We start from the raw sequence: 451459 nt of genomic DNA on the forward strand, positions 1-451459 counted from the left end.
TCCAAGACAGGATGAAAGGGATCGAGACATGCACAGTCAGAAGCGCCGGGAAGCAAATCAGAACGTGCAGCTTGATCTATTCGGTGATTGCGCAATGCGGGGTGGTTCACAGGCCACCTCCGCGCCGCGCGGCATCTTCAGGAGAAACAAGAAGGTCTCGGCACAGGCAGGATGGCGCCCGTTCTCGACGGGTCATCTGCCAATGTACAAGCCAGGCACCGGCAACGAAGCCAACGCACGATGACAGCAGGAGATACAGAGCAAGATGCCAAGCCATTACGCTCTCCCGTCATCCAGAACGGCATCGACAAGGTTCTCTGTCGCCACGGTCTGCAGGATCTGGCGTGCAAGCTGGAGAGACGTGATCTCGCGCTTGGCTGCCGCCTCTTCGAGCGCAAAGAATGCGCTTTCGCTGATCTTCAAGGTGACGTTCTGCGAGCGTGCGCGGCCCAGCTTGAGCCCATTGCGGGTCGCTGTGGCGCGAACATACTCCACAGACGTTCCAAGCGCCTTGGCCACGTCCTGCGCCGTCGCGCCTTCATGCGCTTGCAGATACGCAATGACCTGGTGCTTGTTCGTCTTCGCACCTGACCGGACCTTGTTCGTTCTGGTAGTGCGGGTTGAGGTGGCAGCAGGGACGCGAGACACAGGCGCCCCTGCTGCGCGGTCAGCCGTGGGGAGGAGTTCACGGCTATTGGTGTTCATGTCGTGGAGGGTCATTTCAGCGCCCTCAGGAACTCAATGTAAGCCAGTACGAGGAACGCGATGACGATGGTGTCTGCGAGGTCCAAAGCGTTTTCCATCACCCCCACCTCGCCTTGAGATAGAGATGGCCGAATACGCAGATCGCAGTCATGCCAGCGATGTCGATCCAGCCGATCATGTCTGTGCAGGAGGTCATGCGGCTGCTCCTGCTTCCGGATGTTCCGGCCAAGGCTGCCAAGCAATCGGCGGGTGCTCTTTCGTGAACATCTCCCAGCGGCCTTCTTCCGGCAGCCAGCGGGAAACAGTGACCACGCCACAGCGACCGGCAGCGATGATCTTCTGATGCTGAAAATCGTCCACCAAGACCACCTCACCCTTGCGCTTCACTTCGCGCTGGATCGGCTTGCCTTTCGGTGCGGCGCTGAGGTCGAAGTTCCAGCTCATGCCGCAGCCTCCGGGCTTTGGAAGAACCATTCATCCTTCCAGTCCTTGCCAGCGGCCTTCACGGCTGCACGAATTTTGCCAAGCTGCTCGAGGTTCGGAGACGAGTCCCCGTTCTCCCAGCGGCTGACGGTGGCCTGGTTCGTTTCTGCGATCACAGCCATGTGGGATTGGCTGACGCCCAGAAGCTCTTTTCGGATGAATTTGATCGTGCTCATGCATCAATGCTTATGCGCAAGTGCATTTGCTGTCAACAATTTTATGCATGCGTGCATTTTACATGCATGGCGACGCTGGATAACGGCAATAGCATGAACTACTTAGCGATCTTGAAGGCCCTGCTCGAAGAGGCAGGCGGCAAGCAGGCCCGACTGGCAGAGATGCTAGGCGTGAACCAATCTTCCGTCTCTCGTTGGCTGAAGGGTGGCACCATCGACGTGGTGAGCCGCGACAAGATCACTGAACTCGCGCAACAACTCGACATCATCAACTTTACTGACGCGCCGGTGTCGGTCGACAAAAACTCGATCCCCGAGATCGATGTTACCGGCGGGCTGGGTGGCGGCGGTCTGGTCGCATTGGAGTCGACAGCCCGAAATGGAATCACCTTCGCCAAGGAGGTGGTGCGCGATCACTGGCGCATACCCGACTGGGCTCTTTCGCGAATGGGTGTGAAAGCTTCGAGCATCGCAGCGTTTCCGGTCCAGGGCGACAGCATGGAACCGACGCTCGATGATGGCGATATCGTCTTCATCGACACTCGACACCGCGTGCCTTCGCCACCGGGCGTTTATGCTCTGGCCGATGAATTTGGGGGCGTGGTGGTGAAACGGCTCGACGTTGTGTCCAAGCCCTCTGATGACGTTGTGGTGGTGAAGGTATCATCCGACAATCCCCGCCATCCTGAGCGCGAGCTGACGCTTGATGAAATCACCATCATCGGGCGCTTCATTGGACGCTTCACGACCTGACCGGAGAAACCATGCGAGCCGCAATCGCTGCACTTCTGCTTATCACAGCCTCGTCACCAGCCTTGGCTGACGGTTGTCGCGCGGCAGCCCATCGCGTTTTTCCGGTGCTGGTTGAGGAAGCCAAAGGCACCCGTCACGAAGCACAAATCGCCGCATCTATCGCTGAGAATGGCGAAGGCGCAACGATCGCCGGGATCGCGGCAACGCTGACCGATGAGCAATGCGGGTTTCTGCTGACAGCGGATGACAGCACCATTCGCGCGATTGCGATTTCAATGCTGCCCGAGCGAAATGGCGAATGAAGCTCAATCATCAACAGTTCTGATAGGTTGAGTATTATCTTCAACCTCTCAAGATCTGAAACATCTCAAGCTATCTTCTACCTGTTGACCAAGTCCTTGAACCCGAGAGGAGGGAGTGAGCAGGTAAAGACCCCCCTACCCCCAGAGAACCAAAGTTCCCCAGAGGTAGGGAGGCCGCATACCATGACTTGAACCGTCGTATCGGTCGTTCGCCTGGCAGGACGCCTTTCAGCTATCCGTCCTCTGTTTCCGGTGGCACCGTAGGACTTTCGACCCCCGCGCCTGCTGCTTGTTCCGGCCGGGAATTGCACCCGGTCACAGCCACAGAGCCAGACGTTGCTTTTCCGCGTGTACGCGGGTAAATTCACAACCGTTGAATGCCTGACATCTGCAACCCCGGTTGGCCCGCAAAGCCGCCGGGGTTTTTGCGTTTCCGCATGCAGGCAACATATGCGCGAATATTTTTATGCGCAAGTGCATTGACTATCTATGCATTTGTGCATAATCTTCCTCTCAACAACCACCCGCCCCACGAAGAAGCGACACCGCCGATCTGGGGCTGATTGAGAGGGATGAGAGATGGAACTCCAAGAGGTGATCGAGAAGATCGAGGCCAGCAGTGGCAGGGAGCGCAACCGCGAGGTTGATGAATTCCTGCAAGGTCTTTGGGATCGGGCTGGCGACGAGATCGATGATGAAAGCTTCATGGTCGAGATCGGCAACGTTACTTACCAGAAGCCCGCGCCGTTCACCGACGATCTGCACTGCGCAATGGCACTGGCGGTTCGCCTTCTTGATGATGGGCCGATCGATATTGAGGTCGCGCACCGGACCATCGGATGCGAGCGCATTGGCCGTGCGGATATTTGCGGACCGAAGGATGACGTGAGATGCAACGGCGCGACGCCGACGCTCGCGCTTCTGCTCGCCGTCCTCTGTGCCCACCAGATGCGCACGCAGCGCCCCGTCAAGGTGAGGGCCTGACCATGCCAGCCACATCGACCTACCAAGCCGCAGGAGCCGCGCTGTCCAAGGCGCTGAATGGCCCGTCGCTTGCCGAACTGGAAGCATCGCTTCATCACGCCGAAAGAGAGCTCTTCTGCGCTGATTACATCGACAACACCGAGCGGGCTTTTCGGGAAAAGGCTCATTGGCGCAAGCGCGTTGCCGATCTCAAGGCGCAGATCGCAGAGCGGAGGGCGTCATGAGCGACCTGTCTCAGAGAAACACCTGGACCGGCACCAGCCCCGAGGGACTTGCCTTCGAGATCGCCCATTGGGGCGTTGGTAATATGTGCGACGGGAAAGGGATGTGGAACTATTACGTGATCATCCATGAAGACCAGTTGCGGCCCGAAGATTGGGAAAAGGTATGGCTGCCTGTCGCCAATCACTGGCATCGATCCAATGGGCACGACGAGCCTTCTTACGACACATGGGGCAGCGTCCTTGAGGGAGGCGATTTCCACGGCGGGATCACGTTCTATGAGAAGTATGCTCAGGTTGACGGAACGCGCAGGTGGATCAGGGTTGGATGCGACTATGGGCACCTTTGGGACAGCGAGATTGGATACTCCTATTCGCTTGATCGCGTGAAGGCTGACGCTCTTCGCACATGCCGCGAGCTGGCTGATCTTCTGAACCCTTTGGTTCGCTGCGGCTATACCGGCCAGTTCTTCGATCCTCGCTTCGATGTCGGCGCTGATGTTCCTGGCTGGAAAGGGAAATTCCTATCGCCAGCAGGCCTTGGATCAAGATCGATGTGGTCCCGCAAGAATGCAGTGCGCAAATTGAGGGAGGCCGCGTAAATGAACCACCCCAGCCCGACCTACGCCCGTCACGAGGAAGCCAAGCACATGCGCTGGGCGATGATCTGCGCTGATGCCGGTGAAACAGATGCAGCCGAGGAAGAGCGCAAGAGCGCCGACACCTTCGCCCGTGTGGCTGAGATCGTGGAGCGCGCCTTGGCAGAGACGCCGACCGCTGCAGCGCTGATGGCCTCCCTCGCGTTCGCAATCCCATTCTGCGCGCTCGTCTTTGGGGCCTGAGCGCGGATCAACGACACGAGAGGACATGGATATGAGCCAGTTCAAGACCATCGGCGAGTGGATGAAGTTGGGCGTGGAACCAATCGGCTTCCTCAATGAGGACGGTGATGTTGTCGAAGCAATCGGCCTCAACCCCAAAGGCTTGTCCATCAAGGTCGCCCCACCAGCACAGAGGCGGTTGAGCGATGAAGGGTTGTTGAAGGCGCTGATCGAGTGCGTAAGCGCATCCCGAATGGCTGCGATAGGTCATGACGAGTTCCGCAGTCTGGTCAAAGAGGCTGACGAGACCCGCACCCAAATCCTCCAGCGCATGAAGGGACCGACGCGGGGGGAGGTAAGGAAAGCACTTGGTTACGTACTGGGATATCGCGATGGCACGAAAAGCCGAGAGCGCGAGATCGCCAACTTCCTCTCCATGTTCCCGGAGGGCGAGTGATGCTTGCGTATGCCTTCATGCTGAACTTGGTCAGTCACGTTGACAGCAGGCTGGAAAGCACCCGCGTCTTCTGGCGCCAGAAATACTTCAACGCAACGGATGAAGAAGCTCGCGACCCAAGGCCATGGGCCGAGGTTTTTGCAGAGCGCCCATCTAACGAGGAACTCCAGCCATGACCGACCTCGACTTTGACCGCATGGACTCCATTGGCGACCTGGCGAACAGGATTGTCGGCGGCTTGGCAAAAGAGCGCGCATGGGATGGGGAGACCATCTACAGCGATGGCGTGTTTTCCGGCGTCAGCCTCGATGACTATCACGGCAAGCCTGATCTGCTTGATGGTCCATCTGTCTCCAAATCAGCCCTGAAATGGCTTCTGCCGGCTCATGGCGGCTCACCGAAAGCGTTCTGGGGCCGGTGGAAGTGGAACCCCGACCACATTGAACCAGAAGGCTCCAAGGCGCTGGATTTCGGCAAGGCGGCTCATGCGCTCCTGCTTGGCGATGAAGTATTTTCGGAGAAATTCGCGGTGCGGCCCGACTATCGCCCAGACGATGGTGCGCTGCCAACGGACCAGCGCCGGAAGTGGAACGCCAATGCCAACGACTGCAAGGCTTGGCTGGAAGATCACAAGCATCTGACCATCATCTCGGAAGAGCAGATCGAGCGCATCAAGCGGATCGCTGACGATGCTTCCAAGCATCCGCTGGTGCAGATGGGCGCGCTGAATGGCCGTGTGGAACGGTCGATGTTCGCCAAAGACCCTGAAACCGGCATCTGGTTGAAGGCGCGTCCTGACGTAATCCCCGCGGCTGATGGTGTCTTCTCGGACCTGAAAACCGTCGCCAAGCTGGATGAAGACTTCCTCGAGCGGCAACTGTTCGATGCTGGCTATTACCTGCAGGCCGCGATGACACGCATGGTTTGCCGTGCGCTTGGACTGCCCTTCGAGACATTCGTGCTGTTCTACGTCCTGAATGATGACGTGCCAGACACCGCGCATGTCGAGATTTCAGTTCATGACATCGACCGTGGCGAGCGTGCGGTTCGGTGGTGCCTGAAGACCATCCGGCAGTGCCTTGATGATGGCGAATGGCCAGGAGCGCGACCGTTCGCGAATGGCGAGCGTCAGATCCAGCTCAAGCCATGGGCGAAGACGCGCCTCGATGAATTTCTCGATCACGAAGAACAGACCGCCCAGCAGGAGGCCGCTTGACCATGAACCAGATCGCAACCAGCACTCAGCGTGAACTTGCTGAGAAGGATAAATTTCGCCAGCAGATGAAAGGTCAAAGCGAGGCCTTCTGCGAGGCGCTGATCGGCTCGAACATACCACCCGAGAAATTTCAGCGCGTGGTTGCGACGGCGGTTATGACGGATACAAACATCCTCTTTGCTGATCGCAAATCATTGATGGAAGCCACCATGCGAGCCGCGCAGGATGGTCTTCTGCCGGACAAGCGCGAAGGCGCGTTCGTTCTGTTCAAGAACCGCGTGCAGTGGATGCCGATGATCGGCGGCATCATCAAGAAAATCCACCAATCCGGCGATATCTCACTGATCACAGCCAAGGTGGTTTATGGCGGTGACACGTATCGGACCTGGGTTGACGATGAAGGCGAGCACGTCCTGTACGAGCCAGCCGAGGAGCCCGACCATAATGTGATCCGTCAGGTCTTCGCGATGGCAAAGACGAAGGATGGCACGCTCTACGTCGAAGCGCTCACCACCCGTGATATCGAGAAGATCAGATCAGTCTCCCGCAGTGGCGAGAAAGGCCCATGGAAAGACTGGTGGGAAGAGATGGCGAAGAAGTCCGCTATCCGCCGTCTGGCGAAGCGCCTGCCGCTATCCTCAGATATCCACGATCTGATCCAGCGCGACAATGAGATGTACGACCTCAGCCGCGCACCGGAACCGCGCCAGTCGGTCATGGCCCGTTTCCGCGCCTCTGCAACGCCCCAGATCGAGATGGATCGTGGCGAAGGCTTCGACATCGATCACATCACCCGCGAGACCGGAACGCTCACCAGTGAAGACGCAGAACAAGTTTCATCGGCTTCCCCCTCTCTGGCCGATGAAGGCGACGGTGCTGACCCCGCCCCCGAAACCCCCAGCACCGTCGCCACCGAATCCGAACCCGCTGAAGCGGCGGACCAGGCAGAGGAAGCATCCACAGAACAGGCCAGCACTCCTGAAGCCTCTCATGGTGACGAGGCGGGTGCTTCCTCTGCCGTCAATCCTCAGACCTATGCGGCGATGACCGAATGCATCGATCGGCTGCTCGGTGCGGCCACTGACACGAGCGGTGGCGATGTCGAGAAGCGGAAAGAGAAGGTCGAGAAGTTCGCCGCTGCATGGTGCAACGAACTGCCGGATCACACCGCCTTTGTCGACAAGTGCAAGGACACGGCTCTGCGGATCGCGGAGAAGCCAGCCGAGCGCGCCAAGGCAGAGGAATATCTGAAGGCCAAGCTGCCGGAGGTGGAGGCATGATCTCCACCCGCTTGATCCGCCGCGCCATCCTGTCATGGCAGAACTGGAGGCAGAGGAAGGTACTGCACCGCGCCTGCCCTATCCTCGCTGATCTGGACCGGCAGGAGCGCGCCTACAGACGATCCCACAAGAAGGGTGCCGGAAGCATCGCGGAGCAGAAGCGCAAGGCGATGACGGCTCTGCTGTCTGGAAAGGTGGCGTGATGGGCATTGTTTCCCAGAAGCTCCGCAACAGCGCGTGCGGGCAGGACTGTTCATTTTCCATCCCAGGCGTCTGCAATCACAACCCCGAAACCGTGGTGCTGTGCCATGCGCCTTCTGAGGTGAAGGGCATCGGCAACAAGAGCCACGACTACCACGCCGCGTTCGGATGCAGCGCTTGCCATGAGGCGCTTGATCAGCACCGGCTCCCTGAGAAGTGGCACGAGTATTTCTATTGGCTTCGCGGGCTCCAGCGCACTTGGACGATCTGGGTTGAGCACGGGCTGGTCATCATTCCCGTCGATCCGGCTACAGCGAAGCGCAGGCGAAAGAAGAAGGCGAAGATGCCTTCGCGGCCGATCCCGAGCAGGCCATTCCCAAAGCGAGCGAAGGAAAGAGCATGACCACCCTCGATGAAGTCATTGACCAGTTGAACAGCACCGAACCGGCACCCGCTTTCGAGATTGGCCGCATCAAGCCCTTGGCCTGGGTGGATACGCCAGACGGTCCAATCGCAGCCATGCCGTTCGCCGTTTACACCGTCGATCGCGATGATCTTGGTTGGTGGTGGACCTGCACGACTGATGCGGAGCAGAGGTTTCCGTGCGAGAGCGAGGAAGACGGCAAGCAAAAGGCGTGGGAGCATTGGCGCCGAATGGCTGCATTGGTGCTAGAGCCCGCCCCCAAGGCGACAGAGGAAACGGCGGCGCGACTGATTGCCGCCGTGGAAGGTGAACTTGACGGTCTCGCCATCACCACAGCCCAGGCACGCACTCTGCTCGAAGCCGCTCAGGGAGGCCATAAGTGACCACCCACCTCGAACAGCCGGCGAAGCGCTCCAAGCGTGTCCGCGCGAGTGTAGCCGCCATCAAGGCTGCGCTCACGGCTGTTCAGGAGACTGGCCTGAGTGTGGATAAGGTGTGCGTTTCCGGTGGAGAAGTGGAGATCCACTGCGGCGGCATTGAGAACCGCAAGCCTGCTCAAAATGATGGTGGCCTCGAAGAATGGTGAGGCCACCCATGAAGGTGAATTTTCCGGGGCTCGTGGTGGAGCCCCTGCCCTCTGGCAAGAAGCGCTATCGCGTGCGGCCGGAAGGCGACAAGGCAAAGCGCATCCGCATCCATTGCGGCCCCGATGATCCCGATTTCCAACGGCAGTATCTCGCTGCACGCCGCGGTGAGAAGCCCGAACCTCTCAAAGCTGCATCCGACTATGCCAAGCCCAAATCGATCGGCTGGATGGTCAATGCTTATTTCGAGTTTCTGGAGGCACGGGTGCAGGCAGGCACCACGAGCCCCAAAACCCTCAAGAAGAAGCGCAACCTTCTGACCCGTCTGCTGGAACGTCCAGACCGCACGATGCTGATCCCGCAGGAGAAGCTGATCGAGATGCAGGACGCCATGGGCGCGACACCGGCGCAGGCTGATGCTTTCATCGAAGCCGTTGGCGTCATGTATGACTGGGCCATCGAGCGGAAATACCTGCAGCAGAACCCTGCACGCGGGATCAAGCCGATCTATCGGAAGGGCAGCGGCGCAAAGCCATGGAAGGCTGCCGATGTGCGCGCATTCTTCGCTAAGCACCGAATCGGCACGAAGCCCCATGTGGCGCTGTCAGTGCTGCTCTGGACTGGCTGCAGGATCGAAGACCTGACCGTACTTGGGCGAAGCCATGAATGCGTCATAGACGGGATTGAGGCGCTGCGCTGGACGCCATTGAAGAAGGGATCGACGGAGGTCTCCATTCCCCTGCTTCCGCCGCTCAAGGAAGCCACCAGGGCGATGACGGTGCAGGGCGCAACCTATGTGCTGGGAAGAGGTGGGAAGCCGTTCGCCAGTGGCGACAGCATGTCAGCCATGTTCAAGCGCTGGTGCAAGGATGCAGGCCTCGCGGACCTCTCAGCGCATGGCGTCCGAAAAGGGCTTGCCGAGCTTCTGGCAGAGCTGGGCTGCAGCCAATACGAGATCATGGCGATCCTCGGTCATTCCGAGGCCAAGACCAGCGAAGTCTACACGCGCCGTGTAGAGCGCTGGAAGCTCGCGAAAACTGCTATTGATCGAGTGAAGGTGTCCCAAGCATGGGTTTGACGTGGGACACTTTTGCCGCCAACCCATTGATTTCGTTGCCTCTGGTAAGGAAGGCTGGTGCGGTCGAGAAGACTCGAACTTCCACGGGTTGCCCCACAGCGACCTCAACGCTGCGCGTCTACCAATTCCGCCACGACCGCACGTAACGAAGTGGCCAGCGCTGCCGGCCACGGAGGGGCATGTAGCAAATAGGCTGAGGGCGCACAAGCCTGAGATTGAATGATTTTTCGAAAAAGACAGGCCTGGGGATATTCCACCTTTCCCGGCCTGTTCGCCGCGCCTGGCCGGGACTGGAACGCCACCGCTGAAACGCTTATGTAGGGGCCAGCCAAGTTGGCCGCCGCGTATGCCGGCGCCTGCAGCCAGTATCGGAGAATCCCCCATGAGCAAGCTTGCCGAGGATCGGGTCACCTTTCATCCTCAGAGCGCAAATGCGCCTGTGGAGTGGCGCGTGGAACCCGGGCTCACCGATTACGAATCGGCCCTGGCATTCATGGAACAAAGAGCCGATGCGATCCGCGCCGGCGAAGCATGTGAACTGGTCTGGCTCGTCGAACATCCGCCGCTCTATACCGCCGGCACCAGCGCGAAGCCTGATGGCCTGGTGCAGGCCGATCGATTTCCCGTCTACAAGGCTGGCCGCGGTGGCGAATTTACCTATCACGGACCGGGGCAGCGCGTGGCCTATGTCATGCTGGACCTGAAACGCAGGCGCGAAGATGTCCGCGCTTTCGTGAAGGCCCTGGAGGAATGGATCATCCACAGCCTCGCTTCCTTCAATATCCGGGCCGAGCGGCGGTGTGACCGGATCGGCGTGTGGGTTGAGCGACCCGACAAGGCCCCTCTTCCCGATGGCAGCATGATGGAAGACAAGATCGCGGCGATCGGCATCCGCTTGCGCAGATGGGTGAGTTTCCACGGGATTGCGGTAAATGTGGAACCCGATCTCAGCCATTTCGGCGGGATCGTGCCCTGTGGCATCACCGGCTATGGCGTAACCAGCCTCGTCGATCTGGGACTTCCCGTTGCCATGGAAGATTATGACCTTGCTCTGCGACGGTCATTTGGCGAGATCTTCGGCCCGTCCGTAGACCGGTAAGCCGCCCCGCTTCACAGCCCAGCTCCCCTGCCAAGGCATACCCGCGCCCGGTCCCTGATTTCCCGGCCGACGCGGCTTGATCTCGCTGCGTCGATGCAGCGGCATCCGTGCCGCCGCGTTTGTGCGTGCATTGCACGCGGCGGCACAAGCATTTTCATGCGTCGGAACTGACGATCAGAGCGCACCTATCCAGGTGGCTGCAACCACGATGAACGAGCTTACTGCGACCAGCGAAACAACATCCTGGATGAGGTCGGTCATGGGTGTCTCCTGTGCATAAGTGTGTTTTGAACCTTGTATGATCCTTATATGTTCCTCTAATGTTCTCGTCAACCGCGTTAGAGCTCGCAGGGTGAACAAAAGGTTATCGGCGATTTCGGATGTCCTGTCTGGTTGGGCAGCTGCAGATGCAACCGTGTGTGCCCAGGCAAAACCGTCAGGGCAGCGGGGTGCACGCGAACCCTTTTCCTGCTTTGATACTTTTTTCCAAAATGGAGAAGAGAGTGTGTGCTACCCGACGCCGAAACGGCGAGCGTGGCGGGCAGCCTGCTTATCTGGCCTGCGGGACTCTTCCAGTCAGTCCCGCGTGTCGGTAAATCGCCCTGGCCCGATCGTCTGCAATCGGCAGCGGTGGGGCGATGGTCAGCGCCGCGGCCTCATATGCAAACGGCGCCTCACCGACCGCCTTTGACGTCGATCTCGACAATCTTGCCGTCACGCAATGTCACGCATCGATCCATGCGGCGCGCGAGTTCCTCGTTATGCGTGGCTATCATCGCAGCAAGGCCTGACTGGCGCACAAGGGCTTCCAGAGCTTCGAAGACATAGCCTGCCGTTGCCGGATCGAGATTGCCCGTCGGCTCGTCGGCAAGAAGAACCAGCGGCGCATTGGCCACGGCTCGCGCAATGGCCACGCGTTGCTGCTCACCACCAGACAACTCGGCTGGACGGTGATCCGCGCGCTTGCCGATCTTCAAATAGTCGAGGAGCTGCGCCGCCCTCTCCTGCGCTTCCTTCGGCGGGAGACCGGCGATGAGCTGCGGCATCATCACATTTTCCAGGGCGGTGAATTCCGGCAGGAGATGATGAAACTGGTAGACAAATCCGATCTCACGGCGGCGGATGGCCGTGCGCTTGTCGTCCGAGAGACCGGTGCAGGACTGGCCGTTTACGGTCACTTCGCCAGAATCTGCATGTTCCAGCAGACCGGCAATGTGCAAAAGCGTGGACTTGCCCGTGCCGGACGGTGCGACGAGCGCGACCGTTTCGCCGGAATTGAGCGTGAAATCTGCACCTTCGAGGATGCGCAGAACCTTTGCACCCTGGGTGAACTGGCGATCGATCGCCTTCAGTTCCAGAACGGCTGTCGCCATTACTCGTATCTCAATGCTTCAACGGGATCGAGGCGCGAGGCGCGCCAGGCGGGAAAGATGGTGGCCAGGAAAGACAGAAGCAGCGCGATGATGACAACGGATGCCGTCTCGCCCGAATCCATGTCTGCCGGCAATGTGGAGAGGAAATAGACTTCCGGATCAAAGATCGTGGAGCCGGAAAGCCAGGAGAAGAACTGGCGGATCGATTCCACATTCAGGCACAGAAGCGTGCCGAGAATGAAGCCTGCAAGCGTTCCCGCCACACCAATTGCCGCACCTGCCATGACAAAGATGCGCATGACCGCGCCACTGGTCGCGCCCATGGTGCGCAGGATGGCGATATCGTGCCCCTTGTCCTTCACCAGCATGATCATGCCGGAAATGATGTTCATGGCGGCCACGAGAATGATCATGGTCAGGATCATGAACATCACGTTCCGCTCCACCTCCAGGGCAGAGAAGAAGGTCTGGTTGCGCTGACGCCAGTCTGAAATGAGGAGCGGCTGGGTGAGAACCGAGGCAATGGCCTCGCGCGCGGCATCCACATTGTCCGGATCGTCGATGAAGACTTCCAGAAGCTCCACGCGTCCTTCCATATTGTTGAAGAGCTGCGCTTCCTCCAGCGGCATGAAGACAATGGAGGCGTCATATTCCGACATTCCGACTTCAAAGATCGCCGTTACCGGATAGCCCTTCACCCGCGGCGTGGTGCCGAAGGGCGTAACATCACCTTCCGGCGCGACGAGGATAATCATGTCGCCAAGTGCAAGGCCGAGGCGCTGTGCCATGCGCGTCCCTATGGCAACGCCCTCGCCCGCGGCGAAATCGACGAGCGAGCCGTGGCGTATGTTCTCCGAAACCAGATCCAGCTTGGTGAAATCCTCGGTGCGAACGCCGCGCACGAGCGCACCTGTGGATGCACCGCGCGTGCCTGAAGCCAGCACCTGTGACTCGACGAGAGGTATTGCAAGGCGCACTCCCTCCAGTTCCATCAAGCGGTCCGACAGCGCCTCATAATCTTCCAGCGGCAGGTCGGTCGGCTGGAGGATCACGTGACCGTTGATGCCAAGGATCCTGCTCATCAGTTCGGCGCGGAAGCCGTTCATGACCGCCATGACCACGATCAGCGTCGCCACGCCGAGCATGATGCCCACGAAAGAAATGGACGCGATGACCGAGACCGCCGTCTCCTTGCGACGGGAACGCAGATAGCGCCAGGCAACCAGTCGCTCGAAATGGGAGAAGGGGCCGCCCCCCTCGCTGGTCTTGGCGGACACAGCCATCTAAGCGCCCAGCCTCTTTGTCACATCGCCAAGCGGCAATGCCTCGCGCTCGCCTGTCCGGCGGTTCTTGATTTCGGCCTCACCAGCCTTGACGCCGCGCGGGCCGACAATGACCTGCCAGGGCAGACCGATCAGGTCGGCGGTTGCGAATTTGGAGCCGGCGCGCTGGTCGGTGTCGTCGTAGAGCACTTCGATACCGGCCGCAGTGAGTTCATCATAGAGCGTCTCGCAGGCACCGTCACAGGCTTCATCGCCCACCTTCATGTTGATGAGCGCGACCTGGAAAGGTGCCACCGCTTCCGGCCAGATGATGCCGTTCTCGTCATGGCTTGCCTCGATGATGGCCGCCAGCAGACGCGACGGACCGATGCCGTATGACCCCATGGAGACGAGATGCTCCTGTCCGTCGGGACCGGTGACGCTTGCCCCCATCGGCTCGGAATATTTCGTGCCGAAATGGAAGATGTGGCCGACTTCGATGCCGCGTGCGGAGAGTTGGTCGTCGCCTTTAACCTTTGACCACTCCGCTTCCTCGTGCATCTCGTCAGTGGCGGCATAAGGGGTGGTCCACTTCTCCACGATGCCGGCGATTTCCGCATCATCGGAGAAGTTCACATTCTCGTCGGGCACCTCCATCTGGAGGAAGGCGCGGTCGCAGAAGACCTCGCTCTCGCCGGTGGAGGCGAGAATGATGAATTCGTGGCTGAGATCGCCACCAATGGGGCCGGTATCCGCACGCATCGGAATGGAATTCAGTCCCATTCGGGCGAAAGTGCGGAGATAGGCGACAAACATGCGGTTATAGGCCGCTTTCGCGCCATCATAATCCAGATCGAAGGAATAGGCGTCCTTCATCAGGAATTCGCGCGAGCGCATGACGCCGAAGCGCGGGCGCACCTCGTCACGGAACTTCCACTGGATGTGGTAGAGATTGAGCGGCAGGTCCTTATAGGACTTCACATAGGAACGGAAAATATCCGTCACCATCTCCTCATTTGTCGGGCCATAGAGAAGTTCGCGGTCGTGGCGGTCGGTGATGCGCAGCATCTCCTTGCCGTAATCGTCATAGCGTCCGCTTTCGCGCCACAGATCGGCCGACTGGATGGTCGGCATCAGGATCTCCTGCGCGCCAGCACGGTTCTGCTCCTCGCGGATGATCTGGTTGACCTTGTCGAGAACGCGCTTGCCGAGCGGCAGCCACGAGAAGCTGCCCGCCCCCTGCTGGCGGATCATGCCGGAGCGCAGCATCAGCCGATGGGACACGATCTCCGCCTCGCGCGGGTTCTCTTTCAGGATCGGCATGAAGAAGCGGGACAGACGCATCGAGATAATCCATTACATGAGAAACGGGCGCGGAATCATGAGCCCGCATTAAAGAGCCTGCGCTTCTTAGCGATTTCGTAACGAATTGAAAACCCGAGCTTCCGCAGACCCGCCCAGCACCTGCAGCGATTGCCATTCGCAGGAATGATCACAAAACGTAACATTCGCACACAAGCGAAAATTTTTCGTGACAAGTTCGTGAAACTGAGTCTATGTTTCGTCCACACAATAAGAGGGCGGAGAAAAATCCGTTCTCACTACGCGGTCAAAGTCTTGGGAGGATAAGATCCTGGCGCGGTTATTCGCAGCCGCCGTGACATGAACGGAAATGGATCGGACGCGTTTTGTTTGCAAGGCTTCGTGCCTTGCATTTTTTTTGGCCCAAGGTCATTCGCCGACTAACACGAAGTCAGCCTCACCTGCCCTTCTGTATCCCGTCTTCATGATGAGGAAATAAGCGTGCGCGGCTGGCAGCGGCCGCTGTCGCCAGGTGCAGCGCTTGTCAGTCCAGACCGGGAACCATGTTGGGGATGTCGTCGAACCCCAGGCCAAGCCCGCGCGTCAGACCATAGAGTACGCCCATCACGATCAGGGTCAGGATCGTGGCGCGCAGAAAGGCTCTGCCCACATGTCGCCCACGGGGAGCGCTGGAGGTGGTACCGAGAGTGACGTCCCCTTCATCATCCTGCGTGCGCAATCCCACGGGCAGTGACAGGAACAGCATGATCCACCAGACGATCAGGAATACCGCGAGGAAGGAAATCAGGCTCATTCACCAGCTCCGCATGGGCTTGTGTGGGATTGGGAGCCAGAACCGCAAGTGGTCCTGACGCAGGGGCATGCTCTAGCACCGGCGAGGTGAAACAGCCACGCGACCGCCGGTCACACCTCTTCGAGTTCGACAAGCGTGCCGCAAAAATCCTTGGGATGCAAAAAGAGGACGGGCTTGCCATGAGCTCCGATCTTCGGCTCCCCATCACCCAGCACCCGCGCGCCCTCGGCAAGAAGGCGATCACGCGCCGATCGGATATCGGGCACCTCGTAGCAGATGTGGTGCATGCCGCCCGTGGGATTGCGCTCCAGGAACTGCGCGATCGGTGAATTTTCGCCGAGCGGCTCGAGCAGCTCGACCTTGGTGTTTCCAAGGTCAATGAAGACCACCGTCACACCGTGTTCGGGAAGCTCCTGGCGCTGGGACAGCGACGCGCCAAGCGCATCGCGATAGGTGATGCAGGCCGCCTCAAGATCCGGGACGGCAATTGCAACATGATTGAGCTTCCCGATCATATGCCTCTCCTACTGGGTGACGAAGACGGTGACGATCGGCTTCTTGCCCCAGCTTTGCGCAGCGGCACCACGCACTGCGCGGCGTACAGCTTCCGCGACCAGATCGAGATCGCGCCGCTTCTGGCGCGGAATCGAACGCACGGCAGAGACAGCCGATTCGATCATCAGATCCTCGAGAAATGCACCGGTGTCGTCCTTCTCGGGTACACCGATGGCGACGAGATCCGGATCGCCCTCCAGGTTCAACTTGTCATCCATGACAACATTGACGGCGACATGGCCGGCGAAGGAGAGTTTGCGACGGTCGCGAACGCCTACTTCCTCATCATCGCCGATGATCTTGCCATCGCGGAAGATGCGGCCGACCGGAGCCTGATCGATGATTTCGGCAGCGCCGGGCGCAAGCCTCAACACGTCACCATTGCGGATCTGGGCAACTTCCGGAATACCCGCCTGGGCGCCAAGCGCGCCATGCGCCACCAGATGCGCTGCCTCGCCGTGAACTGGCACGAGAACCTTCGGCTTCACCCATTCATACATCTGGCGGAGTTCATTGCGGCGCGGATGGCCGGAGACATGGACGAGCGCGTCGGTGTCCTCGATGATCCTGATGCCCTGCTCGATCAGCAGGTTCTTGGTCTCGATTATCGCCTTCTCATTGCCGGGAATGACGCGGGAGGAATAGACGACAGTATCGCCCGCCGTCAGCGCCACATTGCGCATCTCGTCGCGTGCAAGCTTGGCGAGCGCTGCACGGGATTCGCCTTGGCTGCCGGTACAAAGAATGACCGCATTCTCGCGCGGGAGGTAGCCAAAGTCCTCCTCCGGCAGGAATGGCGGCAGTCCTTCGAGATAACCCAGGTCGGTTGCCACATCGATGACGCGCTTGAGCGAACGGCCAAGCACGAGCACCTGACGGCCCGCATCACGGGCGGCCTCCGCGATCGATCGGATGCGCCCCACATTCGAGGAGAAGGTGGTGACGGCCACGCGGCCAGCAGCCTCCTCGATGACTTCGCGCAGTCCCTTGCCGACGGCTTCTTCCGAAGGAGATTCCCCTTCACGCATGGCATTGGTGGAGTCGCAGACCAGAGCCAGAACGCCGGCCTCTCCAAGCTCGCGGAAACGCGCCTCGTCTATGCGCTGACCGAGCGAAGGTGCGGGGTCGATTTTCCAGTCTCCGGTGTGAATGACCGTGCCTGCCGGGCTGGTGATCGCCAGCGATACCGGCTCCGGGATGGAGTGGGTGACGTGGATCGCCTCGATGGAGAATGGACCGACCTCGAAGGTCTCGCCGGGCTTGAAGATGCGTACCGGCACGTCGGGCGCGTTGTGCTCACCCTCGCGCTTGGCTTCAAGAAGCCCCGCAGAAAACGGCGTCATCCAGACCTCGGCCTTCAGGCGCGGCCAAAGGTCGAGAAGCGCACCATAGTGGTCTTCATGGGCATGGGTGATGATGATGCCACGCAGCCGCTTGACCTCGCGCTCGATGAACCGCGTGTCAGGCAGGACCAGATCGACGCCAGGCAGATCGGAACCCGGGAAGGTCACACCGCAATCGACCACGATCCATTCGCGCTTGTCGCGCGGACCATAGCCATAGAGGCCGAAATTCATTCCGATTTCACCGACGCCGCCCAGCGGGCAGAAGACCAGCTCGTTCTTATCGTTTGCCACGTTCTTTCACCTGTTCTTCATTGCCGCACGGAGGCGACAGCGCCAAAATGCACATCGCCTGCTGCGATGCGCGTGCGCGTTCCATCATTTTCCCGGATAACAAAGCGACAGCTTTCGTCAATGGTTTCAAACACACCACGTACGACCCGCTCGTCCACGCGGACGGCGACTTCGCCGCCCAGACCCGCAGCTTTCTCAAGCCATCGATCTCGGATCGCGGGCAGGCCCCGTCCCTTGTTCCAGAGGCGATAATTTTGCACCCAACAGGCGCTCAGCATTTCAAACAGTTCTTCGGCTTTCAGACCGGAGCCAAGTGCGGCAAGCGAGCTTGCGGGATATGGCAAGCCTTCAGGTGCCGCGACCACATTCACCCCTATTCCGATAACCACCGCAAAGCGCCCATCCTGCAGAATGGAGCTCTCGAGGAGGATGCCGGAGAGTTTTGCACCATCGGCCAGCACGTCATTTGGCCATTTGAGCTGAAACAGCGGTCGCGCTTTATGATCCTGCGCATAATCGGGCGCCATGCGCATCTGGATTTCAGGTGCTGCACGCTCCAATGCATCGGCAAGGGAAAGCCCGGCCACGAAACCAAGTGAAGCAGCTGTTGCCGGTTCCAGACCGTCGGCGAGCAGAAGCGATGCTGCAAGATTTCCGTGGGGCGAAGCCCAGTCGCGTCCTCGCCTGCCGCGGCCACTGGTCTGCTGGAGGGCGGCAAGCCAAAGCGGGCCACGCTCACCGGCAGCAGCCCGCTCCAATCCCAGAGCATTTGTAGAACCGACCGCGTCGAAGCCCTCCAGGCGATAGCCTGCTTCGAGGGCTTCTGGCGCGAGCGTGAACATCAGCCTCTTAGAAGAAGGATGTTGCAGCGGCTTCGGCCATCAGTTCGACGGGTGCGCCGACGAGCATGTAAAACAGGACGAAGGCGCCCGACAGCAGCATCACGAAACGCAGCTCGCCTGCCATTGGCTGGAAGCCACCGGCGGATTCGTCGAACCACATCACCTTCACGACACGCAGATAGTAGAAGGCACCGACGACCGAGGCAAGCACGCCAATGACCGCGAGAGCGATCAGGCCTGCATCGATGGCTGCGAGGAAAACATACCACTTGGCCCAGAAACCGGCCATTGGCGGGATGCCTGCCAGCGAGAACATCATGATGGTCATGATGGTCGCCATCATCGGATTGGTCGAGGAAAGACCCGCCAGATCGCTTACCTGCTCGACATTGGTGTCGTTGCGGCGCATGGCGAGGATGATGGCAAATGTGCCGAGCGTCATCGCCAGGTAGATCAGCATATAGACGGCAACGGCGCGCACACCCGCTTCGGAATTGGCCGACAGTCCAACCAGCGCGTAACCCATGTGACCGATGGAAGAATAGGCCATCAGGCGCTTGATGTTGCGCTGACCGATTGCAGCGAATGCGCCGAGTACCATGGATGCAATCGAGATGAAGACGACAATCTGCTGCCAGTCGACGGCGATCGGCTCGAATGCGCTCATGGTCACGCGCACAAGAAGTGCGACCGCTGCCATCTTCGGTGCAGCGGCAAAGAATGCGGTGACGGGCGTCGGCGCACCTTCATAGACGTCTGGTGTCCACATATGGAAGGGAACGGCAGAGATCTTGAAGGCGAGGCCTGCGAGAACGAAGACCAGTCCGAAGACGAGGCCGAGCTGACGCTCACCGCCGCTAAGTGCCGCTGCAATCGCATCGAACTGCGTACCACCGGTGAAACCGTAAACGAGCGATACACCGTAGAGCAGCATGCCGGAAGAAAGCGCGCCGAGGACGAAATATTTTAGGCCGGCTTCGGTCGCCCGTGCGCTGTCGCGGTTGATTGCGGCGACGACATAAAGCGCCAGAGACTGCAGCTCGAGGCCAAGATAGAGCGCGATCATGTCATTGGCGGAGATCATCAGCATCATACCCAGAACCGAGAGCATGATGAGGACGGGATATTCGAACTTGTCGAACTTTTCTGCCTTGGCGAAGCCCACCGACATTATGAGCGTGACGGCCGCACCGATCAGCGTCAGCACCTTGAAGAAGCGCGAGAAGCCGTCGGAGACGAAGGCACCGGCGAATGCATAGCCTTCGGTCGGGAAGATGATGATCCAGGCAATGGCGCCGAGGAAGAGCGCCACGGCAAGGCCGGTCACGGTCGTGTCGGCACGGTCTCCGGAGAAGACGCCGATCATGAGGAGCAGCATCGCGCCGAGGGCAAGTGCCAACTCGGGAACGGCGAGGATCAGGCTGGAGGTCAGATCAAATGTCATCGTCTAGCGTTCCCGTTCAGTTTGCTGCGGCGGCTTGCGCCGTTTCGGCCGATACACCGACCTGGTTGATAAGCGCCTCGACGGAAGCTGCCGTCACATCGAGCAGCGGAGCCGGATAGACGCCAAAGAAAATCACCAGGATGACAAGCGGATAGAGGATGGTCTTCTCGCGCAGCGACAGGTCCGATAGGCCCTTGAGGCTTTCCTTGGTCAGCGCGCCGAAGATCACCCGACGATAGAGCCACAATGCATAGCCTGCGGACAGGATAACGCCCGTTGCCGCGAAGAAGGCGACCCAGCTGTTGGCGCGGAAGGCGGCCATCAGGGTCAGGAACTCGCCGACAAAGCCACTGGTGCCCGGCAGACCGACATTGGCCATGGTGAAGACAAGGAACACCACCGCATATTTCGGCATGTTGTTCACCAGACCTCCATAGGCCGCGATCTCGCGGGTGTGCATGCGGTCATAGATGACGCCCACGCACAGGAAGAGCGCGCCGGAGACGAGGCCGTGCGAGATCATCTGGAAGATCGCACCCTGGATGCCCTGCTCGTTGAGAGCAAAGATGCCCATGGTCACGAAACCCATATGAGCGACGGAAGAGTATGCGATCAGCTTCTTGATGTCTTCCTGCATCAGCGCCACCAGCGAGGTGTAGATGATTGCAATGACAGACAGCGTGAAGACAAGCGGTGCCAGGTCGATGGAGGCCACCGGGAACATGGGCAGCGAGAAACGCAGGAAGCCGTAGCCACCCATCTTCAGGAGGATGCCTGCCAGGATGACCGAGCCGGCGGTCGGCGCCTCGACGTGGGCGTCCGGTAGCCAGGTGTGCACCGGCCACATCGGCATCTTTACAGCGAAGGAGGCGAAGAAGGCGAACCATAGCCAGTATTGCATGCCTGACGGGAAGACATGAGTCAGGAGCTGCGGGATATCGGTCGTGCCTGCATCCCAATACATCGCCATCATGGCCAGCAGCATGAGCAGCGAGCCGAGCAGCGTGTAGAGGAAGAACTTGTAGCTGGCATAGACGCGGCGCTTGCCGCCCCACACGCCGATGATGATGAACATCGGGATGAGGCCGGCCTCGAAGAACACGTAGAACATGACGATATCGAGCGCGCAGAAGACGCCGATCATCAGCGTTTCCAGAATCAGGAACGCGATCATGTATTCCTTCACGCGATGCTCGATCGCTTCCCAGCTGGCCAGGATGCAGAAGGGCATGAGGAAGGTCGTCAGGATGACGAAGAGCATCGAGATGCCGTCGACACCCATGTGATACTTGATGCCGGAGGCGAGCCATTCCTGTTTCTCGACCATCTGGAAGCCGGGAGCGGAATTGTCGAAGCCGATCCAGATGAAGAGCGACAGGATAAAGGTGAAGACGGTCGTCAGCAGCGCGACATTGCGTATATTGCGCCGCGCATTCGCGCCATCATCCCGGATGAGCAGGATGAGGAACGCGCCGACCAGCGGCAGGAAGGTGACCGTGGAGAGAATGGGCCAGTCGGTCATTGTGCCAAAATCCATTTCTTTATCATGGTGCTGCCGCCCCCGATGACGACGTCGCCGATATCAATCATTTTCAGAACGAGCCCCCGAGCATCATCCAGGTGACCAGTGCCGCGACACCGATCAGCATGGCGAAGGCATAGTGGTAGAGATAGCCGCTCTGCAGCTTGACCATGCGGTTGGTTACGTCGACCACGCGGGCCGAAATGCCGTCCGGGCCAAGGCCGTCGATGACCATCCCGTCGCCCTTCTTCCAAAGGAAGTGGCCGAGGCGCTTTGCGGGACGCACGAACAGGAAGTCATAGACCTCGTCGAAATACCACTTGTTGAGAAGGAAGGCGTAGAGGCCGCGATGCTGTGCTGCCAGTTCCTTCGGCACTTCCGGCGAGCGGATGTAGAATTTCCACGCCAGCGCCAGGCCAAACAGCATGGCAAAGAGCGGCGAGAACTTCACCCAGAGCGGTACCTCATGGAAATCATGAAGGACATGGTTTTCCGGCAGCGTGAAGAGCGCGGTCTTCCAGAAGTGGTCGTATTCGTGGCCGATGAAGAAGTCGTGGAACACGATGCCTGCAAAAAGCGCGCCTGCTGCAAGAATGAACAGCGGAACCAGCATGACGAGCGGCGATTCATGCACGTGATGCATGACATCTGCGGAAGCGCGGGGCTTGCCGTGGAATGTCATGAAGATCAGGCGCCAGGAATAGAAGCTGGTCATTGCCGCCGCCACGACGAGCAGCACGAAGGCAACGGCTGCAACCGCATTCTCGCCCACGAAGATGCCTTCGATGATCGCATCCTTGGAGAAGAAGCCGGCCGTACCGATGATCGTGCCGGGAATGCCGACACCGGTCAGCGCGATCGTGCCGATGATCATCATCCAGTAGGTCTGCGGGATCAGCTTGCGCAGCCCGCCCATCTTGCGCATGTCCTGCTCGTCGGAAACGGCGTGGATGACCGAACCGGCTCCAAGGAAAAGCAGCGCCTTGAAGAAGGCATGCGTGAAGAGGTGGAAGATCGCCGCGCTGTAAAAGCCCGTGCCGAGTGCCACGAACATGTAGCCGAGCTGCGAACAGGTCGAATAGGCGATGACGCGTTTGATGTCGTTCTGCACGAGGCCGACCGTTGCCGCGAAGAAGGCGGTAAATGCGCCGACTGCGGTCACGACCGTCAGAGCGGTGTGCGACAGCTCGAAGATCGGCGACAGGCGCGCGACCATGAAGACACCGGCGGTAACCATGGTCGCGGCGTGAATGAGAGCCGAAACGGGTGTCGGGCCTTCCATGGCGTCAGGCAGCCAGGTGTGCAGCGGCACCTGAGCCGACTTGCCCATTGCGCCCAGGAAAAGCAGCAGGCACGTCACGGTGAGCGCGCCACCCATAGTGAGCGTGTAGCCGAGGAAGGTGAGAACCGGCTCACCGGCGGTGCCCTCCCCGCCCTCGACCGGAACGTAGTTTGCCGCGGACGCGAAGATCGTGTCGAAATTCACCGAGCCGAACAGGACGAAGACACCGAAGATGCCGAGAATGAAGCCGAAGTCACCGACGCGGTTGACGATGAAGGCCTTCATGGCAGCCGCACTAGCAGACGGCTTCTTGTACCAGAAACCGATCAGCAGATAAGACGCCAGACCCACGCCTTCCCAGCCGAAGAACATCTGCACCAGATTGTCAGACGTCACCAGCATCAGCATGGCGAAGGTGAAGAGCGACAGATAGGCAAAGAAACGCGGGCGGTGCGGGTCGTGGTGCATATATCCGATGGAATAGATATGCACGAGCGCCGACACCGAGTTCACCACGACGAGCATGACGACCGTCAGCGTGTCGATACGCAGCGCCCAGTCGACCTGCAACGAGCCCGAAGAGATGAAATGCAGCACCGGCACGGTGAAGGTCTCACCGGAGCCAAAGGCTACGGTGAAGAACGCCACCCATGACAGGAGAGCTGCCACGACCAGCAGGCCGGAGGTGACATATTCGGATGCCTTGGCGCCGATCGACCGGCCGAAAAGACCGGCGATCAGAAAGCCTATGAGCGGAAGGAAAACGATCAGGTGATACATGTTCTTATGCGTTCCCTCTTCAGCCCTTCATCATGTTGATATCTTCGACCGCGATGGAGCCGCGGTTGCGGAAGAACACGACGAGGATGGCAAGGCCGATGGCGGCTTCTGCGGCGGCGACTGTCAGCACGAACAGGGCAAAGACCTGGCCGACGAGATCCCCCAGTACGGCCGAGAAAGCCACGAAGTTGATGTTGACTGCGAGCAGGATGAGCTCGATCGACATCAGGATGATGATCACGTTTTTCCGGTTCAGGAAGATGCCGAACACGCCGAGCGTGAACAGGATCGCCGAGACGGTGAGAAAATGTGCGATACCGACTTCCATCGTCAGATGCCCTCGCCCGATTCAACCTTGCGGATTTCGATAGCGGTCTCTGGCGTACGCGCCACCTGAGCCGGAATGGACTGACGCCGCACACCTTCCTTGTGGCGCAGTGTCAACACGATTGCGCCGATCATTGACACCAGCAGGACCATGCCTGCAATCTGGAAGAAGTGGATGTAGTCCGTGTAGAGAATGTCGCCGAGTGCCGCCGTGTTGTGGCGTTCGGCAATGTCTGGAATGGGCTTTGCAATCTCCGTCGCCACTTCCGGCGAGAAGGCGTAGCCGCCCAGAACAACGATCAGTTCGACTGCCAGAATTATGCCGATGACAGCGCCGATGGGCGCATATTGAAGTGCGCCGCGCTTCAGTTCCGCGAAATCGACATCCAGCATCATGACGACGAAGAGGAAGAGCACGGCAACCGCCCCGACATAGACGACGAGCAGGATCATCGCCAGGAACTCCGCTCCGGTCAGCAGGAAGAGCGCCGCCGCATTGAAGAAGGTGACGATCAAATAAAGCACCGAGTGCACCGGATTGCGCGCGGCAATGACCATGAAGGCCGCCGCCACTCCAATAAAGGCGAAGAGATAGAAGAAGATCGCCTCAAGTCCTGTAAGCATGGTTCCCTCGGTACCTGACCCGCACCTGACGCGGGGCTGCCCCTAGTGAGTTCTGCCTTGCCCCAAAACGAAGCCCGGCAGGTTTTGCGTGTCTCTTAGACCATGAAGGGACGCACATGAAGCGCTGACCCTCAGGTCCATTCAGTTGTTCACCGGACAGCGTGCCGTCCGGTCAGTGCCCTGCCCTTAGCGGTAGGGCCCATCAAGCTCGATATTGCGCGCAAGTTCGCGCTCCCAACGGTCGCCATTGGCGAGCAGCTTTTCCTTGTCGTAGTAAAGCTCTTCGCGCGTCTCGGTTGAGAACTCGAAATTCGGGCCCTCGACGATGGCATCCACCGGGCAAGCTTCCTGGCAGAAGCCGCAATAGATGCATTTCACCATGTCGATGTCGTAGCGCACGGTGCGGCGGGTGCCGTCATTGCGGCGCGGGCCGGCCTCGATGGTGATGGCCTGCGCCGGGCAGATGGCTTCGCACAGCTTGCAGGCAATGCAGCGCTCTTCGCCATTGGGATAGCGGCGCAGCGCGTGCTCACCACGGAAGCGCGGGCTGAGTGGACCCTTTTCGTGCGGATAGTTGATCGTGGCCTTGGGCGCGAAGAAGTGCTTCATCGAGAGCACGACGGCTCCGAAGAACTCTTTCAGGAGCAGCGATTTCGCGGCCTGTGCAAGAGCTGACATTGTCATTCTCCAGCTTGGGTGGCGTTGATGACGACGCGCATCATGCAAGCCCCGTGATCTTGAGGAAGGCGGCGGTGGCCACCACCATGAAGAGCGAGATCGGCAGGAAGACCTTCCAGCCAAGGCGCATCAGCTGGTCGTAGCGGTAACGCGGCACGAAGGACTTCACCAGTGCGAACATGAAGAAGACCATCACGACCTTCAGCACGAACCAGATCAGGCCCGGCACCCAGGTGAAGGGCGCGAAGTTGAAGGGCGGAAGCCAGCCACCAAGGAAGAGAATGGTGGTCAGCGCGCACATCAGGACGATGGCAACATATTCGCCAAGGAAGAAGAGCAGGAACGGCGTCGAGGAATACTCGATCATGTGACCGGCAACCAGCTCCGATTCCGCTTCGACCAGATCGAAAGGCGGACGGTTCGTCTCGGCAAGGGCCGAGATGAAGAAGATGATGAACATCGGGAAGAGAACGAGCCAGTTCCAGTCGAGGAAGCTGTTCGGCAGGCCGATCATCGTGCCGACACCATCGCTCTGCGACAGGACGATGTCGGTGAGGTTCAGAGATCCGACCGTCAGCAGGACAGTCACGATGACGAAGCCGATGGAAACTTCGTAGGAGACCATCTGTGCGGCAGAACGCAGCGCGCCGAGGAACGGATATTTCGAGTTCGATGCCCAGCCGCCCATGATCACGCCATAGACCTCAAGCGAGGCGATGGCGAAGATGTAGAGAATGCCGACATTGATGTCCGCAATTGCCCAGCCTTCGCTGACGGGAATGACAGCCCAGGTGGAAAGGGCAAGAACCGCGGCGACCAGAGGTGCCAGGATGAAGACTACCTTGTTGGCACCGGACGGGATCACCGGCTCCTTGAAGACGAATTTCAGCAGATCGGCAAATGCCTGAAACAGACCCCACGGACCGACGACATTGGGCCCGCGGCGCAGCTGGACCGCGGCCCAGATCTTGCGGTCGGCATAAAGGATATATGCCACGAAGATCAGAAGCACCGAGATGAGGAAGACCGACTGCGCGAGGATCAGCAGGCCTGGAAGCACATAGCTGGAAAAGATGGATTCCATGGTCTCTCTCTATTCCGCCGCCTGTTTCAGTTCGCCGCGCGCAAGTGCAGAGCACTCGGCCATGACGGCAGAAGCGCGTGCGATCGGATTGGTGAGGTAGAAGTCGGTGACAGGCGACACGAATGCCGCACCGGACATCTGGCCCGCAAGCTTCGACAGATTGGCAAGCGATGCCGCATCGGCAGGCTCGACGGCGTCAATTGCGGCCATGTGCGGATATTCGCCATAAAGTGCAGCGCGCAACTGAGCCGCGGAGTCGAAGGGCAGCTTGTGACCGAGCACTTCCGAAAGTGCACGGATGATTGCCCAATCTTCCTTGGCCTCGCCCGGAGCGAAACCGGCGCGGGTGGTCATCTGCACACGGCCTTCGGTGTTCACATAGGTCGCGGCCTTTTCCGTATAGGTCGCAGCCGGCAGGATGACATCGGCGCGGTGGGCGCCTGCGTCACCATGGGTGCCGATATAGACGGTGAAGGCTTCACCCAGCGAAGCCATGTCGATCTCGTCAGCGCCGAGCAGGAACATGACGTCCATGTTTCCGGCCATGCCTGCAATGTCGCGACCGCCCTCGCTCGGCACGAAGCCGATATCGAGCGCACCGACGCGCGAAGCGGCGGTGTGAAGAACAGCAAAACCGTTCCATTCTTCGCCAACTGCACCGACGGTATCGGCAAGCTTGGCCGCCTGGCCGAGAACCGCCTGACCGTCATCTCCGATCAGCGCGCCCTGGCCAATGATGATCATCGGACGCTTCGCGTTCTTCAGAACATCGAGGAAGGCGCCCTTGCCGCCTGCCATTTCGGCAAGCGTGTCGGAACCGGCGCCGAGCATTTCGTAGTCGTAACGAAGGTCCCCCGGATTGCCGATCACGCCGATCGGGAAGTCGCCCATGCGCCAGCGCTTGCGGATGCGCGCATTGATGACGGAGGCCTCGAACCGCGGATTGGAGCCGATGATGAGCAGAGCGTCTGCCTCATCGATGCCTTCGATCGTGGGATTGAAGAGATAGCTCGCGCGGCCAAGGGACGGATCAAGCTTGGTGCCGTCCTGGCGGCAGTCGTGATTGGTCGAGCCCAGCGACTGCATCAGCGTCTTGAGCGCGAACATCTCTTCGACACCGGCAAGATCGCCGGCAATCGCGCCAATCTTCTCGCCGGAGGTCTTGGAGACGGCCTTGGCGATCGCCTGGAAGGCTTCAACCCAGGTTGCCGGCTGAAGGCGCTTGCCCTTTCGGACATAGGGACGGTCGAGGCGCTGCGTGCGCAGGCCATCCCACACGAAACGGGTCTTGTCGGAAATCCACTCCTCGTTCACCGCCTCGTTCACGCGCGGCATGATGCGCATGACCTCGCGGCCACGGGCATCGACGCGGATGGCCGAGCCGACCGCATCCATCACGTCGATGGACTGGGTCTTGGACAGTTCCCACGGACGCGCCTGGAAGGCATAGGGCTTGGAGGTGAGCGCACCGACCGGGCACAGGTCGATGACATTGCCCTGAAGCTCCGACGTCATGGCCTGTTCGAGATAGGTGGTGATCTCCATATCCTCGCCGCGGCCCGTCGCGCCGAGCTCGGAAATGCCTGCAACTTCAGTGGTAAAGCGGACGCAGCGCGTGCAATGGATGCAGCGCGTCATGATCGTCTTGACGAGCGGTCCGATATATTTGTCTTCGACCGCGCGCTTGTTCTCGTGGAAGCGCGAGGAATCCACGCCATAGGCCATGGCCTGGTCCTGCAGATCGCACTCGCCGCCCTGATCGCAGATCGGGCAGTCGAGCGGATGGTTGATGAGCAGGAACTCCATGACGCCTTCGCGCGCCTTCTTCACCATTGGCGTCTTGGTGAAGATTTCCGGCGTCTCGCCATTGGGGCCGGGACGCAGGTCGCGCACGCCCATGGCGCAGGATGCGGCAGGCTTGGGCGGTCCGCCCTTCACTTCCACCAGGCACATGCGGCAGTTGCCGGCAACCGACAGGCGCTCATGGAAACAGAAGCGCGGCACTTCCGCGCCCGCTTCTTCAGCGGCCTGCAGCAGCGTGTAGTGATCGGGTACTTCGATCTCCGTGCCGTCGACTTTGAGTTTTGCCATTATCGCTGTCCGTTGCCTCTCGCCCTCACTAAGGGCTTGAACCTTTAACCTACTCCGCTGCCACCATCGCCGGTTCGGCGCGGTGTGCGTTGCGGGTGAATTCGTCGATGCGCCGCTCGATCTCGGGGCGGAAGTGGCGGATCAGACCCTGAATGGGCCATGCGGCCGCGTCGCCAAGCGCACAGATCGTGTGGCCTTCAACCTGCTTGGTCACGTCAAGCAGCATGTCGATTTCGTGCTTGTGGGCTTCGCCGCGCACGAGACGCTCCATGACGCGCCACATCCAGCCGGTGCCTTCGCGGCACGGCGTGCACTGGCCGCAGCTTTCGTGCTTGTAGAAGTAGGAGAGACGGGCGATCGCCTTCACGATGTCGGTGGACTTGTCCATCACAATCACCGCCGCGGTACCCAGACCCGACTTCAGCTCGCGCAGGCTGTCGAAATCCATCGGCGTGTCGATGATCTGCTCAGCAGGCACCAGCGGCACCGAAGAACCGCCCGGAATGACAGCAAGCAGATTGTCCCAGCCGCCGCGAATGCCACCGCAATGGCGCTCGATCAGCTCGCGGAACGGGATCGACATCTCTTCTTCCACCGTGCACGGATTTTCCACGTGACCGGAGATGCAGAAGAGCTTGGTGCCCTTGTTGTTTTCGCGCCCGAAGGAGGAGAACCACGAAGCGCCACGACGCAGGATGGTCGGTGCAACGGCGATGGACTCGACATTGTTGACCGTGGTCGGGCAGCCATAAAGGCCGACATTGGCCGGGAATGGCGGCTTGAGGCGGGGTTGGCCCTTCTTGCCTTCAAGGCTTTCCAGAAGTGCGGTTTCCTCACCGCAGATATAGGCGCCCGCACCGTGATGGACGAAGACGTCCATGTCCCAGCCGCATTTGTTGTTCCGGCCCAGAAGGCCCGCGTCATAGCATTCGTCGATGGCGCGCTGCAGAGCCTCGCGCTCGCGAATGAACTCGCCGCGGACATAGATATAGGCGGTGTGCGCACCCATCGCGAAACCGGCGATCAGGCAGCCTTCGATCAGCGTATGCGGATCGTGGCGCATGATGTCGCGGTCCTTGCAGGTGCCCGGCTCCGACTCGTCGGCATTGACGACGAGATAATGCGGACGCTCGCCCTGTTCCTTGGGCATGAAGGACCATTTGAGACCGGTCGGGAAGCCTGCGCCACCACGACCGCGAAGGCCGGAGGCCTTCATCTCGTTGATGATCCAGTCGCGGCCCTTGGCCACGATCTCATTGGTGCTGTCCCAATGGCCACGGGCCATGGCGCCCTTCAACGACTTGTCGAAGCGACCATAGATATTGGTGAAGATGCGGTCCTGATCCTGAAGCATCAAACTCTCCTCACCGCGGCTTCTTGCCGAAAACGCGGATATATTCGGCTTCGCCGCCACGGGCCAGCGCGTCTGCCTGCTTTACCCAGTTGTCGCGATCAATGCGACCCTTGAAGCGCAGATATCCATCGACCCAGTCGCGCTGATCCTGTGTCCAGGCAGCAATCTGAGCGAAGGTATAGATGCCGAGTTCGTTCAGGATGCCCTCGATCTTCGGGCCAACGCCGGAAATCATCTTGAGGTCATCCGGTTCAGCCGGACGGCGAATGCCTTCGGGCCGCCGCTCGTCATCAAGCGATGGCTTTGCGGTTTTGTTGGGAGCTGGCGATTCCGGACCCGGCTCGGGATCCTTCGCGGCCTTCGCCTTTTTCAGCTCAGGCGATTCCAGTTCCTTTTCCTCGCCTTCGACCCGATGATCATCGGAATGCTTGCGGGTCTTGACGGTCTTCTCGGTTTCCTCGGCAACGCGGTCGGCCTGTACCGGCTTTTCCTTCGGCGCGTCCGCGCTTGCAGCCTTCTCTACCGAATTGTCGCTCTTGACCGGCGACGGTGACTTGATTGCGGGATCGGTCTCGCGCGCATCCGTTTCGGGCTTTGCGGCCCGGGACGGCGGGACCTGGGTATCGGCTTCTGCAGCACTTGGCTCTTCGGCATTGGCAGAGCCCTGCCAGTGCTTGCGCTTCACCGCCTCTTCGTCGGTGAGCGAGGTGAGGCCGGAGGCCGGAGCGGAATAGGTGCGGTCGATCTGGGGACCAGGCGTGATCGTATCGCCCTTGTCCGCCTCGAAAGCCTCGATGATCTCGTCGAGACGCTCAACCGTCAGATCTTCATAGGTATCCTTGAAGATCATGACCATGGGAGCGTTCACACACGCGCCCTGACACTCCACCTCTTCCCAGGACAGGGTGCCCTCGGCGTTGGTGTGGAAGGGTTCGGGATGGATCTTCTTCTTGCAAAGATCGATGAGATCCCCTGCCCCGCGCAGCATGCAGGGCGTGGTTCCGCAGACCTGGATGTGAGCCTTCGTGCCGATGGGCTGAAGTTGGAACTGGGTGTAGAAGGTCGCGACCTCGAGCACGCGGATCAGCGGCATGTCGAGCATGTCTGCAACATGTTCAACGGCGGCACGCGTAACCCAGCCTTCCTGCTCCTGCGCAAGCATCAGAAGCGGGATAACAGCGGAATGCTGACGGCCTTCAGGATATTTCGCGATCCAGCCTTTCGCCTGTTCACCCATTTCTGGCGAAAAGGCGAAGGAAGCGGGCTGGACGGCTTCGTCTGCAAGACGGCGGACTGACATTAGCGGTCTACCTCACCAAACACGATGTCGAGGGAGCCGAGCACGGCGGATACGTCGGCGAGCAGGTGTCCGCGGCACATATAATCCATGGCCTGCAGGTGAGCATAGCCAGGTGCGCGGAACTTGCAGCGATAGGGTTTGTTGGTGCCGTCGGCGACGAGATAGACGCCGAACTCGCCCTTCGGCGCTTCAACGGCGGCGTAAACTTCACCGGCAGGCACGTGGAAGCCCTCTGTATAGAGCTTGAAGTGATGGATCAGCGCTTCCATCGAACGCTTCATGGCCGGGCGCTTGGGCGGAACGATCTTGCCATCGGTGTTGGAGACCGGCCCCGTACGCTCGGTGCCCAGAAGACGGTCGACGCACTGGCGCATGATCTTCGCCGACTGGCGCATCTCTTCCATGCGGATGAGATAGCGGTCGTAGCAGTCGCCATTCTTGCCGATCGGGATGTCGAATTCCATTTCGGAATAGCATTCATAGGGCTGGCTCTTGCGCAGATCCCATGCAGCGCCCGAACCGCGCACCATCACGCCGGAGAAACCGCGCGCCCATGCATCATCCAGGCTGATCACGCCGATATCGACGTTGCGCTGCTTGAAGATGCGGTTGTCGGTCAGCAGGTCGTCCAGATTGGAGACCGTCTGCAGGAACGGGTCGATCCAGTTGCCGATGTCCTCGACAAGCTGATCGGGCAGATCCTGGTGAACGCCGCCGGGACGGAAATAGGCCGAGTGCATGCGCGCACCCGATGCGCGCTCGTAGAACACCATCAGCTTCTCGCGCTCTTCAAAGCCCCAAAGCGGCGGCGTGAGCGCGCCCACATCCATGGCCTGGGTGGTGATGTTCAGAAGATGCGAAAGGATGCGGCCAATCTCGGAGTAAAGCACGCGGATCAACTGGCCGCGGATCGGCACCTCAATATCCAGAAGCCGCTCGATGCCCAGCGCATAGGCATGCTCCTGGTTCATCGGCGCCACGTAATCGAGGCGGTCGAGATAAGGCAGGCCCTGGAGATAGGTCTTGTACTCGATCAGCTTCTCAGTGCCGCGATGAAGCAGACCGATATGCGGATCGACACGCTCGACCACCTCACCGTCAAGCTCCAGCACAAGGCGCAGAACGCCGTGAGCCGCCGGATGCTGCGGACCGAAATTGATGTTGAAATTGCGGACGGATGTTTCAGGCATGACGGGCTCCAGCAACGGGGTTGCTGAGTTGGTGGTCGGTAGTCGGTAGTGAATAGTAGGTAGTAATCATCTTGTCGGTCCGTCTACTCACTACTTTGCTTCGCTTGTACCGCTCGGATCAGTGAACGCAGCATCTTTCCGATTTCCTCACAGCGACGCAAAAGTTCGGTTTCATTCTCAGTCGGGCAGACACCAACCCGACATGCGAGCAGAATCTGCGTTTCAAGCTCTTTCAGAGATCCCTGCGCCACTCGCAAGAACTGAACAAAGACCCCATTACTATCTCTTCCGAAGCCTTCGGCGATGTTCGAGGCTATGGACACGGAGGCACGACGCATCTGGCTTGTCAGACCGTAAATCTCGGAATTCGGGAAACTGTCGCTTGCCTTGTACACAGCTTCGGCCAACGCCATTGCTGCCTGCCAAACCTTCAAGTCCCGATAATTCCGGATGACATCTGCCACCCATACCTCCTGCCCTACCAACTACCTACTACCGACCACCTACTCCTTGGCTTTCTCATCCCCCGGCAACACATACTCCGTTCCCTCCCACGGAGAGAGGAAGTCGAAGTTGCGGAATTCCTGGCGCAGTTCCACCGGCTCGTAGACCACGCGCTTGGCTTCGCCGTCGTAGCGAACCTCGACATAGCCGGTCAGCGGGAAGTCCTTGCGAAGCGGGTAACCCTCGAAACCGTAGTCGGTCAGGATGCGGCGCAGGTCCGGGTGGCCGGTGAAGAGCACGCCATACATGTCGTAGACTTCGCGCTCGTACCAGTCGGCACCCGGGAAGACGTCGATGACGGAAGGCACGGGCGTGTCTTCATCGGTCGACAGCTTCACGCGGATACGCTGGTTCTGGCGCGGAGACAGGAGATGGTAGACCACCTCGAACCGCTTCTTGCGCGCCGGATAGTCGGCGCCGGAAATGTCGATGAAGGACACGAACTGGCACTGAACATCGCTTTTCAGGAAGTTCAGCACGTCGACGATGTCGCCGGCCTCGACGATCAGCGTCAGTTCGCCATAGGCCACCACCGCGTCCTGGATCTGTGCATCCAGCTTCTCGGTGATATAGGCCGCCAGGTCCTTTAGCGCTTCGCTCATGACTTCAAACCTCAGCGCTCGATCGTGCCGGTCCGGCGGATCTTCTTCTGCAGAAGAAGAATGCCGTAGAGCAGTGCTTCAGCGGTGGGCGGGCAGCCCGGCACATAGATATCCACCGGCACGATGCGGTCGCAGCCCCGCACAACCGAATAGGAGTAGTGGTAGTAGCCGCCGCCATTGGCGCAAGAACCCATGGAGATGACGTAACGCGGCTCGGGCATCTGGTCATAGACCTTGCGCAGAGCGGGCGCCATCTTGTTGGTCAGCGTGCCGGCGACGATCATCACGTCGGACTGGCGCGGCGAGGCGCGCGGCGCGATGCCGAAACGCTCGGCGTCATAGCGCGGCATGGAGACATGCATCATCTCCACGGCACAGCAGGCCAGACCGAAGGTCATCCACATCAGCGAGCCGGTACGTGCCCAGGTGATCAGCGCTTCCGAGGAGGTTACGATGAACCCCTTGTCGGAAAGCTCGTCATTGATGCCGGAGAAGAACGGGTCGTTCTCGCCAACCGGATTTCCTGTATTCGGGTCGACCAGACCGCGCGGCTGGGGCGCGATGAGGGTCTTGTCATTCAATCCCATTCCAGCGCTCCCTTCTTCCACTCATAGATAAAGCCGATGGTGAGAACACCAAGGAACACCATCATGGACCAGAAACCCATCCAACCCACTTCACCGAAGGAAACGGCCCAGGGGAAGAGAAAGGCGACTTCGAGATCGAAGATGATGAAGAGGATGGCCACCAGGTAGAAACGCACGTCGAACTTCATGCGCGCGTCGTCAAAGGCGTTGAAGCCACATTCATAGGCGGAAAGCTTCTCCGGATCCGGATTGCGATAGGCAACCAGGAACGGGGCAATCACAAGCACCAGACAGATGGCCAGCGCCACGCCCATGAAGATGATGATTGGTAGATATGAACTCAGTAGATCGTTCATTGTCCGACTTTCCGTTACCGGTTTTCAGCCCGGTTCCGTACTGGGGCTGTCGCGGATCTGTCGAAGCTGGAAATCGGCAGCGCGGCTCATGCCCATGTTGCAACGCGGCGAGGGTTAGCGCAGGCGCTTGAGCGACGCAAGTCTAACGTGGCAAAGTTTGGGCATAAGTGACTGATTGCGCCCTTTTCCACCGCGCTCCAGGCAAGTGTCAGCAGCCTGCGGCCTGCGGCTGGTCCTCGCGGGCATCTGCGCCTAGCATCGACAAAGGTCGGGGGAAAGCAGGCTTGATGCAAACACTTACCAATCTACAGGCGCGCCGCATCGCACTTCTGGCGCAGGGTTTCGGTGATCCTGAGCCAAAGGAGGTCGGGCGCGCGCAGCTCTTGAAGACACTCAGGCGAATCGGACTTTTCCAGATCGACTCGGTCAATGTCGCCGTGCGCGCGCATTACATGCCGCTCTATTCCAGGATGGGCGCCTACCGACAGGAGTTGCTGGAGCGCGTGAGCGGGCGCAGGCCGCGCGGCGCATTCGAATATTGGGCGCATGAAGCCTCGCTGTTGCCGGTCGAGGATCAGCCGCTGTTTCGGTGGAGGATGGAAAGGGCGCGCCGAGGGGTCGGGATCTATAGTGGCCTTGCGCGTTTCGGGCGGGAGAAGCAGGCGTTCATCCGCAGCGTTCTTGACCGCGTTGCAGATGATGGTCCCCTCACCTGTTCGGCCATCGAAGGGCACAAGGGACAAGCCGGTTGGTGGGAATGGTCTGACGCCAAGAGAGCGCTTGAATGGCTGTTCTGGGCCGGCCTCGTCACCACGCATTCGCGCGGCGCAAATTTCGAGCGCGTCTATGATTTGCCCGAGCGGGTGCTGCCCGAGCGGGTCCTGGATGCTCCCACACCTCACGAGGCCGATGCACAGCGCATGCTTGTCGCAAATGCTGCCCGAGCACTTGGCATTGCGACCCAGTCGGACCTGCGCGACTACTACCGGCTCGCACCGGCAGACGCCTATCCGCGAATCAACGAGCTGGTGGAAGACGGTGTGCTGGAGCCGGTAGCCGTAAGAGGCTGGCGCAACATCGCCTATCTGCACCGCGACGCGCGAAAGCCTCGTCCCGTGCGCGCCAGTGCGCTTCTCGCGCCGTTCGACCCGCTGATATGGGAACGAACGCGCGCCGAGCGGATCTTTGGCTTTCGCTACCGCATCGAGATCTACACGCCTGCCCACAAGCGACAGCACGGATATTATGTCTATCCGTTTCTGCTGGGTGAAAAGCTTGCTGCGCGCGTCGATTTGAAAGCGGATCGCAAGGCGGGGATGCTGCTGGTTCAAAACGCCACGCTTGAGGAAGCCCAGGCCAGCGGGGAAACTGCACATGCGCTCGCGGCACGTCTGTCGAACATGGCGTCATGGCTGGGACTAAATGGCGTGATCGTCCGCAGCGAGGGCTATTTCAGTGCCGATGTCACCCGGTCCCTCTCCCAGACATAGGAAACCGGGCACAACGAGGTGCCCGGTCATGAGAAATTTCGATTCGGATCAGGCGCTTATTCCGCCTTCTTCAACTGGCCTGGAGCGCAATCACGAGCGTGGTCGACATCGCCCATCTTCTGGGCCTGTCCCGGCGCAACCTCGCCAGCCGGGTTTTTTACCGCATCGTCGCAAACCGAAGCCGTGGTTTCGTCACTGATTTCACCGTCCAGATTGGCATCGGCATCGGCGGTCGTTTCGCCATCCGCGTTCAGATCTGCGTCACCCTCGGTAGCGACATCGGCATCGGCCTCTGCATCCACGTCCGCATCGGCATCAGCGTTCAGATCATCATCAGCAGAGGTGCCGGTGCCGCCTGCATCTGCGTCAGCCGTGGCATCGGTCGAGCCGTCTGCCGTAGCGCCAGTCGAGCCACCGGACGTGCCAGCGGTTGCGGTCCCGTCATTATTGACGGTTGAACCGCCAGTTGCCGAACCACCGGCTGCCATCTGCTGCATGACAAGCTGGGTTAGCTCTTGCGAGCCGGTCGTGGCGGTGCAGTTGGCATCACCGGTGGACAGCTGGGCCGACAGAACATTCACGTTCACATCACACACATTGGCTGCAACATTGACCGGCACCTGAACCGTCACAGGAATGTTGTTGTCTTCAACGTTGAGATCAACAGCGATGTCCTGCAGCACGTCCTGGATATTCACATTGACCAGACCTTCAAGCGAGGGCGTCGTCTGGGCGGTGGCAAGACCGGTGGAAAGGCCAAGGGCAGCGATCGAGAGAGCAAGGCGTTTCATGAGTACCTCCTTTTGAAACTGGCTCGTGCCCCGTCGAACATCCCCGTTCGGCAGAATGTTCCTGCAGTGGAATGACGATATTTTTAGCTGGGTAATGAAGCGTGCAGGAGGATGAGCAGCGGGAACCGATGAGGCACGTTTGCCGTTTGGCCGGCATGGCAGAAGATGATCCGCACAGCATCAACGACATATTGGATCGCCTTCACGAGACGGCGGAGGACGAGAAAAAGGTCAGCATCGGACAGATGATGGACGCCTTCGGGCATCGCTCATACGGGCCGTTTCTGATCGTGCCTCCCCTCATCGAGTTTTCGCCTCTCGGCGCAATTCCAGGGGTGCCCACCTTCCTGGCCTTCATCGTGTTCATGTTCGCAGTCCAGATACTCATTGGAAAGAAGCATTTCTGGCTGCCGGACTTCGTGCTCAAGCGCGAGATTTCTGCCGACAAGCTGGACAAGGGCACCAGAAAGGCGCGGTCGACCGCGAACTTTCTCGACCGTCATTTTCACGGGCGGATGCGCTGGCTGACGACCAAACCATTCATACGGGTGGCGGCGGCCATCACTATGTTGCTCACCCTGGCAGTTCCGCCCCTGGAACTCCTCCCCTTCGCAAGCACGGGCCCCATGCTCGCCATAGCCACACTCGGTCTGGCGCTTCTGGTACGCGACGGCATGCTGATGATTCTTGCTTCGCTCATCGCCATTGCAGCCGTGGGTGCAGGCCTCTGGTTCTTCGTCGGCGGCTGACGCCTCAGTGGAAGAAGAGATGTGGGCAAAACGAAAGAAGCCCCCGCAGGGGCTGTCTTTTCGAAAGCTGCTGACTTCTGAGAGAAAGCGGTAGCCACTTCACCGTGGTGGGAAGTGGCGCGAGTGACGGGGCTCGAACCCGCGACCTCCGGCGTGACAGGCCGGCACTCTAACCAACTGAGCTACACCCGCTTTTCGTTGGGCCGAAGCAGTGCGCCCCGGCGTTGTGGCGCTGAATTAGGGGGTATTCGTTCGACTGTCAAGCAGGTGAAACGCACTTTGCCGAATGATTTTTCAACAGGCCGAAAATCAACGCAAAATTCCACAATGGGGCTTGCGATAATTCACAGAACCGCCTAAACGGACGGCCTTGCCAACGCGCACTCGGCGCGGGGCCGCAAGGGCGATTAGCTCAGTTGGTAGAGCGCTTCGTTTACACCGAAGATGTCGGGAGTTCGAGTCTCTCATCGCCCACCATTCCCTGATTTGCATTCACCAATCGAATCCGCTGCTGCGAGCGGCAGGCTTTCCGCGCCGTTTTCATCTGCATGCAAATTGACCGCACATGCTGTTTTGCACATGCGGCCTGCTTCGCACGGTTTGATGGGCTGCGGCTGGCTCTAGTTGCCCCAACGCAGGGCGAGAATGTCCAGCTCGCGTGCCAATGAGACGAGACGCTCTTTCGTGCGTGCGCTCATCGGGCGCAGGGGATGGCGCACATGATCGGAGCCGATCACGCCGCCTTCCTTGAAGATGGTCTTGCAGGCGCGCAGACCGCATTGGCGATTCTCATGATTAATGAGCGGCAGACAGGCCTGCCAATGTTCTAGCGCTGCAGCCTTGTCGCCTGCCAGATAGCTGGTCACGATGGGCTTTATCTTGTCTGGGAACATACCCGAGGTCATCGTGCCGGTGCAGCCGGCATCCAGATCGGCCAGAAGCGTCACGGCTTCTTCACCATCGAAAGGCCCCACTACATGCTCACCGGCAGCCTCGATGAGGGCGGCCAACTTGTCGGCAGCGAAGGGGCATTCGATTTTGAAATAGCTGACCTGCTCGATCTCGCGTGCCATGCGTGCAAGCAGGGGGACCGGCAGGTTCACCCCGGAAATCGGTGCATCCTGCACCATGATGGGAATGGAAACGGCGTCGCTCACGGCACCGAAATGCTCCATGATGGCTTCGTCGTCAGCCTTGAGGCCCGTCCCGTGATAGGGCGGCATCATCATGAGCATCGAGGCGCCCTGTGCCTCGGCTTCGCGCGCACGCGCGACAGCGATATTGGTGGAGAAATGGCTCGTGGTCACGATGACCGGCACGCGACCGCCCACATGCTCCAGACTGAGGCGGGTCAGAACCGCCCTCTCCTCGTCCGAAAGCACGAATTGCTCGGAGTAGTTGGCCAAGATGCAGATCGCATCGGAGCCCTGGTCAATCATGCAGTCGAGAACCCGGCGCATGCCTTCTTCATCGACACGTCCATCATCATGAAAAGGTGTGGGCGCGACGGGAAGAATGCCGGTCAGTGGCGTTTGCATCAAAATGCCTTTCGGAAATTACCAGTGAAATGGTGCGACGGTCACGCGTTTGCCAAGGGTGAAGGCGTCTGCGACGTGGCGCATGGGTGCGAGATCGACTTCGATCGCACCGGTGGGGATGAGTTCGGCGAATCGCGCGTAAAGGCGCGGATATTCCGCATCACCGCCCGAAGCCTTCTCCTTGCCGTCGATGAGAAGGCGTGCGCCGCCCTCACGCAGCAGCATGGCGCCGCCATCCGTGTCGATCTCGATGTCCCAGAGAGGGCTTCCCTCTTCAAGCCAGTCGAACTCAGCGGTGATCGGGATATTTGTCGGCGCGCGGAAACGCAGGCTGGCCGCTATGGGTGTGTTCCGGTTCTCGGGGAATGACAATTCAGCGCTGGCCAGATGTATCGGGAAGGGCAGGATCTCGGTGAGTACTGACAGGCCATTGATCCCGGGATCGAACACACCCACGCCACCGGCCTCCCAGATCCATTCCTGACCGGGATGCCAATAGCGGACATCTTCCTTCCAATTGATTCTGATCGCGTCGATCCTGCGGCCGGCCAGCCATTCGCGCGCCGCATCGACCGCGGCCGCATGGCGGGAATGCCATGTGGCATAGAGGCTTACGTTCTTCGACCTGGCCAGTTCGACAAGATCATGAACCTCCGACAAAGTGGCACCAGGTGGTTTTTCCAGCATGACATGGCGACCGGCCTTGAGTGCCAGGCGCGCATCTGCGTAACGCGCCTGCGGTGGCGTGCACAGGGATATGCAGGTGATGCCCGGTTCGGCGTCAAGAAGCTCGGCAAGGGTCCGGTAGGCGCGGGTCCCCGAAATTTCCGCATTGCGACTGGCAGTGGCGGCGAGTTCGAAGGACTGGCTGCGCTCAATGGCCGGCACATGCTGGTCCCGTGCAATCTTGCCAACGCCGACAATCGCGACCTTGTGTGTCTTTGCAGCCATCACTCAGCCCCGCTTCTGCTTGTTGTAGACGTCGAAGATCACGGCAGCGAGCAGCACGAGGCCCTTGATGACCTGCTGATAGTCGATGCCGATGCCCATGATCGACATGCCGTTGTTCATCACACCCATGATGAAGGCACCGACGACCGCGCCGACGATCTTGCCAACGCCGCCGGACATGGAAGCGCCGCCGATAAAGACGGCTGCGATCACGTCGAGTTCGAGCGCGAAGCCGGCCTTGGGCGTCGCCGTGTTCAGCCGCGCCGCAAAGATGAGGCCCGCCAGCGCGGCGAGGAAGCCCATATTGACGAAAGTCAGGAAGGTCAGCCGCTCGGCGGGTATGCCTGAGAGTTTTGCAGCCTTCTTGTTGCCGCCAATGGCGTAGATTCGACGGCCCAGCGTGGAACGTTCGGTGATGAAGGCGTAGATGATGGTCAGGATGCCCATGGTGATGAGCACATTGGGCAGCCCGCGGAAGGTGGAGAGCTTGTAGATCAGGAACATGAATGCGCCGGCAATGATGACATTGCGCGCGATGAAGAAGCTCTTCGGTTCGTCCTCGATGCCATAGGCCTCATTGCGCTGACGCTTGCGCAGTCCAAGCCAGATGATGCAAGCCACCACAGCACCGCCGACCGCCATGGCAAAGCCGTTCATGCGCTTGTCGCCGGTAACAGTCTTGATGCCGTCGCCGATGAAGGGCAGGAAATCGGGTATGAAGCCCGTTGAGAGCGCCTGAAATTCACGTGGGAACGGGCCGACCGACTGGCCTTCGAGCAGCCAGAGCGAAAGGCCGCGAAAGACCAGCATGCCGGCAAGCGTGACGATGAAGGAGGGAATGCTCCAATAGGCGACCCAATAGCCCTGGGCTGCACCGATGAGCGTTCCCATCAGGAGGCAGGCGGGGATCGCGATCCACAGGGACACGTCCCATTGCACGATCATCACGGCGGCCAGCGCGCCTATGAACCCCATGACCGAACCGACCGACAGGTCGATGTGGCCACAGACGATGACGATCAGCATGCCGAGCGCCATGATGATGATGTAGCTGTTCTGCAGGAACAGATTGGTGATGTTGACCGGGCGCAGCAATGTTCCGTCGGTCACGATCTGGAAGAAGACCATGATCGCGATCAGGGCGAAAAGCAGCCCGTATTCGCGGATATGTGAAGTCAGATAGCTGCCCCAGCTACGGGTGGCGGTTGCATTCGCGGTCACTGTCTCGGACATCGCGTCATTCTCCCTAATGCGTGACGATGAGCGACATGATCCGCTCCTGGCTTGCTTCATCGGCGGAAAGCTCGCCGACGAACGCGCCCTCGTTCATCACGTAGATGCGGTCACACATGCCCAGAAGTTCAGGCATTTCAGAGCTGATCATCACGACCCCTCGCCCTTCGGCAGCCAGTTCATTGATCAGCGTGTAGATTTCATATTTCGCGCCGACATCGATGCCGCGCGTCGGCTCGTCGAGAATCAGCACTTCAGGATTGGCGAAAAGCCACTTGGACAGGACGACCTTCTGCTGGTTGCCACCCGACAGATTGCCGACCTTCTGGAAGACGTGCGGCGTGCGGATATTCATCGCCTTGCGGTATTTTTCCGCCACACTCACTTCTTCCTCGGGCTGGATGACGCCGTTGCGTGCCACAGCGGGAAGATTGGCAAGCGTGGTGTTGCGCACGATCTCGTCATCGAGAACCAGACCGAGGCCCTTGCGGTCCTCGGTGACATAGGCGAGGCCTGCATCAATGGCGCGTCCGACGGTCGACACATCGACGGGTTCACCCTTGACGCGCACGGTGCCCGTGTGGTTGCGGCCATAGCTGCGCCCAAACAGGCTCATTGCAAGCTCGGTGCGCCCTGCCCCCATCAGGCCTGCTATTCCGACCACCTCGCCGGCATCGACATGGAAGCTGACATCGCGGACGGCCTGGCGCTCGGCATGTTCGGGATGCGTCACGGTCCAGTTGTCGACTTCGAGCAGGCGCTCATCGCGGGGGCGGCGCGTGCGTGCGGGATAGCGGTTTTCCAGGCTGCGCCCGACCATGTCGCGCACGATGATCTCCTCGGAGAGATCACGCCCTCGCGCATCATGGGTCGCAACCGTCGCGCCGTCTCGAATGACTGTGACCGTGTCGGCAACGCGACGGACCTCGTTGAGCTTGTGGCTGATGATGATCGAGGTGACGCCCTGCGCCTTCAATTCGAGAATGAGATCCAGCAGTGTCTGGCTGTCCGATTCCGACAAGGCAGCCGTCGGTTCGTCCAGGATGAGAAGACGCACATCCTTGGACAAGGCCTTGGCGATTTCGACGAGCTGCTGTTTGCCGACACCCAGATCGTCCACCAGTGTCTGTGGCGGTTCGCTCAAGCCCACTTTCTTCAACAGGCCTTCGGTGCGGCGGTAGGTTTCCTGCCAGCTGATAACACCGTTGGTTGCGCATTCATTCCCCAGAAACAGATTCTCGGCAATGGACAGCAACGGAACCAGAGCAAGCTCCTGATGGATGATGATGATGCCGGCCTTTTCGCTGTCATTCACCCCGTGAAAGCGGCAGACGTCACCGTCGAAGATGATCTCGCCCTCATATTCCCCGTGAGGATAGACACCGGACAGCACTTTCATCAGCGTCGACTTGCCGGCACCGTTTTCGCCGACCAGCGCGTGGATTTCGCCCTCCTCAACGGACAGCGAGACATTGTCGAGCGCACGAACGCCTGGAAAGGTTTTCGTGATCGACCGCATTTCTAGCAGTACGGACATGGGTGTTGTTCTTTCCGGCGAACCCGGGCAGAGCCGCCGGCTCCGCCCGTGTTGCGCTGTTCACGCCTACTCGATTTCGGATTTCTCGTAGTAACCGGAGCCAACCAGGATCTCTTCCCAATTGCTCTTGTCCACGGAAACCGGCTCGAGAAGATAGGAGGGAACAACCTTCACGCCGTTGTCGTAGGTCTCGGTATCGTTGATTTCAGGCTCACCGCCCGCGAGCAACGCCTCAACCATTCCAACCGTGACACGGGCCAGTTCTCGGGTGTCCTTGAACACGGTCGAATACTGTTCGTCAGCCAGGATCGACTTTACGGACTGCACTTCCGCATCCTGACCGGTCACGATCGGCATCTGCGTGTCGCCGGAACCGTAGCCCACGCCCTTCAGCGAGGAGAGGATACCGATGGAAAGACCATCATAGGGCGAAAGCACGCCATGAACGGTGTCATCGGTGTAGTGAGCGGAAAGAAGATTATCCATGCGCGCCTGAGCGACCGCACCGTCCCAACGCAACGTGCCGACAGTATCCATGCCCATCTGGCCGGACTTGATCTCGATCTTGCCCTCGTCGATCAGCGGCTGAAGAACCGACATCGCACCATCATAGAAGAAGTATGCGTTGTTATCGTCCGGTGAGCCGCCGAAAAGTTCGACATTCCAGGGCGATACATCCGGGAAGCGTTCTTCGAGACCTTTGACAAGCGATGTCGCCTGCTGAACGCCGACCTTGAAGTTGTCGAAGGTCGCGTAATAGCTGACATCGCCGGAATCACGGATCAGGCGGTCATAGGCGATCACCGGAATGTCGAGAGCAGCGGCATTGGCGAGCGCATTCGACAAAGTGGTGCCATCGATGGCCGCAATCACGAGAGCATCAACCTCCTTGGTGATCATGTTCTCGATCTGGGCGAGCTGATTGGGGATATCGTCTTCGGCATATTGGAGATCGGTTTCGTAACCGGCTTCCTCGAACTGCTTGACCATGGACTCACCGTCCGAGATCCAGCGAGCAGAGGACTTTGTCGGCATGGCGATGCCGATCGTACCCTTGTCCTGCGCCAGAGCGGATGGCGCACCAAGGCACGCCACCATGACCAGGGCCGTGAGCCCTGCGGTGAACTTTTTCATAATTTCCTCCCTGCGGCGAAAGCGAGCCGCGACCAGTACCCTGTGTCTCTACGACACAAGACAATCTATGCGCACAGCCACTTATCGTTCAAATAATATCTTGTAGGGTTCTCATATCAATTTTGATATGGTCTTTGACATGCAGCATCTCGCCTCTCGCCTCAGCCTCAAACATCTGCGTCTCGTTACTGCCATTGCCGAGACACGCCAGCTGTCACTTGCCGCCGATGCATTGGCGATCACGCAGCCAGCTGCATCGCGCAGCCTGAGCGAGCTCGAGACCCTGGTCGGCCGCCCTTTGTTCGACAGGCATCCCAAGGGCATGGAACCCACCCCTGCTGGCGAGATCCTGATCAGGAACGCGAAGATCTGCCTCGGTCAGATGGCCGCGGCCACAGCCGAACTGGAGGCATTGCATGGAGGTCTGGCCGGCACCGTGCGGGTGGGCGCCGTCACCGGTCCGGCCGTTCGCTTCGTGGTCCCTGCACTGCAAAAGCTGAAGGCAGAAGCGCAGCGGACCGAAGTTTCAGTCAATGTGGCGCCAAGTTCGGAACTCGTGGATAGTCTCTTGCGCGGCGACTACGATCTGGTGCTGGCACGCGTGCCGCCCTATGTCGATGCGCGCCGTCTGGATGTGCGTCGTGGGCGCGTGGAGGTCGTGCGGTATCTGACCCGCACCGGACATCCGCTGCAGAGCCGTCCGCGCGTCACCTATATCGATCTCGCCAATCTGACCTGGATCATACAGGCGCGAGGCATGCCGATCCGTGAAGGTGTCGAACAGGCCTTCATCAACCGCGGCCTGCCCGTGCCGAAAGACAGCATCGATACCGCGTCCCTGCTGGTGGCGCTCAGCTATCTGAGAGAATCCGACGCGGTGGCAGCCATGACGGAGGAAGTCGCTGAACTGGTGGCAAAAACGGGCAATGGCGAAATCCGCGAACTTCCCTTCAAGGAAACGCTCATCCTCACGCCCTACCAGCTCATCATGCGAAAGGGGGTCCCGCTCAGCCCGATATGCAGCCGCTTCCGGGACCTTCTGATCGCAGAGCTTTCGCCCAGGGGATAGGCGAAAGCCCTCAATTCGCAGCTTCGGATCAGGCCACCTTGCCACGGATGGGGTAATCGTTCTTTGCGATGAAATCGAGCCCGCTCAGCAGATCATCCAGCATCGGCCGGGCGAAAGGCACCGTCTGATAATAAAGTGCGTAGATCGTGTCGTCGGGATAGAGTACGGCGATGCCCGGTTCGCTGAACAGATCAGGCTCCGCATCCTTTTCCTTCCGTGAGAGATACAGACCCCAATTCAGCGCATCCTCGCGGCTCATCTCGTAGCCGATACGCAAATTGCCAATATTCCAGTCCTGGCGCTGCCTGCGCGCACGTTCTTCGCTGTCCATGGAGATGGCAGCAACTTCTATGCCCTGTTTCCTGAACTCCTCCACACGCTCATTCAGCTCTTCAAGCTGATCCTTGCACTTGGGACAGTGCACACCCCGATAGAAGAAGAGCAGCTTGAAGTTTTTCGGCTCCATCTGAGCAATGGAAAACGGGTGATCGGCGTTCAGCGATTTCACGTCCAGCGCGGGTGCCGTGCTGCCAGGCAGAATTGGCTTGTTCATGTTCAAACTCCTTGGGAAACGTTGTGCCGGTAAACCGACAGGCAGCGAGAGCGTTCCTGCACGACAGATCACGTTTGTTTGAGCATTCACTCAAATAGCGGGGAACGGTTCACTTCTGTTGATGGTCAAAAAACTGAAACAGTTGTGACATGGAACTGTAACAGGACAAGCCTAACTCCCAAGCCGCGAGATTACTCAGCGCAACCCCTTTGGGAGACATTTGATGAAAACGAAGCTTTTCTTGTCGGTCGGTGCCGTTCTTGGCGCCCTCACCGCTCCGGCTCATGCCGAAACCGAAATCACCTGGTGGCACGGCATGGGCGGTGCGCTCGGCGAGACCGTGAACAAGATCGCCGCCGACTTCAACGAAAGCCAGGACGAGTACAAGATCACGCCTGTCTTCAAGGGTACCTATGAAGAGACTCTGACGGCTGCCATTGCTGCTTTCCGTGCCGGCGAACAGCCGAACATCGTTCAGGTCTTCGATGCCGGTGCTGCTACCGTGATCGGCGCCAAGGGTGCGGTCGTGCCGGTTGAGGACCTCCTCAACGAGAACGGTGTCGAGTTCAACATTGAAGACTACATCGCCGGCGTTCGCTACTTCTATGCCGATTCCGACGGCAAGATGATCGGCATGCCGTTCAACTCCTCGACCCCGATCCTCTATTACAATGTAGAGGCGATGGAAAAGGCCGGCGTCACGCCGCCCAAGACCTGGGAAGAGTTCGAGAACGTTACCGCTCCTGCCCTGAAGGAAGCCGGTTACACGCCGCTGACCCAGTCGCACATGCCGTGGATCTTCACGGAGAACTTCTTCTCCCGTCACAACCTGCCATTCGCCACCGAGAACAACGGCTATGACAGCGTCAATGTGTCGATCAATGCCGATGCGCCTGAACTGAAGGCGCACTTCGAGAGCTTCAAGAACTGGATCGACAATGATCTGGCCGCTTTCTACGGCGCTGCATGGGACGACAATGCCAAGCCTTTCGAGGCTGGTGAAGTTGCCATGTGGCTCGGCTCGTCCGGCTCCTTCGGCGGCCTTGTCCAGAAAGCAGACTTCGACTTCTCCGCCACCTACCTGCCCTATTGGGAGAAGGTGACGAAAGAGCCGACGCAGACCTTTATCGGCGGTGCCGCTCTCTTTGCGATGTCGGGCCACTCGGATGAAGAGAACAAGGCTGCTGCCGAGTTCTTCCGCTACCTGACCTCGCCTGAGGTTCAGTATATGTGGCACCGCGAGACCGGCTATGTGCCGATCACGGAAGCTGCTTACGAACTCGCCAAGGAAGACGGCCACTACGAGAAGTTCCCGGCTGCCGAAATCGGTATCCAGCAGCTTCAGCTGCCTGCCGGTGACAACACCAAGGGCTATCGCATGGGCTTCTACGTCCAGATCCGTGACGTGATGAACCGCGAATACACGCGCTACCTGAACGGCGAAACCTCGCTCGATGACGCTTTCGCGACCATCAAGAAGGAAGCCGATGCGCTTCTCGAGCGCTTTGCGCAGACGCAGGGCGGTCAGGGCTAACGCCGCCACTCATCTGAGACAGGCGGCCATCCGGTCGCCTGTCTTGCCGCATCGGGCGGCATGTTCTTCCACATTCCAGATGCGAGTTGATCCGTGAAGCGCTCACAGTTTTCGCACAAATCGCTGCCGATCCTGCTGCTTGTGCCGCAGCTCATTATCATCGGCGTGTTCTTCTACTGGCCGGCCTGGCGCGCGCTCCACTCATCCTTCTATCTCGAAGATCCGTTCGGGTTCGGCTCGCAATTTGTCGGCATGGCCAATTACACGCGGCTGTTCACATCGGCCGAATATATGAAGGTCGCCCGCTTCACGCTCTTTTTCACGGCGCTTGTCACCTTCCTTGCGCTCGCCATTTCACTGTTGCTTGCAGTCAAGGCTGACAAGGTCATCCGTGGCGCGAAGACATATCGCACGCTACTGATGTGGGTTTACGCCGTGGCACCGCCGGTTGCGGGCCTGGTTGGCGTGATGCTGTTTGACCAGAATATCGGCATCATCACCGAGTTCTTCGCCTTTCTCGGCTACGACTACCGGCTGGGTGTCAGCTATGCCGATACCGCGCTGGCCATGATCGTCGTGTCCGTCTGGATCCAGATCCCCGTCAATTTCATCTTCTTCCTGTCAGGACTGCAATCCATTCCGCGCCATGTGCGTGAAGCGGCGATGATCGACAATCCTTCAGGCTTCCGCCGCTTCTGGGAAGTCACCTTCCCGCTGCTTGCGCCAACGACGTTCTTTCTCGTCGTCATCAACATCACCTATTCGCTGTTCGACACATTCGGCGTCATCGACACGCTGGTGAAGAACAACCCCGCCTCCAATCCGATGACGCTTGTCTACAAGGTCTTTGTCGATGGCTTTCGCGGCAATGATATTGGCGGATCCTCGGCACAGTCTGTGGTGCTGATGGTGCTTGTGCTTGCCCTGACAATCTTCCAGTTCCGCCTGCTCGAGCGGCGGATTCACTACGCTTGAGGAGGTCGTGATGGCCGTTGCAGACAGTTATCTCTCCGTCTCACAGACCGCTGAACCGGCACGCCAAAAGCGGCGCAGCGTGAAGCTATCAACCATTGCAGACCATGCGATCCTGATTGCCGGTGCGCTTTTCATGCTGGTGCCGGTCTATCTGGCGCTAACCACCGCCAGTCATGATGCCGTACATATCCAGCGCGAGGGGCTATCCTTCGGCTTCGGTGACGATCTGGTGAAGAATTTCGATGCAGCGCTATTCGCCGAAGGCGGCTTTACCGGTGCCATTACCGGCACGACGATGCTGATGAATTCATTCATTCTGGGCGTGGGTTTCGCCGTCGGCAAGATCGTGCTGTCGATGATCGCAGCCTATGCGATCGTCTATTTCCGCCTGCGCTTTGCGACATTCGCCTTCTGGGCCATCTTCACGACGATCCTCCTGCCGCTGGAGGTACGTATCGTTCCCTCATATGAGGTCATCCAGGGGATCGGCCTGACCAACACCTATACGGGCCTGATCGTGCCACTTCTGGCTTCTGCGACCGGCACCTTCTTTTTCCGTCAGTTCTTCCTTTCGGTGCCCGACGAACTGGTTGAGGCCGCGCGGATCGATGGCGCGGGACCGGTGAAGTTCTTCATCGACATTCTCGTGCCGCTGTCGCGCACCATGATCGCGGCCATCTTCATCATCATGTTTGTCTATGGCTGGAACCAGTATCTCTGGCCGACCCTCATCACCACTGAAGAAGGCCTGTTCACGCTGGTGCGTGGCATCCGGCAGATCATCCAGGCCATGGCCGAAGGCTCACAGATCCCGGAATACGGACGCATGATGGCGCTTGCGATCATCGCAATGCTGCCGCCGGTGGCCATCGTCATCCTGTTCCAGAGCTGGTTCGTAAAGGGCCTTGTCGAGTCCGAGAAATAAGAAAGCACCGACCAATGGCGAAAGTCAGCGTAAGCAATCTCTCCAAGACCTATGGCAAGGGTACCCAGGCGGTCAAACCCTGCAGCTTCCACATCAATGACGGCGAGTTCGTCGTTCTCGTCGGCCCGTCGGGTTGCGGAAAATCCACGCTATTGCGCATGATTGCGGGACTGGAGGATATCACCAGCGGGGAGCTTCGCATCGGTGACCGCGTGGTCAATGACCTTGATCCCGCCGAGCGCGACATCGCGATGGTGTTCCAGAACTATGCGCTCTATCCGCATATGACTGTTGCCAGAAACATCGCCTATGGCTTGAAAAATCGCGGTACACCAGCGCCTGTGATCGAACAGAAGGTGCGCGAGGCCGCGGAGATCCTCAATCTCACCGAATATCTTGATCGCAAGCCGGGGCAGCTTTCAGGCGGTCAGCGTCAGCGTGTTGCCATGGGACGTGCCATCGTGCGCGATCCGGCCCTCTTCCTTTTCGACGAGCCTCTTTCAAATCTGGATGCCAAGCTGCGCAACCAGATGCGCATCGAAATCCGCAAGCTACAGCGCCGGCTTGGCGTGACCTCCATCTATGTTACCCACGACCAGGTGGAAGCCATGACCATGGCCGACCGCATCTTCGTGCTGAATGACGGGCGCATCGAGCAGGTCGGCACTCCGGCCGAAATCTATCACAGGCCCGCATCCACATTCGTGGCAAGCTTCATGGGTGCGCCGCCGATGAACCTGCTGCCGGGCGACTATAATGGCAATGGCTCGGTGCGCCTTGATGATCAGACCGCGATCAAGATCGGACAGCCCGCCAATCACAAGGGCGCGGTTAAGCTCGGGATACGTCCGGAAGATATCACGATCGCCTCACCCAATGATGGCATACCCTTCCAGATCGACGTGGTGGAGGAGCTTGGCGCGAACCGCCTACTTCATGGCAGTCTGGCCGGCCATCCCTTCACCGTCAGCGTGGGCAAGGAATCGGCTGCAGCACCGGGCGTCGCCGGCCTGCGCATCGATCCCGCTGCCATTCATCTGTTCCATGCGGAAGAAGGACGGCGGTTATGACACCGGTTGTTGGCAAACTGCCCGACGTGACGGCGGCACAAAGGCGACGCATCTTCGACGCGCCGCGGACCCCCGAAGCGCATCGCGCGCTTTTGGCAGAAGTGGATGCGATGAATGTCCTGCAGAGCGGTGGTGCAGGCACCCTCGCCTTTCTGCCGACCAGCTTCACCGTGGCAGCCTGGAATGTCGAGCGCTGCCTCTTCCCCGAGCGCAGTGCGGCCCACCTGCTGTCTTTCAAGCCGCAGCTCGTGCTCCTGTCGGAGATGGACAACGGCATGGCCCGCACCGGCCAGCGCGACACGACCGCGGCCATGGCAGAGGCGCTTGGCATGTATTTTGTCTATGGCGTCGAGTTCCATGAACTTGATCTGGGCGGTGAAACGGAGCGCAGATATTGCGAGGATGATTTCAACGCCCATGGCTGGCATGGCAATGCCATTCTCTCCGCAGTGCCTTTCGAGCGGGTCGAACTGATCAGGCTCGACGATTGCGGCCACTGGTTCTGCAGCGACAAGGCAGATCCGAAACAACCGCGGGTCGGCGGGCGCATGGCGGTGGCTGCGGTGGTTCCCACTGAAGCTGGGTCGATCTGCGTAGTCTCAACACATCTGGAGAGCAATGCGGATGCAGCCTATCGACATCAGCAGTTTGAGCAATTGCTCAACGCGCTGGATGACTTTGCACCCGACATGCCGGTCCTTATCGGGGGCGACCTGAACACCGGCAATCACCTCCCACCCGACTATGACTGGCGCAAGGAGACGCTTTTTGCGATGGCGCAAGCGCGCGGCTATGACTGGGGTCTTACGCCCGAAGGCATCACGACGCGCGCAAGCCTCATCAGTCCGCATGAGAACCGCAAGATGAAGCTCGACTGGTTCGCGGCTCGCGGTTTGGGTGGCAGGCCCAACAATCTGCTGCCATCGCTTGATACGGACGGCACACCGCTGTCGGACCATAAATGTGTGATGGCAGATGTGGTTGTCGGGGAAACTATCTCGAAAGAAAAAGAAGCGGCCGAACTGGCAGGCGCAAAAGAATAGCAGCGCAGGTTTCACCACGCACCAGGCGTAACCGCATCTGGAATAGAAAAAGCCGGGCGTTCTGCCCGGCTTTTCCATTTGAAGGCTTTGTGCCTGCGATCAGTTGATCGCGTCCTTCAGACCCTTGCCGGCCGAGAACTTCGGCACGTTGCGAGCCGGAATGTCGACCTCTGCACCGGTCTGCGGGTTACGGCCCTTGGAGGCTTCACGACGCGACATGGAGAAGTTGCCAAAACCGACAAGTCGAACGTCTCCGCCCTTCTTGAGCTCATTGGTGATGACCTGGAAAACCGCATCGACTGCAGACTGGGCGTCACCCTTGGAAAGGTTCGCTTCTTCTGCGACGGCGGATACGAGTTCGTTCTTGTTCATAAAACTATAAACCCCTTCCTGATTACGACCGACGTTAAGACTCGCCGGTGAGGTGGGCAGTCTATTTAGAACGCATGCTGCAACCAAGCGAGAAATGCGCTCGAAACACCGCGAATCCCATGTTTTCCGCCGCTTTCAGCACAAAAGCCGGCCCTTTCGGACCGGCTTTCGTGAATTTTGGTTTGACGAGGCCTCAATGGGCGATTGTCGTGCCACCTGATTCTTCGGCAACATCCACCTTGGAAGCCTCGGCGACCGGCTCCACCCAGTCTTTCAGCGGCTCCAGCTTGCGCGTGAGCGCATGCTCAAGAACCTCGCCGACGCGGCTTACCGGTATGATCTCCAGACCGCTTTTCACATTCTCGGGGATGTCCGCCAGATCCTTGGCGTTCTCCTGGGGAATGAGCACGGTCTTCAGACCACCGCGAAGCGCTGCAAGCAGCTTCTCCTTCAGACCGCCAATCGGCAGGACACGGCCGCGCAGGGTGATCTCACCCGTCATGGCAATGTCCTTGCGCACCGGAATGCCCGTCATGATGGACACGATCGAGGTGGCCATGGCCACACCGGCGGACGGACCGTCCTTCGGCGTTGCACCTTCAGGCACGTGGACGTGGATGTCCTTGCGCTCGAAGACCGGCGGCTCGATGCCGAAATCTACGGCACGGGAGCGGACATAGGATGCCGCAGCCGAGATCGATTCCTTCATCACGTCGCGTAGATTGCCGGTGACGGTCATCTTGCCCTTGCCAGGCATCATGACGCCCTCGATGGTGAGCAGTTCACCACCGACTTCAGTCCAGGCAAGACCGGTGACGACACCAACCTGATCCTCGCCTTCAGCCTCGCCGAAGCGATAGCGCTGGACGCCCAGATAGTCGGCAATGTTTTCTGCCGTCACATCCACGCTGTCCTTTTCGGTGCGCAGAATCTCGGTCACGGCCTTGCGCGCCAGCTTCATCAGCTCACGCTCGAGGTTACGCACACCGGCCTCACGCGTATAGGTGCGGATGACCGTCTGCAGAGCCTCGTCGCTGACGGAGAATTCGCCGTCGCGCAGGCCATGCTCACGGATCGCCTTGGGCAGAAGATGGCGCTTGGCGATCTCCACCTTCTCGTCCTCGGTATAACCGGCAATACGGATGATCTCCATACGGTCCATCAGGGCCGGCGGGATGTTCAGCGTATTGGCGGTCGTCACGAACATCACGTTCGAGAGGTCATATTCGACCTCCAGATAGTGGTCCATGAAGGTCGAGTTCTGCTCGGGATCCAGAACCTCAAGCAGTGCCGAAGACGGATCGCCGCGGAAATCCATGCCCATCTTGTCGATCTCGTCGAGCAGGAAGAGCGGGTTGGACTTCTTCGCCTTCTTCATCGACTGGATAACCTTGCCGGGCATCGAGCCAATATAGGTGCGGCGGTGACCGCGGATCTCTGCCTCGTCACGTACGCCACCAAGCGCCATGCGAACATATTCGCGGCCGGTGGCCTTGGCGATGGACTTGGCGAGCGAGGTCTTGCCGACGCCGGGAGGGCCGACGAGGCACAGGATCGGGCCTTTCAGCTTCTTCTGACGCGCCTGAACGGCGAGATACTCGACGATGCGTTCCTTGACCTTTTCCAGACCGAAATGATCGTCATCAAGCACGTCTTCGGCCTTGTGAAGGTCGTGATTGACCTTGCTCGCCTTCTTCCACGGGATGGAAAGCAGCCAGTCGAGATAGTTGCGCACCACGGTTGCTTCCGCCGACATGGGCGACATGGTGGCGAGCTTCTTGAACTCGGCCTCGGCCTTTTCGCGCGCTTCCTTGGAAAGCTTGGTTTTCTTGATGCGGTCTTCGAGTTCGGCGGTCTCGTTGCGACCGTCCTCGCCCTCGCCAAGCTCCTTCTGAATGGCCTTCATCTGCTCATTCAGATAATATTCGCGCTGGGTCTTCTCCATCTGGCGCTTAACGCGCGAGCGGATGCGCTTTTCGACCTGAAGCACGGAGATCTCGGCTTCCATGAATCCCATGGCCTTTTCCAGACGCTCACGAATGGAGCGGGTGGCCAGCATCTCCTGCTTTTCCGGGATCTTGATCGCCAGATGCGAGGCAACGGTGTCGGCCAGCTTCGAGTAGTCCTCGATCTGGCTCGTCGCGCTGATCACTTCGGGCGAAATCTTCTTGTTGAGCTTCACATAGTTTTCGAAGTCGGCAACCACCGAACGCGCGAGCGCCTCGATCTCTACCTCATCGTCTTCGGGATCAGGCAGAAGCTCGGCATAGGCTTCATGAAAGTCGCTACGCTCGGTAAATTTGGTGATGCGCGCGCGTGAAGCACCCTCAACGAGCACCTTCACGGTGCCATCGGGAAGCTTGAGCAGCTGCAGCACATTGGCCAGCGTGCCAATGTCATAGATGCCGCTGGCATCCGGATCGTCATCAGCGGCGTTCATCTGGGTTGCAAGCAGGACCTGCTTTTCAGCCCCCATCACCTCTTCCAGCGCCTTGATCGACTTGTCGCGCCCCACGAAGAGCGGCACGATCATGTGCGGAAACACCACGATGTCGCGCAAGGGCAATACGGGGAAGAGAGTGTCACTGCCGATATTCGGAGTTTCTGTCATTGTTCTGCCTTTTCAAACCACGACCTCCCATGAGGCAAGCCGCGGACATTTTCAGACGAAGGAGCGCCCCGCTCCGACAAGGCTCGCATTCGCGACACCGGTCCTTTGACCCGGGGCACCCGCTCACTCCCCTAGTTGGAGAGTGCGGGCGCGCATATCAAGGTCTTGACGCCGGCCATTACATGCAGCCCATGCCCATCCGGCCTTCAAGGTAGACCCGCAAGGCCGTGGATTAAAGAACTGAAACGCGGTTACCGGGAAACAACGGTGCAAAAACGTGAAAAGGGCGGGAAGAAAGCGGTTTCACCCGCTGTCAGACCCGCCCTTGCAATGTCACGAAGCCTGATCAGGCGCTGACGCTGTCCTTTTCCTTCTCGCGCTCTGCGTAAATGTAGAGCGGACGGGCATTGCCAGCCACGACCTCATCGGAGATCACAACTTCCTGAACGCCCTCGAGAGCGGGAAGCTCGAACATGGTGTCCAGCAGGATCGCTTCCATTATGGAACGCAGACCACGAGCACCCGTCTTGCGCTCGATTGCCTTGCGGGCGATCTCACGCAGCGCGTTTTCGTGGAAGGTCAGTTCCACATTCTCCATCTCGAAGAGGCGTTGATACTGCTTCACCAGCGCGTTCTTCGGTTCGGAGAGGATCTGCACCAGGGCATCCTCGTCGAGATCCTCAAGCGTTGCCAGCACCGGCAGACGACCAACAAATTCGGGAATAAGACCGAACTTCAGGAGATCTTCCGGCTCGACCTGCTTCAGAAGCTCGCCGGTGCGGCGGTCTTCGGGCGAATCCACCGTTGCGGCAAAACCGATGGAGGTCTTGCGGCCGCGATCGGAAATGATGCGGTCGAGACCGGCAAAGGCACCGCCCGAGATGAAGAGGATGGAGGACGTATCCACCTGCAGGAATTCCTGCTGGGGATGCTTGCGTCCGCCCTGCGGGGGAACGGAAGCAACCGTGCCTTCCATGATCTTCAGAAGCGCCTGCTGCACGCCCTCGCCCGACACGTCACGCGTGATGGAGGGATTGTCCGACTTGCGGGAGATCTTGTCGATCTCGTCGATATAGACGATGCCGCGCTGGGCGCGTTCGACATTGTAGTCTGCCGCCTGCAGCAGCTTCAGAATGATGTTCTCGACATCCTCGCCCACATAACCGGCCTCGGTCAGCGTTGTCGCATCGGCCATGGTGAAGGGCACATCGATGATGCGCGCCAGCGTCTGGGCCAGGAGCGTCTTGCCGCAACCGGTCGGACCGATCAGCAGGATGTTCGACTTGGCAAGTTCCACATCGGGATTCTTGCCCGCATGGGCCAGGCGCTTGTAGTGGTTGTGAACAGCCACGGAAAGCACGCGCTTGGCATGAGGCTGACCGATGACATAGTCATCGAGAACCTCGAGAATTTCCTGAGGCGTTGGCACGCCCTCACGGGACTTCACCATGGAGGATTTGTTTTCCTCGCGGATGATATCCATGCACAGTTCGACGCATTCATCGCAGATGAACACGGTCGGGCCAGCAATGAGCTTGCGTACTTCGTGCTGGCTCTTGCCGCAGAACGAGCAGTACAGCGTGTTCTTGGAATCACCGCCGCTGTTATTGATCTTGCTCATTTCTCACGTCCTTTCAGTACCACCGGCAACCCCCAGAGATGGACAGTCCTGCCGGAAGAGGGAAGAGCAGAAGCCTTAAAAGGCAAGGCTGCACTTCGCCCAAATCCCGTTTTCCGAACGAAACACAAATCGGAAAGCGCGGCAACAGATCAATCTCCACATCAGATTGGAGATCGAAAATCAACATAGGCTTAACGTAGGTCGCCCCGTCCCCTCAGGGAACAGCAAAATGTGACGGAAATCGCACAGTATCCGCGATTTCCCGTCCTTGCCTGCGCTTTCTACACAGTTGCCCGAAGTCGGCTCAGCTTTCAGCCGGCGTTTCCAGCGCTTCGCGAGAGGAAATGACCTGGTCGATGAGGCCAAATTCCTTTGATTCGTCCGCAGTCATGAAATGGTCGCGGTCGAGCGTCTTTTCAATGGTCTCGTAGTCCTGACCGGTGTGCTTGACATAGACCTCGTTGAGGCGACGCTTCAGCTTGATGATGTCCTGGGCGTGGCGCTCGATGTCGGAGGCCTGACCGGAGAAGCCACCGGAAGGCTGATGCACCATGATGCGGGCATTGGGCGTTGCAAAGCGCATGTCCTTGTGACCGGCGCAGAGCAGAAGCGAGCCCATGGAAGCCGCCTGGCCGATGCAAAGCGTCGAAACGGCAGGCTTGATGAATTGCATCGTGTCGTAGATCGCCATGCCGCTCGTCACCACGCCACCGGGCGAATTGATGTAGAGCGCGATCTCCTTCTTCGGATTCTCGGCCTCGAGGAAGAGAAGCTGGGCGCAGACAAGCGTCGCCATGCTGTCTTCGATCGGCCCGGTGATGAAGATGATGCGCTCCTTCAGGAGGCGGGAGAAAATGTCGTAGGCACGCTCGCCGCGGTTGGTCTGCTCGACCACCATCGGCACAAGGTTCATCGCGGTCTCGACTGGATTGGACATGGAAAGCCTTTCGGTTTTTCGGGCTAAAGAGCTGCCGAGCCTAAAGGCGGCAGATTCGGCTATCATTCACACAATAAATAGGATGCAGCCTTGCGCTTGTGCAAGGCCCGTACGCTTGAGGCGGGAACGGTTGAGCCACTGTCGCCAATGCGCGTTAGAAAATGGTTGACGCAAGACGCCCCTCGCCTGCCGCAAAGAGCGTCTTGCAAAATGCTCAGGCGTCAGGTCCGACGCGCACGACAAGCTTGCCGAAATTCTCACCCTTGAGCATGCCGTTGAGAGCCTGCGGGGCCTTCTCCAGACCTTCGACCATGTCCTCGCGATACTTGATCTTGCCGTCCTTCAGCCAGGCCTGCATGACCTTCTGGAATTCGGGGAATTTGTGGCCAAAAGTGTCGAAGATGATGAAGCCCTGCACGCGCAGCTTCTGGGTCAGGATCGTGCCGAGGATCAGCGGAGAGCGGTCCGGGCCTTCGGGCAGCGAGGTCGCATTATACTGCGCGACCAGACCGCAGACCGGAATGCGGCCATGCGGGTTCATGAGCGGGAGAACCGCGTCGAAGACGGCACCGCCCACATTCTCGAAATAGACATCGATGCCGTCAGGGCATGCTTCCTTGAGTGCTTCCTTCAGATCACCCTCACGGCGATCGATACAGGCATCGAAACCCAGCTCCTCGGTCGCATAGCGACATTTCTCCTCGCCACCTGCGATACCCACAACGCGGCAGCCTTTAAGCTTTGCGATCTGGCCGACCGTCGCGCCGACCGGACCGGTTGCGGCTGCCACCACCACCGTCTCGCCTTCCCTCGGCTCGCCGATGAACTCGAGCCCCGCCCAGGCCGTGAATCCGGGCATGCCGAGTATGCCAAGCGCCCAAGAGGGGTTGGGCGTGTCCGAGCCCAGATTGATGACGCCCTCGCCATTGGTGATGCTGTAATCCTGCCAGCCGCCTTGGGACAGCACCCAGTCGCCCTCGTTGAAGCGCTTGTTCTTCGAGGTCACGACGCGCGAGACGGTGCCACCAACCATGGTGTCGCCGATCTCGACGGGATTGGCATAGGATTTCGCGGCACTCATGCGGCCGCGCATATAGGGATCGAGCGAAAGGTAAACGGTGCGCAGCAGCACCTCGCCATCACCGGGCTGAGGGATCGACGCGTCTTCCAGCCGCAGCGTGTTATCGTTCGGCTCGCCCTTGGGGCGCTCGTTAAGGACGATACGGCGGTTCTTGTCGGTGGTCTGCATAAAATCTCTTCCGCTGAAAATGAAGTTGAGACATCCCAACTATGCACTCCGCGCGGGATTTGAAGGGCCGGTGCGAAGAACCCGGTTCAAAAAAATTCAAGCCGGCCCCCGTTGCAGGACCGGCTTGAGCAGATTGGCGGAGCTGGAACGCTTATCCGGCCTTGGCCAGCGCCTGTTCCAGATCGGCAATGATGTCGTCGGCGTTCTCGATGCCAATGGAAAGACGGATCACGTCATTTCCCGCACCTGCAGCTTCGCGCTGTTCCTCGGTGAGCTGGCGGTGGGTGGTGGATGCCGGGTGGATAACGAGCGACTTGGTGTCGCCGATATTGGCCAGGTGGGAGAAGAGCTCGACACCTTCGACGAATTTCACGCCGGCCTCGAAGCCGCCCTTAAGACCGAAGGTGAAGACCGCACCTGCGCCCTTGGGCGAGTATTTCTTCATGAGGTCGTGGTTCGGATCATCCTCCAGGCCGGGGTAGGACACCCAGGCAACGCTTGGCTGATCCTTCAGCCACTTGGCGACCTTCAGCGCGTTGTCGCAATGACGCTGCATGCGCAGCGGCAGCGTCTCGATGCCGGTCAAGAGCATGAAGGCATTGAAGGGCGAGATCGCCGGGCCGAAGTCACGCAGGCCAAGAACGCGGGCTGCAATGGCGAAGGCGAAATTCCCGAAAGTCTCATGCAATTTCACGCCACCATATTCCGGACGCGGTTCGGAAAGCATGGGATAGTTGCCGGATTTCGACCAGTCGAAAGTGCCGCCATCGACCAGAATACCGCCCATGGAATTGCCGTGGCCGCCCATGAATTTGGTAAGCGAATGTACCACGATATCGGCGCCGTGCTCGATCGGGCGCACGAGATAGGGCGAAGCCATGGTGTTGTCGACGATCAGCGGCAGGCCGTGCTTCTTCGCCACGGCGGAAATCGCATCGATATCCACAAAAGTGCCGCCGGGATTGGCCAAGCTTTCGACGAAGATCGCGCGGGTACGCTCGTCGATCTGGCTTTCGAAGCTCGACATGTCCTGCGGGTCGGCCCAGCGCACCTGCCAGTCGAAATTCTTGAAGGCATGGCCGAACTGGTTGATCGAACCACCGTAAAGGCGCTTGGCGGCGATGAAATTATCACCCGACTGCATCAGATTGTGGAAGACAAGAAGCTGTGCGCCGTGGCCGGAGGCGGTTGCCAGGGCCGCCGTGCCGCCCTCAAGGGCTGCGACACGCTCTTCCAGAACCGCCTGGGTCGGATTCATGATGCGGGTGTAGATATTGCCGAAAGCCTTCAGCCCGAAGAGCGAAGCCGCGTGTTCCACATCGTCGAATACATAGGAGCTTGTCTGGTAGATAGGCGTCGCGCGAGCGCCGGTGGTGGGATCAGGTGCCGCACCTGCATGAACGGCGAGAGTTTCAAAACCGGGCGTGCGGTCACTCATGATACATCCTCCTTGGGAACAATTCGCGGCCATCAATACAGAGGCCGCGGGCACAGGCAAAGAAGATTTGTCCAATTTCCGGTGGCCCGGCGAAACAACCTTGCTCGCCGGAACTGCGACAAGCGGCTAGCGCTGGCGGAGGCCGAAGCTCTGGAAGCCCTTGCGCAGCAACGGCTTCTTCGACGAAATGACGCGGCTGTTGATGCCATTCCAGCCGATCTCGCCCGAAAGCCGCGCATATTCGATCTTCGGGCAACGATCCATCACCACCTGAATGCCGGCCTCTTCCAGCCGTGCAGCCGAAGCATCGTCACGCACGGACAATTGCATCCAGACGACTTTCGGCAGCGGATCGAGTGCGAGCACTTCCTCGGCGATACCGGGAACGGCACTCGAGGCGCGGAAGATGTCGATCATGTCGATCGGCTCGGGAATGTCGGCAAGGCTGGCAAAGGTCGGCGCACCCGCGATTTCGCCGCCTGCATGTCCCGGATTGACGGGAAAAACCGTGTAGCCCTTGTCGATCATGTATTTGGTGACAAAGAAACTCGGCCGCACATCCTTGGGCGAAGCACCGACAACCGCGATCGACCTCACGCTTCGCAGGATCGAACCGATATAGCTGTCGGAATAGTTATCGTGGTTCATAAGGCTTCTACTCGCCTTTCCATTCGGGCTTGCGCTTCTCGAGGAAAGCGCCGATGCCCTCTTCCGCGTCGCGGGCCAGCATGTTTTCGACCATCACGCGGGCGGTGTATTCATAAGCCTCGCCCAAGCCCATCTCCGCCTGCTCGTAGAATGCTTCCTTCCCGATCTTGAGTGTCAATGGTGATTTGGAAGCAATGGTCTGCGCGAATTTCATCGCAGTTTGATTCACCTCGTCGGGCGCGACGACACGGTTGACGAGACCGAAGGCCCGGGCGGTCTCAGCGTCGATCATCTCGCCGGTGAGCAGCATTTCCATGGCCTGTTTTCGCGAGACATTGCGGGAGAGCGCGACCATGGGCGTGGAGCAGAACAGGCCGATATTGACGCCTGGCGTGGCAAAGCGCGCGCCGGTTCCCGCCACCGCCAGATCGCAGGAGGCGACCAACTGGCAACCGGCTGCCGTCGCGACACCGCCAACTGCGGCAATGACTGGCTTGGGATGGCGCACGATGGTCTGCATGAGCTTCGAACAAAGGCCCATGGTGCGCGCGAAGAATTCGCGACCGCGATCCTCATCCGCGCGATGCGCAGTCATCTCCTTCAGGTCGTGACCGGCACAAAAGACCTTGCCTTCATGCGTTATGATGATGGCACGCACCGCGTCGTTGCCGCGCGCCCTTTCCAAGGCACCGAGCAGAGCTTCCATCATGGCGATCGAGAGCGCATTGGCGGGTGGATTTTTGAGGGTGAGGATGAGTGTGGCATCCTCCTGCCGCGCCTCGACAAGGCTGATGGCTTTACCTGATAGGGTTTCGGCAAGCTGGGCCATTGGCTTCTCCTCCTCCAAAGCTCGCGCGAAGGCTAGCACGGCCCGCACACCGGTTTACAGGGCGAGCAATGCTCTTTTCTTGGCACAGCCGCAGTGCCAGAATTGAGCGAGCGCGAGTGGAGGAGACAGCGGATGGATCAGAAGGTCAGGCAAGGCGGTTCATTGACGCCGGTGATGAATGCCGAGGAGGTCAATGCCTATCTCAGCGAGGTCTATCCGCAGCTCAACGAACAATCCGAATATCGCGCCGTGGATGTGTGGCCTGGCGGCTGTCTGGTGCGGCTGGAGGCTTCGGAAAAGCATCTGCGCCCGGGCGGCACGGTCTCCGGCCCTTCCCTTTTCACCCTTGCCGATATTGGCGGTTATGTCTGCGCGCTCTCGCATATCGGGCGCAAGGCGCTGACGGTGACCACCAATCTCAACATCAATTTCATGCGGAAAGCGCCAGCAGGTGACATTGATGGCCGATGCTCGATCCTGAAGCTGGGGCGCAGCCTGATGGTGTTCGATGTGGCCATTTCCGTTTCGGGACGCGATGACCTGGTGGCCCACGCAACCGGCACTTACGCGATTCCGCCTCAAAAATAGTGTGGTATTATTTTACCTCTTTTCTAGTTGGTTGTTTTTGTTGATTGTTTTTGATGCCGGGTCGTTTTTCGTGAATTGACTTGCTCGCTCCCGCTCTCTATAAGCCGCGCAGACTTCGGGTCCTGCATCTGGGGTTCATTCGAGGGCCCTTGGGTCATCGGTTGAAGCAACAAGAAACGCTCGAGCCACAAGGTTCGGGTCCAAGAGATTGGAAAACATCATGAAAACCTTCTCGCAGAAGCCTGCGGAGGTGGAGAAGAAGTGGGTGCTGATCGACGCGGAAGGTCTCGTCGTCGGTCGTCTCGCCTCCATCGTCGCCAACCGCCTGCGCGGCAAGCACAAGCCTACCTTCACGCCTCACGTCGACGACGGTGACAATGTCATTATCATCAATGCCGACAAGGTCGTGCTGACGGGCCGCAAATACGACAACAAGAAGTATTACTGGCACACCGGTCATCCCGGCGGCATCAAGGAGCGCACGGCGCGCGACATTCTCGAAGGCCGCTTCCCGGAGCGCGTTGTCGAGAAGGCCATCGAGCGCATGATCCCGCGCGGCCCGCTTGGCCGTCGTCAGATGAAGAATCTGCGCGTTTACGCAGGTGCCGATCATCCGCACACCGCACAGCAGCCCGAGAAGCTCGACGTGGCTTCGCTGAGCAAGAAGAATGTAAGGGTCAAGGTCTATGGCTGAAATCAACTCGCTCCAGGATCTGGGGGCAGCAACGCAGGCAGCCCAGACCGAAACTGAATCCGCACCGGTGCATGTCCAGAAGCTCGACGCTCAGGGCCGCGCCTATGCCACCGGCAAGCGCAAGAACGCAATTGCTCGCGTTTGGGTGAAGCCGGGCTCCGGCAAGATCACCGTGAACGGCAAGGAATTTGCTGCCTATTTCGCACGTCCGGTTCTGCAGATGATCCTGCAGCAGCCGATCGTTGCAGCCAACCGCAACGGCCAGTACGACATCGTCGCCACCGTTGTCGGCGGCGGTCTTTCCGGTCAGGCCGGTGCCGTTCGTCACGGCATCTCCAAGGCCCTCACCTATTACGAGCCGGAGCTTCGCCCGGTCCTGAAGAAGGGTGGCTTCCTGACCCGCGACAGCCGTGTGGTCGAGCGTAAGAAGTACGGCCGCGCCAAGGCACGTCGTTCCTTCCAGTTCTCCAAGCGCTAAGCGTTGCGGAAAACTCTGCAGTTTCGAGAAAGCGGGCCTTCGGGTCCGCTTTTTTTGTTTGCGGTCTGGCCCGGATCATTCAGCGGGAGAGGAAGACCTTGCACCAGCCGCGCCGCTGATCCGGCTTCCCCAGCGCATGACCAGCTTGCGACCGGGATTTTCCACCACATGGAAGAGCACGGCGGACGCAATGATGGTTGCGGGTATGGCAAGGGCTGCCATGAACCACTCGACGCCCGGATAGGGCGGAAGGTAGCCGATGACGAGCTTGACCAGGAAATGAATGATGTAGACGTGGATGAGATAGACCGAATATGACCAGTCGCCGAGACGGCGAAGCCATTCCACATTCCTGCTGAATGCTCCCAATGCGCCGGCCACGATCATTGCAGCCGGCAGCCCCCACAACAGAGAGCGCCAGTCGGGAGCGACTGGTGCAGATTGCAACACGATCCATGCGATACCGGCCAGAAGCAGAGGCAGGGCGATAACCACAGACAGTGGCCTGCGCTTGAATGCCAGGTGATAGACGAGGATGCCGAGTGCAAATTCCAGGATGATCGGGTCGAGATAAAAGCGGGCAAGCAGGGCACCGCTGTCCACCGCCAGTCCGAGCCCGACCAACAATGTCAGCATCCCGATCACGCTGAAGAGCGTTCGGTCCTCGAAAAAGCGCAGTGAAATCAACACCAGGAGATAGAAAAACATCTCGTAGTTGAGCGTCCAACCCAGAATGAGGATCGGCGCGTTGCGCCCTCCCCCACTGTCAAAGGGCAGAAAGAAAAGGGAAGTGACCAGGTGCAGCGGGTCGGCGGTCGTGCTGTTGAGGAGATGAGGGGCAACCAGCGCAACCGCGAACAGCAGCAGGGTCAGCAGATAATAGAGCGGAGCAATGCGAGCGATGCGACGGAGCATGAAGCGATCTGCGGGATCGGGACGCTCGGCTGCAACCATCGCCATGATGAAGCCACTCAAGACGAAAAAGATGTCGACGCCCACCGCACCCTTGGAAAATGAGATTGCAGCTCTCGTCTCGTCCTGTAGTGCCAGCGCGAGATGATAGAAGACAACGAGAAATGCTGCGCCGGCACGCAGATACTGCACCGCGTGGATCGTGGGTGTCTCGCCCACGCCTGGATTAACCGGTGGATTACTGTTGGGCTTCAAAGGACTCTACTTCCACTGCATTCTGTGCCTAATCTGGCGCGTTTGGGGGCCGGCTGTGTTGCACACCGGCCGCGACACAAGCAAAACAGTCTACGCGCCAAATCCCTAACGATTGGCTTTAATGCATCTGCATGGCATTCGGCCTGCTGGAACAATGTAACGGAGCGCGGATCATGCCCTCGCAGTCCATCGACAACGCCTTCACAGCTCGCAATCTGACTGGTGCAGCGAGCGACCCGACCTATGCGGGCGCGCTTTCCTTCATGCGTCGCAAATTTTCCAAGACGCTTAAAGACGCTGAAGCCGTAGTGTGGGGGCTGCCGTTTGATTCCGCCGTCTCCAACCGCCCCGGCTCGCGCTTCGGTCCGCAGGCCATTCGCCGCGCATCGGCCATCTTCGACAATGACCCGCAATATCCGTTTCATCGGGATCTTTTCGAGGATCTTGCGGTGATCGACTATGGCGACTGCCTCTTCGATTACGGTTATCCGCAGCGCGCGCATGGACAAATCCGGCGCGAGGCGGACAAGATTTTGCGTTCCGGTGCCTTCCTCCTTTCGCTGGGAGGAGATCATTCCGTCACCTGGCCGCTTTTGCAGGCGCACAAGGAAAAGCACGGCAAGCTGGCGCTGATCCAGTTCGACGCTCATCAGGACACCTGGCCCGATGACGGCAAGCGCGTGGATCATGGCTCATTCGTGTTGCGTGCGGTTCGCGAGGATGTGATCGACGCCGACCGCTCCATCCAGATCGGCATCCGTACCCATGCGCCGGAAGATTGCGGCATCCGCATCATCCACGGCTATGACGTGGAAGAGATGCGTGCGCAGGAAATCGCCGACCAGATCATCGCCCATTTGGGCGACGTGCCAGCCTATGTCACCTTCGATATCGACTGCCTTGATCCCGCCTATGCTCCGGGCACGGGAACGCCGGTCGCTGGCGGGCCCTCTTCGGCAAAGATCCTGTCGGTCCTGCGCAAGCTTGGGGCGGTGAACATGGTTGGCGCTGATATCGTGGAAGTGGCACCGGCCTATGACCATTCGGATATCACGGCGATTGCGGGCGCATCCGTTGCTCAGCACTATCTCGGCCTTCTTGCGGAAAAGAAGGCTCGATAACGTCTTCGCGAACCGATTCAGCACCTTGATGGATTGATTCCGCTTTGCGCTTCATCCATCTGATTTCAGACTCTTTTCTTTGGCTTGAGACATGACTGCAAAAATCTTCATCGACGGCGAACACGGCACCACCGGACTTCAGATCCGCTCGCGGCTCGAAGGACGCAAGGATATCGAGATCATTTCGGTGCCGGTGGAGCGCCGCAAGGACAAGGATGCGCGCGCGGAATATCTGGACAAGGCGGACATCGCGATCCTGTGCCTGCCCGATGATGCCGCGCGTGAGAGCGTTTCGCTCATCCCTAATGACACGACCCGCGTGATCGATGCCTCGACCGCCCATCGCGTTGCCGATGGCTGGACCTATGGCTTTGCGGAGATGGACGAGGAACAGGCCAAGGCCATTGCTGCAGCACGCTTCGTCGCCAATCCCGGTTGCTGGCCGCAGGGACCGATCGCGATGCTTCGCCCGCTCCTGAAGGCCGGGCTCCTGCCCAATGATTTCCCCGTCACGATCAATGGCGTCACCGGCTACTCCGGCGGCGGGCGTCAGATGATGGAGGACTATGAGGCAAAGGGAGATGCCGCACCGCGCTACCTGCCCTATGGCCTGACGCTCAATCACAAGCATCTGCCCGAGATCAGGACCTATACGGGCCTGGATCACGACGTGATCATGCAGCCGGTGATCGGCAATTTCGCGCAAGGCATGCTGACGGCGATCCCGCTACAGCTCGGCCAGCTCGACAATGCGCCAACGGGCAAGGACATCCATGCAGCGCTCGAGGCGCATTATACCCGGCTGGAAAACAGTGTCGTTGAGGTCGCACCTCTCGAAGAGCTGGAGCGCTCACCTGCCCTTGACCCGCAGTCGCTCAACGACACGAACCATATGCGCATCCATGTCTTTGCCAATGACGCGCGCAAACAGGCGGTTCTGATCGCCGTCTACGACAACCTCGGAAAGGGTGCCTCGGGTGCTGCCGTTCAGAACATGGACCTGATGCTTGGCCGTATAGGCTGAGCCGTCAGGACCGTGTCACGACCGCGTGCTCGGGCGGATATGCGCCCTTGCATGCACGCCAATGGGCAGCGGCGAAGCCGAGCACGACCAGCGCCATGCCCTGATGCACCAGTGCCCAGCCGAGCGGCACGACCATCACCAGCGTGACGATGCCGACAAGGGCCTGCGCGACCACCAGCAGCGCCAGAACCATCGCGCGGCGGGCATGGGTGGAGCCCGCTTCGGCAGACCAGGCCTGATAGACATGGATCAGTGCCAGAGCCAGCACTGTATAGGCGCCGATGCGGTGGATGAACTGCACCGTCTTCGGGTTCTCGAACAGATTGATCCAGAAAGGTGACTGGACGAACAGACCGCCCGGCACCATCGCACCATCCATCAGCGGCCAGGTGTTGTAGGTGAAACCCGCATCCAGCCCTGCCACGAGCCCGCCGAGATAGATCTGGACGAGTACGGCCACGATCATCCAGCCTGCGAATTTGCGCGTGCCATCGCCGGACGTGCCACCTGAATGCGGTGCAAGCCCGCGCGCGATCACCATCGCCACGAGGAATATCAGGCAGGCGATGGTGAGGTGCGTTGCGAGCCGATACTGGCTGACATCGACACGGTCCACCAGTCCGGAAGCCACCATCCACCAGCCAACTGCGCCCTGTAGCCCGCCGAGTGCCAGAAGCCCCACGAGCTTCGGCTTGAGGTGATTTTCCAATCGCCCCGTCAGCCAGAAGAATGCCAGCGGCAGCGCGAAGACGAAGCCCACGCCGCGCGCCAGGAAGCGATGCGCCCATTCCCACCAGAAGATGGTCTTGAACTCGTCCAGGCTCATGCCCTTGTTGATCTGCTGGTATTCGGGAATCTGGCGGTATTTTTCGAACTCTTCCTGCCATTCCGCACCGCTCAGCGGCGGAATTACGCCGTGAATCGGCTTCCATTCGGTGATCGACAGGCCGGAGTCGGTCAAGCGGGTTGCGCCGCCGACGACAACCAGCGCGAAGATCATGACGAGGACCACATAGAGCCACGACCTGACAAGAAACCGGTTCCTTTCGGCCTTCATCACTTCTTCGGCTGGTCCTGAAGTCATTTCCATGCTTGCCATGACGTGCGCTCGTCCCCTGCTTGCCTGCCGGTTTATTGAACCAGTGGCCTTACGTACGCAAGGTTACAGGTAGCGTGACATGCAGTCGCGGTTGCGAATGGTTCAAATTCATATCATAGGAACCTCACCGCAAGAGTAGAAAGGGTCCGGCACCTTGCCCGTAAGGCTGAAGAAATTCATTGGCATGATCGCGCTGATCGCGCTCGTTGTACTCTACGCACTGATCTCGACGGCATTCGCGGTCGCCGTTCTCGCCGACAAGAGCGCCTGGACGCATCTGGCTTTCTACCTGGTCAGTGGCCTCATGTGGATCTTGCCGGCCATGTGGATCATCAAGTGGATGGAGACTTCCAAACGTCGCGAGAGCGAATAGGAAGGCTTGTTCATTTTTCGCTGCTATGATCGCCCGCACAATCGTGGTCGGGGGCATTGGTGATGGCGGGAGCCGGTTCTGGCAAGAACAGGTCGAAGCAAGGTACAGCGAAGGAACGTCGCCTTGGCGTGACGCTTCATCCCGCCGATCAGGAGGGGCTGAACCTTTACCGCGCGGCTGCATCGGAGCTGACCTATGCGCCGCCACAATCTCCGGAATGGACCGAAAGCTTTCTTGCAGGCGAGGACCGCGAAGGTGTGATCGCCATCTTTCGCGATGGCGGCGAACCTGTCTCTGCGGTTGCACTCGAGATCATTCGCGGTCATGGGGTTGCAACTGCGCGCTTTCCTGGCGGCAGCCATGCCAATGGCAATTTTGTGCCGTGTCACCGCGAACTTGGCGGCAATGGCGTGCTTCTGACCATGCTCGAGGCGGCGCTGAGCGAGCATTCCGTGCGCATCGACATGCTTTCGCTCGAACGCCAGCGGGAGACATTGTGCGGTGTGCGCAATCCGTTTCTGACACCTGATGCCACTGCCAGTGCCGATGTCGCGCTTGCGATCGATCTTACCGGCGGGATCGACCAGGTTCTGTCCGGCAGCACAGGCAAGCGCAAGCGCAAGAAGCATCGCTCACAGCGGCGCAAGCTTGAGGCAGCAGGCGGATATCGCCGTCTCACAGCCAAAAACGAACAGCAAGTAGAGCGTCTGCTTGCCGCGTTCTTCCAGATGAAGGCCGAGCGGTTTCGCAACCTTGGCATCCGCAACGTGTTTGAGGAGGCGCGGGTTCAGGAAGCATTCGTGCACCTCTTCAAGCAGGGACTTGGCAGCACACCCCCGGCTTTTCAGCTCGATGCACTGGAAGTCGATGGCAGGCTGCGCGCAGTGACTGGCTCGAGCCGGATCGACTCCAGCATCATCTGCGAGTTTTCCAGCTTCCTTGAAGATGAGCTGGTGCATGCCAGCCCGGGCGACTTTCTATTTCACGAGAACATCCTGACCGCCTGCGAGGAAGGGCTGGCCCTCTACGATTTCAGCGTCGGTGACGAGTTCTACAAGCGGCAGTGGTGCGATGTGGAACGACGCTATCGCGATCTCTTTATCGGCCTGACGGGCAAGGGCAAGGCGCTCGCGCGCAGCAAGCAGGTGTCAGCCGGGCTGAAACGCCGCTTGAAATCCAGCCCCGCAGCCATGCGCACATTCAAGAAACTTCGCAGCCTTGCAGGCAACTGACCGTGCTTCAAGCCACCGTGCGTCCAGGTGGCACCGTTTCCGGCTCATGGCCGACAGGTGAAACGAGAACCGGGCTGCCAAAGCCTTCTTCCTTCAAGGCCTCTGCCGTCTCTTCGATTGCTTCGTCTTCCGGATCGATCAGGCTGACGAATATCTGCGTGTTATCATCGGCAAGACGTTCGATGCCAGCGGCGTCGGTCACACCGCATTCGACCAGCACGATCTCATAGGCCGTCGTCAGCGAATTCATGATCAGGGGCAGGCGGTCGATGCCTGAAAGTGCGCGCGCAGGGTCAGCCGTCCCGATCGGGATGACGTGGCAGTCGGAGTATAGATCGGCGTGGATGATGTCGGCGAACTGCGCTTCCGCTGCCAGAATATTCGTGATGCCGGCATAGGAACTTGTTTCGAGCATGGGCCGCGAGGCAGCACCTGTTGATGTCAGGTCGAGCAACAGAACGCGCAGGCCGGTATCGGCGATCTCGCGTGCGACCAGAACCGCGGCGGCGGCAGCCTCGTCACCTTCCGGCGAAATGAAGAGCGCGCGCGTGACGCCGTTTGCGACAAGGCGGTCGGCAGCCTTCTCGATATCAAGCGCGGTCAGCCCGGCCGGTGTGGTCGGAACCTGTGCGGCCGGCTCCATGTCGAGTGGGCGCGGCGCAGGTGGCAGTTCTGGCGAGGCTGCAGCCGGTTTTGCCGTACCTGTCTTGGCAGACGCCGCTGACGGTGCTTCCGTCTCGCCATGCGCATAGGCTGGACGCATGGCGCGTCCGCTGAAGAGTTCGCGCAACAGAAGAACAATCGCACCAACGAGCAGTGCCGCAACAAAGGCTGCGATGGTCAGCGGCAAAACCTTCGGGAAATAAGCTTCCTGCGGAACAATCGCGCGGGAGAAGATGCGCGCGTCGACAGGCAGAAGATCGCGGTCGCGACGTGCGGAGGCTTCGCGGTAGCGGGTCAGATAGGATTCGAGCAGTTCGCGCTGGGCTGCAGCCTCGCGCTCCAAAGCGCGGAGTTCCACCTGCTCCTCATCCGCGCGCGCGCTCTCGGCCTTCAGGCGGTTCACTTCCGCCGTCAGATCTTCCTCGCGCTGGCGCGCTGTTTCAGCCCGCGTTTCAAGGCCGGTGATGATCTTGCGGATTTCGGAACCGATCTGGGCGTCGAGGTCGGAAAGCTGCGACTGCAGCGCACGAATGCGAGGGTGGTTGCCCAGGAGCGTGGTCGAAAGATCGGCAATCTGCGCCTGCAGATCGACCTGCCTTTCACGAAGGCGCTCGACCAGCCCGGACTCCAGCACATCTGGCAGCGTGTCGAGCGAACCACCACCATTTAGCGCGCGGCGCGCGGCCTGAGCATCGGCTTCGGCAGCGGCACGAGCAGCGCGCGCACGCGACAATTCGCTGGAGATTTCGGAAAGCTGCTGGGTGGCGAGCACAGTGTTGTTCTGTCCGATCAGGAGATCGGATTCGGCGCGATAGCGGGCGACACGTTCTTCGACCTCGCGGACGCGCTCGCGCAGATCGGCAATCTCCGGCTCAAGCCATTCGGTTGCATCCGCATTGGACTGCTGGCGCGCATCGCGCTGGTTTTCGAGATAGGCGTCGGCAATGGCATTGGGAATTGCCGCAGCCAGACGCGGATCTTCGGAAGAAAAGCTGATGACGATAACGCGGGCATTCTCGACACGGTAGATTTCGAGCTTCTCACGGAAGCTGGCAAGCACCGCCTCTTCCGGCGTGACTGCAATCGGATCGGCCTTCATTCCGATAATGGTGAGGAACTGCTCGACGAAGGACGGTTCGGATGTGTCGAACTCGTCGAGGCTTGCAAGGTCGAAGTCCCGGGCTACCTTTGTGAGGATGGGCGCGGAGGCCATGATCTCGGCCTGGCTCGCAATCGCTTCGGCATCAAGCGCTGCAGGGACAGCGGCTTCCTCGCCTTGAGGACGCGTAAAGACTGTCTCACGCTGTTCGATGAGGACACGGGTCTCGGCGCGGAATTTCGGCGTTGCAGCGGCTGCAAGCAGGAAGACAAGTGCAGCAGAGATGAGGGCAAAGAGCAACATGCCCAGCCAATGGCGACGCAGGCTGCCAAACAGCCGTCCCAGATCGACATCAACGTCGTTCGCTGCAGCACGATCGCTGTTCATTTTCTCACCTACTCCGCACAATGTGACGAAGATGGTAAAACAGCGTGGTAACCATGGGGTTAACCCCCCTTCCCGCCTCGTTCCGTGTCCTTTCGGCTTTCATGCTTAACGCGCCATTAACCCTGATAGGCCAATAACTCTTCAGTCATTCCTGGGCAGGCTGCCCGAAAAGAGATCTTGCGTTTCGTTATGAGATATCTGACCGCGCCTTTTTCGCTCCTGCTCGTGCTTGCATTGCTTGCCGGCTGCACTGGATACCGTCCGGCACCTCCGGCTTTCCATGAAGCGCTCTACCAGCCCTATCTGCTTGATGCCGGCGACAGGCTGCGCATCACGGTTTTCGATCAGGACAATCTGACCAATACATATAGCGTCGATCAGGCTGGCTACATCTCGTTCCCGCTGGTGGGTTCCGTCCCCGCCCGTGGCAAGACGGCCAAGCAGGTCGAAGCACTCGTGGCGCAGCAGTTGCGTGGCGGATATCTGCGCGATCCCGATGTCACCGTCGAAATAGACCGCTATCGTCCGATTTTCGTCATGGGCGAGGTCGGCGGCCCCGGTCAGTATGACTATGTGCCCGGCATGACCGTGCAGAAGGCCATCGCTGCAGCCGGTGGATTCACCGCGCGTGCCAACCAGACAAATGTGGACGTGACGCGCGAGATCAACGGACAGGTCATGACCGGACGCGTGCTGACCTCCGATCCTCTTCTTCCCGGCGATACGGTCTATGTGCGCGAACGCTTCTTCTGATCGCTTCACCCATTCGGGAGCCATCTGACCTTGCGGATCGTGCATTGCTTCCGCTCACCCGTCGGCGGCATATTTCGGCATGTGCGCGATCTGGCACAGGCGCAAAGTGCTGCTGGTCACGATGTCGGCATCATCTGCGACTCTTCAACCGGCGGTGCTTACGAAGATTCACTTATCGAGGAAGCGCGGCCCTTCTTCTCGCTTGGTGTTGAGCGTACGCCGATGCAACGCCATGTGGGTCCGGGAGATCTGATGTCCGCTGGCCGCACGCTGCGGCTGATTGCGAAGATGCAGCCGGACATCCTTCATGGCCATGGCGCAAAAGGCGGCGTCTATGCCCGCCTGTTCGGCACGCTAAGAGGTTTGCAGGGCAAGCGACCGGCGCGCATCTACACGGCCCATGGCGGCAGTCTTCACTATGACGAGAAGACACCGACCGGACGCGTCTTCTTTGCACTCGAAGCGCTGATGAGCGGTTTCAGCGACCACATTCTCTTCGTCTCGGACTTCGAGCGGCGCACTTACCTCACCAAGGTCGGTGAGCCCAAATGCCCATCCACGCTCGTCTATAACGGCCTCCAACGGCAGGAGTTCGAGCAGGTTGAAACCGCGCCGGATGCCGCCGACTTTCTCTATATCGGCATGATGCGGGACCTGAAGGGGCCGGATCTGTTTCTCGATGCTCTTGCCATGGCTTCGAACCGGCTGAACAAGCCCCTGCGCGCCGTGATGGTCGGCGATGGCGAAGACCTTCCCAAATACCGGGCGCAGGCGATCCAGCTTGGCCTCGACACCCTCGTTCAATTCAAGCCCGCCATGCCGGCCCGTGAAGCCTTCGCACTTGCTCGCTTCATCGTCGTTCCCTCACGGGCAGAAGCCATGCCCTATATCGTCCTCGAGGCGCTCGCGGCTGGCCGTCCCATGATCGCGACCAATGTCGGCGGCATACCGGAAGTCTTTCCGGCGGGCAGCCCTGCCCTTTGCCTTCCGGAGGCTCCCTCCATTGCCGAAGGCATGTTGCAGGGACTGCGAGACGAGCGTGCCTTCCAGGAGGCCATGCCGGGGCCTGGTGAACTCAAACGCCGCTTTGGCGCCGATGTGATGGCGCAGCAGATTGAAGACGCATATCGCGCGGCGATGAAAAGCGATTAGGCTTTCTTCCATTCCATCAAGCAAATGTTAGGTGCTGGCGTGCTAGTTGCCCCGCCAAGGGGTAACGCCATGAATGCCACGGAACCGACCGGAAAACTGACCAAGGACGCCGTTCTGCAGGGTGAAACTCCCGGCGAACGCAAGCCGCGCCCGGAATTGGGGCGCATAGCCCGGCAGGTCGCACAGCAATATCGCAGGGATACGACGTCACCGGTCATGGTGAGCGGTGTCATGCGGTTGGCGGAATTCGGGCTGCTGGCGATTTCCGGCATCATTCTCTACACGTGGCATGTCGGATTGCAGACCCATCTGTTCTGGCAGTATCCGCTGATCATTTTCGGCTGCTCGCTGGTAACGGTGATTCTGCTTGAATTCATGGACGCCTATCAGATGCCGGCGCTGCGCAGCCCGATCGGGCAGGTGGGGCGCGTATTCCTTGCCTGGACTTCGGCCTTCGCGCTCATCACGATTAGCCTGTTCTTCCTGAAGATCTCCGCCGATTTCTCGCGCTTCTGGATGGGAAGCTGGTATGTCACCGGTTTCGTCCTGATTTTCCTCACGCGTTCCCTCACAGCGCAACTGGTCAAGCGCTGGGCGCGCAACGGGCGCATCGAGCGGCGCGCGGTCATCGTGGGCGGCGGCAAGACGGCGGAAGAACTGATCCGCTCCATTGAGCAACAACCCTATAACGACATCCGCATCTGCGGGCTTTTCGACGACCGCGACGACCGTCGTTCTCCCCCTGTCGTTGCCGGCTATCCCAAGCTTGGCAATGTGGAGGAGCTGATAGAATTCGCCCGCATCGCCCGCATCGACATGATGATCGTCTCCCTGCCGATGAGCGCGGAGACGCGTGTTCTCTCGATGCTGCGCAAATTGTGGGTTCTGCCGATCGATATTCGCCTTTCGGCCCATTCGAACCATCTGCGTTTCCGCCCGCGCGCCTATTCCTATATCGGCTCCGTGCCGATGCTCGACATCTTCGACCGCCCCATCAATGACTGGGATTCGGTGGCCAAGCGCGCCTTCGACATCATTTTCAGCCTGATCGGCATAGTGGTCTTCTCGCCGGTGATGCTCGCAACCGCCCTTGCCATCAAGCTCGACAGCAAGGGGCCCGTGCTCTTCAAGCAGAAGCGCCACGGCTTCAACAACGAGGTGATCGAGGTCTTCAAGTTCCGCTCCATGTATGTGGACCAGTGCGATCCAACCGCGAAACAGGCGGTGACGAAGAACGATCCGCGCGTGACGCGTGTCGGTCGCATCATCCGCAAAACGTCGGTCGACGAATTGCCGCAGTTCTTCAATTCGCTCTTTGGCAGTCTCTCGCTTGTTGGTCCTCGCCCGCATGCGGTGGCTGCACAGGCGCATAACCGTCTGTTCGACGAGGTCGTTGACGGCTATTTCGCGCGCCATCGCGTGAAGCCCGGTGTAACCGGCTGGGCGCAGATCAATGGCTGGCGCGGCGAGATGGACACGGATGAGAAGATCCGCAAGCGCACGGAATATGATCTCTACTACATCGAGAACTGGTCGCTCTGGTTTGATTTGAAGATCCTGTTTCTCACGCCCATCCGTCTGCTCAACACGGACAACGCCTATTGAGCGCGATCACCCATAGCGCGCAGCTTGCGCCCGGTGTCTCCCGCGAGGCGGCCAATCGCCGTCTCGTGGAGCTCTTGCGCATAGGCGCGGTGGGTTTCGGTGTTTTTCTCTCCGGCTTCGTGATCCGGGAGCCTGCCCCATACGAGCTCTACATGGCCGGGCTGATCGGCGTCTGGGCGCTTTTTGGCCTGCGCCTGTCTCGCTACATCGTTCCGCTGATCGTGCTGCTCATCGCCTTCAATATTGGCGGGCTCATCTCCATGAGCCAGCTTGCCGATCTGGGGGATATCCCGCTTTATCTCGCGGTCTCTCTCTTTCTTGCCTTCACCGCCATCTTCTATGCCGCGGTGGTGGAGAGGCAGGCGACACTTCTGCCGGTGATATTCGGCGGATGGCTGCTGGCGGCGCTCCTGACCGCGATGGCAGGCATTCTAGGCTATTTCAACGCCTTTCCGGGCGCCGAGATCTTCACGCGCTATGGTCGCGCGTCGGGCGTGTTCGAGGACCCGAACGTCTTCGGCCCCTTCCTGACGCTGCCCGCAATCTGGCTGCTCTATCGGATCCTGACCGGCGGCGTGCGTGCGATGCTTCTGGCCGCGCTGCCCTTCATCATCATCACGCTTGGCGTCTTCCTGTCCTTCTCGCGCGGTGCCTGGGGCCTCTATATCTTCTCTGCCGCCTTGTTGACGCTGACCCTCTTCATTGCCAACCGGCGCGGCACGGCGCGACTTCGCATTTTGATCATGAGCGGCGGCGCGATCCTGCTTGCCGGTCTCTCGCTGATCGTGGCTCTGCAGATACCGCAGGTCGCCGAACTGTTTTCGGAACGCGCGCAGCTGGTGCAGTCCTATGACGGTGCGCGGCTTGGTCGTTTCGCCCGCTTCGGCATCGGCTTCATGATGGCGGTGGAACATCCCATGGGCATCGGCCCGTTGGAATTCGGTCAGATGCTGGGCGAGGACACGCACAATATCTGGCTGAAGGCGCTGATGGATTATTCCTGGCTCGGCTTTGCGGCCTATCTGACGCTCGTCATCTGGACGCTTGCCGCAGGTTTCCGCATCCTGTTTCGCCAACGCTACTGGCAGCCCTATCTCATCTGCGCCTATGTGGTGCTGATCGGCCATGTGGCGCTCGGCACGGTGATCGATACCGATCACTGGCGCCATTTCTACCTGCTGCTCGGGCTCGTCTGGGGCATGATCGCGCTGGAAGCGCGGTATGGACGCGCTGCCGCCTCCCCACTTCCATCGGTTAGAACTATCTGCACCGTGGCGGCAGGTCGCGGGCGTTCTGGAGGCTCATGACCGACCATTCCGGCCATTTCTCCCGCTGGAGCCTTTCGGCGGTCCGGCGCGCCTTCTTGCGGGCACCCTGCTCGCCCAGATAGAGCGTGTCGCCGCCGATGGTGGAGTTGCGCTGCTCCACACGGTTCAGCCGAGTGTAGAAATTGTCGAAGGATGCGCGCTTGATGCGATAGTGATCCACCGTCACGCCCGAAGTGATCAATGTGCAGCGCGAAGCGCCGCGGCCTCGGATCCGGTAGATGAGGTACTGGTCTACGCGTCGGCGGGTGGCATTGTCCGTCTGCGCACGGGCGGGATAGAGTTCGCCAGGCCGGATGCTGTCAGCAGACCCCCAGGTGACGAGATAGAGGCTTTTGCTATCGCCGGTGTCAGCCGTGTTGCCATTGCGGTTGCGGAAACCTGGAAACTGTCGCTCATCGCCTTTCCGCGCTTCACGCTCGGCGCGAGCCCTGTCTTCTGGACTGAGGCGGCCGAATCTTCGTTCTTCCGGCCTGTTCAACAGTTCCAGCTTGCCGCCAGACCATCGCGCTTCCTGGCGTTTTCCATCGCGGGTGAAGGTTCCCTCGCCCTCTCCTAGCGAGCCGTTGAAGGTGCCGGAGAAAGTGTCGCCGCTGGGGCTCTCATAGGTGCCCTTGCCACGGACTTCTCCATCGACGAACTCGCCGACATAGACGCCGCCTGCAGCCGTCGTCAGGCGTCCCTTGCCGTGGCGTTTGCCGTCCTTCCATCTGCCGGTATAGGAGCCCCCCTCCTTCCAGTGATAAGTGCCCTCGCCGTGGCGCCTGCCATCCAGCGTCTCGCCGCTGTAGCGGTCGCCGCTCTTGTAGGTGTAGTTCTCCACCTTGGCGTAGCCTTGGGTAACCTGCTTCCTGCCCGCTAGCAGCTCTTCCTTCGACGGCAGCTTCAACTGTCCGCGCAAGACCTTGGACACATTGTCGAATGTCGGCTTGCGGCCCGAGAGGATCAGTCGCTCCTCGATATCCAGCATCTTCTGCGTCGTGTCGCCCGACTGGGCTGCGGCAGGCAGCGTGGCCAGTGGGAAAGCCAAAGCGAGAGCAAGGCATGGCAGAAGGCCAGCCGGATTCAGTTTTGCAGCGGACATGAAGAAGATCGACCCAATGAACAGACAAGGGGCAGTACAATCCACCGCGCACAGGTTGTCAAACCGGAAGCAGATGCATGAGGGCGTTGCGTCGATGACCTGGAGATCGAGCAGGGGAAGAGAGAAAAAATGGTCGGAGCGGCGGGATTCGAACCCACGACCCCTTGACCCCCAGTCAAGTGCGCTACCGGGCTGCGCTACGCTCCGAACCGCGCAAATCCCTATAGATTCGAACCTATGGGCGCAAGTGCAAAACGTCCTTCGGAGACGAAAAGAGCGCAGAATGGCGGCAGACAGAGGCAGACCGGACAACCGCCGGCCCGCCTCTGGGTCGGGTTTTACTGAAGTGGCACGTTGATCGGGCCATCCGCGCCCATGGCGGGCGTATCCACATCCGTGGAACCGGGGCCGAAGTCATAGGTGTTGTTGTCGTTCGTCTCGTAGTGCAGCATCAGGGTTATGCCGCTGGCGGGATCGAGTTCACCGTCCGCTTCTATCGAAAGGTCGGATGTTTCACCGGGCTCCACACGCATGTGACCAAGCGATGCCGGCGGTGCGCCCTCGCCCTCATTGTGTATGACCACATAGGCCGGCTGGTTGCTCGTGACCGTCACGCCGGTGATCTTGTTGCCGTCAATCATGGCATTGGAGACGTCGATGCCGGGCATCATGTCGGTCATGTTGTTGTCATTGGTATCGGTGTCCGGCGAAGTCTGCGCGAACGCAGAACCGGCCAGAAACACGGCCGAAGCAGCCGTCATCAGCAGATATTTCATGAGAGTTCCTCCAAAAGAGGCGAGGTTCAGACCGCGCCTTGAGGAAAAACTGTCGAAGACCAAGCACTGTTCCCGCCTCACGCAGTCGTGATGGCGAGCACCAATTTTCCTTCAGCGCACCTGGTCAAGCAGACGCTTGCATTCCAGCAGGTCGAAAAGGGTTTCCTGCAGAAGGGCCCGGTTCTCGCGGGTCAGCTTTTCGCCATCCTTGACAGGACCTTCTTCCTCTCCGCGCGAGAGGCCGAAAAAGCGGCGGTTGGGCTTTACCTTGGGCGTACCGACGAGCATTTCCTCGTCGCCGGACTTCTCGCCCTTTGCTTCTGCCTCGGCGATTTTCTGGGCAGCGATGGCTTCCACCGCGGCAACATCGCCGCGACCGATGGCGATGACGAACTGGTTGCCGTTCTCACGCAGAAGCTTCTGGACGCCCTTGATGGTGTAGCCCTGGTCATAAAGCATGTGACGGATGCCCTTGATCAGTTCGACATCCTGCGGGCGGTAATATCGGCGCCCGCCGCCGCGCTTCATGGGCTTGATCTGCGCGAAACGCGTCTCCCAGAAGCGCAGGACGTGCTGTGGCAGGTCCAACTCCTCAGCAACCTCGCTGATGGTTCTGAATGCGTCCGCGCTCTTCTCCATCAAACCCGCTCCTCGTGGAAATGCGACTCAAGCCACATGGCTTTGGCTCATCTGGCAACAGCGATGCCGCGATGGCAAGGTGATGGATCCAGCTTATGCCTTGCCGTTGTGCTTCTTGCGATCCTGATGTGCCTTCAGGATCTGGTTTTTCAGCACATTCGAAGCCTTGAAGGTCATGACGCGGCGGGGAAGTATCGGCACTTCCTCGCCGGTCTTTGGATTGCGCCCTACGCGCTCGTTCTTGTCGCGCACCTGAAAGGTGGCGAAGGACGAGAGCTTTACCGTCTCACCACGCACGATGGCGTCGCAGACTTCCTGCAATACCATCTCGACGATCTGAGACGATTCGGTGCGCGACAGGCCGACCTTGCGGTAGACCGCCTCGGCCAGATCGGCGCGCGTCACAGTCTTTCCCCCCATTCGGCCCAAACCTTCGAAACTATTGAAATTTTCTATGACGGAGCGACGTTAAAAAATTCGATGGAATAGGTCAAGAAGTGTTGCAACCTGTGATTCGCAGCGCAAACTACCAACGCAGAAGAACCGCTCCCCAGGTGAAACCGCCGCCCATCGCCTCAAGCAGGACGAGATCGCCCTTCTGGATGCGACCGTCGGCAACGGCATGGGAAAGCGCCAGCGGAACGGACGCGGCTGACGTGTTGCCATGCAGGTTCACGGTGATGACAACCTTTTCTTCCGCGATGCCCAGCTTCCTGGCAGAAGCGTCGATGATGCGCTTGTTGGCCTGGTGTGGCACGAACCATTTCAGGTCGTCCGCCGACAGGCCGGTCTGATCGAAAACGTTTTCGATGACATCAGTGATCATGCCGACCGCATGTTTGAAGACCTCGCGGCCTTCCATGCGTAGATGGCCGATCGTGCCGGTGGTGGACACGCCACCATCGACATACAACTTTTCCTTGTGACTGCCGTCAGAGCGCATGCATGAAGCCAATATGCCGGTGTCTTCAACCGTGCCCTCGCCTTCCTGTGCTTCGAGAATGACTGCACCAGCACCATCGCCGAAAAGAACGCAGGTGGTGCGATCCTCCCAGTCGAGGATCCTCGAGAATGTCTCGGCACCAATCACGATGGCGCGCCTGGCCTGGCCGCTGCGCAGATACATGTCGGCGGTAGAAATGGCGTAGACGAAGCCCGAGCAGACCGCCTGCATGTCGAAGGCAAAGCCATGCGTCATGCCGAGCCGTTTCTGGATCTCCACGGCAGTCGCCGGGAAGGTGTTGTTCGGTGTCGAGGTGGCGAGAATAATGAGATCGATGTCATCAGGCGTCATGCCTGCTGCATCCAGCGCCTTGCGTGCAGCTTCCTCGCCCAGCGAGGCGGTGGTCTCGTCATCACCGGCGATATGACGCTGCTGAATGCCGGTGCGCTGGACGATCCACTCGTCGCTCGTGTCGATGAACTTCTCGAACTCGGCATTTTTCATGACCCGGCGCGGCAGAGCCGAACCAACGCCGCGCACGGCAGACCTGATCATCCTGTTACCTCAAATGTTAGTAGCCGCCTCACCCGACACCGGGCCGGGCTTGCGCGCGTGATATAGGTCGAGCGTCGTTCGGGTCTTGTCGAACAGACCGGCCTTGACCATCTCGTAACCCAGTTCGACGGCTGCGGCGAAACCTTCGTCATCCGCCCCGCCATGGCTCTTCACCACAAGGCCTTTCAGCCCGAGAAACACGCCACCATTGACCTTGCGCACATCCATCTTCTCGCGCAGACGGGAAAATGCACCGCGAGCAAAGAGATAACCTATGCGCGACATCAAGGTTGCGCCCATCGCCTCGCGCAGATAGCCGCCGATCTGGCGTGCTGTTCCCTCGGCGGTTTTCAAGGCGATATTGCCCGAAAAGCCCTCGGTGACCACCACGTCGACAGTGCCCTTGCCGATGTCATCACCTTCGACGAAGCCGTGGTAATCCATCGTGTCGAGACCGGCTTCGCGCAGCATGCGACCGGCTTCGCGGACCTCTTCCTGACCCTTGATTTCCTCAACGCCGACATTGAGCAGCCCTACCGAGGGGCGCTCCACGTCAAAAAGCGCATTGGCCATGGCCGCGCCCAGTATGGCGAAATCGACGAGCTGCTGAGCGTCGGCCCCGATGGTTGCCCCGACGTCAAGAACGATGCTTTCGGAACGCGCGGTGGGCCAGATGGCCGCGATAGCCGGACGGTCGATATCCGCCATCGTCCGCAGGCAGAATTTCGACATGGCCATCAACGCGCCGGTGTTGCCTGCGGAAACACAGACATCCGCCTCGCCGGCCTTCACGGCTTCGATCGCCTTCCACATGGACGACTTCCACCGGCCCTGGCGCAGGGCCTGGCTGGGCTTGGCGTCCATGCGAACGGCCACATCGCAGTGGTGAAACTGGCTCACGGCTGCAAGACGCGGCATCTTCGCCAGAACGGGCTCGACGGCCTCGGACCGACCGAAGATGACAAAACGCGCATCCGGCCTGCGCTCGGCGACGCGCTGCAGGCCCTGCAGTGTAACTTCAGGGCCGTGGTCGCCGCCCATTGCGTCAATCGAGATGCGTATCACGCGAGAAATGCCTCACTGTCTGGCCCCCGTAGAAAGTGCGGCGAAAATAGCGTTTTTGCGCCACGGCACAACCACCCTTCTGTCGCAGAACACTTCAATGGCGGTTTTGCAGTTTCTTGAGCTGTTCATAAAGCGGGCCCGCGCCTTCTTCCTCCGCGACCTCTTCGGTTGCGGGCTCGGGTACACTTGCGCCCGGCTTGCGCGGGTATGGATCGATCTCAAGCGCGAAGAACTCTTCTACCAGCTGAGCCACATTCACCGAATCGCCGGTGAATGTTTCGGGAATATCCTCGCCTTCCGCCTCGACGACAATCTCGCCGCCCTCGATGTCGTAGCGGCCAATGCGGGAACCTTCGGGGATGAAAATGCCGGATACTTCCGTCTCGATCCGACTCGTCATCGGTTCAAGCGTGACAACGCAGGTCTGCTCGATCTCGGCGGTGAGCGTTCCGCTGACCCGCACGCCTTCGCGCTTCCACGGCTTTGCCAGAAGCTCGGCGTGATAGGTCTTGACGGCCACGAGATCATGCCGCTCGGCCAGTTGCTGCCGGTTCTTCTCGTCCAGTTCGATCAGAACGGTCTGCCCACGCGCGGGCAAACGATTGACCTGTACGGGAAAGGAGGTGGAAGTGGTCTTGTGATCGAATTTCGTCGTCATGTCTTCGCTCAGGCCGGTTCGGGGAAGGCAAGCTTGCCGGACTGGATGTCCTCATCCGGTGCGGCCGCCAATGCTTCATGTGCCTTCATTACATAGGACGCGAGATGGTTCGCTTCATCCCATTCTTCAGCCTCGGGACGCAAATTGCGCTTCAAGGCGGCAGCAAGAGCGGCATCGTCGCCGGCGTCGATGGCTTCACCGTAGGAAGAAAGGCGTCCGTAGAACATGCGCGCCAGCTTCTTGATGCGTTTGGGCACGCCCATGTCTCCAATGCCCAGCTCGCGCAGGGAATGGTCAACGTCCTTGAAGAACTGGTCGGTCACCTCCTGGCCGATATCCGCCAGTGCGCCCTTGCGATCACGGATACGATGAAGCAACAGGAAGAGATGCAGCGAGAGCATTTCGAAACGTCCGAGCGGTGTGTCGGGCACCTGCCAATCAGCATAAGGCACCGGCTGCCGCGCCGCTGCCACGATCTGGGCATAGAGCCTATCCACGACCGCACGCCGGTTGCGGCGGGCAGTGCCTGACAGCCATTGCAGCATATCGTATGGTCTCCTAATTCCGCGATGCGGACCGTGTCTGGTCCAAAACCGCGATCAGGCGGTCAGTTGCATCGGCACGCAAGCTGGTTTACCGCTTTTGCCGACAGGTTCAAGTTCGCTTTCCGGTCCCGGCCGAATAGCTTTGAGGATGGAGATGTTGTTGCGGGTGCGTAAAATCAACAGGAACATTGTGGCCCGAAATCTTTTCGTGCTCACTTTCGGAGCCGGCGCGATGGCGCTTGCAGGCTGCAGCAATGTGGCGGGCACGCTTGATGCGAAGGAAACGCTGACGCAGGGCTATGTGATAGATCAGGACGCGCTCGACCTCGTCCCGGTCGGCTCCAGCCGCGACCAGGTGCTTTTGGCGCTTGGCACGCCCTCCACGACGGCGACCTTCGACAACGAGGTCTTCTATTACATTTCGCAGAAGCGCGTGCGAAATGCCGCCTTCATGCGGCCGCGTCTGGTCGATCAGCGCGTTCTGGCCGTCTATTTCGGCGCCGATCAGCGTGTAACGCAGATCGCCAATTACGGCATGAAGGACGGCAAGCTGTTCGACTTCATCTCCGAGACGACACCGACCGGTGGTCGCGACCAGAACTTCCTGGCACAGATGATTGCCGGTGTGGCGGCAGGCGGTGCGCCGTCGAACCCGCTGGGCGTGCAGTAGGCGTTCCAATTCCCCTCAAACGAAAGCCCGCGGTGCACAGGCACCGCGGGCTTTTCTGTTCATGTCGCTTGGGGCTAGTGCGCGAGCACGGCCAGAAGCAGAAGCGCGATGATATTGGTGATCTTGATCATCGGATTGACGGCGGGTCCTGCCGTGTCCTTGTAGGGATCGCCCACCGTGTCGCCTGTCACGGACGCCTTGTGGGCTTCAGAGCCCTTCAGGTGCTTCGTGCCATCCTTGTCGACGAAACCGTCTTCAAAGGATTTCTTCGCATTGTCCCAGGCACCGCCACCGGCGGTCATGGAAATGGCCACGAAGAGCCCTGTCACGATGACACCGAGCAACATCGCGCCAAGCGAGGCGAAGGCCTCGTTCTTGCCCGCGATCAAATAGATGATGCCGAAGACCACCAGCGGCGAAAGCACTGGCAGAAGCGACGGCACGATCATCTCGCGAATGGCCGCTCGCGTCAGAAGGTCGACCGCACGGCCATAGTCGGGCTTTTCACGCCCTTCCATGATGCCGGGCTTCTCCCGGAATTGACGGCGCACTTCCTCGACGATGGCGCTGCCAGCGCGTCCGACGGCCGTCATGGACAGGCCGCCAAACAGGAACGGCAACAGGCCACCGAAGAGTAGGCCGACCACAACATAGGGATTGGACAAGGAGAAGTTGACGCTGACACCGTCGAAGAATGTGCCCGGCTGCGCATTGGCGGCGAAGAATTTCAGATCCTCCGTATAGGCCGCGAAAAGCACCAGCGCGCCTAGACCGGCCGAGCCGATCGCATAGCCCTTGGTGACTGCCTTGGTCGTGTTGCCGACTGCATCCAGAGCATCGGTGGTCTGGCGCACTTCCGGCGGAAGATTCGACATTTCGGCAATGCCGCCGGCATTGTCGGTGACCGGCCCGAACGCGTCCAGTGCAACGACCATGCCCGCAAGAGCAAGCATTGTGGTGACCGCGATCGCGATGCCGAACAGGCCTGCGAGCAGAAAGCTTGCGATGATGCCCGCGATGATGACGAGCGCGGGAAGTGCCGTTGCCTCCAGCGAGACAGCAAGACCCTGGATCACATTGGTTCCGTGCCCGGTGACCGAGGCCTGACTGATGGAGCGCACGGGGCGGTAATCGACACCGGTATAGTATTCGGTGATCACGATGATGAGCCCCGTGACGGCAAGGCCGATCACGCCACACAGGAGCAGATCCAGCCCGGTGAAGGTTGTCTGATCGCTGGCCTGGAACTCCGTACCCATGCCCAGCCAGAATACGATGACCAAGGCGATTGCGATGAGCGAAAGCAAGGCGGTTGCCCAGAACCCCTTGTAGAGCGCACCCATGATGGAATTGTTGGTGCCAAGCTTTACGAAGAAGGTGCCCGCGATGGAGGTCACGACGCAGACGGCACCGATAACGAGCGGAAAGAGCATTAGGGTGATTGCCGCCTCGCCCGTGAAGAAGATCGAGGCAAGAACCATGGTCGCAACAACCGTCACCACATAGGTCTCGAAAAGATCGGCTGCCATGCCTGCGCAGTCGCCGACATTGTCACCCACATTGTCGGCGATGGTTGCCGGATTGCGCGGATCGTCCTCGGGGATCCCCGCTTCCACCTTGCCGACGAGATCGCCGCCGACATCGGCACCCTTGGTGAATATACCGCCGCCCAGGCGTGCAAAGATCGAAATGAGCGAAGCGCCGAAGCCAAGTGCGACGAGCGCATCAATGACCAGTCGATCCGTTGGGCCGTGGCCCATCGGCCCGGTCAGGATCCAGAAATACACGGAGACGCCGAGCAGCGCGAGACCGGCGACGAGCAAACCGGTGATCGCACCCGATTTGAAGGCAATGTCCAGACCCGCCGCCAGACTGTTCGCGGAAGCCTGCGCCGTGCGCACATTCGCGCGGACGGAGACATGCATGCCAATGAAACCGGCCGCAGCGGAGAGAACCGCACCGACGAGGAAGCCGATAGCGGCGCTGGCGCCCAGAAGCCACCAGGCGATGATGAAAACGATGATGCCGACGATTGCGATGGTTGTGTATTGTCGCGTCAGATAGGCCTGCGCCCCCTCCCGGATTGCGCTGGCGATTTCCTGCATGCGTGCATTGCCCTGATCGGCGGCGAGCACCGATCTTGTAGCCCAGATGGCATATAGGACAGAAAGCAGGCCGCAGGCGATGACGACGTAAAGCATGGTCATTGCCGAGTATCCCCTGATTGTTAGGCCCGCCGGACCTCCCCCCGGGCCACCGAAGACGGACCGGAAAGACGTGTCCGGCCCACCGAACTGTTGCGGAGAAACAGGTGCGCGTCAATCTGTGCTGCGACGTTTTGCCCCAACTTCGCCTTCAGGTCAGGCCGATTGGACTGTTCGGCGGCGGCGAAGGGCCAGCGTGCCCAGGGAAATGAGGCACAGGCCCGTGACGGGGAAGATCACCCAGTTGAGCATGTCCCAGCCAAAGGCATTGTAGACCTGCCCCGACATGAGCGAGGAGAACGCAACCAGTGAGAAGAGCAGAAAATCGTGCATGCCCTGCACCTTGTTCTTCTCCGAAGGGCGGTAGCAATCGGCGACCATCGCGGTTGCGCCGATAAAGCCGAAATTCCAGCCGATGCCGAGCAGTATCAGTGCGGTCCAGAATTGCCATAGCGCGATACCGGAAAGCGCGACAAGTGCACAGCCGATCAAGAGGAACATGCCCGCGGCAACCACCCTCTCCTTGCCGAAGCGGGTTATCAGGTGCCCTGTGAAGAAGCTCGGGCCGAACATGGCGATCACATGCCACGAAATGCCGAGCGTGGCATCATCGGGTGAGAAGCCGCAGCCGACGATGGCGAGCGGCGCACCGGTCATGACGAAGCTCATCAGCGCAAAGGTGGCCACACCGCAGAAGAGCGCGACCAGGAAGCGGGGCTGTCGCAGTATGACTCCAAGGGGTCGCGCCTCGCCGCCTTCCGGCGTGCCGGTTTCGGCAGGTTCCTTGCGCAGACGCAGGAAGGACAGGATGAAGGCACCCACCACGCCCAGAAACGCAACCGACAGGAAAGCCCCGGCAAAGGATACCGGCGCGAAGAGTTCACGGGTATTGATCGCAAGCTGCGGGCCGATGATGGCTGCGAACACACCGCCGCCGAGCACCCAGGCAATGGCGCGAGGCTTGAAGTTGGCAGGTGCCTGATCCGCAGCGGCAAAGCGGTATTGCTGCACGAACGAATTGCCAAGCCCAACCAGCAGCAGTGCTCCTGCAAACATCCAGAAACTGGCCTGGAAGAGCGCGAAGGCCGCCAACACGCCGCCGGCGAATGTGGCGATGCTGCCACCCATGAAGCCGCTTCGTCGTCCGACGGCTCTCATGATCAGCGCCGCAGGCAAGGCGCCCAGCGCCACACCTATATTGAAAGAGGTGACCGGCAGGGTTGCCAGCGACTTGTCTGCCGACAGGAGGTAACTACCGGCCAGGCCGCCCATGGAGATTGTGATGGGCGTTGCCGCACCCACAAAGGCCTGCGCTGCCGCCAGAACGAGGGCGGTGCGCTTTGCTTCGTGGAGGCTCTGGCCGGTCAATTGCGGTCTTTCCCCCGCCCTTCATTGCGGGTGCGTCGTGCGACACGATCGAGCACGGCATTCACGAGCTTCGGCTCGTCTTCGTTGTAGAATGCCTTGGCGATGTCGACATACTCGGAGACGATCACGGCGACCGGAACATCCGCACGCTGGGTCAGCTCATAAACGCCTGCACGCAGTATTGCGCGGAGCGTTGAATCGAGACGCGACAGCGGCCAGTCATCCGTCAGGGACTGGCGGATGATCGGATCGATCGTCTTCTGGTTTTCGACGACGCCGGCGAGGATCGCGCGAAACCACTGATTGTCCGCCTCGCGATAGGTTTCGCCGTCGATTTCCTTGCCAAGCCGGAAAGTCTCGTATTCCGTCGTGGTTTCAAGAAGACCGGTGCCACCCACATCCATCTGATAGAGTGCCTGCACCGCGCCAAGCCGCGCCGATCCGCGCTTGTTGGCGGGTTTCGATCCCGGCTGCGTTTTCGGCTGCCCGTTTTCTTCGGTCATGCCGTCCTAGCTCCCGAAACTTTTTCTGATTTCAATCATCTTGAGCGCGGCAAGAGCGGCTGCAGCACCCTTGCCGGGCGCGTTTTCCGCACCTTCGCTCTTGGTGATGCGGGCGCGGGCCTGCTCCATGTTCTCGACAGTGAGTATGCCGTTTCCGATGGCAGCACAATGCTTCACCGCAATGTCGGTCAATCCGCGCGCAGATTCGTTGGCGACGATCTCGAAATGATAGGTCTCGCCGCGGATGATGCAGCCGAGTGCGACGAAGCCATCGAACTGCTTTCCGCCGCGATAGGCTGCATCGATCGCCATGGAAATGACGCCAGGAACTTCCAGCGCGCCCGGAACTGTCACGACCTCATATGCAGCACCAGCGGCATCAAGCGCCTTCTTTGCGCCATCCAGAAGTCCGTCTGCGATGTCGTCGTAGAAGCGTGCTTCGACGATGAGAAGCTTCAGCTGTTCGTCTGCCATGAAATCCGTGCCCCTTGCGGCCAAGTCGTGTGAGAGCGGTGCAATTAGGCCGGATTGGCCGTCTCTGCAAGTCGTGCGGCATAGCGCGCCATGGTATCGACCTCCAGATTGACCATGTCACCCGCATTGCGATTACCCCAGGTGGTCACATTCAGGGAATGGGCAATCAGAAGAACATCAAACCGGTTCCCCTCGACCTGATTGACGGTCAGCGAGGTACCGTCGAGTGCCACCGATCCTTTCGGCGCTATGAAGCGTGCCAGATCTGCCGGAGCTTCGAGGCGGAAACGTGTCGCATCGCCCTCCTCCAGCCTCTCCACGATCCTTGCCGTGCCGTCGATATGGCCGGAAACGATGTGGCCGCCGAGCTCGTCACCGATCTTCAGTGCCCGCTCGAGATTGATACGGGTACCTTCGGTCCATGTGGATGCGGTCGTCAGTCGCAAAGCTTCTTCCCATGCCTCGACCTCGAACCAGCGGTCATTCGACTGCTCGTCCGGAAGCGCCACGACGGTAAGGCAGACGCCCGAACAGGCGATGGAAGCGCCTATGTCGATTGTCTTCGGGTCGTAGCCGGTGCGAATGCGCAGTCGCACGCCTTCTTTCAGCGGCCGAACGCTTTCCACCTCGCCGATATCGGTGACAATGCCGGTGAACATTCAGCCTTCCCTCACATATTCGAAATAGCGGTCGGGACCGTATCGAGCCTCGCGCTTCAGCACCATCCCATGTGGCACATCCTGTGGCGTGACGGGAGCGGGAATGCCGCGCGCGCCAATCTGCCCAGGCCCCACATAGAGCGCCAGGCGGTCGACCACATGTTCGGCCAGAAATGCTTCCGCCGTGAAGGCGCCGCCCTCGACTATGAGAGTGGAGATGCCCCGTTCGGCAAGATCTTCCAGCAATTCGGGGATGGCAATCTCGCGGCCCTCGACGTCCACGGCAATGAAGCCGACACCAAGATCCGCGAAGGGCTGTCGCGCCATTTCACAGTCCGCTGCGGACGTCAGCAGCAAGGCTGTCTGACGCGCGGATTTCACCAATCTTGAATCCAGCGGCAGCCGCATGTTTCGATCAAGCACGATGCGCGTCGGCGAGCGCGCCTCAAGCCCTTCGAGACGACAGGTCAGTTCGGGATCATCGGCCAGCGCCGTGCCGATACCGATCAGGATGGCATCGCTTTCGGCACGCAGGCGATGCACCTGTCGGCGGGCGATCGCTCCGGTGATCGGCACCTGCCCCTCGCCCTCGATGCCGATCTTTCCATCGGCGGAAAGCGCAAGCTTCAGAATCACTTCCGGGCGCTTCTTCGCAGCCCGATTCAGGTAGCCACGGAGCTGATCAGCGGCTTCTTCGGCCAGAACATTCTCGACGACCTCGATGCCAGCCTCGCGCAGCATGGCATAGCCGCGGCCACTGACCCGTGGGTCCGGGTCGCTAGCCGCGCCGACAACGCGTTTGATGCCAGACGAGATGAGTGTTTCAGCGCATGGGGGCGTGCGGCCGTGATGTGCGCAGGGTTCCAGTGTCACATAGGCTGTTGCGCCACGCGCGAGCTCACCTGCCTCATCAAGAGCCTGCGGCTCGGCATGGGGACGTCCGCCCACATGCGTGACACCACGCCCGACAATGCGCGGTCCGTCTTTCTCTTCGCGGACAATCAGCGTTCCGACGGAAGGATTGGTTCCGGTGAGGCCAAGATTGCGGCGCGAATAACGAATGGCCGCCGCCATGAAGCGGCGATCCTGTTCACTTGCAGCCGTTTCTTCAGGCTCAGACATCTGCCTCGCCTATTCCGCGTCGGGCTCGCCCTTGAGCTCGCCCAGCACATCCTGAAAGTCCTTCGCCTCGCGGAAATTGCGATAAACCGAGGCGTAGCGCACATAGGCAACATCATCGAGCTGCTTGAGCGCTTCCATGACAAGGAGACCGATCTCGTCCGACGGGACTTCGTTCTCCCCGGAGCTTTCAAGCTGGCGCACGATGCCGTTGACCGCACGCTCCACACGTTCCGGCTCGACATTGCGCTTGCGCAGGGCAATGTCCACCGAACGGTTGAGCTTGTCGCGGTCGAAGGGCACCTTGCGGCCCGAGCGTTTCAACACCACGAGGTCGCGAAGCTGAACACGCTCGAATGTGGTGAAGCGTCCCCCGCAATCGGGACAAGCGCGGCGACGGCGGATCGCGCCGCCGTCTTCCGCGGGACGCGAATCCTTCACCTGCGTGTCTTCCGACTGGCAGTAGGGGCAGCGCATACCGGTCGCCTATCCTCTAGCCTAGATAGGGATAGAGCGGGAAGCGCCCGGTCATGTTCATGACCTTCTGCTTCACGGCTTCTTCCACGGCGTGGTTGCCTTCATCGGAATTGGCTTCCTTGAGCCCATCCAGCACTTCGGCGATGAGGCGGCCGATCTCCGCAAATTCGGCAACTCCGAAACCACGGGTCGTGCCAGCCGGTGTGCCGAGGCGGATGCCGGAAGTCACGAACGGCTTTTCCGGATCAAAGGGGATGCCGTTCTTGTTGCAGGTGATGTTGGCGCGGCCAAGGGCTGCCTCGGCGCGCTTGCCGGTCGCGTTCTTGGGGCGAAGATCAACCAGCATGGAGTGGTTGTCAGTGCCGCCTGAAACGATGTCGAGACCGGTTTCCTGCAGGCTTGCGGCAAGCGCACGCGCATTGGACACAACGGCATGCGCGTAGTCCTTGAAGTCCGGTTCCAGCGCTTCCTTGAAAGCCACTGCCTTGGCAGCAATCACATGCATGAGCGGGCCGCCCTGCAGGCCGGGGAACACGGCAGAATTGAACTTCTTGGCCAGCGCCTCGTCATTGCACAGGATCATGCCACCGCGCGGACCGCGCAGGGATTTGTGCGTGGTGGTGGTCACGACATGGGCATGGGGAACGGGCGACGGATGCGCGCCACCGGCGACAAGGCCTGCAATATGCGCCATGTCGACCATGAGATATGCGCCCACTGCATCGGCGATCTCGCGGAAACGCTTCCAGTCCCAGATGCGGGAATAGGCGGTGCCGCCTGCAAGGATCAGCTTGGGCTTGTGCTCGTGCGCCTTGCGCTCGATCTCGTCCATGTCGAGGCGGTGGTCGTCTTCGCGCACACCGTAGGAGACGACATTGAACCACTTGCCCGACATGTTTACCGGGGACCCGTGGGTGAGGTGACCGCCGGAATTCAGATCAAGTCCCATGAAGGTGTCGCCCGGCTGCAGGAGCGCCAGGAACACGGCCTGGTTCATCTGGCTGCCGGAATTGGGCTGAACATTGACATAGTTGCAGCCGAACAGCTTCTTGGCGCGCTCGATCGCCAGTTCCTCGACCACGTCAACATATTCGCAGCCGCCATAATAGCGTTTGCCGGGATAGCCCTCGGCATATTTGTTCGTGAGAACGGTGCCCTGTGCTTCCAGAACGGCGCGCGAAACGATGTTCTCGGAGGCGATCAGCTCGATCTCGTGGCGCTGACGGCCGAGTTCGCCGCGGATCGCGTTGAAGATTTCGCTGTCGGCTTCCTCAAGCGGGCGGGAGAAGAAGGTCTCGGTTTCGGACGAGGCGGCGGATGCATTGGCCATGGTGTTACCCCTATAGGTCGGAAACAGTGGCAGAGTGTGAAGGGCAAGTAGCACCTTTCACGCAGCTCCACCACTTCCGGAGGATAGAATCTTACCCTAGGAGACAATTTCCACAGCGCCGCGCCTGCTCAAAAGTCGCTCTATCGCTAGAGGACGTTGGACATCTGCAGTTCGGCTGCACCATCCATTCCGTAGATGTCGTCGCGGAAATGGACAGCGCCATCGCCGGTCGACCAAGCGGAAATATAGGTGAAGTGCACCGGAACCGGATTGGTCACGGCAATGCGCACATCCGAGTCGTTCTGGATCGTCTGCTCGATGCGGCGGCGGTCCCAACCCGGGGTCTCGCGCAGGATCCAGGTCACCAGGTCGCGCACATTCTGGACGCGCACGCAGCCAGAGGAGTGGAAACGCTCCTGGTCACGGAACAGGCTCTGCTGCGGCGTGTCGTGCATGTAGACGGCATGCTGGTTGTGGAAGTTGATCTTCACCGATGCCATGGCGTTGATCTTGCCCGGGTCCTGGCGGAAGCGGTATTTCGTTGCCTCATCCGTGGACCAGTCAACCGTCAAGGGATCGATCTCCTGCCCGTCGGGTGCGATCATGCGGATATTGTTGTCGGCCAGATAGTTCGGATTCTTGCGCATCAGCGGAATGATGTCCTTGCGGACGATCGAAACCGGCGCATTCCAGTAAGGATTCAGAATGATCTCGTGAATGTTGGAGTCGAGGATCGGGGTCTGGCGGTCGATCTTGCCTACAATGCCGGTGTGGCGAAGTGCGACGCGACCACCTTCCACGGCCTCGATTTCCGCAGCCGGGATATTCACCATGACGAAGCGATTGCCGCGGTCAAAAGCCTTTTCGCGCAAGCGCTGCAGATTGGTCTGCAGCTGACCGAGGCGCACCTGAGCGGATACATTCAGTGCGGAATAGGTATATTTGCCGGTGATGCCGTCATCCGGCATTCCGTGGCGACGCTGGAAGCGCTTGAGGGCGGTATCCACATAGGAATCGAATGCAGGTGACATGCCGGCCTGCTGTGCCAGATCGCCGGAAATCATCAGGCGGCGGCGCAGGATCTCGACATCAGGATCTACCACACCGATCTCAAGCTTCTTCGTGTCGGGCACACGCGGCCAGCCACCGGACATTGCGATGCGGGAATAATCGACGATCGCACGCTCGACATTGGAAACCGTGGCCGGGCTCAGGACCGGCTGACTGGAAACCACCTTGCCGCCATTCGAAGCCTGCGCATCGAACTGGTCATCCCATGCTCCGCGACGCGGGGAACGGATGACTGAATCCAGCAGCCCCTGAGCCTCAGCCGAACCGGTAACTGCTGCAGCCGCGGCTGCGCTGGCTCCGGTCAGGAACATGCGGCGAGTGGTATTCTTCATTGGCCGAACCTCAATTTCCTTCAGATCGCTCGAACACGACCGGCAGGACTATCTACTGTTGTGGTTAACATACCGCCAATGGCGGGATTAGCGCCCTGCCCTGTCGGCTATGCGACCCCCGCATGGCTGCAGCATCCATCCCTTTCACCCGATTTTGGTCTAAACGTGACCAAGCAGCATTGCGCATACGAAAAAGGCCAGCGTCACTCGGACGCTGGCCTGCCGTAACACGGCCCCGCAGATGACCAGGTGCCCCCGGCCGTCAAACTGGCAAATTGATCACATGCGGTAGGCGATGGTGTCGTTCCAGAAGCGGTCCAGACGCTGGAGCGCGCGGTTCAGCTGAGCAAATTCGTCCATGCTGATGCCGCCGACCTGTTCGATGGAGCCGATATGGCGGTCATACAGGCGGGAGACGATCTTGGCGATCTCCTGTCCCTTCGGCGTCAGGCTGATGCGCACAGAGCGGCGATCGACGCGTGAGCGCTGGTGGTGGATGAAGCCCATGTCGACAAGCTTCTTGAGATTGTAGGAAACGTTCGAACCCAGATAGTAGCCGCGCGAGCGCAGCTCGCCTGCCGTCAGTTCCGCACTGCCGATATTGAAGAGGAGCAGCGCCTGGATCGCATTGATGTCGTTACGGTTCTGACGCTCGAACTCGTCCTTGATGACATCAAGAAGACGACGGTGCAGACGTTCGACCAGCTGGAGCGATTCCAGATAGAGCGAACGCAGTGCGTCTTCGCGGTTTTCGTTGGTGTTACTGTCCTGTGTCGCGGGTCGCGTGTTCATCATGGTTTGGTACCTTTCGTTTTGACGCCGGTGAGTTGTTTTTGTTCTTCACCTTGATCGCGAACCTAACGAAGGCACCTAAAATTCGACTTAAAAACCAGCCTTAACAAGGCCTTACAGAACTGTACCCTGCCATTACGGCTAAAAAGGCGTTAACTGAGGTTAATTGGCGCGGGCGCGCTGGCTGTAGTGGCGGGCAAGTCTGAGCCCGACATAGCCAAGCAGAACCGCCAGATGAAAAACCAGCAGGATCGGGCGCGAGCCGAATAGCTCAGGGAATGCCAGATGCATGATGGCTTCCATCAACGCGGCTGCAAACCAGATGACCGGTCCCCAGCTAGCCAACGCCCACAGACCCACCGCAGCGAAGGGATAGAGCACGGCGAGCGGCGCAGCCGTTACACGCCAATAGAATGGCATCAGGTCGAAGCGCCAGGCCTCGCCGGGGTAGAAACCGACGAGCCGTACCCAATAGGCAATTCCCAATGCCAGGCTGACAAGGGCAAGACTGCGCATGAAGAGTTCGGCGACAGCATCGATTGCCGCCGGTCTGAACTGCATCCCGCCCCGTGCCTCGCCTGTCATAGTTCCAGATCCCCGCCTTCGGGGGCGCTGAAATAGCGTTCGATCTCATCTTCACCAACATCTTCAAGAGTGGCTGGCTGCCAGCTTGGATCGCGGCTCTTGTCGACCAGTGCCGCACGGACGCCTTCATAGAAATCGTGACCAATCAGCATTTGCCTGAGAATGCGGTAGTCGGTCACGAGGCAATCGTCGATCGAACGGCCTTCTGCCCGGGTGATCTGCCTGAACGTCACTCGCAGGCTTGTTGGCGAACGTGCGGACAACATCTCGAGCGTCTGCTTGGCGAAGTCGCTGCCGGAGGCTTCAAGCCCTTCAACAATCTCCTCGAGTGTCGCCCGAGAGAAAAGGTCGTTGATCTCGGCCAAAGTCTCTTTATCGCTCTCGCGCGGGATATGGATTGCGTGACGCGCCAGTAGCGCATCTACCTCCGCCCCATCACAAAGCTCCGCCTCGATCTGCGGCAGCGCCTCGGTTGCCACGGTGGTTCTTATCAACCCGGACGCGGCAAGGTCACCTGCAGCAATCCTGTGCCCGGTAAGCCCCAGATAACGCCCATAGGCACCGAGCTGCGACAGAAGGTAGCCGCCGCCGACATCTGGGAAGAAGCCAATGGCCGTCTCCGGCATCGCAAACAGGGCGTTCTCGGTAATCACCGGATGGGAGCCGTGGAAGGAAAGGCCAACGCCGCCGCCCATGACAATGCCGTCGATCAGGCTGACATAGGGCTTGGGATAATGCGCGATGGCTGAATTGAGACGATACTCATCAGCGAAAAAGGCATGGGGCGAATTGCCTGCCCTGCCTTCCCTGTATACCGCAACGATGTCGCCGCCAGCGCTGAAGGCCCTGCCTTCCCCCTTCAGGATCACGCACTGCACCTGATCGTCCTGCCGCCACGCCTCGAGGGCGCTCGCGATGGCCTTTATCATGGAGTGATTGATCGCGTTGAGCGGCTTGGGCCGGTTGAGAGTGATGATACCCGCCTTGCCGCGTCTGGAGAAAAGAACGTCCTCTCCGCCTCCGAAATCCGTTTCCACCGCTGCCTCCCTTTATTACCTTCTAGGTGATTATTGGCCGCACCCCGGGCAGTCAATGCTGGCGGCGATTGCGGCGGTGGACGGCGAAGTGCTAGACAGCGCGGCGGATCAGGAGTGGCGCGATGAACAGAAAAGAAGCGATTTCAGCCATGCAGCGCAGTGTAGACGAAATCACCGGTGGCCGCCGCTTGAGACGGATGCGAAAGGCGAACTGGTCGCGCCGGATGGTGCGCGAGAATCACCTGAGTGTCGATGACCTGATCTGGCCCATCTTTCTGGTCGATGGAGAAGGCCGCAAGGAAAGCATAGACGCCATGCCCGGTGTCTACCGCTACAGCGTGGACCTAGCCGTGCGGGAGGCCGAACGTGCGGCAAAGCTCGGCATCCCCGCCATCGCTACCTTTCCCAATATCGACAACAGGCTGAAGGATGAGGGCGGCAGCCTCATTCTTGATGCGGACAACCTCATCAACAAAGCCAGCCGCGCCATCAAGGATGCTGTGCCCGAAATGGGCATCATCACGGATGTTGCGCTGGACCCGTTCACAAGCCACGGCCATGACGGCGTCTTGCGCAACGGCAATATCATCAATGACGAGACGGTCGAGCTGATCGCGCAGGCCGCCGTCCTGCAGGCTGCTGCGGGTGCCGATATCATCGCACCCTCGGACATGATGGACGGTCGCGTCGGCGCCATCCGGGATGCGCTGGATGTGGCTGGTTACAGCGATGTGGCCATCATGGCCTATTCGGCGAAATATGCCTCCGCATTCTACGGGCCCTATCGGGAAGCTATCGGTACGAGCGGGCTCCTGAAGGGCGACAAGAAGACCTATTACGTCGATCCGGCCAATGGCGAGGAAGCCGTGCGCGAGGCGGAACAGGATCTTGCGGAAGGTGCGGACATGCTGATGGTGAAGCCGGGCCTGCCCTACCTCGATGTGATCCACAGGTTGAAGCAGACATTCTCCGTGCCCACATTCGCCTATCAGGTCTCGGGCGAGTACGCGATGATCCGTGCGGCTGCGGCAAATGGCTGGATAGACGGCGACCGCGTCGTCATGGAAAGCCTGATGGCATTCAAGCGCGCAGGCTGCGACGGCATTCTGACCTATTTCGCGCCTGAGATTGCAGAAAGACTGAAGGGCTGAACCCAGCTCGAACCGGAAAGGCAGATCAATGAGCAATCACAGCCAAGCGAGCGGACAGGATGTCGTGCTGCGCGACGAGGCACTCGATGGTGTGCGCACGCGGCGTGTCCTGGCATTCTGCGTGGATTACCTGCTTATCGGCCTGCTGCTCGTTCCGGTGGCCATCATCGTCTTCTTTATTGGCATCGTTACGCTGGGTCTTGGATGGTTCCTCTTCGGCGTTCTGGCACCATTGACAGCGCTTCTCTATGTCGGTGCCACGCTTGGCGGTTCCGCGCAGTCGACCATCGGAATGCGCATGATGGGTCTGAAGATGCTCAGAACCGATGGCGGGCGCGTGGACTGGATGTTGGCGATAGTGCACACGGTGCTCTTTTGGGCCGGCAATGCGGTATTGACCCCGCTCATCCTTCTCGCCTCCCTTTTCCTGTCGAACAAGCGCACGCTGCATGACCTGCTTCTGGGTACGGTCGTTGTTCGCGAATATTGACGAGGGTCCAAAAAACGGGCCGATCAGGCAAAATTCTTCCCCGGTCCTGAGTGCGGAAAAACAAATGAATGTTTGCCCGGCAAGACGCAGACGATATTGTCCGGGTTCGAGGTAGCGGGCAGCCGCCATAATCAAACGAGGGGACAAGGCGGGAAATGGGCGACCTCCATCTCTGGATGACCTATGGGATCATCCTGATCAGCGTCGTTGCCTATGTCAGCGAGCGCTTTGCGCTTGAGCAGGTTGCACTTGCCACCCTCTCGGCATTCCTGCTGCTTTTTGCGGCCTTCCCCTATGAGACGCCGGCTGGCGATATGCTCAAGCCGGAAGAGCTTCTGTCGGGATTTGCCAATCCGGCGCTCGCAACCGTCCTCGCCCTGCTGATCGTCGGCCAGGGACTTTTCGCGACAGATGCCATGGATCGGCCAGCGCGCATGATGGCGCGGGCGGGCGGGCGGTCAGCCAATCGCGCCGTCATCATCACGCTTCTTACCGCGGCGACGCTTAGCGCAATATTGAACAACACACCGGTGGTGGTGATCTTCATCCCTGTCATCACCGTCATGGCGGCCAAGCATGGCTTCACCGCCTCCAAGGCGCTGATGCCGCTTTCGTTCCTGACCATTCTTGGCGGGATGACCACCCTGATCGGCTCGTCGACCAACCTTCTGGTTGCCGGTGTGGTCGAGCGCTATGGCCTTCAGGTCGGGTTTTTCGAGATCACCCTGCCGGGCCTCATGCTCGCCGCTGTCGGTGCGATCTATGTCCTGGGCATCATGCCCAAGATCCTGGGTCGCGAAAGCAACGATCTCACCTTCCGGCAATCCATTTCCGGTACCCAGTTCATCGGTGAGCTGCGCCTTGGGCCGAACCATCCGTTCCTGGGCATCGAATCGCGCGCCGGGCTGTTTCCCGGCCTCGGCGACCTGACACCGCGTCTCATCATCCGTCGCGGCATGAGCTTTTACCCGCCTTTCGAGAATGTCACGCTCTCGCAGGGTGACCGGCTGGTGGTGACCGCGACCCGGCGCGCCTTCATGAAAGCGCTCTCGATCGGCGGCCCCACCCTCGTTTCAAGTGAGGACGCCGACCGCTTCGCCCATACCGGTGACCCCGCCCAGCCGCTGGGTCCCGATTATCATGTGGCGGAAGCGGTCATCGCGCCCGGTTCGCGCCATGCGGGACGGACGATCCGCAATGCGGGCATTGATACGACACATGGCATCCACCTGCTCGGGGTGCAGCGCAAAAGCCGCATGGGCCGCACCTCCATGTCCGATATCCGCCTGGAACCAGGCGACACCATCCTGATCGGTGGGACGGACCGCGCATTCGAGGAGTTGCGCGAAAGCCATGACCTACTCGTGCTCGAATGGTCTGCCGAGGCCGTTCCCCAGAGGCGCAAGGCAGGCATTGCCATCGCCATATTTGCAGCCATAGTCCTGACCGCGGCATTCGAGCTTCTTCCAATCGTGGTGACGTCGATCGCAGGTGCTTTCACCATGATCCTCGCGGGCTGCCTGACATTGCAGCAGGCGGGGCGCGCCTTTGATCGCCAGATATTCCTGCTTGTCGGTTCGTCGATTGCGGCAGCAACAGCGCTGGAGCGAACAGGCGGCGCACAGCTTATCGCAGACACGGCGGTCAATCTGATGCACGGGCAGTCTCCTGCCGTCTTCGCATCAGGCTACTTCCTCGTGGTGGCGGTGATGACCAATTTCCTGTCAAACAATGCCACGGCAGTGCTGTTCACGCCGATCGGCCTTGGCATCGCGCAGGCGATCGGCGCGCCGGTCGAACTCTTCGTGGCTGCGACCATCTTTGCGGCGAATGCTTCCTTCGCGACGCCCATCGGCTACCAGACCAATCTGCTGGTGATGGGGCCCGGTCACTACACTTTCAGGGATTTCATTAAGGCGGGTGCACCACTTGTTGTGATAATGTGGTTGACCTTTTCATTGCTCGGCCCATGGTATTATGGGCTCTGGTAAAGAAGACACAGCCTGGAAATGACGCAGCAACCGAAACATTCTCCGCAGTTTTTCCTCACGGCAGCTTCGCCCTGCCCCTATCTGCCCGGAGAATATGAGCGCAAGGTTTTCACCCATCTGGTGGGTGACAAGGCGCCGGAGCTGAACGATCTTCTTACCCAGGGCGGTTTCCGTCGCTCCCAGAACATCGCCTACCGTCCCGCATGCGAGACATGTCGCGCATGTGTGTCGGTGCGCATTCTTGCTCAGGAATTCGAGCCGACCCGAAACATGAAGCGCATATTGAAGCGCAATGCGGATCTGATCGGCACGGCCAACACGGCGGAGCCAAGCTCGGAGCAGTATTCGCTGTTTCGCACCTATCTGGATGCCCGCCACAGCCGTGGCGGCATGTCCGACATGACGGTGCTCGATTATGCGATGATGATCGAGGACACCCATGTCTCCACCGAGGTGATCGAGTATCGCAGGCGCGGTCCGGATTCCTTCGTCACCGGCAAGGGTGAAGGCGAACTGATGGCCGTCGCACTGACCGACCGCATGGCCGACGGATTGTCGATGGTCTACTCGTTCTACAATCCACAGCTTCACGATCGGTCGCTGGGCACTTTCATGATCCTGGATCATATCCGCCGCGCCCGCTCGGCCGGACTGCCCCATGTCTATCTGGGATATTGGGTCAACGGATCGCAGAAGATGGAATATAAGGTCCGCTTCAAGCCGCAGGAGCATCTTGGCCCAACCGGATGGGACCGGGTCGACTGATCACTGCTGGCTGATCACAAGGAACATAGCGAACAAACCCATAGGTGCGCAGTGGCCCCGAGCGATGACAATCACACCAAGGGCCTGCTGTTGACCGCTTTTGGCGGTCTGGTGCTCACGATCGACATTCCGCTCATCCGGCTGGCTGATGGCGACCATTGGCCAATTCTCATGGTGCGCAGCGCGATTACCTTCTCTGTTTCGCTGATCGTCTGGCTCGTGTGGCGAAGTTTCTCGTCGAAAGCACCTGCATTCGTTCCAGGTCGGACCGGCCTGCTGGTGGCCGCTCTTTACGGGCTCAGCGCCGTGACCTTCATGGGAGCGGTGTTCTACACAACGACGGCCAATCTCGTGTTCATTCTTGCGCTGAATTCGATGTTCGCCGCGCTGTTCTCATGGCTGTTCCTTAAGGAGCGCCCCGCCCCGGCGACGCTCGTCGCAATGGTCTTCATGCTGGCAGGCGTGCTCATCATTGTCGGCGACAGTATCGGTACGGGCAATCTTGCGGGCGATCTCATGGCTCTGGCATCTGCGATCATGATCGCGGCGGCCATCACCATAACCCGACACAGCGGCAAGGATATGGGTTTCACTGCACTTGCCGCAATTCTGCTGCCGTTTCTGGTGGGCGCCTTCATGACATCGAAGGTCGGCTACAGGATCGACGATCCCCTTTGGATCATCATCAATGGCGCGATCATTATGCCGATCGCGTTTTTCTGTCTTGCCAATGGTCCGAAATATCTGTCCGGGCCGGAAGTCGCGATGTTCTACCTTCTTGAAACCGTCCTCGCGCCGATCTGGGTGTGGATGATCTTCAGTGAGATTCCATCAACGCAAAGCCTGGTCGGCGGGACGATCCTGATCGTCACGCTCATCGCTCACTCTCTTTGGCAATTGCACCAGGGACGGCGCAGACGACAGGCTGCACGGGCGTTGCGACACCCGATCTAGATGGTTCGCGAACTGATTCACTGTCCGGTTACAAGTCACTGATTTCATATAAATTTCGGCAACAAGTTTCCTCGCGTGAACTCTCCATTAAAGTTTTACCCCGATGCTGCCGGACAGTTTGGGGGGTATCCGATCATGGATGCGATGACTATTGCGACGGGATTTTTGCGCAGCCTGGGACTGGCTGCCCTGGTGGGGATGTCGTTCGGCGCCTTGCTGCGGCTTGAGTTGCGGGGGGTGAAGCTGGGACTTGCCAGCGGTGCCCTGTTCGGATTTGCAGCAGTGGCAGCGATGGCAGATCCAATACGTTTCCAGGAAGGCGTTATATTTGATGCCCGAACGGTGCTCATCGTCCTGTCCGCCCCCATGGGCGGTCCGATCGCAACTGTGGTCGGGACGGCGTTGGCGGCCGCCTATCGGGCCTGGCTTGGCGGAGTGGGTGCAACAGCTGGTGTTTCAGGCCTGGTACTCGCGGGTCTGGTAAGCCTTATCTATTACTGGCGCTGGCGCACTGCGCGAATGATCCGCGAGTTCGGCATTCTTGGTTTTGCCGGTGGCGTGACGATATTCACGATTTTCCTCATGCCGCGCCCGCAGGCCATGGCGGCTTTCGAGACCATGGCGTTCCCATACATCCTCACCACAACGCTTGGGACTATACTCGTGGGCATCTTCCTGACGGCGGAAAAGCGTCGCCACGATTTCGCCCGCGCGTTGAAACATGCCTCGGAAACGGATGCACTGACCAAGGTCTTCAACCGGCGCAAGCTCGACCGGCTTGCCAACAAGCTGGAAAACAGGGCTGCGATGCAGCAGGACTACGCGGTAATCATGTTCGACATCGACCACTTCAAGCGGGTCAATGACACCTATGGTCATGCTGCAGGGGACGCGGTTCTGACACGCGTGGCAGAGATCGTCTCCGCACGCACGCGCAACATGGATCAGGTCGTGCGCTATGGCGGCGAAGAGATCGCGGTCATCCTGCCCGACACGAACGAGAAGGGCGCCGCAACCGTGGCCCAGCAGATCCTGAAGACCATCGCGGGCACGAAGGTCGATTGGGATGGTGCGGATATCGCGGTAACTGTCAGCGCAGGCGTTGCAGCCTCCAGCAGTCACGGGCCAGGTCTCGTGGACGTCGTTGCCGCAGCCGATCAGGCGATGTACGCCGCAAAGCGCGACGGCCGCAATCGGGTGCAGACGGCTACGACCATGCGTCGGTTGGAAGTGGGAGCAACACCCGGTCTGCAGGCAACGGCAGCCGAAACCGAAAAAGCGAGCTGAGAACAAAAAAACGGGAGCTCAAGTGGCTCCCGTTTTTCGTCCAACCTCGATTTTTCAGCTGGCGAACTTGCCAGTCCGCGGGAACCCCTTGGGTGCCAGGCGCCCTGCCCCGGCACGATTGCCGATCCATTCAAGAAGTTCTTCGCGCTTGCGGTTGAAGGTGCGGTCGGCGGAATCCTGCCAGGTCAGCCCTTCTTCCATCGTGAAGGTCTTGAGGTCGGAAATGCCGCCATCCTTGTAGCGCTGCAGGCGTACGCCCTTGCCGCGGGTCATTTCCGGGATCTCGGACAGTGCGAAGACCAGAAGCTTGCGGTTCTCGCCAACAATGGCAACGTGATCGCCCGACACGGGCACGCAAAGCTTTGCCTCGTCCGGAGACTTTACATTCATGACCTGCTTGCCCTTGCGGGTATTGGCCACGATGTCCTTTTCAGCCACCACAAAACCGTTTCCGCCGTGGGAAGCGAGCAGAAGCTTGCGCTCGGCCTCATAGGGGAAAGCCGTCACGATGGCCTGGTCGTTTTCCATATCGACCATGAGGCGCACAGGCTCACCATGGCCGCGGCCACCGGGAAGCCTGTCGGCACCGACGGTGTAGAACTTGCCGCCGGTGGTGAACATCAGGATCTTGTCGGTGGTCTGTGCGTGGAAGGCGAGCTTCAGACTGTCTCCTTCCTTGAAGGAGAGCGTTGAGAAGTCAGCCAGATGGCCCTTCAGGGCGCGCATCCATCCCTTTTCCGAAAGTACCACGGTGATCGGCTCGCGCTCGATCAGGGCAACAGCCACGTCTTCCAGATCGTGCTCGGGAGCATCCGCAAAGGTGGTTCGGCGCTTGCCCAGAGCCATATTCTTTTCCGGGTCATAGGTCTGGCGCACCTTGGCCACTTCCCAGCGCACGGTCTTCCATTGCTTTTCGGTCGAAGCAAGCAGGGCTTCGATTCCCGTCTTTTCTTCCGAAAGCGCGTCATGCTCCTTGCGGATCTCGAATTCCTCGAGTTTGCGCAACGCACGCAGGCGCATGTTCAGGATGGCTTCGGCCTGGGTGTCGGTGAGATCGAAGCGGGCGATCATCACCTTTTTCGGCTCATCCTCCTCGCGGATGATACGGATGACCTCGTCAATATTCAGATAGGCGATGAGGTAGCCGGCCAGCACTTCAAGGCGGCGCTCTATCTCGGCGAGGCGATGGCGCGAACGGCGCAGCAGAACTTCGCGGCGGTGATCAAGCCACTCGCGCAGAACCTGCTTCAGCGACAGGACGCCCGGCACCTTGCCGCGCGAAAGCACATTCATGTTGAGCGGGAAGCGGGTCTCCAGATCGGTCAGCTTGAAAACCGACTCCATCAGAAGCTCCGGTTCGACCGCCCTGCTCTTCGGCACGAGGATCAGGCGAATGTCTTCCGCACTTTCGTCGCGCACGTCATCCACCAGCGGCAGCTTGCGCGCGATGATCAGCTCCGCGATCTTCTCGATCAGGCGGGACTTCTGGACACCGTAGGGAATCTCGGTGATCACGGCCTGCCATTGGCCACGGCCCTGATCTTCCTTCTCCCAGCGCGCGCGAACGCGGAAACCGCCACGACCCGTCTCATAGGCCTCGCGCATGGAGGCACGGTCTTCAACAATCACGCCGCCTGTCGGGAAATCCGGCCCCTTCACATGCTTGAGCAAACCATCGAGATCAAGCTCGGGATCATCGATCAAGGCAAGAGCTGCATCGCAGATCTCGGCGGCATTGTGTGGCGGTATGGAGGTCGCCATGCCGACGGCGATGCCGGAGGAACCGTTGCAAAGCAGGTTCGGGAACGCGCCGGGAAGAACCGTGGGCTCTTCCGTCTCCTCATTGTAGGTCAGGCGGAAATCGACGGCGTCTTCGGTGATGCCTTCAAGAATGCCCGTGGCGGCCTCGGTCATGCGCGCTTCGGTGTAACGCATGGCCGCGGCACTATCGCCGTCGATATTGCCGAAATTGCCCTGCCCGTCGACCAGCGGGTAGCGCATGGCGAATGGCTGGGCCAGGCGCACGAGCGCGTCGTATATCGAGCTGTCACCATGGGGGTGGAACTTGCCCATGACATCGCCGACGATGCTGGCACATTTGGAGAAACGCTGCCCCGGCTCAAGCCGCTGCATGCGCATCGTGTAAACGATGCGCCGATGCACGGGCTTCAGGCCATCACGCACATCGGGGAGTGCCCGGTGCATGATGGTCGAGAGTGCATAGGCCAGGTAGCGCTCTTCAAGCGCCTTTTTCATGTCCACCGGTTCGGAGGACGCTCCGTCTCCGCCGCCGGGCGGTTGCAAATCTTTTCCCATGGATTCGGGTTAACGAAGCAAGCAACACAAGGCAATAGCGGCCTTGCGCTCATCCACTGATCTGGCCCTTATCGGGTCACTTGAGCCAGAAAACGCTCGATCGTGACTGTTGCGGGGTCGCCTGGCTGGCCCAGTTTGCGCGCAATGGAGCCGTGGGTGTAACGGCCGCCGTCAAAAACCGCGACACTCGTCCCTCTGGCGCGAAGAACATTCGCGTAGCCATTGGTCAGCGCACGGCGGCGAGCCCCGTTCGAGCCGGAATGCAAGAAGAGATGCGGTGCATAGCCGGAGCCCTGCCTTGCGTAGGTGACCGGCGACCAACGCACCCAGTTCTGCGGATTGGAGCCGAACGCATCGAGATAGGGATAGCCGAGCGAGCCGCGCATGCCGGCATAGGCAACCATGTCATAGGCCTGGACATCGTTTGGAATGACGCCCCGGATATTGCCGCAGAGCTTGCGCGCCTCGCACAGCGCGACCAGATGGGCGCCCGCCGAGTGCCCCATGAGGACAATGCGGTTCGGATCGCCGCCATAGCGACGGGCATTGCGGCGAAGCCACTTCACCGATTGCGCCAGATCCTGCACCTGTCCTTCAACGGTCGTGGCAGGCACCTTGCGGTAGTCGATGGCGACGAGCACATAACCCTTGGCGTTGAGCCATTGAGGCAGCGAGTAGACCTTCTTGCGGTTTCCCTTCACCCAGCCACCGCCGTGCACATAGACAACAATGGGTCTGTCGCGACCGCCTGCCAGCGAGAAGAGATTGAGCGCCGAGGCGCGCTTGACCTGTGGTGTGTGAATGTCCAGCGCCAGCCCCCGCGTATAGGCCACACCGTCGTGGAGCTGACCTGCATGTGCGAAGGTGAGGCTGGTGATGAGCAGAAAGATCGCCAGCTTGAGCGGTCGCAACATATGGAATGCCCCGTCTTATTGCTTGAGGTAGAAACAAATCGCCTGTGGGCAAATTGACACAAGAGCGGGCGCTCGTCATCTTTCGTTCGGAATTTTCCCTTTCTCTGTGCGTCCAAATCGGTCCGGGAGTTCTATCCATGAAGTGTATCAAGTCACTCTCTGCGTCGCTGGCCCTTGCCGGACTGACCAGCACCGCCCTCACCGGCCCCGGATTCGCGTTCGAAGCGGATGCGGTGGCCAAACGTTTTGAGGAGATCATCGAGAAGCAGCAGGTCGATGTCGAATGGTCGGCGGTTAGAAAGGACGGCACATCGGTCGTTCTGGAGGATGTCACCGCCATGGCCGAAGGCGAGGATGACAAGCTGGAGCTTGGCGACCTCGTTTTGCAGGATGTCAGCGAAGACGAGATGAGCTACCGCATCGGGACGGTCGTGATTGATGAATATGCGGTCGCTGACGATGATGTATCTGTTGCCATCAAGGGCCTCAGCATCGCCGGTCTCGTTTTGCCAAAGCAGGACGAGACAGATCCATATGGCGGCGTGATGCGGTATGAGCGGATGGAGGTTGCATCCGTTTCCGTCAAGGATGAGGACGGCAGCCTTGTTGACGCCCGAAATGCCGTTGTGAGCATGGATGCCGATGGTGAGGACAGCCTCTCCTTCTCCGGCAGTGTCGAGAGCTTTACCGCCAATCTCGACAACCTGATGGAAAGCGGCAATGCGATGGCAGCCGTCAAGCAGCTCGGTTATTCCACAATTTCCGGATCTGCTGAAATGGAAGGCGCCTGGCGTGCTTCCGACGGGCTTGCGAGCCTCGATACCTATAAGGTGACCGTCGAGAATGCCGGTACCTTCACCTTGTCTGGCGAAATCAGCGGCTACACGCCGGAATTCGTCAAAGCGCTGACGGAAATGACGTCCAAGATGCAATCAGGCGGCGAAAACCCGATGCAGGGCATGGCGATGCTCGGCCTGATGCAGCAGCTCAACTTCCACGGCCTGTCGCTGCGTTTCGAAGACGCTTCGCTCACGGGGAAGCTGCTTGAATTCGTGGCGTCAAAACAGGGTGGCAAACCCGCTGATGTGGTCAAGCAGGCCGAGGCCATCATCCCGCTTCAGGTTTCACCCTATCTGGGCCCGGACATGACGCGCGAACTCACGGAGGCGGTGACGACCTTCCTGAACGATCCGCAAAACATCACGATTGCCGCGCAACCCGAAAGCCCAGCTCCCTTCACGATGATCATGGGTGCTGCGATGGGTTCTCCCGAACTGCTGGTCAAGCAGATCGGGCTTTCCGCGAAAGCCAATCAGTAGGTTCAGTCGTTGTGAAATGAAAAAGGCCCGGCGAGTGCGCCGGGCCTTTTTCATCTGCGTCGTCCTGCCAAATTTCAGTTTTTGGCCTGAGGGGCCAGGCGCAGGTGAAGCTCGCGCAGCTGTGCCGGAGTTGCCTCCGACGGCGCATTCATCAGTAGATCCTGAGCCTGCTGGTTCATCGGGAACATGGTGATCTCGCGCAGGTTCTTCGCGCCCACGAGGAGCATCACGATGCGGTCGACACCGGCCGCCATGCCGCCATGGGGCGGTGCTCCATACTGGAAGGCGCTGTAGAGACCGCCGAAGCGCTCTTCCACTTCGCTCTGCTCGAAGCCGACAAGGCCGAATGCCTTGACCATGACTTCGGGCAGATGGTTACGGATGCCGCCAGAGGCAATCTCGAAACCGTTGCAGACCATGTCGTACTGATAGGCCTTGATGGTGAGCGGGTCCTGGTTCTCCAGCGCTTCCATGCCGCCCTGGGGCATGGAGAACGGGTTGTGCGCGAAGTCGACCTTCTTCTCGTCCTCGTCCCATTCGTAGAAGGGAAAGTCGACGATCCAGCAAAGCTCGAAACGGTCGCGGTCGACCAGATCGAGTTCCTCGCCTGCACGGGTGCGCGCAGCTCCCGCGAAGCTTGCAAATTTCTTCGGATCGCCTGCGACGAAGAAGCAGGCATCGCCGTCTTCCAGACCAAGCTGCGTGCGTATGGCTTCGGTGCGCTCAGGTCCGATATTCTTGGCCAGCGGACCTGCGCCCTGCAGTTCCTCACCTTCCTTGCGCCAGAAGATGTAGCCCAGACCCGGCTGGCCCTCGCCCTGCGCCCAGGAGTTCATGCGATCGCAGAAGGCACGGCTGCCGCCGGTCTTTGCGGGAATGGCCCAGACCTCGTTCTTCGGATCGGCTGCCAGGATATTCGCAAAGACCTTGAAACCGGAATCACGGAAATGCTCGGAGACTTCCTGCATCTCGATCGGGTTGCGCAGGTCCGGCTTGTCAGAGCCGTATTTGCGCATCGCCTCGTCATAGGGAATGCGGCGGAAACTCTCGGTGACCGGCTTGCCGTTGGCGAAGGTCTTGAAGATATCGCGGACGACCGGCTCCATCGTGGAGAGGATGTCTTCCTGCTCCACGAAGCTCATCTCGAGATCGAGCTGGTAGAACTCGCCCGGCAGGCGGTCGGCACGCGGGTCCTCGTCGCGGAAGCAGGGTGCAATCTGGAAGTAGCGATCGAAACCCGAGACCATGATCAGCTGCTTGTAGATCTGCGGCGCCTGCGGCAGCGCATAGAATTTGCCTTCATGCAGGCGTGAGGGCACGAGGAAGTCACGCGCGCCTTCCGGCGACGATGCCGTCAGGATTGGCGTGGAAAACTCGGTGAAGCCCGCTTCGCCCATACGCTTGCGCATCTCGGAGATGATCTGCGTGCGCCTGACGATGTTCTTGTGCAGCGTTTCGCGGCGCAGGTCGAGAAAACGGTATTTCAGGCGAATGTCTTCAGGGTAGTCCGGCTCGCCGAAAACGGGAAGCGGCAGTTCCCTCGACTTGGAAAGCACCTCGATCTCGCCAGCGAATACCTCGACCTCGCCGGTGGGCAGATTCGCGTTCACCGTCTCGTCCGTGCGCGCCTTCACCTCGCCGTCAACGCGGATCACCCATTCGCCACGTACGGTTTCGGCAATCTGGAAGCTCGGAGAATCAGGATCGGCAACGATCTGGGTCAGACCGAAATGGTCACGCAGATCGATGAAGAGCAGGCCGCCATGGTCGCGCACGCGGTGCACCCAGCCTGAAAGGCGGACAGTCTTGCCGACGTCGGATTTTCTCAATTCTGCGCAGGTATGGCTGCGATAACGATGCATGTTTTTCTGTTCCGCTGTGCTGAAGCTCGTCGGAAGGCGATGCGGGCTATGGCGCACCGGGCCTTGTTAACCGCGCGGGAAAAGCGCATGTGCGCACGGTTTTGTCAAGGATGGCCCCGTGTCTGCACCCCACTCCTGAGCGATGCACCACTATTAATAGTGAAATATCAGGGTGCACACGATTTTCTTCACATTTGTGCCTCCAGCGCATAAAGAAGACGCATGGAACTTATCAAGACGCGCGACGCGCTGGCTGAGGCTGTCAGCCAGCTTTCACAATCCGACTTCATTACCATCGACACCGAGTTCATTCGGGAATCGACCTATTGGCCCGAGCTGTGCCTGATCCAGATGGCCGCGCCGGGTGTGACGGCGCTGGTCGATCCCCTGGCAGACGGAATGGATCTGAAGCCCTTTTTCGACCTCATGGCCGATGAAAGCGTGACAAAGGTTTTTCACGCCGCGCGTCAGGATATCGAGATCATCTACAATATGGGCGGGCTCATTCCCCATCCGATCTTCGACAGCCAGGTCGCGGCGATGGTCTGTGGTTTCGGCGACAGCATTTCCTATGACCAGCTCGTCTTCCGCATCACCGGCGAGCGGATCGACAAGACCTCCCGCTTCACCGACTGGCGTCACAGACCCCTGTCGCAGAAACAGCTTGATTACGCGCTTGCCGATGTGACCCACCTCATTCCGGTCTATGAACACCTGAAGGCCGAGCTGGAGCGCGAGAATCGTGCCCATTGGCTGAAGGAAGAGATGGATGTGCTGACCGCGCGCGAGACCTATGACCCGCATCCCGAGGATGCATGGAAGCGTCTGAAGCTGCGTGTGCGCAAACCGATCGAACTTGCCGTGTTGCAGCATGTTGCTGCCTGGCGGGAGCGAGAAGCGCGTGAGCGCAATGTGCCCCGCGGGCGCGTCATCAAGGACGATGCGATCTATGAAGCGGCACAGCAGCAGCCGAAGGACACGCAGGCGCTCGGCCGCATGCGCGCCATTCCGAAAGGCTGGGAGCGTTCAAGTACGGCCGCCGGCCTTCTTGGCGCCGTTGCCAAGGCACTTGCCACCCCCAAAGAGGAACTCCCGCGCTTGCCCAAGCAGGTTCATGCCCCCGAAGGTGCTGCCGCTGCGGCCGAACTCATCAAGGTTGTGCTGAAGCTTGTTGCCGAGCGCGAGGGCGTTGCACCCAAGATGCTTGCTTCCAGCGACGACATCGACCGCATTGCCGCTGAAGGCGAAAATGCGCAGGTGGCGGCGCTTTCCGGGTGGCGCCGCGAAGTCTTCGGTGAAGAGGCCCTGAAACTTCTGCGCGGCGAGACGGCACTGCGGTTCCGCAACCGGCGGATCGAGACCTTCACGCCCGTGAAGGAAGTCGTCAGCGCAAATTAGGCCGCGAAGCTAGTCCTTCGCGACGTCCAGGACGAGATTGAGTCCCGTCACGCGGGCCAGATGAGCCATGCGTCCGATCGGCCGTTCCCCCATCAGTTCCGCTCGGTCACGCGGGATCAGTAGCGCGATGGAGCCGTCATCGCGCTTTTCCCATCTCAGGCGCGGAATGACGCCGGGCATTGACGCCGACAGCAGATAGACCACGCGCATCAGACCGCCGAGCAGGCGGGCGCGTTCCGCATAGCGCGGTGTGGCAAGCGCGCGCATTTCCGGCGACAGATTGTCGTCGAACAGACCTTCGTGTCTGAACATGATGGCCAGCGCGATATAGGCGCGGCCAGGATGATCGATACCTGAGAATGAGCCGTGGGCGATGATGTTCAGCGACTGCGTGCCGCGATATTCGGGATGGGCGCGCCATCCGATATCGGCGAGCAGGCAGGCAGCCTGCCGGTAGCGCGCGTCATTTTCGCACTCTTCCACGCCCAGCACCTTGAACGCCTCGCCCGTCCATTCGGCGAGTTCCTGCGAATGGGTGTAGGAGCGCGAGCGAAGAAGTGCCAGCTCGCGTGAGGCAGACAGGAGCGGATCGCTCTTGCGCTGCTCTTCCTCCAAAAGGGAATAGAGATAGCCTTCGCGCACGCCATTGGCCGAGATCACCAGCTTTGACGGCTTCATTGCGCGCATGACTTCAAGAAGCACGGTCGCACCGAAAGGCAGCAATGCACGGCGGTTCTTCGAGACGCGGCCGATACCGCGCATCTTTTCCAGATTCCCTTTGGCAACGCGTTTGAGGAAAGCCAGATGCTTCTGGGGATCAAGCTCGTAATTATGCATGACCTGCAGTGGATATTTGGTCACGCTCATATGCAGACGGGCCAGGTTGCGCCAGGTACCGCCAACGCAGTAGAAGGCCCTGCCCTCGCCCGCCTTCAGCCACGGCGCACGCGCAATCTCCCCACGGGCGATCTTGGCGGCAATGGTCGTGGAATCTTCCGACATCTCCTTCAGGCGAAGGCCACCGAGCGGCAATGTTATGCCATCGCCCATATTGCTGCCGGAAACGTCTACCAGTTCGAGGCTGCCGCCGCCCAGGTCGCCGACAATGCCATCGGGCTCATGAAACCCCGACATGATGCCATAGGCCGAATATCTGGCTTCTTCGCGCCCTGACAGAACCTGGATTTCGGTACCGAGAATCTCCTCGGCCCGGGAAATGAATTCCGGCCCGTTTTCGGCCTCGCGCGCAGCAGCGGTCGCCAGCACATGCAGCGACTGGGCGCCTGCCTGCTCCGACAATGCGCGGAAACGGCGGAATTCCTCCACGGCCCGCGAGACGCCATCCGGGTCAAGCTGGCCGGTCGTGACAATGGACTTGCCCAGACCTGCCAGCATCTTCTCGTTGAACAGCACGGTGGGAGAGCGTGCAATGCCCTCATAGATCACCAGGCGGATCGAGTTTGATCCGATATCGATCACGGAAACGGGACGCCTGTCCTGCAACCGGCCTTGGGTCGATGCGATACTCACGCTGTACAGAAACCACCAGAATTGTCATTGCCAGCAACCTGTTTGAGGTCTTGCAGGCAATAAATCAATCCAAACTTATTCAGCAGCGGCAGCTTTCTTTGCCTTCTTGAATGCCTCGATGCGGCGCGGTGCGTGAGACTTCAGCGCATCCCCGCGGCCCGACAGGCTGGGATTGGTCATGAAATATTCCTGCGCGTTGAAGCTTTCCTCGCCTTCCTGCGGTAGGATGCGGCGCGATGTTCCGTCCGGCAGCACCTCGAAGCTTTGCTGGTTGTCCATGATGTTGCCGAGCATGATCTGTCCCAACACCTGCTCATGCACGGTGCGGTTGGTGATCGGCACCATGGCTTCGACGCGCCGGTCGAGATTGCGCGGCATCAGATCGGCGGAGGAGATATAGACGATGGCCTCGTCGGAAGGCAGGCCGTGGCCATTGCCGAAGCAGTAGATGCGGCTGTGCTCGAGGAAGCGACCAACTATGGACTTCACCCGGATCTTCTCCGACAGGCCCGGCACCTGCGGGCGCAGGCAGCAAATGCCGCGCACGACCAGATCGATCTCGACCCCGGCATTGCCTGCCTCATAGAGCGCATCAATGATCGCGGGATCGACCAGTGAATTCATCTTCATCCAGATCTGCGCCGGCCGCCCTGCCCGGGCATGTTCGATCTCGCCCTGGATGTGCTCAAGAATGCGATTGCGCAGGGTGAATGGCGATACCGCAAGGCGCATATCCACGTCCGGCTCGGCATAACCGGTGATGAAGTTGAACACCTTCGCCACGTCGTGAGCTATAGCGGAATCGTCAGTAAAATAGGAAAGGTCGGTGTAGATGCGCGCGGTGATAGGGTGATAATTGCCGGTGCCCAGATGGCAGTAGTTGCGCAGGCGTCCATCCTCGCGCCGCACGACCAGTGACATCTTCGCGTGGGTCTTCAGTTCGATGAAACCGAAGACAACCTGCACGCCCGCGCGTTCAAGGTCGCGCGCCCAGCGGATATTGGCTTCCTCGTCGAAACGCGCCTTCAGCTCCACCAGTGCCGTGACCGATTTCCCCGCTTCCGAAGCGTCGATGAGCGCGCGCACGATCGGGCTGTCATTCGAGGTGCGGTAAAGCGTCTGCTTGATGGCTACGACGTCAGGGTCCTGCGCTGCCTGGCGCAGGAACTGCACGACCACGTCGAAACTCTCATAGGGGTGATGGACCACAAGGTCCTTTTCGCGGATGGCGGCGAAGCAATCGCCATTGTGTTCGCGGATGCGCTCGGGGAAGCGCGCATTGTATGGCTCGAATTTGAGGTCGTCGCGCGCGACCTTCACGATTTCGGAAATCTGGTTGATCGCAAGCGGGCCGTCCAGCACGCTTATGCGTCCGGCGGGAACACCCAGTTCCGATGCCACGAATTCGCGCAGCGACTCGGGCATCGAGCTTTCGAACTCGATGCGGATCACCGAACCGCGCCGGCGGCGCTTCAACGCGCTTTCGAACAGGCGTACAAGGTCTTCGGCCTCTTCCTCGACCTCGATATCGCTGTCACGAATGATGCGGAAAGTGCCGGAGCCGATCACCTTGTAGCCGGGGAAGAGCTTGCCGATGAACATTTCGACAATGTCTTCGAGCGCGATGAAACGAATGCCCGAAGAGCGCATCGGCAGCTCGATGAAACGCTGCAGCGCGACCGGCAGGCGCAGCAGAGCGGTCATCCGCTCCCCATCCGAAAGCTTCTGCAGGTCAAGGGCGATGGAAAAGCCGAGATTAGGGATGAAGGGGAACGGATGCGCGGGATCGATGGATAGCGGCGTCATTACCGGATAGATCGAATCGAGAAAATGCTCCTCGACCCAATCGCGGTCCGCTTTCGACAGGCTGTCCGGGCGGACCAGCTCTATCCCCTCCTTCTTGAGAAGTTCCAGAAGACCGCCGAGATTTTCATGCTGCTCCAGCTGCAGTCGGCTTACCTCCAGCAGCACCTGGTGAAGCTGTTCTTCCGGTGTGCGCCCATCAGCGCTCCGCGTGGTTATTCCCTCGCGTACCTGACCGGCAAGGCCTGCCACGCGGACCATGAAGAACTCATCCAGATTGTCGGCGGAAATGGAGAGGAAACGAACACGCTCAAGAAGCGGATGACAGGGATTTTGCGACTCCTCCAACACGCGGCGGTTGAACTGCAGCCACGAGAACTCACGATTGACGAAGCGATCAGGGCTGGAGGCGGCCACCTCATCGGCCTTCTCCGGCTCGATCGGGAACTCGCTCTTGACCGGCTTCAGCTCATTCATCGTCTTCATCTTCCTCGAAACATGCAGGGACCTGGACAGCCTTGGCTGTCAGCATATGTCCTGACAGGCTTTTGCGACAGTTTCATATCACGGGCTTGCAAATAAGCCATTTATGCTACAAACGCTTTGACAAACTGACACCGAGCGGGAGACAGAAATGGCGGGCCATGCGATACCGCATTTCCACAACACGGATGGTCACAGCGCCATCAATATCGGCGTCCGCGAATTCATGTGCGTCGGCGCAAATCCGCCCATGGATCATCCACATGTCTTCCTGGACATGGGTGACGATGTCGAGCGCGTCTGTCCCTATTGTTCCACGCTTTACCGCTACCGCCCGGAGCTGAAGGCTGACGAGACCCAGCCTGCGGGTTGCGCATTCAAGCGCGACGCGGCCTGAGGCGCGAGGCACAAGCACCATTCCCGCCTCCATCGCCATTGCCGGTGCAGGCATTGCCGGACTGACAAGTGCGCTGGCGCTTGCCGCGCGCGGGCATGAGATTACCATTTTCGAGCGCGAAGCGCATCTGGGCGAAGCGGGCGCAGGCCTGCAGCTTTCGCCCAACGCCACGCGCGTGCTTCGCAACCTTGGCATTCTGGATCACCTCCAGAAGATTGCCGTACAGCCCCAGGCAGTGCTGCTGCGTTCCGCGCGCGACGGGTCGGTGAAATCCCGCCTTCCGCTTGGCGAACAGGCGCAGGACCGCTGGGGTGCTTCCTATCTCACCTGTCACCGGGCCGACCTGCAGAGCGCGCTTTTGGAATGTGTTACCGCGAACCGGGGTATCAAGCTGAAGTTGGATGCCCTGGCGCAAGGATTTTGCTTCACCGGTGACCGTGTCTCACATCCTCTCTCCGATGCACAATTCGATCTTCTGCTTGCGGCCGATGGCATCTGGTCCGGCCTGCGTAAGGAGGTGACATCGCTTGATGCGCGTTTCGTCGGCCGCATTGCCTATCGCGCCATGCTGTCTGCGGATCATCCAGCCGCTCGCGCGATCTTCGGGACGACGCCCAATGTGCATGCGTTCATGGCGGCGGGTTTTCACACCGTCGCCTACCCTGTCAGTGGCGGCACTGCCTATAATCTGGTGGTCGTTCTTCCTGGTAATGAAACGCAACGTGGCTGGGTGCAAGGTGCTGATCTCGACGAGCTTCGCCATGCATTCAAGAGCACGATCCTCGCGCCACTGATAGCGGCCGATGGCTGGAGCCAATGGCCGCTATACGAGGTCCCGCCGCTCGAAAGCTGGTCAAGACCGCCGAACCTGTTGCTCACCGGTGATGCCGCGCATGGGCTCACACCCTTTGCGGCACAAGGCGCGGCAATGGCCATTGAAGACGCTTCGGTGCTTGCCGGTGTGCTTGATGATGCAGGCAGCGTGGCGGAAGCGTTGGCGAAATTCGAGCGGCAGCGCAAACCCCGGATCGAACAAGTGCGGCGGCGCGCAGGCTTCAACAGTTTTGCATGGCATGCTGCAGGACCTGTGGCTTTGATCCGTGATCTGGTGCTAAAGCACCGCACTGGCGCGAAGCTCATGGCCGATTTCGACTGGCTTTATGGCTGGCGCGAAGACTGAACTTGCCTCCTTGAATGCGAAAAGGGGCAGCAGAAAGCCGCCCCTTTGAGTGATTACCAGCGTCTCTGTTGCCTTTAGTGCAGGATCTGCGACAGGAAGAGCTTGGTGCGCTCGTGCTGCGGATTGTCGAAGAACTCGGCCGGCGTGTTCTGCTCGACGATCTGCCCCTGATCCATGAAGATCACGCGGTTGGCGACCTGGCGGGCGAAGCCCATCTCATGGGTCACGCAGATCATGGTCATGCCTTCCTCGGCAAGATCAACCATGGTGTCGAGCACTTCCTTGATCATTTCGGGATCAAGCGCTGATGTCGGCTCATCGAAAAGCATGATGCGCGGGTTCATGCACAATGCGCGGGCGATCGCCACGCGCTGCTGCTGACCGCCGGAGAGCTGACCTGGATATTTGTGCGCCTGCTCGGGAATCTTCACCCGCTCCAGATAGTGCATCGCCATCTCCTCGGCTTCCTTCTTGGGCGTCTTGCGCACCCAGATCGGAGCCAGCGTGCAGTTCTCCAGAATGGTGAGATGGGGGAAGAGATTGAAGTGCTGGAACACCATGCCGACTTCACGACGCACCTCGTCGATCTTCTTCAGATCGTTGGTGAGTTCGATGCCATCGACGACGATCCGTCCCTTCTGGTGCTCCTCCAGACGGTTGATGCAGCGGATCATGGTGGATTTGCCGGAACCCGAAGGCCCACAAACCACGATGCGTTCGCCGCGCATGACCTTCAGATTGATGTCGCGCAGAACGTGGAAATCGCCATACCACTTGTTCATGTTGACGATCTCGATGGCAACATCGGTATCGGAGATCTGCATTCCCGGCTTTTTGTTTGCAGCAGGTGCTGCTGCGGCAGGATTTGTCTGGCTGGCCATGACGTTTTTCCTCACTCGAGCTTTTCGCCCGTCAGTTCTTGTGGCCGGTGTTGAGCCGGCGTTCCATGTAGATCGAATAGCGCGACATGCCGAAGCAGAAGAGCCAGTACACGAAGGCAGCGAATACAAGTCCGGTCGCAGCCGTGGTTGGCGTGATCCAATTGGGATCGGCAAAGCCGCGACGCACGGTCCCCAGCAGGTCGGCGAGGCCAATGATGTAGACCAGGCTCGTGTCCTTGAAGAGGCCGATAAAGGTGTTCACGATGCCCGGGATCACCAGCTTCAACGCCTGCGGCATGATGATCAGACGCATCATCTGCCAGTAGCCGAGACCCAGCGCCTGCGCACCTTCATACTGGCCCTTCGGGATGGCCTGCAGGCCACCGCGGATGACTTCCGCCATATAGGCTGCCGAGAACAGGGCAACGCCGATCAGTGCGCGAAGCAACTGATTGAAGGTCACGCCATCCGGCAGGAAGAGCGGGATCATGAATGCCGACATGAAGAGTACGGTGATCAGCGGCACGCCACGCCAGAACTCGATGAAGACGATCGAGAAAAGGCGGATGGCCGGCAGATGCGACCGGCGACCGAGCGCCAGCAGGACACCCAGCGGCAAAGATGCCGCAATGCCTGTCAGTGCCACGACGAGCGTGACAAGCAGACCGCCCCAGAGATTGGTCGGAGCCGGTCGCAGACCCATATCGCCTGCCAGCAACATGATGAGCAGCAGAATGCCGACCGGTGCCACCAGCACTTTCAGATAGCGCACCTTGCCGCCCTCACCCGGCTGCACCGCCAGAAGGCTGAGCGCGACCGAGACGATCGCAACGAGTGAAGAAAGCATGGTGAGCGTCGAGAAGCGGATATCCATGAACCGCACGGGGCCGGAATTGACGGCATTGTGCATGAACAGGATCAGCAGTGCGGCGATTGCCGCCCACAGTCCCCACTTCAAACGGTCTTCACGGGCACCGGCGACCATGCCGCCCAGGGCGGATGCGATGAAGGCTCCGATGGTCAGCAGAAAGGCCACCCAGGCGCCGCTGACGCGCAGATTTCCGCCTGTCAGAAGAACCAGCGCGACGAACGGGAAAACAGCGAAAAGCAATATCGCGTTCAGTCGCTTGTAGGGAAGCGGCGGAATGAGCAGCGGCACGGCCAGAAGTGCCAGAAGCACCATGACCAGGTCGACGCGCCAGCGCTCGCCCATCGGGTAGAGACCGTAGACGAACTGCCCGAATTTGGCACCCACGAAGGCCCAGCATGCACCAAGTTCACCCTCGCCTTCCGCCGGAAGGCAGGCCTGACGGTCCGAGCCGGAAAAGACAGCGTGAAGAAACCCCCACTCGAAGATGTTCCACGCAGCCCATACCGAAAAGATCGACAGGACGATGGTGATGACACTGTCGAATGGCGTGGCGAACAGGTTCTTGTGCAATATCCCCACAATGCCCGCCTCCGATGGTGGAGGCGGTTGCGGTGCTTTCTGCTCGCGAGCGACGTAAAGAGAGACTTGTTCTTCCATTTTTTGCCTCCTACCGCTCAACCAGCGCCATTTTGGCGTTGAACCAGTTCATGAATGCGGAGACCGCGACGCTGAGGCCGAGATAGACGACCATCCAGACAGCGACCACCTCGACGGACTGGCCGGTCTGATTCAACACCGTGGACCCCACGGCAACCAGTTCGGGATAGCCGACGGCCAGACCCAGTGACGAGTTCTTCGTCAGGTTCAGATACTGGCTGGTCAGCGGTGGAATGATGACACGGAACGCCTGGGGCACGACCACCAGCCGCAATAGCTGGCTGCGCGTGAGACCCAGTGCCGAGGCGGCTTCGGTCTGACCCTTGGACACCGACAATATGCCGGCACGAACGATTTCGGCCACGAAGGATGCGGTGTAGAAGGACAGCGCGAGGAACAGCGCGAGAAATTCCGGCTTGACCTGCCAACCGCCCCGAAGATTGAAGCGTGTTGCTTCGGGCACTTCGAACGAGATCGGAAGTCCGGTGACAAGGAATACCGCAATCGGCAAGCCGAAGATCATGCCCAGAGCCGGTCCGAGCGTCTTGCGGCGCTCGCCTGTCTTGAGCTGATGTTTCGTGTTGGCCTTCGCCAATATAACCGCACCGGCGATGCCCAGTATGAGCGCGATCAGGGTGGCCAACGCGATGGGCTCGAAAACGGCAGCAGGCATTTGCAGGCCGCGATTCGAAAGATAGGTGCCAAAACCGAACTGTATGGCCTCGCGCGGCAACGGGAGCACCGAAAGGACGCCGAAATACCAGAAGAGGATCACCAGCAATGGCGGAATGTTGCGGAACACCTCGACATAGATGGTGCTGAGGCCGCGCACGATGTAGTTCCGTGAGAGGCGCCCGATACCTATGATGAAGCCGACAATCGTTGCGAGCGTGATACCGGCTATCGCGACGATGATCGTGTTTGCGATACCGACCATCAGCGCGCGGCCATAGGTGGAATTGGACGAATACTCTATCGGCACCTGGCCGATATCAAATCCCGCGCGCGAGGATAGAAAACCAAAACCCGAGGCGATGTTTGCCTGGGCGAGATTTCGGATCGTGTTGTTGATCAGCCAGGAGGCAAAAGCCAGGATGGCAATGATCATCAGGATCTGGATGATGAGACCGCGCGTTTTCGGGTCGCGCATCAGCGCGACACGCGGCTGCGAAATGCTTTGAGCTTCAACTGTCATATGATCCGCCATGCACGATGCTTGGCCATTGCAGGAACGGCCAGCGCATACGCTTATTAAAAGCGGGGGTGCTGCCGCATATGCAGCAGCACCCTCATCTACCGATTAGCGGATCGGCGGTGCGTATTGCAGGCCGCCCTTGGTCCAAAGAGCGTTCTGACCACGCTGGATGCCAAGCGGCGTGTCCGGACCGACATTGCGGTCGAAGATTTCGCCGTAATTGCCAACAGCCTTGATCACATTGACCATCCAGTCAGCCGACAGGCCAACATCCGCGCCGAAGGTGCCATCAGCACCGAGCAGGCGGCGGATATTCGGATTGTCGGAATTGACCATCTCTTCGACATTGTCCTGCGTCACGCCGAGCTCTTCAGCGTTGATCAAGCCGAAGTGAACCCACTTCACGATGTCGAACCACTGCTCGTCACCCTGGCGGACTGCCGGGCCAAGCGGCTCCTTCGAGATGATTTCCGGCAGAACAACATGCTCGTCCGGGTTGGACAGTTCGAGGCGCGATGCATAGAGGCCCGAGGCATCGGTGGTGAGAACGTCACAACGGCCCTGCTCATAAGCAGCATTCACGTCCGACTGGCTCTCGATAACAACCGGATTGTATTCCATGTTGTTGGCGTTGAAGTAGTCGGTCAGGTTCAGCTCGGTGGTCGTACCGGACTGCACGCAGACGGTAGCGCCGGAAAGCTGCAGGGCGGAATTCACGTTCAGGTCCTTGCGGACCATGAAGCCCTGGCCGTCGTAGTAGTTCACGCCGGCGAAGTTGAGGCCGAGCGCGGTATCGCGGTTCATGGTCCAGGTGGTGTTACGTGCCAGCAGATCGACTTCGTTGTTCTGCAGGGCGGGGAAGCGCTGGACTGCGGAAAGCGGAGTGTACTGCACCTTGCTGGCATCGCCGTCGAATACGGCTGCGGCCACGGCCTTGCAGTAGTCCACGTCGAGGCCCTGCCATTCGCCCTGGTCGTTCTGGGAAGCGAATCCCGGAAGTCCGGTATTCACACCACAACGCAGCTGGCCAGCGCTCTTCACGTCATCGAGCGTGGCTGCCGATGCCGCACCTGCAGCAAATGCAAATACAGCCGAGCCGAGCAGTGCCTTCATAAGATTCTTCATGTTCATTGACCCTTTTTTCTCAAGCACAGGGTTCATCCCCAAAGTCTGATGTGCGGAAACACGGTGACACAGTCTTGTGAATTTGCTGCGAATACCGGCTTCCTCTCCCATGCACGGCGTCCATCGAATGCCATAATTTCACACGGGTCAAGAGGGGAAGAGCGATTGGTCCAGAAGCAATAACTGATGGTTAACCCTGACGGATTACAACCATTCCTATATTATTTCACCATCGGGGGCTGGTCATGAAGCCGGTACTGGCGGCAACTGTAGTCGCATTGATATCAACAGGGATTTCGGCAGCATTCGCAGCCGATTACGAGCCTGCGCCGTCCTATCAGACCGCGCCCTTGCGTCCCACGCATCAGGCAGGTCACTCCGGCTGGTATATTCGCGGCGATATCGGGCACAACTTCAAGACGAAAACCGACGGCGGTTTCCGCGTTTTTGAAGGCACTTACCGCGATGCGCACTACGAGCATATGGAATTGCGCTCCAACACCTATTTCGGTGCCGGCGCCGGTTACCGGCTGAACGCCCATCTTCGCGGCGATGTGAGCCTGGCATATTGGAACCGCAGCGGCTTCGGAACGGCCACACTCGACGGTGATTGGTCCTTCGACGATTCGAGCTCCGCGAATGCATTCGAACTGATGGCCAATGCCTATGTCGACCTGAAGACCTTCGGTCGCATCACGCCCTATGTGGGCGGCGGCGTGGGCACGACCTATCTGCGCTACGGGCGCCTGACAAACCGCGCAACCTGCATTGATGCCGCCGAATGTGGCGGGCTGGATTATGTGGCCTGGCATGAGGGCGAGGACAGCTGGCGCTTCACCTGGGCGCTGATGGCAGGTGTCTCGGTGGATCTGACCCATCGCGCAAAGCTGGATCTTGGCTACCGCTATGCCCATGTGGCCAGCGGACATGCGTTCGGTTTCGATGCGGCTGACATCGCGGCGGGTGCCACGGGCGTGCAGGGTTGGGACAACGGCTTTGGTACACACCAAATCCGTGCCGGCCTGCGCTACGAATTCGGTGGCGCGCAAACCGCGGCATACAAGCCCGAGCCCTTCGTCATCCCAGCGCCTCAGCCCGTTTACGACACCACGCCCTACGAGGCTCCGGTCTACAAATAGGCTTCTGGCGCAGACGCTTCCCTGCCCCGGCTGCTTGTCTCCTTCGCCTTCGCGCGCTACGCCCTTTGAGTGAACGGATGAGGCCGACCCCGCGTCGGCCTTGTTCATTCCTCACTGCGCGACAAGAGAAAATGGCGAAGGGTGATCGATGGCACGGGATCTTTCTGGCAAGGGCAGCAATACGCGGCTGGCACATATCGGCAATGATCCGCGAGACTTTCACGGGTTCGTCAATCCACCGGTCGTGCATGCCTCCACGGTTCTGTTTCCCGATGCGGAAACCATGGCGGGCCACAAGCAGAAATACACCTATGGGACGCGCGGCACGCCAACCAGCGATGCGCTTGGCGCTGCGATCGACGCGCTGGAAGGCTCGGCCGGTACAATAGCCGTTCCCTCCGGCCTGGCCGCCGTTGTCGTACCCATGCTGGCCTTCCTGTCAGCAGGCGACCATGTGCTGATTGTCGATTCCGTCTATTTCCCCACCCGCCGCTTTGCAGACACGATGCTGAAACGCATGGGTGTGGAGGTCGAATATTACGAGCCGGAACTGGGCGGCAAGATCGCCTCGCGCATGAAAGACAACACAAGGGTCGTCTTTACCGAATCACCCGGATCCAACACGTTCGAGATGCAGGACATCCCGGCAATCGCAGAAGCGGCACATGCCGGCGATGCCATCGTGATGATGGACAATACCTGGGCAACACCGCTCTACTTCAAGCCGCTTGATCATGGCGTGGACATTTCCATTCATGCGGCCACCAAATATCCGGCAGGCCATTCCGACGTCCTCTCGGGTACGGTATCGGCCAACGCGAAATGCTGGCAGCAACTCTACGACACCTATCTGACGCTCGGCGTCTGTGCGGGTCCGGATGATGTCTACCAGGTTCTGCGCGGACTGCGCACAATGGGAGTGCGGCTTGAACGCCACCAGGAAAGCGCGCTTGAAATCGCTCAATGGCTGGAGAGACGCGACGATGTTTCCCGCGTGCTCCATCCGGCCCTGCCCTCGCATCCCGGCCACGAAATCTGGAAGCGCGACTTTTCGGGCGCAAGCGGCATCTTCTCCATCGTTCTGAATGGCGGCGGCACGAAGGAAGCGCATGCTTTTCTCGACGCGCTCGAAATCTTCGGTCTTGGATATTCCTGGGGTGGGTATGAGAGCCTCGCAGTGCACGTATCGCTGGGAGATCGCATTGTGGCAAAGGCACCGGATGAAGGGCCGGTCATCCGCCTGCAGATCGGGCTTGAAGATGTGAGTGATCTGAAGGTCGATATCGAGAAAGCTCTCGCTGCGGCAAGAGCTTAGTCACAGAAGCCCAACAAAGCCGCAATCCGACTTATCGGGTTAAGTTCACCGTAACCAGAGAACAACCTCAGGCTGAGTAAAATCTTGGCGGCTGCATCACTAGTCGATTACCGTCCCATCATTGCTTGATTCGAGGGGGCTCATGATGCGCGGCATTAGATCAGGCTGTGGCACAAGCGCGATTGCGCTTGTGGCGGCAGCAGGCGGAACTCTATTGGCTGCTTCACCTGCAACTGCGGCCTGCGGTCCGACTGCCGGAACAAGCGACACCTATGTTTGCGACAGCGGCACCATGGCCGGAGGGCTGACAGATACAGTCGGCGACAACAGCCTGACTTTTCCCGATGGCGGCAATGGCACCATTGATGGCGATGTGGAGTTTGGATCCGGAGCGGACCGTCTCGACATGCGCTCGGGCCGCGTGACGGGCAACTTCGACCAGGGCAGCGGCATCGACATTTTCGAGATGAGCGGCGGCGTCATCGACGGGGCAGTCAATCAGGGCGGTGGAGAGGATATCTTCCGCATGAGTGGCGGCCAGATCGGATCCCTGAACCAGAGCGGCGATCTCGACGAGTTCTACATGACGGGCGGGCGGATCCTGGGCAATTTCAATGCCGGCGACTATGGCGAAATGTCCGGCGGGCGCATCGGCAGCGTGTCGCTGGTCGGTTCAAGCAACACATTCCTCATGTCCGGCGGTACTATTGACGACAACCTTACCGCCATGGGCGGTCGCGGCGACGTTAATACGCTGACGATTTCTGATGGAGAGATCGGCGGGAGGATCGGTACGAACAACGCTCACGACCATGTCACCATCACGGGCGGCAGTGTCGCGGGCAACATCACGCTGGAAGACAATTCCGACCGCTTCATCTGGAATGGCGGCGGCACTCTTGGCGGTTCGGTGGAGCTTGAGGCGGAAGACGACCAGGCGGAACTGACCAATCTGAACCTTGCACTGACCAGCGGCCCTACCCTTCTTTCCGGCGGCACCGGCACAGATAGCCTGACCCTCACTGACGTGGACTGGACGGGTGCTGCACGCATCACCGAGTGGGAAAGCATCACGCTTTCAGGAGCCACCCTGCTCGATCTGGGCGGTGAAGCGCTGGTTCTCGGCGACGCCGGCACGCAAACCGGCAGTCTGGAAATCACACCGACCAGCGTCATTTCAGGTGCAGGCAGCGCTTCAGGCTCGATTTCCAGCTTCGTGTCCAGCTCTTTGGCGCAGGTGAACAATCGCGGTCGCCTGACCATGCAGGATGGCATTGCGGGCGACCGCATCACCATCACAGGCAACTATACCGGCCATGATGCAGTGCTGAGCCTGGACACCGTTCTTGCAGGCGACGATGCCGCTAGCGACATGCTCGTAGTGGACCGAGGTGCGGCTGACGGATCGACCACGCTTGCCATTGTCAATGCCGGTGGAACCGGTGCGGCAACGCTCAGCAATGGCATCAAGGTCGTGGATACCACCAATGGTGCCACGACGACCGCGGGTGCTTTCGCGATTCCGGCACCTCTTACCGCTGGCGCGTTCGAATATCGCCTGTTTCGCGGTGGGTTGACCAGCGGAAGCGAGGAAATGTGGTACCTGCGCTCCACGATGATGACACCACCCGAACCTGCTCCAACGCCCGCGGACCCGACGCCGTCCCCCATCCCCGCACCGCAGCCGGCACCCACACCTGCCGCAGGCCGAGAGATCGCGCTGCCGACCGCGGCAGCAACACCTCCCAATGGAGGTGCGGCACCGCTTGCGCCTGTCGCCGCCTCGACACTTGCCGCACTGACGCCGCAGTCTCCGCCTCCACCTGCAATGGCAGAAGCGGAAGTCGTTCCTATTATCCGGCCGGAAGTGCCACTTCACGCTGCAGTGCCGCCACTGGCGCAGGTTCTCGGGCAGGCCACGCTTGCGACATTCCATGAAAGGCGCGGCGAGGAAGACCATCTCGAGAAAGGTATGGCTGCAAACAGCTGGCTTCGCATATTCGGAGAGCACATCGACACGCGATGGGACGGTATTGTTGCACTGGGCTTCGAGGGGAACCTCTACGGCGTACAGATCGGGCAGGATATGGTGGGCCGTGAATGGTCCAATGGTCATGAGACCCATTTCGGCCTGATTGCCGGCTACAGCCGGTTGACGGGCGACCTCTCCGGTAGCGCGCTCGGTTGGTCAGGCCTTGAGGTCGGAACCGCGGATCTCTCGCTGATTACCGTCGGCGGCAGCCTTGCCCATATGGCAGCTTCAGGCTGGTATGTGGATGGTGTTGCCCTTTTTGGCTGGCTTGACGGCACGACGGGTTCCTACCGCGACACTGGCATCGAGGTGGAAGGAGAAACGATCCTGCTTTCGGCAGAGGCTGGAATGCGGTTCGCCCTCAATGACCGCTGGAACCTGCACCCCAACGCGCAGCTTGCATGGCAACATGTCTCACTCGACCCCGCTCATGACGGGCTTGCCGGCGTGAATTTCGAAGACATGGCAGGCTTCACCGCTCGTGCGGGCCTGCGTCTCGAAGGAGAGCTTGGAGAACAGCAGGTGCTGCGACCCGTTCTCACAGCCGACCTAACTCACAGCTTTGGCGAGGAAAGTGCGATCTGGCTCGGCGACAATCGTGTCACGACCGATCCGGACAATACGACGCTCGAATTCGGAGCAGGCTTCACGGCGCAACTCAATCCCAACATCCGCCTGCATGGCGAGGGACACTATGCTTTCGATATAGCGGGTGCAGAGCAGACCTCTCTCGGCGGCACGCTCGGTCTCACCGTCAACTGGTAGAACGCTTCCCGCCACGCATGCGCTTTTGCGACTGAGGCAGCGATGCTATCAGCTTGGTTGAACCTGACGCATGGCAAGGATGCTGCAGCATGAGCGATGGATGGGCGATCGGCCTGATGACGGGCACCGTTCTCGACGGCAATATCGATATCGCGATGCTGCGCACGGATGGGGAACGGATTTTCGAGTTCGGCCCCTATGAATTGGTGGCCTATCCCGCAGGCATCGTACCGCTGTTGCGGGAAGCCATGCAGGCAGCAATACAGTGGCGCTTCGTTGGCAGCGAGCCGGAAATCTTCGCCAGGGCCGAGCGCGCCCTGACCACGGCCCAGTCAGAGGCGGTGAACGCCTTCCTGTCGCGCCACGGCTTTGAAGCGAAGCAGATATCCGCAATCGGATTCCACGGACAAACAGTGCTGCATGTAGCGCCACAGAATGGTGTCAAAGGACAGACGCGACAGTTGGGCGACGGCGCCTTGATGGCCGACATTACCGGCATCACAACCGTCCATGATTTTCGCAGTGCCGATATCAAGGCTGGCGGTCAGGGAGCACCACTCGCACCCGTCTACCACCGAGCGCTGCTTGAGCAGATCGGCGCGGGCGCGGATACGGCCATTTTGAACCTGGGTGGCGTGGCCAATATAAGCTGGTGCCGGGGAAGCGAAATGGCCGCCTTCGACACCGGTCCTGCCAATGCCCCGGTCAATGACTGGGTGCGTGAACATACCGGGGGGGAGATGGATCGCGACGGCGCGATTGCCGCGCAAGGACAGGTGGACGAGGCGCTGCTGGAGACGCTTCTGGCTCATCCCTACATGACACAGCGCTATCCAAAATCGCTCGACCGCAACGATTTTACGTCGAGTATGGCTGGAAACCTAAGCCTTGAAGACGGTGCGGCGACCCTGACCGCATTCTCTGCGGCAGCCGTGGGCAAGGCGCTCGATCTTCTGCCGCAACGCCCCACGCGCCTTATCCTTTGCGGCGGCGGACGGAAAAACCCGTACCTGAAGCGGGCCATTGCGGATCGGGCGCAGGTCGAAGCATGCGTGGCAGAGGACGTTGGCTTGCGCGGCGATGCGATAGAAGCCGAGTGCTTCGCCTATCTCGCCATGCGCAGCCTGCGCGACCTGCCGCTCAGCTATCCGGCCACCACCGGTGTCAGTGCACCGATCTGCGGCGGCAAGATCGAAGCGCGCGCATAAACTTTTCCAACACCACCTTCCTGGCGGCACAATGTCACAAGCCACCGATCATGCGGCCTGCAGGGCGTTCCGGAAAAGTGGAAGACGATCAGGCAGTTGAGGCGCTCGAATTACCGGCAATAAGACTTTGAATGTGGCGATCCCGGCAGGATTCGAACCTGCGACCATCGGCTTAGAAGGTCGAAACCCTACATTGTTTTCATTGATATTTTCTGCTCTATGTTGCGTCTATGTTGCATTCATCCGAGCAAAGCGCTGGCAGCATCGGCCATTTCCTTGCCGTCATCCTTGCGCGGGAACAGGTGAGAATAAACGTCTGCAGTGACCGCGATGGATGAGTGCCCCATGCGCGCCTGCACCGTCTTCATGTCGAGACTGAGCCCGCCTGCCTCTTTGGGGTTGATGAGCCATGAGGCATAGAAGTGCCTGAGCGCGTGCAGGCCGGTATAGGGCAGCCCTGCCTTCTTCATCGCTGGTTTCAGGCCACGGTTCACGACATTGGAATGTGATTCCGGATTGCCCTTTCCATTCGGGAAAACCAGATCCCCAGGCGGACAAGCAACCTTCCATTCCTTCAGCGTGTTGACCACGACAGGCGGGACCGGAACCGTCCGCTGCCCTGCATGTGACTTGGTGGAGCCGATTTCTCCCCACTTGTCTGCACGCTGCCTGACCGTGATCGTCGCCTTCTCCAATTCCACATCCTGCCAGCGCAAGCCCCTCAGTTCTGAGGAGCGCAAGCCGCTGAAGACCGCAGTGAGCAGGATCGGGCGCCAACGTCCCTCCAGCGCGCTCAGGAAGGCCCTGATCTCATCCGGTGCGGGAATATCCACTCCCACCTCCAAAAGCTTCCTCTTGCGCTTCTCTGCCCCGTTGCGACGGCGAGACATTTCCTTCACGGCATTGCGTGTGACAAGGCCCCTCTCCTGCGCATCCGAGAGCAAAGCCCCGAGGGCAGTCATTGCCTTGCCGACCATGGCAGGTGATCGACCTTCAGACCGCAGCTTGTCTGCAAAGGCCCGGGCGGCAGGAACGGTGATCTTGGTCAGCTTCTCATCACCGATGAAGGGCACGATGTGGAGATTGAGCCGCTGGCGATAGGCTTCGATGGTGGAGCGCTCCAGTCCAGCAGCCTCGCTGCTTTCAATCCACAGCTCCCCTGCCCGCTGGACCGTTACCGTATCGCGTTCTGCAACATGAACTCCTTCGCGTATCTCAACGGCTGCCGTGGCTGCGAACTGGTCGGCTTCCTTCTTCTTCGCGAAAGTCTTCAGCCGGCGCTTGCCCCGTGCATCGGTGTAGTCGACCACCCAGGCAGTCTTTTCCTCACCCTTGCCGTTGATCCAGGTGCGCTTACGGACGGACATCATCAATCCTCCCATGGCTGGCGCGGCACCTTCTCCGAAGCCTCAGAGGAGTTGTCGACTTCGATTGCCGCTAGGCCCGATGCGAGCACGCGGGCGAACTCAGACCTGTCACCGTCCGCTAGTATAGCCTCCCCCAATGAGCGTGCGAGGATCGACAGTGTCCGATAGGTTTCACGCTGCAGCTGCAGCAATCGTTCCTGATTGTTTAGCATCTCAAACAAGCTGCTGCGCTCTTCATACAAGCGAGCGATCTCGTCGGATTGGGATTCGACCTCACCCTCCAGCTTTGCCAGTTCGCTATCAACCTGAGCCCAGGCTGCCTGTGCTTTCTGGTAGTTCTCTATCCGCCAGATGATCTCCGCATTCATTGATCGGCCGTTCTGCTCGGCAGCGGCCTTCAGTTGATCTCTTAATCCGTCTGGCAAGCGTATCATCGCTTGCTCAGACCCGCGGCTTACCTTTGCCATACCCGCTACTCCAGTCTGTTGACCTAGCACTGTGCTAAATACCCGTTGACGTCAATATCAGCACGGTGCTAACAAATGGCTACCTTCAGCACGGTGCTGATAGGCCGCAAGGGAGAAACTTTATGGAAAAGATTGAGCTCATCTGGGGCTGCGAGGGCATAGCCAAAATCATCGGGCGCACGCCACGGGTGACCTTTTCACTTCTGGAAAAAGGTGAACTTCCGGCCAAGAAGGTCGGCGGCCGATGGGTAGCCGAGCGCAGCCAACTCATCGCCTTCTTCATGAAGACTGGAGAGGCCGCATGAATCAGAAAACGAAATGCCCCGGACGCGTTGCAGCGCAGTCCAGGGCCGAAACTCTTCCCCTCTCAAAAGGAAATGAGCGACTGACTGATACCATGAGCAGGACCACACCCGCAAGCAACTGCAGCGACGAAGACCCTGCTATCGTTGCCACCCGCTCTTTCACGGCTTGGAAGCTGGAGCTCATCGACGCAATCACTTGCGACAAGCAACTTGCACACATTGATCGTGTAGTGGGCGTTCGCATCGTTCAGCACATCAACCGCAGAACCCGAGAGGCCAACCCCTCGCTGGCTCGTATTGCGGCGCAAGTAGGTATCAGCATCAAAACAGCTAAGCGAAGTGCAGCACGCCTGTGTCACAAGGAGTGCAGATGGTTCGCGCGAGCCCGTCCCAGCAGAACCGCCGGATATGTCTATCGGGTCAATGATGCCAAGGCACTGCATGTACTGGATGCAAAGGCGATGCGCGAGGATCAAGCCAAGGAACTTCTGAGAGGCGAGAAACGGGAAATGTGGCAACGCCTCCGAGGGGACAGTTTAGTCCCTTCGCGAGGGTACGTATCAGAACATCTCGAGGGGACAAATGGTGACAATTGCGAGGGGACACCCTTGTCCCCGGAACACCTAGCTAAGAACCACCTACAAGAACACCATCATTCAGGCAGCGAGGGAAACGGTTATTCTCTACATAGGGAAGCCGTCTCCAATTCCTATGCAGCGGCTTCAAGGGGGGCGTGACATGGCAGATCTTTCGCTCTTTTGATGAAAGCCTCCTGTTCAAGTGCTGGTCTTCCCTCGCGACCGCCGTGTGGGACGCATTCGTCACGTTGCCGGCAAGCTCGAGAACAAACGCCGTGATGCCGCGAAATCGGCGGCAGACGGCGCAATGATCGGGCCGACACATGGAAAGAGCAGGTATACTTCCTGCGCTGCCCGACATAGCCGCCTGTGAGCACCAACCTAGAGTGCGATCTCGAGCACATGGCACAGGTGGACAAAGTGGAGAAGCTGAGGCCTAGGCGAGCAACGAGACATTCGCCTCACGAGCACGCTCATCCGATATATACGAAGGGTCAGCGTTGTCACGCACTGGCGCCATCCGGCATCTCGTGGCACCTTTTATTCACTGTCACCTAAGGGGCCGACTACGGACTGGCCGGATCTGGCCTACGTACTGGGATAGCCGATGTTCAGCCCACGCTCCCATGCCGGGCAGGCTTGAGATGGGATACCATGCCGCATCGCATTCCTTGACAGACTCCACCTTTCCTAATCAACAGTTACAGATAACGAATCCTCAAACGGGGCCGGCACGCCTTTGCAAACTGTGGAGTGGCACGCTCACGATGAACACAACAGAAAGCGATCTCGAGGCGTCCCTTGTTTCGAAACTGCAGGACCTGAAATATGAGTATCGCCCGGATATCCGTGATCGAGCCTCGTTGGAGCAGAATTTCCGGGGGAAGTTCGAAGCGCTGAATCGCGTCCGCCTTACAGACGCCGAATTCGCCCGGCTTCTCGACGAGATTGTCACGCCCGACGTGTTCACCGCTGCCCGAACACTGCGCGAGAGAAACAGTTTCATCCGCGATGACGGCACGCCGCTGAATTACACTCTCGTCAACATCAGAGACTGGTGCAAGAACGCCTTCGAAGTGGTCAACCAGCTCCGTATCAACACGGACAACAGCCACCATCGCTATGACGTCATTCTGCTGATCAACGGGGTGCCGGTCGCCCAGATCGAACTGAAGACCCTTGGCATAAGCCCCCGTCGCGCCATGGAACAGATCGTCGAATACAAGAACGACCCCGGCAACGGCTACACCAAGACAATCCTGTGCTTCCTGCAGCTGTTCATCATCAGCAACCGTGATCGGACATTTTACTTCGCGAACAACAATACGCGCCACTTTGCTTTCAATGCCGAGGAGCGCTTCCTGCCGGTTTATGAGTTCGCCGATAAAGGCAACAAGAAGATCGTCCATCTCGACAGCTTCGCCGAGACGTTCCTCGTCAAGTGCACGCTCGGCCAGACGATCAGCCGCTACATGGTTCTAGTCGCAAGCGAGCAAAAGCTCGTGATGATGCGGCCCTATCAGGTCTATGCGGTGAAAGCGATTGTCGAGTCCATCGCCCAGGACTGCGGCAATGGTTATGTCTGGCACACCACTGGCAGCGGCAAGACTCTGACGTCCTTCAAGGCATCAACGCTGCTGAAGGACAATCCGGACATTGAGAAGTGCCTTTTTGTCGTGGACCGGAAGGATCTGGATCGGCAGACGCGTGAGGAGTTCAATAAGTTCCAAGAAGGCTGCGTCGAGGAAAACACCAATACCGCCTCCCTTGTTCGCCGTCTGCTTTCCGATGACTACGCCGACAAGGTCATCGTCTGCACGATCCAGAAGCTGGGTCTCGCGCTGGATGAAAACAGCAAGCGCAACAAGCAGCATAAGAAGAGCGGCAGGAAGAGCTTCAAGGAGCAGCTCAAACCCCTGCGCGACAAGCGCATCGCCTTCATCTTCGACGAGTGTCACCGATCACAGTTTGGAGAGAACCACAAGGCGATTAAGGAGTTCTTCCCCCGCGCCCAGCTCTTCGGCTTCACCGGAACACCGATCTTTGAACAGAATGCCGCCCAGCAAAAGATCGAAGACACCCAAGCCAGTTTGAAGACGACGGAAGACCTTTTCCCGCAGCGCCTTCACACCTACACGATCACCCATGCCATTGAGGACGGAAATGTCCTCCGGTTCCATGTCGACTACTTCAAGCCGGAGGGTAAGAACGTACCCAAGCCTGGCGAACCAATGGCGAAACGCGCGGTGATCGAGGCAATTCTCGCCAAGCATGACCAAGCCACCGGCCAGCGCCGCTTCAACGCCCTGCTGGCTACAGCGTCGATCAATGACGCCATTGGATATTACGACCTGTTCAAGACCCTGCAGGCCGAGAAGCTGGCCGCCGATCCCGGCTTCCAGCCGCTGAATATCGCCTGCGTTTTCTCCCCGCCGGCCGAGGGCAATCCTGATGTGAAGCAGATCCAGGAAGACCTGCCGCAGGAGAAGGAAGACAACGCGGTCGAGCCGGAGAAGAAGAAGGAAGCGCTAAAGGCGATCCTTGCCGATTACAACGCGCATTACGGCACAAATCATAAGATTGGCGAGTTCGACCTCTATTATCAGGACGTGCAGAAGCGCATCAAGGATCAGCAATGGCCGGATGCTGACCTTAAGAAGGCTTACCCTAATCAGGCGCATCACAAGATCGACATCACGATTGTCGTCGACATGCTGCTGACCGGCTTTGATTCCAAGTTCCTGAATACCCTCTACGTCGACAAGAACCTGAAACATCATGGCCTGATCCAGGCATTCTCGCGCACGAACCGGGTGCTGAACGCCACCAAGCCCTATGGCAACATCCTTGATTTTCGCCAGCAGCAGGACGCGGTCGATGCCGCCATCGCACTGTTCTCGGGCGAGGCTGCCGCCGAGAAGGCACGCGAAATCTGGCTGGTCGACAAGGCGCCCGTGGTCATCCAGAAACTGGAAACAGCCGTCCAGAAGCTTGACGCCTTCATGAAATCGCAGGGCCTCGACTGCGCCCCCGAAGAGGTGCCGAACCTCAAAGGCGATGCGGCCCGTGCGGCCTTCGTCGAGCATTTCAAGGAGGTGCAGCGCCTCAAGACCCAGCTTGATCAGTACACCGACCTGACCGAAGAGAACCGCAATTCCATCGAGGAGGTCCTGCCGCGTGACAATCTTCTGGGCTTCCGCGGCGCTTATCTGGAAACCGCTCAGCGGCTTCGGGCCCAGCAGGGAAAGGGTGCGGAGACGGCAAGCCAGGAAGCCGACCAGCTGGATTTCGAGTTCGTCCTCTTCGCCTCGGCGGTCATCGACTATGATTACATCATGGGTCTGATCGCTCGTTATTCCGATGCCACCCCCGGCAAGCAGAAGATGAGCCGCGAGGAGTTGATCGGCCTGATCCAGACCGACGCCAAGTTCATGGACGAGCGCGAGGATATCGCGGCCTATATCAACACTCTCAAGGCGGGCGAGGGCCTGAGCGAGAAGGCCATCCGCGACGGTTACAGCCGTTTCAAGGCGGAGAAGGACGCGGGGGAACTGGCGGACATAGCGGACAAGCACGCGCTGAAGACCGATGCGCTGCAAGGTTTTGTCGATACCATCCTGCAACGCATGATCTTTGACGGCGAGGCGCTGACCGACCTGATGGAACCCCTTGGCCTGAACTGGAAGGCGCGGCGAGTGAAGGAACTGGACCTGATGGCCGACCTGATGCCGCTGCTGCTGAAGCGCGCCGGTGGGCGCGAGATTTCGGGACTGAGCGCTTATGAGTAGTAAGGGAAGGTCATCAGCCGTGATGGGCGGTGGGGCAGTGTCCGTGCCTGAAAGGCGTTTTCCTGACTTTCATGAGGCAGGGGCTTGGAAGAGTGTTTCCCTGGGTTCTGTGGCGTCGATCAGCACCAAGAAGGTTGGGAACAAGACATGTATCCCAATGAGCATCACTTCTGGTGTTGGCCTTGTGAGCCAGATGGAGAAATTCGGACGGATCATCGCTGGTGAGTCATATAAGAACTATTTGCTCTTGCAGAAGAATGACTTCGCCTACAACAAGAGCGCGACAAAGGAATTTCCAGAGGGGTTTATTTCGCTTTACTCTGGTGAGGAGCTTGCCGCTGTCCCCAACAGTATCTTCACGTGCTTCCGTGTCAAGGAAGATGCGGTATCGCCGAGCTACTTGAACTACCTATTTCTTGGAAATCTGCACGGACGGTGGTTGCGGAGGTTCATCGAAGTCGGTGCCCGCGCCCACGGGTCTCTTAGCATTAATGATCGTGATCTGTTGGCTTTGCCCGTACCGGTCCCAGCGGGTCCGAACTCTCTGAGGGAACAACAAAAGATCGCCGACTGTCTGGACTCGGCGGACGCGCTGATTACCGCTCAGGGGCGAAAGGTGGAGGCACTGAAAGCCCACAAGAAGGGCCTGATGCAACAGCTTTTCCCACAGGAAGGCGAAACACAACCCCGCCTTCGCTTTCCGGAGTTTCGGGATGCAGACGATTGGAAGGAAGTGACGCTTGCCAAATTCATCGAGGAGTTTCGAGAGCAATCGACGGTTCAAGATGAATATGAAGTTATGACCTCTGCTCGAAGCGGCTTGGTGAGGCAAAGGGAATATTATGACAATGATCGAATTACTGAGCGGGATAATGTCGGCTTTAATGTAATTCCACCCAATTACATGACTTACCGAAGTCGTAGTGATAATCGGAAATTCTACTTCAACGAGAATAAACTTGGAGTAACAGGAATTGTAAGTATTTATTATCCCGTTTTTCGAATCCTGAACGGCTCGAACAAATTCTTCATAGAGCTTTTTTCGATGTTTTCGAGAATTATTGGGATGTACAGCGTTGGAACTTCGCAAACAGTCCTATCATTCAATCAACTTAAAAAGATTAAGCTTCCGGTTCCCGGCGAGGCTGAACAACAGCGGATCGCCGACTGCCTCGCCTCGCTTGACGACCTGATCGCCGCCGAAGCCCGAAAACTCGATGCGCTCAAGACCCACAAGAAGGGTCTAATGCAGCAGCTTTTCCCTTCAGTCGCGGTGGGTGATGCATGAGAGGCATCCGCACTTATACGGGCCTGGGCAAGCTGGTGGCGCGGCTTCGGGACGACCTGAACACAGCCGACCTGGTGTTGCTTTACGCCTATAACCGCACCGGAAAGACACGCCTCTCGATGGAGTTCAAGGACGCCGGCAAGCGCAAGCATAAGATGAAGAACCCGACCGGCACGCCCGACACGCTCTATTTCAACGCCTTCACCGAGGATCTGTTCGTCTGGGAAAACGACCTCGAGGGCGACAGTGTGCGCCGCCTGCAACTGAACGAGAAGTCGTCCTTCTTTAACGCTATGACCGAACTTGCGCTGGACGAAACCATTGCCCGGTACCTCTTCAGATATGCCGACTTCGAATTCGATTTCACCTACAAGGAGGTACAGCAGGACAAGGATACCATCTCCAAGCCGGATTTCGTGAGCTTCCGAAAAGGCGGCGAGGCAAACATCAAGGTGTCGCGCGGCGAACAAAACATCTTTATCTGGTGCGTCTTCATGGCGATCTGTGAACGGATGCTGGATGGGCATGAATCCTATCAGGGGAAGAAGTACCTCTACATCGACGACCCAATCTCGTCGCTGGACGACAACAACGCCATCTCCGTCGCCTGCGATCTCGCCAAGCTTCTTCGTCGGGCGGCCACGCGAAAGGATGCCAACGGTGCGTCCGCTCCAATCAAGGTGATTCTTTCTTCGCACCACGCGCTGTTCTTCAACGTGATGTGCAACGAAGTGGGTAGGCGGGCCGATGGCGAACCGAAGATCACCCACAAGCGCTATTTTCTGCACCGCCCAAATGGCGATGGCGCCTACACGCTTCAGGCAACGGAGGATACGCCGTTCTTCCACCATGTCGCCACCTTAGCCGAGTTGCTTCGCGCCGCCGATCCCGCGAAGGGCAAGCTCTACACTTTCCATTTCAACGCCTTGCGCAGCGTCATGGAGAAGACGGCATCCTTCTTCGGGCACTCAAGCATCGCCTTCTGCCTGAAGGCGCTCGACAACGACGAGGACCGCGCGCTGTTCAACCGAGCCCTGAACCTGTTGAGTCATGGCGCCTACGCAATCCATGAGCCGACCGAGATGGGCGAGGACAATAAGGAACTCTTCCGCCGCATCCTTCGCGATTTCGTCACGCGGTTCGAGTTCTCCTTGCCGGGCGCTGTTTCCGCCCCGTCCGCAGCTCCGGCATACACTCCCGTCCCTCAGGAAGTACCCGCACAATGAACGACCAAATGCAAAAGCAACTGGGTAAGACACTCTGGAATATCGCCGACACGCTGCGCGGAGCGATGAACGCGGACGATTTCCGCGACTACATGCTGTCCTTCCTGTTCCTGCGCTACCTGTCAGACAACTATGAGGCTGCAGCGAAGCGAGAATTGGGGAGTGATTACCCTGATTTTCCCTTGGATGTATTGCTGCAAACAGGGGCAACTACGCCCCTGCAAGCTTGGTATGAGGAAAACCCTGAGGACATCGCTGAGTTTGAAAAGCAGATGCGCCGCAAGGTTCATTATGTGATCAAGCCTGAACACCTCTGGGCCAACATCGCCCATTTAGCGCGAACTCAGAACGGAGAACTGCTGAACACCCTGCAGAAGGGTTTCAAATATATCGAGGAGGAGTCGTTTCAGAGTGCGTTCGGCGGCTTGTTCTCGGAAATCAATCTCGCTTCTGAAAAGCTCGGCCGGTCCTACTCGGATCGCAACTCAAAGCTAGGCGCCGTCATTAAGGAGATCGCCAATGGACTCGCCGATTTCTCGTCCGACGTGGATACGCTGGGCGATGCCTACGAATATCTGATTGGCCAGTTTGCAGCCGGCTCGGGCAAGAAAGCCGGCGAGTTCTATACCCCGCAGCAGGTGTCAGACATCCTTTCCGCAATCGTGACGCTGGACAGCCAGGAGCCCGCAACCGGAAAGAAAGAACACCTCGCCAGCGTGCTCGATTTCGCGTGCGGCTCCGGCTCGCTGTTGCTGAACGTACGAAAGCGCATGGGACCGCATGGCATCGGAAAAATCTACGGGCAAGAAAAGAACATCACCACCTATAACCTCGCTCGCATGAACATGCTGCTGCACGGCGTGAAAGACACCGAGTTCGAAATCTACCATGGCGACACGCTGAACAATGACTGGGACATCCTGCGCGAGTTGAACCCCGCCAAGAAGCCTTCCTTCGATGCCATCGTGGCCAACCCCCCCTTCAGTTTGCGTTGGACTCCCGGTGAGGCCATGGGGGACGATGTGCGGTTCAAGAATTACGGGCTGGCGCCAAAATCAGCCGCAGATTTTGCCTTCCTGCTGCACGGCTTTCACTACCTCAAGGACGAAGGCGTGATGGCCATCATCCTGCCCCACGGCGTTCTGTTCAGGGGTGGGGCCGAAGAACGCATTCGCACGAAACTGCTGAAGGATGGTCACATTGACACGGTTATCGGCCTGCCCGCGAACCTGTTTTATTCGACGGGCATCCCGGTCTGCATCCTCGTGTTGAAGAAGTGCAAGAAGCCGGATGACGTGCTCTTCATAAACGCGGCGGAGCTTTTTATAAAAGGCAAACGCCAGAACCAATTGGGAGACGGCAGTAACGGGACGCCTGACCACATCGGCAAGATCATCGAGACGTACCAGTTCCGCAAGGAAGAGGATCGCTACTCCAAGCGCGTGAGAATGGAGCGTATTGTTGAGGAGGGCTACAACCTCAACATCTCACGCTACATCAGCACAGCCGAACCGGAGCCCGAAATTGATCTCTCAGCTACCCACGAAGAGCTGATGAAGCTCGACAAGCAAACCCGTGAGGCGACGACGAAGCACAACGCATTTTTGAAGGAGCTTGGGCTTCCACTTTTGCCGCTTTCAGAAGGATGATGTGAGGCTTGTAGGATGTCCGCTCTTGGGCGCTGATCGGCACCCAAGGAAGGGCCAAAATGGCAGCGCGTTGCGGTCTAACAATCCAGAGGCGACCTTCGGTTTCGCCTCTCACCATCAGTTAGCTGCCATTCATTGATTCAAAAGATCGAGAACGAACTCGCTTGTGCACGCGCCATCGAACCGATCCTAGTGAGTTTCCCTCCCCCTAGCGCAGCCGAAACCTCGAGCACCAGCACGTCTGGGCGACTGAAGATGTTGAAATTTTCTGACATCTACCGCTGACGAAAAATTCAAATTTAATGGCATGAGCATATCAGGAGCCGCGTAGCCGTGCGTCTTCATCAACACACGGATCTCGTGCGTCACATCCATCGCTAGTGACCTAACGCGAGGTGGTGACCGTAACGTACTCACCCCTATTCCCGCGACCGTAGATCTCCACTAATACGAAAGTAGAGCCACTAAGAATTTCTCGAGCTGCCTGCGGCGAAATCTTGCCTCGCCGCAGCATCATCTCCAAGATCGCGCGGTTGCTGGCGCTGTGAAAAAAACTATCGGTCTGATCGAGCGAGTCGCGACGCCCAAACCTGTGGTAGTTCGCTCTGTCCTGCCTGATGATCTGCCATGGCTGCGTCAAACGCTCTCCGCTTGAATTGTGAAGATCACGTTCGCCAATGAAAGCTGAATAGCTATCGATCAGGTACGTATCATCCGCTGATCGGATAGAGGATTGTGCGAACGCGACAGTCGAAAAGACGCACACTACACCTGGGAAGGCGATTGTTATCAACTTCATTAGTACTCCCCTGCTTCTGAAGCGCTTGATGCTAGCACAACTTCCAAAGCGAAACTTTAAAGTCTGGTTTTCGAGAGAGATTCTAGGTCGATAAGCGATGTTGAGCCACAGCATCGAAAAGTGTCGGCAGACGGTCAGTACCGCAGCACCTGTGGCACTGACCGTAGCTGGAGCGCAGTCTCCAGCTCCGCCTATTGTTCCAGAACGCGATAAAGTGCGTGTCTGGCGGATTATACCAGCGAGAGCAAGCACGCCTCTCACGATCAATGGAAGCGGCTCTTGCTCCCGATGTGTCCCCGCCGGAATTAGGTGGACCGGGCAATCGGTGAACATGAACAGTCGGTATACTCCTATCGTCACCCTGTGAGGAATGATGATACGCAGCCTGCCTCTCAACAGAATGCCGGCCCTACCGCTCAACGAGGCTTGCCGTGCCACAGTCAGATCTGCTCATGTCCAGTGCGCGCCGAAGAGTGAACAATGCCGTCCCCACTGTTTACCGATGCCCAACGCTCTGCAGGGCGTTAGACTCCACGCGCGTCGTCAATCAAGTCGAGGTGGATTGGGTTGCCGCATAATGGCCGACTAGTTCTGTGCTGATTGCGAGGTCGGCAATCGTCGGACTGCTGACAACAGAGAAGATTAGAAGCGTGCTCGCGATCGCCGTTGTTGGCAAGATGGAGACGGTTGACGCCTTGGAGCGCGCGGCATTTCAGTTCACCGACGGAATGACTGAGCCTAATACTACTGTCGTAGAAGGCTCCCCACTTTGAGGAGCCAAAGGCAGAAGCCGATGCTGTACAGCCCGGAACATCATCTGAAGGCAGCGCGCGAGCTGGAGCAGAGGGCGAACCGCGAGTCAGATCCGCAGAAGAAAGCGGAGCTGAAAGAGTTGGCGTCACAGCGTCGGTTGGTGGCGAAAGCCGGGCGCAGGAAGGTCGCGCAGAAGGCGACCGAGAACGTTCTGAGCCGCGCGCAGAAGAGCGCCAGCCGCAAGACGTAGACGACATTGATGCCGCACTCGACGCGGCTGAGGATGAAGTCTTCGGTGGCACCGATACCCGCGAGCCCACCACCTACGATCCCGCCAAGGACAAGACCGAATACGGCGACGACTGGATCTTCCCGAAGCCGGAGAAGAAGCGGCTCGATCCGGTGGCTAAAGCTTGCAACCGCCGCAACAACCTGCTGTGCCCTTTATTATAGGGTTTGCAGCCCAAAACTACCCTCGTTTGCGAGCACACTTCAGGGGAGCGCAACAGCGAGCGCGAGAATGAGCGCCCGCATCAGTCACAAGATTCCCCGTCCGAGTCATCGGTCTTGATGAACTGGATGCCGTTGAACTCGATCAGCTCGTAGGATTTGTAAACCAGGTCGAACATGCGGCCATCAAGGCAGCCGACTTGGGCGACCTTGTTTTCGTTCCAGCCGATGACGATGCACTCGGTAGACTGGAAATCCATCCCGTTCTCGCCAAGTCAGAGGTAGCGGAATGGGGGCCGCCTTCGGGCCATAGCTTCTGGGTACATCCGGCTCCGGCCCAATATTCCTGGGCTCCGGCCATGCCAGGAACCGACAGTCCCAACAGTATCGCAAGTATCAGTCTAATGGTTTCGGCTCACTAGACTATTGCTAACTTCGCAGACAAGTACCGGACAGTAGGTCGTCAGCATTGAGGCGACTACGCTCACCCGATCAAAGCGTGCAAACACCGTAACGAAGCGGAACAACCGACCAGCAATAAGTTCAAATGTCAAAAGTTCGACTGATCAGTATAGTTAACAATTTTTAACACAGAAGCATCCGGGTTCGTGGCCGCAAGAAGCGTACACTCTTACTTAATTTTGCGAGAATGGAACTTAATATCGCACAGCTGGACTGCCATCCCAGAAACTTTCGGAACAGTCACCGGCTACGAAACCCGGCAGACGATCTTCCCCAAGAGCATCAATGGCAAGCCGGAACAGCGGGCCCAGTCCTTCTGCGACATGCACCGGATTGTCTCCCCCATCATGGTCAGCCGAGACGCCTGCGTCATTGCGATGTGGGCTGCCGGTCATTGTCAGGAACTGAAGCTGGCTCAACGGATGGAGAGGGTAACGTAGACCGATTTTCAAAGCTGGTATTTACTGAACCCGCTTTGCAATCTTTCTATGGAGTCTGCCAGCTTCTCCGCCTGCTCAGGCACGCTTTGGAGATGAACTGTATAGCTTTTTATATACTGGGAGTTAGGTATTTCCAGTTGCTCTCCAAAGTCCTTGGGTTCGCCTATAGAGAGTCTATGATACTTCTTAAGATCACCCTCAAACGTGTAATTCTGCTTAAGAAGGTCTTTCAGATTAGTTTCGTCCGCAGCTTCGAAGAGTGGGCGAACCGCATTTATAAGGTCATCGCTTGCGATATCTCGGATCTCCTGCAGGCACTCCTGGTAAGCATCAACTCTTTCACAAAATTGGTCGGTTTGTTTCTCGACGCAGAGGGCTGTTTCAACACTGATTCGAAGCATGCGAGCTCTATGGGCTGCACTCCTCAATCGCTTCACAGCAAAATCATATGCTCGGGCTACTTTGCGAACTTCAGTCCGCAATACGAGAGAAGTGGACAGTGCATCGGACCTTCTCATTTGTTGGATAGTGATGACCGCTGCGGTGATCGCAAAAAACGATCCGGCCAAAGACTGCCAGTCCCTAAGCCAGGAAGCAAAACCCGAAACCGACTCAATTGCAGCTCCGAAGCAAAATGCGACTGCGGCGAGAGCCATTGCGCTGATGGTTCTTATACCAGTTCCGTGAATAACGCCGGTGCCACGAGGGTTCCGCATGATCGCCATCTCTCCGAATCTTTCCGGTTGAATCGACCGAATGATTATACCGCTGAGGGAGGGAGACGATGGAAATCTGGGACAAGTATCGGCTTCTTTCCTCAAAATACTGGATCCAGCCAAGCAGGCCTATGATGCGATCTTCTACGTCTACCGCAATCTCAAGTTCTTCGAGGAACGTAGGGCTGAGGCTGCCTCGGATAGCGACTGGAAGAAGATCAGGGCGTCAAGGAGAACCTGATCTTCGAGGCGCGCTTCACCCGATACCGCAGCGACAACGGTCAAGAGCCACCGGCAATGGAGAGCATGCTGTTAACTATTTTTCGGCCTATCCTCCCCCTCTGCCTGGTGGTGGCTTCTGGGCCATGATCCGGTTGGCCCGAGATACGCACCCAAAACCGATCATGGGCAAGGGCGAGAAGCCGGTAATCTATCCAACCGAGCTTGAGGCACAGAAGGCCTGCACCAATCAACTGTTGGCCTATTTCAATGGCGACCTGCGCAGGGATGGTGAGAAGATCAGCACGACCCGTATGAAGGCTGAAAAGCTATTTCGTCTGGGCACGAGGCCCGTGGAGGTGGAGGTAAGATGATTACAGTCGAAAATTTCTATCAGCTGGCCGCGTTGCTTGGAGTGCAGGGTCAAGTGGACATCGCCTATTCTGAGAGGATTGCCGCACCCACCAATGCAAAGGATTTTGCCCGCGAGGCAATCTGGGTGATCTGCTGTTCTGGGATGAAATACGAGATAGCACGCTTAATTGAGCGTCGGGTGTGGTCGGCGCTACGGGCAGGAGAGCCTGTAGCAGGTGTATTCGCTCATCGAAGGAAGGCAGCTGCAATGGAGACGATATGGAGCAATCGTGAAGCGTTTTATGAAGAGTTTCTTGTATCAAACGACAAGCTTGCTTTTTGCCAGTCGCTGCCTTGGATCGGTAAGATCACTCGCTATCATTTGGCGAAAAGCTGCGGATTGGACTGTGCCAAACCGGATGTTCACCTGAAGCGGCTGGCCGATCGGGAAGGAGTAACTGCACAAGCATTGTGCGAGCGCTTAGCTCGGGAAACTGGGTTGCGCGTCGCAACAATTGATCTGCTGTTGTGGAGAGCCTGTGCGACCCGCTTGCTGGACTCCCGAACGGGTGTAATCGCAGCATGAAAATTGCGCCCCCCTCATATCGAAGAGTTCTGCAACGAGTTCGGTATCAAGATAAACGACGCCCATCGTTACCCTGAGATCGGGGAAACGAGAGCAGTGACCACGCTCGACCGCATCTATCGCAAATATGGGGAAGGACATCTCAGGCTTGTGCTGACTACGATCAGGGAAGCAGGCAACAATCTGCTCCTGATGGACGAAACCGGCTTCTGGGCCGTCAGCGACATGGTGAGGAAGTGCCAGCCTCTCATCGATCGCGATGCAAGCGCCTTGCTGGAGCTTTGGGACGTGATGCCATCCGGTGAGCGGCAATTCGTGGCGCAAGACCTACGCGGCATCGTTCCGATCCGCTTCGCATTGAATGGCATGCTGTATGAAAGGATCGTGAAGCGGTTTGGACCAAATGCGGAGCAACTAGATCTATTGGATGACAGGAGAGATGCGTCTTGAAGGTAAGATTGACGGTCAAAAAGGCACAGACCGGTGATGTTGGATCCGACGTCGTCCGTGTGGCAAAGAATGATCGAGGTGACATCCCACGGTGGAAGGTCGCTTGTATTGCGTGCAACGGACAACGGAAACGAGTGATCGTCTTGGGCCAGCCCAATGCAGGCGAGATATGGATGGATCTCGATCTCCGGGATGATTTGGATGTCGAGGAGGGTTCAGCATATGAATTCGAGATCAGACCAATTGGCTGCATTGGCCAGGTGATCATGCTCGCAACTAGCAGAAATCCTGTCGTACAGACGCCAATGCTGATCGCGCTCACTAGTTTGCTGATCAGCGTGCTGCCACTATTGCTTCCACTAATTGGCCCGTGTGCACGTCTCATCCGGAATCACATCAGCCACTTCTTCTCTCTGATAAATGGATTTATTGGGGGGCTAGGTTCATGACACCTGAAGAGATCGCAGAGCGCCTTGTGCTGGCAGCCGAGATCCATGAGGCAGCATCGACCGCCCGTGTTGGACCTCAGCACGCTAAGTCCGCATCCCTTGGATATGCTCACACCTGGGCAGACCGGAGCGGCTGGGGAGAGTAGCGCAACAAGGAAGCGAGCGAAGAGCTCTGGAAGGCAATGCTTCGCCGGCCATCGGCAAAGATGATCTCGCAGACCGAGGAAGCAGTCTCGTGGCTCGCCTATGTGGAGCGCGAAGATGAGCGATCTGCACTTGCGGCATGGTGCCGATGTGCTGCTACAAAGGGACTGCATTTCAAAGCATGGTGCCGGAAACAGGGCAGCAACCCCAAGACCGGAAGAGCCCGCAAAAACAGGGCTTTGATGGCGGTTTATTCAAGTCTTGCTCGCAGCGACATGCAGAATAACGAAAGCAAGCTGATCGAGGGGTTCCTTCGTTCCCCGGCAAGCGGGCAAATTGATACCAACATAGCAGACGAGCCGGACGAGGCCCGCGGGGTTCTGACCTGGCGTTCGGACGCAGCATTCACCAGCATCATCACAGATAAGCCAGCCGACTTCTCATGGGCTCAAAAGCGATGGGAACGGCGGAAGCAGAAACAGGCTGCTAAGCGAAAGCAAGAGGCTGCGTGAAGTCTGAAATTACATTCGTCTGCCCAGCCGCAATAGCAAAGACACTGGTGCTAGTCTGTACCTTCGGCTTCCTCAGCAGCTTTGATTCCTCGATCTATCCTGGCCGTCAGGACAAAAAGAAAGTTCCCGAGTGCTTCGGCGAAGTCGACTGAATGCTTAGCTTCATCCGGCGAAACATGTGGTTTCTTTTCATCGGCATGTCGGGGCCTATTCGAGCCTAAGCGCACCGTGTGTGCCCACTGCGCCATACCGCTGGTAAGGACGTTATCTTTGAGTGCTTCGTCAATGCGTTTATAAAGCGATCCCTCCACGTATCCGTGCACTTTAAGCATCGCATCTACCGCGCTGCCTGCCATGACAGCGGCAGCATCAGGAGCGTGGAGCGTTTCATAGGCCTGCTGAAGGAAGGTCCGTGCAGGATCGGGAATGTCTTCGTGAGCAGATTTGGTGTCTGGCCAGAGCTTGTGAAGTTCCAGTGTGCTGCCATTGTAGCGCATCAAAGTTGTAACTACACCGCCACACGTAGCGCAGCGAAAGCTGGCCCAGCGTGATTCATTAACGCGCTGCCAGGTATCATGCCATAGTAGGTTAAGGTTGGGGGACGCGACGGAGCAGTGAGGGCATCGCCCGACCCTTAGTAGCTTTTCTCCGGGTATGGTTCCCTTATTTGTACTTGAAGCTACTGCGAACGCGACCATCATTCACCGCCCCTCCCGATGCAGAATCAACTAGCGTGACAAAACCAGAGATAGTAGACAGCCGCAATAACATCTAAAGAGTGTCATTAACCTGATGGCGAAACACGTTTGCAGGGACGATAAAGGGTTCAAGGGAGTGATGGTTAGATCAGACCGCCTCTCCCCAGAAGCAAAAGCCTATCGTAATCTCGACAAGAGCGGGCCAGGGCAGTGCTCCATATTGGCATGAACTGGTGTATTAAGCGCTAAACTCTCGATCGCCTGAACCCCGCGCGCCTTGCCTCCACTTCGCTGCAGAAGTGGCGCTCACCTCTCAACCAGTTGACGCGCGTGCGTGTATAGTACTCCTGCCCAGGCAGATGATAAATGCGCTCGCCAGAAGCTGAGATGTTTCCTTTTATGTTGAAGCGCGGATCGATAAATGGAGCTGCTAAGGAAGTGAACCGATCCAGGTAATAGCCCCAGGCGAAGGCACCGAGAAGCACTAGAGCTGAAGCTAAGAGGAGCCATCGTCTTCGCATGCGTCACTTCCATGGCACGCAAGCGATGCCGTCACCATCCCGATCAAGCCGATACTCATCCGGCCCAATCACTTGGATAGGGCCTGACGCATACTCAGAACCGTTCCCGCTCCCGCCTGCACAGTCCGCATCGCTGGTGACAGGTAGGCACGGGTCGCCGCTAGGGTGGCACTCCGCGGTGGCAAAATAGGAAGAAAGCAGCAATGCCGCCAAGGCAAGCGTTCGCGCCTCTGGCCTCCCTCTCAGTCAGTGCCTGGAACCGAGATGCTATCCAAAGGTGAGTCGGCTGGGCTGTACAGCCTATTGCTGCATATAGGTCATCTCAGCTCTCTCGCAGCGCAGGCATTCCTGCTCCACGGATCATCGGGAAGCCTGTGGGCGAGTGGGTAAATGAGCGGCAGGGTCACTCATCGCATCTCTGAGCTATTTGCGGCGGATGTACTTGATGAGTGCAAACACGCCAAGGATCAGCAGAAGGAATAGAAGCCAAAGAACGCCCATTGCTCCCATTCCTCACATTCCCATTTCATCTATCATCATTGATCGCTGTCTCCCTGGACATAAGGCGGCAAGTCGGCTGCAAAAGTTAAGCTTACGAGACCCAACACCTTCAGACAGGGGAGCGTTCTCTGTGAGAGGCGCAAGTGAAATCAAGCTTGGTTGGAAAGTGAGCCGATCAAGAGACTGAAGTTAGGTGTCGGATGGGAAGGCTGAATCCCATCGCGTCACCGATCAAGAAGATCGGCTCACGTCTCGGCCACGCATCAAGAGATGAGAAGGCCAACTAGAGGCGAGGCAATCAGCCATGGGACTCCTGGTACAAGACAGTCAGATGACAGCGCCTTCGCGAGAAGGTCTTCCCTCTCTGCTTGTTGTCTTAGCTACTGCTCGGGAGACCGCGGAAATTTCATATTATGGCGCACAGGCAGAAAGGCTTGGTCGAAATAGAGGTCCGATGATTACGCCTCTCTTAAATCGCATTTCATCGAAAAGTGCGAGGGGCTGCCTTCTGAAGACCGACGTGCCACTACGCCATTGAATTTCAGTTCTGACCCTTGGTAGATTCGGACACTCTTACCTGGTTCAAGACCCGGATATACATGGCCGGTGGGGCAATAATCGTACGTGACAGACAAACTCCAAACACCGCTGTCAAGCTGCACCACTTCCATATCGGCAATCGATTCGTTGCCAGCAACTACTCGCATCATCTCCTACACTTTCTCTGTGTTGCAGCCGTGTTGCGTGTAGCTGCCGAGTGTGCGGGAAAACCCTTGAAAATCAAGGGAACTGGATTGCAACACGACGCAACAAAAAAATTAACGCAAACGCCCTCTAAATATTTGAAATCATTGGCGATCCCGGCAGGATTCGAACCTGCGACCATCGGCTTAGAAGGCCGGTGCTCTATCCAACTGAGCTACGGGACCGTGAGCCCTGTTCAGTGTGTCCAGGGGATCTTGCGGTCATAGCGGAAATTTTCCGCATAAGACACCTGCCGGCGCTTCGGAGGCTTGGCTTCTTCGATACGGTAGGCGATTCCGTTGCGGGTCGCGTAATCGATCGCTTCTTCCTTGCTTGCGAAGGTCAGCTTGACCTGACGGCGCGTATCGCTGGAAGAGGTGTAGCCCATGAGCGGATCGATGGTCAGCGGCGCTTCCGGCTCGAATTCAAGAACCCAGTGGCCGGTTTTGGCCGTGCCGGACTGCATGGCGGTTCTGGAAGGGCTGTAAATGCGCGCGGACATCAATGACCCCGTTCTCGCGTTGCGACCAGAGGGAAACGGCGAGCGCCGTACCCGCGTTCCCTGCCAGCCTGGCGGCTGAACAGGAGATGGTCGGAGCGGCAGGATTCGAACCTGCGACCCTCTGGTCCCAAACCAGATGCGCTACCAGGCTGCGCTACGCTCCGAGCGAATGAACCCCTATAGTCTGCGGCTGTGCAGTGCAAGAGCCGAATTGGGAAATTCTACATGAAACAGAGGGGTTTCTGCTGTTGGCTCATCCCGTGTCATCCAGATGGCCGACATCAACGCCGGATCACCACGCCCAGCAGAAGAATTGACAGCATGCACGCGATCAGCAGCCACGCGGCTGCAGACCAATCCATGACATTTGTGGTCGTGATTTCCTTTACGACAAGGCCGAGTCTGAAGAACAGGAGCTCGATACGCTCGCCTATCCAATCCGTCAGATCATACAGCATGAGGATGCCCTCCGCTCAGGATGGGCTTCAGCTTAATATGAGCCGGAAAACAAAACCTTAACGTTTGGCGGTGCAGGGACACCGATTCGCGGAGGGATCCAGACGCGCGAAAACCGCCGGCGGGAGGGAAGGCCAGCGGTTTCCGGTCGCGATACGCCTTTTAGTGGCGCTGTGCGTGTGCTTCGCTGCCGGAGAAGGAGCGCATGAGCGGCATGATCTGCCACAGGGCGGAGAGACCGACCAGAATGTAGACAATGCGTGCCAGAAGGGCGTCCTGCCCCCCGAAAATGGCGGCTACAAGGTCAAAGCCGAAGAGGCCGACGAGAAGCCAGTTGATACCGCCAACAATGATCAGCAGCAGAGTGATTGCGTTGAGTGAGTGCATTGAGCCAAGCCCTTTGTCGCGTTGAATGGCTTGGAAACGTGGCATGCAGGTGATTGTTCCCGCGCCTGGGACACAACCAGATCACTAAAATGTCATAGAAGCCGGCAGTATCGCCGCCCCCTCACTCCTGGCGCGGGTGTGAGCGCTCCAGTTCGACAAGAACTTCACCAGCCAGCGCTCGTGTGATTTTCGACTTTCGTTCGAGTGCTGCTCGATCCAGAAGGTCGACGACCAGGCGCGCGGTCGACAGGGAACGCTCCATGCGACGCGTGACATACTGGACCACATGCGGGTCGACGACGACCTGCCGGTCGGCGAAAAGCTTCATCAAGACACCGGTAAGCAGCATGTCATCTGGTTCCGAAATCTCGACGATTTGAGCTGCGCGCAAACGCGACAGAAGATCGGGGATCCGGATATCCCAGGATGAGGGGTAGGAGCGAGCCGTCATCAGCAGGTAGGAATGGGACTGCTTCACTGCGTTGATAAGATGAAACAGGCCGCGCTGGTCGAGATCAGCGCGATCGGCATTGTCGACGAGGATGGGCTGACAGCGCGCAGTCTCCACCGTCTCCGTCGTGATGCTGTCGGCGGGCACCGACACTGCTCCGCTCTCACCAAGCCAGATTTCCGCCAGATGTGACTTGCCGCTTCCGGGCGGACCTGCGAGCAGCGCGACAGGTGAAATCCATTGCGGCCAGCGGTCGACCAGCGCCAGTGCCTGTTCATTTGCCTCTGTCACGACAAGATCGTCGCGCGTGCGCGCCTCGCCATGAGCGAGATCAAGCGGAAGTTGCCGCGGCCCCTCGCGCCTTTGCATCATGGCAGTTCACGATCCGCCGATGTTCCGCTGCTTTCCCCGCCATAGAGCGGAGACTGCAGGTAGCGGGCAAGCGCGAAGCGCACCAGAACCGCGATCGCAGCGGCAGCGGGAACCGCGATCAGGAGCCCGACAAATCCGAACAGAAGCGCAAAGGCAAACAGCGCGAACATGAGCCATACCGGGTGAAGGCCGACACTGCGGCCGATCAGCTTGGGCTGCAATATGTTGCCCTCAAGAAACTGGCCTGAGAAAAAGACCGCTGCCACGGCTGCGACCCAGTACCATTCAGGCCAGAACTGCACGACCGCCACGCCGATCGAAAGCGCCAGCCCGACCAGGGAACCCACATAGGGAATGAAGCTGATGAGTCCGGCAAAGAAACCGATCAGCAGACCGAAATTCAGCCCGACCAGTGTCAGACCTATGGCGTAGTAAAGACCGAGGATGAGGCAGAGTGTGCCCTGCCCGCGCACGAAGCCGGCCGTTGCAGCATTGATGTCGCGCGCGATCTGTCGAACCGTCTCGACATGGTCGCGCGGCACCCAGCTGTCGACACGCTCGATCATGCGGTCCCAGTCAAGCAGCATGTAGAAGGCGACGACCGGTGTCACGACGAAGAGGCTTGCCAGATTGACGATCGCCATGCCGGAGGTCCAGATCGATTTGAACAGCGTCGCGACGAAGCCGGTACCCTGGGCAAGCAGGGCCGTCAGCCCTTCGCGCAATTCCTGCTCGGAAACACCCAGAACCTGCTCGAACCATTCCGGGTCCAGATTGGTGATGAGTGCCTGAAGCCGAGAAAGATAATCCGGCAGCCTTACAAGAAAATCGGCGAGCTGATTGGACAGCACAGGCACCACCAGCATCAATGCCAGCGTGACGGTCACAAGGAAGGCAAGAAGGATGACGACCGTTGCCGCAGTGCGCGAAAGCCCGATCTTCTCGAGCCGGTCGGCAACGGGGTCAAGGAAATAGGCAAGCACCATGCCCGCCAGGAAGGGCAGCAGGATGGAACTGAACACGTAGAGGAACGCGATCAGGAAGGCTGCGCCAAGCAGCCAGAACATCACCTGGCGCGTCCAGCCCGCTACGGGTGCGGCAGGCTCACGAGCCTCCGGGGGAATTTGTGTCGACATAGCCGCCCATGTGCTTGATCCAGTCAACGAGATAGGCCGCGCCAGAAGCCACGGTCAAGAGGCCGGTGGCGTAGATGAGCGCATGCGTGAGGAAGCTTGAGGAAAAAGCAAAGGCCAGATCCGCCAGTACCACTGCCGCAAGCACGATCTGCGCGACAGTGTTCGCCTTGGAAACCATGAGAGGCTTCATGGCCACCGGATTGCCCATGATCGTGGCAAGCAGGACACCGCCCACAATAAGCGCATCGCGAGAGACCACCGCAATGACAAGCCAGAGAGGAAGCACCTCCAGATAGCTCAGGACGATGAAGACGCTGACCAGGAGCAGCTTGTCGGCCATGGGGTCGATATAGGCGCCAAGCTCGCTGCGCTGGTTGAAATGACGAGCGATGAAACCGTCCACGCCATCGGAGATTCCTGCCACCAGAAAGCCGGTGAATGCCCATCCCATATGTCCCTTCAGCAGTGCAAAAACCACCGCGGGCACCAGCAGAAAGCGCAACAGCGTGATGAGATTGGGTATTGTCACCTTCTGCCCCCCTTCAAAGCCTCGGCGGTGAATGGACGCGCGCCGTCCTTCCCGTATAGCATGAGCGAGATGGTTCGCGTCAGCTCAAGCATTCAGGAGGCGACTGGGCCAGCTGGCAAACCCACAAAGCAGTGGGTGCAGGCCGACCCAAGCTTGCAGCCATCACCGAGGCATGCAATTAGCCGGTCAGGAGGCGTCGGGCAGCCGCGCCGAAGGTCGCACTGGGGCAGGAACACTCATCATGGACGACAAGAAGAACGGCCTCTCCTACGCCGATGCGGGTGTCGATATCGATGCCGGCAATGCGCTGGTGGATCGCATCAAGCCACTGGTACGCTCCACGCGCCGGCCCGGTGCGGATGGCGAGATCGGCGGCTTTGGCGGCCTGTTCGACCTGAAGGCCGCAGGCTTTAGCGATCCCGTGCTGGTCGCGGCCAATGATGGTGTCGGCACGAAGTTGAAGATCGCGATCGATGCCGGCATCCACAACACGGTGGGCATCGATCTCGTTGCAATGTGCGTGAACGATCTTGTCGTGCAGGGAGCCGAGCCGCTCTTCTTCCTCGATTATTTTGCAACCGGTAAGCTTGATCCGGAACAGGGCGAGGCCATCGTATCGGGCATTGCCGAAGGTTGCCGTCAGGCAGGCTGCGCGCTGATCGGTGGCGAGACGGCGGAAATGCCGGGCATGTATCATGGCGATGACTATGATCTGGCAGGCTTCGCCGTCGGCGCCGCAGAGCGAGGCCAGCTTCTGCCGACCGGCGACATCACCGAAGGCGACGTCATTCTGGGCCTTTCCTCGTCGGGTGTTCACTCAAACGGCTTCTCGCTAGTGCGCAAGATCGTGGATCTTTCGGGCCTGCAATGGCAGGATGAAGCGCCATTTGCGCGCGGCACATCGCTCGGTCAGGCACTGCTTGAACCAACCCGCATCTATGTCAAGCCGCTCCTTTCGGCCATTCGCGACACCCATGGCCTGAAGGCGCTGGCCCATATAACCGGCGGCGGTTTCCCTGAGAATATTCCGCGCGTCCTTTCGGATGATTATGCGGCCGAAATCGATCTCGATGCCATCGACGCCCCGCCGGTATTCGCCTGGCTCGCAAACAAAGGCGGTGTCGAGACGACTGAAATGCTGCGAACCTTCAATTGCGGCATTGGCATGATCGCCGTTGTCGCCGCTGGCCAGGCGGCACAGGTGGCCGGTGTGCTTCAGAAGGCGGGCGAGCATGTCACGACGCTTGGGCGCATTGTCCCGCGCCGCGAGCATGGCGTAATCTATCGCGGAGAGCTTGAGCTATGACAAAGAAAAAGACTGCCATCCTGATTTCCGGCCGCGGTAGCAACATGACGGCGCTGATCCGCGCGGCAGAAGAAGCCGATTATCCCGCCGAGATCGTCGGCGTCATTTCCGACAATGCAGATGCAGCAGGCCTTGCCGCGGCCAAGGCCTCGGGCCTGGAAGCCATCGCGATTCCACGCGCTGAATTTCCCGACAAGGCCGCGCATGAGGCGGCGATCGAGGAAGCGCTGGACGGCCTTGGCGCGGAGATCATCTGTCTTGCCGGTTTCATGCGGCTGTTGAGCGGTGACTTCGTCAAGCGCTGGGAAGGCCGGATGCTGAATGTGCACCCTTCCCTTTTGCCACTGTTCAAGGGCCTGAACTCGCACAAGCGTGCTCTAGAAGCCGGCATGCGCATTCATGGTTGCACGGTCCACTTCGTGACGCAGGAAATGGATGGCGGACCGATCATCGCGCAAGCCGCGGTTCCGGTTCTGCCCCATGACACGGAAGAAGAGCTGAATGCCCGTGTGCTGAAGATGGAGCACCAAACCTATCCGATGGCGCTGGCACTGGTTGCCTCCGGCAAGGCAGCCATGGAAAACGGGCGCACGGTCTTCGCGCGCAACGCCAATGTCGGATGGGGCGAGTACAGCACGCTTCTGGTGCCGTCATCCATCGAGGAAGTCTTCGATATCGAGGATCTGGCGCGGCTGACGCCCTAGTCAAAACACACGGCCAGCTCCAGTTCAGAGCTGGCCGTTTTCTTTCGCGCGTGCGGTTGTCGCTTCATCGACGAGTTCGCGTATCTGCGCCAGTAACGGATGAGCTCCGGTTCTCTCGCGCCCATAGCTAAGATTGAAGGCATAATCGAAATCCGCCGGATTGCCGCCGATCACGTGCTGCAGCATGGTCTCGATCTTGTCGAAACCCTTCGCGAAGATGGCTTCCGCGGTTCTTGCAGCGCAATACTCATCCCACAGCGCCAGCATTTCGGCCTGCAGGTCCTGCGGCAGCGGCTCGCACAAGGTGATGAAGTCGCGACGTTCGCGCGCCTGCCGCGCGCCATTGTCCGGTTTCTGCTCGATGGCTGGCACATCGCCAGAGATCGCTTCGCCGAGATCGTGGAGGATGCACAATTTCACGAGTTTGAGCATGTCCAGGCCCGACAGCTCCTTCTCGAACAGTATGACGAGAAGGCAAAGCCGCCAGCTGTGCTCTGCAACGCTTTCGGGGCTACCCTGACGGGTGAAGCCGCTGCGCAACGTATCCTTCAGCCGCTCAGCCTCCTGCACGAATGCAAGGATCGAGCGATTGCGCTCACGATCATCCACGGCATTGCCCCCTCTTACAGCGCGCGCAGCCAGACCTTCGTGTCATGGAACGCAGCGCCACCATAAGGCGCGATGGAGTCTGCTCCAGTCAGCACATTGATGCCTTCGCCACGTTCATGCGCATGGTTCGGCCAAATGCCTTCGGCGATGACCACGCCGCGGCGCATTCCGTCGAACAGTCTGGCGTGAAGCACGACCTCGCCACGGCGGTTGCCAATTTCGACGCGCTGGCCTTCCTCCACCCCGAGGGCGCTCGCATCTTCGGGATGCAGCATCAGCTCCGGCCGCCCTTCCCGTTTCTTCGAGCCCGGTGTCTCGGTAAAGCTGGAATTGAGGAAGGTGCGCGCGGGCGATGTTGCCAGACGGAAGGGATGTTCGGGATCCGCTTCCTCGATCAGCGCGACATGGTCGGGAAATTCCGGCAAGGCCTGATGCTGCCCCTGCACGCCGATGCTCTCGGGCGGGCGGTTGGGGGACGGCGTGTTCGTCCAGTCGGGGCGGAAACGGAACTTGCCATCCGCGTGACCGAAGCCATTGATGAAGTGCGCGGTGTCGAAATCGGGCTGCACATCCGCCCAGCGGTCATGGCGAAAGCTCTCGAAACTTCCAAGGCCGCTCTTGTCCAGCATCCAGTCGAGATGTTCGCGCGCGCTCATCCCGAATCCCTCGAGATGATCCACGCCCAGGCGCCTGGCCAGTTCCTCGATCACATAGAGGTTCTCGCGCGCCTCGCCCGGCGCATCCACGATTTTCGGCCCGAGCAGAATGTGCTGATGACCACCGCCGCGATATATGTCGTCATGCTCGACAAACATGGTCGCCGGCAGAACAACATCGGCGAGCAATGCCGTGTCGGTCATGAACTGCTCATGGACGGCAAAGAACAGGTCATCGCGCATCAACCCCTGTTTCACCAATCGTTGCTCCGGCGCGACATTGGCGGGGTTGGTGTTCTGGATCAGCATGGCCTTGACCGGCGGGCCGCCGTGAAGCGCTTCGGCATCGCCGGTCAGAACGCGGCCGATCTGTGACTGGTCAAGCGAGCGCACATTGGGATCGGCATAGGCGTGGCCTTCGATCAGCGATTTGTCGAGGCCGAAGATCGATGAATTGGAGTGAAATGCGCCGCCACCCTCATAGGCCCACGCACCGGTTACAGCGGGAATGCAAAGGGCCGCATGCATGTTCACCGCGCCATTGCGGTTGCGGGTGAAGCCGTAGCCAAGACGGAAATATGTGCGCTTCGTCTCGCCGACCAGACGCGCGAAGGTCTCGATCTCCGCAATGGACAGACCGGTTATGGCTGACGCCCATTCGGGAGTACGCGATTGCAGATGCGCCTCAAGTCCTGCCGGGTCGTCGGTATAGCGTGCGAGATAGTCGCGGTCGGCAAGCCCCTCGCGGAAAAGCACATGCATGACCGCGCATGCCAGCGCGCCGTCGGTTCCCGGTTTCAGGACCAGCGCCAGATCGGCCTGTTTCATGGTCGCGTTGTCATAGACATCAATGACCACGATCTTCGCGCTGCGTTCCTTGCGGGCCCTGATTGCATGGGTCATCACATTGACCTGCGTGGCGACCGCATTGGTGCCCCAGATGACAACGCAATCGGATTTCGCCATTTCGCGCGGATCGGAGCCGCGCAGGGCGCCCGCTCCCATCATCCAGCCGGTCCAGGCCGGATTGGTGCAGATCGTATCGAACTGCTTCGAATAGCCTTTGGCATGGCGCAGGCGGTGGATCGAATCGCGCTGCACTAGCCCCATCGTGCCGGCATATTGATAGGGCCAAACGCTTTGCGCGCCGAATTCCGCTTCCGCCTTCAGGAAGCGCTCGGCGATGAGGTCAAGCGCGGCCTCCCAGCTTGCCTCCTTCCAGGCACCCTCGCCGCGCGCACCGGACCGCACCTTGGGCTTCAACAGCCGGTCGGGATGGTGGACCCGCTCGGCATAACGGGCGACCTTGGCGCAGATGACGCCGGCGGTATAGCTGTTGTCCTTGGCGCCGTGGACGCGACCAATCTGGCCATCCCTGATCTCGATATCGAGAGCACAAGTGGACGGGCAGTCATGCGGGCAGGCCGAATGGGCGATGCGGATATTTGCGTGTGTGTTCATGGGGCGAGACTAGCCTATTTGCAGCGCAGAGCGTAGAGCCACAGTCACAAAGACGTCTCTCATTTCGCGCAAGACCGGGTGCAGATCATGAATTATCGCCACGCCTTTCATGCAGGCAATTTTGCCGATGTGGTCAAGCACGCGATCCTGACGCGGATCATCGCCTATCTGCAGCGCAAGGACAAAGCCTTCCGCGTGATCGATACACACGCGGGACTGGGCATCTATGATCTTTCCTCGGATGAAGCCCAGCGCACGGGCGAATGGCAGGGCGGCATTGGCCGGATCAGGACTTCAAACATTCGCGAAAAGACGAATCTTCTGAATCCCTTGCTGGATGCGGTTGAGGCATTGAATCAGGATGGTGAGATTTCGCATTATCCCGGTTCGCCCTTCGTCACCCGCCATCTCCTTCGAAAGCAGGACCGCCTGACAGCGATCGAACTGCACGAAGCCGATGCGGGTGTTCTGGCCGGCAATTTCGAGGGCGACCATCAGGTGCGTGTCATCCATCTGGATGGCTGGCTGGCGCTTGGTGCGCATCTGCCGCCGAAGGAAAAGCGCGGGCTCGTTCTGATCGATCCGCCCTTCGAGAAGGAAGGCGAGTTCGAGCGGATGGTCACGGGCCTGGAAAAGGCGCACAAGCGGTGGCCCGGCGGGATCTTTGCCTTCTGGTATCCGATCAAGAACCGCGAGGCGGTAGCTCAGTTTCATCGCGACCTACGCGACAGCGGCATTGCGGATATCATCGATGTGCAGCTGAGCGTGCGGGATGAAAGCAGTGAGCCGCGCTTTGATGGCACGGGCATGGTCATCGTCAATCCGCCCTATATTCTCGAATCGGAACTGAACGAGCTTCTGCCGCTTCTGCATGATGCGTTGAGCGAAGGCGGCAAAGGTGAATACAGCGTCACGCGTCTTGCAGATGAAGCCAACACTTGACGCTGACAAGCTGCTGTTAAAGATTGACCATAACAATTCGAGGCGAAGAACCGCGCCTTCTCACGGAGTTTGACCCATGCCGCGCCGCAGTATCTCAAGACTTCTGACCAACTTCATTGTCGGCGCTGGCCTGACCGTTTCCATCGCAGGCTCGCCGGCTCTGGCCGCCGACTACCTTGTCGGACCGGGTGCGATCGTCGAGACGAGCGTGTGCGCGCATGAGAAGGTGCACGCGGTCATTCAGAAGAATTTCCGCTACCAGGTCACCCATGTACCTCACCTGCCGGATGTGGACATTGCGGCGATCTACAACACCAGCATCACGCGCCATCTTCCGGCCACCGAAAACAGCCCGATCGAGCGCCTTTACTGCCAGGGCACCGCGCAGCTTTCCGACGGCTCCAACCGGTCCATCTGGTATCTGATCGAATATGGTCAGGGCTTCGCTTCCATAGGCGACAATGTGGAATTCTGCGTGGCGGGCTTCGACCGGTGGAACGTCTACAACAACTGGTGCCGCGTTCTGCGCTGATGTCCCGTTCATTTCCCAGCCTCAGGAGCGGGCTGCTTCGCCCTCTCCTGCTCGCCTGCGCGGTCGCCATTTCGGGCGGTGCTGCCGAGGCACGCAAGGCGGAGCAGCCCGGCAATTTCGACTTCTATGTGCTCGCGCTTAGCTGGTCGCCCAGCTACTGCATCAGCGAGGGCGAGCGGGCGAATCGCCAGCAATGTGGCACGTCGAGGCCCTACAGCTTCATCGTTCACGGCCTTTGGCCGCAGCGGGAGAGCGGATATCCGACCTATTGCGCCAGCCGGGAACCGGACCGCGTGCCGAACCGGCTGGTGGATGATCTGCGAGATCTGATGCCTTCGGCCGGCCTCATCGGCCATCAATGGCGCAAGCATGGCTCCTGCACCGGGGCGAGCCAGGAAGAGTATTTCCGGCTTCTTCGCAAGGCACGCGAACGGGTGAAGGTGCCGAAAGTGTTCGACAGTGTCGACAAGCCCATCATGGCCACGCCTGAGAGCATCGAAGAGGCCTTTCGCAAGGCCAATCCGCAACTGCCCGGCGATGCAATCGCTGTCACCTGCGGCAAACGGATGATGCGCGAAGTTCGCATCTGCCTGAGTGAAGAGCTTGATTTCCGCAGCTGTCGCGAGGTTGACCGCAAGGACTGCCGGCTGGACAAGGTTCTTCTTCCGCCCACACGCGGCCGCTGAAAAACCGTTCAGACAAAGAAAAAGCCGGGCACATGGCCCGGCTTTTCCTCGTTAAGCTTCTGATCTGTCAGGATTAGAACTGCATACCGAAACCAACCATAACCTTGTGGCTGTTGACGTCGACTTCAGTCGGCGCTGCAAGGTCATAGGTTTCGCTACCGTAGTCGGTGTAGCGGTATTCAAGACGAGCAAAGCTCTTCTCGGTCAACTTAACGTCGGTGCCTGCACCTGCAGTCCAGCCGAGGTGGGTCTGATCGTCAGAGAAACCACCCTGCGAAGCTTCGAAGCGACCAGCTGCACCACCGGCGGTACCGTAAAGCAGGACGTTGTTGAAGACTTCATAGCCAGCGCGTGCACGCAGCGAACCATCAACGCCGCCTTCAACGGTTGCGGCTGCGGTATCGGTCTCGATGCCGTTATAATTCACGTCGCCTTCAAGGCCGAATACCCAAGGACCGGACTGAACATTGTAACCGGCAAATGCGCCGCCAACGAAGCCGTCAATGTCATACTCGGCACCATCGACCGTTGCGTCACCGCCGAAGCCGTAACCAGCCTGAAGACCGGCATAGAAGCCGCCCCAGGAAGCAACCGGAGCAACTTCCATCGGCGCTGCAGGTGGCGTCGGTGGAACGTCCACGATCGCGTCAGCGGCCTGAGAAGAAGCAACACCTGCTACGGTGAGAAGTGCTGCGGCAGCAGCCGACAGCGCGAAATTCTTAGTGGCCATTATGTGAACTCCTTAGCCAAGATGTTCCAAGATCGGATGCACAACTCGCATCCTTCTGCGCCCCTCCGCAGCAACCTGAATGATCAAGATGCGCTGCGGTTCCGCCAGTGACTGCAGAAAATCACGATAAAGGTGGCGGCAACGTGGCTAGAACTGGCCTCAAATTTGACCTTATGGCTTCAGAACGGTTTGGTCATGCACCTGTTGCAAAAATGCCAACAAAACAGGGGCCTGCGGGGCTGGTTTTATGGGTGATCGCTCGAAGGCGGTACCGCATGCCGGACAGCCGGATAAACTTCCGGAAGTTCAGGTGCAGCGGAAAAAGCAGGCAACATGGCTAAGAGAAGGTAAAGAAATGCCCCTTCGGTCGAGTGGATGAATGAGGGCAGCCGGTGCGACTGCCCCCGCTCGGTCCGCCTCAGGAGTCAGGCTTAGAAGTGCATGCCGATGCCGAGCATTATTTTGTTGTTCTGCTGTTCGAACTCGTAGCTGTTGTTGCCGATGGAGACATCGGTCGCTTCGAGTGCCACATGTCGATATTCGACACGGCCGAACAGGCGACGACCGAATTTCATCTCCGCGCCACCGCCATAGGTCAGGCCGAACATGTCTTCGCTCACTTCGCCATCTGCAGTGGTGATGGTGGGTGCGCCATAGGCACCGCCAACCGTACCGTAGATCATGATGCGATCGCTGAGCGCATAGCCAAGACGCGCCCGCAAGCTGGCATCGAGACCGCTTTCGATGGTGACGCCCTGTTCAGTCACTTCGTCGGCCGTGTAGCCCACATCGGCTTCGGCACCGAAGACCCAGCGGCTGCGCTGCCAGTTGTAGCCCACGAAGCCGACACCGCCATAGCCGTCGGTATCGATGCTGGTGCCACCGAAATTCTCATCCAGCTGGCCGAATGTGTAAGCACCGGAGATACCCGCATACATGCCACCCCAGGCGGCTGTCGGCTGAACCACGAGCGGCACCGTGCGCTGTGGGGTCACGGGTATGGGATCGGGTGGAGAGATGACAAGGTCGGCGGCCAGAGCCGCGGGAGCAGCAATCACGGTGACAGCTGCGGAAAGAGCAAGTGCGGAAAGTCTGCTGATGTTCATTTCTAAAAACTCCTTGGCGGCGTGGCCGCAATCGGTCGGAAACCGGCAATGATCTGGCTTTACGAAAGACGAGATAATCAAACTGGTCGGGCGAAACGCCTCGAATGGAGCATGAGTCGCGATTGGGGCTGATTGGTTGCGAAAGCCTGCTTGAAACTTGGACATTTTGCGGCAATTGCAGGGCTTTTTATGGTCGGATAAACAATTGCAGACACGGTCTGACGCCGGTTCTGTCAGTTGAATATGAGAACCAGCAGCTGCAATTCTGGCGTGATTGGAAGGCCTCGCTTAAAACAGCCTAACCGACACCTTGCCGCAGCCCCTTCAGTCGCACACATTAGGCCCATGCAGAACAAAGCAGAAAATATTCTCATAACCGGCGCTGCCAAGCGCATCGGACGGGCGATGGCGCTGGATCTTGCGGCTTCGGGTTTCGGTGTGGCTGTCCACTATAACGGATCGCATGAAGCCGCCGAAGAAGTCGTGCGCGAAATCACCTCAAAAGGCGGACGCGCCGCCGCCGTTCAGGCTGATCTGAGCGATTCGGCTTCTGCAGCGGGCCTTGTAGAAGAAGCAAAATATGCCCTTGGGCCCCTTTCGGTCGTCGTGAACAACGCTTCGCTCTTCGAGGAAGACAGCGTGCATGATTTCGATGATGACGGTTTCGATGCGCATATGGCCGTGCATGTGAAAGCCCCGGCGCTCATCACGCGCAGCTTTGCCAGACAGCTTGATGGAAAGCCGGGCCTCGTCGTCAACATCATCGACGAGCGGGTATGGAAGCTGACGCCGCGCTATTTCACCTACACGCTCTCGAAAGCCGCATTGTGGACGGCCACGCGGACATTGGCGCAGGCGCTGGCCCCCGACATCCGCGTGAACGCCATCGGCCCCGGTCCCACCCTGCCCAACCAGAAGCAGGACGATGACGGTTTTAGGAGGCAGACAGAGGCGTTGCTTCTTGAACGTGGCCCCGCACTCAAGGAGTTCGCGGCAACGGTCGAATATCTGTGGCGAATGCCCTCGATCACCGGACAAATGATCGCTCTCGACGGCGGCCAGCATCTCGCATGGCAGACGCCGGATGCCGAGGAAGACGGTGCATGAGTGAGGCTGAGGACAAGACGACTGTCCCGGTCACGACAAGTGAGATCTCGTGGGATGCGGCAGATGAGGGAAGCGGCCTGAAGGGTGCCGAAGCCATTCAGGCTGTCGTCAAACGCCTGCCGAACGCACCGGGCGTCTACCGGATGATGAATGAGGCCGGCGACGTGCTTTATGTCGGCAAGGCGCGCAGCTTGAAGAAGCGCGTCAGCAATTATGCGCAGGGTCGCGGCCACTCGAACCGGATCGTGCGCATGATCCGTGAGACGTCTTCCATGGAATTCGTCGTCACCCGAACCGAGACCGAAGCGCTTCTTCTTGAAGCCAATCTCATCAAGCGCCTGCGCCCGCGCTTCAACGTGCTTCTGCGCGACGACAAGTCCTTTCCATACATATTGCTGACCGGCGACCATCCGGCACCCGGCATATTCAAACATCGCGGTGCGCGCTCGCGAAAGGGCGAATATTTTGGCCCCTTCGCTTCTGCCGGCGCTGTCGGGCGCACGATCAACTCGTTGCAGCGGGCCTTTCTGCTGCGTACCTGCACCGACTCCGTCTACGAGACGCGCACGCGACCTTGCCTGCTCTACCAGATCAAGCGCTGTTCCGGCCCCTGTACGGGTGAAATCAGCGAAGAGGGTTATGCGGAACTTGTGTCGGAAGCCAAGGCCTTCCTGTCGGGCAAGTCGAGCAAGGTGAAGTCCGAGATTGCAGCGGCCATGCAATCCGCTTCTGACGACATGGATTTCGAGCGTGCTGCGATCTATCGCGACCGCCTGGCGGCCCTGTCCCATGTGCAGGCACATCAGGGCATCAATCCGCAAGGCATCGAGGAAGCAGATGTATTCGCCATCCACCAGGAAGGCGGACAAAGCTGCATCCAGGTCTTCTTCTTCCGGACCGGCCAGAACTGGGGCAACCGCGCATATTTCCCCAAGGCCGATCCGGATATGGAAGCAGGAGAAGTCCTGAACGCGTTTCTCTCGCAGTTTTACGATGACAAGCCCTGCCCTCGTCTGATCCTGACCTCGCACGAACTGGAAGAGCGCGAACTGCTGGAGGAGGCGCTATCGACCAAGGCCGGGCGTCGGGTCGGCGTCTCGCGCCCGCAGCGGGGCGAGAAGAAGGATCTTGTTGGTCACGCGCTGCAAAATGCGCGCGAGGCACTGGGGCGGCGCCTTGCCGAAACATCTTCGCAGGCGCGACTTCTGCAGGGCTTCGCGGAGACTTTCGGCCTCGAACAGGCACCGCGCCGCATCGAAGTCTATGACAACTCCCACATCATGGGCACCAATGCCGTGGGCGCGATGATCGTGGCGGGGCCCGAGGGCTTCGTGAAGAACCAGTACCGCAAGTTCAACATCCGCTCGACCGACATCACGCCCGGCGATGATTTCGGCATGATGCGCGAGGTGATGCAGCGGCGCTTTTCCCGGCTCCTGAAGGAAGAAGGCCTGCCGAAACCCGGCGCGGACAGTGGTGATGACGAGCGGTTCCCCGCCTGGCCCGATGTCATCCTCATCGATGGCGGACAAGGGCAGATGAGTGCGGTTCGCGCCATTCTCGACGAGTTGGGCGTCAGTGACGCGGTGACGGCGATTGGCATCGCGAAGGGGCCGGATCGTGATGCGGGCCGCGAGCGCTTCTTCATGGAAGACAAGCCTTCCTTCACGCTGCCCATGCGTGACCCGGTTCTGTATTTCGTGCAGCGCCTGCGCGACGAGGCGCACCGTTTCGCCATTGGTTCTCACCGCGCGCGGCGCAAGAAGGAGATGGTCAAGAACCCGCTTGACGAGATCAGCGGAATTGGTCCCACGCGCAAACGCGCGCTTCTGCACCATTTCGGCACGGCAAAGGCGGTCAGCCGCGCGGGCATGGAAGATCTTATGGCCGTCGAGGGCATATCGGAATCCACCGCACGGATCGTCTATGAACATTTTCACGAAAACGGCTGAGATGGCCCGTATGGTGCCTCGCACGCTTGACCCTCAGCGCTGCACCTGATTTGACGACATAACCTTTCTCAAAGAAGCCAGATCGATGTCCGGACGTGCTTTCAATCTTCCAAATCTGCTGACCTATGCCCGCATCCTTGCGGTGCCGGCAATCGTCTTGTGCTTCTTCCTCGAAGGCCGCCTGCAATCAAGCGACTTTGCCCGCTGGTCAGCCCTGGCCATTTTCATCGGCGCGAGCATCACGGACTATTTCGATGGCTATCTGGCGCGCAGCTGGCAGCAGACCTCGAATATCGGGAAGATGCTCGACCCCATCGCCGACAAGCTTCTGGTCGCATCCTGTCTGCTGCTTCTGGCCGCTGATACCGACCGCACGATTGCAGGCTGGACGTTGTGGGCAGCCATCATCATCCTCTGCCGTGAAATCCTGGTTTCCGGCCTGCGTGAATATCTGGCCGCACTCAAGGTTTCCGTGCCGGTAACGCAGCTTGCCAAGTGGAAGACCACGATCCAGATGGTCGCAATCGGATTCCTGCTGGTTGGTCCCGCCGGCGACAAAGTCGTGCCCTATATCACTCAGGCAGGTATCGTGCTTCTGTGGATCTCCGCGGTGGTCACGCTCTATACGGGTTATGACTATTTCCGCGCGGGCCTGAAACACATCATCGACGAGTAGTTTCCATGAAGCTGGTCTATTTCGCCTGGGTTCGCGAGCGCATCGGGAAGAACGAGGAAGAAATCTCGGTCCCGCACGAAGTGACCGATATAGCCGGGCTTCTGGACTGGCTTGCCGACCGGGGCGACGGATATGCAGCGGCACTTGAACAGCGCCAGGTGATCCGCGTGGCGGTAAACCACAGGCATGTGACACATGACACTCGCCTGCCCGCCGACGGAGAGATTGCGCTTTTCCCGCCAATGACAGGCGGCTGAACCATGTCCGTGACGCCGCTAGTCAAGGTTCAGCGCGAAGATTTCAGCCTTGAGGCGGAAACAGACCGCATGCGCGATGGCCGCAGCGATATCGGCGCGCTCGTCACCTTCACGGGGCTTTGCCGGGACGAAGGCGGAAAGCTGGCGGCACTGGAGCTTGAGCATTACCCCGGAATGGCGGAAGAAGAGCTCGGACAACTTGCCCGCAAAGCCATTGACCGGTGGGATCTGCAGGCACTGACCGTGATCCACCGTTTCGGGAGGATAATGCCTGGCGAGAATATCGTGCTGGTGGCGGCGGCTTCAGCACATCGGCGCGCAGCATTCGAGGCCGCGGATTTTCTGATGGACTATCTGAAATCCAATGCGCCCTTCTGGAAGAAGGAGCATCTCAGGGACGGCCGTACGGGTGAATGGGTGGAAGCCAAGGCGCAGGACGAACAGGCGCTCAGCCGCTGGAAGGTCTGAACATGAAAAAGCCGGAGGCAGCGCCCCCGGCTTTTTCATGTTCAGTCGGTCAAACCGATCAGCCGACGATCTCGGTTTCGGCGAACCAGTAGCGGATTTCCTCGGCAGCGGTTTCCGGAGCATCGGAGCCGTGAACCGAGTTCTCACCGATGGACTCTGCAAAAAGCTTGCGGATCGTGCCTTCTGCAGCATCAGCAGGATTGGTGGCACCCATGATCTCGCGGTTCTTGGCGATTGCATTCTCACCTTCGAGAACCTGAACAACCGTCGGGCCGGAGCACATGAAGTCGACCAGCTCACCGAAGAACGGACGGTCTTTGTGAACGGCGTAGAAGCCTTCTGCCTGACGGCGGCTCATCCAGACGCGCTTGGAGGCGACGACGCGCAGGCCGTTGTCCTCGAACATCTTGACGATGGCGCCGGTCAGATTGCGCTTGGTTGCGTCCGGCTTGATCATGGAGAAGGTGCGTTCGATCGCCATTGCTTTTCCTTTTTTGGAATGGGGGAAAGAGAGATGGCGGCTCTATAGCGGGGAGTGCGGCCTCTGTGAAGGGCGATCAGGCGGCAGCGGCAATCGATCTTGCCAATCCCCCATACAGATCAAGGCAACGTTCAAACCACCCCGCCACGGGATCATCCGTCTCCAGAAGCTGGAATGAGGATGAGACACGCGCCCACTGAAACCCGCCAGCGATGATGTAATCGGCAAAGCAGGGTTCTTCCCCTGCGATAAATGCCTGGCGTTCCACCATGCTGCGCAGCGGATCCAGAGAAGCGCGGAAAGCGGGCAGACGTTCCTCGCGACCTACCGGCACATCTTCAAGCTTCTGTCCGAAACGCGCTTCACGTGTCTTGCGGAAATACTCCCGGTCACCTTCATCCAATATGGCGAAGAGATCCCCAAGGATCATCCGCGCGATTTGGGCATAGACGGTCTGGTGTGCCCAGCGCTCGATGAAGCGGGTGAGTGGCACTGTTCCCTCGCCTTTGAACAGCGGTGGCAGGTCGGGATAGGCCTCATCGAGATAAAGCGCGATGCGGAAGGATTCCGATATCACCTGCTCGCCATCCCGGATGAGAGGTACAGTTCTGGAAGCGCCGTCTTCCAGGGACTGGATGTCGCGGAAGCGTGCCGGAACAGATTCGAACTCCAGCCCCTTATGGGCGAGCGCGAAGGCAACTTTCCAGCAATGGGGACTGAAGGGACGCTTCTCGTCATGTCCGACAAGGTCATAAAGTTTGATGCTCATTGCTTCCCCCACTTCCCTGCAAATCAACATTGCGCCGGCTCCACCTGCCAATGGATGAATTCCTTAGACAGGCCGCATCAGCATATTTCAATCACCTTGGTGACCGGCACCCGCTATGATTGAGCCACGCAAGCCTGAAAGGATGCACGGGATGAAACGCCATTTCGAGATGCTGGCCCATTATAATCGCTGGGCCAACACGGTGCTTTACAATGCGGTTGAAACACTTGACCAGGATGAATTCAGCCGGAATGTGGGCGCTTTCTTCAAATCCATGTGCGGCACCCTCAATCACATACTCATCGCCGACAGGGTTTGGCTGGTTCGATTTACCGGTGCGCAGGAGACCTCCGGTCCCCTGAATGCGATCCCCTACCCCGCTTTTGCCGATCTTCACGAGGCTCGCGAGAGAGAAGATGCGCGGATCATCCGATACGTGCAAGGGCTCGAGGATGCGCAACTTGGACAAGCCATCACCTATCGCACCATTTCCAGCCCGACCCAGATCACCCAGCCGCTTGCACCCGCACTCACGCATTTCTTCAACCACCAGACCCACCACCGCGGCCAGGCGCACATGATCCTGTCAGTTCTTGGCAAGGAGCCGCCCCCAATGGACCTCATCTTCTATCTGCGGACGCAGGAGGGCATGGGGAAACAATAGGTTACAGACTTCTTCATATTCCGTTCAAACTGCAATTTTCCCCGAAATTTTCTCTAAACCATAACCGCAACCCTTGCTGGGCGGACCGCAAGTGAACGCTACCGTTAATGTGCAGCGAAGTTCGAACAGCAAGGGAGAACTGAAATGTCCATCATTCGCAACGCGCTACTTTCCACAACAGCAGCAGGCTTGATTGCAGCCGGGCTGGCAATGCCAGCACAGGCACTTGATGTGAAAGTCGGGAACACCAGCGTTGGTGTCAGCCTCGGCAAGTCAAGCAGCGGCGGCTTGAACGCCGATGTCGGCGCTTCGGTTGGCGGAAGCAAAGGCGTCAATGCCGATGTCGGTGCATCCGTCGGTGGAGGCGGTGGTATCACCGCAGATGCCGACGCATCCGTTGGTGGCAGCCGCGGCATAACGGCCGATGCGGATGCCTCAGTTGGCGGCGGCAGCGGCATCGACGCGGACGTGAATGCAAATGTCGGCGGCAGCCGCGGTATCGACACCGGTGTCACGGCTTCAGTCGGTGGAAGTAGCGGCATCGGTGCTGGCGCCGCACTGTCGATCGGAGGCAGCGGTGGTGGCTCCGGCGGCGGCGGCGGTGGCGGCACTGGCGGCGGCGGCACCGGAGGTGGCGGCACTGGCGGCACTGGCGGTGGCGGCACTGGCGGCGGCGGCGGCCATGCGGGCGGCGGCGGCGGGACTGGCGGTGCCGGCGGCGGCAATGGAGGCGGCGGTTTCCTTGGCGGTCTGTTTGGCGGGAACAAGAACCCTGACAACTCCAACAATCAGATCATCCAGCGCATGAGCCGGGCAGAAATCATGCAGAATAAGAAGCGCTGCCAGTCCGTGCTGATCGATCCGAATGCCTATGACTGGAACCTCGTTCAGCTTTGCAAGGCGCTGCAGTAGTTCCGCAGCATTTGTCCACGAAGGCCGGCAGGACAACCTGCCGGCCTTTTTTTGTGCTCATGCGTGAAACTGGCTTCTTGCAAGTCGGGCGCGGCTCAGCCACAACCGCGCAATCATGCTTTCAATCAATGACCTTTCACTGCGCGTGGCTGGCCGGCTGCTCATCGAAAACGCCACGGTCCAACTCGCCTCCGGCGCAAAAGCCGGCATTGTCGGCCGCAACGGCACCGGCAAGACCACTCTGTTTCGTGCCATTACCGGCGATCTCTCGCCGGAAAGCGGTTCCATCAGCCTGTCGCGCGGAACGCGTATCGGCCAGGTTGCACAGGAAGCGCCGGGCACCGAAGAAGCGCTGATCGAGATTGTCCTGAAGGCGGATGTCGAGCGTGCGCGCCTGCTTGCGGAAGCAGAGAGTGCAACGGACCCGCACCGCATCGCCGAGATCCAGACGCGCCTTGCCGATATCGGTGCGCATTCGGCGGAAGCGCGTGCTGCCGAAATTCTGGCCGGTCTTGGCTTTGATGCCGAAGCACAAAAACGTCCGGCCTCGTCCTTTTCCGGTGGTTGGCGCATGCGCGTGGCACTCGCCTCGGTGTTGTTTGCCGAGCCTGACCTTCTGCTTCTCGACGAGCCCACAAACTATCTCGATCTTGAAGGCACGCTGTGGCTTGAATCCTACCTGTCGCGCTATCCGCACACGGTTCTTCTCATCAGCCACGACCGCGATCTTTTGAACCGGGCGGTGAACTCCATCATCCATCTTGAGAACCGGAAGCTGACGCTTTGGGCTGGCGGATATGACCAGTTCGCGCGCCAATATGCCGAGAAGGCAGAGCTTCAGGAAAAGATGCGGGTGAAGCAGGATGCCAAGCGCAAGCACATGCAGTCCTTTGTCGACCGCTTCCGCGCCAAGGCATCGAAGGCGAGACAGGCGCAATCGCGACTGAAGGCACTGGAGAAGATGCAGGTCATCTCGGCCAATGTGCTGACGCAGGTCGCGCCGTTCAATTTTCCAAGCCCGGAGAAGGTTGTCGCCTCACCTATCATCGCGGTTGAAAGCGGTGCGGTGGGTTATGCCGATGACAAGCCGGTGCTCAAGCAGCTCAATCTGCGTATCGACCATGATGATCGCATTGCCCTTCTTGGCGCGAATGGCAACGGCAAATCCACTTTCGCGAAGCTTCTGGCCGGGCGCCTTGGCCTGCAGGCCGGCAAGCTGACGCTGGCACCGGGTCTGAAGGTCTCGATTTTCGCGCAGCACCAGATGGACGACCTGCGGCCTGCCGAAAGCGCATATCAACATCTGCGACGCCAGATGCCGGAAGCGCCGGAGGCGAAGGTACGCGCTCGTGTTGCCCAGTTTGGTCTTGCCACGGAAAAGATGGACACGCCCGCGCGTGACCTTTCCGGTGGCGAAAAGGCGCGGCTTCTGATGGGGCTGTCTTCCCTGGACGCCCCTCACCTCTTCATCCTCGACGAGCCGACCAACCATCTGGACATCGACAGCCGGCAGGCATTGGCAGAAGCGCTCAACGACTTCGACGGTGCCGTCATCCTGATCAGCCATGACCGCCATCTGATCGAAGCCTGCGCCGACCGGTTGTGGCTCGTCGACAAGGGCACGGTGAAACCATTCGAAGGCGACATGGACGACTACCGCGCTTTGATGACGGGCGGCGCGTCACAGCGCAAGGAGAAGCGCGAGGCTGACAAGGCGTCCAAGGCCGACAAGCGGCGTGAAGCTGCGCGAAAGCGCGCGGAACTCGAGCCCCTCGCCAAGAAGATCAAGATGGCTGAAGGTCTGATGGAGCGTCTTCGCAAGCGCATCGACGCAATCGAGGCGGAGATGGCCGATCCCTCACTTTACGAGCGGGATCCGGCGAAGGTCTCGACATTGGCCAAGGAACGCTCGGATCTCAGTGCAAAGCTGGAAACGCAGGAAGAGCTGTGGCTTCAGCTTTCCGGCGATTATGAAGAGGCGATGGCGGGATAGGTTACGCCTTCTTTTGCCAGCGCCCTTCCGGGGACTGTTGCCAGTAGGTGACGGCATGACCGGCAGACTTCATGGTCTTCCAGTGTCGGCGCGCGGCCTCAAGCTGCATCGAGTCGTGACCGTCGAACAGGAAACAGGCGCGTTCATAGCCCTCCAGTTCCCCCGGCTCCGCGCTGTCGACGAGGAAGCGGATGGAGGCGCCATTGATATTGGCGCTCTCCACGGTGAGGAGAACCGGCTGCCTTTCTGCTTCCGGCTCCCTGTCGGTGCCATGCGGCAGAAAGCTCTCTTCCCGATAGGTCCAAAGATGTGCGTCGAGCGCATCACGGCGCTCTTCGCTGCCTGTCTGGATGACCACCTGCCAGCCCCGCTCGAGGCTCTTTTCCACGAGCGGGGGCAACGCGTCTTCCAGCGTCGATTCGGTCAGGTGGTAGAAGAGAACGTCCAAACGCTTCAGCTCTCGTAGTGATCGGCAACCAGGCGGTCGAGCAGGCGCACGCCGAAGCCCGAAGCCCAGGATTCGTTGATTTCCGACTTGGGCGATCCCATTGCGGTGCCTGCAACATCGAGATGCGCCCATGGCGTATCCTTGACGAAACGCTGAAGGAACTGGGCCGCGGTGATGGAACCGGCAGCGCGGCCACCGGTGTTCTTCATGTCGGCATTCTTGGTGTCGATCAGCTTGTCATATGCCTTGCCGAGCGGCAGACGCCAGACCTTCTCGCCCGTGACGTCGCCTGATGCATGAAGCCTTTCGGCCAATTCGTCATTGTTGGAGAAGAGGCCTGCATGATCATTGCCAAGCGCGATGATAACCGCTCCGGTCAGGGTCGCCAGGTTGATCATGAACTTCGGCTCGAAACGGTCGTTGCAATACCAAAGCAGGTCCGCAAGGACGAGGCGGCCTTCGGCATCTGTGTTGATGACCTCGATGGTCTGGCCCGACATCGAGGTGACGATGTCACCGGGGCGCTGCGCATTGCCGTCCGGCATGTTTTCCACCAGGCCGATTATGCCGATCGCGTTGGTATTCGCCTTGCGGGCGGCCAAAGCGTGCATCACGCCGACAACAGCCGCCGCACCGCCCATGTCGCCCTTCATGTCTTCCATGCCGCCGGCCGGCTTGATGGAAATGCCGCCGGTATCGAAGACGACGCCCTTGCCGACAAAGGCAACCGGCTTTTCCTTCTTCTTCCCGCCATTCCACTTCATGATAGCGATGCGCGGCGGACGGACCGACCCCTGAGCCACGCCGAGCAGCGCGCCCATGCCGAGCTTCTTCATCTCCTTCTCGGTGAGGATTTCCACATCGACGCCAAGCTTCTCCAGCTCTTCTGCCTTCTGCGCGAACTCCACCGGCCCCAGCACATTGGCAGGTTCGTTGACGAGGTTGCGCGCGAGGATCACGCCATCGGCAATGCCTTCGGCGCGCTTGAACGCCTTGGCTGCCGCATCCGCATCTTCGCTCAGGATCGTGAATGCGGTCTTGCGGGCGTCGGACTTGCCGTTGTCCTCGTCCTTCTTCGTCTTGTACTTGTCGAAGACATAGGAGCGCAGGATGATGCCCATGCCGACGGCTGCAAGCTCATCGGCACCTGCGTCGACATCTTCGATATCGGCAATGACGGAAATGTTCTTCGCGCTCTTTGCGTTGGCCGCGATATGGCCACCGATCTTGAGCCATGCTTCCTCGTTGCGGTCATCGCTTGTGCCGACACCGATGACGAGAATCCGGTCGAGTTCGGAGCCTTCCGGGGCCAGAATCTCGCAAACCGAACAGAACTTGCCCTTGAAGTCAGCGGCTGCGAAAGCGCGCTTGAGAGCGCCGGCAGGATCACAGGCTTTCTGAGCCTTGCTCAGCGCGCCACCTTCGGGAACCAGCAAGACGGCGCTGCCCTTTTTGGGCGCGGCAATTTTCTCGAATGAGACGGAAGCTCTATCGGTCATGAAATGTCCTGTCGTAAATTATGGGGTTGCCTGATCTTGGGGTTTTTGCCCAAGTTGACAAGGGGTGGGCGTCAGGAAAGCTCTGGACCAGCCGCGTCAATTGTTCTCTGGCGGTCTGACAAGAATCTGTTAACCGCGTTCCTTGTCGCTTCGTTAGCCTAACCACGCGATGCTGTCGCCGGGACTAGGGCTGGCGAAATCTTGAATTCGGGGACAGAAATTGGCCACAAGGGCGGTTTCTCCTTTCGCCATTGCACAGATGCCGGGGATATGACGCACTAAATGAATGTGATCGAAGCCTATATACTGCGCCGGACGGTTGCGATTTTTGCGGCTTCGCTTGCATGGGTTCTGCTCATCGTGTGGACCACGCAGGTGCTGAACCGGCTCGATCTGGTGACGAGCAGCGGACAGACGGCGGCGACCTTCTTCTTCGTCGCCCTCCTCGCGCTGCCGCCGGTCATTCCGATCATCATGCCCTTTGCGGTCGGTATCGGTGTGGCACAGACGCTTGCCACGATGAATGCGGATTCGGAACTTGTGGTCATAAGCGCTGCGGGAAGCCCCAAGACCACGGTTATCCGGCCGATCCTCATCGTGGCCGTAGTCGCAAGTCTTCTTGCCTTTTTCATCAACAACATCGTCGAGCCCTATTCCCGCCAGACGATGCGCCAGACGATTGCGGACTCCAACGCCAATCTCATCACCACCGTGCTTCAGGAAGGTGCATTCCAAAAGGTCGGTGACGGGCTTTTTGTCCAGGTTTCCGAGCGCCTTCCAGGTGGCCAGCTTGGCGGCATCTTCGTAGCGGATTCACGCGATGACGCGATGCGGCTGCTTTACTATGCGCGCCGAGGTGCAAGCCTGGAACGGGAAGGTGGCAGCATTCTTGTCATGCGGGACGGCCAGGTGCACAGGCAGGCGGCCAATGGCGACGTGTCGGTCATCCGGTTCGAATCCTATGCGATAGATCTGTCCGAGTTCACCTCAGGCGGCGGGGAGCCGACACTTTACCCGAAAGATCGTGGCTTCTTCTACCTTGTGAACCCGGATCCCGACGACCCGTTCTACAAATCCAATCCGCAGGCATTCCGCTCCGAATTGCATCAGCGCATGACGGAATGGCTCTACCCCATAGTCTTCGCGCTGATCGGCATCGCGGTTGCAGGTGACGCGCGCTCCTTCCGCGAGGCACGGCTCCACCCGATGGTTACGACGATCGCGATTGGCCTGCTGGTACGCTGGGCTGGCTTCATAGCCGCAAATGAGGCGGAGAAGATGCCTGCCTTCTCAGCGCTGCTCTATGTGGTACCGATCGGCATGATGCTGATCTCGGCCTGGTTCATCGCTACCAGCCGCGTGATGGAGCTGCCGACAAGCTGGACCGAAAAGCTGCTGGCGCGCATTCGGCGCAACAACGAGATTCTGCGTGGTTTCTGGCAGCGCCTCGTCGGCCGCGTCAGACCCGATGGAGGCCGCGCATGATCGGCTGGACCCTTGGCGGCTATTTCTTCCGGCGGTTCGCAGTCATCACCGGCTGGAACTTCGCGGGAATAGCAGCCCTCGTCTTCATCGTGACCTTCACCGAAAATTCTGCGCGCTTCAGCGAGCTTGAAGGATTTTCCCCGCAATGGGCGCTCGGTCTGGCGCTGCTCCAGCTACCCATCATCATGATGCAGGCGGTCCCCTTTGTCGGGCTGATCTCCGCCATGGCAGCGCTTGTGAGCCTTAACCGCAAATATGAGCTGGTCGTCACACGCGCTGCGGGAATTTCGGCGTGGCAGTTCCTGACGCCGATCGCGCTGGGCGCTTTTGCCTTTGGACTTGCTGCAGTCCTGATCCTCAATCCGATTGCCGCTGCCGGTTTCTCGAAGGCTCAGGAGCTTGAGGCACAGGTTCGCGGGGCAAACACGCGCGCCACTGCCGAGAACGAGCGTTGGCTCAAGCAGCGCACGGGTGAAACCGAGACGATCATCGGCGCCGATGCAGCGCTCAGCCAGGGCCGCACCCTGGTACGTCCGGTTTTCATCCGCATTGATGAGGACGGCGACATCGTGGAGCGGATCGATGCCGAGCGAGCCTTCCTGCGCGAAGGTTTCTGGGAGGTGAAGAGCGCGACGAGGCGTGCAGGCACGGCTGCACCCGAAGCTGTCGAAACGCTCTCGATCAAGACGAACCTGCAGCCGGAATATGTGGGCGAGCGGCTCACACTTCCCGAATCACTTTCGATCTTCGAACTGCCGGGGAAGATCGAGGTCGCGCGAACGCTGGGGCTGCGTGCGAACGCTTTTGCCATGCATTTTCATTCACTTGTGACATTGCCGCCACTCCTCGTTGCGATGGCGCTGATTGCGGCAACGGTTTCAATGCGTTTTGCCCGAATGGGACAGTCCGCGACGGTTATTCTGGGTGGCGTCTTTGCCGGGTTTCTGCTTTATGTCACCTCGGTTCTGGTGAAGGCGTTTGGTAGCGCCGGATTCGTGCCACCTTTCATTGCTGCCTGGACGCCTGTGCTGGTTGCGATGTTCTTCGGAGTGACATTCCTATTGTACAGGGAGGACGGATAGTGGGGGCAGCGGTAAATGGGGGCCGCAGAACCACCGGTTCAGTGCGTAGACGCCGAGCGATAGCCGGCGTTGCGTTGATTGCGCTTGTCAGTGCAAGCCAATCGCTCTGGGCGCAATCCGATCTCGTCGACGCCAGCGATCTGCCGCAGGATGCGCAGATGCTGCTGATGGCCGACACGCTTGTCTATGACAATGACCGCAACACGATCAGCGCAGTGGGTGGCGTGCAGATCGAATATGCCGGCAATCGACTTGTTGCCCAGCGCGTCACCTATGACCGCGCCACCTCGCGCGTGATCGCCAGCGGCAATGTCGAGATCATCGAAAAGAGCGGCAACCGCATCACCTCGCAGCAGATCGACGTCACCGACGATTTCTCCGAAGGTTTCGTCCAGGCGCTGCGCGTGGAAACGCCGGACAAAACCTATTTCGCGGCAGAAAGCGCCCAGCGCAGCGAAGGACGCCTGACCACCTTCAACAAGGCGGTCTACACGGCCTGTGAGCCTTGCGAGGAAAAGCCGGACAGAGCTCCGCTCTGGCAGATCAAGGCGCAGAAGATCGTCTGGAACGGCGAAGCCAAGACGGTGCGCTTTGAGCGCGCGCGCTTCGAGTTCTTCGGCATGCCGATTGCTTTCCTGCCGGCCTTCGAGATTGCCGACCCGACGGTGAAGCGCAAATCCGGCTTCCTGATCCCCAGCATCAAGGGCGGCAGCGAGCTAGGTTACGGCCTGAAGGTGCCCTACTATTTCGCGCTTTCGCCGACCTATGATCTGACCGTCTCGGTTACCGGCTACACGAAGCAGGGTTTTCTCGGCGAAGCCGAATGGCGTCAGCGCTTCAACAATGGCGAATACAGCCTGAAGATCGCGGGCATCAGCCAGAACGGCCCGGAAGAATGGGGCGCGAACGAAGTGGACGCCAATGTCGTGGAACGCGGCATGATCGGCTCCAAAGGCTCCTTCAGCATCAATCCCCGCTGGAGCTTCGGCTGGGACGTGATGGCCCAGAGCGACCGGAATTTTTCGAAGACCTACGGGATCGAAGGTTTCTCCTCCTCAACCGAGGTGTCCGAAGTCTATCTGACGGGGCTGGACGACCGGAACTATTTTGATCTGCGGGCCTTCCGCTTTCACAAGCAGGTGGACAGCGAAAGCAGCAAGCTTCAGGACCAGCAGCCTTGGGTTCTGCCAAGCCTCGACTATACGCGCACGCTCGATCGGTCCGTTGCAGGCGGACAGCTTCGTTTCGACGTGAACGGCCAAGGCATCTATCGCGAAGAGGAAATGGCCGTCGACAAGCTGCAGGGCCTTGCGGGCAAATCGGGTCGCTTGACGGCGGAAGCTGAGTGGAAGCGCAGCTTCACGACCAAGCAGGGGCTTGTGCTCACACCAATCCTTCATGCGCGTGGTGATGGCATTTTTGCTGACTACGAAGATCAGTCCCTCGCCTCGATCAACAGCTTTGCCGCTGCAAATGGCTACGGCACCGATGTGCAATCCTCCTATTTCCGCGGCATTGCGACTGCCGGCCTGGAAGCACGCTGGCCGATCCTTTTTGCCGGTGCCGGCGGCAGCCATGTGTTTGAGCCGATGGCGCAGATCTTTGCTCGGCCCGACGAGCCTTACGGCGATACGATCGGCATCCCGAACGAAGACGCGCAGAGCTTGGTCTTTGACGCCACAACACTTTTCGAGCGCGACAAGTTCTCCGGCTATGATCGGATCGAGGGCGGCACGCGTGCCAATGTCGGCATTCGATACTCCGGCGACTTCGGCAATGGCTGGACCGCTCACGGGGTATTCGGGCAGTCCTACCATCTGGGTGGCGTAAACTCCTTTGCCAGCCCCGACATGGTCTATGCAGGCGCCAATTCCGGGCTGGAGACGGATCGATCGGACTATGTGGCAATGGTCGGCCTTGGAGGCCCGAGCGGCTTTGCAGCCTCGCTTGGCGCACGCTTCGACGAGGAAACTTTCGAGGTCCGCCGCACGGATGTTCGTGCGGGTGCCACGGTTGGCCCGGTTACGGCTTCGGCAAACTATACCTTCATCCAGGCTCAGCAAGACTACGGTTTCGATGAGGACCGCCGCGAGGTCGGCGGCAGCGCATCGCTGCGCTTCCATGAGAACTGGCGGGCTTTCGCTTCAGGCACCTACGATCTTGAAGAGAATTTCCTGGCGAAGAACTCGATCGGCTTTGCTTATGATGACGAGTGCTTTATCTATACGATGACTTTTTCGCAGTCGCGCTCGTCGGCTGATGACGAGGCCGACAACACCTTCGGTGTCAGTCTTTCGCTGCGCACGATCGGCGATTTCGGCACGACTTCGAGCGATGTAACGGGGTTCAGCAATTAAGCGGACGATCGTCACGCTTTCGCCGCACCCGGGGGGCAAACAGGACCATGAATGTTATGGTCCCATAAATCGGTGGCAGTGAAATGAGCAAGTTTTCCAGCACGACGGCGCAGCGGGCGATGCGCGCAATGGCCGCCGCGCTTGTGCTTTCGGCAGGCGCGGCAACAATGACGGTTCTGCCAGCCTCCCCCGCCTATGCCGCCCAGATCCGCTACGTGGTGAACGACACGCCGATCACCAGCTACGAAATCCAGCGGCGCGCCGCACTTTTGAAGCTGATGCGCCGTTCGGGGAATCTGCAGCAGCTGGCGGCGGACGAGATGATCGACCAGACGCTGCGCCGCCAGGCGATGGCGCAGAACCGGATCAACATCACCGACGCGATGGTCAACGAGTCCTACGCAAATTTCGCCAAGGGCAACAAGCTTTCGCTCAAGCAGCTTGACCAGATCCTTGCGCAGTCCGGCGTGACGAAGGAACACTTCAAGGAATTCATCCGTACCCAGATGGGCTGGGGACGCGTATTGCAGACCAAGGCACGTTCTTCCCTGCAGCTCTCTCAGGAAGATGTGGTGCGCAAGATGCTGGAGGAAGGCCGCCAGCCTTCCACGACCGAATATCTGCTGCAGCAGGTGATCTTCGTCGTACCTTCGGCTGAACGTGGCAAGATATTGGGCAAGCGCAAGCGCGAGGCGGAAGCCATGCGCGGGCGCGTGCAGGGCTGCTCGAACCTGATCGACCTGGCGAAGACACAACTCGATGTCACCGTGCGTGACCTCGGCCGCGTCCTGCAGCCTGAGCTGCCGGCGGACTGGAAGGACCACATCGTCAAGACATCCCCGGGCAACGCCACGCCGGTGCGCGAGACCGAGCGCGGAGTCGAGTTCATCACGGTCTGCAATGCACGTGAGGTTTCCGACGATCACGTTGCCAAGCTGGTTTTCCAGAGCGAACTGACCGAAGACAAGAGCGCCGCGGACATTTCCGATCAGACACTCGAAGAGCTTCGCAAGGAAGCCAAGATCGTCAAGCGCTGAGGCCGGTAAAGCGTGTCAGGTGAACTGAACCGGCCGCTTGCGGTCAGCATCGGCGAGCCTGCGGGCATTGGACCAGAGCTCCTGTTGAAAGCCTGGACGATGCGCGAGGAATGCGCACTTCCACCCTTCTACGTGCTGGGCGACAAGAGCCTTCTTGAAGCGCGCGCGAAGCGCCTGGGACTGGATGTTCCGGTGGTCGCTTCCGGACCGCTTGAGGCGATACGGGATTTCTCCAACGCGTTGCCTGCCGTTTCGCTTGAGAATGTCATGAGCGATGCACCAGGCCAACCTTCGGCGGACAATGCAGCCGCTGTCATTGAGGCGATCACGCGCGGCGTGGAGGATGTGGTTGCGGGTCGAGCGAGCGCACTTGTCACATGCCCAATCGCCAAGAAGCCGCTTTACGAGGCCGGTTTCGAGTTTCCCGGTCATACCGAATATCTTGGACATCTGGCAGAACAGCATGGCGCATCAGCGCCACGAGCGGTGATGATGCTGGCAGGTCCGCAGCTGAAGTCCGTGCCAATCACAGTTCATCAGTCGCTGCGCGATGCCATTGCCGCCCTGACGCAGAAAGAGATCGTGGAGGTCTCCCGGATCGTGCATCGGGAGATGCGGGAGCGCTTTGGTGTTGCCCAGCCACGCCTGGCCATCGCGGGACTGAACCCGCATGCGGGCGAAGGCGGCACCATGGGGCTTGAGGACGAAGAGATAGTGCGACCCGCCGTGGAAGCGCTGCGCGCCGAAGGGATCGACGCCATCGGCCCCCTGCCCTCCGACACCATGTTTCATGCGCGCGCCCGCGAAAATTATGATGTCGCGCTTTGCATGTATCACGATCAGGCGCTCATCCCGGTCAAGACGCTCGCCTTCGATGAAACAGTGAACGTGACGCTTGGTCTGCCATTCATCCGCACCTCTCCCGATCATGGTACGGCCTTCGACATTGCAGCCAAGGGGATAGCGCTGCCGGACAGCCTGATCGCGGCGATGAAGCTGGCGCATCAGCTCGCGCGCAACACTTCCACACGCATGAGTGTTTGAGAATGGACGGCCTGCCTCCCCTGCGCGACGTGATCGAACGTCATGGACTTGCCGCCAAGAAGTCGCTCGGACAGAACTTCCTGCTCGACCTCAATCTCACGCGGCGCATTGCGCGCACCGCCGGCAAGCTCGAAGGCTGCACCGTGATCGAAGTCGGGCCAGGTCCCGGCGGCCTTACACGTTCACTTCTCATGGAGGGCGCGGACAAGGTCATCGCCATCGAGCGGGACGAGCGCTGCCTTCCAGCTCTTGAAGAGATTTCAACCGCCAATAAAGAGCGTCTGGACGTTATCGCTGGCGATGCACTCAGCACTGATTTCGCAGCCATTGCGGCAGGGCATGATCGCGTGAAGATCGTGGCAAACCTGCCTTACAATATCGGCACAGAGTTGCTGGTGCGCTGGTTGACACCGGATAACTGGCCACCATTCTACGAGTCCATGACGCTGATGTTCCAGCGGGAGGTGGCCGAACGTGTCACAGCCGCACCCGGCTCGAACCATTATGGCAGACTGGGCGTTCTGGCCGGATGGCGCACCCGCGCGAAGATCGCGTTCGACGTGCCCCCGCAGGCCTTCTGGCCCCCGCCGAAAGTAACGTCCTCCGTCATTCAGGTCGAGCCGAACCGCGAGCCGCTGGAGGTTGATCCGGCGCGCCTGCAAAAGATCAGCGAGGCCGCCTTCGGGCAGCGCCGCAAGATGCTGAGGCAGAGCCTCAAGGCCTTTGGCGGCGCGAATTATCTGGAGCGCGCGGGCATCGAGCCAACACGCCGCGCGGAGACATTGTCCGTCGAAGAATTCGTGAAGCTGGCGAATACGCCGGCTGGCTGAGAGGTCAGACCGGCTTCTCGTTCAGAAGATCCGACACGAAATCGAACAGACCGGGGCGGCGATCACGGCGCAGCCGCTCGGCTTGCACGATCGACTTCACCGACTCGAAAGCACGCGACAGGTCGTCATTGACGACGACATAGTCATATTCACGCCACTGCTCGATCTCGAAATGCGCGTTCTTGAGCCGCTTCTCTATGGTCTCAGGCGTATCCTCTGCACGGCGGTGCAGGCGGGCCAGAAGTTCGCCCATCGTGGGCGGGAGAATGAATATGGAGACGATGTCTCCTCGCATCTTGTCGCGAAGCTGCTCGGCACCCTGCCAGTCGATGTCGAAGAGCATGTCGCGCCCGGCGGCGATGGCTTCCTCCACCGGACGACGCGGCGTTCCGTAAAAATTGCCGTGAACTTCCGCCCATTCGAGAAGCTCGTCATTGTCGCGCATGATCTCGAATTCGCGTTGCGTCTTGAAATGGTAGTGAACACCCTCGATCTCGCTGCCGCGGCGTGGGCGTGTCGTCACGCTGACGGAAATCTGGAATCCACTGACATGCTCCAGAAGATTGCGGGCGATGGTCGACTTGCCTGCGCCTGAGGGCGAGGAGAGTACCAGCATCAGGCCGCGACGGCGGACCTCTACGAAATTGTTGCCGTCCATGGAACCTACTCCAGATTCTGTACCTGCTCGCGCAGCTGATCGACCACCACCTTTAGCTCGAGCCCAATCGCCGTGATGGTCGCGGCATTCGATTTCGAGCAAAGCGTGTTGGCTTCGCGATTGAATTCCTGCGCAAGAAAATCCAGCTTGCGCCCAACCGGGCCGCCAGCCTCGATCAAGGCGCGCGCGGCCTCTACGTGGGTTTTCAGTCGATCGAGTTCCTCGCGGATATCGGCCTTGGCTGCAAGTATGGCGGCTTCCTGATGAAGGCGTGCTTCGTCGAAGCCGTTCGCGGATTGGGACAGGAGCCGGACCTGCTCTGCAAGTCGCTCCCTGATACGCTCGGGCTGGCGGGAGGGATCAGCCTCGGCACGCGCCACCAATGCCTCTATCCGGTCGATCTGGCCAAGCAGAACAGGCTTGAGGGCGGCACCTTCCTGATTGCGGGCGTCGACCAGTGCATCGAGCGCCTTGTCGAGTGCTGCCAGTGCCAACTCGTCTAGCGCTGCGCGACTTTCCTCATCCGCATTCGCTTCGGGGACTTCCAGAACACCGCGCAGGGCCAGAAGACCGTCGGCACGGGCCGGTGCTGCCCCATGCTGTTCCTCCAGCCGCTTGGCAAGATCAGCAAGCTCGATGAGGAAGGCTTCATCCACCACCGGGCGGCGCAAGGTGTCACCACGCATGACGGAAAGGCTGGCTTGGATGTTGCCACGCGCGAAGCGCTGCTGGATGCGCAACTTGGCCGACTGCTCCAGGCGCTCGAAACCCTGAGGCAGGCGCAGCCGCGCCTCCAGCCCCCGGCCATTGACCGATCTCAGTTCCCAGGCGATAGCCGCCAGATCGTTTTCACGGGCCTCGCGGGCGAAACCCGTCATGCTTTGTAGCGCCATCATTCCCCCATAGCTGGCACTTCAGCCGCCGTCAGCTTCCTTGGCTGCTTCTTCGGCCTGCTGGCGCTGTTCGCGCTCTATGCGGCGCCAGCGCGCAACGTTTTCGTTATGCTCCTTGAGCGTCTTGGCAAAGACGTGACCGCCGGTGCCGTCGGCGACGAAATAGAGGTCGTCGGTACGGGATGGATTTGCAACGGCTTCAAGCGCGGCGCGACCCGGATTGGCAATCGGCGTCGGTGGAAGACCGTCGATCTGATATGTGTTGTAATCCGTCTTCTTCTCGATGTCGGAGCGATAGATCGGACGATCGGATGGCTTACCGTCTCCACCGAAGATGCCGTAGATGATGGTTGGATCGGACTGGAGGCGCATGCCTTGCTTCAGGCGGTTGATGAAGACTGCGGCAACGCGGGAACGCTCATCTGCGCGACCGGTCTCTTTCTCAACAATCGAAGCCAGGGTAACGAATTCCTCTATGGTATCGATCGGCAGGCCTTCCGCGCGACGTTCCCAGATACTCTGAACGAGTTCATCCTGGTCCTGTTTCAGCTTCTCCACGAGTTCGGTACGGTCCAGTCCACGGGTGAAGCGGATCGTGTCAGCTGCAAGACTGCCCTCCGGCGGAAGTTCTTCAGGCAGATCGCCGGAGAGTTCATCGGTCTGGGCGATACGCTCGAAGACCTGTTTGACTGTCAGACCTTCAGGAATGGTCAGCGAATAGAGAACAGACTTGCCGCTTTCCAGCAACTCCATGATCTCGTGCATGGACGCACCGGCCTTGATCTCATATTCGCCGGCCTTGATGCGGCTGTCGGCGCCATAGGCACGCAAGCCCATGAGGAATATGCGCGTGTCGCTGATGAGGCTTTCGCGCTCGAGCTGCGTCGCAATCTCACGCACGCTCATATTCGGGCGCACCATGATGGTCTCCGCGCTTGTTGCCGGACCAGGCGCCTCGAATTCGCGCTTGCCAAAATAGAAGGCAATGCCAGCGGCGATCACCAGGAAGATGACCGAGGACATCAGAAAATTCAGGAATACGACGAACTGGTTGCGCGATTGGCGCGAGCGGCGCGGCGGCGGTGTGCCTTCCCTGGGGCGCAGTGCCTCGCGCGCGGATTTGGCGACCACCGGACGACCCTTGCCCTTTTGAGGGCGACCGCCATTCTGCTCAGTTTCACCAGCCATGGTGCCTACGAATCTCCTGAATGCGTGGATGCAGAATCAACGGCTGCAAACTGACGGCACAATAACGGCAACAAGATGCATCAAGGAAGGCCAGAGCCTTCCCTGATCAAGCCTCATAACGCTGGAAGACCAGCGAAGCATTGGTTCCGCCAAAGCCGAACGAGTTCGAGAGGGCCACGTCGATCTGGCGCTCGCGCGCCTTGTTAGGAACGAGATCCAGCTTTGTCTCGACCTGCGGATTGTCCAGATTGATCGTGGGCGGCGCGATATTGTCGCGGATGGCCAGCACCGAGAAAATTGCTTCTGCCGCACCCGCAGCACCAAGCAGGTGACCGATCGAGGACTTGGTCGAGGACATCGAAGCCGTCTCGGCAGCATCACCGAGAAGACGCTCTACCGCACCAAGCTCGATCGTATCAGCCATCGTGGAGGTGCCGTGGGCGTTTATGTAGTCCACATCCTTCGGCTCAAGGCCCGCGCGCTTGAGTGCAGCACTCATGCAACGATATGCGCCATCCCCATCTTCGGCGGGGGCCGTGATGTGGTAGGCGTCGCCCGTCAGACCATAGCCGACAACCTCGGCATAGATCTTCGCACCACGCGCCTTGGCATGCTCAAGCTCTTCGAGCACGACCACACCGGCACCCTCACCCATGACGAAGCCGTCGCGGTCGCGATCATAGGGGCGGGACGCCTTTTCGGGCGTGTCGTTATAGGATGTGGAAAGCGCCTTGCAGGCGGAGAAGCCGGCGATGGAAAGGCGCGTGACCGGCGCTTCCGCACCGCCGGCCAGCATCACGTCCGCATCGCCAAAGGCGATCAGGCGTGCCGCGTCGCCGATGGCATGGGCACCGGTGGAACAGGCCGTCACAACCGCATGGTTCGGACCTTTCAGCCCGTGGCGAATGGAAACCTGGCCGGAAACGAGGTTGATGATGTTTCCGGGGATGAAGAAGGGACTGATACGCCTCGGCCCCTTGTTCTCAAGCACCAGAGCATTTTCGGCGATACCTTCGATACCGCCGATGCCGGAACCGATCATCACGCCGGTGGCGAAACGATCATCCTCGCTCTTCGGCTCCCAGCCAGAATCGGCAAGCGCCTGATCCGCAGCCGCAATGCCATAGGTGATGAAATCACCGATCTTGCGTTGCTCGCGAGGCTCAAGAAACGCATCCGGGTCGAATGCGCCCTCACCCTCACTCGGGATCATGTTGGCAATCTTGCAGGGCAGATCCTCGACCTCGAAACGGTCGATGCGCCTTGCAGCGCTTTTCCCTGAAAGAAGGGCCTTCCAGCTATGCTCGGCGCCCAGGCCGAGCGGTGAAAGAAGACCCAGGCCGGTGACGACAACTCGTCTCATATTCTGGCAGGCTCGCTCTGGCTGACGTTTTCGCGGATGCGAAAACTTAGCTCTTCTTGCTTTCGATGAACTTCACCGCATCGCCGACGGTCTGGATCGTCTCAGCGGCATCGTCCGGGATTTCAACGCCGAACTCTTCCTCGAAGGCCATCACAAGCTCAACCGTATCAAGGCTGTCCGCGCCCAGATCGTCGATGAAGCTTGCACTTTCGGTAACCTTGTCAGCATCAACACCAAGATGCTCGACAACGATTTTCTTAACGCGGTCTGCAGTATCGCTCATGTGAGAACCCTCGACTTCATGAATTTCCGGTCTTCGTTAGCGGCACGATTGCCGCTAATCAAGTTGAAAAGATAACCAATCCGAAAGCTTTAGCCTTCGGGAAGCGGCTTATCCCCCATTTCAATGCGCATCACACTACACCAAACCTTGCGGATTTGAGGGCAGCGATTTCAGCGCCTGCTGATATAGGCATCTTCCAATCATCGGCAGCTCAGATGTGTTCCACCGCCTTGGATTGCAAGACGCGATCAGATCATTGCCATGCCACCATTCACGTGGATGGTTTGGCCCGTCACATAGGCTGCCTCGTTGGAGGCCAGGAAGGCAACGGAAGCTGCGACTTCGTCGCCGGTGCCCATGCGCTTCATCGGAATGGCGCCCATGATGGAATCGCGCTGCTTGTCGTTCAGCTTTTCCGTCATGGCCGATTCGATGAAGCCGGGCGCAACCGCGTTTACGGTGATGTTGCGGGTCGCGATTTCCTGGGCCAGCGATTTGGTGAAGCCGATAAGGCCCGCCTTCGACGCGCAGTAGTTGGCTTGTCCCGGATTGCCAGTCACGCCAACCACGGACGAAATATTGATAATGCGGCCGAAGCGGCGGCGCATCATCGGGTGGGTCAGCTCGCGCGTCAGGCGGAAGACCGCCGTCAGATTGACTTCGAGCACAGCATCCCAGTCGTCGTCGCTCATGCGCACGAACAGGCCGTCACGGGTGATGCCGGCATTGTTGACGAGGATCTCGACACCTTCGAGTTCCGATTCGGCTTTCTCCGCCAGCGCCTTGACATCATTGCGGTCCGACAGGTTGGCCGGGAAGATCTTCACCCGGTCACCGAGATCGGAGGCCAGCGCCTCCAGCTTTTCCACCCGCGTACCATGAAGACCGACAGTTGCGCCCTGTGCATGTAGCATGCGAGCGACGGATTCGCCGATGCCGCCGGATGCGCCGGTAACGAGAGCCTTGCGGCCCGTGAGATCGAACATTCTCAGGTCCCTCTTGAATGCGGCCGAGCCGCTTGAGATTTAGAGCAGTTCCTTCATGACCGCGTCAATGTCGTCCGGCGTGTTGACCGGTACGGCAGCAAGGTCACGATTGATGCGGCGTGCAAGGCCCGAAAGCACCTTTCCGGAACCGATCTCGTAAAGCTTCCCGACGCCATTTTCGCCGAACCAGCCGACGGTCTCGCGCCAGCGCACGCGGCCCGTCACCTGCTCGACCAGACGATCGACGATCTCGGCAGGATCGGTAACCGGAGCGACGGATACATTGGCGATGACAGGGACGTAAGGCGCGGAGACCTTCACTTCGCCCAGCGCTTCGCGCATGGCATCGGCTGCGGGTGCCATCAGCTCAGAATGGAACGGTGCGGAGACGGGGAGCATCAGGGCACGCTTTGCGCCCTTTTCGGTGCAAATGCGGGCTGCTTCCTCGACGGCGGGCTTTGCGCCGGAAATTACCAACTGGCCGCCGCCATTGTCGTTGGCAATCTGGCAAACAGAGCCCCTGCCGGCAGATTTGCAGGCTTCTTCGACATCGTCTGCCTCCAGGCCGATGATGGCAGCCATTGCTCCCTCGCCGACCGGAACGGCTGCCTGCATGGCATTGCCGCGAATTCGCAGGAGACGCGCGGTATCGGCGAGCGTGAAGGTTCCTGCCGCGCACAGAGCAGAATATTCGCCAAGCGAATGACCGGCCACATAGGCGACCTTGTCCTTCAGCTTCAGACCGCCCTTTTCCATGACGCGCATGACGGCCATGGATACCGCCATCAATGCCGGCTGCGCATTGGCCGTCAGCGTCAACTCATCCTCAGGACCGTCCCACATGATGCGGGAAAGTTTCTGGTTCAGCGCGTCGTCGATTTCCTCGAATACCGCGCGGGCTTCAGGAAATGCCTCGGCCAGATCGCGGCCCATGCCGACGGCCTGGCTACCCTGGCCTGGAAAGGTGAAAGCGACGCTCATGACGCATGACTCCCAAAGGTTTGTTTGGCCGGTGGTGGTGGCGCACTCCGGCTGCAACGTCAAGTGTGAGCGTGTTTTTCCCCCGAAACTGCGCGCGAATGCCCCTCGCCTTGCCACCTTGTGTCAGCATTCTTCTGCACCCCACACAGCCTGCTATGGCAGAAATGCGGTGTGCGTCCTATATCTGAGCAGCTTTCACGGCAAACCAGCAATGCTTCCATGGTTTGCGCCTGCATTATCCCAAACCGGTCAGGCGGCTTCATGCACAACGCGATTTCCATAAAGAATCTTTCGAAGGTCTATGAAGGCGGTTTCAAGGCCCTCGATAATGTCGATCTCGAAATCAAGAATGGCGAGATTCTGGCGCTGCTCGGGCCGAATGGCGCAGGCAAGACAACCATGATCTCCATCATCTGCGGGATCGTGAACCCGACCTCTGGCAGCGTCAGCGTACGCGGCCATGACATCATCAGCGACTTCCGCCAGGCGCGCTCGCTGATCGGCCTCGTGCCGCAGGAATTGCATACGGATGCGTTCGAAACAGTCTGGGCCACCGTCAGCTACAGCCGGGGACTGTTTGGCCGGAAGCCGAACCCCGAACTTGTCGAGCAGATCCTGCGCGACCTGACGCTCTGGGACAAGAAGGACACGCCGATCATGGCGCTGTCGGGGGGCATGAAGCGGCGTGTCATGATCGCCAAGGCACTTTCGCACGAGCCTCAGATCCTGTTTCTCGACGAGCCGACGGCCGGTGTGGATGTGGAGCTTCGCAAGGATATGTGGGCACTGGTCAACAGGCTGCGCGAGAGTGGCGTCACTATCATCCTGACAACCCACTATATCGAGGAAGCCGAAGAGATTGCAGACAGGGTTGGCGTCATCAGCAAGGGGCGCCTGCTTCTGGTCGAAGACAAGACGGAACTGATGCGCAAGCTTGGCAAGAAGGAGCTCTCGCTGCAGCTGGCCGAACCGATCGGCGAATTGCCCGGCACACTCAGGCGCGATGATCTGGAACTTGTGAATGGCGGTCAGGAGATCGTCTTCAACTATGACACCCAGGCCGAGCGAACGGGCATTGCCTCGCTTCTCGCCGACCTGAACAAGGAAGGCATCGTGGTCAAGGATCTCGACACGAAGCAGAGTTCGCTGGAAGAGATATTCGTACGCCTGGTGGAGGAAAGCCGATGAACCTGCAGGCCGTCAAATCCATCTATCTGTTCGAAATGGCGCGCATGAAGCGCACGATCCTGCAAAGCGTCGTTTCGCCGGTGCTTTCCACCTCGCTCTATTTCATCGTGTTTGGCGCGGCCATCGGCTCGCGTATCGAAGAGGTGAACGGCGTTCAATACGGCGCATTTATCGTGCCTGGCCTGATGATGCTGACGCTGTTGCAGAATTCAATCTCCAACGCGTCCTTCGGCATCTATTTCCCGAAGTTCACCGGCACGATCTATGAGACGCTGTCGGCGCCCATCTCGTTCTTCGAGATCGTACTGGGTTATGTCGGTGCGGCGGCGACGAAATCGCTGATTCTCGGCGTCATCATTTTGGCAACAGCGCATCTCTTCGTGGATATCCGCATCGCCCACCCGTTCTGGATGGTCTTTTTCCTTGTCCTGACCGCAGTAACCTTCAGCCTGTTCGGCTTCATCATCGGCATCTGGGCGGACAATTTCGAGAAATTGCAGCTCATCCCGCTTCTGGTCGTCACACCACTCGTCTTTCTCGGCGGCAGCTTCTACTCGATCGATATGCTGCCCGAGTTCTGGCAGAATGTGACACTTGCCAATCCGGTGCTCTATCTCATCTCCGGCTTCCGCTGGAGCTTCTACGAGACATCGGATGTGAGCGTTGCCGTCAGCATCGCCATGATCTGCATCTTTCTTGCACTGTGCATGACGATCGTGTGGTGGATGTTCAAGACGGGATATCGGCTGAAGGCTTGAGCGGCTCCAGCTCGGCTTTTTGCCTTGCATTTGCCGCGCTTGGCCCATATAAGCCCGCGGTCTGCCGGTTTCAGCTGGGGGCTGAACGGAGGGCCGTGCGCTTTTGTGCATGTCTTGAAGCAGGAATTGCTTCGGCCTCCCGTGTCTCCGCTCTCGACCGTCTCTTCGATGCGCCTTTCTTCATCCCCAACGGGAAAAGACAAGGTCGCAGAGGCTTTTGCCGCTGAGGCCGGGACAGACAGGTGAAAGAAGAAAGGCAAAGACAATGGCTCTTTACGAACATGTGTTCCTTGCCCGGCAGGATCTCTCTCCGCAGCAGGTCGAAGCGCTCGTCGAACAGTATCGCGGCGTTATCGAAGAAGCTGGCGGCAAGATTGGCCGGGTAGAAAACTGGGGCATCAAGTCCCTCGCTTACCGCATGGACAAGAACCGCAAGGCTCACTACACGCTGATGAACATTGATGCGCCGGCAGCGGCCGTCAAGGAAGTCGAGCGTCAGATGGGTCTTTCCGAAGACGTTCTGCGCTTCATGACCATCCGCGTCGAAGAGCACGAGGAAGGCCCGTCAGCCATGATGCAGCGTCGCGATGACCGCGGCCCGCGTCGTGATGACCGTGGCCCCCGCCGCGACGACCGTGGCCCGCGTCGCGACGACGACCGTGGTCCGCGCCGTGAGCGCAACAATGATGAGGGAGCTGCATAATGGTCGATATCAATCAGATCCCGACTCGCCGTCCTTTCCACCGCCGTCGCAAGACGTGCCCGTTCTCCGGCGCAAATGCTCCGAAGATCGACTACAAGGACGTGAAGCTTCTGCAGCGCTACATTTCCGAGCGCGGCAAGATCGTTCCTTCCCGCATCACGGCTGTCAGCCAGAAAAAGCAGCGTGAGCTGGCCAAGGCCATCAAGCGCGCACGCTTCCTGGGTCTTCTGCCCTACGTGGTGAAGTGATTTCGTGAGGGACGCGGCTTCGTGGCCGCGTCCCTTCACTCCCCTGCTTCGGGTGCAGCGGGAGAGACTTACAATCCCGAGTTGGGGCAGATGCCCCTAACTGCCAGATGGCAGGACAGCGAACCCGCCTCCCCTGACTGAGTGTGAGGCCCGTTTCCAGATCCTGCCGAGCAATTGCGGGCACTGCCCGCCGACAAAAGGACGGAAACGATGGAAATCATCCTGCTTGAACGTATCTCGCGCCTCGGCCAGATGGGCGACGTTGTGAAGGTAAAGGACGGCTTTGCCCGCAACTACCTTCTGCCCCAGGGCAAGGCCCTTCGCGCCAACGAAACCAACCGCAAGCGCTTCGAAGCACAGCGCGCCGACCTCGAGGCACGCAATCTCGAACGCAAGAACGAAGCTGAAGCCGTTGCCGAGAAGCTCGACGGCCAGAACTTCATCGTCGTGCGCTCGGCTGCCGAAACCGGCCAGCTCTACGGTTCCGTTTCCGCACGCGACATCATGAATGTTCTCGACGAGAACGGCTTCAAGGTCGGTCGCAACCAGGTCGAGATGGATCAGCCGATCAAGTCCATCGGCCTGACCAATGTCACGATCGCGCTGCACCCGGAAGTCACCGTCACCATCACGCTCAATGTTGCGCGTAACGAGGACGAGGCAGAGCGCCAGGCTCGCGGCGAGACGCTTGATTCAGCCGAGGCAATCTACGGCGACGACATCAATGACAGCGCCCGTCCGGATGAGTTCTTCGACCCGAATGCAGAGTTCGAGGATGAAGAAGGCGAAGCAGCCGAAGCTTCCGAAGAAGGCGAAGAGAACGCCTAATCAGGCTTCTCCTCCGCTTGAATTCAAGATGGCCGGGCGCTTTGCGTCCGGCCATTTTGTCAGGTGACAAGAGGCTCGCTTGCCCCTGCGAATCAGGCTCCACTTTTCAAAGCCATTGATTTTGCGCATAATTCCCCTTGCCCAAACGCGGGGGTATCAGATGAACCGAGTGCTTTCGAAGTTTATCTCACGCCTTGTGAAGTCAGGCTCCTTGCTTGTCAGGGACGCTGACGGCAAGGAGCACCGCTTTGGCGACGGCACGCCGCCTCACCTGCATGTGGCGATCAAGAGCCGGCAAACGGAGAAGTCCATCGCGCTCTATCCGCAGCTGGCGGTGCCGGAAGCCTATATGGATGGCGAGCTGGAGATCATCGAGGGTGATCTGCTCGACCTTCTCCAGATCGCCTATGAGAACATGACGGCCCATGGTGAAAACGGTTGGCGCATGCAGCTGGCCGAACGCATGAATTTCGCCTTTCGCCGTCTCTACCAGCTGAACACCCGCGCGCGCTCCCGCAGCAATGTGCGCCGCCATTACGACCTTTCCGGAGAGCTCTACCGGCTCTTTCTCGACAAGGACCTGCAATATTCCTGCGCCTATTTCGAGCGGCCCGACGTGACGCTTGAAGAGGCGCAACTGGCCAAGAAGCGGCATATTGCGGCCAAACTCGCGCTCGAGCCCGGGCAGAAGGTGCTCGATATCGGATCGGGCTGGGGTGGCATGGGCCTCTACATCGCGCGCCAGTTCGAGGCCAATGTGCTGGGCGTCACGCTTTCGGAAGAACAGCATGCCGTGTCGCGCCAGCGGGTGAAGGCGGAAAAGCTTGAAGACAGGGCCCGGTTCGAGCTTGTCGATTACCGTGCACTGACCGGCCCGTTCGACCGCATCGTGTCAGTGGGCATGTTCGAGCATGTGGGGCTCAACCACTACCGCACATTCTTCGAACAGGTCGCGCGGCTGCTGGCGGATGACGGTGTGATGCTGCTGCATACGATCGGGCGCATGCATGGCCCTTCCGTCACCAATCCCTTCATCCGCAAACATATCTTTCCCGGTGGCTATATCCCTGCCCTGTCGGAAGTTCTTCCGGCCATAGAGAATGCGGGCCTCATCGTCACGGATGTCGAAATACTGCGCCTGCACTATGCCGAGACGCTGCGGCACTGGCGGCAGCGCTTCAACGCCAACCGCGGACGGGTGGAGGAAATCTATGACAAGCGTTTCGCGCGCATGTGGGACTTCTATCTCGCAGGTTCGGAGGCCTCCTTCCGCTGGCAGGACATGGTCAATTTCCAGATCCAGATCACCAAGCGACGGGACGCCCTGCCCCTGACGCGCAACTACATGCTTGAGAGCGAAGCCGCACTGGCCGAGCAGGAGCAAGCATCCACCGCCTTTCCGCGCATGGTGGAATAGGAATATAATCAGACCAGCAGAAGCGATTCGGCTGTCAAGGCAAAGACGCCCCAAAAGGCACTGCACCACCCGATTCCGCGAACTACGGGATTTGGCGCAACACCTGTCATGTGGATTGCGTGCGCTACGTGGTTAAAGCGGTGCCGAGGGGTTAACCTTGGGAGGCCGAACGCGTATGCACTATCTGCAAGGGGTCTGCTGGCGCGGTGTTCGCGGCCGCAGCAATGATGGGTGCAGGACTTTCAATGGCTGATGCAGCGCGCAAGCTCGATTCTGACGACACACCGCTTTACCGGGAAGCACCAAACAATATCGAGGCAGAGCAGGCTCTTCTGGGCGCGATCCTCGTCAACAATGATGCTTTCTACCGCGTCTCCGACTTTCTGAAGCCCGGTCACTTCTTCGAACCGTTGCACCGCAAGATTTACGAGGTGGCATCGGAACTGATCCGGATGGGCAAGATGGCCAATCCGGTAACGCTGAAAACCTTTCTCCCGGCCAATGAAAAGGTCGGCGACATGACGGTGATGCAGTATCTGGCGCGACTTGCTGCCGAGGCCGTGACCGTCATCAATGCCGCCGATTACGGCCGCGCCATCTATGACCTCGCCATCCGCCGTTCGCTGATCACGGTAGGCGAAGACATGGTCAATATCGCCTATGACGCGCCCGTCGACATGGCGCCGCAAGAGCAGATCGAGGATGCGGAGCGCAGGCTCTTCGAACTGGCCGAGAGCGGGCGCTACGATGGCGGCTTCGAAAGCTTCGGCGACGCCACAAAGCTGGCGGTCGACATGGCCAATGCCGCATTCATGCGCGAGGGGCACCTGTCGGGACTTTCGACGGGGCTCCGCGATCTCGACAAGCGGATGGGCGGGCTGCAGGCTTCCGACTTGATCATTCTGGCCGGTCGTCCGGGCATGGGCAAAACCTCACTTGCCACCAATATCGCCTTCAACATTGCCAGTGCCTATGAGCCTGTACAGCAGGCGGATGGTTCGGTTGTGGCCGCCAATGGTGGCGTGGTGGGCTTCTTCTCGCTCGAAATGTCGTCCGAGCAGCTCGCCACGCGTATCATCTCGGAGCAGACGGAAATCTCCTCATCCAAGATCCGCCGCGGCGAGATCAACGAGGCGGAGTTCGAGAAGCTGGTTGCCTGTGCGCAGACCATGCAGAAGGTGCCGCTCTTCATCGACGCCACGGGTGGCATTTCCATTGCCCAGCTTGCCGCACGAGCACGCCGGCTGAAGCGCCAGCGCGGCCTTGATGTCATCGTGGTCGACTATGTGCAGCTCATGCAGGGTTCATCCGCCAAGTCCGCGCAGAACCGCGTTCAGGAAATCACCGAAATCACCACGGGCCTCAAGGCGCTCGCCAAAGAGCTTTCGACGCCGATCATCGCGCTGTCACAGCTTTCGCGTCAGGTGGAATCGCGTGACGACAAGCGCCCGCAGCTTTCCGATCTTCGTGAGTCGGGCTCGATCGAGCAGGACGCCGACGTGGTGCTGTTCGTCTATCGTGACGAATATTACATAAAGAACAAGGAGCCGAAGCCGGGCACCGAAGAACATCTCAAATGGGAGATGGACATGAACGAGGCACGTGGCAAGGCAGAGGTCATCATCGCCAAGCAGCGCCACGGCCCGACTGGAACCGTGCCGCTGGCCTTCCACGGCGAATATACCCGCTTCTCGGATCTGGCCGAAGATTCGCATTTGCCCGAGCGCTTCGAGTGACGGACACGGCCGCATCGATCATAACGGGCGTATCGGCTCCCCTGGCAGGCGGACGGCTGGTCATCGACCTTGATGCGCTGGCCGAAAATTATCGTGCGCTCAAGCTGCTTTCAGGTTCCGCAGAGACTGCTGCGGTCGTGAAAGCCGATGCCTATGGCCTGGGTATCGCACCGGTCGCGCGCACGCTCTGGGCGGAAGGCGCGCGGCGCTTTTTCGTGGCGCTGCCTGATGAGGGAGCGGCATTGCGCGACGTGCTGCCGGAAGCAGACATATTCGTGCTGAACGGTCTTTTCGGCGAGGAAGCTGCGGGCATCTATCGCGAGAAGCGGCTCTATCCGGTCCTCAATTCGCAAAGCGACATCTCCACCTGGGAAGCGCACGGATATGACACGGACCGCCCTCGCCCATGTGCACTGCATGTCGATACGGGGATGAACCGGCTGGGACTGACCTTCGAGCGGGCGCAAGCCCTTGCGCGCGAAAATGCGCTGACCGGCGCGATCACGCCGCTCGTCGTCATGTCACATCTGGCTGCTGCTGACGATCCAGCGCATCCTCTGAATGCGAAGCAGTTTGAGTCTTTCCAACGGGTTCGCGCACTTTTTCAAGAATGTGATTCAAGTTTGTGCAACTCGGCGGGCATCTTCCTTGGCGGAGATTTTCCCGGTGAACTGACCCGCCCGGGCATCGCACTTTACGGCGGCGCTGCCGTGAATGGAGTGAAGAACCCGATGCGGCCTGTGGTGACGGCGGAAAGCCGGATCGCGCAGGTGCGGGTGATCAAGGCTGGCGATACGGTCAGCTATGGCGGCGCGACGGTTGCGCGTGACACGATCGTTGCCGTCTGCTCCACCGGCTATGCCGACGGCTATCACCGCTCGGCCTCAGGTGCGCTGGTCCCGCTGCGCGATGCATCGACTACGCCGGGCGCATACGGGTTCATCCATGGACGGAAGGTTCCGCTACTTGGACGCGTCACGATGGACCTGACACTGTTCGATGTCACGGAACTTGGTCCGGATGCAGTTCATGTCGGCGAATATGTGGAACTGTTCGGCGCGAACATGCCGATTGACGACGTCGCGAAGGCGGCTGGCACCATTGCCTATGAGCTTCTAACGTCACTCGGTCACCGCTATCACCGGCATTATGTCGGAGGTGCCGTCTGATGGCGAAGTCGCGCACCCAGTTCATCTGCCAGAATTGCGGCACGGTGCATGCGCGCTGGGCGGGGAAGTGCGACGGCTGTGGCGAATGGAACACGCTGATCGAGGAAGGCACCTCCAGCGGTATTGGTGCAGGTCCGCAGACCGGACGCAAGGCACGTGCCGGACGCGCCGTGACCCTGACCACTTTGTCGGGCGAGATCGAGGATGCGCCGCGCATCATTACCGGCATCGGAGAACTTGACCGAGCAACCGGCGGTGGCTTCGTGCGCGGCTCTGCCCTGCTGGTTGGTGGCGACCCGGGCATCGGCAAATCCACGCTTCTGACACAGGCTGCCGCGGCACTTGCCTCACGCGGACACCGCATCGTCTATGTTTCGGGCGAGGAAGCGGTTGCCCAGATAAGGCTGCGCGCACAGCGCCTCGGCGTGGCTGAAACGCCAGTGGAGCTGGCGGCCGAAACCAATGTCGAAGACATCCTGGCAACCATTTCCGACGGCAAGCGGCCGGATCTTGTCATCCTGGACTCCATCCAGACGCTGTGGACCGACATGGCCGATTCCGCACCGGGCACCGTCACGCAGGTGCGTGCTGCCGCGCAGGCCATGATCCGCTATGCAAAATCCAAGGGTGCTGCCATCGTCCTGGTCGGGCATGTGACCAAGGAGGGCCAGATAGCCGGCCCCCGCGTGGTCGAGCACATGGTGGACGGCGTTCTCTATTTCGAAGGCGAAGGCGGCCATCACTACCGCATTCTGCGCACGGTGAAGAACCGCTTTGGTCCGACCGACGAGATCGGCGTCTTCGAGATGGGCGACAAGGGTCTGCGGGAAGTGCCAAATCCGTCCGAGCTTTTCCTGGGCGAGCGCAGCGAAAAGGCGCCGGGAGCTGCAGTATTTGCCGGCATGGAAGGCACGCGGCCGGTTCTTGTGGAAATCCAGGCGCTCGTCGCGCCTTCTCCGCTGGGTACGCCGCGGCGCGCGGTGGTCGGTTGGGATTCGGCCAGGCTTTCCATGGTTCTGGCCGTACTTGAAGCCCATTGCGGCGTGCGCTTTGCCCAGCATGATGTCTATCTGAACATTGCCGGAGGCTACCGGATTTCGGAGCCTGCAGCCGATCTTGCGGTTGCAGCGGCACTGGTCTCCTCGCTTACCGGTCTTGCCCTGCCAGCCGATTGCGTCTATTTCGGCGAAATCAGTCTTTCTGGTGCCGTACGTCCTGTTGCCCATGCGGGTAGTCGCCTCAAAGAAGCCGAGAAGCTGGGCTTTACACAGGCAGCCATGCCGCCGGGTAATGAAGAGCCTTCCGGTGCGATGGCATCAAGGGTATTCAGACCGGAAAGTCTGGCCGATCTGGTCGCACGTATCGCAGGGTCGGCTTCATCGTAGGTAAAAGCCGCGATGGGATGAAAAGAAGAATATGAGGGCCCTCCGCAAAGAGGAGTTGGGGTGACAATGCCAATCACGCTGCTTGACGGGGTTCTCGTCGGCTTCACGCTAGTGTCAGCCATGCTGGCGATGGTGCGCGGGTTTTCGCGCGAAGTGCTTTCCATCGCATCCTGGGCGATAGCGGCGCTGGCTGCTTTCTTCCTCTACCCCTACGTCCTGCCCTATGTGACGCCGTATATCAGCAATGAAATGCTGGCCATGGCGGTAGCGGCAGCTGCGATCTTCTTCATCGCGCTGGTCATCGTGACCATCATCACGATGAAGGTCGCGGATTTCATTGTCGATTCGCGCGTCGGCGCACTCGACCGAACACTTGGATTTCTCTACGGCGCTGCACGTGGTATCCTCGTCATGGCCGTGGCACTTCTCTTCCTCAACTGGCTCATGGGTTCAAATCCGCCGGGCTGGGTGAGCGAGGCCAAGTCGCGCCCGCTGCTTGATGGTGTAGGCGCATGGCTGCAGGATCTGATGCCCGATGATACGGAACGCTCCCTCATCGACCGCATCTCCGGCGGCAGCGACGGCGAGGCTGAGACCAGTAACTGACAGCCCAGGGGCTGCCGGTGTAACCCAGAGCAAGGGGCGGCCATTTCATGGCAGATGTTAGCGCAGAAGCACTCGCCGGCGAGGCGGACGATCATTTCCACGACGAATGCGGCGTATTCGGCATTTTCGGGCGGCAGGATGCGGCTGCCATCGTCACGCTGGGTCTCCATGCGCTTCAGCACCGCGGACAGGAAGCTGGCGGCATCGTCTCCTTTGATGGCTCACAGTTCCACGTCGAACGTCATATCGGGCTGATCGGCGACACCTTCACCAAGCAATCGGTCCTCGATCGGTTGAGCGGCCATCGCGCCATCGGCCATGTACGCTATGCGACCACCGGCGGATCGGGCCTGCGCAATGTCCAGCCCTTCTTCGCAGAACTTGCCGATGGCGGTCTTGCCGTTGCCCATAACGGCAATATCACCAACGCGATGACGGTTCAGCGGCGGCTGCAGAAGGAAGGTTCGATCTTCTCGTCGACCTCCGACACCGAAACCATCATGCATCTGGTGGCGACCAGCAAGGAACGCGACACCAATTCACGGTTCATCGACGCGGTGCGCCAGCTCGAGGGCGCATTCTCTCTCGTGGCACTGACGTCAAAAAAGATGATCGGCTGCCGCGATCCGCTCGGTATCCGCCCGCTGGTGCTGGGCGATCTTGACGGCGCCTATATTCTCGCCTCCGAAAGCTGTGCGCTCGACATCATCGGTGCGCGCTATGTGCGCGACGTGAAGCCTGGCGAAATGATCGTTGTGACAGACGCCGGTGTCGAAAGCTTCTTTCCGTTCGAGCCTGCCAAGCAGCGCTTCTGCATTTTCGAATATGTCTATTTCGCACGCCCGGATTCATCCGTGGAAGGACGCAATGTCTATGAGGTGCGCAAGCAGATCGGTGCGGAGATAGCGCGCGAAAGCCCGGTGGAAGCCGATATCGTGGTTCCGGTTCCCGATTCCGGCACACCGGCGGCGATCGGCTTTGCACAGGAAGCGGGCCTCCCATTCGAGCTTGGCATCATCCGCAACCACTATGTGGGCCGCACCTTCATTCAGCCGACCGATTCCATCCGTCATATGGGGGTCAAGCTGAAGCACAATGCCAATCGCCGCTCCATTGAAGGCAAGCGCGTCGTGCTGGTGGACGATTCCATCGTGCGCGGCACGACCAGCCAGAAGATCGTGCAGATGGTGCGCGATGCGGGCGCGAAGGAAGTGCATATGCGTATTGCCTCGCCGCCCACGCGCGCATCCTGCTTCTACGGTGTGGACACGCCCTCGGCTGCCAAACTTCTCGCATCGCGCATGTCGATTGCGGAAATGGCGGAATTCATCCGCGTCGATTCCCTTGGCTTCCTGTCTATCGATGGCCTCTATCGCGCCGTGGGCGAAGCCATGCGCAACAATGAACAGCCGCAATACTGCGATGCCTGCTTCACCAACGAATATCCCACACAGCTGACGGATCTGGCTGGCACGGACAATGTGCGCCAGCTTTCCCTTCTGGCAGCTGGCGGGCAGTAGCCCGCCTCTACTCTCGATTTCAGGACGACGATCATGACGGAAAAGCCCGACCTTTCCGGCCGCACGGCCCTTGTTACCGGTGCCTCGCGCGGTATCGGCTATTTCATAGCCAGGGAACTTGCCGCAGCAGGCGCGCATGTGATTGCTGTCGCGCGCACGGTGGGCGGGCTTGAAGAACTCGACGACGAGATCAAGGCAGCTGGTGGCGAGGCAACGCTGGTGCCACTGGACCTGAAAGACATGGCAGGCATCGACCGGATCGGCGGCGCCTTGCATGAGCGTTGGGGCAAACTCGACATCATGGTGGCCAATGCCGCTGTACTTGGCGTGATCTCCCCGATCGGCCATGTGGAGGCGAAGACCTTCGAGAAGGTCATGGAGATCAATGTCACGGCTACCTGGCGCCTGATCCGCAGCCTCGATCCGTTGCTGCGTGCGTCCGACGCTGGCCGTGCGGTGATCATGTCGTCCAGTTCCGCTCACTCCGCGAGGGCATTTTGGGGGCCTTATGCGGCCTCCAAGGCAGCCGTCGAGGCTCTGGCGCGATCATGGGCGGACGAGACGAAGAACATGCCGCTGCGCGTGAATTCGGTCAATCCGGGTGCAACGCGCACTGCCATGCGCGCACAAGCCATGCCGGGCGAGGATCCCGATACTCTGCCGCATCCAAGCGAGGTAGCCGCCAGGATTTTGCATCTGACGAGCCCGCAGCTGACAGAGACCGGCAAGATCTTCGACGTGCCGCAGAACCGCTTCACGACCTACCAGATGCCGGCCTAGCTTCCACTTCTACTTTGACGGCTGATCTCTTTGGGTTACCCTGCACGGCGCTGCACCGGCCTGACGTCATGCAGCACGCGGGGCGATGGGCGGCATGATCCGGACAAGCGTCCGGATCCTGATGCTCGCGAAAGACACATGCGGTGCCGCCTTGCGGGCACCCGTTCATGTAGCGGGAGACAACGATGCACATAGCCATTGCCGTCATCATCGCCATATCCGCCCTATGGGTGGCGCTGGCCGCCTTTGCGATTGCCCGGTTGGGCATAGGGTTCAAGCAGGCCCTGCTCTATGTCCCGTTCAAGCTCTGGTACCGCATCTCCGACCGGCAGATTCATGTGGCGCGCAACGCGCCTACACCGGTTATCTATGCGGTGTGGCATCAGTCGCGGCTCGATCCCGCCCTGATGCTCTCGCTCCTACCGGAAGACACGCTTCACATTCTTGATGAGGCCTCCGCGCGTTCCTGGTGGCTGGACCCATGGCGCGGCCTGGGACGGTGCATCTCGTTCAATGCGCGGCATGTCTTTGTGAGCCGCAGGCTTGTCCAGCGCCTCAAGGGCGGCGGGCGCCTCGCGGTCTATCTGCCCGACGATACTTCTCCCGACAAACGCAGCTTTCGTCTGTTTCGCGCGATTGCCCGCATCGCAATGCGTGCGGATGCGCAGGTCGTGCCGATCTATGTGAAAGGTTCGGAAAAGACCGCCTTTTCGCTCTCCGGTGGGAGCCGTCTTCTGCCTGCCCTGTCGGTCAGAACGCTCGAACCGGTAACCCTAGAAACACTCAAGCTGCGCTCGCAAAACGGCGAATTGCGCGCCTCACAGGCGCTTCTCAACCGCATGCTGGAAGCGCGCGGGATCCGGATTCAGGAAGAAGAACGCGTGGAGGAAGCTGCCTGATCGCGCGGCGGCTTCACCTGCCGCTCTTCCTGCAGGCAGGCCTCGAGCGCATTAACCCGCGCTGGTGCCGTCTTCCGTTTGGTTCGCTTTCAGCTTTTCTTCCTCGCGTGCCGCGCGCTTGATGTATGCGCGTGTGCCGAAGCTCAGGAAAAGCAGATAGGCCACCGCGGAAGCGGCCATGGTCGCCCAGGTATAGCTCGCCAGAAGCAGCGCATAGAGCACTACCGCGAACATTACAGGAAGGACGAATTCGCGCCGCACGCGACTGCCGGATGCCTTGCCCGAGTAGACCGGCAGCTTGCTGACCATGAGAATGCCGATGGCCACGGTGTAGGCAATGGACGCATATACGAACACGGGCTGCGGCGTGAGCCCAAGGAAGCCCAGATAGACAGGCAGCATGACGAGGGCCGCCCCGGCAGGTGCTGGAACGCCCACGAAATAGTCACCCTGCCATGCCGGGCGATCTTCATCCTCGAGCATGACATTGAAACGGGCCAGGCGCAGCGCGCAGGCGATTGCAAAGAGCAAGGCCGCAATCCAGCCGATCGCACCCGCGCCATTCAGCAGATAGGCGTAAAGCACCAGCGCAGGCGCTACGCCGAAATTCACGATATCCGCCAGCGAATCCATTTGAGCGCCAAAGCTGGAAGAGGCCTTGAGCATGCGTGCCACACGCCCGTCGACCGCATCGAGAAATGCGGCCAGCAGCACCATCATGACCGCCAGTTCGAAGCGCAATTCGAAGGCCAGGCGAATGCCTGAAAGGCCCGCACAGATTGCGAGAATGGTGATCAGATTGGGCACGATAAGGCGCAGCGGCATCTCACGGAGACGCGGACCGCCGCCGTTGCTGTGGGGCTGGAAGGGCTGGAATGGACCTACCATCAGGACGCCCTTACGACTGGCGGCGGTGCTTCGCTTCCAAATTCAGCGATAACCGTCTCACCGCCCACGGCCAGCTGGCCGACCGCAACGCGCGGACGCGCATTTTCCGGCAGGTAGACGTCAACGCGCGACCCGAAACGGATGAGGCCGAAGCGTTCGCCCACGGCAACTTCACCCGGAACATCGACCCAGCAGACAATGCGGCGAGCCACAAGCCCGGCGATCTGAACGACGGGTACGGGACCATGCGCGCTTTCGATGATCAGCGAGTTGCGCTCGTTCTCACGGCTTGCCTTGTCAAGCTCCGCGTTGAGGAAACGTCCCGGGCGGTGTTCTACCGCGGAAATACGGCCACGCACGGGAGCGCGGTTGATGTGGCATGAAAAGACATTCATGAAAACGGAGATGCGCGTCATCTCCTCATCGCCAAGCCCAAGCTCCGCTGGCGGAACAGCGGGCTTCACGGAAGAGACAATACCGTCGGCGGGCGCGATGACCAGCTTGTCATCCACGGGCGTGACGCGCGGCGGATCGCGAAAGAAATAGACGCACCAGGCGGTCAGGATCACGCCGATCCAGAACAGCGGGTCCCATATGAGTCCGAGAATTACCGTCCCCACGGCAAAGGCTGCGATGAAGGGGTAGCCTTCTCGATGGATGGGAACAAAAGTGTGCCGGATCGTGTCGAGCAGGTTCATGTCATTCGCGCTTTCATGAGGCTTTATGGTGCCGCCTTCCTAGCGCATGGGCGGGCGAAATAAAACGGTTTTCACCAGCACCCAAGGTTGCACTATTCCTCGTAGGCCGGCCTCTTGCGCACAATGATGCCAAGCTCATCCGTCTCCCTTGCAATACGCAGCCTCTCCTCTGCCTCGCTTGCCTCGCGCTGGCGGTTCCACATATCTGCGTAAAGCCCGCCGGCGTCGAGAAGTTCCCGATGGGTGCCGCGTTCGGCGATCTCGCCGCCCTTGAGGACGATCACCTCATCGGCAGTGATGACCGTGGAGAGCCTGTGCGCAATGACCAGCGTCGTGCGGCCTCGGGAGACCAGATCGAGTGCTGCCTGAATCTCCTGCTCGGTATGGGTGTCGAGCGCCGAAGTGGCCTCGTCGAGGATCAGGATAGGCGGCGCCTTCAGTATGGTGCGTGCTATGGCCACACGCTGCTTCTCACCACCCGAAAGCTTCAGGCCACGCTCGCCGACCATGGAATCATAGCCATCGGGCAGGCTTTCGATGAAATCGGAAATCTGCGCCAGTTCGGCGGCGCGACGCACGTCCTCATCACTGGCATCGGGACGCCCGTAGCGGATATTGTAGGCGATGGTGTCATTGAAGAGCACCGTGTCCTGCGGAACCATGCCGATGCTCGCGCGCAAGCTCTTCTGAGTAACGTCGCGCACATCCTGACCGTCAATGGTAACAGCGCCGGATTGCACATCGTAGAAGCGGAACAGCAGGCGCGAGATCGTGGATTTGCCCGCTCCCGACGGCCCGACGACGGCAACTGTCTTGCCTGGCGAAATATCGAAGCTCACGCCCTTGAGAATTGGCCGCTGCGGGTCATAGGCGAAAATCACGTTGTCGAAGCGCACATGTCCCGTCGCGACTTCGAGCGCGCCTGCATCGGGCCTGTCGGTGACTTCGGCCCTGACGTCGAGGAGCGCGAACATCTCCTCGATGTCTGTCAGGCCCTGGCGGATTTCACGATAGACGGAACCGATAAAATTCAACGGAATGGAAAGCTGCATCAGCATGGCGTTGATGAAGACAAAGTCGCCAACCGTCTGCGTGCCCTGCATCACCTCATAGGCAGAAAGGCCCATGGCCGCAGCCATGCCGACGCCGAAGATGACGCCCTGACCGAAATTGAGCCAGCCAAGTGACGTCCAGGTTCGCGTGGCTGCCTGTTCGTAGCGCGCCATGGAGCGATCATAACGCTCGGCCTCCATGGTCTCATTGTTGAAATATTTGACCGTTTCGAAGTTGAGAAGCGAGTCGATCGCCTTGGTGTTGGCGTCCGTGTCGGCCTCGTTCATCTGGCGGCGTATGCTGATCCGCCAGTCGCTCGCCTTCACGGTGAACCAAATGTAGAGCCCGACCGTCACCGCAATGATGGCGACATAGGCCGCTCCGTAGGCGAAGGCAAAAATGCCGGCCGCAAGTGCAAATTCGAGCAATGTCGGGATCGTGTTGAGAATGGTGAAGCGGACGATCGTGTCTATGCCCTTGGTGCCGCGCTCAATGATGCGCGACAGACCGCCCGTGCGCCGTTCCAGATGAAAACGCAGCGACAGCTCGTGCATGTGCACGAAGGTCCGGTAGGCAAGTTGGCGCACCGCGTGCTGCCCGACCTTGGCAAAGAGCGCGTCGCGCAGCTGATTGAAGCCGAGTTGGGTGATGCGCACCACATTGTAGGCCAGCACCAGCATGATCGGTCCTGCCAGAAGCGGGGGAAGCCAGCCCGGCACACCCCCCTCTCCCGACAACGCGTTGGTTGCCCATTTGTAGAAATAGGGAACGAGGACGAGTATGACCTTTGCCAAGACCAGGAACATCGAGGCGAACAAGACGCGACGCTTCAAGTCCGGGCGGCTGAAGGGCCACATATAGGGCCAAAGATTGCGCAGCGTCTGGAAGGTGGAGCCGGAATCGGCCGAGACGGTTTTCTGGGACAATTGATACTGCCTTGAAATTTCTATTCGTGGCCTGCAGGCACTTGCCGGGTGCAGCAGTCATCGAGGAAATGGTTCATGCGGGCGCGGGTTTCATCCAGCACGCGTCTGTTGATCGTGTAGCGCGAGCGGGGCCGCTCCTGCCGGTAATCGACCAGCCCTGCTTCCTGAAGTATCTTCAGATGCTGTGACACGGTCGATTGGGCAAGACCTACACGACCGACCACATCCTTGCAGCAACACGCGTCCTGCGCGGCAAGCTGCTGCAGGATTGCCAGACGGGCAGGATGGGCCATGGCCGCGAAGCGGCGGGCCAGCACCTGATCCTGCTTCGGATTTGGGGTTACATGTCCATTCATCGTAGATCGACGATATACGATGAATTATGCGGTTACAAGAAACGCTGCGCCTTTGCGACGAATCTCATCCTCAATTGGGTGAGTTGCCTCTACGCCGCTCCTGGATGACCGACAGATCAGCGGGTTCGCCCTCTGCGCTCTCGGCGGGCAATGCGAAAACCTGACCGGGCCAGATGAGGTCGGGATCGCGAATCTGGTCCTGATTGGCGAGGTAGATGGTCGTGTACCGCAACCCGCGGCCATAGACACGCCGGGAGATGTGCCACAGCGTATCGCCTCGGCGGATGATCACCGCACCATCGACCGGCTGGAGGGCGGGTGCAGTGGTTTCAGACATGGATGCGGAAGGTGAGCCCGCGTTGGCAGTATCTTCGGAGGTGTTGGAACCGTCTGCAGCAACCGCAGCCATTTCCCGATCTGTAGCCTCAATGCCTGTTGCACCAGATGCTGCAGCATCGGCTGAAGTATCTGCAGCTTCTCCAGACCCGTCGGAACTGTTGGCGGTCTCCTGCTCCTCAACCGGCATTACCGGGTCAGATTCTGCGGTAGAAGATGCAGCGCCAAACGGGTCTTGCCCGCCAGCAGAACCGCTGTCGCCGGTTGCGCCGGCTTGTGCCCGGTCTCCGCTCTCATTGTCGGCAGAGGCCGTATCACTTTGCGAAGTGGATTGTGGCGCGGAGGCGACGGCAGCGACATGGCTGCCCGATTCACGGGTGAAGGGCACGGCAGCACGCGCGATGACTTCGGCTCCGTCCGCTCCTATCACGTCCACGCGTACGGTGTAGTTGCCGACCGGTATCTCCCTCCTGGCGTCAACGAGGAAGTGTCCGTCAGGGCCCGCTTCGGACTGGCCTATCAGCATGTCGTCGAAATAGACCCTCACCGTTGCGCCCTTGGCGGCACGTCCGGCGACGAATACCTGTTCACCGTCGATTTCGACCGCTTCTATGAAGGGCATCACCGACAGGGTGGTGTCATCAGGCAGACCCGTGGCCTGTGCCGGACCAACCGCCGCGCGCGCAGCGGTATCATCACCGGCACTCGTCGCGGCAGCCATTTCGCGCGTTTCATCCGTAGCGGCATCACTGTCCTTCAGACCGGAAGCGGTCTGCTCATCCACAGCATCAGCTCCAACCTGCGCTTGTGCCGTTTCGGTGTTGACCTGGGGCTGCGCTGTTTCGTCAGCGGTGGAACCGGCATCGGATGACTGCGCAACCTGAGCTCGCGCATCCGTTTCGCCTGTTTCTGCAGACGAAGTGCCTTGTGAAGCGGCCACTTCCTCTTCACCACCCGCATTCTGCGCACTGCGGTCGAGAACCGCCTGCTGTTCGCCTTCGGCGGAGGTGGCTTGAGAGCTGTCAGCGGTTTCGGTGGTTGCAGCATCGCTGCTCGCGCCTGTGGATCCACCGTCACCTGGCTGATGGGCGACAGGCTTGGGCGCCTCGGGACGCGAGACAACGCGCGTGGGAGCCCCCGGCTCCTGTACCATCGCCAAGACCTGGCCGCGGTCATCTTCAGGGATGGACACGATCGCCGTTTCGACGGAAGTGGCAGCCAGCTTGTCGGGACTCGTGGAACGAAGAACGATATTGTGGTCACCGGCGGAAAGCGGATCTTCAAGCACAGCCACAAAATCCCCGCTCGGCCCTGAGCGGACCTTTGCGAGCACGCGGGTGCCGGAAAGGACTTCAATCTCGGATTCTGGCGCGGCATTGCCCGCCACTACGAGGCTGCCGTTCGGTTCGGCACGGACAAGATCGAAGCGGGGGACCGCAACTTCACCGTCCTGCGTGCCCTCGCCTTCAGCTGCGGCACCGGCGGGATCATCAGCACCTGCATTGTCAGAGGAGGCTTCGCTGCGGTCGGATTTGGCCGTTGTCGTTGAAGCCGGTGCGCCGGATGTACCGCTCTCGCCCTGATCCTGCGTGGCAGCAACCTGGCTGCGGGCATCGTCTTTATCCAGGAGCGGATCCAGAGTGCCGGTGTAGTAGGCAACGCCAGCCGCACCCACGAGTGCACCGAGGACATAAAGCAGTATCTTGATAGGAGCGGTCGGCATGTTTCTAAAGTTCCCTGAGCCCCTTATCGATCTATCCCTTTTTGTGAGATGCTACAATAAACATAGGCTTATCAGCGGGTTTTTCACCGGTTTTTGAAGATTTTCGCAGCAAAAAACGCGCGCTATCCGATCCCTCCGACCGATGCGGTGTTCATTTGATCTTGACCGGCAGGCAGGCGCCACTGCAAAAGCGTTGCATGACCCAGATCAAATCCGTTTGCGTTTATTGCGGCTCATCCAAGGGCCATGACGAGGCTTTTATGGCGGCGGGCCGGCAGCTTGGTGCTTCAATCGCCAAAGCGGGCATGAGCCTTATCTATGGCGGCGGCACCAGGGGCATCATGGGTGCCGTTGCAGCCGGCTGCCGCGAGAATGGCGGCCATGTGACCGGCATCATTCCGCGTTTCCTGATGAACAGGGAAGCTTCGGAAGACGAGCTTGTCGATCTCGACGAACTCATCGTCACCGAGGACATGCACGAGCGCAAACACAAGATGTTCGAACGTTCCGATGCCTTCGTCGCACTGCCTGGCGGCATCGGCACGGTGGAGGAGATCGTCGAGATCATGACCTGGGCACAGCTTGGCCGTCACGACAAGCCGATGATCTTTGCCAGTATCAATGGTTTCTGGGACCCGATGATGGCGCTTCTCGATCATATGCGCGAGGAAGGCTTCATTCATTCCGCCAACCGCGTGCGCCCCGAGGTGGTGCAGACGGTGGACGAGATCGTGCAGATCCTCTCATCCGCATCCCAGAGCCGGGATGGCGAGGAAGCCGTCATAGAGCGCATGTAGCAAGGTTCGGTCCAATGGCCTCAACGCAGCGGCGCTGCCGCAGCTGCCTTCGCCTTCCGGCTCTCCTGGAACATCGATAGCGTGTAGAGCGCCAGGCCTGCCCAAATCAGGACGAAGGCGATGGCCCGCACGGTGTCGAAGGGTTCGGCAAAGATGAAGACCGCGATCAGGAAGATCATGGTCGGCGCAATATATTGCATGATGCCGATGGTGGAATAGCGCAGGAGCTTTGCGCCGAAGCCGTAAAGCAGCAGCGGGACGGCCGTGATCGGACCACAGGCAAGCAGGAGCAGGATGTCGCTCGTATCGCTTGTGAAGAAGTGCCCCTGCCCCGTGCCTTCCAGCCACAGAATGTAGCCCAGCGCCGGTATCGCCATCAAAAGCACTTCGAGGAAAAAGCCCTGGCTTGGACCGATGGGCAAGGTCTTGCGCAGGAAGCCATAAATCGCGAATGCGAGTGCCAGCACCAGCGACACCCAGGGAAGGCCGCCCGCATTCACCGTGAGAATGACCACGGCGATTATGGCGAGGCCGACAGCGGCCATTTGCATGCGTGTCAGCTTCTCGCCAAGAAAGAGTGCTGCAAGTCCGATGGATACCAGCGGGTTGATATAGTAGCCGAGCGCGGTCTCCACCGTCCGGTCGACGGAGATCGCCCAGACATAGGTGCCCCAGTTGATGGAGATGACGGTCGCCGTGATTGCCGCCATGACGAGCGTGCGAGGCGAACGCAATGCGGCGGCGACATCCGCCGTGCGGCCTAGCACCATCAGCACCACACCGGCCAGCGGTACGGACCACACCACCCGATGAGCAACCACTTCGGCTGCGGGCATATGCGCCACGGCCTTCATGAAAAAGGGCATCAGCCCCCAGAAAAAATAGGCCATGAAGGCAAAGCCGAAACCGCGCAGCGCCCCCTGGGCAGCCTGCGCCTCCTCCCCGATATCCGTCTCAGCCATATATTATTCGGCCGCTTGGCCGACCTTTTCGCGATTGGTGACCAGCTTGTAGACGATGGAGTCCATCAAGGCCTGGAACGATGCGTCGATGATATTGTCCGACACACCGACCGTCCACCATCTGTGGCCTGTACCATCCTGACTTTCGATTAGTACACGGGTGATGGCTTCGGTACCGCCATTGAGGATGCGCACCTTGTAGTCGGTGAGCGAAAGGTCTGCGATTTCGCCTTGATATTTGCCCAGATCCTTGCGCAGCGCGATATCGAGCGCGTTGACCGGGCCGTGCCCTTCGGCCACCGACATCAATTCCTCGCCGTCGACCGTCACGCGCACAACGGCCTCGGAAACCGTCTTCAGACTGCCATTGGCGTCGTAGCGGCGTTCCACCATGCAGCGGAAGCTGTCGACCTTAAAGAATTCCGGCACCTGGCCAAGCGTGCGGCGGGCCAGCAGATTGAAGCTCGCGTCAGCGCCCTCATAGGCATAGCCCTGCGCCTCGCGCTCCTTCACGAGTGCTATCAGCGTATCAAGGCGGGGATCACCCTTTGCCACCGCGATGCCACGGCGCTTCAGCTCGGCGATGAAATTCGCCTTGCCGCCCTGGTCGGACACCATGACCCGGCGCGAATTGCCGACCGTTTCCGGCGGCACATGCTCATAGGTTTCCGGCTCCTTCAGAAGTGCGGAGGCGTGGATGCCCGCCTTTGTCGCGAAGGCCGAGGCACCGACATAGGGCGCCTGCGCATCCGGAGCGCGGTTGAGCAATTCGTCAAAGGCGCGCGAAAGCTTGGTCAGGCCAGCCAGATCATCACGCTCGATGCCAAGCTCGAAACGCTCCGCATAGGCCGGCTTCAAAAGCAGCGTGGGGATCAGCGTTACCAGATTGGCATTGCCGCAACGCTCGCCGATGCCGTTCAGCGTGCCCTGGATCTGGCGGACACCCGCTTCAACGGCAGCAAGCGAATTGGCAACCGCCTGACCGGTATCGTCGTGAGCGTGGATGCCGAGATTCTGGCCCGGAATGCCTGCCTCGATCACGGCTTTCACGATTTCGCGGATTTCCGCCGGCTGCGTTCCGCCATTGGTGTCGCACAGTACCACCCAGCGCGCACCCGCCTCGATCGCGGCCTTCGCGCAAGCCAGCGCATAATCCGGATTGGCCTTATAGCCATCGAAGAAATGCTCGCAATCCACCATCGGCTCGCGCCCTGCCTCGCGGGCGGCGGTTACGGATGCGCTGATCGATTCCAGGTTTTCCTCATTGGTGCAGCCAAGCGCCACGCGCACATGGTAGTCCCAGCTTTTGGCCACATAGCAGATGGCGTCGGCCTTCGACTGCAGGAGGCCGGTGACACCCGGATCGTTCGACACTGAAACGCCCGCACGCTTCGTCATGCCGAAAGCCACGAATTGCGCGCGCCGTGTGCGCTTCTTCTCGAAAAACACCGTGTCGGTCGGGTTTGCCCCCGGATAGCCGCCCTCGACATAATCGATGCCGAATTCGTCCAGCATCTTCGCGATTGCCTGCTTGTCCTCGACCGAAAAATCAATCCCCGGCGTCTGCTGGCCGTCGCGCAAGGTCGTGTCGAAGAGATAGATGCGTTCGCGGGTCATGAGCGGAGTTCCGGTGGGTTCGGGTGAATTTCCATCGCCTGCGCCACGGCCACAACATGGCTGCAGACCTCGTCGATGGAATGAAGGATGTCGTCGTTCCAGAAGCGGATAATGGTCCAGCAAAGCTGCTCCAAATTCGCCTGTCGCTTTCGATCGCGTTCACTGCTCTCAGGCTCGGCGTGCTGACTGCCGTCAATCTCAATGATGAGTCTGTGTGACGGGCAGGCGAAGTCGGCGATGTAGCCCGCAATCGGCATCTGGCGTCGGAAGGAGAGGCCCATGAGCCTATGAGCGCGGATCTCGTTCCACAGCCTGGCTTCCGGCTCGGTCATCGCGCGGCGCATGCGGCGGGCATGTTTTCGCGTTACTGGCGATACCCTGTAGTGGGTCATAGCGGCACCTCCGTGCGGTGTGCCGCTGATGGCTTGGCGCCAAGAACACCCCCCTCTGCCCTGCCGGGCATCTCCCCCTCAAGGGGGGAGAGTGGCAAGTGGCTGAGTTGCGTCCACCGCTGAAAGGTGGGGCGAAATGGGAGACCCCGCCAATCTCCCCCCTTGAGGGGGAGATGTCCGGCAGGACAGAGGGGGGTTGGGTGGCACAACATCTCCTACCCCTTCACCTCCCATTTCGTCCGCCGCTCGCCCGTCTCGGGGTCCTTGTAGTCCATCAGTTGGATGCCCTCGGCAGCGAGCTCGTCACGAATGCGGTCGGCTTCGGGGAAGTTTTTTTCCTTGAGCAGCGTGAGGCGCCTTGTGACCCGCTCTTCCAGGCTGGCGGTGTCGGTGTCCGCCGAAACCTTGGAAGCGAACCACTCGCTTTCGGTCTGACCGAGCAAGCCGAGAAGGGCTGCGCTCGCCTTGAGGCATTTGCGGGCGCCTTCGCTGCCCTTGGCCGCTTCGGCGCGAAGTTCGTGCAGAGCCGTGATCCCACCCGTCGTGTTAAGGTCGTCGAGCAAGGCGCCGATCGTGTCTGCACAGTCGATGCCGCCCGTTGGCGCATCACCGACAGCACGATACCATCCGTCGAGCACGCTCTCCGCTTCCTCCAGCTTGCGCACCGAAAAATCGATCGGCTCCCTGTAATGGGTCATGAGCATCGCAAGGCGCAGCACTTCGCCGGGCCATTTGCGGCCGCCGAATTTTTCGGTGTGGAGCAGGTCGTGGATGGTGACGAAATTGCCTTCCGACTTCGACATCTTGCGGCCTTCGACCTGCACGAAGCCGTTATGCATCCAGTAGCGCGCCATCATTTCGGTGCCGTGGGCGCAGCGGGACTGGGCGATCTCGTTTTCGTGGTGGGGGAAGATCAGGTCCAGCCCGCCACCGTGAATGTCGAATGTCTCGCCAAGATAGGCGGCCGACATGGCCGAGCACTCGATATGCCAGCCGGGGCGACCGCGGATGACGAGCGGATTTCCGTCCACGATGAAGCTTGCGTCCCAACCGGGTTCTTCGGCTGAGGATTCCTTCCAGAGCACGAAGTCGCCGGGGTTCTTCTTGTGGTCATCGACCGCCACCCGCGCGCCGGCGCGCTGGTCTTCCAGCTTGCGCTTGGACAGGCCGCCATAATCGGCCATCGAGGTCGTGTCGAAGAGGATTTCGCCTTTTGCGGCATAGGCATGGCCGCGATTGATGAGAGACTGAATCAAACTCACCATATCCGCTTTGCCATCGTCGCGCGGCAGCACGAAATCGGTCGCGCGCGGCTCCACCGTCGGCTCCAGGCAGCCGAGCGCTTTCACATCCTCGTGGAACTGGTTCGCCGTCTTTTCCGTAACACTTCGGATCGCCTCGTTGAGCGGCAGGCCGGGGAAGTCGCGAAGGGCGCGCGCGTTGATCTTGTCGTCCACGTCCGTGATGTTGCGCACATAGGTGACGTGCTCATCGCCATAGAGATGGCGAAGCAGGCGGAACAGCACGTCGAAGACGATGACGGGCCGCGCATTGCCGATATGGGCAAAGTCATAGACGGTTGGCCCGCAGACATACATGCGCACATTCTTCGGATCGAGAGGCTTGAAAACCTCCTTCTCGCGGGTGAGCGTGTTGTAGATGCGCAGATTTTGATCGTTCTCAGACATGCCCTATCCCATTGACGATGAACCACGTGACCGGCCGGCTGGCCAGGGCGTTTTTCGTGTCAGGGAAGCGAGGGCGAAAACGACCGGACCAGCGTGAGGCGCTAGCCAATAATGCAAATGCAGATCGTGGTGCACGGCGTTTTCATGGGCGTGGTTATCGCCTTGATACAACCGCGCGTCAAGCGCGGCATTCGCTTCAATTGAAGCTCCAAATTCGTGAATGTGCGAAAGTCATCGTGAACAGGATGTTAAGCATCTGCGCGCATTTTTTATGAACTGGAGCCGCGCTGAGACGTTAGCGACATGATTTCGACGGAATCGCTCAGCAAATCGCCAGGAAGTGAAACAGGAATAGCCAGGCAATTATCATGGCCCAAGTTCAAGCGAACACCGAAGCGAAACCAGAGATGAAGGCGCAGCTCGTGGAAGAGTACCGCAATGTCGGTCCCGCCGCCGTCAGGGGCGCGCTTTGCTGCTCCAAGCCGAAGCAGGAAGAGCCGAAGAAGCGCTCATATCAGCCGCGCGAAGAGGCTTAGGGCCAGCGCGAGCATTACGGCACCAATAAGCGTGTCGAGAATGCGCCAGGAGGCAGGGCGCGCGAAAAACGGCTGAAGCAGCCGCGCGCCATAGCCCAGTGCAAAGAACCATGTGAAGGATGCAGCCACTGCACCTGCAGCATAGGCCGCACGCGCGTTCCCTTCATAGGCTCCGGAGAGCGAACCTATGAGCACCACCGTGTCGAGATAGACATGGGGGTTGAGGAAGGTGAAAGCCAGACAGGTCGCAATCGCGTCACGCAGCGAGCCATCGCCGTTACGCGCAGCACTCATACCTTCCGGATGAAGCGCCCGGCGAAATGCCATGACGGCGTAGACGCTGAGAAACAGCCCTCCCCCCAAGGTCACGATGGTGATGAGGCGCGGAGAGTTGGAAACAAACGTTCCCACACCCGCTACACCGGCCAGAATCAACACCGCATCTGCCAGCGCACATATGAGGCAGAGCACGAAGACATGCTCGCGCAGCAGGCCCTGGCGCAGGATGAAGGCATTCTGCGCGCCAATTGCGATGATGAGGGAGCCGCCGAGCAGGAATCCTGCAGCAAGCGGGGCAAAAAGAGGAGCTGTCATGGCTTCCCTATGCCCAGAGGCTGATGTATGCGCAAGTGGCGACGGGCTTAACCGCCTGCTCACCTGCAGGCGGTTGTTCGATGATGCGTAATCAGAAGAGCTGCATCTGGCCGTCATCGCCTTTCGATTTCCTGCCGGCCGGTGCGACCAATTCGGCCGGCTCCACCCGCTCCTGGATTTCAAGTCCCGTATTGGCAACCTTGTTCACGAGATTGGAGACGGGAATTGCCTCGAAGACCCCTGGCTGGGGCGCGGTCATCAGGTCAGCCACGTCGCGCGGCTCGTTGTTGACGCAGTCCAGCCAGCGGGAGAACTGGTCCTGCGGAATCATCACCGGCATGCGGTCGTGGATGGGGGCGAATTCCTCATTGGCCGCGGCGGTCAGGATGCAGCCCGTGTCGATCTCGCTGCCACCGGGTTCGCTGTAGGTTTCCAGCAATGCTGCAAATGCGATGACGCCGCCATCGCGCGGGCGCACCCAATAAGGTTGAACACTCTTGCCGCCCTCCCGTTTCCACTCGTAGAAGCCTGATGCGGGAAGAAGCCCGCGGCGGTGACGGACGGCCGCACGAAAGCTGTTCTTTTCGGCAACCGTCTCGCTGCGCGCATTGATGATGAGCGGAAACTTCTTCGGATCCTTCACCCATGAGGGCAGGAAGCCCCAGCGGACCAGCTTCGCCTCGCGGTCAGGCCGGTTGGAGCCGGGCTCACGGGGGCCGGTAGATAAGGCCACGAGCACGGGCTGCGTTGGGGCGATATTGTAGCGCGGCGGGAATGCCTCGATATCCACAACGCCCAGGAGCGCTTCCACCTCCCCGGGCGAAGCCGTCAGCGAAAACCGGCCACACATCGCATGCTTCCCTTTTTGTCAGATAGCTTCAAATGGTAGGGAGGCGAAAGCATGCTGGCAATGGCATGCGACAGTCGGCCCAACCGCATCAAGGAGCAGGCATTGAGCGAAATTGCAGCTGTCGCCGTGGTGGCGGAGAAGGATGGCAAGTTCCTTCTCACCCGTCGCATGAACCCGCCTTATGCCGACCAGTACGGTTTTCCAGGGGGCAAGGTCGAGCCCGGCGAGACATCTGGGCAGGCAGCATGTCGTGAGCTTCTCGAGGAGACGGGGATACAAGGTTCCGCGCCGCAATTCATCTGCCAGATCATGGTCGAGAATGTCGATGGACGCCCGCCCTTCCGGCTCGATGTCTTCCGGCTGACGATATTCGATGGCACCCTGTTGGCAGGCAGTGATGCGCGCGAGGCCGGCTGGTTTTCCCTTGAAGAGATGCGGCAGATGCCGGTCATCGGGTCGACCCTGGAGATCGTGGAGGACCTTGCCTCCACGCGCGGCTCTTAACACTCTCGGCAAATTTGTCTTGCAAGGCACGAGGATAGGACGCAACAAGCAGGCATGCGACTGAGACGAACCATTCTGGCCATGGCTGCCGTCACCGCCCTTTTGGCGACAGCACCGGCACGGGCAATTGAAACGCCTTACGACAACCAGCTTCTGCGGCTGTCGGAGGTGCTCGGTTCGGTGCATTTTCTCAGCAATCTGTGTGGCGAGAAGAGCGATGTCTGGCGCGAGCGCATGCTATCGCTCCTGCAGGCGGAGGGTCCTGAGGATGAACGGCGCAGCAACATGATCGCGCGCTTCAACCATGGCTACCGTTCGTTCCAGGCCATCTATCGCCGCTGCACGCCTTCAGCGCGCCATGCCTTCCGCCGCTACATGGACGAGGGTGCCAAAATCTCAGACGAGATGGTGCTTCGCTACGGCAATTGAGCCAAATCTCCGTGTCGCTTACCCAAAATTTACCACGACCTGCGCGTTTAGAGGTAGCAGTGCATCGCTCATGCTATTTTCGTTGCGGGGGATGTAATCGGGATCAACGCGCATCGCACGGTTCGTTCGGGTGCGCGGGTGGAGTTTCAGAACATGTTCATGACAGCCGCAGATATCGACGCCAAGCTTGAAGAAGAAAAGCGCAGCAGTTCCGCCGCAAGCCACAGCGCTGCCTGGGCAGAAGGCCTGTGGGCCGGCATCGAACCCGAGATCATCGCGGAAGAAGCGCTGGAGACAGCCCTGGAGGAACTGGTTCGCATGGGCTGCGAAGACAAGTTTCTCGATCTGCTGGACCAGATGCGCAGCCGTGTCATTGCCGGTGATTTTGCAGCCGAGCGCGTCTGCCACTGAAACCGATATGTGCTATGAATGCGGGACGTGAAACCGCTTTCGCACAGCCATTCCAGGACCTTGTCCCGATGAGCGCTTACAAGTCTTTGCGCCCCATACTTGCCGGAGCGTGCCTGCTCCTTCTGTCTGCATCTGCCAGCTTTGCTGCTGCAAGTTCCGGCAACGGACTTGACGGGGATGCGGAAGAGGAAGGCACCGCACCGCCTGCCTCGCATATCCCTTCCCCCGGTGGTGACCCAAACGCGGCCAATGACCCCGGCGACACGCCGCCTGATGGCAATGTCACCCGTCCCGACACGCGCGAAGAAACACCTGTGCCGGACGTTCACTATGACGTGACGGCCCTGCCCGAGCCCGTTCAGCGCATGCGCAAGCTCTTGATGGAAGCTGCACGCAGCGGCGACATCGAGAGACTGCGTCCTCTGATCGGCACCGGAAAGAACCGCACCCAGATGGCGCTTGGCGGGCTCGATGGCGACCCGATCGAGTTTCTGAGGGAAATTTCGGGCGATGATGAAGGCCAGGAGATCCTGGCAATACTTCTGGAAGTGCTGGAAGCGGGATATGTGCATCTCGATGAAGGCACGGATCGCGAGCTTTATGTCTGGCCGTATTTCTTCTCCGTGCCGCTGGAGGAGCTGACCGCGCAGCAGAAGGTGGAGCTTTTCACGCTTGTGACAGCCGGCGACTATTCGGAAATGCGCACTTTCGGCGCCTATATCTTCTACCGCACGGCTATCACGCCGGATGGGGAATGGCTTTTCTTCGTTGCCGGAGACTGAGCACGTCGCGCCCTTGCCACGTCCCTTCGCCACGCATAGCTATAGCCCCAGATTCCAGCGCATGAAATCGTGAGGGCGCAATGCCAAGGCGAGTTTTTGAAGACCGGGCTGTCATCCATATCACTGGCGATGATGCCGAAAGCCTGCTCCAGAATGTCATCACCACCGATCTGGACAAGCTGGCACAGGGCGAGGCGCAGGCGGGGGCTCTGCTGACCCCGCAGGGCAAGATCCTGTTCGACTTCGTCATCTCGCGCCACGGGGACAAGGGATTTCGCCTGGATGCGCGCAAGGATGTCGCTCCAGATCTCCTGAAGCGTCTCACCCTCTACAAGCTGCGCGCGAAAGCTGAGATTTCCCTTTCCGATCAGGAGACTGTCTCGGCTTACTGGGAAAATGATTCAGACGCCTCAACAAGCGATTCATCTCGTTGCCGCGATCTTCGGTTTGGCGAAGCACACGTGTTTCGTACCTATGATTTGGGTGCAACATCGAGCGCGGATGAAGCAGATTGGGCTAACCGGCGCATCGAGCACGCTGTGCCCGAGAGCGGCAATGACTTCGAGCTGGGCGACGCCTTCCCCCATGACGTTCTTTATGACCAAGGTGGCGGTGTCGGTCTGCGCAAGGGCTGCTATGTCGGGCAGGAAGTGGTTTCGCGCATGCACCATCGCGGGACGGCGCGCCGTCGGCTGGTGAAGGTGAACGGTGATGTTCTACTGCCTGCAACAGGCTCTCCCCTTCTGGTCGGAGAACGCGAGATCGGTCGGCTAGGCACCGTCAGCGGCACCCAGGGTCTGGCCATTGTGCGCACCGACCGCGTGGCTGATGCTGCCGCCAATGGCGAAGCTGTGACAGCGGGCGATGCAACGCTCAGCCTCAGTGTACCGGCCTATGCGAGCTTCTCGCTTGAGAAAGAGCCTGAGGCATGAGGCGTTCTGCTCCGCCGCGCGCCTGGCAGCGTATGCTTTCCGGCCGCCGGCTTGATCTGCTCGACCCCTCCCCGCTCGACATCGAGATTACAGACATTGCCCATGGACTTGCGCGCGTGGCGCGTTGGAACGGGCAGACCGCTGGCGACTTCGCATATTCCGTCGCGCAGCACTCGCTTCTTGTGGAGCGGGTGTTCGAGGTGCTCAACCGCGATGCGGGTCCTGAAGCATTCCAGATCGCGCTTTTGCACGATGCGCCCGAATATGTGATCGGGGACATGATTTCCCCTTTCAAGGCGACCCTTGGCGACGACTACAAATCGGTGGAACGCCGCCTGCAGAGGGCGATACATATTCGCTTTTCGCTGCCGCCAACCATCGACATGAAACTGAAGCGGGCGATCAAGCGCGCCGATCAGGTTGCTGCCTATTTCGAGGCAACGCTGCTTGCCGGCTTTGCGTCTGAGGAGGCAGAGCGCTTTTTCGGCCAACCGCGCGGTGTCGATCCCGAATATCTGCCGCTTGACCCCATGCCTGCACGCAAGGCGCAGGCCGCGTTCATGGAGCGGTTCGATGCGATCGAGGTCATGCGCAAGGCGTGACCTTCAGCGCCCGGCCCTTTCCAGGCGGTCAAGGAACCACTGGGTCAGCTTCACCCAGACTTCGTCTTTTTCGCCGGAATCCTCGCAGCCATGTTCAAGATTGGGGTTGTCGTTGACCTCGATCACGAAGACGCCATCCGGAGTTTCCTTGAGATCCACGCCATAAAGCCCGTCACCGATGCAGCGCGCCGCGCGCACGGCGATGTCCACCACATGCTCGGGCGTTTCGGCCAGGGTGAAGGCGCGGAACCCGCCTTCATCCGGCTTGCCGCGACGGTCATGATTGACGATCTGCCAATGTTTCTTGGCCATGAGATATTGGACGGCAAACAGAGGCTTTCCCCCCAGCACCCCGATGCGCCAGTCGAAATCGGTCGGCATGTATTTTTGTGCGATCAGGAGGTCGGAGCCTTCGAGCCATTTGGTAGCCAGTTTCTGAAGCTCCTCCATGTTCGCGGCTTTCTTCACGCCGCGCGAGAACGCGCTGTCGGGGATCTTGAGGACGAGCGGAAAGCCGAGCTTGTCTGCTGCATTCTGAAGATCGACCTGCCCTGAAATCATGACCGTCGGGGGTACCGGCACACGATGCGCGGCCATCAGCTCGTTCAGATAGACCTTGTTGGTGCAGCGGATCATCGACAGCGGATCGTCGATGACGGGCATGCCTTCCTGTTCTGCCCGACGGGCGAAGCGATAGGTATGATTGGAGATCGAGGTGGTTTCGCGGATGAAGAGCGCATCGAAATTTGCCAGCCGCGCCAAATCCTTCTTGCCGATCGGCTCGATTTCAACGCCCATCTTTTCGGCAATACGCGACCAGTGTTTCAGTGAACTCACAGATGACGGCGGCAGTTCTTCCTGCGGGTCGATCAGCGTGGCGAACGTATATCGCGCGGGCGTGCGTGCCTTCTTGTCGCGCCACTGGCGGCTCGTATAGGTATCGAGACTTTCCACGAAACGCGTTTTTTCTTCATCCTTCATCCGCGCGAGCGGAAGGAACCCGATCTTCCTGATTGTTGCCCATTCCCCCTCCTGGATCGCGACCTCGAGGGCGGGAGCGCGAAACCAGTCGAACAGAAGCCGTGCGAAGCGGTCCCATGCTTTGGTCGGGCCAATGCCGAAAAAGACCGAAACGCTCTGCGGAAAGCTGCCACCGATATCCTTGCGACAGCGATTGAGCGCCTGCTCAAGCTCGGGCAGTGCGTTCTCGTAAAGCTTGCGCGCGGACAGGTCGATGAGTGTCTCGACGGACGGAATGACCTTGTGGCCGCGGGAACTTGCCAGCAGCGAGGCGTAATAGCCGCGGCTTTGATAGCTGAAGCTGCTTGAAAGATTGATGATCTTTGGAGACTGGCCGCGAAACAGCGAGGGATGGGCCAGATAGTCCTTGCTCGTGATGATCTTGTGCGGGGTGGCGGTCTGGTCGAGATCGCCCGGTCGGCTTGTAAGAATGACCCAGCTCATTTGGCGTCTGCATCTCCCAGTACCACGGCGGCGCGCAGATTGTTCTGACCGAAACGCGCCATGCGCATGAAAATCTCGTTGGGGATGGGAATGGCAGCCGCATCCGATGCCGTTTCCCCCCTCTCGTCCTCCACCCAAGGATCGTGGACCACTATGTGTTCCGCGTCGTGGCCGATCGCCAGAACCCAATGCGGCACCTTCTTGCCGAACATCAGGTAACCGCTGATCAGCACCGCCACGACCTTGTTCGACCCAAGGGCATTGGTGATGTCATCCAGCGAAAATGCGCGGCGATGGGTTTCGATCCCGAGAGCTTGCGCTCTCTTGAGAAAATCCTTCTGTGCAAGGCGCATGACACGCTGCTTTTCCGGAGCGCGCACAGACTCCAGGAAGAGTGGTCCGTTGCGCGAAACATAGACCGAGGCCGACAATCCATGTTCGGCTGCGGCGACAGCAAGGCCGAAAGGCTCGCATCCACCGGGACCGGACAGCATGAAAACGGTTGTTGCTTCTCGCCAGAGACGAATCTCGAACACCGGATCGGGTTTGAAATCCTGCTTGAACCGGGCCATGGCCATCATCAGGCAGCAAGGACCACAGGTGAACTCTTCGCGCTGCTCGTAGTAGGGCACGGGCTGGGTGCTGATCGGTTCGCCCCGCAGCAGTTTTTCGAAGCGCAGGGCCGGCGAGCCGTCTTCGTAATATTGCTCGTCGCGCCTGAAACGGCGGAAGCCGGCACGCTCGTAGAGGTCGATTGCGCGGGCATTGTCCTCGCGCACCTCCAGCCTGAGCACAAGACGCTCATGGCCATAGGCGTCGCGCTCCGCTGCAGCCAGCAATGCCTGCCCAAGCCCCTTCATCCCTGCATTATTGGCGACGGCTATGGAGTAGAGGCGCGCCACTCCGCTTCCCGCCCGGTAAAGCACCAGGCAATAGCCCAGCACCTGCCCGCGATTGTCCGCAACGAGAAGACTCGCACTGTCACTGTCTATGTGTTGGCGAAACGAGCGGCGGGATATCCGGTCGGTGGAAAAGACACTGTTTTCGATCTGCAGGAGCGCATCGATGTCTGATGCGCGTGCCGGACGTATGTCGGCATTCATTTGGATGCGGATTGCCTCGCGTTGCTTCCTCAATCCTTATCACCGCCGAATGGGCGCGGGAATTGAGAAAATCACGCCGTGACATAATTTTGATGGAAGAAGCGACCGCACGCGGTTTCAATGACAGCCCATATCTGTCAAACGGCGGCGAATATGAGCCTGCGTCAAAGCGGGCAGTTCAAGCGAAGGAGGCGGGATCCGATGGAATTCGACACAGCGCAGATCATGACAGCAGGCGAGACGATGGTGGCAGCGGCAAGCGCCTTCGTCGTCAGCTACGCCTTTTCGATTCTCGGCGCCATTGTCCTGATCATCGCCGGCTACATCGTTGCCGGTTTCGTCGAGCGCTCACTGGCGAAAACCTTGGGCCGCATGCGCTCCTTCGATCAGACGCTCTGCCGGTTTCTCTCGAAAACGGCCCGCTACGCGGTTCTCATTCTTGTGGGTGTCACGGTTCTTGCCCAGTTCGGCGTGCAAACAGCCAGCATTCTGGCGGCTCTTGGTGCCGCCGGCCTTGCCATCGGCCTGGCGCTGCAAGGCACGCTGCAGAACGTTGCCGCCGGCATCATGCTTCTGGTCCTGAAGCCGTTTCGTGTCGGTGAATATGTGGACGCAGGTGGCACGGCCGGAACGATCGTGGAGATCGGCCTCTTCGCAACGGAGCTTAAGGCGATCGACGGGCTTTATGTTCTGGCGCCCAACAGCGAACTCTGGAACAAATCCGTCATCAACTACTCGCGCAACAAGGATCGTCGCAACGATCTTGTTATCGGCATCGGCTATGACGACGACATCGATCTCGCGCAAGAAACCATGATGAGTCTCGCGCAAAATGACGAGCGTGTGCTGGCAGATCCGGAGCCCGCCACTTTCGTTTCCGAACTTGGCGACAATGCCGTGAACGTGACACTGCGCTATTGGACGGCAACGCCGGACTGGTGGCAGACGCGGCTTGATCTGACAAAGGCCGCCAAGAAGGCTTTCGACGAGAAAGGCATATCCATTCCATTTCCCCAGCGCGACCTGCATCTGATCACGGCAGCCGCAGAGGTGAAAACGACCGCGGCTTGAGCGCAATGCGGGGGTGGAACCGGCGCCCCTGCCCTTCACGAAAACTGATTTGTGGCATCATCCGAATTTGATTGTCCGTGGCAAAGCATCGGCTACGATCTGACGATGCAAGAAGGATGGATGAAATGACTGCCGCTGCAAGAAGCGAAACCGGCACGCCGGGCTTTCCCTGGCTGATCGTGATTTGCGGCTGCATCATTGCCGCGCTGACCTTCGGTCCGCGCTCGGCCATGGGCTTCTTCCAGCTTCCGATGCTTGAGGATCGCGGTTGGGACCGCACCACTTTCGGTCTCGCCATGGCGATCCAGAACCTGATGTGGGGGTTTGGACAGCCTGTCTTTGGCGCAATCAGCGACCGCTTCGGGACTTGGCGGGTTCTTGCGCTTTCGGGCATCCTCTATGCAAGCGGCCTGGCACTGATGGCTGTTGCGCAGAACGAGGCCATGCTCCACATCGGCGGCGGCGTTCTTGTCGGTCTGGGCGTGGCGGCGGGCTCGTTCAGCATCGTCCTGGCCGCATTCGCCCGCAACACGGCTCCCGAAAACCGCAGCATCGTCTTCGGCATCGGCACGGCCGCGGGCTCGGCGGGCATGTTCCTCTTTGCCCCGATCAGCCAGGCCATGATCGACAGTTTCGGCTGGTCGGACACGCTCATCTATATGAGTGCCGTCATGCTCGTGATCCCGCTTCTGGCGCTCCCCCTGGTTGGCAATGCCGGCAGCGGGCGCGTCTCACAGGGCGCGCAGTTCGAGCAGAGTTTCGGCGAGGCACTGCGCGAAGCATTCGGCCATCGCTCCTTCTTGCTTCTCGTCTCGGGCTTCTTCGTCTGCGGTTTCCAGGTCGCGTTCATCACCGCGCATTTCCCCGCATATATCGGCGATCTGGGCATCGATGCCCGCTATGCCGTCCTGGCACTGGCGCTGATCGGGTTCTTCAACATCATCGGTTCACTCGCATCTGGTGCCATCGGGCAGCGCTATTCGAAGCCCTATTTCCTCGCACTCATCTATCTCGCACGCTCGGTGGCCGTGACCGCGTTTCTGCTTTTCCCCCAGACTCCAGCTACGGTGATCGCATTTGCGGTGGTCATGGGGCTCCTCTGGCTGTCGACCGTCCCGCCGACCAACGCCTTGGTCGCTGTCATGTTCGGTACCCGTTATCTGGGCATGCTGGGCGGCATCGTCTTCTTTTCCCACCAGGTCGGCTCGTTCCTTGGTGTGTGGATGGGCGGCTATCTCTATGACCGCTTTGGCTCCTATGACCCGGTCTGGTGGCTTGGCGTGGCGCTCGGACTGTTCGCGGCCGTGGTGCACTGGCCCATTCGCGAAAAACCGGTCGAACGGGGTCCGGCCGCACAGCCGGCATGAGGCCTATCAGCCCGCTCTTATTTCGCACTCACGGACAACGCGTCGCACACTCTGCGGCGCGTTTTCGCATTCCATGGACGGTACTCCATGGCGAAAATGCGTTTCGTCTGGCGGGGGCCTGATGAGGTTCGTTCATGTCTTTCAAACCCGGCCGCCTGCCACCCATGGCGCACAAGGTCACGCCCCAGACCAACAAGCTTCTGCGTAAGCTTGGGGATCAGTTCTCTGCCCACTTCCAGCGCGGGGATTTCAACGCTGCCTTCAAGGTAGTCGAACGCGGGCTGCGCCTCGTCCCCACGCACCCTACCTTGTGGCGCGATGCGGCTGCCTGCATGATTCATATGCGCAACTGGGAGCAGGCGCTGCGTTGCGCAAGCCGCGCCCATGAGCTCGAGCCGGAAAACTACCAGGCGCTCGATTCTCTTGCCCATGCGTCCGGCATGCTGGGTGATCCTGCTGCGGCGTCGAATTACGGACGCCGTGCCCTGGAACTGCGTGATGTTGCATTCCGTACACCGAAAACCGCCTGGCGGGTGACGGCTCCTCCGCCGTTCGAACCGCTGGCGCGCGGGCGCAATGTCATCTCCTTCAGCCTATTCGGTAGCGATCCCAAATATTGTGAGACGGCAATCGCGAATGCCGAGGCGCGTCCGGCTGTCTATCCCGAATGGTCGATGCGCTTCCATGTAAACGATTCCGTGCCCCACCACGTGATTGACCGTCTCCTGAGCCTGGGTGCGGAAATTCACTATATGCGCGGCGAACAGGCCCAGTGGCCGGGGCCCATGTGGCGTTTTCTCGCCTATGATGATCCTGACGTGGACCGGGTGATGTTCCGCGATGCGGATTCCATCATCGGAGAGCGCGAATCTGCCGCCACCCGCGAATGGGTCGAAAGCGGCAAGAGTTTCCATATCATCCGGGATTTCTGCTCCCATACGGAACTCATTCTTGCCGGCCTTTGGTCAGCAGCGCGCGGTGCCTTGCCGCCGATGCACGACATGATCGGCGACTTCGTTGCGCGCGGTGTCAAATCCCGGCATTTTGCAGATCAGTATTTCCTGCGGGAATATGTGTGGCCGCTGGCAAGGGGTCACATGCTTCAGCATGACAGCCTTTTCGGCTTCGGGCCTTTCAAGCAGATCCCGGCGGAACCGGACCCTGGTGGCCACCACATCGGCTGCCTCGCCGCCGCGGGGTTCCGGGCGAAACATGAGGCTGCGGACGGCACACGGATAGTCTGGTCCCTCTTCGATGCCACCAGGAGCGGCAAGCCCACGCTTTGTTCCTATCCCGGCGTCATCAGGAACAAAGCCGTGGAAGCAATGCTTCCCCTTCCCTGGCTTGCCCGGATCCAGGCCGGTGAACTGGGCATCAGGGTCTCTGAGGCTCAGCCGGTTGCAAGTGCGTCGTGAACAGGGCCTGTCATCGGCCTGCAACAATCGCGCTCTAGTTGATGAAGCATGCAGTGGGCATTTCCTGCCTGTTGTCATGTTCCCAATTTTAGCCAGAACCATAGGCCACACGCCACCAGACGCCGTGTGTCGCATGGTCCAGCAGGAGGCAGTCATGAACGAGCGCGTCCCCCCGATCGAAATCGAGAATCTGACGGAAATGCGAGAGGCATCCGAAGATGTCGGCCGCAATGACAGCGACAACCCGACCATGGGCGACATCATCAATCGCCGCTATTCGCGCCGCGGCTTCCTGCGCGGTTCGCTTGCCGTTGCCGCCATCGGCGCAACGGTTAGTCCGCTTGCTCTTTCGGCCGGGCGCGCTGAAGCACAGGAAGTGGCTTCGAGCTTCGATTTTGCGGAAATCGCTGCCGGCGTGGACGAGACGCATCATGTGGCTGACGGATATGACGCCGATGTCCTGCTTCGCTGGGGTGACAAGGTTCTGGCCGACGCTCCCGATTTCGACCCGATGAACCAGACGGCAGAGGCCCAGGCCAAGCAGTTCGGCTACAACAACGACTATGTCGGTTTCGTGCCGCTCAACGAGGCGGAAGATCGCGGCCTTCTTGTCGTGAACCACGAATATACCAATGCCGAGCTGATGTTCCCGAACTTCGCCAAGGTGGTTACGGTCACGGAAGAAAAGGATGGCCAGCAGGTCGAGACTCAGAAGGTCGAGATCGGCGAGTTCACCAAGGAGTTGGTCGATATCGAGATGGCCGCCCATGGCGGCACGGTCATCGAGATCGCGCGCGACGAGAACGGCAAGTGGAAGCCCGTTCTCGACAGCCAGTACAATCGCCGCATCACCACCGAGACCGAGATGCAGCTCTCCGGACCGGTTGCGGGTCATGCGCGGGTGAAGACCAATGCCGATCCGTCCGGCACCAAGGTCTTCGGCACGCTGAACAATTGTGCGGGCGGTCTTACGCCCTGGGGCACCTGGCTGATGGCAGAGGAAAACACCCATGGCTATTTTGGCGGCGCGCTGCCGGAGGGCCATCGCGAAGAGCTGAACTACAAGCGCATGGGCGTGCCCGGCGGCTGGTACAATTGGGGCAATTTCCACGATCGCTTCGACGTGTCGAAGGAGCCCAACGAGCCGAACCGTTTCGGCTGGATCGTCGAAGTCGACCCGAAGGACCCGAATTCCAAGCCCAAGAAGCGCACCGCGCTTGGCCGCTTCAAGCATGAGGGCTGCGAGACCGTCGTGAATTCCGATGGCCGCGTCGTCTGCTATTCGGGCGATGACGAGCGCTTCGACTATGTCTACAAGTTCGTGACCAGCGGCACCTACAGCGAAAGCGACCCAGCAACCAATGCCGACCTTCTGGACGACGGTACGCTCTACGTTGCCCGCTTCGATGAGGACGGCACGGTTGAGTGGATGCCGCTCGTGCACGGCGAGGCTCCGCTTGATGAAGCCCACGGCTTTGCTTCGCAGGCCGATGTACTGATCGAGACGCGGCGTGCGGCTGATCTTCTGGGCGCGACCAAGATGGACCGTCCGGAAGACGTTCAGCCGAACCCCAAGACCGGCAAGGTCTATTGCATGCTCACCAACAATACCCGCCGCAAGGAAGGTGACGAAAACGCCGCCAATCCGCGTGCGGACAATGCATTCGGCCACATCATCGAGATCACCGAAACCGACGGCGATTTCGCTTCCACAAAATCAACCTGGGAGATCCTGCTGAAATGCGGCGATCCCTCGGTTGCCGAAGTTGGTGCAAGCTTCTCCTCGGCCACGACGGAAAACGGCTGGTTCGGCATGCCAGACAACTGTGCCATCGACGCGGAAGGTCGTCTCTGGGTTTCCACCGACGGCAACAGCGAGAGCCAGACCGGTCGCACAGACGGGCTTTGGGCCGTCGACACCGATGGCGAAGCCCGCGGCACCTCCAAGCTCTTCTTCCGCGTGCCGGTGGGTGCGGAAATGTGCGGGCCCTATTTCACCCCATCATCGGAAACGCTGTTCCTCGCGGTCCAGCATCCCGGTGACGAGGGCCTCGCCACCTACGAACAGCCTGCCACCCGCTGGCCCGACTTCGACGACAATCTCCCGGTCCGCCCGGCCGTCGTCACCGTCACCAAACAGGGCGGCGGCAAGATCGCCTGACGCCTGTTACATCGAACTGACTGGAGCGCCGGCATAGTCTGCCGGCGCTTTTTTATCCAACGCTGCGCATCAGGGCCTGGATGAAACCTGCTCTTGAAGTGGGTTCTTCCATGCCGCGGGGTTCGTAGACGTCGCGGTGGAGGAAGTAGCCGGTCAGTGCAAAAGCCTGGCGCAACTGGCCTTCGACATCGTTGATCCGGTCGGGTGACCGGCTGATGAGGGATGGCAGGGGCAGGAGCTTGTCGGCCCAGGGTGCGCCGGCTTCGTGGGTGACGGCGCGGCCCGTCTTGGGTGATACATAGGCCAGACCATCAGTGGCGCCGGTAAGCGCGCAGCGGCTCAAGTCGAGGCCGAAGCCAAGTTCTTCCAAGATCGCCAATTCGAACCGCGCCATCAGCGGCGCGACCATGTCCGGGTCGTGCAGATGCTCGGTCACGACTTCCAGCGTCGTGAACAGTCCGGGATGAGGGTCGCGCTCGGGCAACAGGCGCAGATGGGCTCCCAGGAGCTGGATGCCGTGAATGGCGAGCGCGCTTTCCATAAGGCGCGCTGCATTCAGCTGGACCGGTTCGACCTGGAAGCTGCCCAGATGCTCATCGAGCCTTGCACGCCAGCTGAGGGTGACACGGTTACCGGGTTGGAGCACGGGCTGAAGGCGGCGCGAGCGCCCTCCGCGCACGAGCCCCAGATGGCGGCCGTGTGCGGCTGTCATGACTTCGAGAATGGCGCTGGTCTCGCCGTGCTTGCGGCTGCCCAGAACTATTCCTTCGTCATGCCACTCCATCGGGTGAGCCTTCGGTCAATCAGGTGGGAAATTCCAGCCCCATCTCCCGATAGCGCTCGGGATCGTTGCTCCAGTTCTCGCGTACCTTCACGAAGAGGAAGAGATGCACTTTCTGCTCAAGGATCTCGGAAAGCTCCTCGCGTGCCGCCTGGCCAATCGCCTTCACAGTCCCGCCCTTGTGGCCAAGCACCAGCTTCTTCTGGCCGTCACGCTCCACATAGATGACCTGCTGGATGCGCACGGACCCGTCCTTGCGCTCTTCCCACTGCTCCGTTTCCACATGGACGGAATAGGGAAGCTCCTGATGAAGACGCAGGAAGACCTTTTCGCGGGTGATCTCGGCTGCCAGATTGCGCATTGGCAAATCGGAAATCTGGTCTTCTGGATAGTACCACGGCCCCTCCGGCAGCGTATCGGCGAGATATGACATGAGGTCGTCGCAGCCGGAACCGTTCAATGCCGAAATCATGAAGACGCGGTCGAATTCCACATCGGCGGTGGCCTTGGCGGTCAGCTCCAGCAGGGCTTCGGGTCGAACACGGTCGACCTTGTTGAAGACAAGAACCTTCTTCTGCTTCACGTCTTTCAGGCCTGCGAGGATAGCTTCCGCGTCTCCCTTCAGGCCGCGTTCGGCATCGATCAGAAATGCGATAACATCGGCGTCGCGCGCGCCGCCCCAGGCGGTCGTGACCATGGCCTTGTCGAGCCTGCGCCGGGGACGAAAGATGCCGGGCGTGTCGATGAAGACGATCTGGGTTTGCTCGTGGGTGGCGATGCCGCGGATCATGGCGCGGGTCGTCTGCACCTTGTGGGTGACGATGGAGACCTTCGCACCGACCAGCCGGTTCAATAGCGTGGATTTGCCCGCATTGGGCGCGCCGATCAGCGCGACGAAACCGGAGCGGGTCGCCGTCTCCTGGTTGTCGGTGGTGCTGTCGTTCTCGTTCATGATGAATGTGCCTGTTTCTGCCACACGCCTTCCCGTTGAAGGACAAAGCTTGCTGCGGCCTGTTCTGCTTCCCGCTTGGACCGGCCTGTGCCGTGGCCTCCGGGGAAACCTTCTATGGTCACTTCGACCGTAAAGACGGGCTCATGGTCCGGTCCTTCGCGGGAGACCACGGTGTAGCGCGGCGTGTTTCCCGCCGCCTGATGAGCCCATTCCTGCAACGCCGTCTTTGCATCCTGGCGGGCTGCCGCCGGCTGCCTGGAGCGTGCGGTCCAGTGAGCATGAATGAAATCGCGCGCCTGTTCCAGCCCGTGTTCGAGATAGATGACCGCGATCAGTGCTTCCATGATGTCGGCGAGCAGGTTGACGCGCTTGCGCGGCGCGATTGCGCGCATCTCGCTTCCGATATTGACCAAGGCGTCCAGATCCAGCTCGCGCGCGACTTCGGCGAGCGTGTCACCATTCACGAGAGCGTTCAGGCGGACGGAAAGTTCACCTTCAGGCGCTTCGGGAAAAGCCTTGTAGAGCATTTCGGCAATGACGATGCCGAGCACCCGGTCGCCCAAAAATTCCAACCGCTGATAGTCTGCGCCGGAGGCTTCGCGGGCGCTGGCATGGGTTAGCGCCTCGTTCAGCAGTCCCGTGCGCGAAATGCGAATGCCGACGCGCTTTTCCAGCGCATCGGCAAGCTCCTTCTCGCTCAGCCGATTGGCAGGCATGGTCAGTCGACCCAGTTGAACAGGCGACCCGGGCGCAGTTCGCTTGGCCATCTCCAAAGCTCAAGCGGGCTTGCGCCACCGGCAATGGAGAAGAAAATGATATTGGCGCGGCCAACGAGGTTTTCCTCGGGCACGAAACCGACCGAGAAACGGCTGTCGGTGGAGTTGTCGCGATTGTCGCCCATCATGAAATAGTGGCCATCCGGCACCACAAATTCCCGCGTGTTGTCACCGATGGAATTGGGTGACAGGTCGAGCGTGTCATAGGAAACACCATTGGGCAGCGTTTCGCGATAGACATCGACGGGTCGCGTCATTTCGGTGATGTCGGGATCTTCGATCTGTCCGACCTTCTCACGCTGAACCGCCTCGCCATTGATGAAGAGTTGGCCATCGCGCATCTGGATGCGGTCGCCCGGCAAGCCGATCACGCGCTTGATGTAGTCGAGCGAGGGGTTTGGCGGGAACTTGAAGACGGCAACATCGCCGCGTTCGGGTGCCGAACCGAAAATGCGCCCGGAGAAAAGCGGCGGCGAAAACGGCAGCGAGTGACGTGAATAGCCATAGGCCCATTTCGTCACGAAGAGATAATCGCCCTCAAGCAAGGTTGGACGCATGGAACCGGAGGGAATCGAAAACGGCTGGAACAGCAAGGTCCGGATCACCAGCGCCAGCAATAACGCCTGGATGATGACACTTGCGGTTTCGCCAATGCCGCCTGATTTGTTACGGGATTTGTCGGCCACGCTCATTTCGTCCTCGGTTCCAGCCGCATCACCGCGGCCCTCGTTCTGCGCTGTCTCTTATCGGTTGTAGCGCCTGCAGGCAATTGGCCAGCAGGGCTTGAAGTCATCCATCAGCGCCAGGCAGCGCCTCGATGATCACGAAGGCCTGCGCCAGTGGGTAGTCGTCGGTGATGGTCAGGTGAATAACCGGCCGGTGACCTTCGGGAATCATTTCCTGCAGGCGCCTGGCAGCACCGCCGGAAAGCTGCATGGTGGGCTTGCCGCCGGGCAGGTTCACGACCCCCATGTCGCGCCAGAACACCCCGCGGGACAGCCCCGTTCCCAATGCCTTGGAACAGGCCTCCTTCGCAGCGAAGCGCTTGGCATAGGATGCCGCCCTCTCCTTCCTGCGATCGGATTTCTGTCTTTCGATTTCGGTGAAAACGCGCTGGGTAAAACGCTTCTCGTGGCGTTCCAGTGTCTTCGCGACCCGCCTGATGTCGATGAGGTCGCTGCCAAGTCCGATGATCATTCGCCTGCCGTTGCTATTGCCGTCTCAGCCATCGCCCGACGACGCGCCTTCTCCAACAGACGTCTTCGCCGCTGCTCGCGGAAGGTGATGACAGTCCATCTTGTCACAATATAGGCGATGATGGCTGCAGCAAGCCCCAGCGGGATTGCGCCCACAGTCATGGGCTTCAGAAAGGGTTCCCAAAGCTTGGCGAAGTCCAGGTGACGCAAGACGCGGCCGATATGGAGCGGTGCGGCTTCGCCCGGATGGCCGCCTGTCAGGATGGAGCGACCGATCTGCAGCGTTGCCCCCCAGATGAAGGGAAATGTCAGCGGATTTCCCACGGCGGTGCCCAGCGCCGAGGCCACGAGATTGCCGCCAATCAGCCAGGCCAGTGCTGCCGCCAATATGAAATGGAAGCCCAGAAAGGGCGTGAAAGAAGCAAACACGCCTGCCGCAATGCCGCCGGCAATGGCATGGGGTGTGGCACGGAGCCGCAAGGCGCGCTTGGCAAAATACTGCGCCGAACGCCAAAAGGAACGGCGCGGCCACAGGAACATGCGCACCCGTTCCCAGAAATCTGCTCGCTTTCTACGCTTGAAAAGCATTCACCACTTCCACACGCGATCAGTGCCGGTTCCTTTATAAGGGCCTGCTGTTAACGCCGTGTTCTTATCACCGCTCTGCGACGAAATTTCTTCGTCCTGTATCTGCAACGCAGATCGTGCCTATCCGTTCACCCGCTCGACATGGCTGACGCTCGACACCTCTTTCAACTGTGAAATAAGGCGATTGAGATGCTTCAGGTCCCAGACTTCCAGGTCAAAAAGCATTTCGGTGAAGTCGGGGGCCGTGCGCGCCATTGTCAGCGTGTGAATATTGGCGTCATTTGCCGCTATGACCTGCGTCAGCTCTGCCAAGGAGCCCGGCTCGTTTATCGCAGTCACTGTCAAACGTGCCGGAAACCGCTCGGAATTGTGTTCGTCGATGTCCCACCGCACATCTATCCAGCGCTCCGGCTGATCGTCGAATGCGGTCAGTGAGGGCGACTGTATCGGGTAGATGGTGATGCCGGAGCCGGGCTGCAAGATGCCAACGATGCGATCGCCTGGCACTGCTCCTTCCGGTGCGAAACGTACCGGCAGGTCGCCACTGACGCCTCGGATCGGTAGCGAATTTCCATCCTGTGGCTGTGACGCCTGCTGCTGGTCCCTGCCCTTCGTCTTTCTGCGAGACGAGCGGCCGGGGATCTGGAAGAGCATGCCTGCCGCGTTGCGCAGATTGAACCAGCCTTCCTCACGCGCTGGCGCGTTCTGGGTGACGCGTTCATCCTTGTAGTCGGGGAAGACGGCGTGGATGACGTCCTGCGAGGAGATCTCGCCGCGACCAACGGCAGCGAGCACATCCTCGACATCCTTGCGCGCAAGGCGGTGAAGCACGGGCTTGAGCGCGTCGCGGGTGAAAGTCTTTTCCACGCGCTCGAATGCACGCTCCAGAATGCGCGTACCCAGACCGGAATACTGTTTGCGGATGGCATTACGGGTGGCGCGACGGATGGCCGAGCGCGCCTTGCCGGTAACAACCACAGATTCCCACGCGGCGGGCGGCACCTGCCCCTTGGAGCGCACGATCTCGACTTCATCACCGTTTTTCAGCTCCGTCATCAGAGGCATGATGCGGCCATTGACCTTGGCGCCGACGCAGGAGTCGCCGATATCCGTGTGCACGGCATAGGCGAAATCGATAGGTGTCGCCCCGCGCGGCAGCGCGATCAGACGGCCCTTCGGCGTGAAGCAGAAAACCTGATCCTGAAAGAGCTCCAGCTTGGTGTTTTCCAGAAATTCTTCGGGATTGTCACCCTCCGACAATGCCTCGATGGTGCGGCGCAGCCATGCATAGGCGTTGGTGTCCTTGGATATCTGGTGGCCGGGCACCGTGGTGCGGCTGCCGAAATCCTTGTAGAGCGTGTGTGCTGCAACGCCATATTCGGCGATCTTGTCCATCTCGTGCGTGCGGATCTGCAGCTCCACGCGCTGGCGCGAAGGGCCGACAATGGTCGTGTGGATGGAGCGGTAGTCGTTCTGCTTCGGCGTGGAGATGTAATCCTTGAAGCGGCCGGGCACGAGCGACCAGGTCGAGTGGATCGCGCCCAGCGCGCGGTAGCACTCCTCCACCGTGTCCACCGTCACCCGGAAGCCGAAAATGTCGGAGAGCTGCTCGAAAGACAGAGCCTTGGTCTCCATCTTGCGAAATACCGACCACGGCTTCTTCTGGCGGCTTTTGACGACCGCATTGATGTCATGCTTGCGAAAAAGTTCTTCAAGGGAGCGCTCGATCTCGACGAGGATGCCGCGATTACGCTCAAGCAGATCGGCAAGACGCTCGGTGACTGCGTGGAAGGCTTCGGGGTTGGTGTAACGGAATGCGAGCTCTTCCAATTCTTCGCGCATATCCTGCATGCCCATGCGTCCGGCGAGAGGGGCATAGATTTCCATGGTCTCTTCGGCGATCCGCAGCCGCTTGTGCACGGGCACATGGTGCAGCGTGCGCATATTGTGCAGCCGGTCGGCGAGCTTTACGAGAAGGACGCGCACATCTTCGGAAATGGCCAGAAGCAGTTTGCGCAGATTTTCCGCCTGCGCCGCCTTCTTCGATACAAGATCGAGCTTCTTGAGCTTTGTCAGCCCCTCGACCAGCTTGCCGATGTCCGGACCGAAAAGCTCATCAATCTCCGCACGTGTGGCCGAAGTGTCTTCGATGGTGTCATGGAGAAGAGCGACAGCGATCGTCGACTCGTCGAGATGCATGTCCGTGAGGATGGCAGCGACTTCCAGCGGGTGGGAGAAATAGGGATCGCCCGATGCGCGACGCTGGTGACCATGCTTCTGCATGGCGTAGACATAAGCTTTGTTGAGTAGCGCCTCGTTCACGTCCGGCTTGTAGCGCTGCACCCGCTCCACAAGCTCATATTGACGCATCATCGGCAGCTACTCCCCAAGCTCAGCATACAAACGACAAATGCGCCGTATTTGTTATACGGCGCATAAGCCCAAAAGCAGCCAAAAACAAGGCGTTGGTGCCGCGGTAGCGTACCGCGCCTGGCAGACGATCAGAAGTCGTCGCTTTTCTCCGGCGGTACCAGACCTTCAATGCCGGCCAGCAGATCTTCCTCGCTCATACGGTCGAAGGAAACCGGCTCGTCTTCCGGCGCATCAGCCGATGCAGCCGCAGCTTCCGGCTCTGCAGGAAGGGTTGGAACATCTGCTTCAGGCTCATCAACCTCGACATGCTTCTGCAGCGAGTGGATCAGGTCTTCGCGCAGGTCGCCGGGAGAAAGCGTTTCGTCCGCGATCTCACGCAGTGCGACAACCGGATTCTTGTCGTTGTCGCGATCGACGGTGATCGAACCACCCTGCGAGATCTGGCGTGCACGGTGGCTGGCGAGAAGCACGAGGTCGAAGCGGTTGTCGACCTTGTCGATACAATCTTCAACGGTGACGCGGGCCATGAGGTGCCCCTTTCATGCATGCAATTTCGGGAAATCTGGCGCAGTAGATAACTTCTCCGCGCGCCGATTACAAGCTTTTCCGCCGACACATGCCCACAGAGTTGCGGAGCGCCGGAAGCACAGAAGAGGCATTTTAACCAAGGCAGGCGCCGTGGACAGGACATATGTTAATTGACAACCCAAATTTAAACAGCATTGGATTGAACGTAAGTGCGCACTAATTCATTTATGCGTACAGGAGTATGCGACCGCTATTGAGTGATCGCATTTCAGCTCCACAGCAATTGCGACGAAGGATTTTAGATCATGTTTGATCCACGCGAAAAGATTGCCCTATTCATTGATGGTGCGAATCTCTACGCCACCTCACGCGCATTGGGCTTTGACATTGACTATCGCAAGCTGTTGTCGAGCTTCCAGAAGAAAGCCTATCTGCTGCGCGCTTATTACTATACCGCTCTGGTTGAAGACCAGGAGTATTCTTCAATTCGCCCTCTGATCGATTGGCTCGACTATAACGGATACAAGGTCGTGACAAAGCCGGCGAAGGAGTTCACCGACTCTTCCGGGCGCCGCAAGATCAAGGGCAATATGGATATCGAGCTGGCCATCGATGCGATGGAACTGACCGATGTCGTGGACCACTATGTCATCTTCTCCGGCGACGGTGACTTCCGCACCCTGGTCGAAGCATTGCAGCGCAAGGGGCGCAAGGTGAGTGTCATCTCGACCATCCAGTCCCAACCGCCGATGATCTCCGACGAGTTGCGCCGTCAGGCCGACAGTTACATCGACCTTGCCTCGCTCCAAGCCGAGATCGGTCGCGACCCCTCGGAGCGACCGATGCGCCGACCCGAGGCAGAGCCCGAATTCGACAATGACGATGTGGAATGAGCGTGGATGCGCGGCCGGGTGAGCCGCCTCGCACCTGCACCTTATGTCCACGCCTTCATCAGTTTCTTGAAAATTGGCGCGCCCGCGAACCAGAATGGTTCAACGCGCCGGTTCCTACCTTTTCGCCTTCCGCCGGTGAAGACAAGGCGCGCCTGCTTATTGTCGGCCTCGCCCCTGGCCTGCGCGGCGCAAACCGCACCGGACGCCCCTTCACGGGCGACTATGCAGGAACACTTCTGTACGACACGCTGATTTTCCATGGCTTTGCGACAGGCCATTTCGATGCACGGATCGACGACAGCCTCGAGCTTACTGATGCCGCCATCGTCAATGCTGTGCGCTGTGTGCCTCCGGAAAACAAACCGATCGGTTCTGAAATCAACACCTGCCGCGACGCCTATTTCCGCCCCACGATCGAGCGTTTCGACAATATTCGCGCTATCGTGACCCTCGGCACGATCGCCCACCAATCCACTGTCAGAGCACTTGGCCTGAAGGTGAAGGACCACCCGTTTTCCCACGGCGCCGAACAGGACGCCGGCCGATACCGTATCTTCTCCAGCTACCACTGCTCGCGCTACAACACGAACACCGGTCGTCTGACCGAGGAGATGTTTGTTGATGTGTTCCGGCGGGTGCGGGCGTATTTGGTGAGTAGTGAGTAGTGAGTAGTGAGTAGTGAGTAGTGAGTAGTGAGGCTGGCGGGTCGCACATCTGCAGTCAACACTTACTACCGTCTACCTTCTCCCCCTCACCCTTTCTCCTTCAGAAGGCGCGCCTTTTCGCGGTTCCAGTCGCGCTTCTTTTCGGTCTCGCGCTTGTCGTGCAGTTTCTTGCCCTTGCCGACGGCGATCTGAAGCTTGGCAAGGCCCCGCTCGTTGAAATACATCTTGAGCGGGACCATGGTCATGCCTTCCCGGTCCACGGCCTGAGCCAGCCGCGACATCTCCCTCTTGGACAGGAGCAATTTGCGACGGCGGCGCGGCTCATGGTTGAAACGGTTTCCGGCGAAATATTCGGGAATATAGGAATTGATCAGCCAGATCTCGCCACCTTCCGCCGAAGCGTAGGATTCCTGAATATTCGCCTGGCCCTCGCGCAGTGACTTTACTTCGGTGCCGGTGAGCACAAGCCCCGCTTCCAGAGTATCGGTGATCTCATAGGAGAAACGGGCCTTGCGGTTTTCGGCAACGACCTTGAAATTCTTGTTCTTTTCCTGAGCCATATCGCTCTAACGCTTGAAGCCGGCCTCAGTTCATCAGGCCGGCATGTTTCAGGGCATCGTCGATGCGTGCGGCTGTTTCGGCCTCGATTGGCACGAGCGGGCTGCGCAGTGTGTTTTCCAGCTTGCCGAGGCGTGACAGCGCATATTTCGCACCGGACGGATTGGGCTCGATGAAGAGCGCGCGATGCAGCGGCATCAGGCGATCCTGAAGCTCCAGCGCCAGGTCGCGGTCGCCATTGAGGCTTGCTTCCTGGAACTGCGCGCAAAGCCGAGGCGCGACATTTGCGGTCACCGAAATGCAACCGACGCCGCCATGGGCATTGAAGCCAAGTGCGGACGCATCTTCGCCGGAAAGCTGGATGAAGTCCGAGCCGCAAGTTGCGCGCTGCTCGGAAACCCGGTCCACCTTGGACGTGGCATCCTTGACGCCAACGATATTGGTGAAGTCAGCTGCCAGGCGCCCCATCGTCTCCGGGGTCATGTCGATGATTGAACGCGGCGGGATGTTGTAGATGATGATCGGCAGGCTGGTGGAACGCGCCACGGCCGCATAGTGCTCGTAGAGGCCCCGCTGATTGGGCTTGTTGTAGTAAGGCGTGACGACCAGGACCGCATCCGCCCCCACCTTTTCGGCATGTTCAACAAAACCGATTGCCTCGCGCGTCGAATTGGATCCCGCACCTGCGATGACCGGCACGCGCTTGTCGGCAATTTCGACACAGATACGCACGATCTCACGGTGTTCTTCATGGGTAAGCGTGGGAGATTCGCCCGTGGTGCCAACAGGCACGAGACCGCTGGAGCCTTCCGCAATCTGCCATTCGACAAAGTCGCCGAAGGCTTTCTTGTCGAGGCTTCCATCCTGGCTGAATGGCGTCACCAACGCGGTGATGGAACCTCTGAACATGCGAAAACTCCTCAAAAATTTCTGATCGGCGCCCCATGATGGTGCCTGTTCCTGTCGCTCATATATGGGGCCAAGGCGCGGCACCATAGTCTTGCCATGGATTACCCGCAAGAAGAATGCGAAGCGGGTCATTGGCACAGAAGTGTTGCACGCACGATACAGAGCTATATGCGCACCAACACCTGCCAGGATGTGACATCACGACAGCATTATCTGCCACTAAGAAGCGAGATGCTGACGCGCATTTGCGCATGGCCCGCAATAAGCTAGGCTGACCCCGGATATTGGTGAGATGATGCATATTCGTTCCAGCGCCCTGGCGCTCGCACTGGCGACCGCGCCCCTGGCCATTGGCACTGCAGCTTTCGGCGGACAGCTGTCGCTGCCGCAGGAAGCCCCCCTGCCCGTGCCAAGACCGGATGTTTCCGCGACAGCCACCGCTGTTGTGGCAGGCCTGGCCAGCATTCCCGCGCAACTTCCCGCAAAGATGAAACATGCTGAACTGCGCGATGCGCTAGAAGCGCTGCGCAAGGGCGACACGGGTGCCACGCTTGCCGTACGCGACAGTCTCGATCCGGTATCGCTCAACGCGAGAATTCTCACCTGGGCCGTCGCGATGTCCGGCGAATGGTCGGTGAGCGCCAACGAACTGGAAGATGCGGCTGAAGTTCTGGCAGGCTGGCCGGGCATGCAGCGGCTGAAGCGCAATCTGGAGCGCGCAAGGCTGCGCGAGGCTGACGGACCTGCGGAAGTCATCAGGGCCATTGGGAATAATGAGCCGCTGACGACGGATGGCCGTCTGGCGTTGGCTCGTGCCCATCTGGCGCTCGGCAATGGCGAGGCGGCGCGTGAGGCGATTGCACCCTATTGGCGGACGGCAAAGCTGGACGCGAAGGAAGAGGCTTCGATTATCGAGCAGTTCGGTCCGCTTCTCACGCGCGCGGATCATCGCCACCGCATGGAGCGCATGCTGCTTACCGACAGGGTCCGCTCGGCCATGCGTGTAGCCGAAATTGCAGATGCCAAGCCGCTGGCGGATGCCTGGGCAGCTGCAATACGCAAGGAGCCGAATGCGTTGGCGCTTCTTGATGCGGTTCCGACGTCACTGCGCTCGCCGGGCTACTATTACGCAAAGGCGCGCTATCTGCGTCGCAAGGGAAACTATCTTGGAGCCGCAGAGGCGATCCTGGCCGCTCCGACAGCGCCCGACGGCTATGCTGATCCCCGGCAGTGGTGGCAGGAGCGCCGCGTGCTCTCACGCGAACTTCTCGACATCGAAGAATATGAACTGGCCTACAAGGTCGCTGCCGCACAGCGCGTCGGAGACGCATCCACCATCGCAGATGCGGCTTTTCATGCCGGCTGGTATGCATTGCGTTTCCTGAACAGCCCGCATGAAGCGGCGCTGCACTTCCAGAAAATTGCAGCCGTGGCGGATGGGCCGATTTCCAATGCGCGGGCCTTTTACTGGCTCGGACGGGCCGCGGAAGCAGCCGGCAATGGCGAAGACAATGCGCATTACGAGACTGCAGCGCGCTATGACACCGCTTTCTACGGTCAGTTGGCCGCAGCGAAGCTCGGGCGCGACAGCATCAATGCGAAGCCGCCGGCCACGACAATACCGGACCGGAAGGTCTTCTTCACGCGTGAGCCGGTGCGCGCGCTGCGCCGCCTCGAGGAAGTCGGCCAGACATGGCGGGCGGATATCATCTACCGTGATCTCGCCGAAGAACTGGAAAGCGTGGAGGAACTCACGCTGCTCGCCGAGCTGGCTGAGACGCGTGGCGACCATTATCTGGCGCTCAGGATCGGCAAGAGCGCTGCATCGCGCGGCCTTGACATAGGTGCTCTGGCTCACCCCACCGGCGCTATACCGGCAGATGCGAGCGTGTCGGGCGCCGGCAAGGCGCTGGCCTATGCGATCGGGCGCCAGGAAAGCGAGTTTCGCACGGGCGTTGTCTCACATGCCGGCGCGCGCGGCATTCTGCAATTGTTGCCCGGTACCGCGCGCGAGATGGCGCGCATCGCAGGCGTTGCCTACTCCACGTCACGCCTGACCGATGATGCAGCCTATAACGCATCGCTTGGTGCCGCCTATCTCAGCCAGCAGCTCGAACGCTTTGACGGCTCCTATATTCTCACCTTTGTTGGCTACAATGCGGGTCCTTCCCGCTCTCTTCAGTGGATCGAACGCTTTGGCGATCCACGCGGCAAGCCGGTCGAAGAAGTCGTGGACTGGATGGAGCGCATTCCCTTCACGGAAACGCGGAACTATGTGCAGCGCGTCTTCGAAAACTACCAGGTCTACAAGATGCGGCTGACTGGGGAGTTCGAGGTGGAGAAGGATCTCGTCGAGGGGCGGCGGGACTGAAACCGCGGGAGCAGGTGAATGCTCCAGCTTGCCCGGGCTTGCGCACCTGCAACTGTTTGCAAGGCTCCCTCACCGCGTACAAGCGATAGCGGCAACACGCGCCAACTCTTCCAATTGTCAAACAAAAAGAAAACCCGGCAGCGATGCTGCCGGGTTCCCTTATCCGTACTTCTAACCGAAATTAGAAGGAGCGGGTGAAGCGAGCGAAACCGCTCCAGTTGTTGTCGTCACCGAAGTTGTCGCCGTCACGGTAGTTAACAGCGAGCTTGGCGTCGAAGTTTTCGACGATCTCGTAGTCGAGAACTGCGCCGAGAGCGTAGTCGTCAAGATCGGTGCCGTGCTCGTTGACGAAGTACTGACCACCGAAGCCGATGGACATCTTCGGCGTAGCAGCGAACTTCACGTAACCGCCTGCGGACCACTCGTAGCCACCATTTCCGCCATTGCTAACGGAGTAGAAGCTGTTGCCGGACTCATAGGTACCGAGCAGTTCGAGAGTGATTGCGGACGTCGCGTTGATCGAAGCGATACCCTTTGCAGCCCACTCTTCAGCCGTTGCGTCGTATGCGCCCCAAGCCGTGACAGAGCCCCAGCCCTGAGCAACGCCCAGGCTACCAACTACGTTCGGCGTGTAGTCGAGATTGTAGTCAGCTTCTTCGAGAGCGACCGAGACGAAAACGCCGTTGGCTGCGTCGAAGGTGTAACGGATGAAGTGAACGCGATCACCGCCACCGGAGTCGAACTCGCCGGAAAGGCCAGCATCATAAAGCGTGTCGGACACACCCATGGAGAGGCCGCCGAGCGAGATGATTGCCTGCTGCAGCTGAACGTAGTTGTCTACGTCGTTGTTAACGAGCTCGTCATCAACAACTACGTAGCCTTCGTTGCTGGTGAAACCGCTCTGGGTCTGAGCGCGCAGCTCGATGAAGCCGCCGAGCGTGCCGTATTCGGTCTCGGAGCGAGCGTCGACGGTGAGCGTACCGCGAGCCATCTTCTTCCAGCCGTCGTCGCCTTCGGCCCAGCTGATTTCGTAGCGAGCATAGCCGCCGATCTTCAGGCAGGTCTCGGTGCCCGGGATGTAGAAGAAGCCAGCGCCGTAAACGTCACAGACGCGGACATATTCCATCGGCTCCGGCTGTGGGATGACGATGGCGTCGGCCGCCTGAGCGCCCGAAACAGCAGCCGTAGCAGCTGCGGAGCCGATAAGAAGGCTCTTGATGTTCATTTTCTGACCTCCAGTCAAAGTTCTTAAAAAAGGGTCTGGGCTTTTGCTGAAGGACAGCGTTCCCTGCCCCATCCCCAATGCACGAAAAAGCAGCTCTGCGCTCCTTCTTCGAAAGCGACATTACTCATGCCGGTCTGCCGATCAACTGCGATTGCCACCTTCACGCCACATCTGAGGCGCTATCAAAGATCGCTGTTGCACAAATGACACGATAAGCAGTGCCTTAGTAAGGAATTGTTAGGTTTTGGAAGTGTTTTCGGCCGCTTCGAATGTGGCAGGAGCGACTGATCCGGACCTGTTCAGGGCCGATCAGCGAGCATTTCCCGCGGAATTAGGAGAGGAATCACAGAAGCTGATTCCCGGAGCGATTCCCCAGGCAGACCTGATCGAACGGCGATTGGCCGCGCCTTGTTTCACGAATGCCAGCTCGCCGGATGACGCGCCCATAAAGGATAATGTGCAGGAAACGCATTTTGGCATGTTGATTGTCGCGTCGCTTTTCTTTATCCAGCGCTTGCGCCGGAGAGGTGGCCGAGTGGTCGAAGGCGCTCCCCTGCTAAGGGAGTAGACGGGCAACCGTCTCGAGGGTTCGAATCCCTTCCTCTCCGCCACGCGCAAGCTGACTGCTTCCCCACTTTCCCATTTCACCCGCCCGCCTCCCTGGCGCGCTGGCTTATATCTCGCACAGACTTTGCGCATAACTATCTGTTCCCACTGCATTTTCTCCGAACGATCCGGCTCCGAATGGTCTGAAACCGAATAATTCAGACTGGAGGTCAGAAAATGAAGTTTAAGAGCCTTCTCCTCGGCTCCGCTGTTGCAGTTGTCGCCGTATCCGGCGCGCAGGCTGCCGATGCGCCGGTGGTCATTTATCCCGAGCCTGTTGCTGAACCCATGGAATATGTTCGCGTTTGCGACGTCTATGGCGCAGGCTTCTTCTATATCCCCGGCACCGAAACCTGCCTGAAGATCGGCGGCTATGTCCGTTACCAGATCGACTGGGCAGACAATGATGACGGCTGGAAGAAGCTGGCACGCGGCTCCATCACGCTGGATGCACGCACCGAGACGGAATATGGCACGCTCGGCGGCTTCATCGAGGTTCGTGGTGATGCCTATTCCGGTTATCAGGGCATCAACCTGGAAGATCCGGCTTATGACCCGATCGACAGCGCCGTCGCTTCGGTATTCCGCGGCGTCTATCTCCAGCAGGCAATCATCTCGCTTGGCGGCCTTTCCATGGGTCTGTCCGACACGCTTTATGATGCGGGCCTTTCCGGCGAGTTCGATTCCGGTGGTGGCGATCTCGTTCACTTCATGCGCTACACCTATGATGCGGCCAATGGCATGTATGCGTCGCTAGCGCTTGAAGAGGCGGACTACGACTACGACTACACGCCGAATGTCGTGGCCAATGTCGGACTTGCCCAGGGATGGGGAACGCTGAATCTGTGGGGCGCCTACGACGCCACTGCAGAGGAGTTTGGTGTCAAGGCGATCGCCACCATGCGCGCCATGGATGCGATTTCCCTCGAACTCATGGGTACCTATGAGTCCGGCCAGAACTTCTACTCCGTCAGCCACGACGGCAGCAGCGGCGGCTATGAGTACTCCGCAGGCGCTTATGCCAAGTATGACTTCTCGCCGCGCGCTTCCTTTGGTCTTGGCGGACAGTACTTCATGAGCAACCACCTGACCGGTGCCGACGACTACGCCGTGGGCGCGGTACTCGACTATGCCATCGTGAAGGACTTCAACACCAAGATCGCGGTCAACTACTTCGACGGCGACAGTGTTGATGAAGGCTACCTGAAGGGCTTCGTCCGCTTCCAGCGCAACTTCTAAGTCGCGCTTATCAACAGCAATGCCCGGAGCATAATGCAACCGGGCATTGCATCACTTTTCAACCTCTGATACGCGGTATCGCAGGGGCATAGCTCTTGCGTGCGTGGCTCGTGGTGGAAAACGACAGGGTGTTTTCTAAGGGAACATCCGGCTTCGCCCGCAAGGTTCAACAGGGGGAAGCCGCTGTGGAGGGGCTATTACCAATGAACTATCATCAGACGCGAACCGGGGCGGCGTGCATGGTGAGGGAGGCTGCGGATCATCATCGATCGGCAATGTCTCTGAAGGCTGCTCATTATCGACAACTGTGAAGCTGGGCTTGAACGCGCATCTCACATCAGTTGAACGGAGCAGACACCCATGTCTTTGGACACCCATGCGATAGAGGCCGGGGGAGACTGGGCCGAGAATGTCGCGCCCTATTCGGTGACCTTCAGCAATTCCAATCTGCGACTGGTCGACGAATATTCTCTCAAGGAGCTGTTTGACCGCTATGGCGACACGCTCTGGGAAGAAGGCCGTCACAAGTACAACGTGACCTTCTTCATCGGCGAGTTGGATGAACTTCTGCTGGGTCGACGTTTTTCGACCTTCAACCAGGATGTTCTCGACGATCTTGTCGGCAAGCTGCGTGCCCGCGGAAACTCCAATGCCACCATCAACCGAAAGATGGCGGCGCTGAGCAAGCTCCTGCGGAAGGCCTACAAGATGGGCGATATTCACAGCCTGCCGGAATTCCGGCGCCAGAAGGAACGGGCCGGACGAATCCGGTTTCTCGAAATCGAAGAAGAAAAGCGTCTGTTCGAGGCTGTTCGCGCGAAAAGCGAGGATGCCTGGCGTCTTTCCGTCTTCCTTGTCGACACGGGTTGCCGCCTCGGCGAAGCGCTGGGTCTTACCTGGAACGATGTTCTGGGCGGACGCGCGAGTTTCTGGATCACCAAATCGGCCCGCAGCCGCACCGTGCCGCTGACGCAGCGCGCGCAGGATGTGGTGAAGATAGAGCGCAACGGTCATTCCGGTCCCTTCGCCATGATCCGCGCCGCACAATTTCGCGCCATGTGGAACGAGGCCAAGGCCGAGGTGGGGCTTGGGGACGACACGCAGGTAGTGCCACATGTGCTGCGCCACACCTGTGCATCGCGTCTCGTTCAGGGCGGCATTGACATGCGGCGCGTGCAGATGTGGCTCGGCCACCAGACGCTGCAGATGACCATGCGCTATGCGCATCTGGCGACCAGCGATCTCGACCCTTGCGTTGACGTTCTGGAACTGAAATTCGGCGGGCGCTGAGTCCGGCGCCTGCCCGGCTGGACCATCATGCGCCTGGCGATTGCATTTTGGCAGCGCCGCATCTCTTCGCTATCCATGTTCCCTCAACGAGGAGAACTTGATGCGCGACAAGACGGGCAACCCGGAATCTGATTGGCAGGCACGCAAGGCTACCACTCTTGGCAATTGGCGGACTGCTCCCTTTTCCCGATGGAGCTTTCAGCACACTGATGAAATGGTGCCTTCGGCGCGCATAACCTCCCCGCTGCAGCGCGATTACAATTATGCCCCTGCCCTTCCTGCGCTTGAGGTGAAGCTGGCAGATGCCAGCGAATTGCCGCTCACCGATTTTCTCGCCAAGGCCCATGCTGACAGCCTTGTCATCATGCGGGAGGGCAATGTCATCCATGAATGGCATGCCGATCATGTCGATCCGCGCGATCCGCATCTCATTTTCTCGGTATCGAAGTCGGTGACCGGTATGCTGGCGGGCATTGCCGTTGCGGATGGCCTTCTGGACCCGGAAGCGCTTGCCAGCACTTATGTGCCGGTCAAACCGGGCAGCGCCTATGAAGAGGCACGGGTGCGCGACCTGCTCGACATGACGGTCGATCTGAAATTCGAGGAGGATTATCTCGATCTCGGAGGCGTTTTCGACCGCTACCGGCGCGCGATGCTGTGGAACCCGGAACGCGAGGACACCGTGCCGGAAACCATGGAGGAACTGCTCGGCTGTCTGGAACGTGATGGCGACGAGCATGGCACGCGCTTTTTCTATGCTTCACCCAATACGGATATGCTGGGTCTGGTCATAGAGCGCGCCGTCGGCCAGCGCCTGCATCATTTCATGCGCGAGCGGCTCTGGCTGCCCATGGGTGCGAAGGATGCTTCATTCGTGACAGTCGATCGGGCCGGCACCGCAAGAACAGCGGGCGGCATGTGTGTTACCGCACGGGATTTGGCGCTTCTGGGGCAGACCGTTATGGATGGGGGCAAGGCGCCGAACGGCCATCAGGTGCTGCCATCCGACTGGATCAGCGACATGCGTGAGAAGGGCGACCGGCAGGCCTGGCTTGAAGGCAATTTCGTCGAGATGCTGCCAGACGGTGACTACCGCTCCTGCTGGTACAATGTGCGCGACGAGAATGACTGCTTCTGCTGCGTGGGCATTCACGGTCAGTATCTGTGGTGTGATCCGACCACGAGAACCATAATTGCCCGCACGTCATCCCAACCCGAACCCAATGATGATGCGGTGATCGCCGATGATCTGTCGGTGCTTGGACAGATTGCGCGCAGCGTCTAGAAGTGACGTTAAAGACCCCATCACAAGCCCACAGGACGATCCATGACAACTCGCCCGCTGCCCACCGCCCTGGTGCGCTCCCTGCCTGCCACCGTGCCTTTTGTCGGTCCGGAAACACAGGAGCGCGAGCGCGGTCGGCCGTTCAAGGCAAGGTTGGGCGCAAATGAAAGCGGCTTCGGCCCCTCGCCCAGGACGATAGCGGCCATGACGCGGGCGGCTGGCGATATGTGGAAATATGGCGACGCCCAGAATTTCGTCCTGCGCACCAAGCTTGCCGAAAAGCTTGGGATCGGCATCGAGAACATCGTGATCGGCGAAGGGATCGACGGGCTTTTGGGGCTGGTGGTGCGCCAATATGTCGAGACGGATCAGCCCGTGGTGACGTCACTGGGGGCCTATCCGACCTTCAACTATCATGTCGCAGGGTTCGGCGGGCGGCTTGTCGCCGTGCCCTATGAGAAGGATCGGGAGAACCTCGACTGGCTACTTGACGCGGTGAAGCGCGAAAAGGCGCCGCTGGTCTATCTGGCCAATCCGGACAATCCGATGGGCACCTGGTGGGACGCCGATGAAATCACTCGGTTCATCGAGGTGCTGCCGCCGGAAACCATGCTCATTCTCGATGAAGCCTATGGCGAAACTGCACCGGAAGGCACCCTGCCCGAGATCGATGTGAGCCGGCCCAATGTCCTGCGCATGCGCACCTTCTCAAAGGTTTACGGTTTGGCGGGTCTGCGCTGCGGCTATGCCATCGGCGAGGCGCAGACAATCGCTAATTTCGAGAAGGTGCGAAACCATTTCGGCATGACCCGCATGGCGCAGGCTGCCGCCGAAGCGGCGATTGACGACGAGGATCACCTGACCTGGGTGCAGGCGCAGGTGGAGATCGGCCGCCAGCAGCTCTACCGCATTGCCGAAGACCACGACCTTTCCGCCATACGCTCAGCGACGAATTTCGTCACCATCGACTGCGGCCGCGATGGCACCTTCGCCATGAATGTGCTGAAGGAACTGGCGGAGCGCGACGTTTTCGTGCGCAAGCCCATGGCCCCCGGGCTCGACCGCTGCATTCGCGTCAGCGTGGGCAAGGCGCAGGAGCTAGATATCTTCGCCGACGCTCTGGGCGACGCGCTCGGTGCAGCCAAAGCGGGATAAACATCCTGCCATCAAAGGATCTTCTGCAAGAATTTTTGGCGCAGCAAAAGGCTTCAAGCCTTATCGTGTCCGTCCTGTGCTGCAAACCAGTCGACGATTGCGGGCATGTTGCGCTCGAAGCCGCCGGGAATGAACAGGTTCAATAGCCTGGCAGGTGCATCGCCCAAATTGCGGAAGTCATGTGTCATTCCCGCGGGAATGCGGATGAAGGTATCGCGCGGGCAGGCAATCCAGTTCTCCCCGGCCAATATTTCCGGTGTTCCTTCAAGGATATAGAACAGCTCGTCATTCTGGTCATGGCTGTGGGCACCCACACCAGGCTGTCCGGCCTGCAGGCGCCACTCGGAAATGCTGTAGCGGCTGTCGGTCTCCGCTTCATCAGCCTTGAAGTGCGCTGTCAGACCGCCCATGCCATAGCGGCGCCCCTCCCCGGACTTCAAGAACAACAGCCGATCTGATTTTTCTGTCGTACCGTCCTCGCCCAAGCCCGGATCATATTCGCCCGTTTGCAGGCCATGTGGAGAGTTTCGCAAAATCGCTCCACCATGCAAGCCAATGCGGCACCTACCGCTCTTCCCTTCTTGAAATAATTAAACGTACGTTCTATTAATTACTGAGACAGGGAGGAAAGATGGCGCGCACGGCAGGTTCGGATGGCGAAAAGACAGAGGCGCTGCTTCGCTCTGCGGCGCTGGAACTGATTGCGCGCCACGGATTCGACGCCATGTCCATGCGCCAGCTTTCGGCAAAGGTAGGGGTGCAAGCGGCAGCGCTTTACCGCTACTTCCCCACGAAGGAGACGCTGCTCTTCACATTGATGAAGGACCATATGGAGGCATTGCAGGCTTCATGGGAAGCTGCACGACCTGAAAGCGACGTGTCTGCACGTCTCAGCGCCTTCGTGGACAACCATATCCGCTTTCATATCGAGCGGCGGCACGCCACCCATGTCAGCAATATGGAGCTGCGCAGCCTTTCGCCGGAGCGTCTGACCGAGATCATGCGCATGCGCACGAATTACGAGAAGGAACTGCGCCAGATCCTGCGGGACGGCGCGCAACAAGGCCTTTTCCGTATCGACGACGTTACCCTGACGGGCATGGCCATCATCCAGATGATTACCGGCGTGATCGTCTGGTTCCGGCCAGGCGAGCGCTTTTCCGTCGATGAAGTTGCTCAGAATTACCACAGAATGACCCTGCGCCTCGTTGGCGCAGCACATGCGGAGGACAGTCATGTTTGACCAGACCATGCGTTTCGGGCTCAGCGAGGAAGTTGAAGCGCTGCGCGAGATGGCACGCCGCTTTGCCCAGGAAAAAATTGCCCCGCTCGCGGCGGAAATCGATGAGAGCAACGAGTTTCCCGAACATCTGTGGCAGGAGATGGGGGCGCTGGGGCTTCTGGGCGTGACCGTCGAAGAGGAATATGGCGGCTCTGCCATGGGTTATGTGGCCCATGCGGTGGCGATGGAGGAGATCTCCCGCGCTTCCGCGTCCGTTGGTCTGTCCTATGGCGCCCATTCCAATCTCTGCGTCAATCAGATCCGTCGCTGGGGCAGCGAGGAGCAGAAACAGCAATATCTGCCGAAGCTGTGCTCGGGCGAGCATGTCGGTGCGCTTGCCATGTCGGAAACCGGCGCCGGTTCCGATGTCGTGTCGATGAAGCTGAAGGCGGAAAAGCGCAATGACCGCTATGTGCTGAACGGCTCGAAAATGTGGATCACCAATGGCCCGGACGCCAACACGCTTGTCGTCTATGCCAGGACCGATCCGGAAGCAGGCCCGCGCGGCATCACAGCCTTCATCATCGAACGCGAAATGAAGGGTTTTTCGGTTGCCCAGAAACTCGACAAGCTTGGCATGCGCGGCTCCAATACGGGCGAACTGGTCTTCGAGGACGTGGAAGTGCCTTTCGAAAACGTTCTTGGCGAGGAAGGCCAGGGCGTGAAGGTGCTCATGTCCGGGCTGGACTATGAGCGCGTTGTTCTGGCGGGCGGACCGTTGGGCATAATGGCGGCAGCCATGGATGTAGCCGTACCCTATGTCAGCGAGCGAAAGCAGTTCGGCAAGCCGATCGGGGCCTTCCAGCTTGTGCAGGGCAAGCTTGCCGACATGTATACGCGCCTCAATGCCTGCCGGGCCTATGTCTATGCCGTGGCTTCCGCCTGCGACCGCGGCGAGACTACCCGCAAGGACGCGGCGGGCTGCATTCTCTATGCCGCGGAAAAGGCCACCCAGACAGCGCTGGATGCCATCCAACTGCTCGGCGGCAATGGTTATGTGAACGAATATCCGACCGGCCGCCTGCTGCGTGACGCCAAACTGTACGAGATCGGCGCGGGCACGAGCGAAATTCGTCGTTGGCTGATCGGTCGCGAGATCGTGGGCGGGGCGTGAGCGAACGATAGCCCGGATGGTGCGTTGGCCATGCAACGCATCAACAGGAGACGACCCATGCCACTCAACGCCGTACAAGAGAAGCTGATCGCGAACAGTCCCGATTTTTCGGGAGTCAAAGCGGTTTTCGTCAACACGACGCTGAAGCCGACCAGCCGCGCGAAGTCGCATACGGAAGACCTGATGAAGGATTCCATCGCGATCATGGAAGGCTGTGGCGTGGAAGTGGAATATCTGCGCGCAGCCGATTTCAACATCGCCTTCGGCATGTCACCGGACATGCGTGAGGAAGGTGCGGAGCGTGATGATTGGCCGGAGATATTCTGGCCGAAGATCAGGGCAGCGGACATCCTTGTTCTTGGCACGCCGATCTGGCTTGGCGAGGAAAGCTCTATCTGCCGCCTCATCATAGAGCGTCTCTATTCGCAATCGGGCCAGACCAATGAGGCCGGTCAGTATATCTATTACGGCAAGACCGGAGGCGCGATCGTCACCGGCAACGAGGACGGCATCAAGCATATCGGCATGACCGTCACCTATGCGCTCCAGCATATCGGCTTCATGATCCCGCCTCAGGCCGATTGCGGCTGGATTGGCGAGGCAGGCCCCGGCCCTTCCTATGGTGACGAGGGGGAAGACGGCAAACATGCCGGTTACGATTCCACCTTTACCGCGAAGAACCTCACCTTCATGACCTTCAACCTGATGCACACGGCGAAGATGTTGAAGGATGCGGGAGGCGTTCCCGTCTATGGCAATTCCGGGCACGAATGGGAGAACTGATTGAAGTTTTGCAGCCGGCAGAAATTGGCGATTGACGCGGGAGGGGACGCATGAACACTGCGGCCCATCACCGTGCTTCGGCATCCGCCGACGCCATCATGGCTGGACTTCGAATGGGCATCGCTTCCCCTACCCCCGACATTGCATCGACAAGGCTGGAGGGGCTTGACCTTGCCCGCTTCGTCGCTTTCACCGGCATGGTGCTCGTGAACTTCTTCATGGTCATGAGTGAAGAGGAAATGGTCGACAGCCTGGCTGCCTGGCTGATCGGGTCGATGTCGGGGCGCGCAGCGGCAAGTTTCGTGGTATTGGCCGGGATCGGCTATGGCCTGCTTGCCCGTTCACGGTCAGGCAGCGATCTTGCGGCAATAACGCTGAAACGGGCGGTCTTTCTCTTTGCAATAGGCCTCGCAAATTCCCTGGTCTTCGACGCCGATATTCTCCACTACTATGCGTTCTACTTCCTGATCGGGCTACTTTTCGTTCCACTCGCCGACAGATGGCTGAAGCTGGCGATCGGCAGCCTTGTGCTGGGCTTCCTGGCACTTGCGCTGACGCTCGACTTCGACGCCGGATGGGATTGGGAGAATTATCTCTATCTCGATTTCTGGGAGCCGGCCGGGTTTGCGCGCAACCTGCTGTTCAACGGCTGGCATCCATTGGTGCCGTGGGCGGCATTCTTCCTGTTTGGCATGCTCCTGTCGCGCCAGCCGATCGGCGACCCCCGGTTTCAGCTTCGCCTCTTGTTGGGCGGCGTCGGGGCGCTTGTGGCTGCCGAAAGCCTCTCGGCCTTCATGACGGCCTGGGGCGACCAGACGGCTGAAGAGTTGTCGGTCCTCTTCGAGACCTCCCCGGTACCTCCGCTGCCGCTCTACATGCTGGCAGGCATGGGTGCTGCATCGCTGGTCGTGGGCGGCTGTCTTCTGATTGCGCCCCAGCTGCGTCGGCTCGGCGCACTGGAGATCTTCGCTCGACCGGGACGCCAGACGCTGACGCTTTACATTGCCCATATCCTGATCGGCATGACGATCATCGAAGCCATGGGGCTTCTGGGCGGACAGGAGGGCCATACCGCGATGGCCGCCGCCCTCCTCTTCGCAATACTGGCCATCTTCTATGCGAAAGCCTGGTCACGGATCGCGGATCGCGGTCCGGTGGAATGGCTGATGCGCAAACTGACGGGGTGACAATGGCACGACTGCAAAGCTCGATCTCCACCGGCGATCAGAAATGGCATGACAATGCCGCCGCCATGGATGCGCTGGTGCGCGACATGAAGGAAAAGGCCGAGCGTATTGCGCTTGGCGGCTCGGAAGAAGCCCGAGACCGCCACCAGAAGCGAGGCAAACTCCTGCCGCGGGAAAGGCTGGCGCAGCTTCTCGACCCGGGTTCCCCCTTCCTCGAAATCGGGCAGTTCGCGGCCTTCGACATGTATGGCGGCGATATTGCCTCTGCCGGTCTCATTGCAGGTGTTGGCCGTGTCGAAGGCACGGAAGTGATGGTGGTCGTCAATGATGCGACCGTGAAGGGCGGCACCTATTACCCGCTTACGGTGAAGAAGCATCTGCGGGCTCAGGAGATCGCGCTCGAGAACAATCTGCCCTGCATTTATCTGGTTGATTCCGGTGGTGCCAATCTGCCTAACCAGGACGAGGTTTTCCCCGATCGCGACCATTTCGGCCGCATCTTCTTCAACCAGGCGAACATGTCGGCGAAAGGCATTCCCCAGATCGCCTGTGTCATGGGCTCGTGTACCGCAGGCGGTGCCTATGTGCCGGCCATGAGCGACGAGACGGTGATGGTGAAGGGCAATGCCACCATCTTTCTGGGCGGCCCGCCGCTCGTGAAGGCTGCCACCGGCGAGGTGGTGACGGCAGAAGAGCTGGGCGGTGCGGAAGTGCATACGCGTGAATCGGGCGTCGCCGACCACTATGCGCTTGATGACGAGCATGCGCTCGCAATCGTCCGGCGCATCGTGAGAAACCTGAATCGGAAGAAGGTTTTGCAGCTGAACCTTCGCAAACCGATTCCGCCTGCTCATGACCCGCATGAGCTATACGGCATCATCCCCACCGACACGCGCCAGCCCTATGATGTGCGCGAGGTGATTGCCCGCATTGTCGACGGCTCGGAGCTCGACGAGTTCAAGGCCAATTACGGCACGACGCTGGTCACGGGCTTTGCGCATATCCACGGAATGCCGGTGGGCATTATCGCCAATAATGGCGTGCTGTTTTCAGAAAGCGCGCTCAAAGGCGCGCATTTCATCGAGCTTTGCTGCCAGCGCAAGATCCCGCTTGTCTTCCTGCAGAACATCACCGGCTTCATGGTGGGCCGCAAATATGAGGCGGGCGGCATTGCACGTGACGGCGCGAAACTGGTGACTGCGGTCGCCACGGCCAGCGTGCCGAAATTCACCGTGATCATCGGCGGCTCGTTTGGCGCGGGCAATTACGGCATGTGCGGACGCGCCTACTCTCCGCGCTTCCTGTGGATGTGGCCGAATGCTCGCATCTCTGTCATGGGCGGCGAGCAGGCGGCGACCGTTCTTTCCATCGTCAAGCGCGAGGGGATCGAGCGCAGGGGCGGCACCTGGTCGGCGGAGGAAGAGGCTGACTTCAAGAAGCCGATCCTTGAGAAATACGAGCGCGAGGGACACCCCCTCTACTCCTCCGCAAGGCTTTGGGATGACGGGATCATCGACCCGGCAAAGACGCGCGAGGTGCTGGCGCTTGCGCTTTCGGCTTCGCTCAACGCTCCGATCGAGGACACCAAGTTCGGCGTGTTCCGCATGTAGTTCAACCTTGCGCCTGAACGCGCATGGGAGGGAAGATGTTCAAGAAGATACTGATTGCAAATCGCGGTGAAATCGCCTGCCGCGTCATGCGTACGGCGCAGAAAATGGGCATTGCCTGTGTTGCCGTCTATTCGGATGCGGACCGCAATGCACTTCATGTCGCCATGGCCGATGAAGCCGTGCGCATTGGCGAGGCGCCGGTGGGCGACAGCTATCTGCGCGTTGACCGCATCATCGAGGCGGCGAAGAAAACGGGAGCGGAGGCCATCCATCCCGGCTACGGCTTCCTCTCCGAAAACCCCGAATTTGTGGAGGCGGTGGAGGCCGCGGGGCTGATTTTCATTGGCCCGTCGGCGAAATCCATCCGCGCGATGGGGCTCAAGGATGCTGCCAAACGCCTGATGGAAAGGGCCGGCGTGCCGGTCGTGCCGGGCTATCACGGCGACACGCAGGCGCTTGTGGCATTGGCGACCAAGGCGAACGAAATCGGCTATCCCGTGCTCATCAAGGCGCGTGCAGGTGGTGGCGGCAAGGGCATGCGCCGGGTGGACGATCCCGACCAGTTTGCCGAAGCACTGGCCGCTGCCAAGCGTGAGGCGAAGGCAGCTTTCGGTGACGAGGCCGTTCTCGTGGAAAAGCTGATCGAGAAGCCGCGCCATATCGAGGTGCAGGTCTTTGGCGATTCACACGGCAATGTGGTGCATCTTTTCGAGCGCGACTGCTCCGCCCAGCGGCGCCACCAGAAGGTGATCGAGGAAGCGCCCGCTCCCGGCATGAGCGATGCCATGCGCGCGGCCATGACGGAGGCTGCGGTCAAGGCTGCCAAGGCCATCCACTATCGCGGCGCGGGCACGATCGAGTTCATCGTCGACGCGTCGGAAGGGCTGCGCCCGGACCGTTTCTGGTTCATGGAAATGAACACGCGCCTGCAGGTTGAACACCCGGTGACCGAGATGGTGACCGGCGTCGATCTGGTGGAATGGCAGTTGCGGGTGGCGGCGGGTGAAGCCCTGCCGCTGGCACAGGAGGAGATCCATCTGCGCGGCCACAGTTTCGAGGCACGCATATATGCGGAGGATCCCTCACGCGACTTCCTGCCGGCGATTGGCACGCTGCACCATCTGCGCTTTCCGCAGGGGTTCGGCGATGCGAAAGGCCGCGTGGAAACGGGCGTTCGCGAAGGGGATATGATCTCACCCTATTACGATCCCATGATCGCCAAACTGGTGACATGGGGAGAGGATCGCGCCCATGCTCTCAGGGCGCTGAAAAATGCACTTGCCGACACGCAGATCGCAGGCTCCATCGTCAACACGTCCTTTCTCTGGCGACTGGCCGACAACGAGGCCTTCAAGGCCGGTGACGTGGATACGGGCCTCATCGCGCGGGATGCCAACGCTCTTACCCGCCATCACCGCCCCGACACGCGTCTGATTGCTCGTGCGGCCCTTCTGGCATCCGGTGCCGGTCAGGCGGAGCAGACCGATGATCCCTTCGATGCGCTTGCCGGCTATGCGCATTTCCAGCCTGTCAGCCGCCGCGGAAAACTGGCACTGGGCGACGAGGTGCTCGATTACCGCCTGCAGGCACAGGGAAACGGTCGCTATTCGATCGCCATATCCGGCGACGAGGGTGACGACATCGCCACCTTGCGCACAGACGAGCCCGTCAGGGCGGCGCGCTGGCCGGGCCATATCACGCTGTTCTGCAATGCGGAGAGCTTTACCTTCCAGGCCATAGACCCGCTTGAGGCTGCCGCCGATGCGGCTGCCGGTGCAGATGTTCTGCGTGCGCCGATGCCCGGCCTCGTCAAGCTGGTCAAGGCGAAGACCGGCGACAAGGTGACGGCCGGGCAGCCGATCCTCATTCTCGAGGCCATGAAGATGGAGCACACGATGAATGCACCGCGCGACGGCGAGATCGCGGAAATCGTGGATGAAGGTGCGCAGGTCAGCGACGGCACCCTTCTGCTCCGTTTTCGCGAGGAATAGGAAAACGCCGCAGATACCCCTTAAAAAACGGGATCTGCGGCGTTCTTCAGCCAGGACTGTTCCGTTGCCGCCCCCACGTGACGGACAGTTCCGGCCGGCGCCCCCAGCGCTACTGGTGAATTCTTTATGTTCGCTTCCGCGACTGGTCCGCGGAAGCCGGTCGGCTGTTGCGACCTTTGGCAATCAGTGCATCGTCATCCATTCGCGGGCTTCGCGAAGTGCGCGTGCAAGTTCCGCCTTGGACATGACCGATGCCATTTCAGCGCGCATTTCTGCTGCGCGTTCGGAGCCCTTGATGGCTGCGATGTTGAACCACTTGTGAGCGGCGACGAGATCGACGTCGCAGTCGCGGCCGGTGGCGTACATCAGTCCGAGCTGAAGCAGAACGTCAACCTTTGCGCCTGCGCCAATCGAGCCCGTATTCGGTTCATGCATGTGAAAGCGTGCCATCTGTCTGATCCTCTTTCAAAACCCCTGAGAGCGGCCCGTTCTTTTTTGTCCCGTTGAACGGTGTCGCGATGGTTTCGAGAATGCCAGAGCAGCTTGAAATGCGCGTTAAACCACTTGCTTAACTGGCAGAAAACAAAGTCCAAACAGCCAGTTAAAGGTCAGATTCCGTTAAACATCCAAGTGGCGGAGTTCTGCGGCATTCGACGAAAATTCAGATAAAATTGACGGTGGCGATTTCAACAATTCGCTAACCAGAATTCAGCATCGCATCGCCGGGGATGTTGAGAATTGCCGTTCCGGATAGTGCTTTTCAAGGGCTCACAAGATGGCTTTCACTGCCGCGAAAATTGCATTACGCTTACGTGCGCGTAATCGTTTTGGATCAGGGAGGACAAGAATGATCCGCAAATTCATGATCGCCACGGCTCTGGTTGCCATGGCTGCTGGCAGTGCGATGGCAGATCCCATTGAGGGCAACTGGCGCACGCAGGCAGGAAGCACGGCACAGATCGCTTCATGTGGCGGTTCCTATTGCATCACGCTGAAAAGCGGCAAGCACGCTGGCAGGCAGATCGGCAAGATGAGCGCCAGCGGTGGCGGCAAATATGCCGGTCAGATCACGGATCCGGAAAGCGACAAGACCTATAAGGGCAAGGCCACGCTCAGCGGCAGCTCTCTCAAGCTCGGCGGCTGCGTGCTCGGCGGTATCATCTGCCGCAACCAGACCTGGAACCGCCTCTAGGTTTTCTTCTCGCACGACAAAGGGCAGGTGCTGGATGGCCCCTGCCCTTTCACAAAGCAGATGACCACGACCAAACCGGCCTGCGGGCATGGACAAGCCCTCCTCGGGACCCGATCGCGCCAGCAGTCCCGCTCGCTCAGGCGTTTCTATTCCCCGACGCTCGTCAGATAGGCACGGCACATCGCCTTGAGCTCCGACTTGAGAGCTGAAATCTCTTCCCCGTCCAGCCCACGTTCGAACGCATTGCGTACGGCGCCGTAAATCACGGTGGTCAGCAGCAGGTTCAGTGCGGATTCATCCGGCAAGGGCGAATTGGAAGCCTGGCGGAACATCTGCGTGGTCGCCCTGTCCACGCGCGCCGCGAAAGCATGGAGCAGGGCATCACTCTCCAGACCCGCCACGGAGCGGTAGAGCGCTTGTGTCAACTCGACACGCTCGGTCTTGACCGCCCAGTAAGTATCGATGAGTGCCTCGGCTGCCTCAGCAATCGGGCGACCCTGCATTTGCGCACAGGTGGCCTCCACCCGCTCTGCAAGCATCGTCAGAAAGCGTTCGTTCAGCGCGTAGACGAGTGCCTGCTTGTTGGGAAAATACTGGTACATGGTTCCAACCGACACTCCTGCCCTTTCGGCCACCACGGTCGTCGTCAGTTCCCCCATGCCCTGCGACAGCAAAACCTGAATCGTAGCTTCGAATATCGCGTCGACGGTGACGCGGGATCGCGACTGCGACGGAGTTTTCCGGGGTTTCAATGCGACGGGGGGCTGTGTCGGCATATGCGAATCCAAAAGCTGAATGATCCTTCATATAATCCGATCAAACCTGAACAAAGGAAAGATCCATGTCACGATCTCGCATTGCTCTTGTTACCGGTGCGAACAAGGGTATCGGCCTGGAGATTGCCCGCAAGCTGGCGGAGGCGGGCGTTCACGTCCTTCTCGGCAGCCGCGACATCGCGCGGGGCAAGGCTGCTGCTGACAGGCTGGTCGAAGCCGGACTTGCCGCCGAAGCCCTTCATCTCGACCTCGATGCCGACGAGACCATCACCGCCGCCGCGGACACGATAAGGGCACGGTTTGGCCGGCTGGACATCCTCGTCAACAATGCGGGAATCTTCGATTTCGCTGACGCGGCACCCGGCAAAGCCTCGGTCGCTGCGGTGCGACGAGTCCTGGATGTCAATTTCATCGGGGCGCTTGCTGTAACGCAAGCCATGCTGCCCTTGCTGCGTTCCGCGGCCAAGGCCAGCATCGTGAACCTGTCGAGCTCGATGGGCTCGCTAACGGAAAACGCGGACCCCGAAGCACCTTACTATTCCCAGCGCTATATCGGATACAATGCCTCGAAGGCGGCACTCAACATGCTGACGATCCAGCTTCACGAAGAGCTGAAAGCCGAGGGCATCAGGGTCAACTCGGTCAGTCCGGGCTTCGTCAAGACGGACCTGACGGGATACGGGAACATGACCCCGGAAGAAGGAGCGCGGCTGCCAGTGGAATATGCACTCCACAGGGAAGAGAGTGGTCGCTTCGTCGAACCGGATGGCATGACGCCCTGGTGAGCGCATGCCGGCTCTTCGGGCAACGGGAAGGGGCCTGTCGCATGGCCCCTCCCCTTTTCCAGGTTCAACCGGGTTCTTGCTTCAGCCTGCGCGCTGGTTGAACAGAACCTTCTGCGCTTCCTTGTCATCGGCAAGGTTCTTGCGGTGCTCTTGGCCGATCTCGATGCCCATGGCGACGGCCGGACGCGCCATCATGGTCTCGAACCAGCGCTTAAGGTTCGGGAAGTCTTCCAGATCCTGTCCCTGGTTCTTGTACGGCTTGATCCAGCCGATGCACGCGATGTCGGCGATCGAGTAGTCGCCTGCAAGGAAGTCGCGATCCGCCAGGCGCTTGTTCATCACGCCGTAGAGCCGGTTGACCTCATTGGTGTAGCGGTTGATGCCGTATTCCACCTTCTCCGGAGCATATTGGCGGAAGTGGTGGGCCTGGCCAGCCATGGGACCCAAACCGCCCATCTGCCAGAACAGCCACTGGTCGACCTCGACACGACCGCGTTCGTCGCCTGGATAGAGCTTGCCGAATTTGCGGCCCAGATATTGGAGGATCGCACCGGATTCAAACACGGAGATTGGTTCACCATCAGGACCTTCCGGGTCAATGATGGCAGGCATCCGATTGTTGGGAGAAATCTTCAGGAAGTCCGGCTCGAACTGCTCGCCCGCACCGATATTCACATAACGGATCTCGTAGGGAACGCCGAGCTCTTCCAGCATGATGGAAATCTTCCAGCCATTGGGTGTGGGCCAGTAATAGAGTTCGATCGGTTTGGATTGGCTTGTCATGAGTTTCTCCTGGTTGGGTGCGACATATAGGTGCTGCAGCCGTCACACGCCAACCCCGATCTCGACACAATTGCGTGCCCGCGGTATATACACTCTGTTTACATTATACCTTTGCGTATCAACCATTTTGAACGACAGATGAACGGGCACCTCAGCATCCGTTCAGTCCGGCCTCTCTATTTTCAGGGCCAAGACGAGGGAAACATACATGCTAACGCGTGGCTTCACGATGATATGCCTCATCGTCTCGATCATGGGTATGTTCGGCGCAGTCGCTGTCGCCGATCTGACCAGGAGCCGAGGGACCACACTTGCATCGGATGTTTCCTGCATAGAGAGGACCAGCTGCATTCGGTGACATTTGCAGCCAGACGCAGGGTTTATGCAGATGAACAAGCTATACGCCAATACGAAGAATTTTCTTGGCTACCTGCCCCGCGTGATTGTGCTTGGTGCACTGCTGGCCCTGCCGCTCGTTGCCGTCAATCAGGTACGCGCCGACAACGGCTCCATCCTCGAAAGCATCGAGGAAAAGGGCGGCGGCATCGGCTTCGTGCTTCTGGTCAGCCTGCAGCGGGGGTGAGGAAGTTCGGAGGCAAGGTATATTGGTTCAGCTCAAGAAATGCGGCGTACGTGTACCAGATGCCTCCACCGAATGTTCCGATAACACCCAAGGCCACTATTATTACTATAACGTTCACGCCGAAACCAATCTTTTCGGTCCTCTCATCTGCATACAGCCACTGCGACAGATAGGTAAGGCAGGACAACGATGCTGCTAGCAACGTAGCAATTGCAAACCATGCTAAACACACAGCAAACAATGGGAGCGCCTTAGAGTGCTGGGTGGCTAGGTGCCCCAGAAAAGCGAGTAGCGCTACCGACGCACCACCGCAGACTAATAACATGCTCCGTATCGCGTTCTGGCCCGAGAGGATTACCGACTTAAACATCTCAAGATCGGTTTCGTGTCGTAGACGTCGAAACTCCACTTGCTCTGCGAGCGTGGCCTTAAATTCTTCGAGTTCAGCAGGTGTCGGTGTTGGGTGTGAAGAATTGCGCACCAGATTGAGGTACTGGACAATACTCTCTATGGGAACAGTCTTCACTCCACGCGCTTGTAATGCTTCCATCTCGCTAGCAAACTGGTCCGCAAACGCGCGTATATCCACCTGACGTCCCCCGCAAAAAAGCAACTTTATGTTGCACAGTTTTCTACGCCAGGAAAACCCAGATACTTGGCGACAGGTAAAAATGTGGAGTGCGGTGTGTTACGACGCACCACGCCTCGAAACCGTCACGCACTGTGCCTATAATGGGCCATGGACAAGCGAATCTATCATCAGGCAATTGACAAGGTTTCCAGCCCGCCCGCCGTGGCGCGGCAGAGTTTCAACGATGCCCGTGAGGCCGTGGACGCGCTGAAGGCGATCTATGCGCGCAATACGGGCTTTCTGCGCGACGCCTTTGCGGCATTGGGCGAGACCGGCGAGAGCGACAGCCGATACCGGGCCTATTATCCCGAAATCAGCATCTCGACCTCTTCCTTCGCGCAGATCGACACGCGTCTGGCCTATGGCCATGTGCCGGAGCCTGGCACCTACACCACCACGATCACGCAGCCCGAATTGTTCGACACCTATCTGTTGGACCAGCTCAATCTGGTGATACGCAATCACGGCGTGCCAATCGTCGTGGGAGAATCCGACACGCCGATCCCGCTACATTTCGCCTTCGGGAAAGACACCTATGTCGAAGCCGCCATCGCCGACCGGCTGAAGCGGCCGCTTCGCGATCATTTCGATGTTCCGGATCTCAATGCGACCGACGACCATATCGTCAACGGAACCTATGAGCCGGGACCGGGTGACCCGCTGCCATTGGCACCCTTTACCGCCCAGCGCATCGACTACTCCCTGCATAGGCTGGCCCATTACACGGCCACGTCGCCGGAGCATTTTCAGAACTTCGTGCTGTTCACGAACTACCAGTTCTATATCGACGAGTTCTGCGCCTATGCCCGCGAAATGATGGGAAAGGGTGGCGAGGGCTATGACAGTTTTGTCGAGCCCGGCAATGTGATCACCTATGCGGGCGACAAGAGCCCGCATGCTTCCGGTCCCGCACGCCTTCCGCAAATGCCGGCCTATCACCTCACCCGCAAGGACCATTGCGGGATTACCATGGTGAATATCGGCGTCGGCCCGTCCAATGCCAAGACGATTACCGATCACATCGCGGTTCTGCGTCCCCATGCCTGGCTGATGCTTGGCCATTGCGCCGGCCTGCGCCACACACAGGCGCTTGGCGATTATGTGCTGGCGCATGCCTATGTGCGCGAAGACCATGTGCTGGATGACGATCTGCCGGTCTGGGTTCCGCTCCCGGCACTTGCCGAGGTGCAGGTCGCGCTTCAGGAAGCAGTGGCCGAAACCACCGGCCTTTCAGGCTATGAGCTGAAGCGCATCATGCGTACCGGCACGGTGGCCACAATCGACAACCGCAACTGGGAACTGCGCGAACAGCGCGGGCCGGTGCAGCGCCTTTCCCAGTCGCGCGCGATTGCGCTCGACATGGAATCGGCCACGATCGCGGCAAACGGCTTCCGCTTCCGTGTGCCTTATGGCACGCTGCTTTGCGTCTCCGACAAGCCGCTGCATGGGGAACTGAAGCTGCCGGGCATGGCGACCGATTTCTACAAGCGCCAGGTCTCGCAGCATCTGAAGATCGGCATACGCGCAGTCGAGAAACTGGCGGAGATGCCGCCGGAACGCCTGCATTCGCGCAAGCTTCGCAGCTTCTCGGAAACGGCTTTTCAGTAAGACGGCACGGGTTTCGCAAGAGGATCGAGCGATGGCATTCGGAGCGCTTCGGGCGGAGCATCTGCGCTGGCTGGGCATTGCCTGCGGCATTGCCGCGGTTCTGGCAACCGGGCCGCTGGTGATGGGATTCTGGGGCGCGCTTCATCCGGCTTTCGACGCGCTGTCCCATTTCCGCATTCATCTGGCGGTGTTGATCGCGTTACTGGCGGTTCCCGCCATTTTCATACGTGGCTGGCGGATGATCGGGCTGATGGCCGTGGCACTGGCCGTGGCTTCGGTCACTGCAACGCTGAACATGCTGAACCCTGCTTCGCAGGCACAGGCAGCGGCGAACGGACAGGATGGCGCGCGCTATCGCCTGCTGCAAATGAATCTGCGCTTCGACAATGCCACGCCCAAGTCCGTTCTCTCACTGATCGGCCGTTCCAATGCCGACATTGTCACCCTGAACGAAGTCTCGACGAAGTGGCAGGAAGAACTTGGCTTCATCAAGGGCGCCTATCCCTATCAGGTGATCTGCCAGGCGCGGGCGCGGGTTGGCGGCGTTGCCATTCTCTCCCGTCGGCCCTTCATGCATCCGGCCACGGCTGCCTGTCACGAGCGTGGTTCGCTGGCAACCGCCAGCGTCATGCTGGGCGACCGCGTGGTCAATGTCGCAGCCCTGCATCTTGGCTGGCCGTGGCCCTTTGGCCAGCATGCGCAGGTGGAGCGTGCGCGCCCGACGCTTGAGAAACTGGGCAAGACCACCATTCTGGCCGGAGACTTCAACGCCGCACCGTGGAGCGAGACGGTTCGTCGCGTGCTTGAGGCTGGTGCTTTTTCACTGCCGCAGGCGGTGGGGCCGACCTGGCTTGCCCGCCCCCTGCCCGACGCCTTGCGCCGCACGGTTGGGCTTCCGATCGACCATGTGTTGATCAAGGGTGGCCTCGAGGTCCACTCGATCGCGCGGCAGGGTGATGCGGGTTCGGATCATCTTCCGGTTCTGGTGGAATTCTCGCTTCTGCCGCAGGAGAGAGCCGGAGAGGCGGTGCTGGCTGAAACTCGCCGGCACAGCCATTTCAACTAGGCCTGCGCCTTCTTCGCCAGGACGAGATGACCCGGCACGGGCTTTCCCTGCTCCGTGCGCACGGTAATCGGCTGGAGATCCAGAAGCGCGAACTGGTTCGCTTTGAGCAAGCGCTCGATATAGGCCTGTGCATGTGCGAAGCGCTGATGCGCGCCGACACGGAAGTCCTTCCCGCCAAATTCATCCTCCGCGAGCGTCTCGCTTGAGAAGGCGATGATCGCACCGGGATTGGAAAGCTCGCTCAAGCCTTCGAAGAACTCCTCCAGATGGCCCATATAGGGCAGAACATCGGTGGCGGTCACGAGGTCAAAGGGTTCGACATCGGCATGCTGCACGAAGTCGACCGCCTCGCCCACATAAAGCGCATCATAGAAGCCCTTCTCATGGGTGATCTCGACCATGCGTTCGGACAGGTCCATGCCAGTAATGTGCTCGACCCTGTCGCGCAGCACCTCGCCGGTGAGGCCCGTGCCGCAGCCGAGATCCAACATGCGTTCGAAGGGCCCAAGTCCCTGCTCTTCCAGGGCCGCACGCACCAGATTTGGCACGTCATAGCCAAGCTGGCCGACAAGGATCGCCTCGAAGGCTTCCGCATGCTGATCGAAGAGCGTTGCCACATAGGCATCGGGCGCCTTGGGCGGGGTTTCTCCCCTGCCCATGCTGGCAAGCCTTACCGCCGCCCCGCCATGATCGGCGGGGTCGATCTCAAGGCATTGCCGATACGCTTCTGCGGCCGCGTCGAAGTCGCCCGCCTTTTCCAAAGCGAGCGCGCGGTTATAGGCTTCTTCCAGCGCGTCCTGATCGAAGTCCTGGATGTCGTCTTCGCTCACGCTGATCACATGTCCGAATAGACCGGGCCTTCGCCGCCCTGCGGCGGTACCCAGTTGATGTTGCCGTTCGGATCCTTGATGTCGCAGGTCTTGCAGTGCACGCAGTTCTGCGCGTTGATGACAAAGCGCGCGTCTGCCTGCCGGTCGGCTTCACCTCCCTTTTCAGCCGCACCCGGTCCGCCAGCCAGCGAATTGCCGTCGGCATCCACCCATTCATAGACGCCGGCCGGGCAGTAGCGCGTCGAAGGTCCGGCGAATTCCATGAATTCGGAGCGCTTCTGCAGGTCCATGTCCTTCACTTGAAGATGCACGGGCTGCTCTTCCTCGTGATTGGTGTTGGACAGGAACACCGAGGACAGGCGGTCGAAGGTGAGAACGCCGTCGGGCTTGGGGTAGTCGATCGGCTTGTGCTTGGCGGCAGGTTCAAGCGACTGCGCATCGCTCTTGCCATGCTTCATCGTGCCGAAGAAGGAGAAGCCGAAAAGCTGGTTGGTCCACATGTCCAGACCGCCAAGGCCGATGCCAAGCATTGTGCCGAAGCGCGACCAGAGCGGCTTGACGTTGCGCACGCGCTTCAGATCCTTGCCGATGTCAGAGGCACGCCATGCGTCTTCGAATGCGGTGAGGTCGGCATTGGCGCGACCTTCGGCAATGGCTTGCGCCACATGCTCGGCTGCCAGCATGCCCGAGAGAACCGCATTGTGCGAACCCTTGATGCGCGGAACATTCACGAGCCCAGCGGAGCAACCCATTAGAATGCCGCCGGGGAAGGACATTTTCGGCACCGACTGGTATCCGCCTTCGGTGATGGCGCGCGCGCCATAGGAGATGCGCTTGCCGCCCTCGAAGGTTTCGCGGATCGCCGGATGCGTCTTGAAGCGCTGGAACTCCTCGAAGGGCGAGAGATAGGGGTTCTTGTAGTTGAGGTGCAGGACGAAACCGACCGCGACCTTGTTGTCTTCCAGATGATAGAGGAAGGAGCCGCCGCCGGTATTCATGTCGAGCGGCCAGCCGAAGGAATGCTGGACAAGGCCCGGCTTGTGGTTCTCCGGCTTCACTTCCCAGAGTTCCTTCAGGCCTATGCCGAATTTCGGCGGCTCGCGCCCCTCGTCCAAGCCGAATTTTGCAATGAGCTGCTTGGCGAGCGAGCCGCGTGCGCCTTCGCCGATCAGCACATATTTGCCCATGAGCGCCATGCCTGGCGCATAGGCCGGGCCGTGGCTGCCATCGCGCTCCACGCCCATATCGCCGGTGACGACGCCGATCACTGCACCCTCGTCATTGTAGAGCATGTCGGCGGCAGCGAAACCGGGATAGATCTCCACGCCCAGCGCCTCGGCCTTTTCGGCCAGCCAGCGGCACACATTGCCAAGCGAGACAATGTAGTTGCCGTGATTGTTCATCAAGGGCGGCATCATGAAATTGGGCAGACGCAGCTTGCCAGCAGGTCCAAGCAGGAGGAACTGGTCGTCGGTCACCGGCGTCTTGAAGGGATGGCTTTCATCCTCGCGCCAGTCAGGCAGCAAACGGTCGATACCAACGGGATCGACAACGGCACCGGAAAGGATATGCGCGCCAACCTCACCACCCTTTTCAAGGACGACGACGGAGAGTTCGGGATTGAGCTGCTTGAGCCTGATGGATGCGGCAAGTCCTGCCGGTCCTGCACCGACAATGACCACGTCAAATTCCATGCTCTCGCGTTCGACTTCACTCATTTGGCTCGCTCCCGGTTGTCGTCCCGTTTGGCTTGGCTGTAACACTCACGCTTCTGCCCTTAAAGCATGAAGCGCATATGCAGAACAGTTTTGCCGATTTGTTCCAACGGAATTTATACTTTTACGTAAAGGTAAGGCAAGAGGATGCGTTCGTGCCACTTTCAGGTGACGTGGCTTTTCACGATGCATGCCAGGTCAAGATCAGCGCAGTGCCCGGATAAGTGGTGCGGAGGCAATGGATGGCGATGAGGCCGATGCGGCGCAAGCTGCCAGCCTTGCGCTGGACCGCCCTGCCCGCATTTGAGCCTCAAGCCGCAAGCAGGACGTCTGCCGGGCACAAAGCTGTTCCCACGGGTTTCGCTCCTGTGTGCAGCTTGAACTGCATGCTTATATTCCCTTGCTTTTGAACCGCACAAATCCGACATTGTGCCCATGAATTCCGCTCCTTCTCCAGAAAGCTTTAGCCTGCACGAGCTGCTTGCCTTCTATGCCGATGCCGGCGCGGATGATGCGCTTGTGGAGGAGGCGCCGGACCGGTTTGCCGAAGCTCAGGCCGCGAAAGCGGCGGCGGAAGCGCGACGTGCGTCTCAGCCGACTTCCGGAAGTGCACCGGCGACAAGTGGCGGTTCTGCACCACGGCCAGCACCGCCCAGCCCTGCCCCAATGGCAGCGCGCGCCACGGCAAGAGCCGCCATTCCTGACGAAGGGCAGGCAGCGCGTGCGCGCGAACTGGCGGCGAAGGCCACTACCCTGCAGGAACTGCGCGAGATCATGGAGGCGTTCGACGGCTGCAATCTGCGGATGACGGCCAAGAGCATGGTCTTTGCCGACGGCAATCCGCAAGCCGATCTGATGCTTGTGGGGGAAGCACCGGGCCGCGACGAGGATTTGCAGGGGCTGCCCTTTGTCGGACGTTCCGGCAAGCTGCTTGACCGGATGCTGGCGGCCATCGGCCGTGACCGGACGAGCGCCTATATCTCCAACGTCATTCCTTGGCGCCCGCCGGGCAATCGCGACCCCTCGCCGCTTGAAACGGAAATATGCCGCCCCTTTATCGAGCGGCATATCGAGCTTGTCTCGCCGAAGGTTCTGGTGACGCTTGGCAATCCCTCCACCAAGCTTCTGCTACGCACCAGTTCCACCATCACGCGGTTGCGTGGCAAATGGGCTCAGCATCACACACCCGGAGGCAAGGAAATCGCCACCATGCCTTCGCTGCATCCGGCCTATCTTCTGCGCAACCCCGCACACAAGAAGCTCGCCTGGAAAGACTTGCAGGCGATCAGGGCGCGGCTTGAGGGTCAGGGCTGAGCCAGACTGCGGCGCGATTTCATCACCCGCTCGGAAGCGGTTACAAGCAGCATCAGCCCGACACAGACCGCGACAATCATGGAGATCAGCGTGTAGGTCCAGCCGAAGCCGTGGGCCTCGATCATGGCTTGCGAGGCGAATGGGGAGATGAACTGGCCAAGGAAGATCGCTGCAGCCAGCGCACCGCCTGCAAAACCACGACGGGCCGCGGGCACAAGGCCAAGCGCCATGCTGACGAAATTCGGCATTGTGAGCGCGTAGCCTGCACCTATGAGAATGGCCGCGATCGGAAGCATCACGATGCTTTGCGCCTGTGGCAGCAGGGCAAAACCCGCAGCAAACATTCCGCAGCTGATCACGCAGACACCGAAGAAGCCCAGCGACGGATGAAGCCTGCGAAACTGAAGCGCGGAGGCAGCTCCCGCGAGCGACATGACGCCGAGGCCAAAACCCGTCATGCGCGCCGCATCATAGCCCATATGGTCCAGATAGAACGGGAGTTGGGTCGGCATGATGAAGAAGGTCATGTTCACCATCATCTGCGCCAGAAACAGGACGGCAAAGAGTACGGGCCAGGCAGGATGCCCCTTTTCGGATGCATGTCCCTTCGCGTCCCCGGCGTCATCTTCACGCCTTGGCTCCACGATCGCTTTCGCAACAACGGGAAGAAAGAGGATCGGAAGCAGGTAGATTGCAAATGGCAGCCGGGCGTTGAAGCCGGCGATCAGCCCCGCCGTGACGATGAAGAGGAAAGCGCCGACATTGCGCGCGGAAATCTCCATGCCCACCATGGCGGAGCGCCGCGCACCCTTGAAGTAGTCTCCGACCAGCGCGATCTGCGCGGACATGATGAAGGCGACGCCAATCCCAAGGGCCAGCCTGCTTGCGAAGACGGCTTCAAGGCTCGGCAGATACAGCCCGGCAGAGCCGGTCAGGATGAAGATGACAATGCCTGCCAGAAGCAGCGGGCGCTTGCCGTAACGGTCCGCCCACAGGCCAGCCAGGGGTGCTGCGAAGATCACAACGATGGAAGGTGCCGGTACCAGGAGCCGGGTCAGAAGCGCGGCATTGGGATTGTCTCCAAACATGCGCTGAAGCCCCGGCAATGCCGGGGAAATGGTTGCGTTGGCCATGACTGTAAGGCTCGCTGCCAACAGCAGCGCCAAGACGCGCGGCTCGCGCCACAAACTGCCGCTGTCAGCGGCTTCGCCAGTGCTCATATAGCATTTCCTCTTGCTCAATTCATTTTGGAAATGCAGGCTGCCACTTCAAGTTAACTTGAGGTCAAGCATGAAGTTTCTCGATATTGGCGAGGTGGTGGCGCGCTCCGGTCTCTCCGCCTCGACGCTGCGTTATTATGAGGAAATCGGTGCCATCCGCTCCGTCGCCCGACATGGCTTGAGGCGGCAGTATGAGCCACAGGTGCTAACACAGCTTTCACTGATTTCGGCGGGCAAGGCGGCGGGCTTCTCGCTGGAGGAAATCGGCGCGATGTTTGGCCCGCAAGGCGAGCCGCAGCTGTCACGCGAGGCGATGCGCAACAGGGCCGAGGAGCTGGAGGCGCAGATACGCAGGCTATCCGCGCTGGCCAAGACCGTGCGCCATGCCGCCGAATGCCAGGCCAAGAACCAGCTTCAGTGCCCGAAATTCCAGCGCCTCTTGCGGCTTGCCACGCGCCGGGAGCAGCACATCCGGCAGAGCCGCAAGTCCGCGCGCGCCCGCTAGGGGCTTGGCGGCACGAAGCGGCGGGCAGCGGGGCGCTTTAGGCCGAGCCGGCGCTCGCGCCAGATGATGAAGAGGCCCGCACCGACCACGATCAGCCCCCCCACCAGCGTGTAGAGCGTCGGCACATCCTGAAAGACGAAATAGCCCACCACGATGGCGAGGATCATCGAGGTGTATTCGAAGGGCGCGATGGTCGAGAGTTCGGCATGACGGTAGCACTGGGTCATCAGGATCTGGGCCACGCCACCGCAAATGCCCGCACCTATGAGAGCCAAGGTCTGCGACCATGTCAGCGCGATCCAGCCGAAGGGCAAGGTGAACAGCGAGATGATGGTGGCGGTTGCCGAAAACCACAGGACAATGGTTGCCGTCTTCTCCGTCTGCACCAGACGCCGCACAAGAAGCATGGCGATTGCGGAGCCGCAGGCGCCCACCAGAACCGCGATAACGCCGAAGCCCTGTCCGGCTTCCAATCCCGCCTCACCGGTCAGCAAAGTCAGCTTTGGCCATGCGATGATGACGACGCCTATGAAGCCGATCATGACTGCGCTCCAGCGATAGATGCGCACGACCTCCCCCATGAAAATGGCGGAGAAGACCACCACCAGCAGCGGCTGCGCGTAATTGAGGGTGATCGCGTCGGGCAATGGAAGCTTGGTGAGGCCGTAAAAGCCGCAGGCCATGGAGAAGACGCCGACCAGACCGCGCGCGACATGGCCCAAGGGCTTGTCGGTCTTGAATGCCGTTGCCAGTTCCTTCCTCCAGGCCAGCATGGCAAGGATCGGGAACATGGCAAAGAAGGAGCGGAAGAAGACGATCTGGCCCGGCGGCACGTCGCCCGAATACTTGATGAGCGACGACATCGCCACGAATATCGCGACCGAGATCACCTTCAGCGCGATACCGACAAGCGGTCTCGGTTCCTGTCCCACATCCTTCACGGCCGGCATTTTTCGTCTCTCAAATCACTGTCTCAAAATGAAGAGGCAGGATGCGTCGCATCCCGCCCCGGAAATGATGGAGGCTGTAGCGCTTGTGTGCTTTTGCAGCCGTTACTCACAGCTCAGGCCCCAGCCTCCTGAATGGCCTGCCAGATGCGCGAAGGCGTGGCTGGCATTTCCACGTGGTTGATCCCGTATTCGCGCCAGAGCGCGTCCACCACTGCGTTCAAAACGGCAGGTGTTGCGCCGATGGTGCCGGCCTCGCCTGCGCCCTTGATGCCCATGACATTTGTCTTGGATGGCACGTTGCGTGTCTCGAAATGGATGTCAGGCAGAAGGTCCGCGCGGGGCATGCCGTAATCCATGAAGGTCGCTGTGATGAGCTGACCGTCTTCGGAATAGACCGTGTCTTCGGTCAGCGCCTGCCCTGCCCCTTGCGCGACACCGCCATGCACCTGACCGGCAAGCAGGACCGGGTTCACCGTCGCGCCGAAATCATCCACGATCCAGTAGCCGACAAGCAGCGTCTCGCCGGTTGCCGGGTCGATCTCAACCTCACAGATATGGGTCCCGTTCGGATAGGTCGCCTCGTCCTGCACGAATTCGCCGAAGCCCTGCAGGTCGTCAGGCGCCTTTGCGGCCTTGGCAATGCTTGCAAAATCGAGTTCCCGGTCGGTGCCGACAATGCGCGCCTTACCGTTCTCAAGCTCGATATCGGCGGCTGACGCCTCGAGTTCATCGGCTGCGATCTTGCGGATTTTCTCCGCCAGGTCTTCGCCTGCGCGCGATGCGGACACACCGCCAAGGGGAATGGAGCGGGAGCCGCCTGTGCCGCCGCCCTTCTCCAGCCGGTCCGTGTCACCCTGATGAACGTGAATCCTGTCGATGGGCAGGTTGAGCTTTTCGGCAACGAACTGCGCGTAAGCCGTGGCGTGGCCCTGTCCGTTCGACTGGGTGCCGATGGCAAGCGTCACCGACCCGTCGCCATTAAGCGTCACATGGGCAGGCTCGGAGCCGGCAAAGGCGCAGGCCTCGATATAAGTCGCCATGCCGATGCCGCGGATGCGCCCGCGTGCCTTCGCCTCTTCCGCACGCTTGTCGAAACCGGCCCAGTCGGCGCGTTCCATGCACTGGTTCATGTGGCCTTCGAACTCGCCCACATCATAGGTGCGGCCGGTGGGCGTGGTGTAGGGAAACTGCTCGGGGCGGATGAAATTGCGCCGGCGGATCTCGTCACGGCCAAGGCCGAGTTTGCGCGCGCATTCATCAACCAGCTTTTCCAGCAGGAAGGCGGCCTCGGGACGCCCTGCCCCGCGATAGGCATCGACGGGACAGGTGTTGGTGTAGACGCCGTTGATCTTCACATCGAGGGCGGGGAGGTCATAGACGCCCGTCGACATGGACACCCCGACAAAGGGAATGAAGGGGCCATATTGCGAGATATAGGCGCCCAGATTGGCGGTCAGATCCACCTTCAGCGCGAGGAAGCGACCATTCTCGTCCAGCGCCATGGTGGCCTTGACGACATTGTCGCGGCCCTGTGCGTCGGTGAGAAAATGCTCGGTGCGGTCGCCGGTCCATTTGACCGGGCGGGAAAGACGGCGGGCGGCCTCCATCACCAGCGCATATTCGCGGTAGACGAAGGTTTTCGGCCCGAAACCGCCGCCGACATCCGGCGTGATGACGCGCAGCTTGTCCTTGCCGATATTGAAGACCTGGCTTGCCAGAATGTTCTGCATGGAATGCACACCCTGCGAGCCGGTGGTCAGGGTGAAGTGCTCGTTTTCGGGATTGTACTCGGCTATCGCAGCGCGGGTTTCCATGTAGTTGGAAACGAGGCGATTGTTTCGGAAGCTGATCGAGACCTCATGAGCGGCCTTTCCGAAGGCCTGTGATGCCTTTTCCTCGTCACCGACATGATAAACGAAGGCGCGGTTGGAACCGAGATCCGGCCAGACCAGCGGCGCATCTTCATCAAGGGCGGCGGCGGTGTCCACCACCGGCTCCTCGTCCTCATAGTCGACCTCGATCAGCTCCGCGGCGTCCTGCGCCTGCGCACGCGTGTCGGCAACGATGAAGGCGATGGCGTCACCCACATAGCGCACATGATCGCGGCACAGGATCGTAATGTCCCTGGTGGGTGCGCGGCTGCCATCGGGCTGCTTCTGCATGGCACCGGATTTCAGATCGCCGAGATGCTCGATATCCCTTGCCGTCAGCACCAGATGAACGCCGGCGGCTGCATGGGCTTCGTCCAGCGCGCCGATGGTGAAGCGGGCATTTGCAATCGGCGAACGCAGCACATAGCCGTGCAGCACACCGGCAACCACGATGTCATCCGTGTAGCGCCCCTGCCCGGTGATGAAGCTCTTGTCTTCCTTGCGCAGCACGGATGCACCCATGCCGAATTTCGGTGTTGCGACCGTCATGGCAAGCCTCTCAGCAGGTTGATTGTGAAGCAGTTGGGAGTGACACGGTACAGGACAGTTTTGTCGAGTGACTTCATCGTGTAAAGAGCCACCGACGAATTCATTGGGCCAGCGACCTGCTCCCATCCAAGATCAGGAGAACAGTTGATGCGTACCGATACCGGCCAGGTTTTCCGGCTCGAGGAATACAAGCCCAGCGCCTATCGCATCCCGAGGCTTGAGCTGGATTTCCGTCTCGACGCACAGGAGACGCTGGTCACCGCGCGCATGCAGGTCGAGCGGGCGGAAGGCACCGATGTCGGCACGCCGCTCGTACTCGACGGCGACGGTCTCTCGCTGGTCGGCCTCGCGGTCAACGGAGAGCCCGCAGGGGAGAATGGGTTCGAGGCCCTGCCCGATCAACTCACGCTGCGCGATGTGCCTGCTGGCGATCATTTCGAGCTCGAAATCGTCACGCGGATCAATCCCTCCGCCAACAAGGCGCTGATGGGGCTTTACGTGTCCAGTGGCGTGTTCTGCACCCAGTGCGAGGCAGAAGGTTTCCGCCGCATCACCTATTTCCTCGACCGACCGGACGTCTTGAGCACCTACCGAGTGCGTATGGAAGCTGACCGCGCAACTGCGCCGCTGCTGCTGTCCAACGGCAATCCCGTGGAGAATGGCGACCTGGATGGCGGGCGCCACTATGCGATCTGGGACGACCCGCATCCGAAACCGTCATATCTGTTTGCGCTTGTGGCGGGAAACCTCGGAGTGGTCAGCGACCATTTCATCACCGCGTCAGGCCGGAAGGTTGCTCTTGGCGTCTATGTCGAGCACGGCAAGGAAGCGCGGGCGACCTATGCTATGGATGCGCTCAAGCGCTCCATGCGCTGGGACGAGGAGCGCTTCGGTCGTGAATATGACCTCGACGTGTTCAACATCGTTGCCGTGTCCGATTTCAACATGGGCGCGATGGAGAACAAGGGCCTGAACATCTTCAACGACAAATATGTCCTGGCCGATCCCGAGACCGCGACGGACATGGACTTCGCCAATATCGAGGCGATCATCGCGCATGAGTATTTTCACAATTGGACTGGCAACAGAATCACTTGCCGTGATTGGTTCCAGCTTTGCCTCAAGGAAGGCTTGACGGTTTATCGCGATCACGAATTCTCCGCCGACATGCGCTCGCGCGCCGTGCGCCGGATTTCAGAAGTGCGTACCCTGCGAGCGCACCAGTTCCCCGAAGATCAGGGACCGCTTGCCCATCCGGTACGTCCTCGCCGCTACCGCGAGATCAACAATTTCTACACGGCGACCGTCTATGAGAAGGGCTCGGAAGTCGTCCGCATGATCCATACGATTCTGGGAGAAGAAGATTTCCGAAAGGGCATGGATCTCTATTTCGACCGCCATGACGGTCAGGCCGTCACGATCGAGGATTTGATTGCCTGTTTCGAGGAAGCCGGCAGGGTCGACCTGACGCAGTTCGCGCTCTGGTACCACCAGGCAGGGACGCCCAATGTCATCGCCAGCACGAGCTATGACGAGCAGGCGAAGAGCTTCACGCTGGAGCTTGAGCAGTCCGTGCCGCCGACACCGTCGGAAGCACGCAAAAAGGCCATGCATATTCCCCTGAAATTCGGCCTCGTCGGGCCCAATGGCGAAGACATGGACTGGGCTTCAGCCGATGGCGCAGAAATTTCAGGTGATGTCATTCATCTGCGTGAGCGCAGGCACACGATCAGCTTCAAGGGCATCGGGCAGCGGCCTGTGCTCTCGCTCAATCGGGGCTTTTCCGCTCCTGTCGTGCTTTCCGAACAGGTCTCGAGCGCTGACCGCTACTTCCTCGCGCAGCATGACAGTGATGCGTTCAACCGCTGGCAAGCGCTCAACAGCCTGGCCAACGAGGCGCTGATCGAGGCTGCAAACCAGGCGCGCAACGGGACGGTACCAGGATTTGACGATGAGCTTGTCTCCTTCCCGGCAGGGATCGCAGGCGATGAAACGCTGGAGCCAGCATACCGTGCTCTGGCGATCACGCCACCAGCAGAGGCTGACATTGCGCGCGAGATCGGCGGCAATGTCGACCCGGATGCTATCCATCGGGCGCGCGAGGCCTATCTCGATGCGGTGGCCAGGAGTGGCGCAACCCAAATGGCTTCCGTTTATGACGCTCTGGCGGATGATGGCACTTTCAACCCCGATGCTGGACATGCCGGCAAACGCGCATTGCGCAATGTGCTTCTGGGGCTCCTGATGCGCGCCGAAGGCTCGCCTGAGCGCGGTGTCGTGCAGTATCGCTCCGCAACCAATATGACCGAGCGCCTGGCTGCGCTGATGGAGGTCACGCACAGATTCGCAAACTCGCCGGAAGCCTCTGAACTGCTTGCCGATTTCGAGGGCCGCTACAGTGACAATCCGCTGGTCATGGACAAGTGGCTCACAACCCAGGCGACCATACCGGGTGACGGTGCTGCCGCGCGTGTGAGAGAGCTCATGAAGCACTCAAGCTTCTCGCTCTCCAACCCGAACCGCGTTCGTGCCCTGATCGGCGGTTTTGCCTCCGGGAACCAGACCGGTTTCCATGCAGCTGACGGAACCGGCTACCAGCTTCTGGCCGAGACGATCCTGGCAGTGGAGGAGCTCAATCCGCAGGTTGCAGCACGGCTTGCTGTCACCTTCCGCTCCTGGCGTTCACTGGAACCTCATCGTCAGAAGCTGGCACGGGAGGCCTTGGCGACCATTGCGAAGGCTGAGAACCTGTCGCGCGATCTGCGCGACATCGTTGATCGCACGCTGGCCTGAGGCCACGCTTTCGCCCCGGGTTCTCCCCTCTCAAGCAGGTGCCGGCAAGGCATCCGCAATTTATGGTTAACAAAATCTTACCGCGCCTCTGGACACGGCGAATCACCTCTGATTCCTTATGGATGATTCGTCACCGGGGTGAGACGAATCACCAGAGCGGCGATTTTTAATCCAACGAGGGAGTCCTTCGGATGGCGAAGGCGGACGCGGGCCAAATGCCTGCGGGAGGAATCTTTTCCAAATTGCGCCTTGGCGGGGGGCATGGAATGGGCGTTGCGGGGAACGCCAAGATCATAGCGGCTCCTGCCTATGAGCGACTTTTGGCCATTGAGCCCTATCTCAAGCGCGCCATTCCCCTGCTGATTGTCATCTTCCTCGTTTTCATTGCCGCGGCCCGGTTACTGGCCCTGATGGCCCAGCGTGATGACATCGAGCAGGAAGCCAAGCTCCTGGTCGCGCTTGCCGCGGAGAATCTGGCGCAATCGGCAAGCCTTGAAGCCGCTGGTCAAACCGAGATCACCTCGGTGGCGGCGAACGAAAGGATAACAGCCAGCCTGCGTCATCTGGCGGACCCGGCTGAATGGGTTCTGGCCTTCACCGACAGCAATTTCCGTGTCATCGCGACCTCCCCTTCCGGGCGTTCGCTGCAAGATCGCACACTTGAGGGTCTGGTTACGGGCGGACAACCGCTCTTCATGTTCGGCGAGCGTGCAGGCGTCCTGAAGGTTCGCATCGGCGCGAAGGATTGGCTTGCCTCCGTCAATCTCGTGCAGGGCAAGGGCGCAGCCGTCGCGTTGGCGTCCTATGACGGCATCTTTGCCGACTGGCGGCGGACCGCCTCGCTCAACGTGACACTGTTCGCGCTGACGGCGAGCGTGCTCATGGCGATCCTCTATGCCTATTTCAGCCAGGCTGCGCGGGCGCAGGCAGCGGACCGGATCTATCTGGAAGCCCACCAGCGCATCGATCTGGCACTTGTACGCGGCAAATGCGGGTTGTGGGACTGGGACATGGCGCGCGGCAAGATGTACTGGTCGCGTTCCATGTATGAGATGCTCGGCTATGAAGCCGCCGACGTGATGCTTTCCTTTGGTGATGTAGCAAGCATCATTCACGAGGATGACGGCGATCTGTTCGAGCTCGCCAATCGCATCGTCGCCCGCGAGATCGACCATATCGACCAGATGTTCCGGATGCGGCACGCCGATGGAAGCTGGGTGTGGATGCGGGCGCGCGCTCAGGTGGTCGACCCGAAGGCTCCGGAAATTCACCTGATCGGCATCGCGGTGGATGTCACGGAGCAGCGCACGCTGGTTCAGCAGTCGGAAGTTGCCGACCAGCGCCTGCGCACGGCCATCGAGAACATCACCGAAAGCTTCGTTCTGTGGGATGCGCGCGAGCGGCTGGTGATGTGCAACACCAAGTACCAGCAATATACCGGTCTTGATCCCGCGATCATCGTTCCTGGCGTCAAACGCTCGGAGGTCGAGGAGCAGATGACATCCATCCGCTCCGAACGCCGTCTGATCGGCACCGGCGATCCGCGTGCCGGTGCCACATATGAGCGACAGCTCTCCGACGGGCGCTGGCTGCAGGTGACGGAGCTCAAGACACGGGACGGCGGCACGGTGTCGGTTGGCACCGACATCACGCAGCTCAAGCAGCATCAGGGCAAGCTGGTGGACAGCGAACGCCGCCTGATGGCGACGATCCACGATCTTTCCGAAGCGCGCCGCGCAGAGCAGGACCGTGCACGCGAACTTGTCGACCTCAATCGCAAATATATGCGCGAGACGGAGCGTGCCGAGGCTGCCAATCGGGCAAAATCGGAATTCCTGGCGAACATGTCTCACGAGTTGCGTACGCCGCTCAATGCCATCATCGGCTTCTCGGAACTGATGAAGCAGGGACTCTTCGGGCCGCTAGGTTCCGACCGCTATGAGGAATATGTCGGCGACATCTATGCCAGCGGCACCTATCTGCTTGGCGTCATCAACGATATTCTCGACATGTCCAAGATCGAGGCAGGCCAGTTCTCCGTGGACCGGGAGATCATCGATCTATGCCCGCTGATCCATGAGACGGTGCGCGTGGTGGCGCTGCAGGCGGAGAAGAAGAATATCGAGGTGGAAATGGAAGTCGCCGACACGATTTCGCTCTATGCGGATCGTCGGGCCATCAAGCAGATCGTCATCAATCTGCTGTCCAACGCCGTGAAGTTCACTGGAGAAGGCGGCAAGGTGACCTTGCGCGCAAGGCGGGTGGCACGCGCGGTCATGATATCCATAGAGGATACCGGCTGCGGTATTCCGAAGGATGCTCTGAAAAAGCTTGGACGCCCCTTCGAGCAGGTGCAGAACCAGTTCTCCAAGAGCCATTCCGGCTCCGGTCTCGGGCTTGCCATCTCACGTTCGCTTACCCAACTTCATGGCGGTGCATTGAAGATCCGCTCCACGGAAGGTGTCGGCACGATCGTCTCGGTGCGCATCCCCGCACAGCCCAAGCCAAATCAGACTGTGCGCAAGGCCGGCTGAGCGGCAGTGAAGCGAAACTCAGCTTTCCACCGGTCCGACCAGCTTGTCGAAATGACTGCGTATGGCCGAAGCGGTTTCGCTCAGATGCGCCTCCAGAACCGAAAGCTCCGGCAGATCCACCGCACGCAACAGGATGTCCGCCAAACCGGGGGGAACATCATCCGGCTCTAGCGCACCGGTCAGGCACAGCCGCTCGATCTGCATGACCGTGGAGTAGAGACGATGGGCGCTGGCCAGCGTCTCACAAATCTGCCCGTTCGCGAAGTCGGGCGACAGTTTTTCGAGGATTTCGGCCGTGCGGGTGGTGTGGACCCCGGACTGCACGTTCCCGGTCAGCACCGCAACCTGCGCGATGAATTCCAGATCGATGATGCCGCCGGGCACCAGCTTCAGATCCCAATCGTCCCGCGGTGGCTTTTCCTCTTCGATCAGCGCGCGCATCTTGGCTGCTTCGCGACGCACCTCGGCCGCGTTCCTCTTTTGCGCCAGGATCGCCTGCACTTCTTCTTCTACCGCCTTTTGCAGACTGTCATCACCAGCCACAGCACGGGCGCGGGTCAGCGCCATATGCTCCCAGGTCCAGGCGTCGGAACGCTGGTATTTGCGGAAGGCGTCGAGATCGGTGGCAACAGGCCCCTTGTTACCGGACGGGCGAAGGCGCAAATCCAGCTCATAGAGCACGCCTTCTGCCGTGGGAGCAGAGACCGCAGCGATCAGGCGCTGTGTGAGGCGGGCATAGTAGTGCGGCGGGGAAAGCGGTTTTTCGCCGTCGGACTCATCCGCATCCTCGTCATGGTCGTAGAGCAGGATGAGGTCGACGTCAGAACCGGCAGTCAGCTCGCGGCTGCCAAGCTTGCCCATGCCTAGGATAGCCGTGCGGCCACCTGCAACACGCCCGTGGCGCAGAGCGAACTCCTCCTCCACCGCCTGAAGCGCGGCGGCGATTGTCAGATCGGCCAGATCGGAAAATGCGCGCCCTGCCCGGTCGGCATCGATCGCGCCGGTCAGCAGACGTATGCCGATCAGGAACTTCTGTTCTGCTGCGAAAATGCGCAGCCGATCCAGCAGTTCTTCATAAAGCTGGGCACCAGCCAGAAAACTTTCCAGCCGTTCCTCCAAATAGGCACGGTCGGGAAGCTCGGCGAGTAGCTGCGGATCAAGCAGACCGTCGAACACATGCGGGCGGCGGGTGATGATGGCTGCCAGCCGCGGCGCTGCGCCCATGATGGTGGCAAGCAATTGCGACAGGCGCGGATTTGATTGCAGGATCGAGAAGAGCTGGATACCGGCAGGCAGGCCAGACAGGAACTCGTCAAAGCGCAACAGCGCTTCATCGGCACGGCGTGTGGCACCGAAGGCTTCAAGAAGTGCCGGCGTGATCTCGGTCAGTCTTTCGCGCGCTTCGGCAGACTGGGTCGAGCGATAGCGCCCGAAATGCCAGCCGCGAATGACACGGCAGATATCGCTGGGGCGCTCAAAGCCGAGCTCGTTCAATGTTTCAAGCGTGCCCGGGTCATCGACATCGCCGGTAAAGACGAGATTGCCGATGCCGCGCGAGAGTTGCGGTGCAGTCTCGAACAATGCAGCGTAGTGATGTTCCACCAGCTTCAGCGTGGAGCGGAATTTCCCGGAGAATGCATCCGGTGCAAGTCCGAGCAGTCCGGCGATGCGCGCCAGTCCCTCGTCGTCATCGGGCAGCGTGTGCGACTGCTCGTCATCCACCACCTGAATGGCGTGCTCGACATCGCGCAGGAACCAGTACTGCTCCTTCAGCCCTTCAGCCGCCTCCCCGGATATCCAGCCATTTTCGGCAAGGCGGTCGAGCATCTGCGTCGTTGCCTTGCCGCGCAATTCGGGGAAGCGGCCACCGGCGATCAACTGCTGGGTCTGCACGAAGAACTCGATCTCGCGAATACCGCCGCGTCCAAGTTTCACATTGTGGCCGCGCACGGCCACCTCGCCGTGACCCTTGTGGGCGTGGATCTGGCGCTTGATCGAATGGATGTCGGCAATAGCCGCATAGTCGAGGAACTTGCGCCAGACATAGGGCTGCAGTTCGCGCAGGAATGCCTCGCCCGCTTTCAGATCGCCGCCCACAGGCCGCGCCTTGATCATGGCGGCGCGTTCCCAGTTCTGGCCACGGCTTTCATAGTAATTCAGCGCCGCTTCCACCGGAATCGCCAGGGGCGTAGAGCCGGGATCGGGGCGCAGTCTCAGATCGGTGCGGAAGACATAACCGTCTTCTGTACGGTCTTGCATGATGCGCAGAAGCCGGCGGGTCAGCCGCACGAAAAGCTCTGTAACCTCATAGGGATCGGTAACAGCCGGAGCTTCCGGGTCCAGCAGGACGATCAGATCGATATCGGACGAGAAGTTGAGCTCGCAGGCACCGAGCTTGCCCATGGCCAGCACGATCCAGCCGCAACCTTTTACGGGATCGGCGGGGTCCGGCAGCTTCAGCTTTTCCTGCCGGTGCGCGTCACGCAGGAGATAGGCGCAGGCAGCGCCGATGGCGTTTTCGGCCAAATCGCTGAGCCGTTCGACGGTCGTTTTCGTGTCTGCCGCACCGGCGAGCATGTCGAGCGCGATGAGGAAATGGGCTTCGCGCTTGGCCTGGCGCAGGGCCTTCATCACGTCTTTTTCGCTGGCATCATCAGCCATGCCGGCTTCACGCATGGCCTGCGCTATTTCACTCAGGCGGTCGTCAATAGAGGCGTCGAACAGCGCTTCCAGCGCCTGGGGCCTGCGGCGTGCGAAGTCACGGAGATAGGGCGACAGTTCCAGAACGGCGCCAAGGAAGTTCCGCAATTCGCAGGGCGTTTCAAGAAGGGCGCACAGTTTCGCGCATTCAGCCTCGGCCGCCTCTTCTGACAGGAACTCCAGTTCGCGCTCAGCCTGATCGTCATCGGTTGGAACAAGCTTTGCCGCTGGTTTGCCGAACCAGATCGCGCCTGTCTCGCCTTCAAATTCCTTGCCTTCCATCTAGCCCTTCTTGCGTGCGGGGAATGTCATGGCAACTGACAACCCCTCGCCTGCGCCGTCAAGCTCAAGACTGCCGCCATGAAACTTCATCACGGCTTTTGCCAGGCTCAAACCGAGGCCGGAACCGGGCTGGCTTCTGCTCGGTTCCAGACGCACGAAACGTTCCGTGGCGCGTTCACGGTCTTCGGGCGGAATACCCGGACCGGTGTCTCGGACCACGATTTGTGCGCCGTCGCCCTCGCGCTTCAGGCTCACAGTCACCTTCGGGGCTTCTGCCTCGGAGGAGTATTTGATGGCATTGTCGATAATGTTGGAAAGCGCCTGACCGACCAGTTCGCGATTGCCTACGACACTGACATTGTCGGTAGCCTCGGCGCTAAGCTCGACGCCACAGTCCTCGGCCAGCGGCTCATAAAGCTCAACCACATCGGCCAGAATGGCCGACAAATCGATTTCGTCCTGATTTTCTGCGGAATAGCCGGCCTCAAGCCGCGAGATCATGAGAATTGCATTGAATGTGCGGATGAGCTGGTCGGATTCGGCAATCGTCTGCTCCAGAGCTGCTCGGCTTGCGCTTTCATCCGAAACATCCGCAAGTGCTGCCTCGGCGCGGTTGCGCAAGCGTGTGAGCGGCGTCTTCAGATCATGCGCGATATTGTCGGAAACCTGCTTGAGCCCCTCGTTGAGCGCATTGATGCGGTCAAGCATGCGGTTGAGATTTTCCGAGAGACGATCGAATTCGTCCCCCGCGCCACTCACCGGAAGGCGTTGGTTGAGGTCGCCTCCCATGATCTGTCGGCTGGCTTCGGACACATTGTCGATGCGCTTGAGCGCACGCCGCCCCACGAAGTACCAGATCAGCAGCGCGCCCAGCCCCATCATGCCCAGAGCTGCCATCAGCGCCCGCCGGACCACGGTTCTGAAGCGCTCGGGTTCGCCAAGATCGCGACCGACAAGCAGCATCATCGAGTTGGGAAGTTCGATCACCTGTGCGACCGCGGTGTGGTTGGTGGCGCCGGAATCCTGCGCGTCACCATAGCGGTCATAGGAAAAGGGCCGCTCGGTCCATCCGGAACGGTCAAGCACACCGGGCTGAAGCCCTTCGACATTTCCCGACAGGATCTCGCCGGTCGGTCCGGCCAGAAGGTAGAGATTGGCGCCGGGCTGACGCGAACGCATGTCGAGGACCCGGGCGAGTGTCGCAAGCCCGCCGCGCCTGTAGGCCCGACCAAGATCGGCCACCTCCTCCACAATGGCTTCCCGCGTCTGAACGGTGAGAATGCGCACGGAAAGGGAGGTGACATAAACAACAAGCACCGTGGCGCAGATGGCAAAGAGAAGCAGATAGAGCGCGGACAGACGTGCTGCCGTTGTGCGCATGACAGCCGGGAGTCGCATGGGCTCAGTCCGCTCTCAACATGTAACCCGCACCGCGCACGGTATGCAGAACCGGGGTTTCGAAGCCCTTCTCTATCTTGCCGCGAAGCCTTGAGATGTGGACATCGATCACATTGGTCTGCGGATCGAAGTGGTAGTCCCAGACATGTTCCAGAAGCATGGTGCGCGTGACCACCTTGCCCGCATTGCGCATCAGATATTCCAGCAGCCTGAACTCACGCGGCTGCAGCGTGATCTCCTCGCCGGCGCGCCGCACCTGGTGTGTCAGACGATCAAGTTCCAGATCACCGACCACATAGCGCGTCTCGACATCCTTCGCACCGATGCGGCGGCGAAGGACCTCGACACGGGCCAGAAGCTCGGAAAACGCATAGGGTTTCGTCAGATAGTCGTCACCACCGGCGCGCAGCCCGGTCACACGGTCGTCCACTTCCCCCAAAGCCGACAGCACCAGTGCGGGCGTGGTGTCACCCTTCTCGCGCAACTCGCTGATGACCGACAATCCATCGCGACGGGGAAGCAGGCGGTCCACCACATAGACATCATAGCTGCCAGTGTCGGCGAGGTTGAAACCCGTTTCGCCATCGGGTGCGATATCGGCAACATGGCCGGCTTCGAGGAAGGCTTTCTTCAGATAGTCGGCCGCCTCGCGGTCATCTTCGATTAGCAAAATCTTCATTAAGCACACCTCTTCCGCCACCCCGTGAGAGGCTTGTGAGAAAAAGGCGCCGCAGCATGTTGCCACGGCGCCTGTTGTTCGTTCGGCAGGCCAGCCGCCGGTCTAGCCGATCGGCAGCGCGATAAAGCGGTTGGCGCCTTCACGTACGACCTGCAGCAATACTGCGCTGCGACCGTCGTCGGAAGCGGCATCCACGGCATCACGCAGAGCCTTGACCGACTTCACTTCCTTCGAATTTACCGAGCGGATCACGTCACCTGGCAGAATGCCGTTGTCTTCGGCCTCGCTACCTGCTTCCACATCAGTGACGAGCAAGCCGTCGCCATCTTCAGCAGGGGCCAGATAAAGGCCAAAACCCGCCTCGGCGACCTCTGCTTCCGGCCGGTCTTCCTCAGGCTCTGCAGCTGCGACTTCTTCCTGCTCGGTCATCTCACCCAGCTTGACATCGATCGTCTGTGCCTCGCCGTTGCGCCACAAGGTGACCTCGACTGTCGCATTGGGCTTCATGTCGCCGATGGTGCGGGCAAGATCCTTGGGCGAATCGATATTCTCGCCCTCGACCGCGATCACCACGTCACCAGCGCGGATCCCCGCCTTGTCTGCCGGTTCACCGGCAGTCGCATCATTGATCAGCGCGCCCTTGGCTTCGTCGAGGCCCAGCGATTCAGCGATTTCCTCGGTAACGGGCTGGATCTGCACGCCCAGCCAGCCGCGCTTGATGCTGCCATTCTCGATGAGCTGGCTGACGACGTTCTTTGCAAGTGATGCAGGAATTGCGAAAGCGATGCCCACATTACCGCCCGACGGTGAAAAGATAGCGGTATTCACACCAACGACCTCACCCGACAGGTTGAAGGCCGGGCCGCCGGAGTTGCCCTTGTTGACCGCAGCATCGATCTGGATGAAGTCGTCATAGACTCCCGCACCGATTTCGCGACCACGTGCGGAGACAATACCGGCCGTCACCGTACCGCCAAGACCGAAGGGGTTGCCGACAGCAACCACCCAGTCACCGACCCGCACCTTCGCATCATCGGCGAAGTCGACATAGGTGAATTCACGCTCTTCCTCGACCTTCAGGACAGCCAGATCGGTGCGCTCGTCGCTGCCGACGAGTTCGGCATCGATCTCAGTGCCGTCATCCATCACAACCGTATAGGCGCTGCCGCCACGGATCACGTGATGGTTGGTGACAAGATAGCCATCTTCCGAGATGAAGAAACCGGACCCCTGGGAGATCGGACGTTCTGCGCGGCGCTCATTGCGCGGACGGCGCTGGCGGAACTCTTCACGCGGGCTCTCGCCGAAACGGTCGAAGAAGCGGCGCAGCGGATGGTTCTCAGGCAGGTTCTCCATGCCGGGCATGCCGAATTGCTCGATACCGCCGGCGGTCTCACGAACCTCGCCCTTCACCCGCACCGACACAACGGCTGGCGAGACAACCTCGACGACGTCGCCGAAGCTTGGCGCCTGGATTGGCTGATCAAGCTTCACCGGATCCGCAAGGACGGGCACGGTACCGGTTGTAACGGCGCCAAAACCAAGCGAGCCTGCAACGGCCAGGGAGGCAACTGCAGCTGCGAGTTTGGTACGGGTTTTTCTGATATTGTTGTTTGCGCTCATGTCGCGTTCGGCTCCTCTTGCCTTTCGCTGAAATCACATCGTGGCGGCAGCAGGTAGCACCCGCAGCGCCTCACTTGCAGAAATACATAGGTAACGACACATTACGGCGCCATTTCCGAGGCATGAAACTTTCGTAATGTTTGCGCTCCCGCTGGTCATTCCTCATCTTCATCAACCAGTCGCGTCAGGACATGGGAGCTGTTTTCCAAGGTTCTGTGCACCGGGCATTTGTTTGCGATCTCGACGACTTTCGCACGCAAGGCTTCATCGAGTTCGCCCTCAACGCTGATCAGACGGTCAAACTGGTCGATCCGCCCGGACTTCCCATTGGATATGTCCGACCCGCTGTCCTTCCGGTGAACCTTGCGATGCGAGACATCCACGCTCACACGCCCCAGATCAATCTTCTTGTGCTGGGCGTAGATGCGCAGGGTCATGGAGGTGCAGGCACCGAGCGCCGCTGACAGGAAATCATAAGGGGAAGGTCCGGTGTCGTCGCCACCCATCTCCTCCGGTTCGTCTGCAAAAAGCCTGTGGCGCCCTGCCTGCACCGCGTTCTGGAATTGGCCCACGCCGGTTTCCGACACGCGAACATGCTCGATCGGCTCTTCTGCCTGCGAATGATCCGGTGCCAGATAGCGCGACGCCCAGCCGGCAATGACGCTTGCTGCAAACCGCGCATCCGCCTCATCGGTCAGAAGGTGGTCTGCCTTGTCGAGCGAAACGAAGCTTTTCGGATGACGCGCCGCCGTGAATATGGCCGTCGCGCTGTCGATGCCGACGATTTCGTCGCCGGGCGCATGCATGATCAAGAGCGGCTTGCGCAGATCCTTTATTGCGTCTGCCAGTTTGTGCTCGCGCACATCATCAAGAAACTGCCGCTCGATGGTGAAATGCCGGCCATGGAGATCAACCCGCGCCTTGCCGCTGCGCTCGATTTCACCAATATCCGCGTGGAAGTTTTCAAGAACATGGTCGGCGTCCGAAGGCGCGCCCAATGTCACCACCGCTTGCACCTCCTCCACCTTTCCAGCCGCAGCCAGGACTGCAGCCCCACCCAGTGAATGTCCGATCATCAGGGCCGGCGCTTCGAGATTGGAGCGCATGAAATCAACGGCGGAATAGATATCCTGGATATTGGTGGAGAAATTTGTGGAGGCGAACTCGCCCTCACTCGACCCCAGGCCCGTGAAGTCGAAACGCAGGACCGCGATGCCCGCGCGCGCGAGTTCAGAACCTATCCGGCGCAGGCCGACCAGATCCTTGGAGCAGGTAAAGCAGTGGACAAGCAGAGCGTATCCGCGCACCGGTCCGTTGGGCAGGTCGAGACGGGCGGCAAGCCGTGCACCGGAATGACCGTCGAATTCCAGCTTTTGCGTTTTCTCGACCATAATGTCTCCCTCACCTGAGAAGATAGGCAAGGTGCATCAAAAGCAAAGTTATACAACAGGGATCTACGGCTGCCTTCAGCTGTCCCGCCGCTCTGCGAGAATGCGTTCCAAGCGCTGCTCCTCCTCCTCGCTCAGACTGGCTGCCTTGCGCCTGCGGTGGCTTCCCACCGTTGTGAAGGCAAGCAAAAGACCGATGAGCAACAGGATTGCGGGCGCGCCCCACAGCAAGGCGTTGCCCCATGAAAAGCGCGGCTTGAGAAGAACGAACTCGCCGTAGCGATCCACGATATAGTCGATCACTTCTTCGTCAGTGTCTCCAGCAACGAGGCGTTCCCGCACGAGAACACGGAGATCGCGCGCCAGATCGGCATTGGAATCGTCTATGGACTGGTTCTGGCAAACCATGCAGCGCAGATTGAGCGAAAGATCGCGGGCGCGCTGTTCCAGAACCGGATCTTCGAGCACTTCATCGGGTTCGACGGCATTGGCCGGCGACAATGTCAGTATTGTGAGGAGCAGCGCTGCGGCAAGTTTCTTCCAGGGCATGCTGTCACTCCACGACCAGCCGCGCCTTGCGTCGCGGCATCGGCGCGCCGACGCGCAGACGCCGATCGAGAAGCGACAGTGTCCCTCCAATCATCATCACGAGCGCGCCCAACCAGATCAGCGTCACCCACGGCTTCCACCAGGCGCGCACCACCAGTCCGCCGTCCTCGGTGACCTCGCCGATGGATACATATAACTGGCTCAGGCCAAGCGTTCTGATTCCGGCTTCGGTGGTGGGCACACCGCGCACTGCGTAGAAGCGCTTGGCGGAAACGACCGTCCCGCGCGCCGTGCCATCGCTTGCGAACAGTCGAAAGCGCGCCTGATCTTCGGTAAAATTGGGACCGGTGAAGGGTTGGATGCCGTCAAGCCGCAGGCGGTAGTCCCCCACCTCGACCGTCTCCCCCGGTTTCAGAACCACGATGCGCTCGATCTCGAGCGTCGTCACGCTGACCAGCCCAAGCGCCATCACGCCCAGACCCGCATGGGCCAGAGCCGTGCCCTTGATTGAGCGCGGCAGTTTCCACAAGCGTTGCAGTGCCGTGCCAAAACCGGCTTTGGGCAAGCCTGCCTTCAGGGCAATGTCGGTGACCGCGCCGAAAATCAGCCAAAAGCCGAGCGCAATGCCAAGCGCTGCGGCTAGGGTGGCGCGGTCCATGAACAGCAGGACCGCCGCACCACATCCAAGCGCTATGGTAAAAGCCGCGAAAAGATGCTGGCTCACCGCCCAGATGTCCCCCCGTTTCCAGGCCAGCAGCGGACCGAACGGTACAAGCATCATGAGTGGGAAGATCAGGGGCAGGAATGTCAGATTGAAGAAGGGTGGGCCAACCGAGACCTTCTCCCCCGTCACGGCTTCCAGCGCGAGCGGGTAGAGCGTGCCGATCAAAACCGTGGCTGCGGCCGTCGTCAAAAGCAGATTGTTCACGACAAGCGCGCCTTCACGGGATATCGGCTGAAACAGCCCGCCCGGTGCCAGCGTGCCTGCGCGCAGTGCAAAGAGTGCCAATGCGCCGCCAATGAACAGGATCAGCAGCATCAGGATGAATACGCCGCGTGCCGGATCGGTGGCGAAGGCATGAACCGATGTGAGAACGCCTGAACGCACCAGGAAGGTGCCGAGCAGCGACAGGGAAAATGTGAGGATCGACAGGAGAACGGTCCAGATCTTCAACGCGGAACGCTTCTCCATGACGATGGCAGAATGCAAGAGTGCGGTGCCCGACAGCCAAGGCAGGAAAGAGGCGTTCTCCACCGGATCCCAGAACCAGAACCCGCCCCAGCCCAATTCATAATAGGCCCAGTAAGACCCCATCGCGATACCGCCGGTGAGGAAAATCCAGGCGACCAGCGTCCAGGGCCGCACCCATCGCGCCCATGCCGCATCAATGCGACCATCGATGAGGGCAGCAACCGCGAAGGAGAAGGAGATGGAGAATCCGACATAGCCGAGGTAGAGAAGCGGCGGATGGATAGCCAGACCGACATCCTGCAGTATCGGGTTGAGATCCTGTCCCTCGATCGGCGCAGGTACGAGCCGGGCAAAGGGGTTGGAGGTCGCGAGGATGAAAAGCAGAAATGCAGCAGCGACCAGGCCCTGAACCGACAGCACATTTGCGCGAAGGCTTGCCGGCAGGTTACGGCCGAAGAGTGCCACCAGCGAACCGAACAGAACGAGTATCAGGACCCAGAGCAGCATGGAGCCCTCATGGTTTCCCCAGGTGCCGCTGATCTTGTAGATCAGCGGCTTTGCCGAATGAGAATTTTCCCAGACATTCGCAACGGAAAAATCCGACTGAACATAGGCGCTCACAAGCACTGCGAATGATATCGCCACAAGCGCACATGAGGTCAGGGCCACCGGTCCGCCGACGGCCATCAGCTTGTCATGGTTCAGCTTGGCGCCCACGAGCGGCACAACCGCTTGAACAAGCGCAAGGGCAAAAGCCAGGACAAGGGCGAAATGACCGAGTTCGACGCTCATGGGGATCAGTTGCCCTCTTCTTCCTGCCAGACGCCCTGTTCTTTCAGCCTATCAGCCACCTCACGGGGCATATAGGTCTCGTCATGCTTGGCAAGCACCGTGTCGGCCACGAATACGCCGTCGGCCCGAAAGCGTCCTTCCGTCACCACGCCCTGATTTTCGCGAAACAGGTCGGGCAGAATGCCGGTATAGACGACATTGATGGCATTCTCGCTATCGCTGACCGCGAAACGCGTTTCAGCGCCTTCGTTGCGCACCACTGATCCATCCTGAACCAGACCGCCCAGTCGAATGCGCTCGTCGTCGCCAAGCTTCTTCGCCAGCAGGTCTGCGGGCATGTAGAAGTAGGATGTCTGCTGGCCGAGCGCATAGAAGGTCAAACCGGCAGCAAGCGCCAGGAAGGCCATGCCGGCACCAATTACAGACAGACGTTTCTGCTTGCGTGTCACCTTTGCCTTCCTTTCAAGCAGTTCGCGCTTTCACTCTTCACCGAAGATCGGCAGCGTTTCGGCATAGTCGCGAATGCTTTGTGCATCTTTGCTATCCGGCCCTAATGCGGCGATTGCGCGATCAAGTGCATCCTGCGCAGCCTCCTTGCGGCCCAGCACCGAAAGCGAACGCAACAGACGCTGCCATCCTTCGGGATCTTCGGGGTTCTCGCGCAGTCTCTGGTCGAGTCCTGAAACCATCGATTCGATCATTGCCTGCTGCTCGGCATTGGCTCTGAGCGGACCTGCTTCAGGCTGCGCGCCACCGGGTGTAAGTCCAGCCATTGCACTGCGCGCTGCTGCAAGCCAGGGCGAATCTGCGGGAAGGTCCTCCGACAGCGCCTGAAGTCTCTGGCCTGCCTCTTCTTCTCGCCCTTCCTGGGCCAGCGCCAGAGCCAGATAAAAGCGCGCGCGCGGGTTTTCCGGATCAAGCTCCAGCGCCGCGCTGAAAGCCTTTTCGGCCTCTGCCTGAACCACTCCTTGTGCCCCTCCGACCAGCGCTTCGCCCAGAAGCGCATATATCGTTGCGTCCTCGCCTTCCAGGGCGAGAATTCGCCGATAGGCATTGGCGGCATCACCGAAGCGCCCAAGCCTTGCGTAGATAGGCGCAAGCGCCTGCCAGCCGCGCACATCGTCGGGCCGCTGGGCAAGCTGCGCCTCGGCGCGCGCGACAAGCTCCTGAATGCTTGCCTGTGAGGGATCTGCATCCTGACGTGCCGATAGGGGCTGCGCGGGCACTTCAGGCGAGCCGAGGACGCCATAAATTCCCCAGCTTGCGACAGGAACGAACAGCACGGCAGCAATCGCCACGGCTCGCGCAATCCTGTCCTTGCCAAGACGTGTGCCGGCGGAAGTTCCTTCGTCATCCACCTGCAGAATGCGACGTCCCAGTTCCGCACGCGCCTCCATAGCCTCGTCACGGGAGATCAAACCGCTTTGCACATCGCGTTCGAGTTCTTCCAGCTGATCGCGATACACTTCGAGCGCGTGTTCGCCGTGGCGGGTCTCGTGCGTCTGCGCACGCAGAAACGGGCGCATGACGGCAAGAGCAGCCAGAAGCGTGATCAGCGCTGTAATGGTCCAGAACATCATCGCATTCGCTTAATGCGAAACGGGCCTATTTACCAGCATAACCGCCTGCGTCGGAATGACCTGCCGCGAAAGCGCGTGCCCGGCATCTAGATGAGCAAGGTCCAGCTTCCGTCGGGATTGCGGCAGGCCGTACCGCGAACGGAGCGCGCGCGTCCGCCCTCTTCAACCAGATGTGAATAGGGACGACAATCCTGTGAGCCGACCCTGTAGGGCTGGGCAGCCGTCACGGTGCCGCTGCGGCCGGACCGCTCGTCGCGCCAGGCGACGGGCTCGCCGGCAGGCGCGGTCTCAAGCGCCTTGTACTCGGCTTCCAGTGCCGCCAACTCTTCGCGACGGCTCAATTCGACGCCAAGAGAGTTGATGAGAAGAGCGCCACCGACGATGCCTTTTGCCGGTTTCTGCTGTTGCGTCGCAACGAGCGGCAGTGCTCCACCTGACGGCAATGCGGAGACACAGCCAGACAGGGGCAGAATGGCAATAACGGCGAAAAGCCCAGTCCTCATCACGCGCCGAATTCCTATTCAAACGTCAGCCCAGCACAACATCACTCTACAGGGCCGTCTATAAATCATCTTTGGCTGAAATTTGTCTAATACAATCAGAAGATTTCATGCAACCGGAAGTGTAACCACCGCGCGCAGACCACCTAATCGGGAGCGCTCAAGAGCGATGGTACCTTTGTACTCCTCCACCAGATCAGCGACGATGGCAAGGCCCAGACCGGTTCCCGGCTTGCTTTCGTCCAGCCGTCTTCCGCGCTTGAGCGCCTGGCGGGCCTGCTCCTCGGGAATCCCGGGTCCATCATCCTCGATGCAGAGAAGAAACGTGCTCCCAGCCTCGACGACCTCTACGCGAATGTGTCCGCTGGACCATTTGACAGCATTCTCGAGCAGATTGCCGCAGATTTCTTCGAAATCCTCCCGTTCGCCCGCAAAGATCACCGCTCCTTCCGGCATTCGCTGATCGACATGGGTTTCAGGACTGATCTTCCTGAAAGCGCGCAGGAGACGGTTGAGCGTTTCATTGACCTGGGTGCGCTGTGCGAGGGTGCCTTGTTGTGCAGCTGCACGGGCACGCTTGAGATAGTGGTCGATCTGGTTTTGCATCGCGCTTGCCTGACCTTCGATCAGGCGACCACGGTCACCACCAAGTTGACGCGCCTCGTTGGTCACCACTGCGAGGGGTGTCTTGAGAGAGTGCGCGAGGTTGCCCACCTGAGTGCGTGAGCGTTCAATTATCCTGCGATTGCTTTCAATGAGCGCATTCGTTTCATGTGCAAGAGGCTCGATTTCCGCCGGGAAAGGCCCGGATAGCTTTTCAGCCTGCCCCTCGCGGATCTTCGCCAATGCGCCGCGAATATTGCCCAAAGGGCCGAGCGCCAACAAGATCGCCAGCACATTGATGCCGACCATTCCGAGGCCGAACAATCCGAGATAACTCATCAGCCGACGCGAGAACCGGCTAATCTCGCTTTCCAGCTCGCTGACATTGCCCATCACACGGAAACGGGCGATGCGGTCCCCCTCACCCAGCACGATTTCGGCTTCCAGGACCTGGATCTCGTGATCTGCAGGCCCGGTCGTCAGATAGGCGCGCTGATAGGTATCGTCGAAAGGCACTTCATCTGAGGAAGGAACGGGAACAGGACCGGTAAGAGATGCAGAGCGCAACGGCCTTGAAAGTGTGTCGCTGACAGGTTCCACGGACCAGTACCAGCCGGAATTCGGTCGCGAGAAACGCAGATCGCCAAGATTTGGCACGCCGACCAACTCACCCCGGTCCGAGGCGCTCACCGAAGCGATGAGATTGAACAGATGCGCCGACAAGACGGTGTCGAAGCCGCGCTGGCTTACCTGGCGGAAAAGCGTTGAAATGACCGTTGCGATGACCAGAAGCGCGATAATCGCCCAGATTGACGAGAAGGCGATCACACGGAAAGAGAGCGACCGTCGTGCCTTTGTGCACCAGTCGCAGAAGCGACGCCAGCGCGTGCGCGTCTCAGGCATCGGGCTCGCGCATACGATAGCCCATGCCGCGCACGGTCTCGATCACGTCCACACCCAGCTTCTTGCGCAGACGCCCGACAAAGACTTCGATCGTATTGGAATCGCGGTCGAAATCCTGATCATAAAGATGCTCGACCAGTTCCGTTCTGGACACCACCGATCCCTTGTGATGCAGAAGATAGGCGAGCATCCGATATTCGTGCGACGTCAGTTTCAGCGGAACTCCGTTGACGTCTGCCTTGGAGGCCTTGGTGTCCACGCGCAAGGGACCGCAGAAGAGCTCGGACGAGGCATGTCCGGCAGCGCGCCGGATCAATGCGCGCAAGCGCGCCAGAACTTCTTCCATATGAAACGGCTTGGTGACGTAGTCGTCGGCGCCGGCATCTATGCCTGATACCTTGTCGCTCCAGCGGTCCCGCGCGGTAAGAATGAGGACCGGCATCTTCCGGTCGTCCCGGCGCCAGCGCTCCAGAATGGAGATGCCATCCATCTGCGGCAGGCCAACGTCAAGCACAACGGCATCATAGGGTTCGGTATCGCCGAGGAAATGCCCCTCTTCGCCATCATGGGCAGCGTCCACCACATAGCCCGCATCCGACAGCGCGTCGCAAAGCTGCCGGTTCAGGTCCTTGTCGTCTTCAACAACCAGTATGCGCATACACTCACAGCCTTGTTGAAAGTCGGTTCAGGTAGAGCGATGGTGCGGCTTCGCCATCAGGCGTTGACGTCGAATTCCATCCGTCGCGGACGGCCACCGTCTTGCCCGGGAACCACTATCACGATTCGGCACACTGTCCGGCCACCACGCGTTTCGGGCGTTGCCTTGGCCAGTGTGCCGCCATTCTCACCGGCAATTCTCTGGCCAATGGCATAGCAGTCATTCTGCGCAATCAGAAGGGGAGCCTCACCCGCCAGGGGATTGGCCTGGGATGGTGCAGCCTCCAGCCCAGACACAGCGGCTGTCAGCGCGAAGGCGAATATGGTGAGGCTGTTGCGTTTCATAACCTTTTACTAGCCCAGTTTCGCTGAACGGGAAATGAACAATCAGGCCGCGCCTGCCCCGCTTTGAGTGCAGCAGGCGCGGTATTGCTCTAGATCAGTCGCGCGGTGGCCCGTACCCGGCCAAGCAGGGCTGCAATGCCTGACAGTGCGGTCACGATCTGCAGCAGATATTCCGTGGTGGCGATCTTGTCGACCTGCTCCACCGGCAGCCCGGCCAATCCTCCAGCACCGGCGACGATTGTCACGATCGAGGCCCAGATCGTGCGCGAGAGATACCAGGGTTTATGCTCATTCATGCGTGTCTCCTTCTTGGATCACGGGAGGGGGAAACGTGCCTTCGCGACAAGGCCCGGACCGATGGATCCCACTTGACACACGGCCAGATCGAACTCGGTTTCTCCAGCCGCGAAGTCTTGTGCAATCAGGCTCTCATCGTAGTGAAAGTTTGGCTCGTTCCGGCTGACGCTGCGTTTGATCGCGCCATCGGTTGCAGCAATCTCTACCCGGTAGAGCTCCTGGGTTTCGCCAAGCGGAACATCCTCGGCGAGCCAGCTGTCGGCGTCGATGCGTCCGCGTCGCACCCAACTCACCTTCAACCCCTGGGCCGCGCGCCTTGAACGAAGATGCACCGGTGCCAATGGCAAATGCGCCCTCATCCCGCCGATCAGTGATCGCGTTACGAAATGCGTGGATGAAAGATCCTGACCCGCAGGGCCGACCTTCCAGTTCAGCTGCAACCCCACCTCGTCATGGGAGAGACCGGCCGGCACCACTGCATCGTCCAGCAAAGCAAAGTCCGCGCCAGTGGGCGCGCCGGCTTTCATGGCGTCTGTCGTTCCGCCCTGTCCGCGCAACAAGCTTTGCAGAACCCAGACATTCGGCTCCACTTCTTCGGCGTTGGCGAACTGTAAAACCTCCCAGGCACCATTGCCTGAACGTACAGCGGCGGCATTGGCGCCATTAAGGAGGCGTGCCTTGGAAACGCTCGCCAGTTCCCCGTCCAGAAGCAGCAGAACGAGCCGACTTGCCGCATCAAATCGACCTTCTACCCGACCGGCCGACAATGGCTGCAGCAATGTCCCCGTTGTCGCACGCTTCTCGACAACCCGCCGCAGCTCAAATCCGCTGTCTTCGGGTGAGGCAAGCAGCACCTGACTGCGCCAGGGCCGCGCACGAACGGCCACCTGGAATCTCTCGGAAGCCTCTGCCGCGCGCCCCAGCATCGGCAGATCGATGAACAGGATATGGGGAGGACCTGCAACGAGGCCTTCGGGCGTGCTTCGCTCAGGCAGTTGGACAACAGGTGCTGCCCGCGCAACACGTGACATTCGTCGCGCCTGCAGTTGACGCACGATCCCCTCGTCCACTTCGCTTACGAGGTATTCCGCTCCCATTTCATCGATACTGACAATGTCGCCGACATCGAAACTGCGATCGCTTGCGGGAACTGCGAGACGTACCGTCTCACGCCCCTGCCAGACCCTCTTTATCCAATCGCGGGTCAGAACCTGCGCCTCGCCCGCATCCAGGACACCGGGAAAGGAGAGATAGCGCGTACCGTTGCCTTTCACACCGACATGATTAGCAGTCGCTGCGGCGGATTGATGCTCATTCAGGGCGTCGCGATAATTCAGTTCGGCACGCTCCGGCAGCGCATGCTCCGGTTCGCGACGGCGTTCAATGATACCCTCGTCGCTCAGCACCAGTGCCTTGATCTTCCTGGCTGCCTGCGCGCTTTGGCTGGTCTGCGTGAATATCAGACGACCCTCGCGTTCAAACACGTCGATGCCGTGCAGCGCCACCAAAGGCTCCAACGCCTCGCGAGCGGTCGTCGGATTGGCTATTACATAGCCACTGACCTGTCCGCTCAGCCTGGCAGTATCCGCGCCTGAAAACGCATAGTCGGCCAGCACTCCGTCCACGACCGCCTGCAGGGTGGAGCCAGCCTGACGGCCGGTCAGCCAGTGGCCGGTGGCCCAGTTGTCACCATCCCCCCACACGTCCCGATAGAGCGGGAATGCGGGATAGGGCCGGGCATCCCAGGCCCATATGCTGATCGATGCCGGATCGACCATTTCGCCACCATAGACGGGCGAAACCGGATTGGCATCAGCGCCTCCATTCAGCCAATGCTCGAAATGAGCCCGCAGGAAACTGGCCTGCGCCAAATCGTTGCGCCCACCACTGGAGAAATGGGGCAAGCCGTTTTCCGCCGATTTCGGGTCGGGGAACATGTTGGGCTGGTTTGGCCCCTTGTCCACGGCCGCACAACCAAGTTCGGTAAAATGAAACGGCTTTGACCGCGGCACCCAAGCCGTCGGTTCTGATCTTTCAATTCCGCCGATGCGCTCATAATGCGGGTTGGACCACCAGCCTTTCAGATCCTTGTAGCGCCAGACCCAGTGTTTGCCGTAGGCCCCATCGGAAATCGGGCTGCGTTCGCGGCGTTCCCGCTCCGCCGTACCCCGGTAATACCAGTCAAATCCCTCGCCCGATGTGATGGCGCGCTGCATGGCGGCGACGTCATAAGCATGCACGAAGCCATCCGGATTGCCTTCCGCCACGTCCGTGTCGCGCCAGTCGGCCAAAGGCATGTAGTTGTCGATACCGACGGCATTGATCGTCGGATGCGCCCAAAGTGGATCAAGGTGAAAGTAAAGATCTCCCGAACCATCGGATGGCTGATAGCCGAAATACTCGCTCCAATCCGCGCCATAGGTCAATGTGACCGCATTGCCGAGAATGGCACGGACATCCTCGACCAGTTCCACGAGCGCTTCCACGAAGGGGAATTTTCGCGCGCCATCGCGGATGGTCGTCAATCCGCGCAATTCCGACCCGATCAGGAACCCGTCCACGCCGCCTGCAACCTTCGCCAGATGCGCATAGTGCAGCAGGAAGCGTCGATAACCCCAGTCATTGGCATCGCCACCGAAGGCGACTATATCGCCTGCGGCTGTGAAGTCGTATCGCCCCGCATCACCACAGAAATTCGACACCTGCGCGCGCGCAACATCTGACCTGTCCGCGCTTGCGGTTTGCCCGGCTGCTGGGTGGCAAGTGATGCGTCCGCGCCAGGGGAATGACGGCTGATGACCGGCCGAATAGGGATCAGGCAAGGCATTGCCCGGCGGCACATCCATCATCACGAACGGATAGAGCGCCACCTTCAGGCCTCGCCCCCGTATGGCGCGGATCGCCGCGATCACGCTCTTATCCGTGGGCGTGCCGCCAAAGGCAGCCTTGCCACCCACCCGCGATACCGCCTGCGCCTCCTCGCGGATCACATTGGAGACGCGCCAGGCCATGGAATGCGTCTCGGTCCCGGCTGTGACCACCTTCGGGCGGATGGTGCAATGTCCTGCACGCAAGTCGTCGCCAAACCAGCTGACCACCACCGATACGGTTTCGATATTGGGAAAAAGCGCCTGCAATTCGTCGAGCGAAGCTTCCAGATCGCTCGGTGCCGTCGTCACGTGCCGGTTGACTGCCTGCACCTCACCGGGCGCGACCTGGCGCGTCACCGGCTCGGGTGAAAGTCCGTATTCCGTCGATCCCGGGATGAGCGCCACGGACCTGATCTGCCTGTTCAGCGGACTTGCCGGTCGCATCACCTCGAAATGCATCTGGGGAATGCGATTGCCATATTCGTCGATGGGCAGGCGCTCGAAAACCACGTAGGCGGTGCCGCGATAGGCGGGTGCGTTCCCGCTGCCCTGCTTTGCCTCAATCAGCGGGTCGGGCTGCTGGCTCGGGGTTCCGCGATAGACGCGCATCTCCACCTTGTCGCGATCGAGTTCGCGACCATCGGCCCAGATGCGCCTGATGCCTGCGATTTCTCCCTCGCAAAGGGCAAAGGCGACATTGGCGAAATAGGAATATGTTGTCGTCTTCGGTCCGCCACCTTTCGAACCCTGGCGTGTGGTGGTTGCCGTCTCCTCGAAGCGCGTGGCCCATATCAAGGTGCCGCCAATCCTGGCCGTGCCGTAGACGCGCGGCAGCGGCGCTCCCTCTTCTGCACTGAAGGGTCGCGCGGCGCCCAGCTTCGGACCTTCATAATGCTTTGTGCTCTCGATGAGCGAGCGGTCGATCGCATAACCGGCAAGCGCACCGGCTGCCGATCCGATCGCGGCACCGGCAGAACCGAAAATGCCCCCGAGAAACGCCCCGGCGGCCTGCAAGACTATCACTGCCATTTCAGATTATCCGCCTGTTGGGAAATCGAAGACCCCGGCAATCCGCCGGCGCCATTGCGGCACGAGGCTGGAGATCACGACACCGGCGCGTTCATAGGCATGAATGAAGCTTCCATCGCCGACCATGATCCCGGCATGTTTGGCCGGCAGATGCGCCCGCCAGCGGAACAGGATGAGTTGCCCTGCGGTCGGGTTATCCTCGACAGGGCAAAAATGCCTGTGCGCTGCTTCCAGAAGCCGCTCGCCTTCGGCAGCGTCCGCCCAATCCATCGCATAGGCGCCTGCACTTTCCGGCTCCGCGCCTACCACCTCGCGCCACACACCGCGAACCAGCCCGAGGCAGTCGCAGCCCACGCCTTTCCGGCTGGCCTGATGGCGATAGGGTGTTTCGAGCCACGACATCGCTGCCCGGCAGACAGCCCGTCGTTTTTCCTCGCTGCAGAGTGTGTTCATGGCACCAATGGCCTGCCGTCGTGCTCCTGACTTTCGGTGGCATAGCCATATGCGGCATCATTCCCCGGCAGATGCGGAAAACCCTGGAAGTTCTTGACGTTGGAGAACTTGTCGCGGCAGGTCGAAAAGCTCTTGTCGCACCCCGCCACGACCGTGAAGGTATCACCACCCGCCACAGGCGCTGCGGTCTCCCGCCAGAGCTTCAACTCGGATCGGCTGCCGTTTCTGCGGTGCAGTTCCACACGTTCGCGCCGTCCGGCAGCCGCACCACTTGTCCAGGTCACGATCCCGCCGGTGAACCATCCATCCGCGTGGCTGCCGAGTGAAGAGACAATTGCCGTATCGCCCTTCATCTCCACAAGCGTGCCACTCGCCTTGTGGCTCGCACCGAGTGCGAAGCGGCAGCGGGCGTCACCCAGTTCCGCGTCGCATGACCGGCGCACGGTACGTCCGGCAGTCTCATCAAGCTTGGCCTGAAGCCCTTCCAGTTCGGCAGTAAATTGACCGTCCTTGCGCGTGATCCGCCCGATTACGGCCTTTCTCAGAAGCCGATGTTCATCGGCTGCCTGCCAATTCACAAGATAGGTTTCTACATCAGCGCCATCATAGCGCCCGGCAACAATATCGGCTTCCGTGATATCTACCGCACTCAGTGCTCCCGTCACATCAACGACATCGCTGGTCAGGCCGAGGCTTGAGCGCGCTTCACTTGCACTCAGCCCGCTTTCGGGTGCAAATGTGGTGCCATTGAACTCCAGCGTGCGGTCGTGATCCGTAAATCCCAGCACTGTGCCATCGCGCAGGTTCAGCCGCCAGCAATGGCACAATGTCGTCACATCTGCCGCCAGATGCGCCTCAAACCCACTCATGAGCGCACCTCCACCATCGGAATTGATGGGATCTGCCCTGCCCTGAAGCTTGTGATGCTGGCATTCAACTGGTCCGTGTCGAAACGCACCGGCACGTCGAAGACGTAGCCTGCCGTAACCACCGCACCATTGGCGGGAACGGCGTGGCTGGCGAAAACCACCTCGCCCGTCGCTGGATCAACCGAAAAGCCCGCAGAAGGCTGGATCTCGCTTCCGTCTACCGCCACCCGCACGCTGCTCGCCAACGGGTGGGTAATCTCCCGCATGTAGGCGTCCGCACCTTCGCCATAAGTCTTGCGAAGCCGAAACCGTCTCTTGCTGCCGTCACCCGTTCCGATCACTTGGTCGGAGGATGCCGGCGTTGCCCCCCGTGAGCAGGACTTCATGTCGAATGGATCGCGAAAGCGAAACGCATGGAGCGAGCCGCGCCTGGCCTCGAAAAACGCCATCACCTCATAAAGATCATCCAACGAACGAATTCCCGCGCCAGCATCATAGCGCCTGCGCGAATAGGCCATCCGGGCGTTGCGTTTCTCGGCACCGGAACTCAACTGGATGATCTCGTTGCGCCGCTCCGGACCACCGCTTGCGCCAAAGGCAATCGAAAGCGGAAAGCTTACATCGTGAAAGGCCTGCATCATCCACCTCAGCCAAAGCGCGCGCCGCGGGCAACCGCCCGTGCGAGCATGGTCGAAATCTGTCCCTCGGACTTTGCAAAGGACTGCGCGTCTGGCGTCGTGACATTGAAGGTGATCTTGATGCCGCCACCCCCGCCGCCCTGCGCGACACCGAGCCGACCATCCGGCCCCCGCGCCAGCGGAAGCACGGCTTCCGCACCAGCCTCGCCCATCACACCCATCCCGCCGCCATGCGGGAAGAAGGTCGGCGCATTCACGACACCACCTTTCGCAAAGGGGATGATGCTGCCCAACGCGCCGGTCATCTGCCCTGCAAATGCGGAGACGAGCCCCTGCAGTGGCTGAAGGCCTGCATTCAGCGCGCGCCCGGCAAGATTCATGCCCACGCGCCGCAACACATCATCCAGATTGCGCCCGCTCACCGCCGCACCTTTCAGCGCTCCGGTCAGTTCTGCCCCGAAGCTGGCCGAAAGGTTCCTCAGATTCTCGAGCGCATCCTCGAATGGCTTCGTCTCCGCAATGATCGGCACCCGCACGGCTTCAGCCATCGCGCTTCTCCTTGTCCATTTGATCGGGAAACTGCCGCATCAGCTCATGCAGCCTGGCGCGGTCCGGCCGCTCGGTCGGGCCTGCGAACGGTGCCAATATCACCGCCAGTTCAGGCAGGCTCAGCGCCCAGAATGTATCCGGTGGAAGGCGCAAAACGCCCATCCCGAAACGCATCAGCGCGCGCCAAGGCAACAGGCCTTTGTCCCGCTTGCCCTCCTCCATCAAGCAGCATCCGCTCCGGTGCCGAAGGTGGCGGCGAGCAGGTCCGCAGCGAGCTTCACCATGCCGCCCACACCACCCTCGCACTGCATCTTCCGCACCTCGTCCATCGAGACGTCATTGCCCGCACCGCGCAGTCCGGCGGCTATGACGGCGGTCAGTTCGTCCGTCTTCATGTGACCGGCGGAGAATTTCGCGACGAGCTGCCCCAGATCATCTGCCCCAAGCGCCTCTTCCAGTTCCGCCAGCGCGCCCAGCGTCAGGCACAGCCGCATCTCACGGCCATTCAGTGTTGCGGCCACCTCACCACGCTGTCGGTTGACCATCATGGGACGCTCGTGAAGCTGACCGGGCCTGCAGACTCGAGCGCCATCTCGAAGCTCACCTCGCCGTCGTGGTTTCCTGCATATTCCAAAGCCGTCACCTGGAAAGGCCCCGACACCGTGCCAAAGCCGGGTATCCCGAACTGCCACTGTGCGATTTCGCCCGCAAAGAAGCGGGCGCGCACGGCTGCGTCCGATGCGGCATCCTTGAAGATGCCCGATCCGTTGATCGAAGCCCGCTGCACACCGCTTCCCGCCAGAAGCTCGCGCCAGCGCCCGACCGAATCCGCATCCGTCACATCCACCGTTTCCGCGTTGAACGCGATGCGGCGCGCGCGCATGCCTGCCACGCTCGTGAAATTGCCAAGCCCGTCCTCGTCGAGCTTCAGGATCAGGTCCTTGCCCTTCACCGCGACCATTGGGTCTCTCCTTAGATGAAATGATATTCGGCCGCTCAGCCAGCGGCGATCTCGACCACGGCGCGCAGGCGCAAGCTGCCGTGAAAAGCGTCCAGGTCGGCATTGAAGCTCAGCGCCTCCTGCTCCACCCGCAGATTGATCAGGTGGTGTTCCGCCAGCGCCAATGGCCGGTCGTGGAGAATTGCTGTCACGCGCTCCATGACCTCCAGTGCTTCCGCCTTGCCACGCTTGCGTGACCAGACATGCAGGCTGAAGAGTATCTCCGCCCCTTCTTCACTTGCCGTACCCCAGTCATGGCGCGTCACGCGACCGAAGGTGATATAGGGAAAAGCCAATTCTGCGGGCGTCAGGTCATGCAGCTTTCCCGGCCCGATCAGACCCGTCAGCTGCGCATCCTGCGAAAGCGCTGAGAAGACCGCACCTTGCAGCTCAAGCAACGGGCTTGCCATCGCGCGGCTCCTGCTCTTCTGGTGCGGTTCTGTGCGTTTCAACCTCTTCGGCAAGGCTGTGGAGGAGACGACGCAGGCTGCGCAAAAGTGCATCCGCCCTGGGCTTGACCGCCAGCTTCATCGCACCTCCTCCCGCACATTGGCCACGAGATAACGCCCGCTCTCATCGGGATCATGCAGATCAGTGATCATCAGCGCGCGGCCCAGCCGCAGGAAGCGCATGCCGCTTTTCACGTCATCGCGATGGCGCAGCGTCACCTTGTGCGTCACAGCCTCATGGCGCTGGCCTGCTGCAAAGAACGAGTTGCCTCTGATGGGTTCGATCAGGGCGAAGACAACGGCGACCTCGCGCCATTCCTCATCATGCCCGCCAGTGCCATCGGGAATGGCCACCGCCTCCTGCAGCATCATCTCGTGACGCAACATGCCGGGATCAAGAAAGGTCAGGCCATTCATAGCCGCACCTCGCGAAAGCTGGCGATCAACTGCCTGTAGCTGTCAGGCAGCGATACCGGCTGCTGGTCAGCTCTGACGGCCCCGCGAAACTCGTACCAGTGCGCCACCAGAAGCAGGATCGCGCGCTTCAACAGATCCGGCACATCCGCCCCGCTCTCGCCGAAACCGGCTGAGAAGTCGATTTCGATGCCATTGATCATCACGTCCGGCTTCGGACGCTTCGTAAGGAAAAGCCGCGCAGGCGTTGAATTGGTATCGGCCACCAGTTTTTCGACCGCCATCGCCTGCGCCTCGCCTTCCCGGCCATACACAGTCACACCATGGATGGCGCGCACCGGGCCCTTTTTCAGCAGAACCGGCTCGTCCTGCGGCCACGCATCCAGCACCAACCGCCAGCTTTGTTCGATCAGCGCCAGACCGGTCGACCGCTCCACCTCCTCACGCGCCGCGCGGATAAGACCTGCGATCAGATCGCCTTCGCTGTCGTGGTCCAGGCGCATATGCGCCCGCGCCTCGCTCAGCGTCACCGGCTCCACTGCCGGTGCCACGGTCCTGAACAATGTCATGCGCTCTCCTTTTCCTGTCAGGTGGCCAAAAGAAAAGCGGCCCCGAAATTCGGAGCCGCTTGTGGATTTCTGTTACCTTCCTGGCCTAGCTGACCTAGCACTTCATCAGCTTGATCGCCTCGAAGTCCTGCACGCCGCCGCCCACGCGCTTGGTCGTGTAGAAGAGGACATAGGGCTTGGCGGAATAGGGATCGCGCAGCACCCGCACGCCCGTGCGGTCCACCACGAGATAGCCCCTGCCGAAGTCACCGAATGCGATTGGCGTTGAGGCGCTTTCGATGTCGGGCATGTCCTCGGCTTCCACCACGGGGAAGCCCATCAGCATGGCACGGCTGCCGGGCGTCGCGGGTGGCTGCCACATATAGTTGCCGTCAGCGTCCTTGATCTTGCGAAGCGCTGCCTGCGTCTTGCGGTTCATCACCCAGTTCGCACTCTGGCGGTAGCCGGATTTCAGCGAATAGACGAGATCCACCAGCGCATCGGACGGATCGGTATCGGGAAGACCACCATCGACACCGGTGGCGCGATAGCCGATCGAACCCCACTGCCAGCCATCATCCTGCATCTGGCCGTAGTTCAGGAAACCCTTCGGCTTGTTCACGCCATCGCCATTGACAAAGGCCGCGCCCTCCTGCTCGGCAAAGGCGGTCTCTATCTCCGAGGCAATCCACTGGTCGAGATCGACCACGCTGTCTTCCAGGAGTGCCGCGGTCGCAGCCGGCATGGCGTAGAGCTCGGCGGTCGGGAACTGCAACTCGTCAAGCGTGCCTGCCGCAGTTTCAGGCCGTGCAGCCGTCTCGCCCACCCATCCCGTTGCCGGCCCGGTAATCGCAAACGGCTTCTTCAGCACTGCAGAGGAGACCTGCCGCACGCTTGCAATCGAGCGGATCGGCGAAAGTGCGGCAAGGCGCTTGCCAATGGCCGCTTCCGTCTCTTCGGGCACCAGATAACCGCCATCCTGTGCGGACGCATAGGACATGGCCTTGGCTTCCATCTCGCGCAGGCTGCGTTCATCACCCGAGCGCACATAGGCTTCGAAAGCCGCCTTGTGCTCCAGAGACTGCACGCTTCCACCGTCGCGCGCCAGTGCCGGTCGCGCCCTTTTCAGCGTCAGCGTGTCGAGCGCCTTCTTCTGTTCGTCCAGCGCGCGGGAAATCCGCTCCACCTTCTCTTCGGTAATCGGATCGGCAGAGCGCTTCTCGATCTCCTTCAGCCGGCGGTCATTGGTTTCCTTGAACGCCTCGAAGGCGCCCATGAAGTCCTCGAAAGCGCCCGCAATCTCGCTGTCGCCCGACTTGGTTTCGGGCGCCTGCATCTGGTTCTCAACCGTCATGTTCAGCTATCCTTGAGCATCTGTCGTGTGGCCTGGCGCATTCTTGCCACCAGGCTTTCAGGTGTTGCCCTGCCGGCATCCCGCTCGCGTGCAAGGCTGGAGAAGCCCTTGGCGATCACCGCCCGGGCCTCCCCGCGCGTCAGCCCCGCATCCCGCGTGAGCCATCGCTCGAATTCTCTCGTGGTCGGCAGTCGTCCCGCCTTCACGGCGCTGACACGTGCCGAGGGCAGCATGGGAAATGTCACCACCGAGATTTCCCACAGATCGGCCTCGATGATGCGCCTTGTTCGCGACTTCTGATCGCGCTGCGCCTTCACGGTGCGGAAGCCGATGGAAAGCCCGTCCACTGCGCCTGCGCGCATCAGCTCCAGCACTTCGCCTGCCTTGGCGACACCCGGCGTCAGCTTTCCGCGCACATAAAGCCCACGTTCGTCCTCGCGTATCTCTTCCCACACGCCGATGGGCAGGTTCGGATCATGCTGGAACAGCATGCGAATGCCGCCCGCACCACGCCGCTTGACCGAGCGGGCGAAGGCGCCTGCCATCACCACGTCGCGGCCAAGATCGACCTCGCCGAAAAGGCTCGCATAGCCGTAAAAGCTGCCATCGGCCTCCAGCCTGTCGAGCGCCAGCCCGGAGAATTTCCGTTCCGCCGCTCCGCTACTGGCCTTCACGATCTTCGCTGTCATCGGCCAACCCCGGCTTCACGCCGCGCCTGCGTGCCAAACCACCGCATCAGGAAGCCGATGGCGCTCCAGGCGCACAGGCTTGCCGCTGCCGAGCCCATCAGCACAATCTCGCCAGCACCCAGCGCGTCGGCGATGCCCAGTTCATCGGCGATCTTGATGCCCGCCGTTCCACCGAACACGAAGCCGCAGGCCACACCCACGCCAAAGCGCACTGCCGCCTCCCGCCGCCCATTGGGCAGGAGATAGGCCAGCGAGATCGCCGATCCGGCAACCGCGCCAATCATCTTGGCGACCCACAGCCAGGCCGCCTCGCTCAATCCGGTCATGCATTTTCTCCCGCACCGGCAGTCAGCGCGCCATAGCCGACGGCTTCGCGCTTCTCGTCATCGCTCAGGAAGTCAGCCTCCCCGACCCGCCGCCACAGCGCCTCGCGCTCGGCTGCCAGCCCCTCCACCTGATCCGCGTCGAACCACAGCCGCAGCTCCTCATCGAGCCTTGCGGAGAAGAAGGCGGAAAGGTCCTGCGCAATCCGCGCCACCAGCGGCAGCACGGTCAGGCGATAGAAGGCCCGGTTGGCCTCCTGATAGTTCGCATAGGTGTTGTCTCCGGGTATGCCCAACAGCATCGGCGGCACGCCCAGCGCCAGCGCGATGTCGCGTGCCGCCCCGTTGCGCGCCTCCAGAAAATCCATCTCGCGCGGCGACAGGCCCATCGCCTTCCAGTCGAGACCGCCTTCCAGAAGCAGCGGACGCCCGGCACGGCTTGCGCCCGTATAGCCCTGCTCCAGTTCCGCCTTCAGGCGATCAAACTGATCGTCGCTCAGATTGCCGCCATCCTTGGGTGCATAGACCAGCGCGCCGGAGGGCCGTGCGGAATTGTCGAGGAGTGCCTTGTTCCAGCGCGCAGCCGTGTTGTGCACGTCCAGTGCCGCACCTGCTGCCGCCAGCGGTGCGAAGCCCATCACGTCATCCAGCGGATGAAACAGGCTCAGATGCAGCGCCTCGCCCTGTTCCAGCGAAATGCGGCGGCTGACCTTGCCCGTACGATGCTCCAGCGCCACCGGCCAGCCGCGACTGTCGCATTGCACCTGCACCTGATCGGGGCGGAGCAGATGCAGTTCCCGCGCTCCCGTTTCCGTCTCCACCAGTTCCAGATAGGCATTTCCGGAAAGCATGAGATGCCCGTAAAGCGCCTCCATGAAACGGTTGCCCGCCTGCCGCGCATTGGGCCGCTTCATGAGCCGCAGAAGCGGATGCTCCTCCACCTCGCCCGCCGCATCATAAAGCAGCCAGGGGATCGATGCTGCGGCCTCAGCAATCATCATGGTCGCGCGATGCGCGACCGGATTGCGCATGAAACCTTCACGCGCCAGCGAGGCATAGTCGCCCCGCGTAAAACGTGCGCTTGCCTCCCGGTGCAGCGCCACAAACGCCCCACCCACCCCCTTCCGCTCCACACGCATCTCCTTCCCCGCCGGTCTTTGCCGACGCAGGCCGAAAGGCCATGTCCAAGCCATTCATCTTGTCCTTGCTGTTGGAGAATTTTTCTTCGAGGTCAGGCGCGGCACCCGCCCCAGCCAATCTCCCCCTTGAGGGGAGATGTCCGGCAGGACAGAGGGGGGTGCCTTGGCGCAGACGGCAATCGCCCTCCCCTTCAAACACCCCGCACCCGCGGCAGACCGGCCTGCCCGAGCATCAACTCGCTCAGAGCCCAGACCAGCGCGTCAACGCGATCCGGTGAGCGTCCGCCTGACAGGCCGTCGCGACCAAGGTCACACATCTCGTCTTCGAGCTCGCGCATGCGCCGGGCATGCCTCACCCGCCCCTGCGCATAGAGTGCCGCAACCGGCTCGGCGCGCGTGAACTTTCCGCGGGAGGCGCGCACCGGTTTCACCGGCACGGCCCGATCCACCGTGCGGATCACGCTTGCCACCATTTCGCCGCCCTGGTTCACCTCGGCCACGATCTGGTCGGCCTCATGCGCGTGATAAAGCGCCACTGCGCGCGCCGCCCAGGCTTCCGGCCTCGCCGCTTGCATGGTCGCGTCCTCGATCACCCAGCCGATCCCCGCCTCATCGATCCCCGCAACCACCAGCCCGCAGGCATCCGAATTCTTCCCGCTGGAAGCCGGGGGATCCACCGCCACCACGATCCGGCGAAACTGCCCGGACCTGTTATGCCCACAAACCGCCTCCAGCTGCTCGCGGCTCCAAAGCGCGTCCGGCCGGTCTTCGATCAACTCGCCATCAAGCTCCTGACGCCCCAGCCGCGTGTCGCCATAACGCTCCTTGATCGCCGTCATGAAGCCGGCGGCAAGATTATTCGCATTGTCGATCGTCGGCATGGTCGTCAGCGTCACGCCAGCGGCCTTCACCAGTCTGCGGATCAGCGGCACCGGCTTCGGCGTGGTGGTGAGAAGCTGCAGCGGCCTTTCCCCCAGCCGCAGGCCGAATTGCAGCATGTCATAGCATTCCTGCGCGTGCTTCCATTTGGCCACCTCGTCACACCAGGCCGCATCGAATTGCGGCCCGCGCAGGCTGTCCGGATCTTCGGAGGAAAAGATCTGCGCCACCGCGCCATTGTCCCAGACAACCCGCTTGCGGCTTGGCTCGAAACGCGGGCGCGTCCCATGTCCCACGGCCATGATGCCCGATGGCCCGTCCACCATCACCTCACGCACATCGCCCAGCGTCTCGCCGATCAGCGCGATGCGGCCATAGCGATGGCGCGCGAATGGCGGCAGGCCGCGCACCAGCGCATTCACCCATTCAGCGCCAAGCCTTGTCTTGCCCGCGCCGCGCCCGCCCATCACCAGCCAGATCGGCTCGATTTCGACAAGCGGATATTGCGCAAGCCGCGCATGCATCAACCAGCTATGTCGAACCTGCTCCAGCTGGCGCGGTGTCAGCACCGGGCACAATCGCTCCGGTTGCGGCAAATTCTCGGGCAAGTTCGATGATGCGCTGGTTGATCGTGCCGATTGCGGCGGCCATTTCTGCATCGCTCTTCATCTGCTCGTCAGCGGCGTGTTCGGGCGTCTGCGTCAGCTCGCCCAGCTTCTCGATGGAGCGCAGCATCAGGCCAAGCGCCTCAAGCCGCGCCTTGTCGTAGCGCCCCTCGGCCTGGCTTGCCATGCTCGCCTCCTCCAGCTGCCCGACAACACTGACCGAAAGCTGCCGCAGGCGCGATTGCAGCGTGACCGCCCCTTTCGCCCCCATCTCACCCGAGACCCAGCCTTCGCGCCGCGCCATCTTCTGAAGCGTGGAAAGCCTCAGCCCCGCCGCCAGCGCCAGAAGCTCCAGCTCCACCGGCGCGCCCTCGAAAAGCGCACGCAATGCCACCGCGCGCCGCTCACCAACAGCCATCGCACAACTTCCATCCACCAATGTGAGTGAAAACCCAAAACGAAAAAAGCGCCGGGCAAAGCCGCAGCGCTTACAAACTTGTAAGGTCCAAACAGCCCCGGCACCGCCGCCGGACCCATTTATCGGACGATGACAGAACCCTACCAAAACACCGTCACGCCGTCAAGGACTTTTTTCCTACTTCATCCACGTTCAGGCGCTTCAACAGACGTGCCTCTTCAAGCTTCTCGTCTGACAGCTGGCGCCGTTCGCGCAACCAATCCGCGACGTCTACCCAATCCCAGATGGGACTGTCAGTGGTGATGCGGGCAACGGGCCGCGGGAATCCTTTCCCACGCTTGCCGCTCGCATAGAGCGTTACTGCCGCCCGGGAAATTCCCGCGCGTTCGGCAATCTCCGCCAAGCTGACCAGATTGTCCGGTTCCAGATGCTCCACTTTGGCACCGGCTCTCTCAACGTCCTGCATTGCACTTGTTATCGCTTCTTCAAGCGTGTGTGCCTCCCGTGCGAAGTCAAGCACGATGACTCCCCGTGAAAAAGAAGGCGTGGCGTCATCGCAGCCCGCCTCATAAAGCCGGTCCTCAAAATCGTTGGCATCAGGCGACAATCCCGACGCGATTATCGAAAACTCATGGACGGGCACTACAACCACCTATTTCTGGCGCTCATGGCTACAGTTCCTTCCCGCTCTCCTCAGTTGCCTTGCATGTGCTTCCGCGGATCTCGGTGTAGACCAAACCGATATCTGACATCCGGTTCGGTCATGCTTGGAGCAGTACATTCGCCCCCAGGCATGCGCACTCTTTCCAGCGGATCGCCACTGCCACCCATATTTTTCGAGCCATGCAACAGCTGCCTCGATATCCTTGTTTGGGTGACGCGGCCGCCTACCGGCCTTCAAGCGTATAACCTACATGATCGTTAACATTTGTCAACACTCTGCCCCCTCCGCACTTAATTGCCTGCAACTATGGAAACCACAACCTGAGATTACAGCCAAGGTAGAAGACGCGACAACGCCCCCATTTACCTTCCCCGCAACATTCGCGCGCATGGCGCGAAAAACTCCCTTTTTGCGAAAAGTTTATGTTAAACATAGATAAGGAACTGCTGGAACTTGTGGCGCCTTTGTGGCTTGCCTTTCAAGCAGTATATCACTGGGACAAGAAGGCCGATCGGCGCCCGCCATGGATGACAAACGCGCGTCTGGAAACAAGAACAAGGCTCCGCGCGCCACGCGGCTTCTGGAGCTCGATGCGTGGCTCGATTCATCGCTTTATGAAGCCGGTTTCAAATCAGCGGAAATTTGGGAAAGCATCACCATTTTCTTCCGCCGCTTTCGCGTCTACGGCTTCCGCCGCGCGGTCGTGGAAGTCTTCTCCGAAGGCTTCACCATGCTGGCCGCCGGCGTGGTCCTGCTGCTCGCGCTTGCCCAGCCCGCCTTCTATGCCACCTCGACGAACTGGCGTGCACAGGATGATTACGCTGTAACCTTCCTCGACCGCTACGGCCAGGAAATCGGCCAGCGCGGCATCATCCAGCGCGATTCCGTGCCTGTCGATGAAATGCCCGACCATCTCATCAAATCGGTGCTGGCAACCGAGGACCGTCGCTTCTTCGAGCATTTCGGCATCGACTTCATCGGCCTCACCCGTGCGATGGCAGAGAATGTCCGCGCCAACGGGGTCGTTCAGGGCGGCTCCACCCTCACCCAGCAATTGGCCAAGAACCTGTTCCTGACCAACGAGCGCACGCTTGACCGCAAGGTGAAGGAGGCGTTCCTGGCGCTCTGGCTCGAAGCCAATCTGAGCAAGAAGGAAATACTTCAATATTACCTCGACCGCGCCTATCTGGGCGGCGGCACCTTCGGCATTGCGGCAGCGGCGGATTTCTATTTCGACAAGGAGGTAAAGGATCTCACGCTTGCCGAGAGTGCGATGATCTCCGGTCTCTTCAAGGCACCGGCACGCTATGCCCCGCATATCAACCTGCCGGCTGCACGTTCGCGCGCCAATGAGGTTCTCACCAATCTTGTGCAGGCCGGTTTCTTCACCGAAGGCCAGGTGCTTCACGCCCGTCGCAGGCCTGCGAGCGCGGTTGATCGCGGCCAGCATGACAGCCCGGACTATTTCCTCGACTGGGCCTTCGAGCAGGTCAAGGAGCTTGTGCCCTCCGGCGCCACCCACTCCATCGTGGCACGCACGACGATCGATCCCGACATCCAGAAAGCCGTCGAGGAATCGCTCGAGTTCCACCTGCGCCAGCACGGCAAGGACTATAATGTCTCCGAAGGTGCAGTGGTGGTGATGGAAACCAGCGGCGCCGTGCGCGCCATTGTCGGCGGACGCGACTACGGGCAGAGCCAGTTCAATCGCGCCACGCGTGCGCAGCGCCAGACAGGCTCCTCTTTCAAGCCATTCGTCTATGCCGCCGCAATGGAAGCGGGCTTCTCACCGTCCTCGCGCATTTCCGACGTTCCTGTCACCTGGAATGGCTGGACACCGCAGAACTACACGCGCAGCTATGCCGGTCAGGTGGATCTCACCACCGCGCTTGCCAAATCCTACAACACCGTCCCCGTTCGCCTTGCCCGCGACCATCTGGGCGTCAAGCCGATCCAGGATCTCGTGAAGTCCATGGGTGTCGAATCCGAGCTCAATGGCCACAAGACCATGGTTCTCGGCACGTCGGGCATGACCGTCATGGACCAGGCCACTGCCTATACGGTCTTCGCCAATGGTGGTCTTGCTGGCACACGCCATGGCATCCAGACGCTGCGCACCCATTCCGGCGAAGTCATCTATGACCACCGCCAGGACGCGCCGGAACCTGAACAAGTGCTGAGTGACAAGGCTGTTTCGGACATGAATTCCATTCTCGTCCAGGTGCCGGAATGGGGCACAGGCCGACGTGCCGCCCTGCCGGGCATCCGCTCTGCAGGAAAGACCGGCACCACCCAGTCCTATCGCGATGGCTGGTATGTCGGCTATACGGGCAATTATGTCGGTGCGGTCTGGCTCGGAAATGACGATTACCGCCCGACCAACCGCATGACGGGCGGCTCGCTTCCCGCCATGGTCTGGCAGCGTTTCATGGCCTATGCGCACCGCAATATCGACCTGAAACCGATCCCGGGCATCGAGAACCCGATGGTGGAGGCGGAAGAAATGACCGTCGCTTCCGTCGAGGAGGGCCAGTCCCTGCTCGACACGCTGGGTCCCCAACGCGCCATGCCGCCGGCCACCACACGCCAGCTTCGCAGCCTAGCAGATGCCTTCCGCAGAGCCGGATCGGTGCAGGAGGCTTCGGAAACCAAGCCTCTCTCCGCGCTTTAATTCGGGCAAAGTGCAACGCCTATGAGAACCGTTTTTGCAACGCTCCTTGCGCTCATCATCGCCATCGGCGGCGGGGCTGCCAGTGTGTGGTTTCTCCTGGAAGAAGCGCCTGCCGCAGACGGTCTGAATATCGGGCCCTGGGTTGCCTATCCGTCGCTTGGCACCCGGGATGCCGATCCCTATTCGCGTGCGCGCTTCGTGCGTCGTGGCGGCGTTCCCATGGGCCAGGCCGAAGGCATCGTCTTCACCGCGCGCAGCGACTCTGGGCAGCAAAGGCTAGTTTCCGGCTGCACCTATCGGCTTGAAGGTCCCATGCCCGTTGCCCGCTTCTGGACCCTGCATGCAGCCGACAACAGCGGCCAGCCCCTGCCCGAACTTGATGGTCGGCCTTCCGGGCTGCAGGTGTCGCAGATCCAGCGCCAAGCGGACAACAGCTTCACCATCATCGCATCAAGCCGCGCCCAGCCTGGCAACTGGCTCGCCATCACCCGCCCCGGTCCCTATCAGCTTCTCCTGACCCTGCTCGACACGCCCATTTCGACGGGCGCTGCCGTGGAGGAAATACGGCTGCCTTCCATCACGCGGGTGGGCTGCGATGTTTAGGCTCTTCTATGCGCTTCTGGTCGGCATTATCGGCGCCGGCATTGTACATATCGCGATCATCTTCCTCTTGCCGGCCAATGCCAGCAATGATGCGTGGTCGCGTATTGCAGCGATCGCCGAACCCTATCAGCCGGTTCTTCTGGAAAATGTGGAACCCTCAGTGCTGCCGGCCAGCCAGCGCAATCCGTTCCTGAGGGCGGTTGCCTGCCGCTTCGACCTCGAGGACGGGCCGGTGCGCCTGAGTGCGGAAGAGGCCCTGCCCTTCTGGTCCATGTCGCTTTACGACCAAAGCGGGCTGAATGTGTTCAGCATCAGCGATCGCGCGGCACCGGGTGCCTCGCCGGATCTCCTGGTATTGACCAGTGAGCAGCTTGCAGCCATGCGCACCGAAATGCCTGCAGAATTCGATCAGTCGCTCTTCGTGGAAACGGACATCGAGCAGGGCCTGATCGTCATGCGGGTGCTTGTTCCCGATGCCACCTATCAGCGCCGCGTCGGACGCGCGCTTGCGTCCATTGCATGCAAACCGGCTTGAACTTCCCCGGAACAACCGCGGCTGCCGGGGCAGCGGGTTTCAGACCTGCTGGCTCGACTGCTTGCCGCGCACGGAAGATGCAGGCGCGCCTGCGGTGCGCTCGTAGCGCACTCCCGGGAAGATGATGATCGATGCCGGCTTGTCAGGCATCTCGTTCACACGCGCCGTCTTGCGGCGCTTTTCGTCTAGCTTCAGGACAGTTGCCATGTCTCGCGGTCCCTTCTTGGGTCGGAGTGGATACGCAACGCCTCCACCCACGATACTGCACAAACTATGGTTAACAGTCCGTTAGCGGTTGCGGAGTGCCAGCCACAGCGCCCCCGCTGGTTGAAGATGCTGAAGAAGGAATGAGGCGCCAATCAGACATGCGCCCCGAGCCTGATCCCGATAGTGAACGCAATGCTTAATTTCGCGGTTAATCGAACGCTAATGGATTGCACCTAATTTGACGCATCAGCGGAGCTGTTTGCTCCCGTTTGTATCGAGTAAAGGCGTAGTCACGGGTGTCGTCCTTGGATTTCAGGCAGATCAGCTACGGCTCGGGCCGGAACAATGCCGAGCGGATATTCCGTGCGGCCATCTCCGCCTTCTGCTGCCTGCCGCGCCCTTCCCGCAAGGAAGTCCAACAACTCGATGATCTGACGCTTGGCCTCTATGAAGCCGTTTCGGTGTCAGGTCTTCGCTTTGCCTCAAGCGCGCTCAGCGATTGCAGCCCTGCACCTGGCGGGCTCGTGCGGCGCCTTTGTAACGAAAGCGTGGATATCGCAGCCCCGCTGCTGTTGCGCTCGCCTTTACTCGGCGACCCGGATCTGATCGCCCTGATCGGGCGTCACGGCGCGGGTCACGCCCGCGCAATCGCGCGCCGCGACAGCCTTAATCCGGTGATCGCGCAGCTGATCGGGAAGATCGCTCAAAAGGCGGACGCCGCACAAAAACGCGACACCCCTGCCCCGGCACCACGTCCTACCCCCATCGAGGAGATGCGCCTGCGCCTGCGCAACCTCATGCAGGAGGAGGCGCGGCGCGCTGCGAACGATCATCCCCTGCCGAACAACGGCGACCTTGCCCGGACATTGTAGGCCGGGTGCCCAGGTCAAGTGCCGCATCTGGCGCTATTCGTTACCGGCCAAGGGCAGATATTGGTCGTCGGACAAACCATGCTCGATCTCGACCACCCAGATATCCGGGTCGAAGCGTAGTTCCCGCTCCAGTTTTTTCTCGATCTCGTCTTCCTCGCCTTCCATCATGAGGGCGAACTGGCGTTCCTGCGGCTTGGCCTCGTCATAGCTGGTCTGGGCGGCAGGCTGGTAGAGCTTCACCTCGCCGAAGCGGTTGCGGCTGATGATGAAGATCGCGCCGGCTTCACGCGCGCCGCGTCTGCGCACGGCTGCAAATCCGCCATCATTGAAGATGCGGCGCGTCAGGGCTGATACCCAAAGATCGGCGGTTACGCGCATGGAAGTATCAAGCCGGTCAATTGATCAGCCCAACTTCCTTCATTTTAGCAATGAATTCCGCATCCACCTCGCCGGTCTCACTCAAGCCGAACAGAGACTGGAACTCGCGGATGGCGGTGCGGGTGCGTTCACCCATGACACCATCGATTTCGATACCGTCATTGCCGAAGGATCTAAGCCCTGCCTGAACCTTGCGGATGATATCCTGATCGGCGGGCACGGAGGCGGTGTGAAGTTCAGCCGCATCGTCGTCAATGCTCGCACTCGCCTGCACCACTTGCGAACGCGGGGCCGGTTTCGGGCGGGGACGTGGCGATGCCGCCACCTGGCGCGGCGCTTCAGCCAGACCCAACTGGCGCAGCAGAGCAGCGTCGATCTGGCCGTCTGGCGACAAACCAACCACGCGTTTGTATTTTTCGACTGCAGCACGAGTCTGCGGGCCGTTCATTCCGTCGACAGGGCCTTCATAGACGCCCAGTGCTGCGAGAACTTTCTGCACCGCAAAGACATTCTCGTCACCCATGCTTTCGGCAACTTCCTGCGGTGCGGCTTCGGGCGCACTTGCCTGGGGGCGTGTCGGCTCCGGCGGAAGGGGTGCCTGGCGAGGCAGCACCGTCGGCGCCTGACGGGTCGAGATCATCGGCTTTGGGTGCGACTGCGGCTGGTACCACATGGCATTGGCGGAAACGAAGGCCAGCGAGACGATAAACGCCGTCGTGCCGCCCGCAATGCCGGGGTTGCGCGCAATCATGGCTCCGACGCCCGACAGGGCATCGCTCAGCCAGTGGCCGCCTTCGTCAGTCAATTCAGGCTGTCTTGCGTAACGGCTCATACGTCCACTCGTTCTTGTCTCCATTCTGCGCGTTTTCGCGCTCCTTATCCACGCCACCTGCATTTTCCGGCAGGCTGACATAGACGCTCGTACCCTCACCTTCGGCGCTCTCGATCCGCATCGAACCGCACTGCAGTGCGACGAGGCCCTTCACCAGCGCAAGCCCCAACCCGGTACCCTCGAACTGGCGGGTATAGGCATTGTCCACCTGCATGAATGGTGTACCCAGCCGCTCCAGGTCCTCGGCGCCAATACCGATGCCGGTATCGTGCACGCTCAGCTCCAGCCTGCCATCACAGCGCTCGGCGCTGACACGGATCTCGCCTTCGGGCGTGAATTTCACAGCATTCGAGATCAGGTTGATCAGGATCTGCTGAACCGCGCGGCGGTCACAGGTAACCTCGGCCACGTCCTCGGCGATCTCGGTGTGAACCGCAAGCCCCTTGCCGGCAGCCGACTGTGCGCCCAGCGAAACACTCAGCCGTACCGCATCCGCGATGGAGAAGGGTTCCGGCTTCAGCACATAGCTTCCGTTCTGGACCTTCGACACATCGAGGATCGTGTTCACGACCGAAAGAAGATGGTCGCCCGCCTCACGGATGAGCCCGACATATTCGCGTTGCTTCTCATTGGCAAAGGCGCCGAACATCTCGTTCTTCAAGACATCGGAGAAGCCGACTATGGCATTGAGCGGGGTGCGCAGCTCATGGCTGACGGAAGCGAGGAAGCGGGTTTTTGCAGTTGCTGCCGATTCCGCCTCGATACGAGCTTCCCGCAGCTCGGCCTCCACCTCGTCAAGCGCATCATCCTGGCGAAGAAGGGCGGTGACCACGCCCTCGCCGCGGGAGAACATTTCGGCGCGGTAGGTGCTGTATTGCTGCTCGTCCCTTGGACCGGGAACGCGCAGGCGCAATGTCAGGCGTTCGACCTGGCGGTTCTCGCCGCGCAGACCCGACAGAGCTGTCATGAAGGCAACGCGGTCGGAGACGTGCAGTCGGTCGAAGAAGCCCGATCCCAGAAGCATCTCGGGTGCAAGGCCGAAAAGCGTGGCACTGTCGCCGGCAATTTCGCGCAGTTCGGATTGTCCGCCAAAGTGCAGAATGCTTGCGCCAAGCCGGTGCGCCAGAAGCTCGGCCGTGTCGACAACCTCTTCCGCTTCGCTCTTCTGGTCGGCAAAGCGAAGACGCGGCATCCAGGTGAGCGCGTAGAGAACCGGAAGCGTCCAGGCGCTGGCACCGGCAGCAACACCTGCAGAACCAAGTCCGAAGAGTTGTACGGCCACATGCGAACCGACAATGGCAGCAGCGATGGCTGCAAGGCCGTAAAGCTTTGCCTTGCTGCTTCGGCTGATCCAGGCTGTCTCCAGCCCCAGTGCCAGTGCGATGGCCGCGACAGGTGAGACCGGGCCTCCGGCTGCAGCGACGATACCGGCCACGGCCAGCACACCCACGCAAAGCGCCAGCATCTCTATTGCACGACGCCGCGCGGTCGCGATCAGAAGAATGGGGCCGATCAGTGCAGCCGCACCAAGACCGAGGCTTGCCACAACCGCCGATTCCAGTCCGATGACACCCGGCAGGTATTGGGCAAAACCAGCAGCGAGCACGAAGGGAGCGACCAGCAGCACGCCCATGAGCCGCATCTGACGATCACGCTCTTCGCCCTCGCCCACATTCGGGTGCACGAGGCCGCTGCAAGCCTCGGCGAGGCTCTGCTTTAGATTCGTGATCTTGGCTGCAAGGATGCTCAAATCTGACGCTCTGCACAAACTGATACTGGTTTTATTCCCGTTGTTGGAGGGAGCCTCGCAGCCAGCATTTAAGGAAAGGGAAACAGCCGCGCCCAGGGGCGACCGGATTGCCCGAAAAACGGTCGGAGAGACCCTTTGCCTTCCGGCATGGTTAACAAAGGGTGGGTGTTTACCGCGCACTTCCGTAGCGGCACCATGCCTTCGGTTTAGCGGGGAAACCAATGACCGCCCGAGCTTGGATGGTGAAGTTTATTCTGTGACCGGCCGCGAAATTATCGTCAATTGCGGTTCGAAACTGCCGAAAACCCGACTTTTTCGGCTTTGAGTACAATTTTACTCAATCCGGAAACGTGGTCTTTTCGTCTTCATGGCATTGTCCCTCACATCGCAACAAGACCATCTGCGATCAATCGGGGTGAGAGTTATGGGATTTCTGATTCGTGCAGCCTTCTGGCTTTCTCTGGTTCTTCTGTTCCTGCCGCTTGGTGGCGGGTCGGATGAAGCCGGCGAATTTCAGACCGTCGGCGCCCTTGATACCCTCCTGGCCGCTCGGGATGCGGCGGCGGACATGGCGGGCATGTGCGAGCGCAATCCTCATGTCTGTGAAACAGCGAAGGCTGCGGCCTCTACCGTCCTGATCCGGGCGCGGGCCGGCATCAACGTTGCGTCGGAAATGATGGCGGACGACACGCCTGCGCAGGCATCCGAGGCTCCGGTCATCGCGAAGGAAGAGATCCGGCGCCCGCAGGTCACGGTCACCGGCAGCATTTCCCCGACCGAAGAAGGTGAGCGCGCAGTGGTGCGTCCCTATACCCCGCCGGTTCCCCAGGCCGATATCGCAGCTTCGCGCTGATCCGCACCGTTCACGGCGGATTTTTTAGTGACGAATGGTCCCTCACTGCCTATATCCGGGCCATGACTGCAAGCTTCGAAACCATCCGCGACGATTTTGCCTTTCTGGACGACTGGGAAGAGCGCTACCGCTACATCATCGAACTGGGCAATGATCTGTCGCCCTATCCCGAAGAAGCGCGCGACGAACATCACAAGGTCAAGGGTTGCGTCAGTCAGGTCTGGCTCAACAGCCGTATCGAGGACGGCGCCGACCCGCTCATTCGCTTCGAGGGCGATTCGGATGCGCATATCGTGCGCGGCCTGGTGGCCATCATGCTGGCGCTTTATTCTGGCCGTCCTGCAAGCGAGATCGTCGCAACCGATGCGGAAGCCGCCATGGCAGAGCTCGGGCTGGACGAACACCTCACTCCCCAGCGCTCCAATGGCCTGCGCGCCATGATCAAGCGCATGAAGGATGAGGCGCAAAAAGCCCTGGAGCGCGCCTGATCCAATTCAGGCATCAAGGCGCGGGCGATAGCCCTTCCCTCCCCAATGCACCAGACGCCCCTCGCGGCGATGACGCTGTGGCTCATAATGCCGCAACAGCGCCTGCAACGCGGTCTTGAGTATCAGCTTGGCCGAGCGCGCCGGCCAGCGGCGCTCACGCTCCACTTCTTCAAGACCTTTCAGGAAGCAGCACACATCCACCAGCACGCCTGAAAGCTCAGGCCCCACCGCGGCAAGGGCTGCTTCGACGCGCCTGCGTGCGCCGAGTGCCGCATCGGTAAGCTCGCCCAAAGCACTGTCGCCGCTACGGCGGCTCGTGCCATCCCGGATCCGCGAAAGATCGACGCCCATGCGTGGCTGCAGGGAGCCGCGCTCGAAATCCAGGCGCAGTCTTTCGCCGGCGCGAAACTCCGCCTCGTTCAGCCAGGTCCTGCCGTCGCGCCCGCGAATGCGGGCAAGGCTGGCCAGCGGCGATTCCTTCAGATTGATTGCCACGGTGCGCCACTCGCCTTCATGCTCCACCTGCGCGGTGTCCAGCACGCGTTGCCGTCCTGCGCCCCCCTCAACGCACTCCGACTTTCCGTCAAGCACGGCTGCACCTTTCGCAGTGATCTGAAGCTGGTCGGCATCACGCCGGATAAGACTTTCTCGAAGCATATGTTCGAGCAGTTCTCCTTCCACGCCGATCGTGCCGCGCGTCCTGCTTTCGACGAGAACACTCTTCCCGCTGGCTGCGCGCCGTAGGGTGCATGATCCTGCCTGAAGGATTTTGAGAACCCTGCGCTGGTTCCGGCCAGCCCTTTCACGTTTGAACTCGTCGCGCCTCATCGCACCATCTCCGTCTGCCGAAATGCGGCGGCGGTTACCCGCTCGGTCATGGCAACGATACGGTCGAACTCCTCGTCGTCCCGCAGATCCTCGATCATGTGGCAAGCGTGCTGCACCGTTGTACGGTCGCGGCCAAAGCCCCGGCCGATCTCGGTCATGTTCAATTGCAGGACGACATGAGCGACATACATTCCGATCTGGCGCACACGCACGACGGATGTCGGCGCACGTCCACCTGCCCTCAGTTCCTTGCCGCTTACATTGAACAGCGCTGCCACGATATCCAGCACGCATTCGCATATGTCGCTCACGCGCTCTTCCCTGATCGGGCTCATCCGACGACGCGTCTCGCCCGGGAAAGAGGTACCCGCCTCTTCCTCCTCATGCTGCGGGGACAGCTTCTCTGTGATGATCGACGACACTGTTCCGGCCTCCTGCCCAACAAAGGAATAAATTCCTTATAACGAGACCGGGCACGCACGTGAACAAATGTGGAACATTATTCTGGGCGGGAATCCCGCATCCTGCAGATATCTAAGGAAAATTTTTCTATGCAAAGATTTTTCCACCCCCTGTTTATCCCCGCCACCCCCAAAGCCCCTCATGGTTGCATGGAAGCGATGGAGAAAATCATGAGTGAATTGAGAGCTGAAAGCCGGGCCTTCGCCAGGAACAAGAAGCAGCGGACCGCGGAAGCGCGGCAGCGTGCGGCCCTCATGCTTGTTGCGGGATTTGACCTGGATGAAGTGCGCAGGCTTGAAGGCCGGGAGCGTGAAGCGGCGCTGGGCAAGCTTTCACGCTTGATCGAGCGCGAGCGTCTCAAGGGGAGCAGGCGGCACTGGAGCTATGACCTCAACCGCCACATCGCCCTGAAACAGGCATTGGAAACACTGGGCGGAACCCTCGCTCCTGCGGTCGGCAAGACTGGCCTTGGCAGTCAACGGCACCACCGGAGACGGAAGCTTTCCGCGCCTGCCCCTGGCGCGACCGCGATGGTGTGAATGCGCCAAAACGAAAATGGGCGACCCGTGGCCGCCCATCTAACCTTCAGTGATCAACAAGATCACTTGCCCTTGCGCTTGCGTCCAAGGCCCATCTTCTTGGCCAGTTCCGAGCGCGCAATGGCGTAATTGGGCGCAACCATCGGATAATTGGGTTCCAGTCCCCACTTCTCGCGATATTCTTCCGGCGTCAGATTGTAATGCGTCATCAGGTGACGCTTCAGCGATTTGAACTTCTTTCCGTCCTCGAGACAGATGATGTAGTCATCATGAACGGAGCGCTTGGGGTTTACAGCAGGTTTCTGCTTTTCGGCGGGCGCTGGTTCTTCCGCGGTGCGGTTGACGCGACCAAGAGCTGCATGAACATCGGCAATAAGATTGCCAAGTTCGGAGGCGGGCACCGGATTGTTGCTGACATATGCTGCCACAACATCTGCGGTAAGCTCGATCAGTACGTCGTCTTTAGCCGCCTGCTGTTCGTTTGCGTCCATTGTCCTTGGCCCCAACCTCTCTTGTTGAAAATTTTTATACCTGAACCCATGCCGTGCAGTAATCGGCGTGCTTTCTTCTTGGATTCTTTTTGCGAGCCGCAAAGGAAATGCCCAAGAAGTTACCCGAAGTCAACTCAAGAAATCTTGCAGATCCCAGTTGACGCCAATGCCAATACATTCGGGCGCACGGTTAAATAAAACTTCGGGTAGTGCGAAGTTCAGTGCCCGATACTCCTTGCATCAGCTTTCGCTCTTGTTCTGCTCTGCCATGTCATCATGGACGGAGTTGCCCCACAGGCGGTACCCGGCCGCATAGGCAGCCTTGGCCAGAAGATGCGCGGAGAGCGGCGCGGTCAGCAGGAAGAACACGATCGCCGCAATGGCGCGCGTTGCGATCGCAGTATCATCGGTGAAAATCGCGAGCGCGATCAGCACAAGGCCCGAACCGAGCGTGCCCGCCTTCGAGGCGGCATGCATGCGCGTGTAGAGATCGGGCAGGCGCAGCAGTCCTATGGCTGCCACAAGCGCGAAGGCCGAGCCGATCAGGAGCAGGCTGCCGACAAGCAGATTGACGATCAGGTCAGTCATCGGAACGCTCCATGGTGTAGGTGGCATCGTCTTCCTGGACGAATTCCTCCTCGAACCGACGGCTTATCACGAAGCGGGCAAATGCCACCGTCGCGAGGAAGCCGACCAGGCCCAGCGCAATCGCGATGTCGAGATAGAGCGTGAAACCGGTGCGGATGCCGATAACGGCAATGAAGCCGATGCCGATGGTCACCAGCATGTCCAGTCCCAGGACCCGGTCGGGCAGGCTTGGCCCGATCACCACGCGCACCACGGTAAGAAGGAAGGAGATGCTCAAGATCGCGATGGATAGGAGCTCGGCAATCTCGAGAAAGGTTGTGCCGTCACTCATCGGAAGGCCTCCAGAATGCGGCGCTCGAAACCATGCGCGATATCCGCGCGCAGCGCGTCAGGGTCGGAACAGTCAAGCGCGTGGACATAGAGGAACTTGCGGTCCTCCGACACATCCACTGACAGCGTACCCGGCGTCAGCGTGATCAGATTGGCGAGAAGCGTGATCTCGAAGTCGCGGTCGGCTTTGAGCGGATAGGCAAAGATGCCCGGCTTGATGTCCATGCGCGGGGTCATCACCAGAACCGCCACGCGCCATGCCGAAAGCGCCAGCTCGTAGAGAAACAGCCAAAGCAGCGCCAAAAGCTTGCCCGCACGCGCGAAGTAGCCGAGCGAGCCAACCTGTTCGCGGATCAGGTAGAGCGCACCGGCCCCAAGGATGAAGCCGAAGATGATATTGCCGAGCGTGAAGGAGCCGGAGACGGCCGCCCAGGTCAGCGCCAGCAGGATATTGATCAGATAGAGCGTCATTCGCCACCCCCTTGCGGGAAGACCGACTGGATATAGCCACTGGCATCCAGAATACCCGCTGTTGCCTCACCCGCCACCTTGATGAAGGGATCAGGATAAAGCCCCATCACCAATATCGGCAGGATAAGAACGCCGAGCGCCATATAGGCCTTGCCCGTCGGATAGGGTTCGACCTCAGGCATTTCACCAGCCGGAGACGGCCGCCATATCGTCAGGATGAAGACCCGGCCAAGCGCCAGCGTCGTCAGGAAACCGGTGGCAAGTATGGCGAATGCCAACCAGGGCGCACCGGCATCAAGCGAGGCACGCACCAGCATTACCTTCGGCCAAAGGCCCGATGCGGGCGGCAGTCCGGCAGCGGCCAGAATGAGGATCAGCGCCATGGCTGCCAGCAGCGGATAGCCGACATAAAGCCCGCCCAGCTTCGCCAGCGAATAGCTACCGCCAAGCCCTTTCATCATGCCCGCCAGAAGATAGAGCGCGGTCATGGCGATCATGGAGTGGAAGGCATAGAAGATGGTTCCGGAGAGCCCTTCGGCAGAGCCCAGGGCAAGGCCGGCCAGCATCACTCCGACGCCCGAAATCACGATGAAGCCCAGCAGGCGGCGCAGATCCGTCTGTGCCAGCGCACCAATCGTGCCGAGGATCATGGTTGCACCGGCAACCCAAGCCACCAGCACCGAAAGCCGCTCCAGTTCCGGCGGGAAGAGCATCACCATCACGCGCAGCAGCGCATAGATGCCGACCTTTGTCAGCACACCGCCGAATAGGGCTGCGGTGACGAGACGCGGCGTGTGATAGGAGGCCGGCAGCCAGAAATTCACCGGGAATGCAGCCGCCTTCATGCCGAAGGCCAGGAGGTAAAGCACGCTCAGCGTCATCAGCGGAGCGGTATCACGCGCCCCGTCCACGCTGCGCGCAATATCGGCCATGTTGAGCGTGCCGAAAATGCCATAGACGAAGGCGGTGGCTGTCAGGAACAGCATGGTGCCGACGAGGTTCAGGATCGCATATTTGGTCGCGCCATCAAGCTGGCGATGTTCGGAACCCAGTACCAGCAGGCCGAAGGATGAGATCAGGAAGACCTCGAACCAGACATAGAGGTTGAAAATGTCACCGGTCAGGAATGCACCGTTCACGCCAGCCATCATCATCAGCATGAACGCATAGAAGCCGTAGCGCCGGCCTACCCTGCCGATATCGATGACGGAGTAGACGCCGCAAGCCGCAGCCACCAGTGTCGCAACCAGTGACATGGAGGCACCAAGCGTATCCGCCGTGAACGATATGCCGAAGGGTGGCAGCCAACGGCCCATGGTCATCACCAAGGGGCCGTTTTCCATGACTCGGGCAAGAAGCCCGATATTTGCACCGAGCGTGGCGGTCAGGGCGACCAGCGCCAGCCAGCCGTGAAGCTTCGTCTCATGACGCAGCATGAGGAAAATCGCGCCCGCCACTATGGGTATGGCTACCGGAGCCACCACCAGCCAATCGGCCAGCGGCACAGGGTCCAGCACCATCTTGCCGGTAAGATCTACGACCTTTGACGTTTCACCTGCCATCGCGTTCAGTACCCCAGCGGCGGAAGTTCTTCGCGCTCCGGCTCGGCGACCCGCATGCCGTCGGTGTCGTCCGTGCCAAGCTCCTGGTAGGCGCGGAAGGCCAGCACCAGGAGGAATGCGAAGAAGGAGAAGGAAATCACGATTGCCGTCAGGATCAGCGCCTGCGGAAGCGGATTGGCGGTGATCGAAGCCGGCACATCAAGCTCTTCGGGAATGATCGGCGGCACTTCGCGCACCACGCGCCCGGCGGTGAAGATCGTCAGGTTCACCGCATTACCGAAGATCGTCACGCCAAGCAGGATGCGGATGATGTGCTTGGACAGGATCAGATAGATGCCGACTGCAAAGAAGATGCCGACCGTGATCGAAAGTACGGCTTCCATCAGGCATGCTCCCTTTCTTCCAGCGCGAGCGCGATCGAGGTGATCGACCCCACGACCACGAGATAGACGCCGATATCGAAGAACAGCACGGTGGACAGATCCAGCGCGATGGCGCCAATTTCAAGCTTGGTCCAGAGCCCTGTCAGGAACGGCACCCCGAACATCATCGAGAACAGTCCGGACAACGCGGAGATGAGAAGGCCCGCGCCTGAAATCGCCATGGGGTGGAAATAAAGCGACCGACGCACAGGCGCGACACCACAGGCTATGCCGTAGATGGCGAATGCCGAGGCCGCAATCAGCCCGCCGATGAAGCCGCCGCCCGGCTCATTGTGGCCGCGCAGAAGCACGAAGATGGAGAAGAGCACCATCAGGCTGGTCAGGTAAGGCGCAACGGTGCGGAAAATCAGTGTGCGCATGTCACTTCTCCCCTTCTGCCGGAGCTGGCTCTGGCCAGCGCTTGCCCGAGCGGATGCGCACCAGCGCAAGGATCGCGAGACCCGCGATCATCACCACGCCGATTTCGCCCAGCGTATCCACGCCGCGGAAGTCGACGATGATGACATTCACGATATTGCGGCCGTGAGCGATGACGCGGGCATTCTCGGCGAAGAACTCGCTGAGATACGGGTTGAACGGAAGCTGGGTGATCTGCAGCAGAAGCAATGCCAGTGCGCCGCCGCAAAGTGCCGCAACGGAGATATCAATCGCCTTCTCGCGTCCCGGCCTGTGATCGGCCGGCGAAAGGCGCAGCCTCGTCATGACAAGGGCAAGGATGACGACCGAAAGCGTTTCCACCATGAACTGGGTGAAGGAGAGATCCGGCGCGCCCAGAAGCATGAACAGCACGGCGACGGCGAAGCCCTGGATACCCAGTGAGACGATGGCCGTCAGCCGGTCGCGCGCATGCAGTATCGCACCAAGGCCGATAAAGGCGATGGCCAGGATCGCCCATTCGTAAAATGGCAGTTCGGGCCATTTCGGCATTGCGGGCAATTCGCCGAACATCACCATCGGCACGATCAGCGCCAGCGCCAGCGCGGTGAAGGTGGCGGTCGTGTAGAAGTCGAGCCTGCCGTTCTGGATAATGCGGGTGATCGCGCTCGAAGCCTTGACCGAACCGGTAACGAACTGGTCGAAGCCCTTGTCCGGTCCCCAGCCTATGGCGGCGAGCAGGGAGACCATGCCTGAACGCAGGCGCTCGATCAGCATATAGGCTGCAATGCCGAAGGCGACGGTGAGCAGGGATAGGAAAAGGGCCAGGCCGATATGCGGGACCACGGAAATGGTCGCTTCAACAGGCGTTCCTGCCACCGCACTTGCCATGGGACTTGTGAGAAAGAAATGGCTGGTTGCCGAGAAGATGGCGGTCAGCAGGCCGGCCGCTGCCAGGACAACGGGTCCAAGCCAGAGCAGCACAGGCCCCTCATGGGCATGTTTGGGCGTTTCCACCTTCTCGCCCAGGAACGGCTTCAGCGCCACCGCGAAACCGATGGCAAACATCAGTCCGTTACCGACGAGGGCGACCAGCGTCAGCAACAGTCCCCAGCCGTCGCCCGTCCACAGGCCGTAATAGATCTCTTCCTTGGCGAGGAAGCCGAAGAAGGGCGGCAGACCACCCATCGAGAATGCCGCAAGCAAAGCTGCAGTGAAGGTGATCGGCATGGCCGAACGCAACCCGCCCAGCCTTGTCACGTCACGCGTTCCCGCCTCGTGATCGATCAGGCCTGCGACCATGAAGAGCGCGCCCTTGAACATGGAATGCGCGATCAGGTAGAGGACCGCGGCTTCCACGGCCTTTTCCGAGCCGAAGCCCGTCAGCATGACGAGCAGGCCAAGCGAGGCGACCGTCGTATAGGCCAGCATCAGCTTGAGATCCGTCTGGCGCACGGCAAGCAGCGTGCCGACGATCAGCGTCGTGCCACCGAAGATGGGCAGGATCGTCTCCCATGCGAGCGTCTCGCCCAGCACCGGATTGAGGCGCATCAGAAGATAGACACCGGCCTTCACCATGGTGGCCGAATGCAGATAGGCCGACACGGGCGTAGGCGCTTCCATCGCGTTGGGAAGCCAGAAATGGAACGGAAACTGCGCCGATTTCGTAAAGGCACCGCCCAGGATCAAGAGGAGAGCAGCCATGTAGAGCGGCGCGTCGCGCAGCGCGCTGCCGCTTTCCAGAAGGCCGGACAGCGAATTTTCGCCGGTTGCACCCCAGATCACCAGAAGCCCTGCCAGCAGCGAAAGGCCACCAAGGCCCGTAACCACCAGCGCCTGCAGGGCCGCGCGGCGCGAGGCCGCGCGCACATGGTCGAAGCCGATCAGCAGGAAGGAGGTGATCGAGGTCAGTTCCCAGAAGACAAAGAGCGCAAGGAAGCTGTCGGCAATCACCAGCCCCTGCATCGCACCCATGAACATCAGGATAAAGGAGAAGAAGCGCCCCTGCATCGGGTGCCCCTTCAGATAGCCGCCGGCATAAAGCACGATCAGTGTACCGATGCCGGTGATCAGCAGAGCAAAGGTCAGCGACAGGCCGTCAATGAACCAGGAGAAGGAGATGTCGAGGCTCTCGATCCAGGCATAGCCGCCCGAAACCGTGCCGCCATCAGCGACTGCACCCAGGAACCCCAGAAAATGAACGAACAGATAGAGCGGGAGCAAAGCCAGTACCCAGGCTGCATTCGCGCCCATCATCCTTGTCAGCACAGGGGCTACAGCCGCACCCAGAAAGGGCAGGATGAGAGCCAAGAATGTCAGCCACTGACCGTCCGCCGCCATGTGCATCCCCACTGCTTGTTGCTGCACGCCCATGATCGAAGGATCCAAAGGCCGTGCCGTTTGGGTGTCGTGCATAACCGTTGAAGCTTTTGCGGGCAAGCAATGCTGCTGCTTCTCAGGCGATGCTCACAGAAACCGGACCGGCCTCGATCGCAGTTTCCTGATCTTCAACGCCTGACATTCGGCCGCCAAGAACCTAAATATGCACCAGAGACATTTGGGAACATGAAGATGCAAGACGACACAAGGCTGAAGATCGTAAAATCCGACGAGGAATGGCGCGGCCAATTGACGCCGGAGCAGTACAAGGTCACGCGCAAGCACGGCACCGAGCGCGCCTTCACCGGCCCTTACTGGGACAGCAAGGAAGACGGCATTTATCGATGTGTGTGCTGCGACAATCCGCTGTTCGATTCCGAGACCAAATATGACTCCGGCACCGGCTGGCCGAGCTATTATGCACCGGTCAGCCCCGAAGCGGTCAGCGAACATTCCGACCGCTCCTGGTTCATGACCCGGACGGAAGTGCGCTGCGCTGATTGTGACGCCCATCTCGGTCATGTGTTCAATGACGGACCGGAGCCAACCGGCCTGCGCTACTGCATGAACGGGCACGCTCTCAAACTTGAGAAGCGCGAAGGCTGACTTGACCTGCGCCCGCGCAGGCGGGCGCAGGTCACAAATGTTCCACCTTTTCATGCAGGATCAGCGGCATTGCAAAGCCGCTCGTTCGCTCCTGCGAACTTCTATTTCCAAGACGCGCGTTTCGGCGCCCAAAAGGCATTCATGAACAAGATCTTTTTCCAGTCCGCTCCACCCCAGGCTGCCAGAAAACCGGTCGAAGACACCCGCTTTGGCATAACCCGCCGTGACGATTATGCATGGCTGCGCGCTGAGAACTGGGAAGAGGTTCTGGCAGCACCGGAAAAGCTGCCGGAGGATATCCGCACGCATCTTGAGGCCGAAAACGCCTATCAGGCGGCTTTCATGGCCGATACGGAAGAGCTTCAAGAGACGCTGATTGCCGAGATAAAAGGGCGAATGGAAAAGGCCCCCGTCTCCTCACCGCTCAAGCGCGGACCATTTGCCTATGGCAGCGGCTATCGGGAAGGCGCAGATCATCCCTATTTCTACCGGGTGCCACGCGATGGGGGAGCCGAGGCGATCCTCATCGACATGAACCATCATGCCGAGGGCACGGACTTCTTCACCGGCACGGGGATAGTGAGCTCGCCGGATCACAGTCTTGGGCTGTGGGGTTATGACGACAAGGGCTCGGAGTTCTACTCACTGCGCATTCGCCACTTTGAAGACGGGGTGGATCTCCCAGAGGAGATCGAGAAAACCAGCGGCTACGGCTACTGGAACGCCTCTGGCACGGGCTTCTATTACGTACGTCTCGATGACAGTTTCCGCCCGGTGGACGTGTTGTTTCACCGGATCGGCACGGATCCGGCAGAAGACCTGCTGATCTATCATCTCGATGATCCGCGGTTCTATCTCGGCATATATGGCGACATGCAATATCGCCATATCTTCATCTCCATCGCCGATAGCGATTCGACGGAACTGCATGTCCTGCCAAGTGACGTGCCGCACTCCCCTCCACGCCTCGTTCTGCCCCGCCAGGAGCGCGTGCATTATCAGGTCGAGGCGGCAGACGACCGCTTCTTCCTGCTGACACAGGTCGATGGCGCTGAAGATTACAAGGTCGTTCAAGGCATCTGGACGGGTGAGGAACTGGCAGACCTCCAGGAGGTCGTTCCACACGAACCGGGCCGCCTCATCGAGAGCATCTCGGTCCTGCGCGACTTCTTCATACGCGAGGAGACGGTGGATGGCCTCACACGCATCGTCGTGCGCGACCGAGAAAGCGGCGAAGAACATGTGATTGCCATGGACGAGGACGTCTATACGCTCAGCCATCACCCGGGTCTTGAATATGACGCTGGAACGATCCTCCTCGACTATTCCTCACCAACAACGCCCTGGCGCGAATATGAATATGATCTGCGCAGCCGTGAACGCGTTCTTCTGAAGGAACAGAAGATCCCCTCCGGTCACAATCCCGCGCATTATGTCGCGCGCCGGGAGTTTGCGCGCGCCGAAGACGGCACCTTGGTGCCGATCTCGCTTGTGCATCGCGCGGATCTGAAGCTCGACGGCTCGGCACCCTGCCTGCTGGAAGGCTATGGTGCGTACGGTCTTACATACCCGATGGGCTTTTCAGGTGCGCGGCTTTCGCTCGTCGACCGCGGTTTCGTCGTCGCCTTTGCCCATGTGCGCGGCGGCAAGGAAAAGGGCGAGAACTGGTATCGCCAGGGCAAGATGCTCAACAAGCGCAACAGTTTCTCAGACTTCGTGGCCTCTGCCCGCCATCTGGTGAAAGAGAATTATACGCAGCACGATCGCCTCGTGGCAGAGGGCGCCTCTGCGGGCGGCCTTCTCATGGGTGCTTCGCTCAATCTCGCCCCGGATGCCTTCGCCGGTGTTGTGGCCAAATACGCCTTTGTCGACGTGCTCAACACGATCCTGGACGACAGCCTGCCGCTCACACCCTTCGAGTGGCTGGAATGGGGCAATCCTGTCGAGGACGAGACGGCCTTCAACTACATCGCCAGCTATTCGCCCTATGACAATCTGAAGCCGGCCGACTACCCGCCGGTTCTTGCGATGACCGGCATTGCCGACCCGCGTGTCGGCTACTGGGAGCCGGCCAAATGGATCGCGAAACTGCGCGAGGTCTCCACTTCCGGCGCGCCCGCACTGCTGCGCACCAGCATGGGTTCTGGCCATTTCGGGGCGTCCGGCCGCTATGGACGGCTGCCCGACACCGCCTATGGCTATGCCTTCGTCCTGAAGGTCACCGGGATGACGAATAGCCGTCCGGTTTCGCCTCGACAGCCTTGAGATAGGCTGCGATGGCCTGACGGTCCGCATCTTCAAGCTGCGCCATGTTCTTCTGGACGGAGACCATGGCGCCGCCGACCGAATCGAAATCCGGCGTGAAGCCGCTTTCGAGATAGTAGGCGATGTCGCTTTGCGACCAGCTTTCAATCCCGCCCTCACCGGGCGTGATGTTCGGCACAACGCCGTCACCCTCGGCGGAGACGGCACCCGCCAGCCACTCATCCCGCTTGATGCCACCGGAGAAATCGCGTGGGCTGTGACACTCGCCGCAATGGCCCGGACCTTCCACGAGATAGCGCCCGCGCAAAAGCTCTTCGGGCGCATTGTCCGGCAAGGCCAGGATGGGCTCGCTGTTCAGATGCAGCGCCTTCCAAAGTCCCAGGCCACGTCGGATATTGAAGGGAAAGCCAATTTGATGGTCTTCCGCCTCACCTTCCACCGCCGGCAGTGTTTTCATGAAGGCAAAGAGATCGGCCACATCCTGCGGGTCCATCCGCGCATAGGAGGTGTAGGGAAAGGCAGGATAGTAATGGCGCCCATCCGGCGAGACACCGCGCATCATGGCGTTGAGGAAATCCTCTTCGCTCCACGCTCCGATACCGTCTTCGGGATGCGAGGAGATATTCGGTGCAACGAAGGTCCCGAATTCGGTGGCAAGCTCCAACCCGCCGCCGAGTTCCGTTCGCGCCTCGCCTTCCGCATCAGGTGCGGCGTGGCAGGAGGCACAGCCGCCTGCCCAGAACACCGCTTCACCACGCGCCGCATCGCCGGATTCCACAGAGGCAATCTCGGATGCCTCCAGGCGATCCGGACCTGTGAGAAACCAAAAGCCAGCGCCTGCGGCCACAGCAACTGCTGCGGCAGCGAAAGCCAGTTTCCGCATGTTCAGCTAGTTCTTCTGAACGCGGAAATTCTCATGGCAGCTCTTGCAATTGCCCAAGACCGGGCCGATTGCCTGCTGGAATGCTGCGAGGTCTGCAGGGCCATCCTTGCCGGAAGCTTCGGCGGCGGCAGATGTGTCACCCTGGAACTTCTCAAGCGCCGCCTGCCAGCCTGCAGCATCTTCCCAGATCTTGGGAGAAGCGGTGGTATCACCTTCGCTCGTGCCCTCGGGGAAGAAATCGCCATAGGTGTGCGAAACGGCATTGAGCGTGGCGATCGCCGATTTCGCGATGGCCGGGTTGTAGTCGATGTCACCCTTCATCATGCCACCGGAAACGCCTGCCGCCGCAGCCGCCGACTGCATCAGCAGCTTGCGCGCTGCCACCGGATCATCAGCGGCAGTAACTGCCGTCGCACTCAAACTCACTGCAAATATGGATAGGATCAAGGTCCGCATGGCTGTCTCCTGACTATAAAGAATGCGATGAGAGCATCATGAATCGTTTGCGCGCAATGCCTGCCGTGCAGGCATCACACGAACGTGATTGGGCGCATAAAAACGTATCAGCTTCTGTGAGGGTGGCGGATCGTCTGGGAGCGGCTGACTTTGAAAACACTACGACATTCGAATAAACACCACCTATGACAACATGTATCACAAAACAGGCAGCAGAGCTCCGCCGCGCCATCGGCCTCCTGTCGCGGCGTTTCAAGAGCGCCGAAGCGGAAGTCGGGTCGGGAAAGCTGCTCAACCCTCTCGACATGCAGATATTGTTGTTCGTTGCAGACCAACCAACCTGCATGGCGACAGAAGTAGCGCGCCATTTGATGGTTGCGGCGACAACGATGTCCTCGGCGACCGACCGGTTGACGCGTCAGGGGCTTCTTTCGCGAGAACGGCCGGATGACAACCGCCGGGCGGTTTCCCTATCGCTGACAGATGCAGGTCAGGCATATGTATCAGCGCTTGTGCGGGTTCAGACGGATCACTGCCAATCCATGCTTGAAAAACTCTCGCCAGAGGAACGGGACCAGTTCATCCGTATCTTCGCGAAAATCTCATACTACGATTATTGAATTTTTCGAATTTCGTACTATTCTCTCCCTACGCGGCCTTGGAGGGAGAAAACGCATGACGTCCATACACGTAATAACCGGAGCGACTTCGGGCCTTGGCCTTGCCATAGCGCGACGGCTTGCATCCAAACCGGGCGGACGCATGATCGCAGGCGCAAGGCGCCCGGAAAGCGCGACGGAGCTGAAGCGAACTGCAAAGGCCGACAGAATCGAGGTCCTGGCTCTTGATACATCGTCGCTGGCATCTGTTCGAAACTTCGTGTCGCAGGTCCGGGCAAATATCGGATCGGACCGCATCGCTTCGGTAATCTGCGTGGCAGGTCTTCAACCTCTAGGGCCGCGACGCACTACGGCTGACGGCTTTGACGAGGTGTTTGCCACCAATGTCCTTGGTCATATCGCGCTGGTCGATGGTCTGCTTGATCGACTGGCTCCGAATGCCGCAGTCATAACCATCGGAAGCGGCACGCATGATCCCTCCAACAAGCTGGCGGCAAGGGCCGGATTCATGGGTGCAGACTTTACTGATGCGAAGGCTGCGGCGGCAGGCCGAAGCAGCCGCCGGGATCGGGACGAGCGCGAACAGGCACTGGACCGCTATGCCACTTCCAAGCTTTGCGCGATCTATCACGCGACGGCAGCGGCAACTGAGAAAAGCTTCGCGGATGCCCGCTTCTATTGCTTTGATCCAGGGCTCATGCCGGGTACTTCGCTTGCCCGGGAACAAAACGCCTCCGTCCAGTTCGTCTGGAAGCGGCTGATGCCGGTCCTTCGCCATTTTGTCGAGGGTGTAAGTTCACCCGAGATCTCTGCCCGGCTGATTGTGGACGACCTCGTTCCAGGGGACACCCGATACCGGTCTGGAAGCCATATCGAGTTCACTGGAAAAGTTGCCCCGGCGAGCCAACAAGCGAATGATCTGGCTGCAGCCAAACGATTTCTCGAGGATGCTCGTGCTCTCCTGGCTCATCCACCCCGACGATCGCCGCCGGGCCGCAGCAACCAAAAGGGTTCAACCTTGCCTATTGCTACGTAGCCACCAACAACTACCCGCGAACCAAAAAAGCCCGGACGATGCCGGGCTTTTTCATCAATGGTGAGCGTCAGCTTCAGCCGACAGCCTTTTCGTACATTTCGAGCACGTGGTCCCAATTGATGAGATTGTCCACAAAGGCTTCGAGATATTTCGGGCGCGCATTGCGGTAATCGATGTAATAGGAGTGCTCCCACACATCGACGCCGAGGATCGGTGAGGCACCGTGAACAAGCGGGTTTTCGCCGTTCGGAGTCTTCATGATGGCCAGCTTGCCGTCCTTGACGGCAACCCATGCCCAGCCGGAGCCGAACTGGGTCGCGCCCGCATTGATGAAGTCGGCGCGGAACTTGTCATAGCCGCCCAGATCGCTGTCGATCGCCTTGGCAAGCTTCTCGGGCAGCTTGTTGCCGCCGCCGTCCTTCTTCATCCACTGCCAGAAATGCACGTGGTTGTAGTGCTGGCCGGCATTGTTGAAGAGGCCCGGATTCTTGCCGTGGGACTGCTTCACGATCTCCTCGAGGGAGAGGTTTTCCATGCCGGCTTCGGCAGCAAGCTTGTTGCCGTTGTCGACATAGGCCTTGTGGTGCTTGTCGTGGTGATACTCAAGCGTTTCCTTGGACATGTAGGGCGCAAGCGCCTCATAGTCATAAGGCAGGTCTGGCAGTTCAAAGGCCATTGTGGTCTCCCTCGTTACCGGTTGAAATCGACTTAAAGCACATAGGCATGCGCAGTCGGGAGCACAACGTTACCGCCCGCGCAATCGTTCCTGCCTGTCAGGCAGCGTTGGCGGGGGCTGCGTGCGCCCATTCCCAATATAGGCTGCGTGCCTTCTTGGCTACCGGGCCAGCGGCAATGCTGCGGCCTTCGATGCCGACAACCGGCACAACCTTTGAATGGTTGCCCGTGGAAAAGATTTCATCGGCATCCAGAAAATCGGCAACCGACAACGCCTTCTCGACGATTTCGTAGCCTGCATCGCGCAAGAGCGTGATGATGCGTGCACGGGTAATGCCGGCGAGGAAGGTTCCGTTGGGCACGGGCGTGTAGATGACCCCGTCCTTGACCATGAAGATGTTGGAAGAGCCGGTCTCGGCCACGTTCCCCAGCATGTCGAGAACAAGCGCATTGTCGAAACCGCGGCGCTTGGCTTCCAGGATCGCACGGCCATTGTTCGGATAAAGACAGCCGGCCTTCGCATTGGTCGGCATCGTTTCGTAGGTCGGACGGCGGAAGGACGACACGCCCACGGTGAAGCCTTCAGGCGAGATCATGGGTGATTCGTAGAGGCACAGGCAAAAGCGCGTGGAGGACGGATCGGCGGGCACGCCCATATAGCCGCCATGCTCGGCCCAGTACATCGGGCGGACATAAACCGCGGTGTTGCCGTCGAACTTCTTGAGCCCGTCCCAGGTGAGGCCCACGATCTCGTCGGCTGTCACGGTGGCCTCCAGACCGAGCGCCTCGGCAGACGCATTCACGCGTTCGGCGTGGAAATCGAGGTCGGGTGCCACACCTTCAAACCAGCGCGCGCCATCAAACACGGTGGAACCCAGCCACATGGCGTGGCTGCGCGGTCCGGCGATGGGGACGTTGCCGGAATGCCATTCGCCGTCGATGAAGGTCCAGGTGGTGGATTGTGCCTGCGGCAGAGCAGCCATTTTTCAACTCCTTTTGCGCGTGACGAGCCTAGAACATGGACCTTCAAGGTCAATCGGCAGCACGCGGCGATATATCGGTCCAGCGTTCTTGACCGAGCAGACACGCTGCGGTCAAGTGAGACAAATTTGTTTCAAGGCATGATCATGAAGCCGACCGCATATGTTTTCGACGCCTATGGCACGCTCTTTGACGTTCACTCCGCCGTGCGCAAGCACGCCGGCGATCTGGGTCCGGAAGGTCAGCAGCTTTCGCAGATATGGCGGGCGAAACAACTCGAATATTCGTGGATCGCGTCCCTTTCCGGCAGCTATCGCGACTTTTGGGAGCTGACCCGGGAGGCGCTGGACTATGCTTTCGCCAAGGTGCCCTCGGCCGATACAGCGCTTCGCCAGGCCCTGCTTGAGGCCTATTGGCAACTCGACTGCTATCCGGAAGTGCCGACGGTGCTGAAAATCCTCAAGGACAGCGGTGCGCGGATCGCGATCCTGTCCAACGGGTCTCACGACATGCTGGGTGCGGCGATCCGCTCCGCTGCGATAGAACCGCTGTTCGACGCTGTTTTCTCGGCCGATGACGTGCAGTGTTTCAAGACGGACCACCGCGTCTACGAGCTGGTGACCACGCAATGGCGCTGCTATCCGGAAGCGGTGTCTTTTCAGTCCTCCAACCGCTGGGACATTGCGGGCGCTACCAATTTCGGTTTCAACACGGTCTGGATCAACCGCACGAAGGAGCCGGACGAATATCCGCATCTTCCACCGCGGCTGATCCTGCCTTCACTGGAAGGCCTGCTCACGACGAGTTGAAGCGGGGGCGCGTTGCGCCAAGCGTTGCAGAAAAGCAATATCCGCCACAAACAATGCAGCGTCGACGCGATTGTGGCGGGTTACGCCCAACTTTGTGACACTTCGTCTTGCATTGCCACATTTTATGGAGATGGTCTTCGCGATATTTGGCGAAGTCCGGTCTGCCTCAGACGCAACCGCATTTGAACAAGAAGAGACACATGCCCGACAACAGATCTCCAAACCCCGCGCTTTCGCGGCGCAAGTTCCTCTCGGCGGCTGCTGCTGGAACCGCCACCCTCGGCCTGGCTGGCTGTGTCTCCGTTCCTTCAACGCAAAAACTGGTTGTCATCGACACGCCGCCCGAACCCGATCCGCAGTTGAGCTCGCTGGCCAGCATGTATGGCCCGCTGCAGGATGGCCCATACCTCATCCCGGCTGTCCCCTTCGACAAGATCCCGTCGCGCTTTCACCGTCAGGAAGTGGCAGACCCGACCGGCGAGCGTCCCGGCACGATTGTCGTCGATGTTTCGCAGCACTTCCTCTATCTCGTCCGTCCGCGCGGTCGCGCAATGCGCTATGGCGTCGGCCTTGGGCGTGCCGGCTTCGAGTGGTCCGGCAAGGGCGTGATCGAGCGCAAGGCCGAGTGGCCGCGCTGGCATCCGCCGGCAGAGATGATCGATCGCCAGCCGGAGCTTGAGAAGTACCGCACGACCTACAACAAGCAGACCGGCGAATGGGAAGGTGGCATGGATGGCGGCCTGAACAACCCGCTCGGCGCCCGTGCCCACTATATCTACCAGGACGGCAAGGACACGCTCTACCGCGTTCACGGTTCGCCGGAGTGGTGGACCATCGGCAAGTCCGTTTCCTCGGGTTGCGTACGCATGATCAACCAGGACGTTATCGACCTTTACGGCCGGGTGACCACCGGTTCGCCAATCCTGGTCACGAATGGTGTCGGCGTCGCCTGACACCTTCTGCCATTGCGAATGAAAAGGCCGCGCCGGATTTTTCCGGAGCGGCCTTTTTTTCTAGTCTGATGGCTTTTCCTAGCGGCGCAAACTGCCGAGGATGCCACGGATCAGCTCGCGGCCAAGTGTGGTGCCAACGGAGCGCACCACCGATTTCATCGCCGCTTCGGCAACGGTCTGGCGCTGATAGCCGCTCTTCTTCTTTTTCTTCTTGCTTCCGGAATTGCCGAAACCGGGGATTGTCCAACCACCCTCGTCTTCTTCCTCCTCCTCTTCGGCCTTTTCTGCAGCCTTGGCCGCTTTCTTGGCGCGCTCCTGGAGCATCTCGTAGGCGGATTCGCGATCGTTGAGTTCGTCATAAAGACCGGCCACCGGGCTTTGCTTGATGACCTCCTTGCGCTCGTCATCCTCCAGGGGCCCGAGACGCGATGACGGCGGACGGATCAGAGTGCGCTGGACGATGGACGGCACACCCTTCGATTCCAGTGTGGACACCAGCGCTTCGCCCACACCGAGCTGCGTGATACATTCATAGACATCGAATTCCGGGTTAGGGCGGAAGGTATCCGCAGCCACCTTCACCGCCTGCTGCTCGCGCGGTGTATAGGCGCGCAGTGCATGCTGGATGCGGTTGCCGAGCTGCGAGAGTACCGTGTCAGGCACGTCCAGCGGATTCTGGGTGACGAAGAACACGCCCACGCCCTTGGAGCGAATCAGGCGCACGACCTGCTCGACGCGGTCGACGAGGATCTTCGGTGCCTCGTCGAAAAGCAGATGCGCCTCGTCGAAGAAGAAAACCAGTTTCGGCTTGTCCGGGTCACCGACCTCGGGAAGCTCTTCGAAGAGTTCCGACAGAAGCCAGAGCAGGAAGGTCGCGTATAGCCGGGGATTCATCATCAGCTTGTCGGCGGCCAGAACATTGATCGCGCCGCGACCATCACGACTGGTGCGCATCAGATCCTCGATCTTCAGCGCCGGTTCGCCGAAGAAGTGGCTGGCACCCTGCGTTTCCAGAACCAGCAGCGAGCGCTGGATGGCGCCGATGGAGGCTTTCGATACATTTCCGTAGCGCGATGACAGTTCGGCCGAGCGTTCGCCCATATGGTTCAGCAGCGACTGCAGATCCTTCAGATCGAGAAGCAGAAGCCCCTCCTCATCCGCAAGGCGGAAGGCAATGTTCAAAACACCTTCCTGCGCATCGGAAAGATCCATCAGGCGTGAAAGGAGCAGCGGCCCCATTTCCGAGATCGTCGTGCGGATCGGGTGTCCCTTCTCGCCGAAGAGATCCCAGAAAATCGCGGGGAAATCCGTGAACTCGTAAGGGTCGAGCTTGATCGTCTCGGCGCGCTTGGCGAGAAACTCCTTGCCCTCGCCCTCGCCGGCGACTGCAATGCCGGAAAGGTCGCCCTTCACATCGGCACAGAAAACCGGCACGCCGGCATTGGAGAAGCCTTCCGCCAGGATCTGCAGCGTCACGGTCTTGCCCGTACCGGTTGCGCCTGTAATCAGCCCGTGGCGATTGGCGTAGCGAAGATCGAGGATCTCCGGCCGCTGATAGTTGTCGTCATTCTTGCGGCTGGCGCCAAGGAAAATGCTGTTTTCGGCCGTCATTCCCACTGTCTCTCTTCACACGCCCACTCATCAGATGTCGGTATAGCATCCTGAACCGGTGCCACAATGCCTTGTGCACACCGCATTTGCGAAGCAGCACCGAGGCCTGCGGCCAAAGTTCCGCTTTTGGTGCATTGCGACATGAAGCGGCACACCCTAAACTTCACGCTTGATTAGCGGCGTTTGCATTCGTGGAGGAAGGATGGATCGCTCTGTCCTGAAGAAGGCAGCTTTTCCGGAAGCCGGCCGTAAGGAATGGCTTGAACTGATTGCCGATTCCCTTGGCGACAAGGGCGGATATGACGCGCTTGTGCACAAGAGCGATGACGGGCTTGCCATCGAGCCTTTGTATCAGCGCGCCGATGAGCCACAGTTTCTGCCGCGCAAGAATGCAGGTTCAAGCTGGACGGTTTTCCAGCGGATCGATGATCCGGATGTGAGCCGCGCCAATGCCCAGGCCCGCGAGGATGTGGCCCAGGGCGCAACAGGCATTCAGCTGGTCTTTGAAGGCGCGCCAAGCGCATTCGGCTACGGCTTGCCCGCAAGCCCGGAGGCGCTGCGCGCCGTGCTCGACAAGGTAGCGCTGCGCGATGTGGCGCTGCGCATCGACGTGCATCCGCAAAGCCGCGCATCCATCGACTGGGTCGTGCAACTCATTCAGGAGCGCAAGACCACCCCTAGCCGCCTGCAGCTTTCCTTCGGCTTCGATCCGGCCGCACTCTTTGCCGGCACCGGGCGGCTTCGCATGTCCATCGAGGCGCTGGAGGCATCACTTCCGCAGTCGCTGGCAGGTTTCTTCGCCATGGGCGTTCCTGCTGTGCTGCTGGAAGCCGATGGCCGCGTCTTCCACAATGCCGGCGCTACGGAGGCGCAGGAGCTTGGCATCATGCTGGCCTCTGCCGTGTCGCATCTGCGCATGTTCGAAGTCGCCCGCCAGCCGCTCGTCTATGCCGCCCCCCATATCGGGTTTGTCGCCAGCGTGGACCAGGACCAGTTCCTGTCCATCGCCAAGCTGAGGGCGCTGCGTCTTCTTTGGGCTCGGATGTTGGAATCCTGCGAGATCGAGCCCATGCCGGTCTCCATCCATACGGAAACCTCATGGCGCATGCTGACGCGTCGCGATCCGGAAACCAATATTCTCCGCAACACTATTGCCTCTTTCGCGGCAGCGGTCGGCGGTGCGGATTCGCTGACAGTCCTGCCGCATACGATCACGCATGGCCTGCCGGACGGTTTCGCCCGCAGGCTTGCGCGCAACACACAGCTCATCCTCTCCGGCGAAAGCCACCTGCATGTCGTCTCCGATCCCGCTTCGGGTTCGGGCGGCATGGAAGCGCTGACGGCCGGGCTTTGCGAAAAGGCCTGGGAAGAGTTCCGCCGCATCGAGAGCGAAGGCGGCATCCTGCGCAGCCTTGCAGCCGGCCATATCCAGAAGCGCGTGATGGCGTCACGTGACGCGCGGCAAGAGGATCTGGCTGCCGGCAAACGCTCCATCATCGGCACCACGCTTTATGCCGCCGACAAGGAACGCCCCGTGACAGTGCTCGAGGCCGCGCAACAGGGCATGCCGAGCGATGGTGCGGTGAGCTGTGATCGCCTTGCGCCACTGCGGCTCGATGAGGGAGCAGGCGCGCCGTCATGATCCCCGACTTCAGCAAGGTGGAATGGGCGGCTCCGCAGGACGAAGCGGTCCCTGTAGATGGTGGGGCCCGTTGGGAGACGCCGGAAGGCCTGGCCATCAAATCCGCCTATGGCGCTGACGACCTGAAAGGCTTGCGCTTTCTCGACACGCAGCCGGGCCTCCCGCCTTTCATCCGCGGCCCCTATCCGACAATGTATGTGCAGCGGCCATGGACGATCCGCCAGTATGCGGGTTTTTCAACGGCCGAGGAGTCCAACGCCTTTTACCGGCGCAACCTGGCGGCTGGTCAGAAGGGCTTGTCGGTCGCATTCGACCTTGCCACTCATCGCGGCTATGACAGCGACCATCCGCGTGTTGCGGGCGATGTGGGCATGGCCGGTGTGGCCATCGATTCCATCCTCGACATGCGCCAGCTTTTCGACGGTATTCCGCTCGACAAGATGAGCGTGTCCATGACCATGAATGGCGCGGTACTGCCCATCATGGCGCTTTACATCGTGGCTGCGGAAGAACAGGGCGTTTCGCAGGAAAAGCTTTCCGGGACCATCCAGAACGACATCCTCAAGGAGTTCATGGTCCGCAACACCTATATCTATCCGCCCAAGCCCTCGATGCGGATCATTTCCGACATCTTCTCCTACACCGCTGAGAAGATGCCGCGCTTCAACTCCATTTCCATCTCTGGCTATCACATGCAGGAAGCCGGGGCGACGGCGGATCTGGAGCTTGCCTATACGATCGCGGACGGCATCGAATATGCGCGTGCCGGCATTGCCGCCGGTCTCGACATAGACCGTTTTGCGCCGCGCCTCTCCTTCTTCTGGGCGATCGGCATGAACTTCTTCATGGAAGTCGCCAAGATGCGTGCGGCACGCCTGCTCTGGGCCACGCTCATCAAGAAGAATTTCGACCCGAAGGACCCGCGATCGCTGTCGCTGCGCACCCATTGCCAGACCTCCGGCTGGTCGCTGACGGCGCAGGATCCCTACAACAACATCATCCGCACCATGGTCGAGGCCATGGCGGCGACACAGGGCCACACCCAGTCGCTGCACACCAATGCCTTTGACGAGGCACTGGCGCTTCCCACCGATCATTCCGCGCGGATTGCCCGCAACACGCAGCTCATCCTGCAGCACGAATCCGGCACCACGCGCATGATCGACCCCTGGGGCGGTTCGGCCTATGTGGAACGCCTGACGCATGATCTGGCCGTGCGCGCGCTATCGCATATCGAGGAAGTCGAGACGCTTGGCGGCATGGCAGCGGCCATCGAACAGGGCATCCCCAAGATGCGTGTCGAGGAAGCTGCGGCACGCACGCAGGCGCGCATCGACAGCGGGGAGCAACCGGTTGTCGGCGTCAATCAGCACCGGCCGGAAGCCGACCAGGAGGTCGAGGTCCTGAAGGTCGACAATGCCGAGGTACGCGCGCGCCAGCTTGCCAAGCTGCAGCAGCTGAAAGGCACGCGCGATGTGTCAGCAGTCGAAACCGCTCTCACCGAACTGACCAACGCGGCTCAGGGCAACGGCAACCTCCTCGAATTTGCCGTGCGCGCAGCCCGCGCCAATGCCACCGTTGGCGAGATATCAACGGCGCTGGAAAAGGCCTTTGGGCGCCATGTCGCCGAAATCCGCACCATTTCCGGTGTCTATCGCAACGCCATCGGCCAGAATGCCGCCGTCGACCGCGCGCAGGAAATGGTCGAGCACTTCCGCAACGAGACGGGGGCCGCACCTTCCATCCTGGTCGCCAAGGTCGGTCAGGACGGTCATGATCGCGGTCAGAAGGTCATCGCCACCGCCTTCGGCGACCTCGGCTTCGACGTTACTGTCGGTGCCATGTTCCAGACGCCGGAAGAAGTGGCCGATCTGGCGGACGAGAAAGACGTCGACATCATCGGCGTCTCGTCTCTCGCCGCCGGTCACCTCACCCTCATCCCCGAATTGCGCCAGGCCCTCGACAAGCGCGGCCGCAGTGACATCCTGATCGTGGCGGGCGGCGTGATCCCGCCGGATGACTTCGATGCTGTACGCGAAGCCGGTGCAGCCGAAATCTTCCCGCCGGGAACAGTCATCGCCGAAGCCGCGCAGAAGCTCATCAACCGTCTCCTCGCAGAGCGCAAGCAACTGGCCTCTTGAAGTGGTGGCCGCCAAGTTATACCTTAAGTTATAACAGAAGCGCTGCTCGGAGAGCGGTCATGAATGTCACTATTCGCAAAATCGGCAACTCTGAAGGTGTGATATTGCCCAAGGAACTGCTCCGCCGTTACAACCTGAAGGCTGGTGACGTGGTCAACGTTGTCGATGAAGGTGACAAGGTCAGTCTTCAGCCTTCCGAAGATGCTTTCGAGCGCCAGATGCGTGAGGCGCGCAAAATCATGGATCGCTACAGCGTGGCTCTGCAAAAGCTGGCGGAATGACCGTCACGTTCCTCACGCGCCGCGTGGTGGAAGCGATCCACGACGAGCAGCTAGCTCGTCATGGTGGCGCAAGAGGCATCCGTGACGAGAACGGGCTTGAATCGGCTCTCGCGCGCGCAGAGCAGAAGACACATTACGCCCAGCCGGACATTTTTGAACTGGCAGCAGCCTATGCCTTCGGACTTGCCCGCAACCACGCCTTCACCGACGGAAACAAGCGCACCGCGATCGTATCTGCAGCGACGTTCCTGGCCGTGAACGGGTTCGAGCTGACCTGTGACAATGGCACGCTTTACACATTCACCATGGAGTTAAGCTCCGGCAACATCTCTGAAGAGGGTGCTGCGGCGTTCTTCCGCGACTTTACCATGCCCGTAGAAGCTTCCTGACGCGACATAGGCAGGCCAGCGCAGCTGTGGCATGACTCAGGCTGGGGGTCGTGCCATGCTCAACAGACGCAGCCTATTGAAAGCCACCGCGGGTCTTGCGGTCAGCGCGCTTTGTCCGATTACCGGATTGGCGCAGAGCGGACGCAGCATCACGGAATTTGGCGTCAGCCCCGAAACCGCAAACAGCCAGAGCCGCGCCTTCGCCACCGCGCTTCATCGGGCCAGTTTCGACAACATCCCCCTGCATCTTCCGCCGGGCCGCTACCATGTCGGCCAGATCGCACTGCCGCGCAACCTGCATCTGACGGGCATTGCAGGCATGAGCGAGCTTGTTTTCACCGGGGGTTCCTACCTCGCGGACGGCAAGGACATGCAGCGTCTGACATTGGACGGAATAACGTTCAACGGTGCGCTATTGCCCCTCAGCGATCCGTCCGGTGCGCTTTTGAGCCTTGATGGCGTGAAACAGCTGTCGGTCACGAATTGCACCATCCGGGACAGCAGTTCCGGAGGGCTCTATCTGAAGCGGGCGGCGGGACGTGTCAGCTCCAACAATATCGAGCAGATGGGCGATGTCGGCATTTTCAGCCGAGATGCCGAAGGTCTTGATATCGACAACAATCGCGTCAGCCATTGTGGGAATGGCGGCATCCTTGTCCATCGCTCCAGCCCTGGCTCGGATGGCAGCCGGGTTAACGGCAACCGCGTCTCTCATATCCGCGCGGATCTTGGTGGCACCGGCCCCTTCGGCAATGGCATCAATGTCTATCGCGCAGGCGATGTGGCCATTGAGGGCAATCACGTCTCCGACTGCGCCTTTTCCGCCATCCGTTCGAATGGCGGCAGCAATCTGCGCGTTGCGGGAAATCACTGCCTGCGCTCCGGCGAAACCGCGATCTACAGCGAGTTTTCGTTCGAGGGCGCAGTGATTTCCGACAATATTGTCGATGGCGCAGCCAATGGCATTTCCATCGTCAATTTCAACGAGGGCGGCAGGCTTGCCACCTGTTCGGGCAATCTGGTGCGCAATCTTTCGCTGGACGGTCCCTATCAGCCCGGCGATCCCGGTTTCGGTCTCGGCATCACGGTGGAAGCGGACTGTGCGGTGAGCGGCAATGTCATCGAGAATGCGCCGCGTTTCGGCATGTTGCTCGGCTGGGGCCCGTTCCTGCGCAATGTGAGCGCGACAGGTAATGTGATCCGGCGTTCCGGCACGGGCATTGCCGTCTCGATGGTGGAAGGGGCCGGCAAGGCTGTCATCGCCGACAATGTTATCTCGGAAATGCAGGACGGTGCCATTCGCGGCTATCGCTGGGCCGAGGCGGTGACGGGAGACCTTATCGGCCAGCCCTCCCCCGCCCCGCATCTTGTGCTCTCAGGCAATTCTGCCGGATAGGTCAGGCGGCGTAGACACTCTCCAGATCGCGGAAGCCCTTCACCTCGATCGGGTTGCCGAAGGGGTCGTTGAAGAACATGGTCCACTGCTCGCCGGGCTCCCCCTCGAAGCGGACGGTCGGCTTGATGATGAAGTCGACACCGGCTTCTTCCAGCCGCCCTGCCAGGGCCTTCCAGTCGTCAAGCTGCAGGATGACGCCCAGATGCGGCATGGGCACCATGTGCTCGCCCACCTTGCCGGTGGCGGCCGTCTTGAAGGGCTCGCCCAGATGCAGCGAGATCTGGTGGCCGAAGAAGTCGAAATCCACCCATGTCGGCGCGCTGCGGCCCTCGCGGCAGTCGAGCACTTCGCCATAGAAGCGGCGCGCCTCGTCGAGGTCTTTCACATTATAGGCAAGATGGAAGATGGATTTCACGGTTGATGCTCCGCTGGTTGTTTTCGGTGCAGAGCTACGGCATTTCGTAGCGCCTTTCCAGAGCCAGATGGATCAGTCGGTGCGGGCCATTCCCGCAATGGCGAAGCCGCCGTCTATTGCGATCGTGTGACCGGTCACGCCGGACGCTTCTGCCGACAAGAGCCAGGCGACCGCATTGGCAACTTCGCGCGGCTGTATCAGGCGGCGCTGCGGGGACGTGTCCCGCCAGGCGGCAGAAAGCTGCGGACTTGCGCCATCGCCCGGACCGGGTGCGATGCAGTTCACGCGAACGCCGCGGCTTGCCAGTTCCACTGCCATGCTCTCGCTCAGGAGCTTCACGCCGGCTTTCGATGCGCCATAGGCGGCGTGCCCTGCATTGGCGCGCAGGCCGGAGGCGGAACTCAGATTGACGATGGCAAGCTCGTCGCCCATCCGGTCGAGTGCTGCCTGGCTGGCGATCAGCGTGCCAACAAGATTGACCTCGAGCAATTGCCGGAAAAGCTCCGCGCTTGTGTGCTCGAACAGCACTTCGCGGCGAAGCCCGGCGCAATTGACGAGTGCGTGGAGCGGGCCGAGTGCATCGGCAGCCTGATCGAAGGCTTCGCCCACTTCCTCCTCGTCCGACACGTCGGCGAGCAGGAAGAGCGCCTCCTCGCCCGTCAGCATCTCTTCGGCTTCGGCCAGGGCTTCCGCGTCGGCATCGACCAGCGCAACCGCAAAACCGTCGTCAAGAAGCCGCTCGGCGACGGCGAGGCCGATGCCGGTTGCAGCTCCGGAGACGATGGCGGCTTTGCTCATTTGATCCTTTCGAGGATGGAGACATAATTGGCGACGGCCGCACCGCCCATATTGAAGATGCCGGCGAGCTTGGCATCCGGCACCTGAATGCCGCCTGCCTCACCGGTCAGCTGAGCCGCACTCAAAGCATGCATGGAAACACCCGTTGCGCCAATGGGATGGCCCTTGGCCTTCAAGCCGCCGGACGGGTTGACCGGCAGGCGCCCGCCCATTTCCGTCTGGCCTTCCTCGGCGACCCTGGCACCCTCGCCCGGACGTGCCAGGCCCATCGCCTCATATTCGATCAGTTCGGCAATGGTGAAGCAGTCATGGGTTTCGACAAATGACAGGTCGTCGATCTTCACACCCGCATTGCCAAGTGCGCGCTTCCAGGCTTCCGCACAGCCTTCAAAGGCGAGAATGTCGCGCTTGGACATGGGCAGGAAGTCCTGCACATGCTCGTTGGCGCGGAAGGCGACAGCGCGCTTCATGGAAAGCGAGGTCTGCGTGTCGGCCAGAACGATGGCAGCCGCCCCGTCTGACACCAGCGAGCAATCGGTGCGCTTGAGCGGGCCTGCCACATAGGGGTTGCGCTCACTTTCTTCGCGGCAGAACTCGTAGCCCAGATCCTTCTGCATCTGCGCCAGCGGATTTTTCGCACCATTCTTGTGGTTCTTGGCGGCAATGCGGGCCAGTGCATCGGACTGGTCGCCATAACGCTGAAAATAGGCAGAGGCGATCTTGCCGAAAACGCCTGCGAAGCCACCGGGAATGTCGCCCTCTTCTGGCAGATAGGACGCCTTCAGCAGGTTCCTGGCTATCTCCGGTCCAGGCGTCGTCGTCATCTGCTCGGCACCCACGACCAGCACAATGCGCGCGGCCTTTGCGTCGATGGCGCGCAGTCCCTGGCGGATGGCGGCAGAACCCGTGGCGCAGGCATTTTCCACGCGCGTTGCAGGCTTGAAACGCAGGCCGTCATCGGCCTGCAGCACCAGACTGGCGGTGAAATCCTGAGCCGAGAAACCGGCATTGAAGTGGCCCAGCACGATCTCGTCGACATCCGAGGCTTCCAGCCCCGCATGTTCCAGCGCATCCCGCGCCACGGTCACGATCAGCTCTTCAAGCGTCTGGTCGCCAAGCTTGCCGAATTTGGAATGGGCCCAGCCCACAATGCTCGCGCTCATTTCAGCCTCCCTGAAGTTGGGTCGAAGAATGCCATCTCGAAACCCGGTCGTCTCGGAAAAAATGGCTCATAATTGTTGCAGCGCACACAAAACCGCTTTGCACTAACATTTTTTATTGATTGACCAGTCAATCAACCCTAGATCCCTCCTCATGCCCAAGATCGGAATGGAACCCCTGCGCCGTGAAGCGCTCATCAACGCCGCCATTTCAGCCATTGCTGAAAAGGGAACGCTTGCCGTGACCATGGCGGATATTGCCAAACGTGCCGATGTCTCGAGCGCGCTTGCCCATCATTATTTCGGCTCGAAGGAGGATCTGCTGGCCGCCACGATGCGCCACATACTCTCCGAGCTGGGAGCGGATGCACGCATGGCTGTATCGGGCAAGTCGGGCATGGCGCGCCTTTCCGCGCTTATCCATGTCAATTTCTCGCCCAAGCAGTTCCAGCCGGAGACGGTTGCCGCCTGGCTTGCCTTCTATGTCGAGGCGCAGCGTGCGCCTGCCCTGCGCCGCCTGCTGCGGGTCTATACGCGCCGGCTGCACACCAATCTGCTGGTGGCGCTGGAACCGCTCATGTCGCGCCTGCAGGCAGAGCGCACCGCGCGCGGCATCGGCGCCCTGATCGACGGGCTCTATATCCGCCATGCGCTGGCCGAAGGCCCCAGCGACGCCGATACGGCGATCGCGCTGGTGGAAGACTATCTCTCGCTTCAGCTTTCGCGGAAGGAGGGTGCACGGTGAGTGCTCCGCTTGAGGCCGATTACGTGATTGTCGGCGCAGGCTCGGCCGGTTGCGCGCTGGCCTATCGTCTTTCGGAAGACGGCAGGAACTCGGTGATCGTGATCGAGTATGGCGGCAGCGATGCCGGTCCGCTGATCCAGATGCCCACGGCCTTTTCCATCCCGATGAATATGCGCCGCTATGACTGGGGATACTCCACCCAGCCCGAGCCGCATCTGGGCGGGCGTGTGCTTGCCACACCACGCGGCAAGGTGCTGGGCGGTTCTTCCTCCATCAATGGCATGGTCTATGTGCGCGGCCATGCGCGCGACTTCGACCATTGGGCGGAATGCGGTGCGGCGGGCTGGGCCTATCGCGACGTGCTGCCATACTTCAAACGCTTGGAAACCTCCCATGGCGGGGAGGAAGGCTGGCGCGGGACCGACGGCCCGCTGCATGTCCAGCGCGGCAAGCGCACCAACCCGCTCTACCAGGCCTTTGCCGAGGCTGGCCGCGAGGCCGGATTTGAGGTCACGGCAGACTATAACGGCTCCAAGCAAGAGGGCTTCGGCCCCATGGAGCAGACGATCCACAAGGGGCGGCGCTGGTCTGCGGCCAATGCCTATTTGCGCCCTGCCCTGAAGCGGGCAAATGTGAGTCTTGTCAGAGGCTTCGCGCGAAAGATTGTCATAGAGAATCACAAGGCCACCGGTGTCGATATCGAGTGGGCAAACCGTATCCGCACAGTTAAAGCAAAACGTGAAGTTGTGGTCGCAGCCTCGGCCATCAACTCGCCCGCATTGCTGATGCATTCGGGCATCGGCCCAGCCGCACAACTGCAGGCGATGGGCATCGACGTGGTGGCGGACCGCCCCGGCGTTGGCGAAAATCTGCAGGACCATCTGGAGCTTTACATCCAGCAGGAATGCTCCAAGCCCATCACGCTCTATTCCCACCTCAACCTTTTCGCCAAAGCGCTGATCGGCGCGCGCTGGCTCCTTTTCAAGGACGGGCTCGGCGCGACCAACCATTTCGAGGCGGCGGCTTTCGTGCGCTCGAAGCCGGGCGTGGACTATCCCGATATCCAGTATCACTTCCTGCCGGCAGCCATCCGCTATGACGGCAAGGCAGCGGCAGAAGCACATGGATTTCAGGCCCATGTCGGGCCGATGCGCTCCAAGTCGCGCGGCAATATTCGCCTCGCCTCGCCCAATCCGTGGAAGGCGCCGGAAATCCGTTTCAACTACATGTCCCATGACGAGGACTGGGAGGATTTCCGCCACTGTATCAGGCTGACGCGTGAACTCTTTGCGCAGCCGGCCTTCAAGCCCTATTGCGGCGAGGAGATCCAACCCGGCGCGGATGTGACATCAAACGAGGCGCTCAACGCCTTCATCGCCGAACATGTGGAAAGCGCCTATCATCCCTGTGGCACGTGCCGGATGGGTGATGCCGATGATCCATCAAGCGTGGTCGACCCTCAGCTTCGCGTCATCGGTGTCGAGGGGCTTCGGGTTGCGGACAGTTCCATCTTTCCGCGCATCACCAATGGCAATCTCAATGCCCCATCCATTATGGTGGGCGAAAAGGCGGCGGACCATATTCTGGGCCGCACCCTGCCGCCTCTCGATCAGGAACTCTGGATCAACCCGCGCTGGCGGGAATCGGACCGATAGGAAGAACCATGCGCGCACAGCCTCAAGCATCGCACTATATCAATGGCTCCTATGTGGAAGACCCGCAGGGCGAGGTTCTGGAAAGCATCTATCCGGCCACCGGCGAGGTGATCGCGAAGCTCAACCTTGCTACACCCAATATCGTGGAGCTGGCAGTGGAAGCCGCGCGCTCCGCGCAGACCACCTGGGCGAAGACGCCGCTTGCCGAGCGCGGGCGTATCCTGCGCCGGGCCGCGGACATCCTGCGCGAGCGCAATCAGGAACTCTCCGAGCTCGAAACGCTCGACACCGGCAAGGCCATTCAAGAAACGCTGGTGGCGGACGCCGCTTCTGCCGCCGAGGCGCTTGAATATTGCGGCAGCGTGATTGCGGGCGAACAGGGCAGCTTTGTCGATCTGGGCGGCCCCTTCGGCTACACGAAGCGCATGCCGCTTGGCGTGTGCGTGGGCATTGGCGCGTGGAACTATCCGATACAGATTGCAGCATGGAAGGCGGCTCCTGCGCTTGCCATGGGCAATGCCATGGTCTTCAAGCCATCGGAAAACACGCCGCTTTCCGCACTGATGCTTGCTGAAATCCTCGTTGAAGCCGGCCTGCCCGAAGGCCTCTTCAATGTGGTGCAGGGCGCGCGCGCGGTTGCCGAAGCCCTTATCGATCATCCCAGCGTCGCAAAGGTCTCGCTCACCGGTTCGGCCGAAACCGGCCGCAAGGTGATGTCGCGTGCGGGCGGGCAGATGAAGCACGCCACGATGGAGCTTGGCGGCAAGTCTCCGCTCATCGTCTTCGATGATGCGGAACTGGAAAACGCCATCAGCGGCGCCATTCTCGGCAATTTCTATTCCACCGGCCAGATCTGCTCCAACGGCACGCGCGTCTTCCTGCAGGAAGGCATCAGGGACCGCTTCCTCGACCGCCTCGTCGAGCGCACCCGCGCCATTCGACTCGGCGATCCTCTCGATCCGGAAACGCATCTGGGTCCCCTCATCTCGAAGGCCCAGCGCGAGCGCGTGCTCTCCTATATCGAGAGCGGAAAAAGCGAAGGCGCCAGCCTTCTGTGCGGCGGCGGCATTCCCGAGTTGCAGGGCTTTGAGAGCGGTTTCTATATCGAGCCGACCGTCTTTGCCGATGTGCAAGACGACATGACCATTGCGCGCGAGGAAATCTTCGGGCCGGTGATGAGCGTTCTCACCTTCAAGGACGAGGACGAGGTCATTTCGCGCGCCAATGACACGCAGTTCGGTCTGGCCGCCGGTGTCTTCACCGCAGACATCAAGCGCGGGCATCGCGTGGTGGACCAGCTTGAAGCGGGAACCTGCTGGATCAACACCTACAATCTCACGCCCGTCGAGCTTCCCTTCGGCGGCGTGAAGGCGTCTGGCATCGGCCGCGAAAACGCCCGCGAGGCGCTCGCGCATTACTCCCAGGTGAAGTCCGTCTATGTGGAAATGGGAGATGTCGAAAGCGCCTATTGAAGACGCGCTTTCGACTTGCGAAGCGAACCCATCATCGCTATAAGCCCGCCGTCAGGTCACGGAGTGTAGCGCAGCCTGGTAGCGCACCTCGTTCGGGACGAGGGGGTCGCAGGTTCGAATCCTGCCACTCCGACCATGATATTTCGATAATATACCCGCGAATACTTTGGATACTTTCGACCTCCCCCCCTCGATAGCTGAGTTGGTCCGTGCTCGGAACCTTCTGCGGGATGCCTTCGATAACATACTTCCCTTCACGTTTGACGGGAAACTCGTAGGAGACCTTGGTGAAGCCCTTGCGGTGCAGCTATATGGTATCACACTGCTAAATGGAAATACCCGCGGTGTCGACGGAATAAGCCCAGATGGTCGTCTAGTTCAAATAAAAGCCACCTCTACAGGGCGTGGTCCGGCTTTTACTTACACTGAATTACACAATGAAGCACAGCATCTACTATTTTTGGAGCTTCGACTGGATGATTGTAAGGGGGAGGTAGTATACAACGGCCCAGAGAGCATCGTGAGGAGTTATCTTCCATCAAGTTGGGCTAATCAACGCGCATTGTCTGCGCCACAGATCAGGCGAGCAAATTCGGAAGTACATAGCCACCAGCGCTTACTTCGTGTAGACCTTCCTGACGGAGCTGTCAGATAGAGGACCATAGCTATCTGTTCAACTTAGCACCACCATTCCCCCTTGCCTCCCATCCATAATGTTCTATATTTGTTCTCATGAAGAGAACACTCAAGGACAAGCTCGCCATCCTTGCGGATGCGGCGAAATATGATGCTTCCTGTGCGTCTTCGGGGACTTCGCGGCGCGATTCTTCGAAGGGCGGGATTGGCAGTGCGGGCGGGACCGGGATCTGTCATGCCTATACGCCGGACGGGCGCTGCATCAGCCTGTTGAAGATCCTGATGACGAATTTTTGCATCTTCGACTGCGCCTATTGCATCAACCGGGTTTCGAGCAGCGTCGAGCGGGCGCGGTTTACGCCGGAAGAGGTGGTGACGCTGACGCTGGAATTTTATCGCCGCAACTATATCGAAGGGCTGTTCCTGTCGTCGGGCATCATCCGCAGCGCCGATGACACCATGAGCGACATGGTGCGGATTGCGCGCATGCTGCGCGAGGACCACCAGTTCAAGGGCTACATTCACCTCAAGACCATTCCCGAGGCGAGCGAGGAGCTGATTGCCGAAGCCGGGCTTTATGCCGACCGCATGTCAATCAATGTGGAGCTGCCGCGCGATGACAGTACGCGCCTTCTCGCCCCGCAGAAAAAGCCCGAAACCATCCGTTCCGCCATGGCGGGCGTGCGCCAGCGGCTCGATGCCGCCAAGGAGCGCAGCCATTCGGGCCGCAAGGCCAAGCGCTTTGCGCCCGCCGGCCAGTCGACGCAGATGATTGTGGGGGCGGATGGTGCCAATGACCGCGACATTCTCACCACCTCCTCGCGGCTTTATGCGGGCTACAAGCTGCGCCGCGTCTATTACTCCGCCTTCTCGCCCATTCCCGATGCCTCCAAGGCCCTGCCGCTCATCAAACCGCCCCTGATGCGCGAGCACCGGCTTTACCAGGCCGACTGGCTGTTGCGCTTCTACGGCTTCGAGGTGGATGAGCTGGCAAGTGTCGCGCCTTCGGGCAATCTCGACCTTGCCATCGACCCCAAGCTTGCCTGGGCGCTGGCCAACCGCGCGCTCTTTCCTGTGGATGTGAACCAGGCCAGCCGAGAGCTCTTGCTGCGTATCCCAGGCTTCGGCACGCGCACGGTGGATCGCATCATCGCCGCCCGGCGTTCGGGCATTTTGCGTTATGGCGATCTGGTGCGCATCGGCGCAGTCATGAGCAAGGCCAAGCCTTTCGTGCAGTTTCCCGACTGGTCGCCGGGCGGGCTGACCGACAGCGCCAATCTGCGCGCGCGGTTCACGCCGCAGCCGGAGCAGCTGGTGCTGCTTTGATGTATCGCGTGGATCTGCCCGCGACCGGATTTTTCGAAGCGTGGCGGTCGGCCGCCCGGCGGCTCGCCAGTCACGCTGTCGCGCCTGAGATGGTGCAGTGGTGTCGCGGTGCCGGGGCCGACCTGTTCGAAGCCGCACCGCCACCCGATAAGGAGGGCCCGCACAAGGTCTCCGCGCCTGCCTCCTTCCTGCAACTTGCAGAAACGGTTCTGTGCCACCGCGATGGCGAGGCGCCTGCAGCACTTTACGCAGCCCTTGTTCGCCATCAGCAAGACAGGGGCGCGCTTTTAAATCCGGCCGATCTACTCACCCGCAAGCTTCAGGCCTTCGCCAAGACAATCCGTCGCGACATTCACAAGATGCATGCTTTCGTACGTTTTCGCGAATTGCCGAGCGACAGCGCGCGGCGACGCTTTGGCGCCTGGTTCGAGCCGGACCACCTCATCCTGGAAGCCGGAACACCCTTTTTTGCCAAGCGCTTCGGTGACATGGACTGGATGATCGCCACGCCGGAGGGTGTCGCGCGGTTCGAAGAGGGTGCGCTGACCTATCATCCGCCGACCACGCGGCCCGACCTGCCTCATGACGCTTCCGAAGAGCTTTGGGGCACCTATTTCGCCAATATCTTCAATCCCGCGCGCATCCATCTTCAGGCCATGCGCTCGGAGATGCCGAAGAAATATTGGAAGAACATGCCTGAAACGCAGCTCATCCCCGAAATGCTCGCGCATGCGGAAACGCGCGTGGAAAACATGCGGAAGGCAATGCCAGCCGAAGGCCCCAAGCGGGCCGAACGCATTCTCGACCGGCTGCGCACGCCCGAACCTCCCGCCATGCCGGAGACGCTTGAAGCCGCCCGCGAAGCTGCCGCCGCCTGCAGGCGCTGCGGCCTTTGCGAAGCGGCAACGCAGACCGTTTTCGGTGAAGGGCCGGAAGATGCGCGGCTGATGATCGTCGGCGAACAGCCCGGAGACATGGAGGATCTTGCAGGTCGCCCCTTTGTCGGACCGGCGGGCACGCTTCTGCGGGAGGTCATGGATGAAGTGGGCACAAAGCCCGCCTGGATGACCAATGCGGTGAAGCACTTCAAGTTCAAGACGCAGGGCAAGAAGCGCCTGCACCAGAGCCCCAACCGCCACGAGATCGAACATTGCCGCTGGTGGCTCGATCTGGAGCGCAAATTTTTAAAGCCCGGCCTCACACTCGCACTGGGTGCCTCCGCGGCTTTCGCCCTGACGGGCAATGCCAGCGCCATGACCCCGCGCCGCGGCAAGATCGAAACGGCTCGAGACGGCACCCCCGTCCTCATCACCTGGCACCCCAGCTTCATCCTGCGTATACCCCGCGAAGAACAGCCCCTCCGGCGACGGGAACTTGCCGACGATCTGAGACGGGCGGAGGATTTTCTTCGTCAGGCAGGCGGCGAAGCCGCGCCATCCGCCCTTGTCACATGAGGTGGAGATGCTTGACGTCCTCCCCTGCCCTCTGCACAAGCGTGGTCGAATTCAATCACGAGCTTTTTGCTCGGCTTTATGGGCAGGTTTCTGATGGAAAGTCCGGTTCTCGTTGAGGTTTTGCGCGGCGATGTGGTGGAGAGTGTTCATCGCGGGGTGATTGCCGTGGTGGATGCCGAAGGCGATTGCGTGTTCGAACGTGGAGACACGAAGCGCGCCATATTTCCGCGGTCGGCGGTAAAGGCAATCCAGGCGCTGCCCTTCATGGAAAGCGGTGCGGCGGATGCCTTCGGTTTTGGCAGAAAGGAAATCGCGCTCGCCTGCGCTTCCCATTCGGGCGAGCCGGAGCATGCAGAGCTAGCGCGCACCATGGTCGCCAAGGCCGGACTTGATGAAAGCGCCTATGAGTGCGGCGCGCATTGGCCGATGGAGCAGAAGCCGGCACTCGCGCTGGCGGCGACCGGCGCGAGGCCCAATCAGTTTCATAACAATTGCTCGGGCAAGCATGCCGGATTTCTGTGCACCTGCGCGCATAAGGGCATCAGCACGAAGGGCTATGTGACGGCCGGTCACGAGATCCAGCGCATGGCGGCCACAGCACTCGAAGAGGTTACCGGCGCGCGGCTTCAGGCCGATCAATGCGGCATTGATGGCTGCTCCATCCCCACCTACGCCGTGCCTATCCGCAATCTCGCGCAGGGCTTTGCGCGGCTTGCCACCGGCTCCGGCCTTTCTGAAAAGCGCTTCGAGGCGGCGCGGCGCATTTTCGATGCCTGCACGAGCGAGCCGTTTTACGTTGCCGGCACCGACCGCGCCGACACGAAGATGATGCAGGCCGGAAAGGGCCGCATCTTCACCAAGACGGGTGCCGAAGGCGTCTTCTGCGCCGCGATCCCGGAACTGGGTCTAGGCATCGCTCTCAAATGCGATGATGGCGCAACGCGCGGTGCGGAAGTGATGATCGCGCAGACGCTCGCCCGCCTGCTGCCCGAAGGTGACGATCTGCGCGCAGAGCTTGAGGTTCAGGCACGACCGGAACTGAAGAACTGGCGCGGCATCAAGGTCGGCGCGCTGCGGCCCTCGTCCGCTCTCACGCAATAAGGTGGTTCGGCGTCAGACGCCGAACACCTCGTCATAAACCTTCACCGCGGCATCGGCGCGCTGGCGCACTTCCGCGGCACTCGCACCTTCACTGTAGAGGCTGGAACCGAGGCCGAAGGTGCGGATACCGACCTTTGCATATTCGGCGAAGTTCTTCTCCGACACGCCGCCGACAGCACCGATGGGCAGGTCCTTGGGCAGCACGGCCGACATGGCCTTGATGCCCGATGCGCCGAGAATGCCCGCGGGGAAGAATTTCAGGCATGTCGCTCCAGCGCGAGCCGCCGCCAGCGCATCTGTCGGCGAGAACACACCGGGCATGGAGACCATGCCCTTCGCCACGGTCTGCCGGATGACATCGGGCTCGGTGTTCGGGCTGACAACGATGGAGCCGCCCGCATCATGCACGGCGTTCACATCTTCCACGGTGAGAACCGTACCTGCACCGATCAGCACACCCTTCGGTGCACGCCTGGCGGCGATCTCGATGGATTTGAGCGGATCGGGCGAGTTGAGCGGCACTTCGATGGCCTCGAAACCGGCCTCCAGAAGCTCGTCCACGATCCCACCCACTTCATCGGGCTTCACGCCGCGCAAGATGCCGACGAGATCGCGCTTCAGCTTCGGCCAGGTGACGGTTTGACTGCTCATCAGGTATTCCCCCAGAAAGATTGTGCTGCGGCGAAAAGGCCGCGCCGTGCCAGCGCCTCGCCATCAAGCGCCTGCGCATGAATGTCAGCGCGAGCCAGTGCCGCGCGATAAAGATCGGAAAGCGGTCCCGCGGCAACAAGGCCGACTTCTTCAGGCTCGAACGCGCGCTTCGCCGACGCGATCTCAGACCCTATGACCAGACCGGAAAGCCGCGAGGCCAGATCCCCTGCCTCCACGCCCTTGAGAAGAGCAGAGGCACGGATGGAGAAAAGCGCTTCGGTGAAGCCTCGCCCTTCAAGCATCTCATCGAGGGCCGAAGCAAATGCAGGATTTTCCGCATCGGCCTTCGCTTCGCCCAGCGTGTCGCGCAGGATCGAGTGCTTTGAGACCAGGCCGTGCATCTCGCCGGTCATGAAGGTGGTGAAGTGGACAAGCCTGCCCTCATCCACCTGAGCCCATTTCGAGTGTGTTCCCGGCATGCAGAAAATGCCGCTGGTCCGTGAACCGGCGACAGCGCCTGCAAGCTGCGTCTCCTCACCGCGCATGACATCCTCGCGACCGTCATCCATCTGGCAGGCGCCAGGCAGGATGCGAATGTCGCGCGTGGCATGAGCCACTTTGACCGCACTTTCATGAGCAGCAGCGAGATCGGCCGGCGTCTTCATATATTCCGCCTCGACCCAGCCACCGCGCGCACCGGCCATGCCGCAGATGATCACCGGCAGGCCAACTGGAGCGCCCATCTGCCCCAGATGCTTTTCCATGATCGCTTCGAAACGATCCGGCATGGCTGCGCGCATTCCCTCATCACTCGACCGGCTCTCCCGCACATCGCCTGAACGATCGAGCAGCCAGACGCGCATATTGGTCGTGCCCCAGTCGACAGCAGCACAGAACAGGTCGGACTTCGCGTTCACCGGATCAACTCCACCCAATGAGAAAATGTCTGCGCCTTTTCATTCAGACGGCAGGCTTGCGGCTTGCGCGCACTTGATAAGCGCGGAGTTGCGATCGGTCCAGTTCTTCCAAGGCATTTTCGGTTCGCTGAGATGCGGAAAGCCCGGCAATGATGCCGGGCTTTCAGTCCAGATGGCCAAAATCAGGCGACAGCGGCTTCGCTCGGAGGCTCCATTGCGCCTGTCATATAGGCAACGGCGTCAGACATTGTGTGCTGTTTCGGATCGATGACACAAAGACGCTGACCGAGCCGATGCACATGCACGCGGTCCGCCACCTCGAAGACGTGAGGCATGTTGTGCGATATGAGCACTATGGGCAATCCACGGGATTTCACATCCTGGATGAGATCAAGCACCTTGCGTGATTCCTTCACGCCAAGTGCGGCGGTCGGCTCGTCCATGATGATGACCTTCGAACCGAATGTCGCGGCGCGCACCACCGCCACGCCCTGGCGCTGTCCGCCAGAAAGCGTCTCAACCGCCTGGCGGATGTTCTGGATCGTCAGCAAGCCAAGTTCGTTGAGCTTCTGGCGCGCAACCTCCTCCATCCTGTCGCGGTCCAGGGCACGCAACCAGCGCCCCCGGAAGCCCGGTTTGCGAAGCTCTCTGCCCAGGAACATGTTGTCGGCTATGGACAGCGCGGGCGACAGGGCGAGGGTCTGGTGCACCGTTTCGATGCCCGCATCACGCGCTTCCAGCGGCGAGCGGAAATCCACCTTCTGCCCGTCAAGGCGTATCTCACCTTCATCCGGACGTATGGCTCCGGAGATCGCCTTGATGAGGGTGGTCTTGCCGGCGCCATTATCACCGATGACAGCGAGCACTTCGCCGGGATAGAGATCGAAATCCGCATGATTGAGGGCAACGACCCGCCCATAGCGCTTCACCAATCCGCGGGCTGTAAGAATGGGTTGAGCCGTCATGCCGATACCTTTCTTATCCACTGGTCCATTGCCACGGCTATGATGGTCAACCAGCCAATGGCGAAGACCTGCCACAGCACATCCACCCCAGCCAGGCGCAGTCCGGAATTGAAGACGCCGACGATCAGGGCTCCGACCAGTGGGCCGATGATCGAGCCACGGCCGCCAAAAAGCGAAATACCTCCGATCACGACAGCGGTGATCGACTGAAGGTTTGCTTCCTGAAAACTCTGGGGAGAAACCGAGCCCACGCGACCAATGGCAGCCCAGGCTGCAATGCCGCAGACGAGACCGGCAAGCGCGTAGACCTGGACGAGCGTGCGGCTGGTTCTGATGCCGGCCAGTTCCGCGGCATCCTTGTCATCACCCACGGCATATACATGTCGGCCCCAGGCGGTGCGGTTCAAGACATACCAGAGGACGGCGAAGATCAGCACCATCAACATGGAGCCGAAGGTGAATTGGGCGCCACCTATGTTGATGCTTTCGCCAAAGAACTTGAGAAGCGGAGCCTGCGCGTCAATGTCCTGGCTGCGAATGGACTGAGCGCCCGAGAGCCAGAGGTTCAAGGCGAAGAAGATGTTCCAGGTGCCAAGCGTCACGATGAAGGGAGGCAATCTGACCTTCGTGACGAGGAATCCGTTGAGCATCCCCGCCAGGGCGCCACAGATGAAGCCTATTCCGATCGCGACAGGTGTGGGCAGCCCCATCTGGACACCCAGATTGCCCATGATCACCGAAGCCAACACCATATTCGCCCCAACGGACAAATCGATGCCGGCCGTCAGGATGACCAGGCTTTGCGCCGCTGCGAGAATGCCAATGATCGAAACCTGCTGCATGATCAGCGACAGGTTGAACGCGCTGAAGAAGCGATCGCCTGCGATGAACCCGAAGGCAATGATGCTGATGGCCAGCACGATCACCGGCACCATCGTGGGATTGCCATGGAGAAAATGTTGAAGGCGGTCCACGAAATTCTTCTCGTGGCCTTCGAAGGCGGCTACCGACTGGTCGCTGCGATCGAGCACCTCCTCGAATTCCTGCTTGCGCGGGGCCGCGCCTGCGTCACTCATTCTATCCTCCCGTGAACTGAGACGGCGTTGGCTGCCTTGAAAACGGGAACGCGGAAGCGATACACGCTTCCGCATTCACGTGGTCGCGTCAGCCCCAGCAGCGATCAAGCCCCTCTTCGGAATCGATGGACTCGACCCCTTCGACAGGCTTGTCGGTCACCAGCGTCACGCCGGTGTTGAAGAAGTCGAGACCCGGGCTTGTTTCGGGAAGCTCGCCGCTTTCGGCGTATTTCTTGATGGCTTCGATGCCCATGGATGCCATCAGCAGCGGATATTGCTGGGAGGTTGCGCCGATAATGCCTTCCTTGACATTCTGCACGCCCGGGCAGCCGCCATCGACGGATACGATCAATACATCCGCTTCCTTGCCAAACGACTTGAGCGCCTCATAGGCACCTGCGGCTGCCGGCTCGTTGATCGTGTAGACGACATTGATGTCCGGATCCTTCTGCAGAAGGTTTTCCATGGCCTTGCGCCCACCCTCTTCGTTGCCGCTGGTCACATCATTGCCGACGATCCGCGCATCATCCTCGTCGCCGATCATGTTCTCGTCCTTCAGATCGATGCCGAAGCCCTGCAGGAAGCCCTGGTTGCGCAGCACATCCACCGAAGGCTGGCTTGGCGCCAGATCCAGCAAGGCGATCTTGGCATTCTGCGCCTCGTCACCCAGGGTTTTGGCGGCCCATTGACCGATCAGTTCGCCTGCCTTGAAATTGTCGGTCGCGAAGGTTGCGTCGGCAGAATCAATGGGCTCGAGCGGCGTATCGAGCGCGATGACGAGTATACCGGCGTCGCGCGCCTTTTTCACCGCCGGCACGATGGCCTTGGTGTCGGATGCCGTCAGAAGAATGCCTTTCGCGCCGGAAGCAATGCAGGATTCGATGGCCTGCACCTGTGTCTCGTGGTCACCATCGATCTTGCCGGCATAGGTGGAAAGTTCAACGCCAAGCTCTCCGGCCTTGGCAGTTGCGCCCTCCTTCATCTTCACGAAGAACGGGTTGATATCCGTCTTGGTGATCAGGCAGGCACCGACTTCCTGTGCAGATGCCGGGCCTGAAAGGGCAAGCATCGAGGCACCGGCGATCGCGAGCGCGCTCGCCTTGAGAACTGTTCTTTTCATCACATGATCCTCCCGTGAACTGAGCGGTGGGTTTGCACTCAATCCAGCGCCACCACCGCGGTCGTGACAACCATAGGAAACTACCGTGAGGGACGAGTGTCAATATATAAATCATTCTTATTTAATAATTGACACTTGCAGTTTGTGGCGAAACAATCGGCGCGAGTTGATGGAGGATGTGGCCGATGGATGCGAGTAATTCGCCGGGCCGGAAAAGAGATACGGCGCAAGGACGCGGCACAAATCAGAGCGGCATGCGCGACCATAATGAGCGGTTGGTGCTATCGCTTCTGAGGCAGCATGGCAGCCTGGCCAAGAGCGACATTGCGCGTCTGACCGGTCTTTCGGCCCAGACCGTCTCCGTTATCATGCGTGAACTGGAAGAAGAGCATCTGCTTGCGCGAGGCACGCCGAAGCGTGGCCGTGTGGGCCAGCCTTCAATCCCCATGCATCTAAACCCGGACGGGGCCTATTTTCTCGGCCTGAAGATCGGGCGCAGAAGCTGCGAACTGGCGCTGATCGACTTCACGGGCAAGCTACGCCGAATGACCCAGCGCGCGCATCAATATCCAACACCGGCGGAGACAATTTCCTGGGTGGTGGACGAAATTGCGGCCATGAAGGAGAACGGTCTTTCGGTGGAGTGGAACCGCATCGGCGGTCTTGGGATCGCCATGCCCTTCCAGCTTTGGAACTGGGCCGATACTGCCGGTGCACCGCATGGTGCCATGGACGGTTGGCGCGAGCGGGATATCCGCGCGGAACTCAGCTCCCTTTGCCCCTTCCCGGTCTATCTGCAGAATGACGGGACCTGCGCCTGTGGCGCGGAGCTGGTATTTGGCGACACCGGCATTACCGGCGACTTCCTCTATTTTTATGTCGGCGCATTCATCGGTGGCGGCATTGCCATGGGCGGGCGCGTTTACGCGGGCCGGAGCGGGAATGCTGGCGCGCTTGGTTCCATGCCCGTGCCCGGTCCGGGGAACTCCTACCGCCAGCTCATCGATGTAGCCTCGATCCATGTGCTTGAAAGCACGCTGCGCAAGGCCGGCTTTGACGCGCAGTTCCTGTGGACGTCGCCGGAAGACTGGGGCGATATCGACGACCACTTCGAGAACTGGCTCACTGAGGCCGCAGAAGGCCTGGCACATGCCATCGTGGCGGCTTCATCGGTGGTCGATTTCGAAGCCGCGATAATCGAGGGATGGCTGCCCCGCAGCCTTCGAGCGCGCCTGGTTGAAGAGGTTCAAAGGGCGCTTGACGAAAAGGATTCCGAAGGTCTTGTGCTTCCGGCGGTACGCGAGGGAAGCGTCGGTCGTCATGCCCGGGCGCTTGGTGGCGCCAGTCTGCCGCTGGCCGAGCGTTTCCTGATCGGCGCACCGTTCAACATCCACTCCTGAACATCACGAAAGACATCATCATGATCCTTTGCTGCGGCGAAGCCCTTATCGACATGCTGCCCCGGGAGACGCGTGAGGGTGGCCACGCCTTTGCCCCGCATATCGGTGGCTCCGTGTTCAACTCTGCCATTGCGCTGGGGCGGCTCGGAGTGCCTGTGGGCTTCTATTCGGGCCTTTCGACCGACCTGTTCGGCACCATGCTCAGGGAGGCCCTGGAAGAGAGCCGTGTGGATCTGTCGCGCGTTCGGTTCTCCGACCTGCCAACCACGCTTGCCTTCGTGCATCTCGATGACGGCCATGCGAGCTATCGCTTCTACGACGAGAACTCGGCCGGAAGGATGCTTGATGCTGCCTCGCTTCCCGCCCTGGAGGGGATTTCAGGACTGCTGTTCGGTGGGATCAGTCTTGTGAACGAACCTGCGGCCAGCGCCTATGAGGCACTCATGGCGCGGGCGGCGAAGGATCGGGTGGTGATGCTTGATCCCAATATCCGGCCCGCCTTCATTACCGATGCAGATGAACATCGCAGGCGCCTCGCAAGGCTCGTCAAGCAGGCCGATATCGTGAAGATTTCGGTCGAGGATCTGGAATGGCTGAAGCCGAATACCGGGACCGCCGAAGCAGCATCGCAACTGCTCGAAGCGGGATGTCATATCGTGGTGGTGACCAGCGGTGGCGACGGGGCGCGTGTCTTCCTGCGCGATGAGGAGCTGCATGTGCCCGCCCACAAGGTCGAGGTGGTGGACACGGTTGGTGCGGGCGACACGTTCAATGCCGGGCTGCTCGCAGCCCTCCACGAAGGCGGCAAGCTTGGCAAGGCCGAGATCGCATCGCTCAAGGGTGCCGACCTCAGCGAAGCGCTCAGCTTTGCAGCACGCGTTGCAGCGATCACCGTTTCGCGTGCGGGCGCCAATCCGCCTTGGGCGAACGAGCTTGAGGCGGCGTGATCAGGCCTTCGCCGCCTTGCCTGTTGCAACGAAGTTCGGGTTCCTGAACTGCTCCAGACCCTCGCCCTTTTTCGGCCCATAGGCGAGGAGGCTGCCGTCTTCGTGGGTGGTGCGGCCGCCTGCGGCGCGCAGGACCGCGTCCCCTGCTGCCGTGTCCCATTGCATGGTGGGGCCAAAGCGGGGGTAGAGATCGGCCTCGCCTTCCGCGATCAGGCAGAATTTGAGTGAGGAGCCGACTGACACGGTGGTCGCGCCGGGATACCGGGCGATGAAGGATTCCGTCTCGGGTGTCAGATGCGAGCGTGAGGCGACGATGACGGGGGGATTGGGAGCCTCGCGCACCTGAATGGCTTCGCGGCTTATGATCCGGCCATCTTCGATCTTCGCCTTTTCCGCCGAACCCGGTCGTCCGCTCCACAGCGTCTGACGGGCTGGCGCATAGACGACGCCCACTTCCGGGACGCCCTTGCGCACCAGCGCGATATTGACCGTGAAGTCGGGGCGCTGGTTGATGAATTCGCGTGTTCCATCGAGCGGATCGACCAGCAGGAAACCATCCTCGCCGCAAGCCGGGATGACACCACCCGAAGCCGCCTCTTCCGAGACGCAAGGGGTGGCACCGAGTTCCTTTGCCAGTTGCTTCAGGATGATGGCCTCGGCCGCACGATCGGCAATGGTGACGGGAGAGGCATCGGCCTTCTCCTCCACCGCACAGCCCTTCTCGCGCACATCCATGATGGCCGTGCCTGCTTCGATGGCGATGGCCTCGAAAAGCGCGACCAGCGCCCCATCGTCATGGGGCGCGTGCGCGGGCTTCAGTGTTTCGGTCAGCAAATGCCCTTGTCCTTCAGCCATGCTTCCAGTTCATCGGCCAGATCTTCCGGCGCGCGCCCTGCCGTCTTCAGGTGGATATCGGCACGCTCGGGCTCCTCGTAAGGGGAATCCACGCCCGTGAAGTTCTTTATCTCACCCTTCAGCGCGCGGGCATAGAGGCCCTTGGGGTCACGCTTTGCGCATTCCTCGAAAGGCGTGTCGACGAAGACCTCGACAAACTCGCCCTCCTCCATCAGTTCGCGCGCCATGCGGCGTTCCGCACGGAAGGGCGAGATGAAGGAGACAAGCACGATGAGGCCCGCATCCGCCATCAGCTTGGCGACCTCGGCCACGCGGCGGATGTTCTCCACGCGGTCTTCCTCGGTGAAGCCCAGATCGCGGTTCAGCCCGTGGCGCACATTGTCGCCATCCAGGATATAGGTATGGCGGCCATCGGCATGAAGCTTCTTCTCCAGAAGATTGGCGATGGTCGACTTGCCCGAACCCGAAAGCCCGGTGAACCACAGGACCGCGGGCTTCTGGTGCTTCTGCTCGGCACGCGACTGCTTCGTCACATCCAGCGCCTGCCAATGGATGTTGGCCGCACGGCGCAACGGATGAAGGATCATGCCTGCGCCAACCGTGCGGTTGGTGATGCGGTCGATCAGGATGAAGGAGCCCGTGGTGCGGTTGTCGGCAAAGCTGTCGAAGGCAATCGGGGCCTGAAGCGACAGATTGCATTCGCCAACCTCGTTCATCTCCAGATGCTTGGCGGCCTCATGGGCGAAATTGTTGATATTGGTGCGGTGCTTCAGCGCCGAGACCGTGGCACTCACCTCGTCGGTTTCGGTGCGCAGCACGTAAGGACGACCGGGCATCATGGCCTGCTCGTCGAACCAGACCAGGGTTGCCGCCAGCTGATCGGCCACATGCGGGCGCGCATCGGGGGTGACCAGCATGTTGCCGCGCGAGACCTCGATCTCGTCTTCCAGCACCAGCGTGACAGCTTCACCCTCCGCCGCACGGCTCAGGTCGCCATCATAGGTCACGATGCGCCTGACGCGGGAGGGCTTGCCGGATTTGGCGACCACCACCTGATCACCCACCGCAACAGAGCCGGATGCAACCGTGCCTGCGAAACCGCGGAAGTCGAGATTGGGGCGGTTCACATATTGAACGGGAAAGCGGAACGGCTTGGCGCTCAAGCCCCGCTCGATATCCACCGTTTCCAGATGGCCGATCAGGGTCGGGCCATCATACCAGCTCATATTCTCCGACGGTCGCGAGACATTGTCGCCGAAGCGCGCCGACATGGGGATCGGCATGACGCTGGCAAAACCCAGATCCTTTGCAAAGGCGCGGTATTCCTCGACGATCTCGCCAAAACGTTCCTTCGAGAAGCCGACGAGATCGATCTTGTTGACCGCCAGCACGATGTTGCGGATGCCAAGAAGCGAGGCAATGATCGAGTGACGGCGCGTCTGCGGCAGCACACCCTGGCGCGCATCGACCAGCACCACGGCCAGATCGGCGGTGGAAGCACCTGTTGCCATGTTGCGGGTATATTGCTCGTGGCCCGGCGTGTCGGCGACGATGAATTTGCGCTTCGGGGTGGAGAAGAAGCGATAGGCGACATCGATGGTGATGCCCTGCTCGCGCTCGGCCTCAAGACCGTCGACCAGAAGGGCCAGATCGATATCCTCGCCCGTCGTGCCGTGCTTCTTCGAATCCTTTTCCAGCGCTGCCAGCTGATCCTCGAATATCAGCTTGGTGTCATAGAGAAGTCGACCGATCAGGGTCGACTTTCCGTCATCGACCGAGCCGCAGGTCAGGAAGCGCAGAAGCGTCTTGTTTTCCTGGGCGGCGAGATAATCGCGGATGCCTTCAACGGCAGCTTCAGTGGCGGGGTTCAGGTTTGCGTCCAGCATCAGAAATATCCCTCGCGCTTCTTCTTCTCCATGGAGCCTGCCTCATCCTTGTCGATGGCGCGACCCTGGCGCTCGGAGGTGCGGGCGGTCAGCATTTCGGCCACGATGGCTTCAAGCGTGTCGGCGGATGATTCGATCGCACCCGTCAGCGGGTAGCAGCCAAGGGTGCGGAAGCGCACCATGCGCTCCTGCAGGCTCTCGCCCGGCTGCAGCTCCATGCGGTCATCATCCTTCATGATGAGCATGCCGTCGCGCTCCACCACGGGGCGTTTGGCGGCGTAATAGAGCGGCACGATGGGGATCTCTTCCTGCAGGATATATTGCCAGATATCGAGCTCGGTCCAGTTGGACAGCGGGAAGACGCGGATCGATTCACCCGGTGCCACGCGTGTATTGTAGGTCTTCCACATTTCCGGACGCTGGTCCTTCGGGTCCCAGCCATGGGTCTTGGTGCGGAAGGAGAAGATGCGCTCCTTGGCGCGGCTTTTCTCTTCATCACGGCGCGCGCCGCCGAAGGCTGCATCGAAGCCGTATTTGTCGAGCGCCTGGCGCAGCGCCACCGTCTTCATCACATGGGTATGCACATTGGAGCCGTGCGAGAAGGGGCCGATCCCCTCGCGCACGCCTTCCTCGTTAATATGCACCAGCAGATCAAAACCCTTCTCGCGCGCCATGCGGTCGCGAAACTCGATCATCTCGCGGAACTTCCAGGTCGTGTCGACATGCAGGAAGGGAAATGGCGGCTTGGCGGGATAGAACGCCTTCATCGCCAGATGCAGCAGGACGGAAGAATCCTTGCCCACCGAGTAGAGCATCACGGGCTTGGAGAAGCTTGCCGCCACCTCACGCATGATATGGATCGATTCCGCCTCCAGACGCTGGAGATGGGAGAGCCTGAGATGGGAGATTGGTGCATTCATGCCGGTACCCTTCGAGCAGTGCGGCCACAGGTGGCGTGGCTGAGCCTGCTTTAGGGAGTACCACCGGCAGCTTAGGGGCTACAGGAAGTAGCCCCTATAGTATCGGCAGAATGCGAGTGCGTTTTGCGCGGCGTCGGGAATAGGCGGAATGTTCTTCCGCCGTCACCGAAATCCGCCTCAGGCGGCGCCAACAGCCTTTCGAATTTCTGCAATCACCCGATCCTGATCATCCGCTCTCAGATAGGGATGCATGGGCAGGCACAGGATGCGGTTAGGCAGGGTTTCCGAAACTTCCAGGCCCGTGGGCGTACGCGGATACGCCTTGTAGGCGTCCTGCACGTGGAGCGGGCGCTCGTAATAGATAACCGACGGTATGCCTTCATCCTTGAGATGCGCGCGCACCGCATCGCGCTTCGGCGTCTCGATGGCGTATTGCGCCCATGCGGAGCGCTCACCTTCCGGCAGCACGGGCACTGTGACGACATCGCCGAGGCCATCCCTGTAGCGATCCGCCACCTTCTGGCGAAGCTCCATCTCCTCAGGAAGAATGGAAAGCTTTTCCAGCAGGATTGCCGCCTGGATCGTGTCGAGGCGTGAGTTCAGCCCTACCCGCACATTGTCATACTGGCTTGCACCCTTTCCGTGAAAGGCAACTGAGCGCAGCGCATCGGCAAGATCACCGTCATCGGTAAACATGGCTCCGCCGTCGCCGTAGCAGCCAAGCGGCTTTGCAGGATAAAAACTTGTGCCGGCAACATCACCAAAGGCACCACACATGGTGTTACCGCTGGCACCACCCATGGACTGCGCCGCGTCCTCAATCACGAACAGGCCTTCGCGTTCCGCAATACCCGCGATCTTCTGATAATTCGCGGCAAGACCGAAAAGGTCGACGGGGATGACCGCCTTTGGCTCAAGCTCCCCTTTCTCGCGCACCATCGCAATGGCTGCTTCGAGACTTTCGATGTCGATATTGTAGCTGTCCGCTTCAATGTCGACGAAGACGGGTGAGGCACCGGCCAGCGCCACCACTTCCGCCGTCGCGGCAAAGGTGAAGCTTGGCACGAAAACAGCGTCGCCGGGGCCGATGCCCTTTGCCATCAGCGGAATCAGCAGCGCATCGGTGCCGTTGGCGCAGGCGACAACATGCTTCACGCCGACATATTCGGCGAGCGCCTGTTCAAGCTCGCCCACTTCCGGGCCGAGAATATAGCGCCCTTCCGCGATGACCTTTGCCACCCGTTCGTTGAGACGTGTCTCTATGCGTGCGCGCTGGGCGCCCAAATCTATGAATTGCATTGTCTAACCTGCCGCCGCCGGAACCCCGGATCAATTTGTCACGTGATAGGGGTTGTGCGTGGGTTGCGCAACATTGCGGAACGTTCAACATGTTGAGAGCATTGTTACACGCGGTGATGCTGCTGCTGCCTGCGAAGATTTGCGTTCAGCCATCATCCCATCTAACTACAACCGCATGGCGCATTCGCGCTGATTAGTGGCGGCAATCAGGAGAACAGCCAGGAATGAGTGCTCCGTTCAAAGCGTATGACGTTCGCGGACAGATCCCCTCCCAGATCAATGTGCCATTCGCCTATCGCTTTGCGCAGGCGGTCAAGGCCTCCCTTGATCCACAGCGCGTGGTTGTTGGCCACGACATGCGCGTCGACAGCCCTGCACTGGCACAAGCATTGATGCAGGGATTGATGGATAGCGGCGTCGACGTGTTGCCGGTGGGTCGCTGCGGCACTGAAGAAGTCTATTTCCACACCGCGCATTCCGGAGCCGATGCCGGTCTGATGGTGACGGCCAGCCACAACCCGCCGGATTACAACGGCATCAAGATGGTGCTTAAGGGTGCCGCGGCTGCCACACCGGAAAACGCCTTCAACGCGATCGAGAAACTGGTGCGTTCAGATGATGCGCTCCCGCAGGTTACCGACCACGCGGACCGCGGAGCCTTCCACGACCACTGCAACCGCGAGGACTATATTGCGCGGCTTCTTCAGGAAGTGACATCCAGGCAGCTCAAGCCACTCAAGATCGTCACCCATGCCGGCAATGGTTGCGCGGGGCCGATCATCGATCTTTTGGAGCGTCACCTGCCCTTCACCTTCATCAAGGTGGACCATGAGCCGGACCCGAAGCTGCCGAATGGCGTGCCAAATCCGCTGTTGCCTGAGAAGCGCCAGAAGGCGAGCCAGGCCGTTCTCGACCACGGCGCGGATCTCGGCATTGCCTGGGACGGCGATTTCGACCGCTGCTTCCTCTATGACCACAAGGGCCGCTTCGTCGAAGGCTATTATCTGGTGGGCATGATCGCCAAGCACATGCTTGAGAAGGAGCCGGGCAGCACGATACTTTACGATCCGCGCCTGACCTGGAACACGATCGACATCGTGGAAAGCAATGGCGGCGTGGCCAAGCCCTGCCGCACGGGCCACGCCTATTTCAAGCAGATGATGCGCGAGGAAAACGCCATCTATGGCGGCGAGATGAGCGCGCATCACTATTTCCGCGATTTCAGCTATTGCGATTCGGGCATGCTGGCCTGGCTGGACGTCGTCTCGGAGCTTTCAGCTTCCGGCGCGCGGCTGGCCGATGTTCTGGAAGAGCGCATTGCCGCCTATCCCTGCTCGGGCGAGCTGAACTTTACCGTGGACGACGCCAAGGCCGTGCAGGAACGTGTCGCGGAGCATTTCCAGTCCGCCAATCCGGAAGTGGAGAGCATTGACGGTCTCGGCATGGTCTTCGACGACTGGCGCTTCAATCTGCGTGCCTCCAACACCGAACCTCTCCTGCGCCTGAATGTCGAGACGCGCGGCGACAAGGCGCTTCTAGAAAAGAAGGTCGAAGAGTTGCGCGGCCTGATTCAGGCCTGAGACGCCTGACGAGACGGATGAAAAAGGGCGGCCCATCGAGCCGCCCTTTTTCGTGTCAGCCGATCTTCATGCCCCAGAAACAGGTTTCATCCGCGGCGAAATAGCCGTCGGCACCCGTGAAGCCGCCCTGCAGCGCCACCGTGTCTCCGGTCGACAGTGAGGCGAATGCCTCGATCCGGAGTGTGGTCTGTTCCGAGACATGGGCACCGGTCAGGCTCTGCGTCGATCCCCGGACCGGTGCGACATCATTGAGGAGAAAGCGCGCGCGCATGCGTGCATCCAGCGACGCATTCACCTTGAAAAGCAGATTGGCGCCCAGAAAATAGGTGCCATCGGCAGGCGCGGTGAACAGGCCTGTACCGGCATCGAAAACCGATTGATCATTGTAGTCGGCATTGTTGATGCCGATGGTCGTCCAGCTGTCGAGGGCGGCGTAATTGTCGTAATTGGTGAAGGCCTTGAAGCGGGGAAGATTGGGCTGATCGACCACCGCATCCGCAGCGCGCAATACGAGCGCATCGCGAAAGCTCACACCATCCGCGCTGGTCTTGAAGATCAGGTCGTCACTGCCGGCCAAACCAAATTCGGCACGCGCGGACCAGCCGGATTGGAAGATCAGCGACAAAACATTCCCCGCACCCTCCTTGTTCATGACGAGGCGCAAATCGCCGCTTTCCCCCTCCCCGCTTTCTGCCGCCGCGAAAAGTGCATTGTTCAGCTTGGCGGAGAAGCGGTTGGTGTCATCGGGAGCCGTGCCGATGCCAAGCCGGGCCACCTGTTCTCCATTGCCGCCGGAAGTTATCTGCCACATGCCATCAAGCCAGATGGCAACGGAGGCTTCATCCTCGATGACCGCCTGCCAGCCCGGCTGCGGCTCGTAGAAAACCCAGATGCCGTCCTGGAATGCGGCCACCTGCCCCGCGCGCCCTTCCCAAAGCCCGCTTGCGCCCGCAGCAACAATATACCGCGCGCCTTCCGCCACTGCACTTGGCGGTTCGCTCAGCGCCCGGCTTTTCACCGAAAGCTGCACCAGCGCATCAAGCCGCAACAACGCCTCGTTATGCGTCACATGTTTCTGGGCCTGTGACGGCATGATGAAAGGCAGTTTCAGAAGAGCGGTATCGTCCATGGGTGGCATCCTTCCTGCAGATCAAGCTGCGGAAAGGGTAAGGGCGTGGACGGATGCGGGGATAAAATTGGCAGTTTCTGGCTGGGGCGGCAGGATTCGAACCTGCGCATGGCGGTACCAAAAACCGCTGCCTTACCACTTGGCTACGCCCCAACTTTCCGAGGAAAACGCCTCGGACGCGAAACAGTGCTCCCTATAAGGATTCGCCGCGCCAAGTGCAATCTCTCTGACATGAGTTTGACATCAAAAAGGTCATTCTGGTGTTGATGCCCCCGAAGCTGCGGGGAACGAAGATGTTAAGGAATGCTTACGCATTCGACCTTACGGGCAAATACTGGTAGAAGAACCGGTCAGCTTTGGGTATTTGCGTTCCCGTCAAGCCGGTGCTTCGGCGGCTTGAGAGATGTTTTGAGAGTTGGTTTTGAAGATGACGATGAACCAGATGCGTGAGTGGATCATCTCGCGCCCCCGGCGCACCAAGCGGCTCATGCTGGTCACGGTCGACTTCTTCAGCCTAGTATTCATCATCTGGGCTGCTTTCTGCTACCGCTTCAACCAGCTCTTCATTCCCAATTTCGAGCAGATGCTTTTCATGGTCGCGGGTCCGGTCATCGCGATCCCCGTTTTCGTGAAAATGGGCCTTTACCGCGCCGTGCTGCGCTATTTGCGCGAGCGGGCGCTGTGGACGATCTTCATTGCGGTCTCCATTTCGTCGCTCATCTGGGTGAGCATGGTCTTTCTCACCCTTTCCTATGGTGCCAGCGGCATTCCGCGTACCATCGCGGTGCTCTACTGGGTCGGCGGCTTCTGCGCGGTTGCGGGAAGCCGGTTTGCCGTGAAAGCGCTTCTGCGCGGACGCTCGGGTCGTGGTGCGGACAAGACGCCCGTGCTGATCTACGGCGTCGGTGACGCAGCCGTGCAGCTTGCGGATGCGCTGCACAATTCGCCCGACCGGCAGGTCGTCGGCTTCATCAGCGACGACAAGGGCATGGCGGGCATGGATATTATGGGCCTGCGCATCTATCCGGAAGGCAATATCGACGATCTGGTTGCCAATGTCGGCATAAAGGAAGTCATCATCGCCTCCACATCTGCCGGGCCGCGGCGCAGGCGCGAACTGGTTGCCAAGCTTGGTCACCACGGGCTGAAGATAAGGCTGCTTCCTCCGCTCGCCGATCTCGCGGCAGGCCGCTATCTTGTTAGCCATATCCGCGACATCGACATTGACGACCTGCTTGGCCGCTCCCCCGTGCCTGCCGATCCGGAACTGGTGCGCGAGGCCGTCGAGGGGCGCACGATCCTCGTCACGGGTGCTGCCGGCTCGATCGGCTCTGCCGTGTGCCGCGCCATCGCACAGGCCAATCCGCGCAAGCTCGTGCTTCTGGAGGTCAACGAGCTTGGCCTCTACCAGATCGAGCGCGAGATGCGCCGCCACGGCTTTCCCGTGGTTCCGGTTCTGGGCACGATCACCGATGCTGCCATGCTGGCACGCATATTCCGGCAGCATCGCATCCAGACAGTCTATCACTGTGCGGCCTTCAAGCATGTCTCGCTGGTTGAGAAGAATGTCCTGCAGGGCGTGCACAACAATGTCTTCGGCACATTGGCACTGGTGCAGGAGGCTCATGCCGCCAATGTCGAGAAATTCGTTCTGATCTCATCCGACAAGGCCGTTCGTCCGTCCAGCGTGATGGGCGCGACCAAGCGCTGGGCGGAGCTCATCTTGCGCCACTACGGGCGGCAGCTTGAAGAAAAGGCTGCAGGTGGCGTCTATTCCTCCGTACGCTTCGGCAATGTGATCGGTTCCAGCGGCTCGGTCGTCCCGCTCTTCAAGGAGCAGATTGCGGCTGGCGGCCCGGTGACGCTCACCGATGATGAGATGACGCGCTACTTCATGTCGGTGCGCGAGGCGGCAGAACTCATCATCCAGGCCTCCACCCTTTCATCCTGCGGCGACATTCTGCTTCTGGACATGGGCGAGCCGGTGCGTATCCGCGATCTCGCGCGTGACATGGTCATGCTCGCCGGACTTACCGTGCGCGACGAGCAAAACCCGGCAGGGGACATCGAGATCGTCACGATTGGCATGCGTGATGGCGAGAAACTGCATGAGGAACTCTTCTACGATCCCGTCGGCGTGACGCCGACACAACATCCGAAGATCCTGCGCGCCAAGCCGCAGAACCGCATGTCGAACCAGGTACCGGCCATGCTGGAGGCACTGCGCCAAGCGCTGGAAACAGGCGACGAGCAGGTGGTTCGCGATGTGCTGTTCGGCGAATTGCAAAAGCGGCGTGACCAGCAGCCGCTGACCATCGAAGCAAAGTTGCAACCGGAAACGGCCAATCTGCCACGTCATTCCTGAGGCCCACCCCTAAATGAACGACAACACGCGCAGCAGCGTGGACCCTCAGGCCACCAGAGGGTTCTACCCACGGCTTGGCAAGCGGCTTCTAGACCTTTGCCTGACTATTCCCTGCGGTCTGGTGGCGCTGCCCGTAATCGGGATTGCAGCAATCGCCATCCGAAGGAATTCACACGGCCCGGCGATCTTCGCGCAGGAGCGCGTGGGACTGAATGGCCGCGTCTTTCGCTGTTACAAGCTGCGCAGCATGTATGTGGACGCACCTTCCGTGCCGACGCATGAGGCGGCACAGGCCACGATCACGCCTGTCGGGCGGTTCCTGCGCCGCACCAAGATCGACGAGCTGCCGCAGCTTTGGAATGTCCTGCTCGGCGACATGAGCCTCGTCGGTCCGCGCCCCTGCCTGCCAAGTCAGCACGAACTGATCGCGGCGCGCCAAAGCCGCCGGGTGCTGGAGATTCGCCCCGGCATTACGGGGCTTGCGCAGGTGCAGGGGATCGACATGTCCCGACCGCAAATCCTGGCCGAGGCCGACCTGCGCTATATGCGCAGCATGTCGGCCCTGCTTGATCTCAGGCTGTTGGTTCAAACGGTGATGGGCGGCTCATAGCCGGTTGCGGCGGGCCAGTACCTCTTCCCATTGCAGCGCATGGGTGATGATCGTGTCGAGATCGTCATAACGCGGCTCCCAGCCCAACTCCTGGCGGCACTTGTCTGAGCTTGCCACCACGGCCATGACATCGCCTGTACGACGCGGAGCGTGCTTGACCTGGAAGTCGCGTCCAGACAGCCGCTTGACGGTCTCGATCACCTCGAAGACCGTGTGCCCCCGTCCATAGCCGGCATTGGCGATCAGACTCTCGCCACCGGCGCGCAATCGTTGCAGCGCGAGATAGTGGGCGCTGACCAGATCGCTTACATGGATGAAGTCACGGATGCAGGTTCCGTCACGGGAGGGATAGTCCGTGCCGAAGACTTCGATCAGAGGTCTCTTGCCGGTGGCCGCCTCGCAGGCGACCTTTATGAGATGGGTCGCGCCCTTGGTCGATTGCCCGGTGCGAAGGCGCGGATCGGCACCCGACACGTTGAAATAGCGCAGGGCCGTAAAACTGAGATCATGCGCTGCAGCGGTATCCTGCAGCATGCGCTCGATCATCATTTTCGAAGCGCCATAGGGCGTTTCGGGGCGAAGGGCCGCTTCCTCGCGCACCGGCGCGCGGTCGGGAATGCCATAGACGGCTGCGGTGGAGGAAAAGACGAAGTGGCGAACACCGCAATTGACGGCAGCCTGAAGCAGGCTGTGCGTCTTCATGGTGTTGTTGTGGTAGTAGCCCAGGGGATCGCCAAGCGATTCGGGAACGATCACCGAGCCGGCGAAATGGATGATCGCCTCGACGCGGTGACGGCGGATGATCTCTTCCATCACCTTGCGGTCGCCGATGTCCTGAACGACAAGACGAGCGGCCTCCGGCACGGCCCAGTCGAAGCCGGTGGAAAGACGGTCGACAACGACGACTTCCTCGTCCCTGTCGATCAGTTCCCATGCCATATGGCTGCCGATATAGCCGGCACCGCCCGTTACCAAGACCGCCAAAGGTATTCCCCTCATTTTCATGCCGCGTGGGCCGAAGGGCCAAAAGAAAAGGCCGCGGGCAATCTAACCCGCGGCCTCTTCGCAAATCGTTAGCGTCAGGCGAATTCGCCGATCAGCGACCGCCGAGACCGAAGCCACGCAGTGCTGCCCAGCCGGCAGAGGTCACGCAGGCGGCGAGTGCAGCCTTGACGAGATCCGGCAGGATGAAGGGTGCAACGCCGAACTGCCAGGCCTTGTCGGCACCGATAAGGACAGCAAGCCAGGCAAAGCCCAGCGCCAGAACAACCGCGCTTGCGGCAACAGTAGCGGCACCCATCTTGAGCGGGTTGCGGTCGAAGCCGCGGTCAGCGGCAGCACCGACAATGGCGGCCATGGCGACAAAGCCAAGCAGGTATCCGCCCGTCGGGCCAACCATGTATGCAAGGCCGATGCCCTTTTCAGGCGTGCCCTGGAAGACCGGGAGGCCCATTGCGCCTTCGGCGATGTAGAGAAGCAGCGTTGCAACGCCGAGACGGAAGCCGAAACCTGCCGCGATCAGCATGATGACAAGGCTCTGCATCGACATGTCGACAGGGCCGAGCACGACCTTGGTCTTTGCCGACAGTGCCAGAAGCAGCGAACCGGTGAGCGCGAGACCGGCCTGAGCGGCCAGACGTGCAGCCCCGGATTCGGGCAGAGCGAGGGAAACGAGCGGGCGTGATGCAATCGCCTCAGACATGGTGCCTCCTGAAAAGAATGAGCGCATTCGCGTTCCTCTATAATTGCTTCCATGTTAAGCGGCAACAGATCAGCGAACGCTCTCCCCTGTTCAGCCGCTTTGCGCAGGAGTTTTATTTCATGGATTTCGACACGCGTTTCGAGCCCCGATACGGCGAGGCCGTGCCCGTTGCCGAAAACGTGCTGCGGCTGACCGTGCAGAATCCATCCGCCTTCACCTTTCACGGCACCAATAGCTATATTGTCGGTCGCGAGACGCTGGCCATCATCGATCCGGGACCGGAAGACGAGATGCATCTGGCAACGCTTCTTGAAGCGGTCGATGGCCGGCCGGTCAGCCACATCTTTGTCAGTCACACCCACAAGGACCATTCCCCGCTGGCGCGCAAGCTTGCCGAGGAGACAGGCGCGGTCATATGCGCGGAAGGTCCCCACCGCCCTGCCCGGCCCTTGCATGTGGGCGAGGTCAATCCGCTGCAGGAAAGTGCCGATGTGGACTTCACGCCCGACCACGCGCTTGGTGACGGCGAGGTCATAACGGGTGATGGTTGGTCGATCCGCACGCTCCACACGCCCGGCCATGCGGCCAATCATTCGGTGTTCGCACTCGAAGGCACCGGCATTCTCTTCTCCGCCGATCACGTCATGGCCTGGGCAACCTCCATTGTCGCACCTCCCGACGGCTCCATGAGCGACTTCATGGCAAGTCTCGACCGGCTTCTGGAGCGCGATGATCGCGTGCTTCTGCCCGGGCATGGCGGTGCAGTGACAAAGCCTCGCGCCTTCATGCGGGGTTTGCGCACGCATCGCCGCATGCGCGAGCGAGCCATCCTGCAGCGCATCATGGACGGTGACCGCAACATTCCCGAGATTGTGGCGGCAATCTACCGGGATACCGATCCGCGCCTGCATGGCGCGGCAGCACTGTCCGTGCTGGCGCATCTTGAAGATCTGGTCGGCAAGAACCTGGTGTCCTGCGAAGGTGAACCGGCGATCGATACCACCTATTTGCCGGCCTGAGCGTCAGATTTCCGTCAGTTCCTGAAGCCGCTTGTCGAGCTCGGTCAGAAAGCGACGGATCCGCTCGGCGTTTTCGCCCATGTCATGGCTGCCATAGCGTGATGCTGAACGCATATCGACGAAGGTCGCGTTATCCTGATCCTCGATGCGGATGACCACATCGGAATCAAATCCGAGCAAATAGGATTTCGCGACTGCTTCAATCGTCGTGACTGCCGGGTCACCGCCACGCGCCGTGACCTTCCAGCCGCGATCGGCAATCAGTTCATCCAGAACATCCTCCACGCTTTCGCGAGCGAATTCGTAGCGGCGGCCCGTGATGTCCGGGTAGGATTTTGCGATGCGTTCCGCGCGCGCCGCATCAAGCGCCGTAACGGGGTTGGCGTCAGCATCCCTCAATCGCTCGGCGGCCTGAAATTCCGGCGGGTCCTGCAGATCGGTCGAGATGTCGACCAGCTGCGGGTTCGTCACGATGTTGAAAAGCGAAACGCCGTAGGGCACGAGCACGAGGACTGAAAGAAACAGGCCCAGCGTGGCGGCACCAAGCCCCCGCCATCCATGCTGCCACATCTGCACGAAGCCGCTGATGGCAAGCACGAGACCGGTCAGCCCAAGCAGACCGCAGATCGCGATCAGCCACAGAAATGGCAGCGTTTCGACAAGATCATAGCGATGCGCGAGCGCCGAGGAGACAGCCAGCACCAGCGCGAAGGAGGCGACACCTCTCGCCCGGTAGGCTGCAGGCGCATAACGCTGCTCTATGATGGCGACCATGAATGTCCTGCACGGCTTGTTTGCGTGGGAAGTCGGCGAGCTATAAACGCCCGGCTGCGGCAGGTCAAAGGCACTTGAGGAACGGTCCACCGGGCCGCATGGCAGCCCGGCATCCGATATTCCTCAGACCGCTTGTGGCAGCGTGTAACCTTCCATCTGACGTCGCAATGTCGTCTTCTGGATCTTGCCGGTGGCGGTATGCGGCAGCTCGTCGACGAACACGACGTCGTCGGGCAACCACCATTTGGCGACCTTGTCGGACAGGAAGGTGATGAGGTCTTCTCTGGTGGGATCACAGCCTTCCTTCTTCACCACCACCAATAGTGGTCGCTCGTCCCATTTCGGGTGATGCACGCCGATGACGGCGGCTTCCGCGACTTCCGGATGGCCAACAGCGAGGTTTTCCAGCTCGATCGTCGAAATCCATTCACCGCCCGACTTGATGACATCCTTCGCGCGGTCCGTGATCTTGAGATAGCCATACCGGTCAATATGCGCGACGTCACCTGTGTCGAACCAGCCTTCTTCATCGAACTGCTCTGCACCGGCGCCACCATAGTAGCTGCTGGAAACGGCAGGCCCGCGCACCTGCAGGCGCCCGAAGGTCTTGCCGTCCCAGGGCAGTTCCTCGCCATTGTCGTTGACGATACGCATTTCCACGCCAAATGGCGCATGGCCCTGCTTGTCCTGAATGTCCAGCCGCGCCTCGCCTTCCAGATCCTCGTATTCGGGCTTCAGCGAGCAAAGGGAGCCCAGCGGCGACATTTCCGTCATGCCCCAGGCATGTATGACTTCGACATCATAGATGTCCTGGAATTTCTGCGTCATGGAGCGCGGGCAGGCCGAGCCGCCAATCACGACGCGCCTGAGATGGGGCAGTTTCTTGCCGGTCTTTTCCAGATATTGCAGCAGCATGAGCCAGACCGTCGGCACGGCTGCGGTAAAGGTCACGCGCTCGCTGTCGAGCATCTCGTAGAGCCCCTCGCCATCCAGCCTTGGCCCCGGCATGACCAGCTTGGCGCCGACCATGGGCGCGCTTTGGGCAAGGCCCCAGGCATTGGCGTGGAACATGGGCACGACAGGAAGAACCACATCGCGCGCCGAAAGCCCCATCGCATCGGGCTGAACCGCCATCATGGCATGAAGCACATTGGAACGGTGGCTGTAGACGACGCCCTTGGGGTCCCCGGTGGTGCCGGAGGTGTAGCACATGCCCGCCGCCGTCGTTTCCTCGAAGCTTTCCCAGGCAAAGGCCTCATCGCCGTCTGCAATCCAATCCTCATAGGCGACTGCATCGAGTGTGGTCTCCGGCATGTTCGCGCTGTCGGTCATGATGACGATGCGCCTGAGCGTCTTGACCTGCGGGCAGATCTTCTCGGCAAGCTGCACGAAGGTCAGATCGACAAACAGGCAGGCATCTTCCGCGTGGTTCATGATCCAGGCGATCTGGTCGGGGAAAAGGCGCGGATTGAGCGTGTGATAGACGCCGCCCATGCCCATCGCGCCGTACCAGACCTCAAGATGACGGGCAGTGTTCCAGCCAAGCGTTGCCACGCGGTCTCCCTTGCCGAAACCCTCCTGCACCAGCTTCGAAGCAACCTTGCGTGACCGGCTGGCAAGCGCTCCATAGGTCGTGCGTGCAATCGCACCTTCGACCGTGCGCGTTACCACTTCGCGCTCACCATGCTGCCGTGCCGCGTGATCCAAGATCTTGTGGCACAGAAGCGGCCAGTCCTGCATCAAACCCTGCATATGAAACCTCCTCCTCAAGGTCTGACATCTTGTGAAGCGGTCATGCGAATGTCCAGTGCCTCAGACCGGACATAATCATTTCTTTTAATCATTATTATCTGGAACTTATGGGGATCATTGGCGTTAGGGGGAGTCGCAGCAGGGAAGACCGACCACATGGAAATCACACTAGCCGACGCGCCAGCCCCGCACGATGTGCCGCTGGAAATCGTGGAGATGGACCTCGCATTGCGCCATCAGGATCTTGTTGCCAAGGGCTTCGAAGGAGCCGTGCAGGAAGCGCTGGAACATGTGGGCGGACGCATCCTGTTCAAGATGCGCCTTTGCGGTCATGCGGATTGCGACTGGGTCGCGGCGGTGGAACTGCAAAGCGACAGCAACGATACCTTGGCCATCATCTCCCAATCCACGGAAGGCGGGCCTCTCAAGGTTGAAGATGCGCGCAGCAGCGATCTGCCGGTGGCAGCCATCGCAACCGGCTTTGCCAGCCTCGAGCGCTTTTTCCCGCCGGTTCCCGAAAATCTGCGACCCGTCGAGCCAGCGCCTGTTTCGTCAGACGCCTGAACGGCACGCAGCCTGCGCCGCCGCCAGCCGCGCGATCGGCACGCGGAAGGGCGAACAAGACACGTAGTCGAGGCCGACCTCCTCGCAAAAGGTGATTGATGCCGGGTCGCCGCCATGCTCACCGCAAATGCCGAGCTTGAGATCACCACGCGTTCTGCGCCCGGCTTCACTTGCCATGCGCACGAGCTGGCCCACACCATCCCGGTCAAGCGTCACGAAGGGATCCTTCTCGATGATGCCCTTCTGCCGGTAGGTATCGAGGAACCCGGCCGCATCGTCGCGTGAAATGCCGAATGTGGTCTGCGTCAGGTCATTCGTTCCGAACGAGAAGAAATCCGCAGCGTTGGCAATCTCCCCGGCATTGAGTGCCGCGCGAGGAAGCTCGATCATGGTGCCGATCAGGTAGTCGATCTTCTGACCGCTTTCCGAAAGCACCTCCTCGGCGACCGCTTCCACACGTTCCTTCACGAAGGCCAGTTCATTGGCAATGCCGACCAGCGGCACCATGATTTCCGGCACGATGGGAGCACCCGTCTTCTCGGCAGCCTGTGCTGCAGCCTCGAAGATGGCGCGGGCCTGCATCTCGGCGATTTCGGGATAGGAGACGGCAAGGCGACAGCCACGATGACCCAGCATGGGGTTGAACTCATGAAGCGCCTCGGTCCGCTCTCGCAGCAGCGCGACCTCCACACCCATGGCATTCGCGACTTCCGCGATTTCCTCCTCCGTCTTCGGGAGGAATTCGTGAAGCGGCGGGTCGAGCAGGCGGATGGTTACGGGCAGGCCTGCCATGATCTCGAAGATTTCGGCAAAGTCGGCCCGCTGCATGGGCAGAAGCTTCGCCAGTGCCTTGCGTCGCCCATCCGCGCTTTCGGCCAGGATCATTTCGCGCATCGCCAAAATGCGCTCGTCGTCGAAGAACATGTGCTCGGTGCGGCAGAGACCGATGCCTTCGGCCCCGAAGGAGCGTGCGGTTCTAGCGTCAGCAGGTGTCTCGGCATTGGCGCGCACCGTCATGCGGCGTGCTTTGTCCGCCCATTCCATGAGCGTGGAGAAGGAGCCGGACAGAGCAGGCTGCTGCATGGCAACCGTTCCCGCCAGCACCTGACCGGACGAGCCGTCAATGGTGATGATGTCGCCCTTGCGAAAAATGCGGCCCATGCTGATCATCGTGCCATTGCGATAGTCCACGCGCAGCGTGCCTGCACCCGAAACACAAGGTTTTCCCATACCGCGCGCCACCACCGCCGCATGACTGGTCATGCCGCCGCGCGTGGTCAGGATACCTTCGGCGGCATGCATGCCGTGAATGTCCTCAGGGCTTGTCTCCACGCGCACGAGGATGACTGCACGACCGGCTGCCTTTGCTTCCTCTGCATCTTCAGAGGAAAACACGATTTCTCCCGTGGCCGCACCGGGGGAAGCCGGCAACCCCATGCCGATAATGTCACGCGCGGCGGAGGGGTCGATGGTCGGATGCAGGAGTTGGTCGAGCGAGGCGGGGTCAATGCGGCAGACGGCTTCTTCCCGGCTGATGAGCCCTTCATCCGCCATCTCGACCGCGATCCTCAATGCAGCCTTCGTGGTGCGCTTGCCCGAGCGGGTCTGCAGCATCCACAACTTGCCGCGCTCGATGGTAAATTCGAGATCCTGCATGTCGCGATAGTGGCTTTCCAGGCGCCCTGCGATTTCAACAAAGGCGGAAAAAGCGTCCGGCATCAGCTTTTCAAGCGACGGCTGGTCAGAACCGGCATCCAGGCGCGCAGCCTCGGTGATGTTCTGTGGCGTGCGAATGCCAGCCACGACGTCCTCGCCCTGTGCATTGACGAGAAACTCGCCGTAAAGCTTCTTCTCGCCGGTCGACGGATTGCGCGTGAAGGCGACGCCTGTGGCCGAATCCTCGCCCATATTGCCGAAGACCATGGCCTGAACATTGACTGCCGTGCCCCAGCTTGCCGGTATGTCGTGCAGCGTGCGATAGGTGATGGCGCGGGCATTCATCCAGCTTGCGAAGACCGCGCCGATCGCACCCCAAAGCTGGAGATGCGGGTCCTGCGGGAAAGGCTCGCCCAGTTCCTCCTCAATGCGCTTCTTGTAGAGGCCGACAATGTGCTGCCATTCCTCGGCGGTGAACTCCGTGTCGAGTTCGTAGCCAAGCCTGCCCTTCTCGTCGGCGAGGATCTCCTCGAAGACCTCGTGGTCGAGATGAAGCACAACGTTGCAATACATCTGGATGAAGCGGCGATAGCTGTCCCAGGCAAAGCGCGGATCACCGGATTCGGCCGCCAGCGCTTCAACGGTGCGGTCGTTGAGGCCGAGATTGAGAACCGTGTCCATCATGCCCGGCATCGACGCACGCGCGCCGGAGCGAACTGAAACGAGGAGCGAGCGCTCGGGATCGCCAAAGCGCCGACCGGTCAGGCGTCCCACCTCTTCCAGCGCATGTTCGACCTGGCTCGTCAGCTCGGGCGGATAGGAGCGCTGATTGGCGTAATAATAGGTGCAGACTTCGGTGGTGACGGTGAAACCGGGCGGGACCGGCAGTCCCAGATTGCACATTTCGGCAAGGTTCGCGCCCTTGCCACCCAGAAGATCGCGCTGGTCAGCACTCCCCTCCGCCTTGCCATCGCCAAAGGCATAGACCCACTTGGCCATCGACACCCTCCACTACCGAAGCACCGGCACATGCCGGACAAGGCGCAGAGTTAGGCGGCTCTACCACCAGTGGCAAGGGGCCAATCACCTTCATTCGTTGGTGAATCGATTGAAGGTGATGCCCCTTGCACGAAGCGTCAGACGCCGATGTTCCCGTCAGGCGGCGACGGGCTCGACCTTTGCAGGCAGCAGCTTGCGCAAGCGACCGGCGGAAAGACCGACATCGGGCAGTTTCTGTACTGCCATGAGGTAGTTCAGGCGGAAATGCGGGTCTTCATTCTCGCCAAGGCCTATGAAGGACGCCGCTCTTTCCTTGAAGGCTTCCATATGGGTTTCCGTGAATGCTTCATCGGCAGCCATCTCGTCCAGGTCGACAATCAGCTGCCCAAGCGGACGCAGCCACGCAAAGCGCGGGTCGTTGATGGTGGCGAACAGCAGCGTGTAGGGGTTGGCCAGGCGCTGATCATCACCCGCTTCGGCAGAGATGAGTGCCTTGTGAAATGCCTGAAGTGCACCGGAAAGCGTTCTGGCGCGCATGGTCAGTTCATTGCTCATTTCTCTGCCCTTTCATTTTTGGGAGATGCGATGGGCGGGGTGCCGATCGCTCTGGACCAATATGGTGTTCCAGCGCCTGCAATATAAGGAGCCGATGCTTGCAGGCAGAGCATGGGAGGCATGCGCTAAAAGTGTCGGTACGCCGGATTGCCCCTCTGTCAGGAGTGTTCAGCATGCGGCTTGCGCATCGCGCTCTCCTTTTACAGTATCAAGCGAACATTCGACGAACATCGGGAGGCAGAAATGCGCAAAACGGGCAAGCTGGACTATCTCGAAATGCCTGCGGGCAACGGTTCTCTGCCGGAGGTGAAGCATTTCTACGAGAAGGCCTTTTCCTGGAGCTTCACCGACTACGGCCCTGGCTATTGCGCCTTTGATGAAGGGCTGGACGGTGGCTTTGACGGCAATCCGGAAAATCCGAAGCCTCTTCCCGTCCTCTATTCTGATGATCTGGAGGAAACACAGCGCGTCGTCGAGACCGCCGGTGGCAGGATCGTGAAGCCGATCTTCTCCTTTCCCGGCGGGCGCCGCTTCCACTTCACCGATCCGGCGGGAAACGAGCTGGCGGTGTGGAGCGAAGACTGAGGCTACCCAGCCTCGCGCAGCTGCTCTGCCGTCTGCAAGTCCACACTGACGAGCTGGCTTACACCTTGTTCTGCCATGGTCACGCCGAACAGGCGGTCCATGCGGGCCATGGTGATGGGGTTGTGGGTGATGATGACGAAGCGGGTTTCGGTCGATTTCGCCATCTCATCCATAAGATTGCAGAAGCGCTCGACATTGTGGTCGTCGAGCGGCGCGTCGACCTCGTCCAGCACGCAGATGGGTGCGGGATTGGTGAGGAAGACGGCGAAGATCAGCGCCATGGCGGTCAGTGCCTGCTCGCCGCCTGACAGAAGCGTCATTGTCTGCGGGCGTTTGCCGGGCGGGCGGGCGAGGATTTCCAGACCCGCTTCCAGCGGATCGTCGCTTTCGACAAGCTGAAGCTCTGCCGTGCCTCCACCGAAGAGATGGGTGAAGAGCCGCTTGAACTGCTCGTTTACAACGTCAAATGCGGCAAGCAGCCGCTCGCGACCTTCCCGGTTGAGGCTCTGGATCGCCGAACGAAGCTTGCGAATGGCCTCGATGATGTCCTCGCGCTCGGAAATGATCGTCTCCAGCCGCTCGGACAGTTCGCGCTGCTCTTCCTCGGCGCGCAGATTGACGGCACCCAGGCGCTCGCGCTCCATCTTCAGCCGCTCAAGCTTGCGCTCCACCTCGGCCGCTTCAGGCATGGGACCATCGGGATCAAGCTCGGCCTGACGGGCTACCAGATGCGGCAGCACGCCGAGCGTTTCCTGAATGCGCGCTTCGGCCTGACGGCGCATCTCCTCGGCTGCAGCCTCGCGCTCTTCGGCGCGGGCGCGCTGTTCGCGGGACGTGGCCAGCGCCTGAATGGCGTCGGTTGCGCCCTTGTCGAAACGGGCCTGCTCGTTTTCCGCCTGCTGGAGCTTGTCGGCAGCTTCCTTGCGCAGTTTTTCAGCCTGAGAGATTTCGGACAGAAGCGCCCTGCCCTTTTCCTCGATCTCATCGGGCGCATCGGCCAGCGACTGCAACTCGCCCGCCGCTTCCTTTCGGCGTTCGACAAGTGCTGCAATCTGCCTGTCGGCATTGGCCGCACGCGCGGTCCAGCTTTCGCGTTCGCGTGCGATGTTCTCCAGCCGCTGACGGCGGGTACCGGCCTCACGCTTCAACCCTTCATGGGCGGCGCGTGTTTCGGCCGCACGCGCGCGGGCTTCTGCCAGCGCCGACTGCGCCTGATCCAATTCCGCCTGCAAGGCGGAAAGATCGGGAGCGGCCTCGAAAGCGGCCTTCGCCTCGGCTTGCGCCTTCCGAGCCTCTTCCACGTCACCCGCCATACGTTCGCGCTGCTCCTGAAGCGCGGAGCGGCGGGTGGCGAGTTCACCGGACTGGCGCTCGGCCTGCGCGACAGCATCGCGCGCCGAACTCGCCTTGCGCTGCGCCTCGCGCAAGCGGTCACGCCAGCCGCGCTCGGCTTCGACCTTCTCCTTCAACGCGGCTTCGGCTGCAACAAGTGCGGCCTGGGCGGCCTCGACGGCCTGGCGCGCGCCTTCGGCCTCGCGCTCTAGTTCGGCAAGCCGGTTCTTCTGCGCCAGTTTCTGGGCCGCAGCCGTTGGCGCATCGGCACTGGCGCAATAACCGTCCCAGCGCAACAGAGCACCATCGCGGGTGACAAGACGCTGGCCGGTCTTCAATTCCTGCTGCAGGCGCGGACCATCGGCCGCTTCGACCACGCCGATCTGGGCAAGCTTGCGGGAAAGCTGCACAGGCGCCTTCACCACATCGGCAAGCGGCATCACGTCAGCGGGCAGAGCGGGATCATCCCTGCTTGACACCATACCGCCCCAATGGACGGGCGCAGCCGGATCAAGCGGCACGTCAAGATCTTCGCCAAGTGCGGCACCAAGGGCCGTCTCGAAACCGGGTGAGACGGACAGGCTCTCAAGCACTGCGGGAAAGGCATCGTCAGAACCGGCTGAAAGAATGCGCTCCAGCGTTCGCGCCTCGGTCTCGATTCCCTGCAACCGCGCGCGCGCTTCGGAAACCGGCTGACGAGCAGCACTCTCGGCGGCACGTGCGGCGGACACGGCCCGTTCGGCTTCCAGCGCGCCCTTTTCGGCAGCTTCCTGTTCACCGAGAACAGCCTCAAGCTCGGCCTTTTTCTGGTCCGGGTCCGGCAGTTCCGCGATCCTGGCGGAGAGTGCCTCGACCTGGTGATCAAGCTCGGCAAGCTGGCGCGAAAGGCGCTCGGTACGCTCGGCAGTGTCGCGCACCGCGCGTTCCGCCTGGTTGCGGCTGGCGCTCGCTTCCGCCTTTTTTGCGGTCACGGCAGCCAATGCATTTTCCCGCTCGCTGAGGGTCGCGGCGGCAGCTTCCATGGCAGCCAGCGTCTCAGCCTCACGCGTACCGCTGTCAGCCTCCTGCGCGTTCAAGGCCTCAGCCTCGTCGGCCAATCGCTTCAGGATGTCGGCATTGTCACGGACCATCTGCTCTTCGCGCTCGATATCCGCATCCATCTGCTGAACGCGCTTTTCGAGCTCGGCGGCGCGATTGCGAATGCGCCTCGCCTCTTCCTCGACCTGGGTACGGGCGATGGTGAGGCGCTGGAGCGCGGCTGCGGCGGAAGCCTCCGCCTCGCGCAATTCCGGCAGGCGCTTGGCGGAGATAGCTTGCGCCTTGGCAGCTTCCATCTGTGCTGCGGCAGCTTCCGCCACGGCGGCGGTGGCCTTTGCGTGAGCGGACTTCGCATCCGCCTCCGCCTGTTTGGCGCTCGCCCAGCGCAGATGCAGAAGCGTTGCGTCGGCCTTGCGGATTTCAGCTGACAGGTTCTTGAAGCGGGCTGCCTGACGGGCCTGTCGTTTCAGGCTTTCGATCTGGCTTTCAAGCTCGCCCACCACATCGTCGAGGCGTTCAAGATTCTGCTCGGCGGCGCGCAGGCGAAGCTCGGCTTCGTGGCGGCGTGTATGCAGGCCGGAAATGCCGGCAGCCTCTTCCAGAAGCTGACGGCGCGCCTGTGGCTTGGCCTGGATCAGTTCGCCAATGCGCCCCTGCCCGACCATGGAAGGCGAACGCGCGCCAGTCGACTGGTCAGCAAAAAGCAGCTGCACATCGCGCGCACGTGCTTCCTTGCCATTGATGCGATAGACGGACCCGGCCTCACGCTCGATCCGGCGGGACACCTGCAGTTCGTCGGAATCGTTGAAGCTCGGCGGCGCGGTGCGGTCGGAATTGTCGAGGAAAAGCGTGACTTCCGCCGTGTTGCGCGCGGGGCGGTTGCCCGAACCGGAGAAGATGACATCATCCATGCCCGAGGCGCGCATGTTCTTGTATGAGCTTTCGCCCATTACCCAGCGCAGCGCCTCGACCAGATTGGATTTTCCGCAGCCATTGGGGCCGACGACACCAGTCAGGCCGCGCTCGATCATGAACTCGCCGGGTTCGACGAAGGACTTGAAACCGAGCAGCCTGAGCTTGGTGAACTTCATGCGCGCGGTCTCCCGCGCGCGCTAACGGCAAGTTGTGCCCTGCCGTTCAGGTCAGAGCATCGGGTCGATGATTGCCGACATTTCCTCAATCGACAGTGCTCCCGCGTACTTCTTCCCATTGATGAAGAAGGTGGGCGTGGCCGTTACGTCGAAGTCATTGGCCGCGCGCTGACGTACTGCTCTCACATCATTGAGAAGTTCCTGGTTCGTCAAGCAAGCCTCGAAGGATTGCTGTGTAAAACCGGCCAGTTTGGCAATATTGAGCAGTGCAGTGCGTGCATCCTGCACCGGAGCCCAGTTGCTCTGCTGCTTGAAGAGCGCGTCAACCATGGGGAAATACTTGCCGTCTGCGCAGCGTGCGAGCATGAAGCCGGCTTCCGCGCGCGGATCGAACGGGAACTCGCGGAAAATCAGACGCACCTTGCCGGTGTCGATATACTTTTCCTGAAGCTTGGGCAGCGTGTTGTTGTGGAAGGTCGCGCAGTGGCTGCAGGTCATGGAAGCATATTCCACGATGGTCACGGGCGCATCTTCCGAACCCTTCGCCATTTCTGGCAGCGGGCCCGGCTTCATGAGTTCGCTGACATCGACCTCGCCCTGCGCGGGCGGCGCATCAACCGCGGCGGTTGTCTCGCCCGAAACGTTCTCGGGCAGCGCTTCGGCCTTGGTTTCCGCATCGGCGCTATCGCTGCAAGCGGCGAGAAGGCCGATGGCGGGCAGCCCGGCAAGCGTTCCAAGTAGACGGCGGCGAGAAAGCGGCTGAACCATGATCTGTGTCGTTCCCGTTCGTGTGTGATTTAGCGGTGCGATAGAAACCGAAGAATGTGGCGTGAAATAAGGCACATAACGCTGCCTTGCCAAACTGTAATATTGCAAGAAGCGCTCACAATAGCGCGAGCAGCTATTTTTTGCTGCCCATTATGCTTTCGCCAAGGCGCTTCAGGCTCTCGCGCAGCGCGTCATCCTCGATGCCTGCCGTGACCTGCTCCAGGCGGCTGCGCTCGGCCTCGCGAAGCGGACGCGGCGCCTTGGGCTTGCGGCTCACTGGACCGGTCATGGGCTTTTGAACAAGCTTCACGCGCCCAATGGCGTTGAAACCCAGAAAGGCATTGGCGCGGGCAATGATTTCCTGCGCCTCGTGCTGCACGCGGATTGCCGCCATGCCATCGCAGGCGATGATAAGGGTGGCTGGCTCGAAGGGGTCATCCTCATGCGCACGCCGCGGCCAGGCGATCCGTTCGGGACGTGTCTGGCTTGCGAGCCTGTCGCCCACGATTTCCGCCCAGCTTTGCACCAGATCGATGGAAAGCCCTGCGCGTTTGCGCAACACCGGGTCCAGCAGATCCGTCGCCAGATCGCTCACCGGCACGGGATTGCCGCCGTTCCATTTACCAGCCATCGGTTTCAAGTTCCTGCTTTTGATTGGCGCCACAGTATCCTATCTCACGCCTCATGACACGCGCCGCCGAACAGGTTTTCGACACTTCAAGAGATTTCGCACCCGCCCTCATCGGCTGGTATGACCGCCACCACCGCAGTCTGCCATGGCGCGTGAACCCGGATGAGCGGCAGCAGGGGGTGGTGCCTGATCCCTACCGCGTCTGGCTGTCTGAAATCATGCTGCAGCAGACGACCGTTGCAGCGGTCAAAGCCTATTTCGAGAAGTTCGTGCGGCTCTGGCCGGATGTCGTGGCGCTTGCCAGGGCCGAAAGCGACGACGTGATGAAGGCTTGGGCGGGGCTTGGCTACTATTCGCGCGCCCGAAACCTGAAGAAATGTGCCGAGATTGTTGCGTTCGAGCATGGCGGGCGCTTTCCGGACACCGAGGCAGGGCTTAAAGCGCTGCCGGGCATTGGCGACTACACAGCAGCCGCCATCGCGGCCATTGCGTTCGACAGGCCGGCAGTGGTCGTGGATGGCAATATCGAACGGGTCGTCACCCGCTTTCTTGTCTGCGAAACCCCGCTGCCGCAGGCCAAGCCGGAAATCCGAGCCTTTCTCTCAACCGTGCTGCCGAAGGATCGTCCGGGTGACTTTGCGCAGGCAATGATGGATCTGGGCGCCACGGTCTGCACGCCGAAATCACCCGCCTGCATTTTGTGCCCCCTGTCGGATGGCTGCCGGGCGCGCAGCGAGGGCACGCAGACGCGCTTTCCCCTCAAGGCGCCGAAGGCGCAGAAACCGGAGCGTGTGGGAGCCGCATTCGTCGCGGTGCGCGGCGATGGCGCGGTCCTCCTGCGCAAGCGTATCGAGAGCGGGCTTCTGGGTGGCATGAGCGAGGTGCCGGGTACGGCCTGGACCGCCCGGCAGGACGGGCAAACGGAAGTGGAAGCAGCCCCCTTCGCCGCCGACTGGAAACGCTGCGGCGAGATACGCCATGTCTTCACACATTTCGCACTGACACTCACAGTCTACCGGGCCGACCTTGCTGCCCATCCCGCCCCTGAAGATCATTGGTGGTCGCCGCGCGATCAGATTGCTGGGGAAGCGCTTCCCTCTGTCATGAAAAAGGTCGTTGAAAAGGCTATACCCGGCGCCACCAAGGCAAGAGGGAAAGCCACATCATGAGCGAAGTACGCCACATCGTCTTCGATATCGGCAAGGTTCTAATCCACTACGATCCGAACATCCCCTATTCGCGCCTCATCCCGAACGAGGAGGAGCGTCGCTGGTTCTTCGAGAATGTGTGCACCCATGAATGGAATCTGGAGCAGGATCGCGGGCGCGACTGGGCTGAAGCCGAAGCTCTGCTGATCGCGGACCATCCCGAGCATGAGGAAAACATCCGGAATTTCCGCAAGCATTGGCACGAGATGGTGAGCCACTCCTATGACGACAGCGTCGCCATATTGGAGGACGTAATCGCCAAGGGTTATGACGTAACCATGCTCACCAATTTTGCGGCGGACACTTTCTCTCACGCGCAGCAGATGTATCCGTTCCTGACGAAATCGCGCGGGGTGACGGTTTCAGGCGAGGTCAAGCTGATCAAGCCGGACATTGCCATCTACGATCATCATGCAAAGAGCTTTGGGCTCGATCCTGCTTCAACGCTCTTCATCGACGACAGTGCGGCCAATGTCGAAGGGGCAAAGGCTGCCGGCTGGCAGGCGGTGCAGTTCACCGGTGCGGAAAAGCTGAGGCAGGATTTGCGGGCCGCCGGCATCGATATCTGATTCCGGCAGCCCCCTCCCCCTCGGAGGTGTTCCTATCGAGGCAGGCGCGCTCAGGCGCCTGCTGCTGCAATTGCCTGACGTGCCGTCTTGCGCAATTCGTCGATCGGCTTCAGCGCACCCTCATCCTCAAAATGCCAGAAGGTCCAGCCGTTGCAGGCATCCAGTCCCTGAACGCGGGCGCCCATGCGATGGATGGAACCAGCCTCCTGACCGATGGTGATCGTGCCGTCAGCTCGTACGCTCGCGGTCCAGCGCTTCTTTGAATCTGTCAGGCGCGTACCCGGCGCGATGAGGCCGGATTCGATCAGGCTGACAAAGGCGACGCGCGGTTCGGCCCGCTTAGCGGTCATCAGCTTGAGGGCTGCCTGTTCCAGCGGCTCGATGCCCGCGATGCGCTCATGGGCGGCGTCGATATAGGTCTGGTCACGCTCGACGCCGACGAAATGACGGCCAAGGCGCTTGGCAACCGCACCGGTGGTGCCGGAACCGAAGAAGGGGTCGAGCACCACGTCGCCCGGCTTGGTCGAAGCCAGCATCACGCGGGCCAGCAGCGCTTCGGGCTTCTGGGTGGGATGCACCTTCTTGCCGTTCTCGTCCTTGAGGCGTTCGGCGCCCGTGCAGATCGGGAAAAGCCAATCGGAGCGCATCTGCACATCCTCATTGGCGGCCTTCATGGATTCATAGTTGAACGTGTAGTTCTTCGCATCCTTGTCGCGCGAGGCCCAGATCATGGTCTCATGCGCGTTCTGGAACCGGCGGCCGCGGAAATTGGGCATCGGATTGGTCTTGCGCCAGACGACATCGTTCAGGAGCCAGTAGCCCAGATCCTGCATGGTCGCGCCAACGCGGAAAATGTTGTGATAGGAGCCGATCACCCAGATCGTGCCATTGGGCTTGAGCACCCGCTTCGCCGCAAGCAGCCAGGCACGCGTGAAGGCGTCATAGGCCTGAAAACTCTCGAACTGGTCCCAGGCATCGTCGACCGCATCCACCTTGGACTGGTCGGGGCGATGCAGGTCTCCCCCAAGCTGCAGATTGTAGGGCGGATCGGCGAAGATGACGTCGACCGATTTTTCCGGAAGGCGGTCGAGCACGGCGATGCAGTCGCCTTTCAGGATCGTATCCAGCCATTCGGCGCGATGGGGACGGGAGGACAGATCCTCTAGACGGCGAACCGCTGACATACGCACACCTCAACTCATACTGTTAACGTGCTGTTATGGTTACCGAGGATGGTAAAGAAAGCGTAAGGGCGGGCTGAGAATTTGCCGGATTGCAGCAGCGAAAGGCGCACCGGATTGATAATGAACGCACCAAGGTCTAAATGAGGGGCCTGCCCTGTTCGCCCGGCTTCGAATGCAGCGACCCTGCTGCTCACAAGCACCAGCCATCGCATCTGTTTCGCGACTTCAGCCACCCCGTCTAGGCAAAGAGAGTTTGTCCATGCCAAAGCCTGATCTCATTATCTTCGACTGCGACGGTGTGCTCGTCGATTCCGAAATCGTCGCAGCGCGGGTGGGGTCGGAGTTGCTGCGCGAGGCGGGGCACGAGATCACACCGGAGGAACTGGCGCAGCAATATGCGGGCCTGACTTTCCGCGACATCCTCATCAAGATCGAGAAGGACGCGCAGATCCTCTTCAAGGCAACCATGATCGAGGAATGCGAGGCGCTGGTGGACAAGCGCCTGCGCGCCGAAGTGAAGGCCATTCCCGGCACGGCCGAAGCAGTGCAGAGTCTCGGCATACCCCATTGCATCTGCTCCAACTCGTCCACGCAGCGCATCGAGGCGATGCTGACGCGCACGCGTCTCCTGCCACTGTTCGAAGGCGTGATCTATTCCTCGCTCGAGACACCTACCAAATTGCCGAAACCGGCTCCAGATGTCTTCCTGCATGCCGCGGAAGAAAAGGGCGCTGAGCCGAAGACCACCTTTGTGATCGAGGATTCGGTGCACGGCATCACAGGCGCGCGCGCCGCCGGTATGCGCGTTATCGGCTTCACCGGTGCATCCCACACTCACCCGCTTCACGCTGACATGCTCATGGAAGCGGGCGCGGAGACGACAATCAGCCGGATGGCAGACCTCAACAAGACCATAGAAGCGCTGAGCAGTTTTACGGCGGATATCTGAGCGCATTGAAAATGTAATGCATCTGCATTACCTTCAGAGCCAGCCATTCTGAAGGATATCGCCATGGCCGACCTTGCTTATGAGACGTCCAAGCTCACGGACCGGTACCAGACGACCGTGCCCAGCGGCGTACGCAAGCAGTTAAAGCTCTCGAAGGGCGACCAAATTCGCTATCATATCGAGCCTAACGGGCGAGTTTATATCGAACCGGTGAATGCTGACGATGCGGATGCTGCACTGGGAGCATTTCTCGACTTCCTCGAAGCCGACTTGAAAGCCCATCCCGAACGCATAAGTGTTTTCGACGGCGCACTGCTTCAGCGTCTTGAAAACGTCGTTGGTGATGTTCAGGTCGAATTGGATGAACCACTGTCACCGGATGACGAATGACTGTGGGTGGCCGGAATCCACCTCTGGTCGTCAACGGCTGGTCCATCTATGCCCACCCCGTCTTTCTAGATCAGCTCGAAGCGCTGATAGAGGAAGTAGAAGCGCGCAAGGCGCGTGACCCAGACGGTTGGCGCAAGAAGAACTGCACAAAACGATTGGCCGCCATCCTCCAATTGGTTCGTGACCGAATACCGTCAGATCCCGGGGCGCCTGATTTTCGGCAAGGCAATTCTCTGGGAAGCAACCGAAAACACTGGTTCAGAGCCAAGTTCTTTCAGCAATATCGTCTGTTCTATCGCTTCAACAGCGAGGCGAAAATCATCGTTCTTGCCTGGGTGAATGATGAAAAGACTCGGCGGGCTTATAGCAGTCGAACCGACGCCTATCTGATTTTCAAGGCAATGCTAGAGAACGGCAATCCCCCCGACAGCTTCGATACGCTGTTACGCGAAGCCGAGAACGTCGCCCAACGCGCCAAGACCAGTCTGGTTGGATCGCAAGAGTGAGCAGCGCCCCCCCCTGACGCGGTTCTGCCACGTGATCAAGGTGTGTCGTAGGGGCCCTCGTCATAGCCTACCAGCACGCGTGCGGCCTGGCCTGTGCTTTTCGGCACCACGACATTGGTGTCGGTGAAGACGAACTGGGTTGCGCCTGCCGTGTCGCTGATCGCAACCTGGTGGCGGTAGAGGTTCGAATCCAGCACGGACTGACCCTGAAGCGAGGCGACGCGGATGGGCATGTTGATGGTGCCTGCACGGCCCTTCGGCCCGGGCACGATCTTGCCGGCCACGGCGACCGTCATGAGGATGTTGTCGCCTTCATAGCGGCAGCTGCGCGTCACATCGGCGATGGAAGCCTGATAGATGACGGCGTCATCATCGCCATCTGCACCTTTTTCATAAGTGCGGAAATAGGCCGTGCCTTCACGCAGGGTGACAGGTGGGCAGAATGCGCGAAGCTCGCTTTCAAGCACCGCACCTTCCGGCGCTTCAGCCGTCTGTGCAGCCTTGTTGCCGCCGAGGCCGAGATTGACGCCGGATGCGCCGCCGCCCTGCTGGCAGGCGGTCAGTGCGAAGGCAGATAGAAGAAGAGCCGACGCGACCACGGCATTTTTAGACCAGCTAGACAATGAGTGCCCCCTTCAACGCTACTTTCCTAAAACGGCTTGGCTGGTCTATACCAGCCGCGCGGCAAAACTTCGACCGCTTCTGTCACCTTCTTCTCTGCCGTCAAATCGGCGCTTGTGCAAGGACCACCGACCAGACCAATGGCAACCGACTTCATCAGTACACGCGGCGAAGCGCCGGCACTTGGGTTTGCAGACGTCATGCTGCAGGGGCTGGCACGCGATGGCGGGCTCTATGTCCCGCGCGAATGGCCGCAATTTTCAGCCGAAGATATTCGCAGCCTCCGCGGCCTCAGCTATGAGGAGACCGCATTCCGCGTTCTGAAGCCGTTTATCGGGGATGCCATTGGCGATGATGTGCTGCGCCAGATCATCCAGGATGCCTATGCCACGTTCCGCCATCCCGCACGCTGCCCGTTGGTGCAGAGCGGGCCTAGCGAGTTCATTCTGGAGCTGTTTCACGGGCCGACACTTGCCTTCAAGGATGTCGCCATGCAGCTTCTGGCGCGCCTCATGGACCATGTGCTGGCCGAGCGCGGTGAGCGGGTGACGATCGCAGGGGCGACATCAGGCGACACGGGCGGTGCGGCCATCCACGCCTTTGCAGGCACGAGCCGGGCCGATCTCTTCATCCTCTTCCCGCATGGCAAGGTCTCGCCGGTGCAGCAGCGCCAGATGACGACCTCGGGCGCGGCCAATGTCCAGGCCATCGCCATCGAAGGAAATTTCGACGACTGCCAGGGCCTCGTGAAAGGCATGTTCAACGACCATGCCTTCCGCGACCGTGTGGGTTTGTCGGGCGTGAATTCGATCAACTGGGCGCGGATCATGGCCCAGATCGTCTATTATTTCACCTCCGCCGTGGCACTTGGCGCGCCAGAGCGAAAAATCTCCTTCACCGTTCCAACGGGCAATTTCGGCGATATTTTCGCAGCCTATGCCGCCAAGAGGATGGGCCTTCCCATCGGCCGTCTCGTCATCGCCACCAATGAAAACGACATTCTGGCGCGCGCGCTGGCGACTGGCGAATATTCCACGCAAGGCGTCGTGGCGACCACTTCTCCGAGCATGGACATCCAAGTTTCGTCAAATTTCGAGCGTCTGTTGTTCGAGGCGTCCGGTCGGGACGCGGGCGAAGTGCGCAACGCGATGGAAAGCCTCAAGCAATCGGGGTCATTTACGATTGCCGAGGCAACGCTGAACGCGATACGCGCGGAATTCGCCGCGGGGCGCGCGGGCATCGACGAAACGGCCAGAACCATTGCCGAAGTGCTGAAATCCGCCGACTATCTGGCAGATCCGCATACGGCGAATGCCTTGCATGTGGCGCGAAACCTGGCCGAACCCGGTGAGTTGATGGTAGTGCTGTCCACTGCCCATCCGGCAAAGTTCCCCGATGCCGTCGAGCAGGCCAGCGGCATCACACCTTCCCTTCCTGTCTGGCTTGACGGCCTGATGGAGAAAGAGGAAGCCTATACCGTCCTTCCATCCGACCTGAAAATGATGGAAGATCATATCGATCGCCATTCACGAGCGACCGGCTGAGGAGTTAGTACCATATGGGTGTAGAAGTAAGCCGTCTTTCAAACGGCTTGACCGTCGCGACCGAAACGATGCCGCATCTGGAGTCGGTCGCGCTGGGTATCTGGGTAAAATCCGGTTCCCGTGACGAGCGCGAGGATGAGCATGGAATGGCTCATTTGCTCGAGCACATGGCCTTCAAGGGCACCTCCAAACGCAGCGCGCTGCAGATCGCGACCGACATCGAGGATGTCGGCGGGGAGATCAACGCGGCTACCAGCGTCGAGACCACGGCTTTCTTTGCAAGGGTCCTGAACGACGACCTGCCGCTCGCCATCGACATTCTTGCAGACATTCTCCAGGATTCGAAGTTCGATCCGGCGGAGCTTGAGCGTGAACAGCATGTGATCCTGCAGGAGATCGGTGCAGCCCACGACACGCCGGATGACGTCGTGTTCGACCGTTTCACCGAGACCGCTTTCCGCCACCAGGCGCTAGGGCGCTCCATTCTCGGTACGCCGGAGACCGTTGAAAGCTTCACCTCCGAACAGCTTCACAAGTTCCTCGAGCGCCAATATGGCGCCGACCGCATGGTCGTTGTTGCTGCCGGTGGCGTGAAGCACGAGGATTTCGTGCGGGAAGTCGAGCAGCGTCTTGGCACGTTCCGCGCCAAGGCCGCCGTCGAGCCGCAGCGTTATGCCCATTATGTGGGTGGCGACTATCGCGAACATCGCGACCTTATGGACGCGCAGATCATTCTCGGCTTCGAGGGACGCGCTTATCATGTGCGTGATTTCTATCTCTCGCAGGTCCTGTCGATGATCCTGGGCGGCGGCATGTCCTCGCGCCTTTTCCAGGAAGTGCGTGAGCGCCGCGGCCTTTGCTATTCGGTTTATGCCTTCCACTGGGGTTTTTCAGACACCGGCATCTTTGGGGTTCACGCTGCCACGGGCCAGTCCGATATCCAGGAACTCATTCCGGTCATCATGAAGGAGCTTCAGCGGGCTGGTGAGAACATCGATCAGGCCGAGCTTGAGCGCGCACGTGCGCAATATCGCGCAGGCCTGATGATGTCGCGGGAAAGCCCGGCGAGCCGCGCATCGCAGATCGCGCGACAGCTTCTGCTCTACGGGCGCCCCATCGAGACGGACGAGCTGATGGATCGCCTGTCCGGTCTTACTGTGGAGCGTCTTGCCGATCTCTCGCAGCGCATGTTCACCTCCAAGCCAACTGTTGCCGCAGTCGGTCCGGTGGGCGAGCTTGCACCTTTCGAGACCATCCGCAGCCAGTTGGCGAGTGCTGGCAGCACGCCGCGCAAGCTGGCCGTCTGAGTTTCAGGCCCCGATGTTTCAGCCGCCCTTTCTTCGTCGCGACCTGCCGACGCTGAAAGGAGGGAGAGTAAGTCTTCGCATGCCGGCCCATTCCGACTATCGGCAATGGGCCGCTTTGCGCGAGGAAAGCCGCGATTTCCTCGTGCCGTGGGAACCGGCCTGGTCGGCGGATGAGCTTTCCCGCCAGGCCTTCCGCCAGAGGCTTCGTCGCTACCGTGACGAATATGACCGCGGCACCGGCCTGACCTTCTTCGTTTTCCTTCAGGAAACCGAAGCGCTTGCCGGCGGATTATCACTGTCCAATATCCGCCGCGGCGTCGCACAGACAGCGACCATCGGCTATTGGATGGGCGCTCCACATGCCGGCCAGGGCCTCATGCTCGATGCCTTGAAACTCGTTATCCCCTTCGCATTCGGCCGCCTGAGCTTGCACCGTCTGGAGGCCGCCTGTATTCCCGAGAACCAGCGTTCCGTCCGCTTACTTGAAAAAGCCGGATTCAGACGCGAAGGGCTTGCTCGCTCCTATCTCAAGATCAATGGGGCATGGCAGGACCACGTTCTCTATGCGCTTGTTGCTGGGGAGCATCAGATGGAAACAGGACGAGGCTGATTCTTGTTGCGAATTTTTCCAGTCAGATATTGCGCATTACTGTTTCTGACAGCCTTGTTTCTGGGCCTCGGGCTTGGCCGTTCCGTCGCCATCGAGCCCATCAAGATTTCGCAGGATGATATCGCGCTTGATCTTTCCGAAGCCGTCGAGATCTACCGCAATCAAGGCCAGAGTTTTCAGGTGTCCACAGCTCCCGGGGCAGACGGCATCGTGCGCCGCATCGAGGTCGAGGCGCAGGACAAGGGATCGTCCGGCGACTGGGCTCTGTTCGCACTTGCAAACACGACCGATCAGCAGATCGACCGGCTGATCGTGGCACCCCATTTCCGTCTTGTGGGTTCAGGTCTTGTATGGCCGGATCTCGGCTCACGACGCATAGTCTCCATCACCCCGTCGGAGGGCTTCGCACTCGACCGGCAGGACAGTGCCGATGCGGACGAGTTTCTCGTCACGCTCAATCCCGGCAGCGTTGTCACCTTCGTGGTCGAGCTTGCGTCGCCCAATCTGCCTCAGGTCTATCTTTGGGATCCGGCTGCCTACAAGGAGATGGTGAACTCCTACACGCTGTTTCGCGGTATCGTGATCGGCATTGCGGGCCTTCTGGCCCTGTTCCTGACCATTCTCTTCGTGGTCAAGGGTACTTCCATGTTCCCGGCGACCGCAGCGCTTGCATGGGCCATACTCGCCTATATTTCCATCGATTTCGGCTTCCTGAACCGGATCATGGACATCTCTCCGGGCACCGAGCAACTCTGGCGCGCCGGCACTGAGATTTCGCTGGCTGCAACACTTGTCGTCTTCCTGTTCGCCTATCTCAACCTCAACCGCTGGCACGACCATTTCAGCTACGGGATGCTGGCCTGGATCCTTGGCCTTGGCCTGCTTGGCGGCGTGGCAATGATCGACCCCTCCATTGCCGCGGGTATCGCACGCCTTTCCTTTGCGGCCACGGCGGTGGTTGGCCTCGGTCTGATCCTCTATCTCGGTTTCCAGGGCTATGACCGCGCGATCATGCTGGTGCCAAGCTGGCTCATGCTTCTGGTATGGCTTGCAGGCGCATGGATGGCCGTCAGCGGCATTCTGGACAATGACATCGTGCAGCCGGCCATTGGCGGCGGGCTGATCCTGATCATCCTTCTGATCGGGTTCACGGTCATACAGCATGCCTTCTCCGGCAGCGCGCTGTTCCAGGGTCTGTTCTCCGACATGGAGCGGCAGGCGCTGGCGGTCACCGGCTCAGGCGACACGGTTTGGGACTGGGACGTGATGCGCGAGAAGGTGGTCACGAAACCGGATGTGGCCAGGCAACTGGGCCTGCCGGCAAATTCTCTGCATGGTCCTGCGCGAAGCTGGCTTCCTATGCTTCATGCCGATGATCGCGACACATTCCGCACCACGCTCGATGTTGTGCTGGAACATCGTCGTGGACGCATCGCCCAGAATTTCCGCCTGCGGGGCGCTGATGGGCATTATCACTGGTTCGCGTTGCGGGCCCGTCCGGTGATCGGGTCGGACGGTGAGGTCATCCGCTGCGTGGGCACGATGGTGGATGTGACGGAGCAGAAAAAGGCCGAAGAACGCCTGCTTCATGATGCGGTGCATGACAATCTGACGGGTCTTCCCAATCGCGAACTTTTCCTCAATCGCCTCGATGCGACCATTGCCATGGCGACCGCCGAGCGCAGCATTCGCCCCACCGTCTTCGTCATCGACATCGACCGCTTCAAGCAGGTCAATGACGAGCTGGGCATTTCCGCGGGCGACACGATCCTTCTGACCATCGCGCGCCGCCTGCATCGCATTTTGAAGGCCGGCGATTCCCTTTCGCGCATTGCCGGCGACCAGTTTGCCCTGATGCTGCTTTCCGAACAGGATCCAGCCAGGGTGGCCTCAGTGGCCGACGCCATTCGTCAGGCCATTCGCGCACCGGTCACCTTCGCCAAACGCGAAATCGTGCTCACCCCTTCCATAGGGCTTGTCTCCTGGACCTCTGCGCAGAACGCGGCCGAGGAGATGCTGAAGGATGCGGAACTGGCCATGTATCAGGCCAAGCGATATGGCGGCGACCGCATCGAGCCTTTCCGCCCGGCCTTCCGCACCATCGGTACCGACCGGCTGCAGATCGAATCGGATCTGCGCCGCGCCATCGAGCGCAAGGAACTGACGCTGGCCTATCAGCCGATCGTGCAGTTGAAAGACCAAACCATCGCCGGCTTCGAGGCGCTGCTGCGCTGGGAGCATCCGCGTCGCGGCTCCATCCCGCCATCAGATTTCATTCCCATTGCCGAAAGCTCGGGGCTGATCGTTCAGCTTGGCCTGTTTGCGATGCAAAAGGCTGCGGAAGATCTCGTAGCCTGGCAAAAACAGCTCAACGGGATGCCGCTTTTCATGTCGGTGAACCTGTCCTCCCGCCAGCTCATTCGCCGCGATCTGGTAGGGGATGTGCGCTCGGTCCTCGCCCGCTCCGGCATCAAGCCTGAGAATTTCCGTCTGGAGCTGACGGAATCGCTGGTCATGGACAATCCCGAACAGTCCACTCATGTGCTCGACAAGCTGAAGGATATCGGGATCGGGCTTTCGCTCGACGATTTCGGGACCGGTTATTCGTCCCTGTCCTACCTCACCCGCTTCCCCTTCGACACGATCAAGATCGACAAGAGCTTTCTTGACGACCCCTCAGACAAGCGCGACGTCCTGATGCGTTCGATGGTCACGATGGCACAAGGTCTGGGGCTCAGCGTGGTTGCGGAAGGTGTCAGCCGCGACAGTGATATCGAAGCGCTGCGTGAGGCAGCCTGCGACTATGCGCAAAGCTTCCACTTCGGTGCTCCGGTGGACGGGGAGACGGCCTTCAAGCAGCTTCAGGACCAGGCAAGCCCCGTTCAGGCATGACCGGCGGACTGGCTGAGGCGCAGCGGGTCAACACCGATGGAGGCAAGGACGCGGTCATAGGTGCTGTCCAGATCGCCGTCGAAGAGGAGATCCGGTGTGGCGGGACATGCAAGCCAGCCATTCTCCGCGATTTCGGCTTCCAACTGCCCACCGGCCCAACCCGAATACCCCAGTGCCATGAGGGCCTGACGCGGCCCCTGTCCTGTCGAGATCGCTTTCAGAATGTCGATGGTTGCCGTCAGGCATATCCTGTCAGAGACAGGCATCGAGGATTCCACGCGGTAATCGCCGCTGTGCAGGACGAAACCCCGCCCCTTGTCGACCGGGCCGCCATTGCGAACAGCCATGTTGCGTGCGGCGACCGGAAGGCGAATGGACTCCTCGTCATCAAGTATGCCGAGTTCGAGAAGTACGTCCTGGAATCCGACTTCCTTTGAGCGGTTGATCACGATGCCCATGGCTCCGTCGCTTCCGTGGGCGCAGACATAGATGACAGTGCGCTCGAAGCGCTCGTCCTGCATGCCCGGCATGGCGACCAGGAAATGGTTCTGCAACGATCCGCCAAGCGTGGCGGTGGGAGTTCCGACATCGAGTTTCATGGTTCCAAGATTACATCATAAGTCACTGTAACGAAACCTTCTTACGCATCCGCATGTTCCCATGATGCTCCAGCCGGATCACATGAAAATGAACATGCGACAGCATGCTTCAGTTGCGTGGAAGCATTCACACAGCCACATTCACCGCCATGAACAAGAGCTTCCTGATTGTCGGCATCGCTGCCCTCCTCCCCTCGCTCGCCGGTGCCTCATCGAGCACCTGGACGGAAAGCACGGGCGGAGCTGTCCGCCTCGTCACCAGCGGTCTGCCCGATGAAGATGGCGTATTGCGGGGTGCGCTGGAGATTCGACTCCAGCCGGGCTGGAAAACATATTGGAAAGAGCCTGGCGGCAGCGGTATTCCACCTCAGCTCGAATTTGCGTCCGGTGCGGATGTAGAAGGTTATCAGGTGCATTTTCCCCCACCTGTCAGGGTCGATGACGAGTATGGAAGCTGGGCCGGCTACCAGCAAAGCGTGGCGCTTCCGGTAGAGATAAAGTTCTCGGATCCTTCAAGCAGAAGCGTCGAGGGGAGCTTCTTCCTTGGCATCTGCGAGAGCGTCTGCATTCCCTTTGAAGGGCAGTTCGCCTTCGATCCGGCTGCAGAGCCGGAGAATTTCGAGCATCGCGTGAAGGTGGAAGGCGCGTTCGCCAAATTGGCGCCGGAACCGTCCGAAGGGTTTCAAGCGGTTTCCGCTCGGCTTGAGGGACGCGAGCTGCGTATTGCTGTAGACGTCCCTTCCGGCCTCGAAGCGCCTCAGCTTTTCGTCGCCGTGGAGGGTGTGCCGGCAAATCTGCCCGAGCTGCACGAGCAGCGCGCTGGTCGCGTTGAATATATCGCACGATTGTCGCGCGTGCCGGAACCCCGCCCCTCATCCATCTATTACACGATTACCGGCGATGGCCGCGCGGTTAGCGGGTACCTGGCTCTTGAAGAGTAGCGCCCGCAAGTCCATGTGTCGCAAGTGAAGTCCCAACCGTAGACAGGATCAGGAGATTACGAATGACGATTGCAGTAGGCGAACGTCTGCCGGAAGGCAGCCTGAAAAAGGCATCACCGGAAGGTGCCGAAGACGTGCAGGTGAAAGATTTCTTCGCTGGCCGCAAAGTCGTTCTGTTTGGCGTGCCGGGCGCGTTCACACCGACCTGCAGCACCAATCACCTGCCCGGTTTTGTCGAAAACTACGACAATATCCTTGAGCGCGGTGTCGATGAGATCGCCGTTCTTTCGGTCAACGACCACCATGTCATGGGCGCCTGGGCGCGCTTCACCGGTGCCGAGGAGAAGATCACCTTCCTGGCCGATGGCAATGGCGCGTTCACGAAGGCGCTGGGCCTTGAGGCAGACCTTTCAGTTGCCGGGCTGGGCGTGCGCTCCAGCCGCTTCTCCATGCTCGTTGAGGACGGTGTGGTGAAGGAGCTGAATGTCGAGGACAGCCCCGGCAAGGCCGAAAAGAGCGGCGCTGCAAAGATCCTCGAACAGATCTGAGCTCTCGAATTCGATTGTCAGAAGCCGCGTTCTCAGGAGCGCGGCTTTTGCATATGCGCAATTGCGGGCCTGAAGCTGCGCGCCGCCACATCGATCAGTATCAGGCCGATCGGCACGATATAGGCAAGATGAAAGCGCGTTTCGTGCATGGGCATCACGAAGAACTTCGCCGCGATGGTGGAAACCAGTGCGGCCAGCAGCAAGCGCTCGCGGCCCATGAACAGACTGCCATGCAGGCGCAGAACCCAGAGCGCGAACAGCTCGACAAGAAGGATCGCAGCCCAGGTCTCCTCTACAAGCCACCGTACGAGCACCTGGATGATCACGCGCATATAGGCAATTACGGAGAAGGCAGGCGAGAAGCCTTCAAGCGTTTCCACATATTCGATATGCGTGAACCAGATCTGCACCCACCAGCCGGGATGGTCGGCCGCGCCGGTCAGCAGGAAATAGCTGGCAAAGGCGATAAGAGCGGCGGCCGCAAGCCACAGGCCTTCCCGCTTCATGAACAGTGCCAATGTCGCCAGAACCGCCAGAAATGCCAGATGGTCCGGACGGGTAAAGAACGCAAGGAGCAGGCATAGGGCGGCGAGCAGATCGGCCCGGCGCAGGAAAGCCAGACAGGCCGCAAGGACGAAAACCGAAGCCATAAGGTCGGGCACGGCGAAACGCGCGGTCGGTGCGATGGCTGCAAGGACCAGAAGGGCCAGGATGAGCGGTGCCAGTTTGAGGCTCTGGCGCTGCCACGCCCAGAAGATGACGAGCAATCCGTACAGCGCCGCAGAGGCTGTTGAGATCAGGCGCAGCGCGTCGACCGGGTGCATCAGACCCGACAGCAGCGTTGCCAGTTCCACATAGAGAAGCTTCACACGGTAGAAGCCAAGCATCGTGGCGAAGGCTGCAGGATCGGCATATTGGCGGATGCGGTAGTCGCGGTCTTGCGTAAGAACAAGAAAATCGCCATCTTCCACCCGCTCGGCTACGGCCTGATAGGCGGCCTGATGCAGCATCTGGATATCGGAAAACCGGTCCTCAAGCGCGGTTGCGACATAGGCAAACATGTCCCAGTTGGCGAGTGGCACGAACCATGCGACAGCCGTTGCTACAAGCGTGAAAAGGCAGAGCAGCAATGCGCCGGCAAGGGCGCCGTAAGACGAAAGCAGATTTTCGGTCAACTGGATTGGAGTGCGCCACAGCCCACGCATTCACTTTACCCTCCCCCACCTGGATGAGTGGGAGAATAGAGAATTTCAGCCAAAGGAAAACAGCAACCACAAGCTGTGGTTAAATCAGCTATGCCCGTTCTTGAAAGGTGCCATTCCGGCGCGTGCCAGCTCGTCGGCACGTTCGTTTTCGGGATGGCCGGCATGACCTTTCACCCAGTGCCAATGCACCTTGTGGCGGCGGCGGGCTTCATCCAGTGCCTGCCAGAGTTCTGCATTCTTCACGGGTTTCTTGGCGGCCGTCTTCCAGCCATTGCGCTTCCAGCCCTCGATCCAGCCAGAAATGCCGTCGCGCACATAGACGCTGTCGGTATAGAGATCGACTTCGCAGGGCTCCTTCAGCGCATTGAGCGCTTCCAAAGCGGCGGTGAGCTCCATGCGGTTGTTGGTGGTCTCCGCCTCGCCGCCGGAAAGCTCCTTCTCCTTGCCCTTGTAGCGCAGGAGAGCGCCCCAGCCACCGGGCCCAGGATTACCCGAACAGGCGCCGTCGGTGAATACTTCGATCTTCTTCACGCGGTTTCAAGTCCGTATTCGCTGGGAGAGGCAATCTGGCGGTGGAAGCGCAGGCGACGGATATATTCCATCGGATCGCGCTTCTTGATGAGCGGCCCGTCCGGCAGCACCAGCCAATCATGCAGGCGGGTGAGCATGAAGCGCATGGCAGAGCCACGTGCCAGAACGGGCAGCGCGTCGATTTCAGCGCGCTCCAGCGGACGCACCGACTGGTAGCCCGCCAGGAAAGCCGTGCCCTTGGTGAGATTGTAGGACAGGTCCTTCTCGAAGCACCAGGCGTTGAGGCAGGTCGCCACGTCATAGGCGAGCTGGTCGTGGCAGGCGAAATAGAAGTCGATCAGGCCCGATACCTCGTCCTCAAGAAAGAAGACATTGTCGGGGAAGAGGTCGGCGTGAACGATACCTTCAGGCAGGTCGCGCGGCCAGTTCTCCAGCAACTCGCCGAGATCCTTTTCCACTTCCGCTGCAAGGCCGGGCTCGACCGTGTCGGCCTGCGGCTTGGCCTTCTCCCATAGCGGCCGCCAGTCTGCGGGTGCAAGCGCATTGGCGCGGCTTTGCGGGAAGTCGAGCGCGGCGAGATGCAGCCTGGCGAGCGCCTCCCCCACGGCGCGGCAATGGCGCGGTGACGGGCGGCGCAGCCACATGCCTTCAAGGAATGTGATGAGCGCTGCAGGACGTCCTGCAACGCGCCCGATCATGGAGCCGTCGCGGCGCTGGACCGGCAATGGGCAGGTCACGCCCTTTTTCGCCAGATGCTGCATGAGGCCCAGGAAGAAAGGCAGATCGCTTTCTTCCACCCGCCGCTCGTATAGCGTCAGGATGAAGGAGGCTTGCGAGGTGTGCAGCAGGTAATTGGTGTTCTCCGTGCCCTCTGCGATGCCCTTGTAGGAGAGAAGCTCTCCCACATCATAGCCGGCGATGAACTCGGAAAGCTCTTCTTCCGCAATGTCGGTATAGACAGCCATCGTCAGCGGCTGCCATTGACGAAGGCCATGTCGGCGCGGGTGAGTTCGACGTCGCGGATCGCGCGCATGACGGGGAAGGTTTCGTTCTCTTCTGCGGTGATGGCCAATTCGACCTTCACGTCGAAGCGCTCCTTGAAGGAGGCAATGATCTCGTCGACGATGATTTCCGGTGCCGATGCGCCTGCGGACAGGCCAAGCACCGATATGTCACCGACCTCGTCCCACGGTATTTCGCTGGCGCGCTGGACCAGAAGCGCACGCGCGGCCCCTGCCCGCTCGGCCACTTCCACCAGGCGGCGGGAGTTGGAGGAGTTGGGTGCGCCCACAACAAGGAACAGGTCCGCCCCTGGTGCCGCGGCCTTCACCGCGTCCTGTCTGTTCGTCGTTGCGTAGCAGATCGATTCGGCTGCGGGTGCGTGCAGCTTCTCACCGAACCGGTCTTCGAGCGCACGGATGATGCCGGCCGTGTCTTCCACCGAAAGTGTGGTCTGGGTGACGTACCCCAATTCGGCATCGGCAGGCGGCGTGAAGTTCTGCGCCTCTTCAACGGTTTCGATCAGGCTCACATCACCTTCGGCAAGCTGCCCCATAGTGCCGATGACTTCCGGGTGGCCCGCGTGGCCGATCAGAAGCACATGGCGGCCGAGGCGCTGGTGGCGCATGGCCTGCTTGTGAACCTTGGAGACAAGCGGACAGGTGGCGTCGAGATAGAACAGGTTTCGCTCACGCGCATCCGCAGGCACCGATTTCGGCACACCATGAGCGGAGAAGACCACCGGTGCGTCCTTGTGCTCGTCGGGGATCTCGTGGAGCTCCTCGATGAAGACCGCGCCGCGCTCCTGCAGCCCTTCGACCACATAGCGATTGTGCACTATCTCGTGGCGGACATAGACCGGCGCGCCATATTTCTTCAGCGCCAGGACGACGATCTGAATTGCCCGATCAACACCTGCGCAGAAGCCGCGCGGGCCGCACAGGCGGATGGTCAGAGGTTTCTTCTCGAATTCGGCCAATAGTGCCGCTCCTGCAAAGCTCAAGTCAGGTGCCATGTAAGCCACCACGGGCTCAAGCGCCAGTTTCCTCGTCGCGCCTCAAGAACCACACAAGAAGGACGCCGACAAGGGCTAGCGCCAGGCCATACCAGGTGATGGCGTATTGCAGGTGGTTGTTGGGCAGATTGATGCGGGTGACGCCGCCTATGGGAAGACCGCCCGCATTTTCCTGGGGACCTGCATCGACATAGTAGTCGCGAACCTGATCGGTCGACAGCCCGGCGGAGCTCGCCATGGCGTCAATATCCTTCCAGTAGAAGATATTCTTCTGCGGGTCGTTATCGGGCACGATAAAGGAGGGCTTGTGCGTGGACGCCGTGCGCGCGAGGCCTTCGATCGTCACATCCCCTGCCATCTGACCGGATTCGCGCGTGGCCGGGTCCTTGCGATCATAGGGCACGAAGCCCCGATTGACGAAGATGTAGTCACCAGCGTCCAGCGCCATGGGGGTGTGGACCTGGAAACCCGATTCGCCTCGCAACGTTGCAAGGTAATGACGCTCGCGCGAATGGTCGAAGCGTCCGGACAATGTCACGGGACGGTAATCGATATCCCCGCCATTGCGGTAAAGATCATCCAGCCGCTCCAGCGGTTGAGGCTCTGCATTGATCCGCTCCTCAATGCGCGCGACGAGCGTCTCCTTCCACTGCAGGCGTTTCACCTGCCATGTGCCAAGCATCAAAAGAACCACCAGTGCCGGCAAAGCCAGCGACAGCAGGATCAGATTGGCGCGCCTTGATGCTCTCATTTATCCGTTTTTCTCCAGCCGCCCTTCGGCAGCCCTGTTCGCATATTGATAGGTGATCAGAAGCCCCTTGATGAGGCGCAGCGCGGTGAGCGCGAGGACGATTGTGAGCGGCACCCACAATACCAGATGAAGCCACAGCGGCGCATCGGTGGTGACCTCCATCCACAGCGCAAGGCCGACGACGATGAAGCCGGTGATGAGAATGACGAATGCCGCCGGCCCGTCGCCGGAATCGGCAAAGTCATAGCTGAGGCCGCAATTTTCGCATTCCGCGCGCAACTTCAGAAGACCGTCGAACATGCGGCCCTTCCCGCAGCGCGGGCATTTGCCCCTAAAGCCGGTGGCTGCCGGCGAGATCCGTGCTGCATCATTCTCGTCTGTCACCTGTTACCCCCCTTTTTATTCTGCCGCCTCCCGTGAGGTGAAACAAAAATGGGGCGGCTTTTTGCAAAGCCGCCCCGAACCTTGTGGACTGTGTCGCCTCTTAGTGAGCGGCGATGGTCGCACCTGCCGATGTCCAGACATAGACAAAGGCGAAGAGGAAGAGCCAGACCACGTCGACGAAGTGCCAGTACCAGGCGGCAGCCTCGAAGCCGAAATGCTGCTGTGGCGTGAAATGACCAGCCATGGCGCGCAGCAGGCAGACAAGCAGGAAGATCGTGCCGACAATGACGTGGAAGCCGTGGAAGCCCGTCGCCATGAAGAAGGTTGCGCCGTAGATGGAATCCTTGAAGGCAAACGGTGCGTGGACATATTCGTAGAACTGCACATAGGAGAACAGAACGCCCAGAGCCACGGTGATAGCCAGCCCCATCTTGAGGCCCTTGCGGTCATTCTCGAGAAGCGCGTGATGCGCCCAGGTGACCGTGGTGCCCGAAAGCAGCAGGATGATCGTGTTGTAGAGCGGCAGGTGGAACGGATCGATGACCTCAATGCCTGCGGGCGGCCATTCGCCACCGGTAAACTGGGTGCGTGCGACCTGCACATCCTCGCCGGGATAGAAGCTGGCATCGAAGAATGCCCAGAACCAGGCAACGAAGAACATCAGCTCGGAAGCGATGAACATGATCATGCCATAGCGCAGATGCAGCGAAACGACGCGCGTGTGATGGCCCTCATGAGCTTCCTTAACCGTGTCCGCCCACCATGCGAACATGGTGTAGAGCACGATCAGGAGACCTGCTGCGAAGATCCAGAAATTCGCACCGGCGAAATTGACGCCAAAAAGTTCGAAAGTCTGACCCGCATTGGCACGCATCCATGCGATGCCACCAAAAGCCATGACCAGTGCGCCCATCGAAGCCAGGAACGGCCATGGGCTTGGGTCAATGATGTGATAGTCGTGGTGTTTAGCTTCGGCGCCAGCCATATTATCCCCCGATCTTCTGGTTCGTTGCTTTTTCAGACAGCGGCGCCTCGGCCGTGCTCTGATTCAGCGGATAAAAGGTATAGGAAAGCGTGATCGTCTTCAGATCTTTCAGTTCCGGGACATTCACGATTTCCGGGTCCACAAAGAACAGCACAGGCATCTCGTAGGACTGCCCGGGCTGCAAGGTCTGTTCGGTGAAGCAGAAACACTCCACCTTGTTGAAATAGGCTCCGGCCAGCGCGGGCGATACATTGAACGTCGCGGTGCCGGTGGTTTCGGTGCCAGCAAGATTCTTCGCCATGTAGGCGACCTGCATGGTCTCGCCGATCTTCATCTCCACCGAGCGCTGCATGGGCTTGAAGTCCCATGGCAGACCGCCATTGGTGTTGGCGTCGAAACGCACGGTAATGGTCTTGTCGAGGATCGTGTCGGAATATTGCTCGGCACGCTGGGTCGTGCCGCCATAGCCTGTCACCTGGCAGAACAGCTGGTAGAGCGGTACGGCCGCATAGGACAGGGCAACCATGCCTGCAAACATGCCAGCACAGGCAATCGCAACATTGCGGTTTCGGCGGAAGCGCGCCTGATCCTGATCGTTTTTCACAGCACTCATCGCGTCCTCACAATGGCCTGTCAAACAGCGCGGGCCCGAGTTTGGCCAGGCTGCCGAAGTAAACGAGCAACACGAAAGCAACCAGCGCAAGTGCGATTGCGATACTGCGCCTGCGGCGCGCCCGCAACTGCTTTTCGGTCGGTGTCACGCGATCTTCCTCAGACATGATCTCAGCCCCAGATCTTCAGGACAAAACTGTCAACGAGAAGCACGGCGAACACGGCAAACAGATAAAGCAGAGAGAAACCGAAGAGCTGCTTTTCCGCAGTCAGCTTCTCGTCCCGCCCTGCATCCTGCCAGACCTTCCAGGCATACCAGACGAAGCAGATGCCAAGGGCGGCGGAAACAGCACCGTAGAACAGGCTTGCAAAACCCAGAACCGTCGGCAGCACGCCGCTGACGGCCACGAGCAGCGAATAGATGAAGATCTGCAGACGCGTATTCGCGTCACCGGCCACATTGGGAAGCATGGGCACGCCGGCGCGCTCGTAGTCGCCGCGCTTGAAGAGTGCCAGCGCCCAGAAATGCGGGGGCGTCCAGAGGAAGATGATCGCGAACAGCACGATCGGCTCGATCGTGACAGTGTTCGTCACGGCGGCCCAACCCACGACAGGCGGCAGCGCACCTGCGGCACCGCCGATCACGATGTTCTGCGGCGTCGAGCGCTTCAGCCACATCGTGTAGATGACGGCGTAGAAGAAGATCGTGAAGGCAAGAAGCGCGGCGGAAAGCAGGTTTGCCAGAAGCGCCAGCGTCAGGACCGACATCACGGAAAGAACGAGGCCGAAGGCAAGCGCTTCACGCGGTGTGACGCGGCCCGATGGCACCGGGCGCTTGGCCGTGCGCGACATGACGGCGTCGATATCGGCGTCATACCACATGTTCAGCGCGCCCGAGGCACCTGCACCAACGGCAATGGCCAGGACGGCAATGACGGCGAGAAGGGGATGGGGCGTGACCGGAGCGACGGCCATGCCCACAAATGCAGTGAAGACCACGAGCGACATGACGCGCGGCTTCAGAAGCTCGAGGAAATCGCCAGGCATCGCCTCTGAAAGGCGGCTGGACGTGTCCTCCATCAGCTCATGTTCAACCAAAGCCATGTGATCCTCTTGCGATATTCAGCACCGCCCGACTTTCAAAGCCGGGCGGTGCGAAGCTTGTTGCTGCCTACTTGACCTTCGGCAGCTGTTCCCACTGGTGGAACGGCGGCGGCGACGAAAGCTGCCACTCGAGCGTCGTAGCGCCCTCACCCCACGGGTTGTCACCCGCCACGCGCTTCTTCGAGAAGGCCTCGAAGACGCTGTAGAGGAAGACCAGCACACCGATGGCGGCGATATAGGAGCCGTATGACGAAATCTTGTTCCAGCCAGCGAATGCGTCCGGGTAGTCGATATAACGGCGCGGCATGCCGGCCAGACCCAGGAAGTGCTGCGGGAAGAAGATGATGTTCACGCCGATGAAGGTGATCCAGAAATGCACCCGGGCGAGGAACGAGTTGTACATGTAGCCGGACATCTTCGGGAACCAGTAGTACCAGGCCGCGAAGATGGCGAAGACCGCACCCATGGACAGCACATAGTGGAAGTGGGCCACAACGTAGTAGGTGTCATGCATTGCACGGTCGAGACCGGCATTTGCAAGCTGAACACCCGTCACGCCACCGACCGTGAAGAGGAAAATGAAGGCGATTGCCCACAGCATCGGAACACGGAAGGTGATGGAGCCGCCCCACATGGTGGCGATCCAGGAGAAGATCTTCACGCCGGTGGGCACCGCAATCACCATCGTCGCGAAGACGAAGTAGCGCTGCGTGTCGAGTGACAGACCGGTGGTGTACATGTGGTGCGCCCACACGACGAAGCCGACGGCACCGATGGCGACCATGGCGTAAGCCATGCCGAGGTAACCGAAGATCGGCTTGCGCGAGAAGGTCGACACGATGTGGCTGATGATGCCGAAGCCCGGCAGGATCAGGATGTAGACTTCCGGGTGGCCGAAGAACCAGAACAGGTGCTGGAACAGGATCGGGTCACCACCGGCTTCAGGTGCGAAGAAGGCCGTGCCGAAATTGCGGTCCGTCAGAAGCATGGTGATGGCACCAGCCAGAACGGGCAGCGACAGAAGAAGCAGGAAGGCCGTGATCAGCACCGACCAGGCAAAGAGCGGCATCTTGTGCAGCGTCATGCCCGGAGCGCGCATGTTGAAGATCGTGGTGATGAAGTTGATCGCACCGAGGATCGAGGATGCACCGGCGATGTGAAGGCCGAGAATCACGAAATCCATCGCCGGACCGGGCTGACCGGAGGTCGAGAGCGGAGGATAGATCGTCCAGCCACCACCTGCGCCGAAGCCGCCCGAAGGGCCGGGGACGAACATGGACATCATCACGAGGATGAATGCCGGCGGCAGGAGCCAGAAGGAGATGTTGTTCATGCGCGGGAACGCCATGTCAGGCGCACCGATCATGATCGGGATCATCCAGTTGGCAAACCCACCGATCAGCGCAGGCATGACCATGAAGAAGATCATGATGAGCGCGTGGGCGGTGGTGAACACATTGTACATGTGCTTGCCGGCATCGACGGCAGAAGCGCCTTCATAGCCGTAAACCATGGACGCCAGACCGTGGAAGATCTGGATGCCCGGCTCGGCCAGTTCCCAGCGCATGAATACGGAAAGAGCACCACCGATCACCCCCGCCATAATGGCGAAGATGAGATAAAGCGTGCCGATATCCTTGTGGTTGGTGGAATAGACCCAGCGCACCCAGCCTTTCGGCTTGTGGTCGTGGTGGGTGTCGTGCGTTGTCGCAGCGCCTGCCATTACCTTATCGCTCCAATTCTAAAAGGTCCGCTATCGCCTGCTTATTCAGCGGCGGCGACCTTCTCCTCGTCCTTGTCACTTTCAACCGCTGCCATCAGCGCACGGTTCGCGCCCTGCAGATCGTCAGCAGCAGCATCAAGCCACTGGCTGTACTGGTCGCGCGAAACCACGCGGATCGCGATTGGCATATAGGCATGGTCCTTGCCGCACAGCTCCGAGCACTGACCATAATAGAGGCCTTCGCGCTCCGCCTTGAACCAGGTCTCGTTGATACGGCCCGGTACGGCGTCAACCTTCACGCCGAATGCCGGCATGGCAAAAGCGTGAATTACGTCGCTGGCGGTAATCAGCAGGCGCACGGTCGTGTCGACCGGCACGACCACTTCATTGTCCACGGCGAGAAGACGCGGATAGGAAGACGTGTCCTCCTTGCCGGTGGATTCGCGGTCACCTTCCTGCAGCATCAGAGAGGTGAAGGATACGGAAGAATCCTCGTCTTCACCCTGATATTCATAGTCCCAGTACCACTGAACGCCGGTCGCCTTGATGGTGATCTCCGGCTCTTCTTCCGGCGTGTACTGCGCCGTGAGAAGCTGGAAGGACGGGATGGCCAGGAACAGAAGAACCAGAACCGGTCCCAATGTCCAGATGACCTCGATCAGCGTGTTGTGGCTCGTGCGCGAAGGTTCCGGATTGGCGCTCGCGCGGTAGCGCACGATCACCCAGGCCAGGAGAGCCATGACCAGAATGGTGATCGGAACGATGAACCAAAGCGTATAGGCCTCAAACCACTGGATCTGTTCCATGATCGCAGTCGCGGCCGGCTGGAAGCGGTACTGCCAGTCTTCCGGCTGGGCAGCCAGAGCGGTTCCCGTCGCGCCCAATGTCAGCGCGGAAAGCCAAAGGCTTGCAACAAATTTCCTCATCACCCTCGTCATCTCCTGATCGATGCGCCGGCTCTTGGCCGCCTCCCCGGCATTGCCGGAATGGCAGCAGAAGCCACATCGAGACTTCTGGCATTATGATAGGCGCGTTCAAATCATACTCTTATTTGAACCGCAAGGAAGGCGTGCCCGCTGGCATGCGGCATTTTTGCCCTATTTCACAAAATCCGCCATTTTCGCGCCTTGAGGGCAACACATTCGCCGAACTGTTATCGCCAATGACGCTCCTTCCCATTGTTGTCGTATTCGCGGTGAATCATGGCGAAGCGCTGTTAGCTCATATACGGCCCTTTCAGCATTGAGGGCTGCACTATAAATTACCGTGATTCGCCGAGGGAAGAGGTCAAGGTTCATGAAGTTTGCTGCACGAGCCGCTGCGGCTCTCGCCACGCTGGCGCTGGCCATTCCAGCCGCAACGGCACAGAATGCGGGCAATGGGACCGTACGTTCCACCCATGGGGCATGGTCCATCATCTGCGACACGCCAGCCGGCGCGTCCAGCGAGCAATGCGCGATGATGCAGAATGTCGTGGCGGAAGACCGTCCCGAGGTTGGACTTTCCGTTGTGGTGTTGCGCACTGCCGACGACAAGGCCGAAATCCTTCGCGTTCTCGCACCGCTCGGCGTTCTGCTTCCCAACGGGCTCGGCCTGCATGTGGATGGAGAGGATATGGGCCGCGCCTATTTCGTGCGCTGCTTCCAGGACGGCTGTTATGCGGAAGTGATTCTGGAAGAGCCGTTGATCGAAACGCTGCGCAACGGCACCGCGGCGACCTTCATCGTCTTCCAGACGCCTGAGGAAGGCATCGGCATCCCCGTTGATCTCAAGGGCTTTGGCGAAGGCTTCGACGCGCTGAACTAGCGCTTCTGCATCCCGTTCCTGCTTTCCTGCACCCGCTGCCCACTGGAAGCGGCCGGGCTTCCACCTTAAATGTGGGCGAAGAAATCAAAGCAGCGCCGGAGTTTTCATGCCCCGTAGATTGATCGAAGCCTTCGACTGTTCGCCCGAGAAGCTGAAAAGCATCGTGTCCGACACGATTTCAGGCGCGGATGATGGCGAGCTCTTCCTCGAATATCGCGAGGGCGAGGCGCTGATGTTCGACAATGGCCGCCTGAAGACGGCGAGCTTCAACACGGATCAGGGTTTTGGCCTGCGCGCGGTTGCCGGCGAGACTTCCGGCTATGCCCATTCAAGCGACATGTCCGAAGCGGCGCTCATACGCGCTTCCGAGGCGGTGTCCGCAGTCAAGCGCGGCTATTCCGGCACGCTGGCAGACGCGCCGCAACGCACCAACACCAAGCTTTACAGCGACGTGAATCCGATCGAGGCACCGGGCTTTGAACAGAAGGCGCGGCTTCTTGAAGAAATCGACGCCTGGGTGCGCGCCAGGGACCCGCGCGTGCGGCAGGTCACGGCCTCGCTTGCCGCCTCCTGGCAGCATGTGGAAATCATGCGCGCCGATGGCGAGATGGTGCAGGACATCCGACCTCTCGTGCGCTTCAACGTCTCGGTCGTGGTCGGCGACGGCGACAGGCAAGAGACCGGCTCCTATGGTGCGGGGGGACGCACGAGCTTCGGCGAGTTCATCGCGCAGGACAATTGGCAATTCGCTGCCAGCGAGGCGTTGCGCCAGGCGCTGGTCAATCTGGATGCGAAACCCGCGCCCGCAGGCACTTTCGACATCGTTCTGGCCAATGGCTGGCCAGGTGTCATGCTTCACGAGGCTGTTGGCCACGGACTTGAAGGGGACTTCAACCGCAAGAAGACTTCCGCCTTTGCAGGTCTGATGGGACAGCAGGTGGCCGCAAAGGGCGTGACGGTCGTCGATGACGGCACGATTGCCGAGCGCCGCGGTTCGCTGACCATCGATGATGAGGGTACGCCGTCGGCCTATAATGTGCTGATAGAGGACGGAAAGCTGGTCGGCTACATGCAGGACCGGCAAAATGCGCGCCTGATGGGCATGAAGCCGACGGGAAATGGTCGGCGCGAGTCCTACGCCCATGAACCCATGCCGCGCATGACCAACACCTATATGACGGGCGGCGACAAGACCCCTGAAGAGATCATCGCTTCGGTGAAGAACGGTATCTATGCCGTTTCCTTCGGTGGTGGTCAGGTGGATATCACCTCGGGCAAGTTCGTCTTTGGCTGCACGGAAGCCTACATGATCGAAGACGGCAAGGTCTCTTACCCGATCAAGGGGGCCATGTTGATCGGTAATGGGCCGGATGCAATGCACCGCGTCTCCATGGTTGGCAATGATCCCAAGCTCGACACCGGTATCGGCATGTGCGGCAAGGCCGGACAGGGCGTGCCGGTGGGCGTCGGCCAGCCGCATCTGCGCATGGACCGTATGACCGTTGGTGGCACGCAGGCCTGATGCGTCCCGAGCGGATCGTCATACTGACCGGTGCCGGGATATCGGCCGAATCGGGCGTGGACACCTTTCGCGACAAGGACGGCATCTGGTCGAAATACGACTACCGCGATGTCGCCACGCCTGAAGGTTTTGACGCCGACCCCGAGCTTGTGCACGATTTCTACAATGCGCGGCGCGCAGGCCTTGCGAAAGTGAAGCCGAATGCTGCGCACAAGGCGCTCGCCCGCCTTGAAGAAGCCTATGGCAAGCGGCTTGTGCTGGTCACGCAGAATATCGATGATCTGCACGAGCGCGGCGGCAGCCGCAATGTCGTCCACATGCATGGAGAGCTGAAGCGCGCTCTTTGCAGCCATTGCGGCCAGCGGCATGACTGGGAGGGCGATCTGTCCACCGCAACGCCCTGCCCCAGTTGTCATCTCAAAGGCTCGATGCGCCCGGATGTCGTCTGGTTCGGCGAGATGCCCTATCACATGGAGCGCATCTACGACGCTTTGCGCGACTGCGACCTCTTTCTCTCCATCGGCACCAGCGGCAATGTCTATCCAGCGGCGCAATTCGTGCAGGAAGCAGCACGTGCTGGCGCTCATACGGTTGAGCTCAATCTGGAACCCTCGCAAAGCATGCGCGAATTCGGCGAACTGATCCACGGGCCGGCAACCAGGGTCGTGCCGCGTTACGTGGACGGGCTTCTGAGGCGCTAGAGTTACCGCTCCAGAAGTGCCACCACTTCCACGTGAGGCGACCACAGGAACTGGTCGAGCGGGACCACCCGCGTGATGCGGTAGCCGCCCTCCACAAGCATCGCCAGATCACGGGCAAGCGTGCCGGGGTTGCAGGAGACCGCCGCAATGCGTTTCACCTTCGCCCGCGCAAGCTGTCGGCACTGGTCTTCCGCTCCCGCGCGCGGCGGATCGAAGACGACGCCGTCAAACTGGTCGAGTTCCTTCGCCAGAAGCGGGCGATGGAATAGGTCGCGCTTCTCGACCGTTAGCGGCTTCAAGCCTGGCGTTTGCCTGGCAGCTGAATCGAGTGCGGCAAGCGAGGCAGCGTCGCCTTCAACCGCGTGCACGCGTCGATTTTCGGCAAGCCGCAACGCAAAAGTGCCGAGGCCGGAGAAGAGATCTGCGGCATGTTTGGACTTTTCCAGATGCCCGCAGACGAGTTCGGCCATGACCTGCTCGATCTCGGCAACGGCCTGGGTGAAGCCCGCAGGCGGAACGATCACAGCGGCCTTGCCCACCGCAAGCACGGGCTTCTGACGCTCGACAAGCGCCTCGCCATCCAGCACGAGACGGGCAAAGCCTTGCTCGACACTAAATGTCAGCGCCTTCTGGCGAGCCCTCTCGGCGACCTTGCCTGCACCATCCACGGCAATGTCCAGCCCGGTCTGGGTAACCGTGACCGCGATGCGAAACGGTTTGGGAGTGGCCGCAAGCATGGCGGCAAGCTCGCGCAGTTGCGGCAGAGCCGAGACGATTTCCGGTCGCGCGATGGGACATTCTTCCACATCGACGACATGATGCGACTGACGGGCATTGTAGCCAAGCAGCGTGCGGCTGCCGATCTTGCGGGCGGTCAGCGCAACGCGGCGGCGCGCATGGGCGGGACAGGAAACGAGCGGCTCCACTTCCGCCTGCAAACCACGGCTGCCCAGCGCCTGCACCACCTTCTGGCGCTTCCATTCCTCGTAAGGGGAGCGCTCCAGATGCTGGATCACGCAGCCACCGCAGTCATGGAAATGCTTGCAGGGAGGTGTCACGCGTTGAGGCGCCTGCGTTACGACCGACACGGCGCGCGCCCTGCCCTTCACGATCTCGGCTTCCACCTCTTCGCCGGGCAATGCCTGCGGCACGAAGACCGGTCCGGATGGGATATTGGCGATACCGTCGCCCTGGGCGCCGAGGCTTTCAATGGTCAGTCTTGTCATTGGTCCTTGCACCCACTCAGCAAAAATTCGCGGTTGCCATCCCCGCCCTCTATGGGAGACGGCACGAGACCGGTTGCGCGCCAGCCCGGCTGTTGATCGAGCCATTGCCTCAAATCGTCGGCGACGCGGATCCCGTCTTCGCGGTCACGCAGGATGCCGCCCTTGCCGATCTTCTCGCGTCCCACTTCGAATTGCGGTTTGACGAGCAGGATCGCTTTCGCACCCGGTTCAGCCAGCGCCAGCGCCCGCGGCAGGGCCAGTTTCAGCGAAATGAAGCTTACATCGGACACCACAAGATCAATCTTCAGATTGCCCAGGTGGGACCGCTCCAATTCGCGCGCATTGAGCCCTTCGATGGAGGTCACGCGCCGATCCTCCCGCAGTGTTTCGGCAAGCTGGTCGCGCCCGACATCTATGGCCAGAACATGGCTTGCACCGCGTTCGAGCAGGACCTGCGTGAAGCCGCCCGTGGATGCGCCTACATCAAGGGCCGTGCAGCCGGCGGGATCGATTTCGAACGCGTCGAGCCCGTGAAGCAGTTTGAGAGCAGCGCGCGAGACATAATTCTGCGCGGGGTCAGCCACCGATACTGAGGCCGTGGCAGCCACCATCTGGCCCGCCTTGGCGGCATTTTGTCCATCCACGAGAACGGTGCCACGCAGAACGGCATCACGGGCGCGGGCACGGCTTGCAAAGAAGCCCCGCTCGACCAGCAACTGGTCAAGCCGCAGTCGTGCGGGCTGGTTCATGACTTCGTCCCCGACGCCTTTCAGGCGCGTGCCTCGGTTTGCTGGCGTCCAAGTGCGGCAAAAACGGTTCTGACGATGCCGCTGGCATCAAGCCCCGCATCAGCCACCATCTTCTCGGGCTTGGCGTGGTCCATGAACACATCCGGCATGACCATGGAACGCACCTTCAAGCCGTTGTCGAGCAGACCTTCATTGGTCAGGAAATGCAGAACCTGTGAGCCGAAGCCGCCAACCGAGCCTTCCTCGATGGTGACGAGAACTTCATGATCGGAAGCAAGCTGGCGCAGAAGCGCCTCGTCAAGCGGCTTCGCAAAGCGCGCATCGGCAACCGTGGTGGAGAGACCGGCTGCATCAAGTTCGTCCGCAGCCTTAAGGCTGTCGGCCAGGCGGGTGCCGAGGGAAAGGATGGCGATCTTGCTGCCTTCCTTCACGATGCGGCCCTTGCCGATTTCGAGCTTCTGGCCGCGCTCGGGCATTTCTACGCCCACGCCATTGCCACGCGGATAGCGGAAGGCGATGGGACCGGCATCATGGGCGACTGCGGTCGCGACCATATGTTTCAGCTCCGCCTCGTCGGCAGGAGCCATGACAACCATGTTCGGCAGGCTTGCCAGATAGGCGATATCGAAGGCGCCGCAATGGGTTGCACCATCCGCACCGACATAGCCCGCACGGTCGATGGCGAAGCGAACAGGCAAATTCTGTATCGCGACATCATGCACGACCTGATCGTAAGCGCGTTGCAGGAATGTGGAATAGATTGCGCAGAACGGCTTGTAGCCTTCCGTCGCCATGCCAGCCGCGAAGGTCACGCCATGCTGTTCAGCAATGCCGACGTCAAATGTTCGCTCGGGAAATTCCTTGCCGAAAAGGTCGAGACCCGTGCCCGAAGGCATGGCGGCGGTTACGGCGACAATCTTGTCGTCCTCGCGCGCCTCTTCCTGCAGTGCCTGCGCAAAGACCTTGGTATATGCAGGCGCATTGGACGGTGCCTTGGCCTGCGCGCCCGTGATGACGTCGAATTTCGAGACGCCGTGATACTTGTCGGCAGCAGCCTCTGCGGGCGGATAGCCCTTGCCCTTCTGGGTGACCACATGGATCAGCACCGGGCCCTGTCCGTGGTCACGGACATTTTTCAGGACCGGAACGAGGTGCTCCATATTGTGTCCGTCGATCGGGCCGATATGGAAGAAGCCCATTTCCTCAAACAGTGTGCCCCCGGTGACATAGCCACGCGCATGCTCCACCGCGCGGGTGATTGCGCGGTCGACATTCTTGCCGAGATAGGAGGAAAGCTTCTTTCCGAAGTCGCGGAAGCCCTGATAGGTGCGGCCGGAAGCCAGACGCGCCAGATAGGCGCTCATCGCACCTTGCGGCGGGGCGATCGACATGTCGTTGTCGTTGAGAATGACGATCAGCCGCGCATCCAGTGCGCCCGCATTGTTCATGGCCTCATAGGCCATGCCGGCTGACATTGCACCATCGCCGATCACCGCGATGACATTGTTGCGCCCGCCTTTGAGATCACGCGCCACGGCCATTCCGAGACCGGCGGAGATGGATGTGGAGGAATGCGCGGCACCGAACGGGTCATATTCGCTCTCGGAGCGCTTGGTGAAGCCGGAAAGTCCGCCTTCCTGACGAAGCGTGCGGATACGGTCGCGGCGGCCTGTCAGGATCTTGTGCGGATAGGCCTGATGGCCGACATCCCAGATGATGCGGTCATCGGGCGTGTCGAAAACGTGGTGAAGCGCGACCGTCAGTTCCACGACACCAAGGCCCGCGCCAAGGTGACCACCGGTCTGCGAGACGGCGTCGATCATTTCCGTGCGCAGCTCGGAAGAGAGCTGCACCAGTTCGTCTTCGCTCAGTCCCTTGAGATCACCTGGCAGCCGCACCTTGTCGAGGAGCGGGGTTTCTGGCTTGGTCACGTTCTCAACCTTCATTCCTGCCACCCGCTGAAACGCGAGCGGCGTTCAATTCTATTGCGGATCCAGCGGTTCCACACCGGCAGGCTGGCCCTCGCGCGACAGGCGGATCTTTTCCACCTTGTCTTCGGCGGCCTTCAGCAGGCGGTCGCAATGAGCCTTCAACGCCTCACCGCGCTCATAGATGCGGATCGACTGCTCCAGCGGCACGTCGCCGCGCTCCAGGTCGTTGACGATGCTTTCCAACGCGTCGAGCGCCTGTTCAAAGCTCATCGCCTTGATGTCGCCATTGGCGTTTTCGGCTTCGGCTTCCATTCACTTCATCCTTTCATCAGGCGACCGACATGGGCCGCGACAGACAGGGCCAGTCCTTCAAGGTCGTAACCGCCTTCCAGCACGCTGACAATCCGGTTGGAGCAAAAGCGTGCCGCCTTGTCCATGAGTTCTGCCGTCGCCCAGGAGAAGTCGTCCTCGGTAAATGTAAGTTCGGCAAGCGGGTCACGGTAGTGGGCATCGAAACCCGCCGAAATGATGATGAGGTCCGGCGAAAACTGCACAAGGCGCGGCAGGATCACCGAATCCATCGCGTCGCGGAAGGCCACTCCGCCGTCGCCGCGCCTGAGCGGCACATTGCAGATATTGCCAGCACCCGTCTCGCTTTCCGCGCCGGTGCCGGGATAAAGCGGCATTTCGTGGGTGGAGCAATAAAGCACGCTCGGGTCATCCCAGAAGATGTCCTGCGTGCCGTTGCCGTGATGCACGTCCCAATCGATGATGGCGACGCGTTCGGCTCCGTGCTCCTGCTGCGCATGCCGCGCGGCGATGGCGGCATTGTTGAAGAGGCAGAAGCCCATGGCCCGGTTCTTTTCGGCGTGATGACCGGGCGGACGCGTGGCAACAAAGGCGTTGTCGCATTCCCTGTTGAAAACAGCATCAACGGCAGCCGTGGCGCCGCCAATCGCGCGGCGTGCGGCGTCCATGCTCTTGGGGCTGACGCTCGTATCCTCGTCGATCTTGGCTCTTCCCTCGGCGGGTATCGCTTGCTTCACGCGCTGGCGATACTCGGGTGGATGGGCGAGCAGTATCGCATCCTCATCAGCTAGTGGTGCCTCGAAGCGCTCCAGCGGATTGAAGATGTCGTGTGACAGCACCTTCTCGATGGCGCGCAGGCGATCGGCCCGCTCGGGGTGGCCAAGGGGCGTGTCGTGTTCCAGACAGTCGGAATGGGTGAAGATGCGTGTGACCATTCAACCGATATATGCGCTGAAGGGGCGTTTGACCACGCCCCTCCTCACAAAGTCACTGGCGACAATATAGCCGGCGCGCCGGCGGGTCAGACGATTTCGGTCGAAGAAATGCGGATGCCGAATCCTTCAAGACCCACATAATGGCGCTCGCGCGATGCAATCAGCTTGATCGAGCTGATACCCAGATCGCGCAGGATCTGCGCGCCCAGACCAATTTCGCGCCACTCGCTCTCGCGCTGCAGCGCTTCCCGGTGGGCTTCTGCCTCGCCACCGACCGGACGACGTTCCTGGTGGGCGACACCGAGCGAACCCTCGCGCAGGTAGACGAGAACGCCCCGGCCTGCAGCTGCCATATGCGCCATTGTCTGCTGCAGGCGCGCTTCGCTGCCGAAGACATCCTCGACGACATTCTCCGTGTGCAGGCGCACAGGGATTTCCTCTCCGTCGCGAATATCGCCAAAGACGATTGCGACGTGCTGCATGGCCTCCCATGGCAGTTTGTACGCATGGCCCTGAGCCCCGCCGGAAGGTGTAGCCACGGGGAAGCTTGCGACACGCTCCACCAGCGTTTCCTGGCGTTGGCGATAGGCGATGAGGTCGGCAACGGTGACCTGCTTCAGTTCGTGCTTTTCGGCGAATGCCTGCACATCGGGGCCGCGCATGACCGTGCCGTCGTCATTGACGAGTTCGCAGATGACGCCGACCGGCGGCAGGCCTGCCAGCTTGCACAGGTCAACAGCGGCTTCCGTATGGCCGGAACGCATCAGGACGCCACCCTCGCGCGCGACCAGCGGGAAGATGTGGCCGGGACGGACGAAATCGCTGACGCCGACATTCGGATTGGCGAGATTGCGAACCGTGAGCGTGCGGTCGTCCGCGGAGATGCCGGTCGTGGTGCCGTGCTTGAAATCGACACTGACGGTGAACGCGGTCTGATGCGGCGCATCGTTGTCGGCAACCATCGGGGTCAGTTGCAGGCGCCGCGCTTCCTCGCGGGGCATGGGCGTACACACGATACCGGAGGTATGGCGTACGATGAATGCCATCTTTTCAGGTGTGCAATGCACGGCCGCGACGATGAGATCGCCTTCATTCTCGCGTCCGTCGTCGTCCATGACAACCACGATCTCGCCACGCTCAAAGGCGCGCAGCGCCTCGACAACCTTCTTCTGGTCGTATGCCATTCTCGAAACCCTCAGATACGGCCGGTCTGGCCGCGATGGCGCAGATAGTGATCGGCGATTGCACAGGCCACCATGGCTTCGGCAATTGGCACCGCACGGATGCCAACGCAGGGGTCATGGCGCCCCTTGGTCATCACATCCACCTCAGCACCATCCTTGTCGATGGATTTGCGGGGCGTGAGGATGGAGGATGTCGGCTTGACGGCAAATCGCGCGACGATGGGCTCCCCGGTGGAGATGCCACCCAGCACGCCGCCCGCATTGTTGGACAGGAATACCGGCTTGCCGTCTTCGCCCATGCGCATCTCGTCGGCATTCTCCTCGCCGGTGATGCGGGCGGCCTCGAAGCCGTTGCCGATCTCCACGCCCTTCACGGCATTGATGGACATGAGGTTGGCGGTGATTTCCTGATCGAGCTTGGCATAGATCGGGGCGCCGAGCCCTGCCGGCACGCCTTCGGCCACGACTTCGATCACCGCACCGACGGAGGAGCCGTTCTTGCGAATGCCGTCGAGATAGTCGGAGAATACCGCAACAGAGGCGGGGTCCGGCGTGAAGAATGGATTTTCCGCATTGCCGATGAAATCCCAATCCCAGTTGGACCGGTCGATTTCCTTTTCGCCCATACCAACAAGGGCGGCACGCACCTTCATGCCCGGCACGATCCTGCGCGCCAATGCACCGGCGGCAACACGTGTCGCGGTTTCGCGTGCCGAAGAGCGACCGCCGCCCCGATAATCGCGCAGGCCGTATTTCACATCATAGGTGTAGTCGGCATGGCCGGGGCGGAAGCGCTTGGCAATCTCGCCGTAGTCCTTCGAGCGCTGATCGACATTCTCGATCATCATCGAGATAGGCGTGCCGGTTGTGATGAACGTGCCATCTTCCTGTGGCAATACGCCGGAAAGGATCTTTACCTGGTCAGGCTCGCGGCGCTGGGTGACGAAACGCGACTGGCCGGGACGGCGACGGTCGAGATCGTCCTGTATGTCTTCCTGGCGAAACTCGATGCCGGGTGGGCACCCGTCGATGACGCAGCCGATGGCCGGCCCGTGGCTCTCGCCCCAGGTGGTGACCCGAAACAGATGACCAAACGTGTTGTGCGACATGAACCCTTCCTCTGTGCCCGCCTAGCGCGTGCTTGTATTTGCCTTCCTTTCCACGGTCAAACCTTGGAAGGGAACTACTTTTGACACATTCGCGCGGGATTAGTGACACCTGATAACAACCCGCACAAGCCGGGTTACGACAACAGAGGATGAACAATGCGTAGCGTTTTTGCTCTCGCCCTTGCTCTAGCCACTTTTCTCGCCCTTCCCGCCAGCGCTGCCGATACGGATGGCGTTGTGAAAAGCGTGGATATGGAAAAGATGACCGTCACGCTGGAAGACGGCCAGACCTATAAGCTGCCTGCCGAGATGGATGCTTCCAGCATTGAGGCGGGCAGCATGGTCGTGATCGCCTACACGGAAATCGAAGGTTCAAAGCAGATCACGGATCTCTTCGTCCCGGAATAAGCTCAAAGCCAATCAAGCTTGCCGTCGGACAGCCGCAGGATGCGATCCTGTGGCACATCCATGGCAGCCGCCTCGTCTCCGTTCATCCCGCCGACCAGGTGGAAGATTGCGCGGATGATACCGCCATGGGTGACGCAAACCGTGGGACCGTCGAGCTTGTCGAGAAACGTCTTCACGCGAAGCGCCATCTTTTCATAGCTCTCCGCATCGCGGCCGGGTGGCATGAAGCGCCACTTGTTCGATGTCCGCCCCTCGGTGCAGCCGGGATTGGCGGCCTCAAGCTCGGCATGGGTGAAGCCCTGCCAGTCGCCGAAATGCACTTCCTTCAATAGCGGATCGGTGCGGAAGCCGCGCGCCGGCAGGCCCATGCCCGTGCGAACACGTTCCATGGTCTCGCAGGTGCGGCGGAGCGGACTTGCGACGAAATCGAAATCGTCGGGGTTTTGAACCAGCTCGCGCATCTTCGCGCCGTTGCGGTCGGCTTGGCTGCGACCAAGCGTGTTGATGTCGGTGTCGACCTGCCCCTGCAGGCGTCCCTCGACATTCCAGTCCGTCTGGCCGTGGCGGACGATATAGGTAAGCGGAAACATCAAAGCCCCATGGCCGGGCTCTGGCCCGGCCCGTTCGTGATTGCCTCAGTCGTCCTTGACGACGGAGATATCCGGTGCGTCGACTGCCTTCATGCCAACGACGTGATAACCGGAATCGACGTGGAGAACTTCGCCGGTGACGCCGCGCGAGAGATGCGAGAGCAGATATAGACCGGAATCGCCGACCTCATCCGTGGTGACAACACGCTTGAGCGGCGAGTTGTACTCGTTCCAGCGCAGGATATAGCGGAAGTCGCCAATGCCGGAGGCGGCGAGCGTCTTGATCGGGCCTGCCGAAATCGCGTTAACGCGGATGTTCTTGCCACCCAGATCGACGGCGAGGTAGCGCACGCTCGCCTCAAGAGCCGCCTTGGCAACACCCATCACATTGTAGTGCGGCATGACCTTCTCGGCACCGTAATAGGTGAGCGTGAGCATCGAACCGCCATCACTCATGAGCGGTTCGGCACGGCGGGCTATCTCGGTGAAGGAGTAGACCGAAATATCCATCGAGCGCAGGAAGTTTTCCCGCGAGGTCTCGATGTAGCGGCCGTCCAGCTCGTTCTTGTCGGAAAATGCGATTGCGTGGACGAGAAAGTCGAGCTTGCCCCAACGCTTCTCGATCTCGGCGAAGACCGCATCCATGGATGCAGGGTCGGTTACGTCCAGATGTCCGACCGTGATGGCGCCCAACTCGTCGGCGAGCGGCTCGACGCGCTTCTTGAGAGGCTCACCCTGATAGGTCAGTGCAAGCTCAGCACCTTCATTGGCGCATGCCTTGGCGATACCCCAGGCGATCGACCGATTGTTTGCGACGCCGAGGATAAGGCCCCGCTTGCCGGCCATCAGGCCATTGCCACCTGCCATTGACTCTTCTCCGAACTTCTTTACGGCGCTGCCGTATCGCACAGAGCCGGGAAAGCATCAAGCATCAAGGCTGCGGGCATGCACGCAAAGGCGTGTTTTCAGGCTTCCTGGCGGCGGAAAAGCGCCTCCAATTCCGGATCACCGCCCTCCGGCAGCATGATGCGCACATGCACGTAAAGGTCGCCCTCGCCGCCGGTCTTGAGCGGCAGGCCCCGCCCCTTCAGCCGCAGGGTCTTGTCGGAGCTCGACCATTCGGGAACCCGCACGGCGAGCTTTCCAGTCGGAGTTTCCACCGGAACCTTGGCGCCGAGCACCGCATCCTTCAGAGAGACGGGCAGATCCACATGCAGATCGCGTCCCTCGATGCGGTATCGCGGATGCGGTTTGAAACGCAGCTTGACCAGTGCATCGCCGCGCTGGCCGAATGGCGTTTCATTTCCCTGCCCTTTCAGGCGGATTGTCTGACCGTCTTCCACATAGCGCGGCAGCTTGACGGCAAGCTTGCGGCCATCGGGAAACTGTGCGGTGACCTTGGCCGCGGTCGCGATCTCTTCGATGGTAACGCCAAGCGCGACATTTGTGTCGCCCATGCCTTCGGGCCGCTGCTGCTTGCCGCGCGATGCGCGGGCACGCGAGCCGCCGCCAAAGGCCTGGCCGAATATCTCGCTGAAAATGTCCTCGCCGCCGAAGCCTGCACCGTCCGCGCCGCCTGCGTGGAACTCGAAGTGCGAACTGTGGCCACGGCTGCCGCCGCGCCTGAAGCCTGCAAAGGGGTCGCCATGCGCGCCGCCCTCGAAGCCATGGAAGCGCGGTTTGCCGGTTTCGTCGATCTCGCCATTGTCATAAGCCGTTCGCGACTTGGCATTGCCTATGATGTCATAGGCCTGGCTGATCTCGGCGAAACGCTCCTTCGCCTTCGGATCATCCGGACGCTGGTCTGGATGATACTGCTTTGCAAGCTTGCGGAACGCGGACTTTATCTCTTTTTCGGACGCGCCTTTGGACACGCCCAGCACGTCATAAGGGTTTTTCATGCCTCGTCTTGCCTAGCGCGGGCGCGGAATGCGCGCCTCTTCAGGAATTACAATTGGTTTCGCGGACTTATATGCGCATTCCTCAGCGCAAATTCCAGTGCAGCAGCCGGTTTCACAGCTTTTCCAGATGCTTCATGAACCAGCTTCCAGAAGGCAATCTGCATGCCTCACCCTGGTAGAGATTGATGCCCTCGAAGCTCTCGCGAGTGGTGGTAACGGCACGGCAGGACGGAGTATCGGCGGTCGTTGCGGAGGCCGTGAGCACGCCGCGCGCACCGGTTTCGACATTCTCCCAGCGCAGGCTTTGCGTGCTGTCTGCTTCTTCCGGCACATTGGTCAGCGCAGAGAGCATGAAGGGGATATCCTCAAGCATTATCTCGGGGAGCGTTGGCTTTTGCGGCGCAATCGTGGCCGTGGTCAGCTCTCGGTCAATGGAGCGCGCCGTCGTTTCCAGGCCCCGACCGGCACCAACGCAGGCGGCAAGCGTGAAGGCAAGCATTGTCAGCATGCCCATCTTCGCGAGTGCCCCAATCATCAGCGTCAGTAGCCCCTTGATCGAAATGCCCCTATAGGCATGCTCATATGCTCATTCCCAGTAGGGACCCACAGGGTAAGGAATTGGTTAACAATGGGTGATTTCACCGAGCGCACAGAGCCTTTTGCGCTGTTTGGCGAGTGGCTTGACGTGGCAAGGGAAACCGAGCCGAATGATCCGAATGCAATGGCCCTTGCAACCGTCGATCCCGACGGGCTGCCGGATGTGCGCATGGTGCTGTTGAAGGGATTCGATACCCAGGGCTTCGTGTTCTACACAAACCTGGAGAGCGCCAAGGGGCGCGAGCTTCTTGCCACGCCCAAGGCAGCTCTCTGCTTTCACTGGAAGAGCCTGCGCCGGCAGGTGCGTGTTCGCGGGCTCGTCCAGCAGGTCACGGATGCAGAAGCCGACGCCTATTACGCCACGCGCCCGAGAGGAAGCCGCATTGGCGCCTGGGCCTCGAAGCAGTCCCGTCCGCTTGAAAGCCGCTTTGCGCTTGAAAAGGCGGTTGCCGAATACACCGCGCGTTATCCGATCGGTGACATTCCGCGACCGGATCATTGGTCGGGCTTTCGCATCACGCCGGTGCAGATCGAATTCTGGATGGACAAGCCCTTCCGCCTGCATGACCGGCTGCTTTTCGAGCGTGACGGTGAGGCATGGAAGACGACGCGGCTTTATCCGTGAGGCGGACACCGCTGGCCGGCTGCCCTATTCATGGTCGGACAGCGGGACCATGATTTCGAACCTGGTGCCGTTTTCGCGGGCGATATCGGTGCGGGCGCCAAGTGCGGCGCTCATGGATTTGATAATGCGCCCGCCGAGGCTTTTCGTCGACGGCCACTGAACATCGTCAGGAAGGCCTGTACCATTGTCGGATACGGCAATGCGAACCGCCCCGTCCGCCGACTTGGCGATTTTCAAGCCGATGAGACCGCTCTCGCGTCCTTCGAAGGCGTGCTGCAACGCGTTGGTCACGATCTCGGAGACGAGCATTCCCAGATGCGTTGCCAGATCGACGGAAACCAATACCGGCTCCACATCGATTGCGGTCTTGATCCGGTGATCAGGGTCCAGCGACACCGTCGCTTCGACTATACTCGAGAGATAGCTGTCGAGCTGGATCCGATTGTCGGAAACATGGCGGCGCGATGATTTCTCTGTAAGCTGCTCATAGAGAAGTTGCAGGCTTTCGACTCGCTGGGACAGACTGTCGAAGCGTCCGCCGAGTTCCGGTGGCGCGGAATGCGCGTGCATGCGGATGAGGCTTACCACCATGGCAAGATGGTTCTTGACGCGGTGCTGGATTTCCTGAAGCTTCAGATCCGCTGCCACGAGCGAGTTGGCAGCCTCGTCCGGATCGCCAACCGGCTTCTGGATGCCGACGAAATAGACGATCTCCTGCCTGGCATTGCGCAGTGGCGCCAGATGCAGATCATTCCAGAAGGTCGAGCCGTCCTTGCGGTAGTTCAACAAGGTGATTTCGATGGATCGGCCCTGCTCGATCGCTGCGCGGATTGCGTCAACGGAGCGCTTGTCGCTCAGTTCGCCCTGCAAAAACCTGCAATTGCGACCGATCACCTCGTCGGAACTGTAACCCGTTGTCTGCTCGAAAGCGGCATTGACGAAGACGAGCGGCATGTCGGGCTGCCGCGGATCGGCAACAGTGATCGACACCGGAAGCTGTTCCAGTGAATAGTGGTCAATGGACTCATCCGTGACCCAGCGTTCGACGATTTCGTTCACGTAGTCCCCGCCTTGCGCGCAGCAACCGCCACGAGTAGGGCAGCCGTAGAAGTGTTATATCTGGTGCCTATTGTCGAACGGGCAAGGTCGCAAGGGCAAGTAATTATTTCGTCCGGGACCTGCTGAGGAACGCCATGAACGCCTGTCGTGCTTCATCGGATTTGAGGCGCGCCTTGAAGTGCTCGCCCTCTTCGCGGATGCGCTCAAGCACGGGCTCGCGCGGCCCGCGGATCAGATCACGCGCGATAGCCAACGCCTGGGGCGGTTTGGCAGCGAGCTGTTCGGCAGCTTCAAACACCGCTGTTTCCAAGGCGTCCGCCTCAACGAGCTTGTAGATCAGCCCGTCAGCCTGCGCTTCTTGCGCCGGCAGCTTTTCGCCCATGGCCAGAAGCGCGAATGCGCGCTGTGCGCCCAGGCTTGCCGGCGCGATGAGGCTTGAAGCCGCTTCCGGCACAAGGCCCAGATCAACAAATGGTGTGTGGAAGACGGTCTGCGGCGTCGCGAAGGTGAGGTCGCAATGCAGGTGAATGGTCGTACCGATACCGACTGCAATGCCGTCCGCACCCGAGACGAGCGGCTTTTTCGACTGCGCCAGGGCCTGGAGGAAATCGAATACCTCGTTTCCACCCGCCTGCCCCGTGGCAATCGCCATGAAGTCGCCCATGTCATTGCCTGCGGAGAAGATGCCCGGCACGCCGAGCATCACGTGGCAGCGCACCGCCTCATCCTCATCGCCGTCGATCAATGCCTTCGCCATGGCGGAATACATGTCGCGGGTGATGGCGTTCTTCTTTTCCGGGCGGTTCAGGCGGATAACCTGCACCGCGCCGCGACGCTCGATCTGGATGAATTCGCTCAAGACGCTCTCCCCGACTTCAAGCTGCAAAGAGGCTGGCGGCAGCCTTGAGGCTTTCGCCACCATCGATCACCGCCTGACGAAGACCGGCGGTCTCGCGCAGGTGATTTTCTGCCAGATAACGCGTCAGACTTGCCATCTTCGCATCCGAAGCAGAAACCGCGCCGCCAGCGAGCAGTGTGGAACCTGCGGCCAGCGCGAAAAGGCGCAGATATGGGGTCGCGCCTGATAGCGCCTTTTCCATTGCCCCCTCGCCGGTCTGGCTCATCAGGAAGTCGGTGGTTTCCTGCAGATGGTCGAGGCTTTCGATCAGCAGGTTTCCGGTATCGGCAAGCTCGGCCATGTTCGCGCCACGCACGCGCTCAGCGGTCTCGCGCAGTTCCTTGATGAAGCCGCGCACATGGTCACCGCCCGATTGCGGCAGCTTGCGCATGACGAGGTCGATGGCCTGAATGCCGTTGGTGCCTTCGTAGATCGGCGCGATGCGCGCGTCGCGGTAAAGAACGGCCGCACCCGTTTCCTCGATGAAGCCCATGCCGCCATGCACCTGCACGCCAAGCGATGCGGCCTCAACGCCGATATCGGTCGGGAAGGCTTTTGCGAGCGGGGTAAGCAGATTGGCGCGTTCCTGCCAATGGCGCGCCTCATCACCTTCGCTCAGGCGTGCCATGTCGATGGCATGGGCGCAGGAATAGGTGATGGCGCGCGAGGCCTGCGTCATGGCCTTCATGGTCAGAAGCATGCGTGCGACATCGGGGTGTTCGACTATCGGGCTCATGCCTTCGCTCGAAGCACCCGGCGCGCGGCCCTGACGGCGCTCCTGCGCATAGGCCAGCGCGCGCTGATACGCGGCTTCCGCGATTGCAACGCCCTGCATGCCAACGGCAAGACGCGCATTGTTCATCATGGTGAACATGCAGGCCAGACCGCGATTTTCCTCACCGACCAGCCAGCCGATGGCACCCTTTTCCTCGCCGAACCGGCCGTCACCATAAATCATGGTGCAGGTGGGGGACGCGTGGATGCCAAGCTTGTGCTCGATGGAAGCGCAGAAGACATCGTTGCGCGCGCCGATGGAGCCATCATCATTGACCAGATATTTCGGCACGAGGAAGAGCGAGATGCCCTTGGTGCCCTTTGGCGCATCGGGCAGGCGTGCCAGCACCAGATGGACGATATTGTCCGTCATGTCGTGCTCACCGAAGGTGATGAAGATCTTCTGGCCGAAAATTCGGTAACTGCCATCCTCGCTGCGCTCGGCCCGCGCGGTCAGCGCGTTGAGATCAGAACCGGCCTGCGGCTCGGTCAGGTTCATGGTGCCGTTCCACTCGCCGGAAACGAGCTTTTCCAGATATTTCTGCTTCAGTTCCTCGGAGGCATGGGCCTCGACGGCCTCGATGGCACCCTGCGTCAGCGTCGGGCAAAGCGCGAAGGCCATGCTGGCGGAATTCCACATTTCCTGCGTGGCAACCAGCAGCGTCATGGGCAGGCCCTGCCCGCCATGTTCCTCAGGCGCTGCAAGCCCGTTCCATCCGCCCTCGCACCAGGCCCTGTAGAGATCGCCCCAGCCCTTCGGCATGGTGACTTCACCGTCCTTCCAGACCGCACCTTGCTCGTCGCCGATCTTCGCCAGCGGCACGATCTCCTCGGCGGCAAAACGCCCGGCTTCCGCCAGGATCGCATCGACCAGATCGGCCGACAGATCCCCATAGCGCCCGGCCTCCAGCGCCTGCTTCATGCCGGTGACGTGATTGAGGGTAAAAGCGATTTCATCGACAGGTGCGCGATACATGCGAGATCTCCTCCGAAACAAGCGCCCGAACGCTAGCGGCAGACAGTTGCCGAGGCCAGCGGGGAATGGTGGAAATCTGGATAATTTCTTTTTACGTAAACGTCAAACTTGTTTGCAGACATTTTGCCGCAGTTGCACCGGATTCAAGGCAAAATAGAATCCTTTATAGGCAGAGGCCCGGACGCAATATTTCCAACAGATGGCGTGGGCCACGATCTGAAAAAACGCGCGGTGAATCTCTCTGCACGCCGTCTGCGCCCCCACCACCTACGCGAATATGAAATAATATATAAATAGAACTATTGATGTGATTATTCAAACTGGTAGTATTAACGGCAATCGTGGTATTACTGAATTTTATATATTAAACTGATTTTGGATTATTCTTATGTTTACATTCGGAAAAGCTCTTACCATTGGCATAGCTTCCCTTTCCTGCATCGTTTTGACTGCATATGTCATCAAGACTGATGGAAAACTGCAATCTGCGAAAGATCAGGTATTGGTGTCCGATGACAGCTACGACGATCTGGAACGTGAGTGGTTCACATATGGATCTGAGCCGGATGTTTCCGAGGCAGGGTGCGAAGTCCGCAAATTTGACGCCAGCGAGCATCTGGCGGACTACCCCTTCAAGAATGCGTGGGACCGGTCTAGCGGTGAGCTACTTCTGAGAAATCTTTATCATAAAAAACGATGGAGCGGCATCGCAGATGCCGGCGAGTGCACCTGCGATCTCTACAATCCAGACGTCGATAGCGTTGTAGCTGAAGCCCTTGATCTACTCGACAACAATGACAGTCGTGATTGGACAGGAATCTACCGAAAAATATCGCGAGAAGAACTTGAATTGCAGAGGAAACATAAGAAGCAGTGTAGGGATTCCGGGGTGATCTGAACCCATGGAACTCATTTCTCTATTCTACAACCAGACCCAGGCATTGCTCGATGCCACAATGGCTTCAAACTTCGGTCTCATTGCCGACAGGATCAGAACAATCATCAAGCGCGGGTCATCCGTTGCGATTATCTTGATGTTAGACCGAGGACGCAGGCCGCATCATTTTGCGGCCGCCCCCTCACCCCCGCTCGCGCTCTATCGCCCGCCAGCCGATATCGCGGCGGCAGAAGCCTTCGGGCCAGTTCACCTTGTCCACGGCTTCATAGGCTTTTGCGGCAGCTTCCGTGACCGTCTTGCCGCGGGCGGTGACGTTGAGGACGCGGCCGCCATTGGCGGTGAGTTCGCCGCCCTTCATAGCCGTGCCTGCGTGGAAGATTTCGACTTCCGTCGGCTCTGACGCCTCTTCCAGACCGCGGATCACGCTGCCTTTTTCGGCCGAGGCCGGATAGCCGGGCGCAGCCATCACGACGGTCATGGCCGCTTCCTCGCGCCAGCTTGGGTTGATGCCTTCCAGCGCACCGTCGGCGGCGGCTTTCAGGATCGGCACGATGTCGTCCTTCAGGCGCAGCATCAGAACCTGGCATTCGGGATCACCGAAGCGGACATTGTATTCGATCAGGCTCGGGCCATCTCGGGTGATCATGAGGCCCGCATAAAGGACGCCGGTGAAAGGCGCGCCCATTTCGGCCATGCCGCGCATTGTGGGCTCGATGATCTCGCGCATGGTGCGCTCCATCATGGCGTCATCCATGACGGGAGCCGGTGAATAGGCGCCCATGCCGCCCGTATTCGGGCCGGTATCGCCCTCGCCCACACGCTTGTGGTCCTGTGCGGTGCCGAAGGGGATGGCCGCCTTGCCGTCGCACAGGCAGAAGAAGCTTGCTTCCTCGCCTTCCAGAAATTCCTCGACGACCACTTCCGCACCTGCACCGCCGAAGGCACCGGCGAAACAGTCGTCAATGGCGGCATAGGCTTCATCCTCGCTCATGGCGATGGTGACGCCCTTGCCTGCCGCCAGACCATCGGCCTTCACCACGATGGGTGCGCCCATCTTCTCTACATAGGCGCGCGCGGATGCCGCGTCGGTGAAGCGGCCATAGCCGGCGGTGGGAATGGAATATTTCGCGCAAAGGTCCTTGGTGAAGCCCTTGGAGCCTTCGAGTCGTGCAGCCGCGGCGGTGGGGCCGAAAACGGCCAGCCCCGCATCCTGCAGGCTGCCTGCCAGACCATCGACCAGCGGCGCTTCCGGGCCGACGACCACGAAAGTCACGCCCTGCAGACGGCAGAAATTCACGACCGCCTGATGATCGGCCAGATCAAGCTGCACGCATTCCCCATGGGCGGCGATGCCGGGATTGCCGGGTGCTGCGAAAAGCTTCTCGACCAGCGGGGACTGCGCCATCTTCCATGCCAGCGCATGTTCGCGCCCACCCGAACCGATCAAAAGCACATTCATCGCCTGGCCCCATAGCTGTCTGACATGGCTGAACGGCTATGGGTGATTGGCCCAAAGGTCAAGCGCAGGAGCCCCTCCATCCAGTGTTTAGCCGCAGCTGACGGCCATCGCGCTTGACGCGGGGCCTCAGCCTTGCCACTCCATCAGCCAGATTGTTGCAGGGAGTTGTTATTCATGGAGAAGATCCAGAGCCGGGAGACACGCGGACGCGTGGCGGATGCACCTTCGGGCCACTGGGTCTATCGGCTCCTGCCGCGCTCGGCATGGCCCTATGCGCAGCTTGCGCGCTGGGACCGGCCGATCGGCTGGCAGCTTCTTCTGTGGCCCTGCCTGTGGTCGCTTGCCATGGCGGCCAGTGCAGGCGCTGAAGCCGGTGCGGCGCTCGGCGATGTTCTGCCGTCGCCTCTTTACCTCGCGCTCTTCGTGATCGGTGCCATCGCCATGCGGGGCGCGGGCTGCACCTATAACGATCTTGTCGATCAGAATATCGATGACGCGGTGGAGCGCACCCGCTCCCGCCCCCTGCCCTCCGGTCAGGTCAGCCGCAAGCAGGCCTGGGCATTTCTGTTCGCGCAGGCTCTTGTGGGGCTTATCGTGCTTCTGCAGTTCAACCTATTCGCCATACTGCTCGGCATTGCCTCGCTCGGTGTCGTTGCCATCTATCCCTTCGCCAAGCGCTTCACGGACTGGCCGCAGCTTTTCCTGGGCCTCGCCTTCTCCTGGGGCGCATTCATGGGCTGGGCCGTGACCTTCGGCTCGCTCTCGCTTGCACCGCTGCTACTCTATTTCGGCTCGATCCTGTGGGTCATCGGCTATGACACGATCTACGCACATCAGGACAAGGAAGACGACGCCATTGTCGGCGTACGCTCCACCGCGCGGCTTTTCGGTGAGAATACCAAGCGCTGGCTGATCGGCCTTTATGGCGGCGCGCTGCTCTTCATGGCCGTCGCCTTCGCGCTCGCCGCAGTCCCCATGCCCGCACTCGCAGGCCTCGTCGCCGCCGGCGCCCACATGGCCCGCCAGATCCGCACGCTCGACATCGACAATCCCGACCAATGCCTCATCCTGTTCCGCTCCAACACGATGGTGGGGCTGTTGATCTTCCTCGGATTGCTGGGCGGTGGCGTCTGGGCGGTGATCAGTCCACAGTTTTGAGTTGGTAGTAGGTGGTGAATAGGGAAGGATTCCCTTGGAGGTTGGTGCCAAGGGCACCCCCTCTGTCCTGCCGGACATCTCCCCCACAAGGGGAGAGATTGGCTGGCATCAATGGCTCGGCATTTGCTGGAGAAGCTGTGGGATTGCCGCGAGTGATCTCCCCCCTTGTGGGGGAGATGCCTGGCAAGGCAGAGGGGGGTGCGCCTGGCGCAAGCCCCTCAAATTGCAGCCCCCATCAATCGCGTGCGATCAGCTCGCTGCCGTTGACGACGAGGCGCAGGCCCAGAGTGCCCTGTTTGCGGCGGGCGAGAAAGCGGGGGCGGCGGTGGCGGACAGGGCGGCCCTGGCGTCGCTCCTGCGGGCGCTGGGCCTTCACATGACCGAGCGATTCTTCCAAGGTGCGGGCGACGCCGTCGGCCTCGACCATCATCATGGGCAGGCGATAGGCTTCTGCCCAGGCGCGCCAGTCGGCGGCGACATCGTCGAAGTCACCGGCCACCAGAAGCGGCACGCAAAGCATGGGATCGTCGTGATAAAGTTCGAGCGTGACGGTGACGTCACCATCCTCATGCTCGATGGCACGTGCTGCCACACCGCGGAATGCGCGGGCCGGCAGGGCGAAGGTGACGGGCAGCTGGCTCTTGTCCAGAACACGGCGCATGCGCACGCCCCGTTGGTCGACAGTGAAAGCCACCTCTCCGAAATCGTCCTGCGATGCGTAAGAGACTGCCTGGGGCAGTCTGAAAGGGTCGAGCCGCATGGTGCGGCCGGCCCAGACGGGCTTGAGACCAGTCGACATATTCTATTGCCTTCCCTGTTACTCCTGAGAGCCGGCTTTGCCGATCTCTCCGGGCCACTTTTGCGGCCTCGTTATGGGAAGGACTGTAGCGGGTGGTTCTTACCCTCCGCCTTAAGAACTTCGGTTAAATTTTGCTGACGTTACAGTTGGTTAGCGAAGCGTAATACAGCTTAACGGTTGCGAAGGAGGTGTAACCCGTTGGTTAAGCCGCATCTTCCGGCAGGTCGAGATCGAGCAGTTTGCCCTTCTCGCCGAGCCGATCCGTCACACCGGCGCGGCGCATGGACATCCACAGTCCGGCCAGATTTGACGTGACCACGGGAATGCCGATGCGTCTTTCGATCTCCGGCACTAGCGTTGCCGCGGGAAGCGCAGTGCAGGAGATGAAAAGTGCTTCAGCACCTTCCACCATCGCGATTTCGGCGGCCTCGATGATGGGTTCTGCCGGCAGGCGCGCCATGTCGCGGTCGTCTTCCATGTTCAGGCCATGGGCGTTGAGCACCTCAAAGCCGTGCTCTTCGAGATGATCCACAATGGCTTTGGCGGTGGAGGCGATATAGGGCGTCATGACCGCGATTTTCTTCGCACCGAGCGCACGGAAGGCGCGCTTGGCGGCCATGATCGGCGTGACGGGTTTAACTTCCGGACGCGTTTCACCGATTGCTCGTGCCACATTGTCCTCGCCAAGCACCACGGTTGCCGACGTGCAGGAGAAATAGAGCGCGCCCAGTTCCACGCCGGGCACTAGCCAGCGTGCGGCCTCTCCCAGATGGGGAAGCGTGCGGCGCAGCTGTTCGGGCGAAGTCGGATTTTCGAAGGGCACGCGCGTCGCGCAGACCGTGACATGGGGCGGCACGATGGCGCGTATGTCGTTTTCCGTCACAAGATCGGTGGCCAGCAGGATCGTGCCGATGACCGGTTTCGTGGGGGCGTTCATGGGTGGCCTTTCTCGGGCAATCAGATGACCTTGCCGGGATTCATGATGCCGGCCGGGTCAAAAGCACGCTTGATGCGGCGCATGAGTTCGGTGGCGACAGGCGGCTGCGTGGCGATCAGCTCCTCGCGCTTCAGACGGCCAATGCCATGCTCAGCGGAAAACGAGCCGCCCAGACGCCTGACAATCGCGTGCACCTTCGCATTCATCGCCCGATAATGCTCCAGATATGCGCCCTTATCCATGCCTTCCGGCTGGGTGACATTGTAGTGCAGATTGCCGTCGCCCATATGGCCGAAACAGACCGGGCGGCACCCGGGCACGATCTCCTGGATGGCCGCTTCGGCTTCCGCAATGAAGGTCGGGATGGCCGCAACCGGCACCGAGATGTCGTGCTTGATCGAGCCGCCTTCGGGCTTTTGCGCTTCGGACATGGATTCGCGCAAGTGGCGCAGTTCGGCAGCCTGACCTTCGTTCTGCGCGATCACCGCGTCAGCGACCCGTTCGGTCTCGAAGGCTTCCCCCAGAACGGCCTCCATGGTGGCGGATGCCTCTTCTTCCGAGCGACCTGAGGAAATCTCCATCAGCACATGCCATTCATGCTCACCTTCAAGCGGCGGCTTGGCGCCCGGCACGTGAGCCAGCACGAAGTCAAGCGGGCGGCGGTGCATCAGTTCGAAGGCGGTGAGCTCCGATCCTGCAGCACTTCCTGCCATGTGGAGAAGCTTCAGCGCATCCTCGGGCGAGCCAAGTCCGGCCCAGGCCATGACGCGCCCGCGCGGCTTCGGGTAGAGCTTTACGACGGCCGCGGTGATGACACCCAGCGTGCCTTCTCCGCCGACAAAAAGGTTTTTAAGGTCGTAGCCGGTATTGTCCTTCTTCAGCTTGCGCAGATCGTCCAGCACTTCGCCGGTTGGCAGAACCACTTCCACGCCAAGACACAGATCGCGCGCGGTGCCATAGGCCAGCGCGCCGATGCCACCGGCGTTCGACGAGAGATTGCCGCCAATCTGGCAGGAACCTTGCGAAGCAAGTGCTAGCGGAAACAGGCGGTCCTGCTCGTCGGCAGCCTTCTGCAGCACTTCCAGAATGACACCGGCTTCGACCGTGGCGGTGTTGGATTCCAGATCGATCTCACGGATCCTGTTCAGACGCGAAAGCGACAGGATGACTTCGCCGCCCGACTGGTCGGGCATCTGTCCGCCCACAAGACCGGTATTACCGCCCTGTGGCACGATGGGCGTGCCGGTTTCGGTCGCCAGCGACAGGATGCGGCTGACCTCCTCCACCGAACCCGGGCGCAGCACGAGTGATGTCACACCTCCAAAGAGGCCGCGCGGCTCGGTCACGAAAGGATCGATCTCCTCGCTGAGCCGCAGCGCGTATTTCTCGCCGACGATTTCCACGAACCGCTTTTCAAGCTCCGCATGGAGCCTCACGGGGCCACCATTCATGCTGCCCTCCCCCTGTTCTTATTGTCTCGGCGCGGCCGCACGGGCCAGCCGGTCGTTGATGGCTTCGCCCAGCCCTTCCATTGGCACCGGCTCAACGGCGATGGCGCGGGCCCTTGCCGCATCCAGCGCCAGAAGATGGGCAAAGAGATTGGTTGCCGCCTCGCGCAGATCGCCCGATGGCGAGAGATTGAGCGTGGCTCGCGCACCCTCCGCCCCTTCAACGCGCTCCGGTCCGAAGGCGAGCAGAGCCTCATCCGCCTCCACATGGCTGACATTCAGGCGGACAGGTGCGTCGGGCGCATAGTGCGAGGCCATCATGCCCGGCGCCTGTATGCCTTTTGCGCCGCGCTGGAGCGGCTTGCCAGCGACAGCTTCGATGTCTTCGGCGGCGATCCCGCCGGGTCGCAGAAGGACGAGTTCTTCATTCTCGACCTTCACGATGGTGGATTCCACGCCAACCGGTGTCGGGCCGCCATCCACGATGAGTTCGATGCGCTCGCCCAGATCACGCTCCACGGCTTGCGCACTGGTGCCGCTGACCTTGCCGGAGCTGTTGGCACTCGGTGCGGCAAGCGGGCGGCCAAGGGCTGCGATGAGCCGTGCGCCAAAGCCCTTGGGACAGCGCAGTGCCACCGTGTCGAGTCCTGCGGTTACGAGAGGCGACAGGCCGGCATCGTCGCGCGCGGGTAGAACCAGCGTCAGCGGTCCGGGCCAGAAATGTTCGGCCAGAAGCCGGGCGGCGGGCGAAAGAGAGGCGAAGCGTTCCGCCATTTTGATATCCGCGACATGAGCGATCAGCGGATTGAAGCGGGGCCGGCCCTTGACCTCATAAATGCGCGCCACCGCTTCGCCATTGCAGGCATCGGCGGCAAGACCGTAGACCGTCTCCGTGGGGATCGCGATGGGCAGCCCGCCGCGCGCAAGGCGCAGGGCTTCTTCAAGCGCTTCCTCTTCCTTGATGATGCGGGCCAATTCTCACTCCGTTCGCGCGCATGATGCCTAGCGCGCCGGACCTTTTCCGGCAAGGGTCAGAAGCGGCATGGCCATCGCGCCACAGGCATGACCATTTTGTTAATTCCCTTCTGCTACCAATGCGCGTGTGAAGCTGCCTCACCGAGGCATGCAGACAGGAACGAGACGCGCGAGATTGCCATGCGAGTTGCAGGTATCATGACCATCTCCCTCCTTCTTGGCACGGTCGGTGCCGGGGCGGGCTCAATTACTGTCCTTGAGAACATGTCTGAAGGGCTGCCTTCCTTTTCGGCAACGGGCGATGCCGCCAAGACTGCCGCACCTTCCATTGCGGCCCCTGGCAGCGAAAGCGGGCCGAAGCGCGTCAGCACATCCGTCGTTGCAATCGGCGACCCCGTGGCGCGCGAGGAAACCGTGGCCGAGGCGCCAGAGAAGAAAAAGCAGAAGCGCCGAATGGCGCAGAGCACCATGGTGATCCGCGGCGGCATTTCGGGTGGCCCTGCGGCTACACGCCCGGAGCCCGATACGCCCGGCTCTTCCACGCCACTCATGGCGCAGAAGAAGGACGGCGAAGCGGATTCAGACGGATCTGAAGATCCAGGTCCGCCTCCCGACGGGCCTATGCTTGGCGAGCCGGACTAGACCGCCCGGCCCCAATTTCTAACCAGCGATTTTCGAGAAATCCGCCACCTTGCCGGTCGCCACGCGAATACGGTCGAGCAGGGCCAGACGATTGGCGCGAACCGAATCATTTTCGTCATTTACGAGAACATTCTCGAAAAATGAATCAATCGGCTCACGCAGTGCCGCAAGTGCACGCATGGCAGCCGAATAGTCTTGTTTCTGAATCGCTTCGGCGGCTTCCTTCTCAGCCTGCGTGACCGCAGAGTAGAGAGCCTGTTCGGAAGCATCACTCAGGAGGCCGGTGTCGATATCATCTGCGACGCGCGTGCCCTTCTTTTCTTCAGCGGCCAGAATGTTTGCCGCGCGCTTGGTGCCCGCCAGAAGGTTCCTGCCTTCTTCCGTCTCCAGCAGCTCACCCAGCGCCTCCACGCGACGCACGACGAGCAGGAGGTCGTCGTTTGATGCCCCTTCACTCGCCAGCACCGCGTCAATCAGGTCGTGGCGCGCGCCCTGATCGCGCAGATAGACCTTCAGGCGGTCGTGGAAGAAGGAGAGGAGGTCGGTGTCCGCTTTCTGCGACAGCTTCAGCTCCACCTTGTTCTCCACCACGATCCGGATCACGCCCAGCGCTGCTCTTCGCAGAGCATATGGATCCTTCGAGCCAGTCGGCTTCTCGTCGATGGCCCAGAAGCCGGTGAGCATGTCGAGCTTGTCGGCCAGTGCGACTGCTAGCGCGACCGGGTCTGTTGGCACCACATCGGTGGGGCCTAGCGGCTTGTAATGTTCCTCGATGGCCGCGGCGACAGACGGGTGCTCGCCCTGAAGCTCGGCATATTTACGGCCGATGGCGCCCTGAAGCTCGGGGAACTCACCGACGACCTCGGTCTGCAGGTCGGCCTTGGCGAGATGCGCGGCGCGGACGGCGAGTTCGGGATCAGCACCAACCAGCGGTGCCAGTTCCTTCGCTAAGGCCGCAATGCGGGCCACGCGCTCGCCTTGCGTGCCGAGCTTGGCGTGGAAGGTCACGCCCAGATGGTCAAGTCGCGCCATGCGCTGGTCGAGCGGCTTTTTCAGATCCAGGCCAAACTTTTCGGCAGAGGCTTCCAGCCGGTCGAGATCGGGCAGATCGGCCTGGTCGGTCTCCCAGAAATATAGCGCGTCGGACAGGCGCGCGCGCACGACCTTGCCATTGCCATGGGCGATGGTCTTGCCACCGTCGGTCGCCTCTATATTGGAGGTGATGACAAAGGTGTTGGAAAGCTTCTCGCTCTCGCCCTGCGGGCGGCAGACGAAGCATTTCTGGTTGGCGCGGATGGTCAGGCGGATGACCTCCGGCGGGATCTGCAGATATTCTTCCTCGAAGGTGCCGAGCAGCACGACCGGCCATTCCACGAGACCGGACACCTCTTCCAGAAGCCCCTCATCCTCGACCAGCTCAAGGCCGTTCGCGAAAGCGAGATTGCGCGCGTCATCGAGAATGATGCGCTTGCGGCGCTCGGCATCGAGCACGACCTTGGCGGCTTCGAGCTTTTCGACATAGTCGTCGAAGCGGCGCACGGTGATGGCCTCCGGCGCATGGAAGCGGTGACCATAGGTGATATTGCCGGAGCGGATGCCATCGACCTCGAAATCCACCACCACCGGCTCCTCGGTCTCCGGACCGAAGGTGCACAGGATCGACTGCAGCGGGCGCACCCAGCGCAGGCTGCCGGGCTGGCTTGAGGCCTTGCCCCAGCGCATGGATTTGGGCCACGGGAAATTGCGGATGATGCCGGGCATGACCTCGGCAATGATGTCCTCGGCTACCCTGCCCTTCTTCTCGATCACGGCCACGTAGAAATCACCCTTTTTCGGGTCCGTCTGCACCTGTGCCTGATCGATAGAATCAAGACCCGCACCACGAAGGAAGCCTGCGATCGCCTTTTCGGGGGCATCGGTGCGCGGGCCCTTGCGCTCTTCACGCACATCCTTGGAACGGGCGGTGAGGCCGCGAAGATCAAGCGTCAGGCGACGCGGTGTCCAGTACTCCTGCGCGCCCTCATAGGTCAGACCCGCCTCCACCAGCGCGTCGGTGACGAGCTTCCTGAGGTCGCCGGCAGCCTTGCGCTGCATGCGAGCGGGGATTTCTTCCGAGCGAAGTTCGAGAAGCAGATCGGGCATAGTCAGGCTCTGGCTGAAAAAAGAAGTGGGCTGGCAATAGCAAGCCAGCCCGTGCTTGTCACCCGTTCAGCCGGCGTGACTTTGCGGCCAGCGTGATTTGCGCCGGCATATTGACCTGAGATCGCGCCCTAGCGGTTCTCGGAGGTCATCCAGCCGACCACTGCGCCGGTCGGTTCCTTGATGATGGCGATGCGGCCGACACCTGGAACATCGAATGGCTGCCGGATGATCGTCGCACCCTTGCCCTCAGCCTTTTTGACCAAACCATCGATGCCGTCGACCTCAAGATAGGGCATCCAGTGATCGGGGACGTTCTCGAAATCCGGGCCGGACATCTCGAAGAATCCTGCCGCCATGTCGTCGCCGGTTTTGGCAACGTGATAGGTGCCCTCACCCATATCCATGGCTTCAAAGGACCAGCCGACCGTGTCCGCGTAAAAGGCTTTTGCCTTCTTCACGTCATGGGTCATCAGTTCATTCCAGACAAAAGTTCCGTGCTTAGGCATTGGAAATACTCCTTTATCAAAACGCGAAAATCAAAACGCGTTGGAGATGCCCGCGAGGCATGTCCAGAATATGGAGATTTCGTGTCCTAAAGATGTCAGGCGGCTTCGGCCTTTGCCCCGCCTGCATCGGTGAGCAGGAAGGCTTCGCCACAGGCTTTTGCCAGATCGCGCACGCGCAGGATGTAGCTCTGACGCTCGGTGACAGAGATCACGCCGCGCGCATCAAGCAGGTTGAAGACGTGCGATGCCTTGATTGCCTGGTCATAGGCAGGCAGCACACATTTGTGCAGCGCGCCCGGCGCATCCGGTGAACCGGCTTCAAGCAGCGCGCGGCACTCGGCCTCGGCATCCTTGAAATGCTGGAACAGCTTGTCGGTGTCGGCATATTCGAAATTGTAGCGGGAATACTCCTGCTCGGCCTGCAGGAAGACATCGCCATAGGTGACCTTGTCCTCGCCTTCCAGACCGTTGAAATTCAGCTCATAGACATTGTCCACGCCCTGCACATACATCGCCAGACGCTCCAGGCCGTAGGTCAGCTCGCCAGAGACCGGCGCACATTCGATGCCGCAGACCTGCTGGAAGTAGGTGAACTGCGAGACCTCCATGCCATCGCACCAGCACTCCCAGCCAAGCCCCCAGGCGCCGAGCGTCGGACTTTCCCAGTCATCTTCCACGAAGCGCACATCATGCTTGGCCATGTCGAGGCCGATTGCCTCCAGCGAGCCGAGATAAAGCTCCTGCAGGTTCGACGGGTTGGGCTTCAGGATCACCTGATACTGGTAATAATGTTGAAGCCGGTTGGGATTCTCGCCATAGCGGCCGTCCTTCGGGCGGCGCGAGGGCTGAACATAGGCAGCCTTCCACGGCTTCGGACCCAGGGACCGCAGCGTCGTTGCCGGATGGAACGTGCCCGCGCCCACTTCCATGTCGTAAGGCTGCAGGATCGCGCAGCCATGGCGTGCCCAGTAGTCATGCAGGGTCAGGATGAGCCCCTGAAAGGAGCGCGTCGGATGCATGTGCGGCAATGGGCTGGCGTTCACGTCACTTCTCCGGCTGGCCCGCGGTCACGCAGGCGGCTTTCTCGCCTCACTTCGAAAGGCAGCCCGTCCTATTGCGGGCCGCGCGACAGGTCAAGAAGCGGGTGCCTTTCGCGGGATGTGCCGGAGGAAGGTTTGGTGGGACTGCACCTTGCATTCAAGAACTGAGCTTTGAACGCGGCACCCTTTCACGCCGCGTTGGCCGCTTCGGTCGCGCTCTTACTCTGCCTCGGCGGGGAGTTTCAGTTCCTGGCCAACGGTCAGCCGGTCGGGATTGCCCTTGAGAACGGGGTTCAGCTCCAGAAGTTCACGGAACCGTTTGCCGTCGCCAAGCAACTTGGTTGCGATGGAGTGGAGGGTTTCGCCGGGCTGGACCACGTGGATGGTCTCTACCTCAACCTCTGGCGCTTCGGACATGGGAGCGGATTGCACTTCTCCCGATGCAGCGTCCGTTGCCGTTTCACCGGCACCCAGAGCGCCTGCGGCATTGGCTTCCTTCTTCGGCTCGTCCGCCTCAAGACCTTCTTCGAGCTTGCGCTCGACTTCGGCCTTCAGTTCCGATTCCGGCTCCATCGTGAGCGCGTGGGACCACTGATAGCGGGCTTCGAGCTTGCGCCCCACCTTCCAGTAGGCATCTCCCAGATGGTCGTTCAGGACGGCGTCGTCGGGCCGCAGGGAGACCGCACGCTCGAGATGCTCGACAGCCTCGTCGAACTCGCCCAGCTTGTAATGTGCCCAGCCGAGCGAATCGACGATGTAGCCGTCGCTCGGGCGCAATTCCACGGCACGGCGGATGAGATCCATCGCTTCGGTGAGATTTTCACCACGATCCACCCAGGAATAGCCGAGATAGTTCAGCACCTGCGGATGATCGGGATAAAGCTCCAGCGCCTGACGGAAATTCGGTTCGGCCTTTTCCCACTGCTTGATGCGCTCATAGGCGATGCCGCGCTGGTAATAGATCGCCCAATGCTGACGCTCGGGCGTCTCGATCTGCTCGACCGCGCGGTCATACAACTCTGAAGCTGCCTCGAAATTCTTGTCGCTGGCATAGACACCGCCAAGCGCGAGATAGGCGCGCATGTCGGAAGGGTCCTGTTCCAGCACATCGTTCAGATGGCTGACGGCCTCTTCCTTCTTTCCAAGGTCGGACAGGTTCAGACCGATCTGGAAGGAGGCGAAGCGCGACCAGAGGGAATCGCTGCCGATATTCCCGTAGATATCGATGGCCTTCTGCGACTGGCCCTGGCGCTCCGCCACCTGGGCAAGTTGCACGATGGCCGCATCATTGTCGGGGTAAGCCGCGCGCGCAATGTTGAGATAGAGCCGCACGAAGCTTTCGCCACCACCGACTGCAAGCTCGGTCGCGACATTGAGCAGGATCTCGGCCGCACCGGCTGCGGCGTTTGGAATGGCGACGGTTACCTCTTCGCCTGCTTCGATCCTTTCGCGAAGCAATCCGACGGAGGCAACGCCGCCCCCATTTTCCTCTGCCTTCTTCAGGACTTCCAGCGCCTCGTCGCGACGGTCCTGGCTGATGAGGTAGCGTGCATAGGATTCGGCGATGCGACCAAGCGTGTAGGGAGCTACGGAACGTGGCGTCAGCTCGTTGAACACGCGGTTGAAAGCGGCATCCGCCTCTTTCACGTTTCCAGCCTGCGCCTCGATCAATGCACGGTGATAGGTGGTGAAGAGCGGGTACCAGTCCGGACCATCGAGCTTTTCAAGCTCGGTTATGGCTGCAGCGCTGTCCCCCTGCCCCAGCTTCGTCCAGGCCGTCATCGTACCGGTGATGAGGCGGTCAAGATCGCTTTCCACGACAAGCTTCAACCAGCGCTCGGCAGCGGCATAGTCGCCATCCTTCAGCGTATCGGCTGCCAGAAGCAGACGCGAAAAACGCTCGACCTGCGGTTCCGACTTCAACTTGTCGGCGTAAGGAATGGCTTCTTCCATCCGCCCGTCTGCGACAAGCGCGAGAAGAAGGCTCTGCTGCAAGGTCGTGTTGTCGGGCTGGAATGCAAGGGCGCGCTTGTAGAACTCGATTGCCTTGTCGAGATTGTCATCAAGCTCGGCAGCGCGTGCGGCGAGGAATGCGCCGGAGAAGCTCTGGATCGTGATACGGCTTTCGTCAACAATACCAGGTTCGAAGCTCGGCTTTTCCGCGTCCTGTGCGAGCGCACCGGAACCTACCCCAAGAAGAAGCGCCCCAAGTGCAGCACCCACCTTCAGACCCGCATATTTAAGCCGCATGTCGTTCCTTCCCTTAGACCCGCAAGCGGGCACCATGCTTGAAATGCCATTCAGTCATTCAACCAACTGTTATGGCAAGAGGATGGCCTTTTTGCGATAGCGCTTCAATGCCAGGTCGGGACCGAAAGGCTGAACATCAGACAACGCGGCTTATGCAGAAGTCGATGACATCGAAAAGCGCATCCTTCTGCTCGCTGTCTTCGAGCGGCGCCAGAGCATCACGCGCGATCTCGCCGAAGTGACGTGCACGATTGATGGTGTCGGCAATGGCATTGTGGCGCGCCAACAGGCCAATGGCCTTTTCAAGTGCGGCGTCATCGCAATTGTTCTCTTCGATCGCGCTCTTCCAGAAGGCGCGCTCCTCGCTCGTGCCGCGGCGATAGGCGAGGATGACGGGCAGCGTGACCTTGCCCTCCCGGAAATCGTCGCCGACATTCTTGCCCAGTTCGCTTGCCTTGCCGCCATAGTCGAGCGCGTCATCGACCAGCTGGAAAGCAAGACCGAGATTGGTGCCGAAGGAGCGCAGGGCTGCGCGGTCGTTCCTGCTGGCCTGCGCGATGACCGGCCCGACTTCGGCTGCAGCGGAAAACAGGGCCGCGGTCTTGGCCTTGATGACCTGGAGATATTCGTCTTCCGTGGTTTCCAGATTTTTCGAAACGCCAAGCTGCATCACCTCGCCTTCGGCAATCACCGAGGCGGCGGTCGAAAGAATGTCGAGCGCTTCGAGCGAGCCGACATCCACCATCATGCGGAAGGCTTGTCCCAGAAGGAAATCACCCACCAGTACGCTTGCCTGGTTGCCCCAGATCATGCGTGCGGTCTTGCGGCCACGGCGCAAATCGCTTTCATCCACCACATCGTCGTGAAGAAGCGTCGCGGTGTGCATGAACTCGACCGAAGTCGCGAGCTTGACGTGGTTCTCGCCCTCATAGCCAAACATCTGCGCTGCCGCGATGGTGATCATGGGGCGCAGGCGCTTGCCGCCGGAGGAGATGAGGTGCTTGGCAAGTTCCGGGATCAGCTCGACATCGGAACCGGCCTTGGACAGGATCAGCTCGTTCACGCGCGCCATGTCCGATCTGGTAAGGCCGACAAGACGATCCACCGAAGCAGGCCCGCCCTTGCTGCCTTCCATATTCAACACGACGCCCATCAGGCTACCTCCAGTCCAGTTATCCGGCTCGAATGAGCCCTTAGAACATATGGGGCTGTTCACCCCTGCCGCAAGCGGCGAAATAACGCGTTTGACTTGCAATGCAATGAGAAGATTTACAAGAGGTCCGCGACCTGCCACCGTCATTTCATGATCGAACTTCTGCGCACCAATGACCCCGTCACCCTATCCTTCGTTGAAAGCCTTCTGAAAGATGCAGGCATAGGCTGTTTCGTGGCCGATACGAATATGAGCATCATGGAAGGGTCGCTGGGCGTCCTGCCGCGGCGGATATTGGTGGAACAGGACAAGCTTGAGGCCGCGCGGCGCCTCATGATCGATGCCGGTCTTGAGGACCAGGTATCCTGAAGGTGCGGCGCTGATGTCTCGATCGGATTTTCCTGCCGTCACGCAGGATGCTTTTCACCGTGGAAAATTTCACCTGATCCAACCGGCTGCCAAGGCGCATCGTGCGGGCGTGGACGCCATGCTTCTGGCCGCCGCCGCACCTGACGGGTTCGACGGCGCGGTTGCCGATCTTGGCGCAGGTGCAGGCGCGGCAGGACTCGCCGTGCTTTCACGTTGTGCCGAGGCGCGGGCGGCTCTGGTGGAGCGTGATGCGCTGATGGCCGAATGCGCCCGGCGCACCTTGCAGCTTCCAGGAAATGAAGCGTTTCGGGACCGCGTAGAAGTTATCGAGGCCGATGTGATGGCCAGCGGACGTATCCGGCTTGAGCAGGGGCTGGAGGACAACCGTTTCGATCTCGTCATCATGAACCCGCCGTTCAACCACGGACATGACCGTGCCACGCCCCATGAGACGCGAAGACTTGCCCATGTGATGGTGGAAGGGATGTTCGAGGCGTGGGTACGCACCGCTGCCGCCATTTCCAGAAGTGACGGGATGATCGTCGTGATCGCCCGGCCTGAATCGCTTTCGGATATTCTCGCCGCACTTGATCGGCGGTTCGGATGCGCTGACATTCTACCTGTTCATCCACGCGAGGCTGCAGCTGCAATCCGCGTCATCATCCGGGCGCGCAAGGGCGCGCGCGGACCGCTTTCAATCTTGCCCCCTCTGGTGCTGCACGGTGCAGAGCGTGAATTCACGACGCGGGCAAACCGATTGATCAATGGCGAAGTCGCCTTGTTTGCCGATCGATGAAGCAGTTGGCACAGGGCTCTTTGCTTTGACCCATTTCATGCCTACATGCTTGGCCAAGTTTACCGGAATTGTTCAAGGAGACCCGATTTGAAGCCTCTTTCGCGCCTTTTGCCCAAGTCCATGCGCAGCGATGCAACGACCATTCCCGTCGTCAGACTGCAAGGCGCGATCATGGCGAACAGTTCTCCGATGCGGCAGAACCTGTCGCTCGCTGCAACGGCAGGCGTCCTCCAGAAGGCTTTTTCGGACAAGAAGGCACCAGCCGTTGCCATCTCCATCAATTCACCGGGTGGCTCGCCGGTTCAGTCGCGTTTGATCTTCAAGCGCATCCGCGACATTGCCGAGGAGAAGAAGAAGCATGTCCATGTCTTCGTTGAGGATGTTGCAGCTTCAGGCGGCTACATGATCGCACTTGCCGGTGACGAGATCATTGCGGACCCCTCCTCAATTGTCGGTTCAATCGGCGTCGTGTCTGCCGGCTTCGGCTTCCCCGAACTTCTCAAGAAGATCGGGGTGGAGCGGCGCGTTCATACGGCAGGCCAGAACAAGGCCGTTCTTGACCCTTTCCAGCCGGAAAAGGCCGAAGATGTGGAGCGCCTGAAGGCATTGCAGCTCGAAATCCACGAGATCTTCATCGACATGGTGAAGCAGCGCCGTGGTGCGAAGCTGGCCGAAAATGACGATCTCTTCACCGGTCTGTTCTGGACCGGGCACCGGGCAAAGGAACTTGGCCTCATCGACGGCATCGGGGATATGCGCGGCTTCCTTAAAGAGCGTTATGGCAAGAAGACGAAGATGAAGCTCATAAGCCAGTCGCGGGGGTTGTTCGGCCGCAGGCTTGGGCTAGTTTCAGGACCCGACATGAGTGCATTGGGCGCTTCACTTGCGACCGGCGTCATGGAAAGCGCCGAAGAACAGGCCCTTTGGCAACGTTTCGGGTTGTGAGATAGGATCGAGGCTGAATGGCGCCTGCATCTGCGCGGGCCCTGGTGGAGGATGTGCGCATGCCGCAATTGATCTTTTTCGGTGCCGTTGGACTTGCAGCCTATCTCGGCTATCGCGCCTTATTGCGGGAGGCCGAGCGTGTGACAAGCCGTGCCAGGCGCGCGCGCAAGGAAGCCGCAACCGGCAGCGTTGGCACCCTGGTGAAAGACCCCGAGACAGGGGAATATCGCGTGGCCAAGGACTGACGCGTGGCACCAAGCCTCAGCCGCACCGCACCTGCCAAGATCAATCTGTGCCTGCATGTGACCGGTCAAAGGCCGGACGGTTATCACCTGCTCGAAAGCCTCGTGGTCTTCACGCAATTCGGTGACCGGCTCACGGTTTCACCTTCAAGCGAGGACGAATTCACGGTCACTGGCCCGCAGGCCACCGGTCTGCCGGTGGGGGCGGAGAACCTTGTGCTTCGCGCTCGCGATCTTCTGCGTGAGGAGACGGGGCATGTTGAACATGTTGCCATCAAGCTTGAGAAGAATCTTCCCGCCGCTTCCGGCATGGGAGGCGGGTCGTCTGACGCGGCTTCAACGCTTATTCTGTTGAACGCGCTGTGGAAGCTGGGGCTGAAGCAGGATCGGCTGGCACGGATAGCGCTCAAGCTCGGGGCCGATGTTCCCATGTGCCTCAGCGAGACGCCGCTGATCGCCCGTGGCATCGGTGAAGACATCACGCCTTTAAGCGCAGTCGCAGAGTTATCCGTGCTGCTGGTCAATCCCGGAGTGCCGGTTAGCACGCCGGAGATCTTCCGCAAGCTCGAGCGCAAGGAAAATCCGCCTCTCCCGCCCCTGACAGCGCTCGACACCGCTCCTGCTCTATTCGATTGGCTCCATCGGACGCGCAATGATCTGCAGGAGCCAGCCACGCGCATTCAGCCGGAGATTTCGCACTGCCTTTCGGCACTCTTAGCAACGGGGGCGGAGCTGGTGCGGATGACCGGCTCGGGCGCGACCTGTTTCGGGCTGTTTTCTTCGCAAGAGGCTGCCGAACGGGCGCGTGAGGAAATCTCGGCAAGCCATCCCGACTGGTTTGTCGTCGCCACTTCCCTGCTGCACGAAACGGAAGCTTTCGACCATGTCTGATATCCCTGCCTTCGTGCCGGTGCGCATTGCCATCCTGACCGTTTCGGACACGCGCAGCCTGTCTGACGACCGCTCCGGCGACACCTTGGAAAGGCGCGTTCGAGATGCGGGCCATCAGGTGGCCGACCGGAGGATCACGAAGGACAACATCGAAGACATCCGTGCAATTGTTGCGGACTGGTCCAAGTGCGACGCGGTGGATGTCGTGCTGACGACGGGCGGAACGGGGTTTACCGGCCGCGACGTCACGCCGGAGGCTGTCGAGCCTCTCTTCGACAAGCGCATGGACGGCTTCTCCCATGTCTTCCACCGCGTCTCGTTCGAGAAGATCGGCACCTCAACGATCCAGTCGCGCGCAACGGCGGGCCTGATCGGGGGCACCTTCGTTTTCTGCCTCCCCGGCTCACCCGGCGCCTGCCGCGATGCATGGGATCTCGTGCTCAAGGATCAGTTCGACATCCGCCACAAGCCCTGCAACTTCGTTGAGATCATGCCCCGGCTTGACGAGCATCTGCGCCGCAAGCCCGGCTAGAACCTGCCGACAACACCGGAACATATTTGTTCTTGCTTTGTTCTCTATTCTGAAATAGGAATAGATTCATGCAATGCGGGCGCGGGCTTTTGCCCGGAAAAACCCGGTGGAGGTCTCATGGTGGAACAGATCGCAAGGGCCGACATTGCTGCTTCAGGCAGTGGAGGCGTCATGGCGGCTAACGCTATCGTTGAAGGTTCTGGCATCCGCGTTCACGAGGGACGCAGGCGCGGTCGTTCCGCGGGTATCAATCCCACGGGTCGCTTCGAGCCGCTGACGCGACATGTTTTTGACGACGGCTGGGAATCGCTGGAAGAACTGCCGCCCTTCAAGACGGAAGTCCAGACCGAGCGACCGCGCAGCATCATCACCAGGAATACTTCGCCGGATATTTCTTTCGACCGGTCGATCAACCCCTATCGCGGCTGCGAGCATGGCTGTGTCTATTGTTTCGCACGACCCACTCACTCCTATATGGGGCTGTCTGCCGGGCTAGATTTCGAGGCGCGTCTCTTCGCCAAGCCTGATGCCGCCCGGCTTCTGGAGCGGGAGCTTGGCAAGAAGGGTTATGAGCCGCGCACGATCGCGATCGGCACGAATACCGACCCCTATCAGCCCATCGAGAAGAAATTCAAGATCATGCGCGAGGTGCTGGAAGTACTCGAGGCACATCAGCATCCGGTGGGGATCGTTACCAAGTCCGCGCTGGTGACCCGCGATATCGATATTCTCTCACGCATGGCGGAAAAGGGATTGGCCAAGGTGGCGCTGTCGGTCACCACGCTGGACCGCCGCCTGTCACGCACGATGGAGCCGCGCGCGGCCACACCCACGCGACGACTTGAGACAATCCGTGCGTTGAGTGATGCGGGCATTCCTGTCTCGGTCATGATCGGTCCGGTCATTCCCGGTCTGACGGACAGCGAGGTCGAGCGCATCCTGGAATCGGCCCATGCGGCGGGTGCGCGCGAGGCAGGTTACATCATCCTGCGGCTGCCGCTGGAAGTCAGCCCGATCTTCAAGGACTGGCTGCTGCGTCATTACCCTGACCGCTTCCGCCATGTCATGTCACTCGTGCGCTCCATGCGCGGCGGCAAGGACTACGACGCGGAATGGGGCAAGCGGATGAAGGGCACCGGCCCCTATGCCTGGCAGATCGGTCGCCGCTTCGAAATTGCAGCGAAGCGTCTTGGCCTCAATCAGGAAAAGCTGAAGCTTCGCAGCGACCTGTTCAAGCCACCCGTCGGTGAAGGTGAACAGCTGACCCTGCTGTAATTCGATCTCGGCCGGAACGGAGACAGGTTCCCTTTCGGCCTCCCCTCTCCCGTCGTTGCCATCCCCGGGCCGACGGAGCCTTTCCGGATGCCCCACAACTCCACCGGAAGGGCTTGCGGAGAATCGGAAGCGATGCGAGTTTCGCCGCACCATGTCTCGCTCGCGTTCCGATTCTCCGCTCCTTTTTGACCTGCCGATCCGGCCGGACTACAGCCTCGAACATGGTATCATGCGCGATGGGACGGCACCTGTTGCCGGGCTGGATGAGGCAGGGCGCGGACCGCTGGCGGGCCCAGTCGTCGCCGCAGCAGTCATCCTTGACGCAAATCGGCTGCCCGATGGGCTTGATGATTCCAAAAGGCTGTCTGCAGAGATGCGCGAGGCACTCTTCGTCCAGGTTCTGGATGCAGCCGTTTCGGTGTCAGTCGCCTCGGTTTGTGCAGCAAGCATCGATGCTTCCGATATCCGCCTTGCTTCCCTTGAAGCCATGCGCCGCGCACTTCACGGCCTTTGCACACCTGCGCGCTTCGCTCTTGCCGACGGTCGCGACATTCCGCCCGGCCTCAACTGCCCCTGCAAGGCCGTCGTTAAAGGGGACCAACGCTCCCAGTCCATCGCGGCAGCCTCGATCATCGCCAAGGTCACACGCGACCGAATGATGACGCGCACCGGGCATTGCCAACCGCATTACGGCTTTGACAGCCACGCAGGCTATGCCACCAGGCGCCACCGCGACGCCATCAATCAACATGGCCCCGTGCACCGCATCCACCGCATGAGCTTTGCCCCACTGAAATCTCTGGATCTGTTGGCCAGCTGACCACGCCTGGATGGGTCATCGGCATTGCCAACCCACCATCCCGGTCGAACATAGCGAGAGTCGGTACCTATTGAGGGGCACGGCCGTTCTGCGCAGAAGGCGCAGGCAGCGGCGGACGGGCACCCGAGACCGGGCTCTGCTTCACGGTCATCTTCCAATGGGTCCCGGATAGCCTGCTGCTTCCGGGATGACGGAGTGCTGGTTTCCGGGTCCAATCGCGCGCGGCACGCCCCCCTCTGTGCTGACGGACTGCGCTCCGCTTTCACTCCGCGCGTTCGGGCGCTGACAAAGCCAAATGGTTGGCTTTGCCTTGACCTGCGGTCAACCGCTACTCACCCCCCACGGGTGGGAAGATTCGCTGGCAGGAACGCTGTGCACTTCGTTAATACGGAAGGTAGCCAGCGTTGCGGCAAGCAGTTTTCCCCTTTCAGGGGGAGATTCGCCGGCCCGTGCGCAATGCGCCTCGCTTGTACGGAAGATAGCCGCGATCGACGGGAGCAATCTCCCCCCTTGTGGGGGAGATGCCTGGCAAGGCAGAGGGGGGTGTGCCTGGCGCAAGCTCCTCCGCCATCCCGGGCGCTGTCGTCACAAAAAAACCGCCGGAAGCTTGGCTTGCGGCGGTTCGTTTTGTTGAGGGGAAGGTAGCGCCTAGTTCAGCTTTGCCTTCACCTGACCCAGAGCGTCCTTGAAGAGCTCGGCGCTCTTTGCGCCGTCGACCTTGTCGGCGAGGATGTTGCCGGCTGCAGCGACAGCGACGTCGACGGCCAGCGAGCGAACCTCGTTGACGGCGTCGCGCTCCGCCTGAGCGATCTTCTGCTCTGCGAGTGCCGTGCGGCGCGCGACATATTCCTCGGTCTTTTCCTTGGCCTCGGCGACGATCTGCTTGGCTTCGCGCTTGGCAGCGGACACCATGTCCTGCGCCTCCTGCTCGGCTTCCTGGCGCTTGCGCTGGTATTCGGCCAGAAGCTGCTGTGCCTCTTCACGCAGACGACGAGCTTCCTCGATCTCGTTGCGGATGCGGTCCGCACGCTTGTCGAGGGAGCCGTTGATCATGCCCGGCACCTTGAGATAGGCCATGATCGCGAGGAAGATGACGAGGCCGACAAGGGCCCAGAATGTGGCGTCCATGGTCCTCTCCTAGCCTTCTGCGCGCTTCACGGCGCTGTCGAGCGTCGCCTTGTCAACCTTTGCGCCAACCAGTTCGGCGACAATGGTTTCGGCAGTCTCGGCCGCTATGGTGCTGACGTCACCAAGAGCGGTCTTCTTGATCTCTGCGATGCGGCTTTCGGCTGTAGCGAGCTTTTCTTCAAGGCTCTTCTCAACCTGCCGGCGCTCGGCTTCTGCATCGGCCTTGGCTTCATCGCGCGCTTCCTGGGCGATGGAGCCGGCACGCTTGCGTGCTTCTGCCAGTTCCTGCTCATAGGCTGCGACGGCAGCGTCGGCCTCTTCCTTCATGCGTGCTGCCTGATCGAGATCCTGGGCGATGCGGTCACGCCGCACTTCCAGAATGCTACCGATGCGTGGCAGGACGACCTTTTTCAGGAAAAGGTAGAAAAGCCCGAAGGTTATCGCCAGCCAAAGAAGCTGGGATGGAAAGGTTGCCGCGTCGAAGGGCGGGAATCCGGCCTCATGGCCAGCTTCGCCCGCAACGCCGGTCTCTGAATGTGTTTCGTCGACCGCGTCGGCCGACTGTGCATATGCCGATGCCACGAACATGGCCTTCCTCTCGGGCGCTGCCCCTAATCAACTTTCACAAAGGCTAAGGCAGGCTGGCACCGCTTGCTGCGGTGCCACTGATCTGCATAAGCCTTTCGTGCATCGGGCAGGAGCATCTTGTCCCTGCCCTTGCAGCACGTGGCCGGCCTGAAGCCGGCCTGGCTAGTCTCGAGCTCTATTAGGTGAAGAGCAGGAGCAGAGCGATGAGCAGCGAGAAGATGCCCAGTGCTTCCGTCACGGCGAAGCCGAAGACGAGGCGGCCGAACTGGCCGTCAGCTGCCGACGGGTTGCGCAGTGCGCCCGACAGGTAGGAACCGAAGATGTTGCCAAGGCCGAGGGCTGCACCAGCCATGCCGAAACAAGCGATACCGGCGCCGATTGCCTTTGCTGCTTCTACTTCCATTTTGAACTCCTTATGGATCAGATTGCCTGTGATTGAACATGCGGCGCGAGCGCCGATGACCTTTTCCTAGTGGCCGCCCGGATGGACTGCATCATTGAGATACATGCAGGTCAGGATGGCGAAGACATAGGCCTGCAGGAAGGCCACCAGAAATTCGAGACCGGTAAGCGCGATGACCATGGCAAGCGGAAGAACCGCGCCAGCAGCACCGGCTGCACCAAGCGCACCCATGGATGCGACGAAGCCAGCAAAAACCTTCAGCGTGATGTGGCCTGCCAGCATGTTGGCGAACAGACGAACCGAAAGGCTGACCGGACGCGACAGGAAGGAGACCACCTCGATGAGCACGACGAGCGGCAGAACGGCCGCAGGCACACCGGAAGGCACGAAAAGCTTGAGGAAGCCAAGACCGTGCTTGGCAAAACCGTAAATGATGACCGTACCTATCACCAGCATCGCCAGGGCGAAGGTCACGATGATGTGGCTCGTGACGGTGAAGAAGTAGGGAACCATGCCAAGCAGGTTGGCCACCAGCACGAACATGAAGAGCGAGAAGACCAGCGGGAAGAAATGCATGCCCTTCGAACCGGCTGAATCACGCAACATGGACGCGATGAACTCGTAAGCCATCTCGGAAATGGACTGCAGACGCCCTGGCACCAGACCACGGCTGGAGGTCGTGAGGTAAAGGAACGCGCCAGCTGCTGCGACCGTCGCCACCATGAAGGCAGCGGAATTGGTGAAGGAGAAATCCAGGCCACCAATCTCGATCGGAATGAGCTTCGAGATCTGGAACTGTGAGATCGGGTCGTTCGCCACTGAAATCCCCTCGTCGTCGATTTGCGGCCAATGGCCGGCTAATTCGCCCCTCGGTCGGAATCGTCATTGACGTTTTCCGCCCCGAAATCAGCAACCAATCCTGCGGATCGCAGGACATTGAGAACACCTGCTCCAAAACCAAGAAGCAGGAAAATGATCAAGCCCCAGGGCGATGTCCCGGCAAATTCATCAATGAACCAGCCGATCCCCGCCCCGACGAGAACACCTGCAACGAATTCGCTGGAAAGCCGCAAGGCATTTCCCATACCGTTCATCGTGCCGGTCTTCGCGCTTTCTGCCGCCTGCGGCTTGGGCCTCTTGGCTGCCAATGCGGCTTCCAGGTCCTGGCGCCGACGATCCAGATCGTTCGGCTTTTCCCCGTTTGCCACAGCAACCTCCTTGCCGGTTACCGCTCAGCAGCATCAGGCTGCAAAGTCGCGCGCAACATAGTGACCGGTCCGCAAACCGTCAAGCCACTGAAACGCGACCTGCACAGAGGGAATTTTCTAGGAAAATCAATTATTTGGGCTTGAGCGCGCCGAGAAAGGACTTCAAGGCGCATGAAGAGGGGCAGGAATCGCCCCTTTTGTGCTCAGTTCCAGCCACCATTATGGGTGCGATAGAAGATATGGCGCCCGATCTGCTTCATGCGCTGCATGGCATGGGCCCAGCGCGGGTTCACATAGTTGGCGTGATAGTGCGTGGAAGACCCGACCTCCTCGAGCCAGATGCGACCAGCTGTCACAGCCTCTGCCACTTCTTCGGCCACCTTGTAGTGGGCGGGGCTTGCCACGCGATCCTTGATGCCGTCGCAAGCGAAGGAGAACTGGCAGCGGTTGCGCCAGTGGTCGTTCTGATAGACCACGCCGCAAATTGAATCGGGATAGGTCGGGTTGCGCACGCGATTGAGGATCACCTGGGCGACTGCGGCCTGCCCCTTCACCGGTTCGCCACGCGCCTCGAAATAGATACCGGCAGCAAGGCATTGCTGTTCGCGCGAAGAGAAGACGTCTTCGGGCAGCGGACGGCGCATCCAGGAGAAATCCTTGTCCGCATTCGGTGGAATGAAGCGGCCGGCCTGCTTCTCCTCACGCAGAATGCTGGCAAAGGGTGAAGCCTTCGAATAATCGGGCCTGGCCGGTGCATAGGCAGCGGCAAGTACATCCACTTCGTCATTGTTGATGAGAGCGGCAACCTGCGGGGTCAGATCCGGGATCTCCGGCTCCTTCTTCTTCATGTAGAAGGCAGTCGCGATCTCGATTTCCTTGCCGTGAAATTCCGGCTTCACGAATGCCATGCGCTCTTCGCGTGAGGAAACAGGTTCGAGCAGGGATCCTGTCTGCTCAAGAATGGAGCCTGCATTGAAGAAGCGCGGGGGCTGCACCGGAGCCACGCGCACAAGGCGACCCTGCTTGCCGGTGCGCACGACGCGCTCCTCATCCGGCGTCTCGGGTGGGAGTGCCTTTGCGGTCTTGAAGGCAATCTTGCCGATGCCCGGAGCATCGACACCGGCTCCGGATATCGCTCCGGTCGAAAGGCTTTCATCCACGAAGGGCATTTCGGCCTTGTGGACGGAACCTGCAACGGCAGTTTCCACGACAGCCGACCAGCGCGGACCTGCCCGCTCCTGGCCGCCAATCATGCTTGCCATGTCCTGATAGGCCGCGACTGTTGGAAAACCTGCCCAGATGCCAAGGCCCAAAAGGAGGGGCGCGAGGCGGGACTTCTGCGGACGCGCGAACTCAGGCGCAACTGACACACTACTCACTGGACCCCGAACCTCTCTGCAACGCAACTTGCAACCACGGCAGAAAGATAATTGGTTAACCTTGATCAGCTGTTAACGCGGGCAGATTTGTTCGTTCCAGAATAGAACAAAACCGGGTGCAGCCTCCCGCACCCGGTCAATGATTTCTTAACTTCAGGAGTTGTTCCCGCCCCTCAGCGCTTCTTCTTTGCCTTGTGCGCATAGGGGTTGTCGGATGTGCGCAGGGCCATGCGGATGGGCACGCCAGTGATGTTGAATGTCTCGCGCAGACCATTGGTCAGGTAACGCACATAGGACTGGGGCATGGCTTCGGGGCGCGAACATGAGACGACAAAGCCCGGCGGGCGCGTCTTTATCTGGGTGATGAATTTCACCTTCAGACGGCGCCCCGCAACTGCGGGGGGCGGGTGCTGTGCGGTCGCACGCTCCAGCCAGCGATTGAGCGGACCCGTCGGGATGCGGCGGTTCCAGGTCTCATGGGTACGGAAGGCGGCATCGAAGAGCTTGTCGATGCCCCTGCCCGTTTCCGCGGAAATCGGAATGGCCTGCAGGCCCTTCACCTGCGGCAGAAGCCGTGCGGTCTTCTCGTGAAGCTCGGTCAGCGTCTCCTGACGATCCTCGATGAGGTCCCACTTGTTGAAGGCAATGATCGGTGCCCTGCCCTCGCGCATGATGAGATCGGCGATCTGCAGATCCTGCTTTTCGAAAGGCATTGTGGCATCAAAAACCACGATCACCACTTCCGCGAAACGGATGGCGCGCAGGGTGTCTGCAACGGAAAGCTTTTCGAGCTTTTGCTGCACCTTTGCCTTGCGGCGCATGCCTGCCGTGTCGAACAGCTTGATATCGCGGCCCTTGAATGACCAGTCGACAGAGATGGAGTCACGCGTGATACCGGCTTCAGGCCCGGTCAGCAGGCGATCCTCGCCGATGATCTGGTTGATCAGCGTGGATTTGCCTGCATTGGGACGTCCCACGACAGCAATGCGCACCGGCTTGGTGATGTCGTAGCCCGGGTCTTCCTCATCGGGATCGATATCGTCGCCGACCATGGCGTTCGCATCAACGACCGCTGCAGGGGCTTCGACCGCCTCTTCCTCCAAGGCGCCGGCTTCTTCCATGGCAGCGTGGATTGCGTCGCGCAGTTCGACCATGCCGCGGCCATGCTCGGCGGACAGACCCACAGGTTCGCCAAGCCCAAGATTCCAGGCCTCCAGCACTCCAGCCTCGGCGCTGTTGATGTCGGTCTTGTTGACCGCAAGCACCACAGGCTTGCCGCTGCGGCGCACGACATCCGCGAAGGCGCGGTCATCGGGCATGAGGCCTGCACGACCATCCATCATGAAGACGATGAGATCAGCCTCGGAAATGGCGGCCTCGGTCTGCGCACGCATGCGGCCTTCCAGCGTGTCGGCAGCGGCAACCTCGAAGCCGGCCGTGTCGACCACGTCGAAACGCAGGTCCTGGAGACGACCGGGGTGAACGCGCCGATCACGTGTAACGCCCGGCGTGTCGTCAACAATGGCGATGCGGCGTCCGACGAGCCGATTGAAAAGCGTCGACTTGCCGACATTCGGCCGTCCGACAATGGCGACCTTGAATGCCATCTTATCCGTTCGCCTTGCCAGAGGCGGTAATCAGTTCGAGCATGACTTCCGCGCGTTGGCGTACACCTGCCGGTGCCGCGGCATCGTTGGTGATCTGCTCGAAGAGGGTGACGGCTTCGTCGGTGCGGTCTTCCTTCATGGCAGCAAGACCGAGCGCCTCGCGCGCCAGATGGCGCATGGGATGTGCGTCACCGGTCAGCGTCTCCACTCGGGCTGCAACATCGGCGGCACTGCCATTGTCGACCAGCAGAAGGCCGGCGCGCAGGCGGGCTACGTCGCGGATTTCCTGCGGGGCAGAGCTGTCGGAAGCCACGGCATCGAACTCTTCCACGGCAGCATCGGCTTCGCCGCCCGTCGCCAGCAGGGTGGCCTGGCGCAGGCGGGCGAGAAGCGGATAGGCACCGAAACCTTCCTCTTCCAGCTGCTTCAGCGCATCAAGGGCTTCCTGACGGTTGCCGTCCTCGATCTGCTGGAGGGCAGCGGCAAAACGGTCGCCGGATTCATTGGCGCGGTTGGATGACCAGTAGTCATAACCGACATAGGCCGCCGTCCCCACGATCACGAGCGCTGCCACGGCTACGGCGAGCATGCCGTAGCGGGTCCAGAGCGCTTTCATCTGATCCGAGCGAAGCTCTTCATTGACTTCGCGAATGAAACTGTCGTCCGACATCCTGCCTCAACTGTTCAACAATGCTTGCCGGTAACTGCTGCCCGGACGTTATCTTGCCGGCGCTTTTTACTGGAAATTGCGTCTTTTGGAAGAGCGCCAGTACCAAAACGGCGCACGAAAGTTACCGCCTAGCACAGATATGGGGACGGGATAAAGCACGTGCACTTCCCCGCGCGGCGACAAGAGGCCGCCACATTCGACTTTTAGGCGGGTTCCCCCACCTCGCTTCAAGGGATCTTCCTGATGCTTCAATCTCCGGCTCGCACATTCCGTACGATTCTGGCTCTTCTGGCCGGTACCGCCCCGCTTTCAGCGCAGGAAGCGCAGCTGGAACCGGGCGAGCCGCAATATGTGATTATCTCCTTCGACGGCGCTTCCCATATCGAGCAGTGGGAGCGAAGCCGGGCCCTGGCACGTGAGACGGGCGCGAGTTTCACCTATTTCCTTTCCTGCGTCTTTGTCCTGAATGCGGAAGATCGCTCGCGTTACCAGCCTCCGGAGATGGCGGCGGGACGGTCCAATGTGGGATTTGCGCAGAGCAAAGCGGAAGTCGCGGCCCGCCTCGATCAGATCTGGAATGCGCGGGCGGAAGGACACGAGATCGCCAGCCATGGCTGTGGCCATTTTGATGGCGGAGGCTGGGGCGTTCAGGCCTGGCTTCAGGAGTTCGATCAATTCGAGACCTTGATGCGCGAAGCCTGGACAAGCAACGGCCTTGAAGGCGAGCCTGCGGGATGGGCAAGCTTCGTCAAAGACGAGATCCGCGGTTTTCGCGCTCCCTATCTTTCGACGGGCCCAGGCCTCTTCACGGCTCTGGCGAAGAGTGGCTTCGATTATGACGCAAGCACCGTCTCCAACGGCCCGCAGATGCCGGGTAGCCGAAACGGCGTCGTCACGTTCCAGCTTCCAATGATTCCTGAAGGGCCAAAGCAGAAGCCGGTGATTGCGATGGACTACAATCTTTATGTCCGGCACTCGGGCGGCGAGGAGCAGCCGGAAAATGCCTCGGCCTACGCAGAGCGCGCCTATTCAGCATTCAAGGCGGCCTTTGATGCACAGCAGTCCGGTGACCGGATACCGCTGCAGATCGGCTACCACTTCACCTTGATGAATGGCGGGGCCTATTGGGATGCGCTCGAGCGCTTTGCACGTGACGTGTGCGTACGAGAAGATGTTCGGTGTCTCAGCTACACCGATTATCTGAAAGTGGCGCCAGCCGAAGCGCTCGACGGCTGACGCCAGCTGCCTGCCTATCCTTCCTGACGAACCGGCTGGCCGTCCGGCCTGCGGCTGTGGAAGTCGCGGTCGATTTCGGGCATCGGCTCGCCGGAGATGATCGCCTCGAAGGTCTTCAGGCGCTTGTAGATGGACAGAAGCTCCACGATCGTCGTCCAGGAATTGACGAGATACTGGAAGGATGAGCGCACCTGCTCGAACACGTTCAGGATCTGCGTCATCACGCCGAGCGTCAGACGCCCGGCGGCAATGGACGGGGCAAGCACGAAGAGGCCGAAAATGTTGTCGGCCTGCAGGTAGAAGATGCGCGCCACGTTGAAATACATGTAGTGGAAATAGAGCCGGAAATAGTTCCGGCGCACATCGTCGAACAACTCGCGGACGGTTTGGGGCTGGGCCCGTTCGGGATTGTCCTCGCCATAAACGAGTTCCTTGCGGTAGGCGGCTTCCACACGCTGGTTCTTGAATTCCAGACCCGGCAGCTTGATGCCGACAAGCGCGAGGAACGCGGTGCCGAAGAGCGACCAGACGATTGCCGCGATGACCAGCGCGTAAGGCACCTCGCCGATGATCGGCAATTCGCTGACATTTTCCGACAGTGTCACGAGCACCGGCAGGAAGGCGATCAGCGTCATAAGCGCGCGTACCAGATTCACACCCAGGCTTTCCATGATGGTGGAGAAGCGCATCGTGTCTTCCTGCACACGCTGTGCGGCACCTTCGATATGCCTCAGCGTGGGCCAGTAGTGCATGTAATATTCGTTCATCGCCGTGCGCCAGCGAAAGATCCAGTGGCTGATGAAGAACAGGCTGAGCACGCCGACCGTCACACCGACAAAGGCGATGCCTGCGAAGGAGACCATGCCGGCATAGAGTTCTCCCACGGTCACGGGCGCAGTGCCGGCGAGCGCCTGCTGGATCAGGTCATAGAACGGCCCGTACCAGGCATTCACCGCCACGCTGACCTGCACCGAGAAATAGGTGGTGAAGATGATGAGCGCGGAACCCAGGACCGACCAGAGCTGCCAGCGATGGGGCCTGACCACGAACCAGAAGGCTGCAAAAAGCAGCACGGCAACGGTGTAGTAGACATA

444 protein-coding genes, 9 tRNA genes and 1 pseudogene (1 of these 454 cut by a window edge) are annotated in these 451459 nt (G+C 60.1%); 190 read left to right on the plus strand and 264 right to left on the minus strand.

Translation table 11 applies throughout. The annotated features are described in order from the left end of the window. Positions 1 to 276: 276 nt before the first annotated feature. From EL18_RS06830 to EL18_RS06840, 3 genes are all read right to left on the minus strand, one after another. Positions 277 to 720, minus strand: coding sequence for a hypothetical protein (locus EL18_RS06830; RefSeq protein ID WP_036481085.1), 444 nt, complete (start codon positions 718 to 720; stop codon positions 277 to 279). Positions 721 to 897: 177 nt separating this feature from the next. Continuing rightward, complete coding sequence (locus EL18_RS06835; protein ID WP_036481087.1) at positions 898 to 1149, minus strand: hypothetical protein; 252 nt, start codon at positions 1147 to 1149, stop codon at positions 898 to 900. Further along, positions 1146 to 1364, minus strand: coding sequence for a helix-turn-helix domain-containing protein (locus EL18_RS06840; protein WP_036481089.1), 219 nt, complete (start codon positions 1362 to 1364; stop codon positions 1146 to 1148). The genes EL18_RS06835 and EL18_RS06840 overlap by 4 nt, the downstream gene beginning before the upstream one ends. 66 nt (positions 1365 to 1430) lie before the next feature. On the opposite strand from EL18_RS06840, the gene EL18_RS17255 reads away from it, so the two are divergent. The 14 genes from EL18_RS17255 (at position 1431) to EL18_RS06910 (ending at position 9685) form a co-directional block, all read left to right on the plus strand. Further along, positions 1431 to 2117 carry a LexA family transcriptional regulator gene (locus EL18_RS17255; RefSeq protein ID WP_051913840.1) on the plus strand — a complete coding sequence of 229 codons (687 nt, stop codon included), beginning with the start codon at positions 1431 to 1433 and terminating at the stop codon, positions 2115 to 2117. An 11-nt stretch (positions 2118 to 2128) separates the two neighbouring features. Then, positions 2129 to 2419, plus strand: coding sequence for a hypothetical protein (locus EL18_RS06850; protein WP_036481091.1), 291 nt, complete (start codon positions 2129 to 2131; stop codon positions 2417 to 2419). A gap of 594 nt (positions 2420 to 3013) precedes the next feature. After that, positions 3014 to 3403: a hypothetical protein gene (locus tag EL18_RS06855; RefSeq protein WP_152552967.1), complete on the plus strand. Its 390-nt coding sequence runs from the start codon at positions 3014 to 3016 to the stop codon at positions 3401 to 3403. A 2-nt stretch (positions 3404 to 3405) separates the two neighbouring features. Continuing rightward, the gene (locus EL18_RS06860) at positions 3406 to 3627 is read left to right on the plus strand and encodes a hypothetical protein (RefSeq protein ID WP_036481095.1); all 222 of its coding nucleotides are present in this window, start codon (positions 3406 to 3408) and stop codon (positions 3625 to 3627) included. Further along, positions 3624 to 4226 (plus strand): hypothetical protein, encoded by a 603-nt coding sequence (locus EL18_RS06865; protein ID WP_036481097.1) that lies wholly within the window; start codon positions 3624 to 3626, stop codon positions 4224 to 4226. Before EL18_RS06860 ends, EL18_RS06865 begins: the two co-directional genes overlap by 4 nt. Then, on the plus strand, positions 4227 to 4466 hold the full coding sequence (locus EL18_RS06870) for a hypothetical protein (protein ID WP_036481099.1): 240 nt from the start codon (positions 4227 to 4229) through the stop codon (positions 4464 to 4466). A gap of 31 nt (positions 4467 to 4497) precedes the next feature. Next, entirely contained in the window at positions 4498 to 4902 is a 405-nt protein-coding gene (locus EL18_RS06875; protein WP_152552968.1) for a hypothetical protein, read from the plus strand. A gap of 172 nt (positions 4903 to 5074) precedes the next feature. Then, positions 5075 to 6118 (plus strand): PD-(D/E)XK nuclease-like domain-containing protein, encoded by a 1044-nt coding sequence (locus EL18_RS06880; protein ID WP_036481103.1) that lies wholly within the window; start codon positions 5075 to 5077, stop codon positions 6116 to 6118. Between the two features lie 2 nt (positions 6119 to 6120). Then, positions 6121 to 7398, plus strand: a complete 1278-nt coding sequence (locus EL18_RS17260) for a recombinase RecT (protein ID WP_051913842.1) — start codon at positions 6121 to 6123, stop codon at positions 7396 to 7398. Then, entirely contained in the window at positions 7395 to 7601 is a 207-nt protein-coding gene (locus EL18_RS06890) for a hypothetical protein (protein WP_036481105.1), read from the plus strand. The genes EL18_RS17260 and EL18_RS06890 overlap by 4 nt, the downstream gene beginning before the upstream one ends. Next, on the plus strand, positions 7601 to 8002 hold the full coding sequence (locus tag EL18_RS17265) for a nuclease domain-containing protein (RefSeq protein ID WP_051913844.1): 402 nt from the start codon (positions 7601 to 7603) through the stop codon (positions 8000 to 8002). Before EL18_RS06890 ends, EL18_RS17265 begins: the two co-directional genes overlap by 1 nt. Next, positions 7999 to 8406 (plus strand): hypothetical protein, encoded by a 408-nt coding sequence (locus EL18_RS06900; protein ID WP_036481107.1) that lies wholly within the window; start codon positions 7999 to 8001, stop codon positions 8404 to 8406. The genes EL18_RS17265 and EL18_RS06900 overlap by 4 nt, the downstream gene beginning before the upstream one ends. Further along, positions 8403 to 8609: a hypothetical protein gene (locus EL18_RS06905; protein ID WP_036481109.1), complete on the plus strand. Its 207-nt coding sequence runs from the start codon at positions 8403 to 8405 to the stop codon at positions 8607 to 8609. Before EL18_RS06900 ends, EL18_RS06905 begins: the two co-directional genes overlap by 4 nt. An 8-nt stretch (positions 8610 to 8617) precedes the next feature. Beyond that, positions 8618 to 9685, plus strand: coding sequence for a tyrosine-type recombinase/integrase (locus tag EL18_RS06910; protein ID WP_244444531.1), 1068 nt, complete (start codon positions 8618 to 8620; stop codon positions 9683 to 9685). Between the two features lie 55 nt (positions 9686 to 9740). On the opposite strand, the gene EL18_RS06915 is transcribed toward EL18_RS06910, so the two are convergent. Further along, positions 9741 to 9825, minus strand: a tRNA-Leu gene (locus EL18_RS06915). Between the two features lie 242 nt (positions 9826 to 10067). Here EL18_RS06915 and lipB point away from each other — a divergent pair. Then, complete coding sequence (lipB, locus tag EL18_RS06920) at positions 10068 to 10784, plus strand: lipoyl(octanoyl) transferase LipB (protein ID WP_036481113.1); 717 nt, start codon at positions 10068 to 10070, stop codon at positions 10782 to 10784. A 674-nt stretch (positions 10785 to 11458) separates the two neighbouring features. Here lipB and EL18_RS06925 read toward each other — a convergent pair. From EL18_RS06925 to EL18_RS07030, 22 genes are all read right to left on the minus strand, one after another. Beyond that, on the minus strand, positions 11459 to 12157 hold the full coding sequence (locus EL18_RS06925; RefSeq protein ID WP_036481115.1) for an ABC transporter ATP-binding protein: 699 nt from the start codon (positions 12155 to 12157) through the stop codon (positions 11459 to 11461). After that, entirely contained in the window at positions 12157 to 13440 is a 1284-nt protein-coding gene (locus EL18_RS06930; protein WP_036481117.1) for a lipoprotein-releasing ABC transporter permease subunit, read from the minus strand. Before EL18_RS06930 ends, EL18_RS06925 begins: the two co-directional genes overlap by 1 nt. Further along, positions 13441 to 14763, minus strand: coding sequence for a proline--tRNA ligase (gene proS / locus EL18_RS06935; protein WP_036481119.1), 1323 nt, complete (start codon positions 14761 to 14763; stop codon positions 13441 to 13443). Positions 14764 to 15265: 502 nt separating this feature from the next. Beyond that, complete coding sequence (locus EL18_RS06940; protein WP_036481121.1) at positions 15266 to 15535, minus strand: DUF1467 family protein; 270 nt, start codon at positions 15533 to 15535, stop codon at positions 15266 to 15268. Positions 15536 to 15645: 110 nt separating this feature from the next. After that, positions 15646 to 16050 carry a methylmalonyl-CoA epimerase gene (gene mce, locus EL18_RS06945; protein ID WP_036481123.1) on the minus strand — a complete coding sequence of 135 codons (405 nt, stop codon included), beginning with the start codon at positions 16048 to 16050 and terminating at the stop codon, positions 15646 to 15648. Positions 16051 to 16059: 9 nt separating this feature from the next. After that, entirely contained in the window at positions 16060 to 17667 is a 1608-nt protein-coding gene (locus EL18_RS06950; protein ID WP_425277149.1) for a ribonuclease J, read from the minus strand. Positions 17668 to 17744: 77 nt separating this feature from the next. After that, on the minus strand, positions 17745 to 18572 hold the full coding sequence (locus EL18_RS06955; RefSeq protein ID WP_036481126.1) for a biotin--[acetyl-CoA-carboxylase] ligase: 828 nt from the start codon (positions 18570 to 18572) through the stop codon (positions 17745 to 17747). A 4-nt stretch (positions 18573 to 18576) separates the two neighbouring features. After that, positions 18577 to 20013, minus strand: coding sequence for an NADH-quinone oxidoreductase subunit NuoN (gene nuoN / locus EL18_RS06960; RefSeq protein ID WP_036481128.1), 1437 nt, complete (start codon positions 20011 to 20013; stop codon positions 18577 to 18579). 16 nt (positions 20014 to 20029) lie between these two features. Further along, positions 20030 to 21535: an NADH-quinone oxidoreductase subunit M gene (locus EL18_RS06965; RefSeq protein WP_036484181.1), complete on the minus strand. Its 1506-nt coding sequence runs from the start codon at positions 21533 to 21535 to the stop codon at positions 20030 to 20032. A gap of 70 nt (positions 21536 to 21605) precedes the next feature. Then, positions 21606 to 23597: an NADH-quinone oxidoreductase subunit L gene (nuoL, locus tag EL18_RS06970; protein WP_036481130.1), complete on the minus strand. Its 1992-nt coding sequence runs from the start codon at positions 23595 to 23597 to the stop codon at positions 21606 to 21608. 19 nt (positions 23598 to 23616) lie between these two features. Beyond that, positions 23617 to 23925: an NADH-quinone oxidoreductase subunit NuoK gene (gene nuoK / locus EL18_RS06975; protein ID WP_036481131.1), complete on the minus strand. Its 309-nt coding sequence runs from the start codon at positions 23923 to 23925 to the stop codon at positions 23617 to 23619. A gap of 2 nt (positions 23926 to 23927) precedes the next feature. Further along, on the minus strand, positions 23928 to 24548 hold the full coding sequence (locus EL18_RS06980; RefSeq protein ID WP_036481133.1) for an NADH-quinone oxidoreductase subunit J: 621 nt from the start codon (positions 24546 to 24548) through the stop codon (positions 23928 to 23930). A 186-nt stretch (positions 24549 to 24734) separates the two neighbouring features. Continuing rightward, complete coding sequence (gene nuoI / locus EL18_RS06985) at positions 24735 to 25226, minus strand: NADH-quinone oxidoreductase subunit NuoI (protein ID WP_036481135.1); 492 nt, start codon at positions 25224 to 25226, stop codon at positions 24735 to 24737. Between the two features lie 40 nt (positions 25227 to 25266). Then, positions 25267 to 26310, minus strand: a complete 1044-nt coding sequence (nuoH, locus tag EL18_RS06990; protein ID WP_036481136.1) for an NADH-quinone oxidoreductase subunit NuoH — start codon at positions 26308 to 26310, stop codon at positions 25267 to 25269. Positions 26311 to 26319: 9 nt separating this feature from the next. Next, positions 26320 to 28401, minus strand: coding sequence for an NADH-quinone oxidoreductase subunit NuoG (gene nuoG / locus EL18_RS06995; protein WP_036481138.1), 2082 nt, complete (start codon positions 28399 to 28401; stop codon positions 26320 to 26322). 49 nt (positions 28402 to 28450) lie between these two features. Next, on the minus strand, positions 28451 to 29755 hold the full coding sequence (nuoF, locus tag EL18_RS07000; protein WP_036481140.1) for an NADH-quinone oxidoreductase subunit NuoF: 1305 nt from the start codon (positions 29753 to 29755) through the stop codon (positions 28451 to 28453). 10 nt (positions 29756 to 29765) lie between these two features. Beyond that, positions 29766 to 31055, minus strand: coding sequence for an NADH-quinone oxidoreductase subunit E (locus EL18_RS07005; protein WP_036481143.1), 1290 nt, complete (start codon positions 31053 to 31055; stop codon positions 29766 to 29768). After that, positions 31055 to 32245 (minus strand): NADH-quinone oxidoreductase subunit D, encoded by a 1191-nt coding sequence (locus EL18_RS07010; protein WP_036484184.1) that lies wholly within the window; start codon positions 32243 to 32245, stop codon positions 31055 to 31057. The genes EL18_RS07005 and EL18_RS07010 overlap by 1 nt, the downstream gene beginning before the upstream one ends. Before the next feature lie 83 nt (positions 32246 to 32328). Then, entirely contained in the window at positions 32329 to 32709 is a 381-nt protein-coding gene (locus EL18_RS07015) for a four helix bundle protein (protein WP_036484186.1), read from the minus strand. A 39-nt stretch (positions 32710 to 32748) separates the two neighbouring features. After that, positions 32749 to 33351, minus strand: coding sequence for an NADH-quinone oxidoreductase subunit C (locus EL18_RS07020; RefSeq protein ID WP_036481145.1), 603 nt, complete (start codon positions 33349 to 33351; stop codon positions 32749 to 32751). A gap of 11 nt (positions 33352 to 33362) precedes the next feature. Continuing rightward, the gene (locus tag EL18_RS07025) at positions 33363 to 33938 is read right to left on the minus strand and encodes a NuoB/complex I 20 kDa subunit family protein (RefSeq protein WP_036481148.1); all 576 of its coding nucleotides are present in this window, start codon (positions 33936 to 33938) and stop codon (positions 33363 to 33365) included. Beyond that, the gene (locus EL18_RS07030) at positions 33929 to 34294 is read right to left on the minus strand and encodes an NADH-quinone oxidoreductase subunit A (protein ID WP_036481151.1); all 366 of its coding nucleotides are present in this window, start codon (positions 34292 to 34294) and stop codon (positions 33929 to 33931) included. Before EL18_RS07030 ends, EL18_RS07025 begins: the two co-directional genes overlap by 10 nt. A gap of 287 nt (positions 34295 to 34581) precedes the next feature. On the opposite strand from EL18_RS07030, the gene EL18_RS07035 reads away from it, so the two are divergent. Further along, a complete protein-coding gene (locus EL18_RS07035) occupies positions 34582 to 35784 on the plus strand; it encodes a winged helix-turn-helix domain-containing protein (protein ID WP_036481154.1) in 1203 nt (400 codons plus the stop codon). A gap of 56 nt (positions 35785 to 35840) precedes the next feature. Here the strand turns inward: EL18_RS07035 and EL18_RS17270 are convergent, their stop codons facing one another. Further along, entirely contained in the window at positions 35841 to 36575 is a 735-nt protein-coding gene (locus EL18_RS17270) for a hypothetical protein (protein WP_051913846.1), read from the minus strand. A gap of 128 nt (positions 36576 to 36703) precedes the next feature. Between EL18_RS17270 and EL18_RS07045 the strand changes: the two genes are divergently transcribed. After that, positions 36704 to 37324: an exopolysaccharide biosynthesis protein gene (locus EL18_RS07045; protein ID WP_200875504.1), complete on the plus strand. Its 621-nt coding sequence runs from the start codon at positions 36704 to 36706 to the stop codon at positions 37322 to 37324. A 115-nt stretch (positions 37325 to 37439) separates the two neighbouring features. On the opposite strand, the gene EL18_RS07050 is transcribed toward EL18_RS07045, so the two are convergent. Continuing rightward, positions 37440 to 37516, minus strand: a tRNA-Asp gene (locus EL18_RS07050). Positions 37517 to 37725: 209 nt separating this feature from the next. On the opposite strand from EL18_RS07050, the gene EL18_RS07055 reads away from it, so the two are divergent. After that, positions 37726 to 37801 (plus strand) — tRNA-Val (locus tag EL18_RS07055). A gap of 143 nt (positions 37802 to 37944) precedes the next feature. Here the strand turns inward: EL18_RS07055 and EL18_RS07060 are convergent. From EL18_RS07060 to chvE, 5 genes are all read right to left on the minus strand, one after another. Beyond that, positions 37945 to 38862 carry a dihydrodipicolinate synthase family protein gene (locus EL18_RS07060; RefSeq protein ID WP_036481156.1) on the minus strand — a complete coding sequence of 306 codons (918 nt, stop codon included), beginning with the start codon at positions 38860 to 38862 and terminating at the stop codon, positions 37945 to 37947. An 18-nt stretch (positions 38863 to 38880) separates the two neighbouring features. Beyond that, complete coding sequence (locus tag EL18_RS07065) at positions 38881 to 39813, minus strand: Gfo/Idh/MocA family protein (RefSeq protein WP_036481158.1); 933 nt, start codon at positions 39811 to 39813, stop codon at positions 38881 to 38883. Between the two features lie 3 nt (positions 39814 to 39816). Beyond that, positions 39817 to 41046, minus strand: coding sequence for a multiple monosaccharide ABC transporter permease (mmsB, locus tag EL18_RS07070; protein WP_036481160.1), 1230 nt, complete (start codon positions 41044 to 41046; stop codon positions 39817 to 39819). 13 nt (positions 41047 to 41059) lie between these two features. Continuing rightward, positions 41060 to 42583 carry a multiple monosaccharide ABC transporter ATP-binding protein gene (gene mmsA, locus EL18_RS07075; RefSeq protein ID WP_036481165.1) on the minus strand — a complete coding sequence of 508 codons (1524 nt, stop codon included), beginning with the start codon at positions 42581 to 42583 and terminating at the stop codon, positions 41060 to 41062. Between the two features lie 66 nt (positions 42584 to 42649). Continuing rightward, entirely contained in the window at positions 42650 to 43717 is a 1068-nt protein-coding gene (gene chvE / locus EL18_RS07080; RefSeq protein ID WP_036481172.1) for a multiple monosaccharide ABC transporter substrate-binding protein, read from the minus strand. 139 nt (positions 43718 to 43856) lie between these two features. Here chvE and EL18_RS07085 point away from each other — a divergent pair, with 139 nt between their 5' ends. Then, positions 43857 to 44786: a LysR substrate-binding domain-containing protein gene (locus tag EL18_RS07085; protein ID WP_036484194.1), complete on the plus strand. Its 930-nt coding sequence runs from the start codon at positions 43857 to 43859 to the stop codon at positions 44784 to 44786. Positions 44787 to 44814: 28 nt separating this feature from the next. Here EL18_RS07085 and EL18_RS07090 read toward each other — a convergent pair whose 3' ends face one another. After that, positions 44815 to 45339 (minus strand): redoxin domain-containing protein, encoded by a 525-nt coding sequence (locus EL18_RS07090; RefSeq protein ID WP_036481175.1) that lies wholly within the window; start codon positions 45337 to 45339, stop codon positions 44815 to 44817. A 223-nt stretch (positions 45340 to 45562) separates the two neighbouring features. On the opposite strand from EL18_RS07090, the gene EL18_RS07095 reads away from it, so the two are divergent. The 5 genes from EL18_RS07095 (at position 45563) to EL18_RS07115 (ending at position 50886) form a co-directional block, all read left to right on the plus strand. After that, positions 45563 to 46873 carry an extracellular solute-binding protein gene (locus EL18_RS07095; protein ID WP_036481177.1) on the plus strand — a complete coding sequence of 437 codons (1311 nt, stop codon included), beginning with the start codon at positions 45563 to 45565 and terminating at the stop codon, positions 46871 to 46873. A 93-nt stretch (positions 46874 to 46966) separates the two neighbouring features. Next, positions 46967 to 47848, plus strand: coding sequence for an ABC transporter permease subunit (locus EL18_RS07100; RefSeq protein WP_036481179.1), 882 nt, complete (start codon positions 46967 to 46969; stop codon positions 47846 to 47848). A 79-nt stretch (positions 47849 to 47927) separates the two neighbouring features. Then, positions 47928 to 48773 carry a sn-glycerol-3-phosphate ABC transporter permease UgpE gene (gene ugpE, locus EL18_RS07105; RefSeq protein WP_036484196.1) on the plus strand — a complete coding sequence of 282 codons (846 nt, stop codon included), beginning with the start codon at positions 47928 to 47930 and terminating at the stop codon, positions 48771 to 48773. Positions 48774 to 48787: 14 nt separating this feature from the next. After that, positions 48788 to 49843 carry an ABC transporter ATP-binding protein gene (locus tag EL18_RS07110; RefSeq protein ID WP_036481181.1) on the plus strand — a complete coding sequence of 352 codons (1056 nt, stop codon included), beginning with the start codon at positions 48788 to 48790 and terminating at the stop codon, positions 49841 to 49843. Further along, positions 49840 to 50886, plus strand: a complete 1047-nt coding sequence (locus tag EL18_RS07115; RefSeq protein WP_200875505.1) for an endonuclease/exonuclease/phosphatase family protein — start codon at positions 49840 to 49842, stop codon at positions 50884 to 50886. Before EL18_RS07110 ends, EL18_RS07115 begins: the two co-directional genes overlap by 4 nt. 99 nt (positions 50887 to 50985) lie before the next feature. Here EL18_RS07115 and hupB read toward each other — a convergent pair whose 3' ends face one another. The 8 genes from hupB to EL18_RS07155 form a co-directional block, all read right to left on the minus strand. Continuing rightward, positions 50986 to 51258, minus strand: a complete 273-nt coding sequence (hupB, locus tag EL18_RS07120) for a DNA-binding protein HupB (protein WP_036481184.1) — start codon at positions 51256 to 51258, stop codon at positions 50986 to 50988. Positions 51259 to 51451: 193 nt separating this feature from the next. Further along, positions 51452 to 53869 carry an endopeptidase La gene (gene lon, locus EL18_RS07125; protein ID WP_036481195.1) on the minus strand — a complete coding sequence of 806 codons (2418 nt, stop codon included), beginning with the start codon at positions 53867 to 53869 and terminating at the stop codon, positions 51452 to 51454. A 346-nt stretch (positions 53870 to 54215) separates the two neighbouring features. Continuing rightward, the gene (clpX, locus tag EL18_RS07130; RefSeq protein ID WP_036481200.1) at positions 54216 to 55490 is read right to left on the minus strand and encodes an ATP-dependent Clp protease ATP-binding subunit ClpX; all 1275 of its coding nucleotides are present in this window, start codon (positions 55488 to 55490) and stop codon (positions 54216 to 54218) included. 304 nt (positions 55491 to 55794) lie between these two features. After that, positions 55795 to 56427 (minus strand): ATP-dependent Clp endopeptidase proteolytic subunit ClpP, encoded by a 633-nt coding sequence (gene clpP, locus EL18_RS07135; protein ID WP_036481206.1) that lies wholly within the window; start codon positions 56425 to 56427, stop codon positions 55795 to 55797. Between the two features lie 214 nt (positions 56428 to 56641). Next, positions 56642 to 57676 (minus strand): NADP-dependent oxidoreductase, encoded by a 1035-nt coding sequence (locus tag EL18_RS07140; RefSeq protein ID WP_036481214.1) that lies wholly within the window; start codon positions 57674 to 57676, stop codon positions 56642 to 56644. A 151-nt stretch (positions 57677 to 57827) separates the two neighbouring features. Next, a complete protein-coding gene (locus EL18_RS07145; protein ID WP_036481217.1) occupies positions 57828 to 59114 on the minus strand; it encodes an O-acetylhomoserine aminocarboxypropyltransferase in 1287 nt (428 codons plus the stop codon). A 126-nt stretch (positions 59115 to 59240) separates the two neighbouring features. Further along, positions 59241 to 59762: a CoA-binding protein gene (locus EL18_RS07150; protein ID WP_036481220.1), complete on the minus strand. Its 522-nt coding sequence runs from the start codon at positions 59760 to 59762 to the stop codon at positions 59241 to 59243. A 7-nt stretch (positions 59763 to 59769) separates the two neighbouring features. Then, positions 59770 to 60591: an enoyl-CoA hydratase gene (locus EL18_RS07155; protein WP_036481223.1), complete on the minus strand. Its 822-nt coding sequence runs from the start codon at positions 60589 to 60591 to the stop codon at positions 59770 to 59772. A 132-nt stretch (positions 60592 to 60723) separates the two neighbouring features. On the opposite strand from EL18_RS07155, the gene EL18_RS07160 reads away from it, so the two are divergent. The 3 genes from EL18_RS07160 (at position 60724) to rpsI (ending at position 62351) form a co-directional block, all read left to right on the plus strand. Further along, on the plus strand, positions 60724 to 61179 hold the full coding sequence (locus tag EL18_RS07160; protein WP_036481226.1) for a PaaI family thioesterase: 456 nt from the start codon (positions 60724 to 60726) through the stop codon (positions 61177 to 61179). A gap of 220 nt (positions 61180 to 61399) precedes the next feature. Beyond that, positions 61400 to 61873 carry a 50S ribosomal protein L13 gene (gene rplM / locus EL18_RS07165; RefSeq protein ID WP_036481229.1) on the plus strand — a complete coding sequence of 158 codons (474 nt, stop codon included), beginning with the start codon at positions 61400 to 61402 and terminating at the stop codon, positions 61871 to 61873. Then, positions 61866 to 62351: a 30S ribosomal protein S9 gene (rpsI, locus tag EL18_RS07170; RefSeq protein ID WP_036481232.1), complete on the plus strand. Its 486-nt coding sequence runs from the start codon at positions 61866 to 61868 to the stop codon at positions 62349 to 62351. The genes rplM and rpsI overlap by 8 nt, the downstream gene beginning before the upstream one ends. Positions 62352 to 62426: 75 nt before the next feature. Here rpsI and EL18_RS07175 read toward each other — a convergent pair whose 3' ends face one another. After that, the gene (locus EL18_RS07175) at positions 62427 to 63518 is read right to left on the minus strand and encodes an acyltransferase family protein (protein ID WP_081871112.1); all 1092 of its coding nucleotides are present in this window, start codon (positions 63516 to 63518) and stop codon (positions 62427 to 62429) included. Positions 63519 to 63691: 173 nt separating this feature from the next. Here EL18_RS07175 and speB point away from each other — a divergent pair, with 173 nt between their 5' ends. Together speB and argC are read left to right on the plus strand one after the other, a co-directional pair. After that, the gene (gene speB, locus EL18_RS07180; protein WP_036481236.1) at positions 63692 to 64639 is read left to right on the plus strand and encodes an agmatinase; all 948 of its coding nucleotides are present in this window, start codon (positions 63692 to 63694) and stop codon (positions 64637 to 64639) included. A 91-nt stretch (positions 64640 to 64730) separates the two neighbouring features. Then, positions 64731 to 65663, plus strand: coding sequence for an N-acetyl-gamma-glutamyl-phosphate reductase (argC, locus tag EL18_RS07185; RefSeq protein ID WP_036481239.1), 933 nt, complete (start codon positions 64731 to 64733; stop codon positions 65661 to 65663). Between the two features lie 4 nt (positions 65664 to 65667). Here the strand turns inward: argC and EL18_RS07190 are convergent, their stop codons facing one another. Then, positions 65668 to 66762, minus strand: coding sequence for a COX15/CtaA family protein (locus EL18_RS07190; protein WP_051913852.1), 1095 nt, complete (start codon positions 66760 to 66762; stop codon positions 65668 to 65670). Between the two features lie 154 nt (positions 66763 to 66916). Between EL18_RS07190 and EL18_RS07195 the strand changes: the two genes are divergently transcribed. Together EL18_RS07195 and EL18_RS07200 are read left to right on the plus strand one after the other, a co-directional pair. Further along, complete coding sequence (locus tag EL18_RS07195) at positions 66917 to 67135, plus strand: DUF2842 domain-containing protein (RefSeq protein WP_081871113.1); 219 nt, start codon at positions 66917 to 66919, stop codon at positions 67133 to 67135. A 62-nt stretch (positions 67136 to 67197) separates the two neighbouring features. Beyond that, positions 67198 to 68367 (plus strand): GNAT family N-acetyltransferase, encoded by a 1170-nt coding sequence (locus EL18_RS07200; protein WP_036481258.1) that lies wholly within the window; start codon positions 67198 to 67200, stop codon positions 68365 to 68367. Between the two features lie 7 nt (positions 68368 to 68374). Here the strand turns inward: EL18_RS07200 and EL18_RS07205 are convergent, their stop codons facing one another. Continuing rightward, the gene (locus EL18_RS07205; protein ID WP_036481261.1) at positions 68375 to 70516 is read right to left on the minus strand and encodes a GumC family protein; all 2142 of its coding nucleotides are present in this window, start codon (positions 70514 to 70516) and stop codon (positions 68375 to 68377) included. 189 nt (positions 70517 to 70705) lie between these two features. On the opposite strand from EL18_RS07205, the gene EL18_RS07210 reads away from it, so the two are divergent. The 4 genes from EL18_RS07210 (at position 70706) to EL18_RS07225 (ending at position 75333) form a co-directional block, all read left to right on the plus strand. Continuing rightward, positions 70706 to 71269, plus strand: coding sequence for a polysaccharide biosynthesis/export family protein (locus tag EL18_RS07210; protein ID WP_036481262.1), 564 nt, complete (start codon positions 70706 to 70708; stop codon positions 71267 to 71269). A 30-nt stretch (positions 71270 to 71299) separates the two neighbouring features. After that, positions 71300 to 72421, plus strand: a complete 1122-nt coding sequence (locus EL18_RS07215; RefSeq protein WP_425277135.1) for a glycosyltransferase family 4 protein — start codon at positions 71300 to 71302, stop codon at positions 72419 to 72421. Between the two features lie 69 nt (positions 72422 to 72490). Beyond that, positions 72491 to 74026 (plus strand): undecaprenyl-phosphate glucose phosphotransferase, encoded by a 1536-nt coding sequence (locus EL18_RS07220; protein WP_036481264.1) that lies wholly within the window; start codon positions 72491 to 72493, stop codon positions 74024 to 74026. Then, the gene (locus tag EL18_RS07225; RefSeq protein WP_051913854.1) at positions 74023 to 75333 is read left to right on the plus strand and encodes an O-antigen ligase family protein; all 1311 of its coding nucleotides are present in this window, start codon (positions 74023 to 74025) and stop codon (positions 75331 to 75333) included. The genes EL18_RS07220 and EL18_RS07225 overlap by 4 nt, the downstream gene beginning before the upstream one ends. Here the strand turns inward: EL18_RS07225 and EL18_RS17500 are convergent. The 10 genes from EL18_RS17500 to EL18_RS18290 form a co-directional block, all read right to left on the minus strand. Next, positions 75287 to 76435 carry an MORN repeat-containing protein gene (locus tag EL18_RS17500; RefSeq protein WP_081871114.1) on the minus strand — a complete coding sequence of 383 codons (1149 nt, stop codon included), beginning with the start codon at positions 76433 to 76435 and terminating at the stop codon, positions 75287 to 75289. The genes EL18_RS07225 and EL18_RS17500 overlap by 47 nt on opposite strands. Before the next feature lie 130 nt (positions 76436 to 76565). After that, positions 76566 to 76642, minus strand: a tRNA-Pro gene (locus tag EL18_RS07235). 131 nt (positions 76643 to 76773) lie between these two features. Continuing rightward, positions 76774 to 77211, minus strand: coding sequence for a DUF7282 domain-containing protein (locus EL18_RS07240; protein WP_036481265.1), 438 nt, complete (start codon positions 77209 to 77211; stop codon positions 76774 to 76776). Between the two features lie 111 nt (positions 77212 to 77322). Then, positions 77323 to 77850, minus strand: a complete 528-nt coding sequence (locus tag EL18_RS07245; protein ID WP_036481267.1) for a MerR family transcriptional regulator — start codon at positions 77848 to 77850, stop codon at positions 77323 to 77325. A gap of 93 nt (positions 77851 to 77943) precedes the next feature. Further along, on the minus strand, positions 77944 to 78270 hold the full coding sequence (locus EL18_RS07250; RefSeq protein WP_036481269.1) for an integration host factor subunit alpha: 327 nt from the start codon (positions 78268 to 78270) through the stop codon (positions 77944 to 77946). Positions 78271 to 78376: 106 nt separating this feature from the next. Beyond that, positions 78377 to 79348: a beta-ketoacyl-ACP synthase III gene (locus EL18_RS07255; protein WP_036481271.1), complete on the minus strand. Its 972-nt coding sequence runs from the start codon at positions 79346 to 79348 to the stop codon at positions 78377 to 78379. Between the two features lie 9 nt (positions 79349 to 79357). Next, a complete protein-coding gene (gene plsX, locus EL18_RS07260) occupies positions 79358 to 80413 on the minus strand; it encodes a phosphate acyltransferase PlsX (RefSeq protein ID WP_036481278.1) in 1056 nt (351 codons plus the stop codon). Between the two features lie 94 nt (positions 80414 to 80507). Beyond that, entirely contained in the window at positions 80508 to 81071 is a 564-nt protein-coding gene (locus tag EL18_RS07265; RefSeq protein WP_036481281.1) for a YceD family protein, read from the minus strand. An 8-nt stretch (positions 81072 to 81079) separates the two neighbouring features. Beyond that, positions 81080 to 81616: a ubiquinol-cytochrome C chaperone family protein gene (locus tag EL18_RS07270; RefSeq protein ID WP_036481283.1), complete on the minus strand. Its 537-nt coding sequence runs from the start codon at positions 81614 to 81616 to the stop codon at positions 81080 to 81082. A 54-nt stretch (positions 81617 to 81670) separates the two neighbouring features. Next, entirely contained in the window at positions 81671 to 81805 is a 135-nt protein-coding gene (locus EL18_RS18290) for a hypothetical protein (RefSeq protein ID WP_280113658.1), read from the minus strand. Between EL18_RS18290 and EL18_RS07275 the strand changes: the two genes are divergently transcribed. Beyond that, positions 81765 to 82286 (plus strand): outer membrane protein assembly factor BamE, encoded by a 522-nt coding sequence (locus EL18_RS07275; RefSeq protein ID WP_036481287.1) that lies wholly within the window; start codon positions 81765 to 81767, stop codon positions 82284 to 82286. The two genes, EL18_RS18290 and EL18_RS07275, sit on opposite strands and share 41 nt — an antisense overlap. Before the next feature lie 74 nt (positions 82287 to 82360). On the opposite strand, the gene EL18_RS07280 is transcribed toward EL18_RS07275, so the two are convergent. From EL18_RS07280 to EL18_RS07335, 12 genes are all read right to left on the minus strand, one after another. After that, positions 82361 to 84493 carry a sodium-translocating pyrophosphatase gene (locus EL18_RS07280; RefSeq protein WP_036481289.1) on the minus strand — a complete coding sequence of 711 codons (2133 nt, stop codon included), beginning with the start codon at positions 84491 to 84493 and terminating at the stop codon, positions 82361 to 82363. A gap of 153 nt (positions 84494 to 84646) precedes the next feature. Next, on the minus strand, positions 84647 to 85858 hold the full coding sequence (locus tag EL18_RS07285) for an MFS transporter (protein ID WP_036481292.1): 1212 nt from the start codon (positions 85856 to 85858) through the stop codon (positions 84647 to 84649). Then, positions 85855 to 86361: a transcription antitermination factor NusB gene (gene nusB, locus EL18_RS07290; RefSeq protein ID WP_036481294.1), complete on the minus strand. Its 507-nt coding sequence runs from the start codon at positions 86359 to 86361 to the stop codon at positions 85855 to 85857. The genes EL18_RS07285 and nusB overlap by 4 nt, the downstream gene beginning before the upstream one ends. 6 nt (positions 86362 to 86367) lie before the next feature. Continuing rightward, positions 86368 to 86835, minus strand: a complete 468-nt coding sequence (gene ribH, locus EL18_RS07295; protein ID WP_036481297.1) for a 6,7-dimethyl-8-ribityllumazine synthase — start codon at positions 86833 to 86835, stop codon at positions 86368 to 86370. 44 nt (positions 86836 to 86879) lie between these two features. Further along, complete coding sequence (locus tag EL18_RS07300) at positions 86880 to 87494, minus strand: riboflavin synthase (protein WP_036481300.1); 615 nt, start codon at positions 87492 to 87494, stop codon at positions 86880 to 86882. After that, positions 87495 to 88616, minus strand: coding sequence for a bifunctional diaminohydroxyphosphoribosylaminopyrimidine deaminase/5-amino-6-(5-phosphoribosylamino)uracil reductase RibD (gene ribD / locus EL18_RS07305; protein ID WP_036481304.1), 1122 nt, complete (start codon positions 88614 to 88616; stop codon positions 87495 to 87497). It lies immediately after the preceding gene. Between the two features lie 9 nt (positions 88617 to 88625). Further along, positions 88626 to 89090, minus strand: a complete 465-nt coding sequence (gene nrdR / locus EL18_RS07310) for a transcriptional regulator NrdR (RefSeq protein ID WP_036481306.1) — start codon at positions 89088 to 89090, stop codon at positions 88626 to 88628. Positions 89091 to 89106: 16 nt separating this feature from the next. After that, complete coding sequence (gene glyA / locus EL18_RS07315) at positions 89107 to 90420, minus strand: serine hydroxymethyltransferase (RefSeq protein ID WP_036481308.1); 1314 nt, start codon at positions 90418 to 90420, stop codon at positions 89107 to 89109. 146 nt (positions 90421 to 90566) lie between these two features. Beyond that, positions 90567 to 91823, minus strand: coding sequence for a L,D-transpeptidase family protein (locus EL18_RS07320; protein WP_036481310.1), 1257 nt, complete (start codon positions 91821 to 91823; stop codon positions 90567 to 90569). 279 nt (positions 91824 to 92102) lie between these two features. Further along, a complete protein-coding gene (gene ldtR, locus EL18_RS07325; RefSeq protein ID WP_036481312.1) occupies positions 92103 to 92618 on the minus strand; it encodes a transcriptional regulator LdtR in 516 nt (171 codons plus the stop codon). Positions 92619 to 92777: 159 nt separating this feature from the next. Further along, complete coding sequence (locus EL18_RS07330; RefSeq protein ID WP_036481314.1) at positions 92778 to 93200, minus strand: DUF6163 family protein; 423 nt, start codon at positions 93198 to 93200, stop codon at positions 92778 to 92780. Further along, positions 93197 to 94237 (minus strand): enoyl-CoA hydratase/isomerase family protein, encoded by a 1041-nt coding sequence (locus tag EL18_RS07335; protein WP_036481316.1) that lies wholly within the window; start codon positions 94235 to 94237, stop codon positions 93197 to 93199. Before EL18_RS07335 ends, EL18_RS07330 begins: the two co-directional genes overlap by 4 nt. Positions 94238 to 94359: 122 nt before the next feature. Between EL18_RS07335 and hemB the strand changes: the two genes are divergently transcribed. The 6 genes from hemB (at position 94360) to EL18_RS07365 (ending at position 100875) form a co-directional block, all read left to right on the plus strand. Then, positions 94360 to 95388 carry a porphobilinogen synthase gene (gene hemB, locus EL18_RS07340; RefSeq protein ID WP_036481319.1) on the plus strand — a complete coding sequence of 343 codons (1029 nt, stop codon included), beginning with the start codon at positions 94360 to 94362 and terminating at the stop codon, positions 95386 to 95388. A gap of 28 nt (positions 95389 to 95416) precedes the next feature. After that, on the plus strand, positions 95417 to 95878 hold the full coding sequence (locus EL18_RS07345; RefSeq protein ID WP_036481321.1) for an RDD family protein: 462 nt from the start codon (positions 95417 to 95419) through the stop codon (positions 95876 to 95878). A gap of 155 nt (positions 95879 to 96033) precedes the next feature. Further along, positions 96034 to 97869: an SLC13 family permease gene (locus EL18_RS07350; RefSeq protein WP_036481323.1), complete on the plus strand. Its 1836-nt coding sequence runs from the start codon at positions 96034 to 96036 to the stop codon at positions 97867 to 97869. Between the two features lie 18 nt (positions 97870 to 97887). Next, complete coding sequence (locus EL18_RS07355; RefSeq protein WP_036481326.1) at positions 97888 to 98634, plus strand: arginyltransferase; 747 nt, start codon at positions 97888 to 97890, stop codon at positions 98632 to 98634. A 51-nt stretch (positions 98635 to 98685) separates the two neighbouring features. Continuing rightward, complete coding sequence (locus EL18_RS07360; protein ID WP_036481328.1) at positions 98686 to 99588, plus strand: DMT family transporter; 903 nt, start codon at positions 98686 to 98688, stop codon at positions 99586 to 99588. A gap of 135 nt (positions 99589 to 99723) precedes the next feature. After that, the gene (locus EL18_RS07365) at positions 99724 to 100875 is read left to right on the plus strand and encodes a GGDEF domain-containing protein (RefSeq protein WP_036481331.1); all 1152 of its coding nucleotides are present in this window, start codon (positions 99724 to 99726) and stop codon (positions 100873 to 100875) included. 54 nt (positions 100876 to 100929) lie between these two features. Here EL18_RS07365 and parC read toward each other — a convergent pair whose 3' ends face one another. Together parC and EL18_RS07375 are read right to left on the minus strand one after the other, a co-directional pair. Next, positions 100930 to 103191 (minus strand): DNA topoisomerase IV subunit A, encoded by a 2262-nt coding sequence (parC, locus tag EL18_RS07370; protein WP_036481334.1) that lies wholly within the window; start codon positions 103189 to 103191, stop codon positions 100930 to 100932. 68 nt (positions 103192 to 103259) lie between these two features. Next, the gene (locus EL18_RS07375) at positions 103260 to 104105 is read right to left on the minus strand and encodes an alpha/beta hydrolase (protein ID WP_081871115.1); all 846 of its coding nucleotides are present in this window, start codon (positions 104103 to 104105) and stop codon (positions 103260 to 103262) included. Positions 104106 to 104242: 137 nt separating this feature from the next. Here EL18_RS07375 and EL18_RS07380 point away from each other — a divergent pair, with 137 nt between their 5' ends. Further along, entirely contained in the window at positions 104243 to 105424 is a 1182-nt protein-coding gene (locus EL18_RS07380) for a hypothetical protein (RefSeq protein WP_036481336.1), read from the plus strand. Between the two features lie 74 nt (positions 105425 to 105498). Here EL18_RS07380 and aspS read toward each other — a convergent pair whose 3' ends face one another. Next, positions 105499 to 107286, minus strand: coding sequence for an aspartate--tRNA ligase (aspS, locus tag EL18_RS07385; protein WP_036481338.1), 1788 nt, complete (start codon positions 107284 to 107286; stop codon positions 105499 to 105501). Between the two features lie 222 nt (positions 107287 to 107508). On the opposite strand from aspS, the gene rnd reads away from it, so the two are divergent. Continuing rightward, positions 107509 to 108684: a ribonuclease D gene (gene rnd / locus EL18_RS07390; protein ID WP_036481340.1), complete on the plus strand. Its 1176-nt coding sequence runs from the start codon at positions 107509 to 107511 to the stop codon at positions 108682 to 108684. A 9-nt stretch (positions 108685 to 108693) separates the two neighbouring features. Here rnd and ppx read toward each other — a convergent pair whose 3' ends face one another. Beyond that, on the minus strand, positions 108694 to 110214 hold the full coding sequence (gene ppx / locus EL18_RS07395) for an exopolyphosphatase (protein WP_036481341.1): 1521 nt from the start codon (positions 110212 to 110214) through the stop codon (positions 108694 to 108696). A 75-nt stretch (positions 110215 to 110289) separates the two neighbouring features. Continuing rightward, positions 110290 to 112494, minus strand: coding sequence for an RNA degradosome polyphosphate kinase (locus tag EL18_RS07400; protein WP_036481342.1), 2205 nt, complete (start codon positions 112492 to 112494; stop codon positions 110290 to 110292). A 157-nt stretch (positions 112495 to 112651) separates the two neighbouring features. Between EL18_RS07400 and EL18_RS07405 the strand changes: the two genes are divergently transcribed. Together EL18_RS07405 and EL18_RS17505 are read left to right on the plus strand one after the other, a co-directional pair. Next, a complete protein-coding gene (locus EL18_RS07405) occupies positions 112652 to 112897 on the plus strand; it encodes a zinc-finger domain-containing protein (protein WP_036481344.1) in 246 nt (81 codons plus the stop codon). A 37-nt stretch (positions 112898 to 112934) separates the two neighbouring features. Next, positions 112935 to 114077, plus strand: coding sequence for an FAD-dependent monooxygenase (locus EL18_RS17505; protein ID WP_280113664.1), 1143 nt, complete (start codon positions 112935 to 112937; stop codon positions 114075 to 114077). A 74-nt stretch (positions 114078 to 114151) separates the two neighbouring features. Here the strand turns inward: EL18_RS17505 and EL18_RS07415 are convergent, their stop codons facing one another. From EL18_RS07415 to EL18_RS07430, 4 genes are all read right to left on the minus strand, one after another. Further along, a complete protein-coding gene (locus EL18_RS07415) occupies positions 114152 to 114901 on the minus strand; it encodes an amino acid ABC transporter ATP-binding protein (protein ID WP_051914180.1) in 750 nt (249 codons plus the stop codon). An 88-nt stretch (positions 114902 to 114989) separates the two neighbouring features. Further along, a complete protein-coding gene (locus EL18_RS07420; RefSeq protein ID WP_036481348.1) occupies positions 114990 to 116486 on the minus strand; it encodes an amino acid ABC transporter permease in 1497 nt (498 codons plus the stop codon). A gap of 10 nt (positions 116487 to 116496) precedes the next feature. Beyond that, on the minus strand, positions 116497 to 117681 hold the full coding sequence (locus EL18_RS07425; protein ID WP_152552970.1) for an amino acid ABC transporter permease: 1185 nt from the start codon (positions 117679 to 117681) through the stop codon (positions 116497 to 116499). 105 nt (positions 117682 to 117786) lie between these two features. After that, positions 117787 to 118806, minus strand: coding sequence for an amino acid ABC transporter substrate-binding protein (locus EL18_RS07430; RefSeq protein ID WP_036484211.1), 1020 nt, complete (start codon positions 118804 to 118806; stop codon positions 117787 to 117789). A gap of 245 nt (positions 118807 to 119051) precedes the next feature. Between EL18_RS07430 and EL18_RS07435 the strand changes: the two genes are divergently transcribed. The 4 genes from EL18_RS07435 (at position 119052) to EL18_RS07450 (ending at position 125265) form a co-directional block, all read left to right on the plus strand. Further along, entirely contained in the window at positions 119052 to 119945 is an 894-nt protein-coding gene (locus EL18_RS07435) for an outer membrane protein (RefSeq protein WP_051913861.1), read from the plus strand. Between the two features lie 148 nt (positions 119946 to 120093). Next, complete coding sequence (locus EL18_RS07440) at positions 120094 to 121260, plus strand: cystathionine beta-lyase (RefSeq protein WP_036481355.1); 1167 nt, start codon at positions 120094 to 120096, stop codon at positions 121258 to 121260. Between the two features lie 142 nt (positions 121261 to 121402). Beyond that, a complete protein-coding gene (locus EL18_RS07445; RefSeq protein WP_152552971.1) occupies positions 121403 to 124057 on the plus strand; it encodes an autotransporter family protein in 2655 nt (884 codons plus the stop codon). Positions 124058 to 124146: 89 nt separating this feature from the next. Further along, complete coding sequence (locus EL18_RS07450; protein WP_036481359.1) at positions 124147 to 125265, plus strand: anhydro-N-acetylmuramic acid kinase; 1119 nt, start codon at positions 124147 to 124149, stop codon at positions 125263 to 125265. A 239-nt stretch (positions 125266 to 125504) separates the two neighbouring features. Here EL18_RS07450 and EL18_RS07455 read toward each other — a convergent pair whose 3' ends face one another. Both EL18_RS07455 and EL18_RS07460 read right to left on the minus strand, forming a co-directional pair. Beyond that, entirely contained in the window at positions 125505 to 126632 is a 1128-nt protein-coding gene (locus EL18_RS07455) for a tyrosine-type recombinase/integrase (RefSeq protein WP_036481362.1), read from the minus strand. A 2-nt stretch (positions 126633 to 126634) separates the two neighbouring features. Beyond that, positions 126635 to 127099 (minus strand): Arc family DNA-binding protein, encoded by a 465-nt coding sequence (locus tag EL18_RS07460; protein ID WP_036481365.1) that lies wholly within the window; start codon positions 127097 to 127099, stop codon positions 126635 to 126637. A 122-nt stretch (positions 127100 to 127221) separates the two neighbouring features. Here EL18_RS07460 and EL18_RS07465 point away from each other — a divergent pair, with 122 nt between their 5' ends. The 6 genes from EL18_RS07465 to EL18_RS07490 all read left to right on the plus strand — a co-directional run bounded on the left by EL18_RS07465 (position 127222) and on the right by EL18_RS07490 (position 135933). Next, positions 127222 to 127404: a hypothetical protein gene (locus EL18_RS07465; RefSeq protein ID WP_036481374.1), complete on the plus strand. Its 183-nt coding sequence runs from the start codon at positions 127222 to 127224 to the stop codon at positions 127402 to 127404. Between the two features lie 780 nt (positions 127405 to 128184). Next, positions 128185 to 128355, plus strand: coding sequence for a hypothetical protein (locus EL18_RS18370; RefSeq protein WP_425277136.1), 171 nt, complete (start codon positions 128185 to 128187; stop codon positions 128353 to 128355). A gap of 394 nt (positions 128356 to 128749) precedes the next feature. Next, the gene (locus tag EL18_RS07475) at positions 128750 to 131770 is read left to right on the plus strand and encodes a type I restriction endonuclease subunit R (RefSeq protein WP_036481377.1); all 3021 of its coding nucleotides are present in this window, start codon (positions 128750 to 128752) and stop codon (positions 131768 to 131770) included. Then, positions 131763 to 133058, plus strand: coding sequence for a restriction endonuclease subunit S (locus EL18_RS07480; RefSeq protein WP_200875506.1), 1296 nt, complete (start codon positions 131763 to 131765; stop codon positions 133056 to 133058). The genes EL18_RS07475 and EL18_RS07480 overlap by 8 nt, the downstream gene beginning before the upstream one ends. Further along, positions 133055 to 134284 carry an AAA family ATPase gene (locus EL18_RS07485; protein ID WP_036481384.1) on the plus strand — a complete coding sequence of 410 codons (1230 nt, stop codon included), beginning with the start codon at positions 133055 to 133057 and terminating at the stop codon, positions 134282 to 134284. The genes EL18_RS07480 and EL18_RS07485 overlap by 4 nt, the downstream gene beginning before the upstream one ends. After that, on the plus strand, positions 134281 to 135933 hold the full coding sequence (locus tag EL18_RS07490; RefSeq protein ID WP_036481387.1) for a type I restriction-modification system subunit M: 1653 nt from the start codon (positions 134281 to 134283) through the stop codon (positions 135931 to 135933). Before EL18_RS07485 ends, EL18_RS07490 begins: the two co-directional genes overlap by 4 nt. Before the next feature lie 385 nt (positions 135934 to 136318). On the opposite strand, the gene EL18_RS07495 is transcribed toward EL18_RS07490, so the two are convergent. Further along, positions 136319 to 136732 (minus strand): hypothetical protein, encoded by a 414-nt coding sequence (locus EL18_RS07495; RefSeq protein ID WP_036481390.1) that lies wholly within the window; start codon positions 136730 to 136732, stop codon positions 136319 to 136321. A 793-nt stretch (positions 136733 to 137525) separates the two neighbouring features. Here EL18_RS07495 and EL18_RS07505 point away from each other — a divergent pair. Beyond that, the gene (locus EL18_RS07505; protein ID WP_036481396.1) at positions 137526 to 137735 is read left to right on the plus strand and encodes a hypothetical protein; all 210 of its coding nucleotides are present in this window, start codon (positions 137526 to 137528) and stop codon (positions 137733 to 137735) included. Positions 137736 to 138018: 283 nt separating this feature from the next. Here the strand turns inward: EL18_RS07505 and EL18_RS17915 are convergent, their stop codons facing one another. From EL18_RS17915 to EL18_RS07515, 3 genes are all read right to left on the minus strand, one after another. After that, positions 138019 to 138195 (minus strand): hypothetical protein, encoded by a 177-nt coding sequence (locus EL18_RS17915; RefSeq protein ID WP_161781974.1) that lies wholly within the window; start codon positions 138193 to 138195, stop codon positions 138019 to 138021. A 396-nt stretch (positions 138196 to 138591) separates the two neighbouring features. Further along, positions 138592 to 138792 carry a hypothetical protein gene (locus tag EL18_RS17920; protein WP_161781975.1) on the minus strand — a complete coding sequence of 67 codons (201 nt, stop codon included), beginning with the start codon at positions 138790 to 138792 and terminating at the stop codon, positions 138592 to 138594. 53 nt (positions 138793 to 138845) lie between these two features. Next, positions 138846 to 139562: a hypothetical protein gene (locus EL18_RS07515; protein WP_036481402.1), complete on the minus strand. Its 717-nt coding sequence runs from the start codon at positions 139560 to 139562 to the stop codon at positions 138846 to 138848. A 356-nt stretch (positions 139563 to 139918) separates the two neighbouring features. Between EL18_RS07515 and EL18_RS07525 the strand changes: the two genes are divergently transcribed. The 4 genes from EL18_RS07525 (at position 139919) to EL18_RS07545 (ending at position 142267) form a co-directional block, all read left to right on the plus strand. After that, positions 139919 to 140146 carry a hypothetical protein gene (locus EL18_RS07525; RefSeq protein WP_152552972.1) on the plus strand — a complete coding sequence of 76 codons (228 nt, stop codon included), beginning with the start codon at positions 139919 to 139921 and terminating at the stop codon, positions 140144 to 140146. Continuing rightward, a complete protein-coding gene (locus EL18_RS07530; protein WP_051913867.1) occupies positions 140143 to 140712 on the plus strand; it encodes a hypothetical protein in 570 nt (189 codons plus the stop codon). Before EL18_RS07525 ends, EL18_RS07530 begins: the two co-directional genes overlap by 4 nt. A 96-nt stretch (positions 140713 to 140808) precedes the next feature. Then, a complete protein-coding gene (locus EL18_RS07535) occupies positions 140809 to 141162 on the plus strand; it encodes a hypothetical protein (protein WP_081871210.1) in 354 nt (117 codons plus the stop codon). 655 nt (positions 141163 to 141817) lie between these two features. Beyond that, positions 141818 to 142267: a hypothetical protein gene (locus EL18_RS07545; protein ID WP_152552973.1), complete on the plus strand. Its 450-nt coding sequence runs from the start codon at positions 141818 to 141820 to the stop codon at positions 142265 to 142267. A gap of 50 nt (positions 142268 to 142317) precedes the next feature. Here EL18_RS07545 and EL18_RS07550 read toward each other — a convergent pair whose 3' ends face one another. The 10 genes from EL18_RS07550 to EL18_RS07585 form a co-directional block, all read right to left on the minus strand. Beyond that, positions 142318 to 142764, minus strand: coding sequence for a DUF4145 domain-containing protein (locus tag EL18_RS07550; protein ID WP_051913869.1), 447 nt, complete (start codon positions 142762 to 142764; stop codon positions 142318 to 142320). Positions 142765 to 143210: 446 nt separating this feature from the next. Continuing rightward, positions 143211 to 143486, minus strand: coding sequence for a sunset domain-containing protein (locus tag EL18_RS18425; RefSeq protein WP_081871118.1), 276 nt, complete (start codon positions 143484 to 143486; stop codon positions 143211 to 143213). 1353 nt (positions 143487 to 144839) lie between these two features. Beyond that, positions 144840 to 144916: transfer RNA gene (locus EL18_RS07555), tRNA-Arg, on the minus strand. A gap of 11 nt (positions 144917 to 144927) precedes the next feature. Further along, the gene (locus EL18_RS07560) at positions 144928 to 145233 is read right to left on the minus strand and encodes an ETC complex I subunit (RefSeq protein ID WP_036481420.1); all 306 of its coding nucleotides are present in this window, start codon (positions 145231 to 145233) and stop codon (positions 144928 to 144930) included. 87 nt (positions 145234 to 145320) lie between these two features. Beyond that, positions 145321 to 145397: transfer RNA gene (locus tag EL18_RS07565), tRNA-Pro, on the minus strand. 117 nt (positions 145398 to 145514) lie between these two features. After that, entirely contained in the window at positions 145515 to 145691 is a 177-nt protein-coding gene (locus EL18_RS17925) for a hypothetical protein (RefSeq protein ID WP_161781977.1), read from the minus strand. Positions 145692 to 145851: 160 nt separating this feature from the next. Beyond that, a complete protein-coding gene (locus tag EL18_RS07570) occupies positions 145852 to 146076 on the minus strand; it encodes a DUF378 domain-containing protein (protein WP_036484226.1) in 225 nt (74 codons plus the stop codon). A 121-nt stretch (positions 146077 to 146197) separates the two neighbouring features. Continuing rightward, on the minus strand, positions 146198 to 146899 hold the full coding sequence (gene hdaA, locus EL18_RS07575; RefSeq protein WP_036481423.1) for a DnaA regulatory inactivator HdaA: 702 nt from the start codon (positions 146897 to 146899) through the stop codon (positions 146198 to 146200). Further along, positions 146896 to 148035, minus strand: a complete 1140-nt coding sequence (locus EL18_RS07580) for an AI-2E family transporter (RefSeq protein WP_036481426.1) — start codon at positions 148033 to 148035, stop codon at positions 146896 to 146898. Before EL18_RS07580 ends, hdaA begins: the two co-directional genes overlap by 4 nt. Further along, positions 148004 to 148564, minus strand: a complete 561-nt coding sequence (locus EL18_RS07585) for a CDP-alcohol phosphatidyltransferase family protein (protein WP_036481429.1) — start codon at positions 148562 to 148564, stop codon at positions 148004 to 148006. Before EL18_RS07585 ends, EL18_RS07580 begins: the two co-directional genes overlap by 32 nt. 241 nt (positions 148565 to 148805) lie before the next feature. Between EL18_RS07585 and purM the strand changes: the two genes are divergently transcribed. Next, positions 148806 to 149870, plus strand: coding sequence for a phosphoribosylformylglycinamidine cyclo-ligase (purM, locus tag EL18_RS07590; protein ID WP_036481432.1), 1065 nt, complete (start codon positions 148806 to 148808; stop codon positions 149868 to 149870). Then, a complete protein-coding gene (gene purN, locus EL18_RS07595) occupies positions 149867 to 150574 on the plus strand; it encodes a phosphoribosylglycinamide formyltransferase (protein ID WP_036481435.1) in 708 nt (235 codons plus the stop codon). The genes purM and purN overlap by 4 nt, the downstream gene beginning before the upstream one ends. Positions 150575 to 150598: 24 nt before the next feature. On the opposite strand, the gene EL18_RS07600 is transcribed toward purN, so the two are convergent. Next, complete coding sequence (locus EL18_RS07600; RefSeq protein WP_036481438.1) at positions 150599 to 151183, minus strand: HD domain-containing protein; 585 nt, start codon at positions 151181 to 151183, stop codon at positions 150599 to 150601. Positions 151184 to 151197: 14 nt separating this feature from the next. Beyond that, positions 151198 to 153300 carry a molybdopterin-containing oxidoreductase family protein gene (locus tag EL18_RS07605; protein ID WP_036481441.1) on the minus strand — a complete coding sequence of 701 codons (2103 nt, stop codon included), beginning with the start codon at positions 153298 to 153300 and terminating at the stop codon, positions 151198 to 151200. Positions 153301 to 153387: 87 nt separating this feature from the next. On the opposite strand from EL18_RS07605, the gene EL18_RS07610 reads away from it, so the two are divergent. The 3 genes from EL18_RS07610 to EL18_RS07620 all read left to right on the plus strand — a co-directional run bounded on the left by EL18_RS07610 (position 153388) and on the right by EL18_RS07620 (position 155460). Next, positions 153388 to 154242 (plus strand): 23S rRNA (adenine(2030)-N(6))-methyltransferase RlmJ, encoded by an 855-nt coding sequence (locus EL18_RS07610; RefSeq protein ID WP_036484229.1) that lies wholly within the window; start codon positions 153388 to 153390, stop codon positions 154240 to 154242. 76 nt (positions 154243 to 154318) lie between these two features. Next, a complete protein-coding gene (locus EL18_RS07615) occupies positions 154319 to 154774 on the plus strand; it encodes a hypothetical protein (protein WP_051913871.1) in 456 nt (151 codons plus the stop codon). After that, entirely contained in the window at positions 154774 to 155460 is a 687-nt protein-coding gene (locus EL18_RS07620; RefSeq protein ID WP_051913874.1) for a ribonuclease T2 family protein, read from the plus strand. Before EL18_RS07615 ends, EL18_RS07620 begins: the two co-directional genes overlap by 1 nt. Positions 155461 to 155533: 73 nt before the next feature. On the opposite strand, the gene EL18_RS07625 is transcribed toward EL18_RS07620, so the two are convergent. Then, on the minus strand, positions 155534 to 156190 hold the full coding sequence (locus EL18_RS07625) for an outer membrane protein (protein ID WP_036481443.1): 657 nt from the start codon (positions 156188 to 156190) through the stop codon (positions 155534 to 155536). Between the two features lie 431 nt (positions 156191 to 156621). After that, positions 156622 to 157296 carry an outer membrane protein gene (locus EL18_RS07630; RefSeq protein WP_036481445.1) on the minus strand — a complete coding sequence of 225 codons (675 nt, stop codon included), beginning with the start codon at positions 157294 to 157296 and terminating at the stop codon, positions 156622 to 156624. A gap of 345 nt (positions 157297 to 157641) precedes the next feature. On the opposite strand from EL18_RS07630, the gene EL18_RS07635 reads away from it, so the two are divergent. From EL18_RS07635 to EL18_RS07655, 5 genes are all read left to right on the plus strand, one after another. Next, positions 157642 to 158403 carry an SDR family oxidoreductase gene (locus EL18_RS07635; protein ID WP_036481447.1) on the plus strand — a complete coding sequence of 254 codons (762 nt, stop codon included), beginning with the start codon at positions 157642 to 157644 and terminating at the stop codon, positions 158401 to 158403. Further along, a complete protein-coding gene (uvrC, locus tag EL18_RS07640; RefSeq protein ID WP_036481449.1) occupies positions 158400 to 160355 on the plus strand; it encodes an excinuclease ABC subunit UvrC in 1956 nt (651 codons plus the stop codon). Before EL18_RS07635 ends, uvrC begins: the two co-directional genes overlap by 4 nt. Positions 160356 to 160440: 85 nt before the next feature. After that, positions 160441 to 161031, plus strand: a complete 591-nt coding sequence (pgsA, locus tag EL18_RS07645) for a CDP-diacylglycerol--glycerol-3-phosphate 3-phosphatidyltransferase (RefSeq protein ID WP_036481451.1) — start codon at positions 160441 to 160443, stop codon at positions 161029 to 161031. Positions 161032 to 161036: 5 nt separating this feature from the next. Continuing rightward, positions 161037 to 161288 (plus strand): molybdopterin converting factor subunit 1, encoded by a 252-nt coding sequence (moaD, locus tag EL18_RS07650; RefSeq protein WP_036481453.1) that lies wholly within the window; start codon positions 161037 to 161039, stop codon positions 161286 to 161288. Positions 161289 to 161291: 3 nt separating this feature from the next. Further along, positions 161292 to 161756: a molybdenum cofactor biosynthesis protein MoaE gene (locus EL18_RS07655; RefSeq protein WP_036481455.1), complete on the plus strand. Its 465-nt coding sequence runs from the start codon at positions 161292 to 161294 to the stop codon at positions 161754 to 161756. A gap of 58 nt (positions 161757 to 161814) precedes the next feature. Here EL18_RS07655 and ndk read toward each other — a convergent pair whose 3' ends face one another. Both ndk and EL18_RS07665 read right to left on the minus strand, forming a co-directional pair. Then, positions 161815 to 162237 carry a nucleoside-diphosphate kinase gene (gene ndk / locus EL18_RS07660; protein WP_036481457.1) on the minus strand — a complete coding sequence of 141 codons (423 nt, stop codon included), beginning with the start codon at positions 162235 to 162237 and terminating at the stop codon, positions 161815 to 161817. A gap of 76 nt (positions 162238 to 162313) precedes the next feature. Further along, positions 162314 to 163006: a glutathione S-transferase family protein gene (locus tag EL18_RS07665; protein WP_036481459.1), complete on the minus strand. Its 693-nt coding sequence runs from the start codon at positions 163004 to 163006 to the stop codon at positions 162314 to 162316. Between the two features lie 151 nt (positions 163007 to 163157). Here EL18_RS07665 and EL18_RS07670 point away from each other — a divergent pair, with 151 nt between their 5' ends. The 3 genes from EL18_RS07670 (at position 163158) to EL18_RS07680 (ending at position 166575) form a co-directional block, all read left to right on the plus strand. Continuing rightward, positions 163158 to 163670: a DinB family protein gene (locus EL18_RS07670; RefSeq protein WP_036481462.1), complete on the plus strand. Its 513-nt coding sequence runs from the start codon at positions 163158 to 163160 to the stop codon at positions 163668 to 163670. A gap of 144 nt (positions 163671 to 163814) precedes the next feature. Continuing rightward, a complete protein-coding gene (locus tag EL18_RS18295) occupies positions 163815 to 164582 on the plus strand; it encodes a hypothetical protein (protein ID WP_051913878.1) in 768 nt (255 codons plus the stop codon). Positions 164583 to 164697: 115 nt separating this feature from the next. Then, positions 164698 to 166575 carry an ABC-F family ATP-binding cassette domain-containing protein gene (locus EL18_RS07680; protein ID WP_036481464.1) on the plus strand — a complete coding sequence of 626 codons (1878 nt, stop codon included), beginning with the start codon at positions 164698 to 164700 and terminating at the stop codon, positions 166573 to 166575. 1 nt (position 166576) lies between these two features. Here EL18_RS07680 and EL18_RS07685 read toward each other — a convergent pair whose 3' ends face one another. Both EL18_RS07685 and EL18_RS07690 read right to left on the minus strand, forming a co-directional pair. Continuing rightward, positions 166577 to 167023, minus strand: a complete 447-nt coding sequence (locus EL18_RS07685) for a DNA polymerase III subunit chi (protein WP_036481467.1) — start codon at positions 167021 to 167023, stop codon at positions 166577 to 166579. Between the two features lie 5 nt (positions 167024 to 167028). Then, complete coding sequence (locus EL18_RS07690; protein ID WP_036481469.1) at positions 167029 to 168522, minus strand: leucyl aminopeptidase; 1494 nt, start codon at positions 168520 to 168522, stop codon at positions 167029 to 167031. A 282-nt stretch (positions 168523 to 168804) separates the two neighbouring features. Here EL18_RS07690 and lptF point away from each other — a divergent pair, with 282 nt between their 5' ends. The 6 genes from lptF to rsmA all read left to right on the plus strand — a co-directional run bounded on the left by lptF (position 168805) and on the right by rsmA (position 176357). Next, a complete protein-coding gene (gene lptF, locus EL18_RS07695) occupies positions 168805 to 170007 on the plus strand; it encodes an LPS export ABC transporter permease LptF (RefSeq protein WP_036481471.1) in 1203 nt (400 codons plus the stop codon). Continuing rightward, entirely contained in the window at positions 170004 to 171089 is a 1086-nt protein-coding gene (gene lptG, locus EL18_RS07700) for an LPS export ABC transporter permease LptG (RefSeq protein ID WP_036481474.1), read from the plus strand. Before lptF ends, lptG begins: the two co-directional genes overlap by 4 nt. A gap of 158 nt (positions 171090 to 171247) precedes the next feature. After that, positions 171248 to 173446 (plus strand): LPS-assembly protein LptD, encoded by a 2199-nt coding sequence (locus EL18_RS07705; RefSeq protein ID WP_036484239.1) that lies wholly within the window; start codon positions 171248 to 171250, stop codon positions 173444 to 173446. An 83-nt stretch (positions 173447 to 173529) separates the two neighbouring features. Next, entirely contained in the window at positions 173530 to 174483 is a 954-nt protein-coding gene (locus tag EL18_RS07710) for a SurA N-terminal domain-containing protein (protein ID WP_036481476.1), read from the plus strand. A gap of 12 nt (positions 174484 to 174495) precedes the next feature. After that, entirely contained in the window at positions 174496 to 175527 is a 1032-nt protein-coding gene (pdxA, locus tag EL18_RS07715) for a 4-hydroxythreonine-4-phosphate dehydrogenase PdxA (RefSeq protein WP_244444532.1), read from the plus strand. Then, entirely contained in the window at positions 175524 to 176357 is an 834-nt protein-coding gene (rsmA, locus tag EL18_RS07720) for a 16S rRNA (adenine(1518)-N(6)/adenine(1519)-N(6))-dimethyltransferase RsmA (protein WP_036481478.1), read from the plus strand. The genes pdxA and rsmA overlap by 4 nt, the downstream gene beginning before the upstream one ends. A gap of 4 nt (positions 176358 to 176361) precedes the next feature. On the opposite strand, the gene gmk is transcribed toward rsmA, so the two are convergent. The 7 genes from gmk to fabD all read right to left on the minus strand — a co-directional run bounded on the left by gmk (position 176362) and on the right by fabD (position 182709). Beyond that, on the minus strand, positions 176362 to 177015 hold the full coding sequence (gene gmk, locus EL18_RS07725) for a guanylate kinase (RefSeq protein ID WP_036481481.1): 654 nt from the start codon (positions 177013 to 177015) through the stop codon (positions 176362 to 176364). A gap of 5 nt (positions 177016 to 177020) precedes the next feature. Beyond that, on the minus strand, positions 177021 to 177908 hold the full coding sequence (locus EL18_RS07730) for a YicC/YloC family endoribonuclease (protein ID WP_036484245.1): 888 nt from the start codon (positions 177906 to 177908) through the stop codon (positions 177021 to 177023). Positions 177909 to 177929: 21 nt separating this feature from the next. Continuing rightward, positions 177930 to 179096, minus strand: coding sequence for an endolytic transglycosylase MltG (gene mltG, locus EL18_RS07735; protein ID WP_036481484.1), 1167 nt, complete (start codon positions 179094 to 179096; stop codon positions 177930 to 177932). Positions 179097 to 179202: 106 nt separating this feature from the next. Further along, complete coding sequence (gene fabF, locus EL18_RS07740; protein WP_036481486.1) at positions 179203 to 180459, minus strand: beta-ketoacyl-ACP synthase II; 1257 nt, start codon at positions 180457 to 180459, stop codon at positions 179203 to 179205. 46 nt (positions 180460 to 180505) lie between these two features. Beyond that, entirely contained in the window at positions 180506 to 180742 is a 237-nt protein-coding gene (locus EL18_RS07745; RefSeq protein ID WP_036481489.1) for an acyl carrier protein, read from the minus strand. Between the two features lie 248 nt (positions 180743 to 180990). Next, a complete protein-coding gene (gene fabG, locus EL18_RS07750; RefSeq protein WP_036481493.1) occupies positions 180991 to 181728 on the minus strand; it encodes a 3-oxoacyl-[acyl-carrier-protein] reductase in 738 nt (245 codons plus the stop codon). A gap of 39 nt (positions 181729 to 181767) precedes the next feature. Further along, the gene (fabD, locus tag EL18_RS07755; RefSeq protein WP_036481496.1) at positions 181768 to 182709 is read right to left on the minus strand and encodes an ACP S-malonyltransferase; all 942 of its coding nucleotides are present in this window, start codon (positions 182707 to 182709) and stop codon (positions 181768 to 181770) included. Positions 182710 to 182970: 261 nt separating this feature from the next. Here fabD and EL18_RS07760 point away from each other — a divergent pair, with 261 nt between their 5' ends. The 13 genes from EL18_RS07760 (at position 182971) to EL18_RS07820 (ending at position 195946) form a co-directional block, all read left to right on the plus strand. Further along, the gene (locus EL18_RS07760) at positions 182971 to 183897 is read left to right on the plus strand and encodes an ABC transporter ATP-binding protein (RefSeq protein WP_036481499.1); all 927 of its coding nucleotides are present in this window, start codon (positions 182971 to 182973) and stop codon (positions 183895 to 183897) included. After that, complete coding sequence (locus EL18_RS07765) at positions 183894 to 184655, plus strand: ABC transporter permease (RefSeq protein ID WP_036481502.1); 762 nt, start codon at positions 183894 to 183896, stop codon at positions 184653 to 184655. Before EL18_RS07760 ends, EL18_RS07765 begins: the two co-directional genes overlap by 4 nt. A gap of 265 nt (positions 184656 to 184920) precedes the next feature. Continuing rightward, complete coding sequence (gene rpsF / locus EL18_RS07770; protein WP_036481505.1) at positions 184921 to 185358, plus strand: 30S ribosomal protein S6; 438 nt, start codon at positions 184921 to 184923, stop codon at positions 185356 to 185358. Next, positions 185358 to 185606, plus strand: a complete 249-nt coding sequence (gene rpsR / locus EL18_RS07775; protein ID WP_002963610.1) for a 30S ribosomal protein S18 — start codon at positions 185358 to 185360, stop codon at positions 185604 to 185606. The genes rpsF and rpsR overlap by 1 nt, the downstream gene beginning before the upstream one ends. Before the next feature lie 210 nt (positions 185607 to 185816). Continuing rightward, complete coding sequence (gene rplI, locus EL18_RS07780; protein WP_036481511.1) at positions 185817 to 186434, plus strand: 50S ribosomal protein L9; 618 nt, start codon at positions 185817 to 185819, stop codon at positions 186432 to 186434. A 160-nt stretch (positions 186435 to 186594) separates the two neighbouring features. Then, on the plus strand, positions 186595 to 187851 hold the full coding sequence (locus tag EL18_RS07785; protein WP_036481513.1) for a cyclopropane fatty acid synthase: 1257 nt from the start codon (positions 186595 to 186597) through the stop codon (positions 187849 to 187851). A 245-nt stretch (positions 187852 to 188096) separates the two neighbouring features. Next, positions 188097 to 189587, plus strand: a complete 1491-nt coding sequence (locus EL18_RS07790) for a replicative DNA helicase (protein ID WP_036481516.1) — start codon at positions 188097 to 188099, stop codon at positions 189585 to 189587. Continuing rightward, positions 189584 to 190756 carry an alanine racemase gene (alr, locus tag EL18_RS07795; protein ID WP_244444533.1) on the plus strand — a complete coding sequence of 391 codons (1173 nt, stop codon included), beginning with the start codon at positions 189584 to 189586 and terminating at the stop codon, positions 190754 to 190756. Before EL18_RS07790 ends, alr begins: the two co-directional genes overlap by 4 nt. Beyond that, positions 190756 to 192141: a DNA repair protein RadA gene (gene radA, locus EL18_RS07800; RefSeq protein WP_036481519.1), complete on the plus strand. Its 1386-nt coding sequence runs from the start codon at positions 190756 to 190758 to the stop codon at positions 192139 to 192141. The genes alr and radA overlap by 1 nt, the downstream gene beginning before the upstream one ends. A gap of 66 nt (positions 192142 to 192207) precedes the next feature. Continuing rightward, on the plus strand, positions 192208 to 192747 hold the full coding sequence (locus EL18_RS07805; RefSeq protein WP_036481522.1) for a CvpA family protein: 540 nt from the start codon (positions 192208 to 192210) through the stop codon (positions 192745 to 192747). A gap of 47 nt (positions 192748 to 192794) precedes the next feature. Next, a complete protein-coding gene (gene purF, locus EL18_RS07810; protein ID WP_036481524.1) occupies positions 192795 to 194267 on the plus strand; it encodes an amidophosphoribosyltransferase in 1473 nt (490 codons plus the stop codon). 33 nt (positions 194268 to 194300) lie between these two features. Further along, entirely contained in the window at positions 194301 to 195047 is a 747-nt protein-coding gene (locus EL18_RS07815; protein ID WP_036481526.1) for an SDR family NAD(P)-dependent oxidoreductase, read from the plus strand. 185 nt (positions 195048 to 195232) lie between these two features. Further along, positions 195233 to 195946 (plus strand): 1-acyl-sn-glycerol-3-phosphate acyltransferase, encoded by a 714-nt coding sequence (locus EL18_RS07820; RefSeq protein WP_036481528.1) that lies wholly within the window; start codon positions 195233 to 195235, stop codon positions 195944 to 195946. Between the two features lie 51 nt (positions 195947 to 195997). Here the strand turns inward: EL18_RS07820 and pssA are convergent, their stop codons facing one another. The 5 genes from pssA to EL18_RS18185 all read right to left on the minus strand — a co-directional run bounded on the left by pssA (position 195998) and on the right by EL18_RS18185 (position 201926). Then, positions 195998 to 196834: a CDP-diacylglycerol--serine O-phosphatidyltransferase gene (gene pssA / locus EL18_RS07825; RefSeq protein WP_036481530.1), complete on the minus strand. Its 837-nt coding sequence runs from the start codon at positions 196832 to 196834 to the stop codon at positions 195998 to 196000. Beyond that, entirely contained in the window at positions 196834 to 197559 is a 726-nt protein-coding gene (locus EL18_RS07830; RefSeq protein WP_280113665.1) for a phosphatidylserine decarboxylase, read from the minus strand. Before EL18_RS07830 ends, pssA begins: the two co-directional genes overlap by 1 nt. Positions 197560 to 197624: 65 nt before the next feature. After that, positions 197625 to 199511: an ABCB family ABC transporter ATP-binding protein/permease gene (locus EL18_RS07835; RefSeq protein ID WP_036481535.1), complete on the minus strand. Its 1887-nt coding sequence runs from the start codon at positions 199509 to 199511 to the stop codon at positions 197625 to 197627. A gap of 20 nt (positions 199512 to 199531) precedes the next feature. Beyond that, a complete protein-coding gene (locus EL18_RS07840) occupies positions 199532 to 199867 on the minus strand; it encodes an ArsR/SmtB family transcription factor (protein WP_036481537.1) in 336 nt (111 codons plus the stop codon). A 70-nt stretch (positions 199868 to 199937) separates the two neighbouring features. Next, positions 199938 to 201926, minus strand: a complete 1989-nt coding sequence (locus EL18_RS18185; RefSeq protein ID WP_036481540.1) for a LysM peptidoglycan-binding domain-containing protein — start codon at positions 201924 to 201926, stop codon at positions 199938 to 199940. A gap of 197 nt (positions 201927 to 202123) precedes the next feature. Between EL18_RS18185 and EL18_RS07850 the strand changes: the two genes are divergently transcribed. Further along, on the plus strand, positions 202124 to 202723 hold the full coding sequence (locus EL18_RS07850) for an LOG family protein (protein ID WP_036481542.1): 600 nt from the start codon (positions 202124 to 202126) through the stop codon (positions 202721 to 202723). Between the two features lie 20 nt (positions 202724 to 202743). On the opposite strand, the gene rarD is transcribed toward EL18_RS07850, so the two are convergent. From rarD to cysS, 4 genes are all read right to left on the minus strand, one after another. After that, positions 202744 to 203685 (minus strand): EamA family transporter RarD, encoded by a 942-nt coding sequence (rarD, locus tag EL18_RS07855; RefSeq protein ID WP_036481545.1) that lies wholly within the window; start codon positions 203683 to 203685, stop codon positions 202744 to 202746. Between the two features lie 3 nt (positions 203686 to 203688). After that, positions 203689 to 205302, minus strand: coding sequence for a citramalate synthase (gene cimA / locus EL18_RS07860; protein WP_036481547.1), 1614 nt, complete (start codon positions 205300 to 205302; stop codon positions 203689 to 203691). Next, positions 205299 to 205694 carry an endonuclease domain-containing protein gene (locus EL18_RS07865; RefSeq protein ID WP_036481550.1) on the minus strand — a complete coding sequence of 132 codons (396 nt, stop codon included), beginning with the start codon at positions 205692 to 205694 and terminating at the stop codon, positions 205299 to 205301. The genes cimA and EL18_RS07865 overlap by 4 nt, the downstream gene beginning before the upstream one ends. 215 nt (positions 205695 to 205909) lie before the next feature. Continuing rightward, positions 205910 to 207382 carry a cysteine--tRNA ligase gene (gene cysS / locus EL18_RS07870; RefSeq protein ID WP_036481553.1) on the minus strand — a complete coding sequence of 491 codons (1473 nt, stop codon included), beginning with the start codon at positions 207380 to 207382 and terminating at the stop codon, positions 205910 to 205912. 368 nt (positions 207383 to 207750) lie between these two features. Between cysS and EL18_RS17775 the strand changes: the two genes are divergently transcribed. Further along, positions 207751 to 207918, plus strand: coding sequence for a transcriptional regulator (locus EL18_RS17775; RefSeq protein WP_152552975.1), 168 nt, complete (start codon positions 207751 to 207753; stop codon positions 207916 to 207918). Here the strand turns inward: EL18_RS17775 and EL18_RS07875 are convergent. After that, a complete protein-coding gene (locus tag EL18_RS07875; RefSeq protein WP_036481565.1) occupies positions 207892 to 208512 on the minus strand; it encodes a LysE/ArgO family amino acid transporter in 621 nt (206 codons plus the stop codon). The two genes, EL18_RS17775 and EL18_RS07875, sit on opposite strands and share 27 nt — an antisense overlap. Before the next feature lie 91 nt (positions 208513 to 208603). Further along, positions 208604 to 209362, minus strand: a complete 759-nt coding sequence (locus EL18_RS07880; protein WP_036481568.1) for an SOS response-associated peptidase — start codon at positions 209360 to 209362, stop codon at positions 208604 to 208606. Positions 209363 to 209413: 51 nt separating this feature from the next. Here EL18_RS07880 and EL18_RS07885 point away from each other — a divergent pair, with 51 nt between their 5' ends. The 6 genes from EL18_RS07885 to EL18_RS07910 all read left to right on the plus strand — a co-directional run bounded on the left by EL18_RS07885 (position 209414) and on the right by EL18_RS07910 (position 213022). Continuing rightward, entirely contained in the window at positions 209414 to 209866 is a 453-nt protein-coding gene (locus tag EL18_RS07885; protein WP_244444534.1) for an NUDIX hydrolase, read from the plus strand. 54 nt (positions 209867 to 209920) lie between these two features. Further along, the gene (locus EL18_RS07890; protein WP_036481570.1) at positions 209921 to 210295 is read left to right on the plus strand and encodes a TIGR02301 family protein; all 375 of its coding nucleotides are present in this window, start codon (positions 209921 to 209923) and stop codon (positions 210293 to 210295) included. Between the two features lie 153 nt (positions 210296 to 210448). After that, positions 210449 to 210706 (plus strand): hypothetical protein, encoded by a 258-nt coding sequence (locus EL18_RS07895; RefSeq protein WP_036481572.1) that lies wholly within the window; start codon positions 210449 to 210451, stop codon positions 210704 to 210706. 68 nt (positions 210707 to 210774) lie between these two features. Further along, positions 210775 to 211488, plus strand: a complete 714-nt coding sequence (locus EL18_RS07900) for a hypothetical protein (RefSeq protein WP_081871213.1) — start codon at positions 210775 to 210777, stop codon at positions 211486 to 211488. An 80-nt stretch (positions 211489 to 211568) separates the two neighbouring features. Next, positions 211569 to 212420, plus strand: coding sequence for a CAF17-like 4Fe-4S cluster assembly/insertion protein YgfZ (gene ygfZ, locus EL18_RS07905; protein ID WP_036481574.1), 852 nt, complete (start codon positions 211569 to 211571; stop codon positions 212418 to 212420). Continuing rightward, positions 212417 to 213022: a YfbR-like 5'-deoxynucleotidase gene (locus tag EL18_RS07910; protein WP_036481576.1), complete on the plus strand. Its 606-nt coding sequence runs from the start codon at positions 212417 to 212419 to the stop codon at positions 213020 to 213022. Before ygfZ ends, EL18_RS07910 begins: the two co-directional genes overlap by 4 nt. 3 nt (positions 213023 to 213025) lie before the next feature. Here the strand turns inward: EL18_RS07910 and EL18_RS07915 are convergent, their stop codons facing one another. Together EL18_RS07915 and EL18_RS07920 are read right to left on the minus strand one after the other, a co-directional pair. Next, complete coding sequence (locus EL18_RS07915; protein WP_036481578.1) at positions 213026 to 214486, minus strand: RimK family protein; 1461 nt, start codon at positions 214484 to 214486, stop codon at positions 213026 to 213028. Further along, positions 214483 to 215589: a peptidase C39 family protein gene (locus EL18_RS07920; protein WP_036481580.1), complete on the minus strand. Its 1107-nt coding sequence runs from the start codon at positions 215587 to 215589 to the stop codon at positions 214483 to 214485. Before EL18_RS07920 ends, EL18_RS07915 begins: the two co-directional genes overlap by 4 nt. Positions 215590 to 215790: 201 nt before the next feature. Between EL18_RS07920 and EL18_RS07925 the strand changes: the two genes are divergently transcribed. The 4 genes from EL18_RS07925 (at position 215791) to EL18_RS07940 (ending at position 221603) form a co-directional block, all read left to right on the plus strand. Then, positions 215791 to 216660 (plus strand): mechanosensitive ion channel family protein, encoded by an 870-nt coding sequence (locus tag EL18_RS07925; RefSeq protein ID WP_036481582.1) that lies wholly within the window; start codon positions 215791 to 215793, stop codon positions 216658 to 216660. 125 nt (positions 216661 to 216785) lie between these two features. Continuing rightward, the gene (locus EL18_RS07930) at positions 216786 to 218027 is read left to right on the plus strand and encodes an MFS transporter (protein WP_200875507.1); all 1242 of its coding nucleotides are present in this window, start codon (positions 216786 to 216788) and stop codon (positions 218025 to 218027) included. A gap of 134 nt (positions 218028 to 218161) precedes the next feature. Then, positions 218162 to 219442: a tetratricopeptide repeat protein gene (locus EL18_RS07935; protein WP_051913882.1), complete on the plus strand. Its 1281-nt coding sequence runs from the start codon at positions 218162 to 218164 to the stop codon at positions 219440 to 219442. Between the two features lie 154 nt (positions 219443 to 219596). Continuing rightward, positions 219597 to 221603, plus strand: coding sequence for a PhoX family protein (locus EL18_RS07940; protein WP_036481586.1), 2007 nt, complete (start codon positions 219597 to 219599; stop codon positions 221601 to 221603). A 52-nt stretch (positions 221604 to 221655) separates the two neighbouring features. Here the strand turns inward: EL18_RS07940 and recO are convergent, their stop codons facing one another. The 8 genes from recO to rpoZ form a co-directional block, all read right to left on the minus strand. Continuing rightward, positions 221656 to 222387 carry a DNA repair protein RecO gene (gene recO, locus EL18_RS07945; RefSeq protein WP_036481588.1) on the minus strand — a complete coding sequence of 244 codons (732 nt, stop codon included), beginning with the start codon at positions 222385 to 222387 and terminating at the stop codon, positions 221656 to 221658. Positions 222388 to 222406: 19 nt separating this feature from the next. After that, the gene (gene era, locus EL18_RS07950; RefSeq protein WP_036481590.1) at positions 222407 to 223336 is read right to left on the minus strand and encodes a GTPase Era; all 930 of its coding nucleotides are present in this window, start codon (positions 223334 to 223336) and stop codon (positions 222407 to 222409) included. Beyond that, complete coding sequence (gene rnc, locus EL18_RS07955) at positions 223333 to 224052, minus strand: ribonuclease III (RefSeq protein ID WP_036481592.1); 720 nt, start codon at positions 224050 to 224052, stop codon at positions 223333 to 223335. The genes era and rnc overlap by 4 nt, the downstream gene beginning before the upstream one ends. Before the next feature lie 2 nt (positions 224053 to 224054). Next, the gene (lepB, locus tag EL18_RS07960; protein ID WP_036481594.1) at positions 224055 to 224804 is read right to left on the minus strand and encodes a signal peptidase I; all 750 of its coding nucleotides are present in this window, start codon (positions 224802 to 224804) and stop codon (positions 224055 to 224057) included. 97 nt (positions 224805 to 224901) lie between these two features. After that, positions 224902 to 225309 carry a holo-ACP synthase gene (gene acpS / locus EL18_RS07965; RefSeq protein ID WP_036481596.1) on the minus strand — a complete coding sequence of 136 codons (408 nt, stop codon included), beginning with the start codon at positions 225307 to 225309 and terminating at the stop codon, positions 224902 to 224904. Then, positions 225306 to 225896, minus strand: a complete 591-nt coding sequence (locus EL18_RS07970) for a DUF2062 domain-containing protein (protein WP_036481598.1) — start codon at positions 225894 to 225896, stop codon at positions 225306 to 225308. Before EL18_RS07970 ends, acpS begins: the two co-directional genes overlap by 4 nt. 120 nt (positions 225897 to 226016) lie before the next feature. After that, complete coding sequence (locus EL18_RS07975) at positions 226017 to 228269, minus strand: RelA/SpoT family protein (protein ID WP_036481601.1); 2253 nt, start codon at positions 228267 to 228269, stop codon at positions 226017 to 226019. Positions 228270 to 228397: 128 nt separating this feature from the next. Beyond that, positions 228398 to 228796, minus strand: coding sequence for a DNA-directed RNA polymerase subunit omega (gene rpoZ / locus EL18_RS07980; RefSeq protein WP_036481603.1), 399 nt, complete (start codon positions 228794 to 228796; stop codon positions 228398 to 228400). A 306-nt stretch (positions 228797 to 229102) separates the two neighbouring features. Between rpoZ and EL18_RS07985 the strand changes: the two genes are divergently transcribed. Then, positions 229103 to 229690, plus strand: coding sequence for a LabA-like NYN domain-containing protein (locus EL18_RS07985; RefSeq protein WP_036481606.1), 588 nt, complete (start codon positions 229103 to 229105; stop codon positions 229688 to 229690). Further along, positions 229687 to 230355: a uracil-DNA glycosylase gene (locus EL18_RS07990; RefSeq protein WP_036481607.1), complete on the plus strand. Its 669-nt coding sequence runs from the start codon at positions 229687 to 229689 to the stop codon at positions 230353 to 230355. Before EL18_RS07985 ends, EL18_RS07990 begins: the two co-directional genes overlap by 4 nt. A gap of 86 nt (positions 230356 to 230441) precedes the next feature. Here the strand turns inward: EL18_RS07990 and smpB are convergent, their stop codons facing one another. Together smpB and dapA are read right to left on the minus strand one after the other, a co-directional pair. After that, a complete protein-coding gene (smpB, locus tag EL18_RS07995) occupies positions 230442 to 230915 on the minus strand; it encodes an SsrA-binding protein SmpB (RefSeq protein WP_036481609.1) in 474 nt (157 codons plus the stop codon). A gap of 25 nt (positions 230916 to 230940) precedes the next feature. Then, on the minus strand, positions 230941 to 231822 hold the full coding sequence (gene dapA, locus EL18_RS08000) for a 4-hydroxy-tetrahydrodipicolinate synthase (RefSeq protein WP_036484258.1): 882 nt from the start codon (positions 231820 to 231822) through the stop codon (positions 230941 to 230943). 292 nt (positions 231823 to 232114) lie between these two features. Between dapA and EL18_RS08005 the strand changes: the two genes are divergently transcribed. Next, positions 232115 to 234193, plus strand: coding sequence for a lytic transglycosylase domain-containing protein (locus EL18_RS08005; RefSeq protein WP_244444535.1), 2079 nt, complete (start codon positions 232115 to 232117; stop codon positions 234191 to 234193). Positions 234194 to 234374: 181 nt separating this feature from the next. Here the strand turns inward: EL18_RS08005 and EL18_RS08010 are convergent, their stop codons facing one another. After that, on the minus strand, positions 234375 to 235418 hold the full coding sequence (locus tag EL18_RS08010) for a porin (RefSeq protein ID WP_036481612.1): 1044 nt from the start codon (positions 235416 to 235418) through the stop codon (positions 234375 to 234377). Between the two features lie 521 nt (positions 235419 to 235939). Between EL18_RS08010 and EL18_RS08015 the strand changes: the two genes are divergently transcribed. The 5 genes from EL18_RS08015 to EL18_RS08035 all read left to right on the plus strand — a co-directional run bounded on the left by EL18_RS08015 (position 235940) and on the right by EL18_RS08035 (position 240993). Continuing rightward, a tRNA-Ser gene (locus EL18_RS08015) sits at positions 235940 to 236029 on the plus strand. 172 nt (positions 236030 to 236201) lie between these two features. Continuing rightward, on the plus strand, positions 236202 to 237263 hold the full coding sequence (locus EL18_RS08020) for a porin (RefSeq protein WP_036481614.1): 1062 nt from the start codon (positions 236202 to 236204) through the stop codon (positions 237261 to 237263). 360 nt (positions 237264 to 237623) lie between these two features. Continuing rightward, positions 237624 to 238553: a tyrosine-type recombinase/integrase gene (locus EL18_RS08025; RefSeq protein ID WP_036481617.1), complete on the plus strand. Its 930-nt coding sequence runs from the start codon at positions 237624 to 237626 to the stop codon at positions 238551 to 238553. Positions 238554 to 238653: 100 nt separating this feature from the next. Further along, positions 238654 to 239838 carry a serine hydrolase domain-containing protein gene (locus EL18_RS08030; RefSeq protein WP_051913885.1) on the plus strand — a complete coding sequence of 395 codons (1185 nt, stop codon included), beginning with the start codon at positions 238654 to 238656 and terminating at the stop codon, positions 239836 to 239838. Between the two features lie 42 nt (positions 239839 to 239880). Beyond that, complete coding sequence (locus EL18_RS08035) at positions 239881 to 240993, plus strand: pyridoxal phosphate-dependent aminotransferase (protein ID WP_036481620.1); 1113 nt, start codon at positions 239881 to 239883, stop codon at positions 240991 to 240993. Between the two features lie 53 nt (positions 240994 to 241046). On the opposite strand, the gene EL18_RS08040 is transcribed toward EL18_RS08035, so the two are convergent. After that, positions 241047 to 241403 carry a cupin domain-containing protein gene (locus EL18_RS08040; RefSeq protein ID WP_081871214.1) on the minus strand — a complete coding sequence of 119 codons (357 nt, stop codon included), beginning with the start codon at positions 241401 to 241403 and terminating at the stop codon, positions 241047 to 241049. 221 nt (positions 241404 to 241624) lie between these two features. Here EL18_RS08040 and EL18_RS08045 point away from each other — a divergent pair, with 221 nt between their 5' ends. Genes EL18_RS08045 through EL18_RS08070 form a run of 6 tightly spaced genes read left to right on the plus strand, consistent with a single transcriptional unit; the run spans position 241625 to position 248960 of the window. Beyond that, a complete protein-coding gene (locus EL18_RS08045; protein WP_036481621.1) occupies positions 241625 to 242236 on the plus strand; it encodes a TetR/AcrR family transcriptional regulator in 612 nt (203 codons plus the stop codon). Beyond that, positions 242229 to 243389 (plus strand): isovaleryl-CoA dehydrogenase, encoded by a 1161-nt coding sequence (locus tag EL18_RS08050; protein WP_036481623.1) that lies wholly within the window; start codon positions 242229 to 242231, stop codon positions 243387 to 243389. Before EL18_RS08045 ends, EL18_RS08050 begins: the two co-directional genes overlap by 8 nt. Positions 243390 to 243446: 57 nt before the next feature. After that, positions 243447 to 244172 carry a flavodoxin family protein gene (locus EL18_RS08055; protein WP_036481626.1) on the plus strand — a complete coding sequence of 242 codons (726 nt, stop codon included), beginning with the start codon at positions 243447 to 243449 and terminating at the stop codon, positions 244170 to 244172. A 50-nt stretch (positions 244173 to 244222) separates the two neighbouring features. Next, positions 244223 to 245359, plus strand: a complete 1137-nt coding sequence (locus tag EL18_RS08060) for a DUF418 domain-containing protein (RefSeq protein ID WP_200875508.1) — start codon at positions 244223 to 244225, stop codon at positions 245357 to 245359. A 2-nt stretch (positions 245360 to 245361) separates the two neighbouring features. Next, complete coding sequence (locus EL18_RS08065) at positions 245362 to 246969, plus strand: carboxyl transferase domain-containing protein (RefSeq protein WP_036481628.1); 1608 nt, start codon at positions 245362 to 245364, stop codon at positions 246967 to 246969. A gap of 35 nt (positions 246970 to 247004) precedes the next feature. Beyond that, the gene (locus EL18_RS08070) at positions 247005 to 248960 is read left to right on the plus strand and encodes an acetyl/propionyl/methylcrotonyl-CoA carboxylase subunit alpha (protein ID WP_036481630.1); all 1956 of its coding nucleotides are present in this window, start codon (positions 247005 to 247007) and stop codon (positions 248958 to 248960) included. A gap of 183 nt (positions 248961 to 249143) precedes the next feature. Here the strand turns inward: EL18_RS08070 and EL18_RS08075 are convergent, their stop codons facing one another. Beyond that, on the minus strand, positions 249144 to 249410 hold the full coding sequence (locus EL18_RS08075; RefSeq protein ID WP_036481633.1) for an SEL1-like repeat protein: 267 nt from the start codon (positions 249408 to 249410) through the stop codon (positions 249144 to 249146). A 397-nt stretch (positions 249411 to 249807) separates the two neighbouring features. Here EL18_RS08075 and EL18_RS08080 point away from each other — a divergent pair, with 397 nt between their 5' ends. Next, positions 249808 to 250152 (plus strand): DUF2147 domain-containing protein, encoded by a 345-nt coding sequence (locus tag EL18_RS08080; protein ID WP_036481636.1) that lies wholly within the window; start codon positions 249808 to 249810, stop codon positions 250150 to 250152. Between the two features lie 146 nt (positions 250153 to 250298). On the opposite strand, the gene EL18_RS08085 is transcribed toward EL18_RS08080, so the two are convergent. Further along, positions 250299 to 250928, minus strand: a complete 630-nt coding sequence (locus EL18_RS08085) for a TetR/AcrR family transcriptional regulator (protein ID WP_036481639.1) — start codon at positions 250926 to 250928, stop codon at positions 250299 to 250301. A gap of 65 nt (positions 250929 to 250993) precedes the next feature. On the opposite strand from EL18_RS08085, the gene EL18_RS08090 reads away from it, so the two are divergent. Beyond that, on the plus strand, positions 250994 to 251713 hold the full coding sequence (locus EL18_RS08090; protein ID WP_036481642.1) for an SDR family oxidoreductase: 720 nt from the start codon (positions 250994 to 250996) through the stop codon (positions 251711 to 251713). A gap of 81 nt (positions 251714 to 251794) precedes the next feature. Here the strand turns inward: EL18_RS08090 and EL18_RS08095 are convergent, their stop codons facing one another. Next, the gene (locus EL18_RS08095; protein ID WP_036481645.1) at positions 251795 to 252496 is read right to left on the minus strand and encodes a glutathione S-transferase family protein; all 702 of its coding nucleotides are present in this window, start codon (positions 252494 to 252496) and stop codon (positions 251795 to 251797) included. 388 nt (positions 252497 to 252884) lie between these two features. Here EL18_RS08095 and EL18_RS08105 point away from each other — a divergent pair, with 388 nt between their 5' ends. Next, positions 252885 to 253079 (plus strand): hypothetical protein, encoded by a 195-nt coding sequence (locus EL18_RS08105; protein ID WP_036484264.1) that lies wholly within the window; start codon positions 252885 to 252887, stop codon positions 253077 to 253079. Here EL18_RS08105 and EL18_RS17285 read toward each other — a convergent pair. Further along, positions 253060 to 253668 carry a hypothetical protein gene (locus EL18_RS17285; RefSeq protein ID WP_152552976.1) on the minus strand — a complete coding sequence of 203 codons (609 nt, stop codon included), beginning with the start codon at positions 253666 to 253668 and terminating at the stop codon, positions 253060 to 253062. The two genes, EL18_RS08105 and EL18_RS17285, sit on opposite strands and share 20 nt — an antisense overlap. Before the next feature lie 150 nt (positions 253669 to 253818). On the opposite strand from EL18_RS17285, the gene EL18_RS08115 reads away from it, so the two are divergent. After that, complete coding sequence (locus EL18_RS08115) at positions 253819 to 255318, plus strand: AMP nucleosidase (RefSeq protein ID WP_036481652.1); 1500 nt, start codon at positions 253819 to 253821, stop codon at positions 255316 to 255318. Between the two features lie 31 nt (positions 255319 to 255349). Next, on the plus strand, positions 255350 to 256384 hold the full coding sequence (locus tag EL18_RS08120; RefSeq protein WP_051913891.1) for an endonuclease/exonuclease/phosphatase family protein: 1035 nt from the start codon (positions 255350 to 255352) through the stop codon (positions 256382 to 256384). Here EL18_RS08120 and EL18_RS08125 read toward each other — a convergent pair. Both EL18_RS08125 and EL18_RS08130 read right to left on the minus strand, forming a co-directional pair. Further along, entirely contained in the window at positions 256381 to 257214 is an 834-nt protein-coding gene (locus EL18_RS08125; protein WP_244444536.1) for a class I SAM-dependent methyltransferase, read from the minus strand. The genes EL18_RS08120 and EL18_RS08125 overlap by 4 nt on opposite strands. Before the next feature lie 5 nt (positions 257215 to 257219). Then, positions 257220 to 258932 carry an electron transfer flavoprotein-ubiquinone oxidoreductase gene (locus tag EL18_RS08130; RefSeq protein ID WP_036481655.1) on the minus strand — a complete coding sequence of 571 codons (1713 nt, stop codon included), beginning with the start codon at positions 258930 to 258932 and terminating at the stop codon, positions 257220 to 257222. Between the two features lie 432 nt (positions 258933 to 259364). On the opposite strand from EL18_RS08130, the gene EL18_RS08135 reads away from it, so the two are divergent. Continuing rightward, positions 259365 to 260243 carry a uracil-DNA glycosylase gene (locus tag EL18_RS08135; protein WP_036481658.1) on the plus strand — a complete coding sequence of 293 codons (879 nt, stop codon included), beginning with the start codon at positions 259365 to 259367 and terminating at the stop codon, positions 260241 to 260243. Here the strand turns inward: EL18_RS08135 and EL18_RS08140 are convergent. Beyond that, positions 260234 to 261463, minus strand: coding sequence for an MFS transporter (locus EL18_RS08140; RefSeq protein WP_051913894.1), 1230 nt, complete (start codon positions 261461 to 261463; stop codon positions 260234 to 260236). The genes EL18_RS08135 and EL18_RS08140 overlap by 10 nt on opposite strands. A 70-nt stretch (positions 261464 to 261533) precedes the next feature. Here EL18_RS08140 and EL18_RS08145 point away from each other — a divergent pair, with 70 nt between their 5' ends. After that, on the plus strand, positions 261534 to 261968 hold the full coding sequence (locus EL18_RS08145) for a helix-turn-helix domain-containing protein (RefSeq protein WP_036481661.1): 435 nt from the start codon (positions 261534 to 261536) through the stop codon (positions 261966 to 261968). Here EL18_RS08145 and EL18_RS08150 read toward each other — a convergent pair. Both EL18_RS08150 and EL18_RS08155 read right to left on the minus strand, forming a co-directional pair. Next, the gene (locus tag EL18_RS08150; protein ID WP_036481664.1) at positions 261965 to 262918 is read right to left on the minus strand and encodes a DMT family transporter; all 954 of its coding nucleotides are present in this window, start codon (positions 262916 to 262918) and stop codon (positions 261965 to 261967) included. The genes EL18_RS08145 and EL18_RS08150 overlap by 4 nt on opposite strands. Before the next feature lie 113 nt (positions 262919 to 263031). Then, positions 263032 to 265338 carry a xanthine dehydrogenase family protein molybdopterin-binding subunit gene (locus EL18_RS08155; RefSeq protein WP_036481667.1) on the minus strand — a complete coding sequence of 769 codons (2307 nt, stop codon included), beginning with the start codon at positions 265336 to 265338 and terminating at the stop codon, positions 263032 to 263034. A gap of 147 nt (positions 265339 to 265485) precedes the next feature. Here EL18_RS08155 and pepN point away from each other — a divergent pair, with 147 nt between their 5' ends. Beyond that, positions 265486 to 268131, plus strand: a complete 2646-nt coding sequence (pepN, locus tag EL18_RS08160) for an aminopeptidase N (RefSeq protein ID WP_036481668.1) — start codon at positions 265486 to 265488, stop codon at positions 268129 to 268131. A 191-nt stretch (positions 268132 to 268322) separates the two neighbouring features. Continuing rightward, positions 268323 to 270665 (plus strand): PAS domain-containing sensor histidine kinase, encoded by a 2343-nt coding sequence (locus EL18_RS08165; protein ID WP_036481671.1) that lies wholly within the window; start codon positions 268323 to 268325, stop codon positions 270663 to 270665. A gap of 18 nt (positions 270666 to 270683) precedes the next feature. On the opposite strand, the gene EL18_RS08170 is transcribed toward EL18_RS08165, so the two are convergent. The 33 genes from EL18_RS08170 to EL18_RS08325 all read right to left on the minus strand — a co-directional run bounded on the left by EL18_RS08170 (position 270684) and on the right by EL18_RS08325 (position 300899). Continuing rightward, complete coding sequence (locus EL18_RS08170) at positions 270684 to 273647, minus strand: bifunctional [glutamine synthetase] adenylyltransferase/[glutamine synthetase]-adenylyl-L-tyrosine phosphorylase (protein WP_036481673.1); 2964 nt, start codon at positions 273645 to 273647, stop codon at positions 270684 to 270686. Next, positions 273648 to 275045 (minus strand): sensor histidine kinase, encoded by a 1398-nt coding sequence (locus EL18_RS08175; protein ID WP_036481675.1) that lies wholly within the window; start codon positions 275043 to 275045, stop codon positions 273648 to 273650. A 4-nt stretch (positions 275046 to 275049) separates the two neighbouring features. Then, positions 275050 to 275724 (minus strand): response regulator transcription factor, encoded by a 675-nt coding sequence (locus tag EL18_RS08180; protein ID WP_036481677.1) that lies wholly within the window; start codon positions 275722 to 275724, stop codon positions 275050 to 275052. A gap of 102 nt (positions 275725 to 275826) precedes the next feature. Further along, positions 275827 to 277347, minus strand: coding sequence for a Do family serine endopeptidase (locus EL18_RS08185; RefSeq protein WP_036481679.1), 1521 nt, complete (start codon positions 277345 to 277347; stop codon positions 275827 to 275829). Positions 277348 to 277502: 155 nt separating this feature from the next. Next, on the minus strand, positions 277503 to 278738 hold the full coding sequence (locus EL18_RS08190; RefSeq protein ID WP_036481682.1) for a bifunctional alpha/beta hydrolase/OsmC family protein: 1236 nt from the start codon (positions 278736 to 278738) through the stop codon (positions 277503 to 277505). 75 nt (positions 278739 to 278813) lie between these two features. Then, the gene (locus EL18_RS08195; RefSeq protein ID WP_036481685.1) at positions 278814 to 279284 is read right to left on the minus strand and encodes a cytochrome c-type biogenesis protein; all 471 of its coding nucleotides are present in this window, start codon (positions 279282 to 279284) and stop codon (positions 278814 to 278816) included. Positions 279285 to 279288: 4 nt separating this feature from the next. After that, positions 279289 to 281268, minus strand: a complete 1980-nt coding sequence (locus EL18_RS08200; RefSeq protein WP_036481687.1) for a heme lyase CcmF/NrfE family subunit — start codon at positions 281266 to 281268, stop codon at positions 279289 to 279291. A 5-nt stretch (positions 281269 to 281273) separates the two neighbouring features. Beyond that, positions 281274 to 281717 (minus strand): cytochrome c maturation protein CcmE, encoded by a 444-nt coding sequence (gene ccmE, locus EL18_RS08205; RefSeq protein WP_036481690.1) that lies wholly within the window; start codon positions 281715 to 281717, stop codon positions 281274 to 281276. A 30-nt stretch (positions 281718 to 281747) separates the two neighbouring features. Continuing rightward, on the minus strand, positions 281748 to 282848 hold the full coding sequence (gene ccmI / locus EL18_RS08210; protein ID WP_036481692.1) for a c-type cytochrome biogenesis protein CcmI: 1101 nt from the start codon (positions 282846 to 282848) through the stop codon (positions 281748 to 281750). 86 nt (positions 282849 to 282934) lie between these two features. Then, positions 282935 to 283351 (minus strand): hypothetical protein, encoded by a 417-nt coding sequence (locus tag EL18_RS08215; RefSeq protein ID WP_036481694.1) that lies wholly within the window; start codon positions 283349 to 283351, stop codon positions 282935 to 282937. A 105-nt stretch (positions 283352 to 283456) separates the two neighbouring features. Beyond that, positions 283457 to 284854 carry an ATP-binding protein gene (locus tag EL18_RS08220; protein ID WP_036481696.1) on the minus strand — a complete coding sequence of 466 codons (1398 nt, stop codon included), beginning with the start codon at positions 284852 to 284854 and terminating at the stop codon, positions 283457 to 283459. Then, positions 284847 to 285512, minus strand: a complete 666-nt coding sequence (locus tag EL18_RS08225) for a response regulator transcription factor (protein WP_036481699.1) — start codon at positions 285510 to 285512, stop codon at positions 284847 to 284849. Before EL18_RS08225 ends, EL18_RS08220 begins: the two co-directional genes overlap by 8 nt. A gap of 56 nt (positions 285513 to 285568) precedes the next feature. Further along, positions 285569 to 285856 carry a hypothetical protein gene (locus EL18_RS08230; RefSeq protein WP_036481701.1) on the minus strand — a complete coding sequence of 96 codons (288 nt, stop codon included), beginning with the start codon at positions 285854 to 285856 and terminating at the stop codon, positions 285569 to 285571. Positions 285857 to 285945: 89 nt separating this feature from the next. After that, positions 285946 to 286152, minus strand: a complete 207-nt coding sequence (locus EL18_RS08235; RefSeq protein WP_036481704.1) for a hypothetical protein — start codon at positions 286150 to 286152, stop codon at positions 285946 to 285948. Positions 286153 to 286170: 18 nt separating this feature from the next. Further along, the gene (locus EL18_RS08240; RefSeq protein ID WP_036481707.1) at positions 286171 to 290052 is read right to left on the minus strand and encodes a baseplate multidomain protein megatron; all 3882 of its coding nucleotides are present in this window, start codon (positions 290050 to 290052) and stop codon (positions 286171 to 286173) included. Positions 290053 to 290058: 6 nt separating this feature from the next. After that, a complete protein-coding gene (locus tag EL18_RS08245; RefSeq protein WP_036481710.1) occupies positions 290059 to 290505 on the minus strand; it encodes an NlpC/P60 family protein in 447 nt (148 codons plus the stop codon). Further along, positions 290502 to 291374 (minus strand): DUF2163 domain-containing protein, encoded by an 873-nt coding sequence (locus tag EL18_RS08250; protein WP_051913896.1) that lies wholly within the window; start codon positions 291372 to 291374, stop codon positions 290502 to 290504. Before EL18_RS08250 ends, EL18_RS08245 begins: the two co-directional genes overlap by 4 nt. After that, a complete protein-coding gene (locus EL18_RS08255) occupies positions 291371 to 292015 on the minus strand; it encodes a DUF2460 domain-containing protein (protein WP_036481713.1) in 645 nt (214 codons plus the stop codon). The genes EL18_RS08250 and EL18_RS08255 overlap by 4 nt, the downstream gene beginning before the upstream one ends. Before the next feature lie 5 nt (positions 292016 to 292020). Next, the gene (locus tag EL18_RS08260; RefSeq protein ID WP_036481716.1) at positions 292021 to 292560 is read right to left on the minus strand and encodes a phage tail tape measure protein; all 540 of its coding nucleotides are present in this window, start codon (positions 292558 to 292560) and stop codon (positions 292021 to 292023) included. Then, positions 292553 to 292783 carry a rcc01693 family protein gene (locus tag EL18_RS08265; protein ID WP_036481719.1) on the minus strand — a complete coding sequence of 77 codons (231 nt, stop codon included), beginning with the start codon at positions 292781 to 292783 and terminating at the stop codon, positions 292553 to 292555. The genes EL18_RS08260 and EL18_RS08265 overlap by 8 nt, the downstream gene beginning before the upstream one ends. Continuing rightward, positions 292783 to 293109 carry a gene transfer agent family protein gene (locus tag EL18_RS08270; protein WP_036481722.1) on the minus strand — a complete coding sequence of 109 codons (327 nt, stop codon included), beginning with the start codon at positions 293107 to 293109 and terminating at the stop codon, positions 292783 to 292785. Before EL18_RS08270 ends, EL18_RS08265 begins: the two co-directional genes overlap by 1 nt. After that, positions 293106 to 293522 carry a phage major tail protein, TP901-1 family gene (locus EL18_RS08275; RefSeq protein ID WP_036481725.1) on the minus strand — a complete coding sequence of 139 codons (417 nt, stop codon included), beginning with the start codon at positions 293520 to 293522 and terminating at the stop codon, positions 293106 to 293108. Before EL18_RS08275 ends, EL18_RS08270 begins: the two co-directional genes overlap by 4 nt. Positions 293523 to 293557: 35 nt before the next feature. Continuing rightward, positions 293558 to 293971 carry a DUF3168 domain-containing protein gene (locus EL18_RS08280; RefSeq protein WP_036481727.1) on the minus strand — a complete coding sequence of 138 codons (414 nt, stop codon included), beginning with the start codon at positions 293969 to 293971 and terminating at the stop codon, positions 293558 to 293560. Next, positions 293952 to 294092, minus strand: coding sequence for a hypothetical protein (locus EL18_RS17935; RefSeq protein WP_161781978.1), 141 nt, complete (start codon positions 294090 to 294092; stop codon positions 293952 to 293954). Before EL18_RS17935 ends, EL18_RS08280 begins: the two co-directional genes overlap by 20 nt. Next, positions 294089 to 294427, minus strand: a complete 339-nt coding sequence (locus EL18_RS08285; RefSeq protein WP_036481729.1) for a phage head closure protein — start codon at positions 294425 to 294427, stop codon at positions 294089 to 294091. The genes EL18_RS17935 and EL18_RS08285 overlap by 4 nt, the downstream gene beginning before the upstream one ends. Then, the gene (locus EL18_RS08290) at positions 294424 to 294993 is read right to left on the minus strand and encodes a head-tail connector protein (RefSeq protein WP_036481731.1); all 570 of its coding nucleotides are present in this window, start codon (positions 294991 to 294993) and stop codon (positions 294424 to 294426) included. Before EL18_RS08290 ends, EL18_RS08285 begins: the two co-directional genes overlap by 4 nt. Before the next feature lie 94 nt (positions 294994 to 295087). After that, on the minus strand, positions 295088 to 296326 hold the full coding sequence (locus EL18_RS08295) for a phage major capsid protein (protein WP_036481733.1): 1239 nt from the start codon (positions 296324 to 296326) through the stop codon (positions 295088 to 295090). Between the two features lie 2 nt (positions 296327 to 296328). Next, positions 296329 to 297015: an HK97 family phage prohead protease gene (locus EL18_RS08300; protein ID WP_051913898.1), complete on the minus strand. Its 687-nt coding sequence runs from the start codon at positions 297013 to 297015 to the stop codon at positions 296329 to 296331. Then, the gene (locus tag EL18_RS08305; RefSeq protein ID WP_036481735.1) at positions 297012 to 297341 is read right to left on the minus strand and encodes a DUF6107 family protein; all 330 of its coding nucleotides are present in this window, start codon (positions 297339 to 297341) and stop codon (positions 297012 to 297014) included. Before EL18_RS08305 ends, EL18_RS08300 begins: the two co-directional genes overlap by 4 nt. Continuing rightward, positions 297338 to 298531, minus strand: a complete 1194-nt coding sequence (locus tag EL18_RS08310) for a phage portal protein (protein ID WP_036481738.1) — start codon at positions 298529 to 298531, stop codon at positions 297338 to 297340. The genes EL18_RS08305 and EL18_RS08310 overlap by 4 nt, the downstream gene beginning before the upstream one ends. A 137-nt stretch (positions 298532 to 298668) precedes the next feature. After that, complete coding sequence (locus tag EL18_RS08315; protein WP_051913900.1) at positions 298669 to 299880, minus strand: DNA-packaging protein; 1212 nt, start codon at positions 299878 to 299880, stop codon at positions 298669 to 298671. Positions 299881 to 299887: 7 nt separating this feature from the next. After that, positions 299888 to 300379 carry a hypothetical protein gene (locus tag EL18_RS08320; protein WP_036481744.1) on the minus strand — a complete coding sequence of 164 codons (492 nt, stop codon included), beginning with the start codon at positions 300377 to 300379 and terminating at the stop codon, positions 299888 to 299890. A gap of 154 nt (positions 300380 to 300533) precedes the next feature. Then, positions 300534 to 300899, minus strand: coding sequence for a helix-turn-helix transcriptional regulator (locus tag EL18_RS08325; protein WP_152552977.1), 366 nt, complete (start codon positions 300897 to 300899; stop codon positions 300534 to 300536). A 667-nt stretch (positions 300900 to 301566) separates the two neighbouring features. On the opposite strand from EL18_RS08325, the gene EL18_RS08330 reads away from it, so the two are divergent. From EL18_RS08330 to EL18_RS08340, 3 genes are read left to right on the plus strand one after another with little or no spacing between them, the layout of a single operon-like run. Further along, a complete protein-coding gene (locus EL18_RS08330; protein WP_036481749.1) occupies positions 301567 to 303714 on the plus strand; it encodes a transglycosylase domain-containing protein in 2148 nt (715 codons plus the stop codon). Between the two features lie 21 nt (positions 303715 to 303735). Next, entirely contained in the window at positions 303736 to 304317 is a 582-nt protein-coding gene (locus tag EL18_RS08335) for a DUF1214 domain-containing protein (RefSeq protein WP_036481751.1), read from the plus strand. Beyond that, on the plus strand, positions 304310 to 304852 hold the full coding sequence (locus tag EL18_RS08340; RefSeq protein WP_036481754.1) for a DUF1254 domain-containing protein: 543 nt from the start codon (positions 304310 to 304312) through the stop codon (positions 304850 to 304852). The genes EL18_RS08335 and EL18_RS08340 overlap by 8 nt, the downstream gene beginning before the upstream one ends. 39 nt (positions 304853 to 304891) lie before the next feature. Here the strand turns inward: EL18_RS08340 and EL18_RS17940 are convergent, their stop codons facing one another. Then, positions 304892 to 305059 (minus strand): hypothetical protein, encoded by a 168-nt coding sequence (locus EL18_RS17940; RefSeq protein WP_161781979.1) that lies wholly within the window; start codon positions 305057 to 305059, stop codon positions 304892 to 304894. A gap of 305 nt (positions 305060 to 305364) precedes the next feature. On the opposite strand from EL18_RS17940, the gene EL18_RS08345 reads away from it, so the two are divergent. Continuing rightward, the gene (locus tag EL18_RS08345; protein WP_051913902.1) at positions 305365 to 305931 is read left to right on the plus strand and encodes a DUF2336 domain-containing protein; all 567 of its coding nucleotides are present in this window, start codon (positions 305365 to 305367) and stop codon (positions 305929 to 305931) included. A gap of 33 nt (positions 305932 to 305964) precedes the next feature. Here EL18_RS08345 and EL18_RS08350 read toward each other — a convergent pair whose 3' ends face one another. Genes EL18_RS08350 through EL18_RS08360 form a run of 3 tightly spaced genes read right to left on the minus strand, consistent with a single transcriptional unit; the run spans position 305965 to position 308891 of the window. After that, positions 305965 to 306309, minus strand: coding sequence for a DUF1491 family protein (locus tag EL18_RS08350; protein WP_036481756.1), 345 nt, complete (start codon positions 306307 to 306309; stop codon positions 305965 to 305967). A 16-nt stretch (positions 306310 to 306325) separates the two neighbouring features. Next, complete coding sequence (locus EL18_RS08355) at positions 306326 to 307141, minus strand: peptidoglycan-binding domain-containing protein (protein WP_036481759.1); 816 nt, start codon at positions 307139 to 307141, stop codon at positions 306326 to 306328. Further along, on the minus strand, positions 307116 to 308891 hold the full coding sequence (locus EL18_RS08360; RefSeq protein ID WP_051913906.1) for a sensor histidine kinase: 1776 nt from the start codon (positions 308889 to 308891) through the stop codon (positions 307116 to 307118). Before EL18_RS08360 ends, EL18_RS08355 begins: the two co-directional genes overlap by 26 nt. Before the next feature lie 424 nt (positions 308892 to 309315). Between EL18_RS08360 and EL18_RS08365 the strand changes: the two genes are divergently transcribed. Beyond that, complete coding sequence (locus EL18_RS08365) at positions 309316 to 309744, plus strand: DUF5330 domain-containing protein (RefSeq protein WP_036481762.1); 429 nt, start codon at positions 309316 to 309318, stop codon at positions 309742 to 309744. A gap of 62 nt (positions 309745 to 309806) precedes the next feature. Then, on the plus strand, positions 309807 to 310232 hold the full coding sequence (locus EL18_RS08370; protein ID WP_036481765.1) for a SufE family protein: 426 nt from the start codon (positions 309807 to 309809) through the stop codon (positions 310230 to 310232). A gap of 6 nt (positions 310233 to 310238) precedes the next feature. Here the strand turns inward: EL18_RS08370 and EL18_RS08375 are convergent, their stop codons facing one another. Then, positions 310239 to 311060 carry a DUF6456 domain-containing protein gene (locus EL18_RS08375; RefSeq protein WP_036481768.1) on the minus strand — a complete coding sequence of 274 codons (822 nt, stop codon included), beginning with the start codon at positions 311058 to 311060 and terminating at the stop codon, positions 310239 to 310241. Next, entirely contained in the window at positions 311057 to 311482 is a 426-nt protein-coding gene (locus EL18_RS08380; protein ID WP_244444537.1) for a helix-turn-helix domain-containing protein, read from the minus strand. The genes EL18_RS08375 and EL18_RS08380 overlap by 4 nt, the downstream gene beginning before the upstream one ends. A 198-nt stretch (positions 311483 to 311680) precedes the next feature. Between EL18_RS08380 and EL18_RS18375 the strand changes: the two are divergent. Continuing rightward, positions 311681 to 311959, plus strand: a pseudogene (locus EL18_RS18375) (cytoplasmic protein); the annotation flags it as partial. 164 nt (positions 311960 to 312123) lie between these two features. Here the strand turns inward: EL18_RS18375 and EL18_RS08390 are convergent. The 8 genes from EL18_RS08390 to EL18_RS08425 all read right to left on the minus strand — a co-directional run bounded on the left by EL18_RS08390 (position 312124) and on the right by EL18_RS08425 (position 318661). After that, positions 312124 to 312552: a Ros/MucR family transcriptional regulator gene (locus EL18_RS08390; protein WP_036481771.1), complete on the minus strand. Its 429-nt coding sequence runs from the start codon at positions 312550 to 312552 to the stop codon at positions 312124 to 312126. Positions 312553 to 312792: 240 nt separating this feature from the next. Then, on the minus strand, positions 312793 to 313140 hold the full coding sequence (mnhG, locus tag EL18_RS08395; protein ID WP_036481774.1) for a monovalent cation/H(+) antiporter subunit G: 348 nt from the start codon (positions 313138 to 313140) through the stop codon (positions 312793 to 312795). Further along, on the minus strand, positions 313133 to 313471 hold the full coding sequence (locus EL18_RS08400; protein ID WP_036481777.1) for a cation:proton antiporter: 339 nt from the start codon (positions 313469 to 313471) through the stop codon (positions 313133 to 313135). Before EL18_RS08400 ends, mnhG begins: the two co-directional genes overlap by 8 nt. After that, the gene (locus tag EL18_RS08405; protein ID WP_036481780.1) at positions 313468 to 313941 is read right to left on the minus strand and encodes a Na+/H+ antiporter subunit E; all 474 of its coding nucleotides are present in this window, start codon (positions 313939 to 313941) and stop codon (positions 313468 to 313470) included. Before EL18_RS08405 ends, EL18_RS08400 begins: the two co-directional genes overlap by 4 nt. Then, positions 313938 to 315503 carry a Na+/H+ antiporter subunit D gene (locus tag EL18_RS08410; RefSeq protein ID WP_036481784.1) on the minus strand — a complete coding sequence of 522 codons (1566 nt, stop codon included), beginning with the start codon at positions 315501 to 315503 and terminating at the stop codon, positions 313938 to 313940. The genes EL18_RS08405 and EL18_RS08410 overlap by 4 nt, the downstream gene beginning before the upstream one ends. A 5-nt stretch (positions 315504 to 315508) precedes the next feature. Continuing rightward, positions 315509 to 315886: a Na+/H+ antiporter subunit C gene (locus EL18_RS08415; protein WP_036481787.1), complete on the minus strand. Its 378-nt coding sequence runs from the start codon at positions 315884 to 315886 to the stop codon at positions 315509 to 315511. Next, positions 315886 to 316305, minus strand: coding sequence for a Na+/H+ antiporter subunit B (locus tag EL18_RS08420; protein ID WP_036481790.1), 420 nt, complete (start codon positions 316303 to 316305; stop codon positions 315886 to 315888). Before EL18_RS08420 ends, EL18_RS08415 begins: the two co-directional genes overlap by 1 nt. 1 nt (position 316306) lies before the next feature. After that, positions 316307 to 318661 carry a putative monovalent cation/H+ antiporter subunit A gene (locus EL18_RS08425; protein ID WP_036484293.1) on the minus strand — a complete coding sequence of 785 codons (2355 nt, stop codon included), beginning with the start codon at positions 318659 to 318661 and terminating at the stop codon, positions 316307 to 316309. 231 nt (positions 318662 to 318892) lie between these two features. On the opposite strand from EL18_RS08425, the gene msrB reads away from it, so the two are divergent. Continuing rightward, on the plus strand, positions 318893 to 319306 hold the full coding sequence (msrB, locus tag EL18_RS08430) for a peptide-methionine (R)-S-oxide reductase MsrB (protein WP_036481793.1): 414 nt from the start codon (positions 318893 to 318895) through the stop codon (positions 319304 to 319306). Positions 319307 to 319447: 141 nt separating this feature from the next. Further along, positions 319448 to 321571: a S9 family peptidase gene (locus EL18_RS08435; protein WP_051914187.1), complete on the plus strand. Its 2124-nt coding sequence runs from the start codon at positions 319448 to 319450 to the stop codon at positions 321569 to 321571. Here the strand turns inward: EL18_RS08435 and EL18_RS08440 are convergent. Together EL18_RS08440 and EL18_RS08445 are read right to left on the minus strand one after the other, a co-directional pair. Then, on the minus strand, positions 321525 to 322454 hold the full coding sequence (locus EL18_RS08440) for a cytochrome c (protein WP_036481796.1): 930 nt from the start codon (positions 322452 to 322454) through the stop codon (positions 321525 to 321527). The genes EL18_RS08435 and EL18_RS08440 overlap by 47 nt on opposite strands. A gap of 6 nt (positions 322455 to 322460) precedes the next feature. Then, complete coding sequence (locus tag EL18_RS08445; RefSeq protein ID WP_036481799.1) at positions 322461 to 322910, minus strand: c-type cytochrome; 450 nt, start codon at positions 322908 to 322910, stop codon at positions 322461 to 322463. Between the two features lie 185 nt (positions 322911 to 323095). Between EL18_RS08445 and EL18_RS08450 the strand changes: the two genes are divergently transcribed. Both EL18_RS08450 and EL18_RS08455 read left to right on the plus strand, forming a co-directional pair. Next, positions 323096 to 323530 carry a MarR family winged helix-turn-helix transcriptional regulator gene (locus EL18_RS08450; RefSeq protein ID WP_036481802.1) on the plus strand — a complete coding sequence of 145 codons (435 nt, stop codon included), beginning with the start codon at positions 323096 to 323098 and terminating at the stop codon, positions 323528 to 323530. 55 nt (positions 323531 to 323585) lie between these two features. Next, a complete protein-coding gene (locus tag EL18_RS08455) occupies positions 323586 to 324566 on the plus strand; it encodes an SDR family NAD(P)-dependent oxidoreductase (protein ID WP_036481805.1) in 981 nt (326 codons plus the stop codon). A 73-nt stretch (positions 324567 to 324639) separates the two neighbouring features. Here the strand turns inward: EL18_RS08455 and EL18_RS08460 are convergent, their stop codons facing one another. Both EL18_RS08460 and EL18_RS08465 read right to left on the minus strand, forming a co-directional pair. Then, a complete protein-coding gene (locus EL18_RS08460) occupies positions 324640 to 325242 on the minus strand; it encodes a superoxide dismutase (protein WP_036481808.1) in 603 nt (200 codons plus the stop codon). 97 nt (positions 325243 to 325339) lie between these two features. Continuing rightward, positions 325340 to 326224 carry a branched-chain amino acid aminotransferase gene (locus tag EL18_RS08465; RefSeq protein WP_036481811.1) on the minus strand — a complete coding sequence of 295 codons (885 nt, stop codon included), beginning with the start codon at positions 326222 to 326224 and terminating at the stop codon, positions 325340 to 325342. Between the two features lie 144 nt (positions 326225 to 326368). Here EL18_RS08465 and EL18_RS08470 point away from each other — a divergent pair, with 144 nt between their 5' ends. Both EL18_RS08470 and EL18_RS08475 read left to right on the plus strand, forming a co-directional pair. Continuing rightward, positions 326369 to 327031 (plus strand): haloacid dehalogenase type II, encoded by a 663-nt coding sequence (locus EL18_RS08470; protein WP_036484298.1) that lies wholly within the window; start codon positions 326369 to 326371, stop codon positions 327029 to 327031. Between the two features lie 200 nt (positions 327032 to 327231). Continuing rightward, a complete protein-coding gene (locus tag EL18_RS08475) occupies positions 327232 to 327984 on the plus strand; it encodes a L,D-transpeptidase (protein ID WP_036481815.1) in 753 nt (250 codons plus the stop codon). A gap of 78 nt (positions 327985 to 328062) precedes the next feature. Here EL18_RS08475 and EL18_RS08480 read toward each other — a convergent pair whose 3' ends face one another. Next, a complete protein-coding gene (locus EL18_RS08480) occupies positions 328063 to 329595 on the minus strand; it encodes a helicase HerA-like C-terminal domain-containing protein (protein ID WP_036481820.1) in 1533 nt (510 codons plus the stop codon). 202 nt (positions 329596 to 329797) lie between these two features. Between EL18_RS08480 and EL18_RS08485 the strand changes: the two genes are divergently transcribed. Genes EL18_RS08485 through EL18_RS08505 form a run of 5 tightly spaced genes read left to right on the plus strand, consistent with a single transcriptional unit; the run spans position 329798 to position 335444 of the window. Beyond that, complete coding sequence (locus EL18_RS08485) at positions 329798 to 331237, plus strand: methylmalonyl-CoA mutase subunit beta (RefSeq protein ID WP_036481823.1); 1440 nt, start codon at positions 329798 to 329800, stop codon at positions 331235 to 331237. Beyond that, on the plus strand, positions 331234 to 333378 hold the full coding sequence (gene scpA / locus EL18_RS08490; RefSeq protein WP_036481826.1) for a methylmalonyl-CoA mutase: 2145 nt from the start codon (positions 331234 to 331236) through the stop codon (positions 333376 to 333378). The genes EL18_RS08485 and scpA overlap by 4 nt, the downstream gene beginning before the upstream one ends. 59 nt (positions 333379 to 333437) lie before the next feature. Then, positions 333438 to 333659 (plus strand): AbrB/MazE/SpoVT family DNA-binding domain-containing protein, encoded by a 222-nt coding sequence (locus EL18_RS08495; protein WP_036481829.1) that lies wholly within the window; start codon positions 333438 to 333440, stop codon positions 333657 to 333659. Continuing rightward, positions 333656 to 334048, plus strand: coding sequence for a type II toxin-antitoxin system death-on-curing family toxin (locus tag EL18_RS08500; protein ID WP_036481831.1), 393 nt, complete (start codon positions 333656 to 333658; stop codon positions 334046 to 334048). Before EL18_RS08495 ends, EL18_RS08500 begins: the two co-directional genes overlap by 4 nt. A 55-nt stretch (positions 334049 to 334103) precedes the next feature. Beyond that, complete coding sequence (locus EL18_RS08505; RefSeq protein WP_036481834.1) at positions 334104 to 335444, plus strand: TIGR03808 family TAT-translocated repetitive protein; 1341 nt, start codon at positions 334104 to 334106, stop codon at positions 335442 to 335444. 1 nt (position 335445) lies between these two features. On the opposite strand, the gene EL18_RS08510 is transcribed toward EL18_RS08505, so the two are convergent. The 3 genes from EL18_RS08510 to EL18_RS08520 form a co-directional block, all read right to left on the minus strand. After that, positions 335446 to 335859: a VOC family protein gene (locus EL18_RS08510; RefSeq protein WP_036481836.1), complete on the minus strand. Its 414-nt coding sequence runs from the start codon at positions 335857 to 335859 to the stop codon at positions 335446 to 335448. Positions 335860 to 335931: 72 nt separating this feature from the next. Continuing rightward, positions 335932 to 336657 (minus strand): SDR family NAD(P)-dependent oxidoreductase, encoded by a 726-nt coding sequence (locus EL18_RS08515; protein ID WP_036481838.1) that lies wholly within the window; start codon positions 336655 to 336657, stop codon positions 335932 to 335934. Then, positions 336654 to 337820, minus strand: a complete 1167-nt coding sequence (locus EL18_RS08520; RefSeq protein ID WP_036481840.1) for an acetyl-CoA acetyltransferase — start codon at positions 337818 to 337820, stop codon at positions 336654 to 336656. Before EL18_RS08520 ends, EL18_RS08515 begins: the two co-directional genes overlap by 4 nt. A gap of 151 nt (positions 337821 to 337971) precedes the next feature. Here EL18_RS08520 and betI point away from each other — a divergent pair, with 151 nt between their 5' ends. The 8 genes from betI to EL18_RS08555 all read left to right on the plus strand — a co-directional run bounded on the left by betI (position 337972) and on the right by EL18_RS08555 (position 346206). Continuing rightward, the gene (betI, locus tag EL18_RS08525; RefSeq protein ID WP_036481842.1) at positions 337972 to 338562 is read left to right on the plus strand and encodes a transcriptional regulator BetI; all 591 of its coding nucleotides are present in this window, start codon (positions 337972 to 337974) and stop codon (positions 338560 to 338562) included. Further along, positions 338559 to 340217, plus strand: coding sequence for a choline dehydrogenase (gene betA / locus EL18_RS08530; RefSeq protein ID WP_036481844.1), 1659 nt, complete (start codon positions 338559 to 338561; stop codon positions 340215 to 340217). Before betI ends, betA begins: the two co-directional genes overlap by 4 nt. 8 nt (positions 340218 to 340225) lie before the next feature. Next, entirely contained in the window at positions 340226 to 341689 is a 1464-nt protein-coding gene (gene betB, locus EL18_RS08535; protein WP_036481847.1) for a betaine-aldehyde dehydrogenase, read from the plus strand. 59 nt (positions 341690 to 341748) lie between these two features. Continuing rightward, positions 341749 to 341825, plus strand: a tRNA-Pro gene (locus tag EL18_RS08540). Between the two features lie 66 nt (positions 341826 to 341891). After that, positions 341892 to 342344 carry a DUF6998 domain-containing protein gene (locus tag EL18_RS18380; RefSeq protein ID WP_425277150.1) on the plus strand — a complete coding sequence of 151 codons (453 nt, stop codon included), beginning with the start codon at positions 341892 to 341894 and terminating at the stop codon, positions 342342 to 342344. A gap of 77 nt (positions 342345 to 342421) precedes the next feature. Further along, positions 342422 to 343651: a putative DNA modification/repair radical SAM protein gene (locus tag EL18_RS08545; RefSeq protein ID WP_036481850.1), complete on the plus strand. Its 1230-nt coding sequence runs from the start codon at positions 342422 to 342424 to the stop codon at positions 343649 to 343651. Further along, a complete protein-coding gene (locus EL18_RS08550) occupies positions 343651 to 345105 on the plus strand; it encodes a UdgX family uracil-DNA binding protein (RefSeq protein WP_152552981.1) in 1455 nt (484 codons plus the stop codon). Before EL18_RS08545 ends, EL18_RS08550 begins: the two co-directional genes overlap by 1 nt. Positions 345106 to 345198: 93 nt before the next feature. After that, positions 345199 to 346206 carry an asparaginase gene (locus EL18_RS08555; RefSeq protein ID WP_036481853.1) on the plus strand — a complete coding sequence of 336 codons (1008 nt, stop codon included), beginning with the start codon at positions 345199 to 345201 and terminating at the stop codon, positions 346204 to 346206. 12 nt (positions 346207 to 346218) lie between these two features. On the opposite strand, the gene EL18_RS08560 is transcribed toward EL18_RS08555, so the two are convergent. From EL18_RS08560 to EL18_RS08580, 5 genes are all read right to left on the minus strand, one after another. Further along, positions 346219 to 346857, minus strand: coding sequence for a 2-dehydro-3-deoxy-6-phosphogalactonate aldolase (locus EL18_RS08560; protein WP_036481855.1), 639 nt, complete (start codon positions 346855 to 346857; stop codon positions 346219 to 346221). Further along, the gene (locus EL18_RS08565) at positions 346857 to 347774 is read right to left on the minus strand and encodes a 2-dehydro-3-deoxygalactonokinase (RefSeq protein ID WP_152552982.1); all 918 of its coding nucleotides are present in this window, start codon (positions 347772 to 347774) and stop codon (positions 346857 to 346859) included. The genes EL18_RS08560 and EL18_RS08565 overlap by 1 nt, the downstream gene beginning before the upstream one ends. Positions 347775 to 347956: 182 nt before the next feature. Continuing rightward, a complete protein-coding gene (locus EL18_RS08570) occupies positions 347957 to 348739 on the minus strand; it encodes an ATP-binding cassette domain-containing protein (RefSeq protein WP_036481857.1) in 783 nt (260 codons plus the stop codon). Continuing rightward, positions 348736 to 349815, minus strand: coding sequence for an ABC transporter permease (locus EL18_RS08575; RefSeq protein WP_036481859.1), 1080 nt, complete (start codon positions 349813 to 349815; stop codon positions 348736 to 348738). Before EL18_RS08575 ends, EL18_RS08570 begins: the two co-directional genes overlap by 4 nt. An 88-nt stretch (positions 349816 to 349903) precedes the next feature. Next, positions 349904 to 350935, minus strand: a complete 1032-nt coding sequence (locus EL18_RS08580) for a sugar ABC transporter substrate-binding protein (RefSeq protein ID WP_036481862.1) — start codon at positions 350933 to 350935, stop codon at positions 349904 to 349906. Positions 350936 to 351189: 254 nt separating this feature from the next. Between EL18_RS08580 and EL18_RS08585 the strand changes: the two genes are divergently transcribed. Both EL18_RS08585 and EL18_RS08590 read left to right on the plus strand, forming a co-directional pair. Then, the gene (locus tag EL18_RS08585; RefSeq protein WP_152552983.1) at positions 351190 to 352335 is read left to right on the plus strand and encodes an ROK family transcriptional regulator; all 1146 of its coding nucleotides are present in this window, start codon (positions 351190 to 351192) and stop codon (positions 352333 to 352335) included. A 20-nt stretch (positions 352336 to 352355) separates the two neighbouring features. Then, positions 352356 to 353282: a carbohydrate kinase family protein gene (locus tag EL18_RS08590; protein WP_036481868.1), complete on the plus strand. Its 927-nt coding sequence runs from the start codon at positions 352356 to 352358 to the stop codon at positions 353280 to 353282. On the opposite strand, the gene cysQ is transcribed toward EL18_RS08590, so the two are convergent. The 4 genes from cysQ to EL18_RS08610 all read right to left on the minus strand — a co-directional run bounded on the left by cysQ (position 353283) and on the right by EL18_RS08610 (position 358242). Next, positions 353283 to 354137, minus strand: coding sequence for a 3'(2'),5'-bisphosphate nucleotidase CysQ (gene cysQ / locus EL18_RS08595; protein WP_051913911.1), 855 nt, complete (start codon positions 354135 to 354137; stop codon positions 353283 to 353285). It abuts the gene before it with no gap. Continuing rightward, positions 354110 to 356023: a sulfate adenylyltransferase subunit CysN gene (gene cysN / locus EL18_RS08600; RefSeq protein ID WP_036481871.1), complete on the minus strand. Its 1914-nt coding sequence runs from the start codon at positions 356021 to 356023 to the stop codon at positions 354110 to 354112. The genes cysQ and cysN overlap by 28 nt, the downstream gene beginning before the upstream one ends. Continuing rightward, positions 356023 to 356943, minus strand: coding sequence for a sulfate adenylyltransferase subunit CysD (gene cysD, locus EL18_RS08605; RefSeq protein WP_036481874.1), 921 nt, complete (start codon positions 356941 to 356943; stop codon positions 356023 to 356025). Before cysD ends, cysN begins: the two co-directional genes overlap by 1 nt. A 177-nt stretch (positions 356944 to 357120) precedes the next feature. Next, complete coding sequence (locus EL18_RS08610; RefSeq protein ID WP_036481876.1) at positions 357121 to 358242, minus strand: DegT/DnrJ/EryC1/StrS family aminotransferase; 1122 nt, start codon at positions 358240 to 358242, stop codon at positions 357121 to 357123. Positions 358243 to 358466: 224 nt separating this feature from the next. On the opposite strand from EL18_RS08610, the gene EL18_RS08615 reads away from it, so the two are divergent. Next, positions 358467 to 359822 (plus strand): phosphomannomutase/phosphoglucomutase, encoded by a 1356-nt coding sequence (locus tag EL18_RS08615; protein ID WP_036481878.1) that lies wholly within the window; start codon positions 358467 to 358469, stop codon positions 359820 to 359822. Between the two features lie 55 nt (positions 359823 to 359877). Here EL18_RS08615 and EL18_RS08620 read toward each other — a convergent pair whose 3' ends face one another. Both EL18_RS08620 and EL18_RS08625 read right to left on the minus strand, forming a co-directional pair. Then, positions 359878 to 360951 (minus strand): DUF2793 domain-containing protein, encoded by a 1074-nt coding sequence (locus EL18_RS08620; RefSeq protein ID WP_036481880.1) that lies wholly within the window; start codon positions 360949 to 360951, stop codon positions 359878 to 359880. Positions 360952 to 361029: 78 nt separating this feature from the next. Next, positions 361030 to 361104, minus strand: a tRNA-Gln gene (locus tag EL18_RS08625). Between the two features lie 274 nt (positions 361105 to 361378). On the opposite strand from EL18_RS08625, the gene EL18_RS08630 reads away from it, so the two are divergent. Together EL18_RS08630 and EL18_RS08635 are read left to right on the plus strand one after the other, a co-directional pair. Beyond that, a complete protein-coding gene (locus EL18_RS08630; protein WP_081871218.1) occupies positions 361379 to 363316 on the plus strand; it encodes a polysaccharide biosynthesis protein in 1938 nt (645 codons plus the stop codon). Positions 363317 to 363329: 13 nt separating this feature from the next. Then, positions 363330 to 363926, plus strand: a complete 597-nt coding sequence (locus EL18_RS08635) for a sugar transferase (RefSeq protein ID WP_081871125.1) — start codon at positions 363330 to 363332, stop codon at positions 363924 to 363926. Here EL18_RS08635 and galE read toward each other — a convergent pair. Beyond that, on the minus strand, positions 363921 to 364910 hold the full coding sequence (gene galE / locus EL18_RS08640; RefSeq protein ID WP_036481883.1) for a UDP-glucose 4-epimerase GalE: 990 nt from the start codon (positions 364908 to 364910) through the stop codon (positions 363921 to 363923). The two genes, EL18_RS08635 and galE, sit on opposite strands and share 6 nt — an antisense overlap. 112 nt (positions 364911 to 365022) lie before the next feature. Continuing rightward, positions 365023 to 365628 (minus strand): biotin transporter BioY, encoded by a 606-nt coding sequence (locus EL18_RS08645; RefSeq protein WP_036484314.1) that lies wholly within the window; start codon positions 365626 to 365628, stop codon positions 365023 to 365025. 119 nt (positions 365629 to 365747) lie between these two features. Between EL18_RS08645 and EL18_RS08650 the strand changes: the two genes are divergently transcribed. Beyond that, positions 365748 to 366647, plus strand: coding sequence for an MBL fold metallo-hydrolase (locus EL18_RS08650; protein WP_036484317.1), 900 nt, complete (start codon positions 365748 to 365750; stop codon positions 366645 to 366647). A 3-nt stretch (positions 366648 to 366650) separates the two neighbouring features. Here the strand turns inward: EL18_RS08650 and EL18_RS08655 are convergent, their stop codons facing one another. Continuing rightward, positions 366651 to 367421, minus strand: a complete 771-nt coding sequence (locus EL18_RS08655) for a DUF1499 domain-containing protein (RefSeq protein WP_036481886.1) — start codon at positions 367419 to 367421, stop codon at positions 366651 to 366653. Positions 367422 to 367544: 123 nt separating this feature from the next. Beyond that, positions 367545 to 369173: a long-chain-fatty-acid--CoA ligase gene (locus EL18_RS08660; RefSeq protein WP_036481889.1), complete on the minus strand. Its 1629-nt coding sequence runs from the start codon at positions 369171 to 369173 to the stop codon at positions 367545 to 367547. A gap of 156 nt (positions 369174 to 369329) precedes the next feature. Between EL18_RS08660 and EL18_RS08665 the strand changes: the two genes are divergently transcribed. Continuing rightward, positions 369330 to 369737: a hypothetical protein gene (locus tag EL18_RS08665; protein WP_200875510.1), complete on the plus strand. Its 408-nt coding sequence runs from the start codon at positions 369330 to 369332 to the stop codon at positions 369735 to 369737. Here EL18_RS08665 and ppdK read toward each other — a convergent pair. Both ppdK and EL18_RS17290 read right to left on the minus strand, forming a co-directional pair. Next, positions 369726 to 372392, minus strand: a complete 2667-nt coding sequence (ppdK, locus tag EL18_RS08670) for a pyruvate, phosphate dikinase (protein WP_036481892.1) — start codon at positions 372390 to 372392, stop codon at positions 369726 to 369728. The genes EL18_RS08665 and ppdK overlap by 12 nt on opposite strands. Positions 372393 to 372548: 156 nt before the next feature. Then, the gene (locus EL18_RS17290; protein ID WP_051913912.1) at positions 372549 to 372947 is read right to left on the minus strand and encodes a hypothetical protein; all 399 of its coding nucleotides are present in this window, start codon (positions 372945 to 372947) and stop codon (positions 372549 to 372551) included. A 243-nt stretch (positions 372948 to 373190) separates the two neighbouring features. Here EL18_RS17290 and EL18_RS08680 point away from each other — a divergent pair, with 243 nt between their 5' ends. Beyond that, entirely contained in the window at positions 373191 to 373532 is a 342-nt protein-coding gene (locus EL18_RS08680) for a VOC family protein (RefSeq protein ID WP_036484325.1), read from the plus strand. 2 nt (positions 373533 to 373534) lie between these two features. On the opposite strand, the gene smc is transcribed toward EL18_RS08680, so the two are convergent. From smc to EL18_RS08695, 3 genes are all read right to left on the minus strand, one after another. Continuing rightward, the gene (smc, locus tag EL18_RS08685; protein ID WP_036481898.1) at positions 373535 to 376993 is read right to left on the minus strand and encodes a chromosome segregation protein SMC; all 3459 of its coding nucleotides are present in this window, start codon (positions 376991 to 376993) and stop codon (positions 373535 to 373537) included. A 51-nt stretch (positions 376994 to 377044) separates the two neighbouring features. Then, the gene (locus EL18_RS08690; protein ID WP_036481900.1) at positions 377045 to 377761 is read right to left on the minus strand and encodes a DsbA family protein; all 717 of its coding nucleotides are present in this window, start codon (positions 377759 to 377761) and stop codon (positions 377045 to 377047) included. A gap of 133 nt (positions 377762 to 377894) precedes the next feature. After that, positions 377895 to 378392: a DUF721 domain-containing protein gene (locus tag EL18_RS08695; protein WP_036481902.1), complete on the minus strand. Its 498-nt coding sequence runs from the start codon at positions 378390 to 378392 to the stop codon at positions 377895 to 377897. 53 nt (positions 378393 to 378445) lie between these two features. Here EL18_RS08695 and mutY point away from each other — a divergent pair, with 53 nt between their 5' ends. Both mutY and EL18_RS08705 read left to right on the plus strand, forming a co-directional pair. Next, on the plus strand, positions 378446 to 379561 hold the full coding sequence (gene mutY / locus EL18_RS08700; RefSeq protein WP_036481904.1) for an A/G-specific adenine glycosylase: 1116 nt from the start codon (positions 378446 to 378448) through the stop codon (positions 379559 to 379561). Then, the gene (locus EL18_RS08705) at positions 379558 to 380169 is read left to right on the plus strand and encodes an HAD family hydrolase (RefSeq protein ID WP_036481906.1); all 612 of its coding nucleotides are present in this window, start codon (positions 379558 to 379560) and stop codon (positions 380167 to 380169) included. The genes mutY and EL18_RS08705 overlap by 4 nt, the downstream gene beginning before the upstream one ends. A 50-nt stretch (positions 380170 to 380219) precedes the next feature. On the opposite strand, the gene EL18_RS08710 is transcribed toward EL18_RS08705, so the two are convergent. Continuing rightward, positions 380220 to 381353, minus strand: a complete 1134-nt coding sequence (locus tag EL18_RS08710) for a site-specific DNA-methyltransferase (protein ID WP_036481909.1) — start codon at positions 381351 to 381353, stop codon at positions 380220 to 380222. Between the two features lie 259 nt (positions 381354 to 381612). On the opposite strand from EL18_RS08710, the gene EL18_RS08715 reads away from it, so the two are divergent. The 3 genes from EL18_RS08715 (at position 381613) to EL18_RS08725 (ending at position 383198) form a co-directional block, all read left to right on the plus strand. Then, positions 381613 to 382302, plus strand: a complete 690-nt coding sequence (locus EL18_RS08715; protein ID WP_036481911.1) for an HAD family hydrolase — start codon at positions 381613 to 381615, stop codon at positions 382300 to 382302. Positions 382303 to 382365: 63 nt separating this feature from the next. Continuing rightward, entirely contained in the window at positions 382366 to 382692 is a 327-nt protein-coding gene (locus EL18_RS08720) for a type II toxin-antitoxin system PrlF family antitoxin (protein WP_036481913.1), read from the plus strand. Continuing rightward, the gene (locus tag EL18_RS08725) at positions 382689 to 383198 is read left to right on the plus strand and encodes a type II toxin-antitoxin system YhaV family toxin (RefSeq protein ID WP_036481915.1); all 510 of its coding nucleotides are present in this window, start codon (positions 382689 to 382691) and stop codon (positions 383196 to 383198) included. Before EL18_RS08720 ends, EL18_RS08725 begins: the two co-directional genes overlap by 4 nt. A gap of 35 nt (positions 383199 to 383233) precedes the next feature. On the opposite strand, the gene EL18_RS08730 is transcribed toward EL18_RS08725, so the two are convergent. Beyond that, positions 383234 to 383821 (minus strand): hypothetical protein, encoded by a 588-nt coding sequence (locus tag EL18_RS08730; protein ID WP_036481917.1) that lies wholly within the window; start codon positions 383819 to 383821, stop codon positions 383234 to 383236. A gap of 138 nt (positions 383822 to 383959) precedes the next feature. On the opposite strand from EL18_RS08730, the gene thrC reads away from it, so the two are divergent. The 4 genes from thrC to EL18_RS08750 are packed head-to-tail and all read left to right on the plus strand — an operon-like array spanning position 383960 to position 390172. After that, positions 383960 to 385363 (plus strand): threonine synthase, encoded by a 1404-nt coding sequence (gene thrC, locus EL18_RS08735; protein WP_036481920.1) that lies wholly within the window; start codon positions 383960 to 383962, stop codon positions 385361 to 385363. 14 nt (positions 385364 to 385377) lie between these two features. After that, positions 385378 to 386670: a M16 family metallopeptidase gene (locus EL18_RS08740; protein ID WP_036481922.1), complete on the plus strand. Its 1293-nt coding sequence runs from the start codon at positions 385378 to 385380 to the stop codon at positions 386668 to 386670. 13 nt (positions 386671 to 386683) lie between these two features. Next, on the plus strand, positions 386684 to 387280 hold the full coding sequence (locus tag EL18_RS08745) for a GNAT family N-acetyltransferase (RefSeq protein ID WP_036481926.1): 597 nt from the start codon (positions 386684 to 386686) through the stop codon (positions 387278 to 387280). A gap of 45 nt (positions 387281 to 387325) precedes the next feature. Next, complete coding sequence (locus EL18_RS08750) at positions 387326 to 390172, plus strand: EAL domain-containing protein (protein WP_200875534.1); 2847 nt, start codon at positions 387326 to 387328, stop codon at positions 390170 to 390172. On the opposite strand, the gene EL18_RS08755 is transcribed toward EL18_RS08750, so the two are convergent. Beyond that, the gene (locus EL18_RS08755; protein ID WP_036481928.1) at positions 390163 to 390771 is read right to left on the minus strand and encodes a YqgE/AlgH family protein; all 609 of its coding nucleotides are present in this window, start codon (positions 390769 to 390771) and stop codon (positions 390163 to 390165) included. The genes EL18_RS08750 and EL18_RS08755 overlap by 10 nt on opposite strands. Positions 390772 to 390875: 104 nt before the next feature. Between EL18_RS08755 and EL18_RS08760 the strand changes: the two genes are divergently transcribed. Both EL18_RS08760 and EL18_RS08765 read left to right on the plus strand, forming a co-directional pair. Further along, positions 390876 to 391712, plus strand: a complete 837-nt coding sequence (locus EL18_RS08760; protein WP_051913915.1) for a protein-disulfide reductase DsbD domain-containing protein — start codon at positions 390876 to 390878, stop codon at positions 391710 to 391712. Positions 391713 to 391774: 62 nt separating this feature from the next. After that, a complete protein-coding gene (locus EL18_RS08765; RefSeq protein WP_036481947.1) occupies positions 391775 to 392260 on the plus strand; it encodes a peroxiredoxin in 486 nt (161 codons plus the stop codon). Positions 392261 to 392292: 32 nt separating this feature from the next. Here the strand turns inward: EL18_RS08765 and EL18_RS08770 are convergent, their stop codons facing one another. The 12 genes from EL18_RS08770 to coxB all read right to left on the minus strand — a co-directional run bounded on the left by EL18_RS08770 (position 392293) and on the right by coxB (position 402495). Continuing rightward, positions 392293 to 393465, minus strand: coding sequence for a hypothetical protein (locus EL18_RS08770; protein WP_051913917.1), 1173 nt, complete (start codon positions 393463 to 393465; stop codon positions 392293 to 392295). A gap of 84 nt (positions 393466 to 393549) precedes the next feature. Next, complete coding sequence (gene rnhA / locus EL18_RS08775) at positions 393550 to 393996, minus strand: ribonuclease HI (protein ID WP_036481949.1); 447 nt, start codon at positions 393994 to 393996, stop codon at positions 393550 to 393552. Further along, positions 393993 to 394961 (minus strand): homoserine kinase, encoded by a 969-nt coding sequence (locus tag EL18_RS08780; protein WP_036481951.1) that lies wholly within the window; start codon positions 394959 to 394961, stop codon positions 393993 to 393995. The genes rnhA and EL18_RS08780 overlap by 4 nt, the downstream gene beginning before the upstream one ends. A 2-nt stretch (positions 394962 to 394963) precedes the next feature. Then, a complete protein-coding gene (gene ispH, locus EL18_RS08785) occupies positions 394964 to 396010 on the minus strand; it encodes a 4-hydroxy-3-methylbut-2-enyl diphosphate reductase (RefSeq protein ID WP_051913919.1) in 1047 nt (348 codons plus the stop codon). Positions 396011 to 396026: 16 nt separating this feature from the next. Continuing rightward, on the minus strand, positions 396027 to 396761 hold the full coding sequence (locus EL18_RS08790) for an SURF1 family protein (protein ID WP_036481955.1): 735 nt from the start codon (positions 396759 to 396761) through the stop codon (positions 396027 to 396029). Further along, positions 396762 to 397061, minus strand: a complete 300-nt coding sequence (locus EL18_RS08795; RefSeq protein ID WP_081871126.1) for a DUF983 domain-containing protein — start codon at positions 397059 to 397061, stop codon at positions 396762 to 396764. 184 nt (positions 397062 to 397245) lie between these two features. Next, positions 397246 to 398130, minus strand: a complete 885-nt coding sequence (locus EL18_RS08800) for a cytochrome c oxidase subunit 3 (RefSeq protein WP_036481959.1) — start codon at positions 398128 to 398130, stop codon at positions 397246 to 397248. Position 398131: 1 nt separating this feature from the next. Beyond that, positions 398132 to 398743, minus strand: coding sequence for a cytochrome c oxidase assembly protein (locus tag EL18_RS08805; RefSeq protein ID WP_036481961.1), 612 nt, complete (start codon positions 398741 to 398743; stop codon positions 398132 to 398134). Between the two features lie 7 nt (positions 398744 to 398750). Continuing rightward, positions 398751 to 398909, minus strand: coding sequence for a hypothetical protein (locus tag EL18_RS18060; RefSeq protein WP_200875511.1), 159 nt, complete (start codon positions 398907 to 398909; stop codon positions 398751 to 398753). A 4-nt stretch (positions 398910 to 398913) separates the two neighbouring features. Then, positions 398914 to 399846, minus strand: a complete 933-nt coding sequence (locus tag EL18_RS08810; RefSeq protein WP_036481963.1) for a heme o synthase — start codon at positions 399844 to 399846, stop codon at positions 398914 to 398916. Between the two features lie 67 nt (positions 399847 to 399913). Beyond that, a complete protein-coding gene (gene ctaD, locus EL18_RS08815) occupies positions 399914 to 401569 on the minus strand; it encodes a cytochrome c oxidase subunit I (protein WP_036481966.1) in 1656 nt (551 codons plus the stop codon). A gap of 41 nt (positions 401570 to 401610) precedes the next feature. Next, positions 401611 to 402495: a cytochrome c oxidase subunit II gene (gene coxB, locus EL18_RS08820; RefSeq protein ID WP_036481969.1), complete on the minus strand. Its 885-nt coding sequence runs from the start codon at positions 402493 to 402495 to the stop codon at positions 401611 to 401613. Positions 402496 to 402865: 370 nt separating this feature from the next. Between coxB and EL18_RS08825 the strand changes: the two genes are divergently transcribed. The 3 genes from EL18_RS08825 to cobB all read left to right on the plus strand — a co-directional run bounded on the left by EL18_RS08825 (position 402866) and on the right by cobB (position 405598). After that, positions 402866 to 403375, plus strand: coding sequence for an invasion associated locus B family protein (locus EL18_RS08825; protein ID WP_036481979.1), 510 nt, complete (start codon positions 402866 to 402868; stop codon positions 403373 to 403375). Positions 403376 to 403481: 106 nt separating this feature from the next. Next, complete coding sequence (gene tldD / locus EL18_RS08830; protein ID WP_036481980.1) at positions 403482 to 404897, plus strand: metalloprotease TldD; 1416 nt, start codon at positions 403482 to 403484, stop codon at positions 404895 to 404897. Next, entirely contained in the window at positions 404897 to 405598 is a 702-nt protein-coding gene (gene cobB / locus EL18_RS08835; RefSeq protein WP_036481981.1) for a Sir2 family NAD+-dependent deacetylase, read from the plus strand. Before tldD ends, cobB begins: the two co-directional genes overlap by 1 nt. Before the next feature lie 2 nt (positions 405599 to 405600). Here cobB and EL18_RS08840 read toward each other — a convergent pair whose 3' ends face one another. The 7 genes from EL18_RS08840 to aroC form a co-directional block, all read right to left on the minus strand. Further along, entirely contained in the window at positions 405601 to 406824 is a 1224-nt protein-coding gene (locus tag EL18_RS08840; RefSeq protein WP_036481982.1) for a class I SAM-dependent RNA methyltransferase, read from the minus strand. Continuing rightward, positions 406821 to 407573: a TlyA family RNA methyltransferase gene (locus EL18_RS08845; RefSeq protein ID WP_036481983.1), complete on the minus strand. Its 753-nt coding sequence runs from the start codon at positions 407571 to 407573 to the stop codon at positions 406821 to 406823. The genes EL18_RS08840 and EL18_RS08845 overlap by 4 nt, the downstream gene beginning before the upstream one ends. 20 nt (positions 407574 to 407593) lie before the next feature. After that, the gene (dxs, locus tag EL18_RS08850; RefSeq protein ID WP_036481984.1) at positions 407594 to 409519 is read right to left on the minus strand and encodes a 1-deoxy-D-xylulose-5-phosphate synthase; all 1926 of its coding nucleotides are present in this window, start codon (positions 409517 to 409519) and stop codon (positions 407594 to 407596) included. A gap of 36 nt (positions 409520 to 409555) precedes the next feature. Then, positions 409556 to 409816, minus strand: coding sequence for an exodeoxyribonuclease VII small subunit (locus tag EL18_RS08855; protein ID WP_036481986.1), 261 nt, complete (start codon positions 409814 to 409816; stop codon positions 409556 to 409558). A 5-nt stretch (positions 409817 to 409821) separates the two neighbouring features. Beyond that, complete coding sequence (locus EL18_RS08860) at positions 409822 to 410748, minus strand: histone deacetylase family protein (protein WP_036481988.1); 927 nt, start codon at positions 410746 to 410748, stop codon at positions 409822 to 409824. Positions 410749 to 410834: 86 nt separating this feature from the next. Beyond that, positions 410835 to 411932, minus strand: coding sequence for a 3,4-dihydroxy-2-butanone-4-phosphate synthase (gene ribB / locus EL18_RS08865; protein WP_036481991.1), 1098 nt, complete (start codon positions 411930 to 411932; stop codon positions 410835 to 410837). Positions 411933 to 411943: 11 nt separating this feature from the next. Next, a complete protein-coding gene (gene aroC, locus EL18_RS08870) occupies positions 411944 to 413041 on the minus strand; it encodes a chorismate synthase (protein WP_036481993.1) in 1098 nt (365 codons plus the stop codon). 156 nt (positions 413042 to 413197) lie between these two features. Here aroC and EL18_RS08875 point away from each other — a divergent pair, with 156 nt between their 5' ends. Next, entirely contained in the window at positions 413198 to 413449 is a 252-nt protein-coding gene (locus EL18_RS08875; RefSeq protein ID WP_036481996.1) for a DUF1344 domain-containing protein, read from the plus strand. A gap of 2 nt (positions 413450 to 413451) precedes the next feature. Here EL18_RS08875 and EL18_RS08880 read toward each other — a convergent pair whose 3' ends face one another. The 4 genes from EL18_RS08880 to EL18_RS17295 all read right to left on the minus strand — a co-directional run bounded on the left by EL18_RS08880 (position 413452) and on the right by EL18_RS17295 (position 416448). Continuing rightward, entirely contained in the window at positions 413452 to 414039 is a 588-nt protein-coding gene (locus EL18_RS08880) for a histidine phosphatase family protein (protein WP_036481998.1), read from the minus strand. 45 nt (positions 414040 to 414084) lie between these two features. Beyond that, entirely contained in the window at positions 414085 to 414906 is an 822-nt protein-coding gene (gene fabI / locus EL18_RS08885; protein ID WP_036482001.1) for an enoyl-ACP reductase FabI, read from the minus strand. A 98-nt stretch (positions 414907 to 415004) separates the two neighbouring features. Beyond that, positions 415005 to 415940, minus strand: a complete 936-nt coding sequence (locus EL18_RS08890) for a DnaJ C-terminal domain-containing protein (protein WP_036482004.1) — start codon at positions 415938 to 415940, stop codon at positions 415005 to 415007. A gap of 112 nt (positions 415941 to 416052) precedes the next feature. Next, positions 416053 to 416448: an RT0821/Lpp0805 family surface protein gene (locus EL18_RS17295; protein ID WP_161781980.1), complete on the minus strand. Its 396-nt coding sequence runs from the start codon at positions 416446 to 416448 to the stop codon at positions 416053 to 416055. Positions 416449 to 416568: 120 nt separating this feature from the next. Here EL18_RS17295 and pdxH point away from each other — a divergent pair, with 120 nt between their 5' ends. Next, positions 416569 to 417162, plus strand: coding sequence for a pyridoxamine 5'-phosphate oxidase (gene pdxH, locus EL18_RS08900; RefSeq protein WP_036482007.1), 594 nt, complete (start codon positions 416569 to 416571; stop codon positions 417160 to 417162). 24 nt (positions 417163 to 417186) lie between these two features. Here pdxH and EL18_RS08905 read toward each other — a convergent pair whose 3' ends face one another. The 3 genes from EL18_RS08905 to EL18_RS08915 form a co-directional block, all read right to left on the minus strand. Then, positions 417187 to 418221: a PAS domain-containing protein gene (locus tag EL18_RS08905; RefSeq protein WP_051913924.1), complete on the minus strand. Its 1035-nt coding sequence runs from the start codon at positions 418219 to 418221 to the stop codon at positions 417187 to 417189. Between the two features lie 103 nt (positions 418222 to 418324). After that, positions 418325 to 419080 (minus strand): crotonase/enoyl-CoA hydratase family protein, encoded by a 756-nt coding sequence (locus EL18_RS08910; RefSeq protein WP_036484341.1) that lies wholly within the window; start codon positions 419078 to 419080, stop codon positions 418325 to 418327. A 16-nt stretch (positions 419081 to 419096) separates the two neighbouring features. After that, positions 419097 to 420869 (minus strand): acyl-CoA dehydrogenase family protein, encoded by a 1773-nt coding sequence (locus EL18_RS08915; protein WP_036482009.1) that lies wholly within the window; start codon positions 420867 to 420869, stop codon positions 419097 to 419099. 388 nt (positions 420870 to 421257) lie between these two features. On the opposite strand from EL18_RS08915, the gene EL18_RS08920 reads away from it, so the two are divergent. Next, positions 421258 to 421767 carry a hypothetical protein gene (locus EL18_RS08920; RefSeq protein ID WP_036482012.1) on the plus strand — a complete coding sequence of 170 codons (510 nt, stop codon included), beginning with the start codon at positions 421258 to 421260 and terminating at the stop codon, positions 421765 to 421767. 181 nt (positions 421768 to 421948) lie between these two features. Here the strand turns inward: EL18_RS08920 and purD are convergent, their stop codons facing one another. Next, on the minus strand, positions 421949 to 423226 hold the full coding sequence (gene purD / locus EL18_RS08925; RefSeq protein WP_036482026.1) for a phosphoribosylamine--glycine ligase: 1278 nt from the start codon (positions 423224 to 423226) through the stop codon (positions 421949 to 421951). Between the two features lie 174 nt (positions 423227 to 423400). Between purD and ubiA the strand changes: the two genes are divergently transcribed. Further along, on the plus strand, positions 423401 to 424384 hold the full coding sequence (ubiA, locus tag EL18_RS08930) for a 4-hydroxybenzoate octaprenyltransferase (RefSeq protein WP_036482029.1): 984 nt from the start codon (positions 423401 to 423403) through the stop codon (positions 424382 to 424384). Between the two features lie 235 nt (positions 424385 to 424619). On the opposite strand, the gene EL18_RS08935 is transcribed toward ubiA, so the two are convergent. The 4 genes from EL18_RS08935 to EL18_RS08950 all read right to left on the minus strand — a co-directional run bounded on the left by EL18_RS08935 (position 424620) and on the right by EL18_RS08950 (position 428543). Beyond that, positions 424620 to 425183, minus strand: coding sequence for a DUF6101 family protein (locus tag EL18_RS08935; RefSeq protein ID WP_036482031.1), 564 nt, complete (start codon positions 425181 to 425183; stop codon positions 424620 to 424622). A 202-nt stretch (positions 425184 to 425385) separates the two neighbouring features. Continuing rightward, positions 425386 to 426120 (minus strand): maleate cis-trans isomerase family protein, encoded by a 735-nt coding sequence (locus tag EL18_RS08940; protein WP_051913927.1) that lies wholly within the window; start codon positions 426118 to 426120, stop codon positions 425386 to 425388. Between the two features lie 20 nt (positions 426121 to 426140). Beyond that, complete coding sequence (locus tag EL18_RS08945; protein WP_051913930.1) at positions 426141 to 427571, minus strand: FAD-binding oxidoreductase; 1431 nt, start codon at positions 427569 to 427571, stop codon at positions 426141 to 426143. Positions 427572 to 427589: 18 nt separating this feature from the next. Next, a complete protein-coding gene (locus tag EL18_RS08950) occupies positions 427590 to 428543 on the minus strand; it encodes an L-threonylcarbamoyladenylate synthase (RefSeq protein ID WP_036482035.1) in 954 nt (317 codons plus the stop codon). Positions 428544 to 428741: 198 nt separating this feature from the next. Here EL18_RS08950 and EL18_RS08955 point away from each other — a divergent pair, with 198 nt between their 5' ends. Next, positions 428742 to 429185: a hypothetical protein gene (locus EL18_RS08955; protein ID WP_152552984.1), complete on the plus strand. Its 444-nt coding sequence runs from the start codon at positions 428742 to 428744 to the stop codon at positions 429183 to 429185. 18 nt (positions 429186 to 429203) lie between these two features. Here the strand turns inward: EL18_RS08955 and glyS are convergent, their stop codons facing one another. The 5 genes from glyS to EL18_RS08980 form a co-directional block, all read right to left on the minus strand. Further along, positions 429204 to 431327, minus strand: a complete 2124-nt coding sequence (glyS, locus tag EL18_RS08960; protein WP_036482039.1) for a glycine--tRNA ligase subunit beta — start codon at positions 431325 to 431327, stop codon at positions 429204 to 429206. Between the two features lie 128 nt (positions 431328 to 431455). Then, positions 431456 to 431833 (minus strand): VOC family protein, encoded by a 378-nt coding sequence (locus EL18_RS08965; protein WP_036482040.1) that lies wholly within the window; start codon positions 431831 to 431833, stop codon positions 431456 to 431458. 95 nt (positions 431834 to 431928) lie between these two features. Next, complete coding sequence (locus EL18_RS08970) at positions 431929 to 432852, minus strand: glycine--tRNA ligase subunit alpha (protein ID WP_036482043.1); 924 nt, start codon at positions 432850 to 432852, stop codon at positions 431929 to 431931. A gap of 240 nt (positions 432853 to 433092) precedes the next feature. Further along, the gene (locus tag EL18_RS08975) at positions 433093 to 435123 is read right to left on the minus strand and encodes a tetratricopeptide repeat protein (RefSeq protein WP_081871127.1); all 2031 of its coding nucleotides are present in this window, start codon (positions 435121 to 435123) and stop codon (positions 433093 to 433095) included. 136 nt (positions 435124 to 435259) lie between these two features. Further along, entirely contained in the window at positions 435260 to 436276 is a 1017-nt protein-coding gene (locus tag EL18_RS08980) for a polyprenyl synthetase family protein (protein WP_036482045.1), read from the minus strand. A gap of 150 nt (positions 436277 to 436426) precedes the next feature. Between EL18_RS08980 and EL18_RS08985 the strand changes: the two genes are divergently transcribed. The 8 genes from EL18_RS08985 to EL18_RS09020 all read left to right on the plus strand — a co-directional run bounded on the left by EL18_RS08985 (position 436427) and on the right by EL18_RS09020 (position 442146). Further along, positions 436427 to 436645, plus strand: a complete 219-nt coding sequence (locus tag EL18_RS08985; RefSeq protein WP_036484350.1) for a putative signal transducing protein — start codon at positions 436427 to 436429, stop codon at positions 436643 to 436645. Between the two features lie 13 nt (positions 436646 to 436658). Next, complete coding sequence (locus EL18_RS08990) at positions 436659 to 437441, plus strand: tRNA1(Val) (adenine(37)-N6)-methyltransferase (protein WP_036482047.1); 783 nt, start codon at positions 436659 to 436661, stop codon at positions 437439 to 437441. 120 nt (positions 437442 to 437561) lie between these two features. Beyond that, positions 437562 to 438386: a S49 family peptidase gene (locus tag EL18_RS08995; RefSeq protein ID WP_425277151.1), complete on the plus strand. Its 825-nt coding sequence runs from the start codon at positions 437562 to 437564 to the stop codon at positions 438384 to 438386. A gap of 59 nt (positions 438387 to 438445) precedes the next feature. Next, on the plus strand, positions 438446 to 438631 hold the full coding sequence (locus EL18_RS09000) for a hypothetical protein (RefSeq protein ID WP_036484353.1): 186 nt from the start codon (positions 438446 to 438448) through the stop codon (positions 438629 to 438631). 3 nt (positions 438632 to 438634) lie between these two features. Further along, on the plus strand, positions 438635 to 439519 hold the full coding sequence (locus EL18_RS09005; protein ID WP_036482052.1) for a 4-(cytidine 5'-diphospho)-2-C-methyl-D-erythritol kinase: 885 nt from the start codon (positions 438635 to 438637) through the stop codon (positions 439517 to 439519). Continuing rightward, a complete protein-coding gene (moaB, locus tag EL18_RS09010; RefSeq protein WP_036482055.1) occupies positions 439512 to 440051 on the plus strand; it encodes a molybdenum cofactor biosynthesis protein B in 540 nt (179 codons plus the stop codon). Before EL18_RS09005 ends, moaB begins: the two co-directional genes overlap by 8 nt. A 120-nt stretch (positions 440052 to 440171) precedes the next feature. Beyond that, complete coding sequence (locus tag EL18_RS09015) at positions 440172 to 441326, plus strand: PA0069 family radical SAM protein (RefSeq protein ID WP_036484356.1); 1155 nt, start codon at positions 440172 to 440174, stop codon at positions 441324 to 441326. 151 nt (positions 441327 to 441477) lie between these two features. Next, entirely contained in the window at positions 441478 to 442146 is a 669-nt protein-coding gene (locus EL18_RS09020) for a ribonuclease HII (RefSeq protein ID WP_036482058.1), read from the plus strand. A gap of 648 nt (positions 442147 to 442794) precedes the next feature. Here the strand turns inward: EL18_RS09020 and EL18_RS09025 are convergent. From EL18_RS09025 to EL18_RS09060, 8 genes are all read right to left on the minus strand, one after another. Further along, complete coding sequence (locus EL18_RS09025; protein WP_036482061.1) at positions 442795 to 443274, minus strand: F0F1 ATP synthase subunit B; 480 nt, start codon at positions 443272 to 443274, stop codon at positions 442795 to 442797. Between the two features lie 9 nt (positions 443275 to 443283). Continuing rightward, positions 443284 to 443862 carry a F0F1 ATP synthase subunit B gene (locus EL18_RS09030; protein ID WP_036482063.1) on the minus strand — a complete coding sequence of 193 codons (579 nt, stop codon included), beginning with the start codon at positions 443860 to 443862 and terminating at the stop codon, positions 443284 to 443286. A 178-nt stretch (positions 443863 to 444040) separates the two neighbouring features. Beyond that, a complete protein-coding gene (locus tag EL18_RS09035; protein WP_036482065.1) occupies positions 444041 to 444265 on the minus strand; it encodes a F0F1 ATP synthase subunit C in 225 nt (74 codons plus the stop codon). A gap of 66 nt (positions 444266 to 444331) precedes the next feature. Next, on the minus strand, positions 444332 to 445084 hold the full coding sequence (locus EL18_RS09040; protein ID WP_036482067.1) for a F0F1 ATP synthase subunit A: 753 nt from the start codon (positions 445082 to 445084) through the stop codon (positions 444332 to 444334). 38 nt (positions 445085 to 445122) lie between these two features. Next, positions 445123 to 445473 carry an AtpZ/AtpI family protein gene (locus tag EL18_RS09045; RefSeq protein WP_036482069.1) on the minus strand — a complete coding sequence of 117 codons (351 nt, stop codon included), beginning with the start codon at positions 445471 to 445473 and terminating at the stop codon, positions 445123 to 445125. A gap of 203 nt (positions 445474 to 445676) precedes the next feature. Continuing rightward, positions 445677 to 446852, minus strand: a complete 1176-nt coding sequence (locus EL18_RS09050; RefSeq protein ID WP_051913934.1) for a cell wall hydrolase — start codon at positions 446850 to 446852, stop codon at positions 445677 to 445679. Positions 446853 to 447025: 173 nt separating this feature from the next. After that, complete coding sequence (der, locus tag EL18_RS09055; protein WP_036482075.1) at positions 447026 to 448459, minus strand: ribosome biogenesis GTPase Der; 1434 nt, start codon at positions 448457 to 448459, stop codon at positions 447026 to 447028. Position 448460: 1 nt separating this feature from the next. After that, positions 448461 to 449129 carry a tetratricopeptide repeat protein gene (locus EL18_RS09060; RefSeq protein WP_036482078.1) on the minus strand — a complete coding sequence of 223 codons (669 nt, stop codon included), beginning with the start codon at positions 449127 to 449129 and terminating at the stop codon, positions 448461 to 448463. 243 nt (positions 449130 to 449372) lie between these two features. Between EL18_RS09060 and EL18_RS09065 the strand changes: the two genes are divergently transcribed. Then, positions 449373 to 450365 carry a polysaccharide deacetylase family protein gene (locus EL18_RS09065; protein WP_051913936.1) on the plus strand — a complete coding sequence of 331 codons (993 nt, stop codon included), beginning with the start codon at positions 449373 to 449375 and terminating at the stop codon, positions 450363 to 450365. A 14-nt stretch (positions 450366 to 450379) separates the two neighbouring features. Here the strand turns inward: EL18_RS09065 and sbmA are convergent, their stop codons facing one another. Continuing rightward, positions 450380 to 451459, minus strand: the 3' portion of a protein-coding gene (gene sbmA / locus EL18_RS09070; protein WP_051913938.1) for a peptide antibiotic transporter SbmA. Its footprint extends 192 nt past the window's final position; only the last 1080 of its 1272 coding nucleotides appear in the window; the start codon falls outside the window, past its right edge; it ends in the stop codon at positions 450380 to 450382.

This window comes from Nitratireductor basaltis, from assembly GCF_000733725.1.
GTDB classification, from domain to species: Bacteria; Pseudomonadota; Alphaproteobacteria; order Rhizobiales; family Rhizobiaceae; genus Chelativorans; species Chelativorans basaltis.

Excerpts from the sequence above, each read along its gene's own strand:
- EL18_RS07550 (WP_051913869.1), bottom strand. The coding sequence starts at position 142,764 with ATGCGCTACAATGGCAGCACACTGGAACTTCACAAGCTCTGGCCAGAC.
- EL18_RS07005 (WP_036481143.1), bottom strand. The coding sequence starts at position 31,055 with ATGTCAGTCCGCCGTCTTGCAGACGAAGCCGTCCAGCCCGCTTCCTTC.
- EL18_RS08300 (WP_051913898.1), bottom strand. The coding sequence starts at position 297,015 with ATGACAGCGAAGATCGTGAAGGCCAGTAGCGGAGCGGCGGAACGGAAA.
- EL18_RS08400 (WP_036481777.1), bottom strand. The coding sequence starts at position 313,471 with ATGAGTGACGGCACAACCTTTCTCGAGATTGCCGAGCTCCTATCCATC.
- EL18_RS08050 (WP_036481623.1), top strand. The coding sequence starts at position 242,229 with ATGTTTGACCAGACCATGCGTTTCGGGCTCAGCGAGGAAGTTGAAGCG.
- EL18_RS07045 (WP_200875504.1), top strand. The coding sequence starts at position 36,704 with ATGAGGCACGTTTGCCGTTTGGCCGGCATGGCAGAAGATGATCCGCAC.
- EL18_RS08890 (WP_036482004.1), bottom strand. The coding sequence starts at position 415,940 with ATGAAAAACCCTTATGACGTGCTGGGCGTGTCCAAAGGCGCGTCCGAA.
- EL18_RS08365 (WP_036481762.1), top strand. The coding sequence starts at position 309,316 with ATGGGATTTCTGATTCGTGCAGCCTTCTGGCTTTCTCTGGTTCTTCTG.
- EL18_RS07415 (WP_051914180.1), bottom strand. The coding sequence starts at position 114,901 with ATGCAGATCTCCGATACCGATGTTGCCATCGAGATCGTCAACATGAAC.
- EL18_RS08200 (WP_036481687.1), bottom strand. The coding sequence starts at position 281,268 with ATGAGCGTCGAACTCGGTCATTTCGCCCTTGTCCTGGCTTTTGCCCTT.
- EL18_RS17940 (WP_161781979.1), bottom strand. The coding sequence starts at position 305,059 with ATGGCAACTGTCCTGAAGCTAGACGAAAAGCGCCGCAAGACGGCGCGT.
- EL18_RS07815 (WP_036481526.1), top strand. The coding sequence starts at position 194,301 with ATGACGGAAAAGCCCGACCTTTCCGGCCGCACGGCCCTTGTTACCGGT.
- EL18_RS08280 (WP_036481727.1), bottom strand. The coding sequence starts at position 293,971 with ATGGCAAGCCCGTTGCTTGAGCTGCAAGGTGCGGTCTTCTCAGCGCTT.
- EL18_RS08135 (WP_036481658.1), top strand. The coding sequence starts at position 259,365 with ATGAATTCCGCTCCTTCTCCAGAAAGCTTTAGCCTGCACGAGCTGCTT.
- EL18_RS08585 (WP_152552983.1), top strand. The coding sequence starts at position 351,190 with ATGCGCGACCATAATGAGCGGTTGGTGCTATCGCTTCTGAGGCAGCAT.
- EL18_RS09025 (WP_036482061.1), bottom strand. The coding sequence starts at position 443,274 with ATGGACGCCACATTCTGGGCCCTTGTCGGCCTCGTCATCTTCCTCGCG.
- fabI (WP_036482001.1), bottom strand. The coding sequence starts at position 414,906 with ATGGCAGGTGGCAATGGCCTGATGGCCGGCAAGCGGGGCCTTATCCTC.
- EL18_RS08545 (WP_036481850.1), top strand. The coding sequence starts at position 342,422 with ATGAAGAGAACACTCAAGGACAAGCTCGCCATCCTTGCGGATGCGGCG.
- der (WP_036482075.1), bottom strand. The coding sequence starts at position 448,459 with ATGGCATTCAAGGTCGCCATTGTCGGACGGCCGAATGTCGGCAAGTCG.
- EL18_RS07250 (WP_036481269.1), bottom strand. The coding sequence starts at position 78,270 with ATGGGGGGAAAGACTGTGACGCGCGCCGATCTGGCCGAGGCGGTCTAC.
- EL18_RS08665 (WP_200875510.1), top strand. The coding sequence starts at position 369,330 with ATGGAAATCACACTAGCCGACGCGCCAGCCCCGCACGATGTGCCGCTG.
- EL18_RS17925 (WP_161781977.1), bottom strand. The coding sequence starts at position 145,691 with ATGCTGTATGATCTGACGGATTGGATAGGCGAGCGTATCGAGCTCCTG.
- EL18_RS07570 (WP_036484226.1), bottom strand. The coding sequence starts at position 146,076 with ATGCACTCACTCAACGCAATCACTCTGCTGCTGATCATTGTTGGCGGT.
- EL18_RS07875 (WP_036481565.1), bottom strand. The coding sequence starts at position 208,512 with ATGACAGCTCCTCTTTTTGCCCCGCTTGCTGCAGGATTCCTGCTCGGC.
- EL18_RS07265 (WP_036481281.1), bottom strand. The coding sequence starts at position 81,071 with ATGACGACGAAATTCGATCACAAGACCACTTCCACCTCCTTTCCCGTA.
- ygfZ (WP_036481574.1), top strand. The coding sequence starts at position 211,569 with ATGCCAAGGCGAGTTTTTGAAGACCGGGCTGTCATCCATATCACTGGC.
- EL18_RS07560 (WP_036481420.1), bottom strand. The coding sequence starts at position 145,233 with ATGTCCGCGCGCATTTACAGCCCTTCCAGAACCGCCATGCAGTCCGGC.
- EL18_RS08220 (WP_036481696.1), bottom strand. The coding sequence starts at position 284,854 with ATGCCTGAGACGCGCACGCGCTGGCGTCGCTTCTGCGACTGGTGCACA.
- EL18_RS08470 (WP_036484298.1), top strand. The coding sequence starts at position 326,369 with ATGAAGCCGACCGCATATGTTTTCGACGCCTATGGCACGCTCTTTGAC.
- EL18_RS08810 (WP_036481963.1), bottom strand. The coding sequence starts at position 399,846 with ATGGCTTTGGTTGAACATGAGCTGATGGAGGACACGTCCAGCCGCCTT.
- EL18_RS08240 (WP_036481707.1), bottom strand. The coding sequence starts at position 290,052 with ATGGCAGTGATAGTCTTGCAGGCCGCCGGGGCGTTTCTCGGGGGCATT.
- EL18_RS08660 (WP_036481889.1), bottom strand. The coding sequence starts at position 369,173 with ATGCAGGGTTTGATGCAGGACTGGCCGCTTCTGTGCCACAAGATCTTG.
- mutY (WP_036481904.1), top strand. The coding sequence starts at position 378,446 with ATGACACGCGCCGCCGAACAGGTTTTCGACACTTCAAGAGATTTCGCA.
- gmk (WP_036481481.1), bottom strand. The coding sequence starts at position 177,015 with ATGGACGGCAACAATTTCGTAGAGGTCCGCCGTCGCGGCCTGATGCTG.
- EL18_RS08485 (WP_036481823.1), top strand. The coding sequence starts at position 329,798 with ATGGATCGCTCTGTCCTGAAGAAGGCAGCTTTTCCGGAAGCCGGCCGT.
- hdaA (WP_036481423.1), bottom strand. The coding sequence starts at position 146,899 with ATGATGCAAAGGCGCGAGGGGCCGCGGCAACTTCCGCTTGATCTCGCT.
- EL18_RS08550 (WP_152552981.1), top strand. The coding sequence starts at position 343,651 with ATGTATCGCGTGGATCTGCCCGCGACCGGATTTTTCGAAGCGTGGCGG.
- EL18_RS08075 (WP_036481633.1), bottom strand. The coding sequence starts at position 249,410 with ATGGCACGCTTTCACATGCATGAACCGAATACGGGCTCGATTGGCGCA.
- glyA (WP_036481308.1), bottom strand. The coding sequence starts at position 90,420 with ATGGCCAATGCATCCGCCGCCTCGTCCGAAACCGAGACCTTCTTCTCC.
- EL18_RS07525 (WP_152552972.1), top strand. The coding sequence starts at position 139,919 with ATGATCCGGTTGGCCCGAGATACGCACCCAAAACCGATCATGGGCAAG.
- EL18_RS08620 (WP_036481880.1), bottom strand. The coding sequence starts at position 360,951 with ATGGACGATACCGCTCTTCTGAAACTGCCTTTCATCATGCCGTCACAG.
- acpS (WP_036481596.1), bottom strand. The coding sequence starts at position 225,309 with ATGATCATCGGACTTGGCAGCGACCTCATCGACATCAGGCGGGTCGCG.
- EL18_RS07455 (WP_036481362.1), bottom strand. The coding sequence starts at position 126,632 with ATGTCCGTCCGTAAGCGCACCTGGATCAACGGCAAGGGTGAGGAAAAG.
- EL18_RS08420 (WP_036481790.1), bottom strand. The coding sequence starts at position 316,305 with ATGCGCACACTGATTTTCCGCACCGTTGCGCCTTACCTGACCAGCCTG.
- EL18_RS06840 (WP_036481089.1), bottom strand. The coding sequence starts at position 1,364 with ATGAGCACGATCAAATTCATCCGAAAAGAGCTTCTGGGCGTCAGCCAA.
- EL18_RS08965 (WP_036482040.1), bottom strand. The coding sequence starts at position 431,833 with ATGCCTAAGCACGGAACTTTTGTCTGGAATGAACTGATGACCCATGAC.
- EL18_RS08105 (WP_036484264.1), top strand. The coding sequence starts at position 252,885 with ATGAACAAGCTATACGCCAATACGAAGAATTTTCTTGGCTACCTGCCC.
- EL18_RS08130 (WP_036481655.1), bottom strand. The coding sequence starts at position 258,932 with ATGAGTGAAGTCGAACGCGAGAGCATGGAATTTGACGTGGTCATTGTC.
- EL18_RS07355 (WP_036481326.1), top strand. The coding sequence starts at position 97,888 with ATGACGCAGCAACCGAAACATTCTCCGCAGTTTTTCCTCACGGCAGCT.
- EL18_RS07690 (WP_036481469.1), bottom strand. The coding sequence starts at position 168,522 with ATGACCGATAGAGCTTCCGTCTCATTCGAGAAAATTGCCGCGCCCAAA.
- EL18_RS08265 (WP_036481719.1), bottom strand. The coding sequence starts at position 292,783 with ATGGAGGAGGGCAAGCGGGACAAAGGCCTGTTGCCTTGGCGCGCGCTG.
- EL18_RS09030 (WP_036482063.1), bottom strand. The coding sequence starts at position 443,862 with ATGTTCGTGGCATCGGCATATGCACAGTCGGCCGACGCGGTCGACGAA.
- EL18_RS07900 (WP_081871213.1), top strand. The coding sequence starts at position 210,775 with ATGAGCGCTTACAAGTCTTTGCGCCCCATACTTGCCGGAGCGTGCCTG.
- speB (WP_036481236.1), top strand. The coding sequence starts at position 63,692 with ATGCCCTCGCAGTCCATCGACAACGCCTTCACAGCTCGCAATCTGACT.
- EL18_RS08080 (WP_036481636.1), top strand. The coding sequence starts at position 249,808 with ATGATCCGCAAATTCATGATCGCCACGGCTCTGGTTGCCATGGCTGCT.
- EL18_RS08725 (WP_036481915.1), top strand. The coding sequence starts at position 382,689 with ATGACTGTGGGTGGCCGGAATCCACCTCTGGTCGTCAACGGCTGGTCC.
- EL18_RS08615 (WP_036481878.1), top strand. The coding sequence starts at position 358,467 with ATGAGTGCTCCGTTCAAAGCGTATGACGTTCGCGGACAGATCCCCTCC.
- EL18_RS07020 (WP_036481145.1), bottom strand. The coding sequence starts at position 33,351 with ATGAGCGAAGCGCTAAAGGACCTGGCGGCCTATATCACCGAGAAGCTG.
- EL18_RS08260 (WP_036481716.1), bottom strand. The coding sequence starts at position 292,560 with ATGGCTGAAGCCGTGCGGGTGCCGATCATTGCGGAGACGAAGCCATTC.
- EL18_RS08710 (WP_036481909.1), bottom strand. The coding sequence starts at position 381,353 with ATGTCAGCGGTTCGCCGTCTAGAGGATCTGTCCTCCCGTCCCCATCGC.
- EL18_RS17775 (WP_152552975.1), top strand. The coding sequence starts at position 207,751 with ATGGCCCAAGTTCAAGCGAACACCGAAGCGAAACCAGAGATGAAGGCG.
- EL18_RS08715 (WP_036481911.1), top strand. The coding sequence starts at position 381,613 with ATGCCAAAGCCTGATCTCATTATCTTCGACTGCGACGGTGTGCTCGTC.
- EL18_RS07920 (WP_036481580.1), bottom strand. The coding sequence starts at position 215,589 with ATGAATGCCGACATACGTCCGGCACGCGCATCAGACATCGATGCGCTC.
- EL18_RS08055 (WP_036481626.1), top strand. The coding sequence starts at position 243,447 with ATGCCACTCAACGCCGTACAAGAGAAGCTGATCGCGAACAGTCCCGAT.
- EL18_RS08740 (WP_036481922.1), top strand. The coding sequence starts at position 385,378 with ATGGGTGTAGAAGTAAGCCGTCTTTCAAACGGCTTGACCGTCGCGACC.
- EL18_RS06950 (WP_425277149.1), bottom strand. The coding sequence starts at position 17,667 with ATGAATTTCGGCCTCTATGGCTATGGTCCGCGCGACAAGCGCGAATGG.
- lon (WP_036481195.1), bottom strand. The coding sequence starts at position 53,869 with ATGACAGAAACTCCGAATATCGGCAGTGACACTCTCTTCCCCGTATTG.
- EL18_RS08580 (WP_036481862.1), bottom strand. The coding sequence starts at position 350,935 with ATGAAAAGAACAGTTCTCAAGGCGAGCGCGCTCGCGATCGCCGGTGCC.
- ispH (WP_051913919.1), bottom strand. The coding sequence starts at position 396,010 with ATGGCACCTGACTTGAGCTTTGCAGGAGCGGCACTATTGGCCGAATTC.
- EL18_RS07655 (WP_036481455.1), top strand. The coding sequence starts at position 161,292 with ATGTCCGTGACGCCGCTAGTCAAGGTTCAGCGCGAAGATTTCAGCCTT.
- mmsB (WP_036481160.1), bottom strand. The coding sequence starts at position 41,046 with ATGTCCGAGACAGTGACCGCGAATGCAACCGCCACCCGTAGCTGGGGC.
- mnhG (WP_036481774.1), bottom strand. The coding sequence starts at position 313,140 with ATGACTGACCTGATCGTCAATCTGCTTGTCGGCAGCCTGCTCCTGATC.
- EL18_RS08390 (WP_036481771.1), bottom strand. The coding sequence starts at position 312,552 with ATGGACGCAAACGAACAGCAGGCGGCTAAAGACGACGTACTGATCGAG.
- EL18_RS08720 (WP_036481913.1), top strand. The coding sequence starts at position 382,366 with ATGGCCGACCTTGCTTATGAGACGTCCAAGCTCACGGACCGGTACCAG.
- EL18_RS08630 (WP_081871218.1), top strand. The coding sequence starts at position 361,379 with ATGACGATGAACCAGATGCGTGAGTGGATCATCTCGCGCCCCCGGCGC.
- EL18_RS08450 (WP_036481802.1), top strand. The coding sequence starts at position 323,096 with ATGACAACATGTATCACAAAACAGGCAGCAGAGCTCCGCCGCGCCATC.
- EL18_RS07990 (WP_036481607.1), top strand. The coding sequence starts at position 229,687 with ATGAGCGTGGATGCGCGGCCGGGTGAGCCGCCTCGCACCTGCACCTTA.
- EL18_RS07365 (WP_036481331.1), top strand. The coding sequence starts at position 99,724 with ATGGATGCGATGACTATTGCGACGGGATTTTTGCGCAGCCTGGGACTG.
- EL18_RS08295 (WP_036481733.1), bottom strand. The coding sequence starts at position 296,326 with ATGACGGTTGAGAACCAGATGCAGGCGCCCGAAACCAAGTCGGGCGAC.
- ndk (WP_036481457.1), bottom strand. The coding sequence starts at position 162,237 with ATGGCGATCGAACGCACCTTCTCCATGATCAAGCCGGACGCAACCAAG.
- msrB (WP_036481793.1), top strand. The coding sequence starts at position 318,893 with ATGCAAGACGACACAAGGCTGAAGATCGTAAAATCCGACGAGGAATGG.
- rpsF (WP_036481505.1), top strand. The coding sequence starts at position 184,921 with ATGGCTCTTTACGAACATGTGTTCCTTGCCCGGCAGGATCTCTCTCCG.
- EL18_RS08855 (WP_036481986.1), bottom strand. The coding sequence starts at position 409,816 with ATGGAAGCCGAAGCCGAAAACGCCAATGGCGACATCAAGGCGATGAGC.
- EL18_RS08570 (WP_036481857.1), bottom strand. The coding sequence starts at position 348,739 with ATGACGGCTCAACCCATTCTTACAGCCCGCGGATTGGTGAAGCGCTAT.
- EL18_RS07765 (WP_036481502.1), top strand. The coding sequence starts at position 183,894 with ATGAACCTGCAGGCCGTCAAATCCATCTATCTGTTCGAAATGGCGCGC.
- EL18_RS08880 (WP_036481998.1), bottom strand. The coding sequence starts at position 414,039 with ATGTTTCCGCTTACCTATATCGTCCGCCACGGCCAGACGGACTGGAAT.
- EL18_RS07630 (WP_036481445.1), bottom strand. The coding sequence starts at position 157,296 with ATGAACATCAGCAGACTTTCCGCACTTGCTCTTTCCGCAGCTGTCACC.
- smc (WP_036481898.1), bottom strand. The coding sequence starts at position 376,993 with ATGAAGTTCACCAAGCTCAGGCTGCTCGGTTTCAAGTCCTTCGTCGAA.
- EL18_RS08705 (WP_036481906.1), top strand. The coding sequence starts at position 379,558 with ATGAGCGAAGTACGCCACATCGTCTTCGATATCGGCAAGGTTCTAATC.
- EL18_RS07670 (WP_036481462.1), top strand. The coding sequence starts at position 163,158 with ATGAAACGCCATTTCGAGATGCTGGCCCATTATAATCGCTGGGCCAAC.
- EL18_RS08765 (WP_036481947.1), top strand. The coding sequence starts at position 391,775 with ATGACGATTGCAGTAGGCGAACGTCTGCCGGAAGGCAGCCTGAAAAAG.
- EL18_RS07090 (WP_036481175.1), bottom strand. The coding sequence starts at position 45,339 with ATGAACAAGCCAATTCTGCCTGGCAGCACGGCACCCGCGCTGGACGTG.
- EL18_RS08495 (WP_036481829.1), top strand. The coding sequence starts at position 333,438 with ATGAATGTCACTATTCGCAAAATCGGCAACTCTGAAGGTGTGATATTG.
- recO (WP_036481588.1), bottom strand. The coding sequence starts at position 222,387 with ATGGAGTGGCATGACGAAGGAATAGTTCTGGGCAGCCGCAAGCACGGC.
- EL18_RS07245 (WP_036481267.1), bottom strand. The coding sequence starts at position 77,850 with ATGGAGAAGAGCGCGGACGCATTCAGAACCATCAGCGAGGTTGCTGAG.
- EL18_RS08790 (WP_036481955.1), bottom strand. The coding sequence starts at position 396,761 with ATGAGAGCATCAAGGCGCGCCAATCTGATCCTGCTGTCGCTGGCTTTG.
- EL18_RS07270 (WP_036481283.1), bottom strand. The coding sequence starts at position 81,616 with ATGCTGCAATGGCTGTCAGGCACTGCCCGCCGCAACCGGCGTGCGGTC.
- EL18_RS08520 (WP_036481840.1), bottom strand. The coding sequence starts at position 337,820 with ATGAGCGCGAGCATTGTGGGCTGGGCCCATTCCAAATTCGGCAAGCTT.
- EL18_RS08195 (WP_036481685.1), bottom strand. The coding sequence starts at position 279,284 with ATGCCCTGGAAGAAACTTGCCGCAGCGCTGCTCCTCACAATACTGACA.
- mltG (WP_036481484.1), bottom strand. The coding sequence starts at position 179,096 with ATGGCTGGTGAAACTGAGCAGAATGGCGGTCGCCCTCAAAAGGGCAAG.
- fabF (WP_036481486.1), bottom strand. The coding sequence starts at position 180,459 with ATGAGACGAGTTGTCGTCACCGGCCTGGGTCTTCTTTCACCGCTCGGC.
- EL18_RS08190 (WP_036481682.1), bottom strand. The coding sequence starts at position 278,738 with ATGGTCGAGAAAACGCAAAAGCTGGAATTCGACGGTCATTCCGGTGCA.
- EL18_RS08575 (WP_036481859.1), bottom strand. The coding sequence starts at position 349,815 with ATGAGTGACGCAGGCGCGGCCCCGCGCAAGCAGGAATTCGAGGAGGTG.
- EL18_RS08145 (WP_036481661.1), top strand. The coding sequence starts at position 261,534 with ATGAAGTTTCTCGATATTGGCGAGGTGGTGGCGCGCTCCGGTCTCTCC.
- EL18_RS07605 (WP_036481441.1), bottom strand. The coding sequence starts at position 153,300 with ATGAACACACACGCAAATATCCGCATCGCCCATTCGGCCTGCCCGCAT.
- EL18_RS07625 (WP_036481443.1), bottom strand. The coding sequence starts at position 156,190 with ATGGCCACTAAGAATTTCGCGCTGTCGGCTGCTGCCGCAGCACTTCTC.
- EL18_RS08970 (WP_036482043.1), bottom strand. The coding sequence starts at position 432,852 with ATGCATCCGACGCGCTCCTTTCAGGGGCTCATCCTGACCCTGCATGAC.
- EL18_RS07515 (WP_036481402.1), bottom strand. The coding sequence starts at position 139,562 with ATGGCGATCATGCGGAACCCTCGTGGCACCGGCGTTATTCACGGAACT.
- EL18_RS08745 (WP_036481926.1), top strand. The coding sequence starts at position 386,684 with ATGTTTCAGCCGCCCTTTCTTCGTCGCGACCTGCCGACGCTGAAAGGA.
- EL18_RS07545 (WP_152552973.1), top strand. The coding sequence starts at position 141,818 with ATGATCTCGCAGACCGAGGAAGCAGTCTCGTGGCTCGCCTATGTGGAG.
- nuoL (WP_036481130.1), bottom strand. The coding sequence starts at position 23,597 with ATGTATCACCTGATCGTTTTCCTTCCGCTCATAGGCTTTCTGATCGCC.
- EL18_RS07220 (WP_036481264.1), top strand. The coding sequence starts at position 72,491 with ATGAATGCCACGGAACCGACCGGAAAACTGACCAAGGACGCCGTTCTG.
- ribB (WP_036481991.1), bottom strand. The coding sequence starts at position 411,932 with ATGGCATACGACCAGAAGAAGGTTGTCGAGGCGCTGCGCGCCTTTGAG.
- EL18_RS08915 (WP_036482009.1), bottom strand. The coding sequence starts at position 420,869 with ATGTATCGCGCACCTGTCGATGAAATCGCTTTTACCCTCAATCACGTC.
- nuoF (WP_036481140.1), bottom strand. The coding sequence starts at position 29,755 with ATGCTTCAGGATCAGGACCGCATCTTCACCAATATCTATGGTCGCTTC.
- EL18_RS08030 (WP_051913885.1), top strand. The coding sequence starts at position 238,654 with ATGCGCGACAAGACGGGCAACCCGGAATCTGATTGGCAGGCACGCAAG.
- cobB (WP_036481981.1), top strand. The coding sequence starts at position 404,897 with ATGCGTCCCGAGCGGATCGTCATACTGACCGGTGCCGGGATATCGGCC.
- fabD (WP_036481496.1), bottom strand. The coding sequence starts at position 182,709 with ATGAGCGTCGCTTTCACCTTTCCAGGCCAGGGTAGCCAGGCCGTCGGC.
- EL18_RS08955 (WP_152552984.1), top strand. The coding sequence starts at position 428,742 with ATGACCATCTCCCTCCTTCTTGGCACGGTCGGTGCCGGGGCGGGCTCA.
- EL18_RS08780 (WP_036481951.1), bottom strand. The coding sequence starts at position 394,961 with ATGGCTGTCTATACCGACATTGCGGAAGAAGAGCTTTCCGAGTTCATC.
- EL18_RS08180 (WP_036481677.1), bottom strand. The coding sequence starts at position 275,724 with ATGAAGATTTTGCTAATCGAAGATGACCGCGAGGCGGCCGACTATCTG.
- pepN (WP_036481668.1), top strand. The coding sequence starts at position 265,486 with ATGCGTACCGATACCGGCCAGGTTTTCCGGCTCGAGGAATACAAGCCC.
- EL18_RS07200 (WP_036481258.1), top strand. The coding sequence starts at position 67,198 with ATGGCGGGAGCCGGTTCTGGCAAGAACAGGTCGAAGCAAGGTACAGCG.
- EL18_RS07025 (WP_036481148.1), bottom strand. The coding sequence starts at position 33,938 with ATGGGATTGAATGACAAGACCCTCATCGCGCCCCAGCCGCGCGGTCTG.
- EL18_RS08800 (WP_036481959.1), bottom strand. The coding sequence starts at position 398,130 with ATGGCTGGCGCCGAAGCTAAACACCACGACTATCACATCATTGACCCA.
- EL18_RS18425 (WP_081871118.1), bottom strand. The coding sequence starts at position 143,486 with ATGCGAAGACGATGGCTCCTCTTAGCTTCAGCTCTAGTGCTTCTCGGT.
- EL18_RS07460 (WP_036481365.1), bottom strand. The coding sequence starts at position 127,099 with ATGGCAAAGGTAAGCCGCGGGTCTGAGCAAGCGATGATACGCTTGCCA.
- ubiA (WP_036482029.1), top strand. The coding sequence starts at position 423,401 with ATGGAGAAGATCCAGAGCCGGGAGACACGCGGACGCGTGGCGGATGCA.
- EL18_RS06940 (WP_036481121.1), bottom strand. The coding sequence starts at position 15,535 with ATGAGCCTGATTTCCTTCCTCGCGGTATTCCTGATCGTCTGGTGGATC.
- EL18_RS06900 (WP_036481107.1), top strand. The coding sequence starts at position 7,999 with ATGACCACCCTCGATGAAGTCATTGACCAGTTGAACAGCACCGAACCG.
- EL18_RS07890 (WP_036481570.1), top strand. The coding sequence starts at position 209,921 with ATGCGACTGAGACGAACCATTCTGGCCATGGCTGCCGTCACCGCCCTT.
- EL18_RS07150 (WP_036481220.1), bottom strand. The coding sequence starts at position 59,762 with ATGAACCACGATAACTATTCCGACAGCTATATCGGTTCGATCCTGCGA.
- rpsI (WP_036481232.1), top strand. The coding sequence starts at position 61,866 with ATGGCTGAAATCAACTCGCTCCAGGATCTGGGGGCAGCAACGCAGGCA.
- EL18_RS07910 (WP_036481576.1), top strand. The coding sequence starts at position 212,417 with ATGAGGCGTTCTGCTCCGCCGCGCGCCTGGCAGCGTATGCTTTCCGGC.
- purF (WP_036481524.1), top strand. The coding sequence starts at position 192,795 with ATGGCAGATGTTAGCGCAGAAGCACTCGCCGGCGAGGCGGACGATCAT.
- lepB (WP_036481594.1), bottom strand. The coding sequence starts at position 224,804 with ATGAGCGTGGCCGACAAATCCCGTAACAAATCAGGCGGCATTGGCGAA.
- EL18_RS08985 (WP_036484350.1), top strand. The coding sequence starts at position 436,427 with ATGATCGAACTTCTGCGCACCAATGACCCCGTCACCCTATCCTTCGTT.
- chvE (WP_036481172.1), bottom strand. The coding sequence starts at position 43,717 with ATGAAAAAGTTCACCGCAGGGCTCACGGCCCTGGTCATGGTGGCGTGC.
- EL18_RS08095 (WP_036481645.1), bottom strand. The coding sequence starts at position 252,496 with ATGACAAGCCAATCCAAACCGATCGAACTCTATTACTGGCCCACACCC.
- EL18_RS08465 (WP_036481811.1), bottom strand. The coding sequence starts at position 326,224 with ATGGCTGCTCTGCCGCAGGCACAATCCACCACCTGGACCTTCATCGAC.
- ctaD (WP_036481966.1), bottom strand. The coding sequence starts at position 401,569 with ATGGCAGGCGCTGCGACAACGCACGACACCCACCACGACCACAAGCCG.
- EL18_RS07030 (WP_036481151.1), bottom strand. The coding sequence starts at position 34,294 with ATGAACGATCTACTGAGTTCATATCTACCAATCATCATCTTCATGGGC.
- EL18_RS07730 (WP_036484245.1), bottom strand. The coding sequence starts at position 177,908 with ATGGCGCTACAAAGCATGACGGGTTTCGCCCGCGAGGCCCGTGAAAAC.
- fabG (WP_036481493.1), bottom strand. The coding sequence starts at position 181,728 with ATGTTCGATCTCACGGGCCGCAAGGCTCTCGTTACCGGCGCATCCGGC.
- EL18_RS08690 (WP_036481900.1), bottom strand. The coding sequence starts at position 377,761 with ATGGTTCAGCCGCTTTCTCGCCGCCGTCTACTTGGAACGCTTGCCGGG.
- EL18_RS17290 (WP_051913912.1), bottom strand. The coding sequence starts at position 372,947 with ATGAGCAATGAACTGACCATGCGCGCCAGAACGCTTTCCGGTGCACTT.
- ppdK (WP_036481892.1), bottom strand. The coding sequence starts at position 372,392 with ATGGCCAAGTGGGTCTATGCCTTTGGCGATGGCAAGGCGGAGGGGAGT.
- EL18_RS08320 (WP_036481744.1), bottom strand. The coding sequence starts at position 300,379 with ATGGCTGTTGGTGAGCGGCGCGCGGTGGCATTGCGTGCGCTTTTCGAG.
- EL18_RS08840 (WP_036481982.1), bottom strand. The coding sequence starts at position 406,824 with ATGACAAGACTGACCATTGAAAGCCTCGGCGCCCAGGGCGACGGTATC.
- EL18_RS18185 (WP_036481540.1), bottom strand. The coding sequence starts at position 201,926 with ATGCCGACCGCTCCTATCAAGATACTGCTTTATGTCCTCGGTGCACTC.
- EL18_RS07010 (WP_036484184.1), bottom strand. The coding sequence starts at position 32,245 with ATGCCTGAAACATCCGTCCGCAATTTCAACATCAATTTCGGTCCGCAG.
- EL18_RS08375 (WP_036481768.1), bottom strand. The coding sequence starts at position 311,060 with ATGAGGCGCGACGAGTTCAAACGTGAAAGGGCTGGCCGGAACCAGCGC.
- EL18_RS08440 (WP_036481796.1), bottom strand. The coding sequence starts at position 322,454 with ATGCGGAAACTGGCTTTCGCTGCCGCAGCAGTTGCTGTGGCCGCAGGC.
- EL18_RS07330 (WP_036481314.1), bottom strand. The coding sequence starts at position 93,200 with ATGACAGGCGAGGCACGGGGCGGGATGCAGTTCAGACCGGCGGCAATC.
- EL18_RS07190 (WP_051913852.1), bottom strand. The coding sequence starts at position 66,762 with ATGGCAAGCATGGAAATGACTTCAGGACCAGCCGAAGAAGTGATGAAG.
- EL18_RS07790 (WP_036481516.1), top strand. The coding sequence starts at position 188,097 with ATGGCTGATGCAGCGCGCAAGCTCGATTCTGACGACACACCGCTTTAC.
- EL18_RS06860 (WP_036481095.1), top strand. The coding sequence starts at position 3,406 with ATGCCAGCCACATCGACCTACCAAGCCGCAGGAGCCGCGCTGTCCAAG.
- EL18_RS08610 (WP_036481876.1), bottom strand. The coding sequence starts at position 358,242 with ATGCAATTCATAGATTTGGGCGCCCAGCGCGCACGCATAGAGACACGT.
- EL18_RS08460 (WP_036481808.1), bottom strand. The coding sequence starts at position 325,242 with ATGGCCTTTGAACTGCCAGACCTGCCTTATGACTATGAGGCGCTTGCG.
- cysS (WP_036481553.1), bottom strand. The coding sequence starts at position 207,382 with ATGTCTGAGAACGATCAAAATCTGCGCATCTACAACACGCTCACCCGC.
- EL18_RS08995 (WP_425277151.1), top strand. The coding sequence starts at position 437,562 with ATGCGCAGCGATGCAACGACCATTCCCGTCGTCAGACTGCAAGGCGCG.
- EL18_RS08590 (WP_036481868.1), top strand. The coding sequence starts at position 352,356 with ATGATCCTTTGCTGCGGCGAAGCCCTTATCGACATGCTGCCCCGGGAG.
- EL18_RS08350 (WP_036481756.1), bottom strand. The coding sequence starts at position 306,309 with ATGCGCGTAACCGCCGATCTTTGGGTATCAGCCCTGACGCGCCGCATC.
- EL18_RS07420 (WP_036481348.1), bottom strand. The coding sequence starts at position 116,486 with ATGGAAGAACAAGTCTCTCTTTACGTCGCTCGCGAGCAGAAAGCACCG.
- EL18_RS08980 (WP_036482045.1), bottom strand. The coding sequence starts at position 436,276 with ATGGGCGTCGTGTTGAATATGGAAGGCAGCAAGGGCGGGCCTGCTTCG.
- EL18_RS08185 (WP_036481679.1), bottom strand. The coding sequence starts at position 277,347 with ATGAGCGCAAACAACAATATCAGAAAAACCCGTACCAAACTCGCAGCT.
- EL18_RS08805 (WP_036481961.1), bottom strand. The coding sequence starts at position 398,743 with ATGAGTGCTGTGAAAAACGATCAGGATCAGGCGCGCTTCCGCCGAAAC.
- EL18_RS08065 (WP_036481628.1), top strand. The coding sequence starts at position 245,362 with ATGGCACGACTGCAAAGCTCGATCTCCACCGGCGATCAGAAATGGCAT.
- nrdR (WP_036481306.1), bottom strand. The coding sequence starts at position 89,090 with ATGCGCTGCCCCTACTGCCAGTCGGAAGACACGCAGGTGAAGGATTCG.
- EL18_RS17500 (WP_081871114.1), bottom strand. The coding sequence starts at position 76,435 with ATGTCCGCTGCAAAACTGAATCCGGCTGGCCTTCTGCCATGCCTTGCT.
- EL18_RS06925 (WP_036481115.1), bottom strand. The coding sequence starts at position 12,157 with ATGGCGACAGCCGTTCTGGAACTGAAGGCGATCGATCGCCAGTTCACC.
- aspS (WP_036481338.1), bottom strand. The coding sequence starts at position 107,286 with ATGCATCGTTATCGCAGCCATACCTGCGCAGAATTGAGAAAATCCGAC.
- EL18_RS08405 (WP_036481780.1), bottom strand. The coding sequence starts at position 313,941 with ATGACGCTCTATCTGATCAATATCCTGCTGGCGCTGACCTGGGCGGCC.
- EL18_RS08560 (WP_036481855.1), bottom strand. The coding sequence starts at position 346,857 with ATGAGCAGTCAAACCGTCACCTGGCCGAAGCTGAAGCGCGATCTCGTC.
- EL18_RS07160 (WP_036481226.1), top strand. The coding sequence starts at position 60,724 with ATGGATCAGAAGGTCAGGCAAGGCGGTTCATTGACGCCGGTGATGAAT.
- era (WP_036481590.1), bottom strand. The coding sequence starts at position 223,336 with ATGAACGAGAACGACAGCACCACCGACAACCAGGAGACGGCGACCCGC.
- EL18_RS08315 (WP_051913900.1), bottom strand. The coding sequence starts at position 299,880 with ATGCATGCGCGGCTTGCGCAATATCCGCTTGTCGAAATCGAGCCGATC.
- scpA (WP_036481826.1), top strand. The coding sequence starts at position 331,234 with ATGATCCCCGACTTCAGCAAGGTGGAATGGGCGGCTCCGCAGGACGAA.
- EL18_RS08415 (WP_036481787.1), bottom strand. The coding sequence starts at position 315,886 with ATGGAAGCCGTACTTTCGATCACGGTCGGCATCTTCTTTGCAGTCGGC.
- EL18_RS08170 (WP_036481673.1), bottom strand. The coding sequence starts at position 273,647 with ATGGAAGGCAAGGAATTTGAAGGCGAGACAGGCGCGATCTGGTTCGGC.
- EL18_RS07970 (WP_036481598.1), bottom strand. The coding sequence starts at position 225,896 with ATGCTTTTCAAGCGTAGAAAGCGAGCAGATTTCTGGGAACGGGTGCGC.
- cysD (WP_036481874.1), bottom strand. The coding sequence starts at position 356,943 with ATGAATGCACCAATCTCCCATCTCAGGCTCTCCCATCTCCAGCGTCTG.
- EL18_RS08500 (WP_036481831.1), top strand. The coding sequence starts at position 333,656 with ATGACCGTCACGTTCCTCACGCGCCGCGTGGTGGAAGCGATCCACGAC.
- clpX (WP_036481200.1), bottom strand. The coding sequence starts at position 55,490 with ATGAGCAAGATCAATAACAGCGGCGGTGATTCCAAGAACACGCTGTAC.
- EL18_RS08025 (WP_036481617.1), top strand. The coding sequence starts at position 237,624 with ATGTCTTTGGACACCCATGCGATAGAGGCCGGGGGAGACTGGGCCGAG.
- EL18_RS08225 (WP_036481699.1), bottom strand. The coding sequence starts at position 285,512 with ATGCGCATACTGGTTGTTGAAGACGACAAGGACCTGAACCGGCAGCTT.
- nuoI (WP_036481135.1), bottom strand. The coding sequence starts at position 25,226 with ATGTCAGCTCTTGCACAGGCCGCGAAATCGCTGCTCCTGAAAGAGTTC.
- EL18_RS07435 (WP_051913861.1), top strand. The coding sequence starts at position 119,052 with ATGAAGCCGGTACTGGCGGCAACTGTAGTCGCATTGATATCAACAGGG.
- EL18_RS17920 (WP_161781975.1), bottom strand. The coding sequence starts at position 138,792 with ATGACCGGCAGCCCACATCGCAATGACGCAGGCGTCTCGGCTGACCAT.
- nuoG (WP_036481138.1), bottom strand. The coding sequence starts at position 28,401 with ATGGCAAAACTCAAAGTCGACGGCACGGAGATCGAAGTACCCGATCAC.
- proS (WP_036481119.1), bottom strand. The coding sequence starts at position 14,763 with ATGCGTCTGTCCCGCTTCTTCATGCCGATCCTGAAAGAGAACCCGCGC.
- aroC (WP_036481993.1), bottom strand. The coding sequence starts at position 413,041 with ATGTCGCACAACACGTTTGGTCATCTGTTTCGGGTCACCACCTGGGGC.
- EL18_RS08410 (WP_036481784.1), bottom strand. The coding sequence starts at position 315,503 with ATGGCAGGTGAAACGTCAAAGGTCGTAGATCTTACCGGCAAGATGGTG.
- EL18_RS07445 (WP_152552971.1), top strand. The coding sequence starts at position 121,403 with ATGATGCGCGGCATTAGATCAGGCTGTGGCACAAGCGCGATTGCGCTT.
- EL18_RS08115 (WP_036481652.1), top strand. The coding sequence starts at position 253,819 with ATGGACAAGCGAATCTATCATCAGGCAATTGACAAGGTTTCCAGCCCG.
- EL18_RS06870 (WP_036481099.1), top strand. The coding sequence starts at position 4,227 with ATGAACCACCCCAGCCCGACCTACGCCCGTCACGAGGAAGCCAAGCAC.
- EL18_RS08270 (WP_036481722.1), bottom strand. The coding sequence starts at position 293,109 with ATGATGGTCAACCGACAGCGTGGTGAGGTGGCCGCAACACTGAATGGC.
- EL18_RS07065 (WP_036481158.1), bottom strand. The coding sequence starts at position 39,813 with ATGGCTGCAAAGACACACAAGGTCGCGATTGTCGGCGTTGGCAAGATT.
- nuoN (WP_036481128.1), bottom strand. The coding sequence starts at position 20,013 with ATGACATTTGATCTGACCTCCAGCCTGATCCTCGCCGTTCCCGAGTTG.
- thrC (WP_036481920.1), top strand. The coding sequence starts at position 383,960 with ATGGCAACCGACTTCATCAGTACACGCGGCGAAGCGCCGGCACTTGGG.
- EL18_RS08010 (WP_036481612.1), bottom strand. The coding sequence starts at position 235,418 with ATGAACATCAAGAGCCTTCTTATCGGCTCCGCAGCTGCTACGGCTGCT.
- lptF (WP_036481471.1), top strand. The coding sequence starts at position 168,805 with ATGAATGTGATCGAAGCCTATATACTGCGCCGGACGGTTGCGATTTTT.
- EL18_RS06980 (WP_036481133.1), bottom strand. The coding sequence starts at position 24,548 with ATGCTTACAGGACTTGAGGCGATCTTCTTCTATCTCTTCGCCTTTATT.
- EL18_RS08175 (WP_036481675.1), bottom strand. The coding sequence starts at position 275,045 with ATGCGACTCCCGGCTGTCATGCGCACAACGGCAGCACGTCTGTCCGCG.
- moaB (WP_036482055.1), top strand. The coding sequence starts at position 439,512 with ATGTCTGATATCCCTGCCTTCGTGCCGGTGCGCATTGCCATCCTGACC.
- EL18_RS08155 (WP_036481667.1), bottom strand. The coding sequence starts at position 265,338 with ATGACGGTCGCAACACCGAAATTCGGCATGGGTGCATCCGTGCTGCGC.
- EL18_RS07440 (WP_036481355.1), top strand. The coding sequence starts at position 120,094 with ATGGCACGGGATCTTTCTGGCAAGGGCAGCAATACGCGGCTGGCACAT.
- EL18_RS07375 (WP_081871115.1), bottom strand. The coding sequence starts at position 104,105 with ATGTTGCGACCGCTCAAGCTGGCGATCTTTCTGCTCATCACCAGCCTC.
- EL18_RS08215 (WP_036481694.1), bottom strand. The coding sequence starts at position 283,351 with ATGAGGACTGGGCTTTTCGCCGTTATTGCCATTCTGCCCCTGTCTGGC.
- EL18_RS08140 (WP_051913894.1), bottom strand. The coding sequence starts at position 261,463 with ATGAGCACTGGCGAAGCCGCTGACAGCGGCAGTTTGTGGCGCGAGCCG.
- rarD (WP_036481545.1), bottom strand. The coding sequence starts at position 203,685 with ATGGCTGAGACGGATATCGGGGAGGAGGCGCAGGCTGCCCAGGGGGCG.
- EL18_RS17270 (WP_051913846.1), bottom strand. The coding sequence starts at position 36,575 with ATGAAACGCCTTGCTCTCTCGATCGCTGCCCTTGGCCTTTCCACCGGT.
- EL18_RS07240 (WP_036481265.1), bottom strand. The coding sequence starts at position 77,211 with ATGAAATATCTGCTGATGACGGCTGCTTCGGCCGTGTTTCTGGCCGGT.
- EL18_RS08760 (WP_051913915.1), top strand. The coding sequence starts at position 390,876 with ATGCTTCAGTTGCGTGGAAGCATTCACACAGCCACATTCACCGCCATG.
- rnd (WP_036481340.1), top strand. The coding sequence starts at position 107,509 with ATGGAACTTATCAAGACGCGCGACGCGCTGGCTGAGGCTGTCAGCCAG.
- EL18_RS08795 (WP_081871126.1), bottom strand. The coding sequence starts at position 397,061 with ATGTTCGACGGTCTTCTGAAGTTGCGCGCGGAATGCGAAAATTGCGGC.
- EL18_RS17255 (WP_051913840.1), top strand. The coding sequence starts at position 1,431 with ATGGCGACGCTGGATAACGGCAATAGCATGAACTACTTAGCGATCTTG.
- EL18_RS08860 (WP_036481988.1), bottom strand. The coding sequence starts at position 410,748 with ATGGTCACACGCATCTTCACCCATTCCGACTGTCTGGAACACGACACG.
- betB (WP_036481847.1), top strand. The coding sequence starts at position 340,226 with ATGCGCGCACAGCCTCAAGCATCGCACTATATCAATGGCTCCTATGTG.
- EL18_RS08150 (WP_036481664.1), bottom strand. The coding sequence starts at position 262,918 with ATGCCGGCCGTGAAGGATGTGGGACAGGAACCGAGACCGCTTGTCGGT.
- EL18_RS07935 (WP_051913882.1), top strand. The coding sequence starts at position 218,162 with ATGTCTTTCAAACCCGGCCGCCTGCCACCCATGGCGCACAAGGTCACG.
- EL18_RS07430 (WP_036484211.1), bottom strand. The coding sequence starts at position 118,806 with ATGAAGAATCTTATGAAGGCACTGCTCGGCTCGGCTGTATTTGCATTT.
- EL18_RS08505 (WP_036481834.1), top strand. The coding sequence starts at position 334,104 with ATGCTCAACAGACGCAGCCTATTGAAAGCCACCGCGGGTCTTGCGGTC.
- EL18_RS08635 (WP_081871125.1), top strand. The coding sequence starts at position 363,330 with ATGAACGACAACACGCGCAGCAGCGTGGACCCTCAGGCCACCAGAGGG.
- pdxH (WP_036482007.1), top strand. The coding sequence starts at position 416,569 with ATGGGTGATTTCACCGAGCGCACAGAGCCTTTTGCGCTGTTTGGCGAG.
- EL18_RS07400 (WP_036481342.1), bottom strand. The coding sequence starts at position 112,494 with ATGAATGAGCTGAAGCCGGTCAAGAGCGAGTTCCCGATCGAGCCGGAG.
- EL18_RS07465 (WP_036481374.1), top strand. The coding sequence starts at position 127,222 with ATGGAAAAGATTGAGCTCATCTGGGGCTGCGAGGGCATAGCCAAAATC.
- EL18_RS06850 (WP_036481091.1), top strand. The coding sequence starts at position 2,129 with ATGCGAGCCGCAATCGCTGCACTTCTGCTTATCACAGCCTCGTCACCA.
- EL18_RS08655 (WP_036481886.1), bottom strand. The coding sequence starts at position 367,421 with ATGGTCGCCATCATAGAGCAGCGTTATGCGCCTGCAGCCTACCGGGCG.
- purM (WP_036481432.1), top strand. The coding sequence starts at position 148,806 with ATGGACGACAAGAAGAACGGCCTCTCCTACGCCGATGCGGGTGTCGAT.
- dapA (WP_036484258.1), bottom strand. The coding sequence starts at position 231,822 with ATGTTCAGAGGTTCCATCACCGCGTTGGTGACGCCATTCAGCCAGGAT.
- EL18_RS08940 (WP_051913927.1), bottom strand. The coding sequence starts at position 426,120 with ATGAACGCCCCCACGAAACCGGTCATCGGCACGATCCTGCTGGCCACC.
- EL18_RS08650 (WP_036484317.1), top strand. The coding sequence starts at position 365,748 with ATGGATTTCGACACGCGTTTCGAGCCCCGATACGGCGAGGCCGTGCCC.
- EL18_RS07665 (WP_036481459.1), bottom strand. The coding sequence starts at position 163,006 with ATGAGCATCAAACTTTATGACCTTGTCGGACATGACGAGAAGCGTCCC.
- EL18_RS08085 (WP_036481639.1), bottom strand. The coding sequence starts at position 250,928 with ATGCCGACACAGCCCCCCGTCGCATTGAAACCCCGGAAAACTCCGTCG.
- EL18_RS08645 (WP_036484314.1), bottom strand. The coding sequence starts at position 365,628 with ATGTCTGAGGCGATTGCATCACGCCCGCTCGTTTCCCTCGCTCTGCCC.
- coxB (WP_036481969.1), bottom strand. The coding sequence starts at position 402,495 with ATGAGGAAATTTGTTGCAAGCCTTTGGCTTTCCGCGCTGACATTGGGC.
- EL18_RS07275 (WP_036481287.1), top strand. The coding sequence starts at position 81,765 with ATGGAGATGTTGTTGCGGGTGCGTAAAATCAACAGGAACATTGTGGCC.
- EL18_RS08695 (WP_036481902.1), bottom strand. The coding sequence starts at position 378,392 with ATGGCTGGTAAATGGAACGGCGGCAATCCCGTGCCGGTGAGCGATCTG.
- uvrC (WP_036481449.1), top strand. The coding sequence starts at position 158,400 with ATGAGTGAGGCTGAGGACAAGACGACTGTCCCGGTCACGACAAGTGAG.
- EL18_RS06930 (WP_036481117.1), bottom strand. The coding sequence starts at position 13,440 with ATGGCTGTGTCCGCCAAGACCAGCGAGGGGGGCGGCCCCTTCTCCCAT.
- parC (WP_036481334.1), bottom strand. The coding sequence starts at position 103,191 with ATGGGAAAAGATTTGCAACCGCCCGGCGGCGGAGACGGAGCGTCCTCC.
- EL18_RS08255 (WP_036481713.1), bottom strand. The coding sequence starts at position 292,015 with ATGATGCAGGCCTTTCACGATGTAAGCTTTCCGCTTTCGATTGCCTTT.
- rnc (WP_036481592.1), bottom strand. The coding sequence starts at position 224,052 with ATGCCTGCCAATCGGCTGAGCGAGAAGGAGCTTGCCGATGCGCTGGAA.
- EL18_RS07300 (WP_036481300.1), bottom strand. The coding sequence starts at position 87,494 with ATGTTCACCGGCATTGTCACCGATATCGGCGAGGTGGAAAGCGTTCGG.
- EL18_RS08060 (WP_200875508.1), top strand. The coding sequence starts at position 244,223 with ATGAACACTGCGGCCCATCACCGTGCTTCGGCATCCGCCGACGCCATC.
- EL18_RS07405 (WP_036481344.1), top strand. The coding sequence starts at position 112,652 with ATGGCGGGCCATGCGATACCGCATTTCCACAACACGGATGGTCACAGC.
- mmsA (WP_036481165.1), bottom strand. The coding sequence starts at position 42,583 with ATGTCCGTACTGCTAGAAATGCGGTCGATCACGAAAACCTTTCCAGGC.
- cysQ (WP_051913911.1), bottom strand. The coding sequence starts at position 354,137 with ATGGCTGAAGGACAAGGGCATTTGCTGACCGAAACACTGAAGCCCGCG.
- EL18_RS07060 (WP_036481156.1), bottom strand. The coding sequence starts at position 38,862 with ATGCAAACGCCACTGACCGGCATTCTTCCCGTCGCGCCCACACCTTTT.
- EL18_RS09000 (WP_036484353.1), top strand. The coding sequence starts at position 438,446 with ATGCCGCAATTGATCTTTTTCGGTGCCGTTGGACTTGCAGCCTATCTC.
- EL18_RS09035 (WP_036482065.1), bottom strand. The coding sequence starts at position 444,265 with ATGGAAGTAGAAGCAGCAAAGGCAATCGGCGCCGGTATCGCTTGTTTC.
- EL18_RS07205 (WP_036481261.1), bottom strand. The coding sequence starts at position 70,516 with ATGAACAGCGATCGTGCTGCAGCGAACGACGTTGATGTCGATCTGGGA.
- EL18_RS07805 (WP_036481522.1), top strand. The coding sequence starts at position 192,208 with ATGCCAATCACGCTGCTTGACGGGGTTCTCGTCGGCTTCACGCTAGTG.
- EL18_RS09060 (WP_036482078.1), bottom strand. The coding sequence starts at position 449,129 with ATGTCGGACGACAGTTTCATTCGCGAAGTCAATGAAGAGCTTCGCTCG.
- EL18_RS08845 (WP_036481983.1), bottom strand. The coding sequence starts at position 407,573 with ATGAACCAGCCCGCACGACTGCGGCTTGACCAGTTGCTGGTCGAGCGG.
- EL18_RS08480 (WP_036481820.1), bottom strand. The coding sequence starts at position 329,595 with ATGACGGCCGAAAACAGCATTTTCCTTGGCGCCAGCCGCAAGAATGAC.
- radA (WP_036481519.1), top strand. The coding sequence starts at position 190,756 with ATGGCGAAGTCGCGCACCCAGTTCATCTGCCAGAATTGCGGCACGGTG.
- EL18_RS07210 (WP_036481262.1), top strand. The coding sequence starts at position 70,706 with ATGAGATATCTGACCGCGCCTTTTTCGCTCCTGCTCGTGCTTGCATTG.
- argC (WP_036481239.1), top strand. The coding sequence starts at position 64,731 with ATGACTGCAAAAATCTTCATCGACGGCGAACACGGCACCACCGGACTT.
- EL18_RS09020 (WP_036482058.1), top strand. The coding sequence starts at position 441,478 with ATGTCTCGCTCGCGTTCCGATTCTCCGCTCCTTTTTGACCTGCCGATC.
- EL18_RS08755 (WP_036481928.1), bottom strand. The coding sequence starts at position 390,771 with ATGAAACTCGATGTCGGAACTCCCACCGCCACGCTTGGCGGATCGTTG.
- EL18_RS08120 (WP_051913891.1), top strand. The coding sequence starts at position 255,350 with ATGGCATTCGGAGCGCTTCGGGCGGAGCATCTGCGCTGGCTGGGCATT.
- EL18_RS07155 (WP_036481223.1), bottom strand. The coding sequence starts at position 60,591 with ATGGCCCAGCTTGCCGAAACCCTATCAGGTAAAGCCATCAGCCTTGTC.
- EL18_RS08425 (WP_036484293.1), bottom strand. The coding sequence starts at position 318,661 with ATGGCGGCGGACGGTCAGTGGCTGACATTCTTGGCTCTCATCCTGCCC.
- EL18_RS08555 (WP_036481853.1), top strand. The coding sequence starts at position 345,199 with ATGGAAAGTCCGGTTCTCGTTGAGGTTTTGCGCGGCGATGTGGTGGAG.
- EL18_RS08090 (WP_036481642.1), top strand. The coding sequence starts at position 250,994 with ATGTCACGATCTCGCATTGCTCTTGTTACCGGTGCGAACAAGGGTATC.
- EL18_RS07345 (WP_036481321.1), top strand. The coding sequence starts at position 95,417 with ATGAGCAATCACAGCCAAGCGAGCGGACAGGATGTCGTGCTGCGCGAC.
- EL18_RS08935 (WP_036482031.1), bottom strand. The coding sequence starts at position 425,183 with ATGTCGACTGGTCTCAAGCCCGTCTGGGCCGGCCGCACCATGCGGCTC.
- EL18_RS17915 (WP_161781974.1), bottom strand. The coding sequence starts at position 138,195 with ATGGATTTCCAGTCTACCGAGTGCATCGTCATCGGCTGGAACGAAAAC.
- purN (WP_036481435.1), top strand. The coding sequence starts at position 149,867 with ATGACAAAGAAAAAGACTGCCATCCTGATTTCCGGCCGCGGTAGCAAC.
- EL18_RS07885 (WP_244444534.1), top strand. The coding sequence starts at position 209,414 with ATGCTGGCAATGGCATGCGACAGTCGGCCCAACCGCATCAAGGAGCAG.
- EL18_RS07480 (WP_200875506.1), top strand. The coding sequence starts at position 131,763 with ATGAGTAGTAAGGGAAGGTCATCAGCCGTGATGGGCGGTGGGGCAGTG.
- glyS (WP_036482039.1), bottom strand. The coding sequence starts at position 431,327 with ATGCCCGATCTGCTTCTCGAACTTCGCTCGGAAGAAATCCCCGCTCGC.
- pssA (WP_036481530.1), bottom strand. The coding sequence starts at position 196,834 with ATGGTAGGTCCATTCCAGCCCTTCCAGCCCCACAGCAACGGCGGCGGT.
- EL18_RS07635 (WP_036481447.1), top strand. The coding sequence starts at position 157,642 with ATGCAGAACAAAGCAGAAAATATTCTCATAACCGGCGCTGCCAAGCGC.
- EL18_RS08245 (WP_036481710.1), bottom strand. The coding sequence starts at position 290,505 with ATGAACACACTCTGCAGCGAGGAAAAACGACGGGCTGTCTGCCGGGCA.
- EL18_RS08920 (WP_036482012.1), top strand. The coding sequence starts at position 421,258 with ATGTTTACATTCGGAAAAGCTCTTACCATTGGCATAGCTTCCCTTTCC.
- nuoK (WP_036481131.1), bottom strand. The coding sequence starts at position 23,925 with ATGGAAGTCGGTATCGCACATTTTCTCACCGTCTCGGCGATCCTGTTC.
- EL18_RS08475 (WP_036481815.1), top strand. The coding sequence starts at position 327,232 with ATGCCCGACAACAGATCTCCAAACCCCGCGCTTTCGCGGCGCAAGTTC.
- EL18_RS17295 (WP_161781980.1), bottom strand. The coding sequence starts at position 416,448 with ATGCTGACAATGCTTGCCTTCACGCTTGCCGCCTGCGTTGGTGCCGGT.
- lipB (WP_036481113.1), top strand. The coding sequence starts at position 10,068 with ATGAGCAAGCTTGCCGAGGATCGGGTCACCTTTCATCCTCAGAGCGCA.
- EL18_RS06880 (WP_036481103.1), top strand. The coding sequence starts at position 5,075 with ATGACCGACCTCGACTTTGACCGCATGGACTCCATTGGCGACCTGGCG.
- EL18_RS06830 (WP_036481085.1), bottom strand. The coding sequence starts at position 720 with ATGACCCTCCACGACATGAACACCAATAGCCGTGAACTCCTCCCCACG.
- EL18_RS07745 (WP_036481489.1), bottom strand. The coding sequence starts at position 180,742 with ATGAGCGATACTGCAGACCGCGTTAAGAAAATCGTTGTCGAGCATCTT.
- EL18_RS08005 (WP_244444535.1), top strand. The coding sequence starts at position 232,115 with ATGATGCATATTCGTTCCAGCGCCCTGGCGCTCGCACTGGCGACCGCG.
- EL18_RS18060 (WP_200875511.1), bottom strand. The coding sequence starts at position 398,909 with ATGTCTGAGGAAGATCGCGTGACACCGACCGAAAAGCAGTTGCGGGCG.
- EL18_RS07450 (WP_036481359.1), top strand. The coding sequence starts at position 124,147 with ATGAGCGATGGATGGGCGATCGGCCTGATGACGGGCACCGTTCTCGAC.
- cysN (WP_036481871.1), bottom strand. The coding sequence starts at position 356,023 with ATGCTGGACGCAAACCTGAACCCCGCCACTGAAGCTGCCGTTGAAGGC.
- EL18_RS07530 (WP_051913867.1), top strand. The coding sequence starts at position 140,143 with ATGATTACAGTCGAAAATTTCTATCAGCTGGCCGCGTTGCTTGGAGTG.
- lptG (WP_036481474.1), top strand. The coding sequence starts at position 170,004 with ATGATCGGCTGGACCCTTGGCGGCTATTTCTTCCGGCGGTTCGCAGTC.
- EL18_RS08045 (WP_036481621.1), top strand. The coding sequence starts at position 241,625 with ATGGCGCGCACGGCAGGTTCGGATGGCGAAAAGACAGAGGCGCTGCTT.
- EL18_RS07940 (WP_036481586.1), top strand. The coding sequence starts at position 219,597 with ATGAACGAGCGCGTCCCCCCGATCGAAATCGAGAATCTGACGGAAATG.
- pgsA (WP_036481451.1), top strand. The coding sequence starts at position 160,441 with ATGTCCGGACGTGCTTTCAATCTTCCAAATCTGCTGACCTATGCCCGC.
- EL18_RS07580 (WP_036481426.1), bottom strand. The coding sequence starts at position 148,035 with ATGTCGACACAAATTCCCCCGGAGGCTCGTGAGCCTGCCGCACCCGTA.
- EL18_RS07760 (WP_036481499.1), top strand. The coding sequence starts at position 182,971 with ATGCACAACGCGATTTCCATAAAGAATCTTTCGAAGGTCTATGAAGGC.
- EL18_RS08770 (WP_051913917.1), bottom strand. The coding sequence starts at position 393,465 with ATGCGTGGGCTGTGGCGCACTCCAATCCAGTTGACCGAAAATCTGCTT.
- EL18_RS08370 (WP_036481765.1), top strand. The coding sequence starts at position 309,807 with ATGACTGCAAGCTTCGAAACCATCCGCGACGATTTTGCCTTTCTGGAC.
- EL18_RS07915 (WP_036481578.1), bottom strand. The coding sequence starts at position 214,486 with ATGAGCTGGGTCATTCTTACAAGCCGACCGGGCGATCTCGACCAGACC.
- EL18_RS07710 (WP_036481476.1), top strand. The coding sequence starts at position 173,530 with ATGAGCAAGTTTTCCAGCACGACGGCGCAGCGGGCGATGCGCGCAATG.
- EL18_RS08990 (WP_036482047.1), top strand. The coding sequence starts at position 436,659 with ATGTCTCGATCGGATTTTCCTGCCGTCACGCAGGATGCTTTTCACCGT.
- EL18_RS08235 (WP_036481704.1), bottom strand. The coding sequence starts at position 286,152 with ATGAATGAGCATAAACCCTGGTATCTCTCGCGCACGATCTGGGCCTCG.
- EL18_RS06965 (WP_036484181.1), bottom strand. The coding sequence starts at position 21,535 with ATGACCGACTGGCCCATTCTCTCCACGGTCACCTTCCTGCCGCTGGTC.
- EL18_RS07705 (WP_036484239.1), top strand. The coding sequence starts at position 171,248 with ATGCTGCTGATGGCCGACACGCTTGTCTATGACAATGACCGCAACACG.
- EL18_RS07095 (WP_036481177.1), top strand. The coding sequence starts at position 45,563 with ATGAAAACGAAGCTTTTCTTGTCGGTCGGTGCCGTTCTTGGCGCCCTC.
- EL18_RS08165 (WP_036481671.1), top strand. The coding sequence starts at position 268,323 with ATGGCGAAGGCGGACGCGGGCCAAATGCCTGCGGGAGGAATCTTTTCC.
- EL18_RS07615 (WP_051913871.1), top strand. The coding sequence starts at position 154,319 with ATGCCGCGCCGCAGTATCTCAAGACTTCTGACCAACTTCATTGTCGGC.
- EL18_RS06890 (WP_036481105.1), top strand. The coding sequence starts at position 7,395 with ATGATCTCCACCCGCTTGATCCGCCGCGCCATCCTGTCATGGCAGAAC.
- EL18_RS07320 (WP_036481310.1), bottom strand. The coding sequence starts at position 91,823 with ATGAAGAATACCACTCGCCGCATGTTCCTGACCGGAGCCAGCGCAGCC.
- EL18_RS07495 (WP_036481390.1), bottom strand. The coding sequence starts at position 136,732 with ATGAAGTTGATAACAATCGCCTTCCCAGGTGTAGTGTGCGTCTTTTCG.
- EL18_RS07035 (WP_036481154.1), top strand. The coding sequence starts at position 34,582 with ATGCAAACACTTACCAATCTACAGGCGCGCCGCATCGCACTTCTGGCG.
- EL18_RS07145 (WP_036481217.1), bottom strand. The coding sequence starts at position 59,114 with ATGAGTGACCGCACGCCCGGTTTTGAAACTCTCGCCGTTCATGCAGGT.
- nuoH (WP_036481136.1), bottom strand. The coding sequence starts at position 26,310 with ATGGAATCCATCTTTTCCAGCTATGTGCTTCCAGGCCTGCTGATCCTC.
- EL18_RS08680 (WP_036484325.1), top strand. The coding sequence starts at position 373,191 with ATGCGCAAAACGGGCAAGCTGGACTATCTCGAAATGCCTGCGGGCAAC.
- tldD (WP_036481980.1), top strand. The coding sequence starts at position 403,482 with ATGCCCCGTAGATTGATCGAAGCCTTCGACTGTTCGCCCGAGAAGCTG.
- clpP (WP_036481206.1), bottom strand. The coding sequence starts at position 56,427 with ATGTCCAATCCAGTCGAGACCGCGATGAACCTTGTGCCGATGGTGGTC.
- ribH (WP_036481297.1), bottom strand. The coding sequence starts at position 86,835 with ATGGCAGACGAACAGCTGAAGCTTCTCATCGTCGAAGCACGCTTCTAC.
- EL18_RS07930 (WP_200875507.1), top strand. The coding sequence starts at position 216,786 with ATGACTGCCGCTGCAAGAAGCGAAACCGGCACGCCGGGCTTTCCCTGG.
- EL18_RS06865 (WP_036481097.1), top strand. The coding sequence starts at position 3,624 with ATGAGCGACCTGTCTCAGAGAAACACCTGGACCGGCACCAGCCCCGAG.
- ribD (WP_036481304.1), bottom strand. The coding sequence starts at position 88,616 with ATGTCTGAGCCTGAAGAAACGGCTGCAAGTGAACAGGATCGCCGCTTC.
- EL18_RS08875 (WP_036481996.1), top strand. The coding sequence starts at position 413,198 with ATGCGTAGCGTTTTTGCTCTCGCCCTTGCTCTAGCCACTTTTCTCGCC.
- EL18_RS07925 (WP_036481582.1), top strand. The coding sequence starts at position 215,791 with ATGGAATTCGACACAGCGCAGATCATGACAGCAGGCGAGACGATGGTG.
- EL18_RS07975 (WP_036481601.1), bottom strand. The coding sequence starts at position 228,269 with ATGATGCGTCAATATGAGCTTGTGGAGCGGGTGCAGCGCTACAAGCCG.
- EL18_RS08070 (WP_036481630.1), top strand. The coding sequence starts at position 247,005 with ATGTTCAAGAAGATACTGATTGCAAATCGCGGTGAAATCGCCTGCCGC.
- EL18_RS07115 (WP_200875505.1), top strand. The coding sequence starts at position 49,840 with ATGACACCGGTTGTTGGCAAACTGCCCGACGTGACGGCGGCACAAAGG.
- EL18_RS07785 (WP_036481513.1), top strand. The coding sequence starts at position 186,595 with ATGAACCGAGTGCTTTCGAAGTTTATCTCACGCCTTGTGAAGTCAGGC.
- rplM (WP_036481229.1), top strand. The coding sequence starts at position 61,400 with ATGAAAACCTTCTCGCAGAAGCCTGCGGAGGTGGAGAAGAAGTGGGTG.
- EL18_RS07490 (WP_036481387.1), top strand. The coding sequence starts at position 134,281 with ATGAACGACCAAATGCAAAAGCAACTGGGTAAGACACTCTGGAATATC.
- EL18_RS08285 (WP_036481729.1), bottom strand. The coding sequence starts at position 294,427 with ATGAATGGCCTGACCTTTCTTGATCCCGGCATGTTGCGTCACGAGATG.
- EL18_RS06910 (WP_244444531.1), top strand. The coding sequence starts at position 8,618 with ATGAAGGTGAATTTTCCGGGGCTCGTGGTGGAGCCCCTGCCCTCTGGC.
- EL18_RS08945 (WP_051913930.1), bottom strand. The coding sequence starts at position 427,571 with ATGAATGGTGGCCCCGTGAGGCTCCATGCGGAGCTTGAAAAGCGGTTC.
- EL18_RS08445 (WP_036481799.1), bottom strand. The coding sequence starts at position 322,910 with ATGCGGACCTTGATCCTATCCATATTTGCAGTGAGTTTGAGTGCGACG.
- EL18_RS07850 (WP_036481542.1), top strand. The coding sequence starts at position 202,124 with ATGACCCAGATCAAATCCGTTTGCGTTTATTGCGGCTCATCCAAGGGC.
- EL18_RS08435 (WP_051914187.1), top strand. The coding sequence starts at position 319,448 with ATGAACAAGATCTTTTTCCAGTCCGCTCCACCCCAGGCTGCCAGAAAA.
- EL18_RS08020 (WP_036481614.1), top strand. The coding sequence starts at position 236,202 with ATGAAGTTTAAGAGCCTTCTCCTCGGCTCCGCTGTTGCAGTTGTCGCC.
- EL18_RS09065 (WP_051913936.1), top strand. The coding sequence starts at position 449,373 with ATGCTTCAATCTCCGGCTCGCACATTCCGTACGATTCTGGCTCTTCTG.
- EL18_RS18295 (WP_051913878.1), top strand. The coding sequence starts at position 163,815 with ATGTCCATCATTCGCAACGCGCTACTTTCCACAACAGCAGCAGGCTTG.
- EL18_RS07820 (WP_036481528.1), top strand. The coding sequence starts at position 195,233 with ATGCACATAGCCATTGCCGTCATCATCGCCATATCCGCCCTATGGGTG.
- EL18_RS08335 (WP_036481751.1), top strand. The coding sequence starts at position 303,736 with ATGAGAACCGTTTTTGCAACGCTCCTTGCGCTCATCATCGCCATCGGC.
- EL18_RS08305 (WP_036481735.1), bottom strand. The coding sequence starts at position 297,341 with ATGACCGGATTGAGCGAGGCGGCCTGGCTGTGGGTCGCCAAGATGATT.
- EL18_RS08250 (WP_051913896.1), bottom strand. The coding sequence starts at position 291,374 with ATGAGTGGGTTTGAGGCGCATCTGGCGGCAGATGTGACGACATTGTGC.
- EL18_RS07085 (WP_036484194.1), top strand. The coding sequence starts at position 43,857 with ATGCAGCATCTCGCCTCTCGCCTCAGCCTCAAACATCTGCGTCTCGTT.
- EL18_RS07475 (WP_036481377.1), top strand. The coding sequence starts at position 128,750 with ATGAACACAACAGAAAGCGATCTCGAGGCGTCCCTTGTTTCGAAACTG.
- EL18_RS07620 (WP_051913874.1), top strand. The coding sequence starts at position 154,774 with ATGTCCCGTTCATTTCCCAGCCTCAGGAGCGGGCTGCTTCGCCCTCTC.
- rpoZ (WP_036481603.1), bottom strand. The coding sequence starts at position 228,796 with ATGGCCCGCGTCACCGTTGAAGATTGTATCGACAAGGTCGACAACCGC.
- EL18_RS08275 (WP_036481725.1), bottom strand. The coding sequence starts at position 293,522 with ATGGTCGCGGTGAAGGGCAAGGACCTGATCCTGAAGCTCGACGAGGAC.
- EL18_RS07840 (WP_036481537.1), bottom strand. The coding sequence starts at position 199,867 with ATGAATGGACATGTAACCCCAAATCCGAAGCAGGATCAGGTGCTGGCC.
- EL18_RS08825 (WP_036481979.1), top strand. The coding sequence starts at position 402,866 with ATGAAGTTTGCTGCACGAGCCGCTGCGGCTCTCGCCACGCTGGCGCTG.
- rpsR (WP_002963610.1), top strand. The coding sequence starts at position 185,358 with ATGGTCGATATCAATCAGATCCCGACTCGCCGTCCTTTCCACCGCCGT.
- EL18_RS07255 (WP_036481271.1), bottom strand. The coding sequence starts at position 79,348 with ATGATCAGGTCTGCCGTGCGCGGCGTTGGTTCGGCTCTGCCGCGCCGG.
- EL18_RS07350 (WP_036481323.1), top strand. The coding sequence starts at position 96,034 with ATGGGCGACCTCCATCTCTGGATGACCTATGGGATCATCCTGATCAGC.
- rplI (WP_036481511.1), top strand. The coding sequence starts at position 185,817 with ATGGAAATCATCCTGCTTGAACGTATCTCGCGCCTCGGCCAGATGGGC.
- EL18_RS07485 (WP_036481384.1), top strand. The coding sequence starts at position 133,055 with ATGAGAGGCATCCGCACTTATACGGGCCTGGGCAAGCTGGTGGCGCGG.
- purD (WP_036482026.1), bottom strand. The coding sequence starts at position 423,226 with ATGAATGTGCTTTTGATCGGTTCGGGTGGGCGCGAACATGCGCTGGCA.
- EL18_RS08330 (WP_036481749.1), top strand. The coding sequence starts at position 301,567 with ATGGATGACAAACGCGCGTCTGGAAACAAGAACAAGGCTCCGCGCGCC.
- EL18_RS07895 (WP_036481572.1), top strand. The coding sequence starts at position 210,449 with ATGTTCATGACAGCCGCAGATATCGACGCCAAGCTTGAAGAAGAAAAG.
- nusB (WP_036481294.1), bottom strand. The coding sequence starts at position 86,361 with ATGACCGAAGAAAACGGGCAGCCGAAAACGCAGCCGGGATCGAAACCC.
- EL18_RS08040 (WP_081871214.1), bottom strand. The coding sequence starts at position 241,403 with ATGGGCGGTCTGACAGCGCACTTCAAGGCTGATGAAGCGGAGACCGAC.
- EL18_RS07680 (WP_036481464.1), top strand. The coding sequence starts at position 164,698 with ATGCTTTCAATCAATGACCTTTCACTGCGCGTGGCTGGCCGGCTGCTC.
- EL18_RS18290 (WP_280113658.1), bottom strand. The coding sequence starts at position 81,805 with ATGTTCCTGTTGATTTTACGCACCCGCAACAACATCTCCATCCTCAAA.
- EL18_RS07280 (WP_036481289.1), bottom strand. The coding sequence starts at position 84,493 with ATGACCATGCTTTACGTCGTCATCGCCTGCGGCCTGCTTTCTGTCCTA.
- ldtR (WP_036481312.1), bottom strand. The coding sequence starts at position 92,618 with ATGATGAACACGCGACCCGCGACACAGGACAGTAACACCAACGAAAAC.
- dxs (WP_036481984.1), bottom strand. The coding sequence starts at position 409,519 with ATGAAGGTTGAGAACGTGACCAAGCCAGAAACCCCGCTCCTCGACAAG.
- EL18_RS08310 (WP_036481738.1), bottom strand. The coding sequence starts at position 298,531 with ATGGCTTGGACATGGCCTTTCGGCCTGCGTCGGCAAAGACCGGCGGGG.
- EL18_RS06835 (WP_036481087.1), bottom strand. The coding sequence starts at position 1,149 with ATGAGCTGGAACTTCGACCTCAGCGCCGCACCGAAAGGCAAGCCGATC.
- EL18_RS17935 (WP_161781978.1), bottom strand. The coding sequence starts at position 294,092 with ATGAAGCTGGCGGTCAAGCCCAGGGCGGATGCACTTTTGCGCAGCCTG.
- betI (WP_036481842.1), top strand. The coding sequence starts at position 337,972 with ATGCCCAAGATCGGAATGGAACCCCTGCGCCGTGAAGCGCTCATCAAC.
- hupB (WP_036481184.1), bottom strand. The coding sequence starts at position 51,258 with ATGAACAAGAACGAACTCGTATCCGCCGTCGCAGAAGAAGCGAACCTT.
- ccmI (WP_036481692.1), bottom strand. The coding sequence starts at position 282,848 with ATGATGTTCTGGACCATTACAGCGCTGATCACGCTTCTGGCTGCTCTT.
- EL18_RS08340 (WP_036481754.1), top strand. The coding sequence starts at position 304,310 with ATGTTTAGGCTCTTCTATGCGCTTCTGGTCGGCATTATCGGCGCCGGC.
- EL18_RS17265 (WP_051913844.1), top strand. The coding sequence starts at position 7,601 with ATGGGCATTGTTTCCCAGAAGCTCCGCAACAGCGCGTGCGGGCAGGAC.
- EL18_RS07985 (WP_036481606.1), top strand. The coding sequence starts at position 229,103 with ATGTTTGATCCACGCGAAAAGATTGCCCTATTCATTGATGGTGCGAAT.
- EL18_RS08355 (WP_036481759.1), bottom strand. The coding sequence starts at position 307,141 with ATGAGCCGTTACGCAAGACAGCCTGAATTGACTGACGAAGGCGGCCAC.
- EL18_RS08035 (WP_036481620.1), top strand. The coding sequence starts at position 239,881 with ATGACAACTCGCCCGCTGCCCACCGCCCTGGTGCGCTCCCTGCCTGCC.
- hemB (WP_036481319.1), top strand. The coding sequence starts at position 94,360 with ATGAACAGAAAAGAAGCGATTTCAGCCATGCAGCGCAGTGTAGACGAA.
- moaD (WP_036481453.1), top strand. The coding sequence starts at position 161,037 with ATGAAGCTGGTCTATTTCGCCTGGGTTCGCGAGCGCATCGGGAAGAAC.
- EL18_RS07425 (WP_152552970.1), bottom strand. The coding sequence starts at position 117,681 with ATGACAGTTGAAGCTCAAAGCATTTCGCAGCCGCGTGTCGCGCTGATG.
- EL18_RS08290 (WP_036481731.1), bottom strand. The coding sequence starts at position 294,993 with ATGACATTGTTCAGGACCGTGGCACCGGCAGTGGAGCCGGTGACGCTG.
- EL18_RS06875 (WP_152552968.1), top strand. The coding sequence starts at position 4,498 with ATGAGCCAGTTCAAGACCATCGGCGAGTGGATGAAGTTGGGCGTGGAA.
- EL18_RS08515 (WP_036481838.1), bottom strand. The coding sequence starts at position 336,657 with ATGAGCAAAGCCGCCATCGTCTCCGGAGCTGCAACCGGCATCGGCCTC.
- EL18_RS07380 (WP_036481336.1), top strand. The coding sequence starts at position 104,243 with ATGAAGTGTATCAAGTCACTCTCTGCGTCGCTGGCCCTTGCCGGACTG.
- EL18_RS07865 (WP_036481550.1), bottom strand. The coding sequence starts at position 205,694 with ATGACCCACTACAGGGTATCGCCAGTAACGCGAAAACATGCCCGCCGC.
- cimA (WP_036481547.1), bottom strand. The coding sequence starts at position 205,302 with ATGACCCGCGAACGCATCTATCTCTTCGACACGACCTTGCGCGACGGC.
- EL18_RS07140 (WP_036481214.1), bottom strand. The coding sequence starts at position 57,676 with ATGCAGACCACCGACAAGAACCGCCGTATCGTCCTTAACGAGCGCCCC.
- EL18_RS08230 (WP_036481701.1), bottom strand. The coding sequence starts at position 285,856 with ATGAAACGCAACAGCCTCACCATATTCGCCTTCGCGCTGACAGCCGCT.
- EL18_RS07880 (WP_036481568.1), bottom strand. The coding sequence starts at position 209,362 with ATGTGTGGCCGGTTTTCGCTGACGGCTTCGCCCGGGGAGGTGGAAGCG.
- mce (WP_036481123.1), bottom strand. The coding sequence starts at position 16,050 with ATGATCGGGAAGCTCAATCATGTTGCAATTGCCGTCCCGGATCTTGAG.
- EL18_RS17260 (WP_051913842.1), top strand. The coding sequence starts at position 6,121 with ATGAACCAGATCGCAACCAGCACTCAGCGTGAACTTGCTGAGAAGGAT.
- smpB (WP_036481609.1), bottom strand. The coding sequence starts at position 230,915 with ATGGCTCAGGAAAAGAACAAGAATTTCAAGGTCGTTGCCGAAAACCGC.
- EL18_RS07610 (WP_036484229.1), top strand. The coding sequence starts at position 153,388 with ATGAATTATCGCCACGCCTTTCATGCAGGCAATTTTGCCGATGTGGTC.
- EL18_RS08455 (WP_036481805.1), top strand. The coding sequence starts at position 323,586 with ATGACGTCCATACACGTAATAACCGGAGCGACTTCGGGCCTTGGCCTT.
- EL18_RS07110 (WP_036481181.1), top strand. The coding sequence starts at position 48,788 with ATGGCGAAAGTCAGCGTAAGCAATCTCTCCAAGACCTATGGCAAGGGT.
- EL18_RS07505 (WP_036481396.1), top strand. The coding sequence starts at position 137,526 with ATGCTGTACAGCCCGGAACATCATCTGAAGGCAGCGCGCGAGCTGGAG.
- EL18_RS08975 (WP_081871127.1), bottom strand. The coding sequence starts at position 435,123 with ATGCGGCTTAAATATGCGGGTCTGAAGGTGGGTGCTGCACTTGGGGCG.